Consider the following 460,222-nt stretch of genomic DNA (forward strand, 5'->3'; position numbering starts at 1 on the left):
AGCGCGCTGCGCGAGTTTTCCAGCATGTCCTTGTCCATCGGGATCTGGCGCGTGGCCATCTTGATCAGCACGCCGTCGTCCAGCCAGCTCAGCACCGCCAGCGCGAACAGCATCACCAGCAGGTACATCAGGCCCAAGCCCAGCAGCGGTCCGCGCGCGGGCTTGCGGAAGCCGCAGAACACCAGCCGGGGCAAGGCGCGCTGCTCATGGTCGATATCGGCGCAGGCTTGCAGCAGGGCGATGCTGAACATCGGCGCCAGCAGCGTCGGCGCCACCGAGCCGAGCAGCGGCACCACCAGCGAAAACAGCGACATGAACATGCAGCAGAAGAACAGCGCCATCAGCGCGCCCGGCTGCTTGCGGAACAGCTGCAAGGCTTGCTTGACCCAATGCCAGCCGGTGCGTGCGGGAAGTTTGCTCATCCGCGCAGCTCCGGCGCCGGCGTGGCGATGCGTTCGCGCAGGATGCGCTCGAAGTGGCCGGGGTCGTGCGGCGTCAGCATCTCCGCCTCGCGCGGCAGGTGGAAGTCGTACAGGCGCGACAGCCAGAAGCGCAGCGCCGCCGCGCGCAGCATCGGCTGCCACGCGCTCTGTTCGGCGTCGGTGAACGGGCGCACGGCATGGTAGGCGTCCAGCAGGGCGCGCACGCGGGCCGGGTCCAGCACGCCGGTGTCGAGGGCTATGCACCAGTCGTTGACGGTGACGGCGACGTCGAACAGCCAGGTGTCGCAGCCGGCGAAGTAAAAGTCGAAGAAGCCGGTCAGGCGCTCGCCGTCGAACATCACGTTGTTGCGGAACAGGTCGGCGTGCACCGGACCGCGCTGCAACTGGTGATAGGTGGCGCAGGCGGCAAACGCTTCCTGGAAGTGCATCTCGGCGCGCAGCAGGTGGGCGCAGCTGTCGTCCAGGAAGGGCAGTACTTGCGGCGTGGTCTCGTTCCACCAGTCCAGGCCGCGCAGATTGGGCTGTTGCAGCGGATAGTCGACGGCGGCCAGGTGCATGCGCGCCAGCATGGCGCCGACGGCGGCGCAATGCACCGGCTGCGGATCCATCTGCGACTTGCCTTCCAGCTTGGTGACGATGGACGCGGGCTTGCCGTGCAGGGCGACGATCAGCTCGCCCTGGTCGTTGGCGACCGGCGCCGGCACCAGCACGCCGCGGTCGGCCAGGTGGTGCATCAGCTTGAGGTAGAACGGCAACTGCTCGAAGGACAGGTTCTCGAAGATGGTCAGCACGAACTCGCCGCGCTCCGTCGTCAGGAAGAAGTTGCTGTTTTCAATGCCGCTGGCGATGCCTTTGAGCGCCAGGGCTTGGCCGAGGGGAAACTGCTTGATCCACGGGGTAAGGTCATCCAGGCTGACCGGGGTAAAAACTGCCATGTGAAAACTTGATGAGGTTCGGTGGGCGGCGCCGCAGTCGTGCGGGCGCCGGGGGACGCCCGCTGGGCGGGCGTGCGCTTTATTTCACGGCTGGCGGGGCGGCGGTGTCCGACGAGCCGTCTTCTTCCGTGGTTTTTTTCTTCTTCTTGCCGATGTCGAACTCCATCACCGTCCATTGCGGGCCGCGGTTGGCGCTGCCCATGGCGTCGCCGGGCAGGGCGGTGCCGGCGGGATGGTTGGGTTTCACTTTGTAAGTGCTGGGGCCGCTTTTGACGGTCGCTTCCACCACCTGGCCACTGTTGTCACGCTTTTCCGTGATCTGGCGCTCCTGCGCCGGCTTGGCTGTCACGGTGATCGGATCGTCGGCCATTTCCTCTATCTTTTCCAGTTTTGGCGGAGCCTGGCTCGGAGTCGACTGGGCAAACGCCGTGTGGGCGAACAGCGTCAGGAGGAGGGCAGGCAAGAGGGTGGTCGTGCGCATCATGATGGATCGCCTTAGGGGTGAAAGTCGGGTGTGAAAAACCGTCAAATTTTTATGTATGATCCATTGTAACAAACAGACACGGTTCTCTGTTTTTAAAAGCCGATTTCCCCACAGTGGCGCTGGGGTATTGTTATTTTGAAAAGACGGTCGCGGGCAGGGGAAGCGCCGCCAAAACCTGCGATAATGCGCCATTCGTTCGTGGCCTAGCCGCCATTGTTGCGCGGCGCCCTCACCCATATCTAGTGTCTATGCAAAATACCCTGCTGTTAGTTGACGGTTCCAGTTACCTCTATCGCGCCTTCCACGCGCTGCCCGACCTGCGCAGCGCGGACGGCCATCCGACCGGCGCCATGCACGGCATGGTCAATATGTTGCGCCGTCTGCGCGCCGACTTCCCGGCCGCCTACATCGCCTGCGTGTTCGACGCCAAGGGCAAGACCTTCCGCGACGACATGTATCCCGAGTACAAGGCCACGCGCGCCTCGATGCCGGACGACCTGCGCCTGCAGATCGAACCCATCCACGAGGCGGTCAAGGCCATGGGCTGGCCCATCCTGATGGTCGACGGCGTGGAGGCGGACGACGTCATCGGCACGCTGTCGGTGCAGGCGGCGCAGGCCGGCCTGAACGTGGTGGTGTCCACCGGCGACAAGGACCTGGCGCAGCTGGTCAACGACAAGGTCATGCTGATCAACACCATGACCAACGAGAAGATGGACGAGGCCGGCGTGCTGGCCAAGTTCGGCGTGCCGCCGAACCGCATCATCGACTACCTGACCCTGATCGGCGACACCGTCGACAACGTGCCCGGCGTCTCCAAGTGCGGCCCGAAGACCGCGCTGAAGTGGCTGACCGCCTACGACTCGCTGGACGGCGTGATCGCCAACGCCGCCCAGATCGGCGGCGCGGTTGGCGAAAACCTGCGCAACGCGCTGGAATGGCTGCCGAAAGGCCGCGAGCTGATCACCGTGAAGCTGGACTGCGACCTGTCCGGGCACATGACGACGATCGCCGAATCGCTGGTGGCGCGCGGCGAGGACAAGGAAACGCTGCTGGCCTTCTTCAGCAAGTACGGCTTCAAGACGCTGCTGCGCGAGCTGGGCACGGCCACGCCGCAGGCACCGGTGGGCAAGGCCAGCCCCGCGGCCGCCGCTGAACCGGCGGCCGGCGGCGCCGTTTCCGCCAACCTGGACATGTTCGGCGATGCGCCCAAGCTCGACACCAACTATGAAACCGTGCTGACCGACGAGCAGCTGGACAAGTGGATCGCCCTGATCGACGCCGCCAAGCTGACCGCCGTCGACACCGAAACCACGTCGCTGGAGCCGATGACGGCCCAGATGGTCGGCATTTCGCTGTCGGTGGAGCCGGGCGTGGCCTGCTACATCCCGGTCGCGCACAGCTACCAGGGCGTGCCGGAGCAGCTGTCGCGCGAGCACGTGCTGGCCAAACTGAAGCCATGGCTGGAAGACGCGAGCAAGCTCAAGGTCGGCCAGAACCTGAAGTACGACAGCCACATCTTCGCCAACCACGGCGTCAAGCTGCAAGGCATTCAGCATGACACGCTGCTCGAATCGTATGTATTCGAATCGCACCGCACGCACGATATGGACAGCCTGGCGCTGCGCCACCTGAACCACACGACGATACCGTTCGTGGATGTGTGCGGCAAGGGCGCCAGCATGATCACCTTCGACAAGGTGGAGATCGGCCGCGCCACCGAGTACGCGGCGGAAGACGCCGACATCACGCTGCGCCTGCACCAGGCCATGATCGGCGAAGTGGAGAACGACGCCAAACTGAACTTCATCTACCGCAACATCGAACTGCCGACCGCCGTCGTGCTGCAAAAGATCGAACGCAACGGCGTGCACATCGACGCCGAGCTGCTCAACATCCAGTCGGCCGAGCTGGGCGCGCGCATTGTCGAGCTGGAAGCGAAGGCGCATGAGCTGGCCGAGCAGCCGTTCAACCTCGGCTCGCCTAAGCAGATCGGCGAGATCTTCTTCGAGAAGCTGAAACTGCCGGTGGTGAAGAAGACCCCGAGCGGCGCCCCGTCCACCGACGAGGAAGTGCTGCAAAAGCTGGCCGAGGACTATCCGCTGCCGAAAGTACTGCTGGAATACCGCAGCCTGTCGAAGCTGAAGTCGACCTACACCGACAAGCTGCCGAAAGGGATCAACCAGGAAACCGGCCGCGTGCACACCAACTACGCGCAGGCGGTGGCGGTGACGGGCCGTCTGGCCTCCAACGACCCGAACCTGCAGAACATCCCGATCCGCACCAAGGAAGGCCGCCGCATCCGCGAAGCCTTCATCGCGCCGGCGGGCAGCCACATCGTGTCGGCCGACTATTCGCAGATCGAGCTGCGCATCATGGCGCACATCTCGGAAGACGAGAACATGCTGCGCGCGTTTGCCGAGGGCGTCGACATTCACCGCGCCACGGCCGCCGAGATCTTCGGCGTGGAGAAGGACGACGTCTCCAGCGAGCAGCGCCGCTACGCCAAGGTGATCAACTTCGGCCTGATCTACGGCATGAGCGCCTTCGGCCTGGCCGGCAACCTGGGCATCGAGCGCGGCGCGGCGCAAAGCTATATCGACCGCTACTTCGCGCGTTTCTCGGGCGTCAAGCAGTACATGGACGACACGCGCTTGCAGGCCAAGGCGCGCGGCTATGTGGAGACGGTGTTCGGCCGCCGCCTGTGGCTGCCGGAGATCAATTCGCCGAACGGCCCGCGCCGCCAGGGTGCGGAGCGCGCCGCGATCAACGCGCCGATGCAGGGCACGGCGGCCGACCTGATCAAGCTCGCCATGGTGGCGGTGCAGGACTGGCTGGAAAAGGATAAGCTGCAGACCAAGATGATCATGCAGGTGCATGATGAACTGGTGCTGGAGGTGCCGGACGCCGAACTGGCGCTGGTCAAGGAGATGCTGCCGAAGCTGATGGCCGGCGTGGCGGAGCTGAAGGTTCCGCTGACCGCCGAAGTCGGTGTCGGTAAGAACTGGGACGAGGCTCACTGAGCCTCGGCGAACTGAGCTTTCGCACGCTAAATACGGAGGAATCGCATGGATGATTTGACGCAGGATGCAGAGAGTTTGTTGACCAAGACCAGTCTGTCGGACGGCGTCGACCGCCGCGACTTCCTGAAGGTGGCGCTGGGCACCGGCTTTGCCGCCGCCGCGCTGCCGGTGGTGGCGCAGAACGTCATCAAGACCGATACCGCCGGCCTGACCGCCGGCACCATCACCCTGACGGTGGACGGCGTGCAAGTACCCGTGTACCGCGCCCAGCCGGAAGGCAAGACCAATCTGCCAGTGATACTGGTGGTGTCGGAAATCTTCGGCGTGCACGAGCACATCGCCGACGTCGCCCGCCGCCTCGCCAAGCAGGGCTACCTGGCGCTGGCGCCGGACCTGTTCGTGCGCCAGGGCGATCCGCAAAAAGCCGCCTCGATCGCCGAACTGCAGCGCGACATCATCTCCAAGACGCCGGACGCGCAAGTGATGGCCGACCTGGACGCGACCGTGGCCTGGGCCAAGGCCAACGGCGGCAACGGCGACAAGATCGGCATCACCGGCTTCTGCTGGGGCGGCCGCATCACCTGGATGTACGCCGCGCACAACCCGAGCATCAAGGCCGGCGTAGCCTGGTATGGCCGGCTGCTGGGCGACAGCACTCCGGTGACTCCCAGGCACCCAGTTGATATCGCTGGATCTCTGAGCGTACCCGTGCTGGGCCTGTACGGCTTGAAGGACACCGGCATCAGCCAGGAATCGATCACGGTCATGAAGGCGGCGCTGGCCAAGGGGCCGAACAAGTCCACTTTCGTCATCTATCCGAACTCCGGCCACGCCTTTAACGCGGACTACCGCGCCAGCTACGTCGAAGCCGACGCCAAGGATGGCTGGGGCCGTCTGCTGGCCTGGTTCAAGCAAAACGGCGTCATCTAAGGGCTGTTTTTCCGGGCTTTTAGCCAAAGATGAGCACAAAACCGGGCCGGGCGGTAAAATAACGCCCCCGGCCTGCGCGCAGCGGCACGGTCCCTGCTACAAGAGGCTATAACATCGATCCCGTACTCATCTCCATCCTACTGGCCACCACGGTTGCCGGCGTCGTCAGCATCACCGCTGCCGCGGTGTTCTCGTTTACGCTGCTGTCCAAGGTGGTGGAGCGCATGGTCAGCCTGTCGGTGGGCATCATGCTGTCGACCTCTTTGCTGCACGCCTTGCCGGAAGCGTTCGAATCGGGCGCCAGCGCGCGCAGCCTGTTCGCGACCCTGCTGGCCGGCCTGCTGGCCTTCTTCCTGCTGGAGAAGACGGCCATCCTGCGCCATTCGCACCACCACGAGGGCGACGGCCACCACCACCATCACGGCCACGACAAACGCGAGGCGGGCAAGGCCGGCTGGATGATCCTGGTCGGCGACGGCATGCACAACTTCACCGACGGCATCCTGATCGCGGCGGCCTTCCTGGCCAATCCCGAGCTGGGGCTGGTGACGGGGCTGGCCATCATCGCGCACGAGATACCGCAGGAGATCGGCGACTTCATCGTGCTGCTCAACGCCGGCTTCTCGCGCACGCGGGCCTACATCTACAATTTGCTGTGCAGCCTGCTGGCGATCGCCGGCGGTTTGCTGGGCTATTACACGCTGGACCGCGCCAGCAGCCTGATACCGTATGTGCTGGTGTTTGCGTCGTCGGGTTTCATCTACATCGCCGTCAGCGACCTGATGCCGCAGATGCAGCGCCGCGCCACGCTGCGCGAAACCATCCCGCAAGTGCTGTTGATCGCCCTCGGCGTCATCATCGTGCTGTTCCTCACGCGCGGCCACTGAGCCTTGTGACCGCTCAATCCCGCGCGCTTGCGTCAGGCGGCGCCGGGAGTATCATGGCGGGATGAACTCCAGACAAAAAAAGCAAGCTGAAGCGTTAGCGGCCCTCTCCGCCGCCGATCGCGCTCGCCTTGAACGGATTGCGAGCCTTGCGGATGTCACTCCGGAGCACCTTTGGCCTGACGTCTGGCTCTACGGATTCGAGGATGTGGAGGACGGCGTGCGGGCCGATCTTGAAGCTGAAGAAGATATTGCCGCTGGCCGGACCATTCCAAATGAAGAAGTCATGGCGGAAGCAAGACGCATAGTAGAGAGTTATGCCAAGCGGAAGCGGAACGCCGGCTAAACTACCGGTGCGCTGGAATTCGCGCGCGCGAACCTCGTTGAATAACTCGCTGCACCGCATCGGGGCGCAAGATCCAAGCACCAGCATTCTGATTCAGCAACGGGTTTCGGCTGCGTTGGATGCCATCGCAATGCAGCCGGGGATAGGCACACCGACGCGGCGTCGCAATACCAGGCGCTTTCCCATTGCCAAAACCGGGCATGTTATCGAGTACACCCTTGTTGGCGGTGCAATCACGGTGACGCGCTGGGTGCGCCAGGCGCGGGTGCGAAAAATCTAGTGAGCGCCAGTCGCCACCGGCCGGGTCGGGTCGGCGCACCATTCGCTCCAGGAGCCGGGGTAGAGCGCCGCGCCCGACAGGCCGGCCACTTCCAGTGCCAGCAGGTTGTGGCAGGCCGTCACGCCCGAGCCGCATTGCATGATCGCCTGCGCCGCGCTGGCGAACAGCGGCGCGAATTCCTCTTTCAATTGCGCGGCGTCCTTGAAGCGGCCGTCGGCGTTCAGGTTGTCCTTGAAGAAGCGGTTCTTCGCGCCGGGAATATGGCCGCCCACCGGATCGATGGTCTCGTTCTCGCCGCGATAACGGTCGGCCGCGCGGGCGTCGACCACGGTGCGGGCCTGCGTGGCCAGGTTGGCCACCACATCCTCCACCGACACCGTCTCCACCAGCGAAGCCCGCTCGCTGATGCCACCGCGTGCGCGTGGCGCTTCGGGCGTCGCCATCGGCAAGCCTTGCGACTGCCAGGCGGCAAGGCCGCCGTCCAGCACCGCCACCGCCGGATGTCCCACCCAGCGCAGCAGCCACCACAAGCGCGCCGCGAACATGCCGCCGTGCGCGTCATACGCCACCACTTGCGTATCGTCGTTGATGCCCCAGCCGCGCAGCGTGTCGATCAGCGCCGCGCGCTCCGGCAGCGGATGACGGCCGCGGAACTTGCCGTCCGCGCCGACCTTGGCGCCCGACAGGTCGCTGTCGATGTTGGCAAACTGCGCGTTCTGGATATGGCCGATGGCAAAGCCGTCGCGGCCGGCGTTCGGGTTCATCAGGTCATGGCGGCAATCGAGTATCACCCAATTGTCGTCGGTCAGGTGCTGGGACAGGTCGGCGGCGCTGATCAGAGTGGTGTACATATTCCGGGTTTCCTTAGACTTCGCTGGCTATGGGGTCGGTATTGGCTATCGCCTTACCGCGCTCGGTGTTACGCGTATTGTAAAACGTTGCGGCCACACCGGACACCAGTATCACGCCTATGCCCACCCAGCTATGCCAGCTGAACACGTCGCCGAACACCAGCACGCCCCACACGCTGGAAAACACGATGCCGGTGTACTGCAGATTGGCCACCACCAGCGTCTGGCCCAGGCGATAGGCGCGCGTCATGGCGATCTGCGCGCTGGTGGCGCAGATGCCTATGCCCAGCAACAGCAGGCCGCCGTGCATGGTATGGATCGGATGCCATACCGCGCCCTGGTCGCCGGCAAACACGAAATTGCCGGCGATACCGGCTACCAGATTCATCACCGAGAAGTAGAACACCACGCGGTTCTCCGGCTCGCCCGCCAGGCCCAGCTTGCGCACCTGCATATAGGCCATGGCCGACAGCACGCTGGAGCTGAGCGCGATCAGCGCCGGCGTCAGTTGATTGGCATGGAAGGCCGGTTGCAGCAGCAGCGTCACGCCGACAAAGCTCATGCCGACCGCCGCCATCAGCGGCCACCTGACCTGGTTCCTGGCATGCCACCAGCCCATCGCGAACAGCCAGACGGCGATCCAGATCGGCGCCATGTAGTTGAGGGTCATGGCGGTGGCCAGCGGCAGCTTGGCGATGGCGTAGAACCACAACCACAGCGACACCACGCCGACCAGCCCGCGCCACAGATGGGCGCCCGGCATGGTGGTGGTGAATTTGCCGCCTTGAAGTTTGATGATGGAAAACAGCACGGCCACGCCGACCACGCCACGGTACATCACGATTTCGGATGTGGAGAATTCCTCCGAGGCCAGCTTCACGCACACCCCCATGGCGGCGAACATGAAACTGGCAAACAACATCCAAAGTGACTGCATCGTTTTCCTAGAGCTCGATATTGGCCCGGTACCACTCGTGGAAGTGCTGCATGCCGTCTTCCATCGGCGACTGGTAAGGACCGGCGTCGCTGGTGCCGCGCTTCATCAGCGCCTTGCGGCCGGCGTCCATGCGCTGGGCGATCTCGTCGTCCTCGACGCAGGTTTCCATGTAGGCTGCGCGTTCGGCCTCGATGAACTCGCGCTCGAACAGCACGATCTCTTCGGGGTAGTAGAACTCCACCACGTTCTTGGTGCGCTGCGGGCCGTCCGGCCACAGGGTCGAGACGATCAGCACGTGCGGATACCATTCGACCATGATGTTCGGGTACAGCGTCAGCCAGATCGCGCCGTACGGCGGCGGTTCGCCGCCACGGAACTTGAGCACCTGCTCCTGCCAGCGCTTGTAGATCTCGGAGCCGGACTTCTGCAAGCCCTTGTTGACGCCGACGGTCTGCACGCTGTAGTCGCGGCCGAATTCCCAGCGCAGGTCGTCGCAGCTGACGAAGCCGCCCAGGCCCGGGTGGAAGGGCTCGACGTGATAGTCCTCCAGATAGACCTCGATGAAGGTCTTCCAGTTGTAGTTGCACTCGTGGACTTCGACGTGGTCGAACATATAGCCGGAGAAATCCAGGTCCTTCGTCACCGACAGGTCCTTGAGCTTATCCATGACGTCATAGCCGTTCTGCTCGAACAGCAGGCCGTTCCAGCTTTGCAGCCTGGTCTTGGGCAGGTTCAGGCAGGGCGTTTCCGGGAAGTGCGGCGCACCGATCAGCTCGCCCTTGAGGTCGTAGGTCCAGCGGTGCAGCGGGCAGACGATGTTGTTGGCGTTGCCGCGGCCGTTGAACATCAGCGCCTGGCGGTGGCGGCAGACGTTGGACAGCACTTCCAGCCCGTTTGCGTTGCGCACCAGCATACGCCCTTCATCTTCGGAGACGAGGGTCGCGAAATCGCCGCTGTTCGGCACCATCAGCTCGTGCCCGATATAGCGCGGGCCGGCGTGGAATAATTGCTGCATTTCTCGCTGCAGTAGCGCTTCGTCAAAATAGACGTCAACCGGAAGTTGCGCGTTCGAACGCGCCAGCTTGGCGTGGGTACCCAGATCGGACATCCCAACCCCCCTTAATATGTACATCAAACCAAAGAGAGACAGAATCCGTAAAGACCTGAATTCAATTCGTTGAAAATGGTATTTCGGACAGAACCGGAGATTATACCGCGTTTCTCCCCGTTTCAGCGGACTGCCGTGCCCGTTTCCGGGCAAAAGCTTGCATAAACTGCATGCCGATAGGGGATATGGGGGCGATTGCGATAAAATCCATGGTTTCCGCCCTGCGCCGGGGCCTATAGTTCCACCGGATAAGGTGGTTTGTTCTAAAATAACGGGCTACACTGCGCTGGCACGTGTTTTTGCCAAGAAACCTGAGTGACTATGTCTAAGAAATCAACTGCCGACGCGACCGCCGCCGCCCCCGTCTCGTTTGAAGAAGCGATGGCGGAGCTGGCGCAGCTGGTTGCCCAAATGGAGGCAGGCCAACTGCCGCTGGAAGCTTCGGTGGCCGCCTATGCGCGCGGCTCCGAGCTGGTGAAATTCTGCGCCGCCCAGCTGGAAAAAGTGGAATCCCAGGTCAAGGTGCTGGAGGGCGACATGCTCAAGCCCTTCGCCGAAGCCGCCGAGGCCGAACAATGAACGGCGCCTTCGACGATTGGATGAAAACCGTGCAGGCGGCATCGGAAAACGATTTATCCGCTTATTTGCCCACTTCGCTGCCTGACGCCGCCGCTGCTCCAGACAAGCTGCACGCGGCGATGCGCTATGCGCTGCTGGGTGGCGGCAAGCGCGTGCGTCCGCTGCTGGTGTACGCGGCCGGCGCGCTGTTCGGCGCCGACGCGGCCATCCTGAGCCGCGCCGCCGCTGCGGTGGAAATGATCCACGCCTACTCGCTGGTGCACGACGACATGCCGTGCATGGACGACGATGAACTGCGCCGCGGCAAGCCGACGGTGCACGTGGCCTACGACGAAGCGACCGCGCTGCTGGTCGGCGACGCGCTGCAATCGCAAGCCTTCCTGGTGTTGTCCGAAGCGGACAGCATTCCAGCGGCACGCCAGGTGGCGATGCTGCGCCTGCTGGCGCACGCGTCCGGCTCGGCCGGCATGTGCGGCGGTCAGGCGATCGATCTCGACAGTGTCGGCCTGAGCCTGACGCTGGAACAGCTGGAGCAGATGCACCAGCTGAAAACCGGCGCGCTGCTGCGCGCCGCGGTGGTACTGGGCGCGCTGGCCGGCAAGGATCTGGAACCGGCCGAACTGCAGGCGCTGAACGACTACGCGCGCGCCATCGGCCTGGCCTTCCAGGTGGTGGACGACGTGCTCGACGCCACGGCCGATTCGGCCACGCTGGGCAAGACCGCCGGCAAGGACGCCGCCGACAACAAGCCGACCTATGTCTCGATCCTGGGTCTGGAACCGTCGCGCGCCCTGGCGCAACAATTGCGGCTCGACGCGCACGCAGCGCTCGCGCCGTTTGGAGAAAAAGCTCTGCGGTTACGCGAACTCGCGGATTTGATCGTGCAGCGGAAGGCATAAATGAAATTGCTCGAAAACATAGACTCACCAGCGGATGTGCGCAAACTGGCGCGCACCCAGCTGACGCCGCTCGCGCATGAACTGCGCAGCTACCTGCTCGATTCGGTGTCGAAGACCGGCGGCCACCTGTCGTCCAACCTCGGCACGGTCGAACTGACCGTGGCGCTGCACTACGTGTTCAACACGCCGCACGACCGCATCGTGTGGGACGTGGGCCACCAGACCTATTCGCACAAGATCCTCACCGGCCGCCGCGAGCGCATGCACACGCTGCGCCAGCTGGGCGGCATCTCCGGCTTCCCGAAACGCGACGAAAGCGAATACGACACCTTCGGCACCGCCCACTCGTCGACCTCGATCTCGGCCGCGCTGGGCATGGCGCAGGCGGCCAAGATCAAGGGCGAGCACCGCCACGCGATCGCCGTGATCGGCGACGGCTCGATGACGGCCGGCATGGCCTTCGAAGCGCTGAACAACGCCGGCGTCCAGGAAGACCTGAACCTGCTGGTGATCCTGAACGACAACGACATGTCGATCTCGCCGCCGGTGGGCGCGCTGAACCGCTACCTGGCGCGCCTGATGTCGGGACAGTTCTACGCCGCCGCCAAGAACGTCGGCAAGTCCGTGCTGCCCGGCCCCGTGCTGGAACTGGCCAAGCGCCTGGAGGAACACGCCAAGGGCATGGTGGTCCCGGCCACGATGTTCGAGGAATTCGGCTTCAACTACATCGGCCCGATCGACGGCCACGACCTCGAATCGCTGGTGCCGACGCTGCAGAACATCAAGCAGCTCAAGGGCCCGCAGTTCCTGCACGTCGTCACCAAGAAGGGCCAGGGCTACAAGCTGGCCGAGGCGGAACCGGTGCTGTACCACGGCACGCCGAAATTCAATCCGGCCGAAGGCATCAAGCCGGCCGCCGCGCCGGGCAAGATGAGCTACACCGACGTCTTCGGCAACTGGCTGTGCGACATGGCCGCCGCCGACAAGAAGCTGGTCGGCATCACGCCGGCCATGCGCGAAGGTTCGGGCATGGTGCGCTTCGAGCAGGAATATCCTGACCGCTACTTCGACGTCGGCATCGCCGAGCAGCACGCCGTCACCTTCGGCGCCGGCCTGGCTTGCGAGGGCCTGAAGCCGGTGGTGGCGATCTACTCCACCTTCCTGCAGCGCGGCTACGACCAGCTGATCCACGACGTGGCGCTGCAAAACCTGGACGTGACCTTCGCGCTGGACCGCGCGGGCCTGGTGGGCGCGGACGGCGCCACCCACGCCGGCAACTACGACCTGGCCTACCTGCGCTGCATCCCGAACATGGTGGTGATGGCTGCCTCGGACGAAAACGAATGCCGCCAGATGCTGAGCACCGGCTACCACTACAAGGGACCGGCGGCGATCCGCTACCCGCGCGGCGCCGGCGCCGGCGCGGCGATCCAGCCGGAGCTGACGACCATTGAAATCGGCAAGGGCGAGATCAAGCGCAAGGGCCAGAAGATTGCCAATTTTGGCCTTCGGCTCGATGGTGGCTCCGGCCACGGCCGCAGGCGAGGCGCTGGACGCCACCGTGGCGAATATGCGCTTCGTCAAGCCGCTGGACGTGGAACTGATCAAGCAGCTGGCGGCCGAACATGATTACCTGGTGACGGTGGAAGAGGGTTGCATCATGGGTGGCGCGGGCGCCGCCGTGGCTGAAGCGCTGGCCGCCGAAGGCATCGTCAAGCCGTTGCAGATGCTCGGCCTGCCGGACAAGTTCATCGACCATGGCGACCCGGCCAAGCTGCTGGCCAGCGTGGGCCTGGACGCCGCCGGCATCACCGCCTCGATCAAGGCGCGCCACGCCGCCGAGCCGCGCCTGGTGGTCAATAACGGCTAAATACCGTTGCTGTTACGCTCAAAGCCGCCTCCGGGCGGCTTTTTTCTTGCCTATCGCAAAGGTGCATCCTATATTGGTATAAACAGTTTATTCGGTTTATATCGCCATGAATGCCGCCGCCTCCCTGTTTTCCGGTTTGCTGTTCGCCTGTGGGACGGCGGGCGCGCAGGTGCCTGAGTCGGGCAGGGCGCAGGAGTTGAGCTTCAGCGCGGAGGAAGTGGCCAGCACCGTGGAAGACCGCTATATCGACCGCGTGGTCGAACTGGCCGCCGCCGGCCGCCTGGACGATGACCGCGCCTTGCTGGCCCGCCTGCAAACCATAGGCGCTGGCCTGATACGGGCCGCCGTGGCGTTGAAGCCGGAAGCGGCCGCCTGGCAATGGGAATTTCATACGACCAGCGACACCGAAGTCGACGCCATCTGCATGGCGGGCGGCAAAATCCTGGTGGGCAGCGCCTTCGTGCGCCAACTGGCCCTCAGCGACGGCGAACTGGCGACCCTGCTGGGCCACGAAGTCGCCCACGCGGTCGCCGAACATCACCGCGAAACCTTGTCGGAAGCGCTATTCCTGAACCGCTATCCGGCCGTGCCGCTGGAAGTGGTGCTGGAACGGCTGGAGAGCGACCTGTCGGTGCAGATCCGGCTTTCCAAGCTATCGAGCCTGCAGGAATCCGAGGCCGACCAATTGGGCATGGTGCTGGCGCACCGTGCCGGCTGGCCGGCTGCCGACATGGTCGGCTTCTACCGCAAGCTGTCCGACGGCGACCAGCTGGCGCTGGTGGCCGGCGCCTATCCGGCCAGCGCCTCGCGCCTCAGCATGGCCAAGGGCATGGCGCTGCTGTTCCAGGCCGATAAGTTTGGGGTCAAGTCTGACATTCGGACACGAGCTGTTCCGTAGCGGCCGCTACGGAACAGCTCGTGTCCGAATGTCAGACTTGACCCCGGCGGGTTCAGCCGCGCTTGCGCTCGTGCTGCCACAGCACGTCGCTGCCGCCGGCGTAGCGGTTCAACACGCGCGACAGCACAAACATCAGGTCCGACAAACGGTTCACGTACTGGCGCGGATGCTCGTGGATGGTCTCGGCCTTGCCCAGCGTGACGATGGCGCGCTCGGCGCGGCGGCATACGGTGCGGCACACATGCGCCTGCGAGGCCGCGCGCGAGCCGGCCGGCAGGATGAATTCCGTCAGCGCCGGCAGCGTGGCGTTGTACTTGGCCAGCAGCGCGTCCAGGCGTTCGACGTGCGCCTCGGTGATCATCTGGTAGCCGGGGATGCACAACTCGCCGCCCAGGTCGAACAGGTCGTGCTGGATGGTGATCAGTTCTTCGCGCAGATCGGCCGGCATCTCTTCGCACAGCAGCAGGCCGATGTGCGAGTTCAGTTCGTCGACTTCGCCGATCGAGTCGATGCGCACGCTGTCCTTGTCGGTGCGGCTGCCGTCACCGAGGCCGGTGGTGCCGCCGTCGCCGGTGCGGGTGGCGATTTTGGAGAGTCGGTTGCCCATATTGGCTCCTGGTCGGTGTGAGGTTAGCGCTTCGCCAGGCTGGCGCGGCGCGGGTTGAGGTAGTCGTAGCCGGGCGTTTCCCAGAACGCCTGCAGGCCGTTGGTTTCGTACAGGCTCACCTCCTCATCGTACATCGGATACAGGCCAGCGAGGTAAATGGTACGGTCGGGCAGTTCGAACTTGAGCTGATCGCCCTCCAGGAAAAACGGCTTGTAGACGAAGCAGGCGTTCATCGCGCTGTCGCCCGACATCGGCGCGTCGAGCTTGAAGCAGGACTGGTAGGCGAAGGAGCCGGTCTGGAAGAATTTCTGCGCCAACAGGGCGGCCGCGCTGCCCCAGTTTGGATCGGTGGTGCGCAGCGAGAACATCAACTCGGGTTTGCCGTGCACCCACTCGGGACGGTTGGCGCTCGACAGGCCGGCTGTGACGGCGGTGAGCATGCCCTTGGTGGGGAAATCGTTAAAGTAGTACACCAGCATGCGAGGGTGGGCCTCCATCTTGACGCCGGCGACCTGCACCGGCACGCCGAAACGCTTTTCCAGCGCCTCGCGCCAAACCTCTTCAAATATTTTTTCCATAACGGTCCCAGTGATGTAATGAAGCTGCGCCCGGAAGAATACAACAAATTGGTCGGGTATTTCGACTCGGCCGGCGTTTGTGCTTACAATCGATGTCTGATCAAGTGCTTCCAGGTGCCCGCTCCATGAACACTGCCACTCCCGAACCGGCCGTCCTGGCCGATATCGCCGCCCGCCGCGCGCAGGTCGCCGCGGCGCTGCGGCAGGTGCTGCCCGGGCGCGCCGTGCTGTCCGAGCCGGAAGACACCCGACCCTACGAATGCGACGGCCTGGCCGCCTACCGCCAGCTGCCGATGATAGTCGTGCTGCCCGACAGCGAGGCGCAGATCGTCGCCGTGCTGCAGGTCTGCCGCGAACTGAATGTGCCCATCGTGCCGCGCGGCGCCGGCACCGGCCTGTCCGGCGGCGCCATGCCCATCGCCGACGGCGTGGTGCTGTCGACCGCGCGCCTGAACCGTATCGTGCGCATGGACGCCTACTCGCGCAGCGCCGTGGTGCAGCCTGGCGTGCGCAACCTGGCCATCTCGGAAGCGGCGGCGCAGCATGGCCTGTACTACGCGCCCGATCCGTCGTCGCAGATCGCCTGCACCATCGGCGGCAACGTGGCGGAGAATTCCGGCGGCGTGCACTGCCTCAAATACGGCCTGACCGTGCACAACGTGCTGCGCGTGCGCATGGTGACGCTGGAGGGCGACGTGGTGGAGCTGGGCGGCGAAGCGCTCGACGCGCCGGGGCTGGACCTGCTGTCGGTGTTCATCGGCTCGGAGGGCATGCTGGGCATCGTCACCGAGGTGACGGTCAAGCTGGTGCCCAAGCCGGCCACGGCGCGCGTCATCATGGCCTCGTTCGACGAGGTGGTGGCGGGCTGCCACGCGGTGGCGGCGCTGATCGCGGCCGGCATCATCCCGGCCGGTTTGGAGATGATGGACCGGACCTCGTCGCGCATGGTCGAGCCGTTCGTGCAGGCCGGCTACGACACCGAGGCCGCCGCCATCCTGCTGTGCGAGGCCGACGGCACCATCGAAGAGGTGGAAGAGGAAATCGCCCGCATGACGGCGGTGCTGAACACGGCCGGCGCCAGCGCCATCGCGGTGTCGCAGACGGAGGCGGAGCGGCTCAAGTTCTGGTCCGGCCGCAAGAACGCCTTCCCGGCGGCGGGCCGCATCTCGCCGGACTACTACTGCATGGACGGCACCATCCCGCGCAAGCGCCTGGGGCAGGTGCTGGAAGGGATAGCGCAGATGGAGGTCAAGTACGGCCTGCGCTGCGCCAACGTGTTCCACGCGGGCGACGGCAACCTGCATCCGCTGATCCTGTTCAACGCCAACATCCCCGATGAATTCGAACGCGCGGAAGCCTTCGGCGCCGAGATCCTGGCCTTGTGCGTGGAAGTGGGCGGCACCATCACCGGCGAGCATGGCGTGGGCATCGAGAAGATCAATTCGATGTGCGTGCAGTTCGCGCCGGCCGAGCTGGAGGCCTTCTTTTCGGTCAAGCGCGCCTTCGATCCGGCCGGCCTGCTCAATCCCGACAAGGCCATCCCAACGCTGAATCGCTGCGCCGAATTCGGCAAGATGCGCGTCAGCGGCGGCATGCTGCCGTTTTCCCATTTGCCGCGTTTTTAACGGAGCGATATGAGCACCGTTTCCCATTCCGACATCGCCGCGCAGTTCGGCGCCCGCATCCGCGCCGCCACCGCCGCAGGCACGCCGCTGCGCCTGCGCGGCGGCGGCACCAAGGACTGGTACGGCCAGGCCCTGCAAGGCGAAGTATTCGATACGAGCCCCTACGCCGGCATCGTCGCCTACGAGCCGACCGAGTTGGTCATCACCGCGCGCTGCGGCACGCCGCTGGCCGAGATCGAGGCGCTGCTGGCGCAGCACCATCAGATGCTGGCCTTCGAGCCGCCGCGCCACGGCGCCGCATCGACGGTAGGCGGCGTGGTCGCCAGCGCCTTGTCCGGCCCGCGCCGCGCCAGTGCGGGCGCTGTGCGCGATTTTGTGCTCGGCGCGGTGCTGATGGACGGCCACGGCGAGGCGCTGCGTTTCGGTGGCCAGGTGATGAAGAACGTGGCGGGCTACGACGTCTCGCGCCTGCTGGCCGGTTCGCTCGGCACGCTGGGGCTGATACTGGAAGTGTCGCTCAAGGTGCTGCCGGTGCCGGTGTGCCAGGCCAGCCTGCGCTTCGAGATGAGCGAGATCGATGCGCTGCGCCGCCTGAACGAATGGGCCGGCCAGCCGCTGCCGATATCGGCCAGCTGCTGGCACCAGGGCGTGTTGTCGCTGCGCCTGTCCGGCGCGGAGGCGGCGGTGGTCGCGGCGCAGCGCAAGCTGGGCGGCGCGCTCCTGGCCGATGCCGCGGCGTTCTGGACCTCGCTGCGCGACCAGACGCACGGCTATTTCGACGGCGGCAGCTTGTGGCGGCTGTCGGTGCCGCCGGCGGCCAGCGCCATCATCCTGCGCGGCGAGCAGCTGATCGAGTGGGGCGGGGCGCAGCGCTGGCTCAAGGCCGATGCCGCCGATGCCGCCGACGCCGCCGACGCCGAACAGGCGGCCGCCATACGCCGCACCGTGGCAGCGGCCGGCGGCCACGCGACGCTGTTCCGCGGCGCGGACAAGGATGTCGGCGTGTTCCATCCGCTGGCGCCTGCCGTGGCCCTGATCAACCAGAGGCTGAAGCAGGCCTTCGACCCGGCGGGGATCTTCAATCCCGGCCGCATGTACGGATAGCGCGTATGCAAACCAATCTCGCCGACTTCATCAAGAACACTCCCGAAGGCGCGGAGGCCGACGCCATCCTGCGCGCCTGCGTCCACTGCGGCTTCTGCACCGCCACCTGTCCGACCTACCAGTTGCTGGGCGACGAACTCGATGGCCCGCGCGGCCGCATCTACCTGATCAAGCAGGTGCTGGAAGGCGCGCCGGTGACGGCCAAGACGCAGACCCACCTGGACCGCTGCCTGACCTGCCGCAATTGCGAGACCACCTGTCCGTCCGGCGTGCGCTACGGCCGCCTGATCGACATCGGCCGCAAGGTGGTGGAGGAGCGCGTGCAGCGCCCGTTCATCGAGCGCATGAAACGGCTGGTGTTGAAGGAAGCCTTGCCGCGCAAGGCGGTGTTCACGGCTGCCCTGCGTGCGGGGCAGATCTTCCGTCCGCTGTTGTCGCCCGCCATGCAGGACAAGATTCCGGCGATGCGCGGCGCTGGTGCATGGCCGTCGCGTGAGCACGCCCGCAAGATGCTGGTGCTGGAAGGCTGCGCGCAGCCGGCGATGGCGCCCAACATCAACGCCGCCACGGCCCGTGTGCTGGATGCGCTGGGCGTGCAGTTGCTGGTCGCGCCGAAGGCAGGCTGCTGCGGCGCGCTGCGCCACCACCTGAACGACCAGGACGCGGCGCTGGACGACATGCGCCGCAACGTCGACGCCTGGTGGCCCTACGTGCAGGACGGCGCGGTGGAGGCCATCGTGATGACGGCGTCGGGCTGCGGCGTCACGGTCAAGGAATATGGGCATCTGCTGGCGCACGACCCAGCCTATGCCGACAAGGCGCAGCGCATCTCGGCGCTGACGCGCGACCTGAGCGAGGTGATGCCGGAGTTCGAGGAAGCGCTGCGGCGCCGCGCCGCCAGCCGCGAGCGCGTGGCCTACCATCCGCCATGCACGCTGCAGCACGGCCAGCAGATACGCGGCAAGGTGGAGGGCGTGCTGCGCGCGGTCGGCGTCGATGTGGTGCTATGCGCGGACAGCCATCTGTGCTGCGGCTCGGCGGGCACCTACTCGCTGCTGCAAGCGGAACTGTCGCTGCAACTGCGCGACCGCAAGCTGGCCAACCTGGCCGACACCGGCGCCACCACCATCGTCTCGGCCAATGTCGGCTGCACCGCCCACCTGCAATCGGGCACGGAGACGCCGGTGATGCACTGGATAGAATTGATCGACTCAGCCCTGAACAAATAAGGGCATCTGCGCCGTGCCGCCTGCCGGTTCGGCGTGCAGGCTGAGGATGGGCGGCAGCTGCGCGGCGGCCTGCCACACCGGCGCGGTGTCGAAACTGGCGACCCAGGCCAGCACGTCGTCGGCCGGCATCGGCCGGGCGATGCCGTAGCCCTGCACCAGGTCGCAGCCTAGCCGCATCAGCATGGCGCCGTGTTCGATGGTCTCCACGCCCTCGGCGATCACGCCCAAACCAAAGGACTTGGCCAGGCCGATGACGGCGCTGACCAGGTGCAGGTCGTCGCGGTCCACCAGCATATTGCGCACGAAGCTCTGGTCGATCTTCAGCATGTCCGCCGGCAGCCGCTTCAGGTAGGACATCGACGAGTAGCCGGTGCCGAAATCGTCCAGCGCGAAGCTGATGCCCAGCGCCTGGCAATCGAGCATGATGCTGCGCACGTGGGCGATGTCGCTCAGCGCCGACGATTCCAGTATCTCCAGCTCCAGCATATGCGGCGGCACGTCCGGGAACTCGGCCAGGATGGCGGTCAGGCGGGCGACGAAATCGGCGCGCTGGAAATGGCGGGCGGCGATGTTGACGCTGATGACCCAGCGGGCGTCGAACGCGCGCCATACCTGCAGCTGCCGCAGCGCTTCGCGCAGCACCCATTCGCCGATATCGACGATGACGTCGCTGTGTTCGACGATGGGCAGGAAATCCGTCGGCCCGACCACGCCGCGCAGCGGATGTTGCCAGCGCAGCAGCGCCTCCATGCCGACGATGCGGCCCTTGCGCATGTCCAGTTTCGGCTGATAGTACAGCCGCAGTTCGCCGGCGCGCACGGCGGCGCGCACTTCGGTGCGGCGGTTGTGGTGGGTGCGCACCTGTTCGTCGAGGTCGGCGTCGAAGAAGTGATAGCGGTTGCGGCCCGTGATCTTGGCCTGGTACAGCGCCTGGTCGGCGTGGCGCAGCAGGCTGTCGGCGCTGATCTCGCTGCCGGTGTAGACCGCCACCCCGACGCTGGCCGACATGCTCACCGCTTCGCCGTCGCACACGTAGTCGCGCGACAGCGCCGCCATCAGGCGGTCCAGCGCCTGCTCGACGCCGGCGCGGCCGTTCATCTCCGGCAGCAGCAGCACGAACTCGTCGCCGCCCAGGCGGGCCACGTAGTGGCGCTGGCCGGCGAAGTCGTGCAGGCGGCTGGCGGCCTGCTTGAGGATCTCGTCGCCGATGTCCTGGCCCAGCGTCTGGTTCACGTGCTGGAAGTGATCGAGGTCGAACAGGCAGATGGCCAGCAGGTAGTCCTCTTCGCGCGCGCGTATCACTTCCTGCTCGAAGCGCGATGCCAGCGCGGCGCGGTTGGGCAGGCCGGTCAGCACATCGTGGTTGCTCTGCCAGGAGATCTGCTGCATCAGCTGGCGGCGCTCGGTCACGTCGCGGAACACCAGCACCGAGCCTTGCACCTCGCTCCGCGCCGAGCGGATCGCGTTGGCCGTGTATTCGACGGTGACGATCTGGCCGATGCGGTTGCGCAGGCTCTGGTTGCCGACCTTGACCACCTCACCGCCGGCATAGACCGCCGCCATCGACTTGAGCAGCGCATGCTGGCCGAAGTTATTCGCCAGCACGAACACCTGGTGCAGTTCCATGCCGAGCGCGCGCGCTTCCGTCCAGCCGGTGAGCTGCTGGGCGACGTCGTTGATGGTGGCGATCTTGCCGCCCAGGTCAGTGGTGATGACGGCGTCGCCGATCGAGGCCAGCGTGACTTCGATGCGCTCCTTTTCCACTTGCAGCAGCGCCTGCGCCTGCAAGGTGCGTTCCAGCTGTTCGCTGAGCCGGGCCTGGCTTTGCTGGAGCTTGTGCACCAGCGCCTGCACGCGCTGCGCCATGTTGTTGAAGGTGATGGCCAGCATGCGCGCCTCCAGCGTGCCGGCGACCGGCAGGCGCACGCCGTGGTCGCCGTTCTGGAAGCGGGTGGTGGTCTCGGCCACGCGCCGCAGCATGCGCTTGTTGGCGTAGATGATGATGCCCAGCAGCGTGTAGATGATGGCGATGTTGATCGTGGAGATAACCGCCTGCTGGCGCAGCGTACGCCACACCTGGGCCAGCGGCAGCGTCGGCTCGAAGCCCAGCACCAGCACGGCGCTGCCGATGTAGATGGTGCGGTTGATCGGTTGCAGGCCGTTCAGGGCGCGGAACCAGTCAGGGTAGTCCGGCGCCGGCGGCGCGCTGCGCAGCGCTTCCAGGTGGCCGCCCGCATAGTCCAGCCGTGCCGAGACCAGGTCGGCCTCCAGCAGCAGGGCGCCGGCCAGCGTGTTGTCGAGCGCGGCGCGGTCCGGTGTGCTCAGCGCCGGCGTCAGCGCCTTGTGCAGATAGACGCCCAATTCGCCCGCGTCCTTCTGGTAGCGGGCGTTGGCGTATTCGGTTTCCGACTCGAACAATAGGGTGTATCGCACGCCCACGACGATGGCGATGACGGCGAAGATGGGCACGAACAAGCGGGAGTACATCCCCATCCGCATCCAGTGCGATAACAGTTTTCCAAACAACGACATAGGCGACTGATTCGATAATTGGAAATGACCAGAGATCATTATTACCGAATAATTAACCTAAAGCACGTTTTTTGGAAAACGTTTCACTATTGTTACATCTTGTCATGGACAGGCGCGGGGCGGGGCTTATTCCGCCAGCAGTTTCTCGATGTCGGCGATCAGGTCTTCAGGCTTGGTGGCCGGGGCGTAGCGGTTGTAGACAGTGCCGTCCTTGCGGATCAGGAACTTGGTGAAGTTCCATTTGATGCCCTCGGTGCCGAGGATGCCGGGCGCATCTTTTTTCAGTTTGGTAAACAGCGGATGGGCGTTATCGCCGTTAACGTCGATCTTGGCGAACAGCGGGAAGGTGACGCCGTAGTTTTTTTCGCAGAAGGCGCCGATCTCGTCGGCCTGGCCCGGCTCCTGCGCGCCGAACTGGTTGCAGGGGAAGCCCAGCACCACCACGCCCTTGTCCTTGAATTGCTGGTAGACGGCCTCCAGGCCCTTGTACTGCGGCGTGAAGCCGCACTTGCTGGCGGTGTTGACGATCAGCAGAACCTGGCCCTGGTACTGGCCCAGGTTGACGGGGGCGCCGGACAGGCTGTCGGCGTTGATATCGTAGATGGCGGTCATGGTGTTAGACGAGTCCCAGATGTTCGGTGCCGGCGGAGAGATCCCGGTTTTTGGCGGCCTTGCCTTCCAGCTTGATGGCGAGCCGCAGGTCGTTGACGGAGTCGGCGTTGCGCAGCGCGTCCTCGTAGGTGATGATGTCGGCTTCGTGCAGGTCGAACAGCGACTGGTCGAAGGTCTGCATGCCCAGCTCGCGCGATTTCTTCATCAGCTCCTTGATCTCGTGGACTTCGCCCTTGAAGATCAGGTCCGAGATCAGCGGCGAGTTGAGCATGATCTCGATCGCCACGGCGCGGCCCTTGGATTCCTTGCGGGGGATCAGGCGCTGCGAGATCATGCCCTTCAGGTTCAGCGACAGGTCCATCAGCAATTGCTGGCGGCGCTCCTCGGGGAAGAAGTTGATGATGCGGTCGAGCGCCTGGTTGGCGCTGTTGGCGTGCAGGGTGGCCAGGCACAGGTGGCCGGTTTCGGCGAAGGCGATCGCGTGATCCATGGTTTCGCGGTCGCGGATCTCGCCGATCTGGATCACGTCCGGCGCCTGGCGCAGCGTGTTCTTCAGCGCCACCGCCCAGTCCTCGGTGTCGACGCCCACTTCGCGCTGGGTCATGATGCAGTTCTTGTGCGGGTGGACGTACTCGACCGGGTCTTCGATGGTGATGATGTGGCCGTAGCTGTTCTCGTTGCGGTAGCCGACCATGGCGGCCAGCGTGGTGGACTTGCCGGAGCCGGTGGCGCCGACCATGATGACCAGGCCGCGCTTGGACATGACGACATCCTTGAGCACCTCGGGCAGGCCGAGGTCTTCGAGTTTGGGGATTTCGCTGGTGATGGTCCGCAGCACCATGCCGACCGAGCTCATCTGCACAAACGCCGACACGCGGAAGCGGCCCAGGTCGCCGGGGCTGATGGCGAAGTTGGCTTCCTTGGTCAGTTCGAAGGAGGCCGTCTGCTTGTCGTTCATGATGGAGCGCGCCAGGTCCATGGTGTGGGCGGCGGTGAGCACCTGCGACGACACCGGCGTCATCTTGCCGTCGATCTTGATGGCGGGCGGGAAGCCGGCGGTGATGAACAGATCCGATCCCTTCTTGCTGGTCATCAGACGCAGCAGGTCGAACATGAATTTGGAGGCCTGATCGCGTTCCATGATATGTCCTTTACGGTGGGGGTCAAGTCTGACATTTGGACACGGCCTCTGCCGTAGCTGCGCATACGGCAGAGGCCGTGTCCAAATGTCAGACTTGACCCCCGGGGTTTTGACCCCCGGGGTTTAGCCGGGGAAGTTGTCCGGCGTCTTGGCGGCGTTGCGGGCGGCGGCCGAGCTGATGACGTTGCGGCGCACCAGGTCCGTCAGGTTCTGGTCCAGCGTCTGCATGCCGACGTTGCTGCCGGTCTGGATCGCCGAGTACATCTGCGCGATCTTGGCTTCGCGGATCAGGTTGCGGATCGCCGGCGTCGCCACCATGATCTCGTGCGCCGCCACGCGGCCGTTGCCATCCTTGGTCTTCAACAGCGTCTGCGAGATCACCGCCTGCAACGATTCGGACAACATCGCCCGCACCATCTCCTTCTCGTCGGCCGGGAACACGTCGACGATACGGTCGATGGTCTTGGCCGCCGACGAGGTGTGCAAGGTGCCGAACACCAGGTGGCCCGTCTCCGCCGCCGACAGCGCCAGGCGGATGGTCTCCAGGTCGCGCAGCTCGCCGACCAGGATGCAGTCCGGATCTTCCCGCAGCGCCGAGCGCAGCGCGTTGTTGAACGACAGCGTGTGCGGCCCCACTTCGCGCTGGTTGATCAGGCATTTCTTCGATTCGTGCACGAACTCGATCGGGTCTTCGATCGTCAGGATGTGGCCGTATTCGTTTTCATTGAGGTGGTTGACCATCGCCGCCAAGGTGGTCGACTTGCCGGAGCCGGTCGGCCCCGTCACCAGCACCAGCCCGCGCGGCTTGAGCGCGAAGTCGGCGAAGATCTTGGGCGCGTTTAAATCCTCCAGGCTGAGGATCTTCGAGGGAATCGTCCGCAGCACCGCCGAGGCGCCGCGGTCCTGGTTGAAGGCGTTGACGCGGAAGCGCGCCAGGCCCGGGATCGCGAACGAGAAGTCGCATTCCAGCATCTCTTCGTAGGCCTTGCGCTGGCCGTCGTTCATGATGTCATAGATCATGCCGTGCACGTCCTTGTGCTCCAGCGGCGGCAGGTTGATGCGGCGCACGTCGCCGTGCACCCGTATCATCGGCGGCAGGCCGGCCGACAGGTGTAGGTCCGAAGCCTTGTTCTTGACGGAGAATGCGAGAAGTTCGGAGATGTCCATTTATAATCCCTGTGCCTGACGTTGGTGAAGCGCCGCTGCGGCGCTAACCGTTGTTTCTAACGATTTTTACTCGATGATTATGTCCCTGATCCCCCAGAACTTGCAAGCAATCACCTCGACTATTGTTGCCGCAGCCCAAGATGTTGGCCGTGCGCCGCAGTCGGTGCAGCTGCTGGCCGTGTCCAAGACCTTCGGGCCGGAGGCGGTGCTGGAAGCGGTGCAGGCCGGCCAGCGCGCCTTCGGCGAAAACTATCTGCAGGAGGGCGTCGACAAGATCAAGGCGCTGCAGGCGGCCGGGGCGCCGGCGCTGGAGTGGCATTTCATCGGCCCGATCCAGAGCAACAAGACCCGGCCCATCGCCGAGCACTTCGACTGGGTGCACACGGTCGAGCGCGAAAAGATCGCGCAGCGCCTGTCCGAACAGCGCCCGCAGGGCATGGCGCCGCTGCAGATCTGCCTGCAGGTGAATATCAGCGGGGAAGCCAGCAAGAGCGGCGTCGCCCCGGCGGAATTGACGGCGCTGGCCCACCAGGTCGCTGCGCTGCCGAATCTGACGTTACGCGGCCTGATGGCGATCCCCGAGCCGGCCGAAGACTTTGCGCAGCAGCGCGCGGCGTTCGCCCAGTTGCGCGTGCTGTACGAGCAGCTGCGCGCCGACGGTTTGGCGCTCGATACGCTGTCGATGGGGATGTCGGCCGATATGCGCGCCGCCATCGTCGAAGGCGCGACCATCGTGCGCGTCGGCAGCGCCATTTTTGGTTCACGAAACTACAACAAGGCTTGAACATGAAGATAGCATTTATCGGCGGCGGCAACATGGCCTCCGCCCTGATCGCGGGACTGGCCAACAAACTCACCGCCGGCGCCGACATCCACGTGGCCGATCCCAACGCGGACGCGCTGGCCCGTTTGCACCAGCAGTTCGGAGTGACCACGGCCAGCGGCGCCGACGCCGCCGTGTCGTCGGCGGACGTGATCGTGCTGGCGGTCAAACCGCAAAGCATGCGCGAAGTGGCGGCCCAGCTGCTGCCGTTGATCGATCCGGCGAAGCAGCCGCTGATCGTGTCGATCGCGGCCGGCATACGCGGCGCGGACCTGTCGCGCTGGCTGGGCGGCTATGGCGCCATCGTGCGCTGCATGCCGAACACGCCGGCGCTGATCGGCATGGGCATCACCGGCATGGCGGCGACGGCCGGCGTGTCGGCCGAACAGAAGCGGGCGGCGGACGATATCCTGCGCGCAGTAGGCCCCACCGTGTGGCTGGACGACGAGGCGCAGATCGATGCGGTGACGGCGGTGTCGGGCAGCGGCCCGGCCTATGTGTTCTACTTCATCGAGGCGATGCAGCAGGCCGCGCTGGACATGGGCCTGAGCGCGGAGCAGGGCAGGCAGCTGGCGCTGGCGACGTTTGCCGGCGCGTCGCAGTTGGCGGTGCAGTCGAGCGAGCCGGTGTCGCTGCTGCGCGAGCGCGTGACGTCGAAGGGCGGCACCACCTACGCGGCGCTGACCAGCATGGAGCAGAGCGGCGTCAAGTCGGCTATCATCACCGCGATGAAAGCCGCCGCGCAGCGCGGCAAGGAAATGGGCGACGAGCTGGGTTCCGCAAACTGAAACGAAGGGCTGCATGATGACGGTAACACGCTACCTCCCACTGATTGCAGCCATGACCGTGTTACAGGCGGGCGCCGCAACCATCGTTGACGAAACGGTGCAGCGCCCGGAAGGCGCGCGCCACTATCTGCTGGCGCAACCGGCGACGCCGGTGTCGGGCAAGCTGCCGCTGGTGATCCTGCTGCACGGCCACGCGGCGTCGGCCAACCTCACTTTCGGCAAGGGCAAGATCGACGATCCGGCCGCCGCCTGGCTGGCCGTGGCCGACCGCGAAGGCTTGCTGGTCATCGCGCCCGATGGCGCGAAAGGCAGCGACGACAAGCAGGGCTGGAACGACTGCCGCGCCGATGCGCCCACCAATCCCAAGACCGATGATGTCGGCTTCATTGCAGCGATGATCGACCAGGCGGTCGCGCAGCACAATGCCGATCCTTCTCGTGTGTATCTGTCTGGCGCTTCGAATGGCGGCGGCATGGTGTACCGTGCGGCGATTGAGATGGGACCGCGCCTGGCGGCGGTGGCCGTGTCGAGCATGCTGATGCCGTCCAAGAATCTGTGCGCGGTGCCCAAGCGCGCCTTGCCGGTGCTGGTGGCGCATGGGACCGAGGACAAGATCGCTCCGTATGCGGGCGGCGAAGTCGGCCACTTCCTGCTGATGGGGCGCGGCTCCGGCCTGAGCGCGGAGGAGTCGGTGAAGTACTGGCGCGAGCTGGCGCAGCTGCCGTCAACGCCGACGATCACGAAGCTGCCGCATCGCGATGCTTCCGACAAGACGGCGCTGGTGCGCTATGTTTGGGGCAGCGATCCGAAAGGCACGCAGGTCGAATTCCTGAAGATGGAAAACGTCGGCCACGTTCAGCCCAGCATCACGCACAACCTGTCATGGCTGGTGCAGGCGGTGCTCGGCAAGCAGAACGGCGATGTGGAATTCGCCGACGAAACCTGGGCCTTCTTCAAGGACAAGCGCGCAACGCCTTAAAGCAGCTTAGCCTAGCTGGCGCCGCCGCAGCCTTGCTTCATCGCGGCGATCCAGGCCCGTATCAGTTCCACGCCTTCCTTGTGCACCGAGCCCCGTCCCAACTCCGGCATCATGATGCCGGTCTGGTCGGAGCTTAAGCGGTAGACCATGATCGATTCGTCCGGTTTGCCCGGCGCGATGCCGTAGCCATGGCCGCCGGTGCCCGCGCCCGCCGCCACCGGCGGTTTGCACAAGCCCAGATGCAGGTCGGCCGGCGCCCCCATGTTCAGATGCAGCGCCGTGGTATTGGCCGCGCCCTTGTCGTTGTGGCAGTGGGCGCAGTTGATGTCCAGGTAGGCGCGGGCGCGGGCGTCCAGCGACTGGCCTGTATCGCGCCAATTGGCGTTGTGCGGCGCCGCCGTCGCCGCATTGGCCGGCACGCCGCTCAGGTAGCCGATGCGGGCCAGGTAGTCGAGCTGGTTGCCGGTCACGCCTTCATAGCTGTAGCTGCGGTTCATATGCCGCGCTTTCGGGCCGATGGGCTGGAACTGGCGCGACTTCACATCCGCCACGTGGCAGGAGGCGCACTGGTTCACGTTCGGCACCACATAGGTCAGCGGCTTGCGGCTGCGGTCTTCATGTACCACCTCCAGCGGCACCTGGTCGCCGGTGCGCGACAGCACGGCCTCGGTCTGCTCGGCATTCCACACGTAGGGCAGGGCGATCCAGCCGTCGGCGCGGCGCACCAGCAGACGGGTTTCGATCAGGCGCACATTGGCCAGATCGAGCTTGTCGCCGCCGGTCTTGCTGGTGTCGTAGGTCGCCAGCACCGCCTTGGCGGGGCCGTCGGCCTTGGGGTAGTAGAAGGTCTTGCTGATGATGGTCCCGACCGGGAACTCGAAGGTGGTGTCGGCGTTGTAGACGGCGCTCTGGCCCTTCGGCATCCAGACGGTGCGCAGCTTGTGCGCGTAGTCGGTGAACAGCGGCGTGTTCAAATCGTAGGGGACCACGCCGGCGTTCAGGTTCAGGCGGCCGCCGGAGACGGCCATCAAATGCCAGTCGCTCAACTTGGGCGGATTGCCTTCCGTGATGAAGCTGACCGGCTCCTGCCGATGCGTGCACGCGGCCAGCATCAGCGCGCACGCGATGACGGACAATCTCACCATCATGACTGCGCGGCGAGTTGGGCGATCGTCACCGGCGGCAGCTTGGCCAGCTCGCAGCGGAACGGCGCCGTGTCCTTGCTGGGGTTCTTGTACTTGTTCGGGCCGTCGGCGTTCAGCACGTCGACGCCGTCCTGGATGCAGATGCGCTGCTCGGCCGGCATCACGCCCTTGACCAGCAGCTTGTTGTCGACGTAGCCATCCCACAGCACGTCGGGCAGGTGGCCGCCGATACCGTACATGGCGATCTTCAGCGCCTTCAGATCGAGGCCGTCGGGCGAATCGCCGCCGCCCTTGAAGCGGTTGCCATAGACGTAGATCGCCTTTGGATACGGGTCGTAGCCGGCGGCCACGCCTTTTTCGGTGAAGTAGCCGGTCGAATGGTAGCTGGAGATGATGACGTTGGCGGTCTGGTTGTCGGTGACGTCGTTGTCGAAGATCTCGACCTTGGAGTTGGAGTTGATGACGATGCCGGAGCCCGCCGGCACGCTGGCGACCGCCGTGCCGCGCGCGGCGAAGTTGCCGAGGTTGTTCTTCTCGACCTTGTTCTTGTACACGCGCGTGCTATGGCCGGGCTGCGACAGGTTGGGCATGTTGAACACCAGGATGCCGCCGGTGTTGTTGGTGGCGACGTTGTCGTAGACGTCGGCGTTGATGGTGTTCTCGATCTCGATGCCGGCCACGTTCTGCTCGGCGCGCGAGCGGCGCACGACGACGCCGTTGGACTGGCCGACATAGATGCCGGCGTCGGAAGCGGCGATGGCCACGCAGTCTTCGATCAAGACGTTTTTGGTCTTCACCGGGTAGATGCCGTAGGCGCCGTTGGTGACTTTGGAGCCGCCGGTCCACTGCACCTTGACCTTGCGGATGGTGATGTTGTCGCCGTCGTTGATCTTCAGGCCGTCGCCCTTGGAGTCTTCGATGGTCAGGCCTTCGATGGTGAAGTTGCTGGCGTAGACCAGCATGCCTTCCGGTCCAGTGACCTGGTTTTTGAACGAGAGGATGGTCTTGTCGATGCCGGCGCCGCGTATCGTCACGCCGTTGCCGCGCAAGGTCAGGCCGCTAGTGAGATGATAGGTACCTGCCGGAATCTCGACCACGCTGCCGGGTTTGGCGTCGAGCAGCTGCTCCTGCAGTTTCTTCTGGAACGCCGCGCCGGCGCTGGCCTGCTCGGCCGAGACGGGCGCCTCGGACTTGCCGCAGGCGGCGATCGTACAGCAGAGAGCAACTGCGGATATGGCCTTGTACATGACGTCCCCTCATTAACTTTGTTAAATGTAGAGTGCTTGGCAACATTGAGTATAGCAGTATGTTTTCGGCCGCAAGGGCGTATCATGATCGGGGCGCCGCCATGTGGCGCGGCAGCGACGGAAAGGAAGAAAATGACGAATCGCCGCATCTTTATTTTGAACGGTTGTGCCGGTCTGGCCGCTGCGACGCTGGGCTGCATGGCCTGGGCCGAGGACCGCGTGGCGCTGAAGGAAGACGAGCCGCTGGCCAGGGAGTTCAACTATGTGATTGACGCCGCCAGGGTAGACGGGCACAAATTCCCCGATTTCAAGGCCGGCGACAAATGCAGCAAGTGCCAGATCTACGAGGACGGCGCGAACGACATGGGCGGCTGCGCCATCTTCCCCGGCAAGCTGGTGGCGGCCGGCGGCTGGTGTAGCTCGTTCGGCTGACATGGATTACGCGGCCTTCAAAGCGCGGGGCCTGGCGCGCTTGCCGCATTAAGGTTTCATTGATGGTGATGTCGGGTCGCGTGACGTCTCCTCGGAGTCCTCATTCATTCTAGTCCGACTACTTCCTCGCCACCAGCAGGCCGACGATCACGCCCAGCGCCGCCCCCAGGCCCACCGACTTCCACGGATTGTCGCGCACGTAGACATTGGCCGATTCGGCGGCGCTGCGGCTGCGGGCGATGAGGCTGTCTTCCAGTTTGCGCAGGTCGGTCCTGGCGGTGCGCAGCGTGTCGTCGAAACGGGCGCGGTTGTCGGAGCTCGCGGCGGGGTCTTTGGCGGCGTCTTTCAGCCAGTCCTCGGCTTCGCCGATGGCGTGCTTCAATTCATCCATCAGCTTGTCGCGCGCGGCGGCGCTGGCGGCTTGGCTGTCGGCCACGCCTTTTCCGTTCTGTTGAATCTGATCCATGATGACCTCGTTGCGTGTCGGGGGAAGGGGATAGCCATTGTAGGCAGCGCCGGCGCCCCGGCCTTGCGCTGCCTCAATCGTGCCGCGTCAGCGCAGCGCGTAGTCCAGCGCCACGCCGCCGAACACGGCAGCGCCCAGCCAGTTGTTGTGGCGGAAGGCGTAGAAGCAGGGATCGCGTTCGCGGCCGCGTATCAGCGTGTAGTGATAGCAGGCGATGCCCGCCGCCACCGCCACGCCGCCGGCGAACCACAGGCCCATGCCCAGCTGCCAGCCGCAGGCCAGCAGCAAGCCCAGGTGCACGGCGTAGCACAGCATCACCGCCGCCACGTCGTAGCGGCCGAAGGTGATGGCCGAGGTCTTGATGCCGATCTTCAGATCGTCGTCGCGGTCGACCATCGCGTATTCGGTGTCGTAGGCCACGGCCCAGAACACGTTCCCCAGCAACAGCACCCACGCCACCAGCGGCACCGTGTTCTGGATCGCCGCGAACGCCATCGGTATGCCGAAGCCGAAGGCGATGCCGAGGTAGGCCTGCGGGATCGCGAAGAAGCGCTTGAAGTACGGATAGGTGCCGGCGATGATGACGGCCGCCACCGACAACTGCTTGGTCAATGCGTTCAGCGGCAGGATCAGGCAGAACGACAGCAGCGCCAGCGCGCCGGCAATCGCCAGCGCTTCCTTGCCGCTGATGCGGCCGCTGGTGATGGGGCGCTGCGCCGTGCGCTTGACGAACTTGTCGATATCCTGGTCGGCGTAGTCGTTCATCGCGCAGCCGGCCGAGCGCATCAGCAGCGTGCCGAGCGAGAAGATGACGACCAGCGTCAGGTCCGGCTTGCCGTTGGATGCCAGCCACAGCGCGCACAGCGTCGGCCACAGCAGCAACAGCGTGCCGATAGGTTTGTCCAGCCTGACCAGGCGAAAGTAAAGCTCCAGCTTGTTCATGGATAGTGCCGCTTGAATGGAAAGATAGCGATTATCGCAAATCCGGGCGCGGCGGGTGCAAGCGGCGCGCCGGCCGGCTTAATCGGTGGTGCAGAGGGTGGTGGTGCCCGGCAGGTTGCAGGCGGCGACCACTTCGCACACGGCGTCGATGGCGGCCTTGCGGGTGAAGCTTTTACGCCACACGATGACCACGCGGCGCGACGGTTCCGGCGCGTCGAAGCGGCGGAATTGCAACATGCCTTCCTTGGTGTCCATGTCCGGCACCGAGGCACGCGGCAGCACGGTCAGGCCGATGCCGCTGGCCACCATGTGACGGATGGTTTCCAGCGACGACCCTTCGAAGGTGCGCTGCATGCCATTGCCCGGCGCAGAGAAACGGGCCATTTCGGGACATACTTCCAGTACCTGGTCGCGGAAGCAGTGGCCGTTGCCCAGCAACAGCATGTTCTCGGTTTTCAGATCGTCGGCGGGGATGCTGCGGCGCTTGGCCCACGGGTGCTGGGCCGGCATCGCCACCACGAACGGTTCGTCGTACAAGGCCTGCATGGCCATGCCGTGCTCGGGCAGCGGCAGCGCCATGATGGCGGCGTCGAGCTCGCCCTGGCGCAGCATTTCGATCAGGCGCACGGTGAAGTTTTCCTGCAGGATCAGCGGCATCTGCGGGACTTTGTCTATCATGCCCTTGACCAGCGGCGGCAGCAGGTAGGGGCCGATGGTGTAGATCACGCCCAGGCGCAGCGGTCCGGCCAGCGGATCCTTGTTCTGCTTGGCGAGTTCCTTGATGGCGGCGGTCTGCTCCAGCACGCGCTCGGCCTGGGCGACGATTTGCGCGCCCAGCGGGGTGACGGAGATTTCGGCGCCGCCCCGTTCGAACAGCACCACGCCCAGTTCATCTTCCAGTTTCTTGATGGCGACCGACAGCGTAGGCTGCGCGACGTAACAGGCTTCGGCCGCATGTCCGAAGTGTTTCGCTCTTGCAACGGCGACGATATATTTCAGTTCGGTCAGTGTCATGAATGTATTTGAACACAGGCAATGCTGGGATGCAATAATTAAGCGGTATTGTAGCGAATGGTGTCGATATAATGCAGCGTATGTTGGTGCTAACCATCGAAAGGCAAGCATGTCCTCCACATTCGGTCCCGAAGAAGCCCAGGCCTATCTGCACAAACTGCTCAAAGTCATGCACCACACGGGCGGTTCGGATTTGTTCATTTCTGCGGATTTCCCGCCGAGTATGAAATCGCAGGGCGCGATGAAGCCGCTGAGCCAGCAGAAGCTGACCGGCAGCGTGACCCGCGCGCTGGCGCTGTCGATCATGAACGACAAGCAGAAGCGCGAGTTCGAGGCCGAGCTGGAATGCAACTTTGCGATCTCGCTGCCGGAGGTGTGCCGCTTCCGCGTCAACGTCTTCGTGCAGCAGCAGAATGTGGCGATGGTGATACGCACGATCGCTTCGGAAATTCCCAACTTCGAAAAGCTGGACTTGCCCGAGGTGCTGAAGGAAGTCATCATGACCAAGCGCGGGCTGGTGCTGGTGGTGGGGGGCACCGGTTCCGGCAAGTCGACCACGCTGGCGGCGATGATCGATTATCGCAACGCCAATTCGGCCGGCCACATCATCACGGTGGAAGACCCGGTCGAGTACGTGCACAAGAACAAGGGCTGCCTGATCACGCACCGCGAGGTGGGTGTGGACACGCTGTCGTGGCACAACGCGCTGAAGAACACGCTGCGCCAGGCGCCGGACGTGATCCTGATCGGCGAGATCCGCGACACCGAAACGATGGAACATGCGATCGCGTTCGCCGAGACTGGCCACCTGTGCCTGGGCACGCTGCACGCGAACAATTCCAACCAGACCATGGACCGCATCATCAACTTCTTCCCGGAAGAGCGGCGCAACCAGCTGTTGATGGATTTGTCGTCCAACCTGCGCGCCATCGTCTCGCAGCGGCTGGTGCGCACCGAGGACGGCAAGGGCCGCAAGGCGGCCATCGAAATCCTGCTCAACACGCCGACCATCGCCGAGATGATCTTCAAGGGGAATTTCCAGGCGATCAAGGAAATCATGCACAAGTCGCGCGAGCTCGGCATGTGCACTTTCGACCAGGCGCTGTACGAACTTTATAATAAGGGCTACATCGCCTACGAAGAAGCGATCCGCAACGCCGATTCGGCCAATGGCCTGCGCTTGCAGATCAAGCTGCGCGGCGACCGCAAGGAACCCGGCGACCATAGCCCGTCCACCGCCGATACGCTCAGCATGCAGATCGACGAAGAGCCGGAAGACGAAGAACCCAAATAACTGTTATCAGAAAACGCTCATGCCTCAATTTGAAACCAAGCTCTGCACCCGTGAACAACTGGCCGCCCGCGTGGCCGCGCTGCCCAAGCCGGTGGTGCTGACCAACGGCGTATTCGACATCCTGCACCGCGGCCATGTGACCTACCTGGCGCAGGCGCGCGCGCTGGGCGCTTCGCTGGTGGTGGCGGCCAACACCGACGCTTCCGTCAAGCGCCTGGGCAAGGGCGACGACCGTCCGCTCAACAACTGCGCCGACCGCATGGCGGTGCTGGCCGCGCTGGAATCGGTCAGCCTGGTGGTGGAGTTCGACGAGGACACCGCGCTGGAAGTGGTGCAGCAGGCGCGGCCGGAAATCTACGCCAAGGGCGGCGACTACCAGATGGACGCCATCCCCGAAGGCAAGGCCGTGCTGGCCTACGGCGGCCAGGCCATCGCCATCGACTTCGAGCACGACCGCTCGACCACCAAGCTGCTGACCAAGGTGCGCGCACAGCGTCCTTGACATGCGCCTCCTGATCGCCGTATTCGCGGCGCTGGTTTTCCTGGGCGTGCTGTGGGGCCCCGCGTTCGCGGTGGCGCTGCGCTACTGGCGGCGCGGCGACGCGCGCGCCTTCCGCCAGCTGCGTTTCCTCTATCCGGCGCAGCTGATCGCCACGGTGTCGCTGGCCTTCCTCGCCGACCTGCTCGGCCTGCGCAATCCGGCCGGGCTGGTGGTTGCCTGCACCGTCTGCGTCAGTGCGGCCGGGGCCGGCGCGCTGGCCTTGCTGCTGTCGTTTTCTCTCCGTTCCAATCGCGCGCGGGCTGACAGAGTCTGAAAATCCTCCTAGACTGAATGCCGCACAGGCATCCGTTGGAGGACATCATGGAACTGCATCTGCAATCGCATCGATGGCATGCGCGCCTGCCGGACTGGGCCGCTGCCGCAGTCGCCGGCTTTGGCGCAGGCGGCGTGTTGATGCTGCTGGAACTCAGCTGGTCATCGCTGACCGGCGCTACCGATCCCTGGCTGGCCACCCACATGATCGCCGCACTGGTGATGAGCTGGGACGTGCTGCAAACCAGCGGCTACAGCCTGGGCGTGACCGTCGCCGCGCTGCTGGTGCACTACGCGCTGGGCGTGGCGTTCGGCGTCATGCTGGCCGCCATCATGGCGCCGTTCCGGCTCGACTCCAGCCTCGCCATGGCGCTGGGCACCGGCGCGGCGTTCGGCCTGCTGCTCTATGTACTGAACTTTTATGGCATGGCCGGAGTCTATACATGGTTCGTAGCGCTGCGAGGCTGGCCGACGGCGATCGCCCATGTCATCTTCGGGATGACCGCAGCCCTCATTTATCTCAAGCTGGAAAGGCCGAGCAGGCCGCGTTAGCTTTTGGAAGGCCCCATGGCGTTAGCTCTCGTACTGATACTGATCGTGGTTGGCGCCCTGGAATTTCATTACATGAGTCCGTGGTGGCTCACGCCCATCGCGTCCAACTGGCAGCAGATGGACGACGCCCTGCTGCTGACTTTCGCCATCACCGGCGTGGCCTTCGTCGTCATCAACCTGTTCATGGCCTATGCCTTGGTGACGTTCAAGCACCAGGACGGCGTGCGGGCGGCGGCCACGCACGCCAGCACCCGGGCTGGAGTGGTGGCTGGTCGGCGCGACCACGGTGGGCATCATCGCGCTGGCGCCGGGCCTGTCCGTGTACGCCAGGCTGATCGATCCGCCGCCGGACGCGATGGTGTTCGAAGTGCTGGGCCAGCAGTGGCAATGGCATTACCGCCTGCCGGGCAAGGACGGCAAGCTGGGCAGTACCGACGTGCGCTTCATCAGCAACGCCAATCCGTACGGCATCAATCCCGCCGATCCCAGCGGCCAGGACGATCTGCTGGTTGAAGGGCAGGAGATGCATATCCCCGCAGGCAAGCCGGTGCGGGTGCTGCTGCGCGCGCAGGATGTGCTGCATGATTTCTATGTGCCGGAGTTCCGCACGCGGATGAACATGGTGCCAGGCATGGTGACGTCGTTCTGGTTCACGCCCGCGCGGGCCGGCAGGTTCGAGGTGATGTGCGCGCAGCTGTGCGGCATCGGCCACTTCAATATGCGCAGCTATGTGGTGGTCGATGACGAGCCGGCGTACCGGACGTGGCTGGCTGCGCAGCCGAGCTTTGCCGCCCAGGTCGCGGCTGCGGCGAATGGCGAGGAGCCGGGCAGGCAGGGCCGCCTGCTGGCGCAGTCGCGCGGCTGTTCGGCTTGCCACAGCATCGACGGCAACCCGGGCGCGGGGCCAAGCTGGAAGGGCTTGTTCGGCCGCAGCGAAACCATGAGCGACGGCGCCACCGTGCACGTGGATGACGCCTATCTGCGCGAATCGATCACCACTCCCGCCGCGCGCATCGTCAAGGGCTACCAGCCCATCATGCCGGCACAGCAGCTGAGCCCGACGGAGGTGGCGCAGCTGGTCGATTACATCAAGACCATCAGGTAGGAGGCGGGCATGAGCTATGGCGCTGGGCATCCGCAGAGTTTCTGGACGCGTTACGTGTGGAGCCAGGATCACAAGGTCATCGCGATCCAGTACACCGTCACCGCGCTGGCGATCGGGCTGGTGGGGCTGGTGCTGTCGGACCTGATGCGCCTGCAGCTGGGCTTTCCCGGCAGGTTCGCGTTCATCGACGCCAGCCGCTATTACCAGTTCATGACCATGCACGGCATGATCATGGTGGTGTACTTGCTGACGGCGCTGTTCCTGGGCGGCTTCGGCAACTACCTGATTCCGCTGATGGTGGGTGCGCGCGACATGGTGTTTCCCTTCCTGAACATGCTCAGCTACTGGTTCTACCTGCTGGCGGTGCTGATACTGGCGGCCAGCTTCTTCGTGCCGGGCGGGCCGACCGGCGCCGGCTGGACGCTGTATCCGCCGCAGGCCATCCTGGCCGGCACGCCGGGCACGGAGTGGGGCATCATCGTGATGCTGGTGTCGCTGCTGGTGTTCATCGCCGCCGCCACCATGGGCGGGCTGAACTACGTGACCACGGTGCTGCAGGCGCGCACCAGCGGCATGACGCTGATGCGCATGCCGCTGACAGTATGGGGCATTTTTACCGCCACCATCCTGGCGCTGTTCGCGTTCCCGGCGCTGTTCGTCAGCGGCGTGATGATGTTGTTCGACAAGGCGCTGGGCACCAGCTTCTTCGTGCCGGCGGTGGTGTCGATGGGGCAGCACCTGCCGCACCAGGGCGGCAGTCCGCTGCTGTTCCAGCACCTGTTCTGGTTCTTCGGCCACCCGGAGGTGTACATCGTCGCCTTGCCGGCGTTCGGCATCATCTCCGACCTGGTCAGCGTGCATGCGCGCAGGCAGATCTTCGGCTACAAGATGATGGTGTGGGCCATCGTCGTGATCGGCGGGCTCAGTTTCGTCGTGTGGGCGCACCACATGTATGTGAGCGGCATGCATCCGTACTTCGGCTTCTTCTTCGCCACCACTACATTGGTCATCGCCGTGCCGACCGCGCTCAAGGTCTACAACTGGACGCTGACCTTGTGGCGCGGCGACATACACCTGACCGTGCCGATGCTGTTCGCCGTCGGCTTCATCAGCACCTTCGTCATCGGCGGGCTGACCGGGCTGTTCCTGGGGAATGTCAGCGTCGATATTCCGCTGTCGAACACCTATTTTGTGGTCGCGCACTTTCACATGGTGATGGGCGTGTCGCCGGTGCTGGCGGTGTTCGGCGGCTTGTATCACTGGTTCCCCAAGGTCAGCGGACGCATGTACGACGTGATGCTGGGCAGGATACATTTCTGGATCACCTTTGTCGGCACCTACCTGATCTTCTTCCCCATGCACTACCTGGGCTTGCTGGGCATGCCACGGCGCTACTGCGCTTACGAGCACTACGCCTTCATTCCCGATTCGGCGCAGGCGTTGAATGCGTTCATCACCATCGTCGCGCTGTTCGTCGGCGTATCGCAATTGCTGTTTGTGCTGAACCTGTGCTGGAGCGCCGTGCGGGGCCGCGAGGCCGGCGGCAACCCATGGCGTGCCGCCAGCCTGGAGTGGCACACGCCGCAGACGCCACCCGTGCACGGCAACTGGGGCGAGCAGACGCCGGTGGTGTATCGCGGCGCCTACGAGTACGGTCTGCAGGACGGCGACAGCGATTATGCGGCGCAGGATCAGCCGCCGGAGGCCGCAGCGGCCGGGCAGCGCGCGCCGGCGCAGGAGGCGCCATGAATCCCAGCCTGTATTTGGTCGGCAGCGCCGCCGACGTGCCGCGACGCCGCACCGGCCTGTGGGTGTTCATGGCCGTGGTCGGCATGCTGTTCTTCCTGTTCAGCAGCGCCTACGTGATGCGGATGGCCATGCCCGACTGGCGACCGTTGCCTTTCGTGCCCGTGCAGCTGTGGCTGAGCACCGCGTTGCTGATCGGCGCCAGCGTGGCGTGGCACCTGGCCTGGCGCGCTGCGTCGCGGCTGGCGTACGGCGTGGCCTGTGCCTGTTCGCTGGCCTTCCTGGTATCGCAGCTGTGGGCATGGCGGGCGATGGAAGCGGCCGGCCTGGCGCTGGACGCCGGTCCCGCCAACAGCTTCTTTTACCTGATCACCGGCGTGCATGGCCTGCACGTGGTCGGCGGACTGGCGGTGGCGGCCTGGGCGCATCCTCGGCCGGGCCGCGACAGCGGGACGATGCAGCTCTGCGCGCGCTACTGGCATTTCCTGCTGGGCTTATGGCTGGCCATGTTCGCGCTGCTGTTCGGCGTGACGCCGGAGCTGGTGAACCAGATTTGCGGAGGCGACCCATGAGCAAGCAAATGGAAACTCCCGGTTGGCAGGGCATGGTGGCGGACTGGTCGGGCGACCGTGCCGCCTTCCGCGTCCCCTGGGGCAAGGCGATGATGTGGATCTTCCTGCTCAGCGACACCTTCATCTTCGGCAGCTTCCTGACCGGCTACATGTCGGTGCGCATCGCGGCCACGGCGGCCTGGCCCAATCCCAGCGAAGTGTTTTCCTTGACGATAGGCGGCGCCAAGCTGCCGCTGATACTGATCGCCATCATGACCTTCATCCTGATCACCAGCAGCGGCACGATGGCGATGGCGGTCAACTACGGCTACCGGCGCGAGCGCGCCCGCTGCGCCGCGCTGATGCTGCTGACCGCCGCGCTAGGCGCCACCTTCGTCGGCATGCAAGCCTTCGAATGGAGCAAGCTGATTGCCGAGGGCGTGCGGCCGTGGATCAATCCCGACGGCGCGGCGCAGTTCGGCGCCTGCTTCTTCATGATCACCGGCTTCCACGGCTTGCACGTGACGGCCGGCGCGATCTACCTGGGCGTCGTCGCGCGGCGCGTGCAGCGCGGCCACTACGAGCGCGGCGGCAACTACGACATCGTCGAGATCGCCGGCTTGTACTGGCATTTTGTCGACCTGGTCTGGGTGTTCATCTTCGCGCTGTTTTATCTTTGGTAGGAGGGGCCATGGAAACCGCCACCCATCCGATCGGCCTGTACCTGAAGGTATGGCTGCTGCTGTTCGTGCTCAGCACGTTTTCCTACCTGGTCGATTTCTTCCACGTCGAAAGCTATCTGCGCTGGACGTTGATCCTGTTGCTGATGATGGCCAAGGCCGGGCTGATCGTGGCCGTCTTCATGCACCTGCGCTGGGAGCGCGCGGCGCTGATGTACGTGGTGCTGGCGCCGCCGCTGTGCCTGCTGGTGCTGGCCGGCTTGATGTGGATGGAATCGGACTACACCTTCTTCACCCGCATGCTGTATTTCCGATGACGGCGCAGGCTGCTACACTGGCGGCACCATGCCGACCGAACTCGACCTCCGCAGCTACGTCGCCGAACCTCTGGCCGGCGTGCACAGCTTCGCCCAGCTGGTGTTGCCGATCCAGGGCCGGGTCATCATGGACATCAGGGGCGCCGGCGCCATCGTCCATCCGCAGCGCGCCGCCTTCGTCGAGCCGGGATTGTTGCATGAGGCTTCTGCCACCGGCCCGAACCAGTCGCTGATACTGGACTTCGACCTCGCCGCCGTGCCGGAGGCCACGGCAGCGCGCTTGGCCGAGCGGCCGTATGCGCCGATCAGCGCGCCGGCCGCCAAGCTGATCGAGTTCATCGGCCTGCTGCGCGCCCAGTCCGGCGCCAGCCGGCAGACGCTGGACCACTGGCTGCCGCTGCTGCTGGAAACGCTGGCGCAGCAGGAAATCCGTCCCGCCTCGCGCCTGTCCGCCGCGCTGGGCCGCATCGAAGCCAACCCCGGCCAGCCGTGGAGCACCGACACCATGGCCAAGGCCGCCTACATGAGCGTCAGCAGCCTGCACCGCGTGTTCCGCGACGAGATGCAGACCACGCCGCAGGCCTGGCTGACCGACATGCGCCTGCGCTGGGCCTGCCGCCAGCTGGCCGAAACCGACTTGCCCATCGCGCATCTGGCCACGCTGGCCGGCTACGCCGACCAGAGCGCCTTGACGCACGCGATGCGCCGCGCCATGGATGTCACGCCGCTGGCCTACCGCAAGCGCGAACGGCAGAACCAGACAAAAACCTGACAGCCACGCACAATCCCTGCACCGGGCCCGCGCCGACAATCAATGCCTCAAGGACAGGAGGCGGTATGTGGTATGGCGTGTTGTGCGGTCTGGCGGCCGGATCGATGTGGGGCATGGTGTTTGTGATGCCGAAGTGGCTGGCGGATTTCTCTCCATTCGAACTGATGTTCGGGCGCTACGTGGCCTATGCGCTGATCTCGCTGGTGCTGCTGGCGCCACGCCTCGGCGGGCTGCTGCGCCGGCTGACGCGCGCCGACTATCTGCTGCTGTTGCGCTATGCGCTGGCCGGCAATGTCGTCTACTACCTGCTGCTGTCGTGCGGCGTGCAGATGGCCGGCGTGTCGGCCGCCTCGCTGATCATCGGCATGTTGCCGTTGACGATATCGCTGCTGGGCCGGAGCGACCATGGTTCGGTATCGCTGCGCGTGCTGGCCTGGCCGCTGGCGCTGGTGGCGGTGGGCATGGTGTGCATCAATGTCGAGGTGTTCGGCGGCGCGGGCGGGCAGGGCGCATGGACGAGCGTGGCGACCGGGATGCTGTGCGCCGTTGGCGCGCTGGCCAGCTGGACCTGGTATGCCGTCGACAACACGCGCTTCCTCAAACGCAATCCGCGCTTCAGCAGCGGCGACTGGTCGGGTCTGTTCGGCATCGCCAGCGGCCTGGTGGCGCTGGCGATGGGGCTGGTGGTATTCGGCATCGGCGGCATGGCAGGCGCGGAGCAGGCCGCTGCGGCACCGCGCGACTGGCTGCGTTTCTGGCTGCTGATTACGCTGGTGGCGGCCGGCGCCTCGGTGATCGGCAACCAGCTGTGGAATATGGCATGCCGCCGCGTGCCGGTGACGCTGTCCGGCCAGCTGCTGCTGTTCGAGATCCTGTTCGGCCTGCTGTACGGCTACCTCTACCAGCATCGGGCGCCGCGCCCGCTGGAAGTGCTGGCCATCGTGCTGCTGATCGGCGGTGTGGCCTGGTCGGTGTGGCTGCACGCGGAAAGGCGGCCCGCCCGGCGCGGCATCCAGTCAGGTGTATTCTGATTCCTCCATTTCAGAGGCCGGACAGAGAGCCAGTAGCCGCGTCACCTCCGCTAAAAAAGCTGCCGTATTGAAGCGCTTCGGTTTCCGCTTCATCGTGGCGACGCGCGCAATGGCCTCCAGCAGAATGACTGAAAAGCGTTGAAACTGCTCGGTCGCTGAGAGGTCTTTCACATCGGGCCAGTTCAACTGGCCTACCGAAATGACCAGCTTCGCCTTTGGGCGGTAACTGGTGTACTGGCTCATCGATGTGAAGATGTCCCCCCATCCTTCCAGATCGGCGATTTCAAACCCCAGGACAAAAATGTCAATCGAGTCGCCGAAGTGCAAGTCTTGCAGGGCCGCTTCGAAATAGTTTTCGATTTTTTCCGCGCTCAACTTCCAAATGCCGGTTTCCGGTGGCGGCCCGCCGTAGTAGACCGGGTCATTTCGCGAGGCGCCGCCAGCCCACTTGACTTCATCTCCACGCGTTATCTTTAATTTTAATTGCACGGCTGAGCGCTCCCGGCTTGGTGAGGGAGAGCGTACATCATGGCGCGCGGAAGGGCGGCAAGCCCATTTTCTTGCGGCGCTGATTCAGATTTTTCGGATCGGCGATGGGAGCCACCTTGTTGCTGCCGTACTCGAATTCCGTTCCGTATAGTTGAGGCTTGTTTTGCCTGACCAGGATGCGGTCGATCAGCATCGCCAATGTGCGGCTGGGAATTTCTCCCCGCTGGTTGGCGGCCTTGACCAGGTCCAGATGCTTGAGCTGATAGTCCAGATCCGCATGCTGAATAATCAGGAACGCTGAAAAGGCTGCACGGTTCTTGTCAAGGCTTCCGGGCCAGCCGCAGCGCGCGATTAATTGATCCAGCGTGCGCTGGTTGCTTTCATCGGTAGTGGAAATAGTCACTTCCAGCTGATCTTTTTCTTTCGGATCGACGGACTCTTTTCTATTTTCCTTTTCCAGTATGTCGATATACCTGCCCCGTAAGGCCTGATCGTCCTTGTGCATCTTTGCGTAGGTTTCGCTCAGTACCGCCTTGTCGCATTCCGCTGCCAATGCGGAGAGTGGCAGCAGTGCCGTCAGCAGCGCCAATATGCATAAACGATATCTACTCAATTAAGACTCCCCGTAAATGAACGGTAGGCGGCCAGCGCCTCCGGCTTGGTCATCGCATTCATATGCCCGGCGTCGCGGATCGCTTCAAAGCGCTTGTGCGGGATGGCCAGGCTGTCGAACAGTTCACGCGAGTTTGCCAGCGGCGTCTGCACGTCGTTGACGCCGTTCATGATTAACAGCGGTCCCTGGAACGCCCGCAATGCGGCGCGGTTGTCGGTGGAGGACAGCTCCGGATCGATATTGACCTGGACGAAGGGCTTGGCGAACCACGGCACCTGATTCTCGACATAAGCCCGCGCGCTGGTGCCCGTGCCTTCCAGTACCAGCGCATCCAGCGGACGTTTGCCGGCCAGTCCGGCGGCAACGAAGCTGCCGAACGAATGGCCGTGGACCACCAGCCGACCCTGGGTGGTGGCGCGCGCGTGGTCGTACAGGGCCAGCGTCTCCTTCTCCAATTCCGCCAGGCCGAACGCCGATTCCGGCGCGTCGCTGCGGCCGAAGTCGTGGTAGTCGTAGCTGATGATATTGGCGTTCAGCTCGGTAAATGGCTTGGCGAAGTAGCCGCCGGCGACATCGAGCCGTATGCCGGAACCCATGAAGTACAGCACGGTAAATTGCGCATCCGGTTTGTGGATATACACGCCGCGGCTGATGGCGCCATCTGGATGCTTGAATTCGATATTGTCGACCTGATAGTCCGGCGCCGATTTCTTTAGCAGCGCCAGCTTGCCGTTATCTTTCGGTATGAATTGCTTGGAAGTGACGTTGAGGGTGGAGCAGCCACTGAAGGCGACGACCAATACCAGACTCGGCAGCAGACGTGAAATTCTCATGTGTATTCGATGGCATCGTTGAGGACCGGCCAGAATAGCAGCTTGTGTTGATGAAAAGTACACGCATTGTCACACTGCGTCAGCGCGGCATTTCCTTTTCGTAGCCGTACTGCGTGTAGATGCGGCGGATGGTGCCGTCGCGGTACATGGTTTGCAGGATGTCGTTGAGCCGCGCCACTTCGGCCTTGGCCATGTTCTTGTGACAGGCCAGGTACATATCGGCGCGCGCGAACGACAGCACCGGCTCGAACTCGTCTATGCCCAGTTCCCGCTGCAGGAACATGCCCGGCAGCCGCCCCACCGACCACAGCTTGATGCGGCGCTTTTGCAGCTTGGGCGGATTCAATCTGTCGTTGGGCACGGTCTCCACGCGCAGCTTGTGTTCGCGCAGAAAGGTGACGGAGGCGTCGCCGATGAAGGTGCCGATCTGGTAGTTGGCGGCTTCGTCGAGACTGTCGAGCCGGATGTGGTCCTCGCGCCGCGCGAACAGCACCCATTCGTTGTGGCCGATCGGGCCCACCCACTGGTAGCTGTCCTCGCGCTCGGGTACGCGGGCCGTGGTGTACAGGCAGGAATTGGGCGTGGCCATGGTCAGCACCATCGCCCGCGCCCACGGCGCGACGATGGGCTGCGTGGTCGGCACGCCGGCGCGCTGCATCAGGTCGGCGACGATGTCCGCCGCCAGTCCGACCACCTTGCCGCTGCCCTTGTCCACCCAGCTGAACGGCGGATAGTCTTCCGTGTACAGCTTCATCGGTTCCGCCGCCTGCGCGCCGCCCAGCAAGAGCGTCAGACACAGCAGGGCCGAACGCGGGGCCATGGTCTCAGGCCCCGCCGGCGTAGCCGTTCTGGCGCCAGGCCTCGAACACCACCACGGCGACGGTGTTCGACAGGTTCAGGCTGCGGTTGTCGGGCCGCATCGGCAGGCGGATGCGCTGGGCCGGCGGGAAGGTCTCGCGGAAGGCCGGATCGAGGCCGCGCGTCTCGGAGCCGAACACGAACACGTCGCCCGGCTTGAAGGCGGCGTCGGCAAACGGCGACGAGCCGTGCGTGGTCATCGCGTACATGCGGGCCGGGTCCGGCTGCACGTCGGCCAGGAAGGCTGGCCAATCCTTGTGCACTTTCATCTGCGCGTACTCGTGGTAGTCCAGTCCGGCGCGCTTGAGCTTGGAGTCTTCCAGCGGGAAGCCCAGCGGCTCGATCAGATGCAGTTGCGCGCCGGTGTTGGCGCACAGCCGGATCACGTTGCCGGTGTTCGGGGGAATTTCGGGTTGGACTAGTACGACGTGAAACAAAGTGGTTCTCCTCTATCAAATTCAATGCGGCGGCGTGCGGGCGAACACCAGGTTGCTCACGCGCGCGGCGCCGTGGCGCTTCAGCGTCGCCGCCAGTTCGTCCAGCGTGCGGCCGCTGGTCATGACGTCGTCGACGACGCCGATGTGGCGGCCCTGCACCAGCGCGGCGTCCGGGATGGCGAAGGCGCCGGCGATGTTCTGTCGCCGCTGGTCCGGCGCGACGCTGCTCTGTGCCGCGGTCTCATGCACGCGGCACACCAGGCGCGGATGCAGCGCCACGCCCAGGCTGCGCGCCAGCGGCCGCGCGATCTCCAGGGCTTGATTGTAGCCGCGTTCGGCCAGCCGGCGGCGTCCCAGCGGCACCGGACAGAGCAGGGCGGGCAGCGTGAAACCGGGCTGCTGCAGTACGGCGTCGCGCAACAGGCGGGCAAACAGTGTTGCCAGCGCGAGACGGTGGCCGAATTTCAGCTGCAATACCAGCTGGTCCAGCGGCATGGCGTAGTCGGCGGCGACCAGCGTGACGTCGAAGGCCGGCGCTTCGGCGCGGCAGGCGCCGCACAGCTGGCCGGCGGCCATGCCGGGCAGCGGGTTGGCGCAGCGCGGGCAGCGGGCCACGGCGGCGCTGCCGAAGAATTGTGCGGCGCAATCGGGGCACAGCAATTCGCCGCCGGCGGCCGCGCACAGCGCGCACGAGGCCGGCAACAGGCGGCGCAGCAAGGCCCCGCCGCCGCGCCGCAGCAGGGCGGCCGGCGTGGCTAGCGTGCCGATACGTGGGGTAGCCAGCATCAACGCTCCAGGACGCGTTTGCGTTCAACCATGTACACTGCCGACATTATCGCATTACACCGAACGACATCATGCAAGTCCCCGCAAATCCCCCGAAGTTAAGCGCCCCGATCGACCAGGAGCGCGTGCGCGCGCTGTTTGCCCGTCCCGAGCGCGTTGCGCCGTCCGATTTCCTGCGCCGCGAGGTCGCCTCGCGCATGTTCGAACGGCTGGAACTGGTCAAGCTGGCGCCCCAGCGCGTGCTGGACGCCGGCTGCGGCGCCGGTGCCGATCTGCCACTGTTGCAGAAATCCTATCCCGCCGCGCACATCCTCGGCCTCGACGCGGCCCCCGCCATGCTGCGCGCCGCGCAGGCGCAGGGCCCGGCGGCGAAAGCGTCGTCGCTGAACCAGCTGCTGAGCAAGCTGCTGCCCGCCAAGACCGGCGTCGACCTGCTGTGCGGCGATTTCGCCGAGCTGCCGCTGGGGCCGAATTCGCTGGACCTGGTCTGGTCCAACCTGGCGCTGCACTGGCATCCGCAGCCGGACCGCGTATTCGCCGAGTGGCGCCGCGTGCTGCGCGTGAACAGCCTGCTGATGTTTTCCTGCTTCGGCCCGGACACCTTGCGCGAACTGCGCGCCGCCTTCGCCGAGGCCGACCTGGCCCAGCACGCGCTGCCCTTCGTCGACATGCACGATTTCGGCGACCAGCTGGTGGAGGCGGGCTTTTCGACGCCGGTGCTGGACATGGAAGTCATCACCGTCACCTACGACACGCCGCAGGCGCTGCTGGCCGATGTGCGCGCGCTGGGCGGCAATCCGCTGGGTACGCTGAGCCGGGGGCTGATGGGCAAACAGGCCTGGCGGCGCATGCTGGCCACGCTGGAAAAAGGCCGCCGCGCGGACGGCAAGCTGGGCCTCACTTTCGAGGTGATTTACGGCCATGCCTTCCGTCCGGCGCCCAAAGTGACGTCGAAAGGCGAGGCCATCATCCGATTTGATTTACCACGAAAGCCGCGCCAGTAGCGGGTTTGCGGGCACACTGTGGTGCCACGGGCTACGCCATAGTTGCGATTTGGATTATTTCTTGAGCGGGGCGTTGTTGTTATATATAATCATTGACTAATTTTGCCAGCATGTCACGTCGCCAGCTATAAACCAGCGACGGGGGCGATGAGCAGGCAAAAACGAGCACGAACGAGCATTTGAATTAAGCAGAATCAGGCTTTTGCGTTGTCCCTGGGCAGTATCTGGGGATGAAGCGGAAAGCCTCAAGGTCCCGCCGGGGTCGCGTCAGGAGATTTTTTTCGGACGAGACTGGCATGGGGCCTGAAGTTGTTTAAGGAGCGGCGCCGGTTCAGTTCACCGAAATCCGGAGTCGTTAAAAAAATATTTTAATTTCTTGGGTGGTTGGGGAAAACATGAAACATGCGAAGCGACTTCAATCGTTGATGCTCGGGCTGTCGGTAACGGCGGCAAGTATCCCAGCGTGGGCGGCTGACACGGCGGCAACTGCGGCAGGCACCTACGCCGCGGCAACCGGCGGTACCGGCGGCCCCGTGGCCGGCGAGCTTAATCTGCAACCTCCAGCGACCCGGATCGCGTCCGAAATCTACGACCTGCACACCTGGATGATGCTGGTCTGCCTGGTCATCTTCGTCGCCGTGTTCGGCGTGATGTTCTACTCCATCTTCAAGCACCGCAAATCGCTGGGCCACAAGCCCGCCACCTTCCACGAATCGACCACGGTTGAGATCGCCTGGACCGTGGTGCCGTTCCTGATCGTCATCGGCATGGCGCTGCCCGCCACCCGCACCGTGGTCGGCATGAAAGACACCTCCAACGCCGATATCACCATCAAAGTGACCGGCATGCAGTGGAAGTGGGGCTACGACTACCTGAAGGGCGAGGGCGAGGGCATTTCCTTCCTGTCCAACCTGTCGACCCCGCGCTCGCAAGTGGGCGCCCCGGGCTTCGAACCGACCGAGAAGCGCGGCGACAACTACCTGATGGAAGTCGACAATGAAGTCGTCGTTCCAGTGAACAAAAAAATCCGCCTCGTCACCACCGCCAACGACGTGATCCACTCGTGGTCCATCCCGGCCTTCGGCGTCAAGCAGGATGCGATCCCCGGCTTCGTGCGCGACGCCTGGTTCAAGGCTGAACACACCGGCACCTATCGCGGCTATTGCTCCGAGCTGTGCGGCAAGGAACACGCCTTCATGCCTATCGTGGTCAAGGTCGTCACCGACGCCGAGTACGCTGCGTGGGTCGGCGTCAAGAAGAAGGAAATGGCCGCGCTGGCCGATGATCCGAGCAAGACCTGGACCATCGACGAACTGAAAACCAAGGGCGAAAAAGTCTACGCCACCAACTGCGTGGTCTGCCACCAGGCCAACGGCAAGGGCGTGCCCGGCGCCTTCGCGCCGCTGGACGGTTCGGAAGTGGTCAACGGTCCTAAAGCGGAACAGATCAACGTCCTGCTGCACGGTAAGAAGAGCGGCAAGTACAGCGCTGAAATGCCGGGCTGGAAGCAACTGTCGGATACGGATATTGCGGCTGTCATCACCTACACCCGTAACAGCTGGTCGAACAAGGCCGCCGAAAACATCGTTCAACCAGCCGAAGTTGTGGCTGCACGTAAGTAATCAGGAGCGTTACAAATGAGCACTAGCACCTTGGATCACGCACACGATCACGATCACGCTCACGACCATCCCCATGGTCTGTCGCGCTGGTTGTTCGCCACCAATCACAAAGACATCGGTACGCTGTACCTGTGGTTCTCGTTCATCATGCTGCTGTCCGGCGGCGTGCTGGCGCTGATGATACGCACCGAGCTGTTCAAGCCGGGCCTGCAATTCTTCCAGCCTGAGTTCTTCAACCAGCTGACCACCATGCACGGCCTGGTGATGGTGTTCGGCGCCATCATGCCGGCCTTCGTCGGCTTCGCCAACTGGATGATCCCGCTGCAAGTGGGCGCGTCGGACATGGCGTTTGCCCGCATGAACAACTTCTCGTTCTGGCTGCTGCCACCGGCGGCCATCCTGCTGGCGACCTCCTTCCTGGTCCCCGGCGGCGCCACCGCCGCCGGCTGGACGCTGTACGCGCCGCTGTCGACCCAGATGGGCCCCGGCATGGACATGGCGATTTTCGCGATGCACCTGATGGGCGCGTCGTCGATCATGGGTTCGATCAACATCATCGTCACCATCCTGAACATGCGCGCGCCCGGCATGACGCTGATGAAGATGCCGATGTTCTGCTGGACCTGGCTGATCACCGCCTACCTGCTGATCGCCGTGATGCCGGTTCTGGCTGGCGCGATCACCATGACGCTGACCGACCGCCACTTCGGCACCTCGTTCTTTAACGCCGCCGGCGGCGGCGACCCGGTGATGTACCAGCACATCTTCTGGTTCTTCGGCCACCCTGAGGTCTACATCATGATTTTGCCGGCCTTCGGCATCGTCTCGCAGATCCTGCCGGCCTTCGCCCGCAAGCAGCTGTTCGGCTACGCTTCGATGGTGTACGCGACCGCGTCGATCGCGATCCTGTCGTTCATCGTCTGGGCCCACCACATGTTCACCACCGGCATGCCGGTGACGTCGCAGCTGTTCTTCATGTACGCCACCATGCTGATCGCGGTGCCGACCGGCGTGAAAGTGTTCAACTGGATCGCCACGATGTGGAAGGGTTCGATGACCTTCGAAACCCCGATGCTGTTCGCGGTCGGCTTCATCTTCGTGTTCACCATCGGCGGCTTCACCGGCCTGATCCTGGCCGTGACCCCGATCGACATCCAGCTGCAGGACACCTACTACGTGGTGGCGCACTTCCACTACGTGCTGGTGGCCGGTTCGCTGTTCGCGCTGTTCGCCGGCTTCTACTACTGGTCGCCGAAATGGACCGGCCATATGTACAACGAAGCGATGGGCAAGACCCACTTCTGGCTGTCGCTGATCACCTTCAACATCACCTTCTTCCCGATGCACTTCCTGGGTCTGGCGGGGATGCCGCGCCGCTACGCCGACTACTCGGCGCAGTTCACCGACTTCAACATGATCGCCACCATCGGCGCTTTCGGTTTCGGTCTGTCGCAGGTGTTCTTCCTGTTCTTCGTGATCCTGCCGACCATCCGTGGCGGCAAGAAAGCCGAAGCCAAGCCATGGGATGGCGCTGAAGGCCTGGAGTGGACCGTGCCGTCGCCGGCGCCGTTCCACACCTTCGAAACGCCGCCGCAGTTCAAATAATCATGGGCGAACAGAAGAAGCCGAATAACGCGAGGACCGGCCTGCTGCTGGCCGGTCTGGCCCTGTTCTTTTTCCTGTCCGTGTATGTCAAGCGGATGTGGCTGAGCTGACGTGGAAGACGAACAAAACCCAGACAAGGAAACTGGCGGGCTGAACCGCACGCTGCTGGGCAAGCTGATCGTGGTGGCGGTGCTGATGTTCGGGTTTGCGTACGCGCTCAACCCGTTCTACCGCCAGATCTGCGAAGCGCTGGGCATCAACGTGCTGACGCAGAAGGATGGCACGGTCAGCGCCGATACCAATACGCAGATCGACACCACGCGCAGCGTGACGATCGAGTTCGACGGCAATGCGCAAGGCCCGTGGCGCTTCCGTCCGGTGACGCACAGCATGACCGTGCATCCGGGCGAGCTGGCCACGGTGATGTACGAGGTGGTCAACACCCAGAACCGCGAAGTCAGCGCGCAGGCGATACCGAGTTATGCACCGCAAAGCGCGATGCCGCATTTTAAAAAGGTCGAGTGCTTCTGCTTCAAGCAGCAGACCATGAAGCCGAATGAAGCGCGACAGATGCCGGTGGTGTTCTTCATCGATCCGGCGCTGCCGAAGGATGTGAAGACCATCACCTTGTCGTACACCTTCTTCGAGGTGGGCGGTCTGGACAAGACCGCATCCAAGTAAGGGTGGGCGCAATGGAAGAAGATAAGAAGCAAGCGTCGTTCATGTATTCGATGAAAGCGGTGTTCTGGTCGTTCTTCGGCCTGCGCCGCAAAAGCGATTTCGACACCGATTCGGCCAAGCTGAACCCGGTACACATCATCATCGCGGCCTTGATTGGCGTGGCTTGTTTTATTGGACTGCTGATCACTATCGTTAAGGTTGTAGTTTCAAAATAAATTTAGGGAGATGAAGATGAGTTCACATAACGCCTCGGCACCGTACTACTTCGTGCCTGGTCCATCCAAATGGCCGCTGTTCGCAGGCATGTCCCTGCTGACCACCATGATCGGCGCTTCGGCCTGGGTCAATGATGTGTCGTGGGGCCCGATCGTGAACTATATCGGCCTGGCCTGCATCATCGCCGTGCTGTACTTCTGGTTCGGCGACGCCATCAAGGAATCCGAAGCCGGCCAGTACGGCCAGCGCGTCGACCATTCCTATCGCTGGTCGATGGGCTGGTTCATCTTCTCGGAGGTGATGTTCTTCGGCGCCTTCTTCGGCGCGCTGTTCTATGCGCGTTCGATCACCGTGCCATGGCTGGGCGACCTGGACCACAAATTCATCTGGCCTGATTTCGCGGCCCACTGGGGCAACGTCGGCCCGGCCGGCACGGTGCAGGAATTCAAGACCATGGGGCCGTTCCCTATCCCGACCATCAACACCGCGCTGCTGCTGACCTCGGGCCTGACCTTGACCATCTCGCACCATGCGCTGCGCGCCGGCCATCGCGCGCAGACCGCGTTCTGGCTGTTCGCCACCGTGGCGCTGGGCGCGATCTTCATGGGCTTCCAGGCTTACGAATACCACCACGCGTACACCGAGCTGAACCTGAAGCTGACCTCGGGCATCTACGGTTCCACCTTCTTCATGCTGACCGGTTTCCACGGCTTCCACGTGACCATGGGCGCGATCATGCTGTCGGTGGTGCTGTTCCGTGTGCTCAAGGGCCACTTCACGGCGGACAACCACTTCGCCTTCGAAGGCGCGGCCTGGTACTGGCACTTTGTGGACGTGGTCTGGCTGGGCCTGTACGTTGTGGTTTACTGGCTGTAAGTACGGGCTGTAACAAGGCTATAATGCCGCAGCGATGCTGCTGCGGCGCTGGAGAACAAGCCGCACCGGGTCGACACCGGATGCGGCTTTTTTATTTCAACCGCGGATGCCGGTGGGCTGGATGTAGCCGAGCTTGTGGGCGATCAGCAGGGCGGCGAACAGGGCGATCGACAGGCCGACCCGCACCGCCAGCGCGCGCACGGTGTTGTTGCTCTTGCCCTTGTCGCGCATCAGGAAATAGAAGGCGGATGCCAGGCTGCCGATAATGAGGATGAACGCAATGGCGACAGCAATTTTCATGGCAGGACCGGTGGTGGGTTTGATGAGGGTTCCATTGTAATGGGTATTGCGTTCCGTTTTAAACTCGTCCCTTTCGCCGCGACCGTGCTGGTGGTGGCGCTGGGCATACAGCTGGGCAACTGGCAGCAGCGCCGCGCCGCGCACAAGATCGTGTTGCAGGCCAAGCTGGCGCAGGGCAACGCCAGCGCGCCGCTGGCGCTGGACGGCACGCCGCTGGCGGCCGAGGCGGTCGAATTCCGCCGCGTTGCCATGACCGGCGAATTCGTCGCCGGCTGGCCGGTGTACCTGGATAACCGTCCCTACCAGAACCGCTCCGGTTTTTATCTGCTGATGCCGTTTAAAATTGCGGGATCGGGCATGCACGTGCTGGTGGCGCGCGGCTGGCTGCCGCGCAACCCGGCCGAGCGCGCCAAACTGCCGGCCTATGCCACGCCGGCCGGCACGGTGACGCTGGAAGGCGTGGCGCGGCTGGACGCCGGCCATGTGCTGGAACTGGCCAAGACGCCGGTGCTGACGCCGCAGGCCATCGTGCAGAACGCCGATCCGCTGCAGGTGGCCAGGGACAGCGGCCTGACCATGCAGCCTTTCGTGGTCGAACAGGCCGCGGCGGCCAAGCCGGCAGGCGACGACGCGCAGATGGTGCGCGACTGGCCGGCGCCGGCGCTGGGCGTGGAAAAACATCAGGGCTATGCCTTCCAGTGGTACGCACTGTCGGCGATGGCTGTTATCTTCTTTGTGGTGAACGGATTCAGACGTGGAAAACAAAAGTAATCAAAGCCGTGGTCGCTGGAAACTGCTGGCCGTGCTGGCCGTGTGCGCGGCGCCGCTGGTGGGCTCCTACCTGACGTATTACGTGATCAAGCCCAAGGGCGGCGTCACCAATTTCGGCGCGCTGATCGATCCGCGCGACCATCCTATCCCGGCCATGGCCAGCACCACGCTGGACGGCAAGCCGGCCACGCTGGACAACTACAAGGGCAAGTGGATCATGCTCAAGGTCGGCCCGTCCGACTGCAAGCAGGATTGCCAGGACCAGCTGTTCGCCATGCGCCAGCTGCGCACCATGCAGGGCAAGGAGATGGAGCGCATCGAGCGCGTATGGATGATCACCGACGACCAGCCGCTCGATACGGTGCTGATGCGCGTCAACGACGGCACCCGCATGCTGCGCGCGCCGGCCGCCGTGATCGACCAGTGGCTGCCGCTGGAGCAGGCCGCCGGCGACCGCGTGTCCGACCACGTCTACCTGATCGACCCGCTGGGCAACCTGATGATGCGCTTCCCGAAAGGCGCGGTCTCCAGCGATACCGAGAAGGTCAAGAAAGTCCACAAGGACATCAGCAAGCTGCTGAAGGCTTCGGCGATAGGCTGACTAGCATGCACTCGACCACCCTCGCTCAAATGGCCGTGACGGCGCTGCTGGTGGCGCTGCTGCCGGCGTCGCTGGTGTGGACCTCGTCCGACGCCAACAAATACCGCAAGCTGGTCTGGGTCTGCGTGTTCCTGACCTTCGACCTGATCGTGTTCGGCGCCTTCACGCGCCTGACCGACTCCGGCCTCGGCTGCCCGGACTGGCCGGGCTGCTACGGCGCCGCCAATCCCTTCCTCGCGCATGAGCAGATCACGGCGGCCGAGGCGCTGCTGCCGACCGGCCCGGTCACGGTGGTCAAGGCCTGGATCGAGATGATCCACCGCTACCTGGCGATGGCGATCGGCGTGCTGATCGTGGCGATGATGGCGCAAGCCTGGTACCAATGGCGCAAGTCCAAGGGCACCCGTGCCGAGTACGCGCCGTGGCTGCCGACCGTGCTATTCCTGTTCATCTGTGTGCAGGGCGCGTTCGGCGCCTGGACCGTCACGCTGAAGCTGCAACCGGTGATCGTCACCACCCACCTGCTGCTGGGCATGGGCATGCTGTCTCTGCTGGCGTGGTACGGCGGCCGCCAGAACCAGCTGATCGCGCCGGTGCGTACGGTGACGGCCTCGCCGCCGGCGATGCGCAACATCCGCCTGCTGGCGGGCGCGTCGGGTGTGCTGCTGCTGGCGCAACTGGCGCTGGGCGCCTGGACCAGCACCAACTACGCCACCCTGGCCTGCACCGATTTCCCGCTGTGCGGCGGCAAGCTGGTGCCGGACATGGATTTCGAACACGGCTTCACGCTGTGGCGCGAGCTGGGCAAGACCGCCGCCGGCCACTACCTGCCGTTCGCGGCATTGACCGCGATCCACTGGGTGCACCGCAATTTTGGCGTCGTCGTCGCGCTGGTGGCCGGCTACACGGCCTGGCGGGCATGGGAGCATGCCGCGCTGCATAAGACCGCGCGCTATATCGCGCTGGCGCTGGCGGCGCAGATCGCCACCGGCGTGGCCACCATCTACCTCAGCTTCCCGCTGACGATAGCGGTGCTGCACAACGCCGGCGCGGCGCTGCTGGTCCTGCTGCTGACCATGTTAAACTACAAGGCTAAGTACCAGTACGATATTGCAAAAAAGGCAGCCTCGGGCGCGGCATCCGCGCACGCTTCCGCTGCCCGGCAAAAGTAGGCATCACTAAGCATCTAATGACCACACACACCGCCACATCCAAATCCGCCAGCCGCGCCTCACAATACTGGGCGCTGACCAAGCCCCGCGTCACGCAACTGGCCGTCTTCTGCGCCGTGATCGGCATGTTCCTCGCCAGCGACGGCATGCCCGACTGGCGCCTGCTGGTGGCCGCCACCGCCGGCATCTGGCTGCTGGCCGGCGCGGCCTTCGCCGTCAACTGCCTGGCCGAGCGCGAGATCGACGCCCGCATGGCGCGCACCGCCCGCCGTCCGATGGCGATGGGCGAGATCACCGTCATGCAGACCGTGATTTTCGCCGCCGTGATCGGCGGCGCCGGCATGTGGATACTGTATGCGCTGGTGAACCCGCTGACGATGTGGCTGACCTTCGTCACCTTCGTCGGCTACGCCATCATCTACACCATGATCTTGAAGCCGGCCACGCCGCAGAACATCGTCATCGGCGGCCTGTCCGGCGCGATGCCGCCGGCGCTGGGCTGGGCCGCCGTCGCCAACGACGTGCCGATGCAAGCCTGGCTGCTGGTGCTGATCATCTTCATCTGGACCCCGCCGCACTTCTGGGCGCTGGCCATGTACCGCCGCGACGACTACGCCAAGTCCGGCCTGCCGATGCTGCCGGTCACGCACGGCATGAAGTTCACGCAGTTCCACGTCTGGCTGTATTCGATCGCGCTGGCCGCCACCACCTTGCTGCCGTACGCCGTGCATATGAGCGGCCTGATCTACCTGGCCAGCGCCGTCGTGCTGAACGCCGTCTTCCTGCACCATGCATGGAAGATTTACCGCCATTACACCGACCTGATCGCCCGCAAGGCCTTCACCTGGTCGATCATCTACCTGTCGCTGCTGTTCGTGGCGCTGCTGGTGGACCACTACTTTAAATTCTGATGAAAAAACTGCTCGCCTTCGGCCTGATCGTCCTGTCCGTACTGCTGGCCGCCTGCGAGCGCCGCGCCGCCGCGCCACGCCTGGAATTCAAGAACACCGACCTGACCGGCCTGCCTTACGCCAAGGACTTCGCGCTGACCGACCACAACGGCAAGCCGCGCACGCTGGCGGACTTCAAGGGCAAGGTGGTGGTGCTGTTCTTCGGCTATACCCAGTGCCCGGACGTGTGCCCGACCACGATGGCCGAGATGTCGGCCGCGATGAAGGAGCTGGGCGCCGATGCCGCCCAGGTGCAGGTGCTGTTCGTCACCGTCGATCCCGAGCGCGACACCCGGCAACTGCTGTCCGAATACGTGCCGGCTTTCGACAAGCGCTTCCTCGGCCTGTACGGCACGGCCGAGCAGACCGCCGCCGTCGGCAAGGAATTCAAGGTGTTCTACGCCAAGGTGCCGGGCAAGACGCCGGGCAGCTACTCGATGGACCACACCGCCGCCAGCTACGTGTTCGACAAGCAGGGCAAGATCCGCCTGCTGGCGCGCAGCGGGCAGGGGCCGGCGCCGCTGGTGCACGACCTCAAGCTGTTGCTGGCCCAGTCCTGACCCATGCGCATGCAACAGCGCTTCCAACCCTATACCCGCCTGGCGGCCACCGTCCTGCTGGTGATCGGCTGCCTGACCGTGCTGCGGCCGTTCCTGGCCGCCATCCTGTTCGCCGCCGCCATCACCATCTCCAGCTGGCCGCTGTACCTGCGCCTGTTGTCGCGCTGCCGGGAGCGCCGCGCGCTGGCCGCCGCCGTCATGAGCGTCGGCCTGACCCTGCTGATCATCGTGCCGCTGGCGCTGGTGACGTGGAATATCGCCGACAACGCCAGCGATGTCTATGACCAGATCAAAGCCGGCCTGGGCAGCGGGACGCTGGCGCCGCCGGCCTGGCTGAAGGACATCCCGGTGATCGGCGAGGCGGCCGACACCTATCTGCACAAGCTGCTGGGCAGCCGCGAGGAATTGCTCAGCGTCGCCAAGAACCTGCTGGAGCCCGCGCGCCGCCTGTTGCTGGGCGGCGGCATGGTGCTGGGCAGCGGCGTGGCCCAGGTCAGCCTGGCGGTGTTCGTCAGCTTCTTCCTGTACCGCGACGGCCAGGCCATGCTGGCGGCGCTGGCGGTCGGCATGGAAAAGCTGATCGGTGCGCAAGCCGTGGCCGTGGCCGACACCGTCAGCCGCACCGTGCGCGGCGTGATGTACGGCCTGCTGGGCACGGCGCTGGCGCAGGCCGGCGTGGCCGCCATCGGCTTCCTGATCGCCGGCGTGCCGGCCGTGGCGATGCTGTCGGTGGCGACCTTCCTGCTGTCGCTGATCCCGGTCGGCCCGCCGCTGATCTGGGGCGGCGCGGCGATCTGGCTGTTCAACGAAGGCCGCACCGGCTGGGGCGTCTTCATGCTGGTGTGGGGCATGTTCATCATCAGCGGCGTCGACAACGTGGTCAAGCCCATGCTGATCAGCCGCGGCAGCAGCCTGCCGTTCATCCTGGTGCTGCTGGGCGTGATGGGCGGCGTGCTGGCTTTCGGCTTCGTCGGCCTGTTCATCGGCCCGACGCTGCTGGCCGTGGGCCTGGGCCTGCTGCGCAACTGGACCGGCGCCGCGGCCTAGAAGTTGATCATCTGTCCGGCGCGCTCGGCGTCGGTATGGCGCTCGAAGATGCGGCGCAGCGTGCCGTCCTCGCGCATGGCGCGGATCGCCTGGCTGAAGCGGGCCACCGTGGCCTCGTCGATATTCCGGCGCGAGACGATCAGCCCGGAGACCATGTTCTCGCGCGGCGCCCAATCCATCACGCTGTAAGTGCCTGCCAGCTGCTCCTGCTTGACCAGCGGATACCAGGTGGTCGGCGTGGCCATCACCGCATCCACCCGTCCCAGCTTGAACAAGCGCATCATCGACAGATGGTCGGCCGTTTCAAACACGCGGCCCTGGGCGCGCAGCTTGCTCAGCCAGTCCTCGTAGGCGGGGCCGTGCTTGTAGCTTTTGACGACGGCGATCTTGTATTGGGGATCGGCAAGGAAGCTTGCCATGTTGTGCAGCCGTCCGCTCAGCTCCTTGTGCAGCAGCACGAAATTGCGGCCCGTCATATACGGCACGAAGCGGCCGATCTTTTCGCGTTCGGGCAGGGGGATGGCGGAGACCGACATATCGATGTTGCCGCCGCCGAGGCCGGCCCAGATGCGTACCCGGGAATCGACGCTGGCTTCGATAGTGCAGCCGAGCCGGCGCGCCAGTTCGTCGACCACATCCTTGTCGATGCCGGTCCAGCCGCCGTCGGCGGCGCGGTAGAACAGGGCGCCGTCCTCGTAGAAGGCGACGCGCAGCTGCTGGCAGCCGCTGCGCGGTTCGGCCCCGCCGAGGCCGGCGATGCCAAGCAGGGTACAACAAAGGATCAGGCGGCTGAGCACATCTCCTCCTACCGGGTTAGTCCTGGTCGGCGTTGTCCTCGGTGTCATCCTTGGGAATGACCTTGACCAGCAGGATACGCGGGCCATTCATTTTCTTGGCGACGATGTCGAAACCGCGGAAACTGATGCGCTGGCCCTGTTTCGGGATATCGCCCAGTTTCAGCATGATCAGGCCGCCTACCGATTCTACCTCTTCCAGGCCCAGCTCTTCGTTCTCGATGTCTATGCCCAGTGTGCGCTCCAGCGAGAAGATAGGCAAGCTGGCCTTGCCGACCAGGGTGCCGTCGGGCTGCTTGAGCCAGTCGTTCTCGTTGAGGCGGAACTCGTCGTGGATTTCGCCGACCATCGCGCCGAGCAGGTTGTCGAGCGTGATGAAGCCCAGCGGACGCTTGCCTTTTTCGCCGATCAGCGCGAAGTGGGGCGCGCCGTCGCGGAAGCGGCGGAACTGTTCCAGCGCCGGCGTGCGGGCCGAAATCGTCTCCACCGGGCGCAGGAAAGGCACCAGGTCGGTGACGGGCTTGCCGGACTGCTGGGCGAAGAACAAATCCTTCAGGTGCACCACGCCCAGCACCGTCTCGCCATCTTTGTCGTAGTAGGGATAGCGGCTGAAGCGGTTGCGCAACATGGTTTGCAGGTTGTCGTTGAGCGGGCGGTTGGCGTACAGGCCGATCACCTCGTTAATCGGGCGCATCAGGTCGGACACGGCCAGGTCGCTGAAATCGAGCGAGTGGGCCAGGATGTTGCGTTCATCCTTGTTGAACTTTTCGCCAGGCTGGCTGGTGCGCAGGATCAGCTTGAGTTCGTCGACCGAGTAGTGGCTGTCGTGGCCGCCCTTGCCGGACAGGCCGGCCAGGCCCAGCACCATGTTGGCGCTGGCGTTGAGCACCCAGATGAAGGGGTACATGGCCCAGTAGAAGCCGTACAGCGGCAGCGCGCTCCACAGGCCGATCGCTTCCGGCATGCGGATCGCAAGCGACTTCGGCGCCAGCTCGCCCACCACGATGTGCAGGAAGGAGATCACGCAGAAGGCGAACACGAAGGCGATGCCGTGGACGATTTCCGGCGAGGTGACGCCGACGGCCGTCAGCAGCGGCTCCAGCAGGCCGGCGAAAGCCGGTTCGCCGACCCAGCCCAGGCCCAGCGAGGCCAGCGTGATGCCCAGCTGGCAGGCCGACAGGTAGGCGTCGAGTTCGCCGTGCACCTTGCCGAGTATGCGACCCTTGAGCCCCTGGGTCTTGGCGATGGCGCGCACGCGCGTCTTGCGCAGTGTGACGATGCCGAATTCGGCCGCCACGAAGAATCCATTGAGCGCGACCAGGAAGATGGCGAGCACGACAAGCATGAGGTTTTGCATAAGGGCCGAGCGGCGATTCAGATAGTGAAAACACGCATCTTAGCCTATTCGGCGATGGCGAAGGGCCCGCTATGGACCGCCGACAGGATGGCCTCGATCGCCGGGTGGGTGATTTTGCGGGCGTTGGAGATGGCGTAGAACTGTTCGCGCAGCTCCGGGGCGTCGCCCACCAGCACCGCGCCGAACTGCTCTTCGATGTCCTGCGCCAGCGCCGACGGCGCGAAGAACAGCCCCAGGCCGTTGCGGCCGAAGGTGTTGAGCATGGCGTTGTCCTCGAACTCGCCGACGATGTCCGGCCGCACCTTGTGCTGCACGAACCAGGCGTCGATGCGCCCGCGCAGCGCGTTGTTGCGGGTCGGCAGCAGCAGCGGGGCGCCGTGCAGGCTGGCCGGAAAGTTGCGCCGGTATTTGCGCGCCAGCTTGTGCACGCCGAACAGCTTCATGTCGCTTTCGCCCAGCAAGTGACTGAACACTTTCAGGCTGCCGCCGGCGCGCACGGTGCGGTCGGTCAGCACCACGTCCAGCTTGCCCAGCGCCAGGTCGGCCAGCAGCGATTCGAATTCATCCTCCATGCACACCAGCCGCACCTGCAGCTCCAGCTGCTGCGTGGCCTGCAGCAGGCGGTAGGCGATCAGCTTGGGCAGCGAGTCGGAAATGCCCACCGTCAGCCGCATCTTGTTGGCTTCCGTTTCGTCCAGCGCATCCTGCAACTGGTCGCCCAGCAGGAAGATCTGGTCGCAATACGTGAGCGCCAGCTTGCCCGCCTCGGTCGGCACCAGGCGCCGCCCCTGCGGCTCGAGCAGCTGCTTGCCTATCGATTGCTCCAGCGATGCGAGTTGCATGCTGATGGTCTGCACGGCCAGCCCGAGGCGCTCCGCCGCGCGGGTGACGCCGCCTTCTTTTGCCACCATCCAGAAGAAGTACAGATGCCGAAAATTGAGTCCGCTGGTTTTCATGATCTTCTATTTTTACGAAGTAATACTTCAATTATCTTCTATTTTTAAAAAACGCATTGTTCTCTACACTGCATCCCATCGATTCATAACCAAGAGAGAAAAAGAATGAAACACTTCAAAGTGTCATTCCTCGTCACGTTCCTCTGCCTTGCGGCGGCGGGCTGGTGGGGCTACGAACTGAGCGGATGGGGCGGCGCCTTGTCCGCCGTGGGTATCGCCGCGATCCTGGCCGCGATGGAAGTGTCGCTGTCGTTCGACAACGCGGTGGTCAACGCCTCCGTGCTGAAGACCTGGGATGCCTACTGGCAGAAGCTGTTCCTCGGCGTCGGCATCATCATCGCGGTGTTCGGCATGCGCTTGCTGTTCCCGCTGGTGATCGTGGCGGTGGCTGCGGACATCGGCATCATGGATGTGTGGCACCTGGCGCTGAACGACCCGAAAACGTATTCGATGCACCTGACCAATCACCACGCGGAAGTGGCGGCATTCGGCGGCATGTTCCTGCTGCTGGTGTTCCTGAACTTCCTGTTCGATGATCAGAAAGAAGTCCACTGGCTGGGCAACGTCGAGAAGAAACTCGGCTCGCTGGGCAAGGTCTCCTCGATCTCGGTAATGATTGCGCTGGCTGTCCTACTGGGCTCTATGGGCCTGGTAGGCGAAGCGCAGAAGCTGGTGGTGCTGGTGTCCGGCCTGTGGGGCATCCTGATCTACGTCGGCGTCGACGCGGTCAGCAACCTGCTGGAGAAGGAAGAAGAGGGCAGCAATGTCGGCGATCTGGTGAAGAAGGGCGGTATCGGCGGTTTCCTGTACCTGGAAGTGCTCGATGCTTCGTTCAGCTTCGACGGCGTGATCGGCGCGTTCGCCATCACCACCGACGTCGTGATCATCATGCTGGGCCTGGCGATTGGCGCGATGTTCGTCCGCTCGCTGACGGTCTACCTGGTGAAGAAGGGCACGCTCGATGAGTTCGTCTTCCTGGAGCACGGTGCGCACTATGCGATCGGTATCCTGGCCGCGATCATGTTGGCAAGTATGAAGTTCCACATTCCGGAACTGTTCACCGGGCTGATTGGCGTGGCCTTCATCGGCGCCTCGCTGTGGTCTTCGGTGCGCCATCGCCGCCAGAAGGAAGCCGCTGTCGCCATCGCTGCATAAAGTATTCAAGAATTCGGCGGACCGTTAATTACGGACACGGTCCGCCGCCTGTAGTACCCAAAGTCCGGTTCTCTTTTTAGGAGCATCACATCATGGCAATCAGTCTGCAAAAAGGCGGCAACGTCAACCTGAGCAAAGAAGCACCAGGCCTGTCGAAAATCGTGGTTGGTCTGGGCTGGGATGTACGCAGCACCGACGGCAAGGACTTCGACCTGGACGGCTCGGCCTTCCTGCTGAAAGTGGACGGCAAGGTCCGCGCCGACAACGACTTCATCTTCTACAACAACCTGAAATCGTCGGACCAGTCGGTGGCCCACTCGGGCGACAACCGCACCGGCGCCGGCGATGGCGACGACGAAACCGTCACCATCGACCTGACCAAGGTGCCGGCCGACGTGGAACGCATCGCGATCTGCGCCACCATCCACGAAGGCGACGAGCGCCGCCAGAACTTCGGCATGGTGCAGAAGGCTTTCATCCGCTGCCTGAACGGCGCCGGCAACGGCGAGATCGCTCGCTACGACCTGTCGGAAGACGGTTCGACCGAGTCGGCGATGATCTTCGGCGAGGTGTATCGCAACGGCGCCGATTGGAAGTTCAAGGCCGTAGGCCAGGGCTTCAAGGGCGGCCTGGGCCCGCTGGCATCGTCGTTCGGCGTGCGCGTTTAATTTTTAAACTGTAGAAGAAAGGATTCCATCATGCCTAAATTTTCGATCACCGGCGACATCGATCCCTTCCTGCACGTCTCGCTGGCTCACGGTGAAAAAATCTACTGCGAGTCGGATGCGATGGTGATGATGGAAGCGGCGCTCGATTTGAAGGGCAAGGTAACAGGCGGCATCGGCGCGGCTATCATGCGCCGCTTTGCCAACGGCGAGTCCTTCTTCCAGCAGCATATCGAAGCAGTGCGCGGCGAGGGCGATTGCCTGCTGGCGCCGCGCCTGCCGGGAGCGATGCAGGTGCTCGACGTCGGCCAGCATCAGTACATGCTGAGCGACGGCGCCTTCGTCGCCGCCACCTCCAGCGTCGAGCTGAAGGTGCGTACCCAAAGCCTGGGCAATGCGCTGTTCGCGCAGAGCGGCGGCTTTTTCATCACCGAGACGGCGGGCGTCGGCCAGGTCGCGGTATCGGGCTTCGGCTCGATCTCGCAACTGGATGTGGCGCCGGGCCGCGACGTGATTATCGATAACTCGCATGTGGTGGCGTGGGATAGCGCGCTGCGCTACGAAATCTCCGTCACCACCGGCGGCAACAGCGGCTTTCTGAGCAATCTGGTCAACAGCCAGACCAGCGGCGAAGGCATGGTGCTGCGTTTCTCCGGCCAGGGGAAAATCCTGATCTGCTCGCGCAACGGCGCGGCGTTCCAGGCCTGGGCGCAGCGCGGCGTTGCAACGTAAGCGTCAAAATGTAATTCATAGGAGTCAAACATGACTGTCAGTTTAAGCAAGGGCCAGAAGATCTCTCTGGCCAAGGAATCGGGCGGCGCATTGGGCCGCGTGACGATGGGCCTGGGTTGGGACGCGATCAAGTCCAAGGGCTTCCTGGGCTTCGGCTCGAAGACCGAGGCGGTCGACCTGGACGCTTCGTGCGTGATGTTCAACGAGTCCGGCGCACCGGTCGATGTGATCTGGTTCCGCCAGCTGAAGAGCCGTGACGGCAGCATCCAGCACACCGGCGACAACCGCACCGGCGCCGGCGACGGCGACGATGAGCAGATCAACGTCGACTTGGACGCCGTGCCTTCGACGGTCAAGAGCCTGGTGTTCACGGTGAACAGCTTCACCGGCCAGACTTTCGCGCAGGTGGAAAACGCCTACTGCCGCCTGCTGGACGCCAGCGGCGGCAAAGAGGTGGCGCGCTTCAACCTGTCGGTGCAAGGGCCGCACTCGGCGCAGATCATGGCCAAGTTGTACCGCCACAACGGCGAGTGGAAGATGCACGCCATCGGCGAAAACGGCAAGGGCCGCACCTTCGACGAACTGCTGCCGCAGATCGCCGCCCACCTGTAACACCCTGGGGTCAAGTCTGACATTCGGACACGAGCTCCGCCGTAGTTGTTGCTACGGCGGAGCTCGTGTCCGAATGTCAGACTTGACCCCAATTTTCCACGGTATAATATTTCCATGGAAAAACTAAAAGACTACGCCGAGATCGTTGCCCAAGCCTCCAAGGGGGAATTGGTTTTTCCGACCAGCGTCAACGCCGCCTTGCGGCTGCAACTGGCGCTGGCCGATCCCGACTGCGACATGGAAGACGTGATCCGCAAGGTGCTGGGCGAGCCGCTGCTGGCGGCGCGTACCGTGGCGCTGGCCAATGCGGCGGTGTTCAACCGCGGCGGCGCCCCTGTCACCAGCGTGCGCTCGGCGGTGCAGCGGGTCGGTTTCCGTAATCTGTACACGATGGCCGCCGCGATGGTGGTGCGCCAGTTCGGCAGCCGCATCCGCGACGCCGCCTTGCGCGCCCAGGCCGAACAGCTATGGCGCCATTCCGCCCACGTGGCCGCGCTGGCCCATGTGATCGCCCGCAAGCTGACCCGCACCGACGCCGATACCGCGCTGTTCGCCGGCATCGTCCACGAGGCGGGCGGCTTCTACCTGTTGTCGCGCGCCGACGACATTCCCGGCCTGCTCGACGACCCGGAAGAGTGGATGGGCGCGGCGCAGGAAATCATCACCCGTGAAATCATGAAGAAGATGGCGATACCGGAACCGGTCAGCCAGGCCATCGTCTCGCTGCGCGGCGCCACGCTGACGCCGCCACCGCTGGGCCTGCGCGATACGCTGCTGATCGCCAAGCATCTGGCCCCGATACGCTCGCCGCTCTCGCCTGGGCGGGAGCACGCCAGCCTGTCCGGATTCTTCGACGACAATGCCGCGCTGGAGCAGATCCTGTTCGAATCGGCCGACGAAGCCGCCTCCATGAGCGCCGCGCTGCTGGCGTGACCTGTGGCCCGACCGTGGCTAAAGTGTTACTTCTGAACTAGTCTTCATGCACTAATTGTGACAAAAATAGTGTCTAAGGCACAATTGTTGTCAAAAGTCTGGCAAACTGCGGTTCGTGCGACACGCCAGAAGCGTGTATGCTAACAGTCGTCATACAACAGTTTAAAAAACATGAACCAGACCGCCGCCGCACCGATGCCCGCTCCTTCCGTCCTCGCGCCCAAAAAGAAGCACCGCAACCTCGCCCAGGGCGTGGTTGAGGCCTTCACCGGCAGCATCCAGGCCGGCACGCTGAAGCCGGGCGAAAAGCTGCCGACCGAGTCGGTCATCATGGAAATGCACGGCGTCAGCCGCACCGTGGTGCGCGAGGCGATCTCGCACCTGCAGGCGGCCGGGCTGGTGCAGACCCGCCACGGCATCGGCACCTTCGTGCTGGAGCCGCAGCCGGCCAACCTGCGCATCTCGGCCGATACCATACGCACCATCGGCGACGTGCTGGCCATCCTGGAACTGCGCATCAGCCTGGAGACCGAAGCGGCCTGGCTGGCGGCCACCCGCCGCACCGAGGAACAGGTGCAGGAGATGGGCGCGGTGCTCAAGCGCATCCAGCATTCGCAGGGCCGTCCCGGCTCGGTCGAGTCGGACGTGGCCTTCCACCTGCTGATCGCGCAAGCCACCGGCAACCGCTACTTCGTCGACATCCTGAGCGACCTGGGCAACACCATCATCCCGCGCGCGCGCGTCAACTCGGCGCAGCTGGCGCATGACGATCCGGCCGTGTACCTGGAGCGCCTCAACCGCGAGCACGACGACATCTACAACGCCATCCTGCGCAAGGATGCCGAAGCGGCCCGCGCCGCCATGCGCACCCACCTGAGCAACAGCCGCGAGCGCCTGCGCCGCGCGCAAGAAGGCATCGCCGCCGGCCAGACCGCATAAAAGCCACGAGAGCAGGGCGATCCGGCAGATTTTGCTAAATCGCTTGCTCACTAACGCATATGGTTGTACGATGTCATACTACAGATGGCGAAGAGCTGTCACTTTCCTTCCTGAGATGCGCCCGTCGATTATTGGAGACCTTATGCAACCGAATGACCTTAAAAAAATCCTTTCCTCCGGCCTGCTGTCGTTCCCTGTGACTGACTTCGATGCCGAAGGCAACTTCCGCAAGTCGACCTACATCGAGCGCCTGGAATGGCTGGCTCCCTACGGCGCCAGCGCGCTGTTCGCCGCCGGCGGCACCGGCGAGTTCTTCTCGCTGACGGCCAACGAATACACCGACATCATCAAGACCGCCGTCGACACCTGCGCCGGCCAGGTGCCCATCCTGGCCGGCGTCGGCGGTCCGACCCGCGTGGCCGCGGCCTACGCCAAGGAAGCCGAACGCGTCGGCGCGCAAGGCCTGCTGCTGCTGCCGCACTACCTGACCGAAGCAAGCCAGGACGGCCTGATCGAACACGTGGCCGAAGTCTGCAAGGCCACCAACCTGGGTGTGGTGGTCTACAACCGTGCCAACTGCCGCCTGACGCCGGACTCGCTGGCCAAGCTGGCCGACCGCTGCCCGAACCTGATCGGCTTCAAGGACGGCGTCGGCGACATCGAGCTGATGGTCTCGATCTGGCGCAAGATGGGCGACCGTTTCAGCTACCTGGGCGGCCTGCCGACCGCAGAAGTTTACGCGGCCGCGTACAAAGCGCTCGGTACCCCGGTATACTCGTCGGCGGTATTCAACTTCATGCCGAAATTGGCGATGGACTTTTACCATGCGGTCGCGTCGGATAACCACGCCGAACAAAACCGCATGCTGGACGAGTTCTTCCTGCCTTACCTTGAGATTCGCAATCGTAAGGCCGGCTACGCAGTGAGTATCGTTAAAGCAGGCGCACGTCTGGTGGGTCACGATGCAGGTCCGGTGCGCGCACCGCTGACCGATCTGACGCCGGAAGAATGCGACATGCTCGATAAGCTGATCCGCAAGCAGGGCGCACAATAAGTCCTGCGGCACAAAAATATAAAAACAAGCGCGGCTAGTCCGCGCTTTTCATACATAAGGAGTCAATATGCAGATTGCAGGTGAAATGGTTATCGGCCGCAGCGCGGTCCTGGGTAAAGAAGGCACGATGAAGGCGATCGATCCATCGCGCAACGTGGAAATCGAACCGGACTTCGGCCTGGCTGGCGCCGCCGATCTGCAGCGCGCCTGCGAACTGGCCGACCAGGCTTTCGACATCTACCGCGCCACCGGCCTGGAAGCGCGCGCCAAGTTCTTGGAAACCATCGCCGACCGCATCATGGACATCGGCCCTGCGCTGATCGAACGCGCGATGCAGGAAAGCGGTTTGCCGCAAGCCCGCCTGGAAGGTGAGCGCGGCCGCACCTGCAATCAACTGCGCCTGTTCGCGAAAGTCGTGCGCGACGGCCGCTTCCAATCCGCCACGCTGGACAGCGCGCTGCCGGAACGTACGCCGCCGCGCAGCGATCTGCGTCTGCGCAAGATCGGCCTGGGCCCGGTCGCCGTGTTCGGCGCGTCCAACTTCCCGCTGGCGTTCTCGGTGGCCGGCGGCGATACCGCGTCGGCGCTGGCTGCTGGTTGCCCGGTGGTGGTCAAGGCCCACTCGGCCCACCTGGGCACTTCGGAACTGGTCGGCAAGGCAGTCGCCAAGGCCGCGGAAGAATGCGGCATGCCGGAAGGCGTGTTCTCGATGCTGATCGGCTCCGGCCAGACCATAGGCCAGAACCTGGTCAGCCATCCCGCCATCAAGGCCGTGGGCTTCACCGGTTCGCGTGCGGGCGGCCTGGCGCTGATGCGCACCGCCGCCGCGCGCAAGGAACCGATCCCGGTCTACGCTGAAATGAGCTCGATCAATCCGGTGTTCCTGCTGCCGGGCGCTTTGGATAACGCCAAGCTGCCACAGGCCTTCGCCGATTCGCTGACTTTGGGCTCGGGGCAGTTCTGCACCAACCCTGGCCTGCTGGTCGGCCTGAAGAGCGACAAGCTGCAAGCCTTCGTCGCTGCGGTTGCAGGCACGCTGGGCGCGAAGGGTGCGACCACCATGCTGACCCCAGGCATCCACAAGGCCTACGTCACCGGCGTCAGCGGCCTGGCTGCTGTCGACGGCGTGCAGCAGGTCGCCGCCGGCCAGGGCACCGATGCGCCATGCGCGGCGCAAGCCTTCCTGTATCAGGTGGATGCGAAGTCCTTCCTGACCAACACCGCGCTGGAAGGCGAGATCTTCGGACCGACCTCGCTGCTGGTTGTCTGCGACGACGAAGCGCAGATGCTGGCCGTGGCTGAACACGTCGAAGGCCAGCTGACCGCCGCCGTCCACGCCACCGCCGACGACCGCCAACTGGCCGCTCGCCTGATGCCTACGCTGGAACGCAAAGTGGGCCGCATCCTGTTCAACGGTTTCGGCACCGGCGTGGAAGTGTCGCACGCGATGGTGCACGGCGGCCCGTTCCCGTCGACTTCCGACAGCCGTACCACGTCGGTCGGCGCTTCGGCCATCGACCGCTTCCTGCGTCCTGTGTGCTATCAGGATGTACCTTCGTACCTGCTGCCTGAGTCGCTGGCGGACGCCAACCCGCAAAACCTTCCACGCATCGTCAACGGCGACCTGGCATGGAACGGCTAAGCGATATCGCTTGCACGGTGGGCGAAAGCCCAACGTGGAGTGCGGCGGAATCGGCCTGGTACTGGGTCGATATCCCCGCCAAGCGGGTATGGCGGATGGACGGCGCCACCGGCGCGGCGCGCTTCTGGACCACCACCGAAATGGTCGCCTGCGTGGCGGCCAAGGCGGGCGGTGGGCTGATCGCCGGCATGGAGACTGGCATCTTCAGTCTTGAGTTGGGCGAGGCGGAAGCCGCCGTGCAGGTCAAGCTGGCGGCGCCTGCCGCCGGCCTGGGCGCGGGCATGCGCTTCAACGACGGCCGCTGCGACCGTCAGGGACGCTTCTGGAGCGGCACCATGTTCATGGACATGTCGGCTGCGCGCGCGGTGGGCGAGCTGTATCGCTATGACATGGAGCGCGGCATTTCGGCGTCTGTGGTGTCGGAGCTGATCACGCAGAACGGCCTGGCGTTTTCTCCGGACGGCCGCACCATGTACCTGTCCGATTCGCATCCGGCGCGGCGCATGGTGTGGGCGTTCGACTACGACATCGACGACGGCGTGCCGTCCGGCCGCCGCGTGTTCGCGGACATGTCGACGTATGTGGGCCGTCCAGATGGTGCGGCCATCGACAGCGAGGGCTGCTATTGGATCTGTGGTAACGACGGCGGCTGCGTGCTGCGCTTCACGCCGGACGGCAAGCTGGATCGCCGCATCGACGTGCCGATGCTGAAGCCGGCCATGTGCTCATTCGGCGGCAAGGATCTCGATACGCTGCTGGTGACGTCCATCGTCTCGGGCAAGCCGGAGGACGCGGAGTGGGGCGGCGCGGTGGTGCTGCTGCGGCCCGGTGTCAAAGGTGTGGCCGAAACGCCGTTCGGCCTGTAACGACGGGGCGGATGCTGAACTGGCATCCGTTTTTTTTGACTATTTCCACCTCACACCCTGGGTCGCTCGTTTGGTTTTTCTCAAACAAACCGACCGAAAAAAGCGCAGTATAATTTTTATCAAATGTGCTGTGACGGAGGTGCATCATGAGAAGCATGACGGTTGAAATGTCTCCTGAGATCGACGATACCCTCACCATGATTGCTTGCGCGCGAGGCATCAGCAAGGGCGAAGCCATGCTACGTGCCTTTGCCTTGCTGAAAGTTGCTTACGAAGAGCGGCAAAAGTGCGATGGCTCATCATTGGGCTTTGTACGGCGGATGCCGGATAACACGTTAAAAGCCGTTGGCGTTATCACTGGCGTCTAATTCTCAACGGCGCCAGAAAGTAAAAGCAGCAACTCACTGCTTCTTTAACACCAGCTTGAATTGCGTGACCCATTTATCCTTGATGTTCATTTCGCTGAAGGCCTCGTAGGCGTCGGCGCCTGAGGGCGTCCAGCGGACGCGGTAGGTGAGGGCGTGGCCGTCGGCAACGTATTGCGTGGCGGGGAATTCCAGGCCGGTGGCGGTGGGCGTCATCGTGCCGCGGCTGTAGCCGCCGCCGTTTTCCACGTACAGAAAAGCCACCTGCTTCGTCGCCGAATCGTAGTAGTAGATCGTCTCGCCGACATAGTCCGGCTTGCCCGGTGTGCGTACCGTGTGGACATCGCTCAGCACATTGCCGTCGTACTTCCACTGGAAGCAATGCTCGTCGCTCTGCTTCCCTTCGGGGAAATCACCCTTCCAGCAATGCCCGGCCAGAAAGGCCATCGGCTTGAGCGCTTCGACAGGCGCGGCCTGCGCGGCGATGGTAGTACAGGACAACAACAGCATAAGCAGTGGACGCATGGCGGACCTCGGACGATAAAGTCAGGCCAGTATAGGCGAATCCACGCAGCGATAGACGGCCGGTTGTGCCGATACCACGCCCGCCGAACCCCATGTTGCGGCGTTCCGGCCGGGGGCAACCGGAACGCCGCCGCACTCAAGCCCGTAGGCGAGCTCAGTCCGTTACATCAATCTCGTGATGGCACATGGGCATGTCCACCCTTCACGATATTTTGTGCATCGAACCGATTCTATTTTTCGCCGTATGCGTGGTCAATCAATAAATCATTACAATTTTGCAATGGTAGTGTTGTGGACCTTGCCGCCGATGACGACGTTCTTCAGCGTCAGGCCTTTGACGTTGTAGAGGAACCAGGGCTGCTCCATATTGGCGGGCAGGCCGAAGTCGCAGTCGGTGATGGTGACGTCGGTGACGGGCACCACGGGCGGCATCGGCAACGGGCCGTTGTAGTCCGACGCCACCGGCCCCAGTATCACAATCGCCTGATAGCATGACACGACCTTGCCGTCCCTGGTCTTCACGTTGCCGACCTTGACGTTCGAGATGTGGACGTTGCTGACCACCGGCGGCCGCGTGCGGACGTTGTCGCTGACCGGCGTGTAGTCGCAATCGAAGGTGACGATGGCCCCCGCCGCTGTTGCCACAGTCTTCGATTGTATCGGCGACCCAGGCAGCGACGCATAGAACGAAGGGCTGGTCTGCACGCCATTCGGTATCGAGATATCGCGCACGTAGAAGTTGCGCAGGTAGCCGCCGCGATTCAGGTTGGTCTTCAAACGGATCGCGGTATTGAGCGGATTGGTGGCCCAGTTGATGTTCTGGAAAACCAGATTCTGCGCGTAGACGTTCTGGATGCCGCCCGCCATCTCGCTGCCCAGCGTGACGGCGCCATGGCCGCTCTGCATGGTGCAGTTCTGGATCACGATGTTCTGCGACGGTCCATACTGCGTGTCGAGATCCTTGCCGGCCTTGATGGCGATGCAGTCGTCGCCGGTATCGAAGGTGCAGCCGTCGATCAGCACATGGTCGCAGGCTTCGGGATCGAAGCCGTCGCTGTTCGGGCCCAGGCTTTCGCAGTGGACCTTGCGAATGACGATGTTGCGGCAGTGGACAGGGTGGTGCTGCCAGAACGGCGTGTGCGTGACGTGATACCCCTGCAGCAGAACGTTGGTGCAGCCGATCAGCTGTATCATCGGCGGCCGCAGATAGTGGCCCAAGCCGAACACGCGCTTGGACAGCGGCACGCCCGCTTCCGACAGCGCCGGCAGGTACTGGGCGTCCGCGCGCCAACGCGCGCCTTCACCTTGTATCAGCAGGCGTTCCGCCTCGGTCAGCTGTGGCGCGATGGTGGACAGCGATTCGGCGTTCAACGGGTTCTCGGTATTTTCCGACATCTTCCCCTTGGTGAAATTGGGCGTAGAGCCTTGCGCCACCGCGTTCAGCGTCTTGAGTTTGCCCTTCCAGGTCCACCAGCAATCGCCTTGTTCGTTGAACGGCACGCCGCCCTGGCCGTTCAGGGTGCTGGTCCAGTCGTCGCCGGTCAGGGCGATGTTGTCCTGGCCGTAGGCGTAGATCATCGACGAGAAGTTCAGGCAGTCGTTGCTCTGCCAGCGCGAGATGGACAGCTTGCCGTGCTTGCCGCAATCGATGTCGCCATACTTTGCGTAGTCGGCCGGGTTGTTGCTGAAGTAGATATGCGCGCCCGCGCTCAGGTGCAGGTTCACGTTCGACAGCAGCACGATGGGGCCGGCGCAGTACCAGTTCCCTGCGGGGACCAGCACGCGGCCACCGCCCGCTTCGTGGCAGGCGGCGATGGCGGCTTTGATGGAGGTGTAGCAGTCGGGCGAGCCGGCGGCTGGCGTGTCGACCACGTCCTGCTCTTCGAACGAGATCCAGGCCTTGACCTTGGCCATGGTGCAGGTCTGTGCGCCGTAGGCGGTGACGACGAAATCCTGCTTGCGGAACTTGAGCGGCCTGGAGACGCGGTCGATGATGGCTTGCGCTTGCAGCCATGGATCTGGCGCGGTGGCGGCGCGGGCCTGGACGCCTAGCGTGAGGCCTGCTGCTGCGGGCAATGCCTTCATCAAGCTGCGGCGCTGGGTGTCGATCGTCATGCTGTGTTCCTTATTCATCCGAGTTGTTGTACTCGCCGAGGAAGATGTCCGGCGGCGATGGCTTTGCGGTGTAGCCGAGATCCCTGACGGGATCGATGCCGGCGCTAATCAGGTTGTTCCAATGGTCGTCGGAGTTGTATTGGACGGGGCGGTAGGCCAGCGTGCCTTTCTTGTTCCAGTCCGACCAGGGCGATGTGCGGTTGATGTGCGAGCCGATGCGGGAATTGAGTACGACCATTTTGCCGACCGCTTCCAGCGATGTCCTGGCGACGGTGCCTTTGGGCGCCTGGTAGCTGTTGGCCGGGCCGAAAGTGCAGGCGTAGCCGTCGACCGGCACTGCGGCGTAGGGCGTGCAGCGCGAGCTGTGGAACCATTGGCGCAGCAGGTAGAACGTGCCCGCGCGCGCGTTGGCCGAGCCGTCGTGCATGAAGCGGCAGTGGTCGAAGACAAAGCCGTAGCGGGTTTTGACGTGCGTGTCCGGTGCAGCGGCGTAGGAGAGGCCGCGGTCGCCCAGCGATTTGATGTCGGTCTGGTGGAAGTAGGCGGTGCTGTCGCCGAAGATGAAGTCGACGTCGCCTTCGATGTAGGACTTGTTGAAGAAGCTGCGCGAGGTGCTGCCGGTCTGCGGAGACTTCAGGTAGAGCGTGTCCTGGAATCCGATCAGGCGGATGTTCTCGAATTGCGCCTTGTCGGCGCCGTCCACCTGCAAGGCCAGCGCCTGGTGATGGACGTTGTTGATGTTCGGGAGCGCTTCGGCGCGGGCGTTGCCGGTGTCCTTGTTGTAGGCGTTTTCGAAGGTCAGGTTGCGTGCCTGGAAGCCGTTGTTCTGCACCCAGACGGTGGCGGTGCCGAAGGTGCCGATCTGCGGGCGGTCCTTGATGGATGCGTACATGGCCTGCACGGCGGCGGGTGTGGCGGCGAAATGCGCGCTGTATTGGGCGGCGTAGGCATTGCCGGTGTTGGATGCGTCCAGCTTTGCAGTAATTCGCGTGGAGGCTGGGTCTTTGCCTTCGCCGTAAAGGGTGAGCGGCGCGGTGGTCGCGGGGATGTAGACCAGCTCCCGGTAGATGCCGGGCTTGATCAGCATGTAAAGGCGTTTGGCAGGATGGTCCTTGCTGTCGATGACGGCGCGGCTCACGGCTTCCTGCACGGTGTTGAATGTTCTGACGCCGTCGGCTTTGGTGGACTGGTCGACGATGTAGTCGGGTGTGAAGGCTTTGCCGGTCGCCAGCGGATCGGCCAGTGGATCCCACGGGTCTATGGTTTCGCTGCCGGCGGCGCCGACGTACTTCAGTACCTCGCTGTAGGCGAACTGTTTGGATTGTTCGATACTGAGCTGCGGACGCGTTGAGGGTGCGCTGGCCGTAAAGCGGTTCATGCAGTCGGGTGTTGGTTTGCTGCTTATCTCGCCGGTGAGATTGGCGAATTCGATCTTCCTGTCCGCCTTGCCGGCGATGCTGACATCGCGCAGCGTGGCTTGCAGCGGGTGCTGTTCGTCGTGTCCCTGCATGACGATGCGGCCCGGCGTTACGCTGTGCACACCGTCGAAGGCGATGTTGGTGTAGACCGGAATGAGCGCTCCCTCTGCACGCGGGTTATAGCGCGTGCTGATGTCGATCGGCGCTTTGACGTCGCGCAGGCATACGTTCCGGTAGCTGACCTGATCCACCACGCCGCCACGCGAGACATCGCTCTTGATGCGCAGGCCGGACGTGGTGCCGTCCATGCTCAAGTCGTCGACCAGCACCCGGCGCACGCCGCCGTTGGTCTCGCTGCCGATGGACATGCCATGACCGCTGTAGAAATGATTGTGCAGGATGGAGATGTTTTCCGTCGGTCCGTTGCTACCGGCCTTGATGGCGACGTTGTCGTCGCCGGTGCGGATATGGCTGTAGGCGATGGTGATGTTGCGCGATGAGATGGGATCGATTCCGTCGGTATTGCGCGCCGTGGCGGGCGTGTCGATACGCATGCCCCATGCGGTGAAACCGTCCACGTTATTCAGCGTGACATGGAAGTTGGGCGAGTTCCGCAGCGTGATCTTGTGCAGCGTGAAGTCCTGCGATCCGGTGACTTCGATCAGGCGCGGCACGTTCTGGCGAGCGTCCTCCTTCTGCGCGCGGCGGGCCAGCTGCCACCAGGATTCGCTGGCGCCGTCGACCACGTGGCCACCCTGGCCGTCGACGATGCCCGCGCCGAAGATGCCGCTGCCCTTGGTCCTGTCGGCGGTGATGAAGGGCTTGCAGCCTTTGCCGACTTTATCGACGGTGCCGCAGGCGCCTGTACCGCGATCGAACAGCTTGGGATTGGTGCTGGCGTACAGCGTGGCGCCGGTATCGATCAGCAGGCTGACACCGCTGCGCAGTACGAGCGGGCCGGAGACGAAGCTGCGCTGTTCATTGTTGGCCGTCAGCCGCACGGCTTGTCCGGATACGCAGTGGTCGATGGCGTTCTGGATACGGGTGGTGTCGTCCTTGGCATCGGCAGCTGCTAGCACGGCGCAGGACAGCGGTTCGACCGGCTCGACGACTGTGCGCGCGTCCTGGGCGTTGACGCCGGAAGCGGCCAGCAGGAAGGCGATGCCCGCAGGGGAGAGCTGTTTCATAGCTGCTCGCTCTCCGGCTTGAACTGGCCGGCCGTTTCCGGCAAGGCGCGCTTCATCTCTTCCATCACCATGCGCGAGAAGTAGGCCGCGCCTTTGGCGCCGACGTGGGTGCGGTCGAAGGCGGATTTTGCTGCGCCAGCCACTTCCACCTTGCCCGCAGCCAGCGCAGCTTCGGCGATCTTGTCGGGACGCGGCGCAACGGCCAGCGTGTCGGCTTCGTCCTCGCCCATGGCTTGCACGGCGGCGTAGCTTTCCGCGTTCAAGTCCAGCAGCGCGACGTGCTGCGCGGCGGCGGTGGCGCGTATCGTGTCCGCCCATGGCAGCAGATTGTTTTCCAGGACTTTGTTGGTGAAGCTGCGGCGCGTCAGTGGCGTCACCAGCACGGGAATGCCGCCCAGCGCTTTCACCTCTTGCACATAACGCGTCATATTGGCGGGGAATTCGGTCTTCAGGTCAGTCGAGCGGCCCGGCTTGCCCGGCTGGTCGTTGTGGCCGAACTGGATCAGCACATAGGTGCTGCGGTAGGCGGCGGCTCCGCGCAGCAAGCCTTCCACTTCATCCCAGCGGCCTTCGGCGCGGAAGCTGCCGGAGCTGCGTCCACCCTTGGCCAGATTGAGGCAGGTGTTGGTGCGGTTGACGCGTGCGCAGAAGGCATCGCCGTAGCCGCTGCTGTTGGCCATCGTCGAATCGCCGACCAACAGGATGCGGATAGGTTTGGCCGGCGTTTCGGCGGCGGTGCAGGCGCCCGCCAGCATCAACGCGGCGGCGATGGTGAGACGTTGGAAGTTCATGACGGTATCCGAAAAAAAAGGCGCCGGCCGCATCGCGGTCCGGCGCCTGAACTCAGGCGGAGAAACTCTGAGTGACAGCCTTGCCGGCGATCTTGACGTTCTTCAGCTTCAAGCCCTTGACGTTGTAGAGGTACAGAGGCTTGTCCGCATTGACCGGCGTACCCAGGTCGCAGTCGCTGACTTCTATGTCGGACACCGGCAGCACCACCGGCTTGCCCGGACCGTTGTAGTCCGAGGCCACCGGGCCGAGGATCACGATGGCCTGGTAGCAGGAATAGCTGCCCGCCTTGGTCTCGACGTTGGCGCAGGTGACGTTCGAGATCCGCACATGGCTCACGCTCGGCGGGCGGATACGCACGTTGTCGTTGATCGGATCGTAGCCGCAGTCGATGGTGATGATGCCGCCCGCCGACGTGGCCACCGACTTGGTCGGAATCAGCGAGCCAGGCAGCGTGGAGTAGAAGGCCGGCGTGGTGCGGATGCCGTTCGGGATATGCACGTTACGCACATGCATATTGCGCAGGTAGCCGCCACGGCTCATATTGGTCTTCAGGCGGATCGCGATGTTCAGCGGATCGGTCTTCCAATAGCTGTTCTCGAACACCAGGTTCTGCGCATAGATGTTCTCGATCCCGCCGGACATGATGCTGCCCAGCGTGAGTGCGCCGTGGCCGCTCTGCATTTTGCAGTTCTGGATCACGATGTTCTTCGCCGGCCCGAACTGGATGTCCGGACCCTTGCCCGAATCGATGGCGATGCAGTCGTCGCCGGTGTTGAAGTGGCAGTCCTCGATCAGCACATTGGTGCACGATTCGGGATCGAAGCCATCGCTGTTCGGGCCCATGCTGTTGGCATAGATCCGCTTCACATGCATGTTGTGGCAGTTGACCGGATTGTGCTGCCAGAACGGCGTGTTGGTGGTCTGGTAGCCTTCGAACAGCACGTTGGTGCAGCTGATGAACTGCACCATGTGAGGACGCAGGTAGTGGCCGACGCCGAAGATGCGCTTCTCCACCGGCACGCGGGCTTCCGCCAGCGAACGCAGGAAGTAGGAGTCCGTGCGCCACTTGTCGTTGGGGCCTTGTATGAACAGGGCTTCCGCTTCGCTCAGGTGCGGCGCGATCTCGCGCAACGAGGTAGGGTTGACCGGATTGACGTGCACTTCGGTCTTGCCCTTGGTGTGCTTGACGTAGTTGCCGGCGCCGGCGGCGATGTCGCCGGCCCAATTCGGTTTCTCGCGGCCCTTCCACGACCACCAGCAATCCGGATCGCCGTCGAAGGCCACGCCGGCCTGGCCGTCCAGGATGCTGGTCCAGTCCTCGCCGGTCAGGGCGATGTTGTCCTGGCCGTGGGCGTATACCATCGACGAGTAGTTCAGCAGGTCGTTGCCTTCCCAGCGCGTGATCGACAGCTTGCCGTTCTTGCCGCAGTCGTAGGCGCCGTACTTGGCGTAGTCCGCCGGGTTGTTGCTGAAGTAGACGTGGGCGCCGGCCTTCAGGTGCACGTTCACGTTCGACAGCAGCACGATGGGGCCGGCGCACAGCCAGTTCCCGGCCGGGATCACCACGCGGCCGCCGCCGGCCTTGTGGCAGGCCGCGATGGCCGCCGCTATCGCCGGGTAGCAGTCGTGCGAACCTGCCACCGGGGTTTGCAGCGTGTCCGATTCGGTGAACGAGGTCCACGCCGTCACCGGCTTGACCTCGCAAGTGGCGGCGCCGAAGGCCGTCACCACGAAGTCCTGGTCGCGGAACTTCAGCGGCTTCTTGAAGCGGTCGATGATGGCCTGCGCTTCCTTCCACGGATCGGCCGCCTTGGCGTTGGCCGCCAGCGCTGCCGGGACGGCGGCGCCAGTGACGCCGGCCGCCGACAGGGCTTGCAGGAAGCGGCGGCGGCCGAAGCCTCCGCCTTTCTGTTCGACTGTATGCATCTTTGCTCTCATCAGAAGGTGTAGGTGGCGCGGACGTTGAAGGCGCGGCCGATCGGGCTGGCGGCGCTGCTCAGATAACCGAAGCTATACAGGCTGCTGTTGGTGACTGGCGGGTTCACGTTGAACAGGTTGGTGATGCCGGCCGTGACCTGGGTGTTCTTGAAGCCGTTGTAGGTCGTGGTCCAGTTCCATACCTTGTACGAGTTGATGTTGCGCCAGTACTGCTGCGCCACCAGGTTCTGGTCCGTGTACTTGGAGTTGTAGTTCTGGGTCAGCTGGGTGTTCCAGTTGCCGGCGGCCCAGTTCAGTTTCAGCGTGTGCTTCCAGCGATAGGTGATGATAGGGAAGCTGGAGGTGGTGCCGTTGCTGGCCAGGCCGAACTGGCCGATGTTCGATACGTACGGGCTGCCTTTGTCCAGCTGGTTGTCGAACTGGGTCAGGTAGGTGCCGTCGATGGATACCTTGAAGTCGCCGACGGACGTGCGCGGGAAGGCGTACGATGCGGAGACGTCGACACCGGCCGCCTTCTGGCCGCCCAGGTTCATCGTGGTGTTCTTGATGTAGTTGATGGTGCCGTCGGCGTTACGCACGAAGAAGGATGCGTATTTGACCGGATCGAGGAAGTAGACCTGCTCCGGCAGGTTCGCCAGCATGTCGGTCATCTTGATGTTCCAGTAGTCGATCGACACCATCGACGATTTGGTCGGCTCGAACACGGTACCCAGCGTGAAGCCTTTCGATTTTTCCGGCACCAGATCGGCATTGGAGCCGGTCTGTTTCGGCAGGCTGGTGTTGCAGACGGTCGATGCGACGAGGCCGGGCAGCGCTTTGCCGGTGCCGGTCACGCCTGGCGTGCCGCCAGGGCAGAGCACAGGATCGTCCCACTTGGCCGAGGTCAGGCCGGTGGCGCCGGCCAAGCGGTAGCCGTAGCGGTCGAACAGTGTCGGTGCGCGGAAGCCGGTGTTGGCCGAGCCGCGGAACATCAGCTGCTTGGACGGCTCGTAGCGGAAGCTGACCTTGGGATTGATGGTGTTGCCGAAGTCGCTGAAATGGTCGTCACGCACGGCGACGTTCAATTCCAGCTTCTTGGTGATCGGGATGTTCAATTCCGCGAACAGTGCGGCGACGTTGCGCGCGCCTTCACCGTGCGATGGCGTCGCGCTGGCGTAGGTGACTTCGGCACTGATCGGCAGCTTGGTGTCTTCGGTGGTGTCGCGATGGAAGTCCGCGCCCAGGGCCAGCGCCATGGAGCCGCCTTCCAGTTCCATCAGCGAGCGGCTGGCGGTCAGGTCGACGCCGGTGAAGGTCGATTTGGAGGTGCGGTTCTTGGCGCCGTCGACCTTGATGGTGTCGAGGAAGGCCTTGCCGTCGGCATCCTGCACGCCGAATGGATTGAGCACGCCGCTTTTCAGGCCATCCAGCAGGCCCTGGCCTTTGACGTAGCCGGAGTAGTAGTAGTTGTCGCGTTTCGAGACGCCGATCACCAGGCCGGCCTTGTAGTCCCAGCCGGCCAGCGTGCCTTCGTCGCTGATGGCCAGGCGCTGGTTCAGCTGCACGTCCTTGGTGGTGGCCAGCCCCAGGTCTGCCACCGCCCAGGTGAGGATCAGCGGTGCGTTGTTCAGGCCAGCGACTGCAGGTACGCCGCCGCTTTTACCCGGATACCATTTGCTGGTGGAAGGCAGGGTGGCGCTGACGCCGTTGACGGCCAGCGCGTTGGTCGGGTTCTTGGTGCCGAGGATGAATTCCTCGCCGCGCGAGTAGTCGACGGTGACGACGTGGTCTTCGCTGATCTTCTTGGCGGCGCGGGCGTAGAACGTGACCTGCTGGTTGGCGTACAGCGAGGTGCCGTACTCGTTGTTGTCGAGGATGCAGGTGCCCTTCTGGCCGACGATGGAGTAGGGCGCCAGGCAACCGCTTGCGCCGTATGGGTTCTGGGCGGTCTTGTTGGTGGAGGTGGTGAAGTTGGCCGGCGTGGCGTTGCCGCCGGTGCCCAGCGTTGGTGGGCGGCCGATGCTGGTCAACAGGTCGGCGGAGCTCAGGTCGGCGCGGTCTTTTGCGGCCAGGCGGGTGCGCTGGTGGGCGTCGATGGTGCCGTAGAAGCTCCAGCCGTCGCGTTCCAGGTTGCCCTTGCCCCAGGTGATGCTGGCGCGCTGTTCGTCGCCGCCGCCGTGCTTCTGCGGTTGTACTTCCTGGCCGGTCAGCGACAGGCCTTCGAAGGAGGTCTTGGTGATGAAGTTGACCACGCCGCCGATTGCATCGGAGCCGTAGATCGACGAAGCGCCGTCGCGCAGGATCTCGACGCGCGACAGGGCGCTCATCGGAATCACGTCCAGGTTGGCGTAGCCGTCGGCGATAGCCTCGTTGGCCATGCGGCGGCCGTTCAGCAGCACCAGGGTGCGGTTCACGCCCAGGCCGCGCAGGTTGATGTTGGTGCCCGAGCCGGCATTGGACGGCGCCAGTGATGCGGACTGCGGCAGCGACATCATGATGTCGGCCAGCGTGGTGATGCCCTGCTTGATGAAGTCCTCGGCCTTGACGGTGCTGACGGGCAGGGATGCTTCGGTGGCCAAACGCTTGATGCTGGAACCGGTCACTTCGACGCGGGTCATTGCCGCTTCTCCGCTCTGTTGTGCGGCCGCCTGGTTGGCCAGCGTGAGCACGGCCACGGTGATGGCCGACAGCAGCAGGCGGGGTTGGGCGGAACGGTTCTGGACCGAGTGATCGGACGTGTTCATGCTAGTCTCCTTCGTCTTTTTGAATAAAGTTATGCGCCGTGCTGGTAAAGCACTGGACGTGAGTGGAGCACCTCGCGTGCTCCGTGCCGTTGAGACGAGGGCCGCCATGCAGGCAGGCCGAGGTCCAGTACGGTCGATAACTTATTGCTTTGTTCGCGGACTGGCATCGAGGCCAGTCCTGCGGTGCTGCTGTGCTGCGTACTGCTGTTTAAAATCTTATCCGCGCGAGAAAGTGCGGGTCACGCGTTCCAGGTGGGCGCGCATGGCTTTGCGCGCCGCCGCCGGATCGTGGGCGGCGATCGCCTCCAGGATACGGCGGTGATCCTTCAGCGTTTCCTGGCGCAGTTCCTCGGTCTGGAAGTGTTCCTTCAGTTTGTGCCACAGGCGGCCGCGCTGGTCCCACAGGTAGTTCAGCGATCCCACCAGCGCGCTGTTTCCGGTGGCGCGGGCGATGGCGAGGTGGAAGTTGCGGTCGGCCTGCTCGTTGCTCGAATAATTGTCGTGGTTCTGTTCCATCTCGACGACGGCCTTGAGGATGGCGTCGATGGCGCCGTCGGTGGCGACGCGGGCGGCGATGGCGGCGATTTCGGATTCGATGAGGCGGCGCGCGGACAACACTTCGAACGGGCCGGGGCCCGCTTCCGGAAGGTCGGCCGCCGATGGTTCCGGCACTTCACTGACGTAGACGCCGGAGCCGCCGCGCACTTCGATCACGCCGCCCAGTTCCAGCGCGATCAGCGCTTCGCGCAGCGAGGCGCGGCTGACGCTCAACTTGGTGGCCAGATCGCGCTCGGACGGCAGGCGCTCGCCGCCGGCGATCTTCTCTTCGCGTATCAGTTCCTGGATGCGGTCTGCCACCACGCGGTACAAGCGCGGTTCGTGGGCGGTGCTGTCGGCAGGGGCGGAAGTCTTTTTCAGCATCTGTGTCTCGTATTCATAGGGTGGCGTCAATATCGCCATCTGGTCAGGCCATTCTAAGGTGGTCAGACCAAATACGCAATGTGGACTAGCCAAATTAATTTTTAGCTGTCATACTAAAATCGTCATGCAGCTGCGGGAAGGGGGAGTTTACAGGGCTGTAGCCCCGCAAACAAGCCGTTTCAGCCTGTGGTGCCACGGCCACAAACAGCGGCTGTCCGGCCAGTCCGGAAGTGGCCTGACCACTTTGCAGTGCACAAAAAAACGCGAAAAAACAACGTTCGCCGGGACGCCGATCCCGGAACAGGAAGACAGGAAGACACATGCCGACACCGACGATCACAGGGACGCCGCGCTACATCCTCATGCACGACAACGATAACGTCGCCATCGTCGTCAACGATGGCGGTCTGCCGGCCGGCGCGGTCTTCGCCAGCGGCCTGGTGCTGCTGGAAGCCGTCCCGCAAGGCCACAAGGTGGCGCTGTGCGATATCGCCAAGGGCGATCCGGTGCGGCGCTACAACGTCACCATCGGCTACGCGGCGTGCGACATCGCCGCCGGCAGCTGGGTCGCCGAGCCGCAGGTGGAAATGCCGGCCGCGCGCGAACTGGTCAACCTGCCGATATCGACCAACCTGCCGCCGCCGGCCGAGCCGCTGGAGGGCTATACGTTTGAGGGCTTCCGCAATCCCGACGGCAGCGTCGGCACGCGCAACATCCTGGCCATCACCACCACCGTGCAGTGCGTGGCGGGCGTGGTGGAGTTTGCGGTCAAGCGCATCAAGGACGAGCTGCTGCCGAAGTATCCGAACGTTGACGACGTGGTGGGGCTGGAGCACACCTACGGCTGCGGCGTGGCGATCGATGCGCCGGGCGCGATGGTGCCGATCCGCACGCTGCGCAATATCAGCCTCAATCCGAATTTCGGCGGACAGGCAATGGTGGTCAGCCTCGGTTGCGAGAAGCTGCAACCGGCACGCCTGTTCCCCCAAGGCTCGATTCCGATCCAGAACGGCGGCGGCGCCGATCCTGCGCTGGTGTGTTTGCAGGATGCGGGCCATGTGGGCTTCATGTCGATGATAGCTTCGATCATGAAGCAGGCCGAGATCAACCTGGCCGCGCTGGACAAGCGCCGCCGTGAAACAGTGCCCGCTTCCGAGCTGGTGGTGGGCGTGCAGTGCGGCGGCAGCGACGCCTTCTCCGGCGTGACCGCCAATCCGGCCGTGGGTTACGCCACGGATCTGCTGGTGCGAGCAGGCGCCACGGTGATGTTCTCCGAAGTGACCGAGGTGCGTGACGGGATCGATCAACTGACGTCGCGCGCGGCGACGCCGGAAGTGGCGGAAGCGATGATCCGCGAGATGGAGTGGTACGACAATTATCTGAAGCGCGGCGGTGTGGACCGCAGCGCCAACACTACGCCGGGCAACAAGAAGGGCGGCCTGTCGAACATCGTCGAGAAGGCGATGGGCTCCATCGTCAAATCCGGCAGCAGCCCGATTTCCGGCGTGCTGTCGCCGGGCGAGAAGCTGACGCAAAAAGGCCTGATCTACGCCGCCACGCCGGCCAGCGATTTCATTTGCGGCACGCTGCAGGTGGCGGCGGGCATGAACCTGCACGTCTTCACCACCGGGCGCGGCACGCCGTATGGCCTGGCCGAGGTACCGGTCATCAAGGTCGCCACGCGCAACGAGCTGGCTGCGCGCTGGCACGATTTGATGGACATCAACGCCGGCCGCATCGCCAGCGGCGATGCGACGATCGCGGACGTGGGCTGGGAGATGTTCCAGCTGCTGCTGGATGTCGCCAGCGGACGCCGTACCTGGGCGGAGAAATGGAAACTGCATAACGCACTGGTGCTGTTCAACCCGGCCCCGGTGACTTGATAAAAACCGAGACATAAAAATGACTAAACCATTTAAACGATTACTGCTGACCGGCGCCGCCGGCGGCCTGGGAAAAATCCTGCGTGAGCGCATCCAGCCATGGGCCGATGTGGTGCGCTTGTCCGATATCGGCGACATGGGTGCGGCGCGCGAGGGCGAAGAGGTTGTCCATTGCGACCTGGCCGACAAGGCTGCCGTGTTCAAGCTGCTGGAGGGTGTGGACGCGGTGCTGCACTTCGGCGGCATCTCGACCGAGAACACGTTCGAGAACATCATGGCGGCTAATATCGCCGGTACCTACAACCTGTACGAAGCGGCGCACAAGCATGGCGTCAAGCGCGTGGTGTTCGCCAGCTCGAACCACACCATCGGCTATTACAAGACTACCGACTACATCGACGCCGACAGCCCGATGCGGCCCGACAGCCTGTACGGCGTGAGCAAGTGCTTCGGCGAGTCGCTGTCGCGCTACTACTACGACCGCACCGGCATCGAGACGGTGTGCCTGCGCATCGGCTCTTCGTTCCCGGAGCCGGTTAATCCGCGCATGCTGGTGACGTGGTTCAGCTACGACGATCTGGTGGAGTCCTTGCGCTGCGCGCTGTTCACGCCGCGCGTCGGCCATACGATTTTGTTCGGCGCTTCGACCAACCCGGGCAGCTGGTGGGATAACAGCAAGGCCGCGCACCTGGGCTTCAAGCCGAAGGACAGTTCGGAGCAGTTTGCGGCGAACTTCCCGGAGACCGGCGCCTATCCGCCGAAAGACGATGTCGCCACCATCTACCAGGGCGGCGCATTCCTGACCTCGGGGCCTCAGTACAAGGACTGAGTGGCGCCATGGCCGGAGAAGCGGCTGCGGTACTGCCCGGGACTCACGCCCAGCTGGCGCTGGAATACGCGCCGCAGGTTCTGCTCTTCCACATAGCCGGTGTTGGCCGCGATGGTCTTCAGCGGCAGCGCGGTCTTTTCCAGCGCGCTGCATGCGGCCTCCAGCCGCATCGCTTCCACCATTCTTGCCGGTGTGCGCCCCAGTTGCGCGGCGTAGCTGCGGGCGAAGGTGCGCGGCGTCATGCCGGCTTGTTCGGCCAGCCGGTCCACCGTCAACGTTTCGCGCAGATTGGCCGCCACCCACGCGTGCAGCTGGTCGAAGCGGCCGCCTTGCTGCGCCTGCGCCGCCAGCGGCACGCTGAATTGCGACTGCCCGCCGGTGCGCTTGATGAACATTACCAGCTGGCGTGCGGTTTCGATGGCGACGTGATGGCCGTAGTCCTCTTCGATCAATGCCAGCGTCAGGTCGATGCCGGCGCTGACGCCGGCCGACGTCCAGACCGAACCATCCTTGATAAAGATTTTGTCGGCGTCGATGTCGATATTCGGATGCAGCTTGTGCAGGCGCTCCACCCATTCCCAGTGCGTGGCGACGCGTTTGCCGTCCAGCTGCCCGGTGGCGGCAAGCAGGAATGCGCCGGTGCAGACGGAGCACAGACGGCGCACCTTGGACGTGTGGCGGACTATCCAGTCCACCAGCACCGGCGGCGAGTAGTACTCCTGGCCTTTGCAGCCGCCCACCGCGATCAGCGTGTCGATGGCCAGGCCTTCCAGCGAGGCGATGGGCACGGTCATCACCGGCAGGCCGGCGCTGGTCGTAATCAGGCCGCCCTCGGCCGAGGCGACGATGGTTTCGTACAAGGCGGGGCCATTGCCGCTGTGGCGTTTGCTGGCCGTGACGAGCGCCTGCAAAGGGCCGCTCAGGTCCAGCAGGTTCATGTCGTCATAGGCGAGCAGCACGACGCGCAGGGTTTGTTTCGGTGGCATGACGGTACTCGGGGTATGGGCTTCAGTGGTAGGAAGGATACTCGAATTCCAGCGCTACCAGCTTGGCGGTGCTGCGGCCGTAGCGTTGCGCGACGCCTGCCAAGGCGAGATCCAGCGCCTTGTTGGGCAGCGTGGCTTCGGCGAGGGGCGGCAGCAGTTCGGGAAGGTCGGCGGCGCCTTGTACGCGGTCCGGCACAATGGTCAGGCCGGAGCGGGTACGCAGAGGCTCGGCGCTGGCGGCCACGGTGTAGACTTTGCTGCGTTGGGAGCGCGACCAGGCGTCGGCGGTGTAGGCCAGCGTGATTTCGTCCACGCCGGGCGCAACGGCCACACCCAGGTTGTCGAGCGAGTGGAACCAATGATTGGTGTAGCCGGCGATGTAGGCGCTCAGGTTGGTACCCAGGCGCGGGCGGAAGATGTCGCTGTCGTGCTCCGTGCTCCAGCCGTCGACGCCGACCTGCCGGGCCACGTCGTCGGCGCGCTCGCGGCCGGCGATGGCTTCCACCAGTGCCAGCGTGATGGGCATGGAGGCGCTGACGCCGGCGCTGGAGATGACTTTGCCGTCGGCGACGTAGCGGGTGTTGCTGATCCACTGCGTGTCCGGATAGTGCTCCTTGCGATAGGACTCGGTGGCCCAGTGTCCGGTGGCGCGGCGACCTTTGAACAGGCCCGCGTTGGCAACCACCAGCGCGCCGTCGCAGATGCTGACGACGGTGGCGCCTTTCGCGCCTTGCGCGGCGACCCATGCGACGAGGGTGGTGTCGGCAGGCCGGCTGACTGCCGGGACGATCACGTAGTCGGCGCCTTGCGGATAGCGCTGGTCGAATTCGGCGGTGGTGGCGTCGGCTTGCAGCGTCAGCGTCGGGCGCATGGACAGCGGGCCGGCTTTGGTGGCGACGCTCAGCAGCTGCACCGCGCCGGAGCGGGCCAGTACGCCATAGGGGATGACGAAGTCGGTCAGTTCGGTGCCGCTGTTTTCGCCGACGACGGCGACCACCGGCATGGCGCGGCCGAAGCGGTCCTGGTAGGCGGGCACTTCGCCGGCCGTGGCCACGTGGCCGACCAGCAGAAGGAGGTAGATCAGTTTGCGCATCGCGATAGTCCTGTGGATTTGAGGTGACAGGGGATTATCGGGGGCGTGCGGCGTGGCAGGATGACATAAAACAGTCAATTCCTGCCACGGCCGCCGTGGCCTTATTCAGCGCCAGAACTGCCAGGACAGGATGACGGCGTTGTACGCCGCGTGCACCAGCATAGGGCCGAGCAGGGTTTTGCTGCGCTCGTAGGTCCAGGCGGTGCACAAGCCGAGCACGAAGACCGGCAGCATCGACACCGGCGGATGCACGACGGCGAAGATGGCGGCGCTCATCGCCATGGCCGGCGGCGCCGGCATGGAGCGGCGCAGGCCGCCGTAGATCAGTCCACGGAAGATGAACTCTTCGCACAGCGGCGCCGCCACCACGGCCAGGGCCAGCAGCCAGGCGCGCGTGCCGCTCGATGCGGACATCTGTTTGGCGATCTCCGGCCACACGGACGTGTGCTGCAGGCCGGCCATATACGCCAGTCCGGCGGCGCAGGCGATGGCGGCGGCCAGCGCGCCGTAGCGCAGCGTCGCCGCGAGATCGCCGCCGCGCAGCACCGCCGGCACGCCGCCGGTCTTGCTGCGCCAGTAGACGAAGCGCATCAGCACATACACCAGCAGGCCGGCGCCGGCGAAGGCCATGGTCGCGGCCTTGAGCGTCGGGGTGTCCGTTCCTTGCATGATCAGCAGGGTGATCAGGCCCTGCATGATGAAGAAGGCGGTGGCGGCGATCAGGCCGTCGGCGGTGGAGACGCGCGGCGGCGGCGCGGCGGCCGGGTCGAGCAGGTAGGGCAGGGCGTCGCGCGCCTTCTGCCACAGCGCCAGCGCCATCGATGCGACCAGTACCATCACCACCAGTTTTTGCGACCACACGCTGCTGTAGATCGACCAGGTGTAGAAGCTGGCCAGCAGCATGTAGAGGTAGACGTAGGTCGGCCGCACACGGGCGCGTGCTTCGACCGCCTGCGGGTCGCAGGCGAACACGCCGAGCGAGACGGCGATCATCGAGTAGATCGGGATGCCGGTGAAGACGATCAGCAGCAGCGCCAGCATGCGCCATTCGAAGTGCGTGGTGTACCAGGCGCTGATGCCGATGACGATCAGTGGATAGATCATCGTCAGCGTGCCCCACAGCTGGGCCTTTTCCTTCAGCACGCTCTCGATCGAGCGCGGTACGGTGTACAGCAGCCACAGGACCTGGCCTTCGTTGTTGAGGGTCTGGAAGGCCGACAGCATCAGCACATAGACGCCGATGCCGAAGGCGATGGCGGCGGCGGTGGTGTGGTGCTGGCCCAGCTCAGCGAAGCTGTTCAGCTTACCGTTGAAGATCATCTGGCTGACCACGATCACCACCGGCAGCAACAGCGTCTGCACGAGGAAGTTGCGGTCGCGGCTCAGCAGGCGCAGCTCGCGGCGCTTGATCGGCGACAGCGCGTTGGCCAGCCGGGCGCGCAGTCCGACGCTTGTGGCGCCATCGACGGCGGATGGCGTGGCGGCAGGCTGCTTGCGCCGCACGCTTTCGCGCGCGCCGGAGTTGACCACGCCGTGGCGCAGCTGGTGGCGCATCAGCGCCACGCCGGCCCACATCAGCACTGCGGTTTCCAGCAGCAGGATGGCGGCCATCTGCACGGCCGCACCCAGGCCGGGCGCCTGCATCGCTTGCAGCACCATGCCCGGAGGCGTCCATGCCGTCCAGGCGGGGAAGCCGCGCGCCAGGTCCATCACGAAACCGCTGGCGCCGGGCATGCCGAGCGCCATGATGAAGTAGATCAGGGGCATGCTGAACAAGCCGGTGATGGCCTGCAGGTTGCGCAGCTGGGAGGCGGGTAGCCACATGCGCAATCCGGTGTCGGCCAGCGTGTGCAGCAGGGCGGCCAGCGGCAGCAGCAGGGCCATGGCCAGCAGCGCCGCCAGCGGCGCGTACCAGGCCAGGCCCGAGTACCAGCCGATGACGGCGAGTGGCGGCAGCAGCGCGAACATGCCGCTGAAGTTGGCGGCGCTGCGTTCCAGCAGGCGTCCCCACAACAGCGTGGAGCGCTCGACCGGCATCGTCACCAGCCATTCCATGTCCCAGTCGGGCTGCGCCAGTTCCTTGCTGCCCAGCGGGAGCAGGACGGCGATCCCGAACAGCAGCGTGACCACCATCGTCAGGCCGCGCGCCAGCTCGGGGCGGAAGGGCGCGGCGTGCAGTTCGGCGGCGGCCAGTTCCAGGTCGTCAAAACGTTCGCCTTCCTTGCCGACCACGTGGCAGGCACTGTGGGCGGACAGGTTGCAGTCCATATTGAGCACCACGTTGCGCGATACGTTGAAGAAGGTGAACAGCATGAACGCGACCATCACCAGGGTCAGCACCCACAGGCTGCTCTTTTTGCCGATGCCGTTGCGTCCTTGCTTCTTGCGGAACTTGCTGAACAGGTTGTTGGCGACCATGTTGCGCTGGCGGGTCAGGCGCATCTTCATCATCAGCCAGATGGCGCGCCCTGGCGTCAGCGCTTGCGTGGCTTGCTGCGTCATGCGCTGGGCTCCGCTGCGGCTTCGTCGGTGATCTTCAGGAACACGTCCTCCAGCGAACCGCTGGCCGAGGCTTCTGCGCGGATTTCGTCGAGCGTGCCGGTGGCCACCAGTTGGCCGTGGTGGATGATGCCGACCCGGTCGCACAGCTTTTCCGCCATGTCCAGCAGGTGGGTGGAGACGAAGATGGTGACGCCGCGCGCGGCCGCCGCCAGCAGGCGCTCCTGCACGTCGCGCGAGGCGCGCGGATCGAGGCCGTTGATCGGCTCATCGAGGATCAGCACGACCGGATCGTGGATCAGCGCGCAGGCCAAGCCGAGACGCTTCTTCATGCCCAGCGAGTAGTTGACGGCGTAGTCCTCGGCCGCCTCCTGCAAGCCGAATTCGGCCAGCAGGCGCGCGCCGCGCTCGGCCGCTTCGGCGCGCGAATAGCCGTGCATCTCGGCGACGAATTGCAGGATCTCGCGGCCGCGCAGGTAGTCGTAGAAGATGGGGGTGTCGGGCAGGTAGCCTACGCGGCGTTTGACTTCGGCCGGCTCGGCGTGGCAATCGAGGCCGTCGATGCGGACCTGGCCGGCGCTGGGCACCAGGATGCCCATCATCATGCGGATGGTGGTGGTCTTGCCGGCGCCATTGGGGCCGAGGAAGCCGAAGACTTCGCCGCGCTTGACGGTCAGGTTCAGGGGTTTGACGGCATCGAAGCCGCCGTAGACTTTGGACAGTCCCTGGAATTCAATCATGTTTTTCCCGACAATGTTATGAGAATCTATACTCATCATAGCATCGCCGGGATGCGGCGGCGAGGGCTTACGGCGTGGCTTGGTAGAGGCTCATGCCGAAGCGTTCGGTGCGCGGATGCCAGTTGCCGGTGATGTCGGCGGAGGCCAGCACGCGCTCGGCGCGGCCGATCAACAGCGCGCGCGGCACCAGGCCGATGTAGCGCGAGTCTTCGCTGTTGTCGCGGTTATCGCCCAACATCATGTACTGCCCTGCGGGCACGGTGACGGGCGCGAAATCGCGGCGGGCCTGTACCTCTGGCATCAGCTGGATGCTGTGGGCGCGGGCGTCGGCGATGGTTTCGCCGATGTGCAGGGCGGCCAGGTCGCCCAGGCCTTTGACGGTTTCGGTGCCGTGGCCGAGCGTCGCGTAGCCGGCCGGCTGGCCGTTGATGACCAGGCGTTCGTTGCGCATCTCGACGCGGTCGCCCGGCAGTGCGATCACGCGCTTGATCAGGCGCGTGCCATCCTTCGGCGAGGAGAAGGTGACGATGTCGCCGCGCTGCGGTTCGCCGGTGGTGCCGATGACGACATCGGTCAGCGGCACCTTGACGTTGTAGGCCAGGCGGTTGACGAACACCACGTCGCCTTCCAGCAAGTTGGGGTGCATGGACGCGGAGGGTATCGGATTCCAGTCGGCGATGGCGGTGCGGAAGATCCCGAACAGCATCAGGAAGAGTAAGAAGCCCTTGTTGGCGCGTGCCCAGTTTTTCATTGCAGTCCCCGCAGTGGTATCGATGGTTTAGTGTGTTGTCCGATTCTTAAACATGGCTTAGCTACGGCCTTACTTCGGCGCATGCCTAACTATCGCGCTGGAATTGGTGGCATTCTGGTCACATGACGACTTCTTACATTCCCCCAAAACACGCGTTGGATGCGGTCACGCATGCCAACCCTTATCCATATTACGACGGATTGCTGGCGCGGCAAGGACTGCGGTTCGATGCGGGGCTGGGGCTGTGGATCGCCGCCGGCGCCGACGATGTGATGGCGGCGATGCGGCATCCGGAGTGCCGCGTGCGGCCAGCGGCCGAGCCGGTGCCGGCGGCGATTGCGGGCGGCGCGGCGGGGCAGGTGTTCGGCGCGCTGGTGCGCATGAACGATGGCGAGCGTCATGCGCAGCCCAAGCTGGCCTTGCAGCGGGCGCTGGCCGGCGTGAGTGCGCAGGTCGCGCGGCAGTGTGCGGCGCAGATCGGCCGGCGCTTGTGGCGCGACGATGGATGGTCGGACTGGATGTTCGAGGTGCCGGTGTCGGCGATGGCCAGCCTGCTGGGTTTTGCCGACAGCCGCTTGCCGGCGGTGGCCGCGTGGATGGGCGAGTTCGTGGCCTGCCTGTCGCCGTACAGCGATGCATCGCAAATCGAGCGCGCGCATGCGGCGGCGCTGGCGCTGCTGGACAGCTTCAAGGCGTTGATGCGCGAGGCGTCATCGTCTGCTGTGCCGGGCAGTTTGCTGGCGCAGGTGATCGCCGAGGCGGAGGCGGTGGGTTGGAACGAATCGCATGCTTTGCTGGCCAACCTGGTCGGCTTGCTGTCGCAGACTTACGAAGCCACGGCTGGCCTGATCGGCAACAGCGTGCTGGCGCTGGCGCGTCAGCCGGAGGAGGAGCGCAGCGGCGGGGAGGATGCGGCCGCGCTGGTGCAGGCGGTCAGCCGTTTCGATCCGCCGATCCAGAACACGCGCCGGTTCGTGGCGAACGACTGCGAGATCGGCGGCGTGCCGGTGCTGGCGGGGCAAACGATATTGCTGGTGCTGGCGGCAGCCAATCGCGATCCGCGCGGCCAGGGCCGTACATTCGGTTTTGGACATGGCGTGCACGCATGCCCGGGGCAGGCGTTGGCCTGTGCGTTTGCCACCGGCGCGATCGAGGCTTTGATGGCCGGACCGGCGATGCCGACATTGAACTGGACGTATCGCCGTTCAGCCAACGCCCGCATACCGGTCTTCAGCTGAGACAATTTGTCCCGATGTATGGAATTTGCTTTTAAGTAGTATGCCTGCTGATAACAGCCAGGAAATACTCAAAATGATGGAATGGATCCCAGTAGTCTTCGTTACGTTCAAGTTTCTCGTGCTTGGCACGGGCATGTTCTTCGCCATCAAGTGGCATTACGATCAAGGGAGGAAGACGAAGGAGCGGCGCGCGGTGCTGCGCGCCGGCGGCCAGCTGGCCGCCGCCTTCGTGCTATCGCTGCTGGGCCTGGGCCTCGTCACTTTCGTCCTGATCAGGATGCTCGGTATGGACTTGAGCTTCCCGTGACGCTAGTGCGCGGGCTTCTGCACCAGCGCGCTGCCGGCGCCGTGGCGGTGGCCTTCGCTGACGGCGGTGACGCTGCCGTCCGGGTTGAACACCAGCGCATTGGCCGCGCCGATTTCTTCCGGCTTGTTCCAGTGCTGGCCGGTCTTCTCCAGCGCCTTGGCCTGGCTGCTGCCGGCGAAGCCAGGCTCGACGTCGGTGGCCATGCCGTTGCGCTCGGACAGGCGCGGCGCGTTGAGCGCGTCCGGCATGCTCATGCCCAGGTCGACGTAGTTGAAGATGGTTTGCAGCACGGTGGTGATGATGGTGCCGCCGCCGGGACTGCCGATCGAGAAGGCCGGCTTGCCGTTCTTGAAGGCCAGCGTCGGCGACATGCTGCTGCGCGGCCGCTTGCCCGCTTCCGGCACGTTGGGCGCGGGGCCTGAAAAGTCGAAGTCGGTCATCTCGTTGTTCAGCAGGAAGCCGTAGCCGGGCACGACGATGCCGCTGCCGCCCCAGGCTTCGATAGTGTAGGTGTAGGCGACGATGTTGCCGTCCTTGTCCGATACCGTCAGGTGGGTGGTGTGCGCGCCTTCGGCCAGCAGCTTGTTGGCGTTGGGACGCAGCGGCACGCTGAGGTCGTTCTGGAAGGGATAGGGATCGCCGGCCGGCGCCTGCACGCTGGCCTGGTTTGGATTGATCAGCTCGCGGCGGCGGGCGGCGTAGTCCTTGTTGAGCAGGCCGGCCACCGGCGCTTCGACGAATTCGGGATCGGCCAGGTAGGCGTTGCGGTCGGCGAATGCCAGGCGGCTCGCCTCCAGGTACAGGTGTTCGGCCTTTTCTTTCGGCATGGCCTTGAGGTCGTAGCCTTCGAGGATGTTCAGCGCTTCGGCGATGGCGATGCCGCCGCTGCTGGGCAGGGGCATGCCGTACAAATCGTAGCCGCGGTAGGTGCTGTGCACCGGCTGGCGCAGGCGCGCTTCGTAATTGGACAGGTCGGCCATCGTCATCTGGCCGGCACGCACCTGCACGCCGGCCGCCACGTTCGGCCGGTTCACCGCATCGACCACGGCGCGGCCTATCTTGCCTTCATAGAAAACCTTGACGCCGCCGGCCGCCAGTTCGCGGTAGGCCTTGGCCAGGCCCGGGTTGCGCAGCACGGTGCCGGGCGCGATGGCCTTGCCGTTCTTCAGGTAGAGCGCGGCGGTGTCGGGGAACAGCTTGAACTTGTCGAGGTTGCCTTCGACCAGGTGCGAGAAATTGTCGTTGACGGCGAAGCCATTGGCGGCCACGCGGATGGCCGGCGCCAGCACCTGTTTGAACGACATCGAGCCGTAGCGGTCCAGCGCTTCGTGCCAGCCGCGCACGGCGCCGGGCACGCCGACCGCCATGCCGCTGGCGAGCACGGTGTCGAAGTTCATCTCCTTGCCGTCCTGCTGGAACACGGTGGGCGTGAAGTTGGCCGGCGCGGTTTCGCGGTGGTCGATGGTGATGACGCGCTTGTCCTTGGCCAGGTAGATGACCATGAAGCCGCCACCGCCGATGCCGCAGCTGAACGGATCGGTCACGCCCAGCGTGGCCGCCGCCGCGACGGCGGCGTCGATCGCGTTGCCGCCCTGGTTGAGGATGGCCAACGCCGCCTGTGACGCCGGTTCGCTGATGGTGGCGACGGCGCCGCCGCTGCCCGTGGCGACCGGGGTCTTGGCCCAGGCCGCCGATGGCAACAGCAGCGTGACGATGATGGTGGAGACGAGGACGGTGCGGGCGGGGCGGCGGAGCTGGATCATGTGGGCGCGGGGTCTCGGGTTAGGATGAAGGTGCGTTGCTCACCCTCAAGCTTACCCGATAATCCGGCGCGGCTTCATTCTTGGCAGGGACTGCCTGCGGTTCGACGCCGGTCAGCGTGAAGGTCAGGCCGTTTTGCGTGACGCTGGGACTGGCGTTGGGCATGCTGTCCGACAGCACGAAATTGCTGGTGTTGCCGTCGGCAGCGGTCAGCGCGAAGCTGTAGCTGATGTAGCCGGCCCAGACGCAGACGGCGCCGGTGCGGCAGCGGCTGTCGTTGACGCGCTCCAGCTTGAGGCTGGGCGCGCCGGCGGTGGCGCCGCTGATGCCGGGCGTGGCGGCGGGCGTGATGGCGACGCTGGCGCCCTGGGTCAGCACGTAGTCCTGCGCGAAAGCTTGTTGCGACGGCGCGGCGCCGGCGCGGCCGACGGCGGACGCGGCGCCGCAGGCATGCAGCAAGGCCATCGCGGCGATCAGCAGCGGCAGGATGATCAGTTGCCGCAGTAGGGTGGTTTTCATAATTACCTCTTCCTTCGAAGTAGACGGCAAGCTTAGCAAAAAGATCACTGTGGCGTCGCACGAAACGCGGATTTACCGCGCCACGTCAAACTTCCGCTTGCGTGCCGTAGAATGGGGGCCCTGAATCACATTGATCGAACAAAATGAAAAAGACCGGCATGGCGAAAAGCGACGCTAAAAAATTAATGGGCCAGATGTCCGCCCCTGGCGCCGCCAGCTTCGGCAAGGTGGCCGAAGTGGTCGACAAGCGTGAACAGCGCAAGCGCGACCAGGCGCTGGGGCTGGTGCCGTTCGCGGTTAAGCTGAACGGCGACCTGGTGCAGCAGCTGCATGCCCAGGCCAAGGAACGCGACATCGACCTGAACCAGCTGGTCGGCGAATTGCTGGCGCAGGGCCTGGCGGCCTAACAAGCAATAATAAACAAGAACCAGCAAGCAAAAAAAAGCCGCGCGGTGCAAACCGGGCGGCTTTTTTAACGCACGGCGGTTTATACGTAGGCCGCCAGTGCGCCCTTCATTTTCTTCAGCGCGGCCACTTCGATCTGGCGGATGCGCTCGGCGGAGACGCCGAATTCTTCCGCCAGCGTGTGCAGCGTGGCGCCGGAACCGTCGTCATTGGCCAGCCAGCGGGCTTCGACGATGCGGCGCGAACGGGCGTCCAGCTTGCCCAGCGCTTCTTCCAGGCCTTCCGATTGCAGGCGCGTCACCTGCTCCGCTTCCAGCACGCGGGTCGGCTCGCTGGCTTCGGACGACAGGTAGGCGATCGGCGCGAACTTGTCGTCTTCGTCGTCGTTCGGCGATTCCAGCGCGATGTCGCGGCCGCTCAGGCGGGTTTCCATCTCGATCACTTCTTCGCGCTTGACGTCCAGCAGCTTGGCCAGGCTGTCGATTTGCGTAGGCGTCATCGCGTCCAGGCCGGTCTTGTGGCTGCGCAGGTTGAAGAACAGCTTGCGCTGGGCCTTGGTGGTGGCCACTTTGACCAGGCGCCAGTTCTTCAGGATGTACTCGTGCATCTCGGCCTTGATCCAGTGCATCGCGTACGACACCAGGCGCACGCCCTGGTCGGGGTCGAAGCGCTTGACGGCTTTCATCAGGCCGATATTGCCTTCCTGGATCAGGTCGGCGTGCGGCAGGCCGTAGCCCAGATAGCCGCGCGCGATCGACACCACCAGGCGCAGGTGCGACAGCACCAGCTCCTGGGCGGCGCCCAGGTCGTTCTTTTCCTGCAGGCGCTTGGCCAGCGAGACTTCATCGTCGTGCGTCAACATCGGCAGGCGGTTGACGGCCGAAATGTAGGCGTCCAGGTTGCCCAGGTTGCCAGTGAACCCGAGTCCCAGGGCGCTATTGGTGGCTGGTACCAATGCGGTCGGTGCGGACATCATAGTCATTTTCATTCCTTCGCTCGATGATATTGCTTAGTCTCAATGTTTCAAAATTGCTGTAGAGAACTCTTTTGCTCTTCAGTACACATATATTAGCACTCTCCTTGGATGAGTGCCAATCACCAGATATTAATTCATTCCATAGCAAAAAACTATGAGGTTAATCAGCATCATGACAGTGTTTAATCAAGCATGCGCGTCGGAGCTTAGGCCTGACTTAATGGTAGGCGCGGCGCAAGACCGCTTCCGTGCGGAGGCGCACGGAAGGGGGGGGATCAGTTCAGGCGGGACAGGTGGCGCTGCACGGACAGCAGGGCGCCGATGAGGCCGAGGCCGGCGGACAGGGCCAGCAGGCCGCCCATGGCCAGCGGCGGCAGCGGCGCCAGCTGGAATTCGGACGCATACAATCTTGCGAATTCTGCAATCGCCAGGTTGAGCGGCTGCAGCGCCAGCGACACGGCGCCCAGCGCCACGCCGCCCGCGCACAGGCCCAGCAGCGCACCGGTGTAATAGAAGGGACGGTGGATGAAGCTGTCGGTGGCGCCGATCAGCTTGGACACCAGGATTTCCTCGCGCTGGGTCATCACCTGCAGGCGGATGGTGTTGAAGATCACCGCCACCACCACCGTGCCCAGCGTGGCCGCCAGCAGCAGCAGGGCCAGGCGCAGCACGTTGAGCAGGGCCGCCAGGCGCTTGACCCAGGCCGAATCGACCTGCACCGTGTCGACGCCGGGCAGGGCGCGGATCTGTTCGGCCAGCTGGTCGACGTCGCCGCCGGCCTGGGCATTGCGGAAGGCGTCGAGTTTGAGCACGTAGCTGTCGGGCAGCGGGTTTTCACCCAGCGTGGTCAGCACGTCGGCCAGGCCGCTCTTGTCCTTGAGCTGGTCGAGCGCTTTTTCGCGCGGGGTGAAGACGATCTTGGCCTGCGGGTCGCTCACTGTCTGGCGCACCGTCTGGCGCAGCGACACGGCCAGCGCCTCGGCCTGCTCGCGCGGGGTGTCCTGCTTGAGGAAGACGCTGATTTCGGGATCGACCGACAGCTGCTCCGACATGGGGCGCACATTGTCGAGCAGGGTCAGGCCGGCGAACGGCAGGGCCAGCGCGATCGCCACCACCAATATGTTGAACAAAAAGCCGGCCGGCGAGCGGCGCAGGTGCACCAGGGCCGCGGCCAGCGCGTAGCGGTGTTGGCGGAACCAGAGCGTCATGCCGCCACCTCCAGTTGACCTTGCTTGAGGTGGATCACGCGCGCGGCGGCGTCCAGCATCTGCTCGTCGTGGCTGGAAATCAGGCAGGTGACGCCGACCGAGTGGAAGGCCTTGAGCGCGTCGAGCACCTTGTCGGCGCTGGCGCGGTCGAGGTTGGCGGTGGGCTCGTCGGCCAGGATCACCTGCGGCCGGTTGACGATGGCGCGCGCGATCGATACCCGCTGCTGTTCGCCGCCGGACAGGGCCAGCGGCTGGGCGTCGGCGCGGTCGAGCAGGCCGACCTTGTCGAGCGCGGCGCGGGCGCGCTGTTCGGCCTGGGTGCGCGAGGCGCCCGTCACCAGCAGCGGCAGCATGACGTTGGCCAGGATGGAGCGGTCGGTCAGCAGGCGCTGCTGCTGGAAGATCAGGCCGAGGTTGCGGCGCAGGAAGGGCACGGCGGCCGGCTTGATGCGGGCGATGTCCTGGCCGTTGACGATGACCTGGCCGGCGCTGGGGCGCTCCATGGCGGCGATCATCTTCAGCAGCGTGGACTTGCCGGCGCCCGAGGGGCCGGCCAGGAACACCAGCTCGCCCTTGGCGACGGTCAGCGAGATATCGCGCAGCGCCGTGGTGTCGGCTCCATAGTGTTTCGAGACGTTACGGAATTCGATCATGGAGAGGGCTTATCCCAGCAGGGCGTCGACGAATTCGGCGGCGACGAAGGGTTGCAGGTCTTCGATCTTCTCGCCGATGCCGATGAAGTAGACCGGCACCGGGCGCACGCGGGCGATGGCGGCCAGCACGCCGCCCTTGGCGGTGCCGTCCAGCTTGGTGATCACCAGGCCGGTCAGCTGCAGGGCGTCGTCGAAGGCCTTGACCTGGGCCAGCGCATTCTGGCCGGTGTTGCCGTCGATGACCAGCAGTGTCTCGTGCGGGGCGCCATCGAGGCCCTTGCCGATCACGCGCTTGATCTTTTTCAGCTCTTCCATCAGGTGCAGCTGGGTCGGCAGGCGGCCGGCGGTGTCGATCATCACCACGTCCAGGCCCTTGGCCTTGCCGGACTGGACGGCGTCGAAGGACACCGCTGCCGGGTCGCCGGAAGCTTGCGAGATCACGGTGATGTTGTTGCGCTGGCCCCAGACCATCAGCTGTTCGCGGGCGGCGGCGCGGAAGGTGTCGCCGGCGGCCAGCAGCACGGACTGGCCGTGCGACTGCATGTGCTTGGCCAGCTTGCCGATGGTGGTGGTCTTGCCGGCGCCGTTGACGCCGGCGATCATCATCACGGTCGGCTGGTGGCGGCCCAGTTCGAACGGGCGTTGCAGCGGCGTCAGCAGCTCGATCATCAGCAGCTTGAGCGCGGCCTTGACGGCGGCGGCGTCGAGCAGCTTGTCGTCCTTGACCTTTTGTTTCAGCGCGGTCAGCAGGTATTCGGTGGCGTCGATGCCGGCGTCGGACATCAGCAGCGCCGCTTCCAGCTCTTCATAGAGCGCGTCGTCGATCTTGGCGCCGACGAACAGGATGGACAGGTTGCTCGACGTCTTGGACAGGCCGGCCTTCAGGCGCGACATCCACGACAGCTTGGGCGCGGGTTCCTCGATGGGCAGCAGATCGGGCAGGTCGGGCAGGTCGGACGCTACGGCTGCCGGGGACGGGAGTGGTGCCGCGGCTGGCGCGGGCGCCACGGGCACTTCGGGGGCGACGGGTTTTTTCTTGAAGAAACTAAACATGGATATGTGGTTGGGGGCGCTTCAAGCTGATGTCCGGCAGCGCCGGACACGGGGAAATGCGGGTATTTTACCAGAGCGCGGCGCGGCGGCCTGTTTATGCTACTGGAATGACAAGATTTCAGCCGGCGGCGGCATGGCGCAAGCGCCATTCGGCGATGGCGCCGCTGATGTCGGACAGCGCATAGACCCGCACATGGGGCGGCCGGCGGCGGCGCAGCGCGGCGTTGCCGCCGCCGGCCCACAGTTCGACGCCGCCGCCGAGACGGGTGTGCAGTTCGGTCAGGCCGTCGAGCGCCTGGCGGGCGTTCATCGCCACCGAGAAGGACAGGGCGATGATGTCGACCCGCTGCACGCGCGCCGCTTCGACGATGTCGAGCAGCGGCGTCTGCACGCCCAGCGAGATGCAGTGCGCGCCCTCGGCCACGCACATCGCTTCGGCCATCAGCAGGCCGAGGCCGTGGCGCTCCTGCGGCAGCGTGGTCAGCATGATGCGCGGCGCCCCCAGGTTGCTGGCGTTGGCCTGCGGCATGGCGAAGATGGCGCTGCGCATCACCACCGTCAGCGACTCTGTATATAAGTGTTCTTCGAAAGTGGCGAGGGAGCCGCCGGCCCAGGCTTCGCCGATCAGGGTGGTCAGCGGCGCCACCAGCTCGATCACGAAACTTTTCAGGCCCATCATCAGCAGCGCCTGCGACAGCTTGCGGCGCAGCGCTTCCATCTGGTGGCTCTTGCACAGGTCCAGATAGCTTTGCAGTTCCGGCCGCGGCACGGTGGCGCCGTGCAGGCTGACGGCGGCCTGGCCGGTGAGGGCCCGCAGCTCGTCGGTGCTGTACTGGATCACCTTGCCGGGGCGGTAGCCCAGGTCGATCAGGCGCTTGACCAGGCGCAGCTTGTGCACTTGCTCGATCGGATAGACGCGTTCGCCGTTGGGGTCGCGCAGGGGCTGGGGGAAGTCGTAACGCCGTTCCCACACGCGCAGGGTTTCCTTGGCGACGCCGGTGTCGCGTTCAACGTCGCTGATCGTGCTCGGAACTGGTTGTGAGGAAACTATAGTAGTCATCAGGCATACGCGGCCGCCATTTTTTGACAGTCGCAAGGGTTGGCACGGGGTCCGGGTGCACAGTGCGCTGGCGGCCGGGCCGTGACAACGCGACCTGCATTTTACATTCGATTTGCACCCGAAAGTATCGCGTCGCCATTGTGTTTTGCTTGGCGCGAGCCATAGAAAAGAGCTTGTCCACGACACACAGTTGACATCCGGAACTAATGAACTGAATATCGGTTTTGCCCCATCGATGTCCTGGACAAAATAATTTGTGGCCAGGAAAAAAATATCGGACGGCTGTTGTAGGCAGCGCAAATTCCGCGGCGGCGAGGCGCTGGATTGCTCTGGATCAAGTGCCGCCCACCCGCCAGCCGCATGCATGGAATTCATGTAAAGGATGAGCGTTTCTCACAGCATTCCCTATGAATTTGCAAGTGAAGATGGTGGTTTTGTCTCAAATATGCAACAGGTAGCAATTTCTTACAAATTGCTGATGCACTGCAACACCTTGCGGGCGCGACAAAATTTCCTACACAAATAAAGCGCTAACACTATGAGCAAAGTTGGTTTTCGGGCTATTTTGCCGTTTGAAACTGCCAAACAATCTGCTGAGTTGTAAGCTTATTACCATTGAGTCGAGGCGGGCGGCGGGGCGCTTCAGTATAAAATGGCGTCAGAAATAGCAAAGTGGCTATTTTTACTTGGTCCGACAACGATGTAGTCACGTATGCATAGATCTTGCATTTGTTACTCGGGCAGCCCGCACAACGGGGTGCTGCAATGGATGCATCGAGCGGAAATACCGGGCTAGTTGGCTAACTCGGCAGGAAATATTGCGATGCGGTAAAATGCGGGTGTTTTGAATTTCTGGCAAGAGTGACTGGGGTCAACATGAACGCTTTTACACTTGGCAGACCAGCAAAGCATCAGTATAGTGCCGCCTCCGACGCAATTTGCGTCGCGATAAAGCCGGCGTCGATTTAATCGGCCGCAATTTAAGTGAACGCGACCCGCACTTGGGACCGCATCGTGGCAGCTGGGGAGTTTGCCCTCACGCACAGACGGCGCTGCAGATGGCGCCGATAAGCACCGAACACGCCGCAATACTAGCTTTACCTTTTTACAGCAACACAACTGAAGGAAACACGTAATGAAAAAATCCCTTATCGCCATGGCCGTCCTGGGCGCAATGAGCTCCGCAGCGTTCGCTCAATCGAACGTCACGATCTACGGTATCGTCGATGCCGGTATCGTTAGCGAGCGCGGCGGCGTTGCCAACACCACCAAAGTCACCAGCGGCGTAGGCTCGGCCTCCCGTCTGGGTTTCAAAGGTACGGAAGATCTGGGCGGTGGTCTGAGCGCTGTCTTCGTGCTGGAATCGGGCATCAAAGCTGACACCGGCGAGTCCGATGTTGCTGGTTCGATCGCTAACCGTCAATCGTACGTTGGTCTGAAATCGACCACCGCTGGTCAACTGACCCTGGGTCGTCAGTACACTCCGTACTACGAAACCCTGCGCGACGTGGCTGACCCGTTCGCTCTGGGCTACGCTGGTACCGCTAAAAACCTGTTCGGCGTGGCTGGCAACAACACCCGCAACAGCAACGCTATCGTTTACCAGTCGCCATCGCTGGCTGGTTTCCAAGGCGAAGTTTCCTACTCGGTAGGCGAGCAAGCTGGCGACGCATCGGCACAACGTCAAATCGGCGGCTGGGCTGGCTACTCGAACGGTCCTCTGAACGTTCGCGTTGCTTACAATGCACGTAACAACGACACCGTTGCTCCTAAACTGAGCACCGACGTTGGCCACAACACCCTGATCGCTGCTAACTACGACTTCGTCGTTGTTAAAGCTTACGCTGCTTTCAGCAAAGACAAGGGTACCAACAGCTCGCCACTGGCTAACGCTTCGAACCCATTCGGCTACGCAGTTGCTCCAGCGGCTACCCGCGACAGCAACGTTGCTCTGATCGGCGCTACCGCTCCTATCGGCGCGAACGGCACCCTGATGGCGTCGTACACCCGCAAGAACGACAAAGAAGTCGCTAACCACGATGCAGATCAGTGGGCAGTTGGCTACTCGTACGCTCTGTCGAAGCGCACCAGCACCTATGTTGCTTACGCTAAGATCAAAAACAAAAACGGCGCTAGCTACACCGTTGGTAACAACAGCGAAGCCGGTTCGGGCGACAAGGCTTTCAATCTGGGCCTGCGTCACTCCTTCTAATCTGATCTGATCAGTTAGAATCCACAACGGCTGCCTGGTGCAGCCGTTGTTCATTTCTGAAAGCCGTTACCATGATCACTACCCGACGTGCCGCGCTGGCCGGCGCCATCTTGCTGGCGTCCTGCGCGGTGTTCGCCGCGCCGAAGATGGCGCGCAAGCAGGCCGCGCCGGCCGGCACCCTGCCGCGCTACGGCATGCTGGTGTATTCCGACCTGTGCGTGCATGCGGACAGCGGCGAGTTCGGCGGGCAGCGCATCACGCTGCAACGGTTTTCAGAAGTGGACACGGTGTTGTACGAATACACGGCCGGCGGCCTGAGCTGGCCGGTGGTGGCCAGCGAGGTCACGATCGATCCGCGCGGCAAGCAGTTGTACTTCACGGTGCAGCCGCCGGACGAGGAAGAGCGCGTCATCAGCGGCAAGCTGGCCGACGGCGGCAAGACGCTGGTGCTGGACGGCGGCTATTGCGGCGACCAGTCGGTGCCGATGCGCTTGTCGCTGGTGACGGACTTCGGCCGCAAGGCCGGCGCTTGCCGCGCCTGTCCGGCGCAGAAAAAGAAGAAAGACATGGAACAAGAGGCGCCCGAGGCGCCTGAAGCGCCGGCGCCGATGATCGATGCCGGCAAGACCACTACCGCCGGCCTGTGAGCCGGCGGTTTTTTTTGACGATTACTTCGCGGCCTTGGCCGCCTGCGCGTTCTTGCGGATGGTGTCCAGCGTGGCGCCCGGGGTGATCAGGTTGCCGTCGTAGCGCAGCTCGATCACGGCCGGCAGCTGTTGGCTGTTGGCGTAGGCCAGCGCGCGCTGCAGCGCCGGCGCGAAGTCCGCCGTCGCTTCCACCACTTCGCCATGGCCGCCATAGGCCACCGCCAGCGCGGCGAAGTCCGGGTTGTGCAGCTGCGTGCCGGACACGCGGCCAGGGTAGTGCAGCTCCTGGTGCATGCGGATGGTGCCGAACATGCCGTTGTTGAACACGATGATGACCACGCCCGCGCGGTACTGCACGGCGGTGGCCAGCTCCTGGCCGTTCATCATGTACTCGCCGTCGCCGGCGAAGGTGATCACGGTGCGCGCCGGATCGATGATCTTGGCGGCCACGCCGGCCGGCACGCTGTAGCCCATGGCGCCGCTGGTCGGCGCCAGCTGGGTGCGCATGCCGCCGTAGCGGTGGAAGCGGTGCGCCCAGGTGGCGTAGTTGCCGGCGCCGTTGGTGATGATGGTGTCGTGCGGCGCGATGCGGTCGATCTGCTGCACCACCTGCCACAGGTCCAGCGGCGCTTTGCCGTCCTGGAAAATGGGCGGCTGCTGCTGCCATGCGGCCAGGTCGGCCTTGGCTTCGGCCACGGTGCCGCGCCACGCGGCGCTGTCGACCGGCGCCATCGCGGCCAGCATCGCCGCCACTTGCGGCATGCCGCTGTTGATCATCAGCTCGGCCTGGTAGACGCTGCCCAGTTCCTCGGCGTCGGCGTGCACGTGGATCAGGCGCTGGGCCGGCACCGGCGCGGCGATCAGCGCGTAGCCGCCGGTGGTCATCTCGCCCAGGCGCGGGCCGATGGCCAGGATCACGTCGGCTTCGCGCACGCGCGCGGCCAGCTTGGGATTGATGCCGATGCCGACATCGCCGATGTAATTGGGGTGGTCGTTATCGAGCAAGTCCTGGAAGCGGAAGGCGCACGAGACCGGCAGGTGGTTGGCTTCGGCGAAGGCTTGCAGGTCGGTGCAGGCTTGCGCGTTCCAGCCGCCGCCGCCCAGCAATACCAGCGGCTTCTTGGCGCCGGCCAGCAGCGCGCGCACCTGGGCTATCTGCGCGGCCGACGGCGACGCCTGCACCGGCTGGTAGCGGCGGGTGTCGGCCACGCTGGCGACGGCGGTCAGCATGTCTTCCGGCAGCGCCAGCACCACCGGGCCGGGGCGGCCGCTGGTGGCGATCTGGAAGGCGCGCGCGATGTATTCCGGCACGCGGTCGGCGCGGTCGATCTGCGCCACCCACTTGGCCATCTGGCCGTACATGCGGCGGTAGTCGATTTCCTGGAAGGCTTCGCGGTCGACGAAGTCGTTGCCGACCTGGCCGATGAACAGGATCATCGGGGTCGAGTCCTGGAAGGCGGTGTGCACGCCGATCGAGGCGTTGGTCGCGCCCGGGCCGCGCGTGACGAAGCAGATGCCGGGCTTGCCGGTCATCTTGCCGTAGGCGTCGGCCATGAAGGCGGCGCCGCCTTCCTGGCGGTTGATGATGAAGCGGATGTCGGAGTCGTGCAGGGCGTCGAGCACGTCGAGGTAGCTTTCGCCTGGCACGCCGAAGGCGGTGTCCACGCCGTGGATCTTCAGGGCGTCGACCAGGATCTGGCCGCCGGTGCGGGATGGTTGCGTCATGTCTGGCCTTATCGGGGTCTAGGTATAGGTGCGGTATCCCGCATTCTACGGCCGGGAAAAGGCGGCGGCTTTTCTAATGGCGACACCAAATTTCAGATTTGCAGGGGCGGGCTGTTACAATAGCGCTTGAAGCAAGCCAGACAGCCGCTGGCCAGCGCGTAATGCCTGGCGGGAGGAAGGTCCGGACTCCATAGAGCGGGGTGACGGTTAACGGCCGTCCGCTGAAAGCCGCAAGCGCAAGCCCAAGGTATAAGGCGAGGAATAGGGCCACAGAGACGAGCGTATTAAGTTACGGTGAAACGCGGTAACCTCCACCTGGTGCAATTCCAAATAGGCACGCGATGATGCTGCTCGCGGAGCGTGCGGGTAGGAAGCTTGAGCGCTGGAGTAATCCAGCGCCTAGAGGAATGGCTGTCATAGCGCAGGTTCGCCTGCGCCGTAACAAAATCCGGCCTATCGGCTTGCTTCAACTAATAACGATGTTCGCGGCTGCCGCGGGACCGACGCGCACGCCGCGGCACCCCCGGGGACTTTGCCGATGAAAAAATACATACTGGCCTTGGATCAAGGCACTACCAGCTCGCGCGCCATCCTGTTCGACCATCAGGGCCGCATCTGCGGCAGCGCGGCGCAGGAATTCCCGCAACACTTCCCTCAGCCCGGCTGGGTCGAGCACGACCCCAACGAGATCTGGAACAGCCAGCTCACCGTGGCGCGCAAGGTTTTGCACGACAACCATGTCGACGGCGGCCAGATCCTGGCGATCGGCATCGCCAACCAGCGCGAGACCACCGTGGTGTGGGACCGCAAGAGCGGCGAGCCGATCGCGCCGGCCATCGTCTGGCAGGACCGCCGCACCGCCGACACCTGCGAGGCGCTGCGCGCCGACGGCAAGGCCAAGAAAATCACCGACATCACCGGCCTGGAGCTGGACGCCTATTTTTCCGCCACCAAGCTCAAGTGGCTGCTCGACCACGTGCCGGGCGCGCGCGAGCGGGCGCGGCATGGCGCGCTGGCCTTCGGCACCATCGACAGCTGGCTGACCTACAAGCTGACCGGCCGCCATGTGACGGACGTCAGCAACGCCGCCCGCACCATGCTGTTCAACATACACCTGATGCGCTGGGACCACGACCTGCTGCAGCTGTTCGACATCCCCGAGGAGATGCTGCCGCAGGTGGTGTCGTCGAGCGAGGAGGTGGGCCATACCAGGGCCGCGCTGTTCGGCGCCGAGATCCCGGTGGCCGGCATCGCCGGCGACCAGCAGGCCGCCACCTTCGGCCAGGCTTGCCTGAAGCCGGGCATGGTCAAGAATACTTACGGCACCGGCTGTTTCATGATGATGCATCTGGGGCGGCATCCGGTGGCTTCGCACAACCGGCTGCTGACCACGGTCGGCTGGCGCGTCGACGGCGCCACCGATTATCTGCTGGAGGGCAGCGTGTTCATGGGCGGCGCCACGGTGCAATGGCTGCGCGACGGGCTGGGCATCATCCAGCGGTCGGGCGATGTCGAGGCGCTGGCCGCCACCGTGCCGGACAACGGCGGCGTGTTCATGGTGCCGGCGTTTGTCGGGCTGGGGGCGCCGCACTGGGATCCGTATGCGCGCGGCGCGCTGGTCGGCCTGAGCCGGGGCAGCAACCGCGGCCACATCGCCCGCGCCGCGCTGGAGGCGATCGCCTATCAAAGCGCGGAGCTGATGGCGGCGATGCAGAAGGATGTCGAGGCTTCGCACCGCGCCATTCCGCTGACCGAGGTGCGCGCCGACGGCGGCGCGGCCCGCAACGATCTGCTGATGCAGTTCCAGGCCGATCTGCTGGGCGTGCCGGTGGTGCGGCCGACCGTGACCGAAACCACGGCGCTGGGCGCGGCCTATCTGGCCGGGCTGGCGGTGGGCTACTGGGAGACGCAGGAAGAGATCGCCGCGCAGTGGTCGTGCGAGCGCCGCTTCGAGCCCGCCATGCCGGCCGATCGCCGCGCCGAACTGCTGGGGCAGTGGGGCCGCGCGGTCGAACGCTCGCGCGGCTGGGACGCTGCGCGCTAGCGGTCCGCAAAAAAGCCATGGTTCCCGCGCGCGAAAGGATGAGGTAAGATGGAATATCTTGCCACCTAAGCAACTGGAGGAGCGATGCAAAATGTCGAGTTGAATGCGATCGAAATCCTGTTCGATGAACTGAGCGATGTCGCGTTTTTCGTCAAGGACCGGGACGGCCGCTACCTGGCCGCCAACCGCACGCTGGTGCGGCGCTGCGGCCTGCGCACCAAGCAGGAAATCGTCGGCAAGACCGTGCTGGAAGTGCATCCGCGCCATCTGGCGCAGACCTATATGGCGCAGGACCGCGAGGTGATCGAGGCCGGCCACACCATCAACAAGCACCTGGAACTGCACCTGTATCCCAACCGCCGCCACGGCTGGTGCCTGACCCACAAGACGCCGCTGCGCAACGATGCCGGCGCCATCGTCGGCCTGGTCGGCACCTCGCACGACCTCGGCCTGGCGGACGACTTGCATCCCGTGTACCGCCAGATCGCCAGCATCGCCCAGCATATCCGCGAGCACTACCGCGAACCCCTGTGCCTGAACCAGCTGGCGCAGGACGCCGGCCTGCCGCTGGCGCGCGTGGAGCGCCTGTTCCAGCGGGTGTTCCACTACAGCCCGCGCCAGCTGCTGCTGCAGTCGCGGCTGGACGGCGCGCTGGCGCTGATCGAGGCCGACCCGGCCCGCAGCATCGCCGACATCGCCAACGATTGCGGTTATTCGGACCACAGCGCCTTCAGCCGCCAGTTCAAGGCGCTGACCGGCATGACGCCGATGCAGTACCGCGCGCAGCAACATGGCGAGCGGCCGCAGGCTGCGCCGAGCATGGCGTCGTGGGCGGAACTGCGCGCCTGAGCTCGAAACTGTGGTATTTCGGCGCAAGCGCTGTGCCGATCCCACGCCCCCGGCTGTTTAAATATAGCGAACCGCCGCGCACCCTCCGGTGCGCGCAATGCCTTGCAAACTCATCAAGCTAGTATCACCCAGCCGACCCGCCCACAAGGCGCGCGGCGAATACTTATAACTATCTTGAAGAGAGGCAGACATGTCGTTATCGAGGAATATCCTGTATCTAGGCGGCCTATGCGCCGTCAGCCTGGCCTTTACCGCCCATGCCGACAACGGCGGCGACCCCGCCGCAGACAAACACGGCCGCCTGAAACAGGCGCCCATGCCGCACCAGCGCCAAAGCCTGCCGCCATCGGTCGAGCAGCAGAAGTACCAGCTGGCGCCGACCACCAAGCCGCGCTACGACCTGCTGCCGCGCCAGCAGCGCAACAGCCTGACGCCGCTGAGCGCCACGCCGGAATGCAAGGACATGACCAAGCTGGCGACCTACAGCGGCGCCGCGCTGGCCGACTACCTGGTCAACCTGCCGGACTTCGAATGCACCTACGGCCTGTTCTCGCTGACGCCGGCACAGGGCGCGACGATCTACTCGGCCGCCAACCTCAACGCCATCGCCAGCCGCTTCACGCAGGAAGCCGGCAGCTACAACGCCAGCAATATGGCGCTGGTCAACCTGGCGCTGTACCTGCGCGCCGGCTATTACCTGGCCGAAGGCGGCACCATCGCCCAGCCGGCGCAGTCGGTGAAGACGACGCTGCGCACGCCGATCAAGCAGCTGGCCGAGAGCACCCGGCTGTACGCGCCCAACGCCGCGGCCTACACCACGGCCGGCGAAACGCTGCGCCTGATCACCAATATGCACGACGAGGCCTACTACCTGCCGAGCATGAAAGCCCTGGTGCAGCGCTACACCAACACCCCGGCCAACCCGAACGCGGTCGACGCGCTGCGCAACAACAGCACCAGCGGCGGCTTCACGTCGGCGCTGACGGTGCTGTTCTACTCCCACTACCGCGCCGACGCCGCGCCGGTGGTGCAGAACGACCTGTCGTACGCGACCGCGCTGAACGCCTTCGTCACGTCCAACAAGACCGCTCTGCTGGGCAGCAACTACAGCTACCAGCTGAACGACGCGACCAACGAGGCGTTCCGCTTCATGCAGTACCCGGCGCTCAAGGCCGGCGTCAAACCGATGGTGCTGAACATGCTGGCCACCAGCAGCCTGACCAGCGCCGACAGCGAGCTGTGGCTGGCCGCCGCCAGCGCCGTTAAGTACTACGACAACGCCAATTGCGCCGAGTACGGCACCTGCGACTACGTCACCAAGCTGGCCAACTCCGTGCTCAAATACAGCAAGTCCTGCAGTCCGACGCTGCGCATCCGCGCCCAGGACATGACGCCGGCTCAGCTGCAGGACAGCTGCGACAAGCTGGCGGCCGAGGAGGGCTATGTGCACGACATGCTCAAGACCAAGCGCACCCCTGTCGCCAACGACAACAACACCTCGCTGGAACTGGTGGTGTTCGACGACTACAGCAACTACAGCAAGTACGCCTCCATCATCTACGACATCAGCACCGACAACGGCGGCATGTACCTGGAAGGCGAGCCTGACGTGCCTGGCAACCAGGCCCGCTTCATCGCCCACGAAGCTTCGTGGCTGCGTCCGACCTTCCAGGTGTGGAACCTGGAGCACGAGTACGTCCACTACCTGGACGGCCGCTTCGACATGCTGGGCGACTTCGGCCAGGCCACGTCGGTGCCGACCGTCTGGTGGATCGAGGGTATCGCCGAGTACATGTCGCTGCGGAATAACAACCAGGTCTCGATCGACGTCGCCAAGACCGGCACCTACCGCCTGAGCCAGATCTTCGGCAACACCTACAGCATGAGCGACTATGTCATCCGCGCCTATCGCTGGGGCTACATGGCAACCCGCTTCATGATGGAGCGCCACCGCGCCGACGTCGATGCCGTGCTGGGCATGTTCCGCATCGGCGACTACAGCGGCTACCAGAGCTTTATGGCCCGCATCGGCACCAGCTACGACGCCGAGTTCGCCGACTGGGTCAACACCGCCACCACCGCCGGCCAGCCGCCCATGCCTGAACCGCAGCTGCCGGCCTGCGCCTCGACCAGCTACCTGGGCAAGAACTGCGGCATCGGCGGCCTGGGCTCGTCCACCGCGGCCTATGTCTACCTGATGGTGCCGGCCGGCGCCACCAACGTGAAGATCTTCAGCCGTGGCGGCAGCGGCGACGCCGACATGTACGTGGCGCTGGACCGCTACCCGACCGTCGCGTCGTACGACATGGTGTCGGCCGCGGCGGGCAACTCGGAAAACGTCAGCATCGCCAATCCGGTGGCCGGCCACTGGTACTACATCATGCTGAAGGCCAAAACCAGCTTCAGCGGTGTGACGGTGTACGCGACCTACGACTAACTGAGCTGAAACGGTCTTAGAAAGCGCTTAAAACGGCAGCCGCCCGGCTGCCGTTTCCTGATTTCCCTCCACGGATTTCGTATAATGCGGCGTGGCGGTGCGGTGGCTAACTTGTCTATACAAGTTGTCCTGCGCCGTGGCGCTGTCCCCGCACGACCCCAGGTTTTTCCATCCAGCTGAGTGCGCCGCCGGCGCGACTTGCCGCAAGAAATCCCCCCGCTGCCGCCCGTACGCCTCTGTTGTCGTTTTAATACCGCAATGTTGGCGTCTTGCAACTATATGCATTTAATTCAATTATTTTATTCGCTCTATTTCCCCGTTTTAGTGCGTCCAAACACATGTGCACAGATGAGGTAGCACATTCACTGTTTGTCATAAGTACTTAATTTGCCTAACTATTTTATTTCTACCCGGCTTCAAGGAATCGCGCTAAGTCCTTAATTTCATTACTAAAATCGCTGTTTCGTTTGCCTGAAAGCGCTTGACCACTATTCTTGCTTCCTCTAAAGTGGGCATCTGTGTGAAAAAGTGTCTTTTTGTGGGAAATTTCACCCGACTTAGCGGCGGGGGAGATGAGAACCGGAAGCGCCGATCATGCTCCGCTAACCCTACTGAGGTCAAAAGGTAATCCCGTGTTTCAAGGCGCGTCCGCAATCAATCTCGATGCCAAAGGCAGGATGTCTATCCCCGCCAAGCACCGTGACGCGCTCTCGATCCAGTGCGAAGGCCGCCTCACGCTGACCCGCCATCCCGACGGCTGCGTCATGTTGTTCCCCCGCCCGGTGTGGGAACAGCACCGCCAACAGATCTCCCAGTGGCCGTTGCAGGCCCGCGCCTGGCAGCGCATCTTCCTCGGCTACGCCACCGACGTCGAAATGGACACGGCCGGCCGCATCCTGATCGCGCCCGAGCTGCGCAGCGCCGTCGGCCTTGAACGCGAGGTCATGATGATGGGCATGGGTTCTCATTTCGAAATCTGGGATGCCGCCAAGATGGCGCAACAAGAGCAGCAGGCGATCGAAGCCGGCACCCCCGATGTTCTCGCTAATTTCTCTTTCTAAGGCTCCGTGATGACCACTACATCGGTGCCGGAATTTCAGCATCGGACGGTGCTGCTTGACGAAGCGGTCGACGCGCTGGCGCTGGACGGCGCGCGCGCCGACGGCGTCTACGTCGACGGCACGTTCGGCCGCGGCGGCCACTCGCGCCTGATCCTGTCCAAACTGGGCGCCAAGGCGCGCCTGATCGCCTTCGACAAAGACCTGCAGGCGATCGCCACCGCCGAGCAGATTACCGACCCGCGCTTCACCATCGTCCACGACAGCTTCGCCACCATGCACGCGGCGCTGGCCGAGCGCGGCGTGGCGCAGGCCGACGGCATTTTGCTCGACCTGGGCATCTCGTCGCCGCAGGTGGACGACGCCGCGCGCGGCTTCAGCTTCCGCAACGACGGCCCGCTCGACATGCGCATGGACACCACGCGCGGCATGTCGGCGGCGGAGTGGCTCGCCACAGAAACTGAACAGACACTGGAAAAGGTGATCAAGGAATATGGGGAAGAACGGTTTGCTTTTCAGATTGCAAAGGCGATTGTTGCTCGCAGGGCAGTCGAGCCAATTTCAACCACACGACAGCTTGCCGGCATCGTGGCAGGCGCGGTCAAGACTCGGGAAAAGGGCAAGGACCCGGCCACCCGTACCTTTCAGGCTATCCGGATTTTCATCAATAAAGAGCTTGAAGACCTCGAGATCGGTCTGACCCAGGCCTGGAACAGCCTGGCGCCGGGCGGCATCATCGCCATCATCAGCTTCCACTCGCTGGAAGACCGCATGGTCAAGCGCTTCTTCGCGTCCAAGGCCAACGTCGAGCAGCCGGACCGCCGCCTGCCGATCCGCGCGGTCGACCTGCCGCAGCCGGAACTGAAGCTGCTGGCCAAGTTCAAGCCGTCCGACGCCGAGATAGCCGCCAACCCGCGCGCCCGTTCGGCCGTGATGCGTGTCGCGCGCCGCCTGCCGTTTTCAGCTCCCGGCGCTGTGAAGGGCGCGGCATGAGCGGCAAGATCAACCTGGTGCTGACGGCGCTGCTGGTGGCCTGCGGGCTGTCGCTGGTGAACGCGCAATACCAGGCGCGCCATCTGTTCATCGAACTGGAACGCACGCAGTCGCAGGCGCGCCAGCTCGACATCGAATGGGCGCAGCTGCAGCTGGACCAGTCGACGCTGGGCAAGCACGCCCGCATCGAGGAAATCGCCCGCCGCGACCTGAGCATGACGCCGCTGACCGCCGCGCGCACGCAATACCTGACGCCGGAAGGATCGAAATGAGCCGCGCCAGCAATACCAACACGTCGCGCGTAGCCCGCTCCAAGGGCGTGCCGTTCTCCAAGAACCCGGTGCTGGCGGTACGCCTGCCGGTCTGGCGTTCGCGCGTGGTGCTGTTCGTATTGTTCGCCGCCTTCGCCGGCCTGGGCGCGCGCGCCCTGTGGCTGCAAGGCTTGTCGACCCAGTTCCTGCAGAAGCAGGGCGAGATCCGCTACGCTCGCACGCTGGACCTGCCGGCCACGCGCGGCAAGATCACCGACCGCGATGGTCAGGTGCTGGCGTCGTCGGTGCCGGTCAAGGCCATCTGGGCGATTCCGGACGATGTCCAGGAAGCGCCGCCGGCCAAGCTGAAAGAGCTGGCCAAGCTGCTCGACATGAGCAACGCCGACCTGCAAAAGAAACTCGACTCCGACCGCGGCTTCGTCTATTTGAAGCGCCAGGTCGAGCAGGACGTGGCCGACCAGATCACCAAGCTGGGCATCGACGGCATCCAGACCCGCAAGGAATACAAGCGCTTCTACCCGCAGGGCGAAGTGACGACCCACGTGGTGGGCTTCACCAACGTCGAAGACGCCGGCCAGGAATCGATGGAGCTGGCGCAGCAGAAAACCCTGGTGGGCCAGCCGGGCAGCCGCCGCGTCATCAAGGACCGCCTGGGCCACATCGTCGAAGACATCGAATCGGTGCGCGAGCCGCACGACGGCAAGGACTTGACGCTGTCGATAGACAGCAAGCTTCAGTACATCGCTTTCACGCAGGTGAAGGAGTCGGTCGAAAAATTCCACGCCAAGGCCGGCGCCGCCATCGTGCTGGACGTGCACACCGGCGAAGTGCTGGCGCTGGCCAACTGGCCGACCTACAACCCCAACGACCGCTCCAAGCTGACCGGCGAGCAGCTGCGCAACCGCGTGATGACGGACACCTTCGAGCCTGGTTCCTCGCTCAAGCCGTTCACCGTCGGCCTGGCGCTGGACGAGAAGCGCATCACGCCGCACACCATGTTCGACACCGGCGCGGGCGCCATGGTGATCGCCGACCACGTGGTCCACGACACCCACCCGCACTACTTGATCGACGTCCAGACCATCATCCAGAAGTCGTCCAACATCGGCACCTCGAAGATCGCGCTGAGCATGCCGCCGCAGGAAATGTGGGAGATGTTCACCAAGGTCGGTTTCGGCCAGCAGCCCAAGTGGGGCTTCCCCGGCGCCGTGGCCGGCCGCGTGCGTCCATATAAATCGTGGCGTCCGATCGAGCAGGCCAATATGAGCTTCGGCCAGGGTATCTCGGTATCGCTGATCCAGCTGGCGCGCGCCTATATGATCTTCGCCCGCGACGGCGACATCATCCCGCTGTCGTTCCAGAAAGTGACGGAAGCGCCGCATGGCACGCAGGTGATCAGCGCCAAGACCGCCGCCGAAATGCGCGAGATGCTGGAGATGGTCACGCTGCCGGGCGGCTCGGCCGTCAAGGCCCAGGTGCAGGGCTACCGCGTGGGCGGCAAGACCGGCACCGCGCAGAAGTTCCTCAACGGCCGCTACTCGCAAACCAAATACATCGGCAACTTCGTCGGCATGGCGCCGATGTCGAACCCGCGCTTCATCATCGCCGTCATGATCGACGAACCGGGCGGACCGGTGCACGTCGGCGGCGACGTCGCCGGCCCCGTGTTCTCCGCGCTGGCCGCCAACGCGCTGCGCGCCAAGAACATCACGCCGGATTCAACCCTTACCCATATCATCATTCCTGATAATGCAGCACAGGAGAAAATGTGACGACTTCTGACTTCGACCCCTTGGCCGTCGCGGCCGCGATCCGCAAGCTGGCGCCGTCCGCGCAGCTGGCTTCGGATTCGCGCCGCATCAAGCCGGGCGATGTGTTTTTTGCTTTCGCAGCCGAAGCGGGCGATGCCGGCGACGGCCGCAGCTTCATCGAGAGCGCCATCGAGCAGGGCGCCGCGCTGGTGGTGCTCGACCCCGCAGGCTACACCTGGAACGACAGCTGGGCCGTGCCCTACCTCACCGTCGAACAGCTCAAGCGCCATGCCGGCGTGATCGCCCACGCCTTTTACGACCAGCCGGATGCGGCCATGTTCACCGTCGGCGTCACCGGCACCAACGGCAAGACCTCCAGCGCCGTCTGGCTGGGCCACGCGCTGTCGCGCGGCGCCGAGCCGGCCGCCGTCATCGGCACGCTGGGCGTGGGCCTGTTCCGCGCACGCGGCGATGTCGAGTACGACGTCACCGGCTACACCACGCCGGACGCGGTGCTGCTGGCGCGCACGCTGGCCGGCCTGCGCGGGCAGGGCGCCGCCGCGCTGGCGATCGAGGTATCGTCCATCGGCCTGGAACAGGGCCGTGTGGCAGGCATGCACTTCGACGTCGCGCTGTTCACCAACCTGACCCGCGACCACCTGGACTACCACGGCACGATGGAGGCCTACGAGGCCGCCAAGACCAAATTGTTCGACTGGCCCGGCCTGAAGACGGCGGTGGTCAACCTGGACGACCCGATGGGCCTGCGCCTGATCGCCCACCTGCAGGCGAAAGCGCCGCAGGCCGCGCCGTCGGGCGATATTCCGCTGATCGGCTACACGCTGCACGACGCCACCGCGCGCCCGGACATCCCGGGCGTGTTGATGCTGCGCGCCAGCCAGTTCCGCAGCAGCCGCAACGCCGGCACCGAATTCCATCTGGAGTGCACGCTCGGCGTGGCGCTGGTCAAGACTCACCTGGTCGGCAACTTCAACATCAGCAACGCGCTGGGCGTGATGGGCGCGATGCTGGCCAAGGGCCTGGGCCTGCGCGCCGCCATCGAAGCGGTCGAAGCGCTGCTGCCGGCCCCGGGCCGCATGCAGCAGGTCGGCGGCCAGGATGCGCCGATGATCGTCATCGACTACGCGCACACGCCGGACGCGCTGGAAAAAACCCTGGCCGCGCTGCGCCCGGTGGCCACCGACCGCGGCGGCCAGCTGTGGTGCGTGTTCGGCTGCGGCGGCGACCGCGATCCGGGCAAGCGCCCGCAGATGGGCAAGATAGCGCAGATGGCGGACCACGTGCTCGTCACCAGCGACAACCCGCGCAGCGAAGATCCGCACTCGATCATCGAGCAGATCGTCGCCGGCATGGACCGCAACAACCCGGCATCGACGGTGCAGACGCTGGACGACCGCGCCGCCGCCATCCTGTCGGCGATCAAGCACGCCGGCAAGCCGGACGTGATACTGCTGGCCGGTAAAGGCCACGAGCCGTACCAGGAAATCAAGGGCAAGAAACTGCCATTCTCCGACGCCGACCACGCGCAGCTGGCGCTGTCGGCCCGCTTAACCATGATGAGGACGAATTGATGCGTGCAGCACTCGCACAGATTCTGCCTTCTGTGTCCGGCGCCAAGCTGATTGGCTCCGGTGAAATTGTATTCAACGGCGTCTCCACCGACAGCCGTAGCGTAGCCGCAGGTTCGCTGTTCGTCGCCTTGCGCGGCGAGGTTTTCGACGCCCACAACTTCCTGGCGCAAGTCGCGGAGAAGGGCGTCGCCGCTGTCGTGGTTGAAGAACTGCCGGAGGGCTGGACCGCATCGACCGGCATCGCGGCCATCGTCGTACCGAACACGCTGGTGGCCCTGGGCCAGATCGCCAACTACTGGCGCCGCCAGTTCACGATGCCCGTCATCGGTGTCACCGGCAGCAACGGCAAGACCACGGTCAAGGAAATGATCTCCGCCATCCTGGCCGCCGCCCACGGCGAAGACGGCCGCCTGGCCACGCGCGGCAACCTGAATAACGAGATCGGCGTGCCATTGACGCTGTTCCGCATGGACGCGCAGCAGAAGTCCGCCGTGGTGGAACTGGGCATGAACCATCCCGGCGAGATCGGCCGCCTGAGCGCCATAGCCGCCCCCACCATCGCCATGGTCAACAACGCCCAGCGCGAGCACCAGGAGTTCATGCACACCGTGGAAGCGGTGGCGCGCGAGAACGGCGCCGTGCTGGCCAGCCTGCCGGTGCGCGGCGTGGCCGTGTTCCCGCATGGCGACGAGTTCACGCCGGTCTGGGAAGAATTGTCGGCCGGCCGCCGCATGCTGCGCTTCGGCCTGACCAAGGACGCCGAGGTGAGCTGCACCTTCCGCCCTGGCGACTTCGGTAGCGAGATGTTCATCACCATCCGCAGAAGCGAGGGCGAGTGCGCAGGCGAGCCTGACCAGTTCTTCGTCAACCTGCAAGCGGCGGGCGAGCACAATGTGCGCAACGCGCTGGCTGCCGTGACTTGCACCTACGCCGCCGGCATCGCGCTGGACAAGATCAAACTGGGCCTCGACACCTTCGCGCCGGTCAACGGCCGCCTGCAGAAGAAGGCCGCGGCCAATGGCGCCGTCGTCATCGACGACAGCTACAACGCCAACCCGGACTCGGTGCGCGCCGCCATCGACGTGCTGTCCAAGGCCGCCGCCCCGCGCGTGCTGGTGCTGGGCGACATGGGCGAAGTCGGCACCCAGGGCCGCGAGTTTCACGAAGAAATCGGCGCGTATGCGCAGACCAAAGGCATCGAACAGGTGCTGGCAACCGGCGAGCTGGCGTCCCACATGAGTGGACCCGCCATTCGTCATTTTGAAAACTTCGGCGATCTGCTGGCTGCTGTCGACGCAGCCGTCACGCCGGATGCAACCGTATTAATCAAGGGCTCCCGCTTCATGAAAATGGAACGGGTCGTGCAGCATTTGATTGGATCGCAACAAGCTAACAAGGAAAGTCACTAATCATGCTGCTCTGGCTCGCTCAGTATTTTCAGCAGGACCTCGGGCCACTCCGGGTCTTCAACTTCATCACCTTCCGCGCGGTGTTCGCCACCGCGACCGCGCTGCTGATCGGCCTGTCGGCCGGTCCGGCCGTGATACGCAAACTGACCGCGATGAAGTACGGCCAGGCCGTGCGCACCGACGGTCCGCAGACCCACCTGAAAAAACACGGCACCCCGACCATGGGCGGCGTGCTGCTGCTGATCGCCATCGGCGTCTCCACGCTGCTGTGGTGCGACCTGTCGAACCGCCTGATCTGGCCGGTGCTGATCGTCACGCTGGGTTTCGGCGCCGTCGGCTGGGTCGACGACTACCGCAAGGTGGTGCGCCAGGATCCCGAAGGCATGCGCTCGGCGGAAAAATACTTCTGGCAGTCGCTGGTCGGCATCGGCGCCGCGCTCTACCTGGCGTTCTCGGTGTCCGCACCCAATGCCGGCAAGGTGTTCGAGCTGTTCTTCGCCTGGGTGCAGTCGGGCTTCTCGATGGACCTGCCGCCGAAGGCCGACCTGATCGTACCGTTCTTCAAGACCATCAGCTACCCGCTGGGCGTGTGGGGCTTCATCGCTTTGACCTACTGTGTCATCGTCGGCACCAGCAACGCCGTTAACTTCACGGACGGCCTGGATGGCCTGGCGATCATGCCGACGATTATGGTCGGCTCGGCGCTCGGCCTGTTCGCCTACCTGACCGGTAGCGCCACGTATTCGAAGTACCTGTTCATCCCGCACATTCCCGGCGCGGGCGAACTGATCATCTTCTGCGGCGCGCTGGCCGGCGCGGGCCTGGCCTTCCTGTGGTTTAACACCCACCCGGCACAGGTGTTCATGGGCGACGTCGGCGCACTGGCGCTGGGCGGCGCGCTGGGCACCATCGCCGTCATCGTGCGCCAGGAAATCGTCCTGTTCATCATGGGCGGCATCTTCGTCGCCGAGACGGTGTCGGTGATTATCCAGGTGGGCTGGTTCAAGATCACCAAGAAGCGCTTCGGCGTCGGCCGCCGCGTGTTCCTGATGGCGCCCTTGCACCATCACTTTGAACAAAAAGGCTGGAAAGAGACCCAGGTCGTCGTGCGCTTCTGGATTATCACGATGATGCTGGTGCTGGTCGGACTCTCTACATTGAAACTGCGCTGATGATCTACGAAGGCAAAAACGCACTGGTACTGGGACTGGGTGAATCCGGTCTGGCGATGGCGCTGTGGCTCGCCCGCAGCGGCGCGCGCGTGCGCGTGGCCGATACCCGTGAAGCGCCCGAGCGCCTGCCGGCGCTGCGCCTGGCCGTGCCGGACGCGGAGTTCGTCGCCGGTCCGTTCGGTGCTGCGCTGCTGGAAGGTATCGACATGGTCGCCGTCAGCCCGGGCCTGGCGCCGTATCGCGAACTGGCCGAGATCGCGCCTGCCGCTGCCGCCGCCGGCGTGCCGGTATGGGGCGAGATCGAACTGTTCGCCCAGGCGCTGGAAGCACTGGAACAAGAACGCGGCTACACGCCCAAGATCATCGCCATCACCGGCACCAACGGCAAGACCACCGTCACCACGCTGGTCGGCCAGCTGTGCGAACGCGCCGGCAAGACCGTACGCGTGGCAGGCAACATCAGCCCCGCCGCGCTGGACGTGCTGCGCGACGTGATGGACGCCGGCACGCTGCCGGAAGTGTGGGTGCTGGAGCTGTCGTCCTTCCAGCTGCAAACCACCTTCACGCTGGAAGCCGACGCCGCCACCGTATTGAACGTGACCCAGGACCACCTGGACTGGCATGGCGACATGCCGTCCTACGCCGCCGCCAAACACCGCATCTTCGCGGCCGACACCGTGCGCGTATTGAACCGCGACGACGCCACCGTAATGCGCATGGCCAGCGCCACCGGCACCAACGTCACCTTCGGCACCGACGCGCCAACGCTGCGCGACGACCTGGGCCTGAACAGCGAACGCGGCGTGCTATGGCTAGCCACCGCCGTGCCGGCCGAGGAAGAGGGCGAACCGAAGAAACGCAAGAAGAACGATCCGCCGCCGCCACCGGTCGAATGCATGGTCAAGAACCTGATGCCGGCCGACGCGCTGCAGATCCGCGGCGTGCACAACGCCGCCAACGCGCTGGCCGCGCTGGCCCTGTGCCGCGCCATCGACCTGCCTCTGGCGCCGCTGCTGCACGGGTTGCGCGAATATCGCGGCCAGCCGCACCGCGTGGAACTGGTCAGCGCCATCAACGACGTCGAATACTACGACGACAGCAAGGGCACCAATGTCGGCGCCACCGTGGCCGCCTTGAACGGCTTGGGCAAGGCGTTCACCGGCGCCAACCAGCGCCTGGTGGTGATCATGGGCGGCGACGGCAAGGGTCAGGATTTCTCGCCGCTGGCCGAACCGGTATCGCGCCACGTGCGCGCCGTGCTGCTGATCGGCCGCGACGCGCCGCAGTTGCGCGCCGCGCTGGCGCCGTCCGGTGTCGATCTGGAAGACTGCGGCACCGACCTGCCGCAAGCCGTCAAGCGCGCCAGCGAACTGGCGCAAGCCGGCGACGCCGTGCTGCTGTCCCCGGCCTGCGCCAGCATGGACATGTTCAAGAACTACGCGCATCGCGCCCAGGTGTTCATCGACACCGTGCGCGAGATCGCCCTCGATGCAGGACAGGAGCTCTGATGGCCTTCCAGATGCCGTTCCGCTTTGCTGACAAGTCGACGCCGCCGTCGATGGACAGCCGCGCGCGGCAATCGAAGATGATGGAATACGACCAGCCGCTGGTCTGGGTCACGCTGCTGTTGATGCTGCTCGGGATGGTGATGGTGTACTCGGCCTCGATCTCGCTGCCGGATTCGCCCAAGTTCGCCAACTACGTACGCTGGCAGAACACCTACTTCCTGCAACGGCAGGCGATGTTCATCGGCGTCTCGCTGCTGGCCGGACTGTTCGTGTTCCGCATCCGCATCTGCGACCTGCAGAAGGCCGCGCCGTACCTGTTCATCGGCACCCTGGTGCTGCTGGTGATGGTGCTGATCCCCGGCCTCGGCGTGGTGGTCAACGGCGGCCGCCGCTGGCTGTCGCTCAAGGTATTCAACGTGCAGCCATCGGAACTGATGAAAGTGGTCGCCGTGCTGTACGCCGCCGACTACACCGTGCGCAAGCAGGAGTACATGCACAAGCTGACCAAGGGCTTCATGCCGATGGCGGCGGCGGTCGGCTTTGTCGGCCTGTTGCTGCTGCTGGAGCCCGACCTGGGCGCTTTCGGCGTGATCGTCTGCATCGCCATGGGCATCCTGTTCCTGGGCGGGATCAACGCCATCTGGTTCGGCGGCATCGGCGCGGTGCTGGTGGTGATCTTCGGCTCCATCATCGCGCTGTCGAAATTCCGCCGCGAGCGCTACTTCGCCTACCTGAATCCTTGGGAGGAAGACAACGCATTGAACAAGGCCTACCAGCTGACCCACTCGCTGATCGCTTTCGGGCGCGGCGAACTTTTCGGCGTAGGCCTGGGCGGCAGCGTGGAAAAGCTGCACTACCTGCCGGAAGCGCATACCGACTTCCTGCTGGCGGTGATCGGCGAAGAGCTCGGCCTGGCCGGCGTGCTGGTGGTGATCGCGCTGTTCTACTGGCTGATCAAGCGCGCCTTCGACATCGGCCGCCAAGCCATCGCCATCGACCAGACCTTTGCCGGCCTGACTGCCAAGGGCATCGGCATCTGGATCGGTGTTCAGACGTTTATTAACATGGGTGTCAACCTTGGCCTGCTGCCGACCAAGGGCTTGACCTTGCCGCTGATGAGCTATGGCGGCACGGGTGTAGTGATTAACTGCGTCGGACTCGCGATCCTGCTCCGGATCGATTACGAGAACCGGGTCCTGATGCGTGGTGGCAGATTATGAAACGATTGATGATCATGGCGGCCGGCACCGGCGGCCACATTTTCCCCGGCCTGGCGATTGCGCAGACGCTGCGCGCGCGCGGCTGGGAAGTAACGTGGCTGGGTACCGCCGCCGGCATGGAACAGGAGCTGGTGCCCAAGCACGGCATCGCGATGGACAGCATCGACTTCACCGGCATGCGCGGCAAGGGCATCAAGCACTCGCTGGGCGGCGCGCTGAAGATGGTCAAGGCCTTCGCCGCCTGCTTCGGCTACATCGGCAGCCGCAAGCCGGACGTGGTGCTGGGCATGGGCGGCTACGTCACCGTGCCGGGCGGCCTGATGGCGCGCATGCGCGGCGTGCCGCTGGTGCTGGTCAATGCCGACGCCGCGCTGCTGCTGTCGAATAAAACACTGGTGCCGTTCGCCGAGCGCGTGTGCTTCGGCTTCCCGGCCAACTTCGGCAAGGCCGCCAGCAAGGCTGTCGTCACCGGCAACCCGGTGCGCAAGGAGATCCTGGACATGCCCACGCCGGACCTGCGTTTCTTCGGCCGCGAAGGTCCGCTGCGCATCCTGGTGGTGGGCGGCAGCCTGGGCGCGAAAGCGCTGAACGACAACCTGCCGGCCGCGCTGGCGCTGATCCCGGCCGCGCAGCGTCCGCAGGTGACGCACCAGTCGGGCAAGAAGAATATCGATGCGCTGCGTGCGGCGTATGCGCAGGCGGGCGTGGAAGCCAATGTGGTCGACTTCATCGATGACATGGCCGCCGCCTACAGCCATGCCGACGTGGTGATCTGCCGCGCCGGCGCCATCACTGTGTCGGAGCTGACCGCGGCCGGCGTGGCCAGCGTGCTGGTGCCGCTGGTCGCATCGACCACCAGCCACCAGCGCGACAACGCGCAGTGGATGGCGAAACAGAACGCGGCGATCCACATGCCGCAATCGGAAATGAGCGCGCAGAGTGTAGCGACGCTGTTGGAAACGCTGACCCGCGGCGCTTGCCAGACCATGGCAATGGCGGCGCGCAGTGTCGGCAAACGCGATGCGAACGACGCTATCGCACAAGTATTGGAACAACTAGCATGAAGCACAAAGTACAGAATATTCACTTCGTCGGCATCGGCGGCAGCGGCATGAGCGGCATCGCCGAAGTGCTGCTGACGCTTGGCTACACCGTGTCCGGCTCGGACCTGGGCAGCAACGCCGTCACCCAGCGCCTGGCTGACATGGGCGCCACCGTGTTCCAGGGCCACGCGGCCGCCAACATCGGCGAAGCCGACGCCGTCGTCACCTCGACCGCCGTACAGCAGGACAATCCTGAAGTCGTGGCTGCGCGCAGCCGCAAGATCCCCATCGTTCCGCGCGCCGTGATGCTGGGCGAGTTGATGCGCCTGAAGCGCGGCATCGCCATCGCCGGCACGCACGGCAAGACCACCACCACCAGCCTGGTCGCATCGGTGCTGGCGCAGGGCGGCCTCGATCCGACCTTCGTCATCGGCGGCCGCCTGACCGCCGCCGGCGCCAACGCCAAGCTGGGCACCGGCGAGTACCTGGTGGCCGAAGCCGACGAGTCGGACGCCTCCTTCCTGAACCTGACGCCGATGATCGAAGTCATCACGAACATCGACGCCGACCACATGGAAACCTACGAGCACGATTTCGAAAAGCTCAAGCAGGCCTTCGTCAACTTCACGCACCGCCTGCCGTTCTACGGCCGCGCCATGCTGTGCATCGACGATCCGCATGTACGCGCCATCCTGCCGCAAGTGACCAAGCCCGTGACCACCTACGGCTTCCACGAAGAAGCCGAAGTGCGCGCCGTGAACGCCCGCGCCGTCGGCGTCGAGATGCATTTCACCGTGATCCAGGAAGGCTACCCGGACCTGGACGTGGTGCTGAACCAGCCCGGCCTGCACAACGTGCAGAACGCCTGCTCGGCCATCGCCATCGCGCGCGAAATCGGCATCGAAGACAAAGACACGCAAGCCGGCCTGGCCGCCTTTGCCGGCGTCGGCCGCCGCTTCACCAAATACGGCGATGTCGCCATCCCTGGCGGCGGCACGTTCACGTTGGTGGACGACTTCGGCCACCACCCGCTGGAGATGGAAGTGACCACCGCCGCCGCGCGCGCCGCCTATCCTGGCCGCCGCCTGGTGCTGGCCTTCCAGCCGCACCGCTACAGCCGCACGCGCGACCTGTTTGAAGATTTCGTCAAGGTGCTGGGCACCGTCGACGTGCTGGTGCTGGCCGAAGTCTACGCCGCCGGCGAAGCGCCTATCGTGGCCGCAGACGGCCGCGCGCTGGCGCACGCATTGCGCGCACGCGGCAAGACCGAACCGATTTTTGTTGAGGCGATTGGCGATATGCCGGAAACCATCATGGGTGTGGTACGCGACGGCGACGTCGTCATGACCATGGGCGCAGGCTCGATCAGCGGCGTCCCTGCCAAACTGACTAACTATCCAAAGGTCTGAAAGTGAATCACCTTACTCCTGTTGACGCAAAAGCTTTCGGCAAAGTCGGCGTGCTGTACGGCGGCCGTTCCGCCGAGCGCGACGTGTCCATCATGTCCGGCAACGGCGTGCTGAAGGCACTGCAAAGCAAGGGCGTGGACGCCCACCTGTTCGACACCGGCGTGCGCACGCTGGCCGAACTGGCCGCCGAAAAATTCGACCGCGTGTTCATCGCGCTGCACGGCCGCTTCGGCGAAGACGGCAGCCTGCAGGGCGCGCTGGAACTGCTGGGCATTCCGTACACCGGCAGCGGCGTCATGGCCAGCTCGGTGGGCATGGACAAGATCACCACCAAGATCGTCTGGCTGGCCGCCGGCCTGCCGACGCCGCGCTACGCGGTGCTCAATGCTGGCTCGGACCTGGACGCCGTGTGCGCCGACCTGGGCCTGCCGCTGATCGTCAAGCCGCCTCACGAAGGCTCGACCATCGGCATCACCAAAGTCAGCGCCGCCAATGAATTCAAGGCCGCCTTCGATATCGCCGCCGCGCTGGACGACTCGGTGCTGGCCGAGGAATTCGTCACCGGCCGCGAGTTCACGGTTGCCATGCTGGGTTCGGGCGCCGATGCGCGTCCGCTGCCGGTGGTGGAGATCGTGGCCCCGCAAGGCAATTACGATTACCAGAACAAGTACTTCACCGACGACACCCAGTATTTCTGCCCGGCCGTGCTGCCGGAAGCGCTGACGCAGGAGATGCAGCGCCTGGCCGTGCTGGCCTACCGCGCCATCGGCTGCGAGGGCTGGGGCCGGGTCGACTTCCTGCTGCGCGAGAGCGACCAGAAGCCGTTCCTGCTGGAGGTGAACACCTCGCCCGGCATGACCGGACACTCGCTGGTGCCGATGGCGGCACGCGCGGAAGGCATCAGCTATGAAGAGCTGTGCGTGGAAATCCTGCGCACGGCGCGCCTGAAGTTAGCTCAACCTCAGATGAAGGGTTAAGCAAGGAGATGTGGCAAGACGCTAAAGCCTTGAATGCGACCGCCAGCGGCATTTTCGCCTTGACGGTATTGGCATCCATCGCCGCAGGCGTGTGGTGGGTAGCGCAACGGCCGATGTTCAACCTGCGCACCATCCGCATCGAGACGATCGGGCAGGACGAGTTAAAGCATGTGAACCACCTTACGCTGCGCAGCAACGCGTTGGGCCGCATCAAGGGCAACTTCTTCACGACGAATCTGGATGCGGTACGCCAGGCGTTTGAATCGGTGCCCTGGGTGCGCCGCGCAACGGTGCGCCGCGAATGGCCGGACCAGCTGATCGTGGCGCTGGAAGAGCATGAGGCGCTGGGCACATGGGGCGAGGACGGTAAGCTGCTGTCGACCAAAGGCGATGTGTTCACCGCCAACCTGGCCGAAGCGGAAGAGGATCACACGCTGCCGGAGTTCGATGGACCGGACGGCAGCGAGAAGGAAGTACTGTCGCGTTACGACGAGCTGCGCACCTGGTTTGCGCCGCTCAAGCTGGTGCCCGAGTCGTTGTCGCTGTCGGGACGCTATGCATGGACGGTGCGGCTGAATAACGGCATGAGCGTGGCGCTGGGGCGGGAACAGACCAGCACCACGTTGAAGGAAAGGGTGGACCGCCTGATGGGAATTTATCCGCAGCTGGTGGAGCACTTGCAGAACATCGAGACCATCGATATGCGTTACCAGAACGGGCTGGCCCTGAGTGCGACGGGATTGAAGATTCCGGCCGAGGGAGCCAAGCCAAAACCGATCGTGAAGAAAAAAATACAGTAGGCAGAGATAAATGACTAAAGACGCTAAAAACCTGATCGTTGGCCTCGACATTGGCACCTCGAAAGTGGTGGCCGTGGTGGCCGAGGTGATGGGCGATGGACGCCACGAAGTGATCGGGCTGGGCCAGCACGAATCGAAAGGCCTGAAGAAGGGCGTGGTGGTCAACATCGAAGCGACCGTCGAATCGATCCAGCGCGCGCTGGAAGAGGCGGAGCTGATGGCCGACTGCAAGATCCGCAATGTCTACGCCGGTATCGCGGGCAGCCATATCCGCAGCTTCAATTCCAGCGGCATGGTGGCCATCAAGGACAAGGAAGTGACGGCCACCGACGTGGCGCGCGTCATCGAAACGGCAAAAGCGGTTAACATCCCGACCGACCAGCAGCTGTTGCACACGGTGCCGCAGGAATTCATCGTCGACAGCCAGGAAGATGTGCGCGAGCCGATCGGCATGAGCGGCATCCGCCTGGAGGTCAAAGTCCATATCGTCACCGGCGCGGTGTCGGCGGTGCAGAACATCGTGAAGTGCGTGCGCCGCTGCGGCCTCGAGGTGTCGGACCTGATCCTGCAGCCGATGGCATCGGCCGACGCCGTGCTGACGCCCGATGAAAAAGAACTGGGCGTGGTGTTGATCGACATTGGCGGCGGCACCACCGACGTCGCCGTGTTCTCCGACGGCGCGATCCGCCACACGGCCGTGATCCCGATCGCCGGCGACCAGATCACCAACGACATCGCGATGGCGCTGCGCACGCCGACCTCGGAAGCGGAAGAGATCAAGATCCGCTACGGCGTGGCCAAGCAGGTGCTGGCCGATCCGGGCGAGACGCTGGAAGTGCCGGGCCTGGGCGACCGCGGTCCGCGCAACCTGTCGCGCCAGGCGCTGGCGGCCGTGATCGAGCCGCGCGTCGAAGAGCTGTTCGCCATGGTGCACCAGGTGGTGCGCGAGTCCGGCTACGAAGGCGTGCTGTCCTCGGGCATCGTGCTGACCGGCGGCACCGCCATCATGCCGGGCATGGTCGAGATGGCGGAAGACATATTCCTCAAGCCGGCGCGCCTTGGCACGCCGGACTACCGTGGCCAGCTGGCCGACGTGGTGCGCAGCCCGCGCTACGCGACCGTGCTTGGCCTGTTGTTGGAAGCGAAAAAGCAGTACCTGCGTGGCCATATCGTTACGCGGCAGGATGGTTCGGTGAAGGCAGTATGGCAGCGCATGAAAGAATGGTTCTTGGGTAATTTTTAAGCTTATTTTTCTAAACTATTTATATTAAAACCGCAGTTTTCAATCCCCAGTTCTTCTAACGATATGAGGACTGGCGCTTGAAAACCGCATTCTGATAGGGAGTCACATCATGGAGTTTGATATGGTCGATAACGCAGCTTTGGGCACCGTCATCAAGGTCGTCGGAGTCGGCGGCGCAGGTGGCAATGCAGTTCAACACATGATTAACAAAGGTATGGTCGGCGTCGAATTCATCGCCGCCAATACCGACGCCCAGGCGCTGTCGACCTCCAAGGCCGACAACGTGATCCAGATCGGCGAGACCGGCCTGGGTGCGGGGATGAAGCCTGACGTCGGCCGCAAGCTGGCCGAGGAATCGCGCCAGCGCATCGAAGACTCGCTGCGCGGTGCGCACATGGTCTTCATCGCCGCCGGCATGGGCGGCGGCACCGGCACCGGCGCCGCACCGATCGTGGCGGAAATCGCCAAGTCGCTGGGTGCGCTGACCGTGGCCGTGGTGTCCAAGCCGTTCTCGCACGAAGGCCAGAAGTGCATGGACATCGCCGATGAAGGCCTGGAACAGCTGTCGGCCAACGTCGACTCGCTGATCGTGATCCTGAACGAGAAGCTGGAAGAGATCTACGAAGACGAATCGCTGATCGAGTGGCTGCAGCACGCCGACGATGTGCTCAACAACGCCGTCGCCGGTATCGCCGAGATCATCAACGTGCCGGGCCACATCAACGTCGACTTCAACGACGTCAAGACCATCATGGGCGAGCAGGGCAAGGCCATGATGGGCACCGCGACCGCGTCCGGCGTCGACCGCGCGCGCATCGCCGCCGAGCAGGCCGTGGCTTCGCCGCTGCTGGACGGCGTCGACCTGTCGGGCGCACGCGGCGTGCTGGTCAACGTGACCGCGTCGCGCGGGCTGAAAGGTAAGGAGATCAAGGAAGTCATGGCCGCCGTGCGCGCCTTCGCCGCGCCGGACGCGTCGATCGCCCAGGGTATCGCCTACGATGACGACATGGGCGACAACATCCGCGTCACCGTGGTCGCCACCGGCCTGGGCAAGGCCAAGAAGCATGTACAGCTGGTTCCCCAGCAGATGCTGCGCACCGGCACCCACAACAGCCCGATGATGCCATCGGCTGCACTGGGCGGCGGCGCGGCTTCGTCGTCCGTTTCGATGGGCGCGACCAGCGGCATGGGCGGCGGTGCATCGCCAGCCTTCGACGGCATGAAGGCGCCGGCTGTATGGCGCCGTGAATCGGCTTCCGAGCAGGTGCGCGCGATGGAAAAGAATGGCATGGAAACCTACGACATTCCAGCCTTCCTGCGCAAGCAGGCGGATTAAGGCATACTGCTGGCTCTAAGCCGGTGAAGCCGCGCCTGGCGCGGCTTTTTTACGTTCAACATTTATAAAAGGAGTCATCCATGACCATCAAGATTGGCGACACCCTGCCAGAAGGCACCCTGTCCGAATTCATCGAAACCGAAACCGAAGGCTGCTCGCTGGGCCCGAACACGTTCAACGTACAAGACCTGGTCAAGGGCAAGAAGATCGCGATCTTCGGCCTGCCAGGCGCCTACACCCCGACCTGCTCGGCACAGCACGTGCCAGGCTACGTCAAGCACGCCGCCGACCTGAAAGCCAAGGGCGTCGACGAAATCTGGTGCATCTCGGTCAATGACGCCTTCGTCATGGGCGCGTGGGGCCGCGACCAGAAAGCCACCGGCATCGTCCGCATGATGGCCGACGGCAACGCCGCTTACTCCAAGGCCCTGGGCCTGGACGCCGACTTCAGCAAGTTCGGCATGGGCACCCGCTCGCAGCGCTATTCGCTGCTGGTCGACAACGGTGTTGTGACCCAGCTCAACATCGAACAAGGCGGCAAGTTCGAAGTATCGAACGCCGAAACCCTGCTGGCCCAGGCGTAATCGCCGGACTGGTTGGATGCAGTAACGAAACGGCGCCGTCAGGCGCCGTTTTCATTGCAGGCCAAGGGAATTCCACATTTCGGTTGAGATGTGACAGATCAGGGTTGAGTCGTCGTCGGCGCTTAGGATGTATCATTTCCGAAGGTGGTGTTTAGGGGGGATATGATGGATTTTCTGAATTGGGAGAGCCTGGCGCAGAGCTACGCTTTGGGTGAAATAACGTCCGTCACCTTGTTCGCTGTCGGAGAGGTCTTTGAAGTTCGGCTAGCAACGGCCAAGGGCGTTTCGAAGTTGATGGATGACGGTGCGTGTCGAGTGTTTAGCGACCTGCGCGAAGCGTTGTCCTTGTTGCGCAAATTGGGTATCCAGCAGGTCGCCGTAGATGTGAGTGGGTGGCATGCTGCCGACAGTGAAGCCGATCATGCCGATTGGGCAAAAACCAAGATTAGTGCAGCAATGGCGGGCTTGAAAGATGGTTCTAATCGTGTCTTTTCGGCCGAAGAGTGGGCTGCCGTCCGAGCCGCGAAAAAATCGAGTCGCGGTGCACTATGAAACAGGTTGTCCGGACCGCGACGTATCTCGCTGATCTGGACGATATTGAGCGATATATCGCTCGCGACAACCCTGCTGCTGCCGCACGGCTTTGCGATCATATCGATGATCAGGTTGACCAATTGGCCGATCCGAACTTTCCCCGGCGGCGAGGGCGGGTCAGAGGCACAAATGAGCTGGTGGTGCACAAACATTATGTTGCAGTATTCCAGGATGATCCCACGGTGGTCACGCTCCTTAACGTAATACACACCAGTAGATGCTACCCATGAAAGTAATCGCGCGGATCAGTAACCCTGGACGCGTAGGCACAGGGCTAGTTCGGCGGCCAGCCGGCGCCGCTGGGCCGCGCCGATGAAGCGGCCGACTTCGATCTGCTCGCCGCAGTCTTCAAGATGAATGAGGTCGCCGTCGCGCCGGGGCGGCAGCAGGCGGGTGGTGCGTGGGCGCAGGCTGCGCTTGCTGCGCTTGCGTCCCCGGCATTGCTCCACCACGATGGCGCCGGGCAAAATCGCGATGCGGTCGTAGTCGCCCCGGTGGCGCGCGCAGTAGTGCAGGCAGGCCGCCAGCGCCGCCTGCTCCAGCGTGGCGTAGACCAGCACATAACAATAGCCCTGCCACAGGAAGACCAGCGCCACCAGCGCCGACGGCACGCACAGCGTCGCGAACACCAGCGCCAGTTGGCGCTGGGTCAGTGTGCAGCGGCGCTCCAACAGCCAGCTGCGCGGTTCCGATGGCACATCGCGCGGCATCGCATGCTCCCGGGATAGCAAGCCTCAAGTATATCCCCGTTCACGGGCGTGGCGCCGCTACGTCAGTAGATGTCGCCGAAATCGTGCTTGGCCTTGAACAGGGTCGAGTCGATGGAGAACGAGCAGTCGGCTTGCACGGCGAAGTATTTCAGCGTCTCTTCCGGCGCCGTCGCGAACAGGCTGCGGATCGCCGTCACGCGCTCGGCCGGTGTGCGCATGCGGGCCGTCCATTCGTCGAACTTCATTTCCAGCTTCCAGTCGCCGGCGCGTTCGCAGCTGAAGCCGGCGTCCGCCAGCATCGCCAGCCATTCGGATGGCCGGTAGTCGCGCACATGCGAAGCGTCGCGCAGCAGTTCGACTGCCTGCAAGGTGGTGTCGTGCAGCGGGCTTTCCGGCGCGGTGATGTCGATGACGGCCAGCACGCCGCCTTTCTTCAGCACCCGCTTCACCTCGCGCAGCGCGGCCGGCACGTCCAGCCAGTGATGCGCGGAGAAGCGCGTGACCACCATGCAGAACGAGGCGTCCGCAAACGGCAGGCTGGCGACGTTGCCCTGCTGCGTGGCGATGTTGTCCAGCCCCCGCTCGGCGGCGGCGCCGCGCACCACGGCCAGCATCTGCTCCGACAGGTCGAACGCCGTCACGGATTTCGCCACCGGCGCCACGGCGAAGCTGGCGTGGCCGGCGCCGCAGCCCAGGTCCAGCACCGTCGGATGCGGCCCCAGCAGGCGGGCGATTTCGCGCAGCGCGGCCAGGTCCGCGCCTTGCGCGTGGACGGCACTGGTCAGGTAGGCGCTGGCGGTATTGCCGAACTGCTGGGCGACGACGGCTTGCTGTTTCATGTTTTTCTCCAGGAAGGGACGAGTCAGGGCAGAATAGGCGTGTTTTTATCCTGTAACAAGACAAGTACTTATCCTGGTATAAGAACTACCATGCACAGCAAACTTGGCGAATTCATCCGCGCCCATCGCGAGCGCACTCTGCCCGACAGCGTCGGCCTGCCCGGCGGCGGGCGGCGCCGCACCCCCGGCCTGCGGCGCGAAGAGCTGGCGCAGCTGTGCGAGGTCAGCCCGACCTGGCTGACGTGGCTGGAACAGGGCAGGGAGGTGCAGGCGTCCGGCAAGATGCTGGCGCGGCTGGCGGAAGTGCTGCGTCTGTCGGCCGCCGAGCGCGCCTATCTGTTCAGCCTGGCCGACCGGCTCGATCCGCATCACGACGACGGCGGCAGCGCGGAGGAGGCGCTGGATGCGATCGTCGCGGCCGTCGGCGCCCCGGCCTACATCCTCGACCGGCAATGGGATGCGGTGGCGTGGAACCCGCAGGCGGCGCGTTTGTTTGCCGGCTGGCTGGCGCCGCGCCCGCAGTCGTCGTCGCGGCCCAATCTGCTGCGCTATATGTTCCTCAGCCCGGCGGCGCGCGAGCTGATCGTCGATTGGCCGGAGCGCGCGCGGCGGCTGGTGGCCGAGTTCCGCGCCGACATCGGCCGCCATGCCGGCGAGCAGGCGCTGGCCGCCCTGATCGCCGAGCTGTCCGGCGCCAGCGCGACCTTCGCCGAACTGTGGACCTTGCAGGACGTGGTCGGCAGGGAGGGCGGCCTGCGCCGCTTCCGCCATCCGCAACAGGGCGAGCTGAGCTTCAACCAGGTCACGCTGCACCTGGCCAAGCGCCACGATCTGAAGCTGGTGATGCTGCTGCCGCACTGATGCCGCGACGGTAAGTTGCTCTACCGGGAGTTTGCTTGCGTCAGTGCGTCGTTGATGGCCGCGCACAAGGTGTCGAGGTCGATGGGCTTGGTCAGGTAGCGGAAGAAGCCAGCAGCAATGCCGCTGCGGATCTCGCTGCGCATGGCGTTGGCCGTCAGCGCGATCACCGGAATGTGGGCGGTGCGCGTGTCGTCGTCCAGTACTTTTTTCGCTTCATGCCCGCTCATGCCAGGCAGGTTGATGTCCATCAGGATCAGGCTGGGCTGCTGGCTGATGGCCAGCGCGATGCCTTGCTGGGCGTCGGTCGCGCTGATCAGCCGCAAGTCGCCGCGAAAACTGATCGCGTCTTCGATCAACTTCAGACTAGCGGGATTGTCTTCGATGTAGAGGATGGTCGCCGTTTCGCCGCGATGCGGGACGATGCCGAACGACGCCGCCTCGGCCCGGGCTTGCTTTGCCGCCGGCAATGGTTCCTGCGGCAAAGCCGGCAGCTCGATCCAGAACACGCTGCCGACACCAACAGTGCTGCTGACGCCCAGCGAGCCGCCCATCAGTTCCACCAGGCGCTTGGTCACGACCAGGCCGATGCCTGTGCCTTCTTCCGAACCGGCCTCCTGGCCCAGGCGGTTAAAGGGTTGGAACAGCGCTTCCAGCTGTCGCGCATCCAGTCCGGCGCCGGTGTCCTGCACCGAGATGCGCACCAGCTGCTCCGTCGACGTGACGTTGAGCACCACCGCGCCGCTTTTGCGGTTGTACTTGATCGCGTTCGACAGCAGGTTCAGGATAATTTGCTTGAGACGGGTATGATCGGCCAGCACCACCACCGGCTCGGCCTCCGGATACAGCATGCGGATGCCGCGCCGGTTCGCCTGCTCGTCGAGCATCGCCACCAGGTCGGTCAACAGCGGCGACAGTTGCACCGGCTCCAGCGACAAGCTCATGTTGCCCGATTCGATCTTGGCCAAGTCGAGGATTTCGTCGATCAGGGCCAGCAGGTGCTTGCCGGCGGCGACGATGTTGAGCACGAAGGAGCGCTTTTGCTCCGGGGTCGACGGCAGCGCCTCGTTTGCCAGCAGCTGCGAGAAACCGAGGATGGCGTTGAGCGGCGTGCGCAACTCGTGCGACATGCTGGTCAGGAAGCGGTCCTTGGCCTGGTTGGCGCGCTCCAGTTGATACTTCTGCTCGTTGAGGGCTTGTTCGATGCGCTTGCGGTCGGTGATGTCGCGGATCGCCGAGGACACCAGCACGCCGTCCTCGGTCTCCAGCGGCGACAGGCTGATCTCGACCGGGAACTCGGTGCCGTCGCGGCGCAAGCCATGCAGCTCCAGTCCGGCGCCCATTGAGCGCGGCCGTGGCTGGCTGACGAAGCCTTGCCGCAGCGAGGGGTGCCGGGCGCCGTAGCGCGCCGGTATCAGGACTTCGATCTTCTTGCCCAGTAGTTCGGCGCGCGGATAGCCAAACAATAGTTCGGTCTGCGAATTGATCAGCACGATCTCGCCGGCCTGGTTGACGATGATGATGGCGTCCGGCGCCGATTCCAGCAGGCCGCGGAATTTCTGTTCCGCCTTCTTGCGTTCGCTGACGTCGCGGATCGCACTGATGACGAAGGTTCCGGCCTCGGTCTGGATCGGCGACAAGCTGATCTCGACCGGGAATTCAGTCCGGTCCTGGCGTACGCCGTGCAGGTCCAGGCCGGCGCCCATGGTGCGGGGGCGCGGCTGCTCAAAGTAGCGCGTGCGGTAGCCGACGTGCGCGTCGCGGAAGCGTTCCGGCAACAGCACTTCGATGCGCTGGCCGACCAGCTCGTCGGACTTGTAGCCGAACAGGCGTTCGGCCTGGGTGTTCGCCAGCACGATGGTGCCGGTGAGATTGGTGACGATGATGCTGTCCGGCGTGGATTCGAACACGCTGCGGAACTTTACCTCCATCAGCTGTGCGTCGCGGGTTGCCTTCAGCTGGGTCCGGTCCCTGGTGCTGGAGACGATGTAGCGCACCTGGCCCTTATCGTCTGGAATCGTAACGCTGGAGGTGTCGATGTAAATCAGGCTGCCGTCTTTTTTCTTGCGCAGCGATTCATAGTCGCAACTGCCGATTTCGTCGAGCTTGCGTCCAATTTCCCGGTCGGCGTCGGCCTGTCCGGGCAGGGAAATCAATGACCATAGATTGTTGCCGATGGCTTCTTCGGCGACGTAGCCGAAAATGCGCTCTGCGCCATGGGTCCAGCGTACAACGACACGGTCGCGCGTGGTGACGATCACGCCACCTGGTGCTTCGGTCAAAATTAGCTGGTCCAGATCGTCTGGCTTGAGCATGGGGTGGAACCGGTTATGCGTTCATTAAAAAGCAGTTGTTCAACATAATCAATTTTGTCGACCCCGTCAACGCACTTGCCATTCGATATCGTTGTAATTCGATGCGGCGCTGGCGATGCCGCCATCGCAGCCTTGACAGGCCTGGCAACGACGGCAAACATTTGATGTTATAGTTCCCGCATCATTCTGACGTCCTCCCATGGTCGGCCGTTCCGAGTGACGTCGGCTTCCCTTTTTCTTGCCTTACCGCCTGCGGTGATGGCTGCGCCCTGGGCGCGGGACGGGGACGTCCCTTTGTGCATCAGATTTTAAGAATGCTCACGTGCCGATCGAACTCAGCTTTGCTACACCGGTTGCGCTTCCCGCGCAGTCCAGCGTCATCCACCTCTACCAGTCGCCCAGCCTGGCCGACGCATTTGCCATCAGGCTGCCGTCCGGCGCCTCCGGTGATCCGGATCTGTTGGCCCGGTTCATCTTTGCGCACCAGCCTGCGTGGATCGGGCAGCTCACCAATCTTCGCGATCTGATTGTTGCCCGCTTTGGTCTGAAGACCGCCAGGCATCTGGCCACCTTGGCCCATGACGCGCAGGCCGGCCGGCTTGGCATCTTCAAGGTCTACCGCACCAGCGAAACCGAGGTGGTGGTGGGGGAGGACGATACGCATCTCGATTTCCGCGTGTCTATCCTGTGCAGCGGTGGGCCGGAGGCCGACGGCGGGTGCGAACTGACCCTCTCGACGGTGGTGCGCTGCCATAATCTGCTGGGGCGGGTCTATATATTCTTCATTGCGCCTTTTCATCGCATGGTGGTCAAGGCCAGCCTGCGCCGCGCTGCGCGCATCGGCTGGCCTGTTACGGCTAGCCTACAGTAAGGAACTGAGCAGGGATGAACTCGCCAATCAACGGATTGCAAACTGTCGCGCACGATCAGGCGGCTGCGCTATTCCAGTTCTTTCAGCTGTATTACTACGAGAACTCGGACTGGGCGGCTGAAGACCTTGGCGAGGATGGATTATTTGACGCCTGTGCGGTTTCAATCGCCGACTACATCGGAGCTCCCGACAAGGGCGCGTACTGGATCAGGAAGGACGGCGCGCTGGCTGGCTTCGTGGTGACTGAGCCGGTGACGCTGCCCGACGGCACGGTCGCGGAAGAACTGGCCGATTTATTTATACTGAAACGCTACCGGCGCCAGGGTTTGGCGATGGCGGCGGTCAGCGCGCTGGCAGGGAAATTCCAAGGGCCGTGGATGGTGGCGGTCTACCGCGACGACAGCCGCGCTGACGCCTTCTGGCGCCAAGCCTTCGCCCGTCTTGCCCTCGCGAGTGTGCGGCAGTACGAGGATCCCGAACTGCCGGAGTTCAGGCTGTACGCCATCAATGAACAGTAGTGTATTCAACGAATAATGAACCGCAATGCCTTGACGATACTGGTGGTGGAAGACCATCCGACGATCGCGCGCCAGATCGTGACGTTCCTGGATGGGTTGAAGTGGCAGACCGACCACGCCGCCACCGGCGCGCTGGCCATCGAGCTGGCCACGCGCGAACCTTACGATGTCGTTCTGCTCGATCTGAATCTCCCCGACCTCGACGGACTGGAAGTCTGCCGCGCGATCAAGGCGCGGGCGCCGCGCAATGTGCCGGTGCTGATGCTCACCGCCCGCGATGCCTACGAAGACAAGGCGCGCGGCTTCAACGAAGGCGCGGACGATTACCTGACCAAGCCGTTCGACCTGCGCGAGCTGGCCCTGCGTTGCGAAGCGCTGGCGCGACGGGGACAGCTGCACATCAGCCAGGAAATGCGCATCGGCCCGCTGACGCTGCTGCCGCGTGAAAAGCGTGCCCTCTGCGACGGCGCTCCGGTGCCGCTGACGCTGATCGGGTTCAGGATATTGTCGATGCTGTGCGCCGTGTATCCGCAAGCGGTGCCCCGCTCGGCGCTGATGCACGCGCTGTGGGGCGCCAATCCGCCCGACAGCGACGCGCTCAAATCGCACATTTACGCGTTGCGCAAGCAACTGGAACTGGCCGGCGGCGGGAAAATGGTCGTCACCATTCCGCAGCTCGGCTATAGGCTGGCACTGGATGGGGCCGATCATGTTTAGGTCGATCCGGCATGGCCTGTTTGCCGCGCTGGCCGGCTTCACTATCTTGATTTGCGTTGGCTATACCGGACTCGCGCTGGTCATTGCCTACGTGACGGAAGACATGCTGATCGACAGGCTGATGGAGCGGGAAGCCGCCGTCGTGGCCGCACATTTCCGACTGCACGGCGAAGTCGTACAGCCTGGCGACCAGATGATGCGCGTCTACCGCAGCGCCGAGGCGTTGCCGCCCGTCGTGCGCGAGCGGGTCGACGCCGGACACGAGCGCGCCGAAATCTCCACCAGCACAGGCCAGCACTATCATCTGCGCACGCTCGATCTGCCGGTGCAACGCGCATATCTGCTGGCCGATGTCCGTCCGTTGCTGGTGGTGTCCAAGCTGATGCGGGATGTCGGCGGCGTGCTGATCTTCGTTGCGCTGGGCTTGATCGCGCTGGCGCTATTGCTGGCCTACCTGCTGTCGCGGCGGCTGGTTTCGCCGTTGCAGGTGCTGGCGCACGAGGTGCGCAGCCTGTCGCAGGAAGATCCGGTCGCATTCAGCGCCCGCCATCGCCGCGACGAAATCGGCTACCTGGCGGACAAGCTCGGCGCCACGATTGCCGAGCTGCATGCCGCGCTGAACCGGGAGCATGCGTTCACGCGTGATGTCAGCCATGAGTTGCGCACTCCGCTGACGGTCATGCACAACGTCCTCGGGCAGGCCAAGTCCGCACCGCTTGGCGCGCCCGACGTGGAGCAGTTGCGGGCGGGCCTGGGCGAAATCGGCAACACCATCGACGTCCTGTTCGCACTGGCGCGCGCGGAGCATATCGCGGAGGAGGCGTTCGATCTGCGCGGCTGCATCGAGGAAGGCTTGCTGCGCCTGCTGGACGAAGGCGCCTGGGAAGACGGCCGGCTGGCGCTCCAGCTGCCCGATCGCCTGGAGGTATGGGGCAACCGCCATTTGTCTACGCTGCCCATCAATAACTGCCTGGGCAATGCGCTGTTCCATGGCGGGGCCCGCTCGCGGTTGCAACTGTCGTTTGCCGGCGGCGTTCTCAGTCTGGGCAACACGGTCGATCCTGAACGGGCGGGCACGATGCAAGGCTTCCAGCACGGCCAGCATCTGCTGCGGCGCATCGCCACGGCCATGCGCTGGGAGATCGCCTTCCATGCCGGAGCAACGGTGTATCGCGTCGAGATCGCGCCGCGGCGGACGCGCTGAAATCCGCCGGATTTCACCAGGGTTTCACCACCGGTTTTCTATGCTGCGTACTCGTCAACTTTTCCGATATACGCGCCATGAAAATACTGATCAGCCTCATCCTCCTCGCCTGCACGTCCCTGCCGGCATACGCCCAAGTGCAATCCCTCCTGCACAAGGAAGAAAAGCGCCGCTATCTCGTCTATACCCCGCCGTCCTATGCCGGCCAGCCGCAGAAGGCGTTTCCGGTGGTGTTCAATTTCCACGGCAGCGGCATGAGCATGGCCGAACAAATGCTTTACACGCAAATGAATCGCGCTGCGGATCGCCATCGGTTCATCGTGGTCTACCCCTTGGGCGTCAAGCAGGATTGGAACGTCGGATTCGGCACGTCTTATCTTGAGGGCAGCGACGACATCGGCTTTACGGAAGCGTTGCTCGCCAAGCTCAAGCAGGATTACCGCATCGACAGCCAGCGGGTGTATGCGACCGGCTTGTCGCGCGGCGGCTTCTTCACGCTGCGCATTGCGGCCGAGCTGCCGCAGCTGTTCGCGGCAGTGGCGTCGGTCGGCGGACCGATGCCGGAACCGGTGAAGCAGCACCATACGAAGCAGGGCAAGGTGGGCGTGCTGCTGGTGCACGGCACGGCGGACCAGGTGGTGGCATATGGCGGCAAGCCAGGCGGCTATCTGTCGGCGGAAGACAGCTACAGCTATTGGCTGAAACATAACGGCATGGGGGCGGCCGGGGCCAGCCGCCGCGTGATCGACGGCGACGCCGGCGATGGCACGGACGTGACCTGGGTGGAGCAGGGTAATGGCCAGCAAAGCGTGGCGCTGGCCACGGTGAGGGAGGGCGGCCATACCTGGCCTGGCGCCGATCCGTTCAACGTAGGTCTGCCGATCGGCAAGACCACCCGCGATATGGACGCCAATGACGTTATCTGGCAATTCTTCGACAAGCACCGCCGTTAAGAAGGCCTGCAATTTATAATGCCCGGCATGAAACCACTCATCGCAGTTTTGCTGGGCGCCCTGTCGAGCTCGGCGCTGGCCTGCCAGGCGCCAAGCCCGGACAGCCTGCGCGCAGCCTGGATCACCTGGCGGGCGGCCACGCTGAGGGACGAGCCGGGCGCGTCGGCCCGGCTGTACAAGTTCCCCTTCCTGCTGCTGTCCGCCTATCAGGGCGACCGGCCGCTGCGCGTGACCAAGGCCGCCTTCAACGACAACTACTCCGGCCTGTTCGGCGCGGAGATGCAATTCCGCCAGGAGCTGAAGCAAACCACGGACAGCGAGCACATCGGAAAAATCGATTTCGATGACAAGACCTGCAAGCTCAAATTTCCGGTCCGCATCCACGACACCAACTTCACCTACGACCAGAAGGCCGGATGGCTGGTGCAGTCGATCTACATGCCGGAAGCCTACGGCCTCTTCAACAAAGGCGACACCGAAGGCATACGCTGAATCCGCCCGCGTTCTGCAAGGAAAGTAAGCCCTTGTTATAATCGACACGACCGGGCACAGCCTGCCGGTCCTGGCTCCGGACGTCGCCATGATGACGTTCCCAGTGGTCCGCACGGACCTGTCGCAAGGAGCTTCCCCTGTCCACCGCCACCCGCTCGGAGAACCTGCGCAGCATCTACGCCATGCTGGCCGCAGTCGCCATGTTTTCCTTCATGGACACCACCATGAAAGTGCTGTCGTCCCACTATCCCGCCACGCAAGTGACCGCCATGCGCGCGCTCAGTTCGCTGCCGCTGCTGTGCGGCTACATGCTGTACCGCGGCGCCTTCCGCGGCATCTTCAAGGTGCGCTGGGGCATGCACATTTTCCGCAGCCTGCTCGGCATCGCCATGCTGACCTCGTTCGCCTACGGCCTCAAGGCGCTGTCGCTGGCCGAGGCGTATTCGATCTTCTTCATCGCGCCGTCGCTGATCACGGCGCTGTCGGTGTTCATCCTGAAGGAGAAGGTCGGCACCGGCCAATGGGTCGCCATCGTGGTCGGCCTGCTCGGTGTGCTGGTGGTGCTGCGCCCCGAAGGGACGGGCTTCCTGACCTTGGGCGGGCTGGCGCTGCTCGGCTCGGCCGCCTGCTACGCGATGGCCGCGATCACCAGCCGCGTGCTGGCCCGCACCGACAGCAACGAGTCGATGATGTTCTGGTATCTGCTGATGATGGCGGCCGGCGGCCTGGCGATGTCGGCCAGCCACTGGGTGCCGGTGCGCGCCGAGGATGGCTGGGTGCTGCTGGCGCTGGCGCTGAGCGGCTTCCTCGGCCAGCTGGCGATCACGCGCGCGTTCAGCTCCGGCAAGGCCTCGGTGGTGGCGCCGTTCGAATACTCGGCGCTGGCCTGGGGCGTGGCGATCGACTGGCTGCTGTGGCACACGCTGCCGGACGGCTACACGCTGCTCGGCGCCGGCATCATCATCGCCAGCGGCATCTATCTGGTGCGGCGCGAATCGGTCCATGCCGAGGCCGAACATCCTTGATTGTGGGAAACCCCGCCGGCAGCGCGGCGGACCCAACTTCGCTATAATCGTCGGATGTTAAAACAACGCACTATCAAAGAACTGGTCCGCACCACGGGTGTCGGCCTGCACTCCGGCACCAAGGTCGAGCTGACCCTGCGCCCGGCCGCGCCGGACACCGGCATCGTGTTCCGCCGCGTCGACCTGACGCCGGTGGTGGAGTTCCCTGCCAGCGCCATGGCCGTGGGCGATACCCGCATGGCTTCCGTGCTGGTCAAGGACGGCGCCCGCGTGTCGACCGTCGAGCACCTGATGTCGGCCTGCGCCGGCCTGGGCCTGGACAATCTGTACATCGAAGTGAGCGCCGAAGAAATCCCCATCATGGACGGTTCGGCCTCGTCGTTCGTGTATTTATTGCAACAGGCTGGCGTGCAGGAGCAGCCGGTCGCGAAAAAATTCATCCGCGTGCTGAAACCGGTGGAAATCCGCGAAGGCACGGGCGAGAAGGAAAAATGGGCCCGCCTGACCCCGCACAACGGTTTCAAGCTGGACTTCTTCATTGAGTTCAACCATCCGGCCGTCGATGGCACCCAGCAGCGCGCCCATGTGGACTTCGGCGACGTCTCCTACGTGCACGACGTGGCGCGCGCCCGCACCTTCGGCTTCATGCAGGACGTGGAAATGCTGCGCGGCATAGGCCTGGCGCGCGGCGGTTCGCTGGAAAACGCCATCGTGATGGACGAGTACCGCATCCTCAATTCGGACGGGCTGCGCTATGACGACGAATTCGTGCGCCACAAGATCCTGGACGCCATCGGCGACCTGTACCTGGTCGGCCACCCGCTGTTGGCCAGCTACGAGGCGCACAAGTCCGGCCACGCGCTGAACAACCAGCTGCTGCTGGAGCTGCTCAAGCATCCGGATGCCTATGAAATCGTCTCGTTCGAGACCAATGAAGTCGCGCCGCCGTCGTATCTGCGGCAGATGGCGCGTGAGTGGGCGCTAACTTAACCTAGGTCGGCCGCCGTTTGGCCACCATCGCCTTCAACGCCGCGATCAGCGTGGCGTTTTGCGGGGTGTCCTCCAGCGCATCGCCGAGCTCGTCGAAGGCCGTCACGGCCGCCTCGGTCAGGGACAAGGCGCGCATCTGCTCCTTGATCTCGGCCGGTTTGCTCATCTGCACCTTCAATTTCACGCCATGCACCTGCCAGCCGCGCCGCGCCAGCGTGTCCTGCAGCTTGGGCAGCTGCTGCTTGAGCTTGGCCGCCAGGGCCGCGTTCGGCAGCGACAAGGTCAATTGTCCATCCTCGAAGGCCAGGATCTCGCAGTACTTGAACATGGCGGGCAGGGCCGCCGCGCAGTCTTTTTGCAGGGAGGCCATGCGCTCGATGGCCGGCAGCAGGGCTGCCATTTTGTCGTCGCGGCGCAGGAAATCGGTCGCGCCGATGGGCGTGCGGCGCGTGATGGACAGGTTGGAGGAGTTGAATCGCATGCGCAACAACATATCACAGCGGCAAAAAAACGTCACCACCGGTTAAAATAGCTTGATTTTGTGACATTGTTCGCTCTTGGGCTATTGTTAAACAGGTCAATAACCCAATGTAGGCGCGGACGCATGATAAAATCACCGTCTTTTGCCATAGTCGAACTCCGTGCGGTAAGGCGTTTTTCCCCTACAGAGCTTTTTTTAACGGCGTTTTTTCAAGAATTCAAGCATGTCATTACTGACCCAGATTTTCGGTAGCCGCAACCAGCGGCTGCTCAAGCAATACCAAAAAACGGTACGCGAGATCAATGCGCTCGAGCCGGCGATGGAAAAACTGTCCGACGCCGAGCTGCAAGCGAAGACGCCTGCATTCAAGGAACGCATCGCCAATGGCGAGTCGCTCGATGCGCTCCTGCCTGAAGCGTTTGCCGTCTGCCGCGAAGCGAGCAAGCGCGTCTTCAAGATGCGCCACTTCGACGTGCAGCTGATCGGCGGCATGGTTCTGCACTACGGCAAGATCGCCGAAATGGGCACCGGCGAGGGCAAGACCCTGACCGCGACCCTGCCGGCCTATCTGAACGCGCTGTCGGGCAAGGGCGTCCACATCGTCACCGTCAATGATTACCTGGCGCAGCGCGATGCGGAAACCATGGCCAAGCTGTACAGCTGGCTGGGCCTGACGACCGGTATCAACCTGTCGCAGATGGAACACGCCACCAAGCAGAAGGCTTACGCGTCGGACATCACCTACGGCACCAACAACGAATTCGGTTTCGACTACCTGCGCGACAACATGGTGTTCGAAGCCCGCGACCGCGTGCAGCGCGTGCTCAACTTCGGCATCGTCGATGAAGTCGACTCGATCCTGATCGACGAAGCCCGCACCCCGCTGATCATCTCCGGCCAGGCCGAGAACCACACGGACCTGTACTACAAGATCAACGAAGTGCCACGTCTGCTGACCATGCAGATCGGCGAAGAAACCCCGGACGGCAAGGGCAAGGTTGATGTTCCTGGCGATTACACCAAGGACGAAAAAGCCCACCAGGTGCTGCTGACCGAAGCCGGCCACGAAAAGGCCGAAGCGATCCTGACCAAAATGGGTCTGCTGCCGGAAGGCGCCTCGCTGTACGACTCGGCCAACATCACGCTGGTGCACCACCTGTACGCGGCGCTGCGCGCGCATGCGCTGTACTTCAAGGATCAGCACTACGTGGTGCAGAACAATGAAGTGGTCATCGTCGACGAATTCACCGGCCGTCTGATGACGGGCCGCCGCTGGTCCGACGGCCTGCACCAGGCAGTCGAAGCGAAAGAGGGCGTGAAGATCCAGAACGAGAACCAGACCCTGGCCTCGATCACCTTCCAGAACTACTTCCGCATGTATTCGAAGCTGGCCGGCATGACCGGTACCGCCGATACCGAAGCCTACGAATTCCAGGAAATCTACGGCCTCGAAACCGTGGTGATCCCGCCTAACCGTCCTTCGCAGCGCAAGGACCGTCAGGACCAGGTCTACAAATCGTCGGCCGAGAAGTACAACGCCATGATGCTGGAAATCCGCGAATGCTACGACCGCGGCCAACCGGTGCTGGTGGGGACCACCTCGATCGAAAACTCGGAACTGCTGTCGGGCATCCTGACCAAGGGCGGCCTGCCGCACAACGTCCTGAACGCGAAACAGCACGCCCGTGAAGCGGAAATCATCGCCCAGGCAGGTAGCCCGAAAGCGATCACCATCGCCACCAACATGGCCGGTCGCGGTACCGACATCGTCCTGGGCGGCAACGTCGAGAAGCAGATCCAGTTCGTTGAAGCCAACGCTGAACTGAGCGACGCCGACAAGGCAGCGCAATCGAAAGCACTGCGCGACGGCTGGCAGGCATTGCACGAGCAGGTGGTTGCTGCCGGCGGCCTGCATATCGTCGGCACCGAACGCCACGAATCGCGCCGCGTCGACAACCAGCTGCGCGGCCGTGCCGCACGTCAGGGCGATCCTGGCATGTCGCGCTTCTTCCTGTCGCTGGACGACCAGCTGCTGCGCATCTTCGCGGGCGACCGCGTGCGCGCCATCATGGACCGTCTGAAGATGCCGGAAGGCGAGCCGATTGAAGCAGGCATCGTTTCGCGTTCGATCGAATCCGCACAGCGCAAGGTCGAGGCACGCAACTTCGATATCCGTAAGCAGCTGCTGGAATACGACGACGTCGCCAACGACCAGCGTAAAGTGATCTACCAGCAGCGTAACGAGCTGCTGGAAGCGACCGACATTTCGGAGCTGATCGAGTCCCTGCGCCACGGCGCCTTCACCGACCTGGTGCGCGAATACGTGCCGGCGGAATCGGTCGAAGAGCAGTGGAACATCAAGGGCCTGGAAGCGGCGCTGGCTGCGGAATGGCAGATCGACCTGCCGCTGCGCGAGATGCTGGAAAAAGAGCAGAACCTGAACGACGAAGACATCCTGGAGCGCGTGATCGCTGCGGCCGATGCGCTGTATCAGTCGAAGATCGATATCGTCGGCAAGGAGTCGTTCGGCGGCTTCGAGCGCAACGTCATGCTGCAAAGCGTGGACAGCCACTGGCGCGAGCACCTGGCGGCGCTGGACCACCTGCGTCAGGGTATCCACCTGCGCGGCTACGCCCAGAAGAATCCGAAGCAGGAATACAAGCGCGAAGCGTTCGAGCTGTTCGGCCAGATGCTGGACATGATCAAGAACGAAGTGGTCAAGCTGATCATGACGGTCCGTATCCAGTCGCGTGAAGAGATCGATGCGGCGGAAGCGGCGATGCAGCAGTCGCACGTGGAAAACGTGAGCTACCAGCACGCCGACTTCAACCCGAACGCAGCGCCGGAAGACCTGCTGGCGCCGTCGCCTTCGCTGGCCGGCCTGCCGCCGGAGCTGCAAGGCCTGAGCGGCGAGCAGCTGATGGAGCTGGGCCTGAAGGTCGGACGCAACGACCCATGCCCATGCGGCAGCGGCAAGAAGTACAAAGCCTGCCACGGCAAGCTGGCATAAATAAAAAACCGGAGCTAGTCTCCGGTTTTTTTTATCCTGATTTAAAGCTGGCGTTCGTAGACGGCGCGGATGCCGGCGCGGGTTGGGGTGTTGGAGGTGCGCGCAGTGCTTGTGCTGGTGTCGGCGTAGAACTGGCCGAGCAATTGGTCCTGGTGCAGCGCGTTCAGCAGCGATATGCGCAGCCGCGATTTGCTGTCGAACTTCCACAGCGCGTAGGCGTCCAGCGTGCGCGTGACGCCGGTGTAGCTGGCCAGCTTGTCGCTGATGCGCACCGCGCCTCCGGTCTGCAAGCCTGCGTTGAAGCCCAGCGTCAGCGCGCCGGCGGGGCGGTAGTCCAGGCCCACGTTAGCGCTGAAGGGGATCTGCGCGCTGAGGCGGTTGTCCGGCCCCGGCACCGCATCCAGCCGCGACCAGTTGCGCGATGCATTCAAGCGCACATCGGCCGGCCATGCGCTCAGCGGGAACTTGGCGTCGAACTCGATGCCGGCCACCTTGGCCTTGCCGCCGTTGTACGGCGTTGTCACCCACGATCCGTTTTGCTCGAACAGGCGCTGCACCGTCACGTCGCGGATGCGCCGCGCGTAGGCGGAGATGCTCGCCGAACCCTCCTTGCCGAAGTACGACTCGTACGCCGCGTCCAATCCCCACGCCAGTTCCGGCCGCAGATCGGGATTGCCCTGCACGTCCGGGTTGGTGGGGCCGTTGTCGTTGTTGATGGTGTAGCGGCGCGGCAGCAGGTCGCGCGTCGGCGGCGCCTTGTAGGTGCGGGCGAGGGCCAGCCTTATCTGGTCGCGCTCCTGGTTCGGCAGTTTCCACATCATCTGCGCCACCGGACTGAAAACACTGGAGCGGTTCTGCACCGCGGCCGGCATGGCGCCGTCGGTGCGGGTGTCCAGTCCTTCCCAGCGCAGGCCGAGATAGGCTTGCAGGCGCGGCGTCACGTCCCACTCGTCCTGGGCGAAGAGGGCGATGCGGCGAACGCGCGCCTCATACTCTTGCAGCAGCTGGCCCAGCGCCGCGCCGCTGGCCGCGCTGTCGTCCTGGCGGCGCATCTCGCTGCGGCGCGTGTCGGCGCCGTCCCAGCCTATGGCCAGATTGTGTGCTTCGCGCAGGCGGGTCAGGTATTTGCCGCTGGTGGTGATGCTGTCGTCGTCGGCGTTCGATTTGACAGCACGCGTGAACAGCGGCGTGCCGACCGCGCTGGCGCCGTGGAAGGCGTAGTCGGTGTTGCGGTGGTTGTAGTCGTAGCCCAGCTTGACGCTTAGCTTGCCGCCGGCGCCGACTGCGTGCGTCCACGTCAGGCCGCTGCGCAGGAAGACCGTGTGCGATTGCGCTCGCCAGTCGCTGTCGGGGTAGGCGGTCGATGCGCCGTGGATGCTGGTTTCGCGGGAGTTTCCATTGCTGCGAGTGCGGTACAGGTCCAGCAGGTTTTGCCAGGCCAGCGTGTCGCCGTTTTCCATCGTCCAGTTCAGGCGCGGCGCCAGATTCAGCTTGGTCTGCTGCGATGCATTCAGCTCGGTGAAGGTGCGCAGCGCCGCCGGGCCTTCTACGCGCTCGGTGGTGGCGGGCGTGTTGCGGAAGCCGGTGTCGCTCAGCGTGCCGGCCAGTCCGTACGAAAGCGTGCCGGCGCGGTCGGCAATCTGCATGGCGGCCGAAGGACCGTTCACGCCCTGCAGGTTCTCGATGCCCAGCTTGATGTCGTGCTGCGCGCGGCTGCCTTTGCGCAGGATGACGTTGATGCTGCCGGCCAGCGCCTGCGCGCTGTATTCGGCCGATGCGGTGCGCAGTATCTCGATGCGTTCTATCAGCTCGGGCGAGATGGCGTCGATGGACATGCCCTGCGCTGCGGGCTCGCCGTTGATTAGCAGTTGCGTGTAGCCCGCGCCCAGCCCGCGCATCCGCACCTCGCCGCCGGCCACGGAGATGCCGGGCTGGCGCTTGAGCAGGGCGGAGAGCGTGGTGTCGCCATACAGCTCGATGTCGGCGCGGCCGACGACGATCTTGGCGGCCGTGTCGTTGCGGCGCAGGGCCTGTGCGGCGGAGCCGGCGATTTCGACGCGCTGCATGCCGGCCGCGTCTTGTGCGGCGGCGTTTGCGCTCGCCGCGAGGCAGAGCAGTAGGATAGGTTTCATGAAGAGGGCTTGAGTTGGTCCGGCGCAGAGTATCGCGCCCGCCAAGGCCCCGCAGGCCGCCTTTGTGACGAGCGCCCGGAATGCCGTGACGACGCCCCGCCGCAGCGCATTTTGACCCCGCATGCGGCTGATATACTCATTCTCATGGATCAAGCCTCCCTCACATGGCGCGAAGCGCGCAACACCTTGCTGGTCAACCTGCTGGTCTGGGGTGTGCTGTGCGCGGTCGGCGCGGCCGGCGTCTACAGCGACGTGCTGCGACAGGGCGGCACCCGGAGCTATGGCCGCGTGCTGCTGAACTGGGATCTGAATCACGCCTTGATGCTCACGCTCAGCGTCAGCCTGTACCTGGTCTTCCGCCGCTGGCCCGCGCTGACCGCCAGCGCGCGCGCCATCGCCCGCAGTTATGCGCTGGTGCTGTTCGTCTTCGTGCCGTTGCAAATGTTCTATCTGGCGGTGTTGGACGCGGCACGCTCCGCTCAGCCGCTGGACCTGGCACACGTCTGGCAGTTGTTCGTCACGCCGCACGGGTTTGACGTATTTCTCGAATTCGCCTGGACCACCGGCACCTTCACCGCTGTCGCCGCAGCCTGCATCTGGCGCGGCAGCCAGGCGCGGGACCGGGCATGGCAGCAGGCGCTGACCGACAATCTGAATCTCAACCTCGAACTGGAACGCCAGCGCATGCTGGCCTTGCGCGCGCAACTGGAACCGCATTTCATCTTCAATGCGCTGAACGCGATCAGCGCGCTGGTGCGCACCAGCGACGGCGACCTGGCGCTCAACGGCATCAACCGCCTGAGCGACCTGCTGCGCTACGCGCTCACGGCCAGCAGCCGCGATTGGGTGACAGTCGGCGAGGAGCTGGCCTTCGTCGGCGACTATCTGGCCTTGCAGCGCCTGCGCTACAAGGCGCGCTTGCAGGTGGCGATGGAGGTAGGCGATGTGCAGGGCGGCGATTGTCCGCCGCTGCTGCTGCAGCCGCTGATCGAGAACGCCCTGCGCCACGACCTGGATTGCCACGAAGGGCGGAGCGACATCCGCATCGCCGTGCAACGCGACGGCGGACAGCTGCACATCAGCATCAGCAATCCCGTCACGCCTGGCGCCACGCCGAATCCCGGCCTCGGGCTGGGGTTGGCCAACACGCGGGCACGCTTGCAGCTGGCCTATCGCGGCGCGGCCTCGCTGTACAGCGCCGCGCGCGACGGCCGCTTTGAAGTCGAGATTCGTATGCCTTTCCACGCACAGGAGTGACAGCGATGCGCGTCTTGCTGGTCGATGATGAAGAACCGGGCCGCATCAACCTGCGCTACGCGCTGGCGCGGCATCCGCAGTGGCGGGTGGTGGCCGAATGCGCCAGCGCCGCCGCCGCGCGCGAGCTGCTGGCGCAGCAGGAAGTGGACCTGGTTTTCCTGGATGTGCAGATGCCGAGGGAATCGGGCATCGACCTGGCGCGCAGCTTGAGCGCGATGGCGGAACCGCCGCTGATCGTATTCGTCACCGCTTACAATGCCTACGCCATCGAGGCGTTCGAAGTGCACGCGATGGACTACCTGCTCAAGCCCTTCGACGATGCGCGGCTGGCGCAGACGCTGGAGCGCGCCGCCGCGATGCTGGCGCAGCGCCAGCTGGCGGGCTTCGCGCCGGCGCTGCGGGCCTATGTCGCCCCGCCTTCCGGCTACTGGCAGCAGGTCAGCGTGCGCTCGATCGGGCGCATCGAATGCATACGGCTGGAGGATGTGCAGTGGATGGAGGCGGACGGCAACTACGTAAAGCTGCACCTCGCCAGGCGCTGCGTGTTGTACCGCATTCCGCTCAGCCGCCTTGAGGAGCATCTCGATCCCGCGCGCTTCATTCGCGTACATCGCCGCGCCATCGTCGCGGCGGAGCAGTGCGCCACGCTGTCCGTGGTGGGCGACGGCAGCTATCTGCTGGCGCTGCGCTGCGGCGATAACGTCGCCGTCAGCGAGCGCCATGTGGAGCCGGTGCGCGCACGCCTGGCCGAAGCCTAGGCCTGGCGTGCAGCCTCGCGCTGCGGCGCCACGCGCGGCAGCAGCATGCGCACCGCCGTGCCCACGCCCGGCGCCGAGTCGATGGTGATGCGTCCACCCAGTACGCCGGTGACGATGTTGTAGACGATGTTCATTCCCAGCCCCGTGCCGCCCTGGCCCATCTTGGTCGTGAAGAAGGGATCGAACACGCGCCGCAGCACGTCCTCCGGCATGCCGGCGCCGTCGTCGCTGAACATCAGTTCCACGATATCGTCGTCGACCGTCTCCGCGCGCACAGTGATGGTGCCGCCTTTTTGATGCTCGAAAGCGTGGGTCAGTGCGTTGTTCACCAGATTGTTCAAGACCTGGTATAGCGCGCCGGGATAGGAATCGAAAATCAGGTGATCGGGGATCTGCATCACCACCTCGCATTCCGCCCGTCGCAGGCGCGGCATGTAGGTGGCCATGGTGTCGTGCACCGCCGAGAGCATGTCGAATTCTCGGCGCTGGTCGTTGGTCTGGTCGACGGCGATCTGCTTGAAGGATGAGATCAGCTCCGCCGCCTTGTGCAGCGAGCCTGATATCAGCTGGCTGGCCATGCGTACTTCCTCCAGATGCGCGGTCAGCTCCGAACGCCGCAGCGCGCCGGCCGCCACGTGCTTGTCGAATTCCACCACGCGGTCGCGCAGCGCGGTGGAGGCCAGCAGGCTGTTGCCGATCGGCGTATTGAGTTCGTGCGCGATGCCGGCCACCAGCGATCCGAGCGACGCCATCTTCTCCGCCGCCAGCAGTTCGTCCTGCGTACGCTGCAAGGTGTCCAGCGCGGCACTCAGGTCGGCGTTGGCGCGTTCCAACGCGGCCGAGCGGTCGCGCACGCGGGTCTCCAGCGATACGTTCAAGTCCTTCAGTTCGCGCTTGGCATTGAGTTCCTCGGTCAGGTCCAGCAGCGCCCAGATGATGGAGTCGTTGCCGTCCAAGGTCAGCGAGGACGACCAGATCGCCACGCTGCCCACGCTGCCGTCGGGCAGCAGCACGCCGGCGATGGCGCCGTGCACCGCGCCATCGGTCTGGTACATTTTCCAGATGCGGTCGCGCTCCAGCGTGCTGGCCCAGAACGGCACTTCGTCGCTGCGCTTGCCGATCAACTTGGCCGCGCCGGCGCCGAAGGTGTGCGTGACGGCGCGGTTGGCGGCGACGATGCGGCCGTCGCGGTCCGATACCGTCAACGGCAACGGCGCCATGTCGAACAGGGTCTTGAAGCGCGCCTCCGATTCCGACAGCCGCTTTTGCGACTGCTCCAGCTGGTCGATGCGTTCGCGCAGCGCCGCGCTCATGGCGTTGAGCGCGCGCGTGAAGACGGCGATTTCGTCGTCGCCTTCGACCGGCAGCGCCTTGCTGTAATCGCCCAGCGTCATCTGGTGCGACTGGCCGGTCAGCGCGCTGAGGCGCCGTCCGATGCCGTGGGTGAAGGCGTAGAACAGCACCACGCCCAGCGCCAGGCCGACCAGCGAGATCACGCCGCCCTGCAGCATCACCTCGTCGCGGGCCTGCTTCAAGTCCTTGGTGGTGAGGCCGAAATTGATCGAGCCGACGCGGTTATCGCGCAGCAGCAGCGGCGAGCGCGCGTGCAGCGTGCTGTCTTCGATGATGGTGCGTACGCCTTTGAAACTGGTGCCGCCGCCTTGCCGCAGGATCTCGGGCAAGGGCATGTCGCGCTTGCCGGCTTCGATGATGGGCTTTTCGTCCTGGTCGAGGATGACCAGGTAGCGCAGAAAACTGTCGTCGGGATCGGCCAGCATTTCGGCCAGATAGCCGGTCAGCTCGGGCAGGCGGCCGCGCGTGGCGTAGGGACTGAGGGAGAGATTAAGCGTGACCGCGTACTCTTGGGCGACGCGTTCGGCGTTGGTGCTGACGGCGTGGTTCATCAGGCGCAGGCTGTTCCAGATCAGCAGGCCAACCACCAGCGCCTGGATGACGGCGCTCAGCAGCAGAAATTTCGCGCGCAGCGATAGACTCAAAACGTGCTCTCCTCAGGGCATGGCCAGGAGAGCACGGGGCTACCTGGAAGTTAAGGCAGGGTCAGAATCACTTTGACGGTGTCGTCTACTGCCGACTTGTCAATATAACCGATCGCCTTCGGATCGGCAGCAACTGCTTTCTTCACCTCGGCGTTGTTCGGGTATTCCTTCGGTGGCGTGGCCTTGCCGGTAAACACCAGCTTGGACCACAGCGCCTTTACCTGTGCGGGATCCTTCTCCGCGACCTTCTGGTAGAAGTCGGCGCGGATGTGCGAGCCTTCGGCCTGGTCGACCGGCGTGAACAGGTTGGATTTACCCAGGAAGAATTGCGATGCCTGTTCCGAGAACATGCGCGTCGCCGGATTCTTCTGGCTGACGATAACAACGGTCTCCGCCGATGCGCCGGCCGCGGCCAGCGACGACAGCAGTGCAGCGATAATGATTTTTTTCATTGTGGACTCCCGAATTAGAAGACGAAGTCGACCGCTGCAGCGACGACGGTGACGTTGTTGTTGAAGCCAGGCTGCACGAAGATCAGCGAACCGGCTTTGGTCTTAGGCTTGACGCGGTCGACCTGTACTTTCAGGGCCATCGATTTGGCGAAGTCCCAACGCACGCCGATCAGGTCCGAGGTCTGTTCCGGCGACGGCAGCAGGCCGTAGACGGCCGCGCCCAGCGGGTTGTTCTTCGGCAGGGCGGCAGGCGGCGTGACCGAGCTGCCGGCGTCCTTGTAGGAAGCGTGTGCGTAGTAAGGCAGAACCTTGCCGACGCGGTAGCCGACCATGGTGTACCAGGCGTTGGTGTCCGGGATGTAGACGGCTTCCTTGGCGCGGCGCTGTGCGTATTCGGTCTGGACGACGATGTTGTTCCAGTCCATGGTGCCGCCGATCGAGGTGAAGGCGATCTTCTTGCCGGTGGTCAGACCGAGGTCGTTGGCCAGCTGGCCAAAGCCGAACTGGGTCAGCGAGGCGGTCAGGCTGTTGATCGGCGCCAGGTCGTTGATCTTCATGTCGGCGCGGGCGTGGCCGACGCGGACCAGGAAGGGACCGTATTCGCCGGTGAAGCTGATGCCGGCCGCTGGTGCGCGGTAGGTAGCGACCGAACCGGCGCCGGTAGGAACGAACAGCTTGCCGCGGCTGACGCCGACGAAGGCCTGGGTGGTGAAGTTGATGTCGCCGAAGGCGTGCTGGTAGTTGATGTCCGCGCCGTCGACGTTTTCGATCGGAGCCTGGCCGTACATTTCAATCGGAGGACGCATCATGGTGTTGGCGTAGCCAACGTTCTGGTAGTCCGAGATCAGGAAGGTCGGCAGCACCACGCGGCCGACGCGCACGCTGGTTTCGTCGTTGATGCGGGCTTTCAGGAAGGCCCAGGTCAGGTCGGTGGTGAAGGTCGGGCTGGTGTTCTTGCGGGTCAGGATCTGCGCGGTGCCGGACAGCCAGTCGTTGATCTTGTAGGTCGCTTGCAGGCCCAGGTTGGTGTCGAGGCCGATCTTGGCCTTGTCGGACACGCCTTCCGCCTGGTTGTAACGGGCGAATTGGGCTTGGTCGGTGTTGCTCTTGGCGACGCCCAGCGTGCCGAAGCCGCTGATGCTCAGGTTCTCGTCGCCCATGGTGCCTGCCTGTGCCTGCATGGCGGCGGTGGCGGCAAATACGGCAGCTACTAAAAGTTGCTTTTTCATGTGGTCTATTTCCTTAGATTTGTTGTCTGGTGTTTTACTGCTGCCGACGATCGTGTCGTCTGTTTTGTCTCGTGACATGCGGGGATGCGGCATTCGGGCTACACCATAAACTAATTTCCGTACGGCATGAAATTGTTTTTGAGAAATTGGAACGAACGTACTAAAATCTTGTCGTTTTTACGCTGAATTTAGTGATTTTCCCAACAAATTCATGGGGTTGTATGACATCCTTCTAGTGCCTTTTGAGCAAATTTGAGCTTAAAACATGCTTTGGGGAAAGTCGATGGGTTTGTGACTGTTGGTAGCTATGATGCGATGCGCCAATTTGGCCGTCAGGTATTACAATAGCGGCTCCCACTTTCCACTCACGAGAACACTCATATGGCCGTCAATTCCCCTCTGCCCGTCGCCTCCGCACTGAAGCCTGTAGCCGGCATCGAAATCGGCTTTGCCGAAGCCGGCATCAAAAAGCCGAACCGCAAGGACGTGCTGGTGATGAAAGTGGCGCCGACCGCCACCGTGTCCGGCGTGTTCACGCTGAACCGCTTCTGCGCCGCGCCGGTGCAGATCGCCAAGGCCCACCTGGCGGCGGCCAAGGAAAGCGGCAAGCCGATTGCCGCGCTGCTGATCAACACCGGCAACGCCAACGCCGGCACCGGCGAACTGGGTCTGTCGCTGGCCAATGAAACCTGCGCCGCGCTGGCCGCGCAGCTGGGCTGCGACGCCTCGCAGATCCTGCCGTTTTCCACCGGCGTGATCCTGGAGCCGCTGCCGGCCGCCAAAGTCATCGCCGGCCTGCCGCAAGCCGTGGCCGGCCTGAAGGCCGACAACTGGTACAACGCCGCCGAAGCCATCATGACCACCGACACGCAGCCGAAAGCCGGCTCGCGCACCGTCGTCATCGGCGGCCACACCGTCACCATGAGCGGCATCAGCAAGGGCGCCGGCATGATCAAGCCGAACATGGCGACCATGCTGGGCTACCTGGCCTTCGACGCCAAGGTGGCGCAGCCGGTGCTGGACGTGCTGGTCAAGCAGGTGGCCGACAAGTCGTTCAACTGCATCACCATCGACGGCGACACGTCGACCAACGATTCCTTCATGCTGATCGCCACCGGCGCCGGTACGCTGGAAATCACTTCGGTCGATACGCCTGAATACGCCCAACTGGCGGCCGCCGTTACCGAACTGTCGCTGTTCCTGGCGCAGGCCATCGTGCGCGACGGCGAAGGTGCGACCAAGTTCATCACCATCACCGTGGAAGACGGCGCCAGCGTGGAAGAGTGCCGCAAGATCGCCTACTCGATCGGCCACTCGCCGCTGGTCAAGACCGCGTTCTTCGCTTCCGACCCTAACCTGGGCCGCATCCTGGCCGCCATCGGCTACGCCGGCGTCGACGATCTCGATGTCAGCAAATTGAATCTGTACCTGGACGATGTGTGGGTCGCCAAGAACGGCGGCCGCAATCCGGACTACAAGGAAGAAGACGGCCAGCGCGTGATGAAGCAGAGCGAGATCCTGGTGCGCGTGAAGCTGGCGCGTGGCGCGGCTGCGGCCACCGTCTACACCTGCGACCTGTCGCACGACTACGTGAGCATCAACGCCGACTACCGTTCCTAAGATGGCGACGCCTCTCGAACAATTCCTGGTGCGCGCCGAGGCTTTGCTGGCGCGTGTGGAGGCGGTGCTGCCGCAGGCGCCGCGTGAGCCGGACTGGAAGCTGGGTTTCGCTTTCCGTTGGCGCAAGCGCAATGGCGGCGGCGCCAGTTATCTGCAAGCGGTGGCCCATGTGTCGCCGATCGCGCTGGACGACTTGCAGCACATCGGCCCGCAGAAGGAGCAGATCGAGCAGAACACCCGCCAGTTCGTGCAGGGCAAGCCGGCCAACAATGTGCTGCTGACCGGCGCGCGCGGCACGGGCAAGTCCTCGCTGATCAAGGCTTGCCTGAACCAGTTCGGCAAGGACGGCCTGCGCCTGATCGAGGTTGACAAGGCCGACCTGGCCGAGCTGCCCGATATCGTCGATATCGTGGCGGGCCGGCCGGAACGCTTCATCATCTTCTGCGACGACCTGTCGTTCGAGGAAGGCGAGAGCGGCTACAAGGCGCTGAAGGTGGCGCTGGACGGCAGCATCTCGGCGCAGTCGGACAATGTGCTGATCTACGCCACCTCCAACCGCCGCCACCTGATGCCGGAGCGTATGTCCGACAACATGAGCTACAAGCACGACGAGGATGGCGACCTGCATCCGGGCGAGACCGTGGAAGAGAAGATTTCGCTGTCCGAGCGCTTCGGCCTGTGGCTGACTTTTTATCCGTTCAAGCAGGACGACTACCTGGCCATCGTCGGCCACTGGCTGTCGTCGCTGGGTTGCAGCGAGGCGCAGATTGAAGCTTCGCGCGCCGATGCGCTGCGCTGGGCCTTGCAGCGCGGCTCGCGTTCGGGCCGCGTGGCCTGGCAGTTCGCCAAGGACTTCGCGGGGAAGCAGGCATGAGCGGCGCCGAAGTGAAGGTCAAGCCGGTCGATGTCTCGGTCGGCATCCTGATGAAGCCGAATGGCGATGTGCTGCTGGGCCAGCGTCCGGCCGGCAAGCCGTACGAAGGCTATTGGGAATTCCCCGGCGGTAAAGTCGATCCGGGCGAGACGGTGCTGGAGGCGCTCAAGCGCGAGTTCGTCGAAGAGCTGGGCCTGACCATCAACAGCGCCGAGGAATGGTGCGGCATCGAGCATGTGTACGAGCACGCGCACGTGCGGCTGCACTTCTTCATCAGCCGCGACTGGAGCGGCGAGCCGCAAAGCCTCGAAGGCCAGGCCTTCGCCTGGCAGGGCGCGGTCGGCGTCGAGCCGCTGCTGCCGGCCACCATTCCGCTGCTGGAGTGGCTGGACATGGTGCGTTACGGTACATGAACCAACTGAACACCTGGCGCATCGTCGCCGGCGTTGCGCTGGCCGGCTGCGCGGCGCTGGGCGCCTTGCTGCTGTGGCCCGCGCCGGCCGCACCGGCGTACGTGGCCGTGCTGTCGGCGCCTCAGGACAACGGCGCCGGCTGGGTGGTGCAGATCGCGCCGGACCGCCGGCTGACGCTGACGCCGCTGCACGGCACGCTGGTCGCCAATCGCAAGGCGCTGCAATTCTGGACTACGCCGGCGGGCGGCGCTTCGGTATCGCTGGGTTTGGTGGAGCAGGATCGCCAGGTGAAGCTGGCGCTGGACAAGCAATTGCCGCTGGCGGCGGACCAGATGTTTGAATTGACGCTGGAGCCGGCGCCCGGATCGCCGAGCGGCCAGCCGGCCGGACCGGTGCTGTACACCGGCGTCGCCGTCAGGACGAACTGACTACTCTTCGTCGTTCGGATCGATTGGAGGAGCTGCGGGGATGGCGTACTTTTCCTCGGCCCAGGCGCCGAGATCGATTTGTTTGCAGCGTTCCGAGCAGAACGGGCGGAATTTATTCTCTTCCTTCCACTCCACTTTGGCGGAGCAGGTAGGGCAGTCAACTACGGTGGCCATGATAATTCTTTAAAAGTTACAGAGGGTGAGCTCGAATGGTACATCATCTTCCAGCGGCTTGGGTTTCAGGTCCCCGCCCTGCGAGGTGAAACGCACCCACAACATATACTTGTTGGCCGAGATCTCCGGGATCGCGCCCAGCGATTCGTCCAGCGTCAAACGCAGCATCTGGTAGACCTTGCCCTGCAACATCTGCTGATAACTGCCGGCCACGGCGATCATCTTGACCGGGCCGCCGGAATCGCGCAGCAGGCGCAGCACCAGGCCCAGCGCGTCGAACAGCGGCGCCAGCGGCGCGAACCAGGTGGCGATGTCGTTGAAGCGCTGCTCGGCAGGACGCTTTTGCCACGCGTAGTAGGACGGCAGGTCGAACTCGCAGGCGCCGCCGGGAATGATGGTGCGGCCGCGTATGCTCATCAGCCACTCGTTGTCGCGCACGTTCTGGCCGGTCTTGCCCTGGGCCGCGACCAGCGCGCTGCTCACCCCGTCCAGCTCGGCCAGGATGGCGTCCAGTGTTTCCGCCTGGACGTTCGGGTTCATGCGGTAGCCCAGCAGCGATTGGCGCTGGCGTTCCAGTTCTTGCAACAGGTCGGATTTCAAGTCGGCGCGGCCGGCCACCTCAAGCATGTCGAAGATGGTCGCCAATGCGACGTGGTGCTGCATAGGGTGTTCTTGATGCACAAAGAACTTGAATTTCTCGTACAGATCCTCTAATCGCAACAACGTGCGGATGCGCTCGTTGAAAGGATATTCGTAGACAATCAAAATAACATCCCTCTGTAGGTGGACTTGCGATTAATTCCCGTGATTTTGAAGCAAGCCAAGCAAAATTACAAACGTTGCGAGAGTATTGTCACCGTTCTTTTCGAAATTACGACCGCATTTGCAAATATAAATCGTGCAGGCGGGCGATTTGGGGCTCCAAAGCCTCGATCCCGCCGCCGTTTTCGATAATGTCGTCTGCCGCGGCCAGGCGCTGCTGGCGGCTGGCCTGCGTCGCCATGATGGCGCGGACTTGCGTTTCCGGCAAATTGTTACGCGCCATGACGCGGGCAATTTGCACTTCTTCCGGGCAGTCTACCGCCAGCACGCGCGTCACGCGCGCACGCCAGGCGCCCGATTCGACCAGCAGCGGCACCGCGAACATCACATAGCTGCCGGTGGCCGCCTCGGCCGCGGCCAGCGCGGCGTCGCGGATGCGCGGGTGCAGGATGGCCTCCAGCCGGATCTTGGCGGCGGGGTCGGCAAACACCAGCGCGCGCATGCGGGCGCGGTCGAGCGCGCCGTCGGCGTCGGCGAACTCGGCGCCGAACTCGGCCACGATGGCCGGCATGGCCGCGCCGCCGGGCGCCGTCAGGCTGTGGGCGATCTGGTCGGTGTCGATTATGCTGGCGCCGCGCGCGGCGAACAGGTCGGCCACCGTGCTCTTGCCGCTGCCGATGCCGCCGGTCAGGCCGATGGAGAAGGGCAGTGTGCTGTTCATCGGGGCTTAGAAATAGGGATAGATGGTACGGGTAAAGGCCTTGATGGGCTCGCCGTACAGGAAGGCGATCAGGCCGGCCGCCGCCAGGTAGGGGCCGAACGGGATCTGGTACTCCAGGCCCTTGCGGTTGACGATCATCAGCACGATGCCGACCACCGAACCCACCAGCGACGACATCAGCACGATGGCCGGCAGCATCGCCCAGCCCATCCACGCGCCCAGCGCGGCCAGCAGCTTGAAGTCGCCGTAGCCCATGCCTTCGCGCCCGCGCACCAGTTTATACGCCCAATACACGCTCCACAGCGCCAGGTAGCCGGCCGCCGCGCCGATCACCGCCTCCTGCAGCGACACATAGGTGTGGTTGACGTTGAGCAGCAGCCCGGCCCAGATCAGCGGGTAGGTCAGGTCGTCCGGCAGCAGCTGGGTGTCGGCGTCGATGAAGGTCATGGCGATCAGCGAGTACAGGAAGAACAGGCCGCCCAGTCCTTGCCAGCCGCTGCCGTAATGCCAGACCACCGCCACCGTCAGCGCGCCGGTCAGCAGTTCGATGGCCGGGTAGCGCGGCGAGATCGGCGCCTTGCAGCTGCTGCATTTGCCGCGCAGGACCAGGTAGCTGAGCACCGGGATGTTTTCCAGCGCGCCGATCTGGTGATTGCAGTGCGGGCAGGCCGAGCGCGGCACGACCAGGTTGTAGCGCTCGGTGTGCGGTTCGTCCTTGCCGGCTTCGACGGCGCAGTAGTTGTCCGATTCGCGCTGCATCATTTTCGGCAGGCGGTGGATCACCACGTTCAGGAAGCTGCCGAACAGCAGGCCGAACAGGCCGGCGATCAGGCTGATGGCGAGGTCGCCGGCGGGCGCAAACAACAAGGTCGGTTCAAGCATGGCAGGTCGGGCCGGTAGATGATCACAGAGGCCCATATTAAAGCATTACAGCAACATTGCGGGACGGTTTTTCAGCGTGCGCGGCCGTCGTCAAGACCCTCCTTGGGGATATGGGAAGGCCGCGGAGAGTGTGGCAAGGTGGAGAACCTGCCATCTTTCGCCACCGAGTCCGCGATTGTCCTCTCTTACCCCGACCCCGCTGCTGTTGTTATCGGGCCTGTTGCTGGCGTGCCTGGCGCTGGGCGGCGTGCTGCTGGCCTGCCTGCGCGGCGCCGGGCGCCGCCACCAGCGCCGGCTGGCGCGGATGGCCGAGCGCGAGCAGGCCGCCTATGCCCTGCAGGATATGCTGCTGCAAAATATGCAGGGCATGGTACTGCGCTTCCAGGGCGTGAGCCACCGGCTGCCGGACGGCAGCGCCGAGCGCGCCACCATCGAAACCATACTCGACCAGGCCGACGAGACGCTGGCCGAGGGCCGCCAGCGCATCCTCGCGCTGCGCGTGCCGGCGGTTCGCGGCGACAACCTGAGTCAGGCGTTCGCGGCGCTGGGCCAGTCGCTGCAGCAGAGTTTCAATACCGGTTTCCACCTCATCGTCAGCGCCGCGCCGGTGCCGTTGAAGGCGGAACTGAGCGGGGAAATCTACCGCATTGTGCGCGAGGCGCTGTACAACGCCTTCCAGCACGCGGGCGCCGCGCAGATCGAGCTGGAGCTGGTGTATGGCTGCGAATTTTTCTCGCTGTATGTGCGCGACGACGGCAAGGGCATGGCCTTGCGGCCGCCGTCCGGCTACCGCGGCGTGGCGGCGATGCGCGCGCGCGCCGAACTGCTGGGCGGCGGCGTCGAGGTGCTGAGCCTGGAGGAGCAGGGGACCGAGGTGATCCTCAAAGTGCCCGCGCGGGTGTGCTACCAGCAACCGTGCCGCGCCGGCTGGCCGCGCCGGCTGGCGGCCTGGCTGGGACGCGCCGACGCGCCCGGTTGATGCCTAAACCACCGAACCGAGCTTGAAGATAGGCAGGTACATCGCCACCACCAGGCCGCCGATCAGCACGCCCAGGATGACCATGATGGCCGGTTCCATCAGGCTCGACAGCGAGGCGACGGCCTCGTCCACTTCCTCCTCGTAGAAGTCGGCCACCTTGCCCAGCATGGCGTCCAGCGAGCCGGACTCCTCGCCGATGGCGACCATCTGCGTCACCATGTTCGGGAACACGTCGGCGCTCTGCATGGCCACCGTCAGGCTGGTGCCGGTGCTGACCTCGTTCTGGATCTTGCGCGTGGCGTCCAGGTAGACGGCGTTGCCGGCCGCGCCGCCCACCGAATCGAGCGATTCCACCAGCGGCACGCCGGCGGCGAACATGGTGGCCAAGGTGCGGGTCCAGCGGGCGATGGTGGCTTTGCGTATGACGTCGCCGAACACCGGCAGGCGCAGCAGCAGGCGGTCCATGAAGCGCTGCATTTGCAGCGAGCGTTGCCACGCTCGGAAGAAGAAGTAGATGGCGCCGAAGATGCCGCCGAAAATCAGATACCACCAGGCCACGAAGAATTCCGACAGCGCCATCACGAACAGCGTCGGCGCCGGCAGGTTGGCGCCGAAGCTCTTGAACACTTCCTTGAACGCCGGCACCACCCAGATCATGATGACGGCCGTGACGATGAAAGCCACCGCGAGGATGGACACCGGGTACATCAGCGCCGACTTGATCTTGGCCTTCATGGCCAGCGTCTTTTCCTTGTAGATCGCCAGCCGTGTTAATAAGTCTTCCAGGATGCCGGCCTGTTCGCCGGCGCCCACCAGGTTGCAGAACAGCGGATCGAAGTACAGCGGGAACTTGCGGAACGCCTGGTTGAGGCTGGTGCCGGTCTCGATGTCGGCGCGCAAGTCCATCACCAGCTTGGACACCGAGGGATTGGAGTGGCCCTTGCCGACGATGTCGAACGATTGCAGCAGCGGCACGCCGGCCTTCATCATCGTCGCCAGCTGGCGCGTGAACAGCGAGATATCCTTGTCGGTGATCTTCTTGCCGCTGCGGTAGGCTTTTTTCTTAACCTTCGTCACCATGATGCCCTGGCGGCGCAGGGTCACGTTGACCACGGCCTCGCCGCCGGCGCGCAGCTCGCCGCGCACCGTCTTGCCGCTCTTGTCCTTGCCCTCCCAGGCGAAGATCGATTCCTTGACCTGGTTGCCCGCGTTGCCAGAAGTCGCCATGGGTTATGTCCTATTCGTTGGTACAGCCGAGCACTTCTTCAAGGCTGGTCAGGCCGTTCCTGACCTTCACCAGGCCGGACTGGCGCAGCGACTTCACGCCTTCCTCTTCCGATTTGGCGGCGATCTCCATCGAGTTGCCGTGCGCCAGGATGATGCTCTCGATGGCGGGGCTGATCGGCATGATCTGGTAGATGCCGACACGGCCCTTGTAGCCGCCGCCGTTGCAGCGTTCGCAACCGACCGGGCCGTAGGGCTTCCAGCTGCCGTCCAGCTCGTGCGCCTTGAAGCCGGCCTTGAGCAGCAACTCGTTGGAGATCTCCACCGGCTGCTTGCAGGTGCACAGCCGCCGCGCCAGCCGCTGCGCGGTGATCAGGATCACCGACGAGGCGATGTTGAACGGCGCCACGCCCATGTTCATCAAGCGCGTCAGCGTCGACGGCGCGTCGTTGGTGTGCAGCGTGGAGAACACCATGTGGCCGGTCTGCGCCGCCTTGATGGCGATGTCGGCCGTTTCCAGGTCGCGGATCTCGCCGACCATGATGATGTCCGGATCCTGGCGCAGGAAGGACTTCAGCGCCACCGGGAAGGTCAGGCCGGCGCGGTCGTTGACGTTGACCTGGTTCACGCCCGGCAGGTTGATCTCGGCCGGGTCTTCGGCGGTGGAAATGTTGATGCCCGGCTTGTTGATGACGTTGAGGCAGGTGTACAGCGACACCGTCTTGCCCGAGCCGGTCGGCCCCGTCACCAGCACCATGCCGTAGGGGCGCTGGATGGCGTCGAGCAGCAGCTCCTTCTGGTCGGGGTCGTAGCCGAGCGCGTCGATGCCCATCTGCGCCTGGGTGGCGTCGAGGATGCGCATCACGGTCTTCTCGCCGAACAAGGTCGGCAGGGTGGAGATGCGCAGGTCGATGGTCTTGGTCGGCGACACGATCAGGCGCATGCGGCCGTCCTGCGGGATGCGTTTTTCCGAGATGTCCAGCTTGGCCAGCACCTTGATGCGCGACACCAGTTTTTCCTTGATCGAGATCGGCGGCTGGGCATGCTCCATCAGCACGCCGTCGACGCGGAAGCGCACGCGGTAGAATTTTTCGAACGGTTCGAAGTGCAAGTCCGAGGCGCCCATGTTGACGGCGTCCATCAGCATCTTGTTCAGGAAGCGCACCACCGGCGCGTCCTCGACATCGTTGGCGCCGGGATCGGCGGCGGCGTCGGCGGCCGGGGCTTCCTCCTCGGCGAACTGGATGTCCGATTCGTCGCCGCCCAGGTCGTTGATGGCCTGCTCGCTGTCCTTGTTGAGCCGCGCCAGCAGTTGCAGCAGCGCGTCATGGGCGACGATGACCGGTTCGACCGTGGATTCGGTCTGGAACTTGATCTGGTCCAGCGCCTGGGTATTGGTCGGGTCGGAAATCGCCACCGACATCTTGTTGCCGCGCTTGGCCAGCGCGATCACGCGTTGCGCCTGCATCAGCTTGTTGTCGATGATCTTGGCCGGCAGCGCGTCGAGGTTGAGCGCCTGCACATCCATCATCGGATAGGCGAAGGTTTCGGCGCAGAACATGGCGAGCGCGCGGGCGTCGATGGCGCCGCTGGCCAGCAGCACGTCGATGAAGGCGTGCTTGTCGCTGACGGCTTTTTTTTGCAGCATGTCGGCCTGGGCCGCGGAGAGGCGGCCGGCTTGCATCAATGCCCTCGCCAGCCCCGGCATCGGGGCGCCTGGCGCGGCGTTCGGTAGGACTGCTGCCATAGATGCGTCTGCTGGATGGAGGGGGCTGGATCACGGAATGATGCTCTCAGGCATCATATTTGTAAAGCCGTTTGTCCTCCCACTGAAACGATTGTACTCCGCACTGTTGCGTTTGCCGCAGCAGTGCGCCGTTTAGTGGACGCGCTTGCCGGAGGGGCGTATCAATTTGACGACTTTGATCGCCTGGTCGTGCACCTGCACCACTTCGATGATGCAGTTGGCAACTTTGATGCTGATCGGCGCGTCTGGTATTTCCTGCAACAGCTCCAGCATCAGGCCGTTCAAGGTCTTGGGGCCGTCCAGCGGGAAGGCCAGGCCGAGGCGCTTGTTGATGTCGCGCAGCGCGGTCGCGCCTTCCAGCAGGCACTCGCCCTGTTCGGACCAGCCGAAGCTGTCGGCGCGGGCCGCGCCGGGCATCGATGTCGTAAACTCACCGATCATTTCCTCGATGATATCGTCCAGCGTGACCAGGCCCTGCACTTCGCCGTATTCATCGACGATGATGCCCAGGCGTTCCTTGTTCTCCTGGAAGTACTGGAGCTGGGTGAAGACGCCGGTGTCTTGCGGGATGAAGTAGGGCGTGGTCAGCAGCTCGCGGAAGTGCTCGACGGTCAGCTCGTCTTCCTGGTTCAGCAGGGCCACGGCCTTGCGCACGTGCAGGATGCCGATGATGCGGTTGATCTCGCCTTCGTAGACGGGCAGCTTGTTGTGGTAGCAGGTGGTCAGCTCGCGCTTGATTTCCTCGACCGTCAGTTCCAGGTTCAGCGCCTCGATCTGCGAGCGCGGCGTCATGATGTCCTCGACCGAGATGGTTTCCAGGTCGAACAGGTTGAGCAGGATGCTCTTGTGTTTTTGCGGGATGAAGTTGCCGCCTTCGAGCACGATGGAGCGCAGCTCTTCCGGCGACAGGCGGGCATCGTGGGCGTGGGCGCCGGCCTTGATGCGGAACAGCTTGAGCACCAGCGTGACGAACAGGTTGACGAACCAGATCACCGGCTTGGCCAGCGCCATCAGCGGTTTCAGCACCACGCTGGTGGGCAGGGCGATCTTTTCCGGGAAGGTGGCGCCGATGACCTTGGGTGAAATCTCGGCGAACACGATCAGCAGGAAGGCGACGACGCCGGTGGAGATGGTGATGACGTTGTCGTCATGGCCGAAGGACTGGATGGCGATGGCCGTCACGAGAGCGGTGGCCATGGCGTTGATCAGGGTGTTGGCGATCAGCACCAGCGACAGCAGCTTGTCGGTGCGGTCGAGCAGCCACAGGGTGGTGATGGCGCGGCGGCTGCCGCGCTTGGCCATATGGCGCAGGCGATAGCGATTGGCCGCCATCAGCGCGGTTTCGGCCATGGCGAAGAAGGCCGAGCACAGTATCAGGAGGGCGAGCGCAAGAAGTTGCGCCCAAAACGGCACGGTATCCAAGAGTCACCGTAAAGAATCTTGCATGGGAAACTGGTCGGCCTGATCACTGCACCGGCCCAGACGGCATGGCCCAAAACGCGGCCACAGAGCTTCGAATTCTAAGGCAAGCCCGCCTCCGATGCAAGTTTGCCTATCTTAGCTGGGGGTCAAGTCTGACATTCGGACACGAGCCCAGCCGTGGAGGCCGCCTAGGGCTGAGTTCGTGTCCAAATGTCAGACTTGACCCCAGGGTTTTTGCAGCATGATGGCGAGGGCGGCGGTGGGGGCGCCGTTTTCCTGGCGGGCCGTCAGCGGTTCGGCGGCTTGCACCCGGAAACCGGTGGCGGCGGCCAGGCGCTCGATGTACTGCTGCGTGTGGGCGTAGCGGTTCGATGGGCGCAGCGCGTAGTCGGCGCCTTCGCCCGCTTCCACCGAGAAGCAGAAGTGGCCGCCTTCACGCAGCGCGCGGTGCACGCCGGCGAACACCGGCGCCAGGTCGCCGATGTAGACGAAGACGTCGGCCGCCACCGCCAGGTCGCAGGAGTCTTGTTGGCCGTTCAGATAGGTGGTCAGGTCGGCGCAGGCCAGCTTGTCGTACAGGCCGCGTTCCGCCGCCTTGTCCAGCATCTGCTGCGACAGGTCGACGCCCGCCAGGCTGCGCGAGTATGGCCGCAGATACGGGCCGCACAGGCCGGTGCCGCAGCCCAGGTCCAGTGTATCCAGGCTATTTGCCAGCGTATCGGCGGCGATGGTGCGGCGTATCAGCCCGTCCAGATAGGACGGCGTCTGGTAGTCCAGCACTTCCACCAGATGCTGGTCGAAGTGATTGGCGTACTGGTCGAACAGCGAGCGCACGTATTCCTGCGGCAGCACGGCAGGCGTCTCGCCCGCGCCCACCGAGGCCAGCGCGAAGGCGATGGTTTCTGGATTGTCGCCATGCGCCAGCGCCGCGCGGTAGGCGGCCACGGCTTCCTCGTTGCGCTGCATCGAGCGTAGCGTGTTGCCGCGTGCGTAGTGGGCCAGCGCGTAGTCCGGCTTGAGCGCCAGCGCCTGGTCGTAGCTGTCCAGCGCCGCATCGAAGATCCCCAGCCGCTGCAAGGCCGCACCCTGGCCGTTGTAAGCCTCGGCCCATTGCGGCCGCAGATGGATGGCGCGGTCGAAGCTTTCCACCGCCTCCGGCAGGATGCGCAGGCAGTGCAGCGCATTGCCGCGTGCGAACCAGGCGTCGGCGTAGCGGTCTTTGATATGCAGGGCGTCTTCGGCCGCGCTCAGCGCGTCCAGATAGCGGCCCTGATCCTGCAGCGCGATGGCGCGGTTGCAGTGGGCTTCGGCATAGGAAGGCTGGATCGCCAGCGCGCGCTGATAACTGAGCAGCGCTTCGTCGAGCCGCCCAAGCCGGCGCAGCGCGTTGCCGCGATTGCTCCAGGCCATGGCGTAGTCGTCCTGCAGGGCGATGGCGCGTTCGTGGCTGGCCAGCGCTTCGTCGGCGCGGCCGGCGTCGAGCAGCGCCACGCCGAGATTGCAATGCGCCTTGGCTTGCGCGCCATCGACCTCGATGGCCTGCGAGATCAGTGCGATGGCCGTCTGTACGTCGCCTTGCTGGCGCGCGATCACGCCCAGCAGATGCAGCGCATCGAACTGGTGCGGTTCGAGTTCCAGCACCTGGCGGTACAAGGCCTGTGCGGGCTGAAGCCGTCCCTGCTGGTGCAGTTCGACGGCTTGTTGCAGAAAGGACGCGGTCAGCGCAGAAGTGGATTCGTTCATGGTGCGCGCATCTTAGCCGATGCGGCACCCGAACGGCTGAAAATCAGCTGCCGCGATAGGTCGAATACGCCCACGGCGAGACCACCAGCGGCACGTGGTAGTTCTGGTCGGCGCTGGCGATGCCGAAGGCCAGCGTCACCTCGTCGATGAAGCGCGGCTCGGGCAAGTCCACACCCTGCGCCGAGAAGTAGGCGCCGGCGCCGAATACCAGCTCGTACTTGCCCGGCTTCATGGTCGCGCCTTCCAGCAGCGGCACGGCGCAGCGGCCGTCGGCGTTGGTGACGTCGGTTTTCAGCAACTCGCGGCCCTGCGCGGTCACGGCGTACAAAGCCACCTTGACGCCGACGCCCGGTTTGCCGGCAGTGATATCGAGAACGTGTGTACTAAGCTTGCCCATGGTAAGTCCTATATCGGTAGGTAATAAGTATCTATTGGACAAATCATATACCGATGCCGTTCTACGCATATATGATTGCAGATATATTCCTCATAGACTAGCCAGCGCCATGACTACATACGACAACTATCCGCGCGACTTGATCGGCTACGGCCCGAAGCCGCCTCACGCCCAATGGCCCAACCGTGCCCGCGTGGCCCTGCAATTCGTCCTGAACTACGAAGAGGGCGGCGAAAACAATGTGCTGCACGGCGACGCCGGTTCCGAGACCTTCCTGTCCGAGATCATCGGCGCCGCGTCGTTCAGCAACCGACACATGAGCATGGAATCGATCTACGAGTACGGCTCGCGCGCCGGCCTGTGGCGATTGCTGCGCATGTTCGAGGAACGCAAGCTGCCGTTGACGGTCTTCGGCGTGGCGATGGCGCTCAAACGTCATCCGGAGGCGGTGGCCGCCTTCCAGGAACTGGGCCATGAAATCGCCTGCCACGGCCTACGCTGGATCACCTACCAGAACATGGACGAAGCCACCGAGCGCGCCCACATGAAGGAAGCGGTGCAGATCATCCGCGAGCTGACCGGCAGCGCGCCGCAGGGCTGGTACACCGGCCGCGATTCGCCGCAGACCAAGCGCCTGGTGGTGGAACACGGCGGCTTCCGCTACGACGCCGACAACTACAGCGATGATCTGCCGTTCTGGCAGAAGGTCGACTACACGGACGCCGAAGGTAATGCAGCCACCGCGCCGCAGCTGATCGTGCCGTACACGCTGGACACCAACGACATGCGCTTCGCCGCCGCGCAGGGCTTCAACTCCGGCACGCAGTTCTTCGATTACCTGAAGGACGCCTTCGATGTGTTGTACGCCGAGGGCGACCCGGCCGGCTTGAACCAGCCGAAGATGCTGTCGATCGGCCTGCACTGCCGCATCGTCGGCCGCCCGGCGCGCGCCGCCGCGCTGGCGCGCTTCCTCGATTACGTGCAAAAGCACGATAATGTGTGGATCACCCGCCGCATCGATATCGCCGAGCACTGGCGCAAAACCCATCCATACGCAGGCTGAGGTCACGATGTCCGAACCGATACGCTTTTACTACCGTGGCGCAGTACAGGAAATCTCCGGCGCCGCGCCTACGCGCACCGTGCTCCAGCACCTGCGCGAGGATCTGCATTGCACCGGCACCAAGGAAGGCTGCGCCGAAGGCGATTGCGGCGCTTGCACCGTGGTGGTCGGCAGCCTGAACGCCGCCGGCCAATTGGAGATGAAGGCCGTGAACTCCTGCATCCAGTTCGCGCCCACGCTGGACGGCAAGGCGCTGTTTACCGTGGAAGACCTGCAGCAGCCCGACGGCACGCTGCACCCGGTGCAGCAGGCGATGGTGGAATGCCACGGTTCGCAATGCGGCTTCTGTACACCGGGCTTTGTCATGTCCTTGTGGGGCATGTACCTCGACAAGGACGGCCAGCCCGCGCAGCGCAAGGAGATCGACGATTGCCTGTCCGGGAATCTGTGCCGCTGCACCGGCTACCGCCCCATCATCGACGCCGCACACCGCATGACGGAATTGCCGAGGGCCGGCTTCGACCGCGCCGCGCTGGCCGCACAGCTGCGCACCTTGCAGCGCGACGCCGGCAGCAGCTACACCGCGCACGGCCAGAGCTTCCACGCACCGCGCACGCTGGACGAACTGGTGTCGCTGCGCGCCGCCCATCCGAAAGCCACGCTGCTGTCGGGTTCCACCGACGTCGGCCTGTGGGTGACGAAGCAGATGCGCGACCTGGGCGACATTATTTACGTCGGCCACGTGAGCGCGCTGCAAACCTTGGTTGAAGCGGACGGCATGCTAAACATTGGTGCAGGCGTTACGCTCAACGATGCGTATCAAGCCTTGTGCCGCCTGTATCCGTCGCAATTGGGCGAGATGTGGCAGCGCTTCGCATCGCTGCCGATCCGTAACGCCGGCACGCTGGGCGGCAACGTCGCCAACGGTTCGCCGATCGGCGATTCGATGCCGTGGATGATCGCCGTCGGCAGCGAGGTGGTGCTGCGCGGTCCAGCCGGTGAGCGTGTCATGCCGCTGGAAGCGTTCTATCTCGATTATCAGAAAAAGGATATGCGTCCCGACGAATTCGTGGCTGCCGTGCGTGTGCCACTGCCGCGCGAGGGCGTGCAGTTCCGCACCTACAAGCTGGCCAAGCGCTTCGACCAGGATATCTCGGCCGTCTGCGCCGCATTCGCGTTCAAGCTCGATGGCGACGTGGTCGTGGATGCCCGCATCGCCTTCGGCGGCATGGCCGCCACGCCGCGCCGCGCACCGCGCGCGGAAGCCGCGTTGAACGGCCTGCGCTGGAACGAAGCCAATCTGCGCGTAGCGATGGACATGCTGGCGCAGGATTTCGCGCCGCTGTCGGATATGCGCGCCTCCAGCACCTACCGCATGCAAACGGCGCAGAATCTGCTGCGCCGCTTCTGGTTCGAAACCCGTGCCGACGCGCCGCTGGCGGCCGATGCCGTCAACGCCTTCGCCTGCCGCGCCTGAAAGGAGCCATCATGAATCAACCAGTCGCTCCCTCGTTGCTCGCCGCGCAGGCGTGGAAGGCGGTCGGCGTCGCCCGTCCGCACGAATCGGCCGAGCTGCACGTGCTCGGACAAGCCACCTACACCGACGACATCCCGGAACTACAAGGAACGCTGCACGCGGCGCTGGGTCTGTCGTCCAAGGCGCATGCGCGCATCAATGCGATGGACTTGACGCCGGTACGCAATGCGCCCGGCGTGGTGGCGGTCTACACCGCTGCGGATATCGTCGGCACCAACGATTGCGGCCCGATCATCCACGACGATCCTATCCTCAGTGCGGGCGAGGTGATGTATGTCGGCCAGCCGATTTTCATCGTCGTCGCGGACACGCACGACAACGCCCGCCGCGCCGCTCGCCGCGCAGTGGTCGCCTACGATGAACTGCCGGCCATCTTCACGCCGCAGGAGGCCAAGGCCGCGCAGTCGTATGTGCTGCCGCCGATGCAGCTCAAGCGCGGCGATTATCAGGCAGCGTTCGAAAACGCGCCCAACGTGGTCAAGGGCCAGCTGTTCGTCGGCGGCCAGGAGCAGTTCTATCTGGAAGGCCAGATCGCCTATGCGATCCCTAAGGAAGACCATGGCATGCTGGTGCAATGCTCGACCCAGCACCCAAGCGAGATGCAGCACGTGGTGGCCCATGCGCTGGGCGTGCATTCGCATAAAGTGCTGGTGGAGTGCCGCCGCATGGGTGGTGGTTTCGGCGGCAAGGAATCGCAGTCGGCTCTGTGGGCGGCGTCGGCCAGCATCGCTGCGGCCAAGCTGCGCCGTCCGGTCAAGCTGCGCGCCGACCGCGATGACGACATGCTCGTCACCGGCAAGCGCCACTGCTTCTTCTACGAGTACGAAGTCGGCTACGACGACAGCGGAAAAATCGTCGCCGCCAAGGTGGACATGACCTTGCGCGCCGGCTTCTCGGCCGACTTGTCCGGCCCCGTAGCGACGCGCGCGGTCTGCCACTTCGACAACGCCTACTACCTGTCGGACGTGGACATCCGCGCCGGCTGCGGCAAGACCAACACGCAGTCGAATACCGCCTTCCGTGGTTTCGGCGGCCCGCAGGGCGCGATTGCCATCGAATACATCATCGACGAAATCGCCCGCAACCTGGGCCGCGACGCGCTCGATATCCGTCGCCTGAATTTCTATGGCAAGACTGAACGCAACGTTACGCCGTATGGCCAGGAGATCGTCGACAACGTGATCGAGGCGCTGACGGCGGAGCTGGAGCAGACCAGCGAATACCGCGCGCGCCGCGCAGCCGTCGAAGCCTACAACGCCGCCAGTCCCGTGCTGAAGAAAGGACTGGCGCTGACGCCGCTGAAGTTCGGCATCGCCTTCAACGTCACCCACCTGAACCAGGCGGGCGCTCTGGTGCATGTATACGTCGACGGTTCGGTGCTGGTCAATCACGGCGGCACGGAGATGGGGCAGGGCATCAACACCAAGGTGATGCAGGTGGTGGCGCATGAACTGGGCCTGGACCTGGATCATGTGCGCGCCACCGCCACCGATACCAGCAAGGTCGCCAACACGTCGGCGACGGCCGCTTCCACCGGTGCGGACTTGAACGGCAAGGCGGCGCAAGATGCCGCGCGCCAGATCCGCGAACGCCTGACCGCCTTTGCCATCAAGCTGTATGGCGACGAGGATGGTGTGCCGGTGCAGTTCTTCGACAACGCCGTGCATGTGAATGGCCATGTGGTGCCGTTCCCTGAACTGGTGCAGAAGGCTTACCTGGCGCGGGTGCAGCTGTGGTCCGACGGCTTCTACGCCACGCCCGGACTGCATTGGGATCCGAAGACGATGAACGGCCATCCTTTCTCCTACTATGCTTATGGCGCCGCCGTTTCCGAAGTGGTGGTCGATACGCTGACCGGCGAATGGAAGCTGCTGCGCGCCGACGCCTTATACGACGCTGGCCGTTCGCTCAATCCCGCCATCGACCTGGGGCAGGTGGAGGGCGCGTTCATACAGGGCATGGGCTGGCTGACCACCGAGCAGCTGTGGTGGAACCCGGCCGGCAAGCTGATGACGCATGCGCCGTCGACGTACAAGATTCCCGGCGTGTCCGACTGCCCGGAAGACTTCCGCGTGCGGCTGTTCGACAACGGCAACGTCGAGGACAGCATCCATCGCTCCAAGGCGGTCGGCGAGCCGCCGCTGCTGCTGCCGTTCTCGGTGTTCTTTGCGATACGCGATGCGATTTCCAGCGTCGGCGGCCATCGCGTGAATCCGCCGCTGAACGCTCCGGCGACCAGCGAAGAGATACTGCGCGCGATCGCCGCTGTGGAATTCGCGGCGTGAGGATATCGACATGAACGAGTGGCTGACAACCGTGATGGCGGAACCGGCGGTGCTGGTGACGGTGGCGATCGTCGAGGGCTCCGGTCCTCGCGAGCCCGGCGCGCGCATGCTGGTCACGGCTGGCGGCCAGGTCGATACCATCGGCGGCGGACATTTGGAAATGTGCACGGTCGATGTCGGCCGCAGCATGCTGAAAAGCGCCGCCAGGACGGGCGAGGGCGTGCCTGCGCGGCTGGAGCGTTACGCACTCGGGCCGACGCTGGGGCAGTGCTGCGGCGGCGTGGTGCATCTCGCTTTCGAATTGATCGACGCATCGCTGGCCGATATCATGGCAAGCTTGCGCAAGCGCTGGCGTGAAGACAGCTGGCGTATCAGCGCCATCGATGGCACGCCCGTCTCGCTGCTGCTTGACGCCGATGGCGCCGTGGTCACGGGCGCCTCCGGCGATGCGGCGGCATTCGGCCCTGCATTCCCCGTCATCGACCACCAGCGCGGCACCCACATCCTGCGCGACACCGCCGGCCGTCGCTGGCTGGCCGATCCCTGCCTGGCGCCGCGCGCGCACCTGCTGCTGTTCGGCGCCGGCCATGTCGGCGCGGCCATCGTGCGCATCTTGGGCGAACTGCCTTGCACCGTGACGTGGATCGACGAACGCGAGGACATGTTCCCGCAATCGGTACCGGCCAACGTCGCAGTCGAAGCCACCGATACGCCGGAAGCCCTGGTGGCCGCCGCCCCCGCCGGGGCCAGCTATCTGGTCATGACCCACAGCCATGAGCTTGACCAGCGCCTGAGCGAAGCGATCCTGTCGCGCGCCGACGTCGGCTGGTTCGGCCTGATCGGATCGAAGACCAAGCGCGTGCAGTTCGAGCGGCGCATGGCCGCGCGCGGCCTGCCGCAAGAGCGCATAGCCGCCATGGTCTGCCCGATCGGTATCGCCGGCATCACAAACAAGCTGCCCGCCGCGATAGCCGCCTCCGTCTGCGCGCAATTGCTGATGGTGTGGGAAGCGCAGCAGATCGCCGCGCTCGACGACACCGTGCCGGTGCGCCTGGCCGCATCGCGTTAGAATCAGCATTCCTCTTCAGGACATCGTTATGCCTAACACTTTGCAAGCCTACCGCGGCAGCTTGCTGCACTTTCTCGCCGATCCGGCGTTCAGCGAGCAGTCGCATGTCTGGCATGAAGACGGCCTGCTGATCGTCGCCGACGGCAAGGTGCAGGCGGCCGGGGACTACGCCACGCTGCATGCGACGCTACCTCCCGGCGCCGAACTGCACGATTACAGCGGCAAGCTGCTGATGCCCGGCTTTATCGACACCCACGTGCACTACCCGCAGACCGACATGATCGCCTCGCCGGCGGAAGGCCTGCTGCCATGGCTGGAGACCTATACCTTCCCGACCGAGCGCCGGTTCGAAGACCTGGCCCACGCTGCCGGCGTGGCCGACTTCTTCCTCGACGAGCTGCTACGCTGCGGCACCACCACCGCCATGGTGTATTGCACCGTGCATCCGCAGTCGGTGGATGCCTTCTTCGCCGCCAGCGAGCAGCGCGGCCTGCGCATGGTGGCGGGCAAGGTGATGATGGACCGGAACTGCCCGGACTTCCTGCGCGATACCGCTGAATCCAGCGCCCGCGATACCGAGGCGCTGATCCAGCGCTGGCACAAACGCGGCCGCGCGCTGTACGCGATCACGCCGCGCTTCGCGCCGACGTCCACCGAAGCACAGCTGCAGCTGGCCGGCGAACTGGCACGCTCCTATCCCGATACCTACATCCAGACCCACGTCTCCGAAAACGAAGCCGAGTGCGCGTGGGTGCGCGAGCTGTTCCCCAACTCGCGCAGCTACATCGACGTCTACGACAGCTACGGCATGCTGCGGCCGCGCGCCATGTACGGCCACTGCATCTGGCTCAATGAGCAGGACCGCGTACGCATGGCCGAAACGCAGTCGGCCGCCGCCATTTGCCCGACCTCCAACCTGTTCCTCGGCAGCGGCCTGTTCGACTTCGAACGTGCCGACCGGGCGGGCGTGCTGCTGTCGCTGGCGACCGATGTGGGCGGCGGCACTTCGTTCTCGATGTTGCAAACGATGAATGAAGCCTATAAAGTAGCGCGACTGAAGGGCAGTTACCTGCCGGCCTTGCGGATGTTCTACCTGGCCACCCTGGGCGCCGCCCGCAGCATGCAGCTCGAAGGCACGATCGGCAATTTCGCCGTCGGCGCCGAGGCGGATTTCATCGTGCTCGATCCGCAGGCCACGCCGCTGCTTCAACGGCGCACCGCGCGCGGAGAGAGCCTGGAAGAGCTGCTGTTCGCGCTTGCGCTGCTGGGCGACGACCGTGCGGTGGCCGCGACCTGGTCGGCCGGCCGCCAGGTGCACGCCCGCGTAATGACTTAATCACATTGGAAGACTCATGCAAAAAAATATCGCCAGCCTGAAGGCCGTTGCCATCGCCGCCGCCCTGTTCTGCGCCTTGCCGCACGGCGTGCAAGCGGCCAGCAACGAGGAGAGCGCCAAGCGCCAGTTCGCCGCGCTGGTCGCGGGCCCGGAACCGAAGACGGCCGAGCTGACGATGTTCCTGACCATGATGCCCAAGGGCGGCGACCTGCACCACCACTACTCCGGCGCGATCTACGCCGAGCAGTACCTGGAGTGGGTGGACAAGGAAGGCTTCTGCGTCAACAAGAACACCTATCTGATCGACACCAACAAGGCCGACACCGCCGCCGAGCAGGCCAAGCCGCTGGCCGACCGCGTCTGCCTGTCCGGCCAGGATGTGATGAACAACAACAGCGTGCTGGCCAACCTGCTGCAGCGCTGGTCCGACAAGGACTTCACCAACCACGGCGCGCTGCAATCGCCGCCGGACCGCCAGTTCTTCGATACCTTCGGCTTCTTCGGCCCGGTGGCCTCGACCAACGCGGCCGACGGCCTGCAGCGCTTGAAGCAGCGCGCCATCCAGGAAAACCTGGGTTATATCGAGACCATCTACGAGATCGCGCCGATGGCGCAGGATGCCGACTTCGACCGCAAGGCCGCGGCCGGCGGCATCACCGACGCCGACCTGGCCAGCTACGCCGCCAAGCTGGAGACCAATGGCGCCTTCCAGGGCTGGATCAAGTCCTATCTGGAGAACGTCAACACCGCCAGCGTCGGCATCGACGACGACAACTTCACGATGCGCTACCAGCCGTTCGCGCTGCGCTTCCTGACGCCGTCGCAGGTGTTTTCGCAGATGGTGTCGAGCTTCAAACTGGCCACTTCGCATCCGAAAATCGTCGGCGTCAACATCGTCGGCCAGGAGAGCGTCAATGTCTCGATGCACGACTACGCGCTGCACATGCAGATGTTTAAATTCCTGAAAACCAAACAGCCGGGCGTGAAACTGGCGCTGCATGCGGGCGAATTGGCGCTCGGCGTCGTGCCGCCGGAAGGCCTGACCTTCCACATCAAGCACGCCATCGACGTCGCCGGCGCCAGCCGCATCGGCCACGGCATCGACATCGCCCACGAGACCGGCTCGCTGGCGATCATGAAAAAAATGCATGACAATAAGATACCGGTCGAGGTCAACCTGACCAGCAACCAGTTCATCCTGGGCGTCAAGGGCGAGGCCCATCCGGTCACGCTGTACCGCAAATACGGCGTGCCCTTCGTGCTGTCCACCGACGATGCCGGCGTGTCGCGCAACAACCTGTCCGGCGAATACGTGCTGTACGCCGCCCGTTACAAGCCGAACTATGCCGAGATCAAGAAACTGTCCTACGACAGCATCCGCTACTCCTTCCTGGCGGATGCCGATAAACAACGTTTATTGAAGGCATTGGATGGCAAGTTCGCCAAATTCGAGGCCGCGATCGCCGCCGCCCCGATCGCCAAGGGCCGCTGAGTTTGCTCCGGGGCCGGCGTGGCCGGTCCCGGATGTTGCGTTGCCGCGACGAGAAAATTAGTGTTACAAATCTAATTCCCCCTCAAGCCGCTTTTGCGCGGCTTGTCATCTTTGTCATACTCCTGCTAAAGTGTGGCAACATTGCGACATCTGCGGGCAAGCCTGCACCAGCTTTGTGCGTTTTCCGAATGAATTTATTTCAAGCGGCGAACCGTCAACTATAATGCTCCCCTTAAAGATGCGCCTCGCTTACAGAGCGAAACCTGCGCGGTTCAGCGCCCCATTTATATCGCTTTCGTATAAATCCCTAAAGTAAATCGTATTTGTCACACATTTTTTGCTGATGCATAGTTGTTTGAGATGCTTACAAACTGCCAACTTTGCCGCAGTTTTGAGGGTGTTGCATGCAAATGTCAGTCAGACAAGAACGTGACGGTCTGATCAACTGACTTCTTGTCATGTTGATGAAATATTTACTGGTTACAATTTTGTGATGTCATGGGCACTTTGTGTCAAGAATGTGACCGAAGGCCACAAGCCCGTCCGGTTCAAGGCATCGAAGAACACAATAAATTTTTTTACATAAACTGGGAGTTCCCTTAATGCAATCCGCCGTTAAACACAATCCGAAGCTGCGTCTGAGCCTGGTCGCTCTGGCCTGCCAGATGGTCTGCATGGGCGCCGCGTTCGCACAGTCCGACGCCGCTCCGGCCGCCAAGCCAGCCACCGAAACCGTGACCATTACCGGCCGCAAAGTCGGTATGGGCCTGATGGTGCAGGAAGACGTGCCAAAAGCACGTTCGACCGTTACCGCCGAGGAACTGGCGAAACAGCGTCCTACCGGCAACGCCTACGACGCCCTGGCCCTGCTGCCAGCAGTGAACACCTACGGCTACGACGCGACCGGCCTGTTCGGCGGCGGTCTGACCCTGCGCGGCTTCAACAGCGACCAGATCGGTGCGACCATTAACGGCGTTCCAGTGAACGACTCGGGTAACTTCGCCGTATTCCCACAAGAATACGTCGACCAGGAAAACACCTGCACCACCTTCGTGACCCAGGGTTCGACCGACGTCGACTCCCCGCAAGTTGGCGCCACCGGCGGTAACTTCGGCATCACCACCTGCGAACCAGAAGACAAGCAGCGCTTCCGCGTAGCCCAGTCGCTGGGTCAGCTGAGCATGTTCAAAACCTATCTGCGCTACGACACCGGCCGCTTCTGGGATAACAAGGCCAAGGTCTTCATCTCGGTTTCGCAAGCCAAGGCTGACAAGTGGAAAGGCGCTGGCGAAGCCAATCGCAAGCACATGGACATCGGCTTCAACTACGACTGGGATCGCTTCAACTACATCCACGGTACCGTGTTGTACAACCGTCAGTTCAACAACAACCTGAGCACCTTCAACCTGGCCGACCTGAACAAGAACGGCTACTACTACGACTACAGCACCACCTTCATCGGCCACGCACCAGCGAGCCCAGGCAAGGCAGTCAGCGATCCGGCACAGAACAACGCCGACTCCTACTACAAACTGGCGATGGGTCCGTTCGAGAACGTGATTGCTTCGGCAACCGCCAAGTTCCGCATCGGCGAAAACACCGACATCAAGTTCCTGCCTTACGTTTGGTACGGCTACGGCACCGGCGGCGTGCAGCAAAAACTGCAACAGGAAAATGCTTTCCTGAACACGGCCACCGGCAAATTCGTCGGCGTCGACCTGAACGGCGACGGCGACACGCTGGATAAAGTCTGGGTCTACAACAGCTCGATCACCCGCACCCAGCGTCCTGGTGCTTCGATCTCCGTGACCCACAACTGGAACAACCACCAGATCCTGGCTGGCTTCTGGTACGAGCGCGCGACCCACCGCCAAACCGGTCCGATGGAAAAAGTCGACAACAACGGCAACACCAGCGACATCTGGCTGCGCGACGGCCTGGTGACGCGTCCGGACGGTTCGCCGTACGAATCGCGCGACTGGAAGAGCATCTCGACCGCGTTCCAGGGCTTCATCCAGGACACCGCCACCTTCATCGACGACAAGCTGACCATCAACGTTGGCCTGCGCACGCCGCACGTCAAGCGCGACTTCACCAACTACGCCAACGAAGGCACGGTGCAGACCTCGCCGAACTCGGGCGTCACCTATCGCTACAACAAGACCTACTCGACCGTGCTGCCGCAGTTGGGCCTGCGTTATCGCATCACCAACGACGACCAGCTGTTCGCCAGCCTGGCCAAGAACATGAAGGCGCCGCCTAACTTCGTGTACTCGACCACCAACGGCAACCTGTCGCTGATCAACAATATCCCGACCCTGCTGGGCGACGTGCGTCAAGAAACCTCGATGAACCTGGACATGGGCTACCGTCACCAGACGACCGCCATCACCACCCAGGCCACCATCTTCTTCAGCGACTTCAAGGATCGCCAGGCAACCGCCTTCGACCCAAGCTCGCAAACCTCCACGCTGACCAACGTCGGCAAGGTGAAGAACAAGGGCTTCGAAGTTGAAGCGGGTAACACCCCGGTCAACGGCTGGTCGTTCTACGCTTCGCTGGGTTACAGCAGCAGCGAGATCAAGGAAGACCTGCAGGCCGGTAAAGGCATCTACCTGCCAACCAAGGGCAACCAGTTCCCACTGACCCCGAAATGGAAGGGCGGCCTGTCGGCTTCGTACGAGACCAACAGCTGGTACACCCGTCTGAAAGCTAAAGTCACCAGCAACCAGCAGGCGACCCTGGCTAACGACGAACTGGTTCCTGGCTACACCACGCTTGATTTCGACGCTGGCTACCAGTTCCCAAGCGGCGAGTTCTTCAAGAATCCGAAGCTGACCCTGAACGTGTCCAACCTGACCGATCGCCAGTACCGCAACCCATCGTCGCAGTCCGTGACCAACGCCACCGCCTACCCAGGCGTCACGGCGAAGAACGTGTTCTACTACCTGGGCGCTCCACGCTTCGTGTCGGCTACGCTGCGCGTCGACTTCTAAGTTAAGATACCGGTCTGGTGCCCGCACTTCGGTGTACGTACCAGACCTTATCTGACAGGCAGGCCTTCGGGCCTGTTGTCGTTTTCGGGCCGGGTTGTTTTCGATCCGGCCATATGCGAGCGCCGCGCGCGACGTTCGCATATGGCCGCCGCCATCAGGGCGGCTGCCGAATCCGGAGTAACGTTAGATGAACAAGCTTTCCCTGCCGGCGCGCGCGCTGCGGCCCGTGCTGGTCCTGCCTGCCTGCGCCGCACTGGTCCTGTCTTCCTGCACCCTGTTCAAGCCGGCGCCGCAGCCGGGCATCACCGATATCGAACTGGTGACGCTGAACGATTTCCACGGCAATATCGAAGCGAGCAAATATCTGCTCGACAGCGCCAACGGCGGCGCAGCGCGCACCATCGTCGCCGGCGGCATCGACACGCTGGGCGCCGCGCTGCAAGCCTGGCGCAAGGCCGATCCCGAGCTGCTGCTGGTCGGCGCCGGCGATTTGATCGGCGCCAGCCCGGCGATTTCGTCGATGTGGGCCGACGAGCCGAGCATCGCTGCGATGGACCTGCTGGGCCTGCGCGCCAGCTCGGTCGGCAACCATGAATTCGACGCCGGCCGGGTGGAGCTGCTGCGCCAGCAAAAGGGCGGCTGCAATTCGCCGCGCGCCGACAAGGCCTGCAAATTCGAGAACCCCTACGGCGGCGCCAAGTTCCAGTACCTGGCCGCCAACGTCATCGACATGGTGACGAAAAAGCCGCTGCTGCCTGCATATAAAATCGAACAGGCGCACGGCGTCAAGATCGGCTTCATCGGCGCGGTGCTGCGCGACGCCACCGAGAAGGCGCCGGCCTCCGGCATCGCCGGCCTGGACTTCGTCGACGAGGCGGACGCCATCAACCGCCAGCTGCCGGAACTGCGCAAGCAGGGCGTGGGCGTGTTCGTGGTGCTGATCCACCAGGGCGGGCGCACCACCGATAAATTCGACCAGCAGGAATGCAGCCATCTGACCGGCCCTATCGTCGACGTGGTCAAGCGCCTCGATCCGGCGATCCGGCTGGTGGTCAGCGGCCATTCGCATCGAGGCTACCTGTGCCGCGTGGACGGGCGGCTGGTGACGCAGTCCGACATGGGCGGCCATGTCCTGTCGCGCATCAAGCTCTCCGTCGATACCGCCAGCAATACGCTGCGCGACGTCAGCGCGCGCCAGGAGGTGATGGTCCCCGGGACCTGGCCGGCCAATCCGGCGCTGGACGCCTATCTGAAAACGGTGCGCGACCGCAGCGCCAGCGCGCTGGCGCGTCCGGTGGCGGCGCTGGCCGTGCCGAGCGTGCCGCGCGAGAAGCAGGACGACGGCGAGTCCGCGCTGGGCGACCTGGTCACGGACGCCACGCTGGCGGCGGGCCGTCCGTACGGCGCGCAGATCGCCTTCGTCAACAACGGCTCCTTGCGGCATGACCTCGATAGCGGCGCGGGCAACCGCGTCAGCGTCGGCCAACTGCTGGCGGCGCTGCCGTACACGAATTCGCTGGTGGTGATGAACCTGCGCGGCGCGCAGATCCGCGAGCTGCTGGAGCAGCAATGGCACGGCGGCCGCGATATCACGCGCGGCCTGCTGCAGGTGTCCGATGGCTTCAGCTACACCTGGGATCCACGGCGGGGCGAGGGCAGCAAGGTGCTGGCCGACACGCTGATGCTGAACGGCGTGCCGATCGAGAACGGCACCGTCTACCGCGTGGTGGTCAACAACTTCCTGGCCGAGGGCGGCGACGCCTTCCCGGCCTTCACCCTGGGCGCCAACCGCGCCGAGACCAATATCCGCGATATCGATGCGCTGACCGATTATCTGACCAGGCGCGAGCAGTACGGCAAGCCGGCCGGCCGCAGCGAAACACAGGGGCGCATCAAGCGTCTGCAACAACCTTAGGAGTCACCATGCGTCGCGTTTTACTTTCCGTTTTGCTGCCAGCCCTGCTGGCGTCGGCCCTGCCTGCGCGCGCCGAGTTTTCCATCCCGGGTTTTGAGCTGGTGCAGACCGCGCCGGTGGAAACGCCGCTGCGCAGCGGCGACGTGCGCGACCCGGCCACCGTCTGGAAGGAGTTGTTCGACGGCGCCAAAAGCGAGATCGTGCTGGGCCAGTTCTATGTGGTGGGCCACGAGGGCAGTGTATTCAACACGGTGATCGACCGCCTGGCGGCGGCGGGCAAGCGCGGCGTCAAGATCCGCTTCCTGCTGGACCAGAAGGGCGTCGGCCTGTCGGACAAGGCCACCATCGAGCAGCTGAAGGCGATACCCAACCTGGAACTGCGCATCATCGATTTCAACAAGCTGACCGGCAACGGCATCCTGCACGCAAAGTACCTGGTGGTGGATGGTGCGACCGCCTACATCGGCAGCCAGAACTTCGACTGGCGCTCGTTCGAGCATATCCACGAAACCGGCCTGCGCATCACCGATGCGAAGATCGTCGGACAGGTGCTGTCGGTGTTCAACCAGGACTGGCGCGCGCAGGCGATCACCGCGCAGGGCCAAGTGGCTCCGGCGCTGAACGTCAAGGCCACCACGCCGGACATCCACCAGGGCGCCTTCCTGCTGTCCAGCCCTAACCAGTTCAACCCGGCCGGCGTCGGCGATTCCGAAGCGGGCCTGCCGGCGCTGCTGGCCGAAGCCAAGAGCGAAGTGCGGGTGCAGCTGCTGGACTACGCGCCGCTGAGCTACGGCCCGAAAGGCACGCGCCCTTACTACGCCGTGATCGACAACGCGGTGCGCGCCGCCGCCAACCGCGGCGTTAAGATCAAGCTGATGGTGTCGAACTGGAACCTGGAAGAACTGCCGCAGGTCTACCTGAAAAGCCTGGCCGTGCTGCCGAATGTGGAAATCCGCGTGGTGACGCTGCCAACCGCCGCCAGCGGCTTCATTCCGTTTGCGCGCGTCATCCACAGCAAGACCATGGTGATCGACAACCAGGTCGCGTGGGTCGGCACCAGCAACTGGAGCGGCGGCTACTTCGATTTGTCGCGCAACCTGGAAGTGGTGATGCGCAACGAGAAAATGGCGCAGCGCCTGGCCGCGCTGCATGAGCAGACCTGGAGCTCGCAGTACGCGCAGCCGCTGGACATCAACAAGAAATACCCGAAACCCGCCAAAGGCAGCCCTGAATGAATAAGCTTGTTTTAACCGTGGCGCTGAGCAGCGCCTTCGTCTCGTTCAATGCCCACGCATGGGGTAACGATGGCCACCGCGCCGTCGGCGCCATCGCCGATCAGCTGATCCAGGGCAGCAATGCGGGGCAGCGCGTGAAGGCCTTGCTGCTGCCTGGCGAGAGCCTGGAAAAAGTCTCCATCTGGGCCGACTGCGTCAAGGGTACGTATTGCGGCCCGCAGAGCGAGGAGATGCTGGCCTATGTCGCCGCCAACCCGCAGCACGCCGAGTACCACTACACCGACGTGCCGTTCCAGAACGCGCACTACCACGACCATGACGCCGGCACGGCCGATGTTGACATCGTGCAGACCCTCAAGCAGTGCATCGCCACGCTGCAGGGCAAGGGCGACAAGATCAGCAACCCGCACGGCTTCACGCCGCGCCAGGCCTTGCTGATCCTGACCCACCTGGCCGGCGACGTGGTGCAGCCGCTGCATGTGGGCGCGGCGTTTGTGGACAAGAACGGCGCCTTCGTGGTGCCGCAGAAGCAGGCGCAGATCGATGCGGTCAATATGTTCGACGCGCGCGGCGGCAACAACCTGCTGCTGGACGATGTCAAGTTGAGCGCCAACAGCGCGCAGTTGATACCGGCCGCGCCGCCGGAGGACAAGCCTGCCGCATCAGGCACGCCGCCGCGCGCGCCGCAGACCACGCGTCCCTTCCATTCGTATTGGGACACGACGGTGGTGAACTATGTGTTCCGCCGTGTGGGCGCTCGCTCGCCGCAGGAGTTTGCGCAACTGGCGATCGCCGGCAAGCCGGCCGTTACCGCCAACAGCGGCGATGCTATCAGCTGGCCGTATGCCTGGGCCGACCAGTCGCTGGCCGTGGCCAAGCTGGCGCATGCCGGCGTGACGGCGGGCGCGATCGGCCAGCAGACCAGCAAGACCGGCGAAGTCTATAACGTGTGGGCGCTGACGGTGCCGGACGACTATCCTGTCCCCAGCTCGGCCGCCGCCAAAACGCAGCTGATCCAGGGTGGATACAACCTGGCCGCCGTGCTGAAGGCGATCTGGCCTTAGACCGGCTTACTTGCCTGTGAGGGGATTGAACCACAGCTCCGCGCGCGCCAGCGGGGTCTGTGGCGTCAGCTTGGGATTGGCGAGGTTGATGACGCGGCGCTTGTGCATGGCCGTGTTCTTGATCAAGTCTCCCTTGTAGCGCTGGAACAGCGTGTTCAACGATCCATCCTTGATCATCATCTCCATGCCGGTCTCGATGCGTTTGGCCAGCAGCCTGCCCTCGGCATCGCGGCGCACGAAGAAGTAGCGCGGCAGCGGATAGTGCAGCAGCAGCGTTTGTTCCACCGCCATCTGCGGATGGGCGTCGTGGCGTTCCTGGAATTCGCGCATCGCCTCGTCGGCCGAGCGTGAGTAGAAATCGAAGCGCTCCGCCTCCAGCATGGCGAACAGGCCCTCGTAGCTGCTGCCTTCCACCACCGGCACGCCCGCGCGCTGGAAGATGGGGATGTCGGCCCAGCCTTGGCCCAGCCCCGCGCGCAGGTGGCGCAGGTCGGCGGCGGTCTTGACGCCGGCGAAGCGCGGCTGGTCGGCGCCGCGTATCAGCAGCAGCCGGTAGCCCAGCAGGCCACGGTCCACCGGCAGGCGCACCGGCAGGAACTGGCGCTCCAGCTCCGGTGTAGTGGCTCGCACGAAGATATTGATGCGTCCCGAAGGCGATGACATCTCCTGCACCACGCGTGGCGGCGACATCGCCACCGTGGACTGGTGCAGCTCGAATACGCCGTAGCGCGGCGTGGTCTTTTCCAGCGCCGCGCGCAGCACGGCCCAATCGTAGTCGTAGCGGCTGTCGATGCCGTCGCTGGTGAGCGGGTAGGTGAGCTGGGTGGCTGCGCGGCCGTGCGCCGCAAGCAGGCAGGATGCCAGCAGCAATGCCCGCCACGCTCCCCGCAATCCATAGCCCCTGTTCCGCTTCATACCGCCCGTGCCCTGTGAAATGGCTAGTGTGCCATGCCCTGTGGCGCTGCACCAAATTTTTCGGCGCGGTGGCATAACAACGGATCGTTCCGTCTCGTCCCTGTCCAATTGACTTTGCCGCATCAACATGACTATGCTAGAGGCGCAGTTTCTAAAGCTGCAATGCCGGCCCAGCCCCCGCCGCACCGTTAGGTTGTTTCCCTGTTCCATAACGTAGTCGGAGGTGTCGAAATATGAAGCATGCATTTTGCATAAGCGTAGCAAGCGCGCTGGCCTTTGCGGCCGCCGCACCAGCAGTGGCACAGACCTCCGCCGAACCGGCGCCCGCGGCGTCGCCGTTCACCGCCAACGTCACGTTGGCGTCGCAGTATATCTCGCGCGGATTCCGCCAGACCTGGGGCAAGCCCGCATTACAGGGCGGCTTCGATTATGCAGGACCGAATGGCTTTTCCGCCGGCACCTGGCTGTCCAACGTCAGCAACCGCTTCGTCGAAAACGGCTCGCTGGAATGGGACATATACGGCGCCTATACCGGCGCTGCCGGCGATGTGGGCTACAGCGCCGGCTTCTACTACTACAAATATCCGGGCGCTGAAATCCGCGCCACCCACACCACGTACGACTACGGCGAGCTGGCGTTAGGGCTGACCTACAAATTCGCCTACGCCAAATACAACTACACGTTTACCAAAGAGTTCTTCGGCATCGAGAACGCACGCGGCACGGGTTATCTGGACCTGGGCGCCAACGTCGAACTGGGCGACGGGTACACGCTTAACCTGCACTTCGGCCATGGCCGCGTGGCCAACAACAGCGCGTGGAGCTGGCGCGATTACAAGGCCGGCGTCACCAAGGTGCTGGCGCCGGGATGGGCCGTATCGGCGGCCTACACCAAGGCGCACGGCAAGACCAACGCCTACGACAACTACACCTTGGGCATTCCCAATTCCGCCGGCGTGATCGAGACATCGAATCCGGCCGACGGCACGCTGGTACTGGCGCTGACCCGAACCTTCTGACTTTTCTTCACAGGCCTCACATGAGCATAGCTTTCTCAGCCAAGTCCTCGTCGCCATCGCGATTCGGCATCTCACTTTCCCTGAACGGCAAGATCTGCGCGGCAGCCACCGCGCTGGTGGTGCTCAGCCTTGCCGTGACAGCCACCGTGATCGGCATCCGCAGCAGCGCGAGTGCCGAGGCGGCGGCGATGAACCTGGCCCGTACCTCCGCGCGCGAGGTGGCCGGCACGCTGCAGGCTCGCATCGTCGGCAACCTGTCGGCGGTGGTCAACCTGGCCGGCGCGATGCGCGGCACGCGCGGCGCCAACCAGGCATTGGGCCGCGACCAGATCAACGAAATGGTCAAGGCCACGCTGCTCGGATCGGAAGACCTGATCGGCGCCGCCGTCACGTGGGAGCCGAATGCGCTGGACAACAAGGATGCCGACTTCGCCGGCAAGCTGCCGCTGTACGACGCGACCGGCCGCTACATGCCGTACTGGACGCGCGGCAGCGGCGGAGGCACGCATGTCGAGCCGATCGTGTTCGACAGCGCGCCCGGCGCCAACGACTGGTACGACATTCCCAAGCGCAGCGGCAAGGTGTTCTTCACCGAGCCATACATCTATCCGGTGGACGGCAAGCCGACGCTGATGGCGTCGCTGGTGGCGCCGATTATGATCGAAGGTAAATTCCAGGGCACGGCCAGCGCCGACTTCATGGTGACGCGCCTGACCAAGATCCTCAACGAGTTGAAGGTGATCGACGGCGCCAAGCTTAGCCTGATCTCCAATGGCGGCCTGTATGCCAGCACGCCCGTCGCTGAAAAGCTGGGCAAGAAAGCCGACGACGTGCCGGCCGCAGGCCTCGATCGCGTGCGCCAGGGCCAGGCTTATGAATACGAGGATGCCCAGGGCCTGGTGCATCTGCTGCAGCCGCTGTTCATCCACGCCGAGACCGGGCCTTGGTCGGTGCAACTGACCTTCCCGAAAAGCGTGGCGCTGGCGCCTGCGCGCGAGCTGTTGATGTACACGCTGATCGTGTCGCTGGTGTGCGCGGTGGCGACGGCCCTGGTGCTGATTACCGTGGTGTTCCGCCTGACCGCGCCGTTGCGCACGCTGGGCGCACGCATGACGGCGCTGTCCAGCGGCGACGCGGACCTGAGCGTCAAGCTGGAAGTGAACGGCAACGACGAGCTGGCGGTGATTGGCAATGGCTTCAATCAATTCGTCGGCAATATCCACGATGTGCTGGTGCAGGTGAGCTCCAGCGCGGAGAACGTGGCGCGCGGCAGCGCCGAGATCTCGCACGGGAATTCCGACCTGTCCGCGCGCACCGAGCAGCAGGCCAGCGCGCTGGAAGAAACTGCGGCGTCGGTCGAGGAGTTGACCAGCACCGTCAAGGAGAATGCGGAGAACGCGCGCCAGGCCAACCAGCTGGCGGGATCGGCGTCGGAAGTGGCGCAGCGCAGCGGCGCGGTAGTGTCGCAGGTGGTGGCGACGATGGCGTCGATTAACGATTCGTCGAGCAAGATCGTGGACATCATCAGCGTCATCGACGGTATCGCTTTCCAGACCAATATCCTGGCGTTGAACGCGGCGGTGGAGGCGGCGCGCGCCGGTGAGCAGGGGCGAGGCTTTGCGGTGGTGGCGTCGGAGGTGCGCAACCTGGCGCAGCGCAGCGCGGCGGCGGCCAAGGAGATCAAGGCCCTGATCGACGATTCCGTCAGCAAGGTGGCCGACGGCAGCCGGCTGGTGGACGAAGCGGGCAGCACGATGGATGAAGTGGTTTCCAGCGTGCGCCGTGTGACGGCGATCATGAGCGAGATCACCGTTGCGACGGCGGAGCAGAGCGAGGGTATCTCGCAGGTCAACCAGGCCATCGTGCAGATGGACGGCGTGACGCAGCAGAATGCGGCGCTGGTGGAGGAGGCTGCGGCTGCGGCGGAGAGCCTGCAGGAACAGGCGTCCCATCTGGCGCAGGCAGTCAGCGTGTTCAAGCTGGATCGCGGCGCGGCGGTGCCTGCTGCCTCGGCGGCGCCTGTGCGCAAGACGCCTGCTGCGGTATCGCGCACTTCCGCGCCGGTTGCGCGGGTTGCGCCCCCCGCAGCCGCGCCCAAGCGCGCCGCCATCGCCAAGCCCAAGGCAGCCGCCAAGGCCGACAGCGAGTGGGAAGAGTTCTAGGAAAGCAGCGAGGCCGTCAAGGCGCCAGCACTACCTCGATGCCCAGTTCGCGGTAGGGCGCCAGCAGCGACGCCGCCACGCCCGCGTTGACCACGATCGCGCCGATACTCGCCAGCGGCGCGATCTGGAACGGCGAGGCGGTGTCGAGTTTTTCCGGCGACGCCAGCACCACCGTTTTCACGGAAGCCGCCGCGATGGCGCGCTTGATGCCTGCCTCGTCGTGGTCGCCGGTGCTGATGCCGTGCAGCGGATGCAGGCTGCACACGCCCATGAAAAAGATATCGGCGCGGATCTGCGCAATCGCCTCCAGCGCGGACGGCCCCATCGCCACGATGGAGTGCTTGAACAAGCGGCCGCCTATCAGTATCACTTCGACCAAAGGATGCTCGGCCAGCTCCACCGCCACGCTCGGGCTGTGCGTGACGACGGTGCAGCGCAGCTCTGGCGGCAGCGCGCGCGCCAGCTGGACGGCAGTGGTGCCGCCGTCGATGAACACCACTTGTCCCGCTTTGATCATGGCCGCCGCCGCGCGCGCGATGGCGGGCTTGGCGTCGCTGGAAAGCTGCTGGCGCTGGGCGAAGTTGCCCATCGCCGGCGAGGCGGGCAAGTCCAGCGGCAGGGCGCCGCCGTGCACGCGTTGCAGCAGCCCTTCTGCGGCCAGCTCGCGCAGGTCGCGGCGGATGGTGTCCTCGGACAGGCCCAGCTCCTCGCTGAGGGATTTGGCGACGATCTGGCCGTCCTGTTTCAGGCGGGCGATCAGCAGTTCTTTGCGTTGGCGTGTCAGCATATGCGTGAATTTTCTTGATGTTGCACGATATTGCATGATATCGTAAAAAAACGCAACCTTGATCAAGGAGATCGACATGCCCGAAGACCGCATCCGCATCCACAAAGTGGAAACCCTGTCCGACGACTGGTTCCTGCTGCAAAAGACCACCTTCGACTACCGCCGCAACGACGGCAGCTGGCAGCGCCAGACGCGCGAGACTTACGACCGGGGCCACGGCGCCACCATCCTGCTGTACAACCGCGAGCGGCGCACGGTGGTGCTGGTGCGGCAGTTCCGCTTTCCGACTTACGGCGGCGGGCATGACGGCTTCCTGATCGAAGCCGCCGCCGGCCTGCTGGATCGCGCCAGTCCGGAGGACCGCATCAAGGCCGAGGTGGAGGAGGAAACCGGCTATCGCGTGGGCGAGGTGCGCAAGGTGTTCGAGGCTTTCATGAGTCCCGGTTCGGTGACGGAGCGCCTGTATTTTTTCGTGGCCGAATACGATCCTGCCTCGCGCGTCGGCGACGGCGGCGGCATCGAGGAGGAGGGGGAGGACATCGAAGTGCTGGAACTGGCGATGGACGAAGCCATGCAGATGATGGCCGACGGCCGCATCGCCGACGGCAAGACCATCATGCTGCTGCAATACGCCGCGCTGCATCTGCTGTAAAGTAGCGGCATGAAACGATACATTTTAGTGGCGCTGCTGGCGGCAGGCCAGGCCGCCGCTGCGGGGGATGCCAAGGTTGGGGCGGCGCTGTTCAAACGCTGCGCTTCCTGTCATCAGGTCGGGCCTTACGCGCAGGGCGGTTTCGGTCCGCAGCTGAACGGCATCATCGGCCGGCGCGCGGCGTCCACCAAGGACTACAAGTACTCGGAAGCGATGAAGAAGTCGGGACTGGTGTGGGACGAGAAAACGCTGGCCGCTTATCTGCGCGCGCCGCACGATGTGGTGCCGGGGACGAGCATGCGTTTCTGGGGGATCAAGGATGAACAGCAGGTCGCCGACCTGCTGTCCTTTATGCGCACGCTGAAGTGATCAGCGCAGCAGATTAACGAGACTTGACGAACGGCGTGCCGAGCGCCTTCGGCGCCACCGACTTGGCCATCAGGCCCGCCAGCACGATCACCGTCACCACGTAAGGCACCATCTGGATCAGCGAGCCTGGCAGGCGGCCGACCAGCGGCAGGTCCACGCCTTCGATCTGGATCTGCACCGCACCGAAGAAGCCGAACATCAGGCAACCGAGGAAGGTGTACACCGGACGCCAGTTACCGAACACCATCGCCGTCAGCGCCAGATAACCAGCACCGGCCGACATGTCGCGCAGGAAGAAGCCGCTCTGCACGATCGCCAGGTAAGCGCCCGAGAACGAGCACAGGATGCCAGCGATCAGCATCGCCATGTAGCGCTGGCGTTCGACGCTGACACCGGCCGCATCGGCCGCATGCGGGTTCTCGCCGCAAGCGCGCAGGCGCAGGCCGAAGCGCGTGTGGTACAGCACCCAGTGCACCAGCGGCACCAGCGCGAACGCCAGGTACACCAGCACCGAATGGCCGCCGATCAGGTGCGCGTACAGCCAGCCGATGAAAGGAATGCCTTCAACGGCGGCGCTGCCCGGCAGCACCACGTCGAACAAGCGCGCCTGGCCAAGGTCCGGCGTGCGGCCGCCCTGCTGGAAGAAGAACTGCGCGACCACGAAGGTCAGGCCGCTCATGGCGATGTTGATGGCGATGCCGGCCACCAGCTGGTTGCCGCGCTGCGTAATCGCGACGTAGGCCTGCAGCGTCGCCAGCAGCACCGATACCAGCATGCCCGCAGCCACGCCGTACCAAGGGTTCTGCGTGGCGAAGGCGACGGCCGCCGACACGAAGGCCGAAGCGAGGATCTTGCCTTCGAGGCCGATGTCGATCACGCCCGAACGTTCGGCGAACAGGCCGGCCATGCCGGCGAAAATCAGCACCGGCGCGTTGCGCACGGTGGACACCAGGATGCTGCCGATTTGGAGGTCTTCAAAAGTCATGACAGTCTCACTTTTTCCGTTTGATCAGGGCGGCAATGGCGGGGGCGTAGAAGTTTTCCATCGCGCCGCAGAACAGGATGATCAAGCCCTGGATGAAGATGAAGGTCTCAGGCGGGATGTTCTGCTTTTCCAGCGACAGGTCGAAGCCGCCCTGGATCAGCGCGCCGAACAGCACGGCCGACAGGAAAATCCCTACCGGATGCTGGCGGCCCATCAGCGCAATCGCAATGCCGACGAAGCCGGCGCCGCCGACGAAGTTCAGCGACAGGTAGTGGGTCGAACCCATGATGGAGTTGACCGAACCCAGGCCGGCCAGCGCGCCGGAGATCAGCATCACGGTGATGATCATCTTGCTGATGCGGACGCCCGCGTAGTGCGCCGCGTGCTTGTTCAAGCCCGTGGCGCGCAGCTTGAAGCCCCACGAGGAACGCGACACCATCACGCCGTAGATCACCAGCGCGATGATCGCCAGGAAGAAGCTGATGTTGAGCGGCGTCTCGCCCAGCACCGGGAACCACTGGTTCAGGCGCGGCATCTCGGCGGCGGCGCTGAAGGCGCGGCTGGCCGGATTCTGTTCGCCCGCCGGCACCAGGTACTTGACGATCACGGTGTTCATCAGCGCACCGGCGATGTAGTTGAACATGATGGTGGTGACGACCACGTGGCTGCCGCGTTTCGCTTGCAGGTAGCCGGGCAGGAAGGCCCACAGCGCGCCGAACAAGGCCGCGCCCAGCATGCCGATCGGGATCAGCACCCACATCGGCAGCGAGCTGTCGAAGGTCAGCATGGCCAGCGTCAGGCCCAGGCCCGCGAAGTACATCTGGCCTTCGGCGCCGATGTTGAACAGGCCGGCCTGCATGGCGATCGAAACCGCGAGGCCGGTGAAGATGAAGGTCGAGGCGTAGAACAGCGTGTAGCTCAAGCCTTCCGGATTGACGACGGCGCTGTTGATCAGGATGCCCATCGATTCGACCGGGCTTTCGCCCAGCAGGTAGATCACCAGCGCGGCCACCAGCAGGGCCGACAACAGGTTCAGGATGGGCATTACAAACGCGGTTGCCCAGCGTGGCAGGTCGTGGTTATTCATGATTTGTGCATCCCGCCCATCAGCAAGCCGATACGGGTCGTGTCGAATTCTTCAATTTTCAGTTCGCCGGTGATGCGGCCGCCGCACATGACCAGGATACGGTCAGCCAGCGCACGCACTTCTTCCAGCTCCACGGACACCAGCAGGATCGCCACGCCGGAGTCGCGCAAGGCGAGCAGCTGCGTGTGGATGCTTTCGATGGTGCCGATGTCGACGCCGCGCGTCGGCTGGCCGACCAGCATCAGCTTGGGCTGCGCCAGCACTTCGCGGGCGATCACCACCTTTTGCTGGTTGCCGCCGGAGAGCAGGCCGATACGCAGGTCATGGTTGTTGGGGCGGACGTCGAAGTTCTTCATCAGCTCCGCGCAGCGCGCGGCGATGGCCTTGAAGTCGAACAGGCCCCAGCGGTTCTTCAGCTTGTCCTGGTAGCCGAGGATGGTGTTGTGCATGACCGAGAAGGCCTTCACCACGCCATCGCGCAGGCGGTCTTCCGGAATGTGGGCGATGCCCAGTTCGCGGAAGGTGCGCGGCAGGCCGTCGGCGTCGGAACGGCCGGCGAACGGCAGCGCCTTGCCCAGGAAGTCCAGCTTGCCGGAGGTCGGCAAGCGCATGCCCGACAGGACTTCCATCAACTCGCTCTGGCCGTTGCCGGACACGCCCGCAATCGCGACGATCTCGCCGGCGCGCAGCGTGAAGCCGATGTCGGCCAGCAGCTTGACCTGCTGGTCGTCCACCAGTTGCAGGTTCTCGACCTGCATTACCGGCGCGCCCGGGTTGTAGGGCTTGCGCGGCAGGTTGTTCTCGATAGGACGGCCGACCATCATATTGGCCAGGTCTTCCTTGGTGGTGCCGGCGGTCGCCACGGCGCCGATCACGCGGCCGCCGCGCATCACGGTGACGGTGTCGGTGATGTCGAGGATCTCTTGCAGCTTGTGCGTGATCAGGATGATGGTCTTGCCCTGTTCCTTGAACAGGCGCAGGATCTCGAACAGCGACTCGGTCTCCTGCGCGGTCAGCACGGCGGTCGGCTCGTCCAGGATCAGGATGTTGGCGCTGCGGTAGATCTGCTTGAGGATCTCCACGCGCTGCTGCGCGCCCACCGACAGGTCGTGGATGGTGGCCAGCGGGTCGACGTCGAGCCGGTAGCGGGTGCAGATCTCGCGCAGCTGCGCCTCGACGGCGGCGCGCTTGGACTTCAGCTGGAAGCCGCCTTCGCTGCCCAGCATCACATTGTCGAGCACAGTCATGTTCTCGACCAGCATGAAGTGCTGGTGCACCATGCCGATGCCCAGCGTGATCGCTTCCTGGCTGTTGCGGATGTTGCGCGCCTGGCCATCGAGCAGGATTTCCCCGCCGTCGGCGCGGTAGTATCCGTACAGGATGCTCATCAGGGTCGATTTGCCGGCGCCGTTCTCGCCCACCAGGCCGTGGATGGAACCCTTGGCGATGGTGAAGTTGACGTCCGTGTTCGCTTTGACAGCTCCGAAATGCTTGGAGATGCCGCGAAATTCTACTGCTGGCTGCATAGGATCGTTTTCGGTACGGTTAAGTAAAATGTTAAACGCGCCGCACGGGGAATACCCCCGGCGGCGCGCTCAATGTTCAAACGGGTATCAGGCCGGGCAGGCAGCGCCCGAGCGGATGTCGATAACTTTCACTTTGCCGTCGATGATGTCCTTGCGGGCACCAATGACGCGCTTCTCGATTTCCGGGGTGATCAGCTTGCGGTTGTGCTCATCCAGCGCCCAATCGACGCCGTCTTCCTTCAGGCCCTTGGCGGTGACGCCGGCCTTCCAGGTGCCGTTCTTCATCTGCATGAAGGACTCATAGACGGCGTTGTCGACGCGCTTGACCATCGAGGTCAGGATGCTGCCCGGGTACAGGCTGTTCTGGTTGGAGTCCACGCCGATGGCCAGCTTGCCTTTTTCCTTGGCGGTCTGCAGCGTGCCCAGGCCGGAACCGCCGGCCACGGCAAACACCACGTCGACGCCGCGATCGAACTGCGAACGCGCCAGTTCCCCGCCCTTGGCAGGGTTGTTCCACGAATCGGAGGTGGTGCCGACCATGTTCGAGCTCACTTCAACCTTCGGGCTGACCGACTTGGCGCCCTGGGCATAGCCGCAGGCGAAAGTGCGGATCAGCGGGATGTCGACGCCGCCGATGAAGCCCAGCTTCTTGGACTTGGAGGCCATGGCCGCAGCCACGCCCACCAGGTAGGAGCCTTCTTCTTCCTTGAAGGTGATGGAGTTGACGTTGGCGCCTTGCGCCACGCCGTCGATCAGCACGAAGCGGACTTTCGGGAATTCCTTGGCGACCTTCTGCACGGCTGCCTGCTGGGCGAAGCCGATGGAGGCGATCAGGTCCAGGTTTTTGCGGGCGAGGCCGCGCAGTACCTGTTCAGCCTGGGTATCGCTGGAGGCTTGCACCTCGATGAAATTGATGTTGGTTTCCTTCTTGAAGCGCGAGGCGCCTTCAAAAGCGGACTGGTTGAACGACTTGTCGAACTTGCCGCCTGCGTCATACACGATACCCAGTTTTGGGTCAGCCGCGGACGCGCTGGCAGCGATAAACAGTGCTGCAACCGTCAAACTAAGTTGTGAAAGTTTCATGAATAGGCTCCTGGAAGATCGATATTGTATATTTTTATTGGACGAAACATGTAATTTGGCGCCGCTTTATCGCGGCAAACCCCTGATTTTTAGAGGTTTGCCTCTGGGATTTACTCCACCAGCGCCAGGAGTTTGTCGAAAGCTTGTTCAAATTGCAGCAAGCCGGCGGCCAGCAACTGCTGGCCCACCGTTTCCAGATCGATGCCGTGGCGGGCCAGTTGCGCCATCGTGCTCCGTTCCGCCTCGATGTCGGCGTCCAGCGTGCGGGCCGCCTCGCCATGGTCGCGGAAGGCGTCCAGCGTGGCGTCCGGCACGGTGTTGATGGTGTCCGGCCCGATCAGGCCTTCGACGTAGCGCACGTCGCGCTGCGCCGGGTGCTTGGTGGCGGTGCTGGCCCACAGCAGCCATTGCGGCGTGGCGCCGAAGGCGGCGAACACGGCGAAACCGCCATCGTTCTTCCACTCGTGGTAGGCGATGCGGGCGGCGGCCATGGCGGCGCGCCCGCGCAAGGCCACGGCGCTGTCGTCGGCCGAGTTTTCCAGCAGGGCGTCGACGGCGACGTCGATGCGGCTGATAAAAACGCTGGCCACGCTGGCGATGCGCTGCACCGAGGAGGTGTCCTGCAGGCGGCGGGCCAGGCCGCGGCGGTGGGCGGCGCGCACGGCCTGGATCTGGCTGGCGGTGAAGATCAGCGTCATGTTGACGTTGATGCCGGCGTAGATCACTTCCTCCAGCGCGGCGATGCCGGCCGGCGTGGCCGGAATCTTGATCATGGCGTTGGGGCGGGCGATGGCGGCCCACAGGCGCTTGGCGGCGGCGATGGTGCCGCCGATGTCCTGGCTCAGGCGCGGCGACACTTCAAAGCTGACGAAGCCGGCGCGGCCGTCGGATTCGCGGTACAGCGGCGCGAACAGGTCGCAGGCGCGCTGCACGTCCGGCAGCACCAGCGCCTCGAAGCGCGCTTCCGGCGTCGCCAGCCCGGTGCGCAGCTGCGGCAGGGCGGCCTGGTAGGCGGGGTCGTTCTGGATGGCCTGGTAGAAAATCGCCGGATTGGAGGTCAGGCCCTGGATGCCGTCGGCGGCGATCAGCGCCGCCAGTTGGCCGGAGGCGAGCAGGTTGCGGCTCAGGTTGTCGAGCCAGATTTGTTGTCCCAGGTCGCCGACCGCGCGCAGGCGGCTGTGTTCGAGCATGTTATTCATCTACATCTACCGTTCCAAGATTGTGACGCGGCGGCCGGGGCCTGGCGTCATGTCGCACTGCCGCAACAGTTAAGGCCGAATTTAATATTTTTGTGCTGTGGCTTTTTTGTCCGTTTGGAAAAATTTCCTGCTTGTTGGATAAATCACTTTCCGCATGTTCAGGGGCTGCCAGGGCATCCGGCGGCTCCTATGGAATCAGCGGTTTTCCTGCCAGCACCGCGTCTTTCCCCCGCCGGGCGGCCTGTTTTCGAGGCCGTCCACTACTATGCATCAGCGCCGATATGTACGACAAATTCGATTTTATTTACTTATTTATATAAAATTGATATGAATCGAATCACTCAAAAAGTGAGTTTGTGTCATTTTTTTCCATGCTAGCATGGTTGGTAATTTGCATATCCTTATGCGAAACAGCGTAGTTTCGATACATTTTTACCAATAAAAAAACAACGACATCGTCCGCCGCCGGACACCATGGCCGGCAGCGAGGGCGAGATTTTTGGATTGATATTTCAACCTTGCCTACACAATAGGGAGCAGGACTCATGAGCAAAAAAAGTAGTGGTTACGCAGTGCGATCGCTGATCGCGCTGGCGGTTGCCAGCGCATTCCCTCTGCACGCGGCGATGGCCGCTGAAGCGGAGGCCGCAGCAACCGGCCAGCCGGCAGCCGATGCCCCGGATACCGCCACCAAGGGCCAACTGGAAACCGTGATCGTCACCGCGCAACGCCGCGCGGAAAACATCAAGGACGTCCCGATGTCGATCGCCACGCTGAAAGGCGACAAGCTCGACGTGCTGACCTCGGCCGGCGCCGACATCCGCTTCCTGGCCGGCCGCTCGCCGTCCGTCAACGTCGAATCGGACTATGGCCGCACCTTCCCGCGCTTCTACATCCGCGGCCTGGGCAATATCGACTTCGATCTGAACTCCTCCCAGCCGGTGGGCCTGGTGATGGACGATGTGGTCATGGAAAACTCGATGTTGAAAGGCTTCCCGGTCTTCGACGTCGATCAGATTGAAGTGCTGCGCGGCCCGCAGGGTACGCTGTTCGGCCGCAATTCGCCGGCCGGCGTCATCAAGCTCGATTCGGCCAAGCCGGTGTTCAAGACCGAAGGCTATGTCAACCTGGGCTACGGCAAGGATGGCATGAAGAGCGCCGAAGGCGCCTACAACCTGCCGGTCAGCGACACGGTGGCGCTGCGCTTCTCGGGCCAGACCCAGCGCCGCGACAACTTTGTGCACAACCCGCTGCCGACCGGCACCCAGGACTTCGAAGGCTACAAGGACAGCGCCGCGCGCGTTCAACTGCTGGTCAAGCCCAACCGCGACATGAGCGCCCTGCTGAACTTCCACGTGCGCGACCTGGACGGCACCGGCACGCTGTTCCGCGCCAACATCATCAAGCCGGGCACCAACGAGCTGGTCGACAACTTTGACTACAACTCCTATCCGTCGGACGGCATCAACAATCAGCATCTGAAGACCAAGGGCAGCAGCGTCCGCCTGCGCTGGGATCTGCCGGGCCTGACCTTGCATTCGATCACCGGCTTCGAGACGCTGGAACTGTACAGCCGCGCCGACGTCGACGGTGGCTATGGGGCCGGCAGCCATCTGCCGTCGGGGCCGGTCAAGCCCATCCCGTTCTCGCTGGAGACGGCCGACTTCATCCCACACCATAAGCAGTTGACCCAGGAATTCCGCGCCGAATCCAATACCAAGGATGCGCTGCAATGGATCGCCGGCGTGTTCTACTTCAAGGAGCATGTGCAGATCGACAGCATCGGCTTCGATACCTTTGCCAACCACGCGCAATATGCGGGATACACGACCCAGTCGCAGGACGCCGACTCGTGGGCCGCGTTCGGCACCCTGAACTATGCGGTGTCCGACAAGCTGAAAGTGCGCGGCGGTGTGCGCTACACCAACGACAAGAAGGACTTCGTCGCCACCCGCGTGGAGCCGGGCAGCATCGGTCCGCAAACCATCCACAACACCTCGAACAATGTCAGCTGGGACCTGAGCGGCACCTACACGCTGAACAAGGACACCAATCTGTTCTCGCGCATCGCCACCGGCTACCGCGCACCGAGTATCCAGGGGCGCCTGTACGGTCCGACCGACGTGCCGTCGATGGCTGATTCGGAAAAAGCGGTGTCGATCGAGGCCGGCATCAAGCAAGATCTGTTCGACCGCCGCGCGCGCCTCAGCGCGTCGGTGTACGACTACCGCGTCAAGAACAAGCAGCTGACCGCCGGCAGCGGCGCTATCAATATGAACCGCCAGATCAACGCGGACAAGGCGGTGGGCCACGGCGTGGAGTTGGAGTTCCAGGCCAACCTGGCGGACGGCCTGAGCGCGTCGCTGGGTTCCAGCTACAACTACACCGAGATCCAGGATCCTAACCTGTACGTCAAGGTCTGCGGCTCGCCGTGCACAGTGACCAATGCCGCCGGTCCGTTCCCGGGTACCGCCTGGATCAACGGCAACCCGTTGCCGCGCGCGCCGAAGTGGCAGCATAACTTCACGCTGAAGTACAGCAAACCGGTGGGCGACGGCGAACTGTATGCGTTCACCGACTGGACCTACCGCACCACCTACAACAACTTCCTGTACGCGGCCAAGGAGTACGCCGTCAAGCCGTTGACGCAAGGTGGCCTGCGGGTCGGCTACAAGTGGGATCGTTATGAAGTGGCGCTGTATGGCCGCAACATCACCAATCAGGTTGAGGCGCAAGCCGCGATCGACATCAACAACCTGACCGGCATCGTGAACGAACCCCGTACCTACGGCATGATGCTCAAGGCCACGTTCTAATTTTCATCACTCCCTGCCGGATTTCGCCCGCTCTTCGGGAAAATTCGGCAGGAGCCGCAGGCCGTACTTCATTCCCGCTTCTATCGTGCGAAAAGGTCTCTCGGAGAGAACGATCTTCTTGCCGTTGACACCCATGACGCTCTTCATGTGGTTGACCAATCCTCGTCCATCCGAAATTTTTTCAGTGAGTTTTTATTGCCGACTTTCGGCGGTGGAGCGATTGCCAGGCCGGTGGATGAGGCAATCAATGGTAATCTGCCGCCACCCGTTATGAAGGTAAGAACGCTGGTGCGGGATTTTATAATTGATGGAGACTGATTCGTGGATCATAACGTCGTTAACCTGTGGCCCCTGCTTGGTGTGGCCGTCATCATACTTGGCTTTGCCCTGCGCGCGCATCCGGTGCTGGTGGTGATCGCCGCCTGCGCCGTCACCGGCATCGCCGCCGCCATGCCGGTCGAGAAGCTGCTGGCCACCCTGGGCGCAGCCTTCCTCAAGACCCGCAGCCTGCCGCTGATCCTGCTGCTGCCGCTGGCGGCAATCGGCCTGTTGGAGCGCTTCGGCCTGAAGGAGCATGCGCAGGCCTCGATCGCCCGCATCAAGTCCGCCACCACCGGCCGCCTGTTGATCGTCTACCTGGCGATCCGCGAGATCAGCGCCGCCTTCGGCCTGACCAGCATCGGCGGCCATCCGAACATGGTGCGTCCGTTGATCGCGCCGATGGCGGAGGGCGCGGCCGAAGTGCGCTACCCGGCGCTGACCGACGAACTGCGCCACCGCATCCGCGCCATGTCCGCCGCCACCGACAACGTCGGCCTGTTCTTCGGCGAGGACGTGTTCGTGGCCTTCGGCGCCATCCTGCTGATGCAGACCATCCTGCGTGCCGAGGGACTGGAAGTCGATCCGCTGCACATGGCGCTGTGGGGCATACCGACCGCGGTGACGGCCTTCCTGATCCACTCCTGGCGCCTGCACCGGCTGGATGCGCAGATCGCCCGCGCCATGCTGGCGGTGAAGGAGCCGGCATGATACTCAAGCTCGATTACTTCTTTTATGTGCTGGGCGCGATGCTGCTGCTGGTTGCCTGCATGTCGCTGGCCGACCGGCACAATCCCAAGCGCTGGACCAGCGGCTTGTTCTGGGCCTTGTACGCGCTGATCTACCTGGCCGGCGACCAGCTGTCGCCGGTGGCGGCGGGCGTGCTGATGGTGGTGATGGCGCTGATCGCCGGCTTCGGCGGCGTGGCGCTGGGCCGCCACGGCGACCGCACGCAGGAAGAGCGCAAGAGCAGCGCGCAGCGGCTCGGCCATCGCCTGCTGATACCGGCGCTGATTATCCCCATTACGACGGTGATCGGTTCGACCCTGTTGAAGGATGTGCACCTCGGCGGCCTGCTGCTGCTCGATCCGAAGAACGCCACGCTGGTCAGCCTGGGTTGCGGCTCGCTGTTCGCGGTGGCCACCGCCTGCTGGCTGACGCGCTCCACGCCGCTGCAGGCGATGCGCGAGTCGCGCCGCCTGATCGACCACCTGGGTTGGGCGGTGGTGCTGCCGCACATGCTCGCGGTGCTTGGCCTGCTGTTCACCGAGGCCGGCATGGGCAAGGCGGTGGCGCACGTGGTCACGTCCTACATCAACCTGGACGTGCGGCTGGTGGCGGTGGCGGTGTACTGCATCGGCATGGCGCTGTTCACCATCATCATGGGCAACGGCTTCGCGGCGTTCCCGGTGATCGCGGGCGGCGTCGGCATCCCGGTGCTGGTCGGCGTGTACCACGCCAATCCGGCGGTGATGGCGGCGATCGGCATGTTCAGCGCCTACTGCGGCACGCTGATGACGCCCATGGCAGCGAACTTCAACATCGTCCCCGCCGCGCTGCTGGAACTGCCCGACAAGAACGCCGTCGTGAAGATACAGGTGGGGACCGCGTTGCCGCTATTGCTTGCCAATATTGCACTTCTTTATTTTCTAATGAACATGTGACGTGCATGTGAGTTGGAGTAGAGTAGCGCACAAACAGCGCAGCAATCGGAGTCCAGTAGATGAAAAAGATAATATTGTTGACGGGGTTCGAACCGTTTAACAAGGAGACCATCAACCCCTCGTGGGAAGCGGTGCGCACCCTCCAGGGCTGGCACGAAGGCGACTTCGTGGTCCACGCGCGCCAGCTGCCGTGCGTGTTCGGCCAGGCCAGCAAGGTGATGCACCAGGCGGTGGAGGAGCTCCAGCCCTGCATCGTGATCGCGGTGGGGCAGGCGGGCGGCCGCGTCGATTTGTCGGTGGAGCGCATCGCCATCAACATCGACGACGCGCCCATCGCCGACAACCAGAAGCGGCAGATCGTCGACCAGCCCATCGTCACCAGCGGCCCGGCTGCCTACTTTGCCACGCTGCCGATCAAGGCCATCGTGCATGCGCTGCGCGAAGCAGGGCTGCCGTCGTCGGTGTCGCAGACGGCGGGGACTTATGTGTGCAACCACGTGTTCTATAGCCTGATGCATCAGGCGCACGAATGGGGCACGACCATGCGCGCCGGTTTCATTCACATACCGTATCTGCCGCAGCAGGCGGCCGCGCATCCGGGTTCGGCCAGCATGAAGCTGGAGGACATGGTGGAAGGCCTGCGCATCGCCATCCGCACCACGCTGGCCCACGATGTGGACATGCGCGAAGCGGGCGGCGTTACGCACTAAGCCGTTACACCCCGGGCTTTACCGGGTTGAGGATATTCAGGAAAGCCCGCACCACCGGCGCGTCGTCCAGCGTGGTGTAGGTGATGTACAGATTCGCCGACGGCGGATTGGTACGAATCGGCAGGAACACCACGCCCGGCCAGCCGATGCGGCTGGTGGTCTCCGGCAGCAGCGCCACACCCAAGCCGGCACCCACCATCGCCAGCAGCGTCTGCGGCTCGGACGCCTCCTGGAATATCGTCGGCTGGAAGCCGGCCTTCACACAGCATTGAATCAGGTAGCGCGGGAAGGACGACTTGTCCAGCGCCAGCGTCAGCATCGGCTCGTCGGCGATGTCGGTCAGCTCGATCGCTTCTTCCTTGGCCAGCGGGTGATGCTCGTTGATGGCCACGCACACGTCTTCGCGGAAGCACAGTTCCTGGCGCAGGTTGTCGTTTTTCAGGTCATCCTCGTCCAGCTTGGGCTCGCGCCAGAAGCCGACGTCGATCTGTTTGGCGCGCAGCGCGTCGTACTGCAGCGTCGGACCCAGTTCGTGCAGGGTCCAGCTCACGCGCGGGAACTTGGTCTGGAACTCTTCCAGCAAACTCGGTATCGGCCCCCACATCGCCGAACCGACGATGCCCACCCGCAGCCGACCCACTTCGCCGCGGTCGATCTGGCGGATGGTGTCGATGGTCATGCGCATCTTGCCCAGCAGGTCGGCCGCCTCGCTCATCAAGGCCTTGCCCGCCACCGTCAGCTCGAAGGTGCGGGTGGTGCGGGCGAACAGCTTCACACCCAGTTCACTCTCCAGCTTCATGATCTGCTGGCTCAAAGGCGGCTGCGAAATGTGCAGGCGCTCGGCGGCGCGGCTGAAACTCTTTTCTTCTGCGACGGCGAGGAAGTACTTTAATTGTTTCAGATCGATGGACATGGCGTTCTTTGGGCGATGTGATTCGAAGTCAGTGTGCCAGCATGGCCACCGCGAGGGCGGCGCCGCAACGGGCGTTGTTCTTCACCAGCGCGATGTTGGTCGCCAGGCTGCGGCCTTCGGTCAGCTGCTTGATGCGGGACAGCAGGAAGGGCGTGACGTTCTTGCCGGTGACGCCTTGCGCATCGGCTTCCTGCAAGGCTTGCGCGGTGATGGCGTCGATCTCCGCCTTCGGCATCGCTTCATCGGCCGGCACCGGATTGCTGACCACCACGCCGCCCTTGAGGCCCAGCTGCCACTTGGTGTGGATGAAGGCCGCTTGCTCAGTGGCCGTGTCGAGCTGGAAGTCGGCGTTGAAGCCGCTCTCGCGCGTGAAGAAGGCGGGGAAGCCGCGCTGGCCCACGCTGACCACCGGCACGCCATGCGTCTCCAGGTATTCCAGCGTCAGGCCGATGTCGAGGATGGACTTGACGCCGGCGCACACCACCGCCACCGACGTTTGCGCCAGTTCCTGCAAATCGGCCGAGATGTCGAAGCTGGTCTCGGCGCCACGGTGCACGCCGCCGATGCCGCCGGTGACGAACACGGAGATGCCGGCCAGTTCGGCGCAGATCATGGTGGCCGCCACGGTGGTGGCACCCAGTTTCGATTGCGACAGCACGTAGGGCAGGTCGCGGCGGCTGACCTTCATGGCGTCGGGCGAGGTGCCCAGCAGTTCCAGCTGTTCTTCCGACAGGCCGATGCAGATCTTGCCGCCGATGATGGCGATGGTGGCCGGCACGGCGCCGCCGTCGCGGATGATCTGTTCGACTTCACGCGCCATCTGCACATTCTGCGGATACGGCATGCCGTGCGAAATGATGGTCGATTCCAGCGCGACGATGGCCTTGCCGGCGGCGCGGGCGGCGGCCACTTCGGGCGAAAAGAGGAGGTATTGGTGCATGGTGTGATTCCTTATGCCTTGTTGGGGAAGAGCGGCGGGTTGTACTCCGCCGACAGGTCGAAGTCGTGGATCTCGTCGAGGACATCGGCGGCCAGCATCGGCGAGACGGTTTCCTGGGATTCGAGCGTCATCGCGGCCACCTTCAGGCCACGGCGGCAGGCCAGCGTCAGATCCTGGCTGCCTTGATACAGCGACCAGCAGACGGCGGCCGAGAAGGCGTCGCCGGCGCCGGTGACGTCGATCACGTCCACCTGGTGCGCGGCCAGCCATACCAGCTCGCCGTCGCGGGTGTGGAACACGCCCTGGCTGCCGCAGGTGACGATGACGTCCTGCGCGCCCTGTGCCTGCACTTCGCGGCAGGCGGCGCGCACGTCGGCTTCGGTCGGCAGGGCGCGGCCGGCGCGGGTTTCCAGTTCGCCGCGGTTCAATATCAGCAGGCGCAGGCCTTTCAGATCGGCCGGCAGGCGGGCCATCTTCGGCTGCGACACGGCCACGATCACCAGCGGCACGTTGTCGGCGCGGGCGTGATCGAGCAGCAGGGCGATGCTGTCGGCCGGCAGGTTCAGGTCCACCACCGTCATCGCGGCGGCGGAGCGCTGCGGCTGGCGGCTGGACAGGAACTCCGGCGTCAGGCGGTCGTACAGCGCCATGTCGGCCAGCGCCACCACCAATTCGCCGGCGTCGTCGAGGATGGCGGTGTAGGTGCCGGTGGGCGTTTCCGGCAGTTTCAGGCTGCCGCGCGTGTCGATGCCGGCGCTTTCCGCGTGGTCCTGCAGGCTGCGGCCGGCGACGTCGTCGCCCAATGCGGTCAGCAGCGCGGTCGGCAGGTTCAGGCGCGACAGGTTCTCGGCGATATTGCGCGCCACGCCGCCGTAGACTTCCTCGGCGGTGGCGGGGTTGGATGTACCCAGCTGCATGGGGGCGATGGTGCGCAGCTTGCGGTCCAGGTTGGCGGCGCCTATGCACATCACCGGACGCTTGTCCGGCAGCACGTAGGCGCGGCCCAGCAGCCGCCGTTCGCGTATCAGGCCGGCGATGTGGCCGGCCACGGCGGAGCGCGACAGGCGCAGTTCCACCGCCAGGTCCTGCTGGGAGATAAAGGGGTTGGCGCGGATCAGCTGGTAGAGCTGGTCCTTCTTGGAGGAGTCGGTCACGGGGTGCTCGCTAAAACATTTGTCCATCATGGTAAACATTTGTTCAAATCAAGTCAATCACGCACGGCAGCTAAGTTTGCCTTGATTTATAATACCGCCGATTTATACGAGTTTTGTATAAATTCTGAAGAAAAATGGTATTTGCCATACATATAGAGGATGATGCATAGTGTCAGCTTCCCCAGCCACAACAGAAAAACAGAGGATAACCATGTCTAATAATTCCCCATTCCAGGCAGCTGACATCATTCGCGCCCGTGTCCCTGCGGGCTTCAAGCCGCGCATCGCAATGATTCTGGGTTCCGGCCTGGGCGTGCTGGCGGAACAAATGACCGACGCGGTCACGATCAGCTTCAACGAACTGCCAGGCTTCCCGATCAGCACCGTGCATGGCCACGCCGGCGAACTGGTGATCGGCACCCTGTCGGGCGTATCGGTGGTGTGCATGAAGGGCCGCGGCCACGTCTACGAAGGCTACGGCCTGGGCGTGATGACCAGCGCCGTGCGCACCATGAAGCTGCTGGGCTGCGAGATGCTGTTCGTGACCAACGCCGCAGGTTCGCTGCGCACCGAAGTCGACGCCGGCTCGCTGGTGGCGCTGACCGACCATATCAACTACCTGCCGGGCACCCCGATGATGGGCCCGAACGACGAACGCTTCGGCCCGCGCTTCTTCAGCATGGCCAACGCCTACGACGCCGACCTGCGCGCGCTGCTGCACACCTCGGCCAAAGAGAAGAACGTCACCCTGCACGACGGCGTGTACATCGCCTACGCAGGTCCTAACTTCGAGACCCCTGCCGAAATCCGCGCCTTCAAGACGCTGGGTGCGGACATGGTCGGCATGTCGGTGGTGCCGGAAGTGGTGTCGGCCCGTCACTGCGGCCTGAAAGTGGTCGGCGTGTCGGCCATCACCAACCTGGCGGAAGGCCTGTCGCCGTTCCCGCTGTCGCACGAGCAGACCCTGAAATACGCGGCTGTCGCGGCGACCTCGCTGATCGAAGTGATCCTGGGCTTCCTGGCCAACGTGGCCAAAACGCCGCAGGCGTAAGATTCCCGAGGGGCGGCCAAATGTCCGCCCCTTCTGCTTTATAGGAGTTCGAAATTATGAAACGCGCATTTATCCTCTTGCTCGATTCGTTTGGTCTGGGCGCCACGCCCGATGCCGCGAAGTACAACGACGTCGGCGCCAACACCTTCGGCCACATCGCCGAGTGGGCCGCCAAGAACGGCACGCCGATGTCGCTGCCGACCATGGAAAAACTGGGCCTGGCCGCGGCCGCCCATACCGCCAGCGGCCAGTGGGCCGCCGGCTTTGAACAGCGCGACGGCTTCACCGCCGCCTACGGTGCGGCGCGCGAGCGCTCGACCGGCAAGGACACGCAGTCCGGCCACTGGGAAATCGCCGGCGTGCCGGTGGAATTCGACTGGGGCTACTTCCCTAAAACGGTGCCGTCGTTCCCGGCCGAGCTGACCGCCAAGCTGCAGGAACTGGCCGGCGTGCCGGGCTTCCTGGGCGACTGCCACGCATCGGGTACGGAGATCATCAACAAGCACGGCGACGAGCACGTCGCCAGCGGCAAGCCTATCATCTACACCTCCGCCGACTCGGTGCTGCAGATCGCCGCGCACGAAGAATCGTTCGGCCTGGAGCGGCTGTATGAAATCTGCGAGATCGCCTTCAAGCTGGTCGAGCCTTACAACATCGGCCGCGTGATCGCGCGTCCGTTCGTCGGCGCCGACGGCAACTACACCCGCACCACCAACCGTCACGACTACGCGGTCGCACCGCCGGCCCCTACGCTGCTGGACCATGTGAAGAACGACGGCGGCGAAGTCATCGCCCTCGGCAAGATCAGCGACATCTTCGCGACCCAGGGCGTATCGCGCCTGGTCAAGGGCAAGGACAATATGGCGCTGTTCGACGCGCTGATGAAGGTGGAAGAAGAAGCCGGCGACAAGTCGCTGACCTTCGTGAACTTCGTCGACTTCGACCAGGCCTTCGGCCACCGCCGCGACGTCACCGGCTACTCGAACGCACTGCACGAGATGGACGCCCGCCTGCCGGAGTTCATCGCCAAGCTGAAAGAGGGCGACCTGGTGGTGATCACCGCCGACCATGGCTGCGATCCGACCTGGCCTGGCTCCGACCACACCCGCGAACACATCCCGATGATTTTCTTCGGCCCGGGCGTGAAGGCGCAGCAGCTGCCGATCTCCGAAACCTTCTCCGACATCGGCCAGACCCTGGCCCATCACCTCGGCGTCAAACCACTTTCCCACGGAAGCAATCTGTTATGAGCATCATCACCGATTTCAAGCGCAACGAAGCGGTCCCGCTGGACCTGGGCTGGATCAACCACATCCACATCAACAAGAGCGCAGCCGACCGCCGCGCCGCCAGTCTGGCGAACCGCCGCACGGTGAAGAAGGAATTCCAGGCCGCCTGGCTGGTCAAGGCCATCGGCCTGATCGACCTGACCACGCTGTCCGGCGACGATACGCCGGGCCGCGTCGAGCGCCTGTGCATGAAGGCAATGCGTCCGCTGCGTTCGGACCTGGTGGAGGCACTGGGCCTGCAAGACTACAAGCTGACCACCGGCGCTGTCTGCGTGTACCACGAGATGATCAAGCCGGCGACCCAGGTGCTGCAAGGCCGCCTGCCTATCGCCGCCGTGTCGACCGGCTTCCCGGCTGGCCTGACCAGCATGGAAACCAAGGTGCGCGAGATCGAATTGTCGGTGGCCGCAGGCGCGACCGAGATCGACATCGTCATCACCCGCCAGCACGTTTTGACGGGCAACTGGCAAGCGCTGTACGACGAGATGCTGGCTTACCGCAAGGCTTGCGGCGAAGCGCACGTCAAGGCGATTCTGGCGACCGGTGAACTGGTCACTCTGGAAAACGTGGCCAAGGCTTCGTGGGTCTGCATGATGGCTGGTGCGGACTTCATCAAGACCTCCACCGGAAAAGAGCCGGTCAACGCGACGATCCCGGTGTCGCTGACGATGGTGCGCGCGATTCGCGACTACCACGAGCAGACCGGCTTCAAGATCGGCTACAAGCCGGCGGGCGGCGTCGGCACGGCCAAGGCCGCGCTGCAGTACCTGTCGCTGATGAAGGAAGAGCTGGGTAACGAGTGGCTGGAGCCGCACCTGTTCCGCATCGGCGCATCCAGCCTGCTGACCGACATCGAACGCCAGCTTGAGCACTATGTGACCGGCAACTACTCCGCCGCACACCGTCATGCTCAACCTTAACGCGCAAACATCAGAATACGGACACGTCATGCCAACCATCAAAGAGATCCTGAACACCATGGAATACGGCCCAGCACCGGAAAGCACGAAAGAAGCGCAAGCGTGGCTGGAGCAGCACGGCCGCACCTTCGGCCTGTTCATCGACAACCAGTGGAGCGAGCCGGGCGAGTTGTTCGCCTCGACCAATCCAGCCGATGCGGCCAAACTGGCCGACCTGACCCAGGCCACCGGCAGCGACGTCGATCGCGCCGTGGCAGCCGCGCGCGCCGCGCAGCCGGGCTGGCAGGCACTGGGCGGCCATGGCCGCGCCAAGGTCATGTACTCGCTGGCCCGCCTGATGCAGAAGCACGCGCGCCTGTTCGCCGTGCTGGAGACGCTGGACAACGGCAAGACCATCCGCGAAACCCGCGATGTCGACTTGCCGCTGGTGGCGCGTCACTTCTACTACCATGCCGGCTGGGCGCAACTGCAAGCCGAGGAATTCGCGGACTACCGCGCCGTCGGCGTGGTCGGCCAGATCGTGCCTTGGAATTTCCCGCTGCTGATGCTGTCGTGGAAAATCGCACCGGCCATGGCCGCCGGTAACACCATCGTCTTCAAACCGGCCGAATTCACCTCGCTGACCGCGATGCTGTTCGCCGAGATCTGCGTGCAGGCCGGTGTGCCTGCCGGTGTGGTCAACATCGTCACCGGCGACGGCCGCGTGGGCGAAGCCATCGTCAACCATCCAGGCATCGACAAGCTGGCCTTCACCGGCTCGACCGAAGTAGGCCGTTTGATCCGCGTTGCCACCGCAGGCAGCGGCAAGAAGCTGTCGCTGGAACTGGGTGGCAAGTCGCCGTTCATCGTGTTCGACGATGCCGACCTGGATGCAGCCGTTGAAGGCCTGGTCGATTCGATCTGGTTCAATCAAGGCCAGGTATGCTGCGCAGGTTCGCGCCTGCTGGTGCAGGAATCGGTGCAGGATAAGTTCCTGGCCAAGCTGCGCGCCCGCATGGACAAGCTGACCCTCGGCTCGCCGCTGGACAAGTCGATGGACATCGGCGCCCTGGTCGATCCGGTGCAGCAGCAGCGCATCGCCGGCCTGGTGGAATCGGCCCGCGCCGAGGGTTGCGAGGTGTATCAGCCTAAGTGCGAAATCCCTGCCAACGGCTCGTGGTTCCCTCCAACGCTGATCACCGGCGCATCGACTTCAGCCGCCGTGGCGCAAGCCGAAATCTTCGGCCCAGTGCTGGTGGCGATGAGCTTCCGCACTCCGCCGGAAGCCGTGCAACTAGCGAACAACACCGTCTACGGCCTGGCCGCCTGCGTCTGGACCGAGAACATCTCGCTGGCGCTGGATGTCGCGCCGCAGATCAAGGCCGGCGTGGTGTGGATTAACACCGCCAACCAGTTCGACGCCGCTTGCGGCTTTGGCGGCTACCGCGAATCCGGCTTCGGTCGTGAAGGCGGCCGCGAAGGCATGTACGAATATCTGACCGCGAAATCGGAAGATGCGCGTCCTGCATCGCCAGTGGTGGAAGCCAAGGCCAAAGCCAAGGCGGCAGCACCGGCAGCCGGTGGCGCGTTCGCCATCGACCGCACCGCCAAGCTGTACATCGGCGGCAAGCAGGCACGCCCTGACGGCGCCTACAGCCGCGCCATCCACGGCGCCGACGGCGCCTTCATCGGCGAAGTCGGCGAAGGCAACCGCAAGGACATCCGCAACGCGGTGGAAGCGGCGCACAAGGCTGGCGGCTGGGCGAAAGCCACGTCGCACAACCGCGCACAGGTTCTGTACTACATCGCTGAAAATCTGGCCGCACGCGGCGAGGAATTCGCAGCCCGCATCGCCGCGATGACCGGTACGAAGAACGCGGAAAAAGAAGTGCAGGCTTCGATCGAGCGCCTGTTCTACTACGCAGCATGGGCCGACAAGTACGACGGCCTGGCGCACCAGCCGCCTATGCACGGCATCACCGTCGCGCTGAATGAACCGGTCGGCGTGATCGGCATCGTCTGCCCGAACGAAGCGCCGCTGCTGGGCTTCATCTCGCTGGTGGCGCCGGCTATCGCGCTGGGTAATCGCGTGGTGGTGGTGCCGTCGGAAGCGCATCCGCTGTCGGCGACCGATCTGTATCAGGTGTTCGATACGTCGGATCTGCCGGATGGTGTGGTCAACATCATCACCGGTTCGGCCGATGAGCTGGCGCGCACGCTGGCGACGCACTCGGATATCGACGCGGTGTGGCGTCATGACGGGTCGGCTGAAGGCTGTGCTGAAGTGGAGCGTCTGTCGGCGACTTCGCTCAAGCGTACCTGGGTCGGCGGCGCGAAGGGCCGCGACTGGTACAGCACCGCGCAATCTGGCGGCCGCGCAGTACTGGCACACGCATCGCAGGTTAAAAACGTCTGGATTCCATACGGCGTTTAACCCCCAAACAGAAGGGGTCGGACCCCGTTCGGGGTCCGACCCCGAGCGCCGCCGCAGTGCGGGGTTCGCGGGTGCCGCGAGCTCCACTGCGGCGTTATCAATTTACCCAAGTGGAGAATTCCATGTTTTTACCTCAAGAGATCATTCGCAAGAAGCGCGACGGCGGCGTCCTGACCGCTGAAGAGATCCAGTTCTTCGTCGGCGGTATCACCTCGAACCGCGTCACCGAAGGCCAGATCGCCGCGCTGGCGATGGCGGTCTACTTCAACGACATGACGATGGATGAACGCGTGGCCTTCACGCTGGCGATGCGCGACTCCGGCGAAGTACTGGACTGGCGCTCGCTGGACCTGCCAGGTCCCGTGGTCGACAAGCACTCCACCGGCGGCGTCGGCGACGTGGTCTCGCTGCTGCTCGGCCCCATGGTCGCAGCCTGCGGCGGCTTCGTGCCGATGATCTCCGGCCGTGGCCTGGGCCACACCGGTGGTACGCTGGACAAGTTCGACTCCATCCCCGGCTACACCACCGTGCCGACCAATGAACTGTTCCGCAAAGTGGTCAAGGAAGTGGGCGTCGCCATCATCGGCCAGACATCTTCTCTGGCGCCATCGGACAAGATCTTCTACGGCGTGCGCGATGTGACCGCGACCGTGGAATCGGTCGCCATGATCACCGGCTCCATCCTGTCGAAGAAGCTGTCGGCCGGTTTGGACGCGCTGGTGATGGATGTTAAAACGGGCAGCGGCGCCTTCATGCCGACCTACGAAAAATCGGTGGAGCTGGCGGACAGCATCGTCAAAGTCGGCAACGGCGCCGGCATGATGACCTCGGCCATCCTGACCGACATGAACGAATCGCTGGCGCCATACGCCGGCAACGCGCTGGAAGTACGCGGCGCGATGGACTACCTGAGCGGCAAATCGCGTCCTGCGCGTCTGCACGAAGTGACGATGGCGCTGTGCGCCGAGATGCTGGTGCTGGGCAAGCTGGCCGCGACCGAGGAAGAGGCGCGCGCCAAGCTGCAAGCGTCGCTGGACAGCGGCGAAGCCGCCGAGCGCTTCTCGCGCATGGTGGTGGCGCTGGGCGGCCCGGCCGACCTGATGGACAATCCGGACAAGTACCTGGAACGTTCGCCCATCATCGTGCCGGCGCCTGCGCTGGTTTCCGGCTACGCCGCCGCTGCCAACTGCCGCGAGATCGGCCTGGCCGTGGTGTCGCTGGGCGGTGGCCGTCGCCGCGCTGCCGATCCGATCGACTTCGCTGTCGGCTTGACGGAGCTGGTTGGCCTGGGCGACAAGATCGAAGCCGGCCAGCCGCTGGCGATGGTCCACGCGCGCACGCAGGAAGCAGCGGATCAGGCGATTCGCGAAATCCAGGCGGCCTACCAGATCGCCGCCGCCGCGCCGGCCGCTAACCCTGTCATCTACCGCACGATCCGTCCTTAAAGAGAGTCGCACATGAACAAACAAGAACTGATCGTCGAAGCCGCCGCGGCGCGCCTGAAGGCTTACACGCCGTACTCCAACTTCAAGGTCGGCGCGGCTTTGCTGACCAACGACGGCAAGGTCTTCCACGGCTGTAACGTGGAAAACGCGTCCTACGGCTTGTGCAACTGCGCCGAACGTACCGCCTTCTTCAGCGCTTTCGCCCAAGGCTACAAGCCGGGCGATTTCTCGCAGTTGGTCGTCATCGGCGAAACCGACGGCCCCATCGCGCCATGCGGCGCATGCCGCCAGGTGATCCTGGAGTTGGGCGGCAATGAACTGCCGGTGCTGCTGACCAACCTCAAAGGCGACATCTACGAAACCACCGCAGCCGAACAACTGCCGAACGCCTTCGGCGGCGCTGATTTGAAGAAGAAGTAAACTTGGCCTTCAAAAAGACCATCGATGTGCAGGCCGCCGTCGCGATTGCGGCGTCGGAGGCGATTGCCGCCAAGACGCAGGGCACTTTCGGTGTCGGCGGCCTGATGCTCGACCAGCACGGCAACGTGCTGCAGTCGCTGCACAACAACGTCATCAAGCAGGGCCTGATCTTCGACCCGACCGCGCACGGCGAGCGCCAGTTGATCGACTGGTATTACGCCGAACGCGCCAAGGGCCGCGAGCTGCCGGAGCCGCAAGACATCACCATCGTCACCTCGCTCGATCCCTGCTGTATGTGCAGCGGCGCGATCCTGGCCGGTGGTTTTAATGTGGTGGTGGCTGCGCCGGACAAAAGCGCGGGCATCAACTACGACGCCAGCGCCACCTTCAGCGCGCTGCCGCCAGCGTTGCGGCCGCAAGCCGAGGCGGCGTTCAGCTATCCGGCCATCCTTGGCTCTTCGCTGTACACGCGCGCCAGTTCGGGCGCGGCGCCGAAGTCCTTCTTCATCGGAAAAACCATCTCCGAACCGACGCAGGCCTTATGCTCATTGGTGTTCGAGGCCACGTCCGGCGAGGTGATGGAGCTGTTCAACACCGATCTGCCGCAGCATCAACTGAAATGCCCGATGACGCTGGCGCCCGACCACGCCATCGTCCACGCGCTCAAGCAGCTATACCCGGACGCGCTGGCCTACCGTTGCACACCGCAGCAGCCGGACGCCGGTCTGGCGCCGTTCCTGCAGCAGGCGATGGCGCGTGACCGCGAACATGGCGGGGCAGGGGATGCGGTGGCCTTGCTGGATTCGTTCGGCAATCTGCTGCTGTGCATGCCGGGCCGGATGTCGCAGTCGGGCATCCGCAGCGCCTTCATGGAAACCACGCGGGCCTACGCGCAGTTGCGCTACAAGCTGATGGCCGGCGCCACGCCGGCGCAGCAGGAAGAAGTGCGCCAGTATCTCGGCCATCCGAAGGACGGCACCTTTGTCTTCGCGAAGGGGCCGGACAATGGAGCGATCAGCTTCATGAACCTGGGCGCCTATGGCTCGACGATGGAAGGCCCGCTGCCATTGAAGAATCCGACGCAATTCCAGTACGTGCTGCCGGGCATGCCGGAAGACGAACTGGCAGCGCTATGCGCCGCCATGCCGCCGCTGTACCGCAACATCATCCGCATCCGCCCCACCCAGGTAGCAGACCACGACCTGATCGCCGCGCTGGCCTAAGCTTGTTTTGCACGCTTGGCGCGGCATCAAGACAGTGCTAGGCTAAATTCCATGCCCGATGGAGGAACTGGAAATGTCTACATTGCAAAAGGAACTGCAAGTATTCGCCCAAAACCTTGGCGCGTTGCTGGCGGACGAAGGAAAGTTTGCGGTGATTTCTGGGGAAACCATACTCGGTACCTTTGAAAGCTTTGAGGAAGCCATCAAAGCAGGCTATGGCAGCTTTGGTCTGACGCCATTTTTGGTGAAACAAATTTTGCCGGTTGAGGAAGTCGTTTTCATTAATCGCGACGTGCTTCCCAAATGCCCAGCATAAATTTCAACAAAACGATCGGCAGGCTACCGTATCTCAACGTTGGCGTTGATCGAAGTGAGTTTGGCGGGGCAGGGTATCGATGGCCTCATCGGCAGAGACCTGCTGAACCGTTGGACGTGCATCTACAACGGCACAGCGGCCTCGTTCGCCTTGTGCTACTAGCTACGCCGCGTTGGAGTCGCTCTGCATCATGCCGAACAGGTTGCCGTCCAGGTCCTTGGCGTAGGCCAGCCAGCCGATGCCGGGGATCGGCATTTTCGGTACCACTACGTCGGCCTTCAAGGCCGCCACCTGTTGCAGCGTGTCGTCGAGGTTTTCGACATCGACCGTGCAGACGAAGGCGTTCACGCTCTGCATCGCTGCGGGCACCGCGCCCTGGCGCGGCAGCAGGCCGCCGTTGATGCCGCGCTGGCTGGCGTCGCCCGTGTCGATCAGCCAGTATTCGCCGCCTTCCCACTTGTTGAAACTCCAGCCGAACAGCGCGCTGTAAAAATCGATCAGCACCTGCGGCTGGCTTGCCTGGATTTCAAAATGTACCGGACGTCCCATGGTCTGCTCCTCAATCCGCCGGATCGTAAGTGCCGATGCTCCAGATATGCCCCTCGGGGTCGCGGCAGGTGAAGCCGCGTCCACCGTAATCCTCGTCTTTGATGTCGAGCAGGATCTCGCCGCGAGCCTCTTTCACACGGGCGTACACCTTGTCGGCGTCGTTGACCACCAGGTAGGAACTCTGCGTGTTGAACTGGCCGATCTCGGAAGGCTGCTTCATCAGGCGTCCGAACTCGGTGTCGAACACCGATCCGAGCATGATCATGCTGTTGCCGAAACTGAGCTGCGCGTGGGCGATGGTGCCGTCTTCGTTGGGCACCACCAGTGTCGCTTCAAAGCCGAACGTGGTGCACAGCCAGTCGATGGCGGCCGGCGCGTCGCGATAGCGCATGCATGGTATGACGTTGCAACGGGTTTGTTTGGGTATGCTGGACATCGTGTTCTCCCCTGTCTTGGTATGGAACAGATTCGATCGATTTCTGAGGCCCTCCGTTCGCCGGACTGGTGCGAACGGATGAGAAAAGAAAGTATATATTGATAACGATCAGGCGGGGATTACATTTGCTGGAACAAATGGGTATTGCCTCTGCTGACTTCCAGTTGCTCGTCGAAGTTGCGTATCTTGACCATCTGCCGTCCGCGCAAGTCGCGCGTGACTTCTTCGATGGCATCGACCCGCACCAGCGTCGAGCGATGGATGCGCCAGAATTCGTCCGGGTCCAGTTCGTCGGCCAGTTCTTTCAGCGTTTTGCGTATCAACACTTCCGCCTGCGCGGTCTGTACGCGTGTGTACTTTTCATCGGCGCGGAAGAACAGCACTTCGCGCGTGCTGATCATGCGCAGGTTGTTGCCGACCACCGCCTGTATCCAGCGCAGGTAGTCGGGCTTGGCGGACGGCTTGCTCTGGCTCGACAGCAGTTGGCTCAGCTGGCGTTCGATGTTGGACGGCTGCTGGCCGATCAGCGATTGCAGCCGCGTGCAGGTGGTCTTCAAGCGCTCGCCGCCGGCGGGCTTGAGCAGGTAATCCAGCGCGCCCTGTTCGAAGGCTTCTATCGCATACTGGTCGTAGGCCGTCACGAACACCAGGTGGCAGCGGTTGAACAGCATGCGCGCCGCCTCGATGCCGGACAGGCCGGGCATGCGGATGTCGAGGAAGACGATGTCCGGCTGGTACTGGCCGGCCAGCGCCACGGCCTCGATGCCGTTGGCCGCCTCGGCGACGATCTCCAGCCCCGGCCAGGCTTCCAGCAGGCGTGCGCGCAGTTGGCGGCGCATCGGTTCCTCGTCGTCGGCGATCAGTGCGGTGGCGCGGCGTTGGCCGTTGGGCGTGACGATATTCATTTCGAACTCCCGGCAAAAATATCCGGCGCATACGGGATGCGGATGCTGGCGCGGGTGCCGCCGGTCAGCGGCGCTTCGATCACCAGCTGCGCGCGGTTGCCGTACAGGATGCGCAGCCGCTCCCGCACATTGGCCAGGCCGATGCCGTCGCCGGCGTGTACGTTGAAACCTATGCCATCATCCAGCACGTCCACTTGCAGCATGGCGCCGTCGACGCTGGCGCGGATGTCGATGCGGCCGCCTTCTATCTTCGGCTCCAGGCCGTGCTTGATGGCGTTCTCGATCAGGATCTGCAGCATCATCACGGGGAAGGTGGCGCTCAGCATTTCCGGCTGCACGTCGACCGACACCGCCAGCCGCGATCCCATGCGCGCCTGCATGATGGCCAGGTAGGCGCGCGACATGTCGATCTGCCGGCCCAGCGTGCCGCTGCCCTTGGCGCGCATCTGCGGCAGCGTGGCGCGCAGGTAGTCGATCAGATTCTGGTGGATGCGCGCAGCCTGCGGCGGATCGGTTTCGATCAGCTGGCCGATCAGCGCGAGCGTGTTGAACAGGAAGTGCGGTTCGACCTGCGCCTGCAAGGCCGCCATGCGCGCCTCGACCAGGCGCCGTTCCAGGCCTTCCTCGTCGGCGTGGCTGGTGGCGCTGTGCGCCTCCAGCTCGGCCTTGCGCTTGCCGCCGGCCAGCACCTTCAGGCCCAGCGACAGCGCGATGAAGGCGACGGTCTGCTTGGGCAGGCCGAACGGCGTCAGGCCGAACAGCAGCAACAGCAGCCACACCATCATCAGCTTGCGCCATTCGACCTGGGCCAGCCAGTCGAAGAACCGCCACCACATGCTGGTGGCGGTTTCGCCTATCTCGCGGATGATGTCGAGCAGGCTTTTGGCGTTGTCGTAGCCGGCCTTGGCCAGCCCTCGCTTTTTCATTGCTGCTGCTCCTGGCGGCGGCGTTGGCGGCGGCCGCCGACCACGCAGGCGCCGACGGCGATCTTCAGCACCAGGAAGAAGGCGAACAGCACCATCGCCAGCGGCAGGATGGTGAGGATGAAGGCCAGGATCAGCGCGGCGCCCAGCAGGGCGGGCGGCGACATGCGCTGCACCAGCCGCACGCCGTAGCGTACCGTCTGGGCGAAGGCGCGGAAGATTTCTTCCATCAGATCCATCACGGCCTGGCTGTTCAATTTGCTCATTTGCGTCTCCATCAAAATCGTTGCGATGGAATCACTGTATCAAAGCCTTCCCGCATGTCGCAGTGGATTCCGATCAACTGCGGTTTGGACGGGATGACCGGTTATTCCGACGGATAAGCGGCGCTTAAATCAGTGCTCGGGTGTAATGCCTGTTGCAGCGTCCCAGTCGCTGCGCAGCAGGCCGTAGATCACGCTGTCTGAGATCTCGCCGCCGACAAACCAGCGTTCGCGCAGCAAGCCTTCGCGCTGGAAATGCAGGCCTTCCAGGATGCGGCCGGAAGCAATGTTGTCGGGATGGATATCGGCTTCGATGCGGTGCAGTTCCAGCGTGCCGAAACCGTGGGCGATCAGCGCCGCCAGCGCTTCCTGCATATAGCGTTTGCCCCAGTGCGGGCGCGCCAGCATGTAGCCGATCTCGCAGCGGTGGTTGCGGCGGTCGAAGGCGTACAGCGTGACGGTGCCTATCAGTTCGCCGTCCGGCAGCACCATCGCCAGCCGCAGCGCGTTGCCATCCTGGTAGCCCTTGAGGGTTTGCTCGATGTTGTCGGCGGCCTGGGCGGCGTGCAGCCACGGGGCGCTGCTCCAGTAGCGCAGCGCGACAGGATCGGAAAACAGGCGGAACAGCGCATCGGCGTCGCCGTTGTCGACGAAGCGCAGGGTCATGCGGGCGGTGTGCAACTGGAATGGTTCGAAGCTGGGCATGCTGGTTCTGGCGTGGATGGACGATTTGCCAGCTTAGCGGACTTTCATCGCAGCGTGGTTTTTTTAGTATGTTTGGCGGTTCGGAAATGATGCTGCAGCGCCGCAAAAAAAACTTAAAATGGTTTCACAGGGCAACAAAACATGATATCCTTGAAGTAATTTAAATTGCTATCAAGGAATTATTCATGGTCGCTGTAGTCAAAACCGCTGTTTCCGCTGTCGTTCTTGCCATTGCTTCCGTGGGTAGCGCGCAGGCTGCCGTGCTGGATCTGGGGCTGCATGGCGCCAATGTATTTTCCTTCACCGACTTCAAGGCGCCTAGCGCCGACGTCGAAGGCGCCATCATGGCCGGCCGCGACGTGCAGTTGAACAGCTACTCCGTCAACGCCAACAACGTCGACGCCTTCGGCCACTATTCGCTGATCGTCGGCCGCGACCTGAAATTCACCAGCGGCTCGATCAAGAACGGCGACACCTTTGTCGGCCGCACGTCCAGCGTGACCAAGCAGGTCGATGTGTACTCAAAGATCCAGACCGGCACCGCGCCTGTCAACATGAGCTCCCTGGCCGGCAAGCTGACCGCCACCTCGTCCTCGCTGTCCAAGCTGAGCACCACCGGCACCGCGACCGAACAGTGGGGCGGCCTGAACATCGCCGGCACCAAGAGCAAGACCGGTGTGGAAGTGTTCGACATCGACGCCAAGACGCTGTCGAAAGTCACCTACTTCAACTTCAGCAACCTGACCGCCGGCTCGACCCTGATCATGAACATCAGCGGCGACAAGGGCAGCTTCAACGGCGGCTACCAGGGCTTTGAGAATTACAACGTGCTGTTCAACTTCTACCAGGCGACCGACCTGGGCATCCACACCGGCGTCACCGGCAATATCCTGGCGCCTCTGGCCAGCGTCAACGGCGGCAGCGGCGTCATCGACGGCAACGTGATCGTCAATTCGTGGAGCTCGTCGGTGCAGATCAATGCCGACCACTTCTTCAAGGCGGTCGATGTGAAGGGCTTCTCGACACCTGTGCCGGAACCTGAAACCTACGCCATGATGCTGGCAGGCCTGGGCCTGGTGGGCTTCATGGCGCGTCGCCGCAAGCAGCAGGCTGCGGCACGCTGATCGCCGCCAGCACCATATCGACGATGACCTGCTCGGCATCGTCGAAGTCTTTTTTAGTCAGCTGTTTGCGGTTCAGCACCAGCGCCATCTGGGCCGAGAAGTCCGCATAGGACTGCGTCATCGCCCAGATCGCAAACAGCAGATGCGTCGCATTGATTGGCGCCACCTTGCCGGCGCTGATCCACTTCTCGAACACCTCGATATCCTTGCGCAGCAGCGGCACCACGCGGCTCTGTATCTGCGCGCCGTACAGCTGCGCGCCGCTGATCACTTCCATCGCATACACGCGCGACGCCCACGGCTGCTCGCGCGAGAACCGCAGCTTGGCCTGGATGTAGGTGCGCAGCACGTCGCGCGGATCCTGGTCCTCGGCGGCCAGGTTCTCCATCCGTTCCAGCCATTCGTCCAGTACCTCGTCCAGCACGCGCTGGTACAGCGCCTGCTTGGTGGGGAAGTAGTACATCAGGTTCTGCTTCGACAGCCCGGCGTTCTCCGCCACGGTGGCGATGGAGGTGCCTTCATAGCCGCATTCGGCGAACACCCGCACCGCTTCGGCGGCGATGTCCGCTTCCAGTTTGTCGCGGTTGAGAACACGCCGTTTGATCTTCGGCGCTGGCTCTGCATTCAGTTTTGCTGTCGGCATGTGAGTCTCAGGAAGGTCAGGAGTTGAGGATGGTCGGTGTAGGCCACGTTGAAGCGGAACCAGATCGATTCCGGCGCGCGCAGCATGAAGAAATCGCACGGCGACAGCAGGATGCCGGACTTGAGCGCCAGGTCGGCGATGATCTTGCCGTTCCATTCGGCGCTGGGCGCGGCGCTCCAGCCGGCGCTGACGAACATGCCGCCCCTCGGCCTGGCCAGCGGCTCCATGCCGGCGCTGCGCAGGCTGTCGATGGCGCGTTCGCGGCCGGCCTCCAGCTGGGCGATCAGCTTTTCCACCATGCGCTTGTAGGGCCGCGCCGTGATGGCGTGGTAGACGGCGCGTTCGTTGATCTCGGAGGTGGTCAGCCCGGCCAGCATCTTCACGCGCAGCAGCTCGGGGATCAGCGAGGCCGAGGCGCAGATCGAACCCACCCGCAGCACCGGCGACAAGGTCTTGGAAAAACTGCCGACGCGGATCACGCGCCGCAAGCCGTCCATCGCCGCCAGCGAGGCTTCCCCGCGCGGCGCCAGCTCGCGGTAGATGTCGTCCTCCACCAGCCAGAAGTCGAACTGCTCGGCCACGCCCAGCAGGCGGTGCGCCTGCGCCACGCTGAGCGAAGTGCCCAGCGGGTTTTGCAGCACTGTGTTGACGAACATGAGCTTGGGCTGGGTGAGCGCGGCCTGCCGCGCCAGCGCGTCGAAATCGAGGCCGTTCTCGCCGCGCGGTATGCCGACCGCCACACAGCCGTGGTGGCGTATCAGCGACAGCAGGTTGCTGTAGCCGGGATCCTCGACGAAGACGGTGTCGCCCGGCTTGGTCAGCGTGCGCAGGATCAGGTCGAAGGCGTGGGTGGCGCCGTGGGTCAGCAGCACCTGTTCCGGTTCGACCGGGAACAGTTCGTCGCTCAGCGTGGCCGACAACTGCTGGCGCAGCGAGGGGAAGCCGAGCGGATGGCCGTAGCCGCGCAGGCGGTTGGCCGGGATGCGCATCGCGTGGCGCACGGCGTCGAGGATGGTGTCCTCGCCGTACCACTCGGGCGGGAGCCAGCCTGCGCCCACGGCCAGCGCGTCCGAGGTGCCGGAATAGAGGTCGGGCGTGAGGGCGTCGATGGCGGTTGGCGTGACCTGCAGCATGGACGGCAGCAGTGTTGCGGGAACGTCCTGGCGGGCCACGAAATAGCCGGAACCGCGGCGCGACGACAACAGCCCCAGCGTCACCAGGCGGTCATAGGATTCGACAACTGTAAAGGTACTGATGCCATTACACTTCGCGAATTGCCGCACCGACGGCATTTTCGTTCCCACGCGCAACTCGCGGCGGCCGACCATGCCACTGATGGCCGAGACGATCTGGTCGACCAGGCTGCCCTTCCTGCTGCGCTCTATGGCGAGCACCGGCCAGCCGCCGGCATCGGGCGCGCAGTCCGCTTGATCGATCACAGAATTCGCTGCTTCCATCCTTGACTCCAATGACTGCTGAAATCAAAACTGTAGTGTTTTTGTTGCCAGTACGGTTGGACAGTTTTGATATTTGTGTATCTGTGCCATAGTTGTTGCGCTGTCTATTATTGCATCATCATTTTGCCAACTGGTAAATTTTTTTACGGTTCGTCAAAAATATCCGCAAGTTAGTTCCCAGGAGATGAGCATGAACGAATCCAGACCTGAATCGATGGCGTCCTTCTGGATGCCTTTCACGAACAACCGCGATTTCAAAGCCCACCCGCGCCTGCTGGTGTCGGCCAACGGCATGTACTACAAGGACGTCGACGGCAACAGCATTTTGGACGGCACCGCTGGCCTGTGGTGCGTACCGTGCGGCCACGCGCAGCCGAAGATCGTCGCCGCCGTGCGCGAGATGGTGGGCCAGCTCGATTTCGCGCCGACCTTCCAGATGGGCCACCCGGCCGCCTTCGACCTGGCCGAAAAGCTGATGGAGTACACCAACCACAAGTTCGGCCATGTGTTCTACACCAACTCCGGTTCCGAGGCGGTGGACACGGCGCTGAAGATCGCGCTGGCGTATCACAAGGCGCGCGGTGAAGCCAGCCGCACGCGCCTGATCGGCCGCGAGCGCGGCTACCACGGCGTCGGCTTCGGCGGCATCTCGGTCGGCGGCATCGCCGGCAACCGCAAGCCGTATGGCGTGATGCTGCCCGGCGTCGACCACCTGCCGCACACGCACAACCTGGAGAAGAACGCCTACACGCGCGGCGAGCCGGAATACGGCACCGAGCTGGCCGACGAACTGGAACGCATCGTCGCGCTGCACGACGCCTCGACCATCGCGGCGGTGATCGTCGAACCGGTGGCCGGTTCCACCGGCGTGCTGATACCACCGAAGGGCTATCTGAAGCGCCTGCGCGAGCTGTGCACCAAGCACGGCATCCTGCTGATCTTCGATGAAGTGATCACTGGCTTCGGCCGTTTGACCACACCGTTCGCGGCCGACTACTTCGACGTCGAACCGGACATGATGACCACCGCCAAAGGCCTGACCAACGGCGTGATTCCGATGGGTGCGGTGTTCAGCAAAAAACACATCCACGACGCCTTCATGGAAGCGCCGGCCGGCATTGAGCTGTTCCACGGCTACACCTACTCGGGCCACCCGGTGGCCTGCGCCGCCTCGCTGGCGACGCTGGAAGTGTTCAAGGAACAGAAGATCCTCGAACACGCGGCCGGGATGGCCGAATACTGGGCCGATGCGGTGCACTCGCTCAAAGGCCTGCCGCACGTGATCGATATCCGCACCATCGGCCTGATCGCCGGCATTGAGCTGGCGCCCATCGCCGGCAAGCCGGGCGCGCGCGCCTTCGCCGCCTTCAAGCAGGCCTTTGCGGACGGCGTGTTGATACGCACCACCGGCGACATCATCGCGCTTTCGCCACCGCTGGTGCTGGAGAAGAAGCACATCGACGAACTTTTTGGAAAGCTGACGACGGTACTTAAAAACTTAAACTAACGAGGAGAACACCATGCTGGTAGGCGTCCCAAAAGAGATCAAAAACCAGGAGTCCCGCGTTGGCCTTACCCCGGCCAGCGTCAAGGAGCTCGTATTGCGTGGCCATCAAGTACTTGTACAAAAAAACGCCGGTGTCGCCATCGGCTTGAGCGATGCGATGTATGAGGGCGCTGGCGCCACCATCATCGACACGGCGTCCGAGATCTTCGCGCGCGCCGAGATGATCGTCAAAGTGAAGGAACCGCAGCCGGAAGAATGCGCGATGCTGCGCAAGGGCCAGATCCTCTACACCTACCTGCACCTGGCGCCGGACCCGGAGCAAACCAAGGCGCTGGTGGAATCGGGCGCGGTCTGCATCGCCTACGAAACCATCACCGGCGCCAACGGCGGCTTGCCGCTGCTGGCGCCGATGAGCGAAGTGGCAGGGCGCATGTCGATACAGGCAGGCGCCGCGCACCTGGAAAAATCCAAGGGCGGCATGGGCTTGCTGCTGGGCGGCGTGCCTGGCGTGGCGCCCGGCCACATCGCTATCATCGGCGCCGGCGTGGTCGGCACCAATGCATTACAGATGGCGGTCGGCATCGGCGCGCGCGTGACGATTTTGGACAAGAACATCGACCGCCTGCGCCAGCTGGACCTCATCTACGGCAACCGCATCTCCACCATGTATTCGAACGCGCACTCGATCGAGGAAGCGGTGCTCGACGCGGACCTGGTGATCGGCGGCGTGCTGGTGCCCGGCGCTGCGGCGCCCAAGCTGGTGACGAAGGACATGATCGCGCGCATGAAGCCGGGCGCGGTGGTGGTGGACGTCGCCATCGACCAGGGCGGCTGCTTCGAAACCTCGCACGCCACCACGCACGAAAAGCCGACCTACGTGGTCGACGGCGTGATCCACTACTGCGTGGCCAACATGCCGGGCGCCGTCGCCCGCACGTCGACCTTCGCACTGAATAACGCAACCATCGGCCACGCGGTGGCGCTGGCCGACAAGGGCTGGCAGAAAGCGCTGAAAGCCAACCCGCACCTGAAGAACGGATTGAATGTTTGTCTCGGCCACGTCACCTATGAAGCGGTGGCGCACGGCCTTGGCTATACCTATGTAGACGCGGACAGCCTGCTGGGCTGAACGCTTTTTGAAAGAAGATCATGAGTAACCTGGACACCATCACCCATTACATCAACGGCGTTAAAGTCGATACGCAAAGCGGCCGCTATGCGGACGTGTTCAATCCCGCGCTGGGCGAGCCGGTGGCCAGGGTCGCCCTGGGTACGACGGAAGAAGTCGATGCCGCCGTGCGCGCCGCGGAAAAAGCCTTCCCGTCGTGGTCCGCCACGCCGCCGCTGACGCGGGCCCGCGTTCTGTTCAAATACCTGCAACTGTGCCAGCAGCACACCGACGAATTCGCGGCGATGCTGACGCGTGAACACGGCAAGACCTTCGCCGATGCGCAAGGCGAAGTGGCGCGCGGTATCGAGATGGTGGAATTCGCGGTCGGCATACCTCAGCTGCTGAAGGGCGAATTCACCGACCAGATCTCGCGCGGTATCGACGCCTGGTCGATGCGCCAGGCGCTGGGCGTGGTGGCCGGCATCACGCCGTTCAACTTCCCGGTGATGGTGCCGATGTGGATGTTCCCGGTTGCGCTGGCATGCGGTAACACCTTTATCCTCAAGCCTTCCGAGCGCGATCCATCGCCGTCGCTGCTGCATGCGCGGCTGCTGAAGGAAGCTGGTTTGCCGGACGGCGTGTTCAACGTCATCCAGGGCGACAAGGTGACGGTCGACGCCTTGCTCGAACATCCGGTGGTGCAGGCGGTGAGCTTCGTCGGCTCGACGCCGATTGCCGAATACATCTACTCGCGTGGCTGCGCTGCGGGCAAGCGCGTACAGGCACTGGGCGGCGCGAAGAACCACATGGTCGTCATGCCGGATGCGGACATGGAGATGACCGTCGATGCGCTGATGGGCGCGGCCTACGGTTCCGCAGGTGAGCGCTGCATGGCGATCTCCGTGGTGGTTGCGGTCGGCGATGCCGGCGACAAGATCGTCGACGCACTGGCAAAGCGCACCGCCGCACTGAAAGTGCGCGACGGTATGGCGTCGGATGCCGAAATGGGGCCTGTCGTTTCCAGCGCGGCCAAGCAGCGCATAGAACGCTTGATCGGCGAGGGTGTGGAGCAGGGCGCGAAACTGGTGGTCGATGGACGCAACCATGTGGTGGCCGGACGCGAGAACGGCTTCTTCATCGGCGGTACTTTGTTCGACCACGTCACGCCGGATATGACGATCTACAAGGAAGAGATTTTCGGCCCCGTGCTGTGCATGCTGCGTTCGCCGGACGTGGGCAGCGCGGTGGAGCTGATCAACCGTAACGAGTATGGCAACGGCGTGGCGATCTACACACGCGATGGCGGCGTGGCGCGCGAGTTTGTTCGTCAGATCCAGGTTGGCATGGTGGGCGTGAATGTGCCGCTGCCGGTGCCGATGGCCTTCAACAGTTTCGGCGGATGGAAGCGCAGCCTGTTCGGCGATCATCATGCTTATGGTCCCGAAGGCGTGCGTTTCTACACGCGCCACAAGGCGGTGATGCAGCGCTGGCCGAACACCGCAAGCGCTGGCGCAGAATTTGCATTCCCTCAGATGAAGTAATCGCCACCATCGCCACAACGTCTAGCCAGGAAATCGTATGATGATCGAATCTCTCAAATACATGCCCCAGCCGAAGGAAGCCAATGCCACATTGGCTGAACACTTCACCGACCTGGCGCCAGCGCTGAATGCGCGCCAGGCAGCGATTGAAAGTTCGCGCTGCCTGTATTGCTACGATGCGCCTTGTACGCGCATCTGCCCGTCCGATATCGACGTCGCCAGCTTTATCCGCAATATCCACGACGAGAACATCAACGGCGCGGCCGTCGGCATCCTCAAGCAGAACATCCTGGGCGGCAGCTGCGCGCGCGTCTGTCCGACCGAGATCCTGTGCGAGGACGCCTGCGTGCGCAACCACGATGCGGAAGGCCAGCCGGTGAAGATCGGCCTGCTGCAGCGCTACGCCATCGACAACATGACCATCGCCGAACATCCGTTCAAGCGCGCCGCCTCTACCGGCAAGAAGATCGCCGTGGTCGGCGCCGGCCCTGCGGGCCTGTCGTGCGCGCACCGCCTGGCGATGCTGGGCAACGACGTGGTCATCTTCGAAGCGAAGGAAAAATCCGGCGGCCTGAATGAATACGGCATCGCCAAGTACAAGCTGACCGATAACTTCGCGCAGAAGGAAGTGGACTTCCTGCTGCAAATCGGCGGCATCGAGATCAAGCACGGCCAGGCGCTGGGTGGCAATGTGCAGCTGAAAGACCTGCACGCGCAGTACGACGCCGTGTTCCTCGGCCTGGGCCTGGGCGCCAGCAAGCAGCTGGGCCTGACCGGCGAGGACGCGCCAGGCCTGCTGGCCGCCGTCGACTACATCGCCGCGCTGCGCCAGGCCGATGACCTGAGCAAGCTGCCGCTGCCTGCACGCGCCATCGTCATCGGCGCCGGCAACACCGCCATCGACATGGCGGTGCAGATCCAACGCCTCGGCGCGGAAGAGGTAACGCTGGTGTACCGTCGCGGCTTCGATGCGATGAGCGCCACCGAACATGAACAACACATCGCGAAAGAAAACCAGGTCCGCATGCGTACCTGGGCCCAGCCGCAGCAAGTGCTGCTGGATGAAGCGGGCCGCGTGCGCGGCATGCGCTTCGAGAAAACTGCAATCGTCAACGGCCGCCTGGCCGGCACCGGCGAGACCTTCGAGATCGCGGCCGACGCGATCTTCAAGGCCATCGGCCAGGGCATGGACGAAAAGAGCATCAGTGATCCACTGGCGAAAACGCTGAAACGCGACGGTGACAAAATCCACGTCGACGATCAGTTCCGCACAGTCCTGCCGCGCATCTACGCCGGCGGCGACTGTGTGGCGCCCGGACAGGACCTGACCGTGCAGGCGGTACAGCACGGGAAACTGGCGGCACACGCCATCCATCAAGACATCAACGGTATGAAGGAGGCTGCATAATGGCTGACCTGAGCATAGAATTCTGCGGCATCAAGTCCATCAATCCGTTCTGGCTGGCCTCCGCGCCGCCGACGGACAAGGCCTATAACGTGGTGCGCGCATTTGAAGCAGGGTGGGGCGGTGTGGTGTGGAAGACGCTGGGCGAAGACCCCGCCGCCGTCAACGTGTCGTCGCGCTATTCGGCGCACTACGGCAAGAACCGCGAAGTCCTCGGCTTCAACAACATCGAGCTGATTACCGACCGTTCGCTGGAAATCAACCTGACCGAAATCACGCAGGTGAAGAAGGATTGGCCGGATCGCGTCATCATCGTCTCGCTGATGCTGCCATGCGAAGAGAAGCTGTGGGCCGACATCCTGCCGCTGGTGGAAGCCACCGGCGCCGACGGCATCGAGCTTAACTTCGGCTGCCCGCACGGCATGCCGGAACGCGGCATGGGCGCGGCCGTGGGCCAGGTTCCCGAGTACGTGGAGATGGTCACGCGCTGGTGCAAGACGCACTCCAAATTGCCGGTCATCGTCAAGCTCACGCCCAACATCACCGACGTGCGCGCACCGGCGCGCGCCGCCAAGGCCGGCGGTGCGGATGCGGTTTCGCTGATCAACACCATCAACTCCATCACCCATCTGGACCTGGACCAGATGGTGGCCTTCCCCATCGTCGGCGGCGCCAGCACCCACGGCGGCTATTGCGGTTCCGCCGTCAAGCCTATCGCGCTGAACATGGTGGCCGAGATCGCGCGCGACCCGCAGACCAAGGGCCTGCCGATTTCCGGCATCGGCGGCATCGGCAACTGGCGCGACGCGGCGGAGTTCATGGCGCTGGGCTCGGGCTGCGTGCAGGTCTGCACCGCCGCCATGCTGCACGGCTTCCGCATCGTCGAGGAGATGAAGGACGGCCTGTCGCGCTGGATGGACGAGAAGGGCTACAAGAGCATCAGCGAATTCGTCGGCAAGGCTGTGCCGAATACGACGGACTGGAAATACCTGAACATGAACTACCAGGTGATCGCGCAGATCAACCAGGACGACTGTATCAAGTGCGGCCGTTGTTACGTGGCGTGCGAGGACACGTCGCACCAGTCGATTGCGCAGCTGATCGATGAAGCCAGCGGCACGCGCACGTATGAGGTGATCAAGGAGGAGTGCGTGGGCTGCAACCTGTGCGAAATCACCTGTCCGGTGCAGGGCTGCATCACGATGGTGCCGCAGGATACGGGCAAGCCATACATGAACTGGACCCAGGACCCGCGCAACCCGCGCGCGGAGAACATCAAGGCGGCGGAAACGGTATAAATGGTATAAATGCGCGGTATAGGTACGGAACTTGCAGCGATAGAAGGAACATCAACCTTTGGAGAAAGCCCCGTGAGCAAAGAACTCTCTGGCAGCACGCAACTCTGGAACGAAGACCTAGCCCCGACATCGGCGGCGCAACGTACCTGGCGCTGGTATCACTTCGCCGCGCTGTGGGTCGGCATGGTGATGTGCATACCGGCCTACACGCTGTCCGCCAGCCTGATTGAAGGCGGCATGTCTGGGTACCAGGCCGTGCTGACGGTGTTCCTCGCGAACGCTATCGTTCTGCTGCCGATGCTGTTGATCGGCCACGCCGGCACCAAGTACGGCATTCCGTATGCGGTGCTAGCGCGCTCCTCGTTCGGCACCGCCGGCGCGCGCCTGCCCGCGCTGATGCGCGCCGTCGTCGCCTGCGGCTGGTACGGCATCCAGACCTGGTTCGGCGGGCAGATGATCTACACGCTGCTCGGCGTGATGCTGGGCGGCGATATCGGCGGCGACAAGATCGCGGGCCTGGGCATCAACGGCGGGCAGCTGTTGTGCTTCCTGGCCTTCTGGGGCATCCAGTTCTGGTACATCGTGCACGGCATGGATGCGATCCGCAAGCTGGAGACCTACACCGCGCCGCTGAAAATCCTGATCTGCTTCGTGCTGCTCGGCTGGGTCTACAACAAGGCCGGCGGCTTTGGCGACCTGCTGTCGGCGCCTTCGCAGTTTGTCGCCGGCGGCAAGAAGGCCGGCCAGTTCTGGTCCGTGTTCTGGCCATCGCTGACGGCGATGGTCGGCTTCTGGGCCACGCTGGCGTTGAACATTCCCGACTTCACCCGTTTCGCCAAATCGCAGCGCGACCAGGTGCTGGGCCAGTCGGTCGGCCTGCCTGTGCCTATGGGCCTGCTGGCGATGATGGCGGTGATCGTCACCTCGGCCACGGTGGTCTTGTACGGCAAGGCGATCTGGGATCCGGTCGACCTGTCCAGCCGCATGACCGGCGCCGCCGTGCTGATCGCGTTGCTGATCCTGCTGATCGACACCGTGTCCGTCAACCTGGCCGCCAACCTGGTCGGCCCGGCCTACGACTTCTCGTCGCTGGCGCCGAAGCAGATCTCTTACAAGGTGGGCGGCTACATCACCGCCGGCATCGCGATCCTGATGATGCCGTGGAAGATACTGGAGTCCACGCAAGGCTATATCTTCACCTGGCTGATCGGCTACTCGGCGCTGCTGGGTCCCATCGCCGGCATCCTGATCGTCGACTACTACCTGATCCGCAAGACCGAGCTGAATGTCGGCGAGCTGTATCGCGAAGACGGCCAGTACTCGTATGGCAATGGCTGGAACATGGCGGCGCTGGTGGCGTTTGTGATCGGCGTGCTGCCGAATATCCCCGGCTTCCTCAACGCCGCTTTCCCGGCTTCCTTCCCCGATGTGGCGGCCGGATTTAAAACGATCTACACCTATGCATGGTTTGTCGGAATCGCTATTTCCGCGCTGGTGTATGGGGTTATGATGAAGGGCAAAGCGGTACCCGCAGTGCGTGCCGCCCACCCCTAAAAGAAGATTCAGGAGACATCCATGACAACTATTCTTCGCGGCGGCACCGTCGTCAACGCCGACCGCGCTTTCCGCGCCGATGTGCTGTGCTATGGCGACAAGATCGTCGCCGTCGGCGACAACCTGGATGCGCCGGCATCGGCCAAGGTTATCGACGCCAGCGGCCAGTATGTGATACCGGGCGGGATAGATCCGCATACGCATATGAACCTGCCCTTCATGGGCACCGTCACGCAGGACGACTTCTACACCGGCACGGCGGCAGGCCTGGCCGGCGGCACCACCACCATCATCGACTTTGTCATCCCGGCGCCGAAGCAGAACCTGATCGAGGCCTACCACCAGTGGCGCGGCTGGGCGCAGAAGGCTGCCGGCGACTACTCCTTCCACGTGGCGATCACCTGGTGGGACGAGACGGTGCATCGCGACATGGGCATCCTGGTGCGCGACCATGGCGTGAACAGCTTCAAGCACTTCATGGCGTACAAGAACGCCATCATGGCCGACGACGAGACGCTGGTGAAAAGCTTCCGCCGCTCGCTGGAGCTGGGCGCGATTCCGACCGTGCACGCGGAGAACGGCGAGCTGGTTTATCAGCTGCAGCAGGACCTGCTGAAGAAGGGCATGACCGGGCCGAGCGCGCATCCGCTGTCGCGCCCACCGGCAGTGGAGGCGGAGGCGGCCAACCGCGCCATCGCGATCGCCAATGTGCTCAACACGCCGGTGTACATCGTGCACGTCTCCTGTGCCGAGTCGCTGGACGCCATCACCCGCGCGCGCGCCAACGGACAGCGCGTTTATGGCGAAGCGCTGGCCGGCCACCTGGTCATCGACGAAAGCGTGTACCAGAGCGACGACCTGGAATTCGCGGCGGGCCACGTGATGAGTCCTCCATTCCGCAGCAAGCACCACCAGGCCGCGTTGTGGCATGGTCTGCAAGGCGGCAACCTGCACACCACCGCGACCGACCACTGCACCTTCTGCGCCGAGCAGAAGGCAGCCGGCAAGGACGACTTCACCAAGATCCCGAACGGCTGCGGCGGGGTGGAAGACCGCATGTCGGTGATCTGGGACGCAGGCGTCAACAGCGGCATGCTGACGCCATCCGAATTCGTCAAGGTCACGTCGACCAATGCCGCGCAGATTTTCAATATCTATCCGCGCAAGGGCGTGATCGCCGTCGGCGCCGATGCCGACATCGTGGTCTGGGATCCGGAAGGCAGCCGCACCATTTCGTCGCTGACGCAGTTTGCCAAGGGCGGCTTCAATGTATTCGAGGGCCGCACCGTGCGGGGCATCCCGAGCACCACGCTCGCCGCCGGCAACGTCGTGTTCCATCGCGGCGTGCTGATGGCGGTGGAGGGCGCGGGCCGCCATATCGACCGTCCATCGTTCAAGCCGACGTCGGCGCGTTAATTCAAGAGGAGTACTGCAATGAGCGACATGCGCATTAACGGCGACCGCCTGTGGGCGGCGCTGATGGAACTGGCCAAAATCGGCGCCACCGCCAAGGGCGGCGTCAAGCGCCTGGCCCTGACGGACCTGGACAAGCAGGGCCGCGACCTGGTGGTCGGCTGGGGCAGGGACGCTGGAATGTCGGTGACGGTCGACCAGATCGGCAATGTCTTCATGCGTCGCGACGGCACCAACAACGCGCTACCGCCCGTGATGACCGGCAGCCATATCGACACCCAGCCCACCGGCGGAAAATTCGACGGTAACTACGGCGTGCTGGCCGGCCTGGAAGTCGTGCGCACGCTGAACGATTTGAAGATCAAGACCGAGGCGCCGATTGAAGTCGCCTTCTGGACCAACGAAGAAGGATCGCGCTTCGTGCCGGTGATGATGGGCTCCGGCGTTTTCTGCGGCGCCTTCAGCCTGGAGACGGCCTACGCCGCCAAGGACACCGAGGGCAAGACCGTCGGCGAAGAACTGGCGCGCATCGGCTACAAGGGCGACCAGGTGCCGGGCGATCATCCTATCGGTGCTTATTTTGAAACGCACATCGAGCAGGGCCCGGTGCTTGAAGACGCCGACAAGGTGATCGGCGTGGTGCCGGCCGTGATGGGGCTCTCGTGGTACGACTGCGTGGTCAGCGGCATGGAAGCCCACGCGGGGCCGACGCCCATGGGCCTGCGCAAGGATGCGCTGCAGGTGTCGACCAAGATCATGCAGGAGGTGGTCGCCATCGCCAACCGTTATCCGCCGTACGGCCGCGGCACGGTGGGCATGGTGCAGGTGTTCCCCAACAGCCGCAACGTGATACCGGGGGAGGTCAAGTTCAGCATCGACCTGCGCAACGTGAACGATGAGCTGCTCAACACCATGCACGAAGAGATGCTGGCCTTTATCGACAAGACCCGCAGCGAAACCGGCTTGAAGATCTCGATCGAACGCGTGTCCTACTATCCGCCATGCCCCTTCCATCCTGAATGCGTGGACGCCGTGCGCAACGCCACCGCCAAGCTGGGATATTCGACGATGGACGTGGTGTCCGGCGCCGGCCACGATGCGATCTACGCCGCCCGGCTTGCGCCGGCGGGCATGATCTTCGTTCCCTGCAAGGATGGCATCAGCCACAATGAAATCGAGGACGCCAAGTCCGAACACCTGGAGGCGGGTTGTAACGTGCTGTTGCACGCGATGCTGGAGCGTGCGCGTATTGTTTGACCGTCACCCGGCCGGGGAGCATACTCACTTGTGGCAGGCTATCAACCCACACACTGGATCAGGCTTCCCCGGCTTTCAACATGCAAGAACCACCCCTATCGCTCGCAGCCGCGCTGGAAACGGCCTGCCTGACCGCCACGCTGGAAAGCATCTCCGATGCGGTCCTGATGCTGGATCACAGCTGGAAAATCCGCTACATGAACGGTAACGCCGAACGGCTGTTGCAGGTACAGCGTTCCGAGGTAGTGGGCAAGAATGTATGGGCGGTGTTCCCCGAAGCGGTGGACGGTCCCTACTACCGCGCCTATCACCAGGCGGTGGAAACCAACAGCGCAGTCGCTTTTGAAGAGCATTACGCGCCGCTCAAGCTGTGGACCGAGATCCGCGCCTATCCGTCGGCGGAAGGCGTGACGATCTACTTCCGCGACATCAGCGAGCGCAAGGCCATCGAGGCCCAGATCCACAACATGGCTTTCTACGACAAGCTGACCGGCCTGCCGAATCGCCAGCTGCTGCTGGACCGCGCCGGGGAGGCGCTGTCGCAGGGTCGGTGGGGCGCCATGCTGTTCATCGACCTGGATAACTTCAAGACCATCAACGACACGCGTGGCCACGACAAGGGCGACATCCTGCTGCAGATGGTCGGCGACCGTTTGAACGCGTCGGTGCGCAGCTGCGATACGGTGGCGCGTTTCGGCGGCGATGAGTTCATCGTGCTGCTGGAGGACCTGGGGGCGACCGAGGATGTCGTCGCCAAGGCGGCGCAGGAGACCGCCGCCAAGATCATCCATGCCTTCAGCGCGCCGTTTGTCATCGAAGGCGTGGACCAGTACAGCACGCCGAGCATAGGCGTCACGCTGTTCAACGGTTCCTGCGGCACCGTGGACGAGGTGTTGAAACGCGCGGATCTGGCCATGTACCAGGCCAAGGCGGCGGGCCGCAACAATGTCTCCTTCTTCGATCCGGCGATGCAGGCGCGCGTCAGCGCGCGCGCCGCGTTGGAGACGGACATGCGCCGCGCGCTGGTCAACGACGAATTCGTTCTCTACTATCAGCCGCTGGTGAACATGGACGGAACCATGGCGGGCACGGAGGCGCTGGTGCGCTGGAAGCATCCGCAGCGCGGGCTGGTGTCGCCCGCCGAGTTCATACCGGTGGCGGAGGATTCGAACCTGATCCTGCCGCTGGGACGGTGGGTGATGCACGAGGCCTGCCGCCAGCTGGCGCTGTGGGCCAACGACAAGCGCACCGCGAAGCTGACCATGGCGGTCAACGTCAGCGCCCAGCAGTTCCATCGTCCCGACTTCGTGGAACAAGTCCTTGAAGTGCTGGCCGCAACAGGCGCCCGGGCCGACAAACTGCGGCTTGAAATGACGGAGAGCCTGCTGCTAAAGGATGTCGAAGGAACGGTGGAAAAGATGCAGCGGCTGCGGGCCGCGGGCATTACCTTCGCGCTGGACGATTTCGGTACCGGTTATTCATCGCTGTCGTATCTGCACCGGCTGCCGCTGGACCAGTTGAAGATAGACCGCTCCTTCATCTGGGCCGCGGTCAAGGAAGACAGCGGTGCAGCCATCGTCCGCATCATCGTCGCGCTGGGCAGGGCGCTGAACATGTCGGTGGTGGCCGAAGGCGTGGAGACGCTGGAACAGCTTAACTTCGTGATAGCCGAAGGCTGCCAGAGCTACCAGGGCTATTTGTTCAGCAAGCCGCTGCCGGAGACGGAACTACTGACACTCATCGCAGGGTTGTAGATGCTGGAGTCCATGCACGGTGCGGAGCGCGCCAATCTCGGTTATCTGAAAGAACAGCAGGGGGCTTACGCGGAGGCGGAGTTCCATTATCGCCTGGCGCTCGCGCTGATGCCGGACCACGCGCAACTGTACCAGAACCTCGGCGTGGTGCTGCTGAAGATGAAGCGCTTCGACGAATCGGAGGCGGCCACGCGCGCGGCGCTGGAACTGGCGCCCGAGTCGCCGTCCGCGTGGAGCCAACTGGGCGTGCTGCTCGCATGCGTGAAGCGCGAGCAGGAAGCGGAGCAGTGCTATCGCCATGCGCTGGCGCTGGACCCGGAACATGCGCGGGCGCGCTTCAATCTGGCCTACGTGCTGCTGCGGCAAGGGCGGTTTGACGAAGGCTGGCCGTTGCTGGAGGCCCGCTGGCAGTTCGACGCGTTCGCGCATACCTTCGCTTGCCCACGCTGGAACGGCGAGCCGCTGCACGGCAAGTCGATCGTGGTCACGCTGGAGGCGGGGCAGGGCGACATGATCCACTTCTGCCGCTATGCCGCGCAACTGAAGAAGCGCGGCGCGCTGCGCGTCGCCGTGATCTGCCATGCGGCCTTGAAGCGGCTGTTCGCCACGCTGGAAGGCGTCGACGTGGTCTACGCGCCAGACGACGCGATACCCGCCGATGGCTGGGATTACTGGACGCATCCGATGCGCCTGCCCTTGCTGCTGGGCGCCGACGCCGGCGCGGCAGCTTCGATTCCCTACCTCTCCGCCGAGCCGGAGCTGGTGCGTCATTGGGCCGGCCGGTTGCCGTCGCAGGGCTTGCGCGTCGGCCTGGCGTGGAAGGGCAATCCGCATTTCGAGAACGACGCGGATCGTTCGCTGCCATCGCTGCAAACGCTGTCGCCGTTGGCCGCCGTGGCTGCGCATTTCGTCAGTCTGCAAAAAGGTCCGGGCGAGAGCGAGGCGATGGACCCACCCAACGCCATGCTGCTGTGCGCGGCCGGTCCGCAGCTGAGCGACTTCGCCGACACCGCTGCCGTCATCGCCAGTCTCGATCTGGTGATCAGCGTCGATACGGCGGTGGCCCATCTGGCCGGCGCCATGGGCAAACCGTGCTGGCTGCTGCTGCCCGATTATCGCTGCGACTGGCGCTGGATGGCGGATCGCGGCGATACACCGTGGTACCCATCCATGCGCCTGTTCCGCCAGCCCGAGGGCGGCGGTTGGGCGCCGGTGATCGCCGACGTGCTGGCCGGATTGCGACGCCTTCAGGCGTCCTGACGCCAGGTCAGTTGCGGCATGGCGTCATTGCGATCAGGTCCGCTGGATTCGTAGTGGCCGGTCCCGCCAGATAAACGTAATCGGTATAGACAGTCTGACTATCCGGCATGGCGCTCGTCCCGGGCACGTACAGCCCGGTCTTGGCATAGTTGCCCAGATCCGTCACGTAGGAATTGAACGCATTCTGGGCCTGATACATCAACTTCCCGTTCATCCATAAGGTGAAGGAGCCAAGGCCTGGCGTGGGCGACCAGTCCGCGCGCATGACGAAGCAGTACCACTTGTTCCTGGCTTCGTCCGCGTCGATGGCCGCCAGCCGTATGGATTGGCTGGACGAAGTGGTTTTGTCCAGGTTCGGGACCGTCAGTTCGCTGGCCTGCAAGGCCAGCTTCAGATAATTGCCCTGGATGGCCAGACCGACTGGCGGCGACACGATCGCGACCTTCTGGCTCGTATGCAGCTGCCCGATCAGCATCTCGGCGTTGTTGAATGCCCAGCCGTGCGGAATGTAGACGCTGATGGCGTACCAGCGCACGCCTGTCGGCGTGTAGTCCCATCGCGGCGACACCTCTCCCCGCGCGACCACGGACTTTCCGTTTTCGTCGATGGGTTCCGCAGGCTTGAATACCTGTGCTTTGAATACCTTGTGTCCGGCCTGCGCCGCACCGTCGAACTGGTCGGTCCAGGTGATGGTGCTGTTGGCTGAGTTGAGCGCATACACGCTGTCGATATAACGCGTGTTGCCTGGATTCGAGTTGTAGGCGATGGCGTTGGGAGCATCGGTCTTGACGTATTGTGGGGGTGCTGGCATGTCCGTGTCGATTTTTCCGCCGAGGCCAGTGGCAATCTGCGCCTGCGCGGCGCCACCGGCGCCGAGTATCAGCATGGATAACATCAGTCGTGGAATGTGCATGTGGGGCTCCTTATTTGATGTTGGGGTTGCAGGGCATGTATTGCTGTATCAGTCCTAGATAGACCTGGCTTCCCCCAAGGATCACGGCGTCCGTCACTATCTTGCGCTGAGTGGGGCCAAGCGCGCCCGGCACACTCAGACCGACACGCGGCAGGTGGGTGACGCCTTGATAGCTGTTGTGCGTGCGCAGGGCCTGGTACGCGGGCTCCGCCTGGTTGTTGGTCCAGATTTGCATATCGCCCTGTCGTACCCTGCCGCTCCAGGTAGCCTTGACGACCACGCAGTGCCACTGACCGGCCACCGCCGGCATCAGCGTGAAGGTGCGCAATTGCGAATTGGCGGCGGTCGGCTTGTCGGAACTGGCGGGGTCCCGATGGTTCGCACTCATCACCACCTGTAGATCGGAGCCGCTGACGATCAGCGACAGTGGCGACGGTAGCGCATTGTCGCTCGATGCGACTTCGGCGATCTTGACCGGCGTGGGGGCGCTGAAGTCCCAATTCTTTGGCAGATAAACGCTGAAGCCATACCAGTGGGGAGCGTCCGCCGGAAAGCCGTCGACCAGAGGGCCAATCACCGTCTGCTGCGCTTTGCCGAGGCCATTGTCCGTCAGCGTGAGCTGTACATAGCCTTTGGACGATTTGGCGTTCGGATCGCTCACGAAGCTCATATTGCCTGGGCTGGAACTGAGCAGCTGGTAGGTCGCGGGGAAAGTGGTCGCGGTCAGCCCCTGAAAGTCCTGTAGCAGACTTTCCGCGTGGGCCGCGTCCGACATGGCGCAAAACGCGCCCAGTATTAAGGGGTATCTGAACATGCGCATGAGTGGGTATCTCCGTAGTTAAAAGAAGAATAATTTTATCTTTGTTTTAATTCCCAATGCGCCACCGTTGCCGCCCTCGCCGCCAACTTGAAAGATGTTGACTCGTCCCGCGCTCTCTGGTCCACTAGGGAACGCGAAAAGAGCAATCGCCTTGACCTGACTCTCTGAGAGGTAACAAGATGAATGGGGACATTTCACGCCGCGGTTTTTTGAAGGCCAGCGTGGTCGCTGGTGTTTCTGTCTACATCGCGCCCCTGTGCGGCAAGGCGTTCGCCGCACTGTTCGAGGAAAAAATCCTCACTCCGGTCGCCTGGGACGGCAAGGCCGGATTGGCCAGGTTTCGTATCGACGGCCTGTCCAAAGTAACCGGCGCCAAGGTATTCGCCCGCGACATCCGCGCTCGCGACATGCCGCACTGGCCGCAACAACAAGCCCACGCCCTGATGCTGCGCGCCACCCGCACCGACGTACTGTTTGACGGTATCGACCTGTCGCTGCTGGGCGCGGACCTGAAACCGGACCGCATCGTGACGGCGGAAGACCTGGTGCGCGACGGCGTCGCCTTCCCCGGCTTCTACGGCGCCGACATGCTGCTGCCGGCCGGGAAGCAGGCGGCCTACCTGGGGCACGCGGTGGCGGTCCTGATCTTCAACGACTTCGCCCGCTTCCGCGCGGCCAAGGATGCGCTGCAGTTCAAGGAGGGCGTGGTGCGCTATGGAGCCGCTGCGCCGCCGATGGAGCGCGATCCGTGGGGCACCTTCCGCTTCGTGCGCGTGGGCGGCGCCACGTCGGCCGATATGGACGTTTTTTCCAGCCTGAAGAACGCGCCGGTGTTCCCCAGCGCGATGCGCAAGCAGCAGCCAGTCTGGCCGGACGGCATAGAGCACGGCAAGCTGGGCGAGCAGGGCATGTACTACGCCAACCAGATCAAGGGCGAACTGGATAGCCCTCCGCCCGACTGGCTGGTGCTGGAGCGCGACTACAACACACAGTCGGTGGACACGGCGGCAATGGAGCCGGACAACGCCAATTGCTGGTACGACGCCGCCGAGCAAACGCTGCACATGGTGGTGCCGACGCAGTCGCCGCAAGAGGTCATCGATAGCGCGATCGAAATGCTCAAGAAGAGCAAGTTCCCGCTCAAGAAGCTGTTCCTGCATCCGTGCTACACGGTGGGCTACGGCTCCAAGGATCACTACAATTTTCCATTCTATGGCCTGATGGTGGCGCTCTACGCAAACGGCAATCCGGTACGGCTGGCCAATGACCGCTACGAGCAGTTCCAGTCGTCGATCAAGCGCCATGCATTCAAGATGAAGTACCGCATCGCGGTCGACCGCAAGAGCGCGATGCTGCAATCGTTCCAGGGCTATTTCGAAGCCAATGGCGGCGGACGCTGTAACTTCTCGCCGTCGGTGGCGATGGTGGCGGCGACGGCGGCACAATCGATCTACTATTTTCCGAAGAACGATTTCGCCGCCGTCGCCATCGCCACGCGCGCCATCGACGCCGGTTCGGCGCGCGGCTACGGCACCTTGCAGAGCATGGCCGCAACCGAAATGATGATGGATGAATTCGCGGAGAAGCTGGGCCTGGACGCCATCGATTTCAGGTTGAAGAACGCGCTGCGCTCGGGGATGAAAAATACCCAGGGCGCGATCCCGGCCGGTGCGGTGCGGGTCGACGAGGTGCTGCAAAAGGCCAAGGTGCATCCGCTGTGGGCCGGACGCGCCGGCGCCAAGCGCGCGTTCGAGGCGGCGCATCCAGGCCACCGCTATGGCGTGGGATTCGCCTGCGTGCAGAAGGACTTCGGCACCGGCGCCGAGAGTTCCTTCGCCAAGGTGCAGATCAATGCCGATGGCGCGATCGAGCTGTCGCACAGCGGGACCGAGATCGGCACCGGCATGTCGACCTCGCAGGCGGTGGCTTGCGCCAAGTGGCTGGGCAAGCCGGCCGGCGTGGTGCGCACCGCCGTCACCGAATGGGATGACCTGCCGGTGGTCAGCAGCGGCGATCCCTACATCATGAGCCAGGCCGACCAGGACAAGCTGTCGGCCAATCCGCGCTGGTCGCCGACCTACAGTTCTCCCGCCAGCGCCACCAATTCCGCCTACTACTTCACGCACAGCACGCGCGAAGCGGCGCGCGTGGTCTTCATGCACGGCCTGTGGCCGGCCGCGATGGCCATCTGGAGCGAGGGCTATGCGGGCGGCCAGGCGGCGTCGCTGGTGATACGGGTGGAGGATGCGCGCTGGGTCGACGGCAAGCTGTCCGCCGGCGGCTTGCAGGCGCTGTCCTGCGAGCAGCTGGCGCGCAAGGCGCACGAGCTGGGACTGGTGACTGGCGCCACGGTGCATGTGTTCAACCGCTGGCAGTGGAGCGAGGCAGAGTTCGACGTCAACGGCGCCGGCGTGCGGTTGCCGATAGACGGCCTGTCGCTGCGCTATGGCGACGGCGCGGACCAGGGCAGGAAGGCCAGCATGACTTCTTCCGGCGGCTACCATGTGCTGAACCGCAAGCGCGTGTTCATTCCGCCGGTGCAGCGCAATAACGCCACCGTCACCTACTACAGCGCGGTGGGCACGCTGGTCGAGTTGTCGGTTCACGAGGCCAGCGGCAAGGTCGAGCTGCTCAGCCATCATTCCATCATGGAGTGCGGGAACATGCTGTCGCCGCAGCTGGTGTCCAGCCAGTTGCAGGGCGGGCTGGCGATGGGCATAGGCCACGCGCTGCACGAGTACCTGCCCTTGTACGAGGATGGCCCAGGCAACGGCAGCTGGAACTTCAACCGCTATCAGCTGCCGCGCGCGCGCGATGTCGCGGTGTGGAAGCAGACGGCGGATATCCTGCCGCCGCTGACGGAGACCGATCCACCCAAGGGCATCGCCGAGGTGGTGATGATTCCGGTGGTAGGCGCCATCGTCAACGGCATCGCGCACGCCATCGGCCACCGCTTCACCGACTTGCCGGTCACGCCGGAACATATCCAGGAGGTGCTGGCATGAGCATCGCGACCAAACCCATCACGCTGACCATCAACGGCAAGCAGGCCGGCCCCGTGCAGGTGCCGGAAGGCGTGATGATGATCGACTTCCTGCACGAGTACCTGGACCTGACCGGCTCCCGCCTGGGCTGCGGACAGGGCGTGTGCCATGCCTGCGTGGTGATACTGGATAAAGCCGACGGCACCAGCGAGGAAGTCCGCTCCTGCATCACCGGCGCGCATTTCTTCGACGGTAAAAAAGTGCGCACGGTGGAGGGGCACGCCAAGTTGAACGACAAGGGCGAGGTGGTGGCGCTGTCGCCGGTGCAGCAGAAGTTCCTCGAACATTTCAGCTTCCAGTGCGGCTACTGCACGCCGGGCTTCGTGAACGCGGCCACGGTGCTGCTGGAGCGCCTGAAGCGGGCGCCCGTCAGCCGGGACCAGATCGACGAGACGATCACGGAAAGCCTGAACGCCCATATCTGCCGGTGTACCGGTTATGTGCGCTACTTCGAGGCGGTCAAGGATGTGGTGTTGAATACGCCCGGACTGGTGAAGGAGGTGAAATGATGAGCCGCCATCTTGCCCTTCTCGCCGCAGCGCTGGCAGTGGCGACGCAATCGGCCGCCGCCGGCAACGATGCTGTCAACCGCGGGCGCTATCTGGTCAAGGCGGCCGATTGCGCCGCCTGCCATACCTCGGCCACCGGCGCGCCGTTTGCCGGCGGCGTGGAATTGAAATCGGACTTCGGGACTTTTTACGGCACCAACATCACACCGGACAAGGAACACGGCATCGGCAAATGGAGCGCCGACGAATTCTATGCGGCCTTGCGTGACGGCGTGGCGCCGGACCGGCATCTGTATCCGGCCATGCCCTACACCTCCTACCGTTCGATGAGCCGCGCCGACAGCGACGCCATCTTCGCCTACCTCATGCAGATCAAGCCGGCGGCGGTGGCCAGCAAGGCGGCCGATCTCAAGTTCCCGTACAACATGCGCTTCGGTATGCGCTTCTGGAATATGCTGTTCTTGAAGGACAAGCTGCCCGACGCCTCGGCCGGCCAGTCGCCGGCCTATCTGCGCGGCCGCTACCTGGTCAACACCATGGGACATTGCGCGGAATGCCATACGCCGCGCGGCGCGCTGGGGCAAATGGATGGCGCCAAGCCTTTGGCCGGCAGTGCGATGGCGCGCATCGCCGCGCCGGATATCTCGCCGGCCGGCTTGTCCGCCTCGGGTTGGACGGCCGCCGACCTGTCGTCGTTCCTGGGCACCGGCGTTGCGCCGCAAGGCTCGGCGTACGGCGAGATGTTCGCCGTGGTCCACCTGAGCACCCAGCATCTGACGCCGGGCGACATGTGGGCGATGACCACCTATCTGCTGGGCGACAAGCCCTTGCCTCCACAACCCTTGAAGCCTGCACCGGCTGGCGCGGATGCGTCCATCGATGCCGGCCGCCGTACCTATATCGCTGTCTGCGCCGGATGCCATGGCGTCGACGGCGGCGGCAAGCCGCATGCCGCGGTGGCGATGAAGGGCAACACCACGGTGCGCAGCGCCGATCCGCGCAATCTGATCGCCGTCACGCTGGACGGCATCGAGGCGCAACGCTTTGGTAAGAAGGAAAGCATGCAGGCGATGCCTGGTTTCGCGAACCAGTTGAGCGACAAGGAAATCGCCGGCTTGAGCAACTTCCTGCGTGTGGCCTGGGGCGGGCAGGCCGGCACGGTTGGCGAGTCCCAGGTGAAGGATCTGCGGACGGCAAGCGGGGGGCTTCGTGCTCGGTAAGTCCCGGTTGGCAGCAGTGCTGCTCTTCGCCTGCGGCTTTGCCCACGCCGGGGCCTACCGCTGCGTATCGCTCAACTATCCCCCGTTGATCCAGCAGGACGCCGGCCGTCCGGTGCACGGCCTGGCGGTCGACATCGTCACGACAGTGATGGCGAGCCTGGGCCATACCGTCAGCGTCGAAATCCTGCCCTGGGGCAGGGCGCTGGCGTTGATGCGGCAGGGCGAGCGTGATTGCATCTTCACGATCTTCCAGTCGCCGGAGCGTGAACAGTTCCTCGACTTCAGCCGCGAATCGCTGATACCGCAGATTATTTACTTCTACGCCAGGGACGACAACAGCGCGCGCTTCGACGGCGACTTTGCCGCGCTGGCCGGACTGCGGGTGGGCACGGTGCTCAGCGTGAACTACGGCGCCCGCTTCGAGGCGGCGCGCCCGCAACTGGCGATACGCGAGGTGCCCACGCTGGAGCAGAACTTCCGCAAGCTGACACTGGGGCGTGTCGATCTGATACCCAGCAACGTGTACACCGCCAGCTACACGCTCGACAAGCTGCTTGGCGCCGAGCTGGCCGGCCATATCGTCAAGCTGCCGCAGGCGATCGACAGCGTACCCAGTTACATCGCCTTCGCCAAGGGCCGCCAGTTGGCCGCGTTGCGCGACCAGTTCGACCGCGGCCTGTGCGCCCTGGTCGCCAGCGGCGAATACCGCCGGCTGCTTGAGCGCTATCACATCGAGTGGACGCCTGAACTGAGCCGGCAGGTCGAGGGGCGCTAGCCCGGCATGACGCTAGGCGGGGCGGAAGCTGCGCAGGAAATCGCGCAGCACCACGGCCGCCAGCTCGGCATCGTCGGCCGTCGTCGTCTCCAGCGGATTGTGGCTGATGCCGCCGTTGCCGCAGCGGGTGAACAGCATGGCCACGTCGGTGATCGCGGCCATCGCCATCGCGTCGTGGCCGGCGCCGGAAAGAAGGTCGAAACGTGGCAGGCCGGCGCGCTCGATGGCGGCGCCGAACTGCTGCATCAGGCGTGGCGCGCACGGCGCGGCCGAGGCATCGACGATCTGCTGCATGCTCACTTCCACCTGGCGCCGCGCGCAGATCGCGGCGATGCCGTCCAACACATCCTTCACCGCAGCGAGCCGTACGGCGTCGTCGGCGGCGCGGATATCCAGCGACAGCTTGCATGCGCCGGGGATCACGTTGACCGAACCGCCCGGCACCTGCAATTGGCCCACCGTGCCGACCAGCGACGCGCCCTGCGAGCAGCGCCGCTCGACCAGCAGCACGATTTCGGCGGCGGCCGCCGCCGCGTCCTTGCGCATGTTCATCGGCGTGGTGCCGGCATGGCTGGCCAGGCCGGTCAGCTCGACCAGGTAGCGCGAGCTGCCGGCAATCGCCGTCACCACGCCCAGCGCAAGGTCGCGCTCCAGCAGAACCGGGCCTTGTTCGATATGGACTTCCACGAAGCCGAGCAGTTGCGCCGGATCGCGAGCGATGGCGGGGATGCGCGCGACGTCATGGCCGGCGGCCAGCAGCGCTTCGCGCATGGTGACGCCATCGGCGTCGGTCTGGTCCAGCAGGGACAGGTCGAAGCGGCCCGTCACCGCGTTACTGCCCAGGAAGGTGCTCTTGAAGCGCACGCCTTCCTCTTCGGCGAAGCCGACGATCTCGAAATGGAAGGGCAGCTTTTCGCCGCGCTGGTGCAGGTGGCGCACGATGGCGATGGGCAGCAGGATGCCGAGACGGCCGTCGTACTTGCCGCCGTTGCGCACGGTGTCGTAGTGGGAGCCGGTCATCAGCGTCTTCGCGCCTGGCGCGTCGGAGCGGTAGACGCCGACGACGTTGCCGACATCATCGATGCGGGTGTCCATGCCGGCTTCGCGCATCCAGTCCATCAGCTGCGCGGCGGTCTTGCGGTGCGCGGGCGTCATGTAGGCGCAGGTCAGGTCGAAGTCGGCGTTGGTGCTGTTGTCCGTGTCGCTCCATGCGCCTATGGTTTCGCACCACTGCATGATGGTGGGGCCGAAGTCCAGCGTCACGCCCAGCAGGTCGTTCAGGCGTAGTTCGGCGATGCGCTTAATCTGGCGCAGGCATTCGGCGATTTCGTCGGCGCGCTGGTTCTTCAGGCGGCGCGTGAAGGTGGCGATGATGGCGCGCCGCGTCAGCCCTTGTCCGTCCGGGCCTTTGACGGCGAGGATGAAGGGGAAGCCGAATTTATCGTTGTAGTCCGCGTTCAGCTTGTGCAGCGTGGCGAATTCCTCGGCGCTGCACAGATGCAGGCCGGATTTGGCTTGTTCATTGGTGGATTCCACCGTTAGTTGGCCGGAGACGGCGGCTTTGCCCGCCAGTTCGGGGTGGGCGCGGATCAGGCCCAGTTGCTCATCCAGCGATGCGGCGCTGACCACCGTCTGCAAGGCCAGCTTGAGCGCGGTGGCGTTGGCAAAGGGGCGCTGGGCCGCCGCCCGTTCCGGTATCCACGGCGAGTGCTCGTAGATGCCGCGCAGGCGGTCGGTGAAGGTGGCGGCGTCGCAGCCGTTTAATTCGGATAGTGTCGTCATAGCCTAGTGTAATCGCAACCGGGCCGCCCAGTTATATGCGGTATCCGCTAAGGTTTATAAGGTTTGCTATTTGCCGAGCGCCTTGGCCGCCGTGGATACCTGTTCGCGCAGCCATTTGTGTTCAGGCGCCTGGTGCACGCGCTCATGCCATAGCTGGTAGAAGCGCATCGACGGGAACTTGACCGGCACCGTGTAGGTCTTCAGCGGCATGTTGCGCTCGTAGTAGCGCACGAACTGGCGGCCGGTGGTCAGCACCAGGTCCGTTTGCGTCAGCATGTAGGGGATCAGGCCGAAGTAGGCCGACTCCACCGCCACGTTGCGCTGCAGGCCCTGGCGTTCCAGGAAGTCGTCGATGACGCCGTGGTAGCCGGGCAGGATCTGCGTCGGCGCCACATGGGGCAGGGACAGGTAGTCGGCCAGCGTCATGTCCTCGCTGCCGGTGCGCAGCGCGTAGGGGCAGTCGGAGCGCATCACGCAGATGATCGGGTCTTCGAACAGCTTGGACATGTGCAGGTGCTCGGGCGGCTCGTCCCAGTTGGCGATGACCAGGTCCATGTCGCCGTCCGACAGCAGGCGCACGTAGTCCACGCCCGGCCCCAGGCTGTGGATCTTCACGCGGCTGTTGGGCGAGCCACGGCGCAGCAGCGCCACAAGGTTGGGCAGGAATTGGCTGTCCAGGTAGTCCGGCGCGGCGATGTGGAAGGTGCGCGCTTCCTCCTGCGGCACGAAGGGCGTCTTCTTCAGGAACAGGTTCTCGGTCTCGTCGAGGATGCGCTTGGCCGGTATCAGCAGGCTTTCGCCGTGCTGGGTCGGCACCATGCCGCGCGCGCCGCGCACCAGCAGCGGATCGCCCGTCAGCTCGCGCAGCTTGCGCAGCGAGGCGGAGATGGAGGGCTGCGGCTGATTCAGTTTGAGGGCGACGCGTGAGACGTTCTTCTCAACCAGCAGCAGGTAGAGGATGCGGATCAAATGCAGATCCAGGTGTTGCGGCAGGGCGGCCATGTGAGGATTTCTGTTATACGGGATTGGATATGTTTAATATACTCTAATGTTCATGTGGTCGGCGTCAAATCCGTTTATCTTCTGTAAATTAGCCACACTCTTTACCCTGAAAGCACCCATGGACTTTTTCGCCTATCTGATCCCGTATGGCCTTGAGTGGCTGAACCTGATCGTGCGCTGGCTGCATATCATCACCGGCATCGCCTGGATCGGCGCTTCGTTCTACTTCGTCTGGCTGGATAACTCGATCCGCCCGCCCGCACCAGGATCGGAGCTGGCGAAGAAGGGCGTGTCCGGCGAACTGTGGGCCGTGCACGGCGGCGGTTTCTACAACCCGCAAAAATACCTGGTGGCGCCGGCCGAGCTGCCGAAGGATCTGCACTGGTTCAAATGGGAGGCATATTCCACCTGGCTGTCCGGCATCGCGCTGCTGACCATCGCCTACTACTTCAACGCGCAGGCGATGATGATCGATAAGTCGGTGGCCGATATCGGCAGCTGGCAGGCGATCGGCATCGGCGTCGGCACGCTGGTCGTCGGCTGGACCGTGTACGACCTGCTGTGCCGCTCGCCGCTGGGCCAGCGCGACCTGTGGTTCGGCGTGGTGGTGTTCGCGCTGATCGTCGGCGCCGCGTATGGCCTGACGCATGTGTTGAGTGGCCGCGCCGCCTACATCCACGTCGGTGCGCTGATCGGCACCATCATGGTCGGCAATGTGCTGATGCTGATTATCCCGGGCCAGCGCAAGATGGTGGAGGCCATGTCGGCCGGCCGCCTGCCCGATCCCGTCCACGGCCAGAAGGCCAAGCAGCGCAGCGTCCACAATAACTACTTCACGCTGCCGGTGCTGTTCATCATGATCAGCAACCACTATGCGATGACCTACCGGAACGACCATGCCTGGCTGGTGCTGGCCTTCATCATGGCGGCAGGCGTCTTCATCCGCCACTTCTTCAACCTGCGCCACAAAGGGCGCGTGGAGTGGCGCTATCCGGCCATCGGCGTCGCGCTGCTGATCGGCGTGGCGGTGGCGATTGCGCCACCGCGCCCGGTGGCGTCGGCCGCCGCTGCCGATCCGGCGGCCCAATTCGCCAAGGTGAAAGCGGTGATCGACCAGCGCTGTGTGGCCTGCCATTCCGCGCATCCGACGCAGCCCGGCTTTGCGACAGCGCCTGCCGGCGTGATGCTCGACAGCGCGGAGCAGGTGCATCAGAACGCGGAAAAAATCTACAAGCAATCGGTGCAGCTGAAAGCCATGCCGCTTGCGAACCTGACCAATATGACCGATGCAGAACGGGCGCAGATCGCGGCCTGGTTCGAATCCGGCGCCAAGTGAAAGAACAGCCATGACGACGAACAAAGAACAACTGGCGCAGTGGATCGACGCGCACTTCGATGAAGAAGTAGGCGTGTTGCAGCAGCTGCTGCGCGTGCCGACCGATACCCCGCCTGGTAACAACGCGCCGCACGCGGACATGGTGGCAGACCTGGTCAAGGCTTACGGCTGGACCGCCGAGAAGCACGCCGTGCCGGCCGACGTGGTGCGGGACTACGGCATGGAGACCATCACCAACCTGATCGTGCGCCGTCCATACCAGGCCGGCGGCCCGACCGTGGCGCTCAACGCCCACGGCGACGTGGTGCCGCCGGGCGACAACTGGACCTATCCGCCGTATGGCGGCGTGGTGGAAAACGGTTATATCTACGGCCGCGCCGCCGCCGTCTCCAAGTGCGACTTCGCCACCTACATCTTCGCCACGCGCGCGCTGGAAGCGCTGGGCGTTCCGCTGAAGGGCGGGCTGGAACTGCACTTCACGTACGACGAGGAATTCGGCGGCCTGCTGGGCCCCGGCTGGCTGCTGGAGCAGAAGCTGACCAGGCCGGATTTCGTCATCGCGGCGGGCTTCAGCTACAACATCGTCACCGCGCACAACGCCTGCTTGCAGCTTGAGATCACGGTGCACGGCAAGTCCGGCCATGGCGCGATGCCGGAGACCGGCCACGACGCGCTGCAAGCGGCCACCCGCATCCTGAACGCGATCTACGACCAGCTGCCGGAACTGAAGAAGGTCAAGTCGAAAATCCCCAGCATCGACTCGCCGACCATGCTGGTGGGCCGCATCGACGGCGGCACCAACACCAACGTCGTGCCGGGCAAGGTCGTGCTGAAGATGGACCGCCGCATGATTCCGGAAGAAGACCCGGTGGTGGTGGAGGCGCAGGTGCGCGCGCTGATCGAGAAGGCCGTGGAAGGCCAGCCCGGCATCCGCATCGAAATCAAGCGCCTGCTGCTGTCGCACGCGCTGCGCGAGCAACCGGGCACGGAGAAGCTGGTGGCCAGCCTGCAGCAGAACGCCCAGACCTTCATCGGCGAGCAGATCCCGGCCCAGGGCACGCCGCTGTACGCGGATGCGCGCCTGTACGGCGAGCATGGCATTCCTGCGGTGCTGTACGGCGCGGGCCCGCGCAGCGTTCCCGAGTCCAACGCCAAGAAGGCCGACGAGCGTTTGCAGCTGGAAGACCTGCGCAAGGCGACCAAGGTGGTAGCATGCACGCTATTGGATTTCCTTGGAGAGTGAGATGTTTGAAAAGAAGATGATGGCCGGCTGGGGCGATATGGATTTCAACAGCCATATGCGCAACACGGCCTTCCTTGACAAGGCGGGCGATGTGCGCATGCTGTTCCTGTCGGAGAACGGCTTCCCGATGAGCGAATTCATGCGCCTGAAAATCGGTCCGGTGGTGATGAAGGACGAAATCGCCTACTTCAAGGAAGTGATGCTGCTGGAGGAGATCACCGTCACGCTGGGCGTGGCGGGTTTGTCGGCGGATGGCAGCCGCTGGTCGCTCAGCACCGACATCATCCGCGCCGACGGCAAGCTGGCCGCGCGCGTCACCAGCACTGGCGGCTGGCTCGATCTGGCTGCCCGCAAGCTGATTGCGCCGCCGGCCAATCTGTTGGCCACCTGGCAGTCGCTGGGCAAGACGGCCGACTTCCAGGAACTGAACACCAGCATCAAGTAAGCCTATTTTCCTTCGTAGAATTTGCGGTGCAGCTGCGCCGGAACGCCGCGCGCCGCCAGGCGCCTGGCGGCTTCGGACAGCGAGGTCGCCAGCGCCGCGTTGTCCTTCCCGAGATAGATGTATAGCGGCAGGTCCTCCACCGAGCCACTGCTGTGGCCCTGCGCCAGCAGCGGCCTGGCCTCGCCGCTGATGCCGCCGTCGTCGAACACGCAGGCGTCGTCGCGCGCCGCCAGCACCATCTGCAGGCAGGCCGCTTCGCTTTGCACGTCATGCGGCTGGATCGCCGGCTGCAGCGCCTCCAGCCTTTGCTGGTAAAGGTAGATGCCACGCTTGTAGCTGACCGTCTTGACCTTCTTCGCCAGCGATTCCCAGCTGGTGATGTCCTTGTCGGTGCGGGTGAAGATGCGTGTGCGCGAGACGATGAAGGGTTCGTCGAGACGCACATAGTCCGGATGCTTCTGGATATACCCTTTGACCCGGCCTACCTCGCCGACGATGGTCCCGGCGGCGAGCATCGCCTCGGAGCGACGTCCGGGCAGTGTTTGCAGTGTGCAGCGCTGCCTGCTCTCGGAGCACAGCTGCTGGAGGTAGGCGCTGGCGTACAGGAACAGCGGCGAGTTTTCATCGTGTGTGGTGCCGAACACCAGTTCCTTTCCGGCTTGCGCGTGCGCGCAGCCCGCAACGGCAAGCGTTGCGGCGATCAGGAGTGTCAACTGGCGGCGTGGCATGGGATCTTTTCGCACTTCGAAATTTTTTGTTCATCATAACGGATGCGGACTGCGGCGCATACTTGCAGGATTATCGTATGATATGTTCATTATTGTCCAAACGGCCAGCCTGTGCATCGATACGATTTGATCAGCTGTCACGATTGCGGCGTGCTTCACAAGCGTCGCCCGGTGCTCCCGCGCGAGAAAGCGCGCTGCGTGCGCTGCCGTTCCATTCTCTATCGCGGCATCCATTCGGACGTCAACCGCATGGCCGCCATCACGCTGGCCGCGATCTTCACCTTCCTGATCGCCCAGTTGTGCCCCATCGTTGAACTGGATGTCGGCGGCTACACCTCCAGCGCCACCCTGCTGGGCGCCATACGCGTGCTGTGGACGGAGCAGATGCAGGCGGTGGCGACGATCGTATTCCTGTTCACGGTGCTGCTGCCCGCGGTGGAGCTGGGCGCGCTGCTATACGTGACGCTGGCCTTGCGCAGCGGCGTGCGGCCACGCGGCTTCGACCACCTGCTGCGCGCCGTCGGCGCCGCCCGGCGTTGGGGCATGACGGAAGTGCTGATGATCGGCATCCTGATCACCATCGTTAAGATGACCAGCCTGGCGCAGGTGATGGTGCAACCCGGGATGTTCGCCTTTGGCGCGTTGACGCTGATGCTGGCGATTGTCGTGTCCTTCGATCCGCAGATGCTGTGGAATATCGGCGAGCACCTGCCCGGGCCGCGCCGGCCGGCGCAGGCCGAGTTCCGCTACACGCCGCATACGCGCCTGGCGGCCTGCCACAGCTGCGGCCTGGTGGCGCGGGATCGACCTGCCGCGCACCAGCACTGCGCGCGCTGCGGCGCCGCGCTGCACCGCCGCCGTCCAGATAGCGTGGGGCGGACCTGGGCCTTCCTGCTGGCCGCGACCATCCTCTATATTCCCGCCAACCTGCTGCCGGTGATGTACACGCACTCGCTGTTCGGCAAAGAGGACGACACCATCATCAGCGGCGTGGTCTACTTCTGGACCAGCGGCTCGCCGGCGCTGGCGGCGATCATCTTCATCGCCAGCATCGTGGTGCCGGTGCTGAAACTGGCGGCGCTGTCGCTGCTGGCGCTGACGGCGCAGCGTCGCTCGCGCTGGCGCCCCTTGCAGCGCACGATACTTTACCGGATCGTGGAGTTCGTCGGCCGCTGGTCGATGCTCGACATCTTTGTTATTACGCTGACGGTGGCGCTGGTGCGCTTCCAGTCGCTGGCAGTGATTACCGCCGGTCCCGGCGCGCTGGCGTTTTGTGCGGTGGTGGTACTGACGATGCTGGCGTCGATGCAGTTCGACCCGCGCCTGATCTGGGATCCAATAGATTCGAATGGAGAGAACCATGCCTGAAAACGACAGCGGCGCGCCGCCGCTACCCGAGCCTCGTGTGGAGAAGGCCAATCGCTGGCTGCCTTCGCTGGTGTGGCTGATTCCGCTGCTGGCGGCGCTGATAGGTTTGGCGCTGGTGGTGAAGTCGGTGATGGACCAGGGGCCGACGGTGACGGTGAGCTTCCGCAGTGCGGACGGGCTGGAGCCGGGCAAGACCAAGGTCAAGTTCAAGGACGTGGATATCGGCCTGGTGCGCTCGATTACCTTGTCGCGCGATCTGTCCAAGGTGCTGGTGACGATCGATATGAGCAAGGAGGCGGAGCGTTTCACCGTCGCCGATACGCGCTTCTGGGTGGTGCGTCCACGGGTGGGCGCGAGCGGTGTGTCCGGCCTGAGCACCTTGCTGTCGGGTGCTTACATCGGCGTCGACGCCGGCAAGGCTGAAGAGACCAAGCACGAATTCGTCGGCCTGGAGAAACCGCCGCAAGTGGCCGGCGACGACAAGGGCACCAAGTACACGCTGCACGGCGAGAGCCTGGGTTCGATCGATGTCGGTTCGCCGATCTTCTATCGTCGCATCCAGGTAGGGCAGGTGGTGGGCTTCGACCTGGACGAAAAAGGTCATGGCGTGAAGATGACGGTGTTCGTCAATGCACCGTACGACCAGTACGTGGGCAAGAATACGCGCTGGTGGCATGCCAGCGGTGTCGATGTGCGGCTCGATTCGAACGGCTTCAAGGTCAACACGCAGTCGCTGGCGGCGCTGCTGGTCGGCGGCATCGCGTTCGAGACCATGAGCGGCCAGAAGCCGGACCAGTCGGCGTCGCCCGGCAGCGATTTCCCGCTGGCCTCCGACCAGGCCAGTGCGCTGCGCGAGCCGGACGGCGTGCCGATTACGACGGTGCTGTATTTCGACCAGTCGCTGCGCGGCCTGTCGCCCGGTGCGCCGGTGGACTTCCGTGGCATCGTGCTGGGCGAGGTGCGCTCGGTCGGCGTGGAGTTCGATCCGGTGAAGAAGAGCTTCCGCATGCCGGTGACGGTGGACATGTACCCGGCGCGGCTGGGGCGCAGCTTCCAGCAGACCGTCTCCAGCGAGCAGGATCGCAACGCCGGACCGGTGGTGCTGGAGCGCCTGGTGGCGCGCGGCCTGCGCGGCCAGCTGCGCACGGGGAACCTGCTGACCGGCCAGCTGTATGTGGCGCTGGACTTCTTCCCCAACGCGCCGCAGGCCAGGCTCGATATGGCGCAGTACCCGCTGGAGGTGCCGACGGTGCCGAACAGCCTGGACGAACTGCAGACACAGATCTCCAGCATCGCGCGCAAGCTGGATCAGGTGCCGTTCGGCGAGATCGGCAACAACCTGCGCGATACGCTGAAGAGCGCCAATGTGCTGTTCAAGCAGCTCGACGCGCAGGTGGTGCCGGAGATGAAGGATACGCTGGGCGCGGCGCGCAAGACGTTCGGCGAGGCCAACCTGCTGTTGCAGAAGGATTCGCCGGTGCAGTCCGATCTGCGCGAAGCCTTGCAGCAGTTGACGCAAACGCTGCAGTCGCTGAACGCATTGTCGGATTATCTGGAGCGCCATCCCGAGTCGCTGATACGCGGGAAAACCAGCAAGCAGGATACCAAGGGGGAACCGAAATGAAGCAGCTTACAACCGCATGGACGATGGCGGCCGCGCTGCTGGCCGGCTGCGCCGCCGCGCCGCCCGAGCATTTCTACAGCCTGAGTAACGGCATGGGCGTGCCTGCGGCGGCCGCGCCGGCCGGCTACTACATCGAGCTGCCGGCGGTGGCGGTGCCGCAGCAGGTGGCGCGTTATCAGATGGTGGTCAGCACGGAGGCGGGACGCATCGACCTGCTGGAGCATGAGCGCTGGTCGGCGATGCCGGCGTCGGAGATCGGCCAGGCGTTGTCGCTGGCGATCACCGGCGAACTGGGGACGGTGGACGTGTTCCGCACGCCGACCACGGACGGCGCGCCGGTGTACCGCATCAGCACCAACGTGCAGCGCTTCGAATCCGCGCCGGGCCGGTATGCGTTGATCGACGCGGTATGGAGCGTGCGGCTGGTCGGCAGCAGCAAGGTGCTGACCTGCCGCAGCGTCGCCAATGAACCGGTCGGCGGCGGCTACGACGCGCTGGTGGCCGGCCACCGCCGCGCCGTCACCCGCATCGCCGCCGATATCTCGAAAGCCGTCCGCGCGCTGGCCGCCGGCGTCAGCGCAGGCTGCTAGTCCGCAGCCTGCATGGCTTGTTTGATTTGATCCCGCAGCCACAGGCTGGCTGCGTCGTTGTCGACGTTGGCGTGCCAGTACAGGTAGATGTCCAGCGATGGCATCTGCAGCGGGAAGGGCAGGATCTGGTTGCCGAACTGCTGGTTCACCACACGCGCCAGACGCTCCGGCATCGTCAGCGCCAGGTCGGTCTGGCTGACGGCGCGGCAGGCGGCGAAATAGTGCTGGCAGCGCAGCCTTACGCGCCGCTGCAATCCCAGTCGGCTCAGCTCAAAATCCTCGAGCCCAGGCCCGCGCCGGCGTGAGCTGGTCTGGATGTGCTCCAGCTTCAGGTAGCCATCCAGATCCAGCGCGCCATGCACCAGCGGATGATCGCGCCGCACCAGCACCACCGTCTTGTCGGTCGCCAGCAGCGCGCGGCGGATGTCGTTCGACAGCGGCAGCAGGATGTCGATCGCCACGTCCAGCGTGCCGGCCGCCAGTTCGCTTTCCAGTTCGCGCCGGCCTACCTGCAAGGTGTTCAGCCCCACCGACGGCGCGTCCTGCGCCACGCGCGCCATCAGCGGCGGCAGCACGCTCGCTTCCAGCACGTCGCGCAGCGCCAGCGAGAAGGCGCGCTCGCTGGTGGTGGCGTCGAAGCGCTCGGCGCCGTTCAGCGTCACTTCAAAGCCGCGTAGCGATTGCCGCACCGGGTCGATGATGGAGCGGGCCAGCGGCGTCGGCACCATCACGTGGCCCTGGCGTTCGAACAGCGGATCGTCGAACAATTGCCGCAGGCGATTCAGCGCATGGCTGATGGCGGGCTGCGTCAGGTTCATCTTCAGGCTGGCGCGCGTGATGCTGCCTTCGGCGTAGATTGCTTCGAAGACGATGAACAGGTTGAGATCGACCTTGGATATATGCATGAGATTTATGCGGATAAATTAATACTATTCATTTGATGAATTATAGGCCGGGCGTTAAGCTGGTGCCTGTTTTGATCTGGAGCCGGAAGCAAATGGGACAAATTTATCTGGTGCGCCACGGGCAGGCCTCGTTCGGCAGCGCCAATTACGACCAGCTGTCGACGCTGGGCTACGAGCAGGCGCGCCTGCTGGGGCAGTGGTATGCCAACAGCCGCCAGTCCTTCCAGCGCGTGGTGGTGGGCGGCATGGCGCGGCATCGCCAGACCGCCGACACCTGCCTGGCCGAGCTGCCCAAGCCGCAGCTGGCCGACGCCGAATGGATCACCGATGAAGGCTTCGCCGAATTCGATCACCACGAAGTGCTGCGGCGCCATTGTCCGGAGGCGGGCGACGCCGCGGCCTTCCAGCAACTGCTGGCGCGGCACGAGGAGCCGCAGCGCGCGCTGGAGCATCTGTTCCGCGCCGCCATGCAGCGCTGGATGAGCGGCTGGCACGACGACGAGTACACCGAAACCTGGCCGGAGTTCCGCCGCCGCTGCGTGGCCGCGCTGGAGCGCCTCGACACCGACAGCAGCAAGCAGACCACCATTGTGTTCACTTCCGGCGGCGTGATCGCCACGCTGATGCAGCACTTGCTTGGCCTGCAGGACTACCAGGTGATGGAGCTGAGCTGGTCGCTGGCCAATTGCGCCGTCACCAAGCTGCTGCAGCGCCCCGGCCAGTTCACGCTCAGCTACCTGAACAACTACGCGCATCTGGAATGGCTGGGGCAACCCGGCGCCGTCACCTACCGATAAAGGACAGCATCATGGATTTCGACTACAGCCCGAAAGTAAAGCAGCTCCAGGCCCGGCTGACAGCCTTCATGGAGCAGCACATCTATCCGAACGAAGCGCGCTTCCACGCCGAGATCGACGCCAATCGCGCGGCCGGCGACGCCTGGGTGCCGACCAAGGTGATGGAAGAGCTCAAGCTCAAGGCGCGCGAAGCGGGGCTGTGGAATCTGTTCCTGCCCGATTCGCAGCACGGCGCCGGCCTGACCAACCTGGAATACGCGCCGCTGTGCGAGATCATGGGCCGTGCCGTGTGGGCGCCGGAAGTGTTCAACTGCTCGGCGCCGGACACCGGCAACATGGAAGTGCTGACCCGCTACGGCACCGAGGCGCAGCAGCGCGAGTGGCTGGAGCCGCTGCTCGATGGCCGCATCCGTTCCTGCTTCGGCATGACGGAGCCGGACGTGGCCTCGTCGGACGCCACCAACATCGCCAGCTCCATCGTGCGCGACGGCGACGAGTATGTGATCAATGGCCGCAAGTGGTGGTCCTCCGGCGGCAACGACCCGCGCTGCAAGGTCTTCATCTTCATGGGCAAGAGCGATCCCGATAATCCCAATCGCCACCTGCAGCAATCGATGATACTGGTGCCGCGCGATACGCCCGGCGTGAAGGTGCTGCGCCACCTGCCGGTGTTCGGCTTCGACGATGCGCCGCACGGCCACGCCGAAATCGTGTTCGAGAATGTGCGCGTACCAGCGACCAACCTGCTGCTGGGCGAGGGCCGGGGTTTCGAAATCGCCCAGGGCCGCCTTGGGCCGGGCCGCATCCACCACTGCATGCGTTTGATCGGCCTGGCCGAGCGCGCGCTGGAGCAGATGTGCAAGCGCAGCTTGAGCCGCGTCGCTTTCGGCAAGCCGGTGGCGGAGCAGGGCGTGACGCTGGAACGCATCGCCGAGTCGCGCATCATGATCGACCAGGCGCGCCTGCTGGTGCTGAACGCGGCCTACATGATGGACACGGTCGGCAACAAGGTCGCGGCCAAGGAGATCGCCATGATCAAGGTGGCCGCGCCGACGATGGCGTGCAAGGTGATCGACTGGGCGATCCAGGTGCAGGGCGGCGGCGGCATGGCCGATCCCTTCCTGGCCTCGGCCTACGCCGGCGCGCGTTCGCTGCGGCTGGCCGACGGACCGGACGAAGTGCACCGCAGCCAGATCGGCAAGATGGAGCTGGCGCGCTACAAGGCGCCGCGCAGCCACTGAGCCCGGTGTTAGAATCGCCGCATGGATGACACCCGGGATCACAACGCAGAGCCGCCAGTAGCGGCCCCTCCACGCCGCAGCCGCCGCAAAAGCGGCGGCACCACATTGCGCGACGTCGCCAAGCTGGCGGGCGTCGCGCCGATCACCGCCTCGCGCGCGCTCAACACGCCGAACGTGGTGTCGGATGCGATACTGGAGCGGGTGCGCGCTGCCGTCGAACAGACCGGCTACGTGCCCAATATGCTGGCCGGCGGCCTGGCCTCGCGCAAGAGCAGACTGGTGGCGGCGGTGATCCCCACCATCTCCGGCAATGTGTTCCTGGAGATGGTGCAGTCGCTGACGGCGTCGCTGGCGGCATCCGGCTACCAGCTGATGCTGGGCCAGTCCGGCTACGAGGATTCGCGCGAGGATGAACTGCTGGAGGCCATCATCGGCCGCCGTCCCGACGGCGTGGTGCTGACCGGGATCATGCGTTCGCCGCAGGGCCGCCAGCGCCTGCTCACCAGCGGCATCCCCGTGGTGGAAACCTGGGACCTGACGCCCGATCCCATCGACATGCTGATCGGCTTCTCGCACGAAAAAGTGGGCGAGGAAGTGGCGCGCTACCTGCACGCGCGCGGCAAGCGCCGCGTCGCCACGCTGAGCGCCAACGACCAGCGCGCCATGCGCCGCATGAAGGCTTTCTCCGCGACCGCGATCGAACTCGGCATGGCGCGGCCCGGCGAGGCCGAGGTGCCGGGCTGGGTGGTGCCCGCGCCCACCAACGTCGGCCTGGGCCGCTCCGGCCTGCGCGAACTGCTGGCCCGCCATCCGGACATCGACGCGCTGTTCTGCAGCTCGGACATGGTGGCGCTGGGCGTGCTGACCGAGGCGCAGGCGCAGGGCATCGCGGTGCCGGAGCAGTTGGCCGTGGTCGGCCTGGGCGACCTCAGCTTCGCCCGCGACCTGCAGCCGGCGCTGACCACGGTGCGCATCGACGGCGCCACGATAGGCAGCACCGCCGCCCGCTTCATCGTCGACCGCTCGCAGGAGCGGGAGGTGCGCGACGGCATCATCGACATCGGTTTTTCCATCATCGAGCGCGACAGCGCCTGACCCCGCCACCCCGGCCGGCTGCTTGCACAGCCACTTCTGAAAATTATTGACATCTCCAACTGCACGGATTAACCTGAGTCATCGTACAACTGGTACCGGTACCATGCATTGGGAGCGGAACGCAGTTTGCGGGGCAAAACCGCGTTAAGCCTGTGGAAATGGTGCGGCGCGGGAGTTCGGCGATGTGGTTTGAGTTGTTGTTAAACGTCTACACATCGTACAACTAAGCAGAATTACGCAACGGTATTTATCTGTTAATTAGGGGACAAAAGTGTTTAACAACAATTACAAGCAACAATCGACCACGATCAAGATGACGCCTATGGCCTCGGCCCTGGCGTTGGCCCTGTTCGCCATGGCGGCGCACGCGCAGGAAGCGTCGACCGCCAAGCCCGGCCAGCTGGAAACCGTGGTGGTGACGGCCAACAAGCGCGTGGAGAAACTGGAAAGCGTGCCGATGGCCATCTCGGTCATGAGCGAGCAGGAAATCCTGCGCACCAACGTCCGCGAGTTCGAAGACGTGGTCAACATGATGCCGTCGCTGACGCTCAACTCCGGCACCACCGCCGCCAACAACGCCATCTTCATGCGCGGCATCGGCACCGTGTCGGTCGGCATCGGCGTCGAGTCGGACGTGGCCGTCATCATCGACGACATTCCCATCGCCACCCAGTTCCAGGCCTTCAAGGATCTGGCCGACGTGTCGCGCATCGAGGTGCTGAAGGGCCCGCAGAGCACGCTGTTCGGCAAATCGGCCGTGGCCGGCGCCGTCAACATCGTCACCAAGCCGCTGGCCGGTCCGATGACCTATCGCGGCAGCACCTACCTGAGCAGCGACCACGAATGGCGCGTCAACGCATCGATGGGCGGCACCATCAACGAGCACTTCGCGATGCGCCTCGCGGCCAGCAACACGCGGCTGCCGGGCACCTTCCACAACCTGACCGACGGCCGCGATGTCAACGGCTCGGGCGGCAAGACCTTCCTCGCCAAGCTGCAGTGGACGCCGCTCGACAATCTGGCTATCGACCTGTCGCCGCACTACAATTATTCGGAGAACACGCGCGGCGTCACCGCCATCAACGGCTTCTTCCTGCGCACCGGTTCCGCCGCCGCGGGCAACCTGGTGTCGACGCCGGTGGGCCTGGACGGCGCCTACTTCAACGGCAACCCGCTGTTGCCGGCGTCGTCCGTGCTGGCCGGTATCAACGTCAACGACCCGAACAACCGCAACGTGCGCCGCGACTTTCCGACCGGCCTGGTCTCCAGCGACCGTGGCACCGGCCTCAAGCTGACCTACACGCTGCCGAACGACGCCCAGCTGATGGCGATCAGCTCGGTGGACAAGTACCTGGCCAACGACTTCCGCGACCAGGATTTCACCGACGTGCCGACCATCGCCGAAGCGGGCAAGACCGCGCTGACGCAGGGGAACAACCAGTACGGCACCTACGACATCCGCACCAAGACGCAGGAAATCCGCTACGTCTCGCCGGACCGGGGCAACTTCAAGTACGTGGCCGGTTTGTGGGCGGCGCATAACGAGATCTACCGCCACTTCATCCGTGGTTACTGCGTGGCGCCGACCCTGTGCAACGGCAACTCCAACTCCAGCCCGACCAACTACTACACCGACATCTACAACACCAACAAGGCCATCTTCGGCCAGGCTTCGTGGGAGTTCGCGCCGACCTGGACGCTGGAAGCGGGCCTGCGCGACAACCTGGAAACCTCGGGCTTCCACTACGCGCGCAACTACTACACCAACCAGGTCGACCGCGCCAGCTTCGTGCCGGGTCCGCCGGGCGTGGACCAGTTCCAGAGCACCGGCAACGCCGACCGCGCCTACACCGGCAAGGTCAGCCTGCAGAAGCAGGTCACGCCGGAGTTGATGGTGTACGTGATGGGCGCGACGGGCTACAAGGGCAAGGCGTATGACGTCACGTCCGGCCTGAAGGCGGTGGCGGCGTTCCCGGTGCGTCCGGAAACCAGCCAGACGATGGAGATCGGCGCCAAGGCCAATCTGTTCGACAACCGCCTGTCGGTGGCGGCCACGGTGTACAACTCGGAGTTCTTCAACTACCAGCAGAACGTCACCTACGTGCTGCCGAACGACCCGACCATCTACAGCCAGCTCAATTCGATACCGCGCATCCGCACGCACGGCTTCGAGATCGACAGCCATCTGCTGGCGGCCAAGGACCTGACCATCAACGCGTCGCTCGCGTTCACGCTGCCGACCATCGAGAAGTGGGCGAATGGTCCGTGCTTCGCCGACACCACCAACGTCGCCGTCGGCAACACCAAGCTGGCGGCCAATGGTTCGCTGGCAGGCCAGAACCCGAGCTGCTTCCCGATCGCGCCGGGTTCGACCACCGGCGTGCAGAACCTGGACAACAGCATCTTCCCTGGCACGCCGAAGATCAAGCTGAACATCGGCACCAATTACGAGTTCCCGGTGCCCACGCTGCCGGTCAATGGTTTCGTCAACGTCAACGTGCGCTACCAGAACGAGTACAACACCAACATCAACAACGATCCGCGTTCGGTCAATGCCGGCTACAGCATTACCGACCTGGGCTTTGGCGTGCGGGACCAGAAAGGACGTTACGGCATCAGCTTCCGGGTGAACAATCTGTTCGACCGCTTCTACATCCCCAACGCCAACGCCAGCGGCCCGTCGTTCCGCGCCGGCCCGACAGCCACGTCGCCGGCCCTGACGGTCAACAGCTGGGTGCCGCCGCGTGATGTGTTCCGCTACTTCAGCGTCAAGCTCGATGTGAAGTACTAAGCGTCCGCACCACACCCGGGGTCAAGTCTGACATTCGGACACGAACTCTGCCGTAGCGGCCGCTACGGCAGAGTTCGTGTCCGAATGTCAGACTTGACCCCATTCATTTGTTGGCTGTATGTGCATACAGTATAATTCTGGCATGACGCATACCGCCCAAAACGGCTTTATCCTGACTCGCCACTGGCGAGACGCGGCCCATGGGACGGAGATCGAGTTCTGGCTGGCGACCGACGACGGCCCGAAAAAGATCCGCCTCACCGCGCAGACTTCGGTGGCTTTCGCCGAGGCGAAGCAGCGCGCGGCCATCGAGGCGCTGATCGGCGCTCAGCCCGGCTTCGAGTTGCGCGCCCTCGAACTGAAAACCTTTGAGCAGGAACCGGTGGTCGGCATCTATGCCTCCCGCTACAAGCAGCTCACGGCGCTGGAGCGCACCTTGCGCGAACACGGCATCAAGATGCTGGAGGCCGATATCCGTCCTCCAGAGCGCTATCTGATGGAGCGCTTCATCACCGCCGCCGTGCAGTTCGAAGGCGGCCAGACGCAGGGCGCCACCGTCATCCACAATTGCAAGCTCAAGCCCGCGCCCGAGTACCGCCCCAAGCTGAAGATGGTGTCGCTCGATATCGAAACCAGCGCCTTCGAGGATCTGTATTCGATCGCGCTGGAAGGCTGCGGCCAGCGCCAGGTCTATATGCTGGGCGAAGCGCCGGCCGCGTCGTCGCAGCAGATCGACTTCGACCTGGAATACTGCGCCACGCCGCGCCAGTTGATCGAGAAGCTCAACGCCTGGTTCGCGCGCCACGATCCCGATGTGCTGGTCGGCTGGAACGTGGTGCAGTTCGACCTGCGCGTGCTGCAAAAGAACGCCGACAAGTACAAGCTCCCGCTGGCGCTGGGCCGCGAAGGCAAGACCATCGAATGGCGCGAGCATCCCGGCCAGAAGGGCTATCTGTTTGCGCCCGTGGTCGGCCGCATCGTCCTCGACGGCATCGATGCGCTGAAGGCCGCGTCGTGGACCTTCCCGTCCTTCAGCCTGGAGAATGTGTCGCAAGCCATGCTGGGCGAGGGCAAGGACATCGGCGACGTCTACGACAAGATGGCCGAGATCGAACGCCGCTTCCACGAAGACAAGCCGGCGCTGGCCCACTACAACCTGAAGGACTGCGAGCTGGTCACGCGCATCTTCGACAAGGCCAACCTGCTGGCCTTCATGATCGAGCGCGCCACGGTCACGGGGCTGCAGGCCGACCACCTGGGCGGATCGATCGCCGCCTTCGGCCATCACTACCTGCCGCGCATGCACCGCGAGGGCTATGTGGCGCCCAGCGTCGGCGATGTCTCCGGCGGTGCGTCGCCGGGCGGCTTCGTCATGGAGTCCAAGCCGGGCCTGTACGACTCGGTCGTGGTGCTCGACTATAAAAGCCTGTATCCGTCCATCATCCGCACCTTCCTGGTCGACCCGGTCGGCCTGATCGAGGGCGAGGTGGCCGACGATCCGGCGGCCGTGGTGGAGGGCGTCAATGGCACCGTGTTCTCGCGCACCAGGCATTGCCTGCCCGAGATCACCACGCAAATCTGGAAGCAGCGCGACGCCGCCAAGCGCGCCAAGAACGAGCCCCTGTCGCAGGCCTTGAAGCTGCTGATGAACTCCTTCTGCGGCGTGCTGGGCGCGACCGAATGCCGTTTCTTCAATCCGCGCCTGGTCTCCTCGGTCACGCTGCGCGGCCACCAGATGATGAAGCAGACCCGCGAGCTGGTCGAGGCGGAAGGCTACGACGTGATTTACGGCGACACCGATTCCATCTTCATCTGGCTGAAAAAGGAATACGGCAATAGCGAGGCGCTGGCCATCGGCGAAGGCCTGGCCGTGAAGATCAACGACTGGTGGCGCACCATGCTGCGGGAAAAGCACGGCCTCGAATGCCATCTCGAAATCGAATTCGACACTCACTACCGCAAGTTCTTCATGCCGACCATACGCGGCACCGAGACGGGCAGCAAGAAGCGCTACGCCGGCCTGGCCGTCAACGCCAAGGGCGACGAGGAAGTGATCTATCGCGGCCTGGAAGTGGCGCGCAGCGATTGGACGCCGCTGGCGCAGCAGTTCCAGCAAGGTCTGTTCACGCGCATCTTCAAGGACCAGCCCTACCAGGATTTCGTGCGCGAGTACGCGCGGAAGACGCTGTCCGGCGACTACGACGAGCTGCTGGTGTACCGCAAGCGGCTGCGCCATCGGCTCGACGAATACAAGGTCAACGTGCCGCCGCAAGTGCGCGCCGCGCGTCTGGCCGATGAGTACAATCAGGCGCAGCGCCGTCCGCTGCGCTACCAGAACGGCGGCTGGATCAGCTACGTGATGACCACCAGCGGCCCGGAACCGACCGAGGTGGTACGCTCGCACATCGACTACGAGCACTACCTGAGCAAGCAACTGCAGCCGATCGCCGATTCGATACTGCTGCCGATGCACGACAGTTTTACCAGCCTCACCACCAAGCAAGCCAGCCTTTTCTAAAACGGAGATAGCATGAGCGATTTCAAGAAACTGCACGATGGAAGTAAACTGCTGCACCTGCCTAACGCCTGGGACGCCGGCAGCGCAAGGTTGTTCGAAAGCCTGGGCGCCCCGGCCATCGCCACCACCAGCGCTGGCGTGGCCTGGGCCGCCGGCTATGCCGACGGTGGCCAGATGCCGGCCGAGGTGGCGATCAACGTCGCCGCCAACATCGCCCGCGTGCTGACGGTGCCGCTGTCGGTGGATATCGAGAATGGCTATTCGGACGATGCCGACGCCGTCGCGCAAACCGTGCTGCGCCTGATCGATGTCGGCGTGGCCGGCATCAACCTGGAAGATGGCGGCGATGCGCCGCAGCTTCTGGCCGCGAAAATCACCGCCATCAAGAAGCTGGCGGCGCAGTCGGGCAAGGACATCTTCATCAACACCCGCACCGATGTGTATCTGCGGGGCCTGGCGCCCGAAGGCGAACGCGTGGCCGAAGTGCTGAAGCGCGCCGCGCTCTACAAGGAAGCCGGCGCCGACAGCCTGTTCGTGCCGGGCATCTGCAAGGTCGACGAGATCAAGGCGGTGGTGGCCGGAGCAGGCTTGCCGGTCAATGTGATGGATTGGCCGGGCGTGCCTTCGGCAGACGAACTGCATCAGCTGGGTGTGCGCCGCCTGAGCGCGGGCTCCGGTATTTCGCAAGCCTTGTGGGCGGTGGCCGGCGATATGGCCAGGGACTTCCTGGCCACCGGCAGCGCCGGTCCGCTGGTTGCGAAAGCCATGCCGTATGGCGAGCTGCAGAAGTTGTTTGTCCCAGCGCGCTGACGACGAAAAACGGCACCGCATGCGGTGCCGTTTTTTTATGACGCTTGAGCTTATGCCGGCTGACGATTGCCAGTGACGGCGCGGCGGTTGTCGAAGCTGTAGGCGCCGGCGCCAAAGGCCACCACTTGCAGCAGGCCGCCCGCCATCGCGATGTTTTTCAGCAGGTGGATCATCTGGTTCTGGTCGCCGATCGCGTGGTGGAAAGCCAGCGCGGTGACGATGGAGAACGCAGCCAGTCCGGCAGCCACCAGGCGGGTCTGGATGCCGAGCGCCAGCAGCAGGCCGCCGCCCAGTTCAACCGCGATGGCGACCGCCAGGCCGGCGGTGGCGAACGGCAGGCCGGAGGAGGCGATGTAGCCTATCGTCGCGGCCGGCGCCAGCAGTTTGCCGATGCCGCTCATGACGAAGATGGCTGCCATCAGTGCGCGGCCGATGGCGGGGATGATCGAAGTGTTAGCGTTGTTCATGGTCGTTCCTTTCAATGAGTTGGATTACATCAAATTTGCCGAGCGCAGTTGGGTGCCTATGCGCTCGATTTCTGTTTCGCCCTGCGCCAGCGCGGCCAGGCTGGTGTGCACCGAGTAGTAGCCTGTGACCAGTTCGTGCGGATGTTTGACCGCCGAGCCCAGCACGAATTCCGTCTCGCCTTCCGCGACGAAGTCGATGGCGCTTCCGCCTTCTTCGAACACCGCCACTTCGAGGCCGATCACCGCGTCTGCCACGCGCAGCGCGCCGGCGGCCACTGCCACCCATGCCACGTCGTGGCCGGCTGGCGGCTGGTAAGTCCAGCGCTCGCCGTCACGCAGTTTCACGTGCAGGTAGTTGATCGCAGCGCGCGGCTGGATCAGGCTGGCGGCGTCGCCGTAGCGGCCGATGATCACGCGTGCCGGGCCGCTGCTGGGCACTTGCTCCGCGGCCAGGTACTGGCTGTGCGCCGGGCCGTTTTCGTCTTCCGGCGGCAGCGCCAGCCACAGCTGGAAGCCGCGCACGCCATGGCCCTCGATGGGACCGCCGTCGTGCCAGACGCCGTTGCCGGCGCTCATCCACTCGACGCCGCCGGCGTGCAGCACGCCTTCGCTGCCGGTGGTTTCGCGGTAGGCCGTGGCGCCGTCCATCACCACGGTGACGGTGGCGATGCCGGAATGCGGATGCATGCCCATCTTGCCGCCACGGTTGGCTTCCATGCGGAAGCGATGGAGGAACACGAAGGGCTTGATCATCTGGCCGACATCGCCGGGGCTGACCAGGCGCGTGATCGGGCCGCGGGTATTGCCTTTGGTGCGGAATGCGATGTTGCGTGTTTTCATTTGCTTGCTCCTTGTTTGCAGTGCATGGAAGCCATCTTAGGCTCACGCTATCCATCTGAATAGCCTATATAATTGGATGGATAGTATCCAAGGAGTAGATACATGCTTGACGCCATGTCGATGGACCAGTTGCGCACCTTTATCGCCGCAGCTGACGAAGGGAGTTTTTCCGCCGCCGGACGCAAGCTGCGCCGGGCGCAGTCTGTGGTCAGCACCACGCTGGCCAACCTGGAGCTGCAGGTGGGTTTTGCGCTGTTCGAGCGCACCGGACGCTATCCTCGGTTGACGGAGGCGGGCAGGGCGCTGCTCGAACAGGCGCGCGCCGCCGTCGGCGGCATGGATGCGTTCAAGGCGAAGGCGCGCACGCTGGCCGAGGGGCTGGAGCCGGAGCTGGCGGTGGCGGTCGATGTGATGTTCCCGATCGCCACGCTGACGGCGGCGGTGCAGGCGTTCAAGGCGGCGTTTCCGACCACGCCGCTGAGGCTGTACGTGGAGGCGCTGGGCGCGGTGGTGCAGCCGCTGGTGGCGGGCCAGTGCCGGGTGGCGATCATCGGCTCGCTGCCGGAGATACCGCCCGGCTGCGCATCCGAATTCCTGCTCAGCGTGACGGCAGTGTGCGTGGCCGCGCCCGGCCATCCCTTGACGGCGGCCGGAGGCGCGATCCCGCAGGCGCAGGCCGCGCAGCATGTGCAGCTGGTGTTGACGGATCGTTCGGATTTGACGGCCGGCCGCAATTTCGGCGTGGTCGCGTCGCAGACCTGGCGGCTGGCCGATCTCGGCGCCAAGCATGCTTTCCTGCGCGCCGGGCTGGGCTGGGGCTACATGCCGTTGCACATGGTGGAGGAAGATCTGCGCACCGGCAAGCTGGTGCGCATCACTCTGGAGGCGCACGCGCCGCTGGGACCGGGCTTTTCGATGCACGCCATCCACCTGCGCGACCATCCGCCCGGGCCGGCCGGACGCTGGTTCGTCAACCAGCTGAAGCTAGGGTAGTTCGGCGTACTCTTTGGGCAGCTTGGCATACCCGGTGAAAATCGGTTGCGGCGGCCGGGCGACGGCGCCCCTGTATTTCCGGGCCATGTGGCTGTCCATATCGTTGGGGAAGGTGACGGAGACTTGTAGCAAAAAACAAACGTTTTCCTAACGGACGAAAAATGCTACGGACCAGGCCGTTTTGCTTGTCCGAACGGTCAAATTTGCTTGATGCTTAAAATATATCGTCATAGGGGAATTGCCGTTTGGCCGCGTCACTCTTACTTTTAGTTACAAGTTTCCATTGGGAATAGCGGTTGGTCATTGAGAAACTTGGTAACAATTTGCTTACAATTTAGTTGTGTGTGCTCTTTGACAGACGGGTTCGCCGATCACAGAATCGGCCTCACACCGGCTTAAGAAAACGATAATTTTTCTGTGTTTTCAGTCGCGTGGAGTTGGTGGTATCCCTCTAACCTGTCTGTAAAGGAAAACCCATGACTTTGAATAAAGCAATGATGGTATTGGCGCTGTCCCTGGCTGGCGGTACTGCCATGGCCGTGCCGCATTCGGCAACGGTTGATTTCTCCAAGGGGCAAGAAGGCTGGTGGGCCATGCAGCCCCTGAACGGTGTCGGCGGCTCCGGCATCGACCACAACATGGGCGTCGGCGCACCGGCGCTGCGCACCGTGATCGATAACTTCGGTGTGAGTTGGGGGACCCACAGCAACCAGGCCTTCCTCGGCGACTATACCAAGCTCCCGGGCGTCACCATCGGCCTGGATATCTCGGCGCAGCAGATCGACTTCTTCGGCCAGGAAGTCTCACGCGACCTCGTCGTCGAGCTGCGCGACTATGACAACAAGCCGGCCAACCTGCCGTACACCAGCGTGTTCTACAACCTCGGCAGTATCGATTCGACCAAGGGGTGGCAACATCTGTCGGTGACTATCGGTGACACCGGCTCGCTGGCGCTGCCTGCCGGATGGGGCGGCTACGGCGGTCCCGATGGGCAGGGGCCGACCTTGCCGTCCGGCCGCACCTTCGCCAGCGTGCTGGCCAGTGTGGATGAGATCGTGTTCACGACGCTGAAGCCGGGTTATGTCTTCGACTACGCCAGATACGACGTCGCCATCGACAACCTGTCGATCACGGCCGTGCCGGAACCGTCCACCTACGGCATGCTGATCGGCGGCCTGGGATTGGTCGGCTGGATGGCCCGCCGCAAATCGCGCCCGGCGGCGTAAGCCTGTTGCGTTGACCTCGGAGAGTGGGGCCCCGCCCTCCGATGCATGGGGTCATGGCCGTCGTCAGTCGATGGACCAGACATAGGTCAGCGTGGCCCAGGTCGGCTCGGCCTGGCTGTCGCCGCTGGCCGGTTTGAAGCGGCACTGCGACAGCGCCTTGCGCGCAGCCTTGTCCAGGTCGGAGGAGCCGCTCGACTTCTGTACCTTCGATTCGAGAACGCGGCCGTCGTTGCCCACCAGCAGAGCCAACAGTACCGAGCCGCTTTCGCCGTTGCGGTAGGCATTGATCGGGTAGGCGGGAGTAGGGCAGGCGCGCGCATCGACCAATACGGCGGGACGCAGCCCCTGGCTGGCGCTGCTGGCGCTGGCGCTGACGCTGGCGACCGGCGGCGCGCTCGCCCGGCTGGCTTCGGCCACGGACTTCGCTTCGCTGCGCGCCGGAACCGGGTCCGCCGGCCGCTCGGCTTCCTCGCGCGCACGGCTCGCCTCGGGCATGGCGGCCGACTTGGCGGCCTGGACCGGCGGCGCAGGTGCCGCAGCCGGCTTGGCTGCCTCGACAGGCTTGGCCGGCAAGGGCGGCTGTTTGGCATTGGATGCCAGGCCAGGCAAGTCCAGCTTGTGCAGGCCGAGGCCCATGCTTTTCAACATGGCTGTCAGGCGTTCGTATTCGGTGGTCTTGGCCGCCGGGGCAGGCGCTTTTGACGTTGCGGAAGGCTTCGCCAGTTCCGTCGCGACCGCTCCGATGCCGGACGGGGCGGCTGCCTGGGCGGCACTGCCGCCGACAGCCTTGCTTTTGGCTGCGCTGTTCGCTGCCGGTGCTCCGGTCTGCTGCTGCGGTTCGTCGTTGGGGGCGGTGGCGGCATCAGCGGAATAAACAACCGCCTGCTCAAGGCGCAGCATCGATTGATTGTCTTTCCAGACATACCAGAGCACTGCCATGATCGAGACCGTCAACAGACCGAGCACCGTAGCGATGATGCGGGCATGTCGGCCTTTCGCATGGTGGTGGATGCTGCGGAGGAATGCATCCGCCTTCTTCCGGACGGCGGGACGCTGTTCGCTGCGGATCTGCAAATCGTAGAGTTCCCGCTGATCCAAGTCGGACAGTACGCTGTACGCGGTGTTCAACCGCGCCATCATCTGCACGGCTGCCTGGTCGCCGACGTTCTTATCTGGGTGATGTTTCTGCGAGAGCGAACGATAGGCCGCGCGTATCACTTCGGGAGGAGCGTCGCGAGTGACGTTGAGACATTCGTAGTGGCTGGGAAATTTTGTCATCGGATAGAGCGAGTGTTATTGACCGCGACCTGGGCATGGAACTTGTCGACAGTGCAAGATACTATATTGAAATCAGGTTGCGCGAACGCATTCTCAGCAGTTGCCGGGAAAGAATGACCAAAAAACAACAAGTGTGTTGTGCCGGCGCCGCAGGCCGATGGGGAGGGACGGGGAAGGGGCGCCACCGGCTGGATCCAGGCCGGCGGCGGGTACGGCAGGGCGATGGCCACCTGCAGGCCAGAAACAGGTTTTAATCCAGTTGTGCCAGCGGGATCGATACGTTCTCTGCCTGGCTGTTCCTCAGGACTTCGCAGAAGTCGAACTTGGCGTTGACCTCTGTCCCGTCCTTTAGTTTTGCGGAAATACTGGCGTCATGCGTACAACCGTGACCCAGCCATTCTGAAATAAATATGCTGGAACCTTGTTCGGATTTTTTCGGATTCCTGAACGAAGGATGATGGAATGAGTATTCAACGGACTTAACCTGCGCCGCATCCTGCTTGCTTAAATTGAGCCAGATCGACCACTTTCTCACCGGCTTAACCACTCCCATGATTTCCGCTTTTCCAGAGGACTTTGGGGATATCCGCGTTCTGATCGATTGCACCAGCGATTGCTGCGAAATCTTCGCGACCGTGCCGGGAGCCATCAGTTTTACCGGTGGAACTTCGGTCGTATCGCTGAGCCAATCATGATCATTGACGTTCCAGCCTCCCTCCTCAGGGCCAAAGTCGACATAGGCTTGAAGATAGCGGTTTAGAAAGACGTTATAGTCCATCCACACTTTGCCATCTTCTCCCCATTCGCGGCCCCATGAGTTGAGGATGCGTATCGCTTTTGCATCATCGTCATATCCCACGATCAGTACCGCGTGAGCGCCGCAGCTCGTATCTTTGCCGCTGGCAACAGTGATCTTTCCTCCTTTCGGATGATCGAACTCGTCACACGCGTTGAAGCCCAGTATCACAGGAGTGCCGTCGGCGATGGCCTGTTTGATTTGCTGCAGGACCATGTTTTTGTCTGTCGAGAGGCGATAGGAGAAAGTGCTCTTGTTTTTTGCCAGGGACATCACGCTGCGCCAGTCGGGGCAGGTCGAATCTGAATAGGGGAGCTCATCCCATTTCACCGAACCCCTGGCTTTTAAAAACTGAAGCGCTTCATGAATATAGGTGCCGGCGTCGCATTTTTGATGGGTCAACGCGGCATAAATGAATGCCGGGCTTTGTTTGAAGTTGCCCACCCCTTTGCTGCGATCGCTTGCTTTGAAAATTCTATATGCCTTGGAATAACTTGCAGCAAAAGTTGTGCATGATCCCAATCCGCCTTGATGCGATGCTTCAGGAAACATTTGCTCCAAAGTCGCGGATGGCGGAAGCTTGCCACGGGTAGCCAAAGGTGTTTCTTCCAAAAGTTGATAGGCTTTGGGATCAAGCAGTAGCAAGCCCTTGGGGTTATTTTGCCCGTGAAGTTGTTGATGGACGGTACCTGAAAGCATGGCCATCAAGATAAGCATGTTTTTCATCATTATTTATCCAAAAATATGTTTTAAATATATATTCCGAAAAAGTATCAGGATGATTCAATTCAAGCCGCGTTAATTTTCCATTATTTTTTCTTGAGGATCCTATCGAAAACTCACTTTTTAAAAAAATATTAACAATTACTGATAAATTGGAAATGTTGCTGGCGCGCGGGGGCTTGGCGGTGGCTGTGGAGGAGGGCAAGGAAGAGGAGGGATTTGAAGCAGCTTGTGGTCGGGGTGAGAGGATTCGAACCTCCGGCCTCTGCGTCCCGAACGCAGCGCTCTACCAGGCTGAGCCACACCCCGATTACGTAATAATTACACCAGATTTCAACGCTGTTTTCAATCGGGCGCAAACTCCGGGCGGCCAAGCGATGTTCAGGCCGTTTGCGCCCCAAACCAGCCAATTTGTGACCAGATTCCAACGTTCAGCCCGGTAATGGCAAGTTTCTTGCTTTGCAAAAAGATCAAGATGGTTAATATGATTAATTATCGGAATATGCATCTTTTTGGGGCGTCGCCCTTACTGACATGGGAAGGTCTGGCATGAAGATACGGCAAAAGATTATGTGCAGTTCCGTCGCTGCGGCGATGGCGGTGTTGTCCGCTCCGGCTTGGGCGCAGGTCAAGCCGTCCGACGAGATCGAAGTGGTCAAGGTCACGGCGCAGAAGCGCAAGGAAGATCCGGCCAAGGTGGCGATGAGCATCACCGCCGTCACCGGCGCCCAGCTCCAGGCCGAGCACGTCAACGACTTCACCGACCTCACGCGCGTGGTGCCCAACATCTCCTTCACCGCCGCCAGCGGCAACGGCGGCGCCGGACCCGGCACCGAGAACATCGAGATCCGCGGCATCAGCTCGACGGCCGGCGCGGCCACCGTCGGCATCTACCTGGGCGACGTCTCCATCACGGTCGGCAACGTCTACACCATGGGCACGGTGGAGCCGAAGTTCTTCGACATCGACCGCGTCGAAGTGCTGCGCGGTCCGCAGGCCACTTTGTACGGCGCCAGTTCCATGGGCGGCACCATCAAGTTCGTGCCGAACGAGCCGGACCTGAAGGAGCGCGAATTCAGCACCTACGGCGAGCTGTCCAACACCAAGGGCGGCAGCGGCAACTACGCGGCCAATATGGTCGCCAACTTCCCGCTGATCCCGGACGAGCTGGCGCTGCGCATCGGTGTGCAGGCCCAGCACACGGGCGGCTACATCAACCAGGTCGACGGCGACGGCAATCGCCTGGCCAACAATATCAACAAGCTCAGCGACCAGGAAATGCGCGTGGCGCTGAAGTGGAAGCCGATCCGCTCGGTGACGGTCACGCCGTCGGTCTACTACCAGAAGGTCGATGCGAAGGATATCGCCGCCTTCAACCTGGACCGCCCCAACTACCAGGCGCAGAAGCAGGTGCGCGAACCGTCCAAGGATACGCTGCTGACGCCTAGCGTCACCGTCAACTGGGACCTGGGCGCGATGGACTTGACCTCGGCCACCAGCTACTTCGAGCGCAAGTTCGACCGCACGCAGAACGGCTCGGCCTACAACAGCTATTCGCTGTCGACCTTCCTGACCTCGACCGACGATGGCGGCAAGGCGCCGCCGGAGCTGATCGAGGCGATCGCCGGCCTGCCGTCGGCGGTCTACCTGAACAACCAGGTGCGCCAGGTGTCGCAGGAGTTCCGCCTGGCGTCGCGCCCTTATGACGCGGCGGTGTCGCCGTGGACCTGGCTGGCCGGCGCCTACTTCTCCAACCAGCACACCAACATCATCGAGAACGACCCGATCTTCGGCGTCACCGATACCTTCAAGCGCTTCGGCTTCGACATCGCCGATCCGGACCTGCTGCCCGACGCGCGGCCCGGCCAGTTCCCGAACGATAACTCGTTCGCCGGCGCCTTCCATTTCCGCGAGAAGCAGAGCTCGGTGTTCGGCGAGGTCAACTACTACTTCACGCCGACCGTGCACGCCACCGTGGGCGCGCGCTACCTGAAAGCCGATTCCACGCTGGACCAGCGCAACGGCAACTACCTGGCCGGCGCCGGCAACAACAGCAGCGCCAGTTCGTCGTCGAAGGCGTTCACGCCGAAGTATGCGCTGACGTGGGAAGTCAATCCGACCAACACCGTCTACACCAGCGTGGCCAAGGGCTTCCGCCTGGGCGGCAACAACATCTACGTGCCGCCGACCACCTGCGCGCAAGACCTGGAGGCGAACGGCCTGACCAAGGGCCCGGATTCGTATTCGGCCGACAGCCTGTGGAGCTACGAGGTGGGCAGCAAGTCGCGCTTCCTCAACAACCGCCTCACGGTCAACGCCGACGTGTTCTACGTGAAGTGGAAGAACATCCAGCAGGGCGTCTACCTGCCGACCTGCGCCTACACCTACAACGCCAACGCCGGCGACGCCACCAGCAAGGGCTTCGAGTTCGACATCAAGGCCAAGCCGCTGCCGGGCCTGACGCTGACGGCTTCGGCCGGCTACGTCAAGGCCGAGCTGTCGAACGACGAGGGTTCGCGCAACGGCGTGGTGGGCGCGGTGGCCGGCGCGCAAGTGCAGGGCGTGCCGAAATATAACGCCGCCTTCAACGCCACCTACAACTTCGCGGTGTTCGGCGACAAGAGCGCGTTCGTGATGGGCGGCATGCAGTGGGTGGGCGCCAGCAAGGGCTCGCTCAATCCGGCGCAGACCGACTACGAGCGGCCGGCCTATCACACCGCCGACTTCAGCGCCGGCATGGCCTTCGACCGCTACAACGTCAGCGTGTTCGTCAAGAACGCCTTCGACAATGACACGGTGATCCAGCATCCGCAGGTGGCGTCCATCGTGCAGGGCTACCGGCTGGCGCCGCGCAGCATCGGCGTCAGCGTGGCGGCGAAGTTCTGAACCGCGGCGCACGGTTGCAGCATGGTATTTTCACAAGATTTCTTTTGTGATACTGTTAACTTCTTAATAAAATTCAGGAGTTGATAATGCATGTGATTTCAAAATTGATCGTCGGCGCGCTGGCCGTTGCGGCCTCGTTTGGGGTGCAGGCGGCGTCCTACTATGGCGAGGTGCCCACCAACGTCGCCTTGCGGGCGGGCGACTTCAGCGAGTCGGGCGGCGAGTATTGCCTGATCCAGCAGGGTGACGGCAATCTGGTGGTGTACAAGCGTCCGCGCAGCAACACCTGCACCGGCGGCACGCCGATCTGGGCCAGCTATTCCAACGGCGCCACCCAGACCATCATGCAGGGCGATGGCAATCTGGTGCAATATGACGATAACTACAACGTGAAGTGGGCAAGCAACACCGGCGGCCGTCCTGCGGGCGACTATCGCGCCGGTGTGAACGCCACGACGGGCAGCCTGGAAATCACGTTGTGGAAGGGCAGCTCCGGTCAAACCATCTGGTCGACGCCGAAGGATCCCAATCCTACGCCGACCACGCCGACCAACCCGCCGGGCGGCCCGACCTGCCCGGGTGGCGGTACGCCGCACCAGTATGTGGTGTGCGTGGGCGCGGGCAGCATGTCCCAGTTCAACTACACCTTCCCGGCGTGCAGCCAACAGCAGGCGCAGTTGCTGGCGCTGCAGAATCACTGGGGTTGGGGCGGCTGCCGCTTCTAATGCCGGCCTGAGTTGACACGACGCTGCCGCTTCCTGCCGGCGGCGTTTTTTTATTGAATGAGCGTATGAAATCCCTATTGCTGCTCGGTCTGCTTGCCGGACTTGCTTACTTCTTCTGGCCGGTTGCCGAGCACCCGGCGCCGGCTGTGCCGCCGATGGCGCAACGCGCCGTTGCCGCGGCGGCGCAGCCGTCCGCCAGCGCCGCCACGGCGCAGGCGGCCGCTGGCGCCAGGGGCTGGGGACTTTCGCCGTTTGGCCGTGGAACGCCTGCCGAGGTCGATCGCGCCGCCTTGCGCGACGAGCGCAAGGCGCGGATGAAGCTGGGAGGCTATTTCACGCCGGAAGAGTATTTCTCGCTGCCGCTGACCGAGCTCAAGCGGCGAGCCCAGCGGGGCGACCTGTATGCCACGCTGCAATTGGCGCAGCAGTTTTACTATGAGGCCGACACGTTGCCGGACGACGCCGGCCTGGAGGCCGGCGTCGATGCCAGGGCGCGGGGCCGGCAGTATTTTGCCGACGCCGCCGTGGCGGGCCACATCCAGATCATTGCCGTGTTGGTGCAACTATATGAGGCGGAGGGCGATGGCGCCAACGCCTATGCATGGGAACTGTTTGCCCGGCAGATGGGGATGAAGGTGGCGGGGGAGCGCGATGCGGGCAAGCTCAGCGCCGAGGCGCGCACGCAAGCGCAGCAATTGGCGGCCAAGCTGTATGCCAAGGCCATGCAGCCGCTCGAGCCCGGCATCCACCCGGTCGGCGGACAATAGGCCGTCAGCGGGAACCTCCGGGTTTCAGCGATAATGCCGGCTTTGAATTCACGCAAGGGCAGCCTCATGACCATCACGATTTATCACAACAACGCCTGCGGCACATCACGCAAGACGCTGGAGGCGATACGCGCCACCGGCGTCGAGCCGGAGATCGTCGACTACGTCAGGAACCCGCCGTCGCGCGCGGCGCTGAAGGCGATGATCGCCAAGGCAGGCCTGAGCACGCGCGCGGCGATGCGCGACAAGGGCGATCTGTACGAAGAGCTGGGCCTGGCCGACGCGGCGCTGTCGGACGATGCGCTGCTGGACGCGATGATGGCCCACCCCATCCTGATCAACCGCCCGTTCGTGGTCACGGACAAGGGCGTGCGCCTGTGCCGCCCATCCGAGCTGGTGCTGGAACTGCTGTAAGGCCGCCGCCATCGCGGCCATAAAAAACGGCGCCCGGGGCGCCGTGGTCGTTTAGTGCGTGCGGTGGACCGAGAAGTGGGCCAGCTGCAGCAGCGATTCCTTGTAGACGCTGTCGGGCAGGTCGGCGATCGCGGCGGCCGCGCGTTCGGCCGCCGTCACCGCCTGCTGGCGCGTGTAGTCCAGCGCGCCGCTGGTGGTGATCGCCGCCAGGATGGTGTCGAAGTGCTGCTCGTCGCCTTGCTCGATGCAGCTGCGCACCAGCTCGCGCTGCTCCGGCGTGCCGTTTTCCATCAGGTAGATCAGCGGCAGCGTCGGCTTGCCTTCGCGCAGGTCGTCGCCGACGTTCTTGCCGATTTCATTGGCGTCGCCGGCATAGTCCAGCACGTCGTCGATCAGCTGGAAGGCCGTGCCCAGCGAACGGCCGTATTCGCCCGCCGCTTCGATTTGCTGGTCGTTGCAGCCGGAAATCAGCGCCCCCAGCTCGGCCGCCGCTTCGAACAGCTTGGCGGTCTTGGAGCGGATCACCTGCAGATAGCGTTCCTGGCTGACGTCCGGGTCGTGCATGTTCAGCAACTGCAGCACTTCGCCTTCGGCGATGACGTTGGTGGCGTCCGACAGGATCTGCATCACGCGCATATTGTTCAGGCCGACCATCATCTGGAAGGCGCGCGAGTACAGGAAGTCGCCCACCAGCACCGAGGCGGCATTGCCGAACAGCGCGTTGGCGGTGGCGCGGCCGCGGCGCAGCGACGATTCGTCGACCACGTCGTCATGCAGCAGCGTTGCGGTGTGGATGAATTCGACCACAGCCGCCAGCTCGTGGTGCGCGCTGCCCTTGTAGGCATAGGCGTTGGCCACCAGCAGCACCAGTACGGGACGGATGCGTTTGCCCCCGGCGCTGATGATGTATTCAGCAATCTGGTTGACCAGGCTGACCTCGGAATGCAGTTTCTGGCGGATCACCGTGTTGACCGCGTCCATGTCGGCGGCGATCGTGTGGGCGATATTGTTTTGGGTGGCGTTTTGGGTAGCGGCAGACAAGGCGAACCTGTGCGGTAGACTATTGGTGCCGAGATTATACGTCATGCCCCCGCCTACAGGGGCTGCCTCCCCCATCCGGAGCAACATGTTTGCCAAATATGTAAGGTGAAGGCGACAGCAAGATAGTCGACATACCACGCCCGTCGGCATTTGTGAATAGTTTTTGACGCGAAATCCCATCCCATGTATAATCAGCGGTTCCCCGGTTTCCATGCCTGCCCCGCAAGGGTGTTGCAAGGATATCGGACGAAATTTTCTTAAACATTTGATGAGGTTTCAAATCATGTACGCGGTCATAAAAACCGGTGGCAAACAATACAAAGTTGTCGCTGGCGAAAAACTTAAAGTAGAACAGATACCGGCAGACATTGGTTCCGAACTCACCATCGATCAGGTCCTCGCCGTTGGCGAAGGCGAGAGCATCAAATTTGGTGCTCCTCTGGTTGAGGGTGCAAAGGTACTGGTTACTGTTGTGGCACACGGTCGTCACGATAAAGTGAAGATTTTCAAGATGCGTCGTCGTAAGCACTACCAGAAGCATCAAGGCCATCGCCAAAATTACACCGAAATCCAAATCGTATCGATCAACGGCTAATCGCCGTTTGCCCGAGAATTAGTATCCAAGGAGTCTTAAATGGCACACAAAAAAGGCGGCGGCACAACGCGAAATGGTCGTGACTCAGAATCAAAACGCCTGGGCGTTAAGGTTTACGGCGGTCAATCGATCAATGCTGGTGGCATCATCATTCGTCAACGCGGCACGCCAGTGCGCGCCGGCGAAGGTGTTGGCATGGGCAAAGACCACACCCTGTTCGCTCTGGTGGACGGCAAGGTCAAGTTCGTAGTCAAGGGCGAAGGTTCGAAGCAATTCGTGACCGTCGTTCCAGCGTAAATAACGCTACCAGCCCGGTGCGCTAGCCGCACGGGCTGTTTTGTAAGGCGCAAGCCTTCAATCGAAAGGCTCTGCCCACGGTAGGGCCTTTTTAGTTTTATGGCGGTACATCATGAAGTTTATCGACGAAGCAAAAATTGAAGTAATCGGTGGTGACGGCGGCAATGGTTGCGCCTCGTTTTGCCGTGAAAAATTCCGCCCGTTCGGCGGCCCTGACGGCGGCGACGGCGGCAAGGGTGGCTCGATCTGGGCTGTAGCGGACCGTAACATCAATACCTTGGTCGATTTCCGCTTCTCCAAAGTGCACCGCGGTAAAGACGGCGAATCCGGCCGTGGCGCCGATTGCTACGGCAAGGGCGCTGACGACATCCATCTGCGCATGCCGGTCGGCACGCTGATCATCGATGACCTGTCCGGCGAAATCCTGGCCGATCTGACCGAACACGGCCAGATGGAACTGCTGGCCAAGGGCGGCGAGGGCGGCTGGGGCAACATCCACTTCAAGACCTCGACCAACCGCGCCCCGCGTCAAAAGACCGAAGGCAAGGAAGGCGAACGCCGCGACATCCGCCTGGAACTGAAGGTGCTGGCCGACGTCGGCCTGCTGGGCATGCCGAACGCCGGCAAGTCGACCTTTATTTCGGCCGTGTCGAATGCGCGTCCAAAAATTGCCGACTACCCGTTCACGACGCTGCACCCCAACCTGGGCGTGGTCCGCGTGTCGCACGAGAAGAGCTTTGTGATCGCCGATATTCCCGGCTTGATCGAAGGCGCTTCCGAAGGCGCCGGCCTGGGCCACCAGTTCCTGCGCCACCTGCAGCGCACCGGCCTGCTGTTGCACATCGTCGACCTGGCGCCGTTCGAGACCGACGTCGATCCGGTCAAGGAAGCCAAGGCCCTGGTCAACGAACTGAAAAAATACGACGAAGCCCTGGTCGACAAGCCGCGCTGGCTGGTGTTGAACAAGCTGGACATGGTGCCGGAAGCGGAGCGCGTCAAGCGCGTCAAGGACTTCATCAAGAAGTTCGGCTTCAAGGGCCCGGTGTTCGAGATCTCCGCGCTGAGCCACGACGGCACGCAGGAGCTGGTCAACGCCATCCAGAAACACCTGGAAGCGAAGCGCCACACCGAGCAGCGCGCGGAAGAAACCCAGATGACGGAAGAGGCGCGCGGCATCTCGTCCATCGATCCGGACGATCCGCGTTTCAAAATCCTCGACTAATCCTCTGCATCACCGGCATAATCAGTTATCAGCTGATTATGCCTTTCCATCTCGGCGCCCGTCCTGCCACAGCAGGGCCGGCGACTGTTAGCGGCAAAGCAGGGCAATCCGCCCGCCAAATCACAGCACTGAACCCCATCATCCGCTTGTTTGGAGAGTTGTCGCACCCATGAATTCCGTCATACAAAAAGCTACCCGCATCATCATCAAGGTCGGTTCCTCGCTCGTCACCAACGACGGCCGCGGCCTGGACCACGCCGCCATCGCGCGCTGGGCGTCACAGATCGCCGGCCTGCGGGCCCTGGGCAAGGAAGTCGTGCTGGTATCGTCCGGCGCCATCGCCGAGGGCATGCTGCGCCTGGGCTTCGAGCGGCGCCCCACCGACATCCACGAACTGCAGGCCTGCGCCGCCGTCGGCCAGATGGGCCTGGCGCAGATCTACGAGACCAGCTTCCGCGCCCACCAGCTGGGCACGGCGCAAGTGCTGCTGACCCACGCCGACCTGGCCGACCGCGAACGCTACCTGAACGCGCGCTCGACGCTGACCACCTTGCTGCGCCTGGGCGTGGTCCCCATCATCAACGAGAACGACACCGTCGTCACCGATGAAATCAAGTTCGGCGACAACGACACGCTGGGCGCGCTGGTGGCCAACCTGATCGAGGCCGACGCGCTGATCATCCTGACCGACCAGCAGGGCCTGTACAGCGCCGATCCGCGCAAGGATCCATCGGCGACGCTGATCCAGCAAGGCCGCGCCGGCGATCTGGCGCTGGAGGCGATGGCAGGCGGCGCGGGCAGCAGCCTGGGGCGCGGCGGCATGCTGACCAAGATCCTGGCGGCCAAGCGCGCCGCCAAGTCGGGCGCGCACACCGTGATTGCGTATGGCCGCGAGAACAATGTGCTGGAGCGGCTGGCGAGCGGCGAGGCGATCGGCACCGAGCTGGCGGCGCAGACCGGCCACCTGACGGCGCGCAAGCAGTGGATGGCCGATCACCTGCACACGGCGGGCCAGGTGGTGCTGGACGCCGGTGCGGTGCAAAAGCTGAGCAAGGAAGGCAAGTCGCTGCTGCCGATCGGCGTGGTCGATGTGAAGGGCGAGTTCGGACGCGGCGCCGTCATCACCTGCGTCAGCGCCGACGGCGTGCCGGTGGCGCGCGGGCTGTCCAACTACACCAGCGCCGAAACGCGCCGCATCATGCGCAAGCCGTCCAGCGAAATCGAATCCATCCTGGGCTTCGTCGAAGGCCAGGAGCTGATCCACCGCGACAACCTAGTGCTGGTGTAGTCCTGCCGCAGCCGGGGCGCGCGGTTGATGGGGCATTGCATATCTGCTACCATGCGCAACCGATATGTAAGACCCAGTCAAAAAAGTACCCCGCCTTATGAGTTCATCGCCTCTTGCGCAGACCGCCGCCACCGCGGCGGCCGCGCGCCCGGCCCGGCCGCGCCGGCTGCGCCCGTTCCGCGTGCTGTTCGTGCTGCTGATCTTCGCCGTCAGCCTGATCCCCGCCATCGCCACCATCGAGAACGGCGCGCAAAGCGCGCCCGACCTGCTGGAGATGCGTCCGCTGGCGCCATTGCCGACCCACTGGGAAGGCCGCTGGTACGACTTCGACAAGAATTACCGCAATTTCGAAAAAGGCTATTCGGACCACCTGGGCTTGCGCAGCCTGATGATACGCACCAAGAACGAACTGGACCTGCGCCTGTTCCACACCTCGCGTCGCGTCTACTTTGGCAAACAGGGCGAGATGTACGGCCACAGCATTTCCGACATCGAGCTGCCGGCCACTGAAAGCCTGCTGGCGGTGCCGGCCAACGCCGAGCTGGTGTATCAAGGCATGGCCAAGGTGGCGGCGCGGCTGAAGGCGCAGGGCACGACGATGATACTGATGACGCCGATGAGCAAGCAGTATTTCACGCAGGACCGCATTCCCTTCTTCCTGCCGCGCATCCAGCAGCCATCGCACTTCATGCAGCTGTACCACCGCTTCGAGCAGAACCCGGAATTCCATTTCGTCGACGTCTACGGCATCCTGGCCGCGTCGCAGGGCAAGTTCCCCATCTTCTACCGCCAGGATTTCCACTGGACCGACCTGGTGGCGCTGAAGGTGGCGGAGCAAGCGACCAACCGCATCGCCAGCCTGGAAGGACAGGGGCCGGCCTGGCGCCACGAGCTGGCCTACCACAGCGAGGCCTTCGACGGTTCGGAATCGCGCTTTGCCGCCTTGCTCAGCAACGATGTGCAGATGGAGCCGCAACTGACCAAGACCTGGCAGGACGTGCACCAGGTGCAGGCCATGGATGTCCGCAAGACCGGCTTCGAGTACATCACCGACACCGTGAGCGGGCGCGGCCTGCTGCCGGCCACCTGCCTGTATGGCAATAGCTTCAGCGACGGCATGGCGCGCGCAGGCCTGGCCGACCACTTCGAGCAGTTCCTGCGCCTCGACCGCGGCATGCCGCTCAGGGACGTGCCGCCGCTGATACGCGGCCGCTGCAAGTACCTGATTGTGCAGGTGCTGGACAGCTCGGCAGGCGCCTGGATCGGCCTGGCTGAATAATCGCTTAACACTGGATACTCCCATGGTCTTTTCGTCGCCAGGATTCTTGTTCCTGTTCTTCCCCTGTTTCTTCGCCCTGTACTGCCTGCTGCCCCGCTTGTGGCGCAACGGTTTCATCCTGCTGGCCAGCATGGCCTTCTACCTGCTGGGCGCGGGTGCGCTGACCGTGGTCGCGCTGGTGCTGCTGATGGCCAACTGGCTGCTGGCGGGCCTGATCGGCCGCCTGCGCCGCGACGATGCGCGGCTGCCGCAGGCGCGGCTGGCCATGGCGCTGGCGCTGGTGCTCAACCTGACGCCGCTGATCGCCTATAAATACCTGGGTTTCCTGGCGCAACTGCTGGCCGACGCCGGCGGCGCCCAACTGCTGGACCATGTCGCCCGGCTGGGCCTGGTGCTGCCGCTGGGGATTTCGTTCTATGTGTTCCACTTCCTGTCCTACCAGGCCGACGTCTACGCGCGCCGCATCCAGCCTGAGCGCAGCCTGCACAAGTTCGCGATCTACATCTTTCTGTTCCCGCACCTGATCGCGGGACCGGTGGTGCGCTTTGCCGAAGTGAAGGAACAGCTCGACGTCAAACGCCGCGCGCTGGTCGGCAGCGACGTGTTCTGGGGCTTGAACCTGTTCATCATCGGCCTGTCGAAGAAGCTGCTGATCGCCGACCCGCTGGGCGCCGTGGTCGACCTGATGCACCGGCCCGACGTCGCGCTGAGCACCTACTCGGCCTGGCTGGGGGCGTTCTGCTACGCGTTCCAGATCTATTTCGATTTCTCCGGCTACACCGACATGGCGATCGGCATGGCGCGCATGATGGGCTTCCGCTTCCCGCGCAACTTCAACCGTCCGTACGCGGCCACCAGCGTCACCGAATTCTGGCAGCGCTGGCACATGACGCTGTCGCGTTTCTTCCGCGACTACGTCTACATTCCGCTGGGCGGCAACCGCACCAGCACCTTCAAGACTTACCGTAATCTGTTCATCGTGTTCGGCCTGTGCGCGCTGTGGCACGGCGCCGCCTACACCTTCCTGGTGTGGGGCATGGGCCACGGCGTGCTGATCGCGCTGGAGCGCGCGGGCGTGCTGAACACGGCCAAGTGGCGCCTGGGCAGCCTGCCGGTGTTCCTGTGCGCGACGGTGTTGTGGGTGCCGTTCCGCGCCGACAGCATGGCGCAGAGCAGCAAGCTGCTGCGCGTGATGTTCGGCCAGGAGCCGTCGGCGCCGCTGTGGAACAGCGCCAATGTGATGCTGGCCGATCCCAAGGTGATTTTCCTGCTGCTGCTGTCGGCCGTGATCTGCCTGGCGGGCGACAAGCTGTTCTACCGCTTGCGCAATATGAGCTTCCGCCGTCCCGGCCTGGTCGGCGTCTACAGCGTGCTGCTGTACCTGCTGTCCTGCCTGTCGGTGGTGGAGGGCGGCTTCAACCCCTTCATCTACTTCCAGTTCTAGAGATGGTCCGGCGCCGGGGTCTTGCCGCGGTAGTCGCACAGGTCGAGCTGCATGCAGTTCCAGCATTCCGGCTTGCGCGCCTTGCAGGTGTAGCGGCCGTGCAGGATCAGCCAGTGGTGCGCATCCTGCAAAAATTCCTTCGGCACGAATTTCAACAGCTTCTGTTCGACGATGTCGACATTCTTGCCCGGCGCCAGGCCGGTGCGGTTGGAGACGCGGAAGATGTGCGTGTCCACGGCCATCGTCGGTTCGCCGAAGGCCGTGTTCATCACCACGTTGGCGGTCTTGCGGCCCACACCCGGCAAGGCTTCCAGTGATGCGCGGTCGCGCGGCACTTCGCCGCCGTGCAGCTCCACCAGCATGCGGCAGGTCGAGATGACGTTCTTGGCCTTGGTCTTGTACAGGCCGATGGTCTGGATGTAGGTCTTCAATTCTTCCTCGCCCAGATCCAGCATGGCCTGCGGCGTGTTCGCCACCGGGTACAGCTTGCGCGTGGCCTTGTTGACGCCGACGTCGGTGGCCTGCGCCGACAGCAGCACGGCGATCAGCAGTTCGAAGGGCGACGTGTATTCAAGTTCGGTTTCTGGCTTGGGATTGGCGGCGCGGAAGCGCTCGAACATGGCTTGGCGTTTGGCTGGATTCATTCTTTTTGATTGTCGGCGGAATCCGCTTGCGCGGCTTCCTTTTTCAGGCGGGCGCGTTCCATCGCGGCGGCGATGATGGCGCGCTTGCGTTCCTTCTCGGCTTCGCCGGCGGCGTCGGCCGGATCGAGCGCGTGCACCGCCGCCATCTTGGCCTGGGCCTTGGCGGCCAGGCGGGCGTCGTTTTCCTGCTGCTCGCGGCGCAGGCGCATGGCGCGGAAGTCGTGGCGTTCGCGCGCGGCGTCGGCGTCGGCCTGGCGCCAGGCGTCCCAGCCGGTGGTCTCGGTGGCGGGGTACATGACGATGCAGTCGACCGGGCAGGGGGCGACGCACAGGTCGCAGCCGGTGCACAGCGCCGGCGCCACGGTGTGCATCAGCTTGGCCGCGCCGACGATGGCGTCCACCGGGCAGGCCTGGATGCACAGCGTGCAGCCTATGCACAGCGAGGCGTCGATGTAGGCGACCGCGCGCGGGCGCTCCAGGCCGTTGACCGGGTTCAGCGGGATGACCGGATGGCCGGTGACGGACGACAGCCTGGCGATGCCTTCCGCGCCGCCTGGCGGGCACTGGTTGATCGGGGCGGCGCCGGCGGCGATCGCTTCGGCATACGGCCGGCAGCCGTCATAGCCGCACTTGGTGCATTGCGTTTGCGGCAGGACGTCTTCGATGCGGTCGGCGAGTGAGGGGGAGGTCGGCACGGCGGAAGTGATGGCGATAAAGCGCCATTATCCAATAAAAAAGCCCGTGTGGCTTGGCGGCGTTGTCGAACGTCGCCAGCGCACACGGGCGTCTGGTGGAGGGCGGTGTCCGCTCAGCCGTGTTTCTTGATGAACTCGGTGATTTTCGGGCACACCATCTCGCGCCAGCGGCGGCCGGAGAAGATGCCGTAGTGGCCGGCGCCGGGCGCGACATAGTCCTGTTGCATGTCGGCCGGGATGCCGGTGCACAGGTCGTGCGCGGCCTGGGTCTGGCCGGCGCCGGAGATATCGTCCAGCTCGCCCTCGACGGTGAACAGCGCCACCGAGGTGATGTCCTGCGGCCGCACCAGCTTGCCGCCGACCTGCCACGTGCCCTTGGGCAGCGCAAAGTCCTGGAACACGGTCTTGATGGTGTCCAGGTAGTATTCGGCCGGCATGTCCAGCACGGCGTTGTATTCGTCGTAGAACTTGCGGTGGCTGTCGGCCGGCTCGTCGTCGCCTTCGACCAGGTGCATGTAGAACTCGCGGTGGCTCTGCGCGTGGCGGCCCGGGTTCATCGCGATGAAGCCGGCGTGCTGCAGGAAGCCCGGGTAGACCTTGCGGCCGAAGCCGGGGTAGTTCGGCGGCACCGCGTAGATCACGGTGTTTTCAAACCACGAGAATTTCTTTTCGGTGGCCAGGTTGTTGACCTGCGTCGGCGAGCGGCGCGGGTCGATCGGGCCGCCCATCATGGTCATGGTCTTCGGCAGCGCCGGATCCTTGGCGCTGGCCATCAGCGAGATCGCCGCCAGCACCGGCACGGTAGGCTGGCACACGGAGATCACGTGCACGTCCGGGCCCAGCTGGCGGATGAAGTCCTGCACGTAGTAGATGTAGTCGTCCAGGTGGAACGCGCCTTCCGACAGCGGCACCATGCGCGCATCGGTCCAGTCGGTGATGTAGACGTCGTGGTCGTGCAACAGGCCGCGCACGGTGTCGCGCAGCAGCGTCGAATGGTGGCCGGACAGCGGCGCCACCAGCAGCACGGTGGGCTGCTTGAGGGCCTTGATCTTCTTGTCGTCCAGGTCTTTCTTGAAGTGGATCAGGCGGCAGAAGGCCTTGTTGACGACGACCTGTTCGATGATGCCGACGTTCTCGCCCTTGAGCTCGATGGTGTCGATTTCAAACGCAGGCTTTTCGTAATCCTTGCCCAGCCGGTACATCAGCTCGTAACCTGCCGCGATCCGCTGCGAAAATGGCGTGTGCGCCAGCGGCGACACCGGATTGCTGAACATCTTGGACGAGGCGTCGGCCCATTGCATCAGGGGCGTCAGGAACGAGCGTTGCATTTCGTGCAGTTGGTAGAGCATATGTATTCCTGGGATCGAGAGCTTGGTGCGATGCACCAATACCATACATCATAAGCCAGATTATAGAATAATTGTTCGTGACGTAAAGCATTCCAAAATACTGCGGGGCAAGCCTACGTATTATCCACAGTGCCGCCACAGTCAAACAATAATACCGCCGAACCAATAAAAAAAGCAGCGTTTCCGCTGCTTTTGTGTAGGACAGTTGCTTACCGCACTTAATCGAAGACTGGCGTCTCGACGCCGAGCACCTTGTGCAGCTTTGGCGAAGTGGTGGTGTACTGCATGTGGATCTTCTTGTCCGGGAAGATGTAAGGGGCGGCGCCGAAGGCGGCCAGCGCGGCTTCGTGGAAGCCCGACAGGATCAGTTTTTTCTTGCCCGGATAGGTGTTGATGTCGCCCACGGCGAAGATGCCCGGCACGTTGGTTTCGAACTTTTCCGTGTTCTGCACCTTCAGCTGGCGGCGCTCGATGTCCAGGCCCCATTCGGCGATCGGGCCCAGCTTCGGCGACAGGCCGAAGAACACCAGCAGCATGTCCAGCGGCACGCGGCGGGTGACGCCGTCGGCGCCGGTCACTTTGAGCTGCGACAGCTTGCCGTCGGCATCGACTTCATGGCCGGTGGCCTGGCCGATGATCAGCTGCATCTCGTATTCATCGCACAAGGCTTTCATCTTGGCGACCGAAGCGGGCGCGGCGCGGAAGTCTTCGCGGCGGTGCAGCAGCACGACCGACTCGGCCTTGCCGACGAAGTTCAGCGCCCAGTCCAGCGCGGAGTCGCCGCCGCCGCAGATGACCAGGTTCTTGCCTTCGAACAGGGCAGGGTCCTTGACCTTGTAGTGCAGCTGCGAGCCTTCGAACACTTCGATGCCGTCGACCTTCAGCGTGCGCGCCTGGAACGAACCGACGCCGGCCGCGATGAAGATGGTCTTGGTGATGAAGGCGGTGCCGGTGCTGGTTTCGACGTCGAAGCGGCCGTCGTCGCGGCGCGCGACCTTGGTCACTTCCTGGCCCAGGTGGAAGGTCGGCTCGAACGGCTCGATCTGCTTGAGCAGGTTGTCGGTCAGTTCCTGGCCGGTGCACGACGGCACGGCAGGGATGTCGTAGATCGGCTTGTCCGGGTACAGTTCCACGCACTGTCCGCCCACCGCGCCCAGCGAATCGATCACGTGGGCTTTGATTTCCAGCAGGCCGAGTTCGAAGACCTGGAACAGGCCGACCGGGCCGGCGCCGATGATGACGGCATCGGCTTCGATGACGCCAGGAGGAGTGACAGTGCTATTCATACGTGGGTTCCTGTTATTTCAGTAATGGTTAGGCAACACGAGGCTGCGCGCCGGCTGTCGCCAGCGGACGCGGAAGGCGCTGCCCCTTTGCTGCCTCGCCAGACGGTGTCTTAGCGTACCAGCAGGTGCAGTTTTTCTTTGACGTCCTTGAACTGATCCGCTTCCGGCAGCGGAGGGATAGTCTTGGTGATCGAAGGCCAGTTGCGGGCGAGGTCGACGTTGATCTTGATGAATTGCTGCTGGTCGCCCGGCACATCTTCTTCGGCGAAAATCGCATTGACCGGGCACTCGGCCACGCAGACGGCGCAGTCGATGCACTCGTCCGGATCGATGGCGAGGAAGTTCGGGCCTTGGCGGAAACAATCTACCGGGCAAACATCGACGCAGTCCGTGTAGCGGCAGCTGATGCAAGATTCGGTGACAACGTGGGTCATAACAGTCCTATCAATGTTGGTGTGCAGCGGCGTCGGCGGCGGTGGGATGGCCCGGCTAACCTCAGCAAAGCACTGTATTTTAAGGTAATTCGCTATTTCTCACAAATTGCGCTTATATACAATACATATAAGCAAATTCGTTCCGGCGCTGGGCGGGAAAGCGCGGGGCTCCGGCGCGGCCGGGCTGGCGCAGCCGCGGCGCAACTGGCATCATGGCGCTTTTTTGATTACCGAGGATGCCGGATGGCAGATATCAACATCGCCCAGGCCCACCACCTGGCGCCGGAAGCGGCCCGCGCGGCCGCGCAGCAAGTGGCCGACAAGCTGGCCGAGCAATTTGATTTGGAATGTGTCTGGGATGGCGATGTGCTGCGTTTCGAGCGCAGCGGCGTCAGCGGATCGCTGAGTTTGCTCCCGGAAGAGGCCCGGCTGCATATCGAACTGGGCTTCCTGTTCGGCGCGTTCGCCTCGCAGATCGAGGCCAAGGTGGCCGATAAAATGCGCCGCGTGTTCACGGGCGCCTGACAACTTGGGGTCAAGTCTGACATTCGGACACGGCCTCTGCTGTAACGTCGTGTTACAGCAGAGGCCGTGTCCGAATGTCAGACTTGACCCCAGCGGTTTATTTCAGGCCTTCGATCAGGTCGATGTACTGCTGCTTGGCCTCGTCCAGCGAGGTGCCTTGCAGTGCGGCCCAGGCGTCGAACTTGGCGCGGCCGACGAAGTCGGTCATGCCTGGACGGTCGCCGCTGGCGTCGCCCGCCGAGCCTTGCTTGAACAGCGCGTAGATTTTCAGCAGCGTCATGTTGTCCGGACGCTCAGGCAGATTCTTGGAATCGAGCTGGGCTTGCGCGAATTGCTCTTCTAAACTCATCACTTCTCCTCGTGTGGGTGTGGGGTACGCGCCATCATACCCGCAGCCACCGCAAAAACGCCTAGAGGGACTCCTCAAAAACAGAACGGCGGGCATGCCAGTCCGAGGACATGGCATGCACCGCCGTTTCCGGTGCCCTCGCGGGCACTGACACTGCGGCGCGAACGCCGCGTGCTGGCCTGCTTACTTCTTCTTGGTCGGGTTGACGGCCGATTTCAGGGTGGCGCCAGCCGAGAATTTAGGAGTTTTCGACGCGGCGATCTTGATCGCTTCGCCGGTTGCAGGATTGCGGCCTTTACGGGCAGCGCGTTTCGCCACGGAGAAGGTGCCGAAGCCGGTGATGCCTACCGTGTCGCCTTTTTTCAGACGCTCGGTGATGATGGCGATCAGAGTATTCACTGCACCGTTGGCGGCAGCAGCGGACACTTCAGTGCGTTTCGCAAATTCTGCAATCAATTCGCCTTTTTTCATTACTACCTCCTTGGTTATTAGAGCGCGCAGATTAGCATAAATATTGTCAAATGTAATGGTTTCTGTACGAAGTAGCCCTTACAGTAGCTGCCGCGCCACGCTGCACTGCAATAAAACCCCCGTGTTTACAGGCGCTACGCGGTGCGAGCGATGCCGCCATACGCCGTAAAAAGGTTTATGATGGAACGACCACGGACGGGAATTATGACCTTTTCAGACGAGACACTGATTGCATACGCCGACGGCGATCTGGACGACGCCACCCGTCGTTCCGTCGAGTCCGCCATGCGCCGCGACAGCAGCATCGGCCGCCGCGTCGAGCGCTTGCGCGCCGCGCGCGACGAGCGCTATGCCGGGCACGTCCAGCCCGGCCTGGAACTGGGCGCCCATCCGCGCGCCAACGTGGTGCAGCTGGCCACCGTGCGGGCGCAGCGCGCCGCGCAGCAGCAGGCCGCGCGCAAGGCCGCCAAGCGCCAGTGGGGCTGGCTGGAATGGAGCGCGCTGATGCTGGTCATGGTGCTGGGCCTGGCGGCCGGCAAGTTCGGCCTGGGGCGCTGGCAGCCGGGCTGGTTCGGCGATGCGCCTGCCGCGCCCACCACGGTGGCCAGCCGCAACGGCATGCTGATCGCGCAGGGCCGGCTCGATGGCGCGCTGAGCCAGCAGATGGGCGGTGCCGCGCCGTCGGAGGGCGAGGTGCGGGTGGGCTTGAGTTTTCTGTCGAACGAGGGCGGTTACTGCCGCAGCTTCACGCTGGTCGGCCTGAGCCAGGATCTGGTGGGGATAGCTTGCCGCGCGGGCGACGAATGGCGGATACCGGTGCTGGTGCAGAACGCGCGGCCGGTGCCGGCGATGGGCGCCTACCGGATGGCCGGCACCGAAATGCCGACGGCGCTGCTGGAAGCGATAGACCAGCGCATCGTCGGCGGCATGCTCGACACGCGAGCGGAGCTGGAAGCGCTGCGCAGGAACTGGCAGCGCTAGCGAGCGTGGTTAAACGCCCAGCAGTTCGACGTCGAAGATCAGCGTGGCGTTCGGCGGGATCACGCCGCCGGCGCCGCGCGAGCCGTAGCCCAGGTCGGCAGGGATGATCAGCTGGCGCGCGCCGCCGACCTTCATGCCTTGTACACCTTCGTCCCAGCCGCGGATCACCATGCCGGCGCCCAGGGCGAATTCGAAAGGATCGTTGCGGTCTTTACTGGAGTCGAACTTCGGACCCTTGCTGCCGTCGTCGTTGCGCAGCCAGCCGGTGTAGTGCACGGTGACGTTCTGGCCGGCTTTGGCTTCGGCGCCTTCGCCCTCGGTCAGTTCGATGTATTGCAGGCCGGATTCGGTGGTGATGGTGGACATGATTTTCCTTCTATGGATACGTTAAAGACAGCCTCGAATTGTAGCAGGGCGCCCGGGCACAGGAATAATTACGGCATTTGTCTCGTCCCGGCGCAGTTTGCACGTAAAATAAACGTTTTGCTCTTTCAAGCGATTTTTTCATGCTCTGTAGTTTCCGCCGTATCGTGCTTTCCTGTGTCTGCGCCGTCACTGCCATCGGCAGCGCGCAGGCGAACGTAGTGGTTGTGCTCAACTCGCGCGACGCCACCATACAGCTGCTGGACCAGGAGACGTACAAAGACCTGTCCACCATTCCGGTCGGCAAAGAGCCGCACCACCTGATGTCGACCCCGGATAACAAATCCCTCATCGTCGCCAGCTCGGTGGGCAACGAGCTGATCTTCCTGGATCCGAAGACCGGCCAGGTCCAGCGCACCATCAAGGACATCCTCGACCCGTACCAGATCGGCTTTTCGCCGGACCAGAAGTGGTTCGTGTCGAACTCGCTGCGCCTGGACCGCGTCGACCTGTACAAATACGACGGCGCCAGCCTGACGCTGGCCAAGCGCATCCCGCTGGCCAAGCTGCCCAGCCACATGGCCTTCAACGCCGCCAGCAATATGGTGTTCATCACCCAGCAGGGCAGCGACCAGGTCAGCGCCATCGACCTGAACACGCAGACGCTGAAGTGGACCATGTCGGTCGGCAAGCTGCCGGCGGGTATCGCCATGACGCCCGACGACAAGTACCTGCTGGTCGGCATCATGGGCAGCGACTACGTCGAAGTGATCGACTGGAAAACCCAGAAGACCGTCAAGCGCATCAAGACCGGCCAGGGCGCGCACAACTTCCGCGCCGCCGGCGACGGCCGCTACACCTATGTGTCGAACCGGGTGTCGAACTCGATTAACATCATCGACCAGAAGACGCTGGAAAACGTCGGCCAGATCAATGTGCCCGGCGGCCCGGATTGCATGGAAGTGACCGCCGACGGCAAAACCATGTGGGTAACGCTGCGCTGGATCAAGAAGGTGGCCGTGATCGATCTGGCCACCCGCAAAGTGACCAAGCTGATACCGGTGGGACGCTCGCCGCACGGGGTGTTCTTCTTTAACTCCGCCCAGCGCATGTAATGAAGGCCGCCGCCGCCCTGACCGTGCTGGCGCTGGCGGCCTCGCCGGCGATGTCGGCCGCCGGCCAGGCCGGCGCCGCCAACAATGGCGCGCGTGAGCTCAACGACGCCGCCCGCGCCGCCAACGACCACGCCCGCAACCTGAACGGCCCGGCGCGCCGCGCCGCCGCCGGCGCTGCGCTGGCTACTGCCGCCAAGCCGCAGGCCGCCGTGCTGCGCCACAGCGCCTGCAAAGGCACCATCTACCTGACCTTCGACACCGGCAGCCAATCCCAGGCCGGCCTGATCGCCGATACGCTGAACCGCCACCAGATCAAGGCCACCTTCTTCCTGGCCAACGAGAAAACCGTCAACGGCGACTATTCGCTGGACCCGTCCTGGTCGGCGTACTGGAAAGCCCGCGTGGCCGAAGGACATGCGATCGGCTCCCACACCTTCGACCACGACGTGCTGGCCAAGGACGGCGCCAACGGCGCCATTCTGGTCAAGCCCGGCTTCGGCGCGCACGCCGGTAAAATTATTTCGCTGACGCCGGCGCAGTATTGCGAAGAGATCAAGCGGGTCGACCAGCGCTTCGTCGAGCTGACCGGCAAGCACCTGGACCCGATCTGGCGCGCGCCGGCCGGCCGCACCACGCCGCGCACGCTGGCGGCGGCGCAGTCCTGCGGCTACGCCCACGTGGGCTGGGCGCCGGCCGGTTTCTCCGGCGACGAGCTCTCCAGCACGGCCTACCCGAATGCGGTATTGTTGCAAAAGTCGCTGCGCGACCTGCGCGATGGCGACATCTTCGTCGCCCACATGGGCATCTGGTCGCGCAAGGAGGCGTGGGCGCCGGCCAACCTTGAGCCGCTGATCAGCGGCCTGGAGCAAAAGGGCTATTGCTTCGCCACGCTGCGCGAGCATCCCGACTATCTTTCACAGTTCAAGCCGAGTTCGAAACACCCATGATGCAATTAATTTCCGACTGGCTGGGCGCCGCCCAAGGCTGGTTGTTCGAGACCGTGATACAGCCGCTGGTGTTCCAGCTCGGCTGCGGCGAATTCATCGAGGAAGCCTTCGAAGGCACGGAATGGCTGCTGATCGGCATGCTGGAGCTGACGCTGCTGTTCCTGGTGCTGCGCCCGCTGGAGGCGATGATCCCGGTGCACAAGATCACCGACCCGCGCGCGCGCTGGAACGATTTCCTCTACACCGTGCTGCACCGCATCGGCCTGTTTTCGGTGCTGATCTTCTTCACGCTCGATCCGCTGATGGACAGCGTGGCGGCCATGCTGCGCTTTGAAAGCTTCCATCCGCTCAACCTCGAAACCCTGATGCCGGGCATCAGTCCGCTGGGCAGCTTCATGGTCTACTTCGTGGTGCTGGATTTCTTCGATTACTGGTACCACCGCGCCTCGCACCAGTTCAACTGGTGGTGGGGGCTGCACGGCCTGCACCACAGCCAGCAGAACATGAACCTGTGGAGCGACAACCGCAACCACCTGCTCGACGACCTGCTGCGCGACGTCTACATGGGCGTGATCGCGCTGTGCATCGGCGTCGAGCCGGCGCAGTACGTGATGCTGGTGTCGGTCTCGCGCATCCTGCAAAGCCTGCAGCACGCCAATGTGCGCATCCACTTCGGCCGCGTCGGCGAATGGCTGCTGGTGTCGCCGCGCTACCACCGCATGCACCACGCGATCGGCGTCGGCCACGAATCGCACGGCAAGGGCACGCTGGGCGGCTGCAATTTCGCCGTGCTGCTGCCGGTCTGGGACATCATTTTCCGCACCGCCAATTTCACGCCGCAGTTCGTCGCCACCGGCATCCGCGACCAGCTGCCGCAGACCGATGAGCGCGGCGTGGTCACGCCGGGCCGCGAGTACGGCCGGGGCTTCTGGGCGCAGCAATGGCTGGGCCTGAAGCGCATGGTGGAATACGCACGCAAGGATGTGGTCTGATGAACCAGGTACTACGCTCCTGGGGCCGGGCCTTCCTGTCGCAATGGCACGGCAAGATGCTGGCGATGAGTTTGGCGCCGTTTCTGCTGGCGGTCGGCGTGTGGGCCGTGGCGCTGTATTTCTGGCTGCAACCGCTGATCGATTACGTGCACGCGCAGTTCGCCGAGCACAATCTGTTCGCGCCGGCCGGCAACCTGCTGGCGTCGCTGGGGCTGGCCTTCCTGAAGACCGTGATGCCGCCGCTGATCGCGATGCTGCTGTTCCTGCCGCTGATGATCTTGACCGCGCTGATCTTCATCGGCGTGATCGCGATGCCGCTGATCGGCCGCCACGTCGGCCTGCGCCACTATCCGCAGCTGGAGCAGCGCAAGGGCGGCAGCCTGCTGGGCAGCGCCGTCACCGCGCTGGGCGGCATGGCGATCTTCATCGGCCTGTGGATCGTGACGCTGCCGCTGTACTTCTTCCCGCCGCTGGCGGTGATCGTGCAGGCGCTGCTGTGGGGCTGGCTGACCTGCCGCGTGATGGTGTACGACGCGCTGGCCGACTACGCCAGCGCCGAGGAGCGCCGCCAGATCCTGGCCGAGCACCGCTGGCGCCTGCTGGCGATCGGCGTCATCTCCGGCGCGGCCGGCGCCGTGCCGGGCGCGATCTGGCTGGGCGGCACCGTGATGGCGGTGGTGCTGTTCCCCTTCCTGGCGGCGGCGTCGATCTGGCTGTATGTGCTGATTTTTATCTTCACCGGCTTGTGGTTTGCGTATTATTGTCTCGATGCGCTGGCGCGCTTGCGCGCCGCGGCCGTTGTTGTCACCACCATTGAAGAAAGCGGGCAATCATGACGATCGGTCTCATCATCATCGGCGACGAAATCCTGTCCGGCAGGCGCGTCGACCAGCATTTCCCCAAAGTCGTGCAACTGCTGGCGGCGCGCGGCCTGCAACTGAACTGGGCCGAAGTGCTGGCCGACGATCCCGAGCGCATCACCGCCACGCTCAAGCGCACCTTCGCCAGCGACGACATCGTGTTCTGCTGCGGCGGCATCGGCGCCACGCCGGACGACCACACGCGCCTGGCCGCCGCCAACGCGCTGGGCCTGCCGCTGGTGATGCACGAGCAGGGCAAGATCAACATCCAGCAGCGCATCCTGCAAATGGGCCGGGACGCCGGCCAGGAAGTCGACCTGAACTCGGCCGAGAACCTGCACCGCCTGAAGATGGCCGAATTCGCCCAGGGCGCGGCGCTGATTCCTAACCCGTACAACAACATTGCCGGTTTCTCGCTGCACAAGCATTACTTCGTGCCGGGCTTCCCGGTGATGGCCTGGCCGATGATCGAGTGGGTGCTCGACCACCACTACGCCGACCTGTTCAACCGCGAGCCGCGCCTGGAGCAGTCGGTGCTGGTGTACGAGACCGCCGAATCGGCGCTGACGCCGCTGATGGTGGAGCTGGAGGCGCAGTTCCCGCGCGTGAAGGTCTTCAGCCTGCCGAGCGTGGGCGATGCGCACACGCGCCGCCACATCGAGCTGGGTGTCAAAGGCGAAGCGGTCCAGACAGCCACTGCGTTTATCCAATTGTGCGCTGAGCTCAAGAAGCTCCGTGTAGAGTTCAGCAACACTTAGTGCCACACTGTTATCAAACGCTGACAGACGGCGTTCTTCCCCCGGGAAGAGCGCCGTTGTTTTTTTGCGAAAAACAAACGGCGCGGTAAAATTATTCTGCTGCCGCGCCGGTTCGCGCGTCGCCGATGTGGTGCAATGGAAGCTAGCAATGTAGTGCATACATTCGAGTAAGTTTTACTGAAACAGCTGACCGGTTTGAATCATATGTTAAGCAATCGTCGTTTCCGCCGGCCCCGTATTGTTGTTCGCGCAGTGCGCAAATTGCGCGCAGGCGCCGCAGCACTTGGCTATCGTCGCACCCGGCACCTGCGTGTCGTGCCGCCGCCCACTCCCGAGCAAACCGAAGCGCATCTGGCCCAGGCCCAGATGGACCCGCCTCCGCCTGCGTTGCCGCCGAAGAGCAAGCGCTCGCGCAATGCTTTCCTGCTGGTGCTGCTGGTCGGCCTGTCGTTCGCGGTCTACTGGGGCGTGCAGGAAACCCGTACCTCCAGCATGCAGGCGCGCATCTTCACCGACCTGGTCGGCAAGATGACCTACAAGATGGAGCCGGGCGCCAGCAAGGCTATCCGCTTCCCGAAAGACAGCCCGTACGACGAGCGGCTCGGCTACGCCAGCCTGCCGGACTACCTGGGCAAGCTGAGCGCGCGCGACTACCAGGTCAGCGCCCAGGTGCGCATCTCGCCCAAGATGGCCGAGCTGGCCGACATGGGCGTGTTCGCCACCTACCGCGAGAAGACCAAGACCGGCCTGACGATCTACGATTGCCGCGCGCAGCAACTGTTTGCCGCCAGCTATCCCGAGCGCATCTACAACAAGTTCGAGCAGGCGCCGATGGCCTTGATTAACAGCCTGCTGTTCATCGAAAACCGCGAGCTGCTCGACACCAAGTACCCGACCCGCAATCCCGCCGTCGAATGGGACCGCTTGGGCAAGGCCGTGATTGAAAAGAGCGTCAACTCGGTTGCCGGCGGCGGCCATCGCGCGGCGGGCGGCAGCACGCTGGCCACGCAGATCGAGAAATACCGCCATTCGCCGGAAGGCCGCACCGGTTCGATGAAGGACAAGCTGCAGCAGATGGTGTCGGCCAGCCTGCGTTCCTACCAGGATGGCCCGGACACCACCAAGGCCCGCCGCCGCATCGTGCTCGACTACTTGAACACGGTGCCGCTGTCGGCCAAGCCCGGCTACGGCGAGGTCAACGGCATCGGCGACGGCATGTGGGTGTGGTATGGCCGCAGCTTCGCCGACTTCAACCGCCTGCTGGGCGGCAAGCTCGACAACCCGGATGCGGAAACCGCGCTGACCTACAAGGAAGCGCTGAGCCTGATGATTGCGCAACGCCGTCCGAGCTATTACCTGGGCGCCGGCGCGGCCGACCTGGAAGTGCTGGCCAACAGCCACCTGCGCATCCTGGCGCAGGACGGCATCATCACGCCGGCCATGCGCGACATGGCTTTGCAGCAGAAGCTGCATCCGGCCACCGGCAATGGCCTGGAGTCGGCGCCGGCGATGACCTTCGTCACGCGCAAGGCGTCCAACGCGATCCGCAACCACCTGGCCAACCTGCTGGGCGACAACCGCATGTACAACCTGGACCGGCTCGACCTGAGCGTGGTCAGCACGCTGGACGCGCAAGCCCAGACCGCCGTCACGCAAGTGCTGCGCGACCTGCGCGATCCCGAGAAGGCCAAGGCCGCCGGCCTGACCGGCAAGGGCATGCTGGGCAACGGCGATCCGGCCAATGTGGTGTACAGCTTCACCTTGCTGGAGAAGGGCGAGCAGAACAATCTGCTGCGCCTGCAGACCGACAACTTCGACCAGCCGCTGGACATCAACGAAGGCGCCAAGCTGGACCTGGGTTCGACCGCCAAGCTGCGCACGCTGGTGACTTACCTGGACATCGTCGACCAGCTGCACCGCAAGTACGGCGGCATGGACGCGGCGGCGCTGGGCAATGTGCGCATCGACCCGCAGGACAAGCTGTCGCAATGGGCGCTGGAGTACTTCAAGGCGCTGCCGCTGGAGAAGGGCGGACGCGAGCTGACGCCGATGCTGAACGCGGCCATGGAGCGCAAGTATTCGGGCAATCCGGGCGAGGGCTTCTTCACCGGCGGCGGGCTTCACCACTTCGGCAACTTCTCCAAGGAAGACAACGGCAAGATCCTGACCGTCACCGAGGCGCTGCGCCATTCGACCAACCTGGTGTTCGTGCGCCTGATGCGCGACGTCGCCAAGTACTACATGTTCCAGACGCCGGGCTCGTCGGCGTCGCTGCTGGCCGATGCGGACGATCCGCGCCGCGCGCAATACCTGGCGCGCTTCGCCGACAAGGAAGGCAAGGAATTCCTGGCGCGCTTCTACGTCAAGTACAAGGGCAAGCAGGCGTCCGAGCTGGACAAGGTGCTGCTGGCCAACATCCGCAGCACGCCGGTGCGGCTGGCGGTGATCCACCGCACCGTCTATCCGGCGGCCAGCCAGCAGCAGTTCGCCGCCTTCCTGAAGGACAACCTGCCGTCGCAGAACGAGGTGCCGGAAGAGCGCGTCGCCAAGCTGTACGAGCAGTATGCGATCGACAAGTGGTCGCTGGCCGACCGCGGCTACCTGGCCAGCGTGCACCCGCTGGAACTGTGGATGGCGGCCTATATGCGGCTGCACCCCGGCGCCACGCTGTCGCAGATGACGGCGGCCAGCGAGCAGGAGCGGCAGGAAGTCTACCAGTGGCTGTTCAAGACTCACCACAAGCACGCGCAGGACAAGCGCATCGCCGGCCTGATCGAGGTGGAGGGCTTCATGGAAATCCACAAGCAGTGGAAGAAGATGGGGTATCCGTTCGATTCGCTGGTGCCTTCGTATGCGACCACGCTGGGGGCGTCGGCCGACCGGCCGGCGGCGCTGGCGGAGATGATGGGGATTATCGTCAACGGCGGCGTGCGCAAGAGCAGCCAGCGTATCAGCTCGCTGCACTTCGCCGAGGGCACGCCGTATGAAACGGTCGTCACCAAGGGCAAGCCGACCGCCAACGAACAGGTGCTGTCGCCGGAGGTGGCGCGGGTGGTGGCCGACGCGATACGCGGCGTGGTGTCGGACGGCACGGCCAAGCGGGCGCGCACGGCCTTCGTCGGCTCGGACGGCAAGGTGATCCCGGTGGGCGGCAAGACCGGCACCGGCGACCAGCGTTTCGACGTCTACGGCGGCGGCGGGCGGCTGATCGAGTCGCGCTATGTGAACCGGTCGGCGACGTTTGTGTTCAATATCGGCGAGCGCTTCTTCGGTTCGATGACGGCCTATGTGCACGGTCCGGAATCGAAGAACTACGACTTCACCAGCGCGCTGCCGGTGCAGCTGCTGGTGGTGCTGGCGCCCAACCTGATGCCGCTGATCGAGCCGCATCCGGTCGCCAGGCCGGGGGCGACGCCGCCGGCGATCGTCAAGACCGGCGGCAACGCCACCGCGGCGGTGACGCCGCCGCTGCAGGCCTGCGGCGGCTGATACTACCCCGTACGGCGGCACACCAGGGTCGGACCCCGTACGGGGTCCGACCCTTTGCTTGCGGGGGCGGGTTTCCCTTGCATAGTTGCCCGTTTGTTGGCAATGTATCAGCCCATGAAACCGATACGCCATCACATGTCCAAAATCCTCAAGTTCACGCAGTTCTCAGTGCGGGACTTGTTTGTCGCCGCCGCACCCACCATCGCGCTGATTGCCGGCGTCTGCCTGCTGGCCTACTGGCTGGTGGACCCGGCGCCGCCGCGCACGGTGCGCCTGGCCACCGGCCAGGAAAACTCCGCCTACGAGGAATTCGGCAAGAAATACGCGGCCGCGCTGGCCAAGCACGGCGTCAAGGTGACGCTGGTGCCGTCCGCCGGCTCCGGTGAAAACCTCAAGCGCCTGCGCGCCGGCGAAGTCGACATCGCCTTCGTGCAAAGCGGCTCCACCAACGAGGAAGCGGCCGAACGCGAAGGCCTGACCTCGCTGGGCAGCCTGTTTGTCGAGCCGCTGTGGCTGTTCCTGCGCGAGACCAAGGGCAAGCCGCCCATCACCCAGCTGACCCAGCTGAAGGGCTTGAAGATCAACTACGGCCCCAAGGGCGCAGGCGCGCCGCGCCTGTTCCGCCAGGTGCTGGAACTGAACGGTGTCGAGAAGGGCGAGGTCGAGCGCTTCTCGCTGGCCAACACGCCGGCCACGGTGGAGCTGCTGGAAGGCCGCATCGACGGCCTGGTGTTCACCTCGGCGCCGGAGGCGCCGCTGATCCAGATGCTGCTGCAAACGCCGGGCATCAAGCTGTTCAACTTCAACCAGGCCGAGGCCTACGCGCGCAAGCTGCCCTTCCTGACGCACGTGGTGCTGCCGCAGGGGATCGTCGACCTGGGCCGCGACATCCCGGCCGAGGACTACAACCTGATCGCCCCCACCGCCACGCTGGTGGCGCGCGACGATCTGCATCCGGCGCTGACCGACCTGTTCGTGCAGGCGGCCAGCAGCATCCACAGCGGGGCCGGCTGGTTCTCGCAGCAGGGCCAGTTCCCGTCGGCCAAGTACACCGAGATTCCGGTCGACGCCGAGGCGGCCAAGTACTACAAGAGCGGGCCGCCGCTGCTGCAACGCTACATGACGTTCTGGCTGGCCAATTTCTTCGACCGCATGTGGGTGGTGGTGGTGGCGCTGGGCGCGCTGATACTGCCGCTGTCCAAGGTGGTGCCGCCGCTGTACGTGTGGCGCATCCGGTCGCGCGTGTACCGCTGGTATGGCCAGCTGCGCGCGGTGGAGCAGGCGGTGGAGGATGCGCCGGAAGGTTCGCGCATGGAGGTGTACGAGGCGCAGCTGCTGCGCCTGAACGAGATCGAGGACCTGGTCAACCAGGTGTCGATCCCGCTGTCGTTCGCGGACGGCTTGTACGGCTTGCGCAGCCACATACAGTTCGTGCGCAAGCGTATCCAGTTCCTGATGGGCGAGTCGGCGCCCGCCGTGGATGAGGCGGTGGCGGTGTAACTGGCGTCAGGCGCCGGTCCAGGGCAGGTCGGCCTTGCACCAGCCGTTGACGTTCTTGCGGTGGCCGCGCTCGTCCTTGTCGCCTTCGAAGCCTTCCAGGATGTCGTAGCAGTGCTTGTAGCCGTGCTCGGTCGCCAGCTTGGCCGCGTTGCGCGAGCGCACGCCCGAGCGGCACAGGAACAAGATCACCTGGTCCTTGCGCACCACCGAATTCAATTCCTCGATGAACTCGTGGTTGGCGATGCCGCCCGGGTAGATGGTCCACTGGACTGCACCATGTTGGGCTTCCGGGATCGCCACCCGCCCGACCCAGTCGCGCTCCGCATGGGTGCGCACGTCGATCAGCTTGACGGCGTTGTCGGCGCTGATCAGTTCATAGGCTTCCTGGGGCGTGACGGCGCCCGCGTACGGCCAGTCTTTGCTGCGGCTGCGCGCCAGCGCCAGAATATCGTCTATTTTGCTCATGTCATGTTCCAGAAATAAGTTTGAGTTTATTATAGGCTTCCTGCACGCGCACCACAGGCAGGCGCACCAAAGCCGTGCGTTTTACGGAAATATTCCAAAAATGCACAAATACGGTGCAATATCTCGAACATGCACTCCCTTGGTGCGGCATTGATCTGCCTCATATTGTGGCACTTGGGCCGGCCGGCGAATTTTAGATTCATTTGCCTGCAAGTTCAAAGACGCTATCGACATAAGCTGATGAGTTTTATGCTGGCACGAATACTGCTTACCAAGAGCGCACGAGCCCCACATTCCTTTAGGAGATACGCATGGCAATGACAGCCGCAGAAGTTCTGAAAATGGTCCAGGAAAACGAAGTCAAATTCGTTGATTTCCGTTTCGCCGACACCCGTGGTAAAGAACAGCACGTTACCGTGCCTGTGTCGCACTTCGACATCGACAAGTTCGAATCGGGTCACGCCTTCGACGGTTCCTCGATCGCCGGCTGGAAGGGCATCGAAGCATCGGACATGATTTTGCTGCCGGATCCAAACACCGCGAACATCGACCCGTTCATGGAAGAGACCACGCTGTTCATGCAGTGTGACGTTATCGAGCCTGCCGACGGCAAGGGCTACGACCGCGATCCACGCTCCATCGCCAAGCGCGCCGAGGCCTACCTGAAATCGTCGGGCATGGGCGACACCGCCTACTTCGGCCCTGAGCCGGAATTCTTCATCTTCGACAGCGTGCGCTGGAAGATCGACATGTCCGGCTGCTTCGTCAAGATCGATTCCGAAGAAGCATCGTGGACCACCGGCGAGAAGCTCGAAGGCGGCAACACCGGCCACCGTCCTACCGTCAAGGGCGGCTACTTCCCAGTGCCGCCAGTGGACAGCTTCCAGGACATGCGTTCGGAAATGTGCCTGATCCTGGAATCGCTGGGCATCCCGGTCGAAGTGCACCACCACGAAGTGGCCGGCGCCGGCCAGAACGAAATCGGCACCAAGTTCTCGACCCTGGTCGAACGCGCCGACTGGACCCAGAACCTGAAATACGTGGTCTGGAACGTGGCCCACAGCTACGGCAAGACCGCCACCTTCATGCCTAAGCCTATCGTTGGCGACAACGGTTCCGGCATGCACGTGCACCAGTCGATCTGGAAAGACGGCGTCAACCTGTTCGCCGGCGACGGCTATGCCGGCCTGTCCGACACCGCGCTGTACTACATCGGCGGCATCATCAAGCACGCCAAGGCGCTGAACGCGATCACCAACCCAGGCACCAACTCGTACAAGCGTCTGGTTCCAGGCTTCGAGGCGCCAGTGAAACTGGCGTACTCGGCTAAAAACCGTTCGGCTTCGATCCGTATTCCGCACGTGGCCAATCCTAAGGGCCGCCGTATCGAAACCCGCTTCCCGGATCCACTGGCCAACGTCTACCTGTGCTTCGCAGCGCTGCTGATGGCTGGCCTGGACGGTATCGCCAACAAGATCCACCCGGGCGAAGCCGCATCGAAAGATCTGTACCACCTGCCGCCGGAAGAAGACGCACTGATCCCAACCGTGTGCTCGTCGCTGGAAGAAGCGCTGGACAACCTGAACAAAGACCGCGAGTTCCTGACCCGTGGCGGCGTGTTCAGCGACTCCATGATCGACGCTTACATCGAACTGAAAATGCAGGACGTCCAGCGCATGCGCATGACGACTCACCCTGCCGAGTTCGACATGTACTACTCGCTGTAACAGCCAAGCGCCGGCAACGCCGGTGCGGCTGGTGCGGTACAAAACGCGGGGCGAGCAGAGCTTTCCCCGCGTTTTTCTTTGGATGTTGTATATTCGGGATGGATAGTTCCACCCACGGATTACGAATGACAACTCGTTTCAACAGATGCGCAGTGCCGGTGTTGCTTGCACTGCTGGGCTGCACCGCCGCCCAGGCGCAGATCTACAAGTGCACCACGCCCAACGGCAGCATCGAGTACACCGATATCAACCGCGGCAGCTACTGCAAGGCGATGGACTTGCCGGGCACCGTGGTGCCGGCGCCGCCGCGCCGCCAGGGCACGCCCGCGCGCGTTCCCGGCGTGCCGGCGCCGGTCAGCACGCCGGGGGATTTCCCCCGCGTCGACAGCGCCGAGCAGCGCGCCCGCGACGCCGACCGCCGCGGCATCCTGGAGGACGAGCTGAAAACCGAAACGCAGAAGCTGGCCGAGTTGCGCAAGGAGTTCAACAACGGCGAGCCGGAACGGCGCGGCGATGAGCGCAACTACGCCAAGTACCAGGAACGGGTGGCCGGCATGCGCGACAACATCAGCCGCTCGGAAAAGAATGTGGAAGCCTTAAAACGTGAGATCGCGAATATCCGATGACTTTAGTCAGTAAGCAAGCCGGCCGGCACAGCCTGCCTTCGCTGGCGGGGCTGGAACTGCTGGCCTCGGCCGTGGTGCTGCTGGACGCCGACGGCCAGATCGTCTACGCCAACGCCGCCGCCGAAAACCTGCTGGAGAGCTCGCTCAAGGCGCTGTCGCGCCAGACGCTGAGCGCGCAGTTCCTCAACCCCGGCGAACTCGACAACATCTGCGCCCAGGCGCGCGAGCACAAGTTCTCCGACCTGCGCCAGGACTTGATGCTGGAGCGGGCCGGGCGCGATGCGTTGCATGTGCACAGCATCGTCTCGGTGCTGGACGAACCGGCCGGCCACATCCTGATCGAGCTGCGCGAGCACCTGCAGCACCTCAAGCTGGACCGCGAGGAGCGCATCCTCGACCAGAGCCAGGTCAACAAGGAGCTGATCCGCAACCTGGCGCACGAAATCAAGAACCCGCTGGGCGGCATACGCGGCGCCGCGCAGCTGCTGGAGATGGAGCTGCCGGCGCTGCACGCGGGCCAGCTGCGCGAGTACACCCAGGTCATCATCAAGGAGGCCGACCGCCTGCAGACGCTGGTCGACCGCCTGCTGGCGCCGCACCGCCGGCCGCACATCGTCGGCGACGTCAACATCCACGAAGTGCTGGAGCGCGTGCGCAGCCTGATGCTGGCCGAGTTCCCGTCCGGCCTGACGATCTTGCGCGACTACGACGCCTCCATCCCCGAGTTCCGCGGCGACAAGGAACAGCTGATCCAGACCGTGCTCAACATCGCCCACAACGCGGCGCAGGCGCTCGCCAGCCGCATCGACAACGGCGATGCGGAGATCGTTTTCAAGACGCGCGTGGCCCGGCAAGTCACCTTGGCCAAGGTCCGCTACGGGCTGGCATTAGACTTGCATATCATTGACAATGGACCGGGCATCGCGCCCCAGATCCGCGACCGGATTTTCTACCCCTTGGTGTCGGGCAGGGAAGGCGGCAGCGGCCTGGGCTTGACCCTAGCGCAAACCTTCGTGCAACAGCACATGGGCGTGATCGAGTGCGAGAGCCGGCCTGGATATACGGATTTCCGCATCCTGCTGCCGCTGCCATAAGCCCTGGCTGGCAGGGGCGGATGCCGGGTCCCTTGATTGACGATCCATATTGCGGGATACACACAACACATGAAGCCAATCTGGATAGTAGACGACGACGAATCGATCCGCTGGGTACTGGAAAAAGCGCTGGCCCGGGAAAACCTGGCCACCAAGAGTTTTGCCAACGCGCGCGACGCCATCGCCGCGCTGGAGTTCGAGACGCCGCAGGTGCTGGTGTCCGACATCCGCATGCCGGGCGACTCCGGCCTCGACCTGCTGCAACTGGTGAAGTCGCGCTTCCCCGGCCTGCCGGTCATCATCATCACCGCCTTCTCCGACCTCGATTCGGCCGTCGCGGCCTTCCAGGGCGGCGCCTTCGAATACCTGGCCAAGCCGTTCGACATCGACAAGGCCGTCGAGCTGATCCGCCGCGCGCTGGACGAGAGCCTGCGCGAGACCAGCGTTGAATCGGGGCCGTCGGAAACCCCGGAAATCCTCGGCCAGGCGCCGGCGATGCAGGAAGTGTTCCGCGCCATCGGCCGCCTGTCGCAATCGAATGTGACGGTGCTGATCACCGGCGAATCGGGCTCGGGCAAGGAGCTGGTGGCGCGCGCGCTGCACAAGCACAGTCCGCGCGCGGCGCAGCCCTTCATCGCGCTCAACACGGCGGCTATCCCCAAGGACTTGCTGGAATCCGAATTGTTCGGCCACGAGCGCGGCGCCTTCACCGGCGCCCAGACCACGCGCCGCGGCCGCTTCGAGCAGGCCGAGAACGGCACCTTGTTCCTCGACGAGATCGGCGACATGCCCTTCGATTTGCAGACCCGTTTGCTGCGCGTGCTGTCGGACGGCCACTTCTACCGCGTCGGCGGCCACCAGCCGCTCAAGGCCAACGTGCGGGTGATTACCGCCACCCACCAGAACCTCGAACAGCGCGTGCGCGAAGGCTTGTTCCGCGAGGACTTGTATCACCGCCTCAACGTGATCCGCCTGCGCCTGCCCAGTTTGAGGGAGCGGCGCGAGGACATCCCTATTTTGGTGCGCCACTTCCTGGTGCAGAGCGCCAAGCAGCTGGGCATGGAAGCGAAGCGCATGAGCGACGCCACCTTGCAGTTCCTCAGCGGCCTGGATTTGCCGGGCAATGTGCGCCAGCTGGAAAACCTGTGCAACTGGATCACGGTGATGGCGCCGGGGCAGACGGTGGAGGTCAAGGACTTGCCGCTGGAGCTGACGCAGGAGCAGGGCGGCGGCGCCGCAGCGCCGGCGCCGGCCGAGCACTACGCGCCGGTGCAGCACCACGGCACGGTGATGGCGATACCGGTGCCGGAAGCGGGCCAGCATGCGCCGGCCGGTTCGCCGGATGCCTGGCTGGGACTGCTGGAGGCGCAGGCCGCCACCATGCTCAGCGGCGGCCAGCAGGAAGTGATGGCGGTGCTCGGACGGCAGTTCGAATCGGCGCTGATACGCACGGCGCTCAAGCACACGCATGGCCGCAAGAACGACGCGGCGGTGCGCCTGGGCATAGGCCGCAACACCATCACCCGCAAGATCGCCGAACTCGGCATCGACGGCGCCAAGGACGATTGATCCCGGCGCCGGCGCCGGTTTGAGGTAAGCTCTTGGCTGATGAAGCCAAGGGCTTTTTTTTTATGGAAACAGTATGTTGATTAATTGCGTGGCCTATCAGGACGGCCAGAAGCTGGCGGACATTCCGGTCGAGGAGATCAGCGACTACATCGAGAAGCCGGAAACCTTCGTCTGGGTCGCGCTGCGCGACGCCCAGCCGGACGAACTGTCCATCATGCAGCAGGAATTCGGCCTGCACGAGCTGGCGGTGGAGGATGCGCGGCGCGGCCACCAGCGGCCCAAGATCGAGGAGTACGGCGATTCGCTGTTCGTGGTGGTGAAGACCATCGAATGCCGCGACAACGATATCGCCATCGGCGAGGTCGACATCTTCGTCGGCGACAGCTATGTGCTGTCGGCGCGCGACGGCGGCAGCCAGCAGGGCTTCCTCGGCGTGCGCGCGCGCGCCGAGAAGGAGCCGCATATGTTGCGCCTGGGCCCGGCCTTCGTGCTGTATGCGCTGATGGACGCCGTGGTCGACCGCTACTTCCCGGTGCTGGACATGCTGGAAACCGAGCTGGAAAAAATCGAGGAGCTGATCTTCAGCCAGGGCCGGCAGCGCGACAACATCCAGCGCCTGTATGAGCTCAAGCGCAAGGTGACGATCGTGCGCCACGTGGTGTCGCCGCTGATGGAGGCGGTGGGGCGCTTGCACGGCGGCCGCGTGCCGGCCATGTGCCAGGACACGCAGGAATACTTCCGCGACGTGCACGACCATTTGCACCGCATCAGTTCCTCGCTCGATACGATACGCGACACCATCGCCACGGCGATCCAGGTCAACCTGTCGATGGTGGCGATCGAGGAGAGCGAAGTGAACAAGCGGCTGGCGGCGTGGGCGGCGATCTTCGCGATCTGCACCGCGTTTGCCGGCGTGTGGGGGATGAACTTCAAGGTCATGCCGGAGCTGGAATGGAAGTACGGCTATCCGTTCGCGCTGTCGGTGATGGTGGGCGTGTGCCTGTACCTGCACCGGCGCTTCAAGAAGGCCGGCTGGCTGTAGCAAAAAAAACGCCCCGTGTGGCCGTGCGACGATCTTGAGCGTCGCATGCGCACACGGGGCGTTTTAACCGCTTACTTGAACTTGTAGCCGGCGGTCACGTAGACCAAGCGGCCACGTGGATCGTACTGGTTGATGTCGTAGCCGGACTGGAACTGATTGGTCACAGCGGTGCCAATCGGGTCAGGCTGCTTGTCGAACAGGTTCTTGATGCCCAGGGCCAGCGTCAGGTTCTTGATGCCGCGCCAGGTGACGTTGGCATCGTAGGTGGCTTCCGACGAGATGAACACTTTGTTGTCGTTCAGGTCGTGGCCAACCTGGTAGCCGGTGCGATAGTTCTGCACCAGGGTGGTCGACCATGGGCCCTTGCTCCAGGTACCTGCCAGCTGGTGTTTCCAACGCAGGATCACGCCGCCGTTTTGCGCGCCGATCACCGGGTTGCCGGCGCCGTCGACGATGGTGCCGACCTTGTGCGAGACGTCGCCGCCCGGGCTGGTCTGGTCGAAGGTATCCATGTAGGTACCGTTCAGGTTGGCTTCCAGCTTGCCGAAGCTGAAGTTGTCCTTCCAGTTGGCCGACAGGTCCAGGCCCTGCACGTTGGCGTTGCCGGTGTTGGCCAGCGTCTGCTTGATGCTGACGATGTCGTTGCCGTTCAGCGTCACCAGGCCTGCGTAGGCTGGGTCGCCGGCGCGGAAGCGCGATACGACTTCTTGCGCCGACGGCGTCGCCAGGATGTCGCGGATGTTGATGTTGAAGAAGTCAACACCGATGCTGGCGGTCGATACCGGCTGCCATACGGCGCCGAACGAGTACTGCTTCGACTTCTCAGGCTTCAGGTTGGGATTGCCGCCCGACAGAGCATTGACTTGCAGACCGGTTTGCTTGGTCGCCGGGTCGTTGAACTGCTCGGAAGTGCCCAGCGTCTGCGGCTGCCACAGGTCGATCAGCGACGGTGCGCGGAAGCCGGTGCCGTACGAGCCGCGCAGCAGGAAGGTCTTGATCGGCTGCCAGCGGACATTGCCTTTCCAGTTGGCCGAGTTGCCGACGTCGTCGTAGTGGTCGTCGCGCACGGCCAGGTTGGCTTCCAGCGTCTTCGTCAGCGGGATGCTCAGTTCGCCGAATGCCGAGTTGACGGTGCGGTCGCGGTCGACCGGCTTGACCGAGCCGCCCAGGCCGGAGATGTCGCCCGACTGGTAGGCCTCGCTTGGATTGGTGGTGTAGTTCTCTTTGCGCGACTGGGCGCCCAGCGCGTACTGCGGGGTGATGCCGGCGATGGTCCAGAAGTCGCCGGTGATCTTGGCGTCGAAGGAGTCGCTGGTCGATTTGGCCGACAGGAAGTCGCCGCTGAATGCCGCGCCTTTCAGCTGGTCAGCCAGGGCGCCGGTTTGCACGCCGCCTGCCGCCCATGGGTTCCAGTTGCTGTTGTTGATGATCTTGGCGTAGGCCACTTGCGAGAAGTAGCCGGTGGTCACAGCGCTGTTCAGCTTGGACTCGTTGTGGGTCAGCGCCACTTCGTAGTCGACCGCGCCGATGGTGCCCTTGGCGCCAACGACCACGCGCGCCTGCTTGGCGGTGTCCACGTTCTGGCGTGGACCGAAGTCGAACACGCGCGAGGTGATCGACAGCGGCTTGCCGATCAGCGAGCTGAAGCCCTGGCTTTGCAGGTAAGGCACGGCGATCGACTGGTAGGCCGGGTTGCTCGGGAACAGCAGCAGTGCCGCGTCCACGCCCTGCTTGGCGAACTCGCCGTCGGTCTCGAAGAAGCTGGCGCGCGCCGGCGAGGCCTGGTAGGTCTGGGTGACTTTGCTCTGCGAGTACAGCACGTCGCCGAACAGCTGGTGCTTGTCGTTGATCTGGTAGCTCAGGTTGCCGGTCAGGTTGAACAGTTCGCGATCAGGCGTCAGGCCGACGTCCGGGCCCGAATCGTAGTAGCAGTAAGGCGAACCCATGGCGCCGCCTTGCAGCGTGCCCATCTTGATGGTGCCGCACTTGTCGCCGATGGCCAGCGGGTTGCCGTAGCCCGAACCGCCCGAGCTGAAGCCTGCGTCAGGGCCTTTGCCTGGCGTGAACGAACCCTGGATGTTGCCCAGGCCGGTCGCCGTGCCGTTGTAGTAAGGCAGCTTGGTCGAGGTGGCCGCGTAGTCGCGGTCACGGCCGAACAAGGCTTTTTCTTTTTCGTAGGAACCCGACAGCACCACGTTCAGCTTGTCGGTGTTGTAGCCGCCGGTGATCGAGGCCTTGCTGTTCTGGCCGCCGCCGCTGTGCGTAGGCGAGGCGTAGCCGCCGGTGATTTCCACGCCGTCGGTCTGCTTGGACAGGATGAAGTTGACCACGCCGGCCACCGCATCGCTGCCGTACACGCCGGAAGCGCCGTCTTTCAGCACTTCGACGCGCTCGATGGCGGCCAGCGGGATGACGTTGACGTTGACGGAGGCGCCGTCGCTGCCGGCAAACGCCGCCAGGCGGCGGCCGTTGACCAGCACCAGGGTGCGGGTCGAGCCCAGGCCGCGCAGCGAGATCGACGACAGGCCGCCGGTCGAGGTGCCGGCGCCGGTGGCGTTGCTGGTACCGCCCGCCGAGGAGAAGGCCGAGATCGATTGCAGCAACTCTTCGGTGCTGGTGGCGCCGGTACGGGCGATGTCCGCCTTGGTGACGACTTGCACCGGCAGCGAGGTTTCAGCGTCGACGCGCTTAACCGACGAACCGGTGATTTCCACGCGCTGTATAACAGGGGTATCCTGTGCAAATACTGGCTGGGTCAGCAGGCCTGCACCGATCAGTGCGGCGCCGCCCGAAAACATCAGGCGCAGTGAACGCGAAATTACAGTTTCCATCATCATGCTTTTGAACTCCTGGCGAGGTACGGATTGATACTTTGTCATTGAAAATTTCACAATGAATAATCTATCTATAAAATTATTCTGGCGGTCATCAGACCACCTGGGCCGTTCATGGTCAATCGGAGCTCTGTAACAACAATGAAATAAACAACACTTTTCGCGGTTATTTCAAAAAAAGACGACTTATTTACACAAAAATACAAAGTTTTTGGTTGTTTATAGCCGAGACGTGCTAAGCACGCGGCGAACGTTCAACCATGTTCATGCGAGCCGAGGGTATGATGAGTGACGACAAGTTATTGGCCGAACAAGCGACACCGCTGCCGTTGTTTGGCGCCGAGGATGGCCGGACGCTGGCCGAGGCGGCCTTGCGTTCGATCACGGCCTCGACCGCGCGGGTGCGCGGCGACGACTTCCTGCGCATCCTGGTGCACGACCTGGCGCGGGCGCTGGATGTCACCTATGTGATCGCCGGCCGGGTGATCGTCATGGAGGACGGCCAGGAAGGCATCCGCACGCTGGCCGTGTGGGGCGGCGCCGACTACCTGCCGAACATGGAATACAGCCTGCTGCACACGCCCTGCCAGGATGTCACCGACCAGAGCATGTGTTTCCACGCCTGCGGCATCCAGGCCGATTATCCGAAGGACACGCTGCTGGTCGACATGCGGGCGGAAAGCTATATCGGCATGCCGATGATCGATACCGAAGGCCGCACGCTGGGCATCCTGTCGGCCATCGACACCAAGCCGATGTCGGACGACAAGCGCTTGCTGGCGCTGTCGCTGCTGTCGATCTTTGCCGCGCGCGGCGCGGCCGAGTTGCAGCACCAGGAGCGCGAGCAGGTGCTGGAGCACAAGGTCCAGCAGCGCACCGAGGCCTTGCGGGCGGCGCAGACCATTTTGATCGAGCAGGAAAAGATGGCGGCGCTGGGCGCGCTGGTGGCGGGCGTGGCGCACGAGGTCAACACGCCGATCGGCGTGGCGGTGACGGCGGCGTCGACCTTGAGCAGCTATGCGGCCGAACTGGCCAAGTGCGTGTCGGGCGAGCGCGTCAGCCGCTCCGAGCTGGTGGCGACCGCCCAGCGCATGCAGGAGGCGGCCTTGCTGGTGGAGCGCAACCTGCTGCGCGCCGCCGACCTGATCGGCAACTTCAAGCAGCTGGCGGTGGACCAGGGCAGCTTGCACGTCACCACGCTGGCGCTGCTGGAGCATGCGCAGAGCGTGGTGTCGGCGCACGGCCCGGCGTTGCGCAAGAGCGGCATCACGGTGGTGCTCGATATCGCGCCGGAGTTGCGGGTCCGGCTGGATCCGGGGCGCTGGTCGCAGGTGCTGTCGAATCTGTTGATGAACAGCGCCAAGCACGCGTATCCCGACGGCGGCCCTGGCGTGGTGACGCTGGGGGCGCGCATGGCGCAGGTCGATGGCCTGCGCTGCCTGTTGCTGGAGTTTGCCGACGACGGTGCCGGCATGACGAAGGAAGTGCGGGAGCGCCTGTTCGAACCCTTCTTCACCACCAAGCGCGGGCAGGGCGGCTCGGGGCTGGGCATGCACATCGTCTACACGATCATGCAGCAGATGGGCGGGCAGGCGGCGGTCGAGGCTTGCCAGAGCGGCAGCCGCATCAAGCTGCGGCTGCCGGCTCCGGAGCAGGCTTAAGGCTTGGGCTGCTGGTCGGCGGCCATCGACAGGGCCACGGCCTCGGCCACCTTGATGCCGTCGACGCCGGCCGACAGGATGCCGCCCGCGTAGCCGGCGCCTTCGCCGGCCGGGAACAGGCCGCGCGTGTTCAGGCTTTGCAGCGTGTCGTCGCGGCGCTTGATGCGGATCGGCGACGAGGTGCGCGTTTCCAGCCCGGTCAGCACGGCGTCGTGCTTGAAGTAGCCCTTGACCTGCTTGTCGAACGCCGGGAAGGCTTCGCGCAGCGCCGTCACGGCGAACTCCGGCAGGATGGCCGCCAGGTCGGTCAGGTGCACGCCCGGTTTGTACGACGGCACCACGCTGCCGAATTCGGTCGAGGCGCGGCCGGCGACGAAGTCGCCCATCAGCTGGCCCGGCGCGTTGTAGGTGCCGCCGCCCAGTTCGAACGCCTTCTCTTCCAGGCGGCGCTGGAATTCGATGCCGGCCAGCGGGTGGCCCGGGTAGTCGACTTCCGGCGAGATATTGACCACGATGGCGCTGTTGGCGTTGCGTTCGTTGCGCGAATACTGGCTCATGCCGTTGGTGACGACCCGGCCCGGCTCGGACGCGGCCGCCACCACCGTGCCGCCCGGGCACATGCAGAAGCTGTAGACCGCGCGGCCGTTGGAAGCGTGGTGCACCAGCTTGTAGTCGGCCGCGCCGAGGATGGGGTGGCCGGCGTTGGGGCCGAAGCGGCAGGTGTCGATCAGCGATTGCGGGTGTTCGACGCGGAAGCCGATCGAGAATGGTTTCGCTTCGATGTAGACGCCGCGCCGGTGCAGCATCTCGAAGGTGTCGCGCGCGCTGTGGCCGACCGCCAGCACCACGTGGTTGGTGACGATCTTCTCGCCGCTCTCCAGCGTCAGGCCGCGCACCTGGCCGCCGTCCGCGCCTTGCTCGATCTCGATGTCGACCACCTTGTTTTCGAAGCGGTACTCGCCGCCCATCTGCTCGATGTTGGCGCGCATCTGCTCGACCATCTTCACCAGGCGGAAGGTGCCGATGTGCGGCTTGCTGACGTAAATGATTTCCTCCGGCGCGCCGGCCTTGACGAACTCGGTCAGCACCTTGCGGCCGTAGTGTTTCGGATCCTTGATCTGGCTGTACAGCTTGCCGTCCGAGAAGGTGCCGGCGCCGCCTTCGCCGAACTGCACGTTCGACTCCGGGTTCAGCTCGCGCTTGCGCCAGAAGCCGAAGGTGTCGACGGTGCGCTCGCGCACCTGCTTGCCGCGTTCGAGGATGATGGGACGCAAGCCCATCTGCGCCAGGATCAGCGCCGCGAACAGGCCGCAGGGCCCGGTGCCGATGACCACCGGGCGCGGGTTGCGGTCGTGGCCGGCCAGCTGCTCGCCGTGGGCGACGAACTTGTACGAGGTGTCCGGCGACGGCATCAGGTGGGTGTCGTGGTGCAGGCGTTTGAGCAGCTCTGCTTCGTCCTTGACCTCGACGTCGAGCGAATAGATCAGCACGATCGCGGTTTTCTTGCGGGCGTCGTAGCTGCGTTTGAATACCGTGTAGCCGAGCAGGGCGTCGGCGGCGATGCCCAGGCGGGCCAGGATGGCGGCCGGCAGTTCGTCCTCGGTATGGTTCAGCGGGAGTTTGACTTCGTTTAATCGCAACATGGATAGCTTCCTGAGAGGGCGCTGTCTAGGCGCCATGGTCGGCGGGCCGGCGCGGCGGCGTTGCGCGCTGCTACGGTCCCGTAAAACCCCGTATTTTACCCGCATTGGCCGCCATTTGCAGCTATGTTGGCCTGGCTTGCCTTTTGAAATGCGGCAAAACGCCGTCGCGGCGAATATAAGACGCCGCGCGGGTTATTGTGGAATATTAAATTCTGCGATCCAATGCGGCAGGGCCGGACATATTATCGACCCCTAATCCGATGTTTAAATACGGATAATTAAACGCCATTGTTTTCTTATTCCTCGGGTATTTAAATATTCAGGTGGGGAATAACCAGTGGTAAATAATATGCGGTTATCAAGAAATCATGACCCGCATCGACAACTTCGTCCCGGGCAATGCACCTGCTATTGCCTTTAGGTAATCATTCACAAGTAAACAATCGTCGCATTTGTTGTTAAAAGACGACTCGCACCAAAACGGCAAGCGGCCGCTTTTAATCCGTTCAAGCGGGGAATTTGGTTTCTTTGTGGAACTTTTTTCAGGGCCGCCGAGTGCTCAAATAGATGCGATTCCGGGCAAATTGGATGTGCTTTGTTCTGGAAAGCGCGGCTTTTCCCTTGATTATCACCGGTTGGCGCTTGACGATTGAAAATTTTGGTGTACTCGCCCAGAGGGCTCCACGCTAGGACGGGAAACGTAGCAAGTTCGTTGCTTTGTTGTTTTTTGGCGAGTATTCCGTTATTTGATAGGAAATTAAAAGTGTGTTTTTGAAAACATTCTCCCGCGATCGATGGCGCGACGTGAAGCACTGTTGTACGAAGGAGACATTTCGCAAGCTTGCCAAAAAAGAATTCTTTTGCAACTCGGAGTAGATGCTTTGCCGCAACGCACCATGGCGGTGCGGAGAATCTGAGGCGGCTGGGCCGACGTTCGGGAGTGTGTAAGGTTCGTTGACAATAGTCGAGTTGCTATGTTTTTATGAACAGCGGAAAAGTTTGGCTTTATTTCATCATTGATGACGCAGCGCCGATCTTTACCCGGGGCATTGAAAGGGCAGTTGCCGGGATTTGTAGGGTTTTATCCAGACTTTATGCAAGGCCGGTAGAGGTTAAACAAAGAAATGGGTCGTTTTTACAAGCTATCCAAAAGATGCCGTTAAACGTCTAATAAACACATCCAAGGGAATACAATATAATGATCAAGGAAACAGTATTGTCTCGCTCGATCCGCCTGATGTTCGTCGGCGGGATTGCGCTGGGTATGCACGCAGCTTCCGCGCAGCAAGCGCCGGACCAGCCGCTGCAAAAAGTTGAAGTGACCGGTTCGCGTATCCCGACGCTGAACACGGAAGGCGCCAGCCCAGTGACGGTACTGAGCGCTAAAGACATCAAGATCGATGGCGTGCGCAATGTCGAAGACATGCTCAACAACCTGCCGCAAGTGTTTGCTGCCCAGGGTGCCGCGATCTCGAACGGCGCCTCCGGCACCGCAACCGCCAACCTGCGTAACCTGGGTTCCGACCGTACCCTGGTACTGGTCAACGGCAAGCGTCTGCCAGCCGGTAGCGTGAAAGATTCCGCACCGGACTTGAACGAAATCCCATCCGGCCTGATCAAGCGCGTTGAAGTGCTGACCGGCGGTGCTGGCGCGGTGTACGGCGCAGGCGCGGTGTCGGGCGTGATTAACTTCATCCTGCGCGACAACTTCGAAGGCGTGGAAGTCCAGGGCAATCTGGCCGGCTTCAACCACAAGCAGCACAACTCGGTCAGCAAAGTGGTGACGGACCGTGGCTTCCCTGTTCCAGGCAACGTCAACTTCGACGGCCGGACCAAGGATGCCAGCATCCTGATGGGTAGTAACTTCGACAACAACAAGGGTAACGCCACCTTGTTCTTCACCTACAAAGAAACCAATCCGGTTCTGCAGTCGGCACGCGATTTCTCCTCGTGCGCACTGGCTGGCGGCGATCCTAGCTTCACCTGCTCCGGTTCCGGCACCCAGGCCAGCGGCCGCGTCGGCGGTTTCACCAACGACGGCAAGGGCGGCGTACGCGCTTACAACGGCGCCACCGATGCCTACAACTTCGGTCCGCTGAACTACCTGCAGCGTCCGTCGCAGATGTACGGCTTCAACGCCCAGGCGCACTACGACATCAACGACAAGGTGCGTGTTTACCAGGAATTTGGTTTCCACAACTACTCGACCGATGCGCAAGTGGCGCCAGGCGGTATCTTCTTCGGCGTGCGCGCCACCGTCGCCGGCGACAACCCGATGCTGAGTGACGCTTGGCGCACCGCGCTGGGCCTGACCAATTCGCCAACCTCGAAGGTTACCGTCAACATCGGTAAGCGTAACGTCGAAGGCGGTCCGCGTATCAACTCGATCAACGACAACTCGTTCCGCGAAGTGCTGGGTGTCAAGGGCGAAATCAACAACTGGTCCTACGACGTCTTTGGCCAGTACGCTCGCGTCAGCCACAGCGAATCGAACACCAACTACTTCTCGCTGGCTAAGATCGCCAAGGCTTTCGACGTAGTCAACGTCGGCGGCAAGGCAACCTGCGCATCGGTCGTCAATGGTACCGATCCAGCTTGCGTACCGTACAACCTGTACGGCGGCGCGATCACCCCGGCCATGCTGAACTACCTGAACGCTTCGGGCATCGTCACCGGCTACACCCAGCAGATCATCATGGGCGGTAACATCGGCTCCGACTTGGGCGTGTACGGCATCAAGTCGCCATGGTCGAGCAACGGTATCGGCGTGTCGTTCGGTGTAGAGCGTCGTGCCGAGAAACTGGTCTTCCGTCCGGATGACACCAGCCTGTCGGGTGACCTGTCCGGCGCCGGCGGCGCATCGCCTCCGCTGGTTGGCGGCTACTCGGTCAAGGAAGTGTTCGCCGAGACCCGCGTTCCGCTGCTGGAGAAAAAACCGTTTGCTGATTCGCTGGATCTGTCGGGTTCGTTCCGTCGTTCCGAATACAGCACCGACCGCAGCGCCAACACCTATGGTGTAGGCGTGGACTGGGCCCCGGTGGCGGATCTGGTACGTGTACGCGGCAGCTATCAGCGCGCCGTTCGTGCTCCTACCATTCCTAACCTGTACAACCCGCAATCGATCGGCAACAACGGTCCTGCGGTCGACCCGTGCGAAGGCGCGAAACCGACTGCCAGCGCCGCTGCTTGCGCCAACACCGGCGTCACCGCTGCCCAGTATGGTCATATCGAGAAAAATACGGCCAACCAGCACTCCAGCCTGACCGGTGGTAATCCTAATCTGGCGCCGGAAGAAGGTACGACCTACACCATGGGCCTGGTGCTGAACCCGATCAAGAACCTGACCGTCACCCTGGACGCGTTCAAGATCGACATCAAGAACACCATCTCGAACGTCGATCCTTCGGTTGCTCTGACCCAGTGTTTGACCACTGCCAGCCCAACCTTCTGCGCGCTGATCAAGCGTGACGCACAGGGCAGCCTGTGGTTGTCGCCTAACGGTCCTCTGGGCTACGTGACGGCTACCAACGCCAACATCGGTTCGGTCAGCACTTCCGGCCTGGATCTGGGCGCCGCCTACGTGATGCGTGCCGGCACTGCCGGTACCTTCAACTTCAACATGAACGGCACCTACATGCGTTCGTCGACGGTTGAGAACGTACCTGGCCTGGGTTCGTATGACTGCAAAGGTTACTTCGGTCCTACTTGCGGTACTCCTACCCCGGAATGGCGTCACAAGGCCCGCGTGACCTGGTCGACTCCTTGGAAATTCGACGTGTCGGCGACCTGGCGTTATGTCGGTTCGACCAAGCAGGAAGGCCTGAGCAGCGACAGCCAACTGGCTGCCGATCCGGACAGCCTGCCAGCGAAGATCGAAGATCATCTGGCCGTGCGTAACTACTTCGACCTGAACGTTCAGTATCCGATCACCAAGAAGATCAGCCTGAGCGCCGGTATCAACAACCTGTTCGATAAAGATCCACCGATCGTGTCGACCCTGGTGACTGCTGCTGCCGGTTCGGCTAACGGTAACGGCTACCCACAGGTTTACGACTCGCTGGGTCGCTTCATCTACCTGAACCTGACCGCGCGCTTCTAATCTGATTAGTCGCCAGCGTTCTATCGAAACGGCACCTTCGGGTGCCGTTTTTTTATGGCCGCGCGCCTTGCCGCTGGGCGAAAAAAAACGGCGCCCGCAGGCGCCGTCGTGGCGGAGCGCGCGGCCGTCAGAGGTCGAAGCCGCCCTGCTGGCCGCGGAAGCTGTTGATGCCGTCGGTCAGCGCGGTGATCATCGCGCGCTCGGCCTGCGACAGCTGCGGATGCCAGATGTCGAAGATCAAGACCACGCGCAGCTGCTCGCTGTCGTTCCAGGCTTCGTGCTCGATGGTGTCGTCGAAGACCCAGGCTTTGCCCGGCACCCACTCGCGCGTCTCATTGCCGACGCGGAAGCCGCAGCCCGGCGGCACGATCAGCGGCAGGTGCGTCACCAGGCGGGCGTTGCTGACGCCGACGTGGGCGGGGATGCGGGTCTTGGGCTTGAGCAGCGAGAACATCGCGGTCGGCGTGCGGCCGGGCTGGTCGGGCTGCGGGGCGCCGCCCAGCAGCGCCATGGTGCGCGGGCACTGCGCGGCGTTGGCCGGCACCGGTACGCCATCCTTGAGCAGGTGGAAGGCGCTCCAGCGCGGCGAGTTGTTCAACTCGGCAAACTGGTTGTGCGGCACGTCGGCGGCGTAGGTCAGGTAGGGCGTGAAGCCGTCCTCGGCCTGCAGCACTTGCAGGAACTCGTCGCGGATGGCGTCGGTGCCGGCCTCGATCGCGTCCAGCCACGGGAATTGCTCGCGCGGCAGGAAGGCTTGCGGCAGCAGGCCGGGGTAGTGGTACATCATCGATTCGGACTCGTAGCGGCGCTTGCGGCGCACCATCAAGTCCACCGATTCGCGGAAGCGGCGCAAGTCTTCGCCAGCGTACTGCCGGTATTGCTGCTCGAGGAAGCGGTCCAGGAAGCGGCCGTAGCCGGCGTGGTACTGGTCGACATACTGCATCGCGTGCTGGACGGCGTCGCGCATGCCGGGGTCGAGCTGGTCGGCCGGCGGCGCCACCGAGGCCACCGCGCCATACACCGAGGCCGACTGGTGGGTGTTGCCTTGCCGTTCCAGCAGGTTGGCGCGCAGGATCAGCGCCACTATATTAGAGGGCTCGGCCACCAGTGCGTTGTGGATGGCGGTTTCTTCGGCTTTCTCGTCCTGCTGGCGCTGGCAGGCCAGCGCCAGGCTGATCCAGCTTTGCGGATCGTCGGGAGCGGCCTGCGCCAGGCGTTCGAAGGCGCGGCGCGCGGTGGCGACGTCGTTGTAGCGGAAGGCGCGCTTGCCCAGGGAGCTCAGGGCCAGCACGTGGGCCGGTTGCAGTTCCAGGATGCGCGCCCACATGCGGCCGGCGTCCTCTTCCTGGCCGGCTTGCGTTGCCCTGATGGCGGCCGCCTCCAGGGCGGCGATTTCAGCTTGCGCCGTATGCGGTGAGGGCGGGGAGGTGATCATTTCTGTGTTGGCGAGTTGACAGGGAAGCTTTGTTGCCTGTCAAAAAATTATAGCCCGCCCACCTTGCCCCCAGAGGCAAGGGTCGCATGAAACTAGATCAAGTGTTGGAATTTTGCATCATTGTGTTACATTCCGCCGCACGATGTTACATGCCGCCCCACAGACCGCTCAACACGGCCACGGCCGACAGGCCGGCGGTCTCGGTGCGCAGGATGCGCGGGCCCATCGCCAGCGGCAGGGCGCCGTGCTGGGTCGCCAGGTGTTCCTCGGCGTCGCTGAGGCCGCCCTCGGGGCCGATCACCAGCGTCACCGCCTGCGGGCTCTGGTGGCGGGCCCAGTCGGCCAGCGACTGTTCGGCGCGCGGCGTCAGGATGATGCGGCGGTGCATGTCCTGCTGGGTGATCCACTGCTTGTAGTCTTGCAGCGGCGCCAGCTGGGCCAGGCGGTTGCGGCCGCTCTGCTCGGAGGCCGAGGCGATGATGCCCTGCCAGTGCGCCATCTTCTTTTCCGCCCGCTCGGCCGACAGCCGCACCACGCAGCGCTGCGCCGCCAGCGGCTGCACGCCGGACACGCCCAGCTCGATCGCCTTTTCGATGATCCAGTCCATCTTGCTGGCCTCGGGCAGGGCCTGGGCCAGCGTGACGCCGAACGGCAGCTCGACCTCGCGCGGCTGGTGCGTCTTGATCTCGACGCTGACGTGGCGCTTGCCGATCTCGCTCAGCGTGGCGCCGTACTCGCCGCCTTCGCCGTTGAACAGCGTCACCAGCTCGCCCTGGGCCAGGCGCAGCACCTGGATGTGGTGGGCCACGGCCTCGGGCAGGCTGACGAGCTGGCCGATGGCCAGAGCTTGGGCGATATAAAAGCGGGGCATGCGCGTATCCGGTCGGTTTGAGTTCCGCAATTTTAAATGGTCGACGCCTCGGTCTGGTAAAATAATGGGTTCAGCAAGTGAGCAGCACCGACAGGCAGCATCCCATTGCCCCCAGTTTCCATACTTTCGTGATAGACCGACGATGACTTCTACGCTCCCCACCACCCAAATGGCCAACGCGATCCGCGCGCTGGCAATGGACGCCGTCCAGAAGGCCAATTCCGGCCACCCAGGCATGCCGATGGGCATGGCCGAAATCGCCGTTGCGCTGTGGAGTGGCCATTACAGCCACAACCCGGCCAACCCGAAGTGGGTGAACCGCGACCGCTTCCTGCTGTCCAACGGCCACGGCTCGATGCTGCACTACGCGCTGCTGCACCTGTCCGGCTACGCGGTGAGCATGGACGACATCAAGTCCTTCCGCCAGATGCACTCGAAAACCCCGGGCCACCCGGAAGTCGACATCACCCCGGGCGTGGAAACCACCACCGGTCCGCTGGGCCAGGGTATCGCCAACGCGGTCGGCATGGCGCTGTCCGAGTACCTGCTCGCTGCCGAGTTCAACAAGCCTGGCTTTGACGTCGTCAACCACTACACCTACGCCTTCGTCGGCGACGGCTGCCTGATGGAAGGCATCTCGCACGAAGTGTGCGCGCTGGCCGGCACCCTGGGCCTGAACAAGCTGATCGCGCTGTACGACGACAACGGCATCTCCATCGACGGCAAGGTCGAAGGCTGGTTCACCGACGACACCCCGGCTCGTTTCGAAGCCTACGGCTGGAACGTGATCCGCGCGGTCGACGGCCACGATGTCGCCGCCGTGTCGGCCGCCATCGCCGCGGCCAAGACCTCCAGCAAGCCGACCCTGATCTGCTGCAAGACCATCATCGGCAAGGGTTCGCCCAACCTGCAAGGCGGCGACAAGGTGCACGGCGCCGCGCTGGGCGACAAGGAAATCGCCGCCGTCCGCGAATACATCGGCTGGAGCGCCGCGCCGTTCGAGATCCCTGCCGACATCTACGCCGCATGGGACGCCAAGTCCGCCGGCGCCAAGCTGGAAGCCGACTGGGCCGCGACCTTCGCCGCCTACAGCGCACAGTTCCCGACCGAAGCCGCCGAACTGACCCGCCGCATGAACGGCGAGCTGCCAGCGGCCTTCGACGCCGCGCTGGCCGCCGGCATCGCCGCCTGCGTCGAGAAGAAAGAAAACATCGCCACCCGCAAGGCCAGCCAGAACGCCATCCAGGCGCTGGCGCCGGTGCTGCCGGAATTCCTGGGCGGCTCGGCCGACCTGACCGGTTCCAACCTGACCAACTGGAAAGAGTGCATCGCGCTGCGTTCCGGCAAGCCGGGCAACCACATCAACTACGGCGTGCGCGAATTCGGCATGTCGGCGATCATGAACGGCGTCGCCCTGCACGGCGGCTACATCCCGTTCGGCGCCACCTTCCTGACCTTCTCGGACTACAGCCGCAACGCGCTGCGCATGGCCGCGCTGATGAAGCAGCGTTCGCTGTTCGTGTTCACCCACGATTCGATCGGCCTGGGCGAAGACGGCCCGACCCACCAGTCGGTCGAGCACGTCTCGTCGATGCGCCTGATCCCCAACCTGGACAACTGGCGTCCATGCGACACCGTCGAATCGATGGTGGCATGGGGCGCGGCGGTCAAGCGCAAGGATGGCCCGTCGACGCTGATCTTCTCGCGCCAGAACCTGCCGTACCAGGAACGCAGCGCCCAGCAGATCGCCGACGTCGCCCGCGGCGGCTACGTGCTGAGCGAAGTGGCCGGCGCCAAGGTCACGCTGATCGCCACCGGTTCCGAAGTCGAGCTGGCCGTGGCCGCCGCTTCCGCGCTGGCCGCGGAAGGCATCGCCGCGCGCGTGGTGTCGATGCCGTCGACCGATGTGTTTGACCGTCAGGACGCCGCCTACAAGGCCAGCGTGCTGACCAAAGGCTTGCCGCGCGTTGCGATCGAAGCCGGCGTGACCGATTTCTGGTACAAATACGTCGGTCTGGAAGGCGCAGTGGTCGGCATCGATACCTTCGGTGAGTCGGCTCCGGCAGGCGTGCTGTTCAAGCACTTCGGCTTCACGGTGGAAAACGTCGTGGCGAAAGTCAAATCTGTCATTGCATAATCTATAATTGCTTGTTGCATTACCTATTTTTCTAATCAGGAGCATAGTATGACGATCAAAGTTGCAATCAATGGCTACGGCCGCATCGGCCGCAATGTGCTGCGCGCTTTCTACGAAGGCGGCAAGAAACAGGACATCCAGATCGTTGCGATCAACGACCTGGGCGATGCCAAGTCGAACGCCCACCTGACCCGCTACGACACCGCCCACGGCAAGTTCCCGGGCACCGTGACCGTAGACGGCGACAATATGATCGTGAATGGCGACGTGATTCGCGTGTTCGCGCAGCGCAACCCTGCGGAAATCCCATGGGGCGAGCTGGGCGTGGACGTGGTGCTGGAGTGCACCGGCTTCTTCACCACCAAAGAGAAAGCTTCGGCTCACTTGAAGGGCGGCGCCAAGAAAGTCATCATCTCGGCACCGGGCGGCAAGGACGTCGACGCCACCATCGTGTACGGCGTGAACCAGCACGTGCTGAAGTCCACCGACACCGTGATCTCGAACGCTTCGTGCACCACCAACTGCCTGGCCCCGCTGGTCAAGCCGCTGAACGACGCCATCGGCGTGGAAACCGGCCTGATGACCACCGTGCACGCCTACACCAACGACCAGGTGCTGTCGGACGTGATGCACGAAGACCTGCGCCGCGCCCGTTCGGCCACCATGAGCATGATCCCGACCAAGACCGGCGCCGCCGCCGCGGTCGGCCTGGTGCTGCCTGAGCTGAACGGCAAGCTGGACGGTTTCGCGATCCGCGTGCCGACCATCAACGTGTCGCTGGTCGACCTGTCGTTCATCGCCAAGCGCGACACGACCGTGGACGAAGTCAATGCGCTGATGAAGGCCGCCGCTGAAGGCGCGCTGAAAGAAGTGCTGACCTACCAGACCGAACCGCTGGTGTCGATCGACTTCAACCACAACCCGGCGTCGTCGAACTTCGACTCGACCCTGACCAAAGTGTCGGGCCGCCTGGTCAAGGTCTCGTCGTGGTACGATAACGAGTGGGGCTTCTCGAACCGCATGCTGGACACCACCGTTGCACTGATGACCGCCAAGTAATTCAGGTCTTCAAATAAAAAAGCCCCCATCGGCCTGAACGCGCTCAAGAGCGCGCTCAGTGCAGATGGGGGCTTTTTTTATGCGCCGAAATTACAGCGTACCGCGCACGCCCAGGTAGAAGCGGCGGCCGATCGGATCGTACACGCTGGCATTGGTTTCCGTGCCAGTGGTATTGCCAGGCAAGCCGCTGATGATGGGGGCGGGCTTGGTGTTGAAGGCATTGTCGATACCCAGATAGAGCTCGATCTTCTTCGCCACGTCATAGGTGAACTGGAAGTCGTTGTAGGTCTTGGAACCCACTTTGACCGAGCCCGGCTGCAGCTTGTTGGTAAGCAGGAACTGATCGTTCAGTGCGCCGGAACCGGTGTACGAGGTCGTCATGTGGGCGCCGAACTTGTTCCATTTGTACGCCAGGTTGATGACGGCCTTGTTGCGGGCGTAACCGACTTCGCCGACGCTGTAGTCGCGGTCGGCGTCCTGCTGCGGACGCTCCCAGAAGTCCTTCAGGTAGGTGTAGGCAACGTTCGCGCTCAGGCGGCCAGGGCCGACGTAGTCCGACCACGACGCCGTGATGTCGATGCCTTCGGTGGCTTTGCCGCCGGAGTTCAGGTACAGGCTGTCGACATACTTCAGCGCGCCGACGCTGGAATCGCCGACGGTGGCGGTGCGGCGCGTGACGTACTTGCAGTAGGCCGCATCGCCGGTGTAGCACTGGTTCAGCGTGTACTGGCGGTCCGACAGCAGGATCGCATCCGAGATCTTGATGTTGAAGTAGTCGGCCGTGAAGGTGAATTTGCTCAGCATCGGGATCGAGCGCGGGGTCAGCACCACGCCGACAGTGGTCGAACGTCCTTGTTCCGCTTTCAGGCCCGGGTTGCCGCTGTCGTAGCCGCTGACGCCTTGCAGGTCGGGCTGGGTCAGCACGACCTTGCCGTTGGCCGCGATGTTGGCGCGCACGTATGGATTGGCACGGCAGCCGGCGTCGTATTTGCCGGTCGAGGTGGCGGTCACGCCTTCGCACGGGTCGGACACGTCGGGGAAGGTCTGGCTAGGCGCCGTGTACAGTTCGTTGATGTTCGGCGCGCGGGTCGAGGTGGCGCGCGTCGCGCGGAACTTGATGTCCGAGGTCGGCGCCCATTCCAGGCCGGCGTTCCAGCTGTTGGTGTTGCCCACGGTCGAGTAGTGGCCGTTGCGGAAGGCGCCGTTGAAGGCCAGCGACTTGGCGAACGGCTGGTCTTTCAGCAGCGGCACGCGGGTTTCGATGAAGAACTCGCGCACATGGTAGCCGCCTTCGGTCGGCGGCAGCGCGTTGCCTGCGTTCAGGCCGGCCTGGGTCAAGGGATCGGGCACCGCGCTCGATTGCTCGTCGCGCCATTCGAAGCCGGCCGCCCAGCCGATCTTACCGGCCGGCAGGTCGAAGTACTCGCCGCTGATCGAACCGCCCGCCAGTTTCTGCGTGATCGAGGTGGTCAGCGAGCCTGGCGCGATCACGTATTTCAACGCTTCCGGGCTGACCGTGTTGTAGCCGAACAGATTGATCGGCACGCAACCGAAGGCGCGGGCGTTGGCATCGGCGCAGATGGCGTCGGTGGTGCTGCCGTTGCGGTTGACGTCGTTGCCGTCGGGGATGGCTTCCAGCGCGTTGCGGAAGTTCAGCACATTGACCTGGCCGGACGAGTTTTGCGCTTCCTTGGTCTTGCCGTAGGCGATGTAGGTATCGTAGGTCCAGTCGCCGACGCTGCCCTTCAGGCCGGTGGCCAGGCGGAAGGTGTCGCGGTCGGCGGTCTGGGTGCGGCTGCCCACTTCGGACATGCGGCGCGTGAAGCTGTAGTCGCGCAGGCCGTCGCCATCCTTGTCGGTGATGCGGTCGTACAGGTATTGCGGCACCAGCGGATTGCGCACCGCCTTGCCGTTGACCATGGTCTCGGCCGGCACCAGGCCCTCCGAGGCTTTGTAGATATCGTCCGAACCCAGGCCGAACGGTTCGGTGTTGGTGCGGGTCTTGGACGAGGCGAAGTTACCTTCGAAGAAGGCGCTGACCTTGTCGTTGATCGCATAGTTGCCGGTGGTGGCGAACAGGAAGCGTTCGGTCGGGATCGCGATGGTGCGGAAGGCAGAACGGTTGAAGCCGGTCGCGGCCTGGCCGTTGCCGCCGTTGGTGTTCCACGGAATGATGTTGCCGGCGCGGTCGTAGGTGAAGTCCTCTTCGTCGCCGGTGAAGTGGCCCTGCGGCGCGAACGACGACAGATTGGGAACCGGGATGAAGGCGTCGCTGGCCTTCTTGGTCTTGGGCAGTTTCGAGGTCTGGTCGTTGGCCGAGATGGCGCGGTCGCGCGAGAATACCGCGCCCTGCTTGGAGTAGCCGAAGTGGCCCATGACATTGCTGGCGCCGTCGGCGCTGGAGGTGCCGAAGGTCAGCGACAGTTTTTTCTTGAAGTCGTCGCCTTCCGAGCTGCGGCCGGTCGAGGCGTCGAACAGCAGGCCGTTGAAGTTGCGCTTCAGGATGATGTTGACCACGCCGGCCACCGCGTCCGAACCGTAGGTGGCGGAGGCGCCGCCGGTCAGCAGTTCGACGCGTTCGATGAAGTCGGTAGGAATGGTGTTCAGGTCGACCGCGGTGTCGCCCGGCACGCCGGACACGAAGCGGCGGCCGTTGACCAGCACCAGGGTGCGCGAATCGCCCAGGTTGCGCAGGTTGACGGTGGACACGCCGGCGCTGGAGGTCACGAAGTTCGAGTTGGTGCGGCTCAGGCTAGGCGTCCCCATGGTCGGATTTTTCTGCAGCAAGTCTTGCAGCGTGGTCGCGCCGGAGGCGGCAATGTCGGCCGACGACAGGATCTGCAGCGGCGATGGCGATTCCGCACCCGGTGACGAGATGCGGGAACCGGTGATCTGGACCTTCTGGATACTGTCTGTCGCAGCTTCTTGCGCGTGCGCGGCCTGTAAGCCAAGCGCCAGTCCGCCGACGCAGATCATGCGTACGGAACGGGACAACGTTGTTTCTTTGATCATTACCAACTCCTCCAATTTTTATCAGTATTGCAAATTGTCGGAAAAACATTTTTTCCGATCTGATAATGTATTTGGCGGGTGGCATTTTTGTAAACATAAAATGGCAATACGATCAAAAAAACAATATTACTGTCCCTTTTACGCTACAAGCTGACGCGCAGGCCCAGATAGTAGCGCCGCCCGATCGCATCGTAGGTCGAGGTATCGGTCTCGGTGCCGGTCTGGTTGCCGGGCAGGCCGCTGATGATGGGCGGCGCCTTGGCGTTGAAGACGTTGTCCATGCCCAGGTAGAGCTGCAGCGATTTCCTCAGGTCGTAGGTGAACTGGAAATCGTTGTAGGTGCGCGACCCCACGCCCACGGTGCCCGGCGGGATGCTCAGGCTTTTCAGGAACTGGTCGTCCAGCGACACCGGGCCGGTGTAGGTGGCGGTCCAGTTCAGGCCCACAGGCCCCCATTTGTAGGCGAGGTTGAGGCCGGCGCGGTTGCGCGGGGCGTTGGTGCTGGCTGCCGTGATCTCGCCGACATCGACGTTCTTTTCCGCCTCCGGCGTCGCCTTCTGCCACAAATCGCGCAGCCAGGTCCAGGCCAGGCGGGCGCTCAGCTTGCCGGGCCCGAGCTGGTCCGCCCACGAGGCGGTGAGGTCGACGCCCTCGGTGCCGAAACCGCCGCTATTGGTGGCGGCGATATTGCTGTACTGGATGGAACCGGAACTCAGGTTGCCCACCGCCGCCGGACGGCGCGTGATAAAGCTGCAGAACGCCTGGTTGTTCTGGTTGTAACATTGATCCAGCGCATACTGGCGGTCGGTGTTGACGATGGCGTCGGCGATCTTGATGGTGAAGTAGTCGAGCGTGAAAGTGAACTTGCGCAGCATCGGTACCGAACGTGGCGTCACCACCAGGCCTATCGTGGTGGAGCGGCCTTTTTCCGCCTTCAGGTTGGGGTTGCCGCTGTTGTAGCCGCTGATGCCCTGCTGGTCGGCCTGATTTAACGTGAAAATGCCGCCATGTGCGTTCATATTGGCGGCAACTCCCGGCGCATTGCGGCAATTGACGGCCAGAGCGCTGGTGCCGGCGATGGACACGCCTTCGCAGGGATCGACCAGCCCGGTCGGGAAATCCTGGCTGGGCGCCTGGAACAGCTCGTTGATATTCGGCGCCCGCGTCGATTGCGCGCGCGTGCCGCGCAGCTTGATGTCGCTCGTCACGCCCCATTCGAGGCCGGCGTTCCAGCTGTTGGTGCTGCCGACGGTGGAATAGTCGCCATGGCGCACGGTGCCGAGGAAGCTCAGGTCGCGGGCATAGGGCAGGTCTTTCAGCAGAGGCACCCGGGTTTCGACAAACACTTCGCGCACCAGGAAGTGGCCGAAGGTGGGCGGCAGGGCATTGCCGGCGTTCAGGCCGGACTGCGTCAGCGGATCGGGCACGGCGCTGGATTCCTCGCTGCGCCATTCGAAGCCGGCGGCGACGCCGATGCGGCCGGCAGCCAGGCCAGGCAGTTCGCCGGTGACGGAGCCGCCCGCCAGTTTCTGCGTGATCGCCGTTTCCAGCGAGCCGGGCGCGGTAACGTACTTGAGCGCGGCCGGCGAGATGCTGTTGTAGCCGAAGATATTGATGGGAACGCAGCCCTCGGCCACCGCGTGCGTGTCGCGGCAGACCGGCGTGCCGTCGGCGCCGGGGATGGCCTCCAGCGCGTTGCGCAAGCTCATCACGTTGACCTGGCCGGTGGAATTCTGCGCTTCCTTGGTCTTGCCGTAGCTGAGGTAGGCTTCGTAGTTCCAGTCGCGCAGCGTGCCTTTGAGCCCGGTGGCCAGGCGGAAGGTGTCGCGGTCCACGGTCGAGTGGCGCGGGCCGAACTCGGACAGGCGACGGGTGAAGAAGTAGTCCGGCAAGCCGTCGCCGTCGGTGTCGCTGATGCGGTTGTATAAGTACTGCGGCACCAGCGGGTTCTTGACCAGCACGCCGTTGACCATGGACGCGGCCGGCACTTGGCCGCTGGGCTTGTACACCTGGTCGGAGCCCAGGGGGAAGGATTCGATGTTGGTGTCGACCTTGGACGAGGCGTAAGTGCCTTCGAAAAACGCGCTGTGCTGGTCGTTGAACGCCCAGTTGCCGTTGGTGGCGAACAGGTAGCGCTCGGTCGGCACGGCGATCAGGCGGTAGGCCGAGCGGTTGAAACCGGTGGCGCCGGCGCCGCTGCCGGCCGTGCCATTTTGATTCCACGGGATAATGTTGTTATTCGTATCATAGGTGAAATCCTCGCTGTCGCCGAAGAAATGGCCTTGCGGCGCGTAGCCGGAAAAGTTGGGCCGCTTGGCGACAAAGGCCAGTTCCGGGTGCCCCTGGGTGATGGCCGAGGTCTGGTCGACGGCCGACGCCGCCCTGTCGCGGGAGTACACCGCCCCCTGTTTCGAGTAGCCGAAATGGCCCATGACATTGCTCGCGCCATCGGCGCCGGTGGTGCCGAAAGTCAGCGCCAGTTTCTTTTTGAAGTCGTCGCCTTCGTTGCTGCGGCCGGTTTGCGCATCGAATAACAGGCCATTAAAGTTTTTCTTCAAAATAATATTCACTACGCCCGCCACGGCATCCGAACCATAGGTTGCGGAGGCGCCGCCGGTTAATAATTCAACCCGCTCGATAAAATCGGTAGGTATGGTATTGAGGTCGACGGCGGTATCTCCGGGCACGCCGGAAACAAAACGCCGGCCGTTCATTAATACCAGCGTGCGGGAATCGCCGAGGTTTCTTAAATTAACTGTCGATACGCCGGCGCTGGAAGTCTGGAAATTGGAATTGCTGCGGCTGATAGTCGGCGTGCCCATGGTGGGGTTTTTCTGCAATAAATCCTGCAGATTGGTGGCGCCGGACGCGGCAATATCTACCGAGTTTAATATCTGCAAAGGCGAGGGTGATTCCGCCGCCGGCGACGCAATGCGCGAACCGGTGATCAATACCTTCTGCATCGGCTCGGCAGTTTCCTGGCTGATGGCGGCTTGCGTGCCCAGCGCCAAGCCGCCGGCGCAAAGCAGGCGTATCGAACGGGCGATCGAGTTTTCATTGTTCATTATCCGACTCCTAGGGGTGGTCGCGGTTATTTTGAAATGTCACCGCTTATAGACTGACTAGGCTGCCGAAGAGTTCCGCGCGAATGTAAGCTCGTTTTTGGCGTTTACATGCCAATAATTGGCATGTTCGCAGAATGAGGACGAAAAAAAACCGGGACATCGTCCCGGTCTTGTGTGCGCGCGGCAGGTTTTATTTGTAGATGCCGGAGCCGACCAGCATATCGTCGACTTTTTCAATATAGCCGGATTTGGCTTCCACCGCCTTGGTGACGGGATTCGGCCATTTGAAATCGACCCAGCCTTTGCCCTTGCCTTTGGCGAGGTCGACCATTTCTTTAATCATCGGTTTGCCTTCATTATCCTTGAGGGTAATCAAAGGTTTTCCAACCATTTTAGGATTATTGCCGTGAGCTAAAGCCACGCCATTTAAATCGTACACATAGATATACAGATCGCGGTCATGGAAGGTCGTATTGGCCGGATCGGAAATCGCCGCAAAGGCTTTTTCCTTGCCATCGGATTTAATCAGGGCAACCGCTTTTTTAACCATGGCGACGGCTTCGTCGGGAGTGCCCTTGTCGGCGGCCAGGACGGTCGATGACATGGCAAACATGCTTAAGCTTAACGCTGCGGCACCGAATAATGCTTTCATACCATTTCTCCTCTTGAGTAAAATTGCGATGGCGCTGTGCGCTCTGATGATTGTGTTTTTCAATATTACTGTAGTTAATGAGTTTAACTCATGGCGGTGGCAATTTAACAAATGAATCGTTGTTATGTGGCAACATTGCCATCGAATATGCTGCGCCATAAAGCCAGCACATGGGGCGCATGCGCGGCCACCAATTGCGGATCGATGCGCGCCAAGTCCTGGCCTTGCAGGCGCAGTTGGTGTTGCAGTTTGCGCAACTGGCGATAGGCGTCGCCGACCCTGGCCGCCAGTTCCGCATCGATCAATCCCAGCTCGCCGCACATTTTCAAAAGTGCAATATTGCCGAAGTTGGCGGTCAGCTGCGGATAGGCCGCGGCGTGCTGCAGGATCAGGAATTGGACGATGAACTCGATGTCGATCATGCCGCCCGGATCCTGCTTCAGGTCGAACAGCTCGGTGTGATTGGGCTTGGCGTCGACCATGCGTTTCCGCATTGCAATGACTTCCTGCTTCAGCGGACCGTCGGCCGGACGTTCCTTGCGCAGCACGGCCTGGCGGATTTCCTCGAAGCGCAGGCCGATGGCGGCGTCGCCGGCGCAGAAGCGGGCGCGGGTCAGCGCCTGGTGCTCCCACACCCAGGCCGAATTGCTCTGGTATTTTTCGAACGCCGACACGCTGGACACCAGCATGCCGCTGGCGCCGTCGGGCCGCAGCGCGGTGTCGATGTCGAACAGGATGCCGGCCGACGTATGCGAGGTCATCCAGGTGATAAAACGCTGGGCCAGCTTGGCGTACTGGGCCGGGGCTTCCTGGTCGCTGTCGTCGTACAGGAAGATCACGTCCAGGTCGGACACATAGCCGAGTTCCTTGCCGCCCAGCTTGCCGTAGGCGATCACCGCGAACTGCGGCACCTCGCGGTGGCGCGTGGCCACCGTCTGCCAGATCGCCTTGATGGCGGCGGCGACGATGGTGTCGGCCAGCGCCGACAGATGGTCGGCCAGCTTTTCCACCGTCAGGTCGCCGGCCAGGTCTTGCGCCAGCAGGTGGAACAGCTGGGCGTGGTGGATTTCGCGCAGGATATCCATCTGCCGCTCGGTATCGCCCAGCGCCGAGGCCAGCTGGGTTTCCAGGTCGGCCGCCAGCGCCACCGGGTCGAACACGGCGTTGCGGACGCGGTCGTCCAGCAGCTCGTCGAGCAGGATCGGGTGCTGGCTGAGGAATTGCGCCGCCCAGCCGCTGGCGTGCACCATGCGGATCACCCGCGCCAGCGTGTGCGGATACTCGGTCAGCAGCGACAGATAGGCCGAACGGCGCGCGATCGCCTCCAGGAAATCGAGCAGCCGGCCCAAGGTGGCCTGCTGGCTGCCGCCGCTCGATTCGCGCGAGCACTGGATGATGACGGGCAGCGCCGTGTTGACCAGTCCCAGCAGGCGGTTGCGGCTGGCCTCGGGCATCGATTGCAGGCGCGGCGCTTGCCAGGTGGAGATCAGCCGCTTGGCCGCGCCCTCGGGATCGTCGAAGCCCAGCGCGGCGAAGCGCGACACCATGGCTTCGCGGTTGTCCGGATCGGCGCACTCGTTGCTCGATTGCGGATCGATGTCGTTGTCGCTGTTGCTGGTCTTGTCCGAGAACATTTCATCGAACTGGCCGGCGACGAACTGGCGGTGCGCCTCCAGCTGGGTCAGCAGGGTGGCGGTGTCGGCCAGGCCCATCATCTCGGCCACCAGCTGGCGGTCGGCGTCGTTGGCCGGCAGCGTATGCGTCTGGGCGTCGTCCAGGTATTGCAGGCGGTGCTCCAGATTGCGCAGGAAGGTGTAGGAAGCCAGCAGTTGGTAGACGATGGCGTGGCTTAGCAAGCCTTTTTCGGCGATGATGCGCAGCGTGGTGCGGGTCGAGCGGTCGCGCAGGGCGGCGTCGCGGCCGCCCCGTATCAGCTGGAACACCTGGGCCAGGAACTCGATCTCGCGGATGCCGCCGCGCCCCAGCTTGACGTTGTTGCTGCGGTCCGGGTGCAGCCGCTCCTGGCGGTTGACCTCGGCGCGGATCTGCGCGTGCATATTGCGGATGGCGTCGATGACGCCGAAGTCCAGGTAGCGGCGGAACACAAAGGGCCGCACGATGGCGTCCAGCGCGGCGATATCCTCGGGCTGGCCGGTGACGGCGCGCGCCTTGACCCAGGCGTAGCGCTCCCATTCCCGTCCCTGGACGATCAGGTATTGCTCCACCATGTTCAGGCTGGCGGCCAGCGGGCCGGAGCCGCCGTTCGGCCGTAAAGCCATATCGACGCGGAACGTGTAGCCATCTTCCGTGATCTCCGCCAAAGCCGCGATCAGCTTCTTGCCCAGGCGAACAAAGAACTCGTGGTTGGACAGGCTGCGCTGGCCCGGCCCGGCGACGGTGTCGCCATCTTCCGGGTAGACGAAGATCAGGTCGATGTCGGACGAGACATTGAGCTCGCCGCCGCCTTGCTTGCCCATGGCCAGCACCATCAGCTGCTGCGGCTGGCCGGAATCGCGGCCGATCGGCGCGCCGTGGGCCGCCACCATTTCCGCGTGCAACTCCTGCATATGCCGCTGGATGGCGAAATCGGCGAAGCGCGTCATGGTTTCCACCACCTCGGCCAGGTTGGCCTTGCCGGCCAGGTCGCGGCGGATCAGCACGCACACCAGCAGGTTGCGCAGGCGGCGCATGGCGCGCACCAGCGGCAGCGGCGGGGCGCCTTCCGGCACGTTGGCCGCTTCTTTTGCTAAATAATCGGCAAGATTAATCTGGGCAAGCGATAATTGCGCTAAATCATCAGCCTTGGCGGCGCGGTCGGGAGCGGCGGCCAGCCAGCGCTGGTAAAAACGGGACACAGTTGGTGCGATCATAGGCGACGTGTTTCCTGAAAAAAGCGGTGCGCCCAAGCCATAAGTGGCGCGGGTTTGCACAGGTGTTGCGGTAGAATTGCTGCGCAGGCATAAAAGCTTGAAACCGAGTTTAGCGATTTATTTGACGCATGGCCTGATTTATTAGCTTATTGATGCAAAAACCAGAAGAGGAGACTGTGACAGGCGAGGGGCCTTTGGCCGCGCGCTGGCACCGGCTGCGTGCCGCCTATCGCATCTGCAACCTGGCCACCCACCATGTGCTGGGCTTCACGCTCAAGCTGTTCCTGCTGCTGTACTTCGCCTTCGCCATCCTGTTCCTGACGCTGCGCTACGCGGTGCTGCCGAATATCGACCACTACAAGGGCGATATCGAGCGGGCGGCCAGCCAGGCCGTGGGCAACCGCGTCACCATTTCCCGCATCTACGCTTCCTGGAAGGGCTTGCGGCCCAGCCTGTTCCTGGGCGACGTGGTGCTGCACGACCAGCAGGGCAAGCAGGCGCTGGCGCTGCCCAGCGTGTCGGCCACCGTCTCGTGGTGGAGCGTGCTGGCCGGCGCCGTGCGCTTCGATTCGCTGGAGCTGGTGCGCCCCGAGCTCGACGTGCGGCGCGAAGCCGACGGCCGCCTGCTGGTGGCCGGCATCTACATCGATCCCAAGCGGCCGAGCGACGGCAAGGGCGCCGACTGGCTGCTGGCGCAGCGCGAAATCGTCATCCGCGAAGGCCGCCTGCAATGGACCGACCTGCAGCGCGCCGCGCCGCCGCTGGCGCTGGACGGCCTGACCATCGTGCTGCGCAACCAGTGGCTGCACCACCAGTTCGCGCTGAAGGCGACGCCGCCGCCGGCGCTGGCCGCGCCGCTGGACCTGCGCGCCGACTTCACCCATCCGGCCTTCGGCGCGCGGGTCTCCAATGTGTCGATGTGGAAGGGCGAGGTCTATGCCGACATCCGCGGCGCCGATCTGCTGGCCTGGAAGCCTTGGCTGGACTTCCCGTTCGAACTCAATAGCGGCGGCGGTTCGCTGCGCGCCTGGGTCGGCATCGACCAGTCGCGCCTGACCGGCTTCACCGCCGACGTCGGCCTGCGCGATGTTTCCGCCGTGCTCGGCAAGGAGCTGCCGCTGCTGGACCTGCGCCAGCTGACCGGCCGCATCGCCGCCCGCGAAGAAGCGCCGGCCACCGCGCCGCTGGTGAAGCGGGGCGCGCTCAAGCCGCGCTTCGGCGCGCTGGGCCACAGCATCGAACTGAGCAACCTGACCTTGACCACCAGCGACGGCCTGGTGATGGCGCCGACCTCGCTGTCCGAGCACTACACCGCCGCCAGCGGCGCCAAGCCGGAACGCTATGAAATCCGCGCCCGCCAGCTGGACCTGCAAACCATGGCCGGCCTGGCCGAGCGCCTGCCGCTGACCGAGCACCAGCGCAAGCTGCTGGCCGACTTCGCGCCGCGCGGCCTGCTGCAAAACTTTTCCGCCGAATGGCAGGGCGCGTATCCGGCGCTGCAATCCTACCGCGTCAAGGGCGACCTGGTCGGGCTGGGCCTGAAGCCGCAGCCGCCGCGCCTGGCGCAGGCCAAGACCGCGAAGTCGCCGGCCATCGCCGCCATGCCGGCCATCCCCGGCTTCGACAACCTGAGCGGCGCCATCGACGCCAGCGACCAGGGCGGCAGCTTCAGCCTGGCCTCGCGGCAGCTGGTGCTGCAGATGCCGGACTATTTCAGCGAAGCGTCCATGCCCTTCGATCACCTGAACCTGAAGGCGCGCTGGTCGTTCGAGCCGGACCACCAGCTGCTGCTGCAGATCGACAGCATGGACTTCCTGCAGCAAGGCCTGAGCGGCACGCTGCAAGGCACGCACAAGATGCCGCTGGCCGGCAAGGGCGCCGGCAATATCGACCTCAACGGCACGCTGAACGGTTTCCAGCTCAACCGCATCGACCACTACCTGCCGCTGCAGACCCCGCACGACCTGCGCGCCTGGCTGACCGGTGCGCTCGAAGGCGGCGTCGCCAGCGATGTCACGCTGCGCCTGCGCGGCGACCTGGCGCACTTCCCCTTCCACGGCGACACCGGCGCCGACAAGGCGCGCGGCGAGTTCCGCGTGGCCGGCAAGCTGACCGAGGGCAAGCTCAATTATTCGCCCAGCCATTTCCTGCACGACGGCAAGGAGCTGGGCAAGGACGGCAAGCCGCTGCCGCTGTGGCCGCAGGCCGAGCACATCAAGGGCAGCTTCGTGTTCGACCGCGCCCGCATGGATATCCACGGCGACACCGCCACCACCGGCGGCGTCGCGCTGTCCGGCGTGAAGGCGGTGATCCCCGACCTGACCATCCACGATTCGATGCTGGAAATCGACGGCAACGCGGCCGGGCCGATGCAGGAATATCTCAAGTACATGGCGGCCAGCCCGGTGCTGGAATGGATCTCGCACTTCACCGACGAAACCCAGGCCAGCGGCAACGCCAAGCTGGCGCTGAGCCTGCGCCTGCCGCTGTCGCACCTGATCGACGCCAAGGTGCAGGGCGCGCTGCAACTGATGAACAATGACATCGTGCTGATGAACGACCTGCCGCCGGTGCAGGCGTCGCAGGGCAAGATCGAATTCAACGAACACGGCGTCAACCTGAACCAGCTGTCGGGCACCTTCCTCGGCGGCCCGGTCAGCATCACCGGCGGCAGCCAGAAGGACAATGCCATCGTCGTCAAGCTGGGCGGCATGCTGACGGCCGACGGCTTGCGCAAGAATTATGCTATGCCGGCCATGCAGCGCCTGGCCGGCCACTTCTCGGGCGGCACGCGCTACACCGGCACCGTCACGGCGCGCGACCACCAGGTCGTGGTGGCGGTCGACTCCACGCTCAACGGCCTCGGCATTGAACTGCCGGCGCCGGTCAGGAAGGCCGCGCCGGACGCGCTGCCGCTGCGCTTCGTGCTGACCAGCTCGCTCACGCCGGACGCCGCCGGCGCCGTGCACGACGACATGCGCATCGCCTTGGGCGGCAACATCGCCGCCCGCTACCAGCGCCAGAAGACCGGCAAGACGCCGTGGAAGCTGGTGCGCGGCGGCATAGGCGTGAACACGCCGGCGCCCGAGCCCGACAGCGGCATGGCCTTCAACATCAGCCTGCGGGCCTTGAACGTCGACGCCTGGCTGGACTTCGGCAACGAGATCGCCGGCAAGGCCGACAGCGCGCCGTCCGCCGCCGACGGCGCCGACATCGCCCAGTACGTGATGCCGGACACCATCGCCGCCCGCGCCAGCGAACTGGTGATCGGCGACCGCAAGCTGGACAACGTGGTGGTCGGCGTCAGCCGCCAGAAATCCGTGTGGCAGGCCAGCGTCGATTCCAGCCAGGCCAACGGCTACCTGACCTGGAGCGAACCGTCGACCGGGCAGGGCCTGGGCAAGGTGACGGCCCGCCTGTCGTCGCTGGTGATTCCGGAATCGGCTTCGAAGGACGTACAGGAACTGTTGGACGGCAAGAGCGCGGCCGCCACCATCCCGGCGCTGGACGTGGTGGTCGAGCGATTCGAACTGTTCAACAAGCAGCTGGGCCGGCTGGAACTGCAGGCCAACAACGCGCAGCTGTCGAATGCGCGCGAATGGCGCATCAGCAAGCTGTCGCTGGCCAATCCGGACGGCGAACTGCGGGGCACCGGCAAGTGGGTGACGAAGGATGGCGTGCACACCACCGGCCTGAACTTCAATCTCGACATCGCCGACGCCGGCAAATTGCTGGACCGCTTCGGCTTCGCCGGCACGCTGAAAAACGGCAAGGGCACGCTCAACGGCGACATCGCCTGGAAGGGCTTGCCGTATGCGCTGGACCTGCCCAGCCTGTCCGGCGACATCAAGCTCAACGTGGAGAAGGGCCAGTTCCTGAAGCAGGATCCGGGCGCCGCCAAGCTGCTCGGCGTGCTCAGCCTGCAGGCCCTGCCGCGCCTGCTCAAGCTGGATTTCCACGACGTGTTTTCCGACGGCCTGGCGTTCGACGGCATCACCGCCAACGCCGCCATCAACCACGGCATCGCCAAGACCGACAACTTGAAAATGCACGGCGTCGCCGCCACCGTCTTGATGGACGGCAGCGCCGACATCGCCAACGAAACCACCAACCTGCATGTGGTGGTGATACCGGAAGTGAATCTGGGCACGGCGCCGCTGGTGTATGCGCTGGCCGTCAATCCGGTGATCGGCCTGGGCAGCTTCCTGGCGCAGCTGTTCCTGAGCGCGCCGGTGATGAAGGCCTTGACCTATCATATGCAAGTGACCGGGCCCTGGAAGGCGCCGGTCGTCACCAAGCTCGACGCCGCCAAAGTGGAGCCGCCGCCCGCCGCCAAGGGCATGCACTAAATTGAACGGGAGTGCCATGAATACAGTCGCCGCAGTACAAATGATTTCCTCGCCGTCCGTGACGGAGAACATCGCCACCGCGCGCCGCCTCGTCAAGCAGGCCGCCGACGCCGGCGCCACGCTGGTGCTGCTGCCGGAATACTGGGCCATCATGGGCGTGAACGACAGCGACAAGGTCGGCGTGGCCGAGCCGCTGGGCCGGGGCGCCATCCAGGACTTCATGTCCGCGCTGGCGAAGGAGCTGGAGATCTGGCTGATCGGCGGCACCCTGCCGCTGGCCTCCGACGATGCCGAGAAAGTCATCAACACCACGCTGGTCTACAACCCGCAGGGCGAGCACGTGGGCCGCTACGACAAGATCCACCTGTTCGGCTTCACCAAGGGCACGGAGTCGTACAACGAATCCAGGACCATCGTGCCGGGCAAGAACGTCGGCGTGTTCGAGGCGCCGTTCGGCAAGGTCGGCATGTCGGTCTGCTACGACCTGCGCTTCCCCGAGCTGTACCGCGCCATGGGGCCGGTGTCGCTGATCGTCGTGCCGGCCGCGTTCACCTACACCACCGGCCATGCGCACTGGGAAATCCTGCTGCGCGCGCGCGCCATCGAAAACCAGTGCTATGTGCTGGCGGCGGCGCAGGGCGGCAACCATCCGAACGGCCGCCGCACCTGGGGCCACAGCATGCTGATCGACCCCTGGGGCGCGGTCAAGGCCGTGCTGGCCGAGGGCGAGGGCGTGGTCCACGGCGATATCGACCTGGTGTTCATGGACAGCGTCCGCCAGAGCCTGCCTGCGCTCAAACACCGGACCATGTGAACTCCGCTACAATTGCACCACACTACTAGAAGACACCATCATGAAGCCATTTGAACCGAATCTGTCCACCCTTGCCGTGGCGCGCGACATCCTGCTGACGCCGTTCGGGCTGGACGAAGCCAAGCTGCTCAAGACGCTGGGCTCGATGTTCACCCACAAGGTCGACTACGCCGACCTGTATTTCCAGTTCACCAAAAACGAAGGCTGGAGCCTGGAAGAGGGCATCGTCAAGACCGGCAGCTTCTCGATCGACCAGGGCGTCGGCGTGCGCGCCGTGTCCGGCGACAAGACCGCCTTCGCCTATTCGGACGATATCTCGGAAGCGGCCCTGATGGACGCGGCCTCGGCCACGCGCACCATCGCCCGCGCCGGCGCCGGCAAGATCAAGGTGGCCGGCGCGATGACGCCGAGCGGCGGCCGCTCGCTGTACCTGCCGCACGATCCGCTGGTGTCGCTGGACGCGACCGCCAAGGTCAAGCTGCTGGAGCGCATCGAAAAAATGGCGCGCGCCAAAGACCCGCGCGTGGTGCAGGTGATGGCCAGCCTGGCCGGCGAATACGATGTGGTGCTGGTGGTGCGCAGCGATGGCGTGCTGGCGGCCGACATCCGCCCGCTGGTGCGCGTGTCGCTGACGGTGATCGTCGAACAGAACGGCCGGCGCGAGATGGGTTCGTCCGGCGGCGGCGGCCGCTACGACTACGGCTACTTCAGCGATACGCTGCTGGAACAATACGCGGCCGACGCCGTCAACTCGGCGGTGGTCAACCTCGACGCGCGCCCGGCGCCGGCCGGTCCGATGACCGTCGTGCTGGGACCGGGCTGGCCCGGCATCCTGCTGCACGAAGCGATCGGCCACGGCCTGGAGGGCGACTTCAACCGCAAGGGTTCGTCGACCTTCTCCGGCATGATCGGCGAGCGCGTCGCCGCCAAGGGCGTGACGGTGGTGGACGACGGCACGCTGGCCGACCGCCGCGGTTCGCTCAACATCGACGATGAAGGCAATCCGACCCAGTGCACCACGCTGATCGAGGACGGCATCCTGAAAGGCTACATCCAGGACACCATGAACGCGCGCCTGATGAAGATGCCGGTGACGGGCAACGCCCGCCGCGAATCGTTCGCCCACCTGCCGATGCCGCGCATGACCAACACCTATATGCTGGGCGGCGACAAGGATCCGGCGGAAATCCTGGCCTCGGTCAAGAACGGCCTGTACGCGGTCAATTTCGGCGGCGGCCAGGTCGACATCACCAACGGCAAGTTCGTGTTCTCGGCCAGCGAGGCCTATATGATCGAGGACGGCAAGGTGACGTACCCGGTCAAGGGCGCCACGCTGATCGGCAACGGTCCGGAAGTGCTGAACCGCGTCTCCATGATCGGCAACGACATGCGCCTGGACCCGGGCGTGGGCGTGTGCGGCAAGGAAGGCCAGAGCGTGCCGGTGGGCGTGGGGCAGCCGACGCTGCGCATCGACGGCGTGACCGTGGGCGGCACGGCATGAGCATGAGCTTATAGCCATAAACTACTTGCCAACCTGAGAACAATAGCGTTATAGTCATTTAAACACCGACGGAAATCTGTACATGACCCGCTTCTTCTTTACCGGCTACTTTTACTTTAGCAATTCCAACCCAAAGGCGGTGGAGTAGCGGCCGGTGCACGTAGAAGCAAAGACGAGTTCCAGCAAATTCCAGAAAACCGCCTCCCGAGGCGGTTTTTTTTTACCCTACTTTTTGATTCATCACCTGGAGAACAGCATGCCCCGTACCGATGATTTGCGCATCCGTGAAATGAAGGAATTGACGCCGCCGTCCCATCTGATACGCGAATTCGCGTGTTCGGAACAGGCCGAGCAAACCGCCGCGGACGCCCGCATCGCGCTGCACCGCATCCTGCACGGCCAGGACGACCGCCTGATGGTGGTGGTCGGCCCGTGCTCCATCCACGATCCGAAAGCGGCGATGGAATATGCGCGCCGCCTGGTGGTGCTGCGCCGCGAACTGGCCGGCGACCTCGAGATCGTCATGCGCGTCTACTTCGAGAAACCGCGCACCACCGTCGGCTGGAAGGGCATGATCAACGACCCGTACATGGACAGCAGCTTCCGCATCAACGACGGCCTGCGCATGGCGCGCGAACTGCTGCGCGACATCAACGAGCTGGGCCTGCCGGCCGGCACCGAATACCTGGACGTGATCAGCCCGCAATACATCGCCGACCTGATCAGCTGGGGCGCGATCGGCGCCCGCACCACGGAATCGCAGGTGCACCGCGAGCTCGCCTCCGGCCTGTCGTGCCCGGTCGGCTTCAAGAACGGCACCGACGGCAACGTCAAGATCGCGGTCGAGGCGATCAAGGCGGCTTCGCAGCCGCACCACTTCCTGTCCGTCACCAAGGGCGGCCACTCGGCCATCGTCTCCACCAACGGCAACGAGGATTGCCACATCATCCTGCGCGGCGGCAAGACCCCGAACTACGACGCCGCCAGCGTCGATGAAGCCTGCAAGGCGATCGCGGCCCAGGGCCTGGCGGCGCGCCTGATGATCGACGCCTCGCACGCCAACAGCTCGAAGAAGCCGGAGAACCAGGTGCCGGTGTGCGCCGACATCGGCCGCCAGGTGGCGGGCGGCGACAACCGCATCGTCGGCGTGATGGTGGAATCGCACCTGGTGGCCGGCCGCCAGGACCTGGTGCCGGGCAAGGAGCTGACCTACGGCCAGTCGGTCACGGACGGCTGCATCGACTGGGACAGCAGCGTGCAGGTGCTGCACGACCTGGCCGCCGCCGTGCGCCAGCGCCGCCTGGCCACCCAGGCGGCCGAGGCCGCCGCCAAGTAAGGCCGGCCGGTACAGGCAAAAAAAAACCCCGGCGAGCCGGGGTTTTTTGATGGTGCAGCGATCAGAACTTGTAGGCAGCGCTGACGTAGAAGGTACGGCCCAGCGGGTCCGAGTAACGGCCGTCGTAGCCCACCTGGTTGCCGCCGCCCGAGTTACGCACGGTGAACGGTGGATCCTGGTCCAGCAGGTTCTTGATGCCGGCGGTCAGGGTCAGGTTCTTGATGTAGTTGGCTTTGACCTGGTAATCGACGGTGGTGTACGACTTGACGTCGCGAACCATGTCGACCGCGCCGCCGATGCTGCCGTCGGCGTTGACGACGCGTACGGCCAGATCGTCTGCCGTCAGTGGTTTGTCGTGGTAGCCGCTGCGGTAGTTGACGGTCAGCGAGTTGGTCAGCTTCTCCGACGTCTTCAGTGCGAACACCACTTTCGAGATCACGCGGAACACCACGTCGTCATAGGAGTTGAAGCGGCCGATGCTCTTCTCGGTGCCGACGCCTGGTACGTCCTGCTCTGCTTTGAGCATGTAGGTACCGGTCCAGTTCACGCTGGCCTTGCCGATCGGCGTGGCCGCGCGGAAGGTGGTGTCCCAGTCCAGGCCGCGGAAGTGCGATGAAGCCAGGTTCAGCGGTTTGCGGATCGCCACCAGCACATTGCTCTTCTGGATAGGATCGGCGTACACCGCGATGTACTGGTTGGCCAGCGTCGGGTTGGTGTACAGCTGGTCTTGCGAGAAGGTGCGAATCTGGTTCTTCAGCTTGACGTCCCACATGTCCAGGCCGAACGACAGCATGGTGCTAGGCTCCAGGCGGAAGCCGAGCGTGGCTTGCTTGGATTCTTCCGCCTTCAGCGCGCCATCGCCGGTGGCCGGGTTGCCGACGTCCAGCAGCGCGTATTCCGACGAGCCAGGACGGCAGTAGACCGCGCGCGGATCAGGTGCTTTGACCGGGCAAGGGAAGGGGTTCGACGAACCGGCGTTTTTCAGCGGGTCGGCGATGTTGTTCATCGTTGGCGCCTTGAAGCCGGTGCCATAGGAGCTGCGCAGCAGCAGTTGCGAGGTCGGGGTGTAGCGTACCGACAGCTTGTAGGTGGCCTTGGCCACGTCTTCGCCAACCTTGCCCGACGGCGAAGCCTTGCCGTTGGAATCGTAGCTGATGTTTTTCTTGTCGACGGCGGCGTAGCTGTCGTAACGCACGGCGGTGGTCGCTTCCAGGTTTTTCGCGATCGGCAGCAGCAGCTCGCCGAACGCACCCCAGTTGGTACGGCTGGCGTCGAGCGCCTGGGCGCCGGTGCCGCCGCCGATTTCCACGTCGGTCCAGCCCGGATTGCCGGGGCCTGGGCCCATGGCGATCTTCGATGGCGTGTCCTGGTAGGTCTGCTTGGTGAAGTCGGCGCCCACGCCCAGCGATGCGGCGCCGCCCGGCAGTTCGAATACTTCGCGCGACGCGTGCGCGCCGATCACGTCGATCTTGGATTTGGTGACGTCCAGTTGCTGATGCAGCACGGCCGGGGCCAGCACGGCGGCGGCGCCGGCGTTGGAGACGAACGGATTGTAGGCGCCGGTGCGGACCAGTTCCTCGAACTTGTCGCCGCTCATGTAGCCGGACAGCGCTTCGTCGGTCTGCTTGTTCTGCGAATGGGTGAACGATGCGCCCATGTCCCAGCCTGCATACGAGCTGTCGATGCCCAGCACGAAGTGGGCGGCGTCGGTGCGGTACTCATCTTTACGGCCGCCGGCGTCGGCGCCGCGGTAGTACCACAGCGCGTCGGTGACGTCGGCCGGGTTCACGCCCTGGCCGGCCAGCAGCGGCACGATGCTCTTGTTGTAGGCGCCGATGTAGTTGGGGTTGATGCTTTTGACGCCGCTGACAGGGTCGGTGCTGAACACGGTCAGTGGCTGGGCAGCCGGCGCGTAGCGCGCGCTGTTGGTGAACTTGGAGAGCACCAGTTCGCTGAACACCGTGGTTTCTTGGTTGATGCGCAGCTTGCCCGACGCGAACACGCTGTCGCGTTTCAGCTCGGGCAGCAGTTGCACGGTGGCCGGATAGTCGAAGCGGCAGGCGCCGCTGCGCGAGAAGGTGTTGGCCTGGGTGCAGGAACCCTTGTTCAGCAGATCGGTGTTGAGCACGACGTCGTCGTTCGCGGTCACGACTTCAACGTTGGCCGGGGTCGAGTTGATACTGGTTTGCCAAGTGGCGTACTGCTTGCCGTTGTGGGTGAACTTCTGCACGCCGGACTTGGCGAAGTCGCGCTGGACCGAGTTCAGTTCTTTCTGCTCGTCGTGGCTGTAGGCCAGCAGCACGTTGTAGCCGTCGGTTTCCAGGTCGCCGAAGCCCTTGGTGATGGAAATGCTGCCGCTCTTGCCGCCGGATTTTTGCGGCGCATCGAAAGTGCCTTCGATGGTCAGGTCGCGCACGTTCTTTTTCAGGATGAAGTTGACCACGCCGGCGATCGCGTCCGAGCCGTACAGCGTCGATGCGCCGTCGGTCAGGATCTCGACGCGTTCGACGGCCGACAGCGGAATGCTGGCCAGGTTGACCGCGCTGCCGGTGCCGTAAGGCGCCATGCGGCGGCCGTTCAGCAGCACCAGCGTGTACTGGGTGCCGATGGCGTGGATCGATGCGGTTTGCACACCGTTGCCGCCACCGTTGACGGAGGTCGAGGAAGTGATGAAGCCCTGCATCGACGGCAGTTGCGCGACCAGGTCGGCCACGTTGTTGGCGCCGCTTTGCTCGATGTCGGCGCGGGTCAGCGTTTGTACAGGAAGCGAACCTTCCTTGGCGATACGTTTGATCGACGAACCGGTGATCTCAACGCGCGCGACATTGTCGGCGTCGCTGGTTTGCGCGAACGCGGCGTGCATACCCAGAGCCAAGCCGCTGGCGCACAACAGACGCACGGATCGCGCCAATACTGTTTCAACCATCATTATCTTTCTCTCCCATGTAAAAACGATGAACACCCAAGTGTTTTTTATGACTTGTGAAAAGAACCAGACGTTCTTCACTTCTTCATCAGAGCATCTGCCCGACTTTACTGTCAATGTTGCTAACGTTTATCGGACGGCAAAAAAGCGCCCAAACCAAGCTAGACAACTTGGCACCAAATCCGCGCAAAAAAGCGCTCTAATTTGGTGCGGGCGCGCTTGGCATGTATAAAACATTGTAAATTCGGTAAAAAAAAGCGAAAGTATTGAGCCGCCGTCGTCGGCTTGCAACATGATGGTGCCGTCGCCGGAGCGTGAACCTGGTTTTAGGGGGAAACAGAGCGTTACATTAATGCGACAGTCGGGGAGGGGGAGGGGACGTGCGGACGCCCCCGTCTTCCGAAAAAGACGGGGGCGGTGGGCAGGCGGCCGCCGGCCGCCTGCCGTGGGCTTAGAACTTGTACGAACCTACCAGGTAGAACTGGCGGCCCAGCGGGTCGGTGTAGCGGCCGTCGTAGCCGGACTGGTTGCCGCCGCCAGCGTTGCGGATGGTGAACGGCGGAGCGATGTCGGCGATGTTTTTGATGCCGGCGGTCAGCGTGAACTGCTTGCTGAGCGCAATCTTGCTCTGCCAGTCGAAGGTGGTGTACGAGGACACGCGACGCTTGAAGGCAACGTAGTCGCCCAGGCTGCCGTCGGCGTTGACCGCGCGGACCACGCTGTCGTCCTCGGTGTACACCTGGTCGGTGTAGCCCGAGTGGTAGTTGGCCGTCAGCGCGTGGGTGAAGCGGTCGCTGGTGCGCAGCGAGGCGGTCACTTTCGAGATCCAGCGGAAGGTCACGTCCGAGTAGGAGTTGAAGCGGCCGATGTTCTTCTCGACGCCGCTTTCAGGGGTTTCCTGTTCAGCCTTGCTCATGAAGGTACCGGTCCACTGCACGTTCAGCTTGCCGTACGGCGTGGCCGTTTTGTAGCTGTGATCCCAGTCGATACCCTGGAAGTGCGAGGATGCCAGGTTGAACGGGGTCAGCGCGGCGGCCAGCACGTTCTGCTTCTGGATCGGGTCGAAGTAGGAGCGCAGCAGGCTGTCGTACAGCTTAGGATTGCCGAACACGGTGTCTTCCGACAGCGTCTGGATCTGGTTGTTCAGCTTGACGTCCCAGAAGTCGAAGCCGATCGACAGGCCGGCGGCCGGCTCCAGGCGGAAGCCCAGGGTCGCTTGCTTGGACTGTTCCGGCTTCAGTGCGCCGGCGCCGGTGGCGGCGTTACCGCCGGTCAGCAGGTTGTATTCCGACGAGCCTGGGTTGCACAGCGGGAAGCGCGGATCGCTAGGCGCGGTGATCGGGCAGGCGTGGAACTGCGACGAACCGCCGTTCACCAGTGGCTTGACGATGTTGGTCAGGCTAGGCGCCTTGAAGCCGGTGCCGTAGGAACCGCGCAGCAGCAGCGTGTCGACCGGATTCCAGCGCAGCGCCAGCTTGTAGGTGGCCTTGCTGGCGGTCTCGCCCTGGGTGCCCGAGGCGATCAGGTTGCCGGCGGTGTCGAAGTTCTTGTCGTTGGTGACGGCGCTGAAATGGTCATAACGGGTCGACGCGGTCAGATCCATGGACTTCATGATCGGCAGCAGCAGTTCGCCGTATGCGCCCCAGTTCTTGCGGCTGGCGTCGATCGGCAGTGCGCCGGCGCCGCCGCCAACGATGGCGTCGGTGAAGTTAGGCTGTTGCTTGTTCTGGCCTTGCGAGAACGCATCCGGGGCTTCCGAATAGTGCTGTTTGGTGAAGTCGCTGCCGATCGCCAGCTGGGCGGTGCCGGCTGGCATCTTGAACAGTTCGGTCGAAGCGCTCGCTTGCAGCACGTCGATCTTCGACTTGGTTTCGTTGAGCTGGTTGTGCAGCACGGCCGGCGCCAGCACCTCCTTCGAAGTGCCCGACGGCGCGAACGGATCGAACTTGCCGTTGTTGACCAGGGCGTCGAAGGCGTTCAGGCTCATGTAGCCGCCGGCGGCGGTGTCGGTCTGGCTGTTTTCCGAGTGGGTGTAGGCGGCGCGGTAGTCGAAGCCCTTGAACGAGCCGTCGACGCCGAAGGCCAGGTGCTTGGCTTCGGTCTTGTACTGGTCGGCGCGGCCGCCGGCGTCCACCAGGCGCAGGTTCATCGCCACGCTCGTCACCGAGTTCGGGTCGATGCCCAGGCGCGACAGGTATGGCGCGATGGATTTCTTGTACAACGCGCTGCCGACCGGAATGCCCAGCGGCTGTGCCGGCGGCGCGTACACGGCGGTGTTGCTGAACGACGAACCCAGTGCTTCCAGGAAGAAGTTGGTGCTTTCGTTGATGCGGTAGTTCAGCGAGCCGAACAGGCTGTCACGCTTCAGGCCAGGCGTGTCTTGCACGGTGGCGGCGTAGTCGAACAGGCAGCGGTTGCCGACGTTGAACAGGTTGGGGCCGTTGCACTTGCCGGTTTCCAGGAAGTTCGGGCCGAACGAGGCGCTGGAGGCCACGCCCTTGGCGTTGTTGTACTTGACGGTGGCGTTGCCCGGGATGGAGTTCGAGCTCAGCTGGTACAGCGAGTATTTCTTGCCGCTGTCCTCGAAGGCGATCACGCCCGATTTCGAGAAGTCGCGCTCGGCGGCGTACATGGCCTTGCTCTCATCGTGCGCGGCCGACAGCAGGACGTTGAAGCCGTCCTTGTCCAGGTCGCCCCAGCCTTTGGAAACCGACACGTTGCTGGTCTGGCCGCCGCTGCTTTTCGGCGAGTTGAACGAACCTTCGATGATCAGGTCGGTCTGGTTCTTTTTCAGGATGAAGTTGACCACGCCGGCGATGGCGTCCGAGCCGTACAGGGTGTTGGCGCCGTCGGTCAGGATCTCGACGCGCTCGACCGCCGCCAGCGGAATGCTGGCCAGGTTGACGGTGGAGCCGGAGGTGGCCGGCGCCAGGCGGCGGCCGTTCAGCAGCACCAGGGTGTAGCCTTCGCCGATGGCGTGGATCGAGGCGGTCTGCAGACCGCCGCCGCCGCCGTTGACGGACATCGAGGAGGTGGTGAAACCTTGCATCGAAGGCAGGGTCGCGATCAGGTCGGCGACGCTGCTGGCGCCGCTCTGCTCGATCTGCAGCTTGGACAGCGTCTGCACCGGCAGCGCGCCCTCGGACGTGATGCGCTTGATGCTGGAGCCGGTGATTTCCACGCGCTGGATAGGCGCATCCGGAGCGGTCTGGGCCACAGCCGCTTGCATGCCGAGCGCCAGGCCACTGGCGCAGATCAGGCGTACCGAGCGGGACAATACAGTTTCAACCATCATTATTTTTGCTCCCAATTTAAAACGAGGTAAACACAAGGGTGTGATTTATTTTTTTTATCGGCGATCGGCTGCCGTCTGAAAAAAACACCAACGTTCTTTTCGTCTTTTCATCAGATCACCCGGCGACATTGACTGTCAACGCACAAACTACCAAGGTGATAGCTAAAGGTTATTCTTTACTTGATTGCAACAATGAACCAAAAACGGACGTCAAAACGCTCTAATTTGGTGCGCGAAGCAAAAAATAGCTGTGTAACATTGATTTAGTATCAAAAAAGAAGGGAAAATCTTGTGACTTCGTCGGTTGCATGCAACAAGTTGGTGCAGCGCAATTTCATGAACCTGCGTTCATGCCGCTACATCGCGTTACATTTATGCGACATGAGGCCGCGTAGCGGGCCCCGCCGCGCCCGCCGTTGCCTTTTAGTCTTTCGCTATCGCCTATGGGCATTTCGGCTGAAGGCGATTTGTTGTATTGTTCAGGCACCTATCAGCGGCCGGAGGAAGCGCATGCAGTGCATCAAATTCGCCGCCGCCTTGAGCGCCGCCTGCTGGTCGCTGGCGGTGCTGGCGGCGCCGCCGGTCAAGACGCTGCGCTACATCCTGCCGGCGGCCGAGGCCAGTTTCGACCCCGCGCTGGGGCGGGATTTATATACCGGCCACATCACCGAAGCGATCTTCGAAACCCTGTACACCTACGATTACCTGGCGCGCCCGGTCAAGCTGGCGCCCGAGACGGCGGCGGCCTTGCCCGAGGTGTCGGCCGACGGCAAGACCTATCTGATCCGCCTGAAGCCGGGCGTGCACTTCACGCCCGACCCGGCCTTCGGCGGCAAGCCGCGCGAGCTGACCGTGGCCGACTACGTGTATTCGTGGAAGCGGCTGTTCGACCCCAGGCTGGCCTCGCCGAACAGCTGGCTGCTGGAAGGCAAGGTGGTGGGCCTGGACGCGCTGGCCGGGCAGGCCAAACAGACCGGCCGCTTCGACTACGACGCGCCGGTGGCGGGCCTGGAGCAGATCGACCGCTACACGCTGCGCATCCATCTGACGCACAGCGATTTCAGCCTGGGCATGATCCTGGCCTACGAGCCGATGGCGGCGGTGGCGCGCGAAGTGGTGGAGAAGTACGGCGACAGCAAGGGCGAGGTGGCCGGCCATCCGGTCGGCACCGGCGTCTACAAGCTGGGCCAGTGGATACGCGGCAGCCGCATCGTGCTGGAGGAGAACACCGGCCACCGCGCCGAGTTGTGGAACTTCGAACCCGGCGCCGGGGACCGCGCCGACGACGAGCGCATCATCCGCCAGATGCGGGGCAAGAAGATCCCGCAGATCGGCCGCATCGAGATCAGCATCCAGGTGGAGGACCAGTCGCGCTGGCTGTCCTTCACCAGCGGCGAGGCCGATCTGTTCTGGCTCGACGGGCCGCTGGCGCCCAAGGGCCTGGCCGACGGCAAGCTGCGGCCGGAACTGGCGGCGCGCGGCATCCAGCTGTCGCGCATCGTCGATCCGGTGCTGACCTATTATTACTGGAATATGCGCGATCCGGTGGTGGGCGGCTTCGGCAAGGAGAAGATCGCCTTGCGCCGCGCGATCGCGATGGCGCACGACGTCGACGAGGAAATCCGCCTGGTGCTCAACGGCGAGGCGCGGCGGCTGGAGTTCCCCATTCCGCCCGGCGTGGAAGGGCACGACCCCGGCTACCAGGGCCTGCTGCGCTACGACCCCGCGCTGGCCAACCGGCTGCTGGACCGCTACGGCTACAAGAAGGGCGCCGACGGCTGGCGCACCCTGCCGGACGGCAAGCCGCTGCTGATCCGCTACACCTCGCGCAACGAGGCGGCCGGCGTGCTGATGGCCGAGCTGTGGCGCAAGACTTACCAGCGGCTCGGCATCCGCATGGAAAACCAGCGCATGATCTTCAGCGACATCCAGCAGGCGGAACTGCTGTGCAAGCTGCAGACGCGCACCTACCAGTGGATGGCCGACTACCCGGACGGCGACAACTTCATGCAGCTGTTCTACGGCCGCAACATCAACCAGAACAACAACGGCTGTTACCAGGATCCGCAGTTCGACCAGTGGTACGAAGCCAGCCACGCGATGCCGCCGGGACCGCAGCGCGACGCGCTCTACCGCAAGATGGCGCGGCTGCTGGAAGTGCAGGCGGCGGCGATGCCGGCCTATTCGCGTTACCGCAGCATGCTGGCGCAACCGGCCGTGCTGGGGTATAAGAAGCATCCCATCCTGCATCAGGAATGGAAGTACATCGATATCGAGCGCAAGGACTAGAAATGTTGGCTTATATTGTGCGGCGCCTGTGGCAGATGCTGCCGACCATGCTGGGCGTGGTGCTGCTGGTGTTCGTGCTGTTCAACTGGGTCGGTGGCGATCCGGCCTACATCCTGGCCGGCAAGATGGCCAATGCCGAGAGCATCGCCAACATCCGCCACCAGCTGGGCGTGGACCAGTCGTATCCGGTGCAGCTGTGGATCTTCATCAAGCAGATCGCCAGCTTCGATTTCGGGCTCAGCTGGGCGACCGGGGAGCCGGTGTCGCACATCATCGCCACGCGGCTGGGGCCGTCGCTGACGGTGCTGCTGCCGCTGACGCTGCTGGAAACGCTGCTGGGCATTGCGCTGGCGCTGGCGGTCGCCTTCGTGCGCGGCTCGCTGACGGACCGGGCGGTGATGATCGCCTGCACCGTCGGCATGTCGATCAGCATCCTGGTCTACATCATCGTGTTCCAGTACGGACTGGCTTACAAGCTGGGCTGGTTTCCGGTGCAGGGCTGGGGCGAGAGCTTCCGGGAGAACCTGCTGCGCTACGCCACGCTGCCGATTTTGATCGGGCTGGCGGTATCGATCGCGCCGACCTTGCGCCTGTACCGCAGCTTCGTGCTGGACGAGGTCGGGCAGGATTATGTGCGCACCGCGCGCGCCAAGGGCTTGAGCGAGCGGCGCGTGATGTGGGTGCATGTGCTGCGCAACGCGGCCATTCCCATCATCACGCATGTGATGGCCAACCTGCCGGCCTTGCTGATCGGCGCCTTTTTGCTGGAGCGGTTCTTCGGCATACCGGGCATAGGGCGCGAGGTGATACTGGCGGTCGAGCGCAGCGACTTCCCTGTGATCAAGGCGATCACCGTGTACGTGGCGGCGGCGACGATGGTGTTCAATCTGTTGACGGACCTGATGTACCAGGCGGTCGATCCGCGGGTGCAGCTGGCATGACGGCCATCGTGCATGCCGGCTCGCCCGGACTGTGGCTGCTGGCCTGGCGGCGCTTGCGCGCGGACCGCGTGGCCATGGTGTCGCTGGCGGTGGTCGCGGCTTTCCTGCTGATGCTGGTGTTGTCGGCCAGCGGGCTGATCGTGGCGGACTGGGAGGCGGAGGTCGGGGTGAATTATGCGCCGCCGGGTTTTGTGGGCGCCAGCCCGGCTTCCAGCGAGACGGCTGCCCCTGCCGCGCCGGCGCAGGCCTTGCCGGAGAATCCATTCGATCCGCTGGCCGACGACATCCGCGCCTTGCGCGCGCAACTCGCGCCCGCTGCGGCGGGGGCGGTGGAGATGTACGGCGTCGCCGATCCGCTGGCCGACGACATGGCGCAATTGCGCGGTGCGACGGCGACGGCCGGCGCGGGCTCGGGCACGGCGACCCATGCTGGCGCTGGCCGGCGGCCGACGCTGCCGTTCGGCGGCGACAAGTGGGGCCACGACGTCATCAAGAAAACCATCAAGGGCGGCGAGACCTCCATCGTGGTCGGGCTGGTGGCCGCCTTGCTGGCGGTCAGCCTGGGCACCTTGTTCGGCGCTCTGTCCGGCTACTGGGGCGGCGTGGTGGACGACTGCTTCAACTGGTTCTACAGCATCTTCACCGCCATCCCGTCGGTGCTGATGATACTGGCCGTGGCCGCCGTGCTGCAGCAGAAGGGCGTGCTGACCATCGTGCTGATCCTCGGCCTGACCGGCTGGACCGGCCCCTACCGCCTGATCCGCGCCGAATACATCAAGCACAAGTCGCGCGAATACGTGCTGGCCGCCGACGCCATCGGCGCCTCGCACTGGAGCAAGATGTTCGGCCACATCTTCCCCAACGTCAGCCACGTCGCGCTGGTGCAGATGTCCATCCTGGTGGTGGGCTTCATCAAGGCCGAGGTCATCCTCAGCTTCCTCGGCTTCGGCGTGCCGGTGGGCGTGGTTTCGTGGGGCAGCATGCTCAACGAGGCGCAGAACGAATTGATACTCGGCCGCTGGTGGCAGTTGACTGCCGCCGCCATCGCCATGGCGCTGCTGGTGACGGCCTTCTCGCTGTTCACCGACGCCCTGCGCGACGCCCTCGATCCCAAGGTGAAATGATGAGCGCTCAATCTCCTGATCGTCCACTGCTGGACATCAGCAATCTGCGCATCGCCTTCCGCAGCGGGCGCCATGCCGCGGTGGACGCCGTCAAGGGCGTGTCCTTCCAGGTGCCGCGCAACGCCACCGTCGCGCTGGTGGGCGAATCGGGCAGCGGCAAGTCGGTCAGCTCGCTCGCCGTGATGGGCCTGCTGCCGGCCGACAGCGCCGTCATCGATCCCGCCAGCCGCATCCTGTTCGACGGCCGCGACCTGCTGGCGCTGTCCGCCGCCCAGCGCCGCGCCCTGTGCGGCAAGGAGATCGCGATGATCTTCCAGGAGCCGATGTCCTCGCTGAATCCGGTATTCACGGTCGGCGCGCAGATCGCCGAAGTGCTGCGCCTGCACATGGGCATGAGCGCCGCCCAGGCCCGCCGCCGCACGCTGGAATTGCTGGACGAAGTCGGCATCTCCGATCCGCAGGCCAGGATAGACGCCTATCCCAGCCAGATGTCCGGCGGCCAGCAGCAGCGCGTGATGATCGCCATGGCCATCGCCTGCGAACCCCGGCTGCTGATCGCCGACGAGCCGACCACCGCGCTCGACGTCACCATCCAGAAACAGATCCTGGAACTGATCGCGCGCCTGCAAAAGCGCCACGCGATGGCGGTGCTGTTCATCACCCACGACCTCGGCCTGGTGTCGGAAATCGCCGACCATGTGATCGTCATGCGCCACGGCGAGGTGCGCGAGGCCGGCCCCGCGCGCGCCGTGCTCGACCAGCCTCAGGACGGCTACACCAAGGCGCTGCTGCATTGCCGGCCGTCGCTCGATGCGCGGCCCTGGCGTCTGCCGGTGATCGCCGACTACCTGGCCGGCCCCAGGCCGCAGCGCCACGCCGGCGGCGACATCGCCGAAGGGCAGGGCGTGACGCCGCTGCATCCGCTGGAGCGCCAGCGCGGCAGCGGGCCGGACGACGAGCCGCTGCTGGTGGTGAACAATCTGAGCAAGAGTTTTTACCAGCGCGAAGGCTGGTTCGGAAAGCGCGAGTTCCAGGCGGTGAAGGATGTCTCGTTCACGCTGGCGCGCGGCAAGACCCTGGGCGTGGTGGGGGAGTCGGGCTCCGGCAAGACCACCGTCGGCCTGACCCTGCTGCGGCTGCACCAGGCCAGCGGCGGCAGCGCGCTGTTCGACGGCCGCGACCTGCTGGCGATGTCGGCGCGCGAGTTCCAGGCCTACAAGCGGCGCATCCAGATCATCTTCCAGAACCCGTACGCCTCGCTGAACCCGCGTTTCACGGTCGGCCAGATCCTGCTGGAGCCGATGCGCATCCACCGCATCGGCGCAGGCGAGCGCGAGCGCGTCGCGCTGGCCCACCAGTTGCTGGAAAAGGTCGGGCTGCCGGCGGCGGCCTTCCAGCGCTATCCGCACGAGTTTTCCGGCGGCCAGCGGCAGCGCATCGCCATCGCGCGCTGCCTGACGATGCGGCCGGAGATCCTGGTGTGCGACGAGTCGGTCTCGGCGCTGGACGTGTCGGTGCAGGCGCAAGTGCTGAACCTGCTGCAGGATCTGCAGGACGAGTTCGGGCTGTCGTACATCTTCATCTCGCACGACCTGTCGGTGGTGAAATACATCGCCGACCAGGTGATGGTGATGCACCAGGGCGCGGTGGTGGAAATGGCCGATTCGGACCAGTTGTACCGCGATCCGCGCCACCCGTACACGCGGGCCTTGCTGGCCGCGATACCGCGTCACGGTTAAGCGCTTTTTAAGATAAGATATCCGTATGGCGAACTTAATCCTTTTATTGCAAGAATATGGCGTGCTGATCGTCTTCGCGATCGTGCTGGTTGAGCAGATCGGCCTGCCGATTCCTGCGTTCCCCTTGCTGATCGTGGCCGGCGCCTTGTCGGTCGACGGCGACAGCAGCTGGCTGGCCGTGCTGTCGGTCAGCGTGGTTGCCTGCCTGATCAGCGACTATTTCTGGTTCCGCGCCGGGCGCTACTACGGCAAGCGCATCCTGCGCCTGCTGTGCAAGATTTCGCTGTCGCCCGATTACTGCGTCAGCCAGACCGAAGACAATTTCAACCGCTGGGGCCCGAAGGCGCTGGTGGTGGCCAAGTTCATTCCCGGCTTCAACACCATCGCGCCGCCGCTGGCCGGCGCCATGGGCACCAGCAACGCCACCTTCCTTGGTTTCAGCGTCGCCGGCGCCATCGTCTGGAGCGGCACCGGCATCGCCATCGGCGCCGGCTTCCACACCCAGATCGACCAGGTGCTGGAGATTTTAAGCACCATGGGCACCACCGCGCTGATCGTGCTGGGCGTGCTGCTGGTGTTGTTCGTCGGCTTCAAATACATCGAGCGCAAGCGTTTCCGCCAGTCGGTGGAAATCGACCGCGTCACCATCGACGAGCTGAAGAAGTTGCTGGAGCAGGGCAAGGAGCCGGTGCTGATCGACGCCCGCAGCGTCACCGCGCAGATGCTGGAGCCGGCGGTGCCGGGCGCGCTGCTGTTCAACGGCGGCGAGCCGATACCGGAGCTGATGGCGCTGGCCAAGGACCGCCACATCATCGTCTACTGCAGCTGCCCGAACGACGTCACCGCCGCCCATGTGGCGAAGGAGCTGATCGGCCACGGCTACAGCCGCGCCAAGCCCCTGCACGGCGGCCTGGACGCCTGGAACGCCGCCTTCGGCGTGCCCCGCGAAGTCGACGAGGGCAATACGGCGTCAGTCTGAATCAGCAATCGCAGCCGCCCGCTCGGGCGGCTTTTTTTTTGCAAAAATGGGAGCGCTTCCATAGCGCGTGGGCCCCTTAAAAATCGTAGTCATACTACGTAAAAAATATCCCACATTGTAATTTCATGTGGCAAAGCTGCTTCATGTGTACTAAAACTACAAACTTCGCTTGCTTCTCTGCGTGAAAATACCTTAAGCTTAGGCCTCAACTATTTTCGATCTATCATGACAGCTCAGTCCCTCCAAACGCCTCCCTCCCTGACCACTGCATTCCCAGGTGGCCCGCGTCTGCTGGCGGACATCGGCGGTACCAACGCGCGCTTTGCGCTGGAGACCGCTCCGGGCCGGATTGAAGCGATCGAAGTACTGGCGTGTGCCGCATATCCAACCTTGGCCGCCGCCCTGGTTGCCTATCTGGCCTCGCCGACCGTCGCCCAGGCCGGCGTCACCGGTATCCGGAACGGCGCTATCGCTATCGCCAATCCTGTCACCGGCGACATGGTGCGCATGACCAACCACCACTGGGAATTCTCGATCGAGGCGCTGCGCCGCGAAGTCAACTTCGACATCCTGGTCGTCGTCAACGACTTCACCGCGCTGGCGAGCTCGCTGCCGCAGTTGTCGGCCACCCAAAAACACCAGGTCGGCGGCGGCACCGCCATCGCCGGCACGCCGCTGGGCCTGATCGGCGCCGGCACCGGCCTCGGCGTCTCCGGCCTGATCCCGGGCAGGGACGGCTGGACCGCGCTGCTGAGCGAGGGCGGCCACGTCACCTTCGCACCGGCCAACGCCACCGAAGTCGCCATCCTGCAATTTGCCTGGAAAGAATTCGAGCACGTCTCCGCCGAACGCCTGATGTCCGGCGCCGGTATCGAACTGATCTATCGTGCGCTGGCCGACCATACCGACATGCCGGCCGAAAAGCTGAGCGCCGCCGACATCTCGCGCCGCGCGCTGGCTGGCGAATGCACGCTGTGCGATGAAGTCATCGAGGCGTTCTGCTGCATGCTGGGCACCATCGCCGGCAATATCGCCGTCACGCTGGGCGCGCAGGGCGGCATTTATATAGGCGGCGGCATCGTGCCGCGCCTGGGCGCGCGTTTCGACCGCTCCGGCTTCCGCGCCCGCTTCGAAGCCAAGGGCCGCTTCAACAAATATCTGTCCGAAGTGCCTACCTGGGTCATCACCGCCGAGTACCCGGCATTTGTGGGCGTTTCCGCAATCTTGTCGGAAAGACTTGCTGGCACGTAAGGCTAGTTACATTTCGATGAAGGCGAAACGCGCGTTTTGCCGTTTTATCAGGTACAATTCGGCTTGTTGGATGAAACGTCTTTGATCGGTCTCGTATGTTTTCGCCCGAAAACTGCGCCTGCCGGCCGCGTTTCACGTAGAAAGCGATGGCCTAGGCCGTTGCCGGCATGTCCCTCTCTCCCGCCTGGCGCGCATCGGCCCGGGCGTCGGAAAAACAGCTTCAGCGAGTTATTCCAGCAGGCAGCATCATTGATGCCAGCCATTGCCTCACTGAATGTGATTGATTTCTTTCTTGCATGAAAATGCAACCACAAGATTGCTATGGATACAGCAGAGGCTAAAAGAGTCCTCGAAACCGCCTTGCTATGCGCTCGTGAGCCATTGTCGATCCACAGTCTGAAAAAGCTGTTTGTCGAGGTGGACGATCAAGACAGGCCGCGCGGTCCCGGAGTGGGTTCCGATACGATCAAGGAATTGCTCGAAGAACTAAGGCTGGACTGGGCCGGCAAGGGCGTTGAAGTGATCAGCCTGTCGACCGGCTGGCGCTTCCAGAGCCGCCCCGAGATGAAGCTGTATCTCGACCGGATGAACCCGGAAAAACCGCCAAGATATTCGCGGGCGACGCTGGAAACGCTGGCCATCATCGCCTACCGCCAGCCTGTCACGCGGGGCGATATTGAAGAAATACGCGGCGTCGCCGTCAATTCGCAGACGATCAAGATGTTGGAAGACCGGGGCTGGGTAGACGCCATCGGTTATCGCGATGTCGTCGGCCGCCCGGCTTTGCTGGGCACCACCAAGCAGTTTTTGGATGATTTGGGCTTGAATTCGCTGTCCCAGCTGCCTCCTTTGCAGCAAATCAGCGATACGCAGGGAGGCGGTCCGGACATGGAAGCGCTGGAAGCAGCCCTGCAGGAAAACTTTGATAAAGCGGCGCACAACGCCGCGCAACAACCAGATGGTACGGATAGCGAGTTGCCAGTGGCCGAAGCAGAAGCCGCGACTAGCCCGGAAGCCGGCCAGCAAGCACAAACACAACCCGCGCCAGATGTAACGGTTGACGCTGAGCACAACCAAGAAACGAATAATGAACAATCCTAATTCCCCAGAGACAGTCAACGACGTAGCGCCGGCCGAAGTGGCCGCCAAGCCTAAGCGTCGCACCAAAGCCCAGATCGAAGCCGATACGGCAGCCGCCGCGTCCGGCGATGCGCCAGTCGCCGCCAAGGCCAAGCGCAAGACCAAGGCTGACGCCGAAGTCGCCGCCGCCGATGCGCCGGCCCCGGTGAAAAAGCCGCGCGCCAAGCCGGCCGCCAAGTCCGCCGATGCGGCAGCTGAAGCCGCACCGCAGGCCGCCGCGCCAGTCGCCGCAGCCGCAGCCGCCGCAGCAGCCGATGCGCCAGCCAAGGCGCCGCGCGCCAAAAAGCCAGCCGCCGCACCAGCCGCCGACGCCGCACCAGCAGCCCCTGCCGCAGCTCCAGCCCCAGCAGTCGAAGCGCAAGCCGCTCCTGCCGAAGCCGGCGAGCGTGCAGAACGTGGTCCGCGCGGTCCACGCGGCCCGCGCCAGATGCGCGAACAGCGCGCTGCCCGCCAGGCCATGATGCCGCGTCCGGAACCGGTCGCCGCTGCCGATGGCGAAGCCGTTCCGGCAGCCGACGGCGCCGCCCCGGCCGAAGGCGGCAAGCCACGCCACGAGCGCGGTCCACGCGCCGATGGCCAGCGCAACGGCAAGCCGCCGCATGCCGGCGGCGGCAAGGGCAAGAACGGCAAGCCACGCAACGGCCAGAACGCCGGCGGCAAGCCTAACGACGCGGATGCCGCGTTCTCCTACGTCACGTCGGACGCTTTCGACAGCGACGAGCCGGCCAAGGGCCGCCACGCGGCGCCGAAAGCCGTGCGCCGCGACCTGACCTCCGACGACGACGCGCCTAAGCTGCACAAGGTGCTGGCCGAAGCCGGCCTGGGGTCGCGCCGCGACATGGAAGAACTGATCGTTGCCGGCCGCGTGTCGGTCAACGGCGAGCCGGCCCACATCGGCCAGCGCATCCTGCCGACCGACGCTGTGCGCCTGAACGGCAAGCTGATCCAGCGCCGCGTCAGCAAGAAACCGCCGCGCGTGCTGGTGTACCACAAGCCTGCCGGCGAAATCGTCTCGATGGACGATCCGGAAGGCCGCCCGTCGGTGTTCGACCGCCTGCCGACCATGAAGGCCGGCAAATGGCTGGCCGTCGGCCGCCTGGACTTCAACACCGAAGGCCTGCTGCTGTTCACGACCTCCGGCGATCTGGCCAACCGTCTGATGCACCCGCGCTATCACATCGACCGTGAATACGCGGTGCGTACGCTGGGCGTGCTGGAAGAAGGCATGCGCCAGAAGCTGCTGGCCGGCGTCGAGCTGGAAGACGGCCTGGCGCAGTTCTCCAAGATCGCCGACGGCGGCGGCGAAGGCATCAACAAGTGGTACCGCGTGATCATCGGCGAAGGCCGCAACCGCGAAGTGCGCCGCATGTTCGAAGCGATCGGCCTGACCGTGTCGCGCCTGATCCGTACCCGCTACGGCGCGATGACCTTGCCAAGCAGCCTGAAACGCGGCCGCTGGGAAGAGCTGGAGGAAAACACCGTGCGCGACATGCTGGCCGCCTACGGTGTCGATAAAAAAGGCGGCGACGCGCCTGCCGCTCCGCGCGGCAAGGGCCCGCAGCAAGCCAAGCCGGCCCAGAACAAGGGTCCGGAAAAACGTCCGCAGCGCGGCCGCGACGCCGAGCGCGACGATCGCGACTTCGACGATGACGACGAGGACGATCACGACGAACCGAACTTCAACCGCGCCGACGTCAGCAACGCCAACGCGATGCCGTTCGCCAAGGGCCCGCGCGGCAATGGCCGTGGCCAGGGCGGCCAGGGCGGCTTTGGTGGCGGCCAGGGCCGTCCAGGCGGCGCCGGCGCCGGCGCCGGCAATGGCCGTGGCGGCCAGGGCAGCGGTCGTCCGGGCGGTGCCGGAGCGCAGACGTCCGGCCGTCCAGGCGGTCGTCCGCAAGGCATCGGCGGTTACGCCGGCGGCCGTCCGCTGGGCGAAGGCCCGGCGCGTCCGCAAGGCCAGGGTGGCCGTCCGCAAGGTCAGGGCCAGGGCCGCGCCCAGGGTGGCGGCCAGGGTGGTCAGGGGCAGGGAGGCGGCCAGGCGGCCAAAGGCCCAAGCCGCGGTCCACGCCAGCCCGATCCATTGCAAACCACTTTCGGTTTCGGTAATGCCGGCGCACCGCGCCGCAACCAGCCGCCGCGTGGTGGCGCCATCGATCATGGCATGCCGCGCCGCCGCAAGGGTTAAGGCAGTCAACTTGCAAAACGGGGCGCAAGCCCCTGTTTGTAAGGCTTCTGGCCTTATATGAACTGTTGTAAGCCTGCTTTTCCGCCCCGTGCGGCATTGCAGCGGAAAGCATATAAGGTTATAATAACCAGCCTAGTAAAAGTTCTTCGCAGGGTGCATCCCTGAGAATGCTTTCATCTGGCTGAGTATTACAAGAAGATGGGCAGATGCCCATTTTTTTTTTGGTGAACCGTTTTGAACGGTCTGTTTTTGATAAGTTGGAAACAGGCCTTGATTTGGAGAATTTCTTGCAGCTGCCGGATTTAATTGAAAAGACCGTCGCCGGTCTGGGCTATGAGCTGGTTGATGTCGAACGGGCCGAGCGCGGAGTGCTGCGCGTCTTTATCGATTTCACCGCCGCCGATGCCGAAGAAAAAGGCCCGATCACCGTAGAGGATTGCGCTACGGTCAGTCACCAGCTGTCGCACGTGCTGACGGTCGAGAACGTGAACTACGAGCGTCTCGAAATCTCGTCGCCAGGGCTGGATCGCCCGGTGCGCAAGCTGGAAGACTTCGTGCGTTTTGCCGGTTGCGAAGCAATCGTCAAACTGCGCACCGCGATGCCGGGTACGAACAACCGGAAATCGTTCCAGGGGATACTGCAAGAGCCCCAGGGCGATAATTTGTCGTTGGAATTTGAAGGTACTGATGGTCCGGCGCTGTTGGAGTTTACGCTCGCCGATATGGATAAGGCACGCTTGGTGCCACAGGTGGTTTTTAAGGGACGCAAAGCATGAGTCGCGAAGTTTTGTTATTGGTAGACGCGCTGGCGCGTGAGAAAAACGTCGATAAAGATGTGGTTTTCGGCGCGTTGGAGTTCGCGTTGGCGCAAGCCACGAAGAAACGCTATGAAGGTGAAGTCGATATCCGCGTTTCGATCGACCGCGAGTCGGGTGAGTTCGAATCCTTCCGCCGCTGGCACGTCGTGCCCGACGAGGCGGGCCTGCAACTGCCCGACCAGGAGATCCTGCACTTCGAAGCCAAGGAACAGATTCCGGACATCGAAGTGGACGACCACATCGAAGAGCCTATCGAATCCGTCGAATTCGGCCGCCGCTTTGCGCAAGACACCAAACAGGTCGTCCTGCAGCGCGTGCGTGACGCCGAGCGCGAACAGATCCTGGTGGACTTCCTGGAGCGTGGCGACTCGCTCGTGACCGGCACCATCAAGCGCATGGAACGCGGCGATGCAATCGTCGAGTCGGGCAAGATCGAAGCCCGCCTGCCACGCGACCAGATGATCCCGAAAGAAAACCTGCGTATCGGCGACCGCGTCCGCGCCTTCATCCTGCGCATCGACCGCAATATGCGCGGCCCGCAAGTGATCCTGTCGCGCACCGCTCCAGACTTCATCATGAAGCTGTTCGAGCTGGAAGTGCCGGAAATCGAGCAAGGCATGCTGGAAATTAAATCGGCGGCACGCGATGCCGGCGTCCGCGCCAAGATCGCCGTCTACACGGCCGACAAGCGCATCGACCCGATCGGCACCTGCGTCGGCATGCGCGGTTCGCGCGTGCAGGCTGTGACCGGCGAACTGGGCGGCGAACGCGTCGACATCGTGCTGTGGTCCGAAGACCCGGCGCAATTCGTCATCGGCGCGCTGGCTCCGGCCAACGTTTCGTCGATCATGGTCGATGAAGAGAAGCACGCGATGGACGTCGTCGTCGACGAAGAAAACCTGGCAATCGCCATCGGCCGCTCCGGCCAGAACGTGCGCCTGGCTTCCGACCTGACCGGCTGGAAGATCAACATCATGACGGCCGAAGAATCGGCCGACAAGGCAGCCCAGGAAACCGCGGCGGTGCGTGCACTGTTCATGGAAAAACTGGACGTCGATCAGGAAGTCGCCGACATCCTGGTGGAAGAGGGCTTTGCCAGCCTGGAAGAAATCGCTTACGTGCCGATCTCCGAAATGCTGGAAATCGAATCGTTCGACGAAGATACCGTCAACGAACTGCGCACCCGCGCCCGTGACGCCCTGGTCACTGAAGCGATCGCTTCGGAAGAAGGCCTGGAAGGCATGGACGAGGCGCTGGTCGGTCTGGAAGGCATGGACCGCATCACCGCAGGCAAGCTCGGCCTGGCTGGTATCAAGACTGTAGAAGCATTTGCTGCACTGGCCTACGACGAATTTGGCGCCATCCTGGCCCTGTCCGCCGACCGTGCACGAGAACTGATTAAGAGTGAATTTGAAGATGTGACCGACGATGAGATGAAGTTGGTTGACTCAAAGTACGACGATCGTGCCAAAGGCTTGCAAGCCAAGGCATGGAGTCTTGCCGAATCCGCAAAGGCTTAATTTGAGTATCTTTATCATCTCCGCGACACATAGAAAAGAGGACTGAATGGCGAGTAACAACGTAGCCCAATTTGCCACCGAACTGAAGATGCCTGCAGATTTGCTGCTGACGCAGCTGCGTTCTGCCGGCGTCGAAAAAAGTTCGACGTCAGATCCATTGTCGAAAGATGATAAGGATAAGCTGCTTGATCACTTGCGCCGTACCCACGGTGCATCGGCTGATACCGAAAAGAAGAAGATCACGCTGACGCGCAAAGAAACCACTGAAATCAAGCAGGCCGACGCCAATGGCAAGGCCCGCACGATTCAGGTCGCTGTGAAGAAGGTACGCACCTTCGTCCAGCGCGACGAGCCGGTAGCCGCCGCGCCGGTGGCGCCTGCCGCCCCGGTGGTCGATGCCGCCGAAGTCGCTCGCCGCGAAGAAGAAGCACGCAAGCAAGCGGAACTGATCGCACGTCAGGAAGCGGAACTGCGCGAGAAGCAGGAACGCCTGGCCAAGCTGGAATCGGAGAAGGAAGCGCAGGCTAAAGCCACCGCCGCCGCCGAAGCCGCCGCCGCCAAGGAAGCCGACGCCGAAGCGAAGAAAGCCGCCGTCAAGGCCGCTGCCGCCGCGACCGCCACCGCTGCCGGCGCCGCGCCGGTTGTGGCCGACGCCGCCGCCGAGGAAAAGAAAAAAGCCGCTGCCGAAGAAGCCAAGAAAAAGGCTGCCGCCGCCGCCAAGGAAGCCGCCGACAAAGCGGCCGCCACCGAGCTGGCACGCAAGGCCGTGGCTGACGAAGTAGCACAGATCAAGGCCATGATGAACGCGCCACGCCGCGCCATCAAAGCCCCTGAGCCAGCGCCTGCGCCGGTCAAGGCCAAGGTTGCCGAAGGCACGCTGCACAAGCCAGCCACCGGCGCCGTCGCCAAACCGGGCGACAAGCCTGGCGACAAGAAGCCTGTCAGCGCGGACAAGAAGTCGATCAAGTCGGCCAATGTCTCGTCGACCTGGCAGGACGACGCCAAGAAACGCGGCGCACCTGGCAACACCGCCAACAAGGGCCGTGGCAACACCGGTTCCGGTGGCCGTGACGGCTGGCGCAGTGGTGGCAAGGGCGGCCGTCGTGGCTCGCACGCCGATGACCGCGAAACCAATTTCCAGGCGCCGACCGAAGCCGTCATCAAGGACGTCTACGTGCCGGAAACCATCACCGTGGCCGAACTGGCGCACAAGATGTCCGTCAAGGCTTCCGAAGTCATCAAGCAACTGATGAAGCTGGGCCAGATGTGCACCATCAACCAGGTGCTGGACCAGGAAACCGCGATGATTCTGGTCGAGGAAATGGGCCACAAGGCCTTCGCCGCCGAGATGGACGATCCGGAAGCACTGCTGGCCGACCAGGGTGAGCACGCTCACTTCGAGTCCGTGCCGCGCGCACCGGTTGTCACCGTCATGGGTCACGTCGACCACGGTAAAACCTCGCTGCTGGATTACATCCGCCGCGCCAAAGTGGCGTCGGGCGAAGCCGGCGGCATTACCCAGCACATCGGCGCGTACCACGTGGACACCCCACGCGGCACGATCACCTTCCTGGATACGCCGGGTCACGAAGCCTTTACGGCCATGCGTGCCCGCGGTGCGAAAGCCACCGACATCGTCATCCTGGTGGTGGCAGCCGACGACGGCGTGATGCCGCAAACGAAGGAAGCGATCGCCCACGCGAAAGCGGCCGGCGTGCCTCTGGTTGTCGCGATCAACAAGATCGACAAACCCGGCGGCAACGTCGACCGTGTGACGCAAGAGCTGGTCGCGGAACAAGTGGTGCCGGAAGAATACGGTGGCGAATCGCCATTCGTGCCGGTATCGGCCAAGACCGGCGAGGGCATCGACGCCCTGCTGGAACAGGTGCTGCTGCAAGCCGAAGTGCTGGAACTGAAAGCCCCGATCGATGCGCCTGCGCGCGGTCTGGTGGTCGAAGGCCGTCTGGACAAGGGCAAGGGCCCGGTCGCGACCGTGCTGGTTCAGTCCGGTACGCTGAAGCGCGGCGACGTGATCCTGGCTGGTTCCTCCTTCGGCCGCGTGCGCGCCATGCTGGACGAGAACGGCAAGCCGATCAACGAAGCCGGTCCTTCGATCCCGGTCGAAATCCAGGGCTTGACCGAAGTGCCGCAAGCCGGTGAAGAAGTCATGGTCATGGCGGACGAGCGCAAGGCACGCGAAATCGGTCTGTTCCGTCAAGGTAAGTTCCGCGACGTGAAACTGGCCAAGCAGCAAGCCGCGAAGCTGGAAAACATGTTCGACCAGATGGCCGAAGGCGAAGTCAAGAACCTGCCGCTGATCATCAAGACCGACGTGCAGGGTTCGCAGGAAGCGCTGGTTGGCTCGCTGCAGAAACTGTCGACCTCCGAAGTGCGCGTACAAATCGTGCACGCAGCGGTCGGCGGCATCACCGAATCGGACGTCAACCTGGCGGTCGCTTCGAAAGCGGTCATCATCGGCTTCAACGCCCGTGCCGACGCACAGGCGCGCAAGCTGGCCGAGTCGAACGGCGTGGACATCCGCTACTACAACATCATTTACGATGCGATCGACGAGATCAAATCGGCGTTGTCGGGCATGTTGGCGCCGGAGAAGCGCGAGACCGTTATCGGTCAGGTCGAGATTCGCCAGGTCATCCTGGTCTCGAAAGTCGGCGCGATTGCCGGTTGCCTGGTCACAGATGGCGTGGTCAAGCGTTCGTCCTCGGTACGCCTGCTGCGCAACAACATCGTGGTGTGGACCGGCGAGATCGACTCGCTCAAACGCTTCAAGGACGACGCGAAAGAAGTACGCGCCGGTCTGGAGTGCGGCTTGTCGCTGAAGAACTACAACGACATCCAGGTGGGCGACTCCCTGGAAGTGTTCGAAGTTCAGGAAATCGCCCGTACGCTGTAAGCCCAGGCGCACAGGCAGCAATAAGGTAAAGTGGACGGGGGCATCAGCTCCCGTCCACTTGCCGTTTATGGAATATCATGGCAAAACATAGCAAAAACATCCCGCAGCGCGGTCAGCGCGTGGCGGACCAGATCCAGCGCGATCTGTCTGAAATCATCGCTTTCGAGTTGAAAGACCCGCGCGTCGGCATGATCACCATCACCGAAGTACAGGTGACGCCGGACTACGCGCACGCGAAGATCTTCTTCACCATGCTCAAGGACAGCAAAGAGCAGGTCAAGCAAACCGTCGACGGCCTGTCCGCCGCGGCCGGCTACATGCGCGGCCAGCTGGGCAAGCGCCTGCACATCCACACGCTGCCGGCACTGCACTTCGTGCACGACACCTCGACCGCGCGCGGCATGGAATTGTCGGCTTTGATCGACCAGGCCAACAGCACCCGCTCGCTCGACGACGACCAGGCGCCGGCCGAAGAGAAGAAGGACGGCGAGTAAGCACGCTGCACCGATGAAGCACAACCATCCTAAGAAAGTCCGCGACCTGGTCGACGGCGTGCTGCTGCTCGACAAGCCGGTCGGCTTGTCCAGCAACGATGCGCTGATCAAGGCCAAGCGCGTGCTCAACGCCAAGAAGGCCGGCCATACCGGCACCCTCGATCCCTTCGCCACCGGCCTGCTGCCGCTGTGCTTTGGCGAGGCCACCAAGTTCTCGCAGGACTTGCTGGAAGCCGACAAGACCTACGAAACCACGGTTCACCTGGGCCAGACCACCGACACCGGCGACACCGAAGGCGAAGTCATCGACAGCCGCGACGTCCATGTCACGCTGGAGCAGATCCACGCCGTGCTGGAAAAGTTCCGCGGCCCGATCGCGCAAGTGCCGCCGATGTATTCGGCCCTGAAGCGCGACGGCAAGCCGCTGTACGAGTACGCCCGCGCCGGCATCACGCTGGAGCGCGAAGCGCGCGACGTCGTCATCCACAAGCTGGAGCTGGTGTCCTACGAGGCGCCGTTCCTGAAGCTGGTGGTCACGTGCAGCAAGGGCACCTACATCCGCGTGCTGGGCCAGGACATCGGCGAAGCGCTCGGCTGCGGCGCCCATTTGAACGCGCTGCGCCGCACGCAAGTCGGCCCGCTGACCATGGACGGCATGCTGACGCTGGAACAGTTGACGGCGCACGCAGCGCCGCTCAGCCTGCTGGCGCCGGTCGATGCGCTGCTGGCCAGTTTCCCGGCCGTGCGCCTGAATGCCGAGCTGGCCAAGCGCTTCCTCAACGGCCAGCGCCTGGCGCTGGGCAAGGAAGCGGTCGAGCTGCCGGCCGAGCAGGGCAGGGTGCGCGTCTACTTGGACGCCAAACTGCTGGGCACCGCCATCCTCGGCGAATACAGCATCCTGGCCCCGGAGCGGCTGATCGCCTTCACGCCCGAATAGCAACTCTTTGAAAATATTCAGGAAGCCGGCGAGATAGTTGCAACGCAACATGCTATACTAGCCGGCTTCTCGTACAGTACGTACGTGCCCGCAGTTTTTCAGCATATAAAATCATCATGTCTACTACAAAACGCGCAATTCGTAATATCGCCATCATCGCCCACGTTGACCACGGTAAAACTACCCTGGTGGATCAACTGCTGCGTCAGTCCGGCACCTTCCGTGAAAACCAAGCGGTCGATACCCGTGTCATGGACTCGAACGACCTGGAAAAGGAGCGCGGCATTACGATTCTGTCGAAGAACTGCGCTGTTGAGTACGAAGGCACCCACATCAACATCGTCGACACCCCAGGCCACGCCGACTTCGGCGGCGAAGTGGAGCGTGTTCTGTCGATGGTGGACTCGGTTCTGCTGCTGGTCGATGCCCAGGAAGGCCCGATGCCACAGACCCGTTTCGTGACCCGCAAGGCACTGGCCCTGGGCCTGAAGCCTATCGTCGTCGTGAACAAGGTCGACCGTCCCGGCGCGCGCGCCGACTGGGCGATCAACCAGACCTTCGAACTGTTCGACAAGCTGGGCGCTACCGACGAACAACTGGACTTCCCTATCGTTTACGCTTCGGGCCTGAACGGCTACGCCGGCCTGACCGAAGACGTACGCTCGGGCGACATGAAGCCGCTGTTCGACGCCATCCTGGAACACGTGCCTGTGCGCGATGACAATCCAGAAGGCCCGCTGCAGATGCAAATCACGTCGCTGGACTACTCGTCCTACGTCGGCAAGATCGGCATTGGCCGCGTCAACCGCGGCACCGTCAAGGTCGGCCAGGACGTTCTGGTCATCAACGGCCCAGGCGCCACCCCGATCAAAGGCCGCATCAACCAGGTGCTGAACTTCAAGGGCCTGGAGCGCGTGCTGGTGAACGAAGCTGTTGCCGGCGACATCTGCCTGATCAACGGTATCGACGAAATCGGCATCGGTTCGACGCTGTGCGCGGTGGACACCCCTGAGCCGCTGCCTATGCTGACCGTCGACGAGCCTACCCTGACCATGAACTTCATGGTCAACAACTCGCCACTGGCCGGCCGCGAAGGCAAGTTCGTCACCTCGCGCCAGCTGCGCGACCGTCTGGACAAGGAACTGAAAGCCAACGTCGCCCTGCGCGTTGCAGCAACCGACGACGACACCACGTTCGAAGTATCGGGCCGCGGCGAGCTGCACCTGACCATCCTGATCGAAAACATGCGTCGCGAAGGTTTCGAGATGGCTGTATCGCGTCCGCGCGTGGTGTTCAAAATGGTCGATGGCGTGCGCCACGAGCCGTTCGAACAACTGTCGGTTGACGTCGAAGAAGCCAACCAGGGCGGCGTGATGGAAGAACTGGGCCGCCGTCGTGGCGACCTGCAGAACATGGAATCCGACGGCAAAGGCCGTGTGCGTCTGGAATACAAGATCCCGGCGCGCGGCCTGATCGGCTTCCAGGGCGAATTCATGACCCTGACCCGCGGTACCGGCCTGATGTCGCACGTGTTCGACGAATACGCGCCGGTGGACAACACCAAGGGCGAACTGGGCGGCCGTCGCAACGGCGTGCTGATCTCGCAGGACGACGGCGCCGCCGTTGCCTACGCCATCTGGAAACTGCAGGATCGCGGCCGTATGTTCGTGGTCCACAACGACCCGGTGTACGAAGGCATGATCATCGGTATCCACTCGCGTGACAACGATCTGGTCGTCAACCCGATCAAGGGCAAGCAGCTGACCAACGTGCGTTCGTCGGGTACCGACGAAGCCGTGCGCCTGGTGCCGCCTATCCAGATGTCGCTGGAATACGCCGTCGAATTCATCGACGACGACGAACTGGTGGAAATCACCCCGAAATCGATCCGTCTGCGCAAGCGCTTCCTGAAAGAGCACGAGCGTAAGAAGGCATCCCGCGAAGCGTAATACCGGCTTGGCGACATAAACCGCAGCTTCGGCTGCGGTTTTTTTTCGCCGGTCCATCCGGCGTTGAATTCGTTTGCGTTTTCCTTGTCTCCGGGTTATTTTGGTGCATGGCAGCATAACCCGCGTGGAGGAAGTTCCGTGAGCGACGACAAGACCAACCCGTGGCCGCAATGGCCCGGCAATCCCTTTGCACTGGCCCAGCAGGCGACCGATTACTGGGTCGATGCCTGCCAGCGCAGCGTGCTGTTCATGGACGTGCTGCGCCAGCGGGGCGACGAGCGCAACCACCGCGCCGAACAGACCGCGCCGCACGTGCTGAGCTTTGCATTCGACGTCATCCTCGACGGCCGCCACCTGGCGCGGCCGGTCAACTACGGCCTGCTGTACATCGCGCCGCCGGACGGCATCGCGCCCGATCCCACCAAGCGTCCCTTCATCGTGTTCGACCCGCGCGCCGGCCACGGCCCCGGCATCGGCGGCATGAAGCACGACAGCGAAATCGGCGTGGTGCTCAAGGCCGGCCATCCCTGCTACTTCGTCGGTTTCCTGCCCCATCCGGTGCCGGGCCAAACCATCGAGGACGTGTGCCGCGCCGAGGCGCAGTTCATCGCCAAGGTGGCCGAGCTGCACCCGCAGGCCGACGGCAAGCCCGCGCTGATCGGCAACTGCCAGGCCGGCTGGCAGATCATGATGACCAGCGCCCTCAATCCCGACCTGGTCGGCCCGCTGGTGCTGGCCGGTGCGCCGCTGTCGTACTGGGCCGGCGTGCGCGGCAAGAACCCCTTGCGCTACCTGGGCGGCGTGCTCGGCGGCACCTGGCTGACGGCGCTGGCGGGCGACCTCGGCAACGGCATTTTCGACGGCGCGCAACTGGTCGCCAACTTCGAGAAAATGAATCCGTCCAATACGCTGTGGAGCAAGAACTACAACGTCTATTCGAAGATCGACACCGAGGCGCACCGCTTCCTGGAGTTCGAAAAATGGTGGGGCAACCCGGTGCTGCTGAACGCCGGCGAAATGCAGTACATCGCCGACTCGCTATTCGTCGGCAACCGCCTGAGCGACGCCGCGCTGATGGACAGCAACGGCCACCGCATCGACCTGCGCAATATTAAATCGCCGATCGTGGTGTTCTGCTCGTGGGGCGACGACATCACGCCGCCGCAGCAGGCGCTGGGCTGGGTGCTGGACCTGTACGAGGACGACGCCGCGCTGGTGGCGGGCGGCCAGACCATCATCTATTCCATGCACCAGAGCATAGGCCACCTGGGCATCTTCGTTTCCGCCTCGGTCGCCAACAAGGAGCACGAGGAATTCACGGCGGCGATGGACATGATAGACATCATGCCGCCAGGCTTGTACGAGGCGGTATTCCTCGACAAGGACGAGGAGATGCTGCAGGCGGAAATCGCTTCCGGCGACATGGCGGCCGGCGACTACGTGATGCGCTTCGAGCGCCGCAACCTGGACGCGCTGCGCAAGCTGGGCGGCAACGATATCGAGGACGAACGCCGTTTCGCCACCGTGGCGCGCGTATCGGAAATCAACACCGGCCTGTACCAGACTTTCGCCAGTCCGCTGGTCAAGGCCATGGTGACGGAGGCCGGCGCCGAGCAGCAGCGCGAAGCCCATCCGCTGCGGCTGCGCTACCGCATGTTCTCCAGTAAAAATCCTCTGCTCGACGGCATACCGGCGATGGCCGAGAAGGTGCGCGCCGAGCGCCGGCCGGTGGCGGACGACAATGTCTTCATGCAGATGCAGGAGGCGATGTCGCAGCAGATCGTCGACGTGCTGGACCGCTACCGCGACCTGCGCGACCAGGCCACGGAAAGCATCTTCCTCGGCGTGTACGGTTCGCCGGTGTTGCAGGCGCTGGTGGGCCTGCGCACCGACGGCGGCCGCCCGCGCCGCATCGGCCGCGACATCGCGCGCGAGGCGGCGCTGAACGCGCACCGCGCGGCGGCTGCGCTGAAGACGGCGGAGGGCGGCGTCACCGAAGCCATCATCCGCGGCCTGCTGTACATCTACCGCAGCCCGGAAATGAGCGCGGCCGACGAGCGCGCCTTCGCCACCATCCGCCAGCTGCGCCTGCGCACTTCGGACGACAAGGAGCTCAGCGTCACCCATTTCAAGACCATCCTGCGCGAGCAGTACCTGATGCTGCAGGTGGACGAGGAGGCCGCGATCCGCGACCTGCCGCTGCTGCTGCCGGAAGCGCCGGAAGCGCGGGCGACGGCGCTGGGCATCGTCCGCCAAGTGGCGGGCGCGACCGGCACGCTGAGCGGCGACGGCGCCGTCCGGCTGGAGCGGGTCGCCGCCATGTTCGCGCCGCAGTCGCCCAAGCTGGCGGTGGTGCGCAAGAAAACCAAGGCCTGATCAGCTGGTCAGCGGTTTGCGCATGAAGACGCTGAGCGGATCGTTCGGGTAGTCGCCGTACGGGCCGCAGCGCTCGAAACCGTGGCGCTCGTACAGGCCCAGCGCTTCCGGCTGGGCCGGGCCGCTTTCCAGCGTCAGCTGCGGACAGCCCTGTGCACGCGCAGCCCCTTCCAGCAAGTCCAGCAGTCCGCGCGCCAGGCCGCGTCCGCGCGCGGCAGGCTGCACATACATGCGTTTGATCTCGCCATATTCCGGCGTCAGCACGATGGCGGCGCAGCCGACGGCGGCGCCAGCGTCGTCGCGCGCGACCGCGAAGCGCACGTGCGGCTGCATCAGCGACGGCAAATCCAGCGCGTACACGGATTCCGGCGGATACAAGCTCAGCTGGTAGGCGTCGAGGTCGGCGATGAGGGCGATGACTTCGGGCTGGTCGGGGGATTCGAAAGCGATCGGCATGGCGGCGGTGGACACTTTAATGGATGAAAAAATCCAGTATAATGGATTTTATGGATATCAACAAACTCATTGCCAGCCGCCTGCTGGCCTTGCGCGAACGCCGCGGGCTGTCGCTGACCGCGCTGTCCGAGCGCAGCGGCGTGAGCCGCTCCAATATCTCGCTGATCGAGCGCGGCGAGAGCAGCGCCACCGCCACCGTGCTCGACAAGCTGGCCGGCGCGCTGGGCGTCACGCTGGCCTCGCTGTTCGAAGCGGGGCAGGACGAGCCGGCGCCGCCGTCACCGTTGCAGCGCGCCGCCGACCAGCCGGTGTGGACCGATCCCGCGTCCGGCTACGTGCGGCGCCAGCTGTCGCCGGCCGTGCGCACGCCGTTGCAGCTGGTGGAGGTGGTGTTCCCGCCGGGCCAGCGCGTGACCTACGAGCAGGTCGTGCGCGAGGCCGACATCCACCAGCAGATCTGGCTGCTGGACGGCGTGATGGACGTCAGCGCCGGCGACCAGCAGTGGCGGCTGGAGGCGGGCGACTGCCTGGCCATCCGCGAAGACCAGCACATCAGCTACGCCAATCCCGGCAAGACGCCGGCGCGCTACCTGGTCGGGCTGGTGACGCTGCCTTTTGCGATATAATGTCGACCCCCAAGCGATTCCCATAGTTGCCGCCATGACCATCATCACCCTGCCGACCACCGACAACGCGCCCGTGAAAGCGAGCCGCCGCCTGTCCGTCGCGCCGATGATGGACTGGACCGACCGCCACTGCCGCGTGTTCCACCGCCACATCAGCCAGCACACCTGGCTGTACACCGAAATGGTGACGACCGGCGCGCTGGTCTACGGCGACGTCGAACGCCACCTGCGCTTCAACGATGAAGAGCATCCGGTGGCGCTGCAGCTGGGCGGCAGCGATCCGGCCGACCTCGCCACCAGCGCCAAGCTGGGCGAGAAGTGGGGCTACGACGAGATCAACCTCAACTGCGGTTGCCCGTCGGAGCGCGTGCAGAAGGGCGCTTTCGGCGCCTGCCTGATGGCCGAGCCGCAGCTGGTGGCCGACTGCGTCAAAGCCATGCGCGACGCCGTCAGCATCGACGTCACCGTCAAGCACCGCGTCGGCATCGACCAGACCGAGAGCTACGATTTCGTGCGCGACTTCGTCGGCACCGTGGCCGAGGCCGGCTGCACGACCTTCATCGTCCATGCCCGCAACGCCATCCTCAAGGGCCTGTCGCCAAAGGAAAACCGCGAAATCCCGCCGCTCAAGTATGAGTTCGCCTACCAGCTCAAGCGCGACTTCCCTGACTTCGAAATCATTATCAACGGCGGCATCAAGACCGAAGCCGAGATCGATGAGCACCTGCAGCACCTGGACGGCGTCATGCTGGGCCGCGAGGCCTACCACAACCCCTTCGTCATGGCCGGTTTCGACCAGCGCTACTACGGCGACAGCCGCGCGCCCAAGAGCCGCGAAGAAGTGATCGAAGCGATGATCCCCTACATACAAGCCCAGCTGGCCCTGCACGGCGCCCACGGCTTGAAACTCAACACCATCACCCGCCACATGCTGGGCCTGATGACGGGCCTGCCGGGTGCCCGCGCATTCCGCCAGGTCCTGTCCGACTCCAAAAAACTCGCCCTCGGCGATGCCCACCTGCTGCGCGAAGCCGCTGCCCGCCTACGTATTGCTGCGTAGCTCACAGCACAATCTGACGTTTCTGGCAAACAATATATTGGACTGTTGGTATTTCCACGCAGAAAGTTCGTTTGCGTATTTTTTAGGCGGGTTTTGCTTGCTTTGAGGCAAAATTTGCATCTATAATTCCTGAATATACACACATATCCACCTTGTATTGACGTTTGTATATTGCGGTAAAACTACATGCAAGCAGCCGGTGGAGCCGCAAGTTTTGCATTCGCAGTCATTGTTTGCTACTGTCATAGATATTACCTAGCAGCAAGGGCCGGGTGGATTGTGTCGTGCACAAGACGAGACCATCCAGGGCACTCTTATCAACTGTGTCACTTAAGAAGAAGACGAAATGAATTTAGCAAAAATGAAAGTCGGAACGCGCCTGGGCCTCGGTTTTGCCCTGGTACTGTTATTCCTGGTGGCTGTCACCACCGTGGGTATCTTCCGCATGGCACAGATTCAGGATCGTCTGGATCACGTGATCACGGTGAACAACGTCGTGTCCCGCCTGGTGGTCGACATGCGCGCCAACGTGGGCGACCGCGTCACCTCGCTGCGCATCCTGACCATGATGACCGATGCCGCCGACATGGAACCGGACATGAACCGCATCAAGGAACTGGCCGCCAAGTACGCCGATGCACAGAACAAACTGAGCGCACAGTTCGCCACCGAAGCCAGCGCTGAAGAAAAAGCGCTGCTGGCAACGGTCAAGGAGCAGGAAGCGATCGCCATGCCGGCCATCGCCAAGGCGTCCGAACTGTGGCTGGCCAACAAGGCCGAAGAAGCGACCAAGGTCCTGATCAAGGAAATCCGCCCGGCCCAGAAAAAATGGATGGCCGCGCTGGATCAGCTGGGCGCGCTGGAAGAAAAACTGAACGCGCAAGTGCAGACCGACGCCGCCGCCGGCTTCTCGTCCGCCCGCAGCTTCATGATCATCCTGGGCGTGCTGGCTGTCGCGATCTCGGTCGCCGCCGCCTACGTCATCACCCGCGGCCTGCTGAAGCAGCTGGGCGGCGAGCCTGACTACACGGCGTCGATCGCCGGCAGCATCGCCAACGGCGACCTGTCGATCTCCATCGACACCGACGGCAACGACAAGGACAGCCTGCTGTCCGAGATGAAGGAAATGCGCAACAGCCTGGTCGACATCGTGGGCCAGGTCCGCTCGGGCACCGAAACCATCGGCACCGCCTCGCGTGAAATCGCCGCCGGCAACATCGACCTGTCGTCGCGTACCGAAATGCAGGCGAGCTCGCTGGAAAAAACCGCCTCGGCGATGGAAGAGCTGACCTCGACCGTGAAACAGAATGCGGACAATGCCCGCGAAGCCAATCAACTGGCGTCGGCGGCATCGGACGTGGCGATCAAGGGCGGCAAAGTGGTGTCGGAAGTGGTCAACACCATGAGCTCGATCGACGCGTCGGCCAAGAAGATCGTCGACATCATCGGCGTGATCGACGGCATCGCCTTCCAGACCAACATCCTGGCGCTGAACGCGGCAGTGGAAGCGGCCCGTGCCGGCGAACAAGGCCGCGGCTTCGCGGTGGTGGCGTCGGAAGTGCGCAACCTGGCCCAGCGTTCCGCTGGCGCCGCCAAGGAAATCAAGATGCTGATCGACGACTCGGTGGAAAAAGTCGGCGCCGGCACCAAGCTGGTCGGCCAGGCCGGCGTGACGATGGACGAAGTGGTGGCCTCGGTGCGCCGCGTGACCGACATCATGAGCGAGATCGCCAACGCCAGCCAGGAGCAGAGCGCCGGCATCGAGCAGGTGAACCACTCCATCATCGAGATGGACAGCATGACCCAACAAAATGCCGCGCTGGTGGAAGAAGCCGCCGCCGCCGCACAAAGCTTGCAGGACCAGGCCGCCGAACTGTCGCGCGTGGTCAGCATCTTCAAACTGGTGGAAGGCGAGGAGCGCGTGTCGGCTCCGGTGTACCAGCCTGCCGCCGCCAAGGCTGCGGTCAAACCGATCGTGGCCCGCGCTCCTGTCAAGAAACTGGCCTCCGCGCCGGCGCCTGCCGCAGCAGCCAAACCGAAGAAAGTCGCCTCGGCAGCTAGCGCAGCCGGCAGCGATGAGTGGGAAGAGTTTTAAAACTTTGCCGCAGTCTGCCGTCGCGCTTTTGCGCGGCATGTAGGTCCGCTGTGGGATTCGATCAACCAGTTTTTAATAATAAGTTTGGAAATTGTAAAATGAATAAGTTTTCTACCAGTGTATTCGCCGCCGTCATCCTGTCCGCCGCTTCGACCGCCTTCGCCGGTGAAGTGCCAGCATCCCTGGATGCCAAGAACTGCAAGGCTGAATACCCTAAAGCATCGCTGCTGAACGAAGAGCAGGGCGATGTGACCATGTCCTTCCTGGTGGCTGCCGACGGCAACGTCGTCGAATCCAAGGTCGACAAATCGAGCGGTTACAAGAATCTGGACAAGGCTGCGATCAAAGCCTTGAGCGCTTGCAAGTTCAAGCCAGGCACCAAGGATGGCGCAGTTGCCCAGACCTGGACCAAAGTCGACTACAGCTGGAAGCTGTAATCAGCTAGTGTTAAACGGGGCCGTGCGGCGACGCGCGGCCTGAGTGCCGGATACAAACACTTGGGGAAATCATGTCTACAAATAAGCGTTGGTTGAGTGTGATCGCAGCAGTGCTCGTTTCGAGCGCACCGGCAGCGTTTGCTGCCGAAGTCCCGGCCAGTTTTGATGCCAAAAACTGCAAGGCCGAATACCCGAAAGCGTCGTTGATGAACGAAGAGCAGGGTACGGTTTCGATGTCCTTCCTGATCAAGGCCGACGGTACCGTGGCCGATTCCAAGGTCGACAAGAGCAGCGGTTTCAAGAACCTGGACAAGGCGGCGATCAAGTCCCTGAGCGCTTGCAAGTTCAAGCCGGGCACCAAGGACGGCGCTCCTGCCGAAACCTGGACCAAGGTCGACTACGCCTGGAAGCTGGACTGATATACCCGAAGTCGTCAAAAAGGAACCGCGTGCGGTTCCTTTTTTTTCGGCTGTTACAACCGTTGTAACAAGCTGTAATCGGGCTCCGGCGGCGGCGGACTTCCTTATATAGTACACTTTGAAACTAGGAGGAGTGCCATGAAAACCATCATCGCCGTTGTCGCCGCAGTGGCGGCACTGTCCGGCTGCGCCGTCCAGCAGCCTGGCTATTACGCCACCACCCGGGTGGTCCAGGATCCGTATCAGTGGCATACCGTGTCGTCCGCGCCGTCGGACCGCGGCGGCTACACCACCGAGGAAATGCCGGCGTCCAGCTCGCGCGTGGTCTACACCACCGAGCCGGTCTACACCACCACCTACGTCCAGCCGGCTCCCGTGTACTACGCCCCCGCGCCGGTCTACTACGCGCCTACGCCCGCCTATTACTACCCGCCGGTCAGCATCGGCCTGGACTTCTCGTTCGGCCACTGGTGCTGCGGTGGCCACTACCGTGGCCGAGGCTACCACCGCCGCTAAGGGCGGGCCGTGTCGGTCAGCCTTTGGGCGACGCGGGCCATGAAGGCCGAAGTCTTGAAGCGGCCGATCAGCGCCGTGAACACCAGCGAGGTGACGACGAAGTACAAGCTGCAATACAGGTAGACCGGCACCATGACACTGGTGCCGGTGGCCGCGATCACCGTGTTGCAGCGGCTGACCAGTTCGCTCACGCCGACCAGCGACGAAGCGCTGGAAGCGATGAAGGAAATCAGGAACACATTGATCCAGGTGGGGATGAACAGCAGCGCCGCGCCGATGTCGCCGCGCCGCCATGCGCGATGCGCCACCACCAGGCTTTCGGAGGTGAACGACAGCGGCGCCGCCGACAGCCCGATCACCGCCTTGATCCATTGCGGCACATGCACGGTGGTGTCGCTGCCCGGCAGCACGAACTCGCTGGGCAGCACGAACACCGCGTAAAAGATCAGCGCCAGCGTCGGCACGCCGCGGAAGAAGGTCGAGATCCGCTCGGCGATGGTGGCGGTGCGGCCCTGGCGCGTCACGCGCAGCCAGGCCAGGCCCGCGCCCATCAGCGAACCCAATCCCACCGCGCACACCGCGATGAACACATTCCACAGAAAGCCCTGCAGCAGGAAGGGCGTCCACGTCAGCAGGAAGCTCAGGGTATCGTTGTTCATGGCCGCTCCGCCACCGGCAGCCAGGCCTGTTCCAGGTAGTCGAACAGCCGCGACCACAGGCTGGTGATCAGGTAGAAGGTCATCAGCAGCACCGTCATGGTCAGGAAGATGTTGCCCTTTTCGGCGATCAACAGGCTGCTCGCGCTCAGCAGCTCGGGGATGGCGATGGCCGAGGCGATCATGGTCTGCTTGGTCAGGTTGATCAGCGCCTGCTTGACCGGCCAGTTGGCGTACTGCGCCGTGCGCGCCAGTTGCCGCAGCCGCAGCCGGTAGCCGGGCTCGGTGCTGCGCACATGCTTGGCCGCCTCCAGGAAGGCGCGCATCACCATGCCCGCCGTGTAGTAGCCGGAGCAGAAGGCCGCCACCGCAAACGCCGGCAGCTTGAGGCCGAACTCGCGCATGGTCCAGCTGCCGAAGCCGAAGAAGATCAGGTACATCATCAGCAGCGGCGGCGTCAGCCGGCCGTAGGCCATGACGGTGTGGATGGCGCGCGTGTCCCAGCCGCTGCGGCCGTCCACGGCGATGGCGACCGCGATGCCCAGCGCCAGGCTGATGGCGATGCTGCAGGTGATCAGCAGCATGGAGTAGGCGATGCCGGTCAGGAACTGCGTGCGGTCGTAGGGATCGTAGATGAAGTTCAAGTCCACGCCCAGCTGCTCCTTGACCCACAGGCCGACCGCCTGCACGCCCGTCACCTCGGTGCTGGACACATACTCGCCGCTGCGGCAGGCCGCCACCCAGTTGCCGCTGCTGTTGCGCACGCATTTGTACAGCCCGTCCTTGTCGTGCTCGGACCAGATCGCCTTCTGCGCCGTCAGCCAGGAGGTCGAGGCGATGCCCCACCGCTTGTTCGCCTCCAGCAGCCAGCCGCTGCGGTGCAGCTCGGCCACGATATTGCCCAAGGTCAGATCCAGTTCGCCGCCCTGTTCGTTGCGGGCGATGAAGATCGCCATCGGCGTGATCAGCGCGTTCGGCAGCGGCATCGTGTAGCCGCGCCACTCGGGCAGCTTGGCCGTGTTGGCCAGCGCCGCCGTCGCGTACAGGAAGCCCGAGCACTGGCCGTCGCGCAGCGCCAGGTGGGCGTCGCGCACGGTCTTGTAGGTTTGCAGCTCCAGCAGATAGCGCTCGCTCATCGGCTTGTTGAAATAACTGCCTTGCACCGCGCAGATGGTTTCGTGGCGTATCTTGGGCCAGGCGTCGACCGCCTCGCCCGGCTTGAACAGCACGTTGACGCTGGTCTCGTTGTAGCCCGGTTCGACGGCGGTGGCGATCTTGCGCCGCGCCGCCGTGTCGCCGACGGTGGAGATCAGGATGTCGACCTCGCCCAGCTCCAGTTTCTGAAACCGGTTCTCGGTGGTGATGCTGACTTTTTTCAGGGTGACGCCGAGGCGCTGGGCGATCAGCGCGGCGATGTCGCTCTCGAAGCCGACCACTTCGCCCTGGGCGTTGAGCGAGTTGTAGGGGCTGAAGTCGGTCTTGACGCCGACCCGTATCACGCCCTTCTTGCGGATGCTGTCGAGCGCCGGGCTGTTGCCCGCCGCCTGCGCCGCCAGCGACAGCAAGAGCATGCCGATCAGGCCCAACAGGTACAAAAAAGCTCGATTCCGCATAATTGTTTTCTCTGGGCCCAGGCCGAATTTCATGCTACCCCAATGCGGGCTCATCGCGCAACGGCGATGGTCAGCACTGTGGCGTGGCCGTGCCGCGCGGGCGGATTGCGTTATCAAGCTGCTCATGTTATTGTCAATCGACACCTGTCCTCCCGAGACATTCATGCTGCATCCACTGGCCAGCCTATGGCGCCATTCCAGCCGCGTCACCTTCTACGAGTCTGGCGGCCAGACCGGGCAGGCATTGCTGCAGGGCGGAGGGCGCATGGCGGGATCGCGGCGGCGTTTCTCCTCCGCCGATGACGCCTATGGCTACCTGCGCTACTGGCTGGGCGAACCGGCCGCGCGCGCCGAACTCAAATGGATACTGCAACGCTCCGGCCCCTCGCTGGCGACCGCCCACGCCGGCGTGGACGGCTGGCTGCACGCGCTGGCCGGACGCCTGGTGAGCGGCGCCGTCGTCGTGCTGGAGGAGCTGAGCCGCCAGGCCATGCCGGGGCGGCTGGTGGCGCCGCCCGCCGCCGCCATGTCGGCCGCCGCGTTGTCGGCCTTGCCGGCGCTGAGCGCGGTGCCGCAAATTCCCGTGGCGCCCAATCTGCTGCCGGTGCTGGAGGATATCCGCATCGAAGGCGCCGAAGTGCTGCCCGAGCTGAACCAGGCGCTGGCGCAGGTCAAGGTGACGATATCGACGGTGGGCTCGGCCTCGCTGTCGCTGGAGCCGGCGCCGACCAAGGTGGCGGCGATCAAGACGGCGCTGAGCTCGGCCACCGAGCGCACCACCTCCACGCTGGGATCGCTGTAGATGAAAGTCATCGACCATTCCATCGAGGTGCTGCCGCAATGTCCGGTCAACATCGCCAACGCGGTGCAGAAGGCGGCCGACACCATCGTCGAGCAGGGCAAGACCTTCGCCACCGACGTCACGACCACCGCCGCCTCGCTGAACCAGGACATGCAAAAGGTGGCGGAGCAGATGAAGGCGATTCCGGACCTGCTCAATCCGCAACCCATCCTGGACTGTTGCACCGGCGTGCTGGAGCAGGCGGCCAGCGACCTGCGCCAGCTGGCCAACGACGCCGCCGCGATTCCGCAGCGCCTGCTGGCGCAGACGGCCGGCGTGCAGACGGTGATCGATTCGGCCAACCAGGCCGTCGAGTCGATGAGCACGCTGCTGCCCGAGTTGTCCGGACTGGTGCCGGACTTCGGCGCGCAGATGAGCTTCTTCAACAGCCTGCCGTCGCGCGGGCAGGCGCTGGCGGACCTGGCCAAGCGCACCGGCGTCATGGTCGAGCAGTATGGCCGCGACCTGCTGCCGCTGTCGACGCAGATGAAGCAGCTGGCCACGATGCAGGGCGCTCCCGGTGCCGGCAACGATGCGGTGCAAGCCGTGCTGGCGCGCGCCGAGCAGTTGCAGGCGGACAGCCTGGCACAGGTCCAGGCCTTGCGCGATACGCTCGACGGCAACGTCACCGACCTCGACACGGCGATGCAGGACGCCACCGCGCAGGCAACGCAAACCATCAGCGGCGTATCGGACCTGCTCAACGAGAAAGGCAATGCGCTGCTGGCGCCGTTGCAGGCGCAGATCGATTTGGTGGACAACATCAACAGCGCGCTGGGCGACGAGGCGCGCAACTGCGATGCCTTGTTCGACGAGGCGTCGGCGCAGCTGGGCCGGCTGAGCGACATCCTGATCAAGCCGCTCGCCGCGGCCCGCGCGCAGGCCGACGTGATCATCGACCAGTTGGCCGCAGCGGCGGCCACCGTGGATGGCATGGTGAAGAAAGCGATGGAGCCGCTCGATGCGCTGGAGCGCAGCGTGGAAGCCATCGCGCAAGCCTTGCAGGAAGTGCTGGACGCCATCAGCGCCGAGGTGGAGAAGGTGCTGCAACTGATGGCGGAGCTGGACGAGGAAGCGGAAAACGCCAAGGCCATCCTGCGCCAGTTGCCGGAGAATTTTGCTCCGGTGCGTACCATGATCGCCGACGCCATCGCCATGCTGGTGCAGGTGAAGGACAATATTCCAGTGTTCGTGGCCGAAGCCAACGGCGCGCTCGACGCGGCCTCCGGCGAGCTCGACCAGGCCGATGCGCTGTGCACCGGCGCGATCGAAATCTGCACCCGCTACATGATGAAGGCGCCGCCGTTGATGATGGCGCGCACTTTGTTCGTCGGCATCAAGGCGATGATACCGGGCGTGAAGACGGCCATCGTCAGCGCGCGCGCGGCGGTGAAGGCGGCCGGCGACCAGGCCACCGGTTTGATGGAACAGGCCATCACGCTGGTCGACGGGCTCAATCCCTTGCTGGACCAGGCCATCGCAAAGGTGCAGGCGGCGATCGATGCGCTGATCGGTTTGCTGGAGCAGATGCAGGCGGCATTGAAGCAGGTGTCGGAGGCGGCCGAGAAAATTCCACCGCTGATGCAGGAGCAGATGGACAAGGCCAAGGCGGCCGTGCAGCAGATCCTGGACCAGGTGCGCGATGCTGCCGAGCAGTGTCTGGCCAAGTTGCAGTGCGAGCCTTTGGTGCGGCGCTTGCAGCAGCAATTGTCGGACTTGCTCGACAAGACCTTCAAGCCGCTGGAGGCGCAGATCCAGGCCGCTGGCGCGCCGTTGCAGAATGTTCTGCAGCAGGGCAAGGCGGAGGTCGGCAAGGCTGCGGCGATGGCGCAGGATGGCCTGGGCAAGCTCAGTGCGGCGCTGTCGTCGGTGAAGCAGCAGGCCATGCAACCGTTGCAGAAGCTCACCGATACGCTGACCACGGCGCGCGGGCAGGTGGACTCGGTGAGCGGATCGGCGCGGCAGCAGGTGCGGCAGGCGGCGGATCAGGCGCTGTCGTATGTGGACCAGGCGTCGCAGGCGATTTCGGGCTTGAACATCCGCGCGGTGGGCGATCAGATTGCGCCGTATGCGCAGTTCTATGACGATGTGGCGGGGACGTTCAATCAGGTGCAGTCGCAGGTGCGGAGCGCCGCCGATGTGGCCGATAAGGTGAACAGCTGGAAGGGCGATGCGCAGCAGGCGGCCAATGATTTGCTGGACCGCGCGCGGCAGGCGGCGGAGGAGGCGCAACAAGGTGTCAGCGATGTGCAGACGGCGGCGGACAACACGGCGTCCGGTGCGCAGAGTGCGGGCGAGTCTATGGTCGATAGTCCGGTGGCGGAGCAGGTGCAGGCGTCGTTCGATGCGATGAAGCAGGATGCCGAGGGTGTGGCGGCGGAGTCGGATGCGGCCTTGGCGGATATGTCGGGTTCGCTGGATGATGCGCAGACGGAGTCGGAGACGGCGATGGAGCCGTATGTGCCGGATACCGATGCGCTGCTGGCCGATGTGAAGTCGGAGGCGGACAAGGTGGAGCAGGCCGCCAATGCGGCCAAGGAGTCGGAGCAGGCGCTGGCGGAGCAGGTGGTCGCCAGCGAGAAGGATGTGGGGGCGGCGGCGGACGACGCGGCAGCGCAGACGACGGCCATGAAGGATGAGGCGCAGGCGGGGATCAACAAGACGGTGGCGGAGGTGGAGGCGGTGCAGGCGCAGGTCAACGTGGCGCGCGCCGAGGCGATCAAGGCGGAGGCGATTGTCGATGCGGAGGTGGTCAAGCACGGTGGCACGTCCGCCAGTGCGGATGCCGCTGCCGCAGCGGCTACCGAGGCCGCCGCAGCCGCCGCCGCCACCGAGGCAGCCAAGGCCGCCGCTGGCGCCAATCCCGATGCAGCCGCCGCCGATACGGCAGCCGCAACGACAACCACCGACGCAGCGGCAGCCGACGGTGCGGCAGCAACGGCAACCACCGACGCGGCCGCAGCCGATGGCGCGGCAGCAACGGCCACCGCCGAGGCAGCGGCAGCCGATGGCGCGGCAGCAACGGCAACCACCGACGCGGCAGCAGCCGATGGCGCGGCAGCATCGGCCACCACCGACGCGGCGGCCGCCGATGGAGCGGCAGCAACGGCCACCAACGACGCAGCGGCAGTCGATGCAGCAGCCGCAACTGCAACCACCGACGCAGCACCTGCAGCAGCGGCTCCCGATGCTGCGGCTGCGCCAGCAAGCGCCACGACTGATGCGACGGCAACCGCAGCCACCGATTCGTCACCTGCTGCATCGACGGATGCGGCATCCCCGCCTGTCGAAGCATCGATGCCCACTGCGGATGCTGCGGCAAGTGACGCAAGGTCTGCTGCCGCGCCCGATGCCGCAGCTCCAGCCGCGACCGCACCGGCGGCCGATGCGCAACAAGCCGATGCCGCAGCACCCGATGCACCACCGTCCGCTTCGCCGAAAGCCGACACCGCAGCAGCCGATGCGCTCGCAGCCATCAAGCCGAAAGCCGACACCGCAGCAGCCGACGCGCTCGCAGCCATCAAGCCGAAAGCCGACACCGCAGCAGCCGATGCGCTCGCAGCCCTCAAGCCGAAAGCCGACATCCCCGCCGTCGACGCGCTTGCAGCCGCCAAACCGAAAGCCGGCATTCCCTCAGCCGACACACTCGCGGCGGCCGCACCGAAAGCCGACATACCCGCCGCCGAAGTACTCTCTTCTGCCAAACCTGAAGCCGGCATCCCGGCGGCCGACGTACTCGCCACTATCAAACCAAAAGTCGATCTCCCATCGGCCGACGCGCTCTCAGCGCTCAAACCGAAAGCCGATATTCCCATTCCCGCCGCGCCATCCGCAGCGGACCCAACAGCCGCCGCCCAAGCGCTCGCCGACAAACTCAAAGCCGCCCAGGAAGCCGCTGCCAAGCTCCCTTCAGCAGACCCATCTGCAGCCTTGCAACGCTTCAAAGATGCAATCCCGCCGCCCGCCAGCCCGCCTCCCGCCAGCTAAAAACACGGTCATGAATTTGTCATATTGATCCGCCTCAAATGCGTGGCGAAAATATAACGTGTGAAATTTTGAAATAGCTTGTTCGTAATAGAATTTACATTTATTATCAATTGAGTATCGGAAATCTTTGTACCTATCAATTACGTTGCGGCGCAGCGAGTGGTGGTCATATGAGAAGTAGCTTTGTGCTCAGTCCGCCTGTTTTTGAATCAAAAAGTATCGTCGGCCGCTAGTCACCATAATGTGAGGATGTGAATGTCAGACAGCTTACAAAAATGGGTAGGACGTAACCGTCCCCCTCGTGTGCAAATCACGTACGACGTCGAAATCGGTGACGCCACTGAAAAAAAAGAGCTGCCCCTCGTGGTCGGCTTGCTGGCCGATCTTTCCGGCCAACCCCTGGTGCCACCGCCCAAGCTGAAGGCGCGACGCCTGATCGAAATCGACCGCGACAACTTCAACGAAGTCATGGGCAAGATCGCTCCGCGTCTCGACATTTCCGTGCCCGACACCCTCAAGGGCGAAGGCAATCTCAAGGTGGAGCTGAACTTCTCCGAATTCGACCACTTCCATCCCGAAGCCATCGTGCAGCAAGTGCCGCGCCTGGCCAAGCTGCTGGAAGTGCGCCAACAATTGCGCGACCTGCTCGGCAAACTCGACGGTAACGATGAGCTCGATGCGCTGCTGGAAAACATCGTCCAGAACACGCAAGAGCTGAAGACACTCAAGGACCAGGAACCGGAAGCCGACGCGGCCCCGGCGGCGGACGCAGAAGCGACCCCATCCTGATAGCACGCCGCGCGCGTGCTTCCCCTCATCGCTTACAGAGAAAGCTAAATCATGGCTACTAGTCAATCCGCCAAGGGCGGCGCCAAGTCGACGGAATCCGCCGGCGAGCTGAGCTTGCTGGACCGTATCGTCCAGGAAGGCAAGATGGCGGTCGAACCGTCGCAACACGCCTACGCCAAAAAACTGCTGGGCCAGTTCGCCACGCAGGTGCTGGACGAAGGCATGAAGACCGCTCCCGACAAGGGCGTGGTCGCCACCATCAACGAGCGCGTGGCCGAGATCGACCGCATCCTCAGCGACCAGCTCAACGCCATCATGCACCACGAGGAATTCCAGAAACTGGAAGCGTCCTGGCGCGGCCTGCACGACATGGTGTACGGCACCGAGACCGGCCCGACCCTCAAGCTGCGCCTGCTCAACGTGTCGAAGAAAGAACTGCTGAAAGACCTGGAGAGCGCCGTCGACCACGACATGAGCGTGCTGTTCAAGAAGATCTACGAAGAAGAGTACGGCACCTTCGGCGGCGCCCCGTATTCGGTGCTGATCGGCGACTACTATTTCGGCCGGCACCCGCAGGACGTGGCCCTGCTGCAGCGCCTGTCCAAGGTGGCCGCCGCCGCCCACGCGCCGTTCATCACGGCCGCCGCGCCGTCGCTGTTCGACATGACCGAGTTCACCGACCTGGGCGTGCCGCGCGACATGTCGAAGATCTTCGAGAGCGCCGAGCTGGCCTCGTGGCGCGGCTTCCGCGAATCGGAAGACTCGCGCTACATCGCCATGGTGCTGCCGCGCTACTCGGCCCGCCTGCCGTACGGCGCCAAGACCATACCGGTGGACAGCTTCAGCTTCGAGGAAGACGTCAACGGCCGCGATCACAGCAAATACCTGTGGGCCAACTCGGCCTACCAGCTGGGCCTGCGCATCACCGACGCCTACGCCAAGCACAGCTGGACCACCGCGATCCGCGGCGTTGAAGGCGGCGGCAAGATCGAGGGCATGACCGCCCACACCTTCAAGACCGACGAAGGCGATGTCGTGCTCAAGTGCCCGACCGAGGTGACGATCACCGACCGCCGCGAGAAAGAGCTCAACGACCTCGGCTTCATCGCCGTGGTCAACTCCAAGGGTTCAGACTTCGCCGCCTTCTTCGGCGGCCAGACCGTCAACAAGCCCAAGGTCTACAACCTCGACTCGGCCAACGCCAACGCGGCGCTGTCGTCGCGCCTGCCGTACGTGCTGGCGGCCTCGCGCTTCGCGCACTACATCAAGGTCATCATGCGCGACAAGGTCGGCAGCTTCCAGACCCGCCAGAGCGTGGAGAACTATCTGAACTCGTGGCTGAGCGGCTATGTGCTGCTGAGCCAGAACGCGACGCAGGGCGAGAAGGCCCGCTTCCCGCTGGCCGAAGGCCGGGTCGACGTGACCGAAAAGCCGGGCAAGCCCGGCGCCTATTCGGCCACCGTCTTCCTCAAGCCGCACTTCCAGATGGAAGAACTGACCACGTCGATCCGCCTGGTGGCCGAACTGCCGGCCGCCCTGGGTTGATGCCCCGCCGCACACACTGATCTATCCCGCCCGTCCGGCATGGAGCCGGACGGGCCCTCAAAAATTTGGAGCCAGCAATGTCTGACGTACTTATTCTGGATTTGGGCACCACCATCGTAGGCAACTGCATGGTCACGGGCTACGCCGCCAAGATCATCGTGCTGTCGTACTCGCACAGCGCCTCGATGCCGCTGCAAATGGATGCATCGAACACCGAGCGCACTTCCGGCCGGCCGGTGTTTTCCGAGATCTCGTTCTCGAAAATGTCCGACCTGTCGACCACGGAGATGTACAAGGCCTGCACCCAGGGCACCAAGATCGGCGTCGCCAAGCTGCACGTGGGGCGCGTGGAAAACGGCAAGTACATGAACTTCTTCACGTACGAAATGACCAACGCCATGATCTCGAACATCAGCACCTCGGGCGGCGGCGGCATTCCGTCGGATTCGTTCTCGATCAACTTCACCAAGATCAAGTGCGACTACACCCAGCAGCAGGCGGATTCCTCCGCCAAGGGTACCGGCACCTGGAACTGGAACCTGGAGACGATGAAAGCGGATTGATGCGGCATTGCGGCGGGCGCCCTTGGGCGCGCCGCCTATCGTCCCGTCCTGAGTGCTGCTCGTACAGAACCCTATGTCTAAAGCCATCACGGCGTCGCTTGTTCCCTTGTTTGATCGGTTGACCGGCGCGCACCATGCCTCGCCGGATGGCAGGCTGCTCGATGGCGGCGGCTTGCAGCACTCGTTGCAGCTGGACCTGATGCGGCTGTTCAACGTGCGCAATGCGCTGACCATCGACGCCTACCTGAACGGCGACCCCACCGTACTCGACTACGGCCTGCCGGACATGTTGAGCCTGTCGCCGCAAACCGACCTCGACCTCGGCATCTGGGGCCGGGTGCTGGAGCGCGCGCTGGCGCTGTACGAACCCCGGCTGTCGCACGTGAAGGTGGAGGTCAGCGCCGATCCGGTCAAGCCCTATGCCGCCCGCGCCGCCATCGCCGCCGTGGTGCTGCTGGGGCAGCAGCTGTGCCGGGTCAATTTCGACGTCGCGCTGGACGCCCGTTCGGCCGCGATGCAGGCGGCCGCATGATGGTCGGCCAGAGGGAGGCCCTGCGGTGAGCGACGACATCCTCGAATACTACCGGCGCGAACTATCCTATCTGCGCACCCAGTCCGCCGACTTCGCGGCGCGCTATCCCAAGGTGGCGCAGCGGCTGGTGCTGAGCGGCGGCGAATCGGCCGATCCGCACACCGAGCGCCTGATCGAATCGGTGGCCTTCCTGACGGCGCGCGTGCACCGCGACCTCGACCGCGATTTCCCCACCATCGCCGGCGCCATGCTGGACAACCTGTGTCCGAGCCTGACGCAACCGGTGCCGGCGATGACGGTGGTGCAGATGACGCTGGACTCTTCGCAGGGCAAGGTCATGGCCGGCATGCCGGTGGTGCGCGGCGCCATGCTGTCGACCACCGCCGCCAGCGGCGAGAACTGCCGCTTCCAGGTCGCCTGGGACACCACGCTGTGGCCGCTGCAAGTGGCGGCCATCAAGATGGAGGACACGCGCACGCTGCGCCTCGACCTGCGCTGCGACACCGGCCTCGACGTCTCCGAGCTGGAGCTGGACCGCCTGCGCCTGCACCTGTCCGGCGACCTGATGACGACGATGCCGCTGCACGAACTGCTGATCAGCGGCCTGGAGCGCGTCGAGCTGCTGTCCGGCGGCGGCGGACTGCACCGCCTGTCGCCGAGCAGCCTGAGCGAGGTCGGCTTCGACGAGGGCCAGGCCATCCTGGCGCAGCCGGCGCACGCGCATCCGGCCTATGCGCTGCTGCAGGAATATTTCGCCTTCCCGCGCAAGTTCCAGTTCTTCGACCTGGCCGGCTTGCGCGGCCTGCTGGGCGTGGGCACGGGTTTCTCGGTGCGCTTCGTGTTCAACCGCAGCGCGCGCGTGCTGTCGCAGCTGAGCGCCGCCAACTTCCTGCTCGGCTGCGTGCCGGCCGTGAACCTGTTCCCCGTCACCAGCGAGCCGATCCGCCTGCACCGCCGCCACTACGAATACATGCTGGTGCCGGACTACCAGCGCGAGGCGGTGATGGAGGTGCACTCGGTGGTGTCGGTGACGGCGTCCGACCCGCGCGCCGAGCGGCCCAGCATCATCCCCAGCGTGTTTGCCGAATCGGCGGCCGACGCCGGCGACGCCAAGGTGTTCTGGTCGCTGCGGCGCGAGATGAGCCTGCGCAAGGGCATCACCGGCACCGATGTCTACCTGAGCTTTGTCGACCGCAGCGACGTGCGCAGCATGCCGGACGAGCCGGTGGTGTACGCGCAACTGCTGTGCACCAACCGCAGCCTGGCCGAGCAGATCGCGCCCGGCACGCGCTTCTATGGCGAAGGCATCTCCACCTCGACCGACATCCGCGCGCTGTACCAGCCCAGCGCCCAGCGGCCGCCGGTGATGGAGGCCAAGGCCTTGTGGTCGCTGGTGGCGCTGCTGCGCCTGAACCACCGCTCGCTGGTGGACGGCACCACCGGCGTCCACACCTTGCAGCAGATGCTGATGCTGTTCGCCGGCGACAGCGCGCGCGACCAGGCGCAGGTGCGCGGCGTCAAGAGCATGGCGGCGTCGGTGGCGACGGCGCGCCTGGGCAACGACACCTGGCGCGGCCATTGCCGCGGCACCGACATCGTGCTGGAGTTCGACGCCGACGCCTTCGTCGGCACCTCGCCGCTGGTGCTGGCCGGCGTGCTGTCGCGCTTCTTTGCCTTGTACACCTCCGCCAATTCCTTCGTCCGCCTGGCCGTCACGCGCGGCGGCGAACCGTGGATGCAGTGGCCTGCCATGAGTGGACGCCAATGTCTGATCTGATGTCGCTATTGCGGGACGATCCGCATGCCTTCGATCTGTTCCAGGCGATCAGCATCCTGGAGCGCAGCGAGCCCGCGCGCGCGCACGTCGGCACCTCGGTCGGCATGGACGAGGCGCTGCGGCTGTCGTCGCAGGTCGACCTGTCGTTCGCGCCCAGCGATGTCAGCGGCCTGCACGACAGCAAGCAGGCCGGCCCGACGCTGACGCTGAAGACGCCGGTGCTGACGCTGGCCGGCGCGCAGGGCCCGCTGCCGATGCCGTTCACCGAGCTGTTGATGGAGCGCCGCCGCGCGCGCGACATGTCGGGGCTGGAGTTCCTGGACATCTTCAACCAGCGCCTGCTGGGTTTCCTGTACCGCAGCCGCCGCAAGCACCACCTGGCGCTGAGCACGGACAGCATCAACCACGCGCCCATCGTGCGCAGCCTGGACGCCTTGTCCAGCCTGGGCCGCGCCGAAGGCGTGCGCGGGCCGGACGGCCAGCAAGCCTGGCTGCGCCACGCCGGCCTGCAGGGCGCGGCGCCGCGTTCGATGGTGTCGCTGCTGGCGGTGGTGCGCGACCGCATGGGCGTGCATTTCAGCGGCAAGCAGTTTGTCGGCGGCTGGCACGCGCTGGCGCCGTGCGACCGCGCCAGGCTGCACGACCAGGGCAAGCCGGCGCCGATGACGGCGCGGCTGGGCATGGGCGCCAGCCTCGGTGCGCGCGCCTGGGACCAGGGCGCCGGCATGGCGCTGGATGCGCCGCCGCTGCAACCGGCGCAATACGCGGCCCTGCTGCCGGGCGCCAAGGACCATGCGCTGCTGGGCTGGCTGGTGGCGCGGCACCTGCAAAGCGACATCCAGGTGCGGCTGCGGCTGGACCTGGCGGTGCGGCCGGAAACGCGCTTGAAGCCCGATGCCGAACTGCCGCCGCGCCTGGGCCTGAGCACCTGGCTGTGCAGCCCGCGCCGCGCCGACGACGCCGCGCCGGCGCGCTACCAGCCGGCGAATTTCCTGCTGTCGACGGAAGCGGGCTGACGGCGATGGAAATCGATATCCGCACCCTGCTGTCCAAGCTCAACCCCGAATGCAAGCGGGCGATGGGGCATGCGGCCGAGCTATGCGTGAAGCAGACGCAGTACAACGTCGAGCTGGAGCATTTGCTGTTCACCTTGCTGGAAGAGCGGGTGCCGGACCTGGTGCTGCTGTTGCGGCACTTCGGCATCGACGAGGGCGCGGTGGCGGCGCAACTGCAGCGCAGCATGGACGGCTTCAAGCGCGGCAACGGCCGCACGCCGGCGCTGTCGCCGCACTTCATCGCGCTGTTCCAGGAAGCGTGGATGCTGAGCTCGATGCTGCTGGGCAGCCAGCAAGTGCGCTCCGGCACGGTGCTGCTGGCGATGCTGGAGGTGGACAGCCTGCGCGGCATGCTGATCGAGAGCGCGCCCGAGTTGCTGAAGATGCCGCGCGAGCAGCTGAAGAAGGAATTGCCTGCGCTGCTGGCCGCCTCGCCGGAGGATGGCGGCGCGGCCCTGCCGCCGTCCGCCACGCCCGCCGCGCAGACGGGCGCCATGCCCACGCCGCAGGGCGCCGGCGGCGCCACGCCGTCGCTCGACCAGTACACGGTGGACATGACGGCGCTGGCGCGCGCCGGCCGCATCGATCCGATACGCGGCCGCGACGCCGAGATCCGCCAGATCATCGACATCCTGCTGCGCCGCCGCCAGAACAATCCCATCCTGACCGGCGAGGCCGGCGTCGGCAAGACCGCCGTGGTGGAAGGCTTCGCGCAGCGCATCGCCGCCGGCGCGGTGCCGCCGGCGCTGGCCAACGTGGCGGTGCGCACGCTGGACCTGGCGCTGCTGCAGGCGGGCGCCGGCATCAAGGGCGAATTCGAGAACCGCCTCAAGTCCGTGATCGCCGAAGTACGCGCCTCGGCCACGCCCATCGTCCTGTTCATCGACGAAGCCCACCAGCTGATCGGCGCCGGCGGCAGCGAAGGGCAGGGCGACGCCGCCAACCTGCTCAAGCCGGCGCTGGCGCGTGGCGAGCTGCGCACCATCGCCGCCACCACCTGGGCCGAGTACAAGAAATACGTCGAACGCGATCCCGCGCTGGCGCGCCGCTTCCAGGTGGTCAAGGTGGAGGAGCCGACGACGGACGCCGCCATCGGCATGTTGCGCGGCATGGTGGCGACGCTGGAGCGGCACCACGGCGTCGAGATCCTCGACGAGGCCGTCACCGACGCGGTGCGCCTGTCGCACCGCTACATCTCGGGCCGCCAGCTGCCGGACAAGGCCATCAGCGTGCTCGACACCGCCTGCGCCCGCGTCGCCATCGGCCAGGCCGGCGCGCCGCCGCAGCTGGAGACGCTGGAGCACGACATCGTCCTCAACGGCGAGGAATTGCGCATCGCCCGCCAGCGGCATGCGCGCGGCGAGGACCAGGCCGCCGCCATCGCCAAGATGGACATGCAGCAGGCGCTGCTGCAAGCGCGCCTGCTGCGGCTGCGCGACAAGCTGGCCGAGGAGCGCCGCGCCGTCGATGAAATCCTGGTGCTGCGCCGCGCCATCGCCGCCGCGGCCGACGACCATGCCGCGCTCGACGACGAGGAACGCCTCTCGCGCGGCGACCAGTTGCAGCGCCTGCAGAAAGGCCTGGAGGCGATCCAGGACGACGAGCCGCTGGTGCCGGTGTGCGTGGATTCGAAAATCGTCGCCGGCGTGATTTCCGGCTGGACCGGCATCCCGGTCGGCAAGATGCTGGCCGATGAAATCCACACCGTGCTGCAACTGAAGGAGCGGCTGGAAGACCGCGTGGTCGGGCAGGAGCAGGCGCTGGACGCCATCGCCCGCCGCGTGCGCACCTTCCGCGCCGAGCTGGACGATCCGGGCAAGCCGGTCGGCGTGTTCATGCTGGTCGGCCCCAGCGGCGTCGGCAAGACCGAGACCGCGTTCGCGCTGGCGGACATGCTGTACGGCGGCGAGCGCAATATGGTGACGATCAATATGTCGGAGTTCCAGGAGGCGCATTCGATCTCCAGCCTGAAGGGCGCGCCGCCCGGCTACGTCGGCTACGGCAAGGGTGGCGTGCTGACCGAGGCCGTGCGCCGCCGCCCCTACTGCGTGGTGCTGCTGGACGAAATGGAGAAGGCCCACCCGGACGTGCTGGAACTGTTCTTCCAGGTGTTCGACAAGGGCACGATGGAGGACGGCGAGGGCATCACCATCGACTTCAAGAACACGCTGATCCTGCTGACCTCCAACGCCGGGCAGGACGTCATCACGCAAGCCTGCGCCGGCGGCAAGCGGCCCGATCCGACCGAGCTGATCGAACAACTGCGGCCGGCGCTGCTGCGCCAGTTCAGCCCCGCCTTCCTGGGGCGGCTGGTGCTGGTGCCCTACTATCCGCTGGGCGATGAGCAGATCAGCAACATCGTCGACCTCAAGCTGGCCAAGCTGGCGCTGCGCTTCGCCCAGAACCACAACGCCCGCTTCACCTGGGACGACCGCGTGACCGAAGTCGTCACCGCCCGCTGCACCGAGGTCGACAGCGGCGCCCGCAACATCGACTTCATCCTGACGCAGACGGTGCTGCCGCTGCTGTCGTCGCTGGTGCTGGAACGCATGGCCATGCTCAAGCCCTTCACCGCCATCCACATGAGCGTGGGCGCGGACGAGCAGTTTGCCTACGCCTTCCGCGAGCATCCGCTGAGGAGCCAGCCATGAGGACCGGCTTCGAGCAACCCGGCGGCCTGCTGGCCCTGACGTCGCCCTTCGGCGCCAACGACCTGCTGCTCGACTCGGTCGAAGGCAGCGAGGGCATTTCGGAGATGTTCAAGTTCAACCTGCACATGCGCTCCGGCAGCACCAGCCTGAACGCCGCCACGGCGGTCGGCAAGAGCATGACGGTGACGCTGAGCGTGGAGGGCGGCAGCAAGCGCTACATCACCGGCATGGTGTCGCGCTTCATCCAGAGCGGCTTCGACCAGGACTTCGTCACCTACGAGGCCGAGCTGGTGCCGATGCTGTGGCTGCTGACCCTGTCGCGCGACCGCAAGATCTACCAGGCCAAGTCGGTGGCGGACATCATCAAGGCCGTGCTGGGCGACTTCAGCGTCGCCTTCGACGACAAGCTGACCCAGACCTACGATCCGGTCGACTACATCGTGCAGTACGACGAAACCGCGTTCGACTTCATCAGCCGGCTGATGGAGCAGGCCGGCATTTTCTATTTCTTCACCTTCAGCAGCAGCGCCCATACCATGGTGCTGGGCGACGCCTCGTCCAATTTCGCCGACTGCGACGGCGCCGCGGCGGTGCGCTTCTTCCCGCGCACCGGCATGGGCAACGCCATCGACACGGTGTCGCGCTTCGCCCACGAGAACACCATCGCGGTGAAAAAGGCCACCGTCAACGATTACGACTTCACCAAGCCCAGCACGTCGCTGGAGGGCACGCACACGGCCGGCGGCGGCAGCGGCGCGGTGTACGAGTTCGCCACCGGCCATCTGGCGGTGGCGGCCGCCACGGCGATCGCCAAGCTGCGCGTGGAGGCCAGCCAGGTCAACGCCGAGGTGCTGCGCGGCGACAGCTTCTGCTACCCGTTCAGCGCAGGCAGCAAGTTCACGCTGTCCGAGCATTTCGTCGACGCGCTCAACGCCGCCTTCGTGCTGCGCCGCGTGCACCACACGGCGCGCGACGATCTGTACACCAATTCCTTCGAGGCGTTCCCGGTGGCGGTACCGTTCCGACCGCCGGTGCAGACGGCGCGTCCGCGCGCGGTCGGCTGCGAGACGGCGCTGGTGGTGGGCCCCAGCGGCGAGGAAATCTGGACCGACAAATACGGCCGCATCAAGGTGCAGTTCCCCTGGGACCGCGACGGCGTCAAGGACGACAAGAGTTCGACCTGGATGCGGGTGGCGCAGTCGGTGGCGGGCAAGGGTTTCGGCGCGCTGTTCCTGCCGCGCGTGGGGCAGGAGGTGGTGGTGACGTATCTGAACGGCGATCCGGAGCGGCCGCTGGTGACGGGCTGCGTCTACAACGGCGAGAACACCACGCCGGCCGAGCTGCCCGCCAACCAGACCCAGACCATCATGCGCACCTGGTCGTCCAAGCAGGGCGCGGCCGGCAACGAGCTGCGCTTCGAGGACAAGAAGGATGCCGAGCAGCTCTACCTGCACGCGCAGAAGGACATGCTGACCGAGGTCGAGGATGCGCTGACCATGACGGTGAAGAAGGGCGCGGAAATCCACACGCTGCAGGAGGGCGACCGCACGGTGGATGTGCAGAAGGGCAAGGAGACGCACAACGTCAAGGGCACGCGCGAGGTGACGGTGACGGGCGACGAGACGCATACCAACGCCGCCAAGTTCACCCACAAGGTGACGGGCGACTATGCCTTGACCATCGACGGCAAGCTGACCATCACGGTGACGGGCGATATCAGCATCAAGTCCAGCGCGGCGGTGACGGAGGAATCCGGCACGACCTACGGCATCACGGCCGGCACGGCGCTGACGGCCAAGGCGGGCACGGCGCTGACCAACGAGTCCGGCACCGACTTCACCAACAAGGCCGGCACCAAGATGACTAACCAGGCGGCGGTGCAGATGGATAACAAGGCGCCTGTCATCAACAGCAAGGCCGACGCCACCCAGACCGTGGAGGCCGGCGCGATGCTGACCCTCAAGGGCGCCATGGCCAAGGTGAACTGAGATGACGACCGAGACCGAACTCGCCGCCACCGCGCCACCCGCGCCCGCCGAACCGCTGCTGCTCGAAGAGCGCAACGACGGCGGCCAGCTGCTGCAACGGGCGTGGCTGCGCGACGGCGTGCTGCACGGCCCGTTCGAACAGTTCAGCGCGCTGGGCCACACGCTGATGAAGGCCCACTTCGAAGCCGGCAAGATGCACGGCCCGATGTCGGTGTTCGGCCCGGACGGCAAGCTGATCCAGCAATCGCAGTTCCAGCACGGCGTGCCGCACGGCCAGATGGAAACCTATGTCAACGGCCGCTGCATCGCCCGCCAGACGATGGTGGACGGCGTGCCGGCCGGCCCGTCGCTGTCCTACGACGAGGCGGGCCACCTGACCTCGCGCCTGAACATGTTCGACGGCCAGATCCAGGGTCCGGCCGAGTTTTTCCACGAAGGCTTGCGGGTGCGCAAATCGCATTACAAGGCCGGCCTGCTGGACGGCGAGTCCACCGACTTCGACGCCCAGGGCAGCGTGGTGCAGACCTGCACCTACCGCGCCAACCTGCTGCACGGCCCGATGCGCCGCTACTGGCCGGACGGCGAACTGATGGAAGAAGTGATCTACCGCGAGGGCAAGCCGGTCGGCTCGCCGGCGCGCTTCGACCCCAAGGGCAAGCGCACCGACAACGCCGCCGCCACGCCCGCCATTCTGGACCGGCTGCAAAAGCTGGTGAGGGGAAGCTGATGGGACAACTGACCTGCATGGGCGCCATGCTCAAATGTAGTTTCGGCCTGGCGCCGGGCACGCTGATGGTGTTGCCGGCCAACGCAGTGCTGACCGCCGTGCCCGACGCCAACATCATGGACAACAAGCCGATGGTCAACATCCTGCCGTTCGGCATGTGCCAGTCGATGGCCAACCCGATGGTGGCGGCGGCCACGGCGGCCGCGCTGGGCGTGCTGGTGCCGATGCCGTGCATCCCGGCCACCGTCGCGCCGTGGATGCCGGGCTCACCGACTGTGTTGATCGGCAATATGCCGGCGCTGAACAATTCGTCCAAGCTGATGTGCATGTGGGCCGGCGTGATCGAGATCAGCGCGCCCGGCCAGACCACCGTTTCCATCCCCTGAACACTTAACCGCGACCGCCACCATGGAATACCGATTCAGCCTGACTCCCCGTTTGATCGCCCTGGCCATTTTCTCCGGCGTGGCGATGCTGGTGCTGCTGTTTGCCCTGGGCTATCAGATCGGGCAGAGCATGGCCGAGCGGCCCGCGCCGGCCGTGGCCGACAACGCGGCGAAGCGCGCCCGCCAGCAGCTGGCGGGCAAGGTCAACAGCGAAGCGGCCGCCGCGGCGGCGCCCGCGGCCGAACGCGTGAACGCCGCGCAAAAGGCCGGCCAATGAAGCGCCTGGCGCTTTGGCTGGCGGCGCTGGCGCTGTGCGGCGCCGCCCCGGCGCAGGGCGGGCCGAAGGCGCAGGCCGCCGCCCCGGATCCGTCCGGACTGGTGCGGATGGCGGACGGCCGCCTGCTGGCGCCGGATATCGCCCGCATCGTCCAGCGCGGCGAGCTGGTGGTGTCCATGCTGGCGGCCGACAATCCGCCTTTCTTCTCGGTCAAGAACGGCGAACTGGTCGGCACCGACATTGACATCGCCCAGCAGGTCGGCAGGGAGCTGGGCGTGACGGTGCGCTACGACCGCAGCCCCAAGACCTACGACGGCGTGGCCGAGATGGTGGCCGCCGGCCAGGCCGACCTGGGCATCAGCCGGCTGGCGCGCACGCTCAAGCGCGCGCAGTCGCTGCACTTCTCCAACCCCTATCTGCGCCTGCCGCACGCGCTGCTGATCAACCGCGTCCGCTTTGCCGAACTGGCCGGCGACCGGCCGCTGCAGCAGGTGGTGCGCGACTACACCGGCTCGCTGGGGGTGCTGGGCGCCTCCTCGTGGGAAGAGTTCGGCCGCCGCAACTTCCCCAAGGCCAAGCTGACCAGCTATCCCAACTGGGTCGACGCCGTCGAGGCGGTCAAGAAGGGCGAGGTGGTGGCCGTCTACCGCGGCGAGCTGGAGGTCATGCAGCTGTTCAAGGACGACCCCAGCCTGGCGCTGACGCTGCGCACCGTGACCTTCAGCGACCTGGAGTCGCTGCTGAGCGTGATCGTCGGCATCCACGATCCGACCCTGCTGTCCTTCGTCAACGAACTGATAGCGCAACGGCCGGTACAGGCCATCACGAGCCGCGGGCTCAAACCGGTCAAATAAGGACACCACGTGGACGCTCCGAGCACCGCCATGCAGCGCTTTCAACAATGGGCCTTGAACCCCTGGACCGTGCTCGGCTGCGTGCTGGCCGGCGGCCTGCTGGGCTGGTCCGCGCCGCAGCTGGCGCGCCACCTGGGCGTGGTGGGCGTGGTGTATGTCGACCTGCTGAAGATGATCGTGCTGCCGTTCATGATATCGGCCGTCATCTTCAGCCTGCAGAACCTGTACCGCGACGGCGGCGCGGCGCGCATCTTCAAGCGGGTGCTGGTGGTGTTCGTCAGCTTCTCGCTGGTGGTCGCGGTGCTGGCCACGCTGTGTTCGGTGCTGGTGCGGCCGGGCGGCAACCTGCCGGCCGAAACCCGCGCCGCGCTGGGCAAGATCATCAGCGCCGACGGCGACAGCAGCAACACCGAAATGGCGATGCGCGGCGCCGAGCCCAGCCCGCACCACACCGACCTGAAGGACGTGCTGCAATCGCTGATCCCGCAGAACATCTTCGCCTCGCTGGCCAACGGCGAAACGCTCAAGGCGCTGGTGTTCGCGCTGCTGTTCGGCTTTGCCGCCGGCCAGGTGCCGAGCCGCATCTCGGGCGGACTGCACCAGGCGCTGGAGACCATCTACCACGCCTGCCAGACGCTGACGCGCTGGGTCAACCTGCCGGTGCCGTTCGTGCTGGTGTGCATGGCGGCCAGCCAGGTGGCGCAGACCGGCCTGCAGCCGATCGCGTCGATGGCCGGCTTCGTGATGCTGTTCCTGCTGGTGTCCGGCATGCTGATGGCGCTGGCGATGGCGCTGATCAGCCGCCGCGCCGGCGTGCCCTTCGGCGCCGTGATGGCGGCGATGCGCGAACCGTTCGCGCTGGGCGTGGCGACCAACAACAGCGCCACCTGCATGCCGGCCATGGTCAGCGGCCTGGTCGAGCAGCTGCAGTTCGCGCGCGCGCGGGTCGAGCTGCTGGTGCCGCTGAGCATTTCGCTGCTGCGGGTCGGGGCGATGGCGTATTTCGTCTGCAGCACGCTGTTCATCGCCGCGCTGTACGGCCGGCCGATGTCGGTGCCGGACCTGGGCGTGCTGGTGCTGGTGTCGGTGCTGTCCGGGTTCGCCTCGGCCGGCATGGCGGGCTTGGTCACGGTGTCGCTGGTCGGCACCATCTGCAGCTACCTGACGCTGCCGTTCGAGGCCGCCTTCATCCTGCTGATGGCGGTCGATCCGATCTGCGCCATGGCGCGCACCGCCGTCACCGTGATCGGCAGCTGCGCCGCCGTGGCCAGCATTTGCGCCGCACCCGTCAAGCTCTAGGACCGGCCATGCAGACCCTCGTCAACCCCGCCATGTTCCAGCTCAGGGATATCTTCCATCATCCGGCCACGCTGCTGGGGGCGATGCTGCTGGGCGGCTGGGTCGGCACGCTGTTTCCCGCCAGCGCGCCGCTGCTGGCGGCGCTGTCGATGCTGTACCTGTCGCTGATCCAGATGGCGGCGCTGCCGTTCGTGATCCTGGCGGTCTACTTCGGCCTGCAGCGGCTGCCGTCGGAGCCGGGCTCGGGCGCGCGGCTGGCGCGGCTGGCGGCCATGTCGCTGCTGGCGATGCTGCTGTGCGCGGTGGTGGGCGTGCTGGTGGCCAGCGTGGGCGGCGCCGGCGCCGGCATGTCGGCGGCGCAGGCGGCAGCGCTGGGCAGGCTGGCGCTGCGCTCGGAGTCGCAATTCACGATGGCCATGCGCGACGGCGTCGAGCCCGCTCCCGAACAGTGGGATATCGGCGTGCTGGTGCCGGACAATTTCTTCGGCGTGCTGGCCTACGGCTCGCTGCCGTCGGTGCTGATCGGCGTGCTGTGCTTCGGCGCGGCGGTGTCGGTGCAGGATCCGCTGCGCTCGGCCCAGCTCAGCGCGATCTTCGAGGGCGCCTACCGCGCGCTGGAATCGCTGGTGAACCGTTTCAACACGCTGTTGCCGGCGGCCGCCTTCGTGCTGGCGGCGGCCGCCACCGCCAGCGCCGGGGTCGAGGCCATCGTCCTGCTGGGCAGCTTCCTGGCGGCCTTCTTCGCGGCGGCGGCGGCGGTGTGCGCGGCGGCCATCGCCATCCTCTGCTGGAAGCTGAAGAAGTCGCCGTGGCTGGTGCTGCTGGCGCTGCGCGAACCGATCACGGTCTGCCTGTTCTCGCCGGTGGCGGTGGCGGCGGTGCCGGGCTTCATCCAGGGCATGAGCGTGCGGCTGGGCTTCAGCCGCGGGCTGGTGGAGCTGGTCTCGCCGATCGCGCCGGTGTTCATCAAGGCCGGCGAGGCGATGTTCTTCGCGGTGTTGGCGATCTTCATCGCCAATCTGTACCAGCATCCGCTGTCGGCCGCCGACGTCGCCTCGATCTGCGCGCTGTCCTGGGCCGCCGCGCTGTGGTCGGTGGGCATGGTCGGCGTCAAGTCGGTGATACTCGGCGGCTTCGTGATGGCCTCGATGGGGCTGCCGCTGGAGGCGGTGCTGCCGGTGTTTATGCTGGTGGAAGTGTTGTGCGAAGGACCACGGAATTTACTTTCCTTTCTTATATCATCGGCTCTGATTGCCTTGGTAGCGGATGGTCTGTATATTAAAAACGAGCAAGATTTCGAAGTGTGGCATCCGTCCACGCTCAAGCTCGTCTTCACCCGCAAACAAGCGCTGTCCGTGTTGTTCCTGTTGTTGATTGCTTTGTCCACAGTGTTTTGCGCCGGCATAGGCTATGGCCTGCGCAGGGCTTTTTGAAGACTGACTTATGCAACTGAAGATGACACCTGTTTTCGAATGGAAAGCCGCATGAGGCGCCGCGGTGTATTGCTGCTGTGCTTGCCGTGGACCTTGGCCGCGCTGGCCGGCTGCGGCGCCACGCGCGCGCTGTTCGGCCCCAGCATGGCCGCGCCCGGCTGGAAGTCGCTGACCCTGCGCGCCGCCGACGACGCCAACAGCAACAGCGCGGTGGCGGTGGACGTGGTGCTGGTCAAGGACCAGGCCGTGCTCGACGCGCTGCTGGCGATGCCGGCCGCGAAATGGTTCGCCACGCGCGCCGAATTGCAGCGCACCTTTCCGGAAGCGCTGACGGTCTACCCCTACGAGCTGGTGCCGGGGCAAACGATCAAGCTGAACGATAAAAAATGGAGCGACCAGAAAGCCTGGGCCGCGCTGGTGTTTGCCGGCTATGCGAACGCCGGCGAACACCGCGCGCGCCTGCTGCTGAACGCCTCGGTATATGTTGTGCAACTGAACGCGCAGGGCTTCGTGGCGAACGAGCCCAAAGCCGGCGCGGCCCAGTAAGCTTATGGAAGCCACTCAATGACCGTACCTCAACTTTCACATCGCATCCAGTGGCACGAAGGCATGATGCTGACGCCGCAGCACTTCCAGCAGGAGGGCGCGCGCATCGACGCGCTGCTGGCCTGGCAGTCGATGGCGACCAATCCCTACGGCTGGGGCGTGCGCGCGCTGCTGGTCGACGAGGCGCTGCTGACCACCGGCCTGCTGCGCATCCAGCAGCTGGAAGCGATACTGCCCAACGGCATGGCCGTCACCTACGACAGCGCGCTGGCGCAGGGCCAGCCGCTGGAGCTGGACCTGGCGCCGTGGGCGGAAGCGATGGCGCAGCAGGACTTGTCGGTGTACCTGGTGGTGGGCAACACGCGCTCGCTGAACCAGCCTGGCCAGCCGGCCATGTTCCGCGGCGTCGAAAGCCCGACGGTGGAGGACGAGGTGTCGCAGGCGCTGCCGGCCGACCTGCCGCGCATGGCGGTCAACCTGGCGCTGGCCGCCGGGCCGGTGCCGTCGGCGGCCTACACCGCGCTGCGGCTGATGACGGTCAACAAGGGCAACGAGATCGTCCATCCCGGCGCCTACCTGCCGGCGCTGCTGGAGGTGCCGGCCGCGTCCAGCGTGCGCCAGCGCGCGCAGGTGCTGGCCACCCATATGCGCAACAAGGCGGTGTTCCTGGCGCGGCAGACCGCGCAGCCGTCGTCGCGCACCGAGGACCGCATCAACCTGCTGGAACAGAAGGCCAGGCTGTCGAGCCTGATCCTCAACCTGCCGCTGCTCGAAGCGCTGCTGCGCAGCCCGTCCGTGCATCCGCTGCCGCTGTACCTGGCGCTGTGCGCGCAGCTGGGACCGCTGGCGACGCTGCGGCCCGGCGCCGTGCCCATCATGCCGCCGGCCTACGACCATGCCGACGCCGGCCCGGCCTTCGACGCCGTGCTGAGCGCGCTGACCGACCTGGTCGGCGAGGTCAGCCAGGAATGGAAGACTTGCGTGTTCAACTACGACGGCCAGGCCTTCGCGCTGGCGATGCAGGCGGACTGGATAGGCGCGCGGCTGGTGGTCGGCCTGCGCGGCCAGCCGGAGCGCGAGGCCGCGCAATGGATGGCGGGCGCGGTGATCGGCTCGCAGACGGTGTGGACCTCGCTGACCGACCGCCGCGTGCTGGGCGCGGCGCGCACCCGCATCGACGCCGCGCCGGAACTGGGCTTGCGCGCCAGCGCCGGCTACACGCTGTTCAGCGTCGAAGTCAGCGACGAGTTCATCGTGGCCGGCCAGGCGCTGTTGATCAGCAATGCGAATGAAAGCCTGCTGGCGCAGCGGCCGCAGGAAGTGGTGTTGTTCATAAAGGGATGAGGCCGTGAGCATATTATCGGGCAAGGCAAACAACGCGCCGGCCGCGCCGGCCTGGAGCGGCGCCATCGGCGAAGGCGTGGACCTGGCGTCGGTGCAGTTCCGCGATTTCTACGACATGCTGTCGCGCTCGGCGCAGGCGGCCACGCGAGTGGGCGAGGGCGAGGCCAGGTCGGCCGCCGAGGCGCTGAGCCGCCAGCTGTGCCAGCTGATCGAGCTGCAGTCGCTGGAAGCGCGCCGCATCGTCGGCAAGGCCGGCATGGAGGCCGAGGCGCAGGGCCGCTTCCTGAAGGCGGCGCTGGCCGACGAGGTGCTGCTCAACACCGAGTGGGCCGGACGCAGCTACTGGCGCCACGTGCTGATCGAGACCACGCTGTTCAAGTCCAGCTATGCCGGCGAGCGCGTGTTCGACGACCTCGACCAGCTGCTGCGCGAGCGCGAAGCGTCGCGCCGCCAGGTCGGCCGGCTCTACCTGTACCTGCTGTCGCTGGGTTTCCAGGGGCGTTATCGCGGCCAGAAGCAGGACAAGATCGCCGAGTACCGGCGCGAGCTGTTCCAGTTCGTCTACCTGCGGCCGGCCGATCTGCAGGGGCGCGACCGCACGCTGTCCGAGCAGGCGTATGCCAGCACGCTGTCGCACCTGGCGGCGCGGCGCCTGCCCAAGTTCAACCGCAGCGGGCTGATGTTCCTGCTGGCGCTGCTGATCCTGCTGGGCCTGTCTGAACTGCTGTGGTTGTGGCAATCGTGGCCGGTGCGCGCCGCGCTCGCCACAACCGTGTAACTAAACCTTCACCGGGACGAGCGCATAGTGTTGAACTTCCTGTCAGATAACACGGCCATCGCCACCTTGCTGGTGTTGACGCTGCTCGTCATGCTGTTGTTCGCCATCGTCATCTGGGCGGCGATGAAGGGCGCGGAAAAAGCCGACCAGCCGGCCGAGCAGAAACCGCGCCTGATCAGCGCCGACTCGCTCAAGCAATCGTTCCGCGTGGCGGTGGAGCTGATCGAAAACAATATCGCCGCCCGCTCCGAGCGCTACAGCCTGGCGTGGACGCTGGTGCTCAACGAAGGCAGCGCCGGCCGCGAACTGCCGCTGCTGCAATCGGGCCTGCAAAGCGCGCTCAGCACCGACAGCGCGCTGACCGCCGGCGCCCAGGGCATCAGCTGGAACTTCTTCGACCACGGCGTGGCGGTGCAGCTGCAGTCCGACCTGCTGGGCTCGCCCGATCCCGAAGCCTCCGGCGCCAACGCCATGGCCAACAGCACCTGGGACGATTTCCTCGGCCTGTGCCGCAACTACCGCCCCGACCGGCCGTTCGACTCCATCGTGGTGGCGATCCCGGCCCGCGCCTTCCTCGACGCCGACGGCGCCGGCCAGCTGGACCTGGCCGCGCGCGCCAAGGCCATCCACCGCCGCCTGTGGCTGGCGCAGAACCGGCTGGCGCTGCGCTTCCCGATCTACCTGGCGATCAGCGATTGCGAAACCATCCCCGGCTTCGCCCGCTTCGCCGCCGCGCTGCCGGAGCCGCTGCGCCGCTCGATGCTGGGCTGGTCGTCGCCGCACGAGCTGGCCGCGCCGTTCCAGGCGCAATGGATGGACACGGCGATGAACGAGATAGTCCGCACGCTGTCCGACAGCTGCGCCGAGCTGTGCGCGCTGGAACCGTCGGACGCGGACAGCAGCGCCTACTTCCTGCTGCCCAACCAGGTCGAGCGCCTGCGCGCCGGGGTCAAGCTGTTCGCCGAGGAACTGATGCGGCCCAGCGCCTACCACGAGCCCTTCCTGCTGCGCGGCCTCTACCTGACCGGCGATTGCAGCGACGAGGCCGCCTTGCTGGGCGCCGGCCTGGCGGCGGCCGACGACGGCTTCATGCCGGTCGACCAGGCCGCCTCCACGCCGGCCGCCGCCCTGCCGGAACGGGCCGAACCGTCGCTGGCCGCCGACGGCGCCGCCCCGCTGTATGCGGCGGGGCAGGGCAGCGCCGTGCCGGCCTTCCTGCGCGACATCTTCGAACGCAAGATCTTTGCCGAGGCCGGGCTGGTGCGCTCGTCGTCGGTGCACCGCATGCGGCGGCCGGCGATGCACCGCGCGGCGCGCTGGGGCGCCGTGGCGATCCCGGCGGTGTGGGTGGTGGGGCTGCTGTTCGCCACGCTCCATCTGCACCGTCTCGGCAACGACGTGGTGCTGTATCTGACCAAACTAGACCATGACACCCGCGCCAGCCTGCAGGCCAGCAGCCACAATCTGGTCGATCCGGTGCAGAGCCGCCGGCGCGCGATCGAGGCGCTGCAAAACATCGAGCAGATGGGCAATGCCCGGCTCGGTTCCGTGTTCATGCCCGGCTCCTGGCCGTGGTTCGACGACCTGCACCAGCGGGTGCGGGGCCGCATGGAAAAAGGCTTTGCCGACAATGCCTTCGATCCGCTGCGGCGCTCGATGTACAGCCGCGTCAGCGAGCTGACCGGGGTGCCGGTCGATCCCGTTTCGGGCAGCCTGATCATCGGCGGCCGCTGCACGCTGCCGGCGCGCTGGACCGAGACGACCTCGGCGCCGAACACGGCGCTGAACATGGAAAACCTGCCGGAGTTTTCCGCGCTGCTGCAATACGTGGAAAGGATGGAGCAGCTGGACCAGGTGCAGCAGGCGATGATGCGGCTGAAGACGCCCGCCTCGGGCCCGCCGTCCGGCGAAGACCTGGCGCTGGTGGTGCGGATGCTGCTGGGCAGCGAACTGAGCGGCGACCCCACGCATACCGCGGCGCTGTTCCGGCGCGCGGCCAAGGACGTGACCTCGCTGACCGTCGAACCGTTGCAGACGGCGGCCGGTTGTGCGTTCCGGCTGGCGGTGCGGGCCACGGCCAAGCGCCTGTACATCAACAACGGCCTGCTCAAGGCCGAGCAGGCCATCGGCGAGGCGTCGGCCGCGCTGTACGAGGCCGATCCGAAGGCGGACGCCGCCACCAACATCGTCATCTGGCAGGCGCTGCGCGCCGCGCTGAAGACGCAGGAAGCCTATCTGACCAGCGGCAAGGGCGCGTGGATGCACCGCAGCACGCCGGACCTGGGCCCGGCCTGGGACAACCTGCTGCAGAAGGTCGAGAACGTCAGCATGCTGGGCAAGCCCGTCGCCGACGATGCGCGCAAGCAGATCGACGAGGGCTTCAGCCAGTTCATCTCGCTGTGGGATGCGACGCTGTCGGCCGACAGCCACTCGCAGGGCCTGAGTTCGGGCCTGGAGTGGTCGGAAGCGAATGGCGCCTGGGCCTTCGCGGCCGACCGCAAGGCGCTGACGGACGCGCTGAACGGCCTGCTGTCGCAACCGTTCATGAAGGTCAACCACCTGAGCCGCCTGCCCGAGGTGCCGGCCGGCTCGACCATCAGCTGGGACGGTCCGCGGCTGGAGCAGGTGCAGGCGCTGGCGGACGCGCGCAAGCGGGTGCAGACCGACTTCCTGCCCAAGTTCCCGAACATGCTGCAGGCGCCGGCCGCGCGCCTGGCCGACGGCGCGCTGGGCGAGACCGCGCGCGACCTGCTGTCGCAGGCCTACATCATCTCGGCGCGCGAAGTGCAGGCGCCGGCCACCGAGGCCGACCGCGCCAAGGCGCTGCGCATCCGCTCGTGGCTGCAGGACATCGGCGCGACCGGCGTGGCCGACAACCTCACCGCCGTGCTCGGCCGCGACGCGCTGACCCGCTTGCAGCTGCTGGACGAGACGCTGACCCGGGCCGAGGTGTTCGTGCCGCGCGACCGCGCCTTCCGTTCGTGGAACGGCGAGAAGGCGCCGCTGCTGGACGCCTTCGGCGCCGCCGACGCCGGCGCGCTGGCGGCCTATGTCTCGCAGCAGCAATCGTTCATCGAGGCCACCGGCAAGGATGCGGAGACGCTGCTGCTGCAACTGGGCGGGGCCGGCGCCGGCAATCCGCTGGTGACGCGCTGGCAAGCCACGGTGGCCGACCTGAACCGCTACAAGCTCAAGAGCCCGACCAGCAGCCTGACCGCGCTGGAGCAGTTCGTGCTGACCGGCGCGGCCGACCTCGACATCCACAACTGCCTGGACAAGCTGTCGGCCCGCGCCGCCCAGCGCCGCGCCACCGACGTGTTTTCCGAGCGCATGCAGGGTTTGCAGGCCGGGCTGTACTCGCGTTGCCGCGACCTGCTGCAGACCGGCTACCAGGACGCCTGGACCCGCTTCGCCGACGCCTTCAACGCCGGCCTGGCCAACCGCGCGCCGTTCCGCGCGCTGGCGCCGCCCGACGCCGGCGGCAATGCCAACGCCAAGGGCGCGCCGGGCGACCGCACGCCGGCCGACGTCGACGAAGTCGGCTCCGTGCTCAAGCTGTTCGACCGCGTGCATGTGCTGGCGCTGGCGTCCGACCGCGACCCGACGCGGCCGTCGCCGGCCAGCACGGTGCGCAAGGTGGACGACCAGATGCAGAAGGTGCGCGAGCTGCTGGCGCCGCTGTACCCGAGCGAGGAGGGGCAGGCCGCCGGCCTGGACGTGCTGGCGGAATTCCGCGCCAACAGCGCCGTCGAAAGCGAGGGCAACAAGATCATCGACTGGGCGCTGACCATCGGCACCCAGACCGTGCACCAGCGCGACGCCGCGCGCGCGCTGCGCTGGGAACCCGGCCTGCCGGTGGTGCTGACGCTGCGCGTGGCGCAGGACGGCCCGGTGATACCGCAGGCCGAGGCCGGCCATCCCGGCATGGCGGTCGACCAGCGCACCGTCAGCTACCGCTTCGACGATCCGTGGGCCTTGTTCAGCCTGGTGTCGGCCTACCGCGAGGCCGATGCGGCGCCGGCCTCCGGCGCCCGTTCGCAACTGTTGAAGTTCGAGTTTCCGATGGTCGCCGTCGGCGACGGCCGCGTCGCCACGCGCGACAGCCGCGCCCGGGTGTACGTGCGGCTGACCGTCAGCGCGGCCGGCAAGCGCACGCCGCTGGTGTGGCCGCCGGTGTTTCCTGTCAAGGCGCCGGCCTGGTAGGCCGGCTAGCACGAGGTTTCGTCATGTCATCCTTGCCCCCTCTCATGCGCGTTGCCGTGTTCGGCAGCTTCCATCGCGGCTTTCATGTGCTGAGCGAGTTGCTCAAGGGGCCGCTGGCGCAGCGCGTGCGCGTGGTCGGCGTGGCCACCGACGATGTCGGCTCGGACCATGTCAGCCGCGGGCGCCGGGTCTGGGGCTATCCGCACACCCCGGCCGAGGAAGTGATGGTGGAGCGGCTGGCGCTGTCGCACGGGCTGGCGCCGTACAAGGGCCGCGTCAAGACGGACGAGTTCTACCATCTGTACGAGCAGCAGTGGCGGCCGGACCTGTGCATCACCGCCACCTTCGGCCAGCGCTTCGACGCCCGCCTGTTCGAGCTGCCGGCCATGGGCTTCTACAACTTGCATCCGTGCATAGACGATGGCTGGCCTTCGCACTACGCCGGCCCCAATCCCTTCCAGGCGCTGCTGGACAACGGCTCCGACCACGTGGTGATCGCCATGCACCAGGTCGACGAGGGCTTCGATACCGGCCGGCTGCACGCGCTGTCGGAAAAGATCTATGTGCCGGCCGGCGCCACGGTGGTGGACTTGCACAAGCTGACCTCGCCGTTGGCGGCCAAGTTTTTTGCGCGCGAACTCGGCAAGATGCTACCTTAGGCGGAACGGCGCATGGCGACCATCAAAAGCAATTTGCGCAACCTGGTCGACAAAGCGCGCCTGCTGATTGCCGACGACCGACCACCCAGTTTTGCTACCCCGACCGCCCCTATGAACGCACCGAGCCTGCCGATACCGCTTTCCCTGATGAGCCTGGAGCACCAGGAGGAACTGGAGCTGTTGCTGGCGCCCTTGTCCGCGCAGCAGCCCTGCGGGCCGGCCTTGCGCTACGACCCGATCTTCACCGAGATCCGGCTGGCGCGCGAGGAAGACGATCCCAGCCTGCCGATGGGGCAATGGGAGCGGCCGCTGAAGAAGGCCGACTGGCCGCTGATCGAAAACCGCTGCAAGGCCATGCTGGCCAGCCGCTCCAAGGATTTGCAGATCGCCGTCTGGCTGCTGGAGGCATGGACGATGCAGCACGGCATCGACGGCCTGTACCGCGGCCTGAGCCTGGTGGACGGCTTGCTGCGGCAATTCTGGGAACCGCTGCATCCGGCGATACAGGACGGCGACGCCGACGCCCGCATCGCGCCGCTGGAATGGCTCAACGGATCGTTCGCGGCGACGGTGAGGGTGCAGATGCCGCTGCTGAAAATCCAGGGCCGCAAGCCGCCGGCGCAGAGCCTGTCCGACTGGGAGCGCATGACGGCGCGCGAGCTGGCCGGCCAGCCGGGCGAGCCGCACGCCGACGGCGAGGCGCCGCTGACCCGCATCGAAGTGATCGCCTACGCCCGGCAGCGCCTCGGGCGCGAGCTGGCCAACCGCCTGCAGGTGGTGCAGCGCTGCCTGAATTGCCTGGAAACCATGCTGGCCTTTGTCGACCTGCAACTGGGCGGGCAGGCACCGAATCTGTCTAAACTGAAGGGAACGCTGGTGGCGGTGGAGCGCGTGCTGCACCAGCTGGCGCCCGAGCCTAAGGAAGAAGAAATGACGACGCCCGAAGCGCCGCAAGACGGCGAGCAAGTGAGCGGCATGGCGGACGGGCTGCCGTTGCCGCCGGTGGCCCTGTCCGGCTGGAAGAACCGCGACGAAGCCTACGCGACGCTGGGCGCGATCGCCGATTATTTAAGCCTGGTGGAGCCGCACAGCCCGACGCCCTATCTGCTGCGCCGCGCCGTCAACTGGGGACGCATGCCGCTGCCCGAGCTGATGGCCGAGATTATCCGGGAGGAGGGCGACCTGAACCGCCTGGTCAATATGCTGGGGCTGCGCGAGTGAGGGGGAACGCAGCGCTCAGCGCAACTGGTATAGCGAGGTGGTTTGGTCTTGCAGCACGTTTTCCGAGCACAGCACATAGGTCGATGCGCCAGCCAGACTGAGCAGCAACGCGCCGAAGGCGATATGGAGATAGCGTGCCATGACAAACTCCTGGGTGATGTGGGACTTCCGATGCCCTCAGAATAGCCCAGGAGATGTCGGACGGGCATCAGCCGAACGTCCGACCATTTGTAGGACAACTGCCCGTCTCTATCTTTTTGCCAATATTTACTTGGTTTTCCAGACGATGATGGCGTCGGCCGGGGCGGTGTCGGTGGCGTTGGAGACTTCCAGCCAGTGTTGCAGGCTTTCCGGCTGCTTCAACTGGATGCCGGAACCGTCGATATAGCCGATCTGCTCGACCATTTTGGGGTCCATCTTGGCCTTGGAGACGGTCGGAGCGCCGGCCACCATGCGGTCGTAGGCTTTGCGGGCCTTGTTTTCCCACTTGTGCAGGCTGCTTTCGTCGAAGCGGTTGGCTTCGAAGTAGATGGTCAGCGAACCGTCCGGATTGCCGTAGCCGACGATGCCGGCGCCTTTGCGGATGGTGGTGGAGCTGTTCACGTCAAACAGCGCGGTCGGCACGAATACGGCGGCGCGGCCGTTGATGTCGGGACAACCGACCGGCGTGTCCTTGCTGTAGGTGCTGACTTCGTGCAGGGGTGTTCTCTCTTGGGACATGGCTGGGTATTCTTCGTGGGGTTGGACTGGCTGTGCATGCGGATGCAACGTCGATCATTGTAGCGTCAATCTAGTTCCATTAGGCAACAGCGGGCACAAAATTTTGTAACGGATGGCGGCGTGCGGAAACCGGAGGTATATTTGTCTGAAAGTATCTTCATCGGAGGGCGACATGGCATCGCAGCAGCGTTTGCGGGTGTTTATCATCGACGACAATGAAATGACGCGCGACTTGTTGCGGGTCATCATGCAGGGCGAACAATTCGACGTGGTGGGCGATGCCGGGACGGCCGAATCGGCCAAGCTGCGGCTGCGCTCGCAGAAGGCGGACATCGTTTGCCTGGACGTGGTGATGCCGGACGGCGACGGGCTGAGCCTGCTGGAATGGATAGGCCAGAAGCAGCCGCAGGCGGCCGTGCTGATGGTGACGGCCAGCACCGACCGCAGCACGGTGGAGCAATCGCTGCGCAACGGCGCCAAGGGCTATATCGTCAAGCCCTTCACGCCGGGGGCGGTGATGGATGCGCTGCACCACGTGGTCGCCAAAATGCGCGCCGCCCGCGCGACCGCCGGCCCGGCCTGATTATCACGTTGCGCATGGTTGGGGATCAGTTCACAATACATGCAAGGTAGCAACGGATAGGGAGCCAGGATGCTGACGATAGATGGCCCGTGGGTCAATCCCTGGCACGCCGGCCTGGTTGCCGCCGTCCTCTTCTGCAGCGTGATACAGCTGCTGCTGACCCGCTCCGATCCGGACAGCCAGCACATGTTCCGCCACAACCTGCTGTTCGGCGGCTTGTGCCTGCTGCTCAGCCTCTCCAGCAAGTTCATGCTCGACATGGACCAGCGCCAGGCCGCCGGCCTGCTCGAAAGCGCCTCGATGCTCGGCTTCGGCCTGCTGCTGATACGCATCCTCGGCCTGACCGCGTTCCGCGTGCTGTTGCCGGCCCTGCGCATGCACCCGCCGCGCATCATGGAAGACATCCTGCTGGTGATCACCTACGTCGTGTGGGGCCTGGTGTGGCTGCGCGTGGCCGGCCTGGACCTGAGCGGACTGGTGACGACGTCGGCGGTCATCACGGGCGTGGTGGCTTTTTCGATGCAGGAGACGCTGGGCAACATCCTGGGCGGGCTGGCGCTGCAGCTCGACAACTCGGTGCGCATCGGCGACTGGATCAAGATCGACGACGTGCGCGGCAAGGTGGTGGAAGTGCACTGGCGCCACACGGCGGTGAGCACCAACAACGGCGACCTGATCGTCATTCCCAACAGCGTGCTGATGAAATCGAAAGTGCATGTGTACAGCCGCGAGAGCAAGCCGGAGTTCCGGCGCTGGGTGAAATTCTGGATCGAGGACGGGGTGCCGCCGCAGCAAGTGATCGCCACCGTCCAGACGGCGCTGCGCCAGACCCATATCGAGCACATCTCGTCGGCGCGGCCGCCCGAATGCATCGTCACCGATTACCACGAAGGCTTGATACAGTACGCGGTGCGCTACTGGCTCACCAATCCGGCCCACGACGACGGCACCGATTCCGCCGTGCGCATCCATTTCTACAGCGCCTTGCAGCGGCAGAGCTTGTCGTTGGCCCATCCTTGCATGGACATCCGCCTCAACGCCGAGTCTGAGCGGCGTTCGAGCGCCAGGCTGTCGGCGGAAATGGACGTGCGCAAGAAAGCCCTGGCCAAGGTGGCGCTGTTTTCCAGCCTCACCGAAGAGGAACTGTCCAAGCTCGCCAGGGCGCTGCGCCACACGCCCTTCGTCAAGGGCGACACCATCACCCGCCAGGGCGCGGTGGCGCATTGGCTGTATCTGCTGGCCGGCGGTGAGGCCGATGTGTGGTTCGAAGCCGAGGGGCAGGAGCGCATCCATTGCGCCACGCTCAAGGCCGGCGACGTGTTCGGCGAGATCGGCCTGCTGACCGGAGCGCCGCGTCGCGCCACCGTCACCGCCAGGACCGATGCGCTGTGCTATCGGCTGGACAAGGAGAATTTCGAAAGCATCCTGCAAGAGCGTCCGGAGCTGGCCGACGAATTCGCCCATGTGCTCAGCGACCGCAACCAGGAGTTGAGCGCCATCCGCACCGACCATGCCGAGCCCGGGCAAGTACAGCAGGCCACCTATCTGGAGAGCATACGGCGGTTTTTCACGCTGCACTGAGGTGCGCGCTTATCGCGGGACGAAAAAAAAGCCGCATAAGCGGCTAGATTTCCGTGAAGAAGAGTGGGGTGGCTGATGGGGCTCGAACCCACGACAACAGGAATCACAATCCTGGACTCTACCAACTGAGCTACAGCCACCACTGATTTACTTCACTTTGTCTACCGTTTCGTAGACAGGTGCCGAATTATACAAGCCAGTTTTGAATCCTGCAAATCTAAATGCAAAGATTCTTCAAAAAATCCCAATTTGTTCAAACGACAACCTTTTCAACCTTAGGATGCAGGCCCAGCAGATTGGCGAAGGCCGGCGCCAGCGCGCCGACGTCGGCCGTCGTGTAGCCGCGCAGGGAGGCGGCCGGCTGGCCCGCCTCGGGCGCCGGATGCAGCAGGCCGGCTCCGTCCAGCAGCCGCCCCAGTTGCCGCGCCACGGCGTCGCCGGTATCGATCAGCGTCACATCCTGGCGGCCGTGCGCGCGCAGCACCCGCTCTATGCCCGTCTGGACGAAGGGATAGTGGGTGCAGCCCAGCACCAGCGTGTCCGCGCCCTGGTCCAGCAGCGGCGCCACGTATTGCTCCAGCAGGGCGGCGATGGCCGGCGTTTCCAGGTCGCCCAGCTCGATCTGGTCGACCAGGCCGATGCAGGGTTGCAGCAGGAACTCTGCCTGCGTGGCGGCGCTGATCTGCTCGCGCAGTTGCAGGAATTTGTCGCCCTTGAGCGTGCGCGCCGTCGCCAGCACGCCGACCTTGCCGCTGCGGGTGGCCGCCGCGGCCGGCTTCAGGCCGGGCTCGACGCCGACCACCGGCAGATCCGGATAGCGCGCCCGCACCGCCTTGATGGCGGCCACGGTCGCGGTATTGCAGGCCACCACCAGCGCCTTGATGCCGCGCTCCAGCAGGAAGGCGGCGACCAGCAGCGCGCGGTCCACCACATACTGCTCGGTCTTTTCGCCGTAGGGCGCATGGCCCGAATCGGCGAAGTAGATCAAGTCCTCGGCCGGCAGCTGCGCACGGATGTGGCGCAGCACCGACAGCCCGCCCACGCCGGAATCGTAGACGCCGATAGGGGCAGCGGGAGTGCGGGCGACTGTCATCAGGCGGTAAGGACCGGAACGTTCAGCTGTTCGATCTTGGCCTTCCATTCCTTCGGACCGGTTTCATGCACCGAAGTGCCGGCCGCATCGACCGCCACGGTGACAGGCATGTCGACCACGTCGAACTCGTAGATCGCTTCCATGCCCATGTCGGCAAAGCCCAGCACCTTGGCGCCCTTGATCGCCTTCGATACCAGGTAGGCCGAGCCGCCGACCGCCATCAGGTAGGCCGACTTGTGCTTCTGGATCGACTCGATGGCGACAGGGCCGCGCTCGGCCTTGCCGATCATCGCGATCAGGCCGGTTTTTTCCAGCATCATGTCGGTGAACTTGTCCATGCGGGTGGCGGTGGTCGGGCCGGCCGGGCCCACCACTTCATCGCGCACCGGATCGACCGGGCCGACGTAGTAGATCACGCGGTTCTTGAAGTCCACCGGCAGTTCTTCGCCCTTGGCCAGCATGTCCTGGATGCGCTTGTGCGCGGCGTCGCGGCCGGTCAGCATCTTGCCGTTCAGCAGCAGGGTCTGGCCCGGCTTCCACGAAGCGACTTCTTCCTTGGTCAGCGTGTTCAGGTCGACGCGCTTGGATTTTTCGGTGTCCGGCGCCCAGCTGACGTCAGGCCAGGTCGACAGCGGAGGCGGGGTCATGTAGGCAGGACCGGAACCGTCCAGCACGAAATGGCCGTGGCGGGTGGCGGCGCAGTTCGGGATCATCGCGACCGGCTTCGACGCGGCGTGGGTCGGGTAGGTCATGATTTTCACGTCCAGCACGGTGGTCAGGCCGCCCAGGCCTTGCGCGCCGATGCCCAGCGCATTGATGCGGTCGCACAGTTCGATACGCAGCTCTTCCAGCTTGTTCTGCGGGCCGCGCTGCTTGAGCTCGTACATGTCGATGTCTTCCATCAGCACTTCTTTCGCCATCAGCATCGCCTTCTCGGCGGTGCCGCCGATGCCGATGCCCAGCATGCCAGGCGGGCACCAGCCGGCGCCCATGGTCGGCACGGTTTTCAGCACCCAGTCGATCAGCGAATCGGAAGGATTCATCATGACCATCTTGGATTTGTTTTCCGAGCCGCCGCCTTTGGCTGCGACCTTGACGTCGACGGTGTTGCCTTCGACCAGTTCCATGTGGACCACGGCCGGCGTGTTGTCCTTGGTGTTCTTGCGGTCGAAGTGCGGGTCGGCCACGATGGACGCGCGCAGCTTGTTGTCGTCGTAGTTGTAGGCGCGGCGCACGCCTTCGTTGACGGCGTCGGTGACGGTGCCGCTGAACCCTTCAAAGCGCACGCCCATGCCGATCTTCAGGAAGACGTTGACGATGCCGGTGTCCTGGCAGATCGGGCGCTTGCCTTCCGCGCACATGCGCGAGTTGGTCAGGATCTGCGCGATCGCGTCCTTGGCGGCCGGGCTCTGCTCGTGCTCGTAGGCGCGCGCCAGGTGCTGGATGTAGTCGGCAGGGTGGTAGTAGCTGATGTACTGCAGCGCGGCGGCAACGGATTCAATCAGGTCTTCTTGCTTTATGATGGTCATGATGTTCTCGCGGGTTAGTGGGATTCGTTGTGGGTCAGCGTGGTGATGCGGTCGGTGTACGAGATCGCCAGCGCCGACAGCAGGAAGACCACGTGGATGCCGGTTTGGGCGATCAGCGTCTTAGCATCGTAGACGCTGGCGTTGATAAAGGTCTTCAGCAAATGGATGGACGAGATGCCGATGATGGCCATCGCCAGCTTGGTCTTCAGCACGGAGGCGTTCACGTGCGACAGCCATTCCGGCTGGTCCGGATGCTCGTCGAGATTCATGCGCGAGATAAAGGTCTCGTAGCCGCCGATGATGACCATCACCAGCAGGTTGGAAATCATGACCACGTCGATCAGGCCCAGCACGACCAGCATGATGGTGGTTTCGTTGAGTTTTTCCGGCAGCGGGGCGCCGGGGACGGCGACGGCCTGGAAGATGTGCTGCAGCGCGGCCTCGTTGCCGAGTACGGCGCCGATCAGGTCTTTCAACTCGACCCAGAAATGGAACACGTAGACGCACTGTGCCAGGATCAAGCCCAGGTACAGCGGCAACTGCAGCCATCGCGTCATGAAGATAAAGGCGGGCAGCGGTCGCAGCTTCGGTTGTGGCTTGGTCATTACGGCGGAACTCCTAAAAGTGGTGCATGCTATCGGGACTGCCGACATTTTACACGTGCTGCCCAGCAATCGCAGCGACTGGCTACTACGTATGGTTGATGAAATATTGGTAAAATTACATAGAGCGCTACATCCTCCGCCGGGGACTATCAATCTGTAAGGGCTCAGTAAGCGACGAAGTTTATGTTTATAGCAAACGATTACAACCTCTGGAGACAAGCATGAGCAGCACTACTACCCAACAAGGTCCACAGGAATCCCGCGTCTTTACGCCACCGGCGGCGTTTGTAGCACAGGCCACCGTGGCCGGCATGGAGGCCTACAACGCCCTGTGCGCCGAAGCGGCGGCCGACTACGAAGGTTTCTGGTCGCGCCTGGCGAAGGAAAACCTGGTGTGGCAAAAGCCGTTCACCAAAGTCCTCAACGAAGACAACGCACCTTTCTACAAATGGTTCGAAGACGGCCACCTGAACGTCTCGTACAACTGCCTGGACCGCAATCTGCAGAACGGCAACGCCAACAAGACCGCCATCATCTTCGAAGCCGACGACGGCAAGTCCGTCAATGTCAGCTACAAGGAATTGCATGAGAAGGTCTGCAAGTTCGCCAACGGCCTGAAATCGCGCGGCATCAAGAAGGGCGACCGCGTCATCATCTACATGTCGATGTCGGTGGAAGGCGTCGCGGCCATGCAGGCTTGCGCGCGCATCGGCGCCACGCACTCGGTGGTGTTCGGCGGCTTCTCCGCCAAATCGCTGCAGGAGCGCATCATCGACGCCGGCGCCGTGGCCGTCATCACCGCCGACGAGCAACTGCGCGGCGGCAAACAGCTGCCGCTGAAAGCCATTGTCGACGAAGCGCTGGCGCTGGGCGGCTGCGACACCATCAAGGACGTGATCGTCTACAAGCGTACCGGCGGCAACATCAACTTCAAGGAAGGCCGCGACCTGTGGCTGCACGAGCTGGTCGCCAACCAGTCGGCCGAGTGCGAACCGGAGTGGGTGGATGCCGAGCATCCGCTGTTCATCCTGTACACGTCGGGCTCGACCGGCACGCCGAAGGGCGTGCAGCATTCGAGCGGCGGCTACCTGCTGTGGGCCGCGCTGACGATGAAGTGGTCTTTCGACATCAAGCCTGACGACGTGTACTGGTGCACGGCCGACATCGGCTGGGTGACTGGCCACAGCTACATCGCCTACGGCCCGACGGCGGTGGGCGCGACGCAAGTGGTATTCGAAGGCGTGCCGACTTTCCCGAACGCCGGCCGCTTCTGGGACACCATCGCCAAGCACAAGGTCAGCATCTTCTACACCGCGCCGACCGCGATCCGCTCCTTGATCAAAGCGTCCGACGTGGATGCGAAAGTGCATCCGAAAAATTACGACCTGACCTCGTTGCGTTTGCTGGGCACGGTGGGCGAGCCGATCAATCCGGAAGCGTGGATGTGGTACTACACGCAGGTGGGCGGCGAGAAATGTCCTATCGTCGACACCTTCTGGCAGACCGAGACCGGCGGCCACATGATCACCCCGCTGCCGGGCGCGACGCCGATGGTGCCGGGTTCGTGCACCTTGCCGCTGCCGGGCATCATGGCCGCGATCGTGGACGAGGCTGGTGTGGATGTGCCGAACGGGCAGGGCGGTATCCTGGTCGTCAAGCGTCCGTGGCCGTCGATGATCCGTACGATCTGGAACAACCCGGACCGGTTCAAGTCGAGCTACTTCCCTGAGGAGTTGGGCGGCAAGATGTACTTGGCTGGCGATGGCGCGATCCGCAACAAGGATACGGGTTACTTCACCATCACCGGGCGGATAGACGATGTGCTGAACGTGTCGGGCCACCGCATGGGCACGATGGAGATCGAATCGGCGCTAGTGGCCAATCCGCTGGTGGCCGAGGCTGCGGTGGTGGGCAAGCCGGACGATACGACGGGCGAGTCGATCTGTGCGTTTGTAGTGCTGAAGCAGGCACGGCCGACTGGGGACGAGGCCAAGAAGCTGGCGCTGGAGTTGAGGAATTGGGTGGCCAAGGAGATTGGACCGATTGCCAAGCCGAAGGAGATTCGTTTTGGGGATAATTTGCCGAAGACGCGATCGGGCAAGATCATGCGGCGCTTGCTGCGGGTATTGGCCAAGGGCGAAGTGATTACGCAGGATGTGTCCACGTTGGAGAATCCGGCGATTCTGGAGCAGTTGAAGGAAGCTTCCTGATCGGACGCATGTCATTCCCGCGAAAGCGGGAATCCATGCTGAGTTTGCCGTAGCCGGAAGTTCAGAATGGCGCCGAAAGTGGCAAAGATCCAGGCGTGCCAAATAATGTTGGTACTCTCTGGAATCTTTGCTATAATTCGCGGCTTCTCCGAAAGGGGAAGAAGTGATGCAGGAGAGGTGGATGAGTGGTTGAAGTCGCACGCCTGGAAAGCGTGTATAGGTTCATAGCCTATCGGGGGTTCGAATCCCCCTCTCTCCGCCAAGGATAAGTTGTTGATTTAATTGAAGAAAATCCTCCAGTTTTGGGGGATTTTTTTTATGCCTGTACTATAGAACGCGGTTGTACTATTCACAGTCTGTTACTGGCATCGTACTGATGTTGGGAGACTCTGTGGGTTGAGAGGCGAAGATTTTTTATCTTCGATCAGATCAAATTTCGCTCGCTAATGTTATAGTCCAATCATGACTGTTGAACACCTTTATCCCTTTGCAGGCGATCATGCAGTGCAGACTGCTGCGATTGCGCTTGAGTGGCAGGGCGATCTCTCTGATCAGACCTTGTTGCGTATTTATAGCCTTGCGGACAAGCTCAAGCCATTCTTCGACAAAGTCGACCTCCAAAAGATGATGATGATCAATATTGGCGATGCTGGTGCCAGTACGAATCATACGGATGGTCTTGGGGCAGTGGTTTTCCAGAAAGCTACCCCTTTGGGGACAGTAGCAAAACACCTGATGGTATCAAGGAATAACTGTACGTTTATTGTTAACGACTATTCTCGTTGGGCCGTCATGTTGGAAGATGCGAAGCGAAATTTCTCTGTCATCCTGCCTGTAATACTTGCCGATAAGGCCATTAGTGCTATAGGCCTGCAATATACGGACTCGTTCACTTGGAAAGAGGATCCGGATAATCTGGAGATGGCTAACATTTTTCGCAAAGAGTCTCCATTTATACCTTCTAATGCAATGGCATTGAAGACGTTGTGGCACAACCACCATGGTTACTTGGAGAGCTCAACAAAGCCTGTACCGCATACATTGCTAAATAACGTTAATGTGACCGTCCAAGACGTCTCTGGTGAGCGTAATATTCAAATTGCTACATCTCATAGGGCTTCGCTGAATAAACCGTTGAGGCTTAGTACTGAATCCTATCTTGACGTTTTCACAAGTGTTGAGAACCACATGCACATTGCGAACAAGGCCCTACTGGGTAAGTTGCTCACAGATGATGTGGCGGCTAAGATTAAGCTCAACGCATAAGGTAAAAAATGGAACCTATTAGCACAATGATCTTGTGGGCCGCCTCGCTGGTTGCTGTTCCTGCCACTGTTTCTCCCAAGTGGACGCAGGATAAAGAGATTCGGATTCCGAGCGATATTGGCACAGTTGTTCGGGATTATTCTCGAATGACGCCGGCACCGACCAAGGAAATGCGACCGTTAACAGAGGGAAGCTCGCTGAGTGATCCTGTTTTTGCGGAGCTACTGTCCTATAAATCGTTCCGCGATGGATGGGATGGCGAGGATAGTGTTGCGCCTGCGAGCTCTGACGTTGATTGTGCTATTGAGTTTGTTCGTATGCTTAGATCGTTGTTGCCTCTTCCTGGGGCGATGCTCGATCCGAAGGGTGATGTCGGCTTATATTGGAATACTGATCAAGCATATGCTGATATTAACTTTGATCGTGACGGCACTATGTCGTTCTATCTGAGGAACCGATCTACTGGCGCAGAGTCATTCCATGAAGGTTTGGATCCAAAAAATCCTTCGGCATTACTATACCTTATGGAATTGCTGACCCCTATGCCGCTAGCAGCATAGGTGACCCGTTGGGAGACTGTTTGGATTTCTTCTCCGCCCATGAAATGGACGGAGAGCGTTGTAAGGCTCTTCAAAAGCTAGAGGAGGCAACGGTCATTGCTTGGGAACGTGAGTCTGCATCTGTGCATTCTCCAGGCCCGGTAGAGGACCCTGAGGTGCTGTACCGGCAAATGCTGAATCCCACGCATTATGATGCGACAAATAAGATTCTCAAAGCGACGGCATTTGCTGACACCTCTGACAAAGGGGGCTCAGTCAACCGTGCGAATCTCCAATCTTATGAAGAAGCCGTTCAAGCAGCTACGGTTCGAGTTGCTCAGATTAATGAGCGGAAGCCTGGCGGCGCAAAGGTTGATTTATGGGAAATCATCGAGCTTCGTTGTCAGGATGTTCGGGACATTAGCACGTTGGCCCAGCCTGATCTACCGGCTCGTCGCGCCTTCGCTGTCTTTGACACAGCGCTTGAGGATGCTCCTTCGCATGCAGACATTTGTCAAGTTGCACCCGGCTCTGCCACGGGTAGGAGCGCTCGATCTAAATTGCTTGATTTAGCTAACGCGTATTTGCGTACGCGCGAGCATGCAGCGTAGGAACTGTGCCACTTGCTTGTCATAGGATGCGATGTTGACCTGAGTTGTTATTCCAGAGTTGGCCTTCCCCCAACGTCACGGATACTTCCGCTAGGCGCATTTTAGATTTTCAAACTGTACCGGGCTGAGATAGCCGATGGTGGAATGCCGCCGACGTGGATTGTAAAACCTTTCTATGTAGTGGAACACGTCAGCACGTAAATCATCTCTTGTCCGGTAGTGCTTTTTGCTCAGGCGTTCGGTCTTGAGCGTTGAGAAGAAGCTCTCCATGGCGGCGTTATCCCAGCAGTTTCCACGGCGGCTCATGCTGCATACAATGCCGTGGGATTCAAGCAAACGCTGGAAGTCCTCGCTGGTGTATTGAGAACCTTGGTCGGAATGATGCAGCACTGCCTTGGGTCGTCCTCGACGAAAGATCGCCATCAACAATGCATCCATCACCAGCTGCGCCGTCATCGTCGGTTGCATCGACCAGCCTACCACGCGCCGCGAATACAAATCGAGAACGACTGCGACGAACAACCAGCCTTCGCCAGTCCAGACATAAGTGAAGTCGGCCGCCCACTTCTGATTCGGCCCAGATGCTTCAAACTGCCGGTCCAACAGATTCGGCGCAATCGAGTGCACTGCAGCCTCAAGCTGCCCCGGTGTACGACGGCGCTTGTGCCGTGCCTTGATGCCAGTGGCCTTCATCAACCGGGCCACGCGGTTCTCACTACAAGCAAAGCCAGCATCCATAAGGTCTCGCACTACGCGTGGGGAACCGGATGTGCCATCGCTCGCTTCGTGACTGTGCCTGATAGCCTGCAGTAGCTGGGCGTTCTCACGCTCGTGCGGGCTCATCGGTCGGTCGAGCTAGTCGTAGAAACCACTGGTGGACACGCCGAGCAGGCGGCACATGGTGCGCGTGGGCCATATCCTTCGATACTTGGCGATGAAGCTGTACTTCACTTGAGGTCGGCTGCGAAGTAGCCGAGCGCTTTTTTAATATGTCACGCTCTGTCTTAACCTTCGCCAGTTTACGCCGCATGCGCTCATACTCCTGGCCGGAAACCTTCTCCCCGCCGCCCACTTGCCCGTCTACATTGGCATCTCTGCACCAGCGCCCCAATAAATTAGCGCCAACGCCGAGGTCGCGGGCGATACCAGCTTTACTTGCACCAGGCTGGCCTACCAGCTTGACTGCTTCGCGCTTAAACTCTTCAGAAAACAACCGTCGTTCACGTGCCATGTAATACCTCCGATAGTGACATCATACCTATCGAAAGTGTCCGTCACTCTGGGGGAAGGCCAATGATTGCTGCGTGGTGAGTGATCTGATCTTGTCCGCTTAGCGGACAAGAATGAGTTCAAGTTGAAATGAGTAATGCTGCACCTATACGGCGTGTTAGACTCTGCGCTTTTTTTCTCACGCTGCCTTATGGTTCATCTCACATTCCTGACCTCAGATCCCGAAGAAATCGCGCTTGCACAGCGATACTGGGCCATGGACGATCTGGGGAAGTACAAAGAAAACGTAGCTGACTTGTTACCTTTTCGAGATATCACGCTCACTGCGCAATTGAGCGCGCATATGCGCACTATCGTGAAAGCAGTAGACCACAATCAACAATGCCCAAAGTGCGGTAACTTTGAGGTAGTGACGAATCGCAGTCAGATCAAGCGCAAGGCTCAAGTCATGCGATTCAAATGCGACTCCTGCTTGGGAGCTGAACGGGCGGTCGCCGAAGCCCAGCGACAAGAGGCAGCAAACGAGCAGTCCACGTTTCTCGCTTTGCTAGGCGAGAGGCGTAGCGCCATCAGAACTGAATACTCCGCACTGCCGGCCGATATCGTGCTGCTGTTGATGGCGCTGGATCAAGCCATAGACCCACGATTAGCTCAAGGGTCATTCCGTGAAACCGAGTGCTCTGCGCTCGTCCCCGCTTGTGTTGGCCATTTTATTAAAAAGCTTCGTGATGCACAGGTCATTATTGATCACCCAGCGCTGGCCGCTTCGGGCGCGTACGAACTTGAGGAGGGCGAGCTTTCGTATTATCCCAAAAAGGTCGTCTACAAGCTTGTGCCAGACCCTGAACTATCTAACAAAGCGGCTCTGCACTTGCTCTCAAAAATGGAGCTAACCGACAATGCCGCGATTCGCGGTCTGTGGCTCGATTACGCAGCCGCTGATTGTATGGCGTACTTAGAGAATCAGTGTGAGTTCCACGGCCTGTCACTGGACTATGACACGCATGAAGAATTTTACAGTTCGGCTCGGGTCGCCTTGCAGGAATATAGCGTAGCAAGAGTTTGGAACGTGATTTGGCGAATTGTACGTGAGGTGCTGGTACTTGCCGCGCGCACTTACTCCAACAAAACCAAAGCCACAGCAACCCTTCCAGGAAAACTGCGACGTCACTTGGAAAAGGTGGAGCGAGGTGATGTGAAGCCTCTGGAAGATTGGGACAGGCCTGACTGGCAGGGCAGCGGGACCCTTGGCAACCTATTCACCAAGCTGTTTTCGATTAACGAGAAAACGCCAGGTGCCGACGTGATGACTATGTTCCCTGACCCCGTATCACACGACGACACTCTCAGCATGCAAGACGAAACGCTTCGTCTTGCTGCACACCACCTACTTAGCGCCGCAGTTGCGCATGACTTAGCGGCCAACGCCCTCTTATGTTTGGCTAGCGGTGTTAAAGAGGGACTTGATCTTAACGACGCGATTAGCCGAGTATTTAAGCAACTGCCTGGACTCAATGAGCCATATTAAGCAGTCGCTGGCGGAGGCTACTGCGTAACGCGAATGCAAGCATCCGCTTCCGTCTTGCCGACTGCTGTTGGTCAGTGGTTGTCCGCTTAGCGGACAAAGTGCGGATGAATTCTATGTGGTCGCTGACCGGGTGCGTCGCCGCCCTTGACCGGGTAATCGACCACGGCAAAGGTAGATGCCTATTGTCAGGGGGGCGCTCCGGTTTTTTTACCATTCGGATTCTTCTTCATTGAAGTCATTTCCAAAAACGCCTTCGTCTTCGTCGTCGAACCCTTCGGCTATATCTCGCTCATGCCTTTTTTGATAAGCGATCAGAGGGGTCTTGTCGATGTACGTTGTCGGCTGTGCGATGAGAAGTGGACTTGCTTTTACCAGAATGTCTCCGCCCTCTTGCTTATCTACCGTTCGGATCAAGCAATAAATTACGTACCGGTTCTTACCTCCGATGCGAGCGATTGCAGACGTGGACATCAAGAACATGGGATCCAGAATCCATTCGATGCGGATATTTTTGCGCGAGTAGTGCATCATTATCGGAGGGGTTGCAGCTACGATGGGTAAATCTGGACCTTTGGCACATACTCCTCCTATAAAGAATGCATACTGCCCTTCCGTTGCTTTGAGCTTTGTGCGTCCCGCTGACGCTGCGGCATCCAAGTCAATGAATTCAGTGACAGTAGCGATTTCCTGCATCAGCTGCTTATAGTGTTCTGTCTCCTGGTGTGTAATGTAGTCAAAAAGGTAGCGGCCTCCGGAGAGCTTCGTTTGAACAAACCTCTGATCAAATGAACCATCCTTCTTCAATATGCGAGCGCGTTTGAGACGGTCGGTTAGTCCAGTGGTCGGGATCTCCTTGAACAAACGTACACACAGTTCTTCGATCCGGTTGACATTGACGTAATCAATAGCATCGTCGTTCACTTCGATCATTTGCGCAGCTCGTCGAACGTTAGCGACTAAAACTTTCTGTTCCCAAGAAGTTTTTGCATTTCTTATCTGATTAACAGTCAGGCGTAGCGACAGCCCTCTTTGGTGGGCCAAGTCATGGTCATTTGGACAGAGGACTGCCAGATTATCGTAGCTGTTGTCCTGTGTTTTTTCGTACTCGACTATGTGATGAATGATGTACGCATGCCCCTTCATTCCCTTACATACACAACAAACAAAGTTGCTGCGTTCGAGGAGTAGCTGCACGACGCCAGAATCGATCGCGGCACGTCGGACCGCAGCGGTAAGAGCTTTGGCCTCGCCTGTGGTCAGCCCATACTTTGACACCATGTCTCTCTGGCTAAGCGTTCTGACTTTTGAAATAGTCAGTCCTACTTCGTTTGCTTTTTCGGCGAGGAGATTGGAAACACCGTATCGCAATAACGTGGCTAGAGTTCTTTGATTCATTGGTAGTGAGAGAGCGGGATGGGGTTAATGCGGTGACGCAAGGCTTGGTTTGGCTGAGTTCGGCCGTCGGCCACGAGGATAGCATCTTGCCAATCTGAAAATGCACGAATTTCGCACTTTCGAAGTCTTTGGCGACGTGCACAGCGCTCGCGAAGAAATTGCCTGCACGAATTATTGGAAATTATGGCTGACGTATAATTATTGGCCAGCCAAATTTTCAATAATTTTCTGGATCGCGGTGGCTGTACTATTGACTGAAATCAGTCCCTGCAAAAACAAGGACTTATCGTAGGAAGTATGCGAGAACTATAGTACAGGCGGCGAACTGTAAGATTCTGTTTTTAAAGGGAATTTTCCGTAAGGAACGAAGAGGTTCATAGCCTATCGGGGATTCGAAGGCATCGCCCCTACCGGGGCGAGCCTCTCCGAATCGTCCAATTGCTGCCGCGTAGCGGCAGCGCGCCGGAGGCGCCGCGCGCAGCGCCCGCAAAATCCCCCAAACACCATCCCCCCCTAACATCCACCCCCTCGCTTCCCCAGACAACAAATGCCCTACGTAGTAAGATGGACAAGCGATTCCTCCCGGTCCCAAGCCGACCAAAAGCGACCGTCGCGATGATCGAAGATGCAAGTGAGATGTCCGGCCTTTAGATAAGGGCCAGGTACAAGGCCCCGAATCCCGGGAAGCTATCTTGTTTAGCACTGCTGGATGATCGACCTATGGAATCAACAATTCAAAGTGACGAGTTCATCAGGTTAAATTTCCCCCGGTTAGCGGCTGCACTGGAATACATGCCGGTAGGTGTAACCATTGTAGATTGCGACCTGACCATCAGGTTCTGGAACCCGGCCTTTTGCCAACTACAAGGGTTTCAGGTTGAAGTGATGCACCCCGGCGTCACCATGGCCGACGTATTCCGTTGCATCGCCTTGCGCGGGGACTACGGACCAGGCGACATCGAAGAACTGGTGGCCGCCCGGGTGGAACTCTGCCTGAAGTTCCAGCCCCACAATTTCACACGAGCCCGGATGGACGGCGTCTTACTCAACATCATAGGCCGCCCCATCTATGGCCTGGACGGCAAGGTTAGCGGATTCGTCACCATCTACCACGACGTGACCTCCGAACGGCACTACGAAGAACAGCTGGAGGCCAAGAACAAAGAACTGCAGCAAGCCAAGCAGCAAGCCGAAGCGGCGAGCATCGCCAAAGGCCAGTTCCTGTCCAATATGAGCCACGAAATCCGCACGCCGCTGAACTGCGTCATCGGCATGGCCTACCTGGCATTGAAGACCGAACTAGATCCGCGCCAGCGCGACTATCTGGAAAAAATCCGTTTCGCCGGCGAGCACGTGCTGGGCATCATCGACGACATACTCGACATTTCCAAGATCGAGGCTGGCAAGATGGACATCCAGCACATCGACTTTTCGCTCGACCAGGTGGTGCAAACGCTGACCACGGTCGTAGCGCCGAAGGCGGCCACCCGCAACCTGGAACTGGTGTTCGACCTCGACCCCAGCTTGCCGCCGGTGCTGGTGGGCGATCCGCTGCGGCTGGGGCAGGTGCTCATCAACTACGCCAACAACGCCATCAAGTTCAGCGAGCAGGGCCGGATAGAGATCCGCGTGCGCAAGGTGCTCGGCGACGCCAACGATTGCCTGGTGCGGTTCGAAGTGAGCGACCAGGGCATCGGCCTGAGCCAGGCGGAGGTGGCCAAATTATTTGTCTCCTTCCAGCAGGCCGACACGTCGACCACGCGCGAATACGGCGGCACCGGCCTCGGCCTGGCAATCTGCAAGGAGCTGGCCCAGCTGATGGGCGGCGATGTCGGTGTCGACAGCCAGCCCGGGGTGGGCAGCACGTTCTGGTTCACGGCCCAGCTCGGCGTTTCGTACAAGACCATGTCCACGCTCATCAACCAGATAGGCGACGCGGCCGGCGAGCTGCTGGCCAGCGCGCACACGTCGGTCATGATGGCGGCGCTGAGCGCGGCCCGCATTTTGCTGGTCGAGGACAATCTGTTCAACCAACAAATTGCGCAGGAAATGCTGGAAGAGGTGGGCGCCACCGTCTGCCTCGCCAACAATGGCGTGGACGCGCTGGAGCTGCTGCGCCGGAGCGATTTCGACTGCGTTTTGATGGACGTGCAAATGCCGCTCATGGATGGGCTGGAAGCGACCCGCCGCATCCGCGCCGATCCGCAGCTGAGCCATATACCGGTGCTGGCGATGACGGCCACAGCCACCACCGAAGCCCGGATGCGCTGCATCGATGCCGGCATGAACGATTTCATTTCGAAGCCTGTCCATCCGGCCCTGATGTACCAGACCGTCGCCAATTGGCTGCCTCCGCGCGCGTTGCCGGGACAGGCGCGGCGACCGCAGCCGCCGGAGCCAGCTGCCAAGTCCGGCATCGACGACGACCGAGCCGTGATGGACTTATCGGTGCTGGCCACGCTGCTTGGCGACGACCCGCTGAAGCTGCGCAAGTTTGCCTATAAATTCCTGCTCAGTTCGCAGGAGGGTGTCCGCGACATGGACGCTGCGCTGCTGCGCGGCGAGGTACAGACGGTGCGGGAGCTGGGGCACCGCATCAAATCGGCGGCGCGTAGCGTCGGTGCTTTCCGCATGGCCGATGTGTGCGAGGATCTGGAGCGGCTTGCGCCGGGGGAGGCCGCCAGCGAGGTGGCGGGGGCGCGCTCCAAGGTGGAGCAGTTGAAAGACTTGTTGGAGCAGGTGACGCAGCACGTCATGCAGACCACCGCCTGCTCCGCTGATGATTGAGCCGCCCTGCATGGGCCGGCGACTCCCGATAGGACCGGTTACGGCTTCAACTGCCCGATAACGCTCGCCACCTTGGTCGTAATCATGTCGACTGCAGGGCCATTGGCGCCGTGCGGAATAATGATGTCGGCGTTGCGCTTGGTTGGCTCGATGAACTGCTTGTGCATCGGGCGCACGGTTTCCAGATACTGGCCGACGACGCTCTCCACCGAGCGGCCGCGTTCAGTAATATCGCGTTGCATACGGCGGATGAAGCGGATATCGGAAGCGGTGTCGACATAGATCTTCAGCGACATCATGTCGCACAGGTCCGCGTCATACAGGGCAAACAGGCCTTCGATCACGATCACCGGGGCCGGCTTGACCGGAATGGTCCGGTTGGAGCGGTTGTGGATCGTGAAGTCGTACTCCGGCATCTCGATCGCTTGGCCATTGCGCAAGGACTGGATATGCTGCACCAGCAATGACCATTCGAACGCCTGCGGGTGGTCGTAATTCTGCTGGGGGCGAACTTCGGGGGAGAGATGGGTTTGGTCGCAGTAGTAATCGTCCTGCATCACGACCGAGACCATGTCAGCGCCAAACGCAGCCAGCACTTTCTGGGACACGGTGGACTTGCCACTGCCGCTACCGCCTGCGACGCCAATAATAAACGGTTGGAAGGAAATCGTATTCATGCCGAATGATACCGGAACTGCGGCCGGACGGACAGGGAGCGGCTAATCCCAAATGAAGCTTCCCGTGACCCCGCCTAGTCACAGTCAGCCAGCACTTTCAATTTAATTTGTTCACCCGTTGGCACATTGGCGCCATGCTGGTGCTGCTAGCGCCCCCTGTCGTCAGCTTTTTTCTCTATACCGCTCCCTGCCGTTCGTTAGGGCGATTGATCCCTCTCGGCGAAAATTTTATACAGCTGTAAATTCCAGTCGCTTGCCGAGGCATCCAAGAGCTTGCTCGACCTTGTCGATTTTTGTGGTGTGGTGGAGGTCAATCAAGCGGTTCACCACCTGAGGAATTGTGCCCAGTCGCCTTGCCAGCTCCGAGGGGCCAACTTTTTGCGCGAGCATTTCATTCAGCAGCAAGACTTTAACTGCAACGCTTGCCGGCAGAGCGACCATGAGTTCATTTGGCAGTGCTGCTGAGGGTGAGGGGACGATTCGACGGTCCTCAAAATAAAAATCCATAGAGGAAATTAGTACATCCTCGGCCATTGCCATTGCTTCGGCGTCATCATCTCCTTGAGTGATTGCCTCCGGTATATCCCGGAAGGTGACGACATATCCGCCTGCTTCAAGATCGGGTTCAAACCTGGCTGGATATTGCATACATGCTCCTTTCGCAGGGAGTTTGAGATGTGAATTGCGAGGCCCCGTCGGGAGCTGTCTCACTTCAGGTTGAGTTGTTTTTTAACGCCTTCAACGGTCCCGGTTTTTAGCTCTTTCGCCGGGTGTCTGGGTAAATGGCTACAGCGACCGTTCAGGTAAACCTTCAGGTGGTTTGTGCCGTCTTTGAAGGTTGCGCCTTGCTGGGTTAGCCATCGGACAAACTCGCTCTGTTTCACTGCGCCTCCGTATGCGGCGGTATAACGATATTAAGCAAAATTGTTTAATCCATCAAGCGCAATTAAGCAATTTTGTTTATTGGTTGGGATTGGCGCCGGAGAGGGGCAACAGCGTGCACCAGGGATCAAGTATTGTTTGGATGCAGTGTCGCGATGTGTGTATGCTCAAGACCAAAACAATTACCCGGTTCACGTTGCCTGGGACAGGAATTTGTGTTTTCATGTTTGCGTTATCTCTTAGATAAGGTTGCCCATGAAACGCTCTTTGATGGCCCTTTTGTTCGCAGTCTCGCCGCTGGCGGTATATGCCGCCGATGCCACCGATAACCAGTTGATCGAACGCGCCGTGCGCGACTATATCGAGTCGCAGCACAAGACCGATCCGGCACGCATGGAGCGCGGCATCGACCCCAAGCTTGCCAAGCGCACCTACTGGCAGGCGGCCGACGGCTCCGAGTTCATCATGAACACCGACTTCGACGCCATGGTCAAGGTAGCCCGGACCTACAACAAGGACGGCACGAAATTCCCCGCTCAGCCACGCGTGGATATCAAGATCCTCGATGTCGACCAGCGTGTGGCGACCGTCAAGCTGACCGCCGACGAGTGGATCGACTATATGCACTTGTATAAGAACCAGCGCAGCGAGTGGAAAATCGTCAATGTGCTTTGGCAGTACCACGACACGGCGCGCCAGGTCAGTAAAAAGTAATCGACGCGCGTTACGACCAGGAGGAAATCATGGTTGCATCACGGCTGGAAATACGGAACATGAGCGAGGCTGAGCTCGGTCTCGCGCTGGACTGGGCGGCCGATGAAGGCTGGAATCCCGGCCTGCATGATGCTGCTTGCTTTTACGCCACCGACCCCGAAGGTTTTCTGATCGGCGTGCTGGACGGCGAACCGGTCGCGAGTATTTTCGCGGTCAGGTATGGCGCCGGCTTCGGCTTCATCGGCGGCTACATCGTCAAGCCCGCCTGGCGCGGTCGCGGTTATGGTTGGGCGCTGTGGCAAGCCGCGATGCAGCGGCTCTCAGGCCGCAACATCGGACTCGACGGTGTGCTGGCGCAACAAGCCAATTATGCGAAGTCGGGATTCCATCTCGCGCATCGCAATTTTCGATATGAGGGACGAGGCGGCGGACACTCGGTGGCCGCGCACGCAACCGTGCCGCTGTCCGCGTTGAGCGATGCGGAAATCTGCCGCTATGATCGCCGCTACTTCCCGGAGGCGCGCGCCAGCTTCCTGCAAGGCTGGGTGCGGCAGGAGCAGCATATTGCGCTCGGCGTTGCGGGCGCCGGGGGACTGTCTGGATACGTGGTGGCGCGGCCGTGCCGCAGCGGCTACAAAGTCGGTCCTCTGTTTGCCGATACGCCTGCCGTCGCGGAGCAGCTGTTCGCGAGCGTGCTGGGCAAGCTGACGCCGGAGCAGCCGGTGTTTCTCGATGTCCCGGAACTGAATCCTGCGGCCGTTGCGCTTGCCGAACGCCATCAGATGCAACGCTGCTTTGAGACGGCGCGCATGTACACGCGGGAAGCGCCCGAGCTCAGCATGGACAGGCAGTACGGGATCACGACCTTCGAGCTGGGCTAAATGGGAGAGGAGGCGCGGGAGGCTTCTTGATACACTGAAGCGGTAGCCGATACGACGAGCACCAACTTGAGCCTACCCTAAGGAGATCGACATGGACTTGCAACTCAGTGGCAAAGTAGCTTTGGTAAGTGGCAGCACGGCCGGCATCGGCTACGCGATAGCGCATACGCTGGCCCAGGAGGGCGCGAGCGTGATCGTCAACGGCAGGACGCAGGCCGGGGTTGACGAGGCGGTGGATCGCATCCGCTCGGAGACGCAGGGCACCGTCCACGGCTATGTCGCAGACCTGAGCCGCGCCGAGGCGGCGACGGAGGTCGTTCGGCTTCATCCCACTATCAACATCCTCGTCAACAACCTCGGCATCTTCGAACCCAAGGCCTTCGAAGATATTCCCGACGAAGATTGGCTGCGCTTCTTTGATGTCAATGTGCTGAGCGGCGTGCGCCTTGCGCGCCTGGTGCTGCCGGAGATGAAGCGGGCGAACTGGGGACGTATCATCTTCATCTCCAGCGAAAGCGCGGTGCAGATCCCCACCGAGATGATCCACTACGGCATGACCAAGACCGCGCAACTCGCGGTATCGCGCGGGCTGGCGGAATCGGTCGCCGGCACCGGCATCACGGTCAACAGCGTATTGCCCGGCCCGACGAAATCGCGTGGCGTGGGCGACTTCGTCGCGGACATGGCGCGAGCCAGCGACAAGAGCTTCGAGCAGGTAGAAGCGGAGTTCTTCGATCACGTGCGGCCGACCTCCTTGATCAAGCGTTTCGGCACGCCGCAGGAGGTGGCATCGTTGGTGGCCTACGTGGCAAGCCCGCTGGCATCGGCGACTACCGGCGCAGCGCTGCGTGTCGACGGTGGCGTTATCAAGAGCGCGTTCTGACGGCGGTTATGGCCGAAAAAAAAGCTCGCCGCGGCGAGCTTTTTTTCTGACACTAAATCTTAGAACTGGTTCATCGTGTTGTCTTTACCAGCGGCCTTCAGCGCTGCTTCGCCGCTGAAGTAATCCTTGTGGTCGTCGCCGATGTCCGAGCCGGACATGTTCTGGTGCTTGACGCAGGCGATGCCTTGACGGATTTCCTTGCGCTGCACGCCGGCCACATAACCCAGCATGCCCTGGTCGCCGAAGTATTCCTTGGCCAGGTTGTCGGTCGACAGCGCGGCGGTGTGGTAGGTCGGCAGCGTGATCAGGTGGTGGAAGATGCCGGCTTCGCGGGCCGCATCGGCCTGGAAGGTGCGGATCTTCTCATCGGCGGCGATCGCCAGTTCGGTCGTGTCGTATTCCACGCTCATCAGCTGGCTGCGCTCGTAGGCCGAGACATCCTTGCCTTCGGCCTTCATCGCGTCATACACCTGCTGGCGGAAGTTCAGCGTCCAGTTGAACGATGGGCTGTTGTTGTACACCAGCTTGGCGTTCGGGATCACTTTGCGGATTTCGCTGACCATGCCGCCGATCTGGGCGATATGCGGTTTTTCGGTTTCGATCCACAGCAGGTCGGCGCCGTTCTGCAGCGAGGTGATGCTGTCGAGTACGCAGCGCGCTTCGCCGGTGCCGGCGCGGAACTGGAACAGGTTGCTCGGCAGGCGCTTAGGACGCAGCAGCTTGCCTTCGCGCTTGATGATGACGTCGCCATTGCCCAGCGCGTCGGCCGACACTTCTTCGCAATCGAGGAAGGAGTTGTACTGGTCGCCCAGGTCGCCCGGTTCGTTGGTGACGGCGATCTGCTTGGTCAAGCCGGCGCCCAGCGAGTCGGTGCGGGCGACGATGATGCCGTCGTCCACGCCCAGTTCCAGGAAGGCGTAGCGGATGGCGCGGATCTTGGCGAGGAAGTCTTCGTGCGGCACGGTGACTTTGCCGTCCTGGTGGCCGCATTGCTTCTCGTCCGACACCTGGTTCTCCACCTGGATGCAGCAGGCGCCCGCTTCGATGAACTGCTTGGCCAGCAGGTAGGTCGCTTCGGCGTTGCCGAAACCGGCGTCGATGTCGGCGATGATGGGCACGACGTGGGTGACGTGGTTGTCGATCTGCGACTGGATGGCGGCTTTGGCCGGGCCTTCGGCGGCGTCCAGCTGGCGGAACAGGCCGCCCAGTTCGCGGGCATCGGCCTGGCGCAGGAAGGTGTACAGCTCCTTGATCAGCGCCGAGACGGCGGTTTTTTCGTGCATCGACTGGTCAGGCAGCGGGCCGAACTCGGAGCGCAGCGCGGCGACCATCCAGCCCGACAGGTAGAGGTAGCGGCGGTCGGTGCTGTTGAAGTGCTTCTTAATCGAGATCATCTTCTGTTGACCGATGAAACCGTGCCAGCAGCCCAGCGACTGGGTGTACTTGGATGGATCGGCGTCGTAGGCGGCCATGTCGGCGCGCATGATCTTGGCGGTGTACTTGGCGATGTCCAGACCGGTCTTGAACTTGTTCTGGGCGCGCATGCGGGCGGCGGACTCAGGATTGATGGCGTTCCAGGCGCTGCCTTGTTGCTCTTTCAAACCAGCAACTGCCTTGATGTCGTCTTGATATTGGGACATGTGTATCTCCTAAAGAATAAAGCAAGTTTGAGAAAATCTTGAGTGCGCCGCTACGTCTTGTCGAAGCAAACTGCATGACTAAATAGTAGGCTATTCTGGTGCACTGCATCAAGGTCTTATATAAGACATATAACTTAAATTTAGTCTTTGTATTTCAATGGCTTAGATGTTGTATTCCACTATGTAAAATGAATTTTCAAAAAGTGAGGTGGATCGGGCAGGGGATTATTGTGCGGGATTTCGCGATATGAAACGATTTTTCAGTTCTTGAGGTGGGAAGGGGAGATCGGCGAAATTCGCAGGATCGTGCTGTTTTATCCGCACGTTGCAACAACATTGTCATACTTACTCGTTATGATCTTTGATTCCGCACATCAGAGAGACCAGCGATGTCCATCACCCGCCGCAAATTCCTCCGCTACGCCGCCGGTGCCGGCGCCACTGCCAGCTCGATGTTCCCGGACCTGATCCGGCAGGCGCTGGCGGTACCCGCGAATAACGCCACCGGCACCCTGGCCGACGTCGAGCACGTGGTCATCTTCATGCAGGAGAACCGTTCCTTCGACCACTACTTCGGCACGCTGGCCGGCGTGCGCGGTTTCGACGATCCGCGCGCGATCGACCTGCCCGACGGCCATCCGGTCTGGTATCAGCCGGACGGCAGCGGCGGCTACGTGCTGCCATTCCACTTCGACGCCAAGAACACCAGCGCGCTGTCGGTCGGCACCAACCACACGTGGAAGGGCTCGCAAACCACATGGCAGGGCTGGGACGCGTGGGTCAAGCAGAAGACGCCGCAGACCATGGGCTACTTCGACCGTGGCGACCTGCCGTTCTACTACGCGCTGGCGGACGCTTTCACCATCTGCGACGCCTATCACTGCTCGGTGTTCGGCGCCACCGATCCGAACCGGCTGTATTCGCTCACCGGCAGCAACCAGGGCTGGATGGGCGCGATGGGCAGCCTGTACAACATCAACGCGGCCGGCTACTACAACGGCGATCCCGCGCTGGACAATATCTCCGCCAGCGTCACCGCGGGCGCGCCCAACTGGCGCACCTACGCCGAGGTGCTGGAGGCGAACCAGGTCAGCTGGAAGGTCTACCAGGAGTGGGACAACTACGGCGACAACTACCTGGCCTACTTCAAGAACTTCCGCGTCAACGCCGACGGCAGCCGCCTCGACAGCAACTCGCCCTTGTATCGCAAGGGCCGCGTGCTGGCGCCCGGGTCCAACGCGGGCAACGCCAGCGGCACCAAGGGCGACTGGCTGGTCGATTCCTTCGCCGACGATGTGCGCAACAACCGACTGCCGCAGGTGTCGTGGATCAGTTCGCCTAACGATTACACCGAACATGCGCCGAACTCGCCCAACGCCGGCGAGCACATCACCGCGCGCCTGCTGGCCGCGCTGGTGGCCAATCCCGAGGTGTGGTCCAAGACCGTGTTCCTGCTGATGTACGATGAAAACGACGGCTTCTTCGACCACGTGCCGTCGGACCTGGCGCCGCTCAACGCGGGCATGGGCAAGACCACGCTGGCCGACATCGGCACCCACGAAACGTATCAGGGCGTGCCGGTGGGCCTGGGGCCGCGCGTGCCGATGCTGGTGATCTCGCCATGGAGCAAAGGCGGGCGCGTGTGCTCGCAACTGTTCGACCACACGTCCAAGCTGCGCTTCCTGGAAGAGTGGCTGGTGGCGCGCGGCAAGGCCCGCGCCAATGTGCAGTGCGATCTGATCTCGCCGTGGCGCCGCGCCGTGTGCGGCGACCTGACGTCGGCCTTCGACTTCAGCACGCCCAACAGCATCTGGCCGGACAGCGTGCCGAAGACGGCGGCCTACCAGCGCGTCTCCGGCAAGCCGTATCCGATGCCGCCGACGGTGCAGGCCATGCCGAGGCAGGAGCCCGGCACCAGCGCGCCGGGGCCGCGCATCGCCTGCGCCTTGCCGTATGAACTGTCGGTGCAGGGCAGGCTGGCTGGCGCCGGGCAGTTCGCGCTGAGCTTCGCCAACAGCGGCCAGGCTGGCGCTGCCTTCATCGTCTACTCCAGCTTGCGTGCCGATGGACCGTGGTACTACACGGTCGAGGCGGGCAAGGAAATCGACAACGAGGTGTGGAACTGGACCGGCGGCGCCTACGACCTCAGCGTGCACGGCGCCAATGGTTTCCTGCGCCAGTACAAGGGCGCGTTCGCTGCGGCCACGGCCGGTGGCGCGCGGCCGGAAGTGCAGGTTCGCTACGAGCGCGGCAGCGGCAACATCAGCCTGGTGCTGTCGAACCTGGATGGCCAGCAGGCCTGCGGCTTCACCGTCACCGACAATGCCTACGGCGCCGGCACCGCCACTTATCGCGTGGCGGCCGGCCAGACCTTGTCGGTGCCGTTGAATCTGACTGGCAGCTACGGTTGGTACGACCTCGGCGTCACCAGCGACGCCGATGCGCAATGGCTGCGCCGCGCGGCGGGCCACGTCGAAACGGGATTGCCGAGCCGTCCCGATCCGATGATAGGCACCAACCGCGTCAAGATTTTTCTTGGCACCAGCACGCCCAACGTGACGCGCGGCGGCGCGGCGGTGTTCAACTATGCGGCGCCGCCCGGCAAGCTCAATGCGCAGAACTGGATAGGCCTGTTCGCGGCGGGCAGTTCGCCGGGCAAGGGTAACGCGGTGCAGTGGGCGTACGCGCCGAATGCGCGCGGCAGCGCGTCGTTCAACACCGGCGCCATGGCGGTGGGCGACTACACGGCGTGGTATCTGTACCAGAACGCCTACGTGACGCTGGGAGGGCCGGTGGCGTTCAGCGTGACCCAGCTGGCTGCATCGGCCGCCAGCGTCAAGCAGGGGACGGCGATCGCCTTCAGCTATGCGCTGCCGGCATCCAAGGTCAACAGCACGAACTGGATCGGTATCTGGAAAGCCGGTGTCGCACCGGGCAGCGGCGGCTACATCATCTGGCAATACGTCACCGCCGCCAACGGCAGCGCCAGCTTCGATACCAGCAAACTGGCACCCGGCAACTACAGCGCCTGGTGCCTGTACAACGACGGCTACGGCGTGCTGGCCGGCCCGGCTTCGTTCACCGTTACCTGAGCTGCGGCAATCTCACCAAAATCCAGCCGGGAACGTTTGCGATGGAAGCGGCCGCCGGCAAGCTGCAGATGAATATCGTGTTGCCCGATTAACCGGCCGCCAGCAACTGGTCGATGACGGCCACGCTGCCGTCGTCGATGCGCAGGAATTGCACGCCGGTCTTGTAGCCGAGTTCGGCGTCGGGATCGCTGTAGACCACCTGGCCCATGGCCAGCACCTTGTGGCTGGCGTCGCCCAGCTGCACCTGGAAGGAGACGGCGCAGTACTGGGCCAGCCGGATCTGGCTGCCGGTCTGCAGGCTGACGCCGCCATGCGACAAGTCCAGCGTGCGGGCGGTGTGGCGGGTTTCGTCGATCATCGTCAGCGTGGCCGCATGACGGGTCGCGTGACGGCGGGAGACTCTGGCTTTCTGATTCATCGCTGGTATCCCAATAGTAGCGTTGGGAAAAGAATATCAGCTGACGACCGCCCACGGCAAGGGCTGAGGCCGCAAGTGTGGCGGCCTATGTACGTCCTGTCGGGCCCGCCTTGATCGAAGCGACAATGTTGGCCGCCTCCGCTTCCGCCGCCGCGCAGGCGGAGGCGGCGTCGACGAAGCGCTGCGTCACCGCCACCCGGCGCTTCGGGCGTATCTTGATGCGGTGCATGGGCGTGGTGGACGGCGCGAACACCGCGACGTAGGCGCCCCACAGCGCGCAACCCTCCAGCGGCGCCGCCGAAAATTCGATTTCGTACTCGTCGATATACTTGGTCGGCACGGCTGCCTCCTCGATGGCTGGCTTTACGTCGCCAATGTACGCGCTCCGGCCCGGCAACGGCGCGCAGTACCGGGGAATCCATTACAATCCCTGCAATGAATGATACCAAGAATGTCCGCCGCCGTTCTCTGATCGCTGCTTGCAGCGCCCATGCCATCCACGATGGATTGACCGATGTGATCTATGTGCTGCTGCCGATCTGGCAGGCGCAGTTCGCCATCAGCCTGGCGATGGTGGGCCTGCTGCGCGGCGCCTACTCGGGCATGATGGCGGGATTCCAGCTGCTGGCGAGCCGCATGGCCAGGCGCTGGGGCCGCGAGCGCACGCTGATCGGCGGCACCGCGCTGGCCGGCATCGCCTACCTGATCGCGGGCATGGCCGGCGGCCTGACGGTGCTGCTGCTGGCGCTGCTGCTGGGCGGCCTGGGCGCCAGCACCCAGCATCCGCTGGCCTCGTCCATCGTCACCGATACGCATGAGGCGGGCGGCGGCGTGAAGCAAGCGCTGGCGCAATACAACTTCGCCGGCGACATCGGCAAGACGCTGGTGCCGGGCGCGGTCGGCCTGTTGCTGGTGGTGGTGAGCTGGCAGGCCAGCGTGGTGCTGATCGGCTGCCTTGGGCTGGCGGCGGCGGCGCTGTTGTGGTGGCTGTTGCCGGCGCCCACCGGTGCGGCGCACGATGCGGCGCCATCCGCCAAGGCCAGCGTGGGCAAGGGCTCGGTCGGCGGCCTGCGCGCGCTCAATATGACGGGCATGCTCGACAGCGCGGTGCGCATGGGCTTTCTCACCTTCCTGCCGTTCCTGTTGCAGAGCAAGGGCGCCGGCACGGCCGGCATCGGCGTGGCGCTGTCGCTGCTGTTTGTCGGCGGCGCTTTCGGCAAGCTGTTCTGCGGCTACCTGGGCGCGCGCATCGGCATGATGAAGACGGTGTGGATCACCGAGTCGGCCACGGCGCTGCTGATACTGCTGTCGGTGTGGCTGCCGCTGGCGGCGATGATGGCCATGCTGCCGCTGCTGGGGCTGGCCTTGAACGGCACCTCGTCGGTGCTGTACGGCACGGTGCCCGAACTGGCCGCACCCGGCAAGCGCGAGCAGGCCTTTGCCCGGTTCTATACCGGCACGATAGGCGGCGGCGCGCTGGCGCCGGTGCTGTTCGGCCGCCTGGGCGATGTGGCCGGCGTGCCGGCTGCGTTGATGGCGCTGGCGGCCTTGCTGTTGCTGACCTTGCCGTTGTCCTACCGTGTCCAGACATCGCTTGCCGATTGAACCGAACCATTTTACTCAGGAGACTTGTTATGAATCGTATCCGCTGCTCTGTGGCCGTATGCCTGGCCGTCCTGCAGCTCGCCTGCTGCGCCGCGCCGGATGGCCGGCCGCTGGAGGCGTCCTTGTCGGTCACGCCGGCAACGCTGAACGAACCCTGGGCCGTCGACTGGTGGATGCCGCGCCACGAGAAGAAGCTGGCGGAAGCGCGGGCGCTGGGCAAGTCCGCGGAAATCGTCTTCATCGGCGATTCGATCACGCATGGCTGGGAAGACCGCGGGCCCGAGGTGTGGGAACGCTACTACAAGCCCCTGCACGGCCTGGCGCTGGGCTTCAGCGGCGACCGCACCGAGAACGTGCTGTGGCGTTTGCAGCACGGCGAGGTGGACGGCATCGCGCCCAAGGTCGCGGTGCTGATGATCGGCACCAACAACACCGGCCACCGCCAGGAAGATCCGAAGACCACGGCCGCCGGCATCCGGCGCGATATCGAAGAACTGCGCCAGCGCCTGCCCGCCACGAAGATACTGCTGCTGGCGATCTTCCCGCGCGGCGAAACGGCGGACGATCCGCTGCGCCGCATCAACGAGCAGGTCAACGGCATCATCGCCGGCTTTGCCGACAACCGGCAGGTCTACTTCCTCAACATCAACCAGGAATTCCTGACGGCCGATGGCAAGCTGTCGAAGGACATCATGCCCGACCTGCTGCATCCGAACCGCAAGGGCTATGAAATCTGGGCGCGGGCCATGGCGCCGGAGCTGAAGCGGCTGATGGCCGCGCCCAACTAGCGCTGCAGCCAGGCCCGATAGCGCCTGGTCAGGTAGATCATGCGCAGCTGGCCCATCAGCATGGTCAGCAGCGGCGAGTAGCTGCCCGAGCGTTGCACGCCGCTGCCCAAGGCGCGCAGGCGGCGCTTGACCAGCGCCATGGCGGCGACGGACGCCATGGTCTTGTCCTTCCACGTCACGGCCGGCGGCAAGGCCTCCGGCGAGCGGCCTGCGCGCCATTCCTGTGGCAGGTTGGGCACCTCGGCCAATGCGGTGGCGATGCCCGCCACGGCGATGCCGCTGGCCAGCACCTGTTCGGCCACCTGCTTGCGGGCGATGCCGCCGGTGGTCATGACGGGCATGCGGGCGACCGTCGCCAGCTCCCTGGCGAACTCCAGGAAATAGGCTTCGCGCGCCAGCGTGCGGCCGTCGGTGGTGCGGCCCTGCATGGCCGGGCTTTCGTAGCTGCCGCCGGACAGTTCGATCATATCCACCGGCAGCTCGTTGAGCAGCAACACCACCTGCCGCGCATCGTCCTCGGAGAAACCGCCGCGCTGGAAGTCGGCCGAATTCAGTTTGACGGCCACGCTGAAGCCGGGCGACACGCGCGATCGCACCGCGCGCACCACCTCCAGCAGCAGGCGGGCGCGGTTGGCCAGGCTGCCGCCCCAGTCGTCGCGGCGGCGGTTGGTCAGCGGCGACAGGAATTGCGAGATCAGGTAGCCGTGGGCGGCGTGGATCTGCACGCCGTTGAAGCCGGCCTTTTCGGCCGCATGCGCGGTGGCGGCGAAGCGGCCGATGACTTCCTCGATCTGCGCGGCTCCCATCTCGACGGGCTGCGCAAACAGCTTGCTGTGCTTGCCCATGTCCAGCGCCACCGCCGACGGCGCCCAGGCGTTGCCGCCCATATTGGCCAGCACCTGGCGGCCGGGATGGTTGATCTGCATCCACACCTGCGCGCCCTGGCGGCGCGAGGTCCGCGCCCACTGGCGGAAGGTATCCAGCGGCGTGCCGGCCTCCAGCACCACGCCGCCCGGCCCGGTCATCGCGCGGCCGTCGATCATGACGTTGCCGGTGATGATCAGGCCGACGCCGCCGTCGGCCCAGCTTTCATATAAACGGTTGAGCGCCGGGCCGGGCAACTGGCCGGCGTCGGCCATGTTTTCTTCCATCGCGGCCTTGGCCAGGCGGTTGGGGAGGGTGCTGCCGTTCGGCAGCGTCAGAGCGGTGAACATCATGTCGATTCCGGATTCGGGTAAAGGAGATGATGTATCCTAAGGTTGAAGTTCACTTCAAGGTCAAGCGAAATATGAAAATAGGCGAATTGGCGCAGCGCTCGGGCGTGGCGGCCTCGGCGATCCGGTATTACGAGCGGGCGGGTTTGCTGCCGAAGGCGGTGCGGGGCGCCAACGGCTACCGCGTCTATGCGGAGGCGGCGCTGGAGCGGCTGCATCTGATCCAGATCGGCCAGAACCTCGGCTTCACGCTGGAGGCGATCCGGGCGGTGTCTGTGCTGGAGGGGGCGGCCTTCCAGGATGGTCTGCTGCACAAGCTCGATGCCCGCCTGGGCGAGATCGAACAGATGGTGCAGACGCTGGGCGCCCAGCGCGCCTCCCTGCTGGAGACGCGCGAGAAGCTGACGCGGTCGTGGGCGAACGATCAGTGCCTCAGCAATGCCGAACTGGTCGCGGATGCGCCGGTGGCGAGGGCGCGCTAGCCGGCGGTGACTTCGGCGTCGGCCAGGAAGTTGACGATGGCCGGGTTGACCACGGCGCCGTGGGTGATCGGCCCCATGTGGCCGCCGCGCGTTTGCACGGCGGTGGCGTCGGGCAGGGCGGCGGCCAGCGCTGCGGCCAGCAGGCGCGTCGAGGCCGGGCTGCCGGCGCCGGACATCACCATCGCCGGCATGGTCAGCGCCGACAGGTCGTCCAGCGTGGCGGCCTCGCCCAGCAGCGCCTGGAAGTCCAGCCGCACCTTGGCGATCATGCCCACCATCTTGTCCTGCGCCGCCGGCGGCGCGGCGTCGAAGGCGCCGGCGCGGTTCCAGTAGTCGATGAAGATGCGGGTGGCGTCGCGGTCTTGCCCCTCCGCGCAGGCGTTGATGCGGGCCACCACGTCGACGATCTCGGCGCGCGCCGGATGCTGCGCCGGCAGCAGGTGGAAGGCCACCGGTTCGAACAGCGTCAGCGACAGTACGCGGTCCGGCATGCGGCGCGCCATGTGCAGCGCCGAGGCGCCGCCGAAGGAATGGCCGATCAGGTGGAACGCTTCGCCCGGCTCCAGGCGCGAGGCGATGGCGGCGTTGACCGCGTCGACCTCGTGCGCCAGCGTGTGGACGTAGCCGTCGCCGACCTCGGCCGGGAAGGGCGAGGCGCCGTAGCCGAGCAGGTCGACGGCGATGCAGCGGAAATGGTCTTCGAGTTGCGACACCAGGCCGGCCCACTGGGCCTTGGAACTCATGGAACTATGCAGCAGTACGACAGCAGGTTTCATTATCAGCACGACACGAAAAAACGGAGCGCATATTATACCGGCACTTGTGAAACCGGCAGCGCGCCACGATCTGTGGCCTAGATCACGCACGGCGTCATTTTTTCGTTTCCGTGGAAGTGAGGGACGGGAGTAAAGTAGAGGTATGAATAATTCTAAAAAAGTCGCGGGCTTGGCAGGCATAGTCAGCGTGCTGTGGATGGGACTGACGGCCGCGGTGGCAGCCAACCAGAAGCGATTGCTATTCAATCCGCTGGGCAGCAAGCGCGAGGTGCTCAAGCCCTACAGCAGCGGCCATCGCACGCGGCCCATCGTGGTGCGCTCCAAGGATGGCACGCGGCTGTCCGGCTGGCTGATGACGCCGCCTATCGCAGGGCCGCATCCGGGCGTGATTTATTTCGGCGGCCGCTCGGAGGAAGTGTCCTGGGTGGCGCGCGACGCCGGCAGGCTGTTTCCCGGCATGGCGGTGCTGGCGGTGAACTATCGCGGCTACGGCGATTCGCACGGCGATCCGGCCGAGGAGCATTTCGTCGACGACGGCCGCATGCTGTTCGACTGGCTCAGCGAACGCCATCACGTCGATCCCAAGCGCATCGCCGTGGTCGGCCGCAGCCTGGGTTCGGGCGTGGCGGTGCAGGTGGCGATGGAGCGCGACGCCAATTCCATCGTGCTGATCACGCCCTACGATTCCATCCTCGCCATCGCCAAGCGCAAGTTCAAGGCGATCCCGGTGGAGTATGTGCTGCGGCATAAATTCGAATCGGTCAAATACGCGCACCAGCTGAAGGCGCCGACCTATGTGCTGCGCGCCGCCTTCGACGATGTGGTGCCGCATTCGCACACCGATCTGCTGGTCGAGAAGCTGGGGCTGCTGCATGCGGATGAAATCGTGCCCGATTCCGACCACATGAACATCCCCTACCTCGACAGCACGCAGCAGCGCATCGCCAGCTTCCTGGCGCACCGCTTCAGCCAGCCGCAATCCTGACGGGCTTGTCGGCCAGCTGGTGATGCAGCCGGCGCAAGCCCAGCCACACGCCGCCGATCACCAGCGGCACCGCGATGCCGGTCAGGATGTCGGGATTGACCGGCAGGTTGCTGGCCTTCATGGCCTTGCCCGCGTAGCCGATCAGGCCCAGCGCGTAGTAGGAAATCGCCACCGCCGACAAACCCTCCACCGCCTGTTGCAGGCGCAGCTGCTGCGCCGCGCGCGCGTCCAGCGATTGCAGGATCTTGCGGTTCTGCCGCTCCTGCTCGATGCCGACGCGGGTGCGCAGCAGGTCGTTGCTGCGGGCGATACGCTTGGCCAGGCCCTCCTGCCGCTGCGCCACGGAAGTGCAGGTGTGCATGGCCGGCGCCAGGCGGCGGCCCATGAACTCGGCCAGCGTCGGCATGCCGGCGATGCGCACTTCGCGCAGTTCCTGGATGCGCGATTGCACCAGGCTGAAGTAGGCTTGCGAGGCGGCGAAGCGGTAGCTGTTGTTGACCGACAGTTTTTCCAGCCGCGCCGCCAGGCTGGTGATACGGTGCAGCAGCGCCTGTTCTTCGCGCGCCTCGGTGGAGATGCCGTCCGGCTGGTCGGCCTGCACCAGCATGGCGGTCAGGTCGGCCAGTTCGTTCTCGATGCCGTTCAACATGGGCTGCGTGGATTCGGCTTGCGGCAGGCCGAGCAGGGCCATCATGCGGTAGGTTTCGATTTCCAGCATGCGGCCGACCAGGCGGCCGGCCTGGAATTCGCGCAGGCTCAGATCGCGCACGACGAAACGGCTGAAGCCGTCCGGCTGTATCAGGAAATCGGTCCACACCTCGGCGCCGCTGCCGACGCTGCTGCCGACCAGGGACTTGCCCTGGAATAGTTCGCGGATCGCGTCCACCGCGCCGGCGTCGTCCGGCTCGCCCTTGCACAGCAGCACGTGGGCGGCGACGATGATCTTGCCGTGCAGGCTGGCCAGCCATTCCTGCGGCACGTGTTGCAGCGGCATGCGTTCGAAGGCCTCGCCGCAGGCGGCGCCGGCGTCGCTGCGTTCGACGAAGGTGTAGGTGGCGAATTCGGTGTGGCATTCCCACTTCAGGCGGAAGCGGCCGAAGTCGTGGAAGAAGTAGCGCGCCTGCGGCGTGGGCACGGCCACGCCGTAGTGCATGCACAGTTGTTCCAGCACCTGGTGCTGGGTGCTGCGGTGGAGTTTCTGGGACGGCTGGTCCTGCTGCACGTACAGCGCGAAATGGGTCAGGCTTTCCGGCGCTTGCAGCTGCAGGAAGGGGCGCGAGTGGATTTCCGCCGACAGCGGCACCCGCATCGGATGGTTCAACTTGGCGAAATCGGCATTGGCGCGGTAAGCGAGAGACATGACCTTCCCCGGGAAAAGTACGGCGATCAGAGTGGCAAAAACGCGGATTGTTGCAGTGCAGTATAGCCAGCCTGCGGCCCCTGCACAACCGCGCATTCCGCATACCAGTCATGCGGAACGCTGATGTTACCGGGGAAACCGGGTGTGAGCGATCACTTTTTGAGCGGCGGCGATGCCGTTCAACGGGGCAGGGCGATGATCAGCTGCGCGCTGGCGTCCCAGCTGCGGGCGGCCGTGTCGAGGCGGAACACGGTGAACGGCACCTGGCCGACGATGTCGCCGGCACGGTTCCAGTCGATGTCGGCATAGGCGCCGGCGTAGTCGACATCCTTGCCGGCCTTGACCAGCGCCAGGGCGGCGCCGATGTTTTCCGGCCTCACCTTGTCGCCCGGCGCGTTCATGACGAAGCGCAGGCTGTCGCGCACCATCAGGCCGGTGGGGCTCTTGCTGTTGTTGACCAGGCCGGCGCGCTCGATGGCCAGCGCCATCACCATGGCGATGTCGTAGGTGGGGGCGGTGAAGTCCTGCGGCTCGCCGCCGTACTGGGCGATGTAGCCGGTGCGGAAGCTCTGGTAGGAGCTGTTGCCGTAGGCGCCGATGGTGGCGGCCGCGCCGCGCGCGCCGCCCGCCAGGCGCGAGGGATCGGCCAGGTTGTCGAGGAAGGTCTGGTTGCCGGCGGCGGTGCCGGGCAGCAGCCACATGGCGCCGTTCTGCAGCGGCAGCGATTCGTTCAGCACATTGGCCGAGATGTCGGCCGCCAGGATGCCGTTCAGGATCACGTCCGGCTTGGCGTCGTAGACTTTTTGCAGATAGCCGGCGAAGCCGTTCTTCAGGCCGAAGGGGATGGTGACGGTGGCCACCACTTGCCCGCCCAGCTTCTGGAAGGCCGGCGAGAACAGTTGGGCCAGACCGGCGCCGAAGGCGTCGCCTTCGTTGATCAGCACCACGGCGCGGCGCTTGCCCGCATCCCAGGCGACGTTGGCCAGCACCGGCGTGGCGTCGACGTCGGAGACGCCGATGCGGTAGATCAGGTCGTTGTCGGCCACCGTGCTCAGCGTCGGCGACGAGCTCGATTCGGTCAGGATGGGCACGCCCTTGGCCAGCGCCTGCGGCAGCAGGTTCAGCACGCGGGTCGAGGTGGAGACGTTGAGCGCGATGACGCCGGCGTCGAGCAGCTGCTGGCCCATGTCCTGGGCCTCGGCGTTGTCGCGGGCGACCAGGGCGATGGCGTTGAGGCGCTTGCCCAGCACGCCGCCGGCGTCGTTGATCTGCCTGGCCGCCAGCAGGAAGGCGTCGCGGGTCGAGGTGCGCCAGCCGACCGAGGCGATGTTGATGGCGTTGGGATCGATCATCGCCTTGATCGGATTGGCGGGCAGCGGCGTGACGGCGTCGCCGCTGCCGCCGCCACCGCCACCGCAGGACGCGAGTAGCGCCAGCGCAGCGGCCGTGGCCATGGCTGCGGCCAGCAGGCGGCTAGTAGCGGTATTCATATTGCACTCCATAGCGGCGGCCCAGCGATGGGTAGTCGATGCCGCCGACGCCGGGATCGACGTAGCGGCTGTTCCACAGGTCGCGCACCTGCACGCGGATGCCGGCGCGGGCGTTGAGGCTCCAGCGCGCGCCCAGCGTGGTGTCGACATAGCGCGACAGGTGGTAAGCCTGGTTGGCCAGCAGCACGTTGGCGGTGGCGGCCGGACGCGGGCCGACGTAGCGGTTGTCCACGCTGAGCACCAGCTTCTGTCCCATCAGGCTGGCGCTGGCGCCGGCGTTGGCGCTGTTGGTGGGGAACAGCTCGCCGTCGCTGCGCTGGGCCAGCGGCGTCAGCGTGTAGCGGTTGAGGCTGCGGCTGCCGTTGGCGCGGCTCAGGTTGGCGTAGGCGTTGAACCAGTCGCGCTGGTAGCGCAGTTCCAGCTCCACGCCGTTGACCTTGCTGTCGCTGGTGTTGCGCGCCACCAGGTTGAAGAACGCCTGCTCCAGCGTGACCAGTTCGCTGACCTTGGTGTGGTAGACGGTCAGCGCGCCGTTCCAGTGCGGCGCGGGCGGCGTGCTCAGTTGCAGTTCGATGGTGCGCGATTTTTGCGGCGCCAGGTCGGGGTTGCCCTTGATGTCGCCCGGCTGCACGGCGGTGCGGTACAGCAGCTCGGCCGACGGCGCCTGGAAGGCGGTGCCGCTGAGGACTTTCAGCCCCCAGGCGCCGGGCAGGGCGCCGACCACGCCGGCGCGCAGCGATTCCTGCGTGCCGTAGACCGAGTGCCGGTCCTGGCGGCCGCCGAGGATGGCTTGCCATTTGCCGAACAAGGGGAACTGCCACTGCGCGTAGAAGCCGGTGTTGCGCAGCGTTTTTTCGCCGGGCTGGCTGAGCTGGAAATCGCTGCCGTCGGCGATGCTGCGGCGACGGAACGATTCCAGCGTCTCGCGGTCGCGCAACACGTCGGCGCCCAGCAGCAGGCTGGTTTGCGGGCCCATCTGCCACAGCCACTCGACGCTGCCGTCGATGGCCTTGTAGCCGAAGTCGCGCAGCAGATAGTAGTCGGCGGCGCCGGTGCGCACGCGGTCGGCGGCGCCCGGCTCGCCCTGGCCGTAGTTGAGGCTGGCGCGCAGCGTGTGGGCTTCGTTGAAACGGTGGCTGGCGCCCAGGTGCAGATAGCCTTGTTCCAGCTCGACATGGCTGGGCGGACGCAGCAGGGGATTGAGGCTGGCGAAGACATTGTCGCTGTCCTGGCGCTGCCAGAATACGCTCGCTTGCAGTTCGTCGCTGGCGCCGCGCCAGCCGCCGCGCAGGTAGAGGCTGCGCGGGTCGGCGTCGTCCACCGGCGCCGGGCCGAGGGCGGCGTAGCGTTGGTAGTCGGGCGAGATGCGCGGCAATGCGAGGCCGCCGCGGTCGGCCCTGGCCGCCTGCACGCCCCAGGCCAGCCAGTACGGCGACGGCGCGTCGGCCTGGCCGGCCGCGCCGAACTGGGCGCTGCCGCTGGCCGACAGCAGGTTGACGCTGCGGCCGCCGCCCGACCATTCGTGGCCCAGCGCCAGGCGCTGTTCGGCGCCGTCGTGGCGGGTGATGACGTTGACCGCGCCCAGCAAGGCGTCGGCGCCGTACAGCACGGACACCGGCCCGCGCACGATCTCGATGCGCTCGACCATGTTGAGCGGGATGAACTCCAGCCCGATCAACTGCTGCTGCGTGCTGCGGAAGGCGATGGGCTGGCCGTCCAGCAGGATCTTGATGGCGCGGCTGGCCGACTGCGCGCCGGCGTTGATGCCGCGCACGCCGAAGTTGTGGTTGAGGCGGTCGTCGCTCTCGACAAAACCGGCCACGTGGGACAGCGCCTCGGCCAGGCTCTGGTAGCCGTAGCGGGCGATGTCGTCGGCCGTCACCAGCGTCACCACGGCGGGCGTGGCGTACAGCGGGGTGGCGGTCTTGGTGGCGGTGAGCACCTTGACGTTGCGCAGCTGGTCGAGGCTGAGGTCGAACAGGGTATCGTCGTCGGCCGTGGTGGCGGCGCGGGCTGATGCCAGGGGCGGCTGCGGCAGCAAGAGCAGCAGCAGCGCCGCTTGCATACAGCTGTGGCGCAGCCGTGCCGTACCGGCGCGGGTGGAGGTATTGAAATGCGTTGTGTGTACGCCCACGAGTATGCTCCCACGCTGCGCGATTTAACAAAGTATTCACCAATTCCGACACGATCACAAGCTGCAAGTTGATCGCATGCACCGGGCGTTGTGTTTCAAGAACAAGTCTTTACCGCCATGCGAAAAATGCGGGCGGTCCGGGCGATTCGGATAAAATCAGTACGCGCTGAAACCGTGGCAACATGCGGCTGCCGCGCTATAGGGAGGTGCGTGCATGAAGAGACGACTGGGCGCTGGGAGAAGAGCGATGCTGGCCTTGGCGGCCGCCGGTGCGCTGGCGTCACTGGCGGGTGTCGCTGCGCGTGCCGAACAGGCCATCCCGGAGCAGCAGGTCAAGGCCGCCTACATCCTGAACTTTACCCGCTACGCCAACTGGCCGGCGCCGGCGCTGGTCGAACCGCACGCGCCGCTGGTGGTGTGCATGGTGGGCGCCGGCGCGGCCGACATGGCGCGCCAGTTGCAGCACCGCGCCGCGGGCAGCCATCCGCTGGAGTTGCGCGTCGTCAGCCGCGTCGAAGAGACCGAACCGTGCCACGCCGTCTACCTGGCGCTGCCCGAACGCAGCCGCCAGAGCGCGTGGCTGACGCGCATGCGCGAGCAGGCCATTCTCACCATCGGCGACTCCGCCAACTTCCTGGCCGACGGCGGCATGATCAACATGATGCTGGTCGATGGCAGCATCCGTTTCGAAGTCAACCTGACGGCGGCCAAGCATTCCGGGGTCAGCCTCAATCCGCGCATGCTGGCGCTGGCTGAACGCGTGGTCGGCGGGGATGCCAAGTGAGCGGCCTGCCCAAGCGCTGGAACGACCTGGCCTTGCAGCGCAAGCTGCTGATCGTCTCGCTGTTGACGGCGTTGACGGCGATGCTGGTGGCGCTGATGGTGCTGATCACCTACGACTTCAGCGTGGTGCGGGTGCGGCTGGTGCAGGACCTGGCCAGCCGCATGGACCTGGTGTCGCTGAACCTCGACGTCGACATGAACTTCGGCGACCGCCGCGCCGCCACGCGCACGCTGTCTGCGCTGCGCGGCACGGCCGACATCCACAGCGCCTGCCTGTTCGACGTGCGGCAGCAGGTGTTCGCCAGCTATGCGCGCAGCGGCGAGGTGCGCTGCGCATGGCCCGAGGGGATGGCGCCGTCCGGCCACAGCTTCCACGGCGACCGCCTGTCGATGGTGGCGCCGGTGCGCTTCCAGCACGAGGTGCTCGGCTACCTGCAAGTGGAATACGCCTTGCAGCCGCTGGCTGAACGCCTGAGCAAATACGGGCTGGTGCTGGCGGTGGTGCTGATGACGCTCCTGATCTGCGGCGTGCTGCAGGCGGTCGGCCTGCGGCGGCTGGTGACGCAGCCGCTGCTGGCCTTGTCCCGGGTGGCGGACCAGGTCACGCGCGAGGAGCGCTACGACCTGCGGGCGCCGCACTTCTCCAACGACGAAGTGGGCAAGCTGTCGGCGGCCTTCAACACCATGCTGGCCACTGTCGCCGCGCGCGATGCGGCGCTGCGCGTGAGCCAGTCGCTGCTGACCAATATCGCCGACAAGTCTTCGGCCGTCATTTATGTCAAGGACCTGGAGGGGCGCTACCTGATGGTCAACGAGCGCCTGCGGCAAGTGCTGCCGCCAGATGCGCCCGATCCGATCGGCCACCGCGACGCCGACATCTTCGACGAGGACACCGTGAAGGTGATACGCGAGGGCGACCGCCGCGCGCTGCTGTCCGAGCATTCGTACATCTACGAGGAGGGCGTGCCGGATGCGCAGGGCGTGGTGCGTACCTATATCTCGGAAAAGTTCTGCCTGCGCGACGATCATGGCAAGGTGTGGGCGATGGGCGGCATCTCGACCGACATCACCGACCGCAAGAAGAGCGAGGTCGAGCTGATACAGTACCGCGACAAGCTGGAAGAGCTGGTGCAGCTGCGCACCGGCCAGATGGTCGAGGTCAACAAGGACCTGGAGGAATCGCTGGAGACGCTGCGGCGCGCGCAGGATGAGCTGGTGCGCAGCGAGAAGCTGGCGGCGCTGGGATCGCTGGTGGCCGGCGTGGCGCATGAACTCAATACGCCGATCGGCAACAGCCTGCTGGCGGTCAGCACGCTGATCGACCAGACCCGCGAATTCACCCGCCTGACCGCCGACGGCATGAAGCGCTCGACGCTGCAAGCCTTTGTCGACGACGTGGCCAGCGGCGGCGAGATCGTGCTGCGCAACCTGCACCGCGCGGTGGACCTGGTGGCCAGCTTCAAGCAGGTGGCCGTCGACCGCACCACATCGCAGTGCCGCGAGTTCCTGCTGTGCGACCTGGCCAACGAGATCCTGCTGTTGCTGCTGCCGACGTTTAAAAAGTCCGGCATCACGGTGCGCCAGGACATCCCGTCGACGATCATGATGAAGAGCTATCCGGGCCCGTTCGGGCAGGTGTTGATCAACCTGGTCAACAACGGCCTGACGCACGCCTTCGAAGGCCGCAGCGAGGGGGAGATCCTGATCTCGGCCATCGCCATCGATGCCGAGCGGGTGCAGGTGATCATCCGCGACAACGGCTCGGGCATCGCGCCAGAGAACATGGGCCGCATCTACGATCCCTTCTTCACCACCAAGCTGGGCAAGGGCGGATCGGGGTTGGGGCTGAACATCGTCTACAACATCGTCTACGGCGTCTTGCGCGGCAAGATCGATGTGGAGAGCCAGCTTGGTGTCGGCACCCGCTTCGTTCTGACGCTGCCGCTTACGAGCTAGCCGGTAGCAGGTTGGCGCACGGCGTGCCGTGCATGTGGCAGGCCAGGTTGGCGAAGGTGACGGCAGCGATCTCGCGCATCGCTTCGATGGTGAAGAAGCCCTGGTGGCCTGTCACCAGCACGTTGGGGAAGGTCATCAGGCGCTGGAACACGTCGTCGGCGATGATGTCGCTGGAGTGGTCGTGGAAGAACAGGCTGGCCTCCTGCTCGTAGACGTCGATCGCCAGTGCGCCCAGCTGGCGCGACTTGAGCGCTTCGATCACGGCGGCGGTGTCGATCAGCGCGCCGCGCGAGGTGTTGACCAGCATGGCGCCGGGTTTCATGCGCGCCAGGCTGGCGGCGTTGATCATGTGGCGCGTCGCGTCCATCAGCGGGCAATGCAGGGAGACGATGTCCGACGCCGCCAGCAGCTCGTCCAGGCCGACCCGCGTGGCCAGGCCGTCCAGCTGCGGCGACGGCGCCGGATCGCTGGCCAGCACCCTGCACCCCAGTCCCTTGAAGATGCGCGCCGCCGCCGTGCCGATCTGGCCGGCGCCGACGATGCCGACGGTTTTGCCGTGCAGCGTCATGCCCAGCAAGCCGTCCAGCGCGAAGTTGCCTTCGCGGACGCGCGCGTAGGCGCGGTGGGTGTGGCGGTTCAATGTCATCGCCAGCGCCAGCGCGTGTTCGGCCACCGCCTCCGGCGCGTAGGCCGGCACGCGCGCCATGAACAGGCCCAGGCGCTGGCCGGCCTGCAGGTCGACGTTGTTGAAGCCCGCGCAGCGCAGCAGCACGGCGCGTACGCCCAATGCGTGCAGCGCTTGCAGCACGGCGGCGTCCAGCTGGTCGTTGACGAACACGCAGACGGCGGCGCAGCCTTGCGCCAGCGGCACGGTGTCCAGCGTCAGCGGATCGGAGAAGTAGCTTGCGTCGACCGCGCCCGCGCCCTGCTGCAGGCGCGCTTCGTCGAGGAAGCGGCGGTCGTAGGGCTGGGCGCTGTAGACGGCGATCTTCATGGCGCTTCGAGCTCCGGCACCATCACCAGCAGGTCGGTGACGCCGATGTCGACGCCGGCCTGCGACAGCAGCGTGCTGGCCTGGCCGCGATGGTGGGTCTGGTGGTTGAAGAAGTGCATCACCACGCTGCCGAAATGCTTGCGATACGGGTCGCCCTTCATGCTCTGGTACTCGAAGGCATGTGCCAGGTCGGCCGCGCCGACCTGCGGCGCCCATTGCGTGATGATGGCGTCCAGCCGCTGGCGATGGGCCAGCAGCGAGGGCAGGTCGTCGCCGAAGCTTTGCGTCAGGCCGGACGGCATGGGCAGCTCCATCAGCGGCGCCAGCGCGCGGAACCCGGCCGGATGGGTGGCGAAGCGGCGCAGCCAGATGCTGTCTGCGGCCAGCAGGTGGTTCAGCGTGCCGAGGATGGAGCCGAAGAAGGCCTTGCGGTCGGCGGCCAGTTCGGCATGCGGCAGCTGCGCGGCGGCGGCATACAGCTTGTGGTTCATGGAGGCGTTGTAGGCCGCCATCAGGACGATGGATGCTGGTGTGCTCATTGCGGTATGTCGCCTGGTTCAGGCTTCAGGAAGATCTGCTGGTTGACGGCGTCCAGCGTCCTGCGGCGTTGATCTTCGTCGGGTTTTTTTCTCGGCGCCAGCGTGTCCAGCAGGTCGCGGATGTGCTGGGCGCTGGACGGGATGGTGGTGTCGTCGATCAGCTTGTCCATCAGGTACTTGAGGGTGCGCGTCGAGTGGCTGGCCGACTGTTCGAGCGTGGCCTTGGCCAGTGCGCCCTCGTCGTAGGCCAATGCGGCGCTGCTGCTGGCGCTGTCCTCGATCATCACGTAGTTGTAGTTCTGCGAAGCGGGATCCTCCGTCAGGTCCAGTTTGGCGCCGGGCCGGCTAGGTTCGTGATAGCTGGCCTTGAGCTGCGATTGCTGCTGCTGCGAGATGGCGCGGTCGAGCTGAGTGCGGCCCTGCACGCTGGTGCTTTGCGAGGTCCGGTAGTCGAAGGTGTCGTTCTCGTTGGTGCGCAGCGGATTGGGCGATTTTTCGGCTTGCGTGACCGAGGCGCTGAAGTCGGCCAGGCCGGTGAGGATGGCGTGGTCCTGGTCGGTCAGCTTGATCTGCTGCCATGGCGCGGGCGGCTGCGGGCCGTAGTCGCCGTGCATTTCGGAGAAGGCGTCCTTGAACACGCCGGCCAGTTCGGCGTCGCCGTGGCCGCGCGCGGTGGCCTGGTCGAACTGGCGCAGGTAGTTGGTCAGCGCCTTGGCTTGCTGCTCCTTGCTGCCCCAGCTTGTGGGCTGGCTCAGGTCGACGGCGATCTTCGCTTCGCCGGCCGGGCCGCTGAAATGCACCGAGCGTTGTTTGGCGTCGGCGTGGAAGTCCAGCTTCTGGGTGTCGGTTTCGTTCAGCTTGAGCTCAGAGTGCAGGTCCACCGACGACAGCACGTTGGCGTCGAATTTGATCAGGCCGGAGAGGTCGACTTTCGGCGGCACGGCGGCGAGGCCGTCGATAGCTTTTTGGAAGGCGGTCGACAGTCCTGCCAGCGCTGCGCGTTCGTCGTCAGTGAGCTTGCCGCTGCTTTTCACCTGCACGCCGAGGCCTTCCTCGGAGCTGTCCAGCGCGAGCGTGACGGTGGTGCCGCTTTTGGTGGTGATGGTCAGGCCGGCCTGGTTGTCGCCCAGGTGATGGAACGGCGCCAGCTGCGAGTACAGCAGCGTGTCGTAGGTGGCGGTGGCCGCATCCTCCGGCGCCTGCTGCAGCGATTGCGAGAAATCCGAGCCGTCGGTCTTGAAGCGTTCCAGCAGGGCCGCGCCCAGATCCTTAAAGCGGTTGGCGGAGGGCAGGTAGTTGTAGTTGCGGACGACCAGTGCGGACACGGCGTCCTTGCCGCTGCGTTCCCACACCAGCTGCGCGCGCGATGCGCCGTCCACTCGCGTGCCGGCGGCGCCGAGCTTCACCACCGAAGATGGCGAGGTGGTTGGCGCGCTGTCGATGACGGCACTGTTGACGGGTGAAATGCCGGCCGTCTCCATTGTTGCGGCAGGAGACGTTACCGGGCTGTTTTTGCTCAACGAGGTTAAGGTTGTCATCGCCACATTATACGGCGATTACGTGGCGATGAGCCTCTTAATACAGCTTCACCGGCGGCACAATTTTCGCTCGCAGCCAGTCCACCAGCGCCTGCGTAATCACACGCGCGGTGCCGTGCAAGTTGAGCAGGTGTTTCTGGTACAGCAGCTGGTACAGCAGGCCCGCCGTGGCGCCGCCCACGCGGATGCTCTTGCCGGTAACGGCGCCCGTCAGTACGCCCACCGCGGTCTGCGGCCCCAGCGACACCAGCGAGCCGTAGTCGTGGTAGCGGAAATCCGGACGCGGCGTGCCGCTGCGGCGCGACAGCAGATCGGCCAGGAACATCGCCTGTTGATGCGCGACCTGCGCGCGCGGTGGCGCGGCGCCCTTGATCGGGCATACATAACTGGCGCAATCGCCCAGCGCGTAGATCTGGCTGTCGTTGGTCGAGCACAGGCTGGAGTCGACGACAATCTGGCGCAGATTGTTGACTGCGAGTCCAAACGTCGCGCACAGTTGCGGCGCTTCGACGCCGGCCGCCCACAAGGTCAGGTCGGCGCGGTGAGCGATGCCGGCGGCGTCGATGACGGCGTCCGCTGTCACCTGGGCGACGGCGGTGCCGGTCAGCACCTCGATGCCGAGCGAGCGCAGTTGGCGCGCGGCGCGGTTGGCCTGCTGCGGATGCAGCTGCGGCAGCAGGTGCTGGCCGCGTTCGATGACGCTGATGCGGATGTCGGTCTCCGGGTTCAGCGTGTGCACGCGGTAGGCGGCCAGTGCGCGGGCGCTGTTGCTCAGCTCCGCCGCCAGCTCGACGCCGGTGGCGCCGCCGCCGACGATGACCACGTCCACCTGCGTCTTCTGTTCGCCGGCCTTGATGCAGGCGTCGATGAAGCGGCGGCGGAAGGTTTCGGCGTCGTCCACGCTGTCGAGCGTGAGCGCATGGTCGGCGGCGCCGGGCACGCTGTAGAAGTTGGTGACTGCGCCCAGCGCCAGCACCAGCTTGTCGTAGGCGATGGTGCGGCAGACGCCGTCGATGCCGCTGCGGTTGCGCGGCGCCAGCGTGATGGTCTGGTGGGCGCGGTCCAGGCACAGTACTTCGCCCTGGATGAATTCGAAGTCGTGCTCCACGGCCTGCGCGGGGAAGGAGAGTTCCTCCACGCGGGGATCGCATTTGCCGGATGCGACGGTGTGCAGCAGGGGCTTCCAGAAGTGGCCTGGGTAGCGGTCCACCAGCAGCACGCGGGCGCGCTTGCCGGCGCCGAGTGTGTCGCCAAGACGGGTTGCGAGTTCGAGTCCACCCGCACCGCCTCCTAAGATGACGATGGTTTCCATAATACGCCTCCAGATAAGTAAAAAAATCTGTGCTGCGGCTCGGCGGCCGCGTCGTCCTAAGCCGCCAGCTCGTGCTTCGCGCGCTGGTCCGGCGTGTAGGGACTGGAATGCAGTTCGCGCAGGGCGTCGAAGGTGATGAACTGGCGTGGACGCACGACGTCGTTGCCGTATGGGGCGACGGAGACGGTCCACAAGCCGGTGTCGCCGGCGGCGCGCAGGCCGGGCACGGCGGTGTCGATGGCGATGGCGTCCTGCGGCGCGACGCCCATGGCGTTCAGTGCGCGGGCATAGGGGCCGGTGCCGGCAGGGCCGTCGAAATTGGCGCCGCCGGTGACGACGGTGAACAGGCTGTTGACATCGGCGCCGAAGCAGCCCGACAGCAGCGCCGACGTGGCCGGCGCCGGCAGGTCGGTCAGCACGCAGATCTTGCAGCCGGCGTTGAGCGCGTCGTCGATCAGGGCCAGCGCGGCGGGCAGCGCTTTCGGCGGCATGGCGCTGATCGCCTGGTGGAACTGCCGGTGCTTGTCGGCGAACAGCTCGGCCACGCGGGCCTTGTCGCGCGAGAGCAGCTCGCAGGCGATGGCGGAACCGATGGCGCGTGCATATCCATGGGTGGCGGCAGCGGCGCGCAGCGCCGGCAACGTCCAGCGCACCGACAGGCCGGCGTTGCAGAACGCTGCATTGCAGGCTGCAAGGTGCAGCGCTTCGGTGTCGAACAGTACGCCGTCCAGGCCCAGGAAGATCACGTCGATGCTCATGTCGGTCTCGCTTAAAACGATGTCAGATAATTATGAATATACGGGTACAATGAACAAAAGAAAAATTAAACATTTTCTATAATCGATAAGGAATAGCTTATGTATCACGCCAGCTTTCGCCAGCTACAGTCGTTGGTATTGGTAGCGCGCCATGAGAGCGTGTCGCGCGCGGCGGACGCGCTGCATGTGACGCAGCCTGCGGTGTCGTTGCAAATCCGCACACTGGAGGAAATCGCCGGCATTCCGCTGACGCGCAAGGTCGGCCGCAACATCCAGCTGACGGCGGCCGGCGAGGTGATGGTGGAATTCTCCGAGCGCATCCTGCGCCTGTGGGAGCAGGCCGGCGACGAACTGGCGGCACTACAGGGCGTCACCAGCGGTACCTTGCGCATCGGCGCGGTGACGACGGCGGAGCACTTGCTGCCGCCGTTGCTGGTGCCGTTCACGCTGGAGCGCCCGGACGTGCGGCTCAAGCTCCAGGTGGGCAACCGGGCGGAGATCGTGCAGATGCTGGCGCGGCACGAAATCGAGCTGGCCATCATGGGCACGCCGCCGCGCGAGCTGCGCACCAACGCCGCCAAGTTTGCACGCCACCCGATGGCGTTTGTCGCCAGCCCCACGCATCCGCTGATGAAGAAGAAAAAGATCACGCTCAACGACGTGACGGCGGCCAACCTGATGGTGCGCGAACGCGGCTCGGGTACGCGCACGGCGGTGGAGCGGCTGCTGCGCGAGGCCGGGCATCCGCTGGAATTCGGTTCCGAGGTGTCGAGCAACGAGGCGATCAAGCGCATGGTGTCGGCGGGGCTGGGGCTGGGCTTTTTGTCGGTGCACGCCTGCGGGCTGGAGTTCGAGTCCGGCCTGCTGGCCATCCTGCCGATGCAGGAGAATCCGGTCGAGGCGGACTGGCACATCATGCACTTGACCGGGCAGCCGATACCCAAGGTGGCGGCGGCGTTCCAGGATTTCGTCATCGAGAACGGCCAGGATCTGATCGGGCGCGAGCTGGAGAGCTTTTACAAGCTGCTGGGCCGGCAGCGCAAGCGGGGGTGATTCGTATCGGCGATATGACCAGTACACCGATGCTCACTGTTTGGGCAAGTGTACCGGTACAGTAAAGTACACTTTCCCTACAATGAGGGTTCATGCCTGCCACCGGATAATCCCATGTCGCCCGATCTGCTGTTCCCGCTTTGTACCTTTGCCGCCGTCACCACCATCACGCCCGGTCCCAACAACACGATGATGCTGGCTTCGGGGCTGAACTATGGCTTCGCACGGTCGCTGCCGCATCTGTTCGGCATCTGCTGCGGCTTCACGTTCATGATCTTCGCCACCGGTCTCGGCCTGCATGCGGTGTTCGAACAGGTGCCCATGCTGCAGATCATCCTCAAGTATGCGGGCGCCTTGTACCTGCTGTGGCTGGCGTGGAAACTGGCGCATGCGGCGCCGATGAGCGCCGAGCAGGCCAGCGCGTCCAAGCCCATGGGTTTTGCCGGCGCGGCGGCTTTCCAGTGGATCAACCCCAAGGCGTGGGTGATGGCGATCGGCGCGCTGACCACTTATCTGCCGCCGGGCTTCCAGGTGCTGGACGTGGCGGCGCTGGCCGGCGTGTTCGGCGTGATCGGGATCTTCTGCGTCGGTTCGTGGGCGCTGTTCGGCGTGGCGATGCGGCGCGTGTTGCAGAATGCGCGTTCGGTGCGGATCTTCAACGTGGCGATGGCGCTGCTGCTGGTCGCCACCCTTTACCCTATCCTGATATCATGACGTTTTAGCAAACCACCAGGATTTACGATGTTGCGTCATATTGCTTCTGCCTTGTTGTTAAGTGCCCCGTTGATGGCCGCTGCCGTCACCGTGCCGTCGGACCTGATGCATCCGGTGGTGGAGCAGGCGGTGCAAGGATATGCCGTCAACTGGCTGCTCAAGATCGAGCTGGAGTCGGACCAGCTGAAGGACATCGAGCCGTGCCGCAAGATACTGGCGGAGCGCGGTTTTTCACCGCTGCTGTCCAAGACGGCCAGTTCCGCCATGCCCTCGCTGCATTTCAAGATAGCCGGCACCAAGCTGTATGAACAGGCCGATGCGGATGCGGACGAGGCCCTGGCGGCGGTCATGCATGCCAATTGCCCCGCCGCGCTCACCTGGACGGTGGAATCCACATACCGTCCGCGGACGCGCTAACCCAGCGGGTTACGGCAAGCGCAGCGCGTGCAGCGCGGCGCCGATCGCGCCCAGGTCGGGCGTGCGCGTGGTTTGCAGCGCTTGCAGATAGCCGCGCGCGAACTGGATGGTTGCGGCGGCGGCGTCGTGCTGCTGGCTCAGTTCCCGCAACAGCCGGTCGGCGACCACCAGGTCGTTGTGGCTGCCCAGTTGCTCCTGCGTGGAGGACAGGGTTTTCAGATAGGTGCGCAATGCCTTGCCGCCGTACAGCGACTGGAAGAATTCCAATGCGTATCGGGCCCGCTTGGCGGCGATGCGCGTGCGGTGGATGCTGGCCGGTTCGCTGTCGTCCATGCGCTGTGCGCGTTTCAGCAGTTTCTTGTGCAGGCGTTTCATGATGCGGTTGGCGAAGTCGAGCGCCGGTTCCTCCATGCCTTCCGGCGCGGGCTGCTGCATCCAGCAACCCATCGTCAGCAGCAGGCGCGTGTAGCGTTGCGAGAGCAGGGCTTGCGCCGCCTCGCTGCGCTTGGCGTGGGCTGCCTTGAGGGCCAGCGATTGCAGGTCCAGCACGCCGCTGCGGCCGCCCGGCGTGGCCTGGATGTGGGCCAGCGTCGACGCCAGCAGCACGTCCCAGTCGCGCGCCGCACCCAGTTCCGTTCCCAGCCAACTGATGTCTTCCTGCAGCGCGGGCGGGCAGGGCGCGGCGGTTTCGAACAGCTTCAGCGCCGAGCGCAGGCGGCGCACGCCCACGCGCATCTGGTGCAGCGTTTCGGCGTCGTCGCCTTCGATGACGGCGGTTTCGTTGCGCTGGATGTGCTGCAGGCAGTTGTTGAGGATGGCCAGCCGCGCTTCGGCCGCCGTGGCGTCCGGCGCCAGTTGCAGGCTTTGCGCGCGGTAGGGCACGGTGCCGGTCTGGCGGCACAGCATGTAGCCGCGCTCGGCCTTGTTGGTGTTGCTGAGGCGCAGGGAGATTTGCTCCTGCAGCCGCAGCGCGAAGGCGAACAGGCTGGCCGGATCGCCGTCCTTCAGTTCCAGCTCGATCTCGTTGACGGGCAGGTGGCGGCCGTGGCGTTCGATGTGGCCGTGGTCGAGCACCAGTTCGATGTGGTTGCCGTCGACATCGAGATCCCAGCTGTGGCGCTCCACCGCCACCACGAACAGCGGCTCCAGCCGCGCCTTCAGGTCGTCGGCGGCCAGCACGTCCAGCCATTGCCGCTGGTCGCCGATCAGCTTGCGCAGCTTGCCCAGGCGCGGCCATGGACGGTCGACCGGGCCTTCCCATTCGTTGCGGCGATGCAGGCCGCTTTGCACGCTGCCGCCGGCCTTCATGGTCTGCATCCAGGCGCCGTCGATCTTGCGCACGCGCAGGCCGGCGCCGTGGCGCAGCAGGTGCAGGTCCGGCGTGTCGAAGTAGCGGGCCGACAGTTGCTGCGTGCGCACCGGCGCGCGCGCGTGGGCGGCGATCAGCGGATGCTGGAGCAACTGGTCGTTGTCGGCGGGCGAGAGCAGGAGTTTGAGTTCGACTTCCATGGGTTCAGTGTAGAGGAAAAACCGGGGCGCGCAGCGCACGCGATGGCCGGTGTTGATCGATGTCGAAGTTAGCCGGGATTCGGCAGATTCCGCAGAACTTGCGCCCACGCGGGCACGGCGGCTTGCCAGAACGCGGCGATGCTGTCGGCGCGCACGTCCATGCCGAGGAAGCGGGCGGCCGGCAGCAAGGCGTCCTGCAACAGCTGCTGCGGCTCGGCGCCGTGGTCGAAGGCTTGCGCGCCGGTCTGCTTGGACAGTTTCTCGCCCAGCTCGTTGACCACCACCGGCACGTGCAGGTAGGCCGGGCGCGGCAGCTTCAACACCTGTTGCAGGTAGAGCTGGCGCGGCGTGGAGTCGAGCAGGTCGGCGCCGCGCACGATGTCGGTGACGCCCTGGTCGCCGTCGTCCACCACCACGGCCAGCTGGTAGGCCCAGAAGCCGTCGGCGCGCTTGACGACGAAGTCGCCGACGTCGTCGGTCAAGTCCTGGCTGACGTGGCCGGCCCAGCGGTCGTCGAAGTGCAGCACACAATGCGGCGATTGCGGCACTTTCAGGCGCAGCGCGCGGGCGCTCTTGCCGGGCGCCAGGCCGTGGCGGCAGGTACCGGGGTAGATCAGCGCCTGGGCCTGGCGGCCGGTCAGGCTCAGTTGGGAATCGGCGATTTCCTTGCGCGAGCAGCCGCAAGGGTAGATCAGCTCGCCCAACTGCCGCAAGGCTTGCTCGTACAGGCCGGTGCGCTGGCTTTGCCAGGTGACGTCGCCGTCCCAGTGCATGCCGCAGCGTTGCAGCGAGGCCAGGATGTGCTGGTCGGCGCCGGCCACGTTGCGGTCGCCGTCGACGTCTTCGATACGGACCAGCCACTGGCCGTGGTGGACCTTGGCGTCCAGGTAGCTGGCCATGGCGGCCACCAGCGAGCCGATGTGCAGGGGGCCGGTGGGCGAGGGGGCGAAACGGCCGATGTAGGGAGTGCGCTGAGTCATCCCGCCATTTTAGCGTGACGATGGCATACAATGTACGCGCGGCAAATTCAATGGACCGCGACCATCTTTTACGTCTCCAGGAAATCATGCATAAAATGACCCCCTCCTTTGTTGCCTCCGCCCTGGCCATCAGCCTGGCGCTGGCCTTCCCAGCCCATGCCGACAGCGCCAAGAACGCCGCCGTTGTGAAGGAAGCTCCGTTGCGCGCCCACCTGGCCTTCCTCGCCAGCGATGTGCTGGAAGGCCGCGGCACCGGCCAGCGCGGCGCCGACCTGACCGTTGCTTATCTGGAAACGCAGGCGCTGGCCCTGGGCCTCAAGCCCGGCAATGGCGACAGCTATCGCCAGTCGGTGCAGATCGCCGGCGTCAAGACGCAGCCGGCCGAGAGCACGCTGAAACTGGAAGCGGGCGGCCAGGCGCTGCCGATCAGCTTTGGCAAGGACTGGGTGTTCGCGCCGGGCGATGCGACCGCTGCGCACAGCTTCAACGCGGACCTGGTGTTCGTTGGCTACGGCATCACCGCGCCGGACGAGCAGTGGAACGATTACAAGGGCGTGGACCTCAAGGGCAAGATCCTGGTCATGATGGTCAACGATCCGCAGCCGACCGCCGAGCAGCCCAACCGTTTCAACGGCAAGGGCCTGACTTACTACGGCCGCTGGACCTACAAGTTCGAGGAAGCCCGCCGCCAGGGCGCGGCCGGTGTGCTGCTGATCCATACCACGCCGACCGCCTCGTATGGCTGGAGCGTGATCCAGAACAGCTGGTCGGGCGTGGAGCGCTTCCAGCTGGCGGCGGGCACGCTGGGCACGCAGCTGCAAGGCTGGATGACCGATGACACGGCGCGCGCGCTGTTCAAGGCGGCCGGGCAGGATATCGATGCGCTGCGTGCCGCCGCCGAGAGCAAGGACTTCAAGCCGGTGCCGCTGGCCGCCAAGCTGAACGGTGACATGAAGGCGGCCGTGCGCAAGGTCGAGCAATTCAACGTGTCGGCCGTGGTGCCGGGCACGGATCCCAAGCTCAAGGATGAAGTGGTAATCTACAGCGCGCACTGGGATCATCTGGGCAAGCAGGGCAAGGATGGCGACCTCGGCGACACCATCTTCAACGGCGCGGTAGACAATGCGTCCGGTTCTGCGGCCCTGCTGGCGATGGCGCAGGAAGCGGTGCGCGCGCCGGCAAAGCGCAGCCAGATGTTCCTGTGGGTGGCGGCTGAAGAGCAGGGTCTGCTGGGCAGCGCCGCGTACGCGGCGTCGCCGTTGTGGCCGATGGCCAAGACGGCCGCCAACCTGAACCTGGACAGCCTGAACTTCGTCGGCGCCACGCGCGACATCGGCACCCAGGGCAGCGAGCGCACCGAGCTGGGCAAGCTGGCCGAGACGGCCGCCAAGGCCATGGGCATGCATATCGCGGAAGCCGAGCCTGACCTGGCCGGCGGTTATTTCCGTAGCGACCACTTCAACTTCGCCAAGAATGGCGTGCCGGCGTTCTCGATCGAATCGGGCCGCGAGTACATCAAGGACCCGGCCGGCGCGAAAGCCAAGGCTGCAGCGTACGGCAAGCGCTACCATCAGGTGAGCGATGAGTACGATGCGAGCTGGGACCTGTCGGGCATGGTGCAGACGGCGCAATACACGCTGAACCTGGGCCGCCTGGTCGCCAACGGCGCCAAGCTGCCGGAGTGGAAAGCCGGCGACGCCTTCGCCAAGCCGCGCAACGCCAAGTAAGACAAGCGCAGTTCCTGCCGCGTATTTGGCGCGGCCACAAAGCAGCCTTCGGGCTGCTTTTTTGTTGATGCAGCCCACGAGGCCAGTCTGGTATGTCCGCTAGATTTGAGCATTGACATGGCCAGTCGCATCAACAAAAATGAACTACCAAATCCGACGCTATTTTTCTCCGACTGGTCGCGATCCGTTTGGCGAATGGCTGAGCAATTTGCGCGATTGGAAGGCGAAGAGCAGCATCTCGCGCCGCGTAATCCGCGCCGCCAACGGCAATTTTGGCGACCATAAATATTGCCGTGATGGCGTATGGGAGTTGCGCGTGAATGTGGGCGCTGGATATCGGGTCTATTATGCGCTGGTTGATAACGTCTTGGTTTTACTCCTGGCCGGCGGGGATAAATCGACGCAGGCGGGCGATATCACCCGGGCTTGTGACAATTGGACGGACTGGTGTCGGAGGAACCGAAAATGAAGGATATAACAGATATATCGCACGACGTAGCGATGGCTGCAATGTTTCTTGAAGATCCTGATTTCGCTGCTTACGCTCTTTGCGATGTGCTCGCTGATGGCGATGAGGTGGATCTGGCGCTATTGCTGCCGCAATTGGAAAGCGCGTTCGACGCGGTGTGGGCACGAGTACCCGATCTGGCAGGCAGATTGCGTGAATTTTTCTCCGGCTCGGAACGGCTCCACTGGACGCCTGATGCGGTCGATGGCTGGTATTGCGTGCCTGTCGAAAACGGCTTCGATGTCTACCATCAGGAACATGGCCGGCGGAAACGATTTATACAGTTTTCTACTGAAAAAGAAGCGATGGCATTTGTGCTGAAGGCGGCGGTGGCGCGGCGCTGACATGGTGCCGGCAGTGTGTATCCCGAAAGCCGGCGGCAGCTTTCGGGATTTTCTTTTTATTGCCCTTGCGATGCCTTGCTGCGTCGGACAAACAATCCCAGCAGCATCAGCCCCGTGCCCGCCAGCAGCAGCGTGTCGGGCGCCGGCATGGCGACGGCCGCGCCGGCGCCGCCGAGGGTGAAGTCGACCAGCGCGTTCGCGCCGCCCAGGCTGGCCAAGTTGTAGTCCAGAATGAGATCGTTGCTGAATGCGGTGGAGAACGTGCCGCTGCTGCCTGCCGTCGGTAGCAGGCCGGCGAAGATGCCGGTGCTGATCGTGTCGGGGTTGAGTATGTCGAAGGAGATGGGATCGCGCGCGCGGGCGGTGGCGCGCGCGGTGGAACTCATGGTGAAGGAGGGGCCCCAGTTGATGCGGCCATTGCGCATCAGATTGCCGCCGTTTGAAGTTGAAGTTGTGGGTGATGTTTTACTGGGCGAACGGATCGCCGATGGCGGTGGCCGAAGCCGAACCGGCGACGGCGAGTCCGGCGGCGACGGCAAGCAGCCAGCATGGCTGCATCAATCGTAGAGCTTTCATGGCAGTTTCCTTGGTAGAGGGGATAGGTGGACGTCAGTACTCCCCCCTGCTGCCGAGCGAATTCCATGCGCAGGTATTTTTCCGCTAAAGATCAAGCGCTTGGCAGACCGTTCCAGGTTTGCCCAGGCCGGCCTGTAAGAATTGCCGACACCGCCCCGAGGCGGCGCCCTGGTTCAGTGATGGAAGGCCAGTGTGATCGAGGTGCCCGTCAGGTCGATGCCCTTGATCGAGATGCTGCCGAAGCTCGATCCCTCGGTGCCGCGCACGCGGATGTTGTTGAAGTTGAGCTCGCCGATCGATGACGGCAGGCTCAAGGTCAGCGAGCCATCCTTGTTGATGGTCGCGGTGGCCTTGCTCGGATCGTAGACCACGTTCTTCATGCTGGTGTCGGCTTCGAGGAAACCCAGCACCGGGTTGAGCAGCTTGGCCATGTCGCCCACCACTTCCAGGCCGTTGCCCTTGGCCGACTTGACGGCGTGGATCAGCTCGTCGCTGAGGCCTTGGGCCGAGGTCTCGCCCAGTTCCTCTTCGCTCAGCGCCTGCAGGCCGGCGCGTTCCTTGATCTGCAGGCCGCGCTGGTCCTTGCTGAGCACCACCGGCGTGCCCACCGCCAGCGACGGCAGCGCCTGCGCGGCATAGGTTTCCATCGGCGCCAGCAGCGAGGTGGCGATGGCAGCCGCCATCCGCAGACGGCGCTGTTTGCGCAGCGCTTCTTCGATGTGCTGCTGCGTGATCAGGTTCAGCTCGGCGAAAATATCACCGAGCCGCTGGCCCGTCGTGCGCTGCAGTTCGATCGCCGCAGCCAGCTGTTCTTCGGTAATCAGCTTCTGCTTGACCAGCAGCTGACCCAGCATCGACTTGCTTTGATTATTCGATAGCCATCCCATTGCCCCGTCTCCTTTTTGTTGTTATGCCGTCTTGCGCGGTGTGCCGGCGTGCATCGATTCGGGCTCGGGGCCCGGCTGATGCGCCATGTGTACGATGTCCGACGGCGCCATGCCGAACCAGCGCTTGCAGGCCCGGTAGAACGCGCTCGGTTCCGAGAAGCCGAGCTGGAAGCTGAGCATCTTCAGCGACAGTTCGCCGCAGCTCAGCGATTGCCGCGCCAGCTCGCGCCGGGTGTCGTCGACCAGGTTGGTGAAGCTGGTGCCTTCCTCGGCCAGCCGGCGCTGCAGGGTGCGCTCGCTCATCATCAGCTGGGCGGCGACGTCGTCGCGGTGCGGCGGACCCTTGGGCAGCAGGCTGGCCAGCAGCGCCTGCACCTTGGCGCTGAAGGTCGGCGGCTCGGCGCGCGCCAGCGAGGCCAGCACGCGTTCGCCGCTGCCGGGCACCAGCGGCGGGTTGGCCGGCAGCGCCATGACCAGGTCGGTGTCGGAAAATTCCATCACGTTGTGCGGCATGGAAAACTTGACCGGGCAGCCGAAGGTTTCCGCATACACGTGGGCGTTGGCCGGTTCCGGGAAAGTGTATTCGACCACCACCGGCGCGATGTCGTCGCGGCCGGCGGCGCAGCGCAGCGAACGCAGCAGCACGCACCAGACGAAGTCGTAGCGTTGCTGCGGCACGTCGCGGCGCGCGCCGGGCAGCAGCAGGCCGACGCGGGTGTGGCCGTGGCAGCGCTCGATCGAACTCTGCACCGTCGGCGACACCAGCATGATGTGGCCCATCACGCCCAGCCAGCCGAGCCGGTGCGGCGAGGAGATCTTCAGGCCGATCAGCGGATCGCCGGATTTTTCCACCACCAGTTCCCACAGGTGGCTCAGTTTGTCGGACAGCGTGAGGGCGTCGCAGGCGAGGCCGTCCCCTTCGTCCAGTCCGGCCTGCGCGAACAGCGCTTCCGCTTCCACGCCGGAATGGGTCAGGCGCGATTTGACGCCGCGCACCAGATGCAGGGCGGAGGAGTAAGTCATGGCGTGACCGCAGCGCGCAGACGCAGGCCGATTTTTTCCTTCAGGCCCTGCAGTTTGGGATCGATGACGGCGCGGGTGTCGGCGGCCACGCCTTCGCCCAGCGTCTTCTGCATTTCCGGCAGCATCGCTTCGAACTTTTTCTTGACCGGCGATTCGAGGATGGCGATCAGCTGCTTCAGTTCTTCCTCGGTGTAGCGTTCGGCCAGCAGCGGGGCGATGGTGGTCGGGATCAGCTTGTCGGCGCTGCCCTTGGTGATCGGCGTGGCGTCGGCCATGAACTGCTTGGCTTCGCCGACGATGTCGTTCATCGCCGCATCGCGCTTCTCCGGCGCGGCGCGGCCCTGCAGCATGGCGCGCGCCTGCTGCACCGCGTCGGCCACCGGCGCCTGCAGCATCTGCTGGCCGATGTTGTCCGGGTTCCACAGCTTCAGCACCTTGTCGACCAGCGCCTGCTTGGCCGGCGGCACCGGGGCTGCGTGGACGGCGGCGCAGGCCGCGGCCATGGCCAGCAGCACCAGGCCGCGTTTGCATTGGGTAGGGAGGGATGTCGTCATATTGTGCTCCTTAAAAAATCAGAAACGCTTGTTGATTTCAAAACCAAAATAGCGCACATGGATGTCGCCCTTGACGTTCTGTCCGGCGTAGGGGTTGTAGATGATGTTGAGGAAATTACTGCAGTTCAGATTGCAGTCGGTGTTGGCCGGCACGTCGAACTTGCCGGTCATGTAGGAACCGGTGACGCTGACCTCCATGTTCTTGCTGACCTTGTAGCTCACGCCGGCGCTCAGCAGCTTGGTGTTGGGCAGCGGCGCCAGCAGGTCGATCTTGTTGTTCGGCACCGAGGTCTTGCGCGGCTCGTAGCCGAAGCGCAGCGCCAGCTTTTCCATCGGGAACAGCTGCAGGCCGTAGGCCACGTTGACCACGCTCTTGTAGCCGCGCGGGATGATCAGCTTGCTCGAATCGGGGATGCCGTACAGCCGCGCCACCTCCAGCAGCTTGACGCTCTGGTCGAACTGGAAGCGCAGCGCGTCCCACTCGCTCCAGCGGGCGTAGCTGGCGTCGACGTTGAGCTGGGCAAAGCGTATCGGCCGCAGCTTGATCCCCACCTGCAGGTGCGAAGGGAAGGGGATGATGGCGCTCATATTGCCCTTCTGCGTGGCCGGGATCGAGGTCGGGAAACCCAGCACGGCGCCGGCGATCGGGCCCAGCAGCGAGGCGTTCATGCCGCGCACGAAGTTGCGCAGCATGGGCTCGGTGTCGAACACATAGGTGCCGGTGTAGTGGGTCTTGGAGCCACCCTGGTAGACCGCGCCCAGCGCGATCCACGGCTTGGGCTCCCACAGCACGCCGAAGTTGATGGTGGGGTCGAACGGCGCCGTCAGTTCCAGCCGCATATTGGCGGCCTTCTTGAACGGGCTGACCATGCCGTCCTTGCCGCCGCCGCAGACGCCGAAGCCCAGCACGTCGATGATGTTGCCGCCGTCCTCGGGGCACCAGCCCTTTTGCAGCTGGCCGAACACGCCCAGCAGCTCGTTGGGGAAGCGCATATTGGTGTCGACCACGAAGGCGGCGTGGGCGATCGGCACCGAGACGCCGAAGCGCAGCGTGTCCGAGTACTTGTAGCCGACCGACGGCGACAGGTAGACCAGGCGCTGGATCTGCTCCTGCCGCCCCTGGTACTGGCCGGGGTCGTTGGGATCGGTGGTGCGGTCCAGGCTCATCGCCTGCGACATATAGCTGTCGGTGGCGAAGGTCCATGGCGAGCCGGCCTTGTTCCAGTACATGCCGATGCCGGGCACGGCCACGGCGGGCAGGCGCCAGCCGGGCATGCCGTAGCCGGGCACGTACATCACCTGGCGCACCGGGCCGGTGCGGGTGTTGGAGATCGGGTCGTCCTTCCAGCCGCCGATGTCGAAGTTGGGGCCGGGCGTGAAGCTGGCCGCGGTGCGGATCGAGGCCACGAAGTTGTGGATGCTCTCGCCGTCGCCGGTCAGCCGCGCCAGGCCGGCGGGGTTGAAGTGGATCGAGGCGATGCCGGGCGGATCGGCCGTGACCGCGTTGCCGAGCGCCATGGCGACCACGCTGGTGGTCAGGTTCTCGGTCAGCGCCGCGTGCGCGGCCCGCGGGCAGAGCGCTGCGCACGCGCACGCCACGGCGGCGGCGATGGCGCGGCGGCGCGCCAGGACGGGGCTGTGCTGGCTCATGGATGGCTACGCATGTCAGAAGTTCAGCGGGATGTTCATGCCCACCGTCAGGTTGGGCGAGTCCGGCGTCAGGCCGATGCCGACCGAGACGTTGACGGTGGTCTTGGGCGAGATGCGGTAGCCGACGCCCATGTTGAGGATGCTGGACGTCTGCATATGGGTCTTGGCTTCCAGGCCGTCGGCGAAGCGCAGCTTCGAGCCGGCCGAAATCGCTTCCTGGAAGGAGATGGTGGTGGAGATGCCGTAGGACAGCGCCCAGGCGAAGCCCATGCCGAAGCCGACCGTGCCGCCCGGCTGGACGCGGGTCAGGATGCGGGTGCCGTTGACCTGGTACAGATGCTTGGCCGGCAGGCTGGCGGTGTAGTTCAGCGAGCCGAACAGCGCGACCGGGTCGACGATCTTGTTGATGTTGATGCCGGCCGTGAAGGCGGCCACGCCGCTGCCGGTGGCTTCGCCGCTGCCGGCGATGATCTTGAACGGGCTGCGGCCGGTCGGCAGGCGGAAGTTGCTGGTGACGGTCAGGTTGGGCGTGTCGCGGCGCGCCTCGAACGGCTGCCAGCGCGCGCCCAGCAACATGTCGCCCAGCGAGTTGGAGGCGCCGTTGGAGAGGTTGTTGTCCGAGTAGCGCGAGATGAAGGGCAGGGTGACGTTGCCGGTCAGGTTGTCGAGCAGGCCGTAGTCGGCCGAGAAGGTGTTGGTGATGCTGTGCGAGCTGGTGTTCTCGATGTTGAACAGCGTGGTGCTGCCGTTGGCCAGGTCGGTGACGATGCGCTCCTCGCCGACGTAGGAGTAGTTGACGTCGTAGGTGACGGCCAGCTGGTTGCGGCGGATCAGGCTGTACTGCTTGTCGACGGCGGTCAGGGTCTGCTTCAGCAGGGCGCTCTGGTCGCCTTCGCCTTCCTTCTTGGCCAGCGCGTCGCGCGCGGCGTCGGCGCTGGCGGGAGGAGTCTGTTGCGCCGAAGCGGGCAGCGCCAGCAGGGTGGCGGCAATGGCTGCGGCGATAGGCAGGGTACGGAAAATCATCTTGGTCATCCTTGAGAGAGTAGGCGCTGCTGTGGGGGTTAATTGCGATGCATCCAGGTGCCGGCGGCGCCCGTGTTGACGGCGCGCAGCAACAGCTGGGCCGCGTTGGACAGGCCGTCCTGCCGGCCCTTGCCGGTGACGCGGTCCATGTCGGCCACGGCCAGCTCCTGGTCGTTCAGCGCCAGTTGCGCCACCGGGGTCTGGCCCTTGGCCGGGGAGATGATGAACAGGGTGTTCTTGTCCCACCAGCGGGCGAATTCCTCGACCGAGAAGGCGATGTTGCCGGCCGACGGGTCGGCGATGTAGACCACGCCGCCGCGGATGCCGCGCAACACCACGAAGTGCTTGGAGCCGGCGTAGTCGATCGGCACGATGGCCGGTTCTTCCAGCGTCATCAAGTCCTTGATCTCGGCCTTGAAGCCGGCGCCCGACAGGCCCAGCGAGCCGACGTAGCGCTTCATGTCCAGCAGCGAAAAGCCGCGCCGCTCGATGATTTTTTCCTTTTCGCCCTTGTCCAGCATGCCTTCCATGGCTTGCTGTTCGTTGACCATGACGCCCAGGTGGTAGTTGAGGATAGTCACCAGCGCGGCCGAGCCGCAGCTGAAGTCGAAGGCCTGGCGCACGATGTGTTTGTACTTGAGCTCGGAGAACGGCTCCATCGTCACCGATTGCGTGTAGGCGCCGCCGCCCAGCAGGGTCTGCGGCATTTCGAACTGGTCCTTGGGACGGTCCAGCGGTTCGTGGCGGGACATGGCCCCGGCGCCGCCGATGGCGGCGGCGATGATGCCGAGCAGGATCATCAGCATGGCGTCATCCCCCGCGCGTCGCGCGCGAGAGCACGCTTGGGCGCGCGCGATAAAAATGCCGGCGGGACTGCGGGCACAAACTGCGGGCGTAAGCTGCGCCCAGAGGCGTCGGGCGCCCCATCGTGATGGTCATCTTGTCTCCAATATTCTTAATTAGAACGGTCGTGCTTTATTAAGGCGACAACTCGTCTTTCTTTTCTTGTAATTAATTAACGCATGGTTTGCCAAAACCGAGCATCTGTTTTTTTAGAAACGTGACTCTAAATATTTTTGGCGATCTTATGCTAATGGCGCGGCGCTTTGGCGACGAATCGGCGCAACCTTTTGACAACAAGCGTGCCATAACTACCACACGCCGCGTCCCCACTCTGTATGGCTCGCTAGGCCACGTTGTTGGCTTTCCAAGTCAGCGCGCCACGCTGGACCGGCGTCGGCGGCGACTCATATGATGGACTCAATTAATAGTCAAATATTAAGATTTTCACGGCACCGGACAGGGCGCCGAGGCTCCTACCCGGAGCCCAGGACCAGCCTGCCGAACGTGAGCCCGGACAAAAAATTTCAAACACAACTCGGAGATAAAAAATGCAAATCGTTAAAACCGCAATCGCAGCCGCCCTGGCAACCCTGGCCTTCTCGGCATCGGCCATGACCCCAATCCAGGACGCAGAGCTGAGCACCGTCAGCGGCCAGGACGGCGTGTCGATCGCTGCCAACCTGAACATCAAGATCGACTCGTTCGTCTACACCGACACCGACGCGCTGGATGCCAACGGCATGGGTGGCGGTTCGGTCAGCTTCAACGGCATCAAAGTGAACGGCCTGATCGCCGCCAACATCGACATCCTGTCGAAAAACTCCTTCCTGGCCGCCGCCGGCGCCGCTGGCGTGACCAACCCAGGCACCTTCTACAACCCAGCGACCGGCGGCGACGTCGTGCAGATCGCCATCCCGGCGAGCGTGGTTGCTGACGGCCACTACCTGAACGTGTCGGTCGACGCGATCAAAATGGGCAACAGCGCAGCTTCGTTCGGTTCGGTCGCCATGAACCAGATCGACATGCGCGGCACCACCGTCTGGATCTTCGCGCACTAATCCGGAGTCGTCCGCGCTGGCTCGCAGGGTCTGTTGCTTGGCCTGAAAAGTCAGCGCGGCATGCTGGACGCTTGCAATACCGTAGCCCTAAGATGGTTACGTAGCATTGAAAAAAACACAAATACCTAGACCAAAACCTCACGGAGACGATCACATGCAATTCATCAAAACCGCAGCAGCAGCAGCCCTGGCAACCCTGGCCTTCTCGGCATCGGCCATGACCCCGATTCAAGACGCAGAGCTGAGCACCGTCAGCGGCCAGGACGGCGTGTCGATCGCTGCCAACCTGAACATCAAGATCGCTTCGTTCACCTACACCGACACCGACGCGCTGGACGCGAACGGCATGGGTGGCGGTTCGGTCAGCTTCAACGGCATCAAAGTGAACGGCCTGATCGCCGCCAACATCGACATCCTGTCGAAAAACTCCTTCCTGGCCGCTGCCGGCGCCGCTGGCGTGACCAACCCAGGCACCTTCTACAACCCAGCTACCGGCGGCGACGTCGTGCAGATCGCTATCCCGGCGAGCGTGGTTGCTGACGGCCACTACCTGAACGTGTCGGTTGACGCGATCAAAATGGGCAACAGCGCAGCATCGTTCGGTTCGGTTGCCATGAACCAGATCGACATGCGCGGCACCACCGTCTGGATCTTCGCTCACTAATCAGCTGAGCAACAACAGCCGCGCCCGCGGCTGTTGTTTCCCACATCATGAGCCCCTTCTATTCCCTGCGTTCGC

395 protein-coding genes, 3 tRNA genes, 1 other RNA gene and 4 pseudogenes (1 of these 403 cut by a window edge) are annotated in these 460,222 nt (G+C 64.0%); 253 read left to right on the plus strand and 150 right to left on the minus strand.

The genetic code is table 11. The features are described from left to right. The 3 genes from DUGA2_RS02785 to DUGA2_RS02795 all read right to left on the minus strand — a co-directional run. On the minus strand, positions 1-422 hold a 422-nt coding region (locus DUGA2_RS02785), incomplete at its 3' end, for a BPSS1780 family membrane protein (protein WP_286162302.1). Next, on the minus strand, positions 419-1,378 hold the full coding sequence (locus tag DUGA2_RS02790) for a homoserine kinase (RefSeq protein WP_070267111.1): 960 nt from the start codon (positions 1,376-1,378) through the stop codon (positions 419-421). The genes DUGA2_RS02785 and DUGA2_RS02790, both read right to left, overlap by 4 nt. A 79-nt stretch (positions 1,379-1,457) precedes the next feature. Beyond that, positions 1,458-1,862 (minus strand): hypothetical protein, encoded by a 405-nt coding sequence (locus tag DUGA2_RS02795; RefSeq protein WP_070267112.1) that lies wholly within the window; start codon positions 1,860-1,862, stop codon positions 1,458-1,460. 248 nt (positions 1,863-2,110) lie between these two features. On the opposite strand from DUGA2_RS02795, the gene polA reads away from it, so the two are divergent. The 5 genes from polA (at position 2,111) to DUGA2_RS33320 (ending at position 7,325) form a co-directional block, all read left to right on the plus strand. Continuing rightward, positions 2,111-4,885, plus strand: coding sequence for a DNA polymerase I (gene polA / locus DUGA2_RS02800; RefSeq protein WP_070267113.1), 2,775 nt, complete (start codon positions 2,111-2,113; stop codon positions 4,883-4,885). A gap of 45 nt (positions 4,886-4,930) precedes the next feature. Continuing rightward, a complete protein-coding gene (locus DUGA2_RS02805; protein WP_070267114.1) occupies positions 4,931-5,815 on the plus strand; it encodes a dienelactone hydrolase family protein in 885 nt (294 codons plus the stop codon). A 185-nt stretch (positions 5,816-6,000) separates the two neighbouring features. Next, positions 6,001-6,702 carry a ZIP family metal transporter gene (locus DUGA2_RS02810; protein ID WP_008445231.1) on the plus strand — a complete coding sequence of 234 codons (702 nt, stop codon included), beginning with the start codon at positions 6,001-6,003 and terminating at the stop codon, positions 6,700-6,702. Between the two features lie 61 nt (positions 6,703-6,763). Beyond that, entirely contained in the window at positions 6,764-7,045 is a 282-nt protein-coding gene (locus tag DUGA2_RS32410) for a hypothetical protein (RefSeq protein WP_071658844.1), read from the plus strand. Between the two features lie 37 nt (positions 7,046-7,082). Next, complete coding sequence (locus tag DUGA2_RS33320) at positions 7,083-7,325, plus strand: hypothetical protein (protein ID WP_168167754.1); 243 nt, start codon at positions 7,083-7,085, stop codon at positions 7,323-7,325. On the opposite strand, the gene DUGA2_RS02820 is transcribed toward DUGA2_RS33320, so the two are convergent. The 3 genes from DUGA2_RS02820 to DUGA2_RS02830 are packed head-to-tail and all read right to left on the minus strand — an operon-like array spanning position 7,322 to position 10,221. After that, the gene (locus DUGA2_RS02820; protein WP_070267116.1) at positions 7,322-8,176 is read right to left on the minus strand and encodes a sulfurtransferase; all 855 of its coding nucleotides are present in this window, start codon (positions 8,174-8,176) and stop codon (positions 7,322-7,324) included. The two genes, DUGA2_RS33320 and DUGA2_RS02820, sit on opposite strands and share 4 nt — an antisense overlap. Before the next feature lie 13 nt (positions 8,177-8,189). Next, positions 8,190-9,113, minus strand: a complete 924-nt coding sequence (locus tag DUGA2_RS02825) for a DMT family transporter (protein ID WP_070267117.1) — start codon at positions 9,111-9,113, stop codon at positions 8,190-8,192. Positions 9,114-9,120: 7 nt separating this feature from the next. Beyond that, complete coding sequence (locus DUGA2_RS02830; RefSeq protein WP_070267118.1) at positions 9,121-10,221, minus strand: aromatic ring-hydroxylating dioxygenase subunit alpha; 1,101 nt, start codon at positions 10,219-10,221, stop codon at positions 9,121-9,123. Between the two features lie 321 nt (positions 10,222-10,542). Here DUGA2_RS02830 and DUGA2_RS02835 point away from each other — a divergent pair, with 321 nt between their 5' ends. From DUGA2_RS02835 to DUGA2_RS02850, 4 genes and pseudogenes are all read left to right on the plus strand, one after another. Continuing rightward, a complete protein-coding gene (locus tag DUGA2_RS02835) occupies positions 10,543-10,800 on the plus strand; it encodes an exodeoxyribonuclease VII small subunit (RefSeq protein WP_070267119.1) in 258 nt (85 codons plus the stop codon). After that, complete coding sequence (locus DUGA2_RS02840; protein WP_070267120.1) at positions 10,797-11,699, plus strand: polyprenyl synthetase family protein; 903 nt, start codon at positions 10,797-10,799, stop codon at positions 11,697-11,699. The genes DUGA2_RS02835 and DUGA2_RS02840 overlap by 4 nt, the downstream gene beginning before the upstream one ends. Beyond that, positions 11,700-13,569: pseudogene (dxs, locus tag DUGA2_RS02845) on the plus strand (1-deoxy-D-xylulose-5-phosphate synthase). 106 nt (positions 13,570-13,675) lie between these two features. Next, complete coding sequence (locus DUGA2_RS02850) at positions 13,676-14,467, plus strand: M48 family metalloprotease (protein ID WP_070267121.1); 792 nt, start codon at positions 13,676-13,678, stop codon at positions 14,465-14,467. A gap of 52 nt (positions 14,468-14,519) precedes the next feature. Here DUGA2_RS02850 and DUGA2_RS02855 read toward each other — a convergent pair whose 3' ends face one another. Next, positions 14,520-15,074 carry a cob(I)yrinic acid a,c-diamide adenosyltransferase gene (locus tag DUGA2_RS02855; RefSeq protein WP_070267122.1) on the minus strand — a complete coding sequence of 185 codons (555 nt, stop codon included), beginning with the start codon at positions 15,072-15,074 and terminating at the stop codon, positions 14,520-14,522. Positions 15,075-15,097: 23 nt separating this feature from the next. Further along, positions 15,098-15,652: a suppressor of fused domain protein gene (locus DUGA2_RS02860; protein ID WP_070267123.1), complete on the minus strand. Its 555-nt coding sequence runs from the start codon at positions 15,650-15,652 to the stop codon at positions 15,098-15,100. 125 nt (positions 15,653-15,777) lie between these two features. Here DUGA2_RS02860 and DUGA2_RS02865 point away from each other — a divergent pair, with 125 nt between their 5' ends. Genes DUGA2_RS02865 through glcF form a run of 3 tightly spaced genes read left to right on the plus strand, consistent with a single transcriptional unit; the run spans position 15,778 to position 19,610 of the window. Then, entirely contained in the window at positions 15,778-17,277 is a 1,500-nt protein-coding gene (locus DUGA2_RS02865) for an FAD-linked oxidase C-terminal domain-containing protein (RefSeq protein WP_070267124.1), read from the plus strand. A gap of 9 nt (positions 17,278-17,286) precedes the next feature. Next, on the plus strand, positions 17,287-18,381 hold the full coding sequence (gene glcE / locus DUGA2_RS02870) for a glycolate oxidase subunit GlcE (RefSeq protein WP_070267125.1): 1,095 nt from the start codon (positions 17,287-17,289) through the stop codon (positions 18,379-18,381). 5 nt (positions 18,382-18,386) lie between these two features. Continuing rightward, positions 18,387-19,610 (plus strand): glycolate oxidase subunit GlcF, encoded by a 1,224-nt coding sequence (gene glcF / locus DUGA2_RS02875; protein ID WP_070267126.1) that lies wholly within the window; start codon positions 18,387-18,389, stop codon positions 19,608-19,610. Here glcF and DUGA2_RS02880 read toward each other — a convergent pair. From DUGA2_RS02880 to DUGA2_RS02895, 4 genes are all read right to left on the minus strand, one after another. Further along, entirely contained in the window at positions 19,593-22,097 is a 2,505-nt protein-coding gene (locus tag DUGA2_RS02880) for a bifunctional diguanylate cyclase/phosphodiesterase (RefSeq protein WP_229214575.1), read from the minus strand. The two genes, glcF and DUGA2_RS02880, sit on opposite strands and share 18 nt — an antisense overlap. A 171-nt stretch (positions 22,098-22,268) precedes the next feature. Further along, complete coding sequence (locus DUGA2_RS02885) at positions 22,269-22,754, minus strand: glutathione peroxidase (RefSeq protein ID WP_070267128.1); 486 nt, start codon at positions 22,752-22,754, stop codon at positions 22,269-22,271. Positions 22,755-22,758: 4 nt separating this feature from the next. After that, positions 22,759-23,895 (minus strand): PilT/PilU family type 4a pilus ATPase, encoded by a 1,137-nt coding sequence (locus tag DUGA2_RS02890; protein ID WP_070267129.1) that lies wholly within the window; start codon positions 23,893-23,895, stop codon positions 22,759-22,761. 123 nt (positions 23,896-24,018) lie between these two features. Beyond that, positions 24,019-25,062, minus strand: coding sequence for a type IV pilus twitching motility protein PilT (locus DUGA2_RS02895; protein ID WP_008445264.1), 1,044 nt, complete (start codon positions 25,060-25,062; stop codon positions 24,019-24,021). A 79-nt stretch (positions 25,063-25,141) separates the two neighbouring features. On the opposite strand from DUGA2_RS02895, the gene DUGA2_RS02900 reads away from it, so the two are divergent. Genes DUGA2_RS02900 through DUGA2_RS02910 form a run of 3 tightly spaced genes read left to right on the plus strand, consistent with a single transcriptional unit; the run spans position 25,142 to position 27,652 of the window. Continuing rightward, positions 25,142-25,846, plus strand: a complete 705-nt coding sequence (locus DUGA2_RS02900; RefSeq protein WP_070267639.1) for a YggS family pyridoxal phosphate-dependent enzyme — start codon at positions 25,142-25,144, stop codon at positions 25,844-25,846. Between the two features lie 2 nt (positions 25,847-25,848). After that, positions 25,849-26,673 carry a pyrroline-5-carboxylate reductase gene (proC, locus tag DUGA2_RS02905; protein ID WP_070267130.1) on the plus strand — a complete coding sequence of 275 codons (825 nt, stop codon included), beginning with the start codon at positions 25,849-25,851 and terminating at the stop codon, positions 26,671-26,673. A gap of 52 nt (positions 26,674-26,725) precedes the next feature. Next, a complete protein-coding gene (locus DUGA2_RS02910; protein ID WP_229214576.1) occupies positions 26,726-27,652 on the plus strand; it encodes a PHB depolymerase family esterase in 927 nt (308 codons plus the stop codon). Between the two features lie 11 nt (positions 27,653-27,663). Here DUGA2_RS02910 and DUGA2_RS02915 read toward each other — a convergent pair whose 3' ends face one another. Together DUGA2_RS02915 and DUGA2_RS02920 are read right to left on the minus strand one after the other, a co-directional pair. Further along, positions 27,664-28,800: an SO2930 family diheme c-type cytochrome gene (locus DUGA2_RS02915; RefSeq protein ID WP_083296190.1), complete on the minus strand. Its 1,137-nt coding sequence runs from the start codon at positions 28,798-28,800 to the stop codon at positions 27,664-27,666. Beyond that, positions 28,797-30,044: a parallel beta-helix domain-containing protein gene (locus DUGA2_RS02920; RefSeq protein ID WP_070267133.1), complete on the minus strand. Its 1,248-nt coding sequence runs from the start codon at positions 30,042-30,044 to the stop codon at positions 28,797-28,799. The genes DUGA2_RS02915 and DUGA2_RS02920 overlap by 4 nt, the downstream gene beginning before the upstream one ends. Positions 30,045-30,176: 132 nt before the next feature. Between DUGA2_RS02920 and DUGA2_RS02925 the strand changes: the two genes are divergently transcribed. Next, the gene (locus tag DUGA2_RS02925; RefSeq protein WP_070267134.1) at positions 30,177-30,476 is read left to right on the plus strand and encodes a high-potential iron-sulfur protein; all 300 of its coding nucleotides are present in this window, start codon (positions 30,177-30,179) and stop codon (positions 30,474-30,476) included. Between the two features lie 118 nt (positions 30,477-30,594). Here the strand turns inward: DUGA2_RS02925 and DUGA2_RS02930 are convergent, their stop codons facing one another. The 3 genes from DUGA2_RS02930 to DUGA2_RS02940 form a co-directional block, all read right to left on the minus strand. After that, complete coding sequence (locus DUGA2_RS02930; RefSeq protein ID WP_070267135.1) at positions 30,595-30,942, minus strand: YqjD family protein; 348 nt, start codon at positions 30,940-30,942, stop codon at positions 30,595-30,597. An 87-nt stretch (positions 30,943-31,029) separates the two neighbouring features. After that, positions 31,030-31,884 carry a 4-hydroxybenzoate octaprenyltransferase gene (ubiA, locus tag DUGA2_RS02935; protein ID WP_070267136.1) on the minus strand — a complete coding sequence of 285 codons (855 nt, stop codon included), beginning with the start codon at positions 31,882-31,884 and terminating at the stop codon, positions 31,030-31,032. Positions 31,885-31,962: 78 nt separating this feature from the next. After that, positions 31,963-32,898, minus strand: a complete 936-nt coding sequence (locus tag DUGA2_RS02940) for a hydrogen peroxide-inducible genes activator (RefSeq protein WP_070267137.1) — start codon at positions 32,896-32,898, stop codon at positions 31,963-31,965. Positions 32,899-33,007: 109 nt separating this feature from the next. On the opposite strand from DUGA2_RS02940, the gene DUGA2_RS02945 reads away from it, so the two are divergent. The 11 genes and pseudogenes from DUGA2_RS02945 (at position 33,008) to DUGA2_RS02995 (ending at position 41,760) form a co-directional block, all read left to right on the plus strand. Continuing rightward, positions 33,008-34,192 carry a PilT/PilU family type 4a pilus ATPase gene (locus DUGA2_RS02945; protein WP_070267138.1) on the plus strand — a complete coding sequence of 395 codons (1,185 nt, stop codon included), beginning with the start codon at positions 33,008-33,010 and terminating at the stop codon, positions 34,190-34,192. A 19-nt stretch (positions 34,193-34,211) separates the two neighbouring features. Further along, positions 34,212-34,694 carry a D-glycero-beta-D-manno-heptose 1-phosphate adenylyltransferase gene (gene rfaE2, locus DUGA2_RS02950; protein WP_008445281.1) on the plus strand — a complete coding sequence of 161 codons (483 nt, stop codon included), beginning with the start codon at positions 34,212-34,214 and terminating at the stop codon, positions 34,692-34,694. A 1-nt stretch (position 34,695) separates the two neighbouring features. Continuing rightward, positions 34,696-35,007, plus strand: a complete 312-nt coding sequence (locus DUGA2_RS02955; protein WP_070267139.1) for a hypothetical protein — start codon at positions 34,696-34,698, stop codon at positions 35,005-35,007. 47 nt (positions 35,008-35,054) lie between these two features. Next, positions 35,055-35,558, plus strand: coding sequence for a hypothetical protein (locus tag DUGA2_RS02960; protein ID WP_070267641.1), 504 nt, complete (start codon positions 35,055-35,057; stop codon positions 35,556-35,558). 15 nt (positions 35,559-35,573) lie between these two features. Continuing rightward, a pseudogene (locus DUGA2_RS02965) lies at positions 35,574-36,663 on the plus strand (c-type cytochrome). A gap of 9 nt (positions 36,664-36,672) precedes the next feature. Further along, complete coding sequence (gene ctaD, locus DUGA2_RS02970) at positions 36,673-38,412, plus strand: cytochrome c oxidase subunit I (protein ID WP_070267140.1); 1,740 nt, start codon at positions 36,673-36,675, stop codon at positions 38,410-38,412. Further along, entirely contained in the window at positions 38,409-38,981 is a 573-nt protein-coding gene (locus DUGA2_RS02975; protein WP_070267141.1) for a bb3-type cytochrome oxidase subunit III, read from the plus strand. Before ctaD (DUGA2_RS02970) ends, DUGA2_RS02975 begins: the two co-directional genes overlap by 4 nt. Then, positions 38,978-39,643 carry a heme-copper oxidase subunit III family protein gene (locus DUGA2_RS02980; protein WP_070267142.1) on the plus strand — a complete coding sequence of 222 codons (666 nt, stop codon included), beginning with the start codon at positions 38,978-38,980 and terminating at the stop codon, positions 39,641-39,643. Before DUGA2_RS02975 ends, DUGA2_RS02980 begins: the two co-directional genes overlap by 4 nt. A gap of 8 nt (positions 39,644-39,651) precedes the next feature. Beyond that, positions 39,652-39,957: a cytochrome C oxidase subunit IV family protein gene (locus tag DUGA2_RS02985; protein ID WP_070267143.1), complete on the plus strand. Its 306-nt coding sequence runs from the start codon at positions 39,652-39,654 to the stop codon at positions 39,955-39,957. A 28-nt stretch (positions 39,958-39,985) separates the two neighbouring features. Continuing rightward, positions 39,986-40,729, plus strand: a complete 744-nt coding sequence (locus DUGA2_RS02990) for an AraC family transcriptional regulator (protein ID WP_070267144.1) — start codon at positions 39,986-39,988, stop codon at positions 40,727-40,729. Between the two features lie 65 nt (positions 40,730-40,794). Beyond that, positions 40,795-41,760: a DMT family transporter gene (locus tag DUGA2_RS02995; RefSeq protein WP_070267145.1), complete on the plus strand. Its 966-nt coding sequence runs from the start codon at positions 40,795-40,797 to the stop codon at positions 41,758-41,760. On the opposite strand, the gene DUGA2_RS03000 is transcribed toward DUGA2_RS02995, so the two are convergent. The 6 genes from DUGA2_RS03000 to DUGA2_RS03025 form a co-directional block, all read right to left on the minus strand. Next, entirely contained in the window at positions 41,746-42,249 is a 504-nt protein-coding gene (locus DUGA2_RS03000) for a hypothetical protein (protein WP_141753179.1), read from the minus strand. The two genes, DUGA2_RS02995 and DUGA2_RS03000, sit on opposite strands and share 15 nt — an antisense overlap. A 37-nt stretch (positions 42,250-42,286) precedes the next feature. Further along, positions 42,287-42,862, minus strand: a complete 576-nt coding sequence (locus tag DUGA2_RS03005; protein WP_141753180.1) for a DUF6624 domain-containing protein — start codon at positions 42,860-42,862, stop codon at positions 42,287-42,289. Beyond that, positions 42,859-43,695: an alpha/beta fold hydrolase gene (locus DUGA2_RS03010; protein WP_141753181.1), complete on the minus strand. Its 837-nt coding sequence runs from the start codon at positions 43,693-43,695 to the stop codon at positions 42,859-42,861. The genes DUGA2_RS03005 and DUGA2_RS03010 overlap by 4 nt, the downstream gene beginning before the upstream one ends. A gap of 79 nt (positions 43,696-43,774) precedes the next feature. Further along, the gene (locus DUGA2_RS03015; protein WP_070267149.1) at positions 43,775-44,515 is read right to left on the minus strand and encodes an ABC transporter substrate-binding protein; all 741 of its coding nucleotides are present in this window, start codon (positions 44,513-44,515) and stop codon (positions 43,775-43,777) included. A 4-nt stretch (positions 44,516-44,519) separates the two neighbouring features. After that, positions 44,520-44,990: a tRNA (uridine(34)/cytosine(34)/5-carboxymethylaminomethyluridine(34)-2'-O)-methyltransferase TrmL gene (gene trmL, locus DUGA2_RS03020; protein WP_070267150.1), complete on the minus strand. Its 471-nt coding sequence runs from the start codon at positions 44,988-44,990 to the stop codon at positions 44,520-44,522. A gap of 21 nt (positions 44,991-45,011) precedes the next feature. Then, positions 45,012-45,776: a ComF family protein gene (locus DUGA2_RS03025; protein WP_070267151.1), complete on the minus strand. Its 765-nt coding sequence runs from the start codon at positions 45,774-45,776 to the stop codon at positions 45,012-45,014. 71 nt (positions 45,777-45,847) lie between these two features. Here DUGA2_RS03025 and DUGA2_RS03030 point away from each other — a divergent pair, with 71 nt between their 5' ends. The 6 genes from DUGA2_RS03030 (at position 45,848) to DUGA2_RS03055 (ending at position 51,780) form a co-directional block, all read left to right on the plus strand. Next, on the plus strand, positions 45,848-46,780 hold the full coding sequence (locus DUGA2_RS03030; protein WP_070267152.1) for a methyltransferase domain-containing protein: 933 nt from the start codon (positions 45,848-45,850) through the stop codon (positions 46,778-46,780). A 395-nt stretch (positions 46,781-47,175) separates the two neighbouring features. After that, on the plus strand, positions 47,176-48,402 hold the full coding sequence (gene coxB / locus DUGA2_RS03035) for a cytochrome c oxidase subunit II (RefSeq protein WP_070267153.1): 1,227 nt from the start codon (positions 47,176-47,178) through the stop codon (positions 48,400-48,402). A 15-nt stretch (positions 48,403-48,417) separates the two neighbouring features. Next, positions 48,418-50,007 carry a cytochrome c oxidase subunit I gene (gene ctaD / locus DUGA2_RS03040; protein ID WP_008445310.1) on the plus strand — a complete coding sequence of 530 codons (1,590 nt, stop codon included), beginning with the start codon at positions 48,418-48,420 and terminating at the stop codon, positions 50,005-50,007. Positions 50,008-50,118: 111 nt separating this feature from the next. Next, on the plus strand, positions 50,119-50,688 hold the full coding sequence (locus DUGA2_RS03045; RefSeq protein WP_070267154.1) for a cytochrome c oxidase assembly protein: 570 nt from the start codon (positions 50,119-50,121) through the stop codon (positions 50,686-50,688). A gap of 11 nt (positions 50,689-50,699) precedes the next feature. Continuing rightward, positions 50,700-50,903, plus strand: coding sequence for a DUF2970 domain-containing protein (locus DUGA2_RS03050; RefSeq protein WP_008445314.1), 204 nt, complete (start codon positions 50,700-50,702; stop codon positions 50,901-50,903). A gap of 16 nt (positions 50,904-50,919) precedes the next feature. Next, positions 50,920-51,780, plus strand: a complete 861-nt coding sequence (locus DUGA2_RS03055; RefSeq protein ID WP_070267642.1) for a cytochrome c oxidase subunit 3 — start codon at positions 50,920-50,922, stop codon at positions 51,778-51,780. 96 nt (positions 51,781-51,876) lie between these two features. Here DUGA2_RS03055 and DUGA2_RS03060 read toward each other — a convergent pair whose 3' ends face one another. Continuing rightward, positions 51,877-52,080 carry a twin transmembrane helix small protein gene (locus tag DUGA2_RS03060; protein ID WP_008445316.1) on the minus strand — a complete coding sequence of 68 codons (204 nt, stop codon included), beginning with the start codon at positions 52,078-52,080 and terminating at the stop codon, positions 51,877-51,879. 39 nt (positions 52,081-52,119) lie between these two features. Between DUGA2_RS03060 and DUGA2_RS03065 the strand changes: the two genes are divergently transcribed. The 6 genes from DUGA2_RS03065 to DUGA2_RS03090 are packed head-to-tail and all read left to right on the plus strand — an operon-like array spanning position 52,120 to position 57,181. Beyond that, entirely contained in the window at positions 52,120-52,851 is a 732-nt protein-coding gene (locus DUGA2_RS03065; RefSeq protein WP_070267155.1) for an SURF1 family protein, read from the plus strand. Continuing rightward, on the plus strand, positions 52,835-53,452 hold the full coding sequence (locus DUGA2_RS03070) for a redoxin domain-containing protein (RefSeq protein WP_070267156.1): 618 nt from the start codon (positions 52,835-52,837) through the stop codon (positions 53,450-53,452). The genes DUGA2_RS03065 and DUGA2_RS03070 overlap by 17 nt, the downstream gene beginning before the upstream one ends. Before the next feature lie 5 nt (positions 53,453-53,457). Further along, on the plus strand, positions 53,458-54,624 hold the full coding sequence (locus tag DUGA2_RS03075) for a heme A synthase (RefSeq protein WP_070267157.1): 1,167 nt from the start codon (positions 53,458-53,460) through the stop codon (positions 54,622-54,624). Between the two features lie 17 nt (positions 54,625-54,641). After that, on the plus strand, positions 54,642-55,535 hold the full coding sequence (cyoE, locus tag DUGA2_RS03080; protein WP_070267158.1) for a heme o synthase: 894 nt from the start codon (positions 54,642-54,644) through the stop codon (positions 55,533-55,535). Next, positions 55,535-56,134, plus strand: a complete 600-nt coding sequence (locus DUGA2_RS03085; RefSeq protein ID WP_008445321.1) for an SCO family protein — start codon at positions 55,535-55,537, stop codon at positions 56,132-56,134. The genes cyoE and DUGA2_RS03085 overlap by 1 nt, the downstream gene beginning before the upstream one ends. Before the next feature lie 9 nt (positions 56,135-56,143). Beyond that, positions 56,144-57,181, plus strand: a complete 1,038-nt coding sequence (locus DUGA2_RS03090) for an AI-2E family transporter (protein ID WP_070267643.1) — start codon at positions 56,144-56,146, stop codon at positions 57,179-57,181. On the opposite strand, the gene DUGA2_RS03095 is transcribed toward DUGA2_RS03090, so the two are convergent. Genes DUGA2_RS03095 through nhaR form a run of 3 tightly spaced genes read right to left on the minus strand, consistent with a single transcriptional unit; the run spans position 57,178 to position 60,288 of the window. Continuing rightward, on the minus strand, positions 57,178-57,978 hold the full coding sequence (locus DUGA2_RS03095; RefSeq protein WP_070267159.1) for an ABC transporter substrate-binding protein: 801 nt from the start codon (positions 57,976-57,978) through the stop codon (positions 57,178-57,180). The two genes, DUGA2_RS03090 and DUGA2_RS03095, sit on opposite strands and share 4 nt — an antisense overlap. A gap of 16 nt (positions 57,979-57,994) precedes the next feature. Beyond that, complete coding sequence (locus tag DUGA2_RS03100; protein WP_070267160.1) at positions 57,995-59,332, minus strand: hemolysin family protein; 1,338 nt, start codon at positions 59,330-59,332, stop codon at positions 57,995-57,997. A 44-nt stretch (positions 59,333-59,376) separates the two neighbouring features. Next, positions 59,377-60,288 carry a transcriptional activator NhaR gene (nhaR, locus tag DUGA2_RS03105; RefSeq protein ID WP_008445325.1) on the minus strand — a complete coding sequence of 304 codons (912 nt, stop codon included), beginning with the start codon at positions 60,286-60,288 and terminating at the stop codon, positions 59,377-59,379. A gap of 105 nt (positions 60,289-60,393) precedes the next feature. Here nhaR and DUGA2_RS03110 point away from each other — a divergent pair, with 105 nt between their 5' ends. From DUGA2_RS03110 to DUGA2_RS03155, 10 genes are all read left to right on the plus strand, one after another. Beyond that, positions 60,394-61,443, plus strand: a complete 1,050-nt coding sequence (locus tag DUGA2_RS03110; protein ID WP_070267161.1) for a DUF475 domain-containing protein — start codon at positions 60,394-60,396, stop codon at positions 61,441-61,443. Between the two features lie 92 nt (positions 61,444-61,535). Further along, complete coding sequence (locus tag DUGA2_RS03115) at positions 61,536-62,111, plus strand: TerD family protein (RefSeq protein WP_008445327.1); 576 nt, start codon at positions 61,536-61,538, stop codon at positions 62,109-62,111. A 30-nt stretch (positions 62,112-62,141) separates the two neighbouring features. Beyond that, positions 62,142-62,840, plus strand: coding sequence for a TIGR00266 family protein (locus DUGA2_RS03120; RefSeq protein ID WP_070267162.1), 699 nt, complete (start codon positions 62,142-62,144; stop codon positions 62,838-62,840). Between the two features lie 30 nt (positions 62,841-62,870). Then, positions 62,871-63,452, plus strand: coding sequence for a TerD family protein (locus tag DUGA2_RS03125; RefSeq protein WP_008445331.1), 582 nt, complete (start codon positions 62,871-62,873; stop codon positions 63,450-63,452). A gap of 114 nt (positions 63,453-63,566) precedes the next feature. Next, entirely contained in the window at positions 63,567-64,385 is an 819-nt protein-coding gene (locus DUGA2_RS03130; protein ID WP_070267163.1) for an HDOD domain-containing protein, read from the plus strand. A gap of 171 nt (positions 64,386-64,556) precedes the next feature. Then, positions 64,557-65,324, plus strand: coding sequence for a FadR/GntR family transcriptional regulator (locus DUGA2_RS03135; protein WP_070267164.1), 768 nt, complete (start codon positions 64,557-64,559; stop codon positions 65,322-65,324). A 142-nt stretch (positions 65,325-65,466) separates the two neighbouring features. Further along, positions 65,467-66,378, plus strand: a complete 912-nt coding sequence (kdgD, locus tag DUGA2_RS03140; protein WP_008445337.1) for a 5-dehydro-4-deoxyglucarate dehydratase — start codon at positions 65,467-65,469, stop codon at positions 66,376-66,378. A gap of 67 nt (positions 66,379-66,445) precedes the next feature. Continuing rightward, entirely contained in the window at positions 66,446-68,020 is a 1,575-nt protein-coding gene (locus DUGA2_RS03145; RefSeq protein WP_070267165.1) for an aldehyde dehydrogenase (NADP(+)), read from the plus strand. Then, complete coding sequence (locus tag DUGA2_RS03150; RefSeq protein ID WP_070267166.1) at positions 68,008-68,886, plus strand: SMP-30/gluconolactonase/LRE family protein; 879 nt, start codon at positions 68,008-68,010, stop codon at positions 68,884-68,886. The genes DUGA2_RS03145 and DUGA2_RS03150 overlap by 13 nt, the downstream gene beginning before the upstream one ends. A 146-nt stretch (positions 68,887-69,032) precedes the next feature. Beyond that, a complete protein-coding gene (locus DUGA2_RS03155; protein ID WP_070267167.1) occupies positions 69,033-69,254 on the plus strand; it encodes a hypothetical protein in 222 nt (73 codons plus the stop codon). Between the two features lie 33 nt (positions 69,255-69,287). Here DUGA2_RS03155 and DUGA2_RS03160 read toward each other — a convergent pair whose 3' ends face one another. The 7 genes from DUGA2_RS03160 to DUGA2_RS03190 all read right to left on the minus strand — a co-directional run bounded on the left by DUGA2_RS03160 (position 69,288) and on the right by DUGA2_RS03190 (position 80,909). After that, positions 69,288-69,776, minus strand: a complete 489-nt coding sequence (locus DUGA2_RS03160) for a hypothetical protein (RefSeq protein ID WP_070267168.1) — start codon at positions 69,774-69,776, stop codon at positions 69,288-69,290. A gap of 267 nt (positions 69,777-70,043) precedes the next feature. Then, positions 70,044-71,909 carry a glycoside hydrolase family 28 protein gene (locus DUGA2_RS03165; RefSeq protein WP_070267169.1) on the minus strand — a complete coding sequence of 622 codons (1,866 nt, stop codon included), beginning with the start codon at positions 71,907-71,909 and terminating at the stop codon, positions 70,044-70,046. After that, positions 71,902-74,496: a pectinesterase family protein gene (locus DUGA2_RS03170; protein WP_070267170.1), complete on the minus strand. Its 2,595-nt coding sequence runs from the start codon at positions 74,494-74,496 to the stop codon at positions 71,902-71,904. The genes DUGA2_RS03165 and DUGA2_RS03170 overlap by 8 nt, the downstream gene beginning before the upstream one ends. Further along, complete coding sequence (locus tag DUGA2_RS03175; RefSeq protein ID WP_070267644.1) at positions 74,493-75,287, minus strand: rhamnogalacturonan acetylesterase; 795 nt, start codon at positions 75,285-75,287, stop codon at positions 74,493-74,495. Before DUGA2_RS03175 ends, DUGA2_RS03170 begins: the two co-directional genes overlap by 4 nt. Before the next feature lie 52 nt (positions 75,288-75,339). Beyond that, positions 75,340-77,214, minus strand: coding sequence for a glycoside hydrolase family 28 protein (locus DUGA2_RS03180; RefSeq protein ID WP_070267171.1), 1,875 nt, complete (start codon positions 77,212-77,214; stop codon positions 75,340-75,342). A gap of 11 nt (positions 77,215-77,225) precedes the next feature. Continuing rightward, on the minus strand, positions 77,226-79,949 hold the full coding sequence (locus DUGA2_RS03185; RefSeq protein WP_070267172.1) for a TonB-dependent siderophore receptor: 2,724 nt from the start codon (positions 79,947-79,949) through the stop codon (positions 77,226-77,228). Between the two features lie 216 nt (positions 79,950-80,165). Next, entirely contained in the window at positions 80,166-80,909 is a 744-nt protein-coding gene (locus DUGA2_RS03190; protein ID WP_070267173.1) for a FadR/GntR family transcriptional regulator, read from the minus strand. Positions 80,910-81,190: 281 nt separating this feature from the next. Here DUGA2_RS03190 and garD point away from each other — a divergent pair, with 281 nt between their 5' ends. Both garD and DUGA2_RS03200 read left to right on the plus strand, forming a co-directional pair. Beyond that, positions 81,191-82,753 carry a galactarate dehydratase gene (garD, locus tag DUGA2_RS03195; RefSeq protein WP_070267174.1) on the plus strand — a complete coding sequence of 521 codons (1,563 nt, stop codon included), beginning with the start codon at positions 81,191-81,193 and terminating at the stop codon, positions 82,751-82,753. A 19-nt stretch (positions 82,754-82,772) separates the two neighbouring features. Then, positions 82,773-83,582 (plus strand): NAD(P)-dependent oxidoreductase, encoded by an 810-nt coding sequence (locus DUGA2_RS03200; RefSeq protein WP_070267175.1) that lies wholly within the window; start codon positions 82,773-82,775, stop codon positions 83,580-83,582. Here DUGA2_RS03200 and DUGA2_RS03205 read toward each other — a convergent pair. From DUGA2_RS03205 to lepB, 5 genes are all read right to left on the minus strand, one after another. Continuing rightward, positions 83,567-84,568: a GlxA family transcriptional regulator gene (locus DUGA2_RS03205; RefSeq protein WP_070267176.1), complete on the minus strand. Its 1,002-nt coding sequence runs from the start codon at positions 84,566-84,568 to the stop codon at positions 83,567-83,569. The genes DUGA2_RS03200 and DUGA2_RS03205 overlap by 16 nt on opposite strands. A 22-nt stretch (positions 84,569-84,590) precedes the next feature. Next, the gene (locus DUGA2_RS03210; RefSeq protein WP_070267177.1) at positions 84,591-85,661 is read right to left on the minus strand and encodes a DJ-1/PfpI family protein; all 1,071 of its coding nucleotides are present in this window, start codon (positions 85,659-85,661) and stop codon (positions 84,591-84,593) included. Positions 85,662-85,766: 105 nt separating this feature from the next. Beyond that, positions 85,767-88,163, minus strand: coding sequence for a CPBP family intramembrane glutamic endopeptidase (locus DUGA2_RS03215; protein WP_070267178.1), 2,397 nt, complete (start codon positions 88,161-88,163; stop codon positions 85,767-85,769). Further along, positions 88,160-88,900 (minus strand): ABC transporter ATP-binding protein, encoded by a 741-nt coding sequence (locus DUGA2_RS03220; protein ID WP_070267179.1) that lies wholly within the window; start codon positions 88,898-88,900, stop codon positions 88,160-88,162. Before DUGA2_RS03220 ends, DUGA2_RS03215 begins: the two co-directional genes overlap by 4 nt. Before the next feature lie 67 nt (positions 88,901-88,967). Beyond that, positions 88,968-89,651 (minus strand): signal peptidase I, encoded by a 684-nt coding sequence (gene lepB, locus DUGA2_RS03225; RefSeq protein WP_070267180.1) that lies wholly within the window; start codon positions 89,649-89,651, stop codon positions 88,968-88,970. A gap of 122 nt (positions 89,652-89,773) precedes the next feature. Between lepB and DUGA2_RS03230 the strand changes: the two genes are divergently transcribed. Together DUGA2_RS03230 and DUGA2_RS03235 are read left to right on the plus strand one after the other, a co-directional pair. Further along, positions 89,774-90,889, plus strand: a complete 1,116-nt coding sequence (locus DUGA2_RS03230) for a cytochrome P450 (RefSeq protein ID WP_070267181.1) — start codon at positions 89,774-89,776, stop codon at positions 90,887-90,889. A gap of 73 nt (positions 90,890-90,962) precedes the next feature. Next, a complete protein-coding gene (locus DUGA2_RS03235) occupies positions 90,963-91,196 on the plus strand; it encodes a hypothetical protein (protein ID WP_070267645.1) in 234 nt (77 codons plus the stop codon). 2 nt (positions 91,197-91,198) lie between these two features. Here DUGA2_RS03235 and ggt read toward each other — a convergent pair whose 3' ends face one another. Next, positions 91,199-92,959 carry a gamma-glutamyltransferase gene (gene ggt, locus DUGA2_RS03240; RefSeq protein ID WP_070267182.1) on the minus strand — a complete coding sequence of 587 codons (1,761 nt, stop codon included), beginning with the start codon at positions 92,957-92,959 and terminating at the stop codon, positions 91,199-91,201. A 19-nt stretch (positions 92,960-92,978) separates the two neighbouring features. Continuing rightward, positions 92,979-93,476, minus strand: a complete 498-nt coding sequence (locus DUGA2_RS03245; RefSeq protein ID WP_070267183.1) for a hypothetical protein — start codon at positions 93,474-93,476, stop codon at positions 92,979-92,981. Positions 93,477-93,619: 143 nt separating this feature from the next. On the opposite strand from DUGA2_RS03245, the gene DUGA2_RS03250 reads away from it, so the two are divergent. Continuing rightward, positions 93,620-93,883, plus strand: coding sequence for a hypothetical protein (locus DUGA2_RS03250; protein ID WP_070267184.1), 264 nt, complete (start codon positions 93,620-93,622; stop codon positions 93,881-93,883). Between the two features lie 80 nt (positions 93,884-93,963). On the opposite strand, the gene rpoH is transcribed toward DUGA2_RS03250, so the two are convergent. The 5 genes from rpoH to DUGA2_RS03275 all read right to left on the minus strand — a co-directional run bounded on the left by rpoH (position 93,964) and on the right by DUGA2_RS03275 (position 98,831). Continuing rightward, positions 93,964-94,863, minus strand: coding sequence for an RNA polymerase sigma factor RpoH (rpoH, locus tag DUGA2_RS03255; protein ID WP_008445389.1), 900 nt, complete (start codon positions 94,861-94,863; stop codon positions 93,964-93,966). 269 nt (positions 94,864-95,132) lie between these two features. Then, positions 95,133-96,065 (minus strand): permease-like cell division protein FtsX, encoded by a 933-nt coding sequence (gene ftsX / locus DUGA2_RS03260; protein WP_070267185.1) that lies wholly within the window; start codon positions 96,063-96,065, stop codon positions 95,133-95,135. Continuing rightward, entirely contained in the window at positions 96,062-96,718 is a 657-nt protein-coding gene (locus tag DUGA2_RS03265; protein WP_070267186.1) for a cell division ATP-binding protein FtsE, read from the minus strand. The genes ftsX and DUGA2_RS03265 overlap by 4 nt, the downstream gene beginning before the upstream one ends. Positions 96,719-96,727: 9 nt before the next feature. Continuing rightward, complete coding sequence (gene ftsY / locus DUGA2_RS03270; protein ID WP_070267187.1) at positions 96,728-97,771, minus strand: signal recognition particle-docking protein FtsY; 1,044 nt, start codon at positions 97,769-97,771, stop codon at positions 96,728-96,730. A 118-nt stretch (positions 97,772-97,889) separates the two neighbouring features. After that, a complete protein-coding gene (locus DUGA2_RS03275) occupies positions 97,890-98,831 on the minus strand; it encodes a MerR family transcriptional regulator (RefSeq protein ID WP_070267188.1) in 942 nt (313 codons plus the stop codon). A gap of 1,135 nt (positions 98,832-99,966) precedes the next feature. On the opposite strand from DUGA2_RS03275, the gene DUGA2_RS03280 reads away from it, so the two are divergent. Beyond that, positions 99,967-101,043, plus strand: coding sequence for a porin (locus DUGA2_RS03280; protein ID WP_070267189.1), 1,077 nt, complete (start codon positions 99,967-99,969; stop codon positions 101,041-101,043). A gap of 71 nt (positions 101,044-101,114) precedes the next feature. Then, complete coding sequence (locus tag DUGA2_RS03285; protein WP_070267190.1) at positions 101,115-101,690, plus strand: hypothetical protein; 576 nt, start codon at positions 101,115-101,117, stop codon at positions 101,688-101,690. A 21-nt stretch (positions 101,691-101,711) separates the two neighbouring features. On the opposite strand, the gene DUGA2_RS03290 is transcribed toward DUGA2_RS03285, so the two are convergent. Next, entirely contained in the window at positions 101,712-103,415 is a 1,704-nt protein-coding gene (locus tag DUGA2_RS03290) for a thiamine pyrophosphate-binding protein (protein WP_070267191.1), read from the minus strand. A gap of 128 nt (positions 103,416-103,543) precedes the next feature. Between DUGA2_RS03290 and rnpB the strand changes: the two genes are divergently transcribed. From rnpB to DUGA2_RS32415, 22 genes are all read left to right on the plus strand, one after another. Continuing rightward, an RNA gene (gene rnpB, locus DUGA2_RS03295) (RNase P RNA component class A) lies at positions 103,544-103,887 on the plus strand. Positions 103,888-103,953: 66 nt separating this feature from the next. Next, positions 103,954-105,459 carry a glycerol kinase GlpK gene (gene glpK / locus DUGA2_RS03300; protein ID WP_070267192.1) on the plus strand — a complete coding sequence of 502 codons (1,506 nt, stop codon included), beginning with the start codon at positions 103,954-103,956 and terminating at the stop codon, positions 105,457-105,459. Positions 105,460-105,543: 84 nt separating this feature from the next. Beyond that, positions 105,544-106,308 (plus strand): AraC family transcriptional regulator, encoded by a 765-nt coding sequence (locus DUGA2_RS03305; RefSeq protein WP_070267193.1) that lies wholly within the window; start codon positions 105,544-105,546, stop codon positions 106,306-106,308. A gap of 190 nt (positions 106,309-106,498) precedes the next feature. Next, positions 106,499-108,745 carry a M9 family metallopeptidase gene (locus tag DUGA2_RS03310; RefSeq protein WP_070267194.1) on the plus strand — a complete coding sequence of 749 codons (2,247 nt, stop codon included), beginning with the start codon at positions 106,499-106,501 and terminating at the stop codon, positions 108,743-108,745. Between the two features lie 632 nt (positions 108,746-109,377). After that, on the plus strand, positions 109,378-109,806 hold the full coding sequence (mraZ, locus tag DUGA2_RS03315; protein ID WP_008445413.1) for a division/cell wall cluster transcriptional repressor MraZ: 429 nt from the start codon (positions 109,378-109,380) through the stop codon (positions 109,804-109,806). Between the two features lie 9 nt (positions 109,807-109,815). Continuing rightward, the gene (rsmH, locus tag DUGA2_RS03320) at positions 109,816-110,796 is read left to right on the plus strand and encodes a 16S rRNA (cytosine(1402)-N(4))-methyltransferase RsmH (RefSeq protein WP_070267195.1); all 981 of its coding nucleotides are present in this window, start codon (positions 109,816-109,818) and stop codon (positions 110,794-110,796) included. Beyond that, positions 110,793-111,068 (plus strand): cell division protein FtsL, encoded by a 276-nt coding sequence (gene ftsL, locus DUGA2_RS03325; RefSeq protein WP_070267196.1) that lies wholly within the window; start codon positions 110,793-110,795, stop codon positions 111,066-111,068. The genes rsmH and ftsL overlap by 4 nt, the downstream gene beginning before the upstream one ends. After that, a complete protein-coding gene (locus DUGA2_RS03330) occupies positions 111,065-112,840 on the plus strand; it encodes a penicillin-binding protein 2 (protein WP_070267197.1) in 1,776 nt (591 codons plus the stop codon). Before ftsL ends, DUGA2_RS03330 begins: the two co-directional genes overlap by 4 nt. Next, a complete protein-coding gene (locus tag DUGA2_RS03335) occupies positions 112,837-114,411 on the plus strand; it encodes a UDP-N-acetylmuramoyl-L-alanyl-D-glutamate--2,6-diaminopimelate ligase (protein WP_070267198.1) in 1,575 nt (524 codons plus the stop codon). Before DUGA2_RS03330 ends, DUGA2_RS03335 begins: the two co-directional genes overlap by 4 nt. Beyond that, positions 114,411-115,820 (plus strand): UDP-N-acetylmuramoyl-tripeptide--D-alanyl-D-alanine ligase, encoded by a 1,410-nt coding sequence (gene murF / locus DUGA2_RS03340; RefSeq protein ID WP_070267199.1) that lies wholly within the window; start codon positions 114,411-114,413, stop codon positions 115,818-115,820. Before DUGA2_RS03335 ends, murF begins: the two co-directional genes overlap by 1 nt. A 2-nt stretch (positions 115,821-115,822) precedes the next feature. After that, positions 115,823-116,992 (plus strand): phospho-N-acetylmuramoyl-pentapeptide-transferase, encoded by a 1,170-nt coding sequence (gene mraY, locus DUGA2_RS03345; RefSeq protein WP_070267200.1) that lies wholly within the window; start codon positions 115,823-115,825, stop codon positions 116,990-116,992. Continuing rightward, a complete protein-coding gene (gene murD, locus DUGA2_RS03350; RefSeq protein ID WP_070267201.1) occupies positions 116,992-118,500 on the plus strand; it encodes a UDP-N-acetylmuramoyl-L-alanine--D-glutamate ligase in 1,509 nt (502 codons plus the stop codon). Before mraY ends, murD begins: the two co-directional genes overlap by 1 nt. After that, complete coding sequence (ftsW, locus tag DUGA2_RS03355) at positions 118,500-119,720, plus strand: putative lipid II flippase FtsW (RefSeq protein WP_070267202.1); 1,221 nt, start codon at positions 118,500-118,502, stop codon at positions 119,718-119,720. Before murD ends, ftsW begins: the two co-directional genes overlap by 1 nt. Further along, the gene (gene murG, locus DUGA2_RS03360) at positions 119,717-120,784 is read left to right on the plus strand and encodes an undecaprenyldiphospho-muramoylpentapeptide beta-N-acetylglucosaminyltransferase (RefSeq protein ID WP_070267203.1); all 1,068 of its coding nucleotides are present in this window, start codon (positions 119,717-119,719) and stop codon (positions 120,782-120,784) included. Before ftsW ends, murG begins: the two co-directional genes overlap by 4 nt. Further along, a complete protein-coding gene (gene murC / locus DUGA2_RS03365; RefSeq protein ID WP_008445436.1) occupies positions 120,781-122,172 on the plus strand; it encodes a UDP-N-acetylmuramate--L-alanine ligase in 1,392 nt (463 codons plus the stop codon). The genes murG and murC overlap by 4 nt, the downstream gene beginning before the upstream one ends. 2 nt (positions 122,173-122,174) lie before the next feature. Then, a complete protein-coding gene (locus DUGA2_RS03370; protein WP_070267204.1) occupies positions 122,175-123,149 on the plus strand; it encodes a D-alanine--D-alanine ligase in 975 nt (324 codons plus the stop codon). Positions 123,150-123,157: 8 nt separating this feature from the next. Continuing rightward, a complete protein-coding gene (locus DUGA2_RS03375; protein ID WP_070267205.1) occupies positions 123,158-123,949 on the plus strand; it encodes a cell division protein FtsQ/DivIB in 792 nt (263 codons plus the stop codon). Positions 123,950-123,959: 10 nt separating this feature from the next. Continuing rightward, a complete protein-coding gene (ftsA, locus tag DUGA2_RS03380) occupies positions 123,960-125,192 on the plus strand; it encodes a cell division protein FtsA (RefSeq protein ID WP_008445439.1) in 1,233 nt (410 codons plus the stop codon). Positions 125,193-125,301: 109 nt separating this feature from the next. After that, positions 125,302-126,528 carry a cell division protein FtsZ gene (gene ftsZ / locus DUGA2_RS03385; RefSeq protein WP_008445440.1) on the plus strand — a complete coding sequence of 409 codons (1,227 nt, stop codon included), beginning with the start codon at positions 125,302-125,304 and terminating at the stop codon, positions 126,526-126,528. Between the two features lie 80 nt (positions 126,529-126,608). Continuing rightward, positions 126,609-127,112 (plus strand): peroxiredoxin, encoded by a 504-nt coding sequence (locus tag DUGA2_RS03390; RefSeq protein WP_008445441.1) that lies wholly within the window; start codon positions 126,609-126,611, stop codon positions 127,110-127,112. A 162-nt stretch (positions 127,113-127,274) separates the two neighbouring features. Then, entirely contained in the window at positions 127,275-127,664 is a 390-nt protein-coding gene (locus tag DUGA2_RS03395) for a hypothetical protein (RefSeq protein ID WP_070267206.1), read from the plus strand. Further along, positions 127,661-127,936, plus strand: coding sequence for a type II toxin-antitoxin system RelE/ParE family toxin (locus DUGA2_RS32415; RefSeq protein WP_071658845.1), 276 nt, complete (start codon positions 127,661-127,663; stop codon positions 127,934-127,936). Before DUGA2_RS03395 ends, DUGA2_RS32415 begins: the two co-directional genes overlap by 4 nt. Positions 127,937-127,951: 15 nt before the next feature. Here DUGA2_RS32415 and DUGA2_RS03400 read toward each other — a convergent pair whose 3' ends face one another. Both DUGA2_RS03400 and DUGA2_RS03405 read right to left on the minus strand, forming a co-directional pair. Beyond that, positions 127,952-128,416, minus strand: coding sequence for a DUF2244 domain-containing protein (locus DUGA2_RS03400; protein ID WP_070267207.1), 465 nt, complete (start codon positions 128,414-128,416; stop codon positions 127,952-127,954). A 62-nt stretch (positions 128,417-128,478) separates the two neighbouring features. Then, positions 128,479-129,255 (minus strand): class I SAM-dependent methyltransferase, encoded by a 777-nt coding sequence (locus tag DUGA2_RS03405; RefSeq protein ID WP_070267208.1) that lies wholly within the window; start codon positions 129,253-129,255, stop codon positions 128,479-128,481. A 90-nt stretch (positions 129,256-129,345) separates the two neighbouring features. On the opposite strand from DUGA2_RS03405, the gene DUGA2_RS03410 reads away from it, so the two are divergent. Continuing rightward, positions 129,346-130,116, plus strand: coding sequence for a helix-turn-helix transcriptional regulator (locus DUGA2_RS03410; RefSeq protein WP_070267209.1), 771 nt, complete (start codon positions 129,346-129,348; stop codon positions 130,114-130,116). A 20-nt stretch (positions 130,117-130,136) separates the two neighbouring features. Here the strand turns inward: DUGA2_RS03410 and DUGA2_RS03415 are convergent, their stop codons facing one another. Then, on the minus strand, positions 130,137-132,428 hold the full coding sequence (locus DUGA2_RS03415; protein ID WP_070267210.1) for a PAS domain S-box protein: 2,292 nt from the start codon (positions 132,426-132,428) through the stop codon (positions 130,137-130,139). 322 nt (positions 132,429-132,750) lie between these two features. On the opposite strand from DUGA2_RS03415, the gene DUGA2_RS03420 reads away from it, so the two are divergent. From DUGA2_RS03420 to lpxC, 8 genes are all read left to right on the plus strand, one after another. Beyond that, positions 132,751-133,299, plus strand: coding sequence for a DUF2867 domain-containing protein (locus DUGA2_RS03420; RefSeq protein WP_070267211.1), 549 nt, complete (start codon positions 132,751-132,753; stop codon positions 133,297-133,299). Between the two features lie 14 nt (positions 133,300-133,313). Continuing rightward, entirely contained in the window at positions 133,314-133,817 is a 504-nt protein-coding gene (locus DUGA2_RS03425) for a GNAT family N-acetyltransferase (RefSeq protein WP_070267212.1), read from the plus strand. Between the two features lie 15 nt (positions 133,818-133,832). After that, entirely contained in the window at positions 133,833-134,534 is a 702-nt protein-coding gene (locus tag DUGA2_RS03430; protein ID WP_070267213.1) for a response regulator transcription factor, read from the plus strand. Beyond that, a complete protein-coding gene (locus tag DUGA2_RS03435; protein WP_070267646.1) occupies positions 134,527-135,738 on the plus strand; it encodes a HAMP domain-containing sensor histidine kinase in 1,212 nt (403 codons plus the stop codon). Before DUGA2_RS03430 ends, DUGA2_RS03435 begins: the two co-directional genes overlap by 8 nt. 77 nt (positions 135,739-135,815) lie before the next feature. Then, positions 135,816-136,691, plus strand: a complete 876-nt coding sequence (locus DUGA2_RS03440) for a PHB depolymerase family esterase (RefSeq protein WP_070267214.1) — start codon at positions 135,816-135,818, stop codon at positions 136,689-136,691. A gap of 27 nt (positions 136,692-136,718) precedes the next feature. Further along, complete coding sequence (locus DUGA2_RS03445) at positions 136,719-137,183, plus strand: hypothetical protein (protein ID WP_141753182.1); 465 nt, start codon at positions 136,719-136,721, stop codon at positions 137,181-137,183. 182 nt (positions 137,184-137,365) lie between these two features. Continuing rightward, positions 137,366-138,208 (plus strand): DMT family transporter, encoded by an 843-nt coding sequence (locus DUGA2_RS03450; RefSeq protein WP_070267216.1) that lies wholly within the window; start codon positions 137,366-137,368, stop codon positions 138,206-138,208. Positions 138,209-138,262: 54 nt separating this feature from the next. Beyond that, positions 138,263-139,198 (plus strand): UDP-3-O-acyl-N-acetylglucosamine deacetylase, encoded by a 936-nt coding sequence (gene lpxC, locus DUGA2_RS03455; protein ID WP_070267217.1) that lies wholly within the window; start codon positions 138,263-138,265, stop codon positions 139,196-139,198. 1 nt (position 139,199) lies between these two features. Here lpxC and DUGA2_RS03460 read toward each other — a convergent pair whose 3' ends face one another. Beyond that, complete coding sequence (locus DUGA2_RS03460; RefSeq protein ID WP_229212208.1) at positions 139,200-139,679, minus strand: DciA family protein; 480 nt, start codon at positions 139,677-139,679, stop codon at positions 139,200-139,202. A gap of 223 nt (positions 139,680-139,902) precedes the next feature. On the opposite strand from DUGA2_RS03460, the gene secA reads away from it, so the two are divergent. Beyond that, positions 139,903-142,689: a preprotein translocase subunit SecA gene (gene secA / locus DUGA2_RS03465; protein WP_070267219.1), complete on the plus strand. Its 2,787-nt coding sequence runs from the start codon at positions 139,903-139,905 to the stop codon at positions 142,687-142,689. A gap of 41 nt (positions 142,690-142,730) precedes the next feature. Here secA and DUGA2_RS03470 read toward each other — a convergent pair whose 3' ends face one another. Next, a complete protein-coding gene (locus tag DUGA2_RS03470; protein WP_229214578.1) occupies positions 142,731-144,821 on the minus strand; it encodes a TonB-dependent siderophore receptor in 2,091 nt (696 codons plus the stop codon). A gap of 144 nt (positions 144,822-144,965) precedes the next feature. Between DUGA2_RS03470 and DUGA2_RS03475 the strand changes: the two genes are divergently transcribed. Together DUGA2_RS03475 and DUGA2_RS03480 are read left to right on the plus strand one after the other, a co-directional pair. Next, entirely contained in the window at positions 144,966-146,078 is a 1,113-nt protein-coding gene (locus tag DUGA2_RS03475; protein ID WP_070267221.1) for a sensor histidine kinase, read from the plus strand. 5 nt (positions 146,079-146,083) lie between these two features. Continuing rightward, positions 146,084-146,836 (plus strand): LytTR family DNA-binding domain-containing protein, encoded by a 753-nt coding sequence (locus tag DUGA2_RS03480; protein ID WP_070267222.1) that lies wholly within the window; start codon positions 146,084-146,086, stop codon positions 146,834-146,836. On the opposite strand, the gene DUGA2_RS03485 is transcribed toward DUGA2_RS03480, so the two are convergent. The 3 genes from DUGA2_RS03485 to DUGA2_RS03495 are packed head-to-tail and all read right to left on the minus strand — an operon-like array spanning position 146,833 to position 150,514. Next, positions 146,833-148,833: an ATP-binding protein gene (locus tag DUGA2_RS03485; protein WP_070267223.1), complete on the minus strand. Its 2,001-nt coding sequence runs from the start codon at positions 148,831-148,833 to the stop codon at positions 146,833-146,835. The two genes, DUGA2_RS03480 and DUGA2_RS03485, sit on opposite strands and share 4 nt — an antisense overlap. A 50-nt stretch (positions 148,834-148,883) precedes the next feature. Further along, on the minus strand, positions 148,884-149,285 hold the full coding sequence (locus DUGA2_RS03490) for a hypothetical protein (protein WP_008445464.1): 402 nt from the start codon (positions 149,283-149,285) through the stop codon (positions 148,884-148,886). Positions 149,286-149,299: 14 nt separating this feature from the next. Beyond that, complete coding sequence (locus tag DUGA2_RS03495; RefSeq protein ID WP_070267224.1) at positions 149,300-150,514, minus strand: porin; 1,215 nt, start codon at positions 150,512-150,514, stop codon at positions 149,300-149,302. A 381-nt stretch (positions 150,515-150,895) separates the two neighbouring features. Here DUGA2_RS03495 and argJ point away from each other — a divergent pair, with 381 nt between their 5' ends. Genes argJ through DUGA2_RS03515 form a run of 4 tightly spaced genes read left to right on the plus strand, consistent with a single transcriptional unit; the run spans position 150,896 to position 153,849 of the window. Next, positions 150,896-152,134 carry a bifunctional glutamate N-acetyltransferase/amino-acid acetyltransferase ArgJ gene (argJ, locus tag DUGA2_RS03500; RefSeq protein WP_070267225.1) on the plus strand — a complete coding sequence of 413 codons (1,239 nt, stop codon included), beginning with the start codon at positions 150,896-150,898 and terminating at the stop codon, positions 152,132-152,134. Between the two features lies 1 nt (position 152,135). Continuing rightward, complete coding sequence (locus DUGA2_RS03505) at positions 152,136-153,008, plus strand: ATP-binding protein (protein WP_070267226.1); 873 nt, start codon at positions 152,136-152,138, stop codon at positions 153,006-153,008. After that, positions 153,005-153,421 carry an NUDIX domain-containing protein gene (locus DUGA2_RS03510; RefSeq protein ID WP_070267227.1) on the plus strand — a complete coding sequence of 139 codons (417 nt, stop codon included), beginning with the start codon at positions 153,005-153,007 and terminating at the stop codon, positions 153,419-153,421. The genes DUGA2_RS03505 and DUGA2_RS03510 overlap by 4 nt, the downstream gene beginning before the upstream one ends. Beyond that, positions 153,418-153,849, plus strand: coding sequence for an anti-sigma factor domain-containing protein (locus tag DUGA2_RS03515; RefSeq protein WP_070267228.1), 432 nt, complete (start codon positions 153,418-153,420; stop codon positions 153,847-153,849). Before DUGA2_RS03510 ends, DUGA2_RS03515 begins: the two co-directional genes overlap by 4 nt. On the opposite strand, the gene yacG is transcribed toward DUGA2_RS03515, so the two are convergent. From yacG to DUGA2_RS03530, 4 genes are all read right to left on the minus strand, one after another. Next, the gene (gene yacG / locus DUGA2_RS32420) at positions 153,850-154,023 is read right to left on the minus strand and encodes a DNA gyrase inhibitor YacG (protein ID WP_071658846.1); all 174 of its coding nucleotides are present in this window, start codon (positions 154,021-154,023) and stop codon (positions 153,850-153,852) included. 9 nt (positions 154,024-154,032) lie between these two features. Then, positions 154,033-154,788, minus strand: coding sequence for a cell division protein ZapD (zapD, locus tag DUGA2_RS03520; RefSeq protein ID WP_008445477.1), 756 nt, complete (start codon positions 154,786-154,788; stop codon positions 154,033-154,035). A 106-nt stretch (positions 154,789-154,894) separates the two neighbouring features. Next, the gene (gene coaE / locus DUGA2_RS03525) at positions 154,895-155,506 is read right to left on the minus strand and encodes a dephospho-CoA kinase (protein WP_070267229.1); all 612 of its coding nucleotides are present in this window, start codon (positions 155,504-155,506) and stop codon (positions 154,895-154,897) included. A 6-nt stretch (positions 155,507-155,512) separates the two neighbouring features. Then, positions 155,513-156,388: an A24 family peptidase gene (locus DUGA2_RS03530; RefSeq protein WP_070267230.1), complete on the minus strand. Its 876-nt coding sequence runs from the start codon at positions 156,386-156,388 to the stop codon at positions 155,513-155,515. A 175-nt stretch (positions 156,389-156,563) separates the two neighbouring features. On the opposite strand from DUGA2_RS03530, the gene DUGA2_RS03535 reads away from it, so the two are divergent. Continuing rightward, positions 156,564-157,367 carry a sensor histidine kinase gene (locus tag DUGA2_RS03535; RefSeq protein ID WP_141753183.1) on the plus strand — a complete coding sequence of 268 codons (804 nt, stop codon included), beginning with the start codon at positions 156,564-156,566 and terminating at the stop codon, positions 157,365-157,367. A gap of 3 nt (positions 157,368-157,370) precedes the next feature. Here the strand turns inward: DUGA2_RS03535 and DUGA2_RS03540 are convergent, their stop codons facing one another. The 5 genes from DUGA2_RS03540 to uraH all read right to left on the minus strand — a co-directional run bounded on the left by DUGA2_RS03540 (position 157,371) and on the right by uraH (position 163,900). Next, the gene (locus tag DUGA2_RS03540; protein WP_070267232.1) at positions 157,371-158,594 is read right to left on the minus strand and encodes a type II secretion system F family protein; all 1,224 of its coding nucleotides are present in this window, start codon (positions 158,592-158,594) and stop codon (positions 157,371-157,373) included. Between the two features lie 10 nt (positions 158,595-158,604). Then, positions 158,605-160,338: a type IV-A pilus assembly ATPase PilB gene (gene pilB / locus DUGA2_RS03545; protein WP_070267233.1), complete on the minus strand. Its 1,734-nt coding sequence runs from the start codon at positions 160,336-160,338 to the stop codon at positions 158,605-158,607. A gap of 132 nt (positions 160,339-160,470) precedes the next feature. Next, complete coding sequence (locus tag DUGA2_RS03550) at positions 160,471-161,760, minus strand: HlyC/CorC family transporter (protein ID WP_070267234.1); 1,290 nt, start codon at positions 161,758-161,760, stop codon at positions 160,471-160,473. Positions 161,761-161,973: 213 nt separating this feature from the next. After that, positions 161,974-163,503, minus strand: coding sequence for a tetratricopeptide repeat protein (locus DUGA2_RS03555; protein WP_070267235.1), 1,530 nt, complete (start codon positions 163,501-163,503; stop codon positions 161,974-161,976). A 43-nt stretch (positions 163,504-163,546) separates the two neighbouring features. Beyond that, positions 163,547-163,900: a hydroxyisourate hydrolase gene (gene uraH / locus DUGA2_RS03560; protein WP_070267236.1), complete on the minus strand. Its 354-nt coding sequence runs from the start codon at positions 163,898-163,900 to the stop codon at positions 163,547-163,549. 109 nt (positions 163,901-164,009) lie between these two features. Between uraH and puuE the strand changes: the two genes are divergently transcribed. The 10 genes from puuE to DUGA2_RS03610 all read left to right on the plus strand — a co-directional run bounded on the left by puuE (position 164,010) and on the right by DUGA2_RS03610 (position 179,892). Next, positions 164,010-164,963: an allantoinase PuuE gene (gene puuE / locus DUGA2_RS03565; protein ID WP_070267237.1), complete on the plus strand. Its 954-nt coding sequence runs from the start codon at positions 164,010-164,012 to the stop codon at positions 164,961-164,963. Positions 164,964-164,970: 7 nt separating this feature from the next. Then, entirely contained in the window at positions 164,971-166,440 is a 1,470-nt protein-coding gene (gene xdhA / locus DUGA2_RS03570; protein ID WP_070267238.1) for a xanthine dehydrogenase small subunit, read from the plus strand. An 11-nt stretch (positions 166,441-166,451) separates the two neighbouring features. Further along, a complete protein-coding gene (gene xdhB, locus DUGA2_RS03575; RefSeq protein WP_070267239.1) occupies positions 166,452-168,785 on the plus strand; it encodes a xanthine dehydrogenase molybdopterin binding subunit in 2,334 nt (777 codons plus the stop codon). 10 nt (positions 168,786-168,795) lie between these two features. After that, complete coding sequence (gene xdhC, locus DUGA2_RS03580) at positions 168,796-169,854, plus strand: xanthine dehydrogenase accessory protein XdhC (RefSeq protein WP_070267240.1); 1,059 nt, start codon at positions 168,796-168,798, stop codon at positions 169,852-169,854. A gap of 28 nt (positions 169,855-169,882) precedes the next feature. Further along, positions 169,883-171,190 (plus strand): guanine deaminase, encoded by a 1,308-nt coding sequence (guaD, locus tag DUGA2_RS03585; RefSeq protein ID WP_070267241.1) that lies wholly within the window; start codon positions 169,883-169,885, stop codon positions 171,188-171,190. Positions 171,191-171,206: 16 nt separating this feature from the next. Further along, positions 171,207-172,682, plus strand: a complete 1,476-nt coding sequence (locus DUGA2_RS03590; protein ID WP_070267242.1) for an adenosine deaminase — start codon at positions 171,207-171,209, stop codon at positions 172,680-172,682. Positions 172,683-173,284: 602 nt separating this feature from the next. After that, positions 173,285-175,678: a TonB-dependent receptor gene (locus DUGA2_RS03595; protein WP_070267243.1), complete on the plus strand. Its 2,394-nt coding sequence runs from the start codon at positions 173,285-173,287 to the stop codon at positions 175,676-175,678. A gap of 187 nt (positions 175,679-175,865) precedes the next feature. After that, complete coding sequence (locus DUGA2_RS03600) at positions 175,866-177,593, plus strand: bifunctional UDP-sugar hydrolase/5'-nucleotidase (protein WP_070267244.1); 1,728 nt, start codon at positions 175,866-175,868, stop codon at positions 177,591-177,593. Between the two features lie 8 nt (positions 177,594-177,601). Further along, positions 177,602-178,828: a phospholipase D-like domain-containing protein gene (locus DUGA2_RS03605; protein ID WP_070267245.1), complete on the plus strand. Its 1,227-nt coding sequence runs from the start codon at positions 177,602-177,604 to the stop codon at positions 178,826-178,828. Continuing rightward, positions 178,825-179,892, plus strand: coding sequence for a S1/P1 nuclease (locus DUGA2_RS03610; RefSeq protein WP_070267246.1), 1,068 nt, complete (start codon positions 178,825-178,827; stop codon positions 179,890-179,892). The genes DUGA2_RS03605 and DUGA2_RS03610 overlap by 4 nt, the downstream gene beginning before the upstream one ends. 6 nt (positions 179,893-179,898) lie before the next feature. Here the strand turns inward: DUGA2_RS03610 and DUGA2_RS03615 are convergent, their stop codons facing one another. Further along, positions 179,899-180,807, minus strand: coding sequence for an ABC transporter substrate-binding protein (locus tag DUGA2_RS03615; RefSeq protein WP_070267247.1), 909 nt, complete (start codon positions 180,805-180,807; stop codon positions 179,899-179,901). 233 nt (positions 180,808-181,040) lie between these two features. Between DUGA2_RS03615 and DUGA2_RS03620 the strand changes: the two genes are divergently transcribed. After that, a complete protein-coding gene (locus tag DUGA2_RS03620; RefSeq protein ID WP_070267248.1) occupies positions 181,041-181,826 on the plus strand; it encodes a TorF family putative porin in 786 nt (261 codons plus the stop codon). 20 nt (positions 181,827-181,846) lie between these two features. Next, on the plus strand, positions 181,847-183,988 hold the full coding sequence (locus DUGA2_RS03625; RefSeq protein WP_070267249.1) for a methyl-accepting chemotaxis protein: 2,142 nt from the start codon (positions 181,847-181,849) through the stop codon (positions 183,986-183,988). Positions 183,989-184,004: 16 nt separating this feature from the next. On the opposite strand, the gene DUGA2_RS03630 is transcribed toward DUGA2_RS03625, so the two are convergent. Further along, positions 184,005-184,775, minus strand: coding sequence for a DeoR/GlpR family DNA-binding transcription regulator (locus DUGA2_RS03630; RefSeq protein WP_070267250.1), 771 nt, complete (start codon positions 184,773-184,775; stop codon positions 184,005-184,007). A gap of 76 nt (positions 184,776-184,851) precedes the next feature. Between DUGA2_RS03630 and DUGA2_RS03635 the strand changes: the two genes are divergently transcribed. Beyond that, positions 184,852-185,427 carry an NUDIX domain-containing protein gene (locus DUGA2_RS03635; protein WP_070267647.1) on the plus strand — a complete coding sequence of 192 codons (576 nt, stop codon included), beginning with the start codon at positions 184,852-184,854 and terminating at the stop codon, positions 185,425-185,427. 9 nt (positions 185,428-185,436) lie between these two features. Further along, positions 185,437-185,796 (plus strand): cytochrome c family protein, encoded by a 360-nt coding sequence (locus tag DUGA2_RS03640; protein WP_070267251.1) that lies wholly within the window; start codon positions 185,437-185,439, stop codon positions 185,794-185,796. A gap of 13 nt (positions 185,797-185,809) precedes the next feature. Here DUGA2_RS03640 and DUGA2_RS03645 read toward each other — a convergent pair whose 3' ends face one another. From DUGA2_RS03645 to tal, 5 genes are all read right to left on the minus strand, one after another. Beyond that, positions 185,810-186,781 (minus strand): ABC transporter permease, encoded by a 972-nt coding sequence (locus DUGA2_RS03645; protein ID WP_008445507.1) that lies wholly within the window; start codon positions 186,779-186,781, stop codon positions 185,810-185,812. 7 nt (positions 186,782-186,788) lie between these two features. Beyond that, positions 186,789-187,868: an ABC transporter permease gene (locus DUGA2_RS03650; RefSeq protein WP_070267252.1), complete on the minus strand. Its 1,080-nt coding sequence runs from the start codon at positions 187,866-187,868 to the stop codon at positions 186,789-186,791. Next, positions 187,865-189,394: an ABC transporter ATP-binding protein gene (locus DUGA2_RS03655; RefSeq protein WP_070267253.1), complete on the minus strand. Its 1,530-nt coding sequence runs from the start codon at positions 189,392-189,394 to the stop codon at positions 187,865-187,867. Before DUGA2_RS03655 ends, DUGA2_RS03650 begins: the two co-directional genes overlap by 4 nt. Before the next feature lie 87 nt (positions 189,395-189,481). Then, complete coding sequence (locus DUGA2_RS03660) at positions 189,482-190,477, minus strand: BMP family protein (RefSeq protein WP_070267254.1); 996 nt, start codon at positions 190,475-190,477, stop codon at positions 189,482-189,484. Between the two features lie 110 nt (positions 190,478-190,587). Further along, complete coding sequence (gene tal, locus DUGA2_RS03665; RefSeq protein WP_070267255.1) at positions 190,588-191,676, minus strand: transaldolase; 1,089 nt, start codon at positions 191,674-191,676, stop codon at positions 190,588-190,590. A 545-nt stretch (positions 191,677-192,221) separates the two neighbouring features. On the opposite strand from tal, the gene DUGA2_RS03670 reads away from it, so the two are divergent. Beyond that, positions 192,222-194,492 carry a TonB-dependent receptor gene (locus DUGA2_RS03670; RefSeq protein ID WP_070267256.1) on the plus strand — a complete coding sequence of 757 codons (2,271 nt, stop codon included), beginning with the start codon at positions 192,222-192,224 and terminating at the stop codon, positions 194,490-194,492. A gap of 6 nt (positions 194,493-194,498) precedes the next feature. Here the strand turns inward: DUGA2_RS03670 and DUGA2_RS33975 are convergent, their stop codons facing one another. After that, positions 194,499-194,639, minus strand: coding sequence for a hypothetical protein (locus DUGA2_RS33975; RefSeq protein ID WP_168167755.1), 141 nt, complete (start codon positions 194,637-194,639; stop codon positions 194,499-194,501). Positions 194,640-194,813: 174 nt separating this feature from the next. On the opposite strand from DUGA2_RS33975, the gene DUGA2_RS03675 reads away from it, so the two are divergent. The 3 genes from DUGA2_RS03675 to pcp are packed head-to-tail and all read left to right on the plus strand — an operon-like array spanning position 194,814 to position 197,184. Then, entirely contained in the window at positions 194,814-195,521 is a 708-nt protein-coding gene (locus DUGA2_RS03675; RefSeq protein WP_008445514.1) for a DUF969 domain-containing protein, read from the plus strand. After that, on the plus strand, positions 195,518-196,474 hold the full coding sequence (locus tag DUGA2_RS03680) for a DUF979 domain-containing protein (protein ID WP_070267257.1): 957 nt from the start codon (positions 195,518-195,520) through the stop codon (positions 196,472-196,474). Before DUGA2_RS03675 ends, DUGA2_RS03680 begins: the two co-directional genes overlap by 4 nt. Positions 196,475-196,533: 59 nt before the next feature. Next, positions 196,534-197,184 (plus strand): pyroglutamyl-peptidase I, encoded by a 651-nt coding sequence (gene pcp, locus DUGA2_RS03685; protein ID WP_070267258.1) that lies wholly within the window; start codon positions 196,534-196,536, stop codon positions 197,182-197,184. A gap of 4 nt (positions 197,185-197,188) precedes the next feature. Here the strand turns inward: pcp and DUGA2_RS03690 are convergent, their stop codons facing one another. Genes DUGA2_RS03690 through DUGA2_RS03700 form a run of 3 tightly spaced genes read right to left on the minus strand, consistent with a single transcriptional unit; the run spans position 197,189 to position 200,191 of the window. Beyond that, positions 197,189-198,097, minus strand: a complete 909-nt coding sequence (locus tag DUGA2_RS03690) for a LysR family transcriptional regulator (RefSeq protein WP_008445529.1) — start codon at positions 198,095-198,097, stop codon at positions 197,189-197,191. Between the two features lie 28 nt (positions 198,098-198,125). Continuing rightward, positions 198,126-199,037 carry a pseudouridine-5'-phosphate glycosidase gene (locus DUGA2_RS03695; protein WP_070267259.1) on the minus strand — a complete coding sequence of 304 codons (912 nt, stop codon included), beginning with the start codon at positions 199,035-199,037 and terminating at the stop codon, positions 198,126-198,128. 11 nt (positions 199,038-199,048) lie between these two features. Beyond that, entirely contained in the window at positions 199,049-200,191 is a 1,143-nt protein-coding gene (locus DUGA2_RS03700) for a carbohydrate kinase (RefSeq protein WP_070267648.1), read from the minus strand. Positions 200,192-200,402: 211 nt separating this feature from the next. On the opposite strand from DUGA2_RS03700, the gene xapA reads away from it, so the two are divergent. From xapA to DUGA2_RS03740, 8 genes are all read left to right on the plus strand, one after another. Beyond that, a complete protein-coding gene (gene xapA, locus DUGA2_RS03705) occupies positions 200,403-201,242 on the plus strand; it encodes a xanthosine phosphorylase (protein WP_026335059.1) in 840 nt (279 codons plus the stop codon). Between the two features lie 56 nt (positions 201,243-201,298). Further along, positions 201,299-202,492: a phosphopentomutase gene (locus DUGA2_RS03710; protein ID WP_070267260.1), complete on the plus strand. Its 1,194-nt coding sequence runs from the start codon at positions 201,299-201,301 to the stop codon at positions 202,490-202,492. Continuing rightward, entirely contained in the window at positions 202,489-203,451 is a 963-nt protein-coding gene (deoC, locus tag DUGA2_RS03715; RefSeq protein ID WP_070267261.1) for a deoxyribose-phosphate aldolase, read from the plus strand. The genes DUGA2_RS03710 and deoC overlap by 4 nt, the downstream gene beginning before the upstream one ends. 28 nt (positions 203,452-203,479) lie before the next feature. Beyond that, complete coding sequence (locus DUGA2_RS03720; protein ID WP_373994821.1) at positions 203,480-205,864, plus strand: aldehyde dehydrogenase family protein; 2,385 nt, start codon at positions 203,480-203,482, stop codon at positions 205,862-205,864. A 122-nt stretch (positions 205,865-205,986) separates the two neighbouring features. After that, on the plus strand, positions 205,987-207,309 hold the full coding sequence (deoA, locus tag DUGA2_RS03725) for a thymidine phosphorylase (protein ID WP_070267262.1): 1,323 nt from the start codon (positions 205,987-205,989) through the stop codon (positions 207,307-207,309). A 12-nt stretch (positions 207,310-207,321) separates the two neighbouring features. Next, positions 207,322-207,729, plus strand: a complete 408-nt coding sequence (locus DUGA2_RS03730; protein ID WP_070267263.1) for a cytidine deaminase — start codon at positions 207,322-207,324, stop codon at positions 207,727-207,729. Between the two features lie 2 nt (positions 207,730-207,731). After that, positions 207,732-208,952: a nucleoside deaminase gene (locus DUGA2_RS03735; RefSeq protein WP_070267264.1), complete on the plus strand. Its 1,221-nt coding sequence runs from the start codon at positions 207,732-207,734 to the stop codon at positions 208,950-208,952. 73 nt (positions 208,953-209,025) lie between these two features. Further along, positions 209,026-209,268 (plus strand): hypothetical protein, encoded by a 243-nt coding sequence (locus tag DUGA2_RS03740; protein WP_141753184.1) that lies wholly within the window; start codon positions 209,026-209,028, stop codon positions 209,266-209,268. A gap of 162 nt (positions 209,269-209,430) precedes the next feature. Here the strand turns inward: DUGA2_RS03740 and DUGA2_RS03745 are convergent, their stop codons facing one another. The 6 genes from DUGA2_RS03745 to DUGA2_RS03770 form a co-directional block, all read right to left on the minus strand. Next, positions 209,431-209,817: a VOC family protein gene (locus DUGA2_RS03745; protein WP_070267266.1), complete on the minus strand. Its 387-nt coding sequence runs from the start codon at positions 209,815-209,817 to the stop codon at positions 209,431-209,433. A gap of 10 nt (positions 209,818-209,827) precedes the next feature. Beyond that, positions 209,828-210,253 (minus strand): VOC family protein, encoded by a 426-nt coding sequence (locus DUGA2_RS03750; RefSeq protein WP_070267267.1) that lies wholly within the window; start codon positions 210,251-210,253, stop codon positions 209,828-209,830. A 119-nt stretch (positions 210,254-210,372) separates the two neighbouring features. Continuing rightward, positions 210,373-211,158 (minus strand): LytTR family DNA-binding domain-containing protein, encoded by a 786-nt coding sequence (locus DUGA2_RS03755; RefSeq protein WP_070267268.1) that lies wholly within the window; start codon positions 211,156-211,158, stop codon positions 210,373-210,375. Then, positions 211,155-212,084, minus strand: a complete 930-nt coding sequence (locus DUGA2_RS03760) for a sensor histidine kinase (RefSeq protein ID WP_070267269.1) — start codon at positions 212,082-212,084, stop codon at positions 211,155-211,157. Before DUGA2_RS03760 ends, DUGA2_RS03755 begins: the two co-directional genes overlap by 4 nt. After that, positions 212,081-212,347 (minus strand): hypothetical protein, encoded by a 267-nt coding sequence (locus DUGA2_RS03765; RefSeq protein WP_070267270.1) that lies wholly within the window; start codon positions 212,345-212,347, stop codon positions 212,081-212,083. The genes DUGA2_RS03760 and DUGA2_RS03765 overlap by 4 nt, the downstream gene beginning before the upstream one ends. Before the next feature lie 129 nt (positions 212,348-212,476). Beyond that, a complete protein-coding gene (locus tag DUGA2_RS03770) occupies positions 212,477-213,049 on the minus strand; it encodes a GNAT family N-acetyltransferase (RefSeq protein WP_070267271.1) in 573 nt (190 codons plus the stop codon). A 185-nt stretch (positions 213,050-213,234) separates the two neighbouring features. Between DUGA2_RS03770 and DUGA2_RS03775 the strand changes: the two genes are divergently transcribed. Next, complete coding sequence (locus DUGA2_RS03775; protein ID WP_070267272.1) at positions 213,235-214,173, plus strand: choice-of-anchor A family protein; 939 nt, start codon at positions 213,235-213,237, stop codon at positions 214,171-214,173. Here DUGA2_RS03775 and DUGA2_RS03780 read toward each other — a convergent pair. Continuing rightward, positions 214,133-214,816: a TetR/AcrR family transcriptional regulator gene (locus tag DUGA2_RS03780; RefSeq protein ID WP_008445556.1), complete on the minus strand. Its 684-nt coding sequence runs from the start codon at positions 214,814-214,816 to the stop codon at positions 214,133-214,135. The genes DUGA2_RS03775 and DUGA2_RS03780 overlap by 41 nt on opposite strands. Beyond that, the gene (locus DUGA2_RS03785; protein WP_070267273.1) at positions 214,798-216,273 is read right to left on the minus strand and encodes a PLP-dependent aminotransferase family protein; all 1,476 of its coding nucleotides are present in this window, start codon (positions 216,271-216,273) and stop codon (positions 214,798-214,800) included. Before DUGA2_RS03785 ends, DUGA2_RS03780 begins: the two co-directional genes overlap by 19 nt. 190 nt (positions 216,274-216,463) lie before the next feature. Here DUGA2_RS03785 and DUGA2_RS03790 point away from each other — a divergent pair, with 190 nt between their 5' ends. The 10 genes from DUGA2_RS03790 (at position 216,464) to DUGA2_RS03835 (ending at position 230,373) form a co-directional block, all read left to right on the plus strand. Then, on the plus strand, positions 216,464-217,780 hold the full coding sequence (locus DUGA2_RS03790) for an aspartate aminotransferase family protein (RefSeq protein ID WP_070267274.1): 1,317 nt from the start codon (positions 216,464-216,466) through the stop codon (positions 217,778-217,780). A 13-nt stretch (positions 217,781-217,793) separates the two neighbouring features. Beyond that, complete coding sequence (ald, locus tag DUGA2_RS03795; protein WP_070267275.1) at positions 217,794-218,909, plus strand: alanine dehydrogenase; 1,116 nt, start codon at positions 217,794-217,796, stop codon at positions 218,907-218,909. Positions 218,910-218,929: 20 nt separating this feature from the next. Beyond that, positions 218,930-220,432 carry a CoA-acylating methylmalonate-semialdehyde dehydrogenase gene (locus DUGA2_RS03800; RefSeq protein ID WP_070267276.1) on the plus strand — a complete coding sequence of 501 codons (1,503 nt, stop codon included), beginning with the start codon at positions 218,930-218,932 and terminating at the stop codon, positions 220,430-220,432. Between the two features lie 37 nt (positions 220,433-220,469). Beyond that, positions 220,470-221,840, plus strand: a complete 1,371-nt coding sequence (locus DUGA2_RS03805) for an NAD(P)-dependent oxidoreductase (RefSeq protein ID WP_083296195.1) — start codon at positions 220,470-220,472, stop codon at positions 221,838-221,840. After that, complete coding sequence (gene preA, locus DUGA2_RS03810; protein ID WP_070267277.1) at positions 221,840-223,135, plus strand: NAD-dependent dihydropyrimidine dehydrogenase subunit PreA; 1,296 nt, start codon at positions 221,840-221,842, stop codon at positions 223,133-223,135. The genes DUGA2_RS03805 and preA overlap by 1 nt, the downstream gene beginning before the upstream one ends. Positions 223,136-223,207: 72 nt before the next feature. Further along, a complete protein-coding gene (locus DUGA2_RS03815) occupies positions 223,208-224,689 on the plus strand; it encodes an NCS1 family nucleobase:cation symporter-1 (RefSeq protein WP_070267278.1) in 1,482 nt (493 codons plus the stop codon). Between the two features lie 21 nt (positions 224,690-224,710). After that, complete coding sequence (gene hydA, locus DUGA2_RS03820) at positions 224,711-226,105, plus strand: dihydropyrimidinase (RefSeq protein ID WP_070267279.1); 1,395 nt, start codon at positions 224,711-224,713, stop codon at positions 226,103-226,105. Positions 226,106-226,123: 18 nt separating this feature from the next. Continuing rightward, positions 226,124-227,359 carry a Zn-dependent hydrolase gene (locus tag DUGA2_RS03825; protein WP_070267280.1) on the plus strand — a complete coding sequence of 412 codons (1,236 nt, stop codon included), beginning with the start codon at positions 226,124-226,126 and terminating at the stop codon, positions 227,357-227,359. Between the two features lie 80 nt (positions 227,360-227,439). Continuing rightward, the gene (locus DUGA2_RS03830) at positions 227,440-229,113 is read left to right on the plus strand and encodes a bifunctional diguanylate cyclase/phosphodiesterase (protein WP_070267281.1); all 1,674 of its coding nucleotides are present in this window, start codon (positions 227,440-227,442) and stop codon (positions 229,111-229,113) included. After that, positions 229,114-230,373 (plus strand): tetratricopeptide repeat protein, encoded by a 1,260-nt coding sequence (locus DUGA2_RS03835; protein WP_070267282.1) that lies wholly within the window; start codon positions 229,114-229,116, stop codon positions 230,371-230,373. 7 nt (positions 230,374-230,380) lie between these two features. Here the strand turns inward: DUGA2_RS03835 and DUGA2_RS03840 are convergent, their stop codons facing one another. Next, positions 230,381-231,286 (minus strand): polysaccharide lyase, encoded by a 906-nt coding sequence (locus tag DUGA2_RS03840; RefSeq protein ID WP_083296196.1) that lies wholly within the window; start codon positions 231,284-231,286, stop codon positions 230,381-230,383. Between the two features lie 10 nt (positions 231,287-231,296). Next, positions 231,297-232,106: a heparin lyase I family protein gene (locus tag DUGA2_RS03845; RefSeq protein ID WP_070267284.1), complete on the minus strand. Its 810-nt coding sequence runs from the start codon at positions 232,104-232,106 to the stop codon at positions 231,297-231,299. Between the two features lie 179 nt (positions 232,107-232,285). Between DUGA2_RS03845 and DUGA2_RS03850 the strand changes: the two genes are divergently transcribed. The 4 genes from DUGA2_RS03850 to DUGA2_RS03865 are packed head-to-tail and all read left to right on the plus strand — an operon-like array spanning position 232,286 to position 237,654. After that, positions 232,286-235,111: a xanthine dehydrogenase family protein molybdopterin-binding subunit gene (locus tag DUGA2_RS03850; RefSeq protein WP_070267285.1), complete on the plus strand. Its 2,826-nt coding sequence runs from the start codon at positions 232,286-232,288 to the stop codon at positions 235,109-235,111. Continuing rightward, complete coding sequence (locus tag DUGA2_RS03855) at positions 235,108-235,659, plus strand: (2Fe-2S)-binding protein (protein ID WP_070267286.1); 552 nt, start codon at positions 235,108-235,110, stop codon at positions 235,657-235,659. Before DUGA2_RS03850 ends, DUGA2_RS03855 begins: the two co-directional genes overlap by 4 nt. Further along, positions 235,656-236,879 carry a cytochrome c gene (locus DUGA2_RS03860; RefSeq protein WP_070267287.1) on the plus strand — a complete coding sequence of 408 codons (1,224 nt, stop codon included), beginning with the start codon at positions 235,656-235,658 and terminating at the stop codon, positions 236,877-236,879. Before DUGA2_RS03855 ends, DUGA2_RS03860 begins: the two co-directional genes overlap by 4 nt. Further along, on the plus strand, positions 236,869-237,654 hold the full coding sequence (locus DUGA2_RS03865; protein ID WP_168167756.1) for an ABC transporter substrate-binding protein: 786 nt from the start codon (positions 236,869-236,871) through the stop codon (positions 237,652-237,654). Before DUGA2_RS03860 ends, DUGA2_RS03865 begins: the two co-directional genes overlap by 11 nt. Before the next feature lie 12 nt (positions 237,655-237,666). On the opposite strand, the gene DUGA2_RS03870 is transcribed toward DUGA2_RS03865, so the two are convergent. Together DUGA2_RS03870 and DUGA2_RS03875 are read right to left on the minus strand one after the other, a co-directional pair. After that, positions 237,667-239,436 carry an allantoate amidohydrolase gene (locus tag DUGA2_RS03870; RefSeq protein WP_070267289.1) on the minus strand — a complete coding sequence of 590 codons (1,770 nt, stop codon included), beginning with the start codon at positions 239,434-239,436 and terminating at the stop codon, positions 237,667-237,669. A gap of 66 nt (positions 239,437-239,502) precedes the next feature. After that, positions 239,503-240,438: a LysR substrate-binding domain-containing protein gene (locus DUGA2_RS03875; RefSeq protein ID WP_008445596.1), complete on the minus strand. Its 936-nt coding sequence runs from the start codon at positions 240,436-240,438 to the stop codon at positions 239,503-239,505. A gap of 118 nt (positions 240,439-240,556) precedes the next feature. On the opposite strand from DUGA2_RS03875, the gene DUGA2_RS03880 reads away from it, so the two are divergent. From DUGA2_RS03880 to DUGA2_RS03890, 3 genes are read left to right on the plus strand one after another with little or no spacing between them, the layout of a single operon-like run. Beyond that, positions 240,557-241,774 (plus strand): urate hydroxylase PuuD, encoded by a 1,218-nt coding sequence (locus DUGA2_RS03880; RefSeq protein WP_070267290.1) that lies wholly within the window; start codon positions 240,557-240,559, stop codon positions 241,772-241,774. A 10-nt stretch (positions 241,775-241,784) separates the two neighbouring features. Beyond that, positions 241,785-243,017, plus strand: coding sequence for a M20/M25/M40 family metallo-hydrolase (locus tag DUGA2_RS03885; protein WP_070267291.1), 1,233 nt, complete (start codon positions 241,785-241,787; stop codon positions 243,015-243,017). Position 243,018: 1 nt separating this feature from the next. Then, positions 243,019-243,462 carry a thioesterase family protein gene (locus DUGA2_RS03890; protein WP_008445599.1) on the plus strand — a complete coding sequence of 148 codons (444 nt, stop codon included), beginning with the start codon at positions 243,019-243,021 and terminating at the stop codon, positions 243,460-243,462. Positions 243,463-243,464: 2 nt separating this feature from the next. Here DUGA2_RS03890 and DUGA2_RS03895 read toward each other — a convergent pair whose 3' ends face one another. Then, complete coding sequence (locus DUGA2_RS03895; protein ID WP_070267292.1) at positions 243,465-244,190, minus strand: ABC transporter substrate-binding protein; 726 nt, start codon at positions 244,188-244,190, stop codon at positions 243,465-243,467. A 111-nt stretch (positions 244,191-244,301) separates the two neighbouring features. Here DUGA2_RS03895 and DUGA2_RS03900 point away from each other — a divergent pair, with 111 nt between their 5' ends. Genes DUGA2_RS03900 through DUGA2_RS03910 form a run of 3 tightly spaced genes read left to right on the plus strand, consistent with a single transcriptional unit; the run spans position 244,302 to position 247,772 of the window. Further along, the gene (locus tag DUGA2_RS03900) at positions 244,302-245,558 is read left to right on the plus strand and encodes a paraquat-inducible protein A (protein WP_070267293.1); all 1,257 of its coding nucleotides are present in this window, start codon (positions 244,302-244,304) and stop codon (positions 245,556-245,558) included. Then, positions 245,551-247,182 (plus strand): intermembrane transport protein PqiB, encoded by a 1,632-nt coding sequence (locus DUGA2_RS03905; RefSeq protein WP_070267294.1) that lies wholly within the window; start codon positions 245,551-245,553, stop codon positions 247,180-247,182. The genes DUGA2_RS03900 and DUGA2_RS03905 overlap by 8 nt, the downstream gene beginning before the upstream one ends. Further along, positions 247,179-247,772, plus strand: a complete 594-nt coding sequence (locus tag DUGA2_RS03910) for a PqiC family protein (protein ID WP_070267295.1) — start codon at positions 247,179-247,181, stop codon at positions 247,770-247,772. Before DUGA2_RS03905 ends, DUGA2_RS03910 begins: the two co-directional genes overlap by 4 nt. Here the strand turns inward: DUGA2_RS03910 and DUGA2_RS03915 are convergent. Continuing rightward, the gene (locus DUGA2_RS03915; RefSeq protein WP_070267296.1) at positions 247,769-248,677 is read right to left on the minus strand and encodes a LysR family transcriptional regulator; all 909 of its coding nucleotides are present in this window, start codon (positions 248,675-248,677) and stop codon (positions 247,769-247,771) included. The genes DUGA2_RS03910 and DUGA2_RS03915 overlap by 4 nt on opposite strands. Before the next feature lie 92 nt (positions 248,678-248,769). Between DUGA2_RS03915 and DUGA2_RS03920 the strand changes: the two genes are divergently transcribed. The 6 genes from DUGA2_RS03920 to DUGA2_RS03945 all read left to right on the plus strand — a co-directional run bounded on the left by DUGA2_RS03920 (position 248,770) and on the right by DUGA2_RS03945 (position 257,929). Continuing rightward, entirely contained in the window at positions 248,770-249,474 is a 705-nt protein-coding gene (locus DUGA2_RS03920) for a histidine phosphatase family protein (protein WP_070267297.1), read from the plus strand. Positions 249,475-249,485: 11 nt separating this feature from the next. Beyond that, positions 249,486-250,715, plus strand: a complete 1,230-nt coding sequence (locus DUGA2_RS03925; protein ID WP_070267299.1) for an acyl-CoA dehydrogenase family protein — start codon at positions 249,486-249,488, stop codon at positions 250,713-250,715. A 21-nt stretch (positions 250,716-250,736) separates the two neighbouring features. Then, positions 250,737-251,810, plus strand: coding sequence for a LacI family DNA-binding transcriptional regulator (locus DUGA2_RS03930; protein WP_070267301.1), 1,074 nt, complete (start codon positions 250,737-250,739; stop codon positions 251,808-251,810). A gap of 271 nt (positions 251,811-252,081) precedes the next feature. Then, on the plus strand, positions 252,082-254,601 hold the full coding sequence (locus tag DUGA2_RS03935; protein ID WP_070267305.1) for a TonB-dependent receptor: 2,520 nt from the start codon (positions 252,082-252,084) through the stop codon (positions 254,599-254,601). A 142-nt stretch (positions 254,602-254,743) separates the two neighbouring features. Further along, positions 254,744-257,119 (plus strand): DNA polymerase II, encoded by a 2,376-nt coding sequence (locus DUGA2_RS03940; protein WP_070267307.1) that lies wholly within the window; start codon positions 254,744-254,746, stop codon positions 257,117-257,119. A 12-nt stretch (positions 257,120-257,131) separates the two neighbouring features. Beyond that, entirely contained in the window at positions 257,132-257,929 is a 798-nt protein-coding gene (locus DUGA2_RS03945; protein WP_070267309.1) for an isocitrate lyase/phosphoenolpyruvate mutase family protein, read from the plus strand. A gap of 50 nt (positions 257,930-257,979) precedes the next feature. On the opposite strand, the gene DUGA2_RS03950 is transcribed toward DUGA2_RS03945, so the two are convergent. Both DUGA2_RS03950 and DUGA2_RS03955 read right to left on the minus strand, forming a co-directional pair. Continuing rightward, the gene (locus DUGA2_RS03950; RefSeq protein WP_070267311.1) at positions 257,980-258,396 is read right to left on the minus strand and encodes a DoxX family protein; all 417 of its coding nucleotides are present in this window, start codon (positions 258,394-258,396) and stop codon (positions 257,980-257,982) included. A gap of 24 nt (positions 258,397-258,420) precedes the next feature. Beyond that, positions 258,421-259,236 (minus strand): pirin family protein, encoded by an 816-nt coding sequence (locus DUGA2_RS03955; RefSeq protein WP_070267313.1) that lies wholly within the window; start codon positions 259,234-259,236, stop codon positions 258,421-258,423. 102 nt (positions 259,237-259,338) lie between these two features. On the opposite strand from DUGA2_RS03955, the gene DUGA2_RS03960 reads away from it, so the two are divergent. Together DUGA2_RS03960 and DUGA2_RS03965 are read left to right on the plus strand one after the other, a co-directional pair. Further along, on the plus strand, positions 259,339-260,229 hold the full coding sequence (locus DUGA2_RS03960; protein WP_070267316.1) for a LysR family transcriptional regulator: 891 nt from the start codon (positions 259,339-259,341) through the stop codon (positions 260,227-260,229). Between the two features lie 476 nt (positions 260,230-260,705). Continuing rightward, a complete protein-coding gene (locus DUGA2_RS03965; RefSeq protein WP_070267319.1) occupies positions 260,706-261,455 on the plus strand; it encodes a PEP-CTERM sorting domain-containing protein in 750 nt (249 codons plus the stop codon). 63 nt (positions 261,456-261,518) lie between these two features. Here the strand turns inward: DUGA2_RS03965 and DUGA2_RS03970 are convergent, their stop codons facing one another. The 3 genes from DUGA2_RS03970 to DUGA2_RS03980 form a co-directional block, all read right to left on the minus strand. After that, positions 261,519-262,733 (minus strand): TonB family protein, encoded by a 1,215-nt coding sequence (locus DUGA2_RS03970; protein ID WP_070267322.1) that lies wholly within the window; start codon positions 262,731-262,733, stop codon positions 261,519-261,521. A gap of 250 nt (positions 262,734-262,983) precedes the next feature. Next, positions 262,984-264,258: a C1 family peptidase gene (locus DUGA2_RS03975; protein WP_071658847.1), complete on the minus strand. Its 1,275-nt coding sequence runs from the start codon at positions 264,256-264,258 to the stop codon at positions 262,984-262,986. A gap of 226 nt (positions 264,259-264,484) precedes the next feature. Beyond that, positions 264,485-264,561, minus strand: a tRNA-Pro gene (locus DUGA2_RS03980). A 261-nt stretch (positions 264,562-264,822) separates the two neighbouring features. Here DUGA2_RS03980 and DUGA2_RS03985 point away from each other — a divergent pair. From DUGA2_RS03985 to arsC, 4 genes and pseudogenes are all read left to right on the plus strand, one after another. After that, positions 264,823-267,138, plus strand: a complete 2,316-nt coding sequence (locus tag DUGA2_RS03985; protein ID WP_229214579.1) for a TonB-dependent receptor — start codon at positions 264,823-264,825, stop codon at positions 267,136-267,138. Positions 267,139-267,224: 86 nt separating this feature from the next. Then, positions 267,225-267,863, plus strand: coding sequence for a hypothetical protein (locus tag DUGA2_RS03990; RefSeq protein ID WP_070267328.1), 639 nt, complete (start codon positions 267,225-267,227; stop codon positions 267,861-267,863). Between the two features lie 65 nt (positions 267,864-267,928). After that, positions 267,929-268,630 carry a hypothetical protein gene (locus DUGA2_RS03995; protein WP_141753185.1) on the plus strand — a complete coding sequence of 234 codons (702 nt, stop codon included), beginning with the start codon at positions 267,929-267,931 and terminating at the stop codon, positions 268,628-268,630. Between the two features lie 66 nt (positions 268,631-268,696). Next, positions 268,697-269,041, plus strand: a pseudogene (arsC, locus tag DUGA2_RS04000) (arsenate reductase (glutaredoxin)); the annotation flags it as partial. Between the two features lie 54 nt (positions 269,042-269,095). Here the strand turns inward: arsC and ispB are convergent. Next, a complete protein-coding gene (gene ispB / locus DUGA2_RS04005; protein WP_070267332.1) occupies positions 269,096-270,085 on the minus strand; it encodes an octaprenyl diphosphate synthase in 990 nt (329 codons plus the stop codon). A 283-nt stretch (positions 270,086-270,368) separates the two neighbouring features. Here ispB and rplU point away from each other — a divergent pair, with 283 nt between their 5' ends. From rplU to DUGA2_RS04035, 6 genes are all read left to right on the plus strand, one after another. Beyond that, positions 270,369-270,680, plus strand: a complete 312-nt coding sequence (rplU, locus tag DUGA2_RS04010) for a 50S ribosomal protein L21 (protein WP_008445658.1) — start codon at positions 270,369-270,371, stop codon at positions 270,678-270,680. Between the two features lie 39 nt (positions 270,681-270,719). Then, positions 270,720-270,977, plus strand: coding sequence for a 50S ribosomal protein L27 (gene rpmA, locus DUGA2_RS04015; protein WP_008445659.1), 258 nt, complete (start codon positions 270,720-270,722; stop codon positions 270,975-270,977). Positions 270,978-271,089: 112 nt separating this feature from the next. Next, positions 271,090-272,199, plus strand: a complete 1,110-nt coding sequence (obgE, locus tag DUGA2_RS04020) for a GTPase ObgE (RefSeq protein WP_008445660.1) — start codon at positions 271,090-271,092, stop codon at positions 272,197-272,199. 169 nt (positions 272,200-272,368) lie between these two features. Beyond that, positions 272,369-273,487 carry a glutamate 5-kinase gene (gene proB, locus DUGA2_RS04025; protein ID WP_070267334.1) on the plus strand — a complete coding sequence of 373 codons (1,119 nt, stop codon included), beginning with the start codon at positions 272,369-272,371 and terminating at the stop codon, positions 273,485-273,487. Between the two features lie 97 nt (positions 273,488-273,584). Continuing rightward, positions 273,585-274,766 (plus strand): hypothetical protein, encoded by a 1,182-nt coding sequence (locus DUGA2_RS04030; protein WP_070267336.1) that lies wholly within the window; start codon positions 273,585-273,587, stop codon positions 274,764-274,766. Between the two features lie 22 nt (positions 274,767-274,788). After that, positions 274,789-276,210, plus strand: a complete 1,422-nt coding sequence (locus tag DUGA2_RS04035; protein ID WP_070267338.1) for an MBOAT family protein — start codon at positions 274,789-274,791, stop codon at positions 276,208-276,210. On the opposite strand, the gene nth is transcribed toward DUGA2_RS04035, so the two are convergent. The 5 genes from nth to fdxA all read right to left on the minus strand — a co-directional run bounded on the left by nth (position 276,207) and on the right by fdxA (position 280,618). Beyond that, a complete protein-coding gene (nth, locus tag DUGA2_RS04040) occupies positions 276,207-276,854 on the minus strand; it encodes an endonuclease III (RefSeq protein ID WP_070267340.1) in 648 nt (215 codons plus the stop codon). The genes DUGA2_RS04035 and nth overlap by 4 nt on opposite strands. Further along, a complete protein-coding gene (rsxB, locus tag DUGA2_RS04045; protein WP_070267341.1) occupies positions 276,851-277,549 on the minus strand; it encodes an electron transport complex subunit RsxB in 699 nt (232 codons plus the stop codon). The genes nth and rsxB overlap by 4 nt, the downstream gene beginning before the upstream one ends. Positions 277,550-277,662: 113 nt before the next feature. After that, positions 277,663-278,898, minus strand: a complete 1,236-nt coding sequence (locus DUGA2_RS04050; RefSeq protein WP_070267343.1) for a polyhydroxyalkanoate depolymerase — start codon at positions 278,896-278,898, stop codon at positions 277,663-277,665. Positions 278,899-279,116: 218 nt separating this feature from the next. Beyond that, a complete protein-coding gene (locus DUGA2_RS04055; RefSeq protein ID WP_008445667.1) occupies positions 279,117-280,184 on the minus strand; it encodes an NAD(P)/FAD-dependent oxidoreductase in 1,068 nt (355 codons plus the stop codon). 110 nt (positions 280,185-280,294) lie between these two features. Next, positions 280,295-280,618, minus strand: a complete 324-nt coding sequence (gene fdxA, locus DUGA2_RS04060) for a ferredoxin FdxA (RefSeq protein ID WP_008445669.1) — start codon at positions 280,616-280,618, stop codon at positions 280,295-280,297. Positions 280,619-280,861: 243 nt separating this feature from the next. Here fdxA and DUGA2_RS04065 point away from each other — a divergent pair, with 243 nt between their 5' ends. Continuing rightward, positions 280,862-281,143, plus strand: a complete 282-nt coding sequence (locus tag DUGA2_RS04065) for a polyhydroxyalkanoic acid system family protein (protein WP_008445672.1) — start codon at positions 280,862-280,864, stop codon at positions 281,141-281,143. 97 nt (positions 281,144-281,240) lie between these two features. Here the strand turns inward: DUGA2_RS04065 and DUGA2_RS04070 are convergent, their stop codons facing one another. After that, a complete protein-coding gene (locus DUGA2_RS04070; RefSeq protein WP_020705202.1) occupies positions 281,241-281,492 on the minus strand; it encodes an acyl-CoA-binding protein in 252 nt (83 codons plus the stop codon). A gap of 183 nt (positions 281,493-281,675) precedes the next feature. Then, positions 281,676-281,981, minus strand: coding sequence for an HU family DNA-binding protein (locus DUGA2_RS04075; RefSeq protein WP_328595527.1), 306 nt, complete (start codon positions 281,979-281,981; stop codon positions 281,676-281,678). A gap of 186 nt (positions 281,982-282,167) precedes the next feature. On the opposite strand from DUGA2_RS04075, the gene DUGA2_RS04080 reads away from it, so the two are divergent. After that, positions 282,168-282,944, plus strand: coding sequence for a hypothetical protein (locus tag DUGA2_RS04080; RefSeq protein ID WP_070267344.1), 777 nt, complete (start codon positions 282,168-282,170; stop codon positions 282,942-282,944). A 9-nt stretch (positions 282,945-282,953) separates the two neighbouring features. Here the strand turns inward: DUGA2_RS04080 and DUGA2_RS04085 are convergent, their stop codons facing one another. Then, a complete protein-coding gene (locus DUGA2_RS04085; protein ID WP_070267346.1) occupies positions 282,954-283,310 on the minus strand; it encodes an FKBP-type peptidyl-prolyl cis-trans isomerase in 357 nt (118 codons plus the stop codon). Between the two features lie 140 nt (positions 283,311-283,450). Here DUGA2_RS04085 and DUGA2_RS04090 point away from each other — a divergent pair, with 140 nt between their 5' ends. The 7 genes from DUGA2_RS04090 (at position 283,451) to DUGA2_RS04120 (ending at position 292,968) form a co-directional block, all read left to right on the plus strand. After that, positions 283,451-284,422, plus strand: a complete 972-nt coding sequence (locus DUGA2_RS04090) for a cytochrome D1 domain-containing protein (RefSeq protein WP_070267348.1) — start codon at positions 283,451-283,453, stop codon at positions 284,420-284,422. Further along, positions 284,422-285,369 carry a polysaccharide deacetylase family protein gene (locus DUGA2_RS04095; RefSeq protein WP_083296198.1) on the plus strand — a complete coding sequence of 316 codons (948 nt, stop codon included), beginning with the start codon at positions 284,422-284,424 and terminating at the stop codon, positions 285,367-285,369. The genes DUGA2_RS04090 and DUGA2_RS04095 overlap by 1 nt, the downstream gene beginning before the upstream one ends. Then, entirely contained in the window at positions 285,366-286,361 is a 996-nt protein-coding gene (locus tag DUGA2_RS04100) for a sterol desaturase family protein (protein WP_070267350.1), read from the plus strand. Before DUGA2_RS04095 ends, DUGA2_RS04100 begins: the two co-directional genes overlap by 4 nt. Next, a complete protein-coding gene (locus DUGA2_RS04105; protein ID WP_070267351.1) occupies positions 286,361-287,197 on the plus strand; it encodes an EI24 domain-containing protein in 837 nt (278 codons plus the stop codon). The genes DUGA2_RS04100 and DUGA2_RS04105 overlap by 1 nt, the downstream gene beginning before the upstream one ends. Next, the gene (locus DUGA2_RS04110; RefSeq protein ID WP_070267353.1) at positions 287,194-287,979 is read left to right on the plus strand and encodes a molybdopterin-binding protein; all 786 of its coding nucleotides are present in this window, start codon (positions 287,194-287,196) and stop codon (positions 287,977-287,979) included. Before DUGA2_RS04105 ends, DUGA2_RS04110 begins: the two co-directional genes overlap by 4 nt. A gap of 366 nt (positions 287,980-288,345) precedes the next feature. After that, a complete protein-coding gene (locus DUGA2_RS04115) occupies positions 288,346-291,468 on the plus strand; it encodes a transglycosylase domain-containing protein (RefSeq protein ID WP_070267654.1) in 3,123 nt (1,040 codons plus the stop codon). Positions 291,469-291,603: 135 nt separating this feature from the next. Beyond that, a complete protein-coding gene (locus DUGA2_RS04120) occupies positions 291,604-292,968 on the plus strand; it encodes a TAXI family TRAP transporter solute-binding subunit (RefSeq protein ID WP_070267355.1) in 1,365 nt (454 codons plus the stop codon). Between the two features lie 6 nt (positions 292,969-292,974). Here the strand turns inward: DUGA2_RS04120 and DUGA2_RS04125 are convergent, their stop codons facing one another. Then, complete coding sequence (locus DUGA2_RS04125) at positions 292,975-293,433, minus strand: rhodanese-like domain-containing protein (protein WP_070267356.1); 459 nt, start codon at positions 293,431-293,433, stop codon at positions 292,975-292,977. A gap of 311 nt (positions 293,434-293,744) precedes the next feature. Here DUGA2_RS04125 and glnA point away from each other — a divergent pair, with 311 nt between their 5' ends. From glnA to corA, 5 genes are all read left to right on the plus strand, one after another. Next, a complete protein-coding gene (glnA, locus tag DUGA2_RS04130; protein ID WP_008445691.1) occupies positions 293,745-295,160 on the plus strand; it encodes a type I glutamate--ammonia ligase in 1,416 nt (471 codons plus the stop codon). A 125-nt stretch (positions 295,161-295,285) separates the two neighbouring features. Further along, positions 295,286-295,786, plus strand: a complete 501-nt coding sequence (locus DUGA2_RS04135) for a DUF4124 domain-containing protein (RefSeq protein WP_070267358.1) — start codon at positions 295,286-295,288, stop codon at positions 295,784-295,786. Next, complete coding sequence (glnL, locus tag DUGA2_RS04140; protein WP_070267359.1) at positions 295,783-296,880, plus strand: nitrogen regulation protein NR(II); 1,098 nt, start codon at positions 295,783-295,785, stop codon at positions 296,878-296,880. The genes DUGA2_RS04135 and glnL overlap by 4 nt, the downstream gene beginning before the upstream one ends. Positions 296,881-296,949: 69 nt before the next feature. Beyond that, positions 296,950-298,449, plus strand: a complete 1,500-nt coding sequence (gene ntrC / locus DUGA2_RS04145) for a nitrogen regulation protein NR(I) (protein ID WP_070267361.1) — start codon at positions 296,950-296,952, stop codon at positions 298,447-298,449. Positions 298,450-298,522: 73 nt separating this feature from the next. After that, positions 298,523-299,491 carry a magnesium/cobalt transporter CorA gene (corA, locus tag DUGA2_RS04150; RefSeq protein WP_008445695.1) on the plus strand — a complete coding sequence of 323 codons (969 nt, stop codon included), beginning with the start codon at positions 298,523-298,525 and terminating at the stop codon, positions 299,489-299,491. A 71-nt stretch (positions 299,492-299,562) separates the two neighbouring features. Here the strand turns inward: corA and DUGA2_RS04155 are convergent, their stop codons facing one another. Next, positions 299,563-302,328, minus strand: coding sequence for a TonB-dependent receptor (locus tag DUGA2_RS04155; RefSeq protein WP_070267364.1), 2,766 nt, complete (start codon positions 302,326-302,328; stop codon positions 299,563-299,565). Between the two features lie 278 nt (positions 302,329-302,606). Here DUGA2_RS04155 and DUGA2_RS34760 point away from each other — a divergent pair, with 278 nt between their 5' ends. Further along, complete coding sequence (locus tag DUGA2_RS34760) at positions 302,607-303,986, plus strand: GAF domain-containing sensor histidine kinase (protein ID WP_286162303.1); 1,380 nt, start codon at positions 302,607-302,609, stop codon at positions 303,984-303,986. Here the strand turns inward: DUGA2_RS34760 and DUGA2_RS04165 are convergent. Further along, positions 303,983-305,629, minus strand: coding sequence for an NAD(P)/FAD-dependent oxidoreductase (locus tag DUGA2_RS04165; protein ID WP_070267368.1), 1,647 nt, complete (start codon positions 305,627-305,629; stop codon positions 303,983-303,985). The two genes, DUGA2_RS34760 and DUGA2_RS04165, sit on opposite strands and share 4 nt — an antisense overlap. A gap of 1,216 nt (positions 305,630-306,845) precedes the next feature. Here DUGA2_RS04165 and DUGA2_RS04170 point away from each other — a divergent pair. After that, complete coding sequence (locus tag DUGA2_RS04170) at positions 306,846-309,728, plus strand: TonB-dependent receptor domain-containing protein (protein ID WP_229214580.1); 2,883 nt, start codon at positions 306,846-306,848, stop codon at positions 309,726-309,728. 127 nt (positions 309,729-309,855) lie between these two features. Here the strand turns inward: DUGA2_RS04170 and DUGA2_RS04175 are convergent, their stop codons facing one another. Next, positions 309,856-311,163, minus strand: coding sequence for an aspartyl/asparaginyl beta-hydroxylase domain-containing protein (locus DUGA2_RS04175; protein WP_070267372.1), 1,308 nt, complete (start codon positions 311,161-311,163; stop codon positions 309,856-309,858). A gap of 145 nt (positions 311,164-311,308) precedes the next feature. After that, entirely contained in the window at positions 311,309-312,034 is a 726-nt protein-coding gene (locus tag DUGA2_RS04180) for a 16S rRNA (uracil(1498)-N(3))-methyltransferase (protein WP_070267374.1), read from the minus strand. Between the two features lie 142 nt (positions 312,035-312,176). On the opposite strand from DUGA2_RS04180, the gene tkt reads away from it, so the two are divergent. After that, entirely contained in the window at positions 312,177-314,171 is a 1,995-nt protein-coding gene (gene tkt, locus DUGA2_RS04185) for a transketolase (protein ID WP_070267377.1), read from the plus strand. Positions 314,172-314,219: 48 nt separating this feature from the next. Beyond that, the gene (gene gap / locus DUGA2_RS04190; protein ID WP_008445703.1) at positions 314,220-315,230 is read left to right on the plus strand and encodes a type I glyceraldehyde-3-phosphate dehydrogenase; all 1,011 of its coding nucleotides are present in this window, start codon (positions 314,220-314,222) and stop codon (positions 315,228-315,230) included. 90 nt (positions 315,231-315,320) lie between these two features. Here gap and DUGA2_RS04195 read toward each other — a convergent pair whose 3' ends face one another. The 4 genes from DUGA2_RS04195 to glnE form a co-directional block, all read right to left on the minus strand. Then, the gene (locus tag DUGA2_RS04195; protein ID WP_070267379.1) at positions 315,321-318,242 is read right to left on the minus strand and encodes a TonB-dependent siderophore receptor; all 2,922 of its coding nucleotides are present in this window, start codon (positions 318,240-318,242) and stop codon (positions 315,321-315,323) included. A gap of 143 nt (positions 318,243-318,385) precedes the next feature. Then, the gene (locus DUGA2_RS04200; RefSeq protein ID WP_070267382.1) at positions 318,386-321,307 is read right to left on the minus strand and encodes a TonB-dependent receptor domain-containing protein; all 2,922 of its coding nucleotides are present in this window, start codon (positions 321,305-321,307) and stop codon (positions 318,386-318,388) included. A gap of 190 nt (positions 321,308-321,497) precedes the next feature. Continuing rightward, complete coding sequence (locus DUGA2_RS04205) at positions 321,498-321,959, minus strand: cache domain-containing protein (RefSeq protein ID WP_070267384.1); 462 nt, start codon at positions 321,957-321,959, stop codon at positions 321,498-321,500. 122 nt (positions 321,960-322,081) lie between these two features. Further along, complete coding sequence (gene glnE / locus DUGA2_RS04210; RefSeq protein ID WP_070267386.1) at positions 322,082-324,829, minus strand: bifunctional [glutamate--ammonia ligase]-adenylyl-L-tyrosine phosphorylase/[glutamate--ammonia-ligase] adenylyltransferase; 2,748 nt, start codon at positions 324,827-324,829, stop codon at positions 322,082-322,084. A gap of 152 nt (positions 324,830-324,981) precedes the next feature. On the opposite strand from glnE, the gene DUGA2_RS04215 reads away from it, so the two are divergent. The 4 genes from DUGA2_RS04215 to aroG all read left to right on the plus strand — a co-directional run bounded on the left by DUGA2_RS04215 (position 324,982) and on the right by aroG (position 332,829). Further along, complete coding sequence (locus DUGA2_RS04215; RefSeq protein ID WP_070267389.1) at positions 324,982-329,178, plus strand: YhdP family protein; 4,197 nt, start codon at positions 324,982-324,984, stop codon at positions 329,176-329,178. Between the two features lie 16 nt (positions 329,179-329,194). After that, a complete protein-coding gene (locus tag DUGA2_RS04220; RefSeq protein WP_070267391.1) occupies positions 329,195-329,992 on the plus strand; it encodes a carbon-nitrogen hydrolase family protein in 798 nt (265 codons plus the stop codon). A gap of 40 nt (positions 329,993-330,032) precedes the next feature. Then, positions 330,033-331,493 carry a metalloprotease TldD gene (gene tldD, locus DUGA2_RS04225; protein ID WP_070267393.1) on the plus strand — a complete coding sequence of 487 codons (1,461 nt, stop codon included), beginning with the start codon at positions 330,033-330,035 and terminating at the stop codon, positions 331,491-331,493. Positions 331,494-331,749: 256 nt separating this feature from the next. Further along, complete coding sequence (aroG, locus tag DUGA2_RS04230) at positions 331,750-332,829, plus strand: 3-deoxy-7-phosphoheptulonate synthase AroG (RefSeq protein WP_070267395.1); 1,080 nt, start codon at positions 331,750-331,752, stop codon at positions 332,827-332,829. 61 nt (positions 332,830-332,890) lie between these two features. Here the strand turns inward: aroG and DUGA2_RS04235 are convergent, their stop codons facing one another. Beyond that, a complete protein-coding gene (locus DUGA2_RS04235; protein WP_229214581.1) occupies positions 332,891-335,692 on the minus strand; it encodes a TonB-dependent receptor domain-containing protein in 2,802 nt (933 codons plus the stop codon). Positions 335,693-336,206: 514 nt separating this feature from the next. Then, positions 336,207-339,050: a TonB-dependent receptor domain-containing protein gene (locus DUGA2_RS04240; RefSeq protein ID WP_070267398.1), complete on the minus strand. Its 2,844-nt coding sequence runs from the start codon at positions 339,048-339,050 to the stop codon at positions 336,207-336,209. Between the two features lie 510 nt (positions 339,051-339,560). Here DUGA2_RS04240 and DUGA2_RS04245 point away from each other — a divergent pair. The 15 genes from DUGA2_RS04245 (at position 339,561) to DUGA2_RS04315 (ending at position 361,706) form a co-directional block, all read left to right on the plus strand. Continuing rightward, positions 339,561-341,339 (plus strand): ABC transporter substrate-binding protein, encoded by a 1,779-nt coding sequence (locus DUGA2_RS04245; RefSeq protein ID WP_070267399.1) that lies wholly within the window; start codon positions 339,561-339,563, stop codon positions 341,337-341,339. A gap of 2 nt (positions 341,340-341,341) precedes the next feature. After that, complete coding sequence (locus DUGA2_RS04250; protein WP_070267400.1) at positions 341,342-342,280, plus strand: ABC transporter permease; 939 nt, start codon at positions 341,342-341,344, stop codon at positions 342,278-342,280. Then, a complete protein-coding gene (locus DUGA2_RS04255) occupies positions 342,277-343,404 on the plus strand; it encodes an ABC transporter permease (RefSeq protein ID WP_070267402.1) in 1,128 nt (375 codons plus the stop codon). Before DUGA2_RS04250 ends, DUGA2_RS04255 begins: the two co-directional genes overlap by 4 nt. Beyond that, the gene (locus DUGA2_RS04260; protein WP_070267403.1) at positions 343,404-345,143 is read left to right on the plus strand and encodes an ABC transporter ATP-binding protein; all 1,740 of its coding nucleotides are present in this window, start codon (positions 343,404-343,406) and stop codon (positions 345,141-345,143) included. The genes DUGA2_RS04255 and DUGA2_RS04260 overlap by 1 nt, the downstream gene beginning before the upstream one ends. Positions 345,144-345,168: 25 nt before the next feature. Next, positions 345,169-346,122, plus strand: coding sequence for a VTT domain-containing protein (locus DUGA2_RS04265; protein WP_070267405.1), 954 nt, complete (start codon positions 345,169-345,171; stop codon positions 346,120-346,122). A 225-nt stretch (positions 346,123-346,347) separates the two neighbouring features. Further along, positions 346,348-347,373: a glucokinase gene (locus DUGA2_RS04270; RefSeq protein WP_070267407.1), complete on the plus strand. Its 1,026-nt coding sequence runs from the start codon at positions 346,348-346,350 to the stop codon at positions 347,371-347,373. Positions 347,374-347,694: 321 nt separating this feature from the next. Beyond that, entirely contained in the window at positions 347,695-348,474 is a 780-nt protein-coding gene (gene scpB, locus DUGA2_RS04275; protein WP_070267409.1) for an SMC-Scp complex subunit ScpB, read from the plus strand. After that, positions 348,461-350,698 (plus strand): pseudouridine synthase, encoded by a 2,238-nt coding sequence (locus DUGA2_RS04280; protein ID WP_070267410.1) that lies wholly within the window; start codon positions 348,461-348,463, stop codon positions 350,696-350,698. Before scpB ends, DUGA2_RS04280 begins: the two co-directional genes overlap by 14 nt. A gap of 287 nt (positions 350,699-350,985) precedes the next feature. Continuing rightward, on the plus strand, positions 350,986-351,474 hold the full coding sequence (rimP, locus tag DUGA2_RS04285; protein WP_026335094.1) for a ribosome maturation factor RimP: 489 nt from the start codon (positions 350,986-350,988) through the stop codon (positions 351,472-351,474). Further along, entirely contained in the window at positions 351,471-353,036 is a 1,566-nt protein-coding gene (gene nusA / locus DUGA2_RS04290; RefSeq protein ID WP_008445733.1) for a transcription termination factor NusA, read from the plus strand. Before rimP ends, nusA begins: the two co-directional genes overlap by 4 nt. Positions 353,037-353,082: 46 nt before the next feature. Beyond that, a complete protein-coding gene (gene infB / locus DUGA2_RS04295) occupies positions 353,083-355,950 on the plus strand; it encodes a translation initiation factor IF-2 (protein ID WP_070267411.1) in 2,868 nt (955 codons plus the stop codon). Between the two features lie 77 nt (positions 355,951-356,027). Continuing rightward, a complete protein-coding gene (rbfA, locus tag DUGA2_RS04300) occupies positions 356,028-356,444 on the plus strand; it encodes a 30S ribosome-binding factor RbfA (protein WP_070267413.1) in 417 nt (138 codons plus the stop codon). Between the two features lie 13 nt (positions 356,445-356,457). Next, a complete protein-coding gene (gene truB, locus DUGA2_RS04305) occupies positions 356,458-357,381 on the plus strand; it encodes a tRNA pseudouridine(55) synthase TruB (protein ID WP_070267415.1) in 924 nt (307 codons plus the stop codon). Between the two features lie 116 nt (positions 357,382-357,497). After that, positions 357,498-359,330 carry a translational GTPase TypA gene (typA, locus tag DUGA2_RS04310; RefSeq protein ID WP_070267416.1) on the plus strand — a complete coding sequence of 611 codons (1,833 nt, stop codon included), beginning with the start codon at positions 357,498-357,500 and terminating at the stop codon, positions 359,328-359,330. A 138-nt stretch (positions 359,331-359,468) separates the two neighbouring features. Further along, positions 359,469-361,706 carry a DUF3141 domain-containing protein gene (locus DUGA2_RS04315; protein ID WP_070267417.1) on the plus strand — a complete coding sequence of 746 codons (2,238 nt, stop codon included), beginning with the start codon at positions 359,469-359,471 and terminating at the stop codon, positions 361,704-361,706. On the opposite strand, the gene DUGA2_RS04320 is transcribed toward DUGA2_RS04315, so the two are convergent. After that, positions 361,707-362,162: a GNAT family N-acetyltransferase gene (locus DUGA2_RS04320; protein WP_070267657.1), complete on the minus strand. Its 456-nt coding sequence runs from the start codon at positions 362,160-362,162 to the stop codon at positions 361,707-361,709. A 50-nt stretch (positions 362,163-362,212) separates the two neighbouring features. Between DUGA2_RS04320 and DUGA2_RS04325 the strand changes: the two genes are divergently transcribed. From DUGA2_RS04325 to DUGA2_RS04350, 6 genes are all read left to right on the plus strand, one after another. Then, positions 362,213-362,788: an XRE family transcriptional regulator gene (locus DUGA2_RS04325; RefSeq protein ID WP_070267418.1), complete on the plus strand. Its 576-nt coding sequence runs from the start codon at positions 362,213-362,215 to the stop codon at positions 362,786-362,788. Between the two features lie 34 nt (positions 362,789-362,822). Further along, positions 362,823-363,848 carry a tRNA dihydrouridine(20/20a) synthase DusA gene (gene dusA, locus DUGA2_RS04330; protein ID WP_070267419.1) on the plus strand — a complete coding sequence of 342 codons (1,026 nt, stop codon included), beginning with the start codon at positions 362,823-362,825 and terminating at the stop codon, positions 363,846-363,848. Between the two features lie 346 nt (positions 363,849-364,194). Further along, a complete protein-coding gene (locus tag DUGA2_RS04335; RefSeq protein WP_229212274.1) occupies positions 364,195-365,943 on the plus strand; it encodes a methyl-accepting chemotaxis protein in 1,749 nt (582 codons plus the stop codon). Between the two features lie 98 nt (positions 365,944-366,041). After that, a complete protein-coding gene (locus tag DUGA2_RS04340; RefSeq protein ID WP_008445754.1) occupies positions 366,042-366,380 on the plus strand; it encodes an energy transducer TonB in 339 nt (112 codons plus the stop codon). 71 nt (positions 366,381-366,451) lie between these two features. Then, positions 366,452-366,799 (plus strand): energy transducer TonB, encoded by a 348-nt coding sequence (locus DUGA2_RS04345; RefSeq protein WP_043479807.1) that lies wholly within the window; start codon positions 366,452-366,454, stop codon positions 366,797-366,799. Positions 366,800-366,937: 138 nt separating this feature from the next. Next, a complete protein-coding gene (locus DUGA2_RS04350; protein ID WP_070267422.1) occupies positions 366,938-367,315 on the plus strand; it encodes a hypothetical protein in 378 nt (125 codons plus the stop codon). On the opposite strand, the gene DUGA2_RS04355 is transcribed toward DUGA2_RS04350, so the two are convergent. Together DUGA2_RS04355 and DUGA2_RS04360 are read right to left on the minus strand one after the other, a co-directional pair. After that, on the minus strand, positions 367,312-367,974 hold the full coding sequence (locus DUGA2_RS04355) for a polar amino acid ABC transporter permease (protein ID WP_070267423.1): 663 nt from the start codon (positions 367,972-367,974) through the stop codon (positions 367,312-367,314). The two genes, DUGA2_RS04350 and DUGA2_RS04355, sit on opposite strands and share 4 nt — an antisense overlap. Further along, positions 367,971-369,584, minus strand: a complete 1,614-nt coding sequence (locus DUGA2_RS04360) for a transporter substrate-binding domain-containing protein (RefSeq protein WP_070267425.1) — start codon at positions 369,582-369,584, stop codon at positions 367,971-367,973. Before DUGA2_RS04360 ends, DUGA2_RS04355 begins: the two co-directional genes overlap by 4 nt. 163 nt (positions 369,585-369,747) lie before the next feature. Here DUGA2_RS04360 and DUGA2_RS04365 point away from each other — a divergent pair, with 163 nt between their 5' ends. The 22 genes from DUGA2_RS04365 (at position 369,748) to tssA (ending at position 399,039) form a co-directional block, all read left to right on the plus strand. Beyond that, on the plus strand, positions 369,748-370,386 hold the full coding sequence (locus DUGA2_RS04365; protein ID WP_070267426.1) for a hypothetical protein: 639 nt from the start codon (positions 369,748-369,750) through the stop codon (positions 370,384-370,386). Beyond that, positions 370,387-374,412, plus strand: coding sequence for a hypothetical protein (locus DUGA2_RS04370; RefSeq protein WP_070267427.1), 4,026 nt, complete (start codon positions 370,387-370,389; stop codon positions 374,410-374,412). 255 nt (positions 374,413-374,667) lie between these two features. Next, entirely contained in the window at positions 374,668-375,201 is a 534-nt protein-coding gene (gene tssB, locus DUGA2_RS04375) for a type VI secretion system contractile sheath small subunit (RefSeq protein WP_008445772.1), read from the plus strand. A gap of 51 nt (positions 375,202-375,252) precedes the next feature. Next, positions 375,253-376,746, plus strand: coding sequence for a type VI secretion system contractile sheath large subunit (tssC, locus tag DUGA2_RS04380; protein ID WP_070267428.1), 1,494 nt, complete (start codon positions 375,253-375,255; stop codon positions 376,744-376,746). A 77-nt stretch (positions 376,747-376,823) separates the two neighbouring features. Further along, entirely contained in the window at positions 376,824-377,309 is a 486-nt protein-coding gene (locus DUGA2_RS04385) for a type VI secretion system tube protein Hcp (RefSeq protein WP_070267430.1), read from the plus strand. Positions 377,310-377,382: 73 nt separating this feature from the next. Then, entirely contained in the window at positions 377,383-377,841 is a 459-nt protein-coding gene (gene tssE / locus DUGA2_RS04390; RefSeq protein WP_070267431.1) for a type VI secretion system baseplate subunit TssE, read from the plus strand. 25 nt (positions 377,842-377,866) lie between these two features. Further along, a complete protein-coding gene (gene tssF, locus DUGA2_RS04395; protein WP_070267432.1) occupies positions 377,867-379,618 on the plus strand; it encodes a type VI secretion system baseplate subunit TssF in 1,752 nt (583 codons plus the stop codon). Beyond that, positions 379,606-380,634: a type VI secretion system baseplate subunit TssG gene (tssG, locus tag DUGA2_RS04400; protein WP_229214582.1), complete on the plus strand. Its 1,029-nt coding sequence runs from the start codon at positions 379,606-379,608 to the stop codon at positions 380,632-380,634. The genes tssF and tssG overlap by 13 nt, the downstream gene beginning before the upstream one ends. Positions 380,635-380,639: 5 nt before the next feature. After that, positions 380,640-383,324: a type VI secretion system ATPase TssH gene (gene tssH, locus DUGA2_RS04405; protein WP_070267435.1), complete on the plus strand. Its 2,685-nt coding sequence runs from the start codon at positions 380,640-380,642 to the stop codon at positions 383,322-383,324. Continuing rightward, complete coding sequence (locus DUGA2_RS04410) at positions 383,321-385,312, plus strand: type VI secretion system Vgr family protein (protein WP_070267436.1); 1,992 nt, start codon at positions 383,321-383,323, stop codon at positions 385,310-385,312. Before tssH ends, DUGA2_RS04410 begins: the two co-directional genes overlap by 4 nt. Position 385,313: 1 nt before the next feature. Further along, entirely contained in the window at positions 385,314-386,039 is a 726-nt protein-coding gene (locus DUGA2_RS04415; protein ID WP_070267438.1) for a toxin-antitoxin system YwqK family antitoxin, read from the plus strand. Next, the gene (locus DUGA2_RS04420) at positions 386,039-386,425 is read left to right on the plus strand and encodes a DUF4280 domain-containing protein (protein WP_070267440.1); all 387 of its coding nucleotides are present in this window, start codon (positions 386,039-386,041) and stop codon (positions 386,423-386,425) included. Before DUGA2_RS04415 ends, DUGA2_RS04420 begins: the two co-directional genes overlap by 1 nt. 22 nt (positions 386,426-386,447) lie before the next feature. Continuing rightward, a complete protein-coding gene (locus DUGA2_RS04425; protein WP_070267448.1) occupies positions 386,448-386,702 on the plus strand; it encodes a hypothetical protein in 255 nt (84 codons plus the stop codon). Beyond that, the gene (locus DUGA2_RS04430; RefSeq protein WP_070267450.1) at positions 386,699-387,556 is read left to right on the plus strand and encodes an ABC transporter substrate-binding protein; all 858 of its coding nucleotides are present in this window, start codon (positions 386,699-386,701) and stop codon (positions 387,554-387,556) included. The genes DUGA2_RS04425 and DUGA2_RS04430 overlap by 4 nt, the downstream gene beginning before the upstream one ends. Before the next feature lie 9 nt (positions 387,557-387,565). Continuing rightward, entirely contained in the window at positions 387,566-388,855 is a 1,290-nt protein-coding gene (locus tag DUGA2_RS04435; protein WP_229214583.1) for a dicarboxylate/amino acid:cation symporter, read from the plus strand. Positions 388,856-388,863: 8 nt separating this feature from the next. Continuing rightward, positions 388,864-390,288 (plus strand): cation:dicarboxylate symporter family transporter, encoded by a 1,425-nt coding sequence (locus tag DUGA2_RS04440; RefSeq protein WP_070267454.1) that lies wholly within the window; start codon positions 388,864-388,866, stop codon positions 390,286-390,288. 51 nt (positions 390,289-390,339) lie between these two features. Next, positions 390,340-390,834, plus strand: a complete 495-nt coding sequence (locus DUGA2_RS04445; RefSeq protein WP_070267658.1) for a hypothetical protein — start codon at positions 390,340-390,342, stop codon at positions 390,832-390,834. Positions 390,835-390,852: 18 nt separating this feature from the next. Next, a complete protein-coding gene (gene tssK / locus DUGA2_RS04450) occupies positions 390,853-392,178 on the plus strand; it encodes a type VI secretion system baseplate subunit TssK (RefSeq protein ID WP_070267455.1) in 1,326 nt (441 codons plus the stop codon). Positions 392,179-392,182: 4 nt separating this feature from the next. Then, positions 392,183-392,956 (plus strand): DotU family type IV/VI secretion system protein, encoded by a 774-nt coding sequence (locus tag DUGA2_RS04455; RefSeq protein WP_083296199.1) that lies wholly within the window; start codon positions 392,183-392,185, stop codon positions 392,954-392,956. A gap of 27 nt (positions 392,957-392,983) precedes the next feature. Further along, positions 392,984-397,159 carry a type VI secretion system protein gene (locus DUGA2_RS04460; protein WP_229214584.1) on the plus strand — a complete coding sequence of 1,392 codons (4,176 nt, stop codon included), beginning with the start codon at positions 392,984-392,986 and terminating at the stop codon, positions 397,157-397,159. Positions 397,160-397,182: 23 nt separating this feature from the next. Next, positions 397,183-397,818, plus strand: coding sequence for a formyltransferase family protein (locus tag DUGA2_RS04465; RefSeq protein WP_083296200.1), 636 nt, complete (start codon positions 397,183-397,185; stop codon positions 397,816-397,818). Between the two features lie 12 nt (positions 397,819-397,830). Continuing rightward, on the plus strand, positions 397,831-399,039 hold the full coding sequence (gene tssA, locus DUGA2_RS04470; protein WP_070267458.1) for a type VI secretion system protein TssA: 1,209 nt from the start codon (positions 397,831-397,833) through the stop codon (positions 399,037-399,039). A 15-nt stretch (positions 399,040-399,054) separates the two neighbouring features. On the opposite strand, the gene DUGA2_RS34765 is transcribed toward tssA, so the two are convergent. Together DUGA2_RS34765 and DUGA2_RS04475 are read right to left on the minus strand one after the other, a co-directional pair. Then, positions 399,055-399,180 (minus strand): hypothetical protein, encoded by a 126-nt coding sequence (locus DUGA2_RS34765; RefSeq protein WP_008445802.1) that lies wholly within the window; start codon positions 399,178-399,180, stop codon positions 399,055-399,057. A gap of 126 nt (positions 399,181-399,306) precedes the next feature. After that, complete coding sequence (locus tag DUGA2_RS04475) at positions 399,307-399,759, minus strand: hypothetical protein (protein ID WP_070267459.1); 453 nt, start codon at positions 399,757-399,759, stop codon at positions 399,307-399,309. A 172-nt stretch (positions 399,760-399,931) separates the two neighbouring features. Between DUGA2_RS04475 and DUGA2_RS04480 the strand changes: the two genes are divergently transcribed. Beyond that, a complete protein-coding gene (locus DUGA2_RS04480; RefSeq protein ID WP_168167757.1) occupies positions 399,932-400,342 on the plus strand; it encodes a response regulator in 411 nt (136 codons plus the stop codon). Positions 400,343-400,411: 69 nt separating this feature from the next. Beyond that, complete coding sequence (locus tag DUGA2_RS04485) at positions 400,412-401,923, plus strand: mechanosensitive ion channel family protein (protein WP_070267460.1); 1,512 nt, start codon at positions 400,412-400,414, stop codon at positions 401,921-401,923. Positions 401,924-401,987: 64 nt separating this feature from the next. On the opposite strand, the gene DUGA2_RS04490 is transcribed toward DUGA2_RS04485, so the two are convergent. From DUGA2_RS04490 to DUGA2_RS04505, 4 genes are all read right to left on the minus strand, one after another. Then, positions 401,988-402,063 (minus strand) — tRNA-His (locus tag DUGA2_RS04490). A 113-nt stretch (positions 402,064-402,176) separates the two neighbouring features. After that, on the minus strand, positions 402,177-403,016 hold the full coding sequence (murI, locus tag DUGA2_RS04495) for a glutamate racemase (RefSeq protein WP_070267461.1): 840 nt from the start codon (positions 403,014-403,016) through the stop codon (positions 402,177-402,179). Then, the gene (locus tag DUGA2_RS04500) at positions 403,016-404,545 is read right to left on the minus strand and encodes a fumarate hydratase (RefSeq protein ID WP_070267463.1); all 1,530 of its coding nucleotides are present in this window, start codon (positions 404,543-404,545) and stop codon (positions 403,016-403,018) included. Before DUGA2_RS04500 ends, murI begins: the two co-directional genes overlap by 1 nt. 14 nt (positions 404,546-404,559) lie before the next feature. Continuing rightward, on the minus strand, positions 404,560-405,150 hold the full coding sequence (locus tag DUGA2_RS04505) for a TIGR00645 family protein (protein ID WP_070267464.1): 591 nt from the start codon (positions 405,148-405,150) through the stop codon (positions 404,560-404,562). Between the two features lie 221 nt (positions 405,151-405,371). Between DUGA2_RS04505 and acs the strand changes: the two genes are divergently transcribed. The 5 genes from acs (at position 405,372) to DUGA2_RS33330 (ending at position 409,776) form a co-directional block, all read left to right on the plus strand. After that, positions 405,372-407,360: an acetate--CoA ligase gene (gene acs, locus DUGA2_RS04510; protein WP_070267465.1), complete on the plus strand. Its 1,989-nt coding sequence runs from the start codon at positions 405,372-405,374 to the stop codon at positions 407,358-407,360. A 171-nt stretch (positions 407,361-407,531) separates the two neighbouring features. Next, positions 407,532-407,622 (plus strand) — tRNA-Ser (locus tag DUGA2_RS04515). A 200-nt stretch (positions 407,623-407,822) separates the two neighbouring features. After that, positions 407,823-408,626, plus strand: coding sequence for a hypothetical protein (locus tag DUGA2_RS04520; protein WP_141753186.1), 804 nt, complete (start codon positions 407,823-407,825; stop codon positions 408,624-408,626). Between the two features lie 8 nt (positions 408,627-408,634). Beyond that, positions 408,635-409,186 carry a hypothetical protein gene (locus DUGA2_RS33325; protein WP_141753187.1) on the plus strand — a complete coding sequence of 184 codons (552 nt, stop codon included), beginning with the start codon at positions 408,635-408,637 and terminating at the stop codon, positions 409,184-409,186. Positions 409,187-409,206: 20 nt separating this feature from the next. Further along, on the plus strand, positions 409,207-409,776 hold the full coding sequence (locus DUGA2_RS33330; RefSeq protein WP_141753188.1) for a hypothetical protein: 570 nt from the start codon (positions 409,207-409,209) through the stop codon (positions 409,774-409,776). Between the two features lie 90 nt (positions 409,777-409,866). Here the strand turns inward: DUGA2_RS33330 and DUGA2_RS04530 are convergent. Then, positions 409,867-411,007, minus strand: a pseudogene (locus tag DUGA2_RS04530) (IS3 family transposase). A 135-nt stretch (positions 411,008-411,142) separates the two neighbouring features. On the opposite strand from DUGA2_RS04530, the gene DUGA2_RS04535 reads away from it, so the two are divergent. Further along, positions 411,143-412,534 carry a hypothetical protein gene (locus DUGA2_RS04535; protein WP_070267469.1) on the plus strand — a complete coding sequence of 464 codons (1,392 nt, stop codon included), beginning with the start codon at positions 411,143-411,145 and terminating at the stop codon, positions 412,532-412,534. A 207-nt stretch (positions 412,535-412,741) separates the two neighbouring features. On the opposite strand, the gene DUGA2_RS04540 is transcribed toward DUGA2_RS04535, so the two are convergent. After that, on the minus strand, positions 412,742-413,929 hold the full coding sequence (locus DUGA2_RS04540; protein WP_083296202.1) for an HNH endonuclease signature motif containing protein: 1,188 nt from the start codon (positions 413,927-413,929) through the stop codon (positions 412,742-412,744). A gap of 720 nt (positions 413,930-414,649) precedes the next feature. On the opposite strand from DUGA2_RS04540, the gene DUGA2_RS04545 reads away from it, so the two are divergent. After that, on the plus strand, positions 414,650-416,716 hold the full coding sequence (locus DUGA2_RS04545) for a response regulator (protein ID WP_083296203.1): 2,067 nt from the start codon (positions 414,650-414,652) through the stop codon (positions 416,714-416,716). A gap of 38 nt (positions 416,717-416,754) precedes the next feature. Here DUGA2_RS04545 and udk read toward each other — a convergent pair whose 3' ends face one another. The 3 genes from udk to DUGA2_RS32430 all read right to left on the minus strand — a co-directional run bounded on the left by udk (position 416,755) and on the right by DUGA2_RS32430 (position 418,277). Beyond that, positions 416,755-417,393 carry a uridine kinase gene (udk, locus tag DUGA2_RS04550; RefSeq protein WP_070267474.1) on the minus strand — a complete coding sequence of 213 codons (639 nt, stop codon included), beginning with the start codon at positions 417,391-417,393 and terminating at the stop codon, positions 416,755-416,757. A 228-nt stretch (positions 417,394-417,621) separates the two neighbouring features. Continuing rightward, positions 417,622-418,041, minus strand: coding sequence for a type II toxin-antitoxin system HicB family antitoxin (locus tag DUGA2_RS04555; protein WP_070267476.1), 420 nt, complete (start codon positions 418,039-418,041; stop codon positions 417,622-417,624). A 59-nt stretch (positions 418,042-418,100) separates the two neighbouring features. After that, positions 418,101-418,277, minus strand: a complete 177-nt coding sequence (locus DUGA2_RS32430) for a type II toxin-antitoxin system HicA family toxin (protein WP_071658851.1) — start codon at positions 418,275-418,277, stop codon at positions 418,101-418,103. Between the two features lie 253 nt (positions 418,278-418,530). On the opposite strand from DUGA2_RS32430, the gene DUGA2_RS04560 reads away from it, so the two are divergent. The 3 genes from DUGA2_RS04560 to DUGA2_RS04570 all read left to right on the plus strand — a co-directional run bounded on the left by DUGA2_RS04560 (position 418,531) and on the right by DUGA2_RS04570 (position 420,753). Continuing rightward, on the plus strand, positions 418,531-418,989 hold the full coding sequence (locus DUGA2_RS04560; RefSeq protein ID WP_070267477.1) for a nuclear transport factor 2 family protein: 459 nt from the start codon (positions 418,531-418,533) through the stop codon (positions 418,987-418,989). Between the two features lie 29 nt (positions 418,990-419,018). After that, complete coding sequence (locus DUGA2_RS04565) at positions 419,019-419,870, plus strand: GNAT family N-acetyltransferase (protein WP_070267479.1); 852 nt, start codon at positions 419,019-419,021, stop codon at positions 419,868-419,870. A 91-nt stretch (positions 419,871-419,961) separates the two neighbouring features. Then, the gene (locus tag DUGA2_RS04570) at positions 419,962-420,753 is read left to right on the plus strand and encodes an SDR family NAD(P)-dependent oxidoreductase (RefSeq protein WP_070267480.1); all 792 of its coding nucleotides are present in this window, start codon (positions 419,962-419,964) and stop codon (positions 420,751-420,753) included. A 59-nt stretch (positions 420,754-420,812) separates the two neighbouring features. Here the strand turns inward: DUGA2_RS04570 and DUGA2_RS04575 are convergent, their stop codons facing one another. Next, entirely contained in the window at positions 420,813-422,393 is a 1,581-nt protein-coding gene (locus DUGA2_RS04575) for an isocitrate lyase (RefSeq protein ID WP_070267482.1), read from the minus strand. A 389-nt stretch (positions 422,394-422,782) separates the two neighbouring features. On the opposite strand from DUGA2_RS04575, the gene DUGA2_RS04580 reads away from it, so the two are divergent. Further along, the gene (locus DUGA2_RS04580; RefSeq protein ID WP_070267483.1) at positions 422,783-425,485 is read left to right on the plus strand and encodes a phosphocholine-specific phospholipase C; all 2,703 of its coding nucleotides are present in this window, start codon (positions 422,783-422,785) and stop codon (positions 425,483-425,485) included. A gap of 88 nt (positions 425,486-425,573) precedes the next feature. Here DUGA2_RS04580 and DUGA2_RS04585 read toward each other — a convergent pair whose 3' ends face one another. Beyond that, positions 425,574-425,903 carry a PilZ domain-containing protein gene (locus DUGA2_RS04585; protein ID WP_083296204.1) on the minus strand — a complete coding sequence of 110 codons (330 nt, stop codon included), beginning with the start codon at positions 425,901-425,903 and terminating at the stop codon, positions 425,574-425,576. A gap of 85 nt (positions 425,904-425,988) precedes the next feature. Then, a complete protein-coding gene (locus tag DUGA2_RS04590) occupies positions 425,989-426,243 on the minus strand; it encodes a hypothetical protein (protein WP_070267485.1) in 255 nt (84 codons plus the stop codon). Between the two features lie 95 nt (positions 426,244-426,338). On the opposite strand from DUGA2_RS04590, the gene DUGA2_RS04595 reads away from it, so the two are divergent. Together DUGA2_RS04595 and DUGA2_RS04600 are read left to right on the plus strand one after the other, a co-directional pair. Further along, complete coding sequence (locus DUGA2_RS04595; RefSeq protein WP_070267486.1) at positions 426,339-427,508, plus strand: MFS transporter; 1,170 nt, start codon at positions 426,339-426,341, stop codon at positions 427,506-427,508. 29 nt (positions 427,509-427,537) lie between these two features. Further along, complete coding sequence (locus tag DUGA2_RS04600) at positions 427,538-428,296, plus strand: platelet-activating factor acetylhydrolase IB subunit (protein WP_070267489.1); 759 nt, start codon at positions 427,538-427,540, stop codon at positions 428,294-428,296. Here the strand turns inward: DUGA2_RS04600 and DUGA2_RS04605 are convergent. After that, positions 428,293-429,513, minus strand: a complete 1,221-nt coding sequence (locus DUGA2_RS04605; RefSeq protein ID WP_141753189.1) for an NADH:flavin oxidoreductase/NADH oxidase family protein — start codon at positions 429,511-429,513, stop codon at positions 428,293-428,295. The two genes, DUGA2_RS04600 and DUGA2_RS04605, sit on opposite strands and share 4 nt — an antisense overlap. 71 nt (positions 429,514-429,584) lie before the next feature. Here DUGA2_RS04605 and DUGA2_RS04610 point away from each other — a divergent pair, with 71 nt between their 5' ends. Then, entirely contained in the window at positions 429,585-429,992 is a 408-nt protein-coding gene (locus DUGA2_RS04610; protein WP_070267490.1) for a MerR family transcriptional regulator, read from the plus strand. On the opposite strand, the gene DUGA2_RS04615 is transcribed toward DUGA2_RS04610, so the two are convergent. After that, positions 429,989-430,768 carry an alpha/beta fold hydrolase gene (locus DUGA2_RS04615; RefSeq protein ID WP_070267491.1) on the minus strand — a complete coding sequence of 260 codons (780 nt, stop codon included), beginning with the start codon at positions 430,766-430,768 and terminating at the stop codon, positions 429,989-429,991. The two genes, DUGA2_RS04610 and DUGA2_RS04615, sit on opposite strands and share 4 nt — an antisense overlap. 142 nt (positions 430,769-430,910) lie before the next feature. Between DUGA2_RS04615 and DUGA2_RS04620 the strand changes: the two genes are divergently transcribed. Then, complete coding sequence (locus DUGA2_RS04620) at positions 430,911-431,753, plus strand: alpha/beta hydrolase (protein WP_070267493.1); 843 nt, start codon at positions 430,911-430,913, stop codon at positions 431,751-431,753. Here the strand turns inward: DUGA2_RS04620 and DUGA2_RS04625 are convergent. From DUGA2_RS04625 to DUGA2_RS04635, 3 genes are all read right to left on the minus strand, one after another. Then, positions 431,734-433,113 carry a DUF3422 family protein gene (locus tag DUGA2_RS04625; RefSeq protein ID WP_070267494.1) on the minus strand — a complete coding sequence of 460 codons (1,380 nt, stop codon included), beginning with the start codon at positions 433,111-433,113 and terminating at the stop codon, positions 431,734-431,736. The genes DUGA2_RS04620 and DUGA2_RS04625 overlap by 20 nt on opposite strands. 179 nt (positions 433,114-433,292) lie before the next feature. Further along, entirely contained in the window at positions 433,293-434,603 is a 1,311-nt protein-coding gene (locus tag DUGA2_RS04630) for an ABC transporter substrate-binding protein (protein WP_070267496.1), read from the minus strand. Then, positions 434,587-436,737, minus strand: a complete 2,151-nt coding sequence (locus DUGA2_RS04635) for a TonB-dependent siderophore receptor (RefSeq protein WP_070267497.1) — start codon at positions 436,735-436,737, stop codon at positions 434,587-434,589. Before DUGA2_RS04635 ends, DUGA2_RS04630 begins: the two co-directional genes overlap by 17 nt. A 214-nt stretch (positions 436,738-436,951) precedes the next feature. Here DUGA2_RS04635 and DUGA2_RS04640 point away from each other — a divergent pair, with 214 nt between their 5' ends. Beyond that, positions 436,952-437,521, plus strand: coding sequence for a YfiR family protein (locus DUGA2_RS04640; RefSeq protein WP_229214586.1), 570 nt, complete (start codon positions 436,952-436,954; stop codon positions 437,519-437,521). Beyond that, a complete protein-coding gene (locus tag DUGA2_RS04645) occupies positions 437,518-439,476 on the plus strand; it encodes an ATP-binding protein (protein WP_070267500.1) in 1,959 nt (652 codons plus the stop codon). The genes DUGA2_RS04640 and DUGA2_RS04645 overlap by 4 nt, the downstream gene beginning before the upstream one ends. Here DUGA2_RS04645 and DUGA2_RS04650 read toward each other — a convergent pair. From DUGA2_RS04650 to DUGA2_RS04670, 5 genes are read right to left on the minus strand one after another with little or no spacing between them, the layout of a single operon-like run. After that, positions 439,466-440,470: a 2-hydroxyacid dehydrogenase gene (locus DUGA2_RS04650; protein WP_070267501.1), complete on the minus strand. Its 1,005-nt coding sequence runs from the start codon at positions 440,468-440,470 to the stop codon at positions 439,466-439,468. The two genes, DUGA2_RS04645 and DUGA2_RS04650, sit on opposite strands and share 11 nt — an antisense overlap. Continuing rightward, positions 440,467-441,009 carry a DinB family protein gene (locus DUGA2_RS04655; protein WP_070267502.1) on the minus strand — a complete coding sequence of 181 codons (543 nt, stop codon included), beginning with the start codon at positions 441,007-441,009 and terminating at the stop codon, positions 440,467-440,469. Before DUGA2_RS04655 ends, DUGA2_RS04650 begins: the two co-directional genes overlap by 4 nt. After that, positions 441,006-442,547 carry a hypothetical protein gene (locus DUGA2_RS04660; RefSeq protein WP_229214587.1) on the minus strand — a complete coding sequence of 514 codons (1,542 nt, stop codon included), beginning with the start codon at positions 442,545-442,547 and terminating at the stop codon, positions 441,006-441,008. The genes DUGA2_RS04655 and DUGA2_RS04660 overlap by 4 nt, the downstream gene beginning before the upstream one ends. Positions 442,548-442,584: 37 nt before the next feature. Then, positions 442,585-443,859 carry an NAD(P)/FAD-dependent oxidoreductase gene (locus DUGA2_RS04665; protein ID WP_070267505.1) on the minus strand — a complete coding sequence of 425 codons (1,275 nt, stop codon included), beginning with the start codon at positions 443,857-443,859 and terminating at the stop codon, positions 442,585-442,587. Positions 443,860-443,915: 56 nt separating this feature from the next. Continuing rightward, the gene (locus DUGA2_RS04670; protein WP_070267506.1) at positions 443,916-444,617 is read right to left on the minus strand and encodes an HAD family hydrolase; all 702 of its coding nucleotides are present in this window, start codon (positions 444,615-444,617) and stop codon (positions 443,916-443,918) included. Positions 444,618-444,716: 99 nt separating this feature from the next. On the opposite strand from DUGA2_RS04670, the gene DUGA2_RS04675 reads away from it, so the two are divergent. From DUGA2_RS04675 to DUGA2_RS04685, 3 genes are all read left to right on the plus strand, one after another. After that, positions 444,717-445,670 carry a LysR family transcriptional regulator gene (locus DUGA2_RS04675; protein ID WP_070267507.1) on the plus strand — a complete coding sequence of 318 codons (954 nt, stop codon included), beginning with the start codon at positions 444,717-444,719 and terminating at the stop codon, positions 445,668-445,670. A 114-nt stretch (positions 445,671-445,784) separates the two neighbouring features. Beyond that, positions 445,785-446,384, plus strand: a complete 600-nt coding sequence (locus DUGA2_RS04680) for a LysE family translocator (RefSeq protein ID WP_070267509.1) — start codon at positions 445,785-445,787, stop codon at positions 446,382-446,384. Between the two features lie 72 nt (positions 446,385-446,456). Beyond that, positions 446,457-446,801, plus strand: coding sequence for a hypothetical protein (locus tag DUGA2_RS04685; RefSeq protein ID WP_229214588.1), 345 nt, complete (start codon positions 446,457-446,459; stop codon positions 446,799-446,801). 9 nt (positions 446,802-446,810) lie between these two features. Here DUGA2_RS04685 and DUGA2_RS04690 read toward each other — a convergent pair whose 3' ends face one another. Both DUGA2_RS04690 and gluQRS read right to left on the minus strand, forming a co-directional pair. Further along, positions 446,811-448,310, minus strand: coding sequence for a CYTH and CHAD domain-containing protein (locus tag DUGA2_RS04690; protein WP_070267512.1), 1,500 nt, complete (start codon positions 448,308-448,310; stop codon positions 446,811-446,813). A gap of 68 nt (positions 448,311-448,378) precedes the next feature. After that, positions 448,379-449,290 (minus strand): tRNA glutamyl-Q(34) synthetase GluQRS, encoded by a 912-nt coding sequence (gene gluQRS / locus DUGA2_RS04695; protein WP_070267513.1) that lies wholly within the window; start codon positions 449,288-449,290, stop codon positions 448,379-448,381. An 86-nt stretch (positions 449,291-449,376) separates the two neighbouring features. Between gluQRS and DUGA2_RS04700 the strand changes: the two genes are divergently transcribed. From DUGA2_RS04700 to DUGA2_RS04705, 3 genes are all read left to right on the plus strand, one after another. Further along, positions 449,377-451,017 carry a M28 family peptidase gene (locus DUGA2_RS04700; protein WP_070267515.1) on the plus strand — a complete coding sequence of 547 codons (1,641 nt, stop codon included), beginning with the start codon at positions 449,377-449,379 and terminating at the stop codon, positions 451,015-451,017. 139 nt (positions 451,018-451,156) lie between these two features. Continuing rightward, positions 451,157-451,486 carry a type II toxin-antitoxin system RelE/ParE family toxin gene (locus DUGA2_RS32435; RefSeq protein WP_071658852.1) on the plus strand — a complete coding sequence of 110 codons (330 nt, stop codon included), beginning with the start codon at positions 451,157-451,159 and terminating at the stop codon, positions 451,484-451,486. Beyond that, positions 451,483-451,869, plus strand: a complete 387-nt coding sequence (locus DUGA2_RS04705; protein WP_071658853.1) for a hypothetical protein — start codon at positions 451,483-451,485, stop codon at positions 451,867-451,869. The genes DUGA2_RS32435 and DUGA2_RS04705 overlap by 4 nt, the downstream gene beginning before the upstream one ends. Positions 451,870-451,925: 56 nt before the next feature. Here the strand turns inward: DUGA2_RS04705 and DUGA2_RS04710 are convergent, their stop codons facing one another. From DUGA2_RS04710 to DUGA2_RS04740, 7 genes are all read right to left on the minus strand, one after another. Continuing rightward, positions 451,926-452,294 (minus strand): hypothetical protein, encoded by a 369-nt coding sequence (locus DUGA2_RS04710; protein ID WP_070267519.1) that lies wholly within the window; start codon positions 452,292-452,294, stop codon positions 451,926-451,928. Positions 452,295-452,618: 324 nt separating this feature from the next. Further along, complete coding sequence (locus tag DUGA2_RS04715) at positions 452,619-453,332, minus strand: hypothetical protein (protein WP_070267520.1); 714 nt, start codon at positions 453,330-453,332, stop codon at positions 452,619-452,621. Between the two features lie 21 nt (positions 453,333-453,353). Continuing rightward, positions 453,354-454,355 carry an AraC family transcriptional regulator gene (locus tag DUGA2_RS04720; RefSeq protein WP_070267522.1) on the minus strand — a complete coding sequence of 334 codons (1,002 nt, stop codon included), beginning with the start codon at positions 454,353-454,355 and terminating at the stop codon, positions 453,354-453,356. Beyond that, a complete protein-coding gene (locus tag DUGA2_RS04725) occupies positions 454,352-454,909 on the minus strand; it encodes a DUF2059 domain-containing protein (protein WP_070267523.1) in 558 nt (185 codons plus the stop codon). The genes DUGA2_RS04720 and DUGA2_RS04725 overlap by 4 nt, the downstream gene beginning before the upstream one ends. An 18-nt stretch (positions 454,910-454,927) precedes the next feature. Then, positions 454,928-456,559, minus strand: a complete 1,632-nt coding sequence (locus tag DUGA2_RS04730) for an OmpP1/FadL family transporter (RefSeq protein ID WP_070267524.1) — start codon at positions 456,557-456,559, stop codon at positions 454,928-454,930. A gap of 15 nt (positions 456,560-456,574) precedes the next feature. Next, a complete protein-coding gene (locus tag DUGA2_RS04735) occupies positions 456,575-457,582 on the minus strand; it encodes a transporter (protein ID WP_070267665.1) in 1,008 nt (335 codons plus the stop codon). A 38-nt stretch (positions 457,583-457,620) separates the two neighbouring features. After that, on the minus strand, positions 457,621-458,388 hold the full coding sequence (locus tag DUGA2_RS04740) for a C39 family peptidase (protein ID WP_070267526.1): 768 nt from the start codon (positions 458,386-458,388) through the stop codon (positions 457,621-457,623). Positions 458,389-458,973: 585 nt separating this feature from the next. Between DUGA2_RS04740 and DUGA2_RS04745 the strand changes: the two genes are divergently transcribed. The 3 genes from DUGA2_RS04745 to DUGA2_RS04755 form a co-directional block, all read left to right on the plus strand. Beyond that, on the plus strand, positions 458,974-459,483 hold the full coding sequence (locus DUGA2_RS04745; protein ID WP_070267527.1) for a DUF6160 family protein: 510 nt from the start codon (positions 458,974-458,976) through the stop codon (positions 459,481-459,483). 154 nt (positions 459,484-459,637) lie between these two features. Continuing rightward, on the plus strand, positions 459,638-460,147 hold the full coding sequence (locus DUGA2_RS04750; protein WP_008445902.1) for a DUF6160 family protein: 510 nt from the start codon (positions 459,638-459,640) through the stop codon (positions 460,145-460,147). A 47-nt stretch (positions 460,148-460,194) separates the two neighbouring features. Beyond that, a protein-coding gene (locus DUGA2_RS04755; protein ID WP_070267528.1) for a hypothetical protein crosses the window boundary here: on the plus strand, positions 460,195-460,222 show its start. It continues 770 nt past the right edge of the window; only the first 28 of its 798 coding nucleotides appear in the window; its start codon is at positions 460,195-460,197; its stop codon lies beyond the right edge, outside the window.

Source organism: Duganella sp. HH101 (genome assembly GCF_001758795.1).
Taxonomy (GTDB): domain Bacteria; phylum Pseudomonadota; class Gammaproteobacteria; order Burkholderiales; family Burkholderiaceae_D; genus Rugamonas; species Rugamonas rivuli.

Excerpts from the sequence above, each read along its gene's own strand:
- DUGA2_RS02790 (WP_070267111.1), bottom strand. The coding sequence starts at position 1,378 with ATGGCAGTTTTTACCCCGGTCAGCCTGGATGACCTTACCCCGTGGATC.
- DUGA2_RS02795 (WP_070267112.1), bottom strand. The coding sequence starts at position 1,862 with ATGATGCGCACGACCACCCTCTTGCCTGCCCTCCTCCTGACGCTGTTC.
- polA (WP_070267113.1), top strand. The coding sequence starts at position 2,111 with ATGCAAAATACCCTGCTGTTAGTTGACGGTTCCAGTTACCTCTATCGC.
- DUGA2_RS02805 (WP_070267114.1), top strand. The coding sequence starts at position 4,931 with ATGGATGATTTGACGCAGGATGCAGAGAGTTTGTTGACCAAGACCAGT.
- DUGA2_RS32410 (WP_071658844.1), top strand. The coding sequence starts at position 6,764 with ATGAACTCCAGACAAAAAAAGCAAGCTGAAGCGTTAGCGGCCCTCTCC.
- DUGA2_RS02820 (WP_070267116.1), bottom strand. The coding sequence starts at position 8,176 with ATGTACACCACTCTGATCAGCGCCGCCGACCTGTCCCAGCACCTGACC.
- DUGA2_RS02825 (WP_070267117.1), bottom strand. The coding sequence starts at position 9,113 with ATGCAGTCACTTTGGATGTTGTTTGCCAGTTTCATGTTCGCCGCCATG.
- DUGA2_RS02830 (WP_070267118.1), bottom strand. The coding sequence starts at position 10,221 with ATGTCCGATCTGGGTACCCACGCCAAGCTGGCGCGTTCGAACGCGCAA.
- DUGA2_RS02835 (WP_070267119.1), top strand. The coding sequence starts at position 10,543 with ATGTCTAAGAAATCAACTGCCGACGCGACCGCCGCCGCCCCCGTCTCG.
- DUGA2_RS02840 (WP_070267120.1), top strand. The coding sequence starts at position 10,797 with ATGAACGGCGCCTTCGACGATTGGATGAAAACCGTGCAGGCGGCATCG.
- DUGA2_RS02850 (WP_070267121.1), top strand. The coding sequence starts at position 13,676 with ATGAATGCCGCCGCCTCCCTGTTTTCCGGTTTGCTGTTCGCCTGTGGG.
- DUGA2_RS02855 (WP_070267122.1), bottom strand. The coding sequence starts at position 15,074 with ATGGGCAACCGACTCTCCAAAATCGCCACCCGCACCGGCGACGGCGGC.
- DUGA2_RS02860 (WP_070267123.1), bottom strand. The coding sequence starts at position 15,652 with ATGGAAAAAATATTTGAAGAGGTTTGGCGCGAGGCGCTGGAAAAGCGT.
- DUGA2_RS02865 (WP_070267124.1), top strand. The coding sequence starts at position 15,778 with ATGAACACTGCCACTCCCGAACCGGCCGTCCTGGCCGATATCGCCGCC.
- glcE (WP_070267125.1), top strand. The coding sequence starts at position 17,287 with ATGAGCACCGTTTCCCATTCCGACATCGCCGCGCAGTTCGGCGCCCGC.
- glcF (WP_070267126.1), top strand. The coding sequence starts at position 18,387 with ATGCAAACCAATCTCGCCGACTTCATCAAGAACACTCCCGAAGGCGCG.
- DUGA2_RS02880 (WP_229214575.1), bottom strand. The coding sequence starts at position 22,097 with ATGTACTCCCGCTTGTTCGTGCCCATCTTCGCCGTCATCGCCATCGTC.
- DUGA2_RS02885 (WP_070267128.1), bottom strand. The coding sequence starts at position 22,754 with ATGACCGCCATCTACGATATCAACGCCGACAGCCTGTCCGGCGCCCCC.
- DUGA2_RS02890 (WP_070267129.1), bottom strand. The coding sequence starts at position 23,895 with ATGGAACGCGATCAGGCCTCCAAATTCATGTTCGACCTGCTGCGTCTG.
- DUGA2_RS02895 (WP_008445264.1), bottom strand. The coding sequence starts at position 25,062 with ATGGACATCTCCGAACTTCTCGCATTCTCCGTCAAGAACAAGGCTTCG.
- DUGA2_RS02900 (WP_070267639.1), top strand. The coding sequence starts at position 25,142 with ATGTCCCTGATCCCCCAGAACTTGCAAGCAATCACCTCGACTATTGTT.
- proC (WP_070267130.1), top strand. The coding sequence starts at position 25,849 with ATGAAGATAGCATTTATCGGCGGCGGCAACATGGCCTCCGCCCTGATC.
- DUGA2_RS02910 (WP_229214576.1), top strand. The coding sequence starts at position 26,726 with ATGACCGTGTTACAGGCGGGCGCCGCAACCATCGTTGACGAAACGGTG.
- DUGA2_RS02915 (WP_083296190.1), bottom strand. The coding sequence starts at position 28,800 with ATGATGGTGAGATTGTCCGTCATCGCGTGCGCGCTGATGCTGGCCGCG.
- DUGA2_RS02920 (WP_070267133.1), bottom strand. The coding sequence starts at position 30,044 with ATGTACAAGGCCATATCCGCAGTTGCTCTCTGCTGTACGATCGCCGCC.
- DUGA2_RS02925 (WP_070267134.1), top strand. The coding sequence starts at position 30,177 with ATGACGAATCGCCGCATCTTTATTTTGAACGGTTGTGCCGGTCTGGCC.
- DUGA2_RS02930 (WP_070267135.1), bottom strand. The coding sequence starts at position 30,942 with ATGGATCAGATTCAACAGAACGGAAAAGGCGTGGCCGACAGCCAAGCC.
- ubiA (WP_070267136.1), bottom strand. The coding sequence starts at position 31,884 with ATGAACAAGCTGGAGCTTTACTTTCGCCTGGTCAGGCTGGACAAACCT.
- DUGA2_RS02940 (WP_070267137.1), bottom strand. The coding sequence starts at position 32,898 with ATGACACTGACCGAACTGAAATATATCGTCGCCGTTGCAAGAGCGAAA.
- DUGA2_RS02945 (WP_070267138.1), top strand. The coding sequence starts at position 33,008 with ATGTCCTCCACATTCGGTCCCGAAGAAGCCCAGGCCTATCTGCACAAA.
- rfaE2 (WP_008445281.1), top strand. The coding sequence starts at position 34,212 with ATGCCTCAATTTGAAACCAAGCTCTGCACCCGTGAACAACTGGCCGCC.
- DUGA2_RS02955 (WP_070267139.1), top strand. The coding sequence starts at position 34,696 with ATGCGCCTCCTGATCGCCGTATTCGCGGCGCTGGTTTTCCTGGGCGTG.
- DUGA2_RS02960 (WP_070267641.1), top strand. The coding sequence starts at position 35,055 with ATGGAACTGCATCTGCAATCGCATCGATGGCATGCGCGCCTGCCGGAC.
- ctaD (WP_070267140.1), top strand. The coding sequence starts at position 36,673 with ATGAGCTATGGCGCTGGGCATCCGCAGAGTTTCTGGACGCGTTACGTG.
- DUGA2_RS02975 (WP_070267141.1), top strand. The coding sequence starts at position 38,409 with ATGAATCCCAGCCTGTATTTGGTCGGCAGCGCCGCCGACGTGCCGCGA.
- DUGA2_RS02980 (WP_070267142.1), top strand. The coding sequence starts at position 38,978 with ATGAGCAAGCAAATGGAAACTCCCGGTTGGCAGGGCATGGTGGCGGAC.
- DUGA2_RS02985 (WP_070267143.1), top strand. The coding sequence starts at position 39,652 with ATGGAAACCGCCACCCATCCGATCGGCCTGTACCTGAAGGTATGGCTG.
- DUGA2_RS02990 (WP_070267144.1), top strand. The coding sequence starts at position 39,986 with ATGCCGACCGAACTCGACCTCCGCAGCTACGTCGCCGAACCTCTGGCC.
- DUGA2_RS02995 (WP_070267145.1), top strand. The coding sequence starts at position 40,795 with ATGTGGTATGGCGTGTTGTGCGGTCTGGCGGCCGGATCGATGTGGGGC.
- DUGA2_RS03010 (WP_141753181.1), bottom strand. The coding sequence starts at position 43,695 with ATGAGAATTTCACGTCTGCTGCCGAGTCTGGTATTGGTCGTCGCCTTC.
- DUGA2_RS03015 (WP_070267149.1), bottom strand. The coding sequence starts at position 44,515 with ATGGCCCCGCGTTCGGCCCTGCTGTGTCTGACGCTCTTGCTGGGCGGC.
- DUGA2_RS03025 (WP_070267151.1), bottom strand. The coding sequence starts at position 45,776 with ATGCTGGCTACCCCACGTATCGGCACGCTAGCCACGCCGGCCGCCCTG.
- DUGA2_RS03030 (WP_070267152.1), top strand. The coding sequence starts at position 45,848 with ATGCAAGTCCCCGCAAATCCCCCGAAGTTAAGCGCCCCGATCGACCAG.
- coxB (WP_070267153.1), top strand. The coding sequence starts at position 47,176 with ATGAAACATGCGAAGCGACTTCAATCGTTGATGCTCGGGCTGTCGGTA.
- ctaD (WP_008445310.1), top strand. The coding sequence starts at position 48,418 with ATGAGCACTAGCACCTTGGATCACGCACACGATCACGATCACGCTCAC.
- DUGA2_RS03050 (WP_008445314.1), top strand. The coding sequence starts at position 50,700 with ATGGAAGAAGATAAGAAGCAAGCGTCGTTCATGTATTCGATGAAAGCG.
- DUGA2_RS03055 (WP_070267642.1), top strand. The coding sequence starts at position 50,920 with ATGAGTTCACATAACGCCTCGGCACCGTACTACTTCGTGCCTGGTCCA.
- DUGA2_RS03060 (WP_008445316.1), bottom strand. The coding sequence starts at position 52,080 with ATGAAAATTGCTGTCGCCATTGCGTTCATCCTCATTATCGGCAGCCTG.
- DUGA2_RS03065 (WP_070267155.1), top strand. The coding sequence starts at position 52,120 with ATGGGTATTGCGTTCCGTTTTAAACTCGTCCCTTTCGCCGCGACCGTG.
- DUGA2_RS03075 (WP_070267157.1), top strand. The coding sequence starts at position 53,458 with ATGCACTCGACCACCCTCGCTCAAATGGCCGTGACGGCGCTGCTGGTG.
- cyoE (WP_070267158.1), top strand. The coding sequence starts at position 54,642 with ATGACCACACACACCGCCACATCCAAATCCGCCAGCCGCGCCTCACAA.
- DUGA2_RS03085 (WP_008445321.1), top strand. The coding sequence starts at position 55,535 with ATGAAAAAACTGCTCGCCTTCGGCCTGATCGTCCTGTCCGTACTGCTG.
- DUGA2_RS03090 (WP_070267643.1), top strand. The coding sequence starts at position 56,144 with ATGCAACAGCGCTTCCAACCCTATACCCGCCTGGCGGCCACCGTCCTG.
- DUGA2_RS03100 (WP_070267160.1), bottom strand. The coding sequence starts at position 59,332 with ATGCAAAACCTCATGCTTGTCGTGCTCGCCATCTTCCTGGTCGCGCTC.
- nhaR (WP_008445325.1), bottom strand. The coding sequence starts at position 60,288 with ATGAAAACCAGCGGACTCAATTTTCGGCATCTGTACTTCTTCTGGATG.
- DUGA2_RS03110 (WP_070267161.1), top strand. The coding sequence starts at position 60,394 with ATGAAACACTTCAAAGTGTCATTCCTCGTCACGTTCCTCTGCCTTGCG.
- DUGA2_RS03115 (WP_008445327.1), top strand. The coding sequence starts at position 61,536 with ATGGCAATCAGTCTGCAAAAAGGCGGCAACGTCAACCTGAGCAAAGAA.
- DUGA2_RS03120 (WP_070267162.1), top strand. The coding sequence starts at position 62,142 with ATGCCTAAATTTTCGATCACCGGCGACATCGATCCCTTCCTGCACGTC.
- DUGA2_RS03125 (WP_008445331.1), top strand. The coding sequence starts at position 62,871 with ATGACTGTCAGTTTAAGCAAGGGCCAGAAGATCTCTCTGGCCAAGGAA.
- DUGA2_RS03130 (WP_070267163.1), top strand. The coding sequence starts at position 63,567 with ATGGAAAAACTAAAAGACTACGCCGAGATCGTTGCCCAAGCCTCCAAG.
- DUGA2_RS03135 (WP_070267164.1), top strand. The coding sequence starts at position 64,557 with ATGAACCAGACCGCCGCCGCACCGATGCCCGCTCCTTCCGTCCTCGCG.
- kdgD (WP_008445337.1), top strand. The coding sequence starts at position 65,467 with ATGCAACCGAATGACCTTAAAAAAATCCTTTCCTCCGGCCTGCTGTCG.
- DUGA2_RS03145 (WP_070267165.1), top strand. The coding sequence starts at position 66,446 with ATGCAGATTGCAGGTGAAATGGTTATCGGCCGCAGCGCGGTCCTGGGT.
- DUGA2_RS03150 (WP_070267166.1), top strand. The coding sequence starts at position 68,008 with ATGGAACGGCTAAGCGATATCGCTTGCACGGTGGGCGAAAGCCCAACG.
- DUGA2_RS03155 (WP_070267167.1), top strand. The coding sequence starts at position 69,033 with ATGAGAAGCATGACGGTTGAAATGTCTCCTGAGATCGACGATACCCTC.
- DUGA2_RS03160 (WP_070267168.1), bottom strand. The coding sequence starts at position 69,776 with ATGCGTCCACTGCTTATGCTGTTGTTGTCCTGTACTACCATCGCCGCG.
- DUGA2_RS03165 (WP_070267169.1), bottom strand. The coding sequence starts at position 71,909 with ATGAATAAGGAACACAGCATGACGATCGACACCCAGCGCCGCAGCTTG.
- DUGA2_RS03170 (WP_070267170.1), bottom strand. The coding sequence starts at position 74,496 with ATGAAACAGCTCTCCCCTGCGGGCATCGCCTTCCTGCTGGCCGCTTCC.
- DUGA2_RS03175 (WP_070267644.1), bottom strand. The coding sequence starts at position 75,287 with ATGAACTTCCAACGTCTCACCATCGCCGCCGCGTTGATGCTGGCGGGC.
- DUGA2_RS03180 (WP_070267171.1), bottom strand. The coding sequence starts at position 77,214 with ATGCATACAGTCGAACAGAAAGGCGGAGGCTTCGGCCGCCGCCGCTTC.
- DUGA2_RS03185 (WP_070267172.1), bottom strand. The coding sequence starts at position 79,949 with ATGAACACGTCCGATCACTCGGTCCAGAACCGTTCCGCCCAACCCCGC.
- DUGA2_RS03190 (WP_070267173.1), bottom strand. The coding sequence starts at position 80,909 with ATGGCGATATTGACGCCACCCTATGAATACGAGACACAGATGCTGAAA.
- garD (WP_070267174.1), top strand. The coding sequence starts at position 81,191 with ATGCCGACACCGACGATCACAGGGACGCCGCGCTACATCCTCATGCAC.
- DUGA2_RS03200 (WP_070267175.1), top strand. The coding sequence starts at position 82,773 with ATGACTAAACCATTTAAACGATTACTGCTGACCGGCGCCGCCGGCGGC.
- DUGA2_RS03205 (WP_070267176.1), bottom strand. The coding sequence starts at position 84,568 with ATGCCACCGAAACAAACCCTGCGCGTCGTGCTGCTCGCCTATGACGAC.
- DUGA2_RS03210 (WP_070267177.1), bottom strand. The coding sequence starts at position 85,661 with ATGCGCAAACTGATCTACCTCCTTCTGCTGGTCGGCCACGTGGCCACG.
- DUGA2_RS03215 (WP_070267178.1), bottom strand. The coding sequence starts at position 88,163 with ATGACGCAGCAAGCCACGCAAGCGCTGACGCCAGGGCGCGCCATCTGG.
- DUGA2_RS03220 (WP_070267179.1), bottom strand. The coding sequence starts at position 88,900 with ATGATTGAATTCCAGGGACTGTCCAAAGTCTACGGCGGCTTCGATGCC.
- lepB (WP_070267180.1), bottom strand. The coding sequence starts at position 89,651 with ATGAAAAACTGGGCACGCGCCAACAAGGGCTTCTTACTCTTCCTGATG.
- DUGA2_RS03230 (WP_070267181.1), top strand. The coding sequence starts at position 89,774 with ATGACGACTTCTTACATTCCCCCAAAACACGCGTTGGATGCGGTCACG.
- DUGA2_RS03235 (WP_070267645.1), top strand. The coding sequence starts at position 90,963 with ATGATGGAATGGATCCCAGTAGTCTTCGTTACGTTCAAGTTTCTCGTG.
- ggt (WP_070267182.1), bottom strand. The coding sequence starts at position 92,959 with ATGATCCAGCTCCGCCGCCCCGCCCGCACCGTCCTCGTCTCCACCATC.
- DUGA2_RS03245 (WP_070267183.1), bottom strand. The coding sequence starts at position 93,476 with ATGAAAACCACCCTACTGCGGCAACTGATCATCCTGCCGCTGCTGATC.
- DUGA2_RS03250 (WP_070267184.1), top strand. The coding sequence starts at position 93,620 with ATGAAAAAGACCGGCATGGCGAAAAGCGACGCTAAAAAATTAATGGGC.
- rpoH (WP_008445389.1), bottom strand. The coding sequence starts at position 94,863 with ATGACTATGATGTCCGCACCGACCGCATTGGTACCAGCCACCAATAGC.
- ftsX (WP_070267185.1), bottom strand. The coding sequence starts at position 96,065 with ATGACGCTCTGGTTCCGCCAACACCGCTACGCGCTGGCCGCGGCCCTG.
- DUGA2_RS03265 (WP_070267186.1), bottom strand. The coding sequence starts at position 96,718 with ATGATCGAATTCCGTAACGTCTCGAAACACTATGGAGCCGACACCACG.
- ftsY (WP_070267187.1), bottom strand. The coding sequence starts at position 97,771 with ATGTTTAGTTTCTTCAAGAAAAAACCCGTCGCCCCCGAAGTGCCCGTG.
- DUGA2_RS03275 (WP_070267188.1), bottom strand. The coding sequence starts at position 98,831 with ATGACTACTATAGTTTCCTCACAACCAGTTCCGAGCACGATCAGCGAC.
- DUGA2_RS03280 (WP_070267189.1), top strand. The coding sequence starts at position 99,967 with ATGAAAAAATCCCTTATCGCCATGGCCGTCCTGGGCGCAATGAGCTCC.
- DUGA2_RS03285 (WP_070267190.1), top strand. The coding sequence starts at position 101,115 with ATGATCACTACCCGACGTGCCGCGCTGGCCGGCGCCATCTTGCTGGCG.
- DUGA2_RS03290 (WP_070267191.1), bottom strand. The coding sequence starts at position 103,415 with ATGACGCAACCATCCCGCACCGGCGGCCAGATCCTGGTCGACGCCCTG.
- glpK (WP_070267192.1), top strand. The coding sequence starts at position 103,954 with ATGAAAAAATACATACTGGCCTTGGATCAAGGCACTACCAGCTCGCGC.
- DUGA2_RS03305 (WP_070267193.1), top strand. The coding sequence starts at position 105,544 with ATGCAAAATGTCGAGTTGAATGCGATCGAAATCCTGTTCGATGAACTG.
- DUGA2_RS03310 (WP_070267194.1), top strand. The coding sequence starts at position 106,499 with ATGTCGTTATCGAGGAATATCCTGTATCTAGGCGGCCTATGCGCCGTC.
- rsmH (WP_070267195.1), top strand. The coding sequence starts at position 109,816 with ATGACCACTACATCGGTGCCGGAATTTCAGCATCGGACGGTGCTGCTT.
- ftsL (WP_070267196.1), top strand. The coding sequence starts at position 110,793 with ATGAGCGGCAAGATCAACCTGGTGCTGACGGCGCTGCTGGTGGCCTGC.
- DUGA2_RS03330 (WP_070267197.1), top strand. The coding sequence starts at position 111,065 with ATGAGCCGCGCCAGCAATACCAACACGTCGCGCGTAGCCCGCTCCAAG.
- murF (WP_070267199.1), top strand. The coding sequence starts at position 114,411 with ATGCGTGCAGCACTCGCACAGATTCTGCCTTCTGTGTCCGGCGCCAAG.
- mraY (WP_070267200.1), top strand. The coding sequence starts at position 115,823 with ATGCTGCTCTGGCTCGCTCAGTATTTTCAGCAGGACCTCGGGCCACTC.
- murD (WP_070267201.1), top strand. The coding sequence starts at position 116,992 with ATGATCTACGAAGGCAAAAACGCACTGGTACTGGGACTGGGTGAATCC.
- ftsW (WP_070267202.1), top strand. The coding sequence starts at position 118,500 with ATGGCCTTCCAGATGCCGTTCCGCTTTGCTGACAAGTCGACGCCGCCG.
- murG (WP_070267203.1), top strand. The coding sequence starts at position 119,717 with ATGAAACGATTGATGATCATGGCGGCCGGCACCGGCGGCCACATTTTC.
- murC (WP_008445436.1), top strand. The coding sequence starts at position 120,781 with ATGAAGCACAAAGTACAGAATATTCACTTCGTCGGCATCGGCGGCAGC.
- DUGA2_RS03375 (WP_070267205.1), top strand. The coding sequence starts at position 123,158 with ATGTGGCAAGACGCTAAAGCCTTGAATGCGACCGCCAGCGGCATTTTC.
- ftsA (WP_008445439.1), top strand. The coding sequence starts at position 123,960 with ATGACTAAAGACGCTAAAAACCTGATCGTTGGCCTCGACATTGGCACC.
- ftsZ (WP_008445440.1), top strand. The coding sequence starts at position 125,302 with ATGGAGTTTGATATGGTCGATAACGCAGCTTTGGGCACCGTCATCAAG.
- DUGA2_RS03390 (WP_008445441.1), top strand. The coding sequence starts at position 126,609 with ATGACCATCAAGATTGGCGACACCCTGCCAGAAGGCACCCTGTCCGAA.
- DUGA2_RS03395 (WP_070267206.1), top strand. The coding sequence starts at position 127,275 with ATGATGGATTTTCTGAATTGGGAGAGCCTGGCGCAGAGCTACGCTTTG.
- DUGA2_RS32415 (WP_071658845.1), top strand. The coding sequence starts at position 127,661 with ATGAAACAGGTTGTCCGGACCGCGACGTATCTCGCTGATCTGGACGAT.
- DUGA2_RS03400 (WP_070267207.1), bottom strand. The coding sequence starts at position 128,416 with ATGCCGCGCGATGTGCCATCGGAACCGCGCAGCTGGCTGTTGGAGCGC.
- DUGA2_RS03405 (WP_070267208.1), bottom strand. The coding sequence starts at position 129,255 with ATGAAACAGCAAGCCGTCGTCGCCCAGCAGTTCGGCAATACCGCCAGC.
- DUGA2_RS03410 (WP_070267209.1), top strand. The coding sequence starts at position 129,346 with ATGCACAGCAAACTTGGCGAATTCATCCGCGCCCATCGCGAGCGCACT.
- DUGA2_RS03415 (WP_070267210.1), bottom strand. The coding sequence starts at position 132,428 with ATGCTCAAGCCAGACGATCTGGACCAGCTAATTTTGACCGAAGCACCA.
- DUGA2_RS03425 (WP_070267212.1), top strand. The coding sequence starts at position 133,314 with ATGAACTCGCCAATCAACGGATTGCAAACTGTCGCGCACGATCAGGCG.
- DUGA2_RS03430 (WP_070267213.1), top strand. The coding sequence starts at position 133,833 with ATGAACCGCAATGCCTTGACGATACTGGTGGTGGAAGACCATCCGACG.
- DUGA2_RS03435 (WP_070267646.1), top strand. The coding sequence starts at position 134,527 with ATGTTTAGGTCGATCCGGCATGGCCTGTTTGCCGCGCTGGCCGGCTTC.
- DUGA2_RS03440 (WP_070267214.1), top strand. The coding sequence starts at position 135,816 with ATGAAAATACTGATCAGCCTCATCCTCCTCGCCTGCACGTCCCTGCCG.
- DUGA2_RS03445 (WP_141753182.1), top strand. The coding sequence starts at position 136,719 with ATGAAACCACTCATCGCAGTTTTGCTGGGCGCCCTGTCGAGCTCGGCG.
- DUGA2_RS03450 (WP_070267216.1), top strand. The coding sequence starts at position 137,366 with ATGCTGGCCGCAGTCGCCATGTTTTCCTTCATGGACACCACCATGAAA.
- lpxC (WP_070267217.1), top strand. The coding sequence starts at position 138,263 with ATGTTAAAACAACGCACTATCAAAGAACTGGTCCGCACCACGGGTGTC.
- DUGA2_RS03460 (WP_229212208.1), bottom strand. The coding sequence starts at position 139,679 with ATGCGATTCAACTCCTCCAACCTGTCCATCACGCGCCGCACGCCCATC.
- secA (WP_070267219.1), top strand. The coding sequence starts at position 139,903 with ATGTCATTACTGACCCAGATTTTCGGTAGCCGCAACCAGCGGCTGCTC.
- DUGA2_RS03470 (WP_229214578.1), bottom strand. The coding sequence starts at position 144,821 with ATGAAACCTATCCTACTGCTCTGCCTCGCGGCGAGCGCAAACGCCGCC.
- DUGA2_RS03475 (WP_070267221.1), top strand. The coding sequence starts at position 144,966 with ATGGATCAAGCCTCCCTCACATGGCGCGAAGCGCGCAACACCTTGCTG.
- DUGA2_RS03480 (WP_070267222.1), top strand. The coding sequence starts at position 146,084 with ATGCGCGTCTTGCTGGTCGATGATGAAGAACCGGGCCGCATCAACCTG.
- DUGA2_RS03490 (WP_008445464.1), bottom strand. The coding sequence starts at position 149,285 with ATGAAAAAAATCATTATCGCTGCACTGCTGTCGTCGCTGGCCGCGGCC.
- DUGA2_RS03495 (WP_070267224.1), bottom strand. The coding sequence starts at position 150,514 with ATGAAAAAGCAACTTTTAGTAGCTGCCGTATTTGCCGCCACCGCCGCC.
- argJ (WP_070267225.1), top strand. The coding sequence starts at position 150,896 with ATGGCCGTCAATTCCCCTCTGCCCGTCGCCTCCGCACTGAAGCCTGTA.
- DUGA2_RS03505 (WP_070267226.1), top strand. The coding sequence starts at position 152,136 with ATGGCGACGCCTCTCGAACAATTCCTGGTGCGCGCCGAGGCTTTGCTG.
- DUGA2_RS03510 (WP_070267227.1), top strand. The coding sequence starts at position 153,005 with ATGAGCGGCGCCGAAGTGAAGGTCAAGCCGGTCGATGTCTCGGTCGGC.
- DUGA2_RS03515 (WP_070267228.1), top strand. The coding sequence starts at position 153,418 with ATGAACCAACTGAACACCTGGCGCATCGTCGCCGGCGTTGCGCTGGCC.
- yacG (WP_071658846.1), bottom strand. The coding sequence starts at position 154,023 with ATGGCCACCGTAGTTGACTGCCCTACCTGCTCCGCCAAAGTGGAGTGG.
- coaE (WP_070267229.1), bottom strand. The coding sequence starts at position 155,506 with ATGAACAGCACACTGCCCTTCTCCATCGGCCTGACCGGCGGCATCGGC.
- DUGA2_RS03530 (WP_070267230.1), bottom strand. The coding sequence starts at position 156,388 with ATGCTTGAACCGACCTTGTTGTTTGCGCCCGCCGGCGACCTCGCCATC.
- DUGA2_RS03540 (WP_070267232.1), bottom strand. The coding sequence starts at position 158,594 with ATGGCGACTTCTGGCAACGCGGGCAACCAGGTCAAGGAATCGATCTTC.
- pilB (WP_070267233.1), bottom strand. The coding sequence starts at position 160,338 with ATGGCAGCAGTCCTACCGAACGCCGCGCCAGGCGCCCCGATGCCGGGG.
- DUGA2_RS03555 (WP_070267235.1), bottom strand. The coding sequence starts at position 163,503 with ATGAACGAATCCACTTCTGCGCTGACCGCGTCCTTTCTGCAACAAGCC.
- uraH (WP_070267236.1), bottom strand. The coding sequence starts at position 163,900 with ATGGGCAAGCTTAGTACACACGTTCTCGATATCACTGCCGGCAAACCG.
- puuE (WP_070267237.1), top strand. The coding sequence starts at position 164,010 with ATGACTACATACGACAACTATCCGCGCGACTTGATCGGCTACGGCCCG.
- xdhA (WP_070267238.1), top strand. The coding sequence starts at position 164,971 with ATGTCCGAACCGATACGCTTTTACTACCGTGGCGCAGTACAGGAAATC.
- xdhB (WP_070267239.1), top strand. The coding sequence starts at position 166,452 with ATGAATCAACCAGTCGCTCCCTCGTTGCTCGCCGCGCAGGCGTGGAAG.
- xdhC (WP_070267240.1), top strand. The coding sequence starts at position 168,796 with ATGAACGAGTGGCTGACAACCGTGATGGCGGAACCGGCGGTGCTGGTG.
- guaD (WP_070267241.1), top strand. The coding sequence starts at position 169,883 with ATGCCTAACACTTTGCAAGCCTACCGCGGCAGCTTGCTGCACTTTCTC.
- DUGA2_RS03590 (WP_070267242.1), top strand. The coding sequence starts at position 171,207 with ATGCAAAAAAATATCGCCAGCCTGAAGGCCGTTGCCATCGCCGCCGCC.
- DUGA2_RS03595 (WP_070267243.1), top strand. The coding sequence starts at position 173,285 with ATGCAATCCGCCGTTAAACACAATCCGAAGCTGCGTCTGAGCCTGGTC.
- DUGA2_RS03600 (WP_070267244.1), top strand. The coding sequence starts at position 175,866 with ATGAACAAGCTTTCCCTGCCGGCGCGCGCGCTGCGGCCCGTGCTGGTC.
- DUGA2_RS03605 (WP_070267245.1), top strand. The coding sequence starts at position 177,602 with ATGCGTCGCGTTTTACTTTCCGTTTTGCTGCCAGCCCTGCTGGCGTCG.
- DUGA2_RS03610 (WP_070267246.1), top strand. The coding sequence starts at position 178,825 with ATGAATAAGCTTGTTTTAACCGTGGCGCTGAGCAGCGCCTTCGTCTCG.
- DUGA2_RS03615 (WP_070267247.1), bottom strand. The coding sequence starts at position 180,807 with ATGAAGCGGAACAGGGGCTATGGATTGCGGGGAGCGTGGCGGGCATTG.
- DUGA2_RS03620 (WP_070267248.1), top strand. The coding sequence starts at position 181,041 with ATGAAGCATGCATTTTGCATAAGCGTAGCAAGCGCGCTGGCCTTTGCG.
- DUGA2_RS03625 (WP_070267249.1), top strand. The coding sequence starts at position 181,847 with ATGAGCATAGCTTTCTCAGCCAAGTCCTCGTCGCCATCGCGATTCGGC.
- DUGA2_RS03630 (WP_070267250.1), bottom strand. The coding sequence starts at position 184,775 with ATGCTGACACGCCAACGCAAAGAACTGCTGATCGCCCGCCTGAAACAG.
- DUGA2_RS03635 (WP_070267647.1), top strand. The coding sequence starts at position 184,852 with ATGCCCGAAGACCGCATCCGCATCCACAAAGTGGAAACCCTGTCCGAC.
- DUGA2_RS03640 (WP_070267251.1), top strand. The coding sequence starts at position 185,437 with ATGAAACGATACATTTTAGTGGCGCTGCTGGCGGCAGGCCAGGCCGCC.
- DUGA2_RS03645 (WP_008445507.1), bottom strand. The coding sequence starts at position 186,781 with ATGACTTTTGAAGACCTCCAAATCGGCAGCATCCTGGTGTCCACCGTG.
- DUGA2_RS03650 (WP_070267252.1), bottom strand. The coding sequence starts at position 187,868 with ATGAATAACCACGACCTGCCACGCTGGGCAACCGCGTTTGTAATGCCC.
- DUGA2_RS03655 (WP_070267253.1), bottom strand. The coding sequence starts at position 189,394 with ATGCAGCCAGCAGTAGAATTTCGCGGCATCTCCAAGCATTTCGGAGCT.
- DUGA2_RS03660 (WP_070267254.1), bottom strand. The coding sequence starts at position 190,477 with ATGAAACTTTCACAACTTAGTTTGACGGTTGCAGCACTGTTTATCGCT.
- tal (WP_070267255.1), bottom strand. The coding sequence starts at position 191,676 with ATGAATAACATGCTCGAACACAGCCGCCTGCGCGCGGTCGGCGACCTG.
- DUGA2_RS03670 (WP_070267256.1), top strand. The coding sequence starts at position 192,222 with ATGAGCAAAAAAAGTAGTGGTTACGCAGTGCGATCGCTGATCGCGCTG.
- DUGA2_RS33975 (WP_168167755.1), bottom strand. The coding sequence starts at position 194,639 with ATGAAGAGCGTCATGGGTGTCAACGGCAAGAAGATCGTTCTCTCCGAG.
- DUGA2_RS03680 (WP_070267257.1), top strand. The coding sequence starts at position 195,518 with ATGATACTCAAGCTCGATTACTTCTTTTATGTGCTGGGCGCGATGCTG.
- pcp (WP_070267258.1), top strand. The coding sequence starts at position 196,534 with ATGAAAAAGATAATATTGTTGACGGGGTTCGAACCGTTTAACAAGGAG.
- DUGA2_RS03690 (WP_008445529.1), bottom strand. The coding sequence starts at position 198,097 with ATGTCCATCGATCTGAAACAATTAAAGTACTTCCTCGCCGTCGCAGAA.
- DUGA2_RS03695 (WP_070267259.1), bottom strand. The coding sequence starts at position 199,037 with ATGCACCAATACCTCCTCTTTTCGCCCGAAGTGGCCGCCGCCCGCGCC.
- xapA (WP_026335059.1), top strand. The coding sequence starts at position 200,403 with ATGTCTAATAATTCCCCATTCCAGGCAGCTGACATCATTCGCGCCCGT.
- DUGA2_RS03710 (WP_070267260.1), top strand. The coding sequence starts at position 201,299 with ATGAAACGCGCATTTATCCTCTTGCTCGATTCGTTTGGTCTGGGCGCC.
- deoC (WP_070267261.1), top strand. The coding sequence starts at position 202,489 with ATGAGCATCATCACCGATTTCAAGCGCAACGAAGCGGTCCCGCTGGAC.
- DUGA2_RS03720 (WP_373994821.1), top strand. The coding sequence starts at position 203,480 with ATGCCAACCATCAAAGAGATCCTGAACACCATGGAATACGGCCCAGCA.
- deoA (WP_070267262.1), top strand. The coding sequence starts at position 205,987 with ATGTTTTTACCTCAAGAGATCATTCGCAAGAAGCGCGACGGCGGCGTC.
- DUGA2_RS03730 (WP_070267263.1), top strand. The coding sequence starts at position 207,322 with ATGAACAAACAAGAACTGATCGTCGAAGCCGCCGCGGCGCGCCTGAAG.
- DUGA2_RS03740 (WP_141753184.1), top strand. The coding sequence starts at position 209,026 with ATGTCTACATTGCAAAAGGAACTGCAAGTATTCGCCCAAAACCTTGGC.
- DUGA2_RS03745 (WP_070267266.1), bottom strand. The coding sequence starts at position 209,817 with ATGGGACGTCCGGTACATTTTGAAATCCAGGCAAGCCAGCCGCAGGTG.
- DUGA2_RS03750 (WP_070267267.1), bottom strand. The coding sequence starts at position 210,253 with ATGTCCAGCATACCCAAACAAACCCGTTGCAACGTCATACCATGCATG.
- DUGA2_RS03755 (WP_070267268.1), bottom strand. The coding sequence starts at position 211,158 with ATGAATATCGTCACGCCCAACGGCCAACGCCGCGCCACCGCACTGATC.
- DUGA2_RS03760 (WP_070267269.1), bottom strand. The coding sequence starts at position 212,084 with ATGAAAAAGCGAGGGCTGGCCAAGGCCGGCTACGACAACGCCAAAAGC.
- DUGA2_RS03765 (WP_070267270.1), bottom strand. The coding sequence starts at position 212,347 with ATGAGCAAATTGAACAGCCAGGCCGTGATGGATCTGATGGAAGAAATC.
- DUGA2_RS03770 (WP_070267271.1), bottom strand. The coding sequence starts at position 213,049 with ATGCCCAGCTTCGAACCATTCCAGTTGCACACCGCCCGCATGACCCTG.
- DUGA2_RS03775 (WP_070267272.1), top strand. The coding sequence starts at position 213,235 with ATGGTCGCTGTAGTCAAAACCGCTGTTTCCGCTGTCGTTCTTGCCATT.
- DUGA2_RS03780 (WP_008445556.1), bottom strand. The coding sequence starts at position 214,816 with ATGCCGACAGCAAAACTGAATGCAGAGCCAGCGCCGAAGATCAAACGG.
- DUGA2_RS03785 (WP_070267273.1), bottom strand. The coding sequence starts at position 216,273 with ATGGAAGCAGCGAATTCTGTGATCGATCAAGCGGACTGCGCGCCCGAT.
- DUGA2_RS03790 (WP_070267274.1), top strand. The coding sequence starts at position 216,464 with ATGAACGAATCCAGACCTGAATCGATGGCGTCCTTCTGGATGCCTTTC.
- ald (WP_070267275.1), top strand. The coding sequence starts at position 217,794 with ATGCTGGTAGGCGTCCCAAAAGAGATCAAAAACCAGGAGTCCCGCGTT.
- DUGA2_RS03800 (WP_070267276.1), top strand. The coding sequence starts at position 218,930 with ATGAGTAACCTGGACACCATCACCCATTACATCAACGGCGTTAAAGTC.
- DUGA2_RS03805 (WP_083296195.1), top strand. The coding sequence starts at position 220,470 with ATGATGATCGAATCTCTCAAATACATGCCCCAGCCGAAGGAAGCCAAT.
- preA (WP_070267277.1), top strand. The coding sequence starts at position 221,840 with ATGGCTGACCTGAGCATAGAATTCTGCGGCATCAAGTCCATCAATCCG.
- hydA (WP_070267279.1), top strand. The coding sequence starts at position 224,711 with ATGACAACTATTCTTCGCGGCGGCACCGTCGTCAACGCCGACCGCGCT.
- DUGA2_RS03825 (WP_070267280.1), top strand. The coding sequence starts at position 226,124 with ATGAGCGACATGCGCATTAACGGCGACCGCCTGTGGGCGGCGCTGATG.
- DUGA2_RS03830 (WP_070267281.1), top strand. The coding sequence starts at position 227,440 with ATGCAAGAACCACCCCTATCGCTCGCAGCCGCGCTGGAAACGGCCTGC.
- DUGA2_RS03835 (WP_070267282.1), top strand. The coding sequence starts at position 229,114 with ATGCTGGAGTCCATGCACGGTGCGGAGCGCGCCAATCTCGGTTATCTG.
- DUGA2_RS03840 (WP_083296196.1), bottom strand. The coding sequence starts at position 231,286 with ATGCACATTCCACGACTGATGTTATCCATGCTGATACTCGGCGCCGGT.
- DUGA2_RS03845 (WP_070267284.1), bottom strand. The coding sequence starts at position 232,106 with ATGCGCATGTTCAGATACCCCTTAATACTGGGCGCGTTTTGCGCCATG.
- DUGA2_RS03850 (WP_070267285.1), top strand. The coding sequence starts at position 232,286 with ATGAATGGGGACATTTCACGCCGCGGTTTTTTGAAGGCCAGCGTGGTC.
- DUGA2_RS03855 (WP_070267286.1), top strand. The coding sequence starts at position 235,108 with ATGAGCATCGCGACCAAACCCATCACGCTGACCATCAACGGCAAGCAG.
- DUGA2_RS03860 (WP_070267287.1), top strand. The coding sequence starts at position 235,656 with ATGATGAGCCGCCATCTTGCCCTTCTCGCCGCAGCGCTGGCAGTGGCG.
- DUGA2_RS03870 (WP_070267289.1), bottom strand. The coding sequence starts at position 239,436 with ATGACGACACTATCCGAATTAAACGGCTGCGACGCCGCCACCTTCACC.
- DUGA2_RS03875 (WP_008445596.1), bottom strand. The coding sequence starts at position 240,438 with ATGGCCGCCCTGCCGCAACACCTGGATCTGCATTTGATCCGCATCCTC.
- DUGA2_RS03880 (WP_070267290.1), top strand. The coding sequence starts at position 240,557 with ATGGACTTTTTCGCCTATCTGATCCCGTATGGCCTTGAGTGGCTGAAC.
- DUGA2_RS03885 (WP_070267291.1), top strand. The coding sequence starts at position 241,785 with ATGACGACGAACAAAGAACAACTGGCGCAGTGGATCGACGCGCACTTC.
- DUGA2_RS03890 (WP_008445599.1), top strand. The coding sequence starts at position 243,019 with ATGTTTGAAAAGAAGATGATGGCCGGCTGGGGCGATATGGATTTCAAC.
- DUGA2_RS03895 (WP_070267292.1), bottom strand. The coding sequence starts at position 244,190 with ATGCCACGCCGCCAGTTGACACTCCTGATCGCCGCAACGCTTGCCGTT.
- DUGA2_RS03905 (WP_070267294.1), top strand. The coding sequence starts at position 245,551 with ATGCCTGAAAACGACAGCGGCGCGCCGCCGCTACCCGAGCCTCGTGTG.
- DUGA2_RS03910 (WP_070267295.1), top strand. The coding sequence starts at position 247,179 with ATGAAGCAGCTTACAACCGCATGGACGATGGCGGCCGCGCTGCTGGCC.
- DUGA2_RS03915 (WP_070267296.1), bottom strand. The coding sequence starts at position 248,677 with ATGCATATATCCAAGGTCGATCTCAACCTGTTCATCGTCTTCGAAGCA.
- DUGA2_RS03920 (WP_070267297.1), top strand. The coding sequence starts at position 248,770 with ATGGGACAAATTTATCTGGTGCGCCACGGGCAGGCCTCGTTCGGCAGC.
- DUGA2_RS03925 (WP_070267299.1), top strand. The coding sequence starts at position 249,486 with ATGGATTTCGACTACAGCCCGAAAGTAAAGCAGCTCCAGGCCCGGCTG.
- DUGA2_RS03930 (WP_070267301.1), top strand. The coding sequence starts at position 250,737 with ATGGATGACACCCGGGATCACAACGCAGAGCCGCCAGTAGCGGCCCCT.
- DUGA2_RS03940 (WP_070267307.1), top strand. The coding sequence starts at position 254,744 with ATGACGCATACCGCCCAAAACGGCTTTATCCTGACTCGCCACTGGCGA.
- DUGA2_RS03945 (WP_070267309.1), top strand. The coding sequence starts at position 257,132 with ATGAGCGATTTCAAGAAACTGCACGATGGAAGTAAACTGCTGCACCTG.
- DUGA2_RS03950 (WP_070267311.1), bottom strand. The coding sequence starts at position 258,396 with ATGAACAACGCTAACACTTCGATCATCCCCGCCATCGGCCGCGCACTG.
- DUGA2_RS03955 (WP_070267313.1), bottom strand. The coding sequence starts at position 259,236 with ATGAAAACACGCAACATCGCATTCCGCACCAAAGGCAATACCCGCGGC.
- DUGA2_RS03960 (WP_070267316.1), top strand. The coding sequence starts at position 259,339 with ATGCTTGACGCCATGTCGATGGACCAGTTGCGCACCTTTATCGCCGCA.
- DUGA2_RS03965 (WP_070267319.1), top strand. The coding sequence starts at position 260,706 with ATGACTTTGAATAAAGCAATGATGGTATTGGCGCTGTCCCTGGCTGGC.
- DUGA2_RS03970 (WP_070267322.1), bottom strand. The coding sequence starts at position 262,733 with ATGACAAAATTTCCCAGCCACTACGAATGTCTCAACGTCACTCGCGAC.
- DUGA2_RS03975 (WP_071658847.1), bottom strand. The coding sequence starts at position 264,258 with ATGATGAAAAACATGCTTATCTTGATGGCCATGCTTTCAGGTACCGTC.
- DUGA2_RS03985 (WP_229214579.1), top strand. The coding sequence starts at position 264,823 with ATGTGCAGTTCCGTCGCTGCGGCGATGGCGGTGTTGTCCGCTCCGGCT.
- DUGA2_RS03990 (WP_070267328.1), top strand. The coding sequence starts at position 267,225 with ATGCATGTGATTTCAAAATTGATCGTCGGCGCGCTGGCCGTTGCGGCC.
- DUGA2_RS03995 (WP_141753185.1), top strand. The coding sequence starts at position 267,929 with ATGAAATCCCTATTGCTGCTCGGTCTGCTTGCCGGACTTGCTTACTTC.
- rplU (WP_008445658.1), top strand. The coding sequence starts at position 270,369 with ATGTACGCGGTCATAAAAACCGGTGGCAAACAATACAAAGTTGTCGCT.
- rpmA (WP_008445659.1), top strand. The coding sequence starts at position 270,720 with ATGGCACACAAAAAAGGCGGCGGCACAACGCGAAATGGTCGTGACTCA.
- obgE (WP_008445660.1), top strand. The coding sequence starts at position 271,090 with ATGAAGTTTATCGACGAAGCAAAAATTGAAGTAATCGGTGGTGACGGC.
- proB (WP_070267334.1), top strand. The coding sequence starts at position 272,369 with ATGAATTCCGTCATACAAAAAGCTACCCGCATCATCATCAAGGTCGGT.
- DUGA2_RS04030 (WP_070267336.1), top strand. The coding sequence starts at position 273,585 with ATGAGTTCATCGCCTCTTGCGCAGACCGCCGCCACCGCGGCGGCCGCG.
- DUGA2_RS04035 (WP_070267338.1), top strand. The coding sequence starts at position 274,789 with ATGGTCTTTTCGTCGCCAGGATTCTTGTTCCTGTTCTTCCCCTGTTTC.
- nth (WP_070267340.1), bottom strand. The coding sequence starts at position 276,854 with ATGAATCCAGCCAAACGCCAAGCCATGTTCGAGCGCTTCCGCGCCGCC.
- DUGA2_RS04050 (WP_070267343.1), bottom strand. The coding sequence starts at position 278,898 with ATGCTCTACCAACTGCACGAAATGCAACGCTCGTTCCTGACGCCCCTG.
- DUGA2_RS04055 (WP_008445667.1), bottom strand. The coding sequence starts at position 280,184 with ATGAATAGCACTGTCACTCCTCCTGGCGTCATCGAAGCCGATGCCGTC.
- fdxA (WP_008445669.1), bottom strand. The coding sequence starts at position 280,618 with ATGACCCACGTTGTCACCGAATCTTGCATCAGCTGCCGCTACACGGAC.
- DUGA2_RS04065 (WP_008445672.1), top strand. The coding sequence starts at position 280,862 with ATGGCAGATATCAACATCGCCCAGGCCCACCACCTGGCGCCGGAAGCG.
- DUGA2_RS04070 (WP_020705202.1), bottom strand. The coding sequence starts at position 281,492 with ATGAGTTTAGAAGAGCAATTCGCGCAAGCCCAGCTCGATTCCAAGAAT.
- DUGA2_RS04080 (WP_070267344.1), top strand. The coding sequence starts at position 282,168 with ATGACCTTTTCAGACGAGACACTGATTGCATACGCCGACGGCGATCTG.
- DUGA2_RS04085 (WP_070267346.1), bottom strand. The coding sequence starts at position 283,310 with ATGTCCACCATCACCACCGAATCCGGCCTGCAATACATCGAACTGACC.
- DUGA2_RS04090 (WP_070267348.1), top strand. The coding sequence starts at position 283,451 with ATGCTCTGTAGTTTCCGCCGTATCGTGCTTTCCTGTGTCTGCGCCGTC.
- DUGA2_RS04095 (WP_083296198.1), top strand. The coding sequence starts at position 284,422 with ATGAAGGCCGCCGCCGCCCTGACCGTGCTGGCGCTGGCGGCCTCGCCG.
- DUGA2_RS04100 (WP_070267350.1), top strand. The coding sequence starts at position 285,366 with ATGATGCAATTAATTTCCGACTGGCTGGGCGCCGCCCAAGGCTGGTTG.
- DUGA2_RS04105 (WP_070267351.1), top strand. The coding sequence starts at position 286,361 with ATGAACCAGGTACTACGCTCCTGGGGCCGGGCCTTCCTGTCGCAATGG.
- DUGA2_RS04110 (WP_070267353.1), top strand. The coding sequence starts at position 287,194 with ATGACGATCGGTCTCATCATCATCGGCGACGAAATCCTGTCCGGCAGG.
- DUGA2_RS04115 (WP_070267654.1), top strand. The coding sequence starts at position 288,346 with ATGGACCCGCCTCCGCCTGCGTTGCCGCCGAAGAGCAAGCGCTCGCGC.
- DUGA2_RS04120 (WP_070267355.1), top strand. The coding sequence starts at position 291,604 with ATGTCCAAAATCCTCAAGTTCACGCAGTTCTCAGTGCGGGACTTGTTT.
- DUGA2_RS04125 (WP_070267356.1), bottom strand. The coding sequence starts at position 293,433 with ATGAGCAAAATAGACGATATTCTGGCGCTGGCGCGCAGCCGCAGCAAA.
- glnA (WP_008445691.1), top strand. The coding sequence starts at position 293,745 with ATGGCAATGACAGCCGCAGAAGTTCTGAAAATGGTCCAGGAAAACGAA.
- DUGA2_RS04135 (WP_070267358.1), top strand. The coding sequence starts at position 295,286 with ATGACAACTCGTTTCAACAGATGCGCAGTGCCGGTGTTGCTTGCACTG.
- glnL (WP_070267359.1), top strand. The coding sequence starts at position 295,783 with ATGACTTTAGTCAGTAAGCAAGCCGGCCGGCACAGCCTGCCTTCGCTG.
- ntrC (WP_070267361.1), top strand. The coding sequence starts at position 296,950 with ATGAAGCCAATCTGGATAGTAGACGACGACGAATCGATCCGCTGGGTA.
- corA (WP_008445695.1), top strand. The coding sequence starts at position 298,523 with ATGTTGATTAATTGCGTGGCCTATCAGGACGGCCAGAAGCTGGCGGAC.
- DUGA2_RS04155 (WP_070267364.1), bottom strand. The coding sequence starts at position 302,328 with ATGATGATGGAAACTGTAATTTCGCGTTCACTGCGCCTGATGTTTTCG.
- DUGA2_RS34760 (WP_286162303.1), top strand. The coding sequence starts at position 302,607 with ATGATGAGTGACGACAAGTTATTGGCCGAACAAGCGACACCGCTGCCG.
- DUGA2_RS04165 (WP_070267368.1), bottom strand. The coding sequence starts at position 305,629 with ATGTTGCGATTAAACGAAGTCAAACTCCCGCTGAACCATACCGAGGAC.
- DUGA2_RS04175 (WP_070267372.1), bottom strand. The coding sequence starts at position 311,163 with ATGATCACCTCCCCGCCCTCACCGCATACGGCGCAAGCTGAAATCGCC.
- DUGA2_RS04180 (WP_070267374.1), bottom strand. The coding sequence starts at position 312,034 with ATGCCCCGCTTTTATATCGCCCAAGCTCTGGCCATCGGCCAGCTCGTC.
- tkt (WP_070267377.1), top strand. The coding sequence starts at position 312,177 with ATGACTTCTACGCTCCCCACCACCCAAATGGCCAACGCGATCCGCGCG.
- gap (WP_008445703.1), top strand. The coding sequence starts at position 314,220 with ATGACGATCAAAGTTGCAATCAATGGCTACGGCCGCATCGGCCGCAAT.
- DUGA2_RS04195 (WP_070267379.1), bottom strand. The coding sequence starts at position 318,242 with ATGATCAAAGAAACAACGTTGTCCCGTTCCGTACGCATGATCTGCGTC.
- DUGA2_RS04200 (WP_070267382.1), bottom strand. The coding sequence starts at position 321,307 with ATGAACAATGAAAACTCGATCGCCCGTTCGATACGCCTGCTTTGCGCC.
- DUGA2_RS04205 (WP_070267384.1), bottom strand. The coding sequence starts at position 321,959 with ATGAAAGCATTATTCGGTGCCGCAGCGTTAAGCTTAAGCATGTTTGCC.
- glnE (WP_070267386.1), bottom strand. The coding sequence starts at position 324,829 with ATGATCGCACCAACTGTGTCCCGTTTTTACCAGCGCTGGCTGGCCGCC.
- DUGA2_RS04215 (WP_070267389.1), top strand. The coding sequence starts at position 324,982 with ATGCAAAAACCAGAAGAGGAGACTGTGACAGGCGAGGGGCCTTTGGCC.
- DUGA2_RS04220 (WP_070267391.1), top strand. The coding sequence starts at position 329,195 with ATGAATACAGTCGCCGCAGTACAAATGATTTCCTCGCCGTCCGTGACG.
- tldD (WP_070267393.1), top strand. The coding sequence starts at position 330,033 with ATGAAGCCATTTGAACCGAATCTGTCCACCCTTGCCGTGGCGCGCGAC.
- aroG (WP_070267395.1), top strand. The coding sequence starts at position 331,750 with ATGCCCCGTACCGATGATTTGCGCATCCGTGAAATGAAGGAATTGACG.
- DUGA2_RS04235 (WP_229214581.1), bottom strand. The coding sequence starts at position 335,692 with ATGCACGCCGCGTTCGCGCAAACCAGCGACGCCGACAATGTCGCGCGC.
- DUGA2_RS04240 (WP_070267398.1), bottom strand. The coding sequence starts at position 339,050 with ATGATGGTTGAAACTGTATTGTCCCGCTCGGTACGCCTGATCTGCGCC.
- DUGA2_RS04245 (WP_070267399.1), top strand. The coding sequence starts at position 339,561 with ATGCAGTGCATCAAATTCGCCGCCGCCTTGAGCGCCGCCTGCTGGTCG.
- DUGA2_RS04250 (WP_070267400.1), top strand. The coding sequence starts at position 341,342 with ATGTTGGCTTATATTGTGCGGCGCCTGTGGCAGATGCTGCCGACCATG.
- DUGA2_RS04255 (WP_070267402.1), top strand. The coding sequence starts at position 342,277 with ATGACGGCCATCGTGCATGCCGGCTCGCCCGGACTGTGGCTGCTGGCC.
- DUGA2_RS04260 (WP_070267403.1), top strand. The coding sequence starts at position 343,404 with ATGAGCGCTCAATCTCCTGATCGTCCACTGCTGGACATCAGCAATCTG.
- DUGA2_RS04265 (WP_070267405.1), top strand. The coding sequence starts at position 345,169 with ATGGCGAACTTAATCCTTTTATTGCAAGAATATGGCGTGCTGATCGTC.
- DUGA2_RS04270 (WP_070267407.1), top strand. The coding sequence starts at position 346,348 with ATGACAGCTCAGTCCCTCCAAACGCCTCCCTCCCTGACCACTGCATTC.
- scpB (WP_070267409.1), top strand. The coding sequence starts at position 347,695 with ATGGATACAGCAGAGGCTAAAAGAGTCCTCGAAACCGCCTTGCTATGC.
- DUGA2_RS04280 (WP_070267410.1), top strand. The coding sequence starts at position 348,461 with ATGAACAATCCTAATTCCCCAGAGACAGTCAACGACGTAGCGCCGGCC.
- nusA (WP_008445733.1), top strand. The coding sequence starts at position 351,471 with ATGAGTCGCGAAGTTTTGTTATTGGTAGACGCGCTGGCGCGTGAGAAA.
- infB (WP_070267411.1), top strand. The coding sequence starts at position 353,083 with ATGGCGAGTAACAACGTAGCCCAATTTGCCACCGAACTGAAGATGCCT.
- rbfA (WP_070267413.1), top strand. The coding sequence starts at position 356,028 with ATGGCAAAACATAGCAAAAACATCCCGCAGCGCGGTCAGCGCGTGGCG.
- truB (WP_070267415.1), top strand. The coding sequence starts at position 356,458 with ATGAAGCACAACCATCCTAAGAAAGTCCGCGACCTGGTCGACGGCGTG.
- typA (WP_070267416.1), top strand. The coding sequence starts at position 357,498 with ATGTCTACTACAAAACGCGCAATTCGTAATATCGCCATCATCGCCCAC.
- DUGA2_RS04320 (WP_070267657.1), bottom strand. The coding sequence starts at position 362,162 with ATGCCGATCGCTTTCGAATCCCCCGACCAGCCCGAAGTCATCGCCCTC.
- DUGA2_RS04325 (WP_070267418.1), top strand. The coding sequence starts at position 362,213 with ATGGATATCAACAAACTCATTGCCAGCCGCCTGCTGGCCTTGCGCGAA.
- dusA (WP_070267419.1), top strand. The coding sequence starts at position 362,823 with ATGACCATCATCACCCTGCCGACCACCGACAACGCGCCCGTGAAAGCG.
- DUGA2_RS04335 (WP_229212274.1), top strand. The coding sequence starts at position 364,195 with ATGAATTTAGCAAAAATGAAAGTCGGAACGCGCCTGGGCCTCGGTTTT.
- DUGA2_RS04340 (WP_008445754.1), top strand. The coding sequence starts at position 366,042 with ATGAATAAGTTTTCTACCAGTGTATTCGCCGCCGTCATCCTGTCCGCC.
- DUGA2_RS04345 (WP_043479807.1), top strand. The coding sequence starts at position 366,452 with ATGTCTACAAATAAGCGTTGGTTGAGTGTGATCGCAGCAGTGCTCGTT.
- DUGA2_RS04350 (WP_070267422.1), top strand. The coding sequence starts at position 366,938 with ATGAAAACCATCATCGCCGTTGTCGCCGCAGTGGCGGCACTGTCCGGC.
- DUGA2_RS04355 (WP_070267423.1), bottom strand. The coding sequence starts at position 367,974 with ATGAACAACGATACCCTGAGCTTCCTGCTGACGTGGACGCCCTTCCTG.
- DUGA2_RS04360 (WP_070267425.1), bottom strand. The coding sequence starts at position 369,584 with ATGCGGAATCGAGCTTTTTTGTACCTGTTGGGCCTGATCGGCATGCTC.
- DUGA2_RS04365 (WP_070267426.1), top strand. The coding sequence starts at position 369,748 with ATGCTGCATCCACTGGCCAGCCTATGGCGCCATTCCAGCCGCGTCACC.
- DUGA2_RS04370 (WP_070267427.1), top strand. The coding sequence starts at position 370,387 with ATGAAAGTCATCGACCATTCCATCGAGGTGCTGCCGCAATGTCCGGTC.
- tssB (WP_008445772.1), top strand. The coding sequence starts at position 374,668 with ATGTCAGACAGCTTACAAAAATGGGTAGGACGTAACCGTCCCCCTCGT.
- tssC (WP_070267428.1), top strand. The coding sequence starts at position 375,253 with ATGGCTACTAGTCAATCCGCCAAGGGCGGCGCCAAGTCGACGGAATCC.
- DUGA2_RS04385 (WP_070267430.1), top strand. The coding sequence starts at position 376,824 with ATGTCTGACGTACTTATTCTGGATTTGGGCACCACCATCGTAGGCAAC.
- tssE (WP_070267431.1), top strand. The coding sequence starts at position 377,383 with ATGTCTAAAGCCATCACGGCGTCGCTTGTTCCCTTGTTTGATCGGTTG.
- tssG (WP_229214582.1), top strand. The coding sequence starts at position 379,606 with ATGTCTGATCTGATGTCGCTATTGCGGGACGATCCGCATGCCTTCGAT.
- tssH (WP_070267435.1), top strand. The coding sequence starts at position 380,640 with ATGGAAATCGATATCCGCACCCTGCTGTCCAAGCTCAACCCCGAATGC.
- DUGA2_RS04410 (WP_070267436.1), top strand. The coding sequence starts at position 383,321 with ATGAGGACCGGCTTCGAGCAACCCGGCGGCCTGCTGGCCCTGACGTCG.
- DUGA2_RS04415 (WP_070267438.1), top strand. The coding sequence starts at position 385,314 with ATGACGACCGAGACCGAACTCGCCGCCACCGCGCCACCCGCGCCCGCC.
- DUGA2_RS04420 (WP_070267440.1), top strand. The coding sequence starts at position 386,039 with ATGGGACAACTGACCTGCATGGGCGCCATGCTCAAATGTAGTTTCGGC.
- DUGA2_RS04425 (WP_070267448.1), top strand. The coding sequence starts at position 386,448 with ATGGAATACCGATTCAGCCTGACTCCCCGTTTGATCGCCCTGGCCATT.
- DUGA2_RS04430 (WP_070267450.1), top strand. The coding sequence starts at position 386,699 with ATGAAGCGCCTGGCGCTTTGGCTGGCGGCGCTGGCGCTGTGCGGCGCC.
- DUGA2_RS04440 (WP_070267454.1), top strand. The coding sequence starts at position 388,864 with ATGCAGACCCTCGTCAACCCCGCCATGTTCCAGCTCAGGGATATCTTC.
- DUGA2_RS04445 (WP_070267658.1), top strand. The coding sequence starts at position 390,340 with ATGAGGCGCCGCGGTGTATTGCTGCTGTGCTTGCCGTGGACCTTGGCC.
- tssK (WP_070267455.1), top strand. The coding sequence starts at position 390,853 with ATGACCGTACCTCAACTTTCACATCGCATCCAGTGGCACGAAGGCATG.
- DUGA2_RS04465 (WP_083296200.1), top strand. The coding sequence starts at position 397,183 with ATGTCATCCTTGCCCCCTCTCATGCGCGTTGCCGTGTTCGGCAGCTTC.
- tssA (WP_070267458.1), top strand. The coding sequence starts at position 397,831 with ATGGCGACCATCAAAAGCAATTTGCGCAACCTGGTCGACAAAGCGCGC.
- DUGA2_RS34765 (WP_008445802.1), bottom strand. The coding sequence starts at position 399,180 with ATGGCACGCTATCTCCATATCGCCTTCGGCGCGTTGCTGCTCAGTCTG.
- DUGA2_RS04475 (WP_070267459.1), bottom strand. The coding sequence starts at position 399,759 with ATGTCCCAAGAGAGAACACCCCTGCACGAAGTCAGCACCTACAGCAAG.
- DUGA2_RS04480 (WP_168167757.1), top strand. The coding sequence starts at position 399,932 with ATGGCATCGCAGCAGCGTTTGCGGGTGTTTATCATCGACGACAATGAA.
- DUGA2_RS04485 (WP_070267460.1), top strand. The coding sequence starts at position 400,412 with ATGCTGACGATAGATGGCCCGTGGGTCAATCCCTGGCACGCCGGCCTG.
- murI (WP_070267461.1), bottom strand. The coding sequence starts at position 403,016 with ATGACAGTCGCCCGCACTCCCGCTGCCCCTATCGGCGTCTACGATTCC.
- DUGA2_RS04500 (WP_070267463.1), bottom strand. The coding sequence starts at position 404,545 with ATGACCATCATAAAGCAAGAAGACCTGATTGAATCCGTTGCCGCCGCG.
- DUGA2_RS04505 (WP_070267464.1), bottom strand. The coding sequence starts at position 405,150 with ATGACCAAGCCACAACCGAAGCTGCGACCGCTGCCCGCCTTTATCTTC.
- acs (WP_070267465.1), top strand. The coding sequence starts at position 405,372 with ATGAGCAGCACTACTACCCAACAAGGTCCACAGGAATCCCGCGTCTTT.
- DUGA2_RS04520 (WP_141753186.1), top strand. The coding sequence starts at position 407,823 with ATGACTGTTGAACACCTTTATCCCTTTGCAGGCGATCATGCAGTGCAG.
- DUGA2_RS33325 (WP_141753187.1), top strand. The coding sequence starts at position 408,635 with ATGGAACCTATTAGCACAATGATCTTGTGGGCCGCCTCGCTGGTTGCT.
- DUGA2_RS04535 (WP_070267469.1), top strand. The coding sequence starts at position 411,143 with ATGCTGCACCTATACGGCGTGTTAGACTCTGCGCTTTTTTTCTCACGC.
- DUGA2_RS04540 (WP_083296202.1), bottom strand. The coding sequence starts at position 413,929 with ATGAATCAAAGAACTCTAGCCACGTTATTGCGATACGGTGTTTCCAAT.
- DUGA2_RS04545 (WP_083296203.1), top strand. The coding sequence starts at position 414,650 with ATGGAATCAACAATTCAAAGTGACGAGTTCATCAGGTTAAATTTCCCC.
- udk (WP_070267474.1), bottom strand. The coding sequence starts at position 417,393 with ATGAATACGATTTCCTTCCAACCGTTTATTATTGGCGTCGCAGGCGGT.
- DUGA2_RS04555 (WP_070267476.1), bottom strand. The coding sequence starts at position 418,041 with ATGCAATATCCAGCCAGGTTTGAACCCGATCTTGAAGCAGGCGGATAT.
- DUGA2_RS04560 (WP_070267477.1), top strand. The coding sequence starts at position 418,531 with ATGAAACGCTCTTTGATGGCCCTTTTGTTCGCAGTCTCGCCGCTGGCG.
- DUGA2_RS04565 (WP_070267479.1), top strand. The coding sequence starts at position 419,019 with ATGGTTGCATCACGGCTGGAAATACGGAACATGAGCGAGGCTGAGCTC.
- DUGA2_RS04570 (WP_070267480.1), top strand. The coding sequence starts at position 419,962 with ATGGACTTGCAACTCAGTGGCAAAGTAGCTTTGGTAAGTGGCAGCACG.
- DUGA2_RS04575 (WP_070267482.1), bottom strand. The coding sequence starts at position 422,393 with ATGTCCCAATATCAAGACGACATCAAGGCAGTTGCTGGTTTGAAAGAG.
- DUGA2_RS04580 (WP_070267483.1), top strand. The coding sequence starts at position 422,783 with ATGTCCATCACCCGCCGCAAATTCCTCCGCTACGCCGCCGGTGCCGGC.
- DUGA2_RS04585 (WP_083296204.1), bottom strand. The coding sequence starts at position 425,903 with ATGAATCAGAAAGCCAGAGTCTCCCGCCGTCACGCGACCCGTCATGCG.
- DUGA2_RS04595 (WP_070267486.1), top strand. The coding sequence starts at position 426,339 with ATGAATGATACCAAGAATGTCCGCCGCCGTTCTCTGATCGCTGCTTGC.
- DUGA2_RS04600 (WP_070267489.1), top strand. The coding sequence starts at position 427,538 with ATGAATCGTATCCGCTGCTCTGTGGCCGTATGCCTGGCCGTCCTGCAG.
- DUGA2_RS04605 (WP_141753189.1), bottom strand. The coding sequence starts at position 429,513 with ATGATGTTCACCGCTCTGACGCTGCCGAACGGCAGCACCCTCCCCAAC.
- DUGA2_RS04610 (WP_070267490.1), top strand. The coding sequence starts at position 429,585 with ATGAAAATAGGCGAATTGGCGCAGCGCTCGGGCGTGGCGGCCTCGGCG.
- DUGA2_RS04615 (WP_070267491.1), bottom strand. The coding sequence starts at position 430,768 with ATGAAACCTGCTGTCGTACTGCTGCATAGTTCCATGAGTTCCAAGGCC.
- DUGA2_RS04620 (WP_070267493.1), top strand. The coding sequence starts at position 430,911 with ATGAATAATTCTAAAAAAGTCGCGGGCTTGGCAGGCATAGTCAGCGTG.
- DUGA2_RS04625 (WP_070267494.1), bottom strand. The coding sequence starts at position 433,113 with ATGTCTCTCGCTTACCGCGCCAATGCCGATTTCGCCAAGTTGAACCAT.
- DUGA2_RS04630 (WP_070267496.1), bottom strand. The coding sequence starts at position 434,603 with ATGAATACCGCTACTAGCCGCCTGCTGGCCGCAGCCATGGCCACGGCC.
- DUGA2_RS04640 (WP_229214586.1), top strand. The coding sequence starts at position 436,952 with ATGAAGAGACGACTGGGCGCTGGGAGAAGAGCGATGCTGGCCTTGGCG.
- DUGA2_RS04650 (WP_070267501.1), bottom strand. The coding sequence starts at position 440,470 with ATGAAGATCGCCGTCTACAGCGCCCAGCCCTACGACCGCCGCTTCCTC.
- DUGA2_RS04655 (WP_070267502.1), bottom strand. The coding sequence starts at position 441,009 with ATGAGCACACCAGCATCCATCGTCCTGATGGCGGCCTACAACGCCTCC.
- DUGA2_RS04660 (WP_229214587.1), bottom strand. The coding sequence starts at position 442,547 with ATGACAACCTTAACCTCGTTGAGCAAAAACAGCCCGGTAACGTCTCCT.
- DUGA2_RS04665 (WP_070267505.1), bottom strand. The coding sequence starts at position 443,859 with ATGGAAACCATCGTCATCTTAGGAGGCGGTGCGGGTGGACTCGAACTC.
- DUGA2_RS04670 (WP_070267506.1), bottom strand. The coding sequence starts at position 444,617 with ATGAGCATCGACGTGATCTTCCTGGGCCTGGACGGCGTACTGTTCGAC.
- DUGA2_RS04675 (WP_070267507.1), top strand. The coding sequence starts at position 444,717 with ATGTATCACGCCAGCTTTCGCCAGCTACAGTCGTTGGTATTGGTAGCG.
- DUGA2_RS04680 (WP_070267509.1), top strand. The coding sequence starts at position 445,785 with ATGTCGCCCGATCTGCTGTTCCCGCTTTGTACCTTTGCCGCCGTCACC.
- DUGA2_RS04685 (WP_229214588.1), top strand. The coding sequence starts at position 446,457 with ATGGCCGCTGCCGTCACCGTGCCGTCGGACCTGATGCATCCGGTGGTG.
- DUGA2_RS04690 (WP_070267512.1), bottom strand. The coding sequence starts at position 448,310 with ATGGAAGTCGAACTCAAACTCCTGCTCTCGCCCGCCGACAACGACCAG.
- gluQRS (WP_070267513.1), bottom strand. The coding sequence starts at position 449,290 with ATGACTCAGCGCACTCCCTACATCGGCCGTTTCGCCCCCTCGCCCACC.
- DUGA2_RS04700 (WP_070267515.1), top strand. The coding sequence starts at position 449,377 with ATGCATAAAATGACCCCCTCCTTTGTTGCCTCCGCCCTGGCCATCAGC.
- DUGA2_RS32435 (WP_071658852.1), top strand. The coding sequence starts at position 451,157 with ATGAACTACCAAATCCGACGCTATTTTTCTCCGACTGGTCGCGATCCG.
- DUGA2_RS04705 (WP_071658853.1), top strand. The coding sequence starts at position 451,483 with ATGAAGGATATAACAGATATATCGCACGACGTAGCGATGGCTGCAATG.
- DUGA2_RS04710 (WP_070267519.1), bottom strand. The coding sequence starts at position 452,294 with ATGCGCAATGGCCGCATCAACTGGGGCCCCTCCTTCACCATGAGTTCC.
- DUGA2_RS04715 (WP_070267520.1), bottom strand. The coding sequence starts at position 453,332 with ATGGGATGGCTATCGAATAATCAAAGCAAGTCGATGCTGGGTCAGCTG.
- DUGA2_RS04720 (WP_070267522.1), bottom strand. The coding sequence starts at position 454,355 with ATGACTTACTCCTCCGCCCTGCATCTGGTGCGCGGCGTCAAATCGCGC.
- DUGA2_RS04725 (WP_070267523.1), bottom strand. The coding sequence starts at position 454,909 with ATGACGACATCCCTCCCTACCCAATGCAAACGCGGCCTGGTGCTGCTG.
- DUGA2_RS04730 (WP_070267524.1), bottom strand. The coding sequence starts at position 456,559 with ATGAGCCAGCACAGCCCCGTCCTGGCGCGCCGCCGCGCCATCGCCGCC.
- DUGA2_RS04735 (WP_070267665.1), bottom strand. The coding sequence starts at position 457,582 with ATGATTTTCCGTACCCTGCCTATCGCCGCAGCCATTGCCGCCACCCTG.
- DUGA2_RS04740 (WP_070267526.1), bottom strand. The coding sequence starts at position 458,388 with ATGCTGATGATCCTGCTCGGCATCATCGCCGCCGCCATCGGCGGCGCC.
- DUGA2_RS04745 (WP_070267527.1), top strand. The coding sequence starts at position 458,974 with ATGCAAATCGTTAAAACCGCAATCGCAGCCGCCCTGGCAACCCTGGCC.
- DUGA2_RS04750 (WP_008445902.1), top strand. The coding sequence starts at position 459,638 with ATGCAATTCATCAAAACCGCAGCAGCAGCAGCCCTGGCAACCCTGGCC.